Annotated in this window: 388 protein-coding genes, 1 tRNA gene, 2 other RNA genes, 21 pseudogenes and 2 riboswitches (2 of these 414 cut by a window edge); of the genes and pseudogenes, 192 read left to right on the forward strand and 220 right to left on the reverse strand. The window is 42.5% G+C overall.

The window, feature by feature from the left end; all coding sequences use genetic code 11:
- From ribF to NSU16_RS09125, 38 genes are all read left to right on the forward strand, one after another.
- On the forward strand, nt 1-280 hold the end of the coding sequence (gene ribF / locus NSU16_RS08940) for a bifunctional riboflavin kinase/FAD synthetase (RefSeq protein ID WP_339192523.1). It extends 671 nt beyond the left edge of the window; the window shows 280 of its 951 coding nt (coding positions 672-951); its start codon lies beyond the left edge, outside the window; it ends in the stop codon at nt 278-280.
- A gap of 156 nt (nt 281-436) precedes the next feature.
- Nucleotides 437-706 (forward strand): 30S ribosomal protein S15, encoded by a 270-nt coding sequence (rpsO, locus tag NSU16_RS08945; RefSeq protein ID WP_003154182.1) that lies wholly within the window; start codon nt 437-439, stop codon nt 704-706.
- 171 nt (nt 707-877) lie between these two features.
- Nucleotides 878-2,995 (forward strand): polyribonucleotide nucleotidyltransferase, encoded by a 2,118-nt coding sequence (gene pnp, locus NSU16_RS08950; protein ID WP_339192524.1) that lies wholly within the window; start codon nt 878-880, stop codon nt 2,993-2,995.
- 116 nt (nt 2,996-3,111) lie between these two features.
- Nucleotides 3,112-4,071: a polysaccharide deacetylase family protein gene (locus tag NSU16_RS08955; protein ID WP_286058525.1), complete on the forward strand. Its 960-nt coding sequence runs from the start codon at nt 3,112-3,114 to the stop codon at nt 4,069-4,071.
- Between the two features lie 38 nt (nt 4,072-4,109).
- A complete protein-coding gene (locus NSU16_RS08960; RefSeq protein ID WP_010334290.1) occupies nt 4,110-5,339 on the forward strand; it encodes a pitrilysin family protein in 1,230 nt (409 codons plus the stop codon).
- A 77-nt stretch (nt 5,340-5,416) separates the two neighbouring features.
- A complete protein-coding gene (locus tag NSU16_RS08965) occupies nt 5,417-5,674 on the forward strand; it encodes a YlmC/YmxH family sporulation protein (protein ID WP_010334291.1) in 258 nt (85 codons plus the stop codon).
- A gap of 191 nt (nt 5,675-5,865) precedes the next feature.
- Complete coding sequence (gene dpaA, locus NSU16_RS08970; RefSeq protein WP_229150190.1) at nt 5,866-6,759, forward strand: dipicolinic acid synthetase subunit A; 894 nt, start codon at nt 5,866-5,868, stop codon at nt 6,757-6,759.
- 2 nt (nt 6,760-6,761) lie between these two features.
- Entirely contained in the window at nt 6,762-7,364 is a 603-nt protein-coding gene (gene dpaB / locus NSU16_RS08975) for a dipicolinate synthase subunit B (RefSeq protein WP_029441269.1), read from the forward strand.
- Nucleotides 7,365-7,489: 125 nt separating this feature from the next.
- Entirely contained in the window at nt 7,490-8,530 is a 1,041-nt protein-coding gene (asd, locus tag NSU16_RS08980; protein WP_339192525.1) for an aspartate-semialdehyde dehydrogenase, read from the forward strand.
- 91 nt (nt 8,531-8,621) lie between these two features.
- A complete protein-coding gene (gene dapG / locus NSU16_RS08985; RefSeq protein ID WP_010334295.1) occupies nt 8,622-9,836 on the forward strand; it encodes an aspartate kinase in 1,215 nt (404 codons plus the stop codon).
- A gap of 30 nt (nt 9,837-9,866) precedes the next feature.
- Nucleotides 9,867-10,739, forward strand: a complete 873-nt coding sequence (gene dapA, locus NSU16_RS08990) for a 4-hydroxy-tetrahydrodipicolinate synthase (RefSeq protein WP_010334296.1) — start codon at nt 9,867-9,869, stop codon at nt 10,737-10,739.
- 177 nt (nt 10,740-10,916) lie between these two features.
- Nucleotides 10,917-12,584 carry a ribonuclease J2 gene (rnjB, locus tag NSU16_RS08995; RefSeq protein ID WP_010334297.1) on the forward strand — a complete coding sequence of 556 codons (1,668 nt, stop codon included), beginning with the start codon at nt 10,917-10,919 and terminating at the stop codon, nt 12,582-12,584.
- A 115-nt stretch (nt 12,585-12,699) separates the two neighbouring features.
- Entirely contained in the window at nt 12,700-13,437 is a 738-nt protein-coding gene (gene tepA, locus NSU16_RS09000; RefSeq protein ID WP_229150188.1) for a translocation-enhancing protein TepA, read from the forward strand.
- Nucleotides 13,434-13,646 (forward strand): YlzJ-like family protein, encoded by a 213-nt coding sequence (locus NSU16_RS09005; RefSeq protein ID WP_326192174.1) that lies wholly within the window; start codon nt 13,434-13,436, stop codon nt 13,644-13,646. The genes tepA and NSU16_RS09005 overlap by 4 nt, the downstream gene beginning before the upstream one ends.
- Before the next feature lie 130 nt (nt 13,647-13,776).
- On the forward strand, nt 13,777-16,146 hold the full coding sequence (locus tag NSU16_RS09010) for a DNA translocase FtsK (RefSeq protein WP_339192526.1): 2,370 nt from the start codon (nt 13,777-13,779) through the stop codon (nt 16,144-16,146).
- 133 nt (nt 16,147-16,279) lie between these two features.
- The gene (locus NSU16_RS09015) at nt 16,280-17,005 is read left to right on the forward strand and encodes a GntR family transcriptional regulator (protein ID WP_010334301.1); all 726 of its coding nucleotides are present in this window, start codon (nt 16,280-16,282) and stop codon (nt 17,003-17,005) included.
- A 133-nt stretch (nt 17,006-17,138) separates the two neighbouring features.
- Nucleotides 17,139-18,347: a bacillibactin exporter BcbE gene (gene bcbE / locus NSU16_RS09020; protein WP_229150195.1), complete on the forward strand. Its 1,209-nt coding sequence runs from the start codon at nt 17,139-17,141 to the stop codon at nt 18,345-18,347.
- Nucleotides 18,348-18,602: 255 nt separating this feature from the next.
- A complete protein-coding gene (locus NSU16_RS09025) occupies nt 18,603-19,880 on the forward strand; it encodes a pitrilysin family protein (RefSeq protein ID WP_229150186.1) in 1,278 nt (425 codons plus the stop codon).
- Nucleotides 19,877-21,163 (forward strand): pitrilysin family protein, encoded by a 1,287-nt coding sequence (locus NSU16_RS09030; RefSeq protein WP_268446161.1) that lies wholly within the window; start codon nt 19,877-19,879, stop codon nt 21,161-21,163. Before NSU16_RS09025 ends, NSU16_RS09030 begins: the two co-directional genes overlap by 4 nt.
- Nucleotides 21,164-21,215: 52 nt before the next feature.
- On the forward strand, nt 21,216-21,944 hold the full coding sequence (locus NSU16_RS09035; protein WP_326202407.1) for an SDR family oxidoreductase: 729 nt from the start codon (nt 21,216-21,218) through the stop codon (nt 21,942-21,944).
- A gap of 79 nt (nt 21,945-22,023) precedes the next feature.
- Entirely contained in the window at nt 22,024-22,281 is a 258-nt protein-coding gene (locus NSU16_RS09040; protein WP_029441274.1) for a DUF3243 domain-containing protein, read from the forward strand.
- Nucleotides 22,282-22,410: 129 nt separating this feature from the next.
- Nucleotides 22,411-23,202: a YmfK family protein gene (locus NSU16_RS09045; RefSeq protein ID WP_003220998.1), complete on the forward strand. Its 792-nt coding sequence runs from the start codon at nt 22,411-22,413 to the stop codon at nt 23,200-23,202.
- A 66-nt stretch (nt 23,203-23,268) separates the two neighbouring features.
- A complete protein-coding gene (locus NSU16_RS09050) occupies nt 23,269-24,129 on the forward strand; it encodes a RodZ family helix-turn-helix domain-containing protein (RefSeq protein ID WP_339192667.1) in 861 nt (286 codons plus the stop codon).
- Between the two features lie 49 nt (nt 24,130-24,178).
- The gene (gene pgsA / locus NSU16_RS09055; protein ID WP_010334305.1) at nt 24,179-24,760 is read left to right on the forward strand and encodes a CDP-diacylglycerol--glycerol-3-phosphate 3-phosphatidyltransferase; all 582 of its coding nucleotides are present in this window, start codon (nt 24,179-24,181) and stop codon (nt 24,758-24,760) included.
- 18 nt (nt 24,761-24,778) lie between these two features.
- Nucleotides 24,779-26,029, forward strand: a complete 1,251-nt coding sequence (locus tag NSU16_RS09060; protein WP_339192527.1) for a competence/damage-inducible protein A — start codon at nt 24,779-24,781, stop codon at nt 26,027-26,029.
- Nucleotides 26,030-26,201: 172 nt separating this feature from the next.
- Nucleotides 26,202-27,248 carry a recombinase RecA gene (gene recA, locus NSU16_RS09065; RefSeq protein ID WP_010334307.1) on the forward strand — a complete coding sequence of 349 codons (1,047 nt, stop codon included), beginning with the start codon at nt 26,202-26,204 and terminating at the stop codon, nt 27,246-27,248.
- Between the two features lie 173 nt (nt 27,249-27,421).
- Nucleotides 27,422-28,600: a serine hydrolase domain-containing protein gene (locus NSU16_RS09070; protein WP_168747875.1), complete on the forward strand. Its 1,179-nt coding sequence runs from the start codon at nt 27,422-27,424 to the stop codon at nt 28,598-28,600.
- Between the two features lie 286 nt (nt 28,601-28,886).
- The gene (gene rny / locus NSU16_RS09075; RefSeq protein WP_010334309.1) at nt 28,887-30,449 is read left to right on the forward strand and encodes a ribonuclease Y; all 1,563 of its coding nucleotides are present in this window, start codon (nt 28,887-28,889) and stop codon (nt 30,447-30,449) included.
- A gap of 61 nt (nt 30,450-30,510) precedes the next feature.
- Nucleotides 30,511-31,305 (forward strand): 2',3'-cyclic-nucleotide 2'-phosphodiesterase, encoded by a 795-nt coding sequence (gene ymdB, locus NSU16_RS09080; RefSeq protein WP_029441277.1) that lies wholly within the window; start codon nt 30,511-30,513, stop codon nt 31,303-31,305.
- A gap of 199 nt (nt 31,306-31,504) precedes the next feature.
- Nucleotides 31,505-31,765: a stage V sporulation protein SpoVS gene (gene spoVS, locus NSU16_RS09085; RefSeq protein WP_003154135.1), complete on the forward strand. Its 261-nt coding sequence runs from the start codon at nt 31,505-31,507 to the stop codon at nt 31,763-31,765.
- A 264-nt stretch (nt 31,766-32,029) separates the two neighbouring features.
- Nucleotides 32,030-33,073 carry an L-threonine 3-dehydrogenase gene (gene tdh, locus NSU16_RS09090; protein WP_339192528.1) on the forward strand — a complete coding sequence of 348 codons (1,044 nt, stop codon included), beginning with the start codon at nt 32,030-32,032 and terminating at the stop codon, nt 33,071-33,073.
- Nucleotides 33,074-33,086: 13 nt separating this feature from the next.
- Nucleotides 33,087-34,265, forward strand: coding sequence for a glycine C-acetyltransferase (locus tag NSU16_RS09095; RefSeq protein WP_339192529.1), 1,179 nt, complete (start codon nt 33,087-33,089; stop codon nt 34,263-34,265).
- A 143-nt stretch (nt 34,266-34,408) separates the two neighbouring features.
- Nucleotides 34,409-35,938 carry a tRNA (N6-isopentenyl adenosine(37)-C2)-methylthiotransferase MiaB gene (gene miaB, locus NSU16_RS09100; RefSeq protein ID WP_168747880.1) on the forward strand — a complete coding sequence of 510 codons (1,530 nt, stop codon included), beginning with the start codon at nt 34,409-34,411 and terminating at the stop codon, nt 35,936-35,938.
- Between the two features lies 1 nt (nt 35,939).
- Complete coding sequence (locus NSU16_RS09105) at nt 35,940-36,371, forward strand: RicAFT regulatory complex protein RicA family protein (protein WP_010334317.1); 432 nt, start codon at nt 35,940-35,942, stop codon at nt 36,369-36,371.
- Between the two features lie 255 nt (nt 36,372-36,626).
- Nucleotides 36,627-37,172 carry an outer spore coat protein CotE gene (cotE, locus tag NSU16_RS09110; protein WP_003231833.1) on the forward strand — a complete coding sequence of 182 codons (546 nt, stop codon included), beginning with the start codon at nt 36,627-36,629 and terminating at the stop codon, nt 37,170-37,172.
- A 132-nt stretch (nt 37,173-37,304) separates the two neighbouring features.
- Nucleotides 37,305-39,881, forward strand: a complete 2,577-nt coding sequence (mutS, locus tag NSU16_RS09115; RefSeq protein ID WP_339192530.1) for a DNA mismatch repair protein MutS — start codon at nt 37,305-37,307, stop codon at nt 39,879-39,881.
- A gap of 15 nt (nt 39,882-39,896) precedes the next feature.
- The gene (gene mutL / locus NSU16_RS09120; RefSeq protein WP_339192531.1) at nt 39,897-41,780 is read left to right on the forward strand and encodes a DNA mismatch repair endonuclease MutL; all 1,884 of its coding nucleotides are present in this window, start codon (nt 39,897-39,899) and stop codon (nt 41,778-41,780) included.
- 235 nt (nt 41,781-42,015) lie between these two features.
- Nucleotides 42,016-42,753, forward strand: a complete 738-nt coding sequence (locus NSU16_RS09125) for a CPBP family intramembrane glutamic endopeptidase (protein WP_010334320.1) — start codon at nt 42,016-42,018, stop codon at nt 42,751-42,753.
- A gap of 37 nt (nt 42,754-42,790) precedes the next feature.
- Here the strand turns inward: NSU16_RS09125 and NSU16_RS09130 are convergent, their stop codons facing one another.
- A complete protein-coding gene (locus tag NSU16_RS09130; RefSeq protein WP_339181527.1) occupies nt 42,791-43,237 on the reverse strand; it encodes a YrvL family regulatory protein in 447 nt (148 codons plus the stop codon).
- Between the two features lie 252 nt (nt 43,238-43,489).
- On the reverse strand, nt 43,490-44,047 hold the full coding sequence (locus tag NSU16_RS09135; protein WP_229150177.1) for a hypothetical protein: 558 nt from the start codon (nt 44,045-44,047) through the stop codon (nt 43,490-43,492).
- Between the two features lie 119 nt (nt 44,048-44,166).
- Here NSU16_RS09135 and NSU16_RS09140 point away from each other — a divergent pair, with 119 nt between their 5' ends.
- From NSU16_RS09140 to NSU16_RS09215, 16 genes and pseudogenes are all read left to right on the forward strand, one after another.
- On the forward strand, nt 44,167-44,769 hold the full coding sequence (locus tag NSU16_RS09140; RefSeq protein WP_339192532.1) for a TetR/AcrR family transcriptional regulator: 603 nt from the start codon (nt 44,167-44,169) through the stop codon (nt 44,767-44,769).
- Nucleotides 44,770-44,946: 177 nt separating this feature from the next.
- Nucleotides 44,947-45,621, forward strand: a complete 675-nt coding sequence (locus NSU16_RS09145) for an MBL fold metallo-hydrolase (RefSeq protein WP_339192668.1) — start codon at nt 44,947-44,949, stop codon at nt 45,619-45,621.
- 178 nt (nt 45,622-45,799) lie between these two features.
- Nucleotides 45,800-45,922, forward strand: a pseudogene (locus NSU16_RS09150) (hypothetical protein); the annotation flags it as partial.
- A gap of 73 nt (nt 45,923-45,995) precedes the next feature.
- Complete coding sequence (gene fabD / locus NSU16_RS09155; RefSeq protein ID WP_339192533.1) at nt 45,996-46,862, forward strand: ACP S-malonyltransferase; 867 nt, start codon at nt 45,996-45,998, stop codon at nt 46,860-46,862.
- Between the two features lie 449 nt (nt 46,863-47,311).
- The gene (locus tag NSU16_RS09160; protein ID WP_339192534.1) at nt 47,312-48,277 is read left to right on the forward strand and encodes an acyltransferase domain-containing protein; all 966 of its coding nucleotides are present in this window, start codon (nt 47,312-47,314) and stop codon (nt 48,275-48,277) included.
- A gap of 5 nt (nt 48,278-48,282) precedes the next feature.
- Nucleotides 48,283-50,586, forward strand: a complete 2,304-nt coding sequence (gene fabD, locus NSU16_RS09165) for an ACP S-malonyltransferase (RefSeq protein ID WP_339192535.1) — start codon at nt 48,283-48,285, stop codon at nt 50,584-50,586.
- Between the two features lie 92 nt (nt 50,587-50,678).
- The gene (locus NSU16_RS09170; RefSeq protein WP_024121473.1) at nt 50,679-50,927 is read left to right on the forward strand and encodes an acyl carrier protein; all 249 of its coding nucleotides are present in this window, start codon (nt 50,679-50,681) and stop codon (nt 50,925-50,927) included.
- A complete protein-coding gene (locus tag NSU16_RS09175; protein ID WP_339192536.1) occupies nt 50,905-52,152 on the forward strand; it encodes a beta-ketoacyl synthase N-terminal-like domain-containing protein in 1,248 nt (415 codons plus the stop codon). Before NSU16_RS09170 ends, NSU16_RS09175 begins: the two co-directional genes overlap by 23 nt.
- Nucleotides 52,153-53,415 (forward strand): hydroxymethylglutaryl-CoA synthase family protein, encoded by a 1,263-nt coding sequence (locus tag NSU16_RS09180; protein ID WP_151175041.1) that lies wholly within the window; start codon nt 52,153-52,155, stop codon nt 53,413-53,415.
- A complete protein-coding gene (locus NSU16_RS09185; protein WP_339192537.1) occupies nt 53,403-54,185 on the forward strand; it encodes an enoyl-CoA hydratase/isomerase in 783 nt (260 codons plus the stop codon). Before NSU16_RS09180 ends, NSU16_RS09185 begins: the two co-directional genes overlap by 13 nt.
- Nucleotides 54,186-54,228: 43 nt before the next feature.
- Nucleotides 54,229-54,978, forward strand: coding sequence for a polyketide synthase (locus tag NSU16_RS09190; protein ID WP_339192538.1), 750 nt, complete (start codon nt 54,229-54,231; stop codon nt 54,976-54,978).
- A 63-nt stretch (nt 54,979-55,041) separates the two neighbouring features.
- A complete protein-coding gene (locus NSU16_RS09195) occupies nt 55,042-70,194 on the forward strand; it encodes an amino acid adenylation domain-containing protein (protein WP_339192540.1) in 15,153 nt (5,050 codons plus the stop codon).
- Complete coding sequence (locus NSU16_RS09200; protein ID WP_339192541.1) at nt 70,178-83,911, forward strand: type I polyketide synthase; 13,734 nt, start codon at nt 70,178-70,180, stop codon at nt 83,909-83,911. Before NSU16_RS09195 ends, NSU16_RS09200 begins: the two co-directional genes overlap by 17 nt.
- A 15-nt stretch (nt 83,912-83,926) precedes the next feature.
- Complete coding sequence (locus tag NSU16_RS09205) at nt 83,927-96,727, forward strand: SDR family NAD(P)-dependent oxidoreductase (RefSeq protein WP_339192542.1); 12,801 nt, start codon at nt 83,927-83,929, stop codon at nt 96,725-96,727.
- Between the two features lie 82 nt (nt 96,728-96,809).
- Entirely contained in the window at nt 96,810-113,288 is a 16,479-nt protein-coding gene (locus tag NSU16_RS09210) for an amino acid adenylation domain-containing protein (protein ID WP_339192669.1), read from the forward strand.
- A gap of 15 nt (nt 113,289-113,303) precedes the next feature.
- Nucleotides 113,304-120,998: a beta-ketoacyl synthase N-terminal-like domain-containing protein gene (locus NSU16_RS09215; protein WP_339192543.1), complete on the forward strand. Its 7,695-nt coding sequence runs from the start codon at nt 113,304-113,306 to the stop codon at nt 120,996-120,998.
- A 51-nt stretch (nt 120,999-121,049) separates the two neighbouring features.
- Here the strand turns inward: NSU16_RS09215 and NSU16_RS09220 are convergent, their stop codons facing one another.
- The 3 genes from NSU16_RS09220 to NSU16_RS09230 all read right to left on the reverse strand — a co-directional run bounded on the left by NSU16_RS09220 (nt 121,050) and on the right by NSU16_RS09230 (nt 124,396).
- Complete coding sequence (locus NSU16_RS09220; RefSeq protein WP_339192544.1) at nt 121,050-122,291, reverse strand: cytochrome P450; 1,242 nt, start codon at nt 122,289-122,291, stop codon at nt 121,050-121,052.
- Between the two features lie 268 nt (nt 122,292-122,559).
- On the reverse strand, nt 122,560-122,919 hold the full coding sequence (locus tag NSU16_RS09225; protein WP_010334324.1) for a hypothetical protein: 360 nt from the start codon (nt 122,917-122,919) through the stop codon (nt 122,560-122,562).
- Nucleotides 122,920-123,067: 148 nt separating this feature from the next.
- Nucleotides 123,068-124,396 carry a S8 family peptidase gene (locus NSU16_RS09230; RefSeq protein WP_339192546.1) on the reverse strand — a complete coding sequence of 443 codons (1,329 nt, stop codon included), beginning with the start codon at nt 124,394-124,396 and terminating at the stop codon, nt 123,068-123,070.
- 223 nt (nt 124,397-124,619) lie between these two features.
- Here NSU16_RS09230 and NSU16_RS09235 point away from each other — a divergent pair, with 223 nt between their 5' ends.
- From NSU16_RS09235 to NSU16_RS09245, 3 genes are all read left to right on the forward strand, one after another.
- Complete coding sequence (locus tag NSU16_RS09235) at nt 124,620-124,853, forward strand: hypothetical protein (protein WP_339192547.1); 234 nt, start codon at nt 124,620-124,622, stop codon at nt 124,851-124,853.
- A 285-nt stretch (nt 124,854-125,138) separates the two neighbouring features.
- On the forward strand, nt 125,139-125,846 hold the full coding sequence (locus NSU16_RS09240) for a poly-gamma-glutamate hydrolase family protein (RefSeq protein ID WP_010334326.1): 708 nt from the start codon (nt 125,139-125,141) through the stop codon (nt 125,844-125,846).
- Between the two features lie 71 nt (nt 125,847-125,917).
- Nucleotides 125,918-126,373, forward strand: a complete 456-nt coding sequence (locus NSU16_RS09245) for an OsmC family protein (protein ID WP_010334327.1) — start codon at nt 125,918-125,920, stop codon at nt 126,371-126,373.
- A 12-nt stretch (nt 126,374-126,385) separates the two neighbouring features.
- On the opposite strand, the gene NSU16_RS09250 is transcribed toward NSU16_RS09245, so the two are convergent.
- From NSU16_RS09250 to NSU16_RS09260, 3 genes are all read right to left on the reverse strand, one after another.
- Nucleotides 126,386-126,739 carry a multidrug efflux SMR transporter gene (locus NSU16_RS09250; protein WP_339192548.1) on the reverse strand — a complete coding sequence of 118 codons (354 nt, stop codon included), beginning with the start codon at nt 126,737-126,739 and terminating at the stop codon, nt 126,386-126,388.
- 13 nt (nt 126,740-126,752) lie between these two features.
- A complete protein-coding gene (gene ebrA / locus NSU16_RS09255; RefSeq protein ID WP_010334329.1) occupies nt 126,753-127,070 on the reverse strand; it encodes a multidrug efflux SMR transporter subunit EbrA in 318 nt (105 codons plus the stop codon).
- 157 nt (nt 127,071-127,227) lie between these two features.
- The gene (locus NSU16_RS09260; protein WP_010334330.1) at nt 127,228-127,470 is read right to left on the reverse strand and encodes a hypothetical protein; all 243 of its coding nucleotides are present in this window, start codon (nt 127,468-127,470) and stop codon (nt 127,228-127,230) included.
- A 99-nt stretch (nt 127,471-127,569) separates the two neighbouring features.
- Here NSU16_RS09260 and NSU16_RS09265 point away from each other — a divergent pair, with 99 nt between their 5' ends.
- The 10 genes from NSU16_RS09265 to NSU16_RS09310 all read left to right on the forward strand — a co-directional run bounded on the left by NSU16_RS09265 (nt 127,570) and on the right by NSU16_RS09310 (nt 136,080).
- On the forward strand, nt 127,570-127,974 hold the full coding sequence (locus NSU16_RS09265) for a YmaF family protein (RefSeq protein WP_029441282.1): 405 nt from the start codon (nt 127,570-127,572) through the stop codon (nt 127,972-127,974).
- Between the two features lie 100 nt (nt 127,975-128,074).
- Nucleotides 128,075-129,019 (forward strand): tRNA (adenosine(37)-N6)-dimethylallyltransferase MiaA, encoded by a 945-nt coding sequence (gene miaA / locus NSU16_RS09270; RefSeq protein WP_010334332.1) that lies wholly within the window; start codon nt 128,075-128,077, stop codon nt 129,017-129,019.
- A gap of 39 nt (nt 129,020-129,058) precedes the next feature.
- Nucleotides 129,059-129,280, forward strand: coding sequence for an RNA chaperone Hfq (gene hfq, locus NSU16_RS09275; protein ID WP_003221097.1), 222 nt, complete (start codon nt 129,059-129,061; stop codon nt 129,278-129,280).
- A 169-nt stretch (nt 129,281-129,449) separates the two neighbouring features.
- Nucleotides 129,450-131,000 carry an alpha-amylase gene (amyS, locus tag NSU16_RS09280; protein ID WP_339192549.1) on the forward strand — a complete coding sequence of 517 codons (1,551 nt, stop codon included), beginning with the start codon at nt 129,450-129,452 and terminating at the stop codon, nt 130,998-131,000.
- Nucleotides 131,001-131,132: 132 nt separating this feature from the next.
- Nucleotides 131,133-131,405: a YmzC family protein gene (locus NSU16_RS09285; RefSeq protein ID WP_168747909.1), complete on the forward strand. Its 273-nt coding sequence runs from the start codon at nt 131,133-131,135 to the stop codon at nt 131,403-131,405.
- 81 nt (nt 131,406-131,486) lie between these two features.
- Complete coding sequence (locus NSU16_RS09290; protein ID WP_326202456.1) at nt 131,487-131,717, forward strand: hypothetical protein; 231 nt, start codon at nt 131,487-131,489, stop codon at nt 131,715-131,717.
- Nucleotides 131,718-131,949: 232 nt separating this feature from the next.
- Nucleotides 131,950-132,342 carry a class Ib ribonucleoside-diphosphate reductase assembly flavoprotein NrdI gene (gene nrdI / locus NSU16_RS09295; protein WP_168747910.1) on the forward strand — a complete coding sequence of 131 codons (393 nt, stop codon included), beginning with the start codon at nt 131,950-131,952 and terminating at the stop codon, nt 132,340-132,342.
- Nucleotides 132,302-134,404, forward strand: coding sequence for a class 1b ribonucleoside-diphosphate reductase subunit alpha (nrdE, locus tag NSU16_RS09300; protein WP_010334337.1), 2,103 nt, complete (start codon nt 132,302-132,304; stop codon nt 134,402-134,404). Before nrdI ends, nrdE begins: the two co-directional genes overlap by 41 nt.
- Nucleotides 134,405-134,421: 17 nt before the next feature.
- Nucleotides 134,422-135,411, forward strand: a complete 990-nt coding sequence (gene nrdF, locus NSU16_RS09305; protein ID WP_010334338.1) for a class 1b ribonucleoside-diphosphate reductase subunit beta — start codon at nt 134,422-134,424, stop codon at nt 135,409-135,411.
- A 48-nt stretch (nt 135,412-135,459) separates the two neighbouring features.
- Entirely contained in the window at nt 135,460-136,080 is a 621-nt protein-coding gene (locus NSU16_RS09310) for a hypothetical protein (protein WP_010334339.1), read from the forward strand.
- Between the two features lie 65 nt (nt 136,081-136,145).
- Here the strand turns inward: NSU16_RS09310 and NSU16_RS09315 are convergent, their stop codons facing one another.
- Nucleotides 136,146-136,913 carry an N-acetylmuramoyl-L-alanine amidase gene (locus tag NSU16_RS09315; RefSeq protein ID WP_168747912.1) on the reverse strand — a complete coding sequence of 256 codons (768 nt, stop codon included), beginning with the start codon at nt 136,911-136,913 and terminating at the stop codon, nt 136,146-136,148.
- A gap of 1,041 nt (nt 136,914-137,954) precedes the next feature.
- On the opposite strand from NSU16_RS09315, the gene spoVK reads away from it, so the two are divergent.
- The 5 genes from spoVK (at nt 137,955) to glnA (ending at nt 143,511) form a co-directional block, all read left to right on the forward strand.
- Nucleotides 137,955-138,923 carry a stage V sporulation protein K gene (spoVK, locus tag NSU16_RS09320; protein ID WP_032731087.1) on the forward strand — a complete coding sequence of 323 codons (969 nt, stop codon included), beginning with the start codon at nt 137,955-137,957 and terminating at the stop codon, nt 138,921-138,923.
- A gap of 133 nt (nt 138,924-139,056) precedes the next feature.
- Complete coding sequence (hflX, locus tag NSU16_RS09325; protein WP_326333487.1) at nt 139,057-140,319, forward strand: GTPase HflX; 1,263 nt, start codon at nt 139,057-139,059, stop codon at nt 140,317-140,319.
- Nucleotides 140,320-140,336: 17 nt separating this feature from the next.
- Nucleotides 140,337-141,602, forward strand: a complete 1,266-nt coding sequence (locus NSU16_RS09330; protein ID WP_339192550.1) for an aminotransferase class I/II-fold pyridoxal phosphate-dependent enzyme — start codon at nt 140,337-140,339, stop codon at nt 141,600-141,602.
- A 109-nt stretch (nt 141,603-141,711) separates the two neighbouring features.
- Nucleotides 141,712-142,119, forward strand: a complete 408-nt coding sequence (glnR, locus tag NSU16_RS09335) for a transcriptional repressor GlnR (RefSeq protein ID WP_010334345.1) — start codon at nt 141,712-141,714, stop codon at nt 142,117-142,119.
- A 57-nt stretch (nt 142,120-142,176) separates the two neighbouring features.
- Nucleotides 142,177-143,511, forward strand: a complete 1,335-nt coding sequence (gene glnA / locus NSU16_RS09340) for a type I glutamate--ammonia ligase (RefSeq protein WP_024121509.1) — start codon at nt 142,177-142,179, stop codon at nt 143,509-143,511.
- Between the two features lie 450 nt (nt 143,512-143,961).
- Here the strand turns inward: glnA and NSU16_RS09345 are convergent, their stop codons facing one another.
- Nucleotides 143,962-144,285, reverse strand: a complete 324-nt coding sequence (locus NSU16_RS09345; protein ID WP_339192670.1) for a hypothetical protein — start codon at nt 144,283-144,285, stop codon at nt 143,962-143,964.
- Between the two features lie 338 nt (nt 144,286-144,623).
- On the opposite strand from NSU16_RS09345, the gene NSU16_RS09350 reads away from it, so the two are divergent.
- A complete protein-coding gene (locus NSU16_RS09350; protein WP_339192551.1) occupies nt 144,624-144,815 on the forward strand; it encodes an amidase domain-containing protein in 192 nt (63 codons plus the stop codon).
- A 251-nt stretch (nt 144,816-145,066) separates the two neighbouring features.
- Nucleotides 145,067-145,744, forward strand: coding sequence for an SMI1/KNR4 family protein (locus tag NSU16_RS09355; RefSeq protein WP_339192671.1), 678 nt, complete (start codon nt 145,067-145,069; stop codon nt 145,742-145,744).
- A 59-nt stretch (nt 145,745-145,803) separates the two neighbouring features.
- Here NSU16_RS09355 and aacD read toward each other — a convergent pair whose 3' ends face one another.
- From aacD to NSU16_RS09370, 3 genes and pseudogenes are all read right to left on the reverse strand, one after another.
- The gene (aacD, locus tag NSU16_RS09360; RefSeq protein WP_339192552.1) at nt 145,804-146,622 is read right to left on the reverse strand and encodes an aminoglycoside N3'-acetyltransferase; all 819 of its coding nucleotides are present in this window, start codon (nt 146,620-146,622) and stop codon (nt 145,804-145,806) included.
- Nucleotides 146,623-146,897: 275 nt separating this feature from the next.
- Nucleotides 146,898-147,408: pseudogene (locus NSU16_RS09365) on the reverse strand (PH domain-containing protein).
- A gap of 15 nt (nt 147,409-147,423) precedes the next feature.
- Nucleotides 147,424-148,320, reverse strand: a pseudogene (locus tag NSU16_RS09370) (thermonuclease family protein).
- Nucleotides 148,321-149,429: 1,109 nt separating this feature from the next.
- Between NSU16_RS09370 and NSU16_RS09375 the strand changes: the two are divergent.
- Nucleotides 149,430-149,693 (forward strand): annotated as a pseudogene (locus NSU16_RS09375) (toxin); the annotation flags it as partial.
- 225 nt (nt 149,694-149,918) lie between these two features.
- Entirely contained in the window at nt 149,919-150,440 is a 522-nt protein-coding gene (locus tag NSU16_RS09380) for an SMI1/KNR4 family protein (protein ID WP_326217464.1), read from the forward strand.
- Nucleotides 150,441-150,473: 33 nt separating this feature from the next.
- Here NSU16_RS09380 and NSU16_RS09385 read toward each other — a convergent pair whose 3' ends face one another.
- A complete protein-coding gene (locus NSU16_RS09385) occupies nt 150,474-150,707 on the reverse strand; it encodes a hypothetical protein (protein ID WP_339192553.1) in 234 nt (77 codons plus the stop codon).
- An 83-nt stretch (nt 150,708-150,790) separates the two neighbouring features.
- Between NSU16_RS09385 and NSU16_RS09390 the strand changes: the two are divergent.
- From NSU16_RS09390 to NSU16_RS09425, 8 genes and pseudogenes are all read left to right on the forward strand, one after another.
- Nucleotides 150,791-150,954 (forward strand): annotated as a pseudogene (locus NSU16_RS09390) (hypothetical protein); the annotation flags it as partial.
- Nucleotides 150,955-150,959: 5 nt separating this feature from the next.
- Nucleotides 150,960-151,454 (forward strand): annotated as a pseudogene (locus NSU16_RS09395) (SMI1/KNR4 family protein); the annotation flags it as partial.
- 34 nt (nt 151,455-151,488) lie between these two features.
- Nucleotides 151,489-152,022, forward strand: a complete 534-nt coding sequence (locus NSU16_RS09400; protein WP_326333484.1) for a GNAT family protein — start codon at nt 151,489-151,491, stop codon at nt 152,020-152,022.
- 207 nt (nt 152,023-152,229) lie between these two features.
- Nucleotides 152,230-152,424 carry a hypothetical protein gene (locus NSU16_RS09405; RefSeq protein WP_326197002.1) on the forward strand — a complete coding sequence of 65 codons (195 nt, stop codon included), beginning with the start codon at nt 152,230-152,232 and terminating at the stop codon, nt 152,422-152,424.
- 707 nt (nt 152,425-153,131) lie between these two features.
- A complete protein-coding gene (locus NSU16_RS09410; RefSeq protein ID WP_326197001.1) occupies nt 153,132-154,421 on the forward strand; it encodes a Na+/H+ antiporter NhaC family protein in 1,290 nt (429 codons plus the stop codon).
- A gap of 357 nt (nt 154,422-154,778) precedes the next feature.
- On the forward strand, nt 154,779-155,072 hold the full coding sequence (locus NSU16_RS09415) for a YolD-like family protein (protein WP_339192672.1): 294 nt from the start codon (nt 154,779-154,781) through the stop codon (nt 155,070-155,072).
- Nucleotides 155,065-156,315 carry a UV damage repair protein UvrX gene (locus NSU16_RS09420; RefSeq protein WP_339192554.1) on the forward strand — a complete coding sequence of 417 codons (1,251 nt, stop codon included), beginning with the start codon at nt 155,065-155,067 and terminating at the stop codon, nt 156,313-156,315. The genes NSU16_RS09415 and NSU16_RS09420 overlap by 8 nt, the downstream gene beginning before the upstream one ends.
- A gap of 176 nt (nt 156,316-156,491) precedes the next feature.
- Nucleotides 156,492-157,247 (forward strand): YqcI/YcgG family protein, encoded by a 756-nt coding sequence (locus tag NSU16_RS09425; RefSeq protein WP_326192198.1) that lies wholly within the window; start codon nt 156,492-156,494, stop codon nt 157,245-157,247.
- Between the two features lie 209 nt (nt 157,248-157,456).
- Here NSU16_RS09425 and bglS read toward each other — a convergent pair whose 3' ends face one another.
- Nucleotides 157,457-158,188 (reverse strand): beta-glucanase, encoded by a 732-nt coding sequence (bglS, locus tag NSU16_RS09430; protein WP_326195908.1) that lies wholly within the window; start codon nt 158,186-158,188, stop codon nt 157,457-157,459.
- A gap of 769 nt (nt 158,189-158,957) precedes the next feature.
- Here bglS and NSU16_RS09435 point away from each other — a divergent pair.
- Nucleotides 158,958-159,181: pseudogene (locus NSU16_RS09435) on the forward strand (CPBP family intramembrane glutamate endopeptidase); the annotation flags it as partial.
- A 71-nt stretch (nt 159,182-159,252) separates the two neighbouring features.
- Complete coding sequence (locus tag NSU16_RS09440) at nt 159,253-159,636, forward strand: UPF0715 family protein (RefSeq protein WP_339192555.1); 384 nt, start codon at nt 159,253-159,255, stop codon at nt 159,634-159,636.
- 129 nt (nt 159,637-159,765) lie between these two features.
- On the opposite strand, the gene alr is transcribed toward NSU16_RS09440, so the two are convergent.
- Nucleotides 159,766-160,947: an alanine racemase gene (gene alr, locus NSU16_RS09445; protein ID WP_268447444.1), complete on the reverse strand. Its 1,182-nt coding sequence runs from the start codon at nt 160,945-160,947 to the stop codon at nt 159,766-159,768.
- Between the two features lie 576 nt (nt 160,948-161,523).
- On the opposite strand from alr, the gene NSU16_RS09450 reads away from it, so the two are divergent.
- Nucleotides 161,524-162,435 (forward strand): VanW family protein, encoded by a 912-nt coding sequence (locus tag NSU16_RS09450; protein WP_168747925.1) that lies wholly within the window; start codon nt 161,524-161,526, stop codon nt 162,433-162,435.
- Nucleotides 162,436-162,735: 300 nt separating this feature from the next.
- Here NSU16_RS09450 and NSU16_RS09455 read toward each other — a convergent pair whose 3' ends face one another.
- The 4 genes from NSU16_RS09455 to NSU16_RS09470 form a co-directional block, all read right to left on the reverse strand.
- Nucleotides 162,736-163,527, reverse strand: coding sequence for a DUF817 domain-containing protein (locus NSU16_RS09455; RefSeq protein WP_168747926.1), 792 nt, complete (start codon nt 163,525-163,527; stop codon nt 162,736-162,738).
- Nucleotides 163,528-163,626: 99 nt separating this feature from the next.
- Complete coding sequence (locus NSU16_RS09460) at nt 163,627-163,848, reverse strand: helix-turn-helix transcriptional regulator (RefSeq protein ID WP_229147484.1); 222 nt, start codon at nt 163,846-163,848, stop codon at nt 163,627-163,629.
- A 10-nt stretch (nt 163,849-163,858) separates the two neighbouring features.
- On the reverse strand, nt 163,859-164,341 hold the full coding sequence (locus NSU16_RS09465) for a DUF2975 domain-containing protein (protein ID WP_268506076.1): 483 nt from the start codon (nt 164,339-164,341) through the stop codon (nt 163,859-163,861).
- A gap of 316 nt (nt 164,342-164,657) precedes the next feature.
- Nucleotides 164,658-165,329 carry an SOS response-associated peptidase gene (locus NSU16_RS09470; RefSeq protein ID WP_339192556.1) on the reverse strand — a complete coding sequence of 224 codons (672 nt, stop codon included), beginning with the start codon at nt 165,327-165,329 and terminating at the stop codon, nt 164,658-164,660.
- A 20-nt stretch (nt 165,330-165,349) separates the two neighbouring features.
- Here NSU16_RS09470 and NSU16_RS09475 point away from each other — a divergent pair, with 20 nt between their 5' ends.
- Complete coding sequence (locus NSU16_RS09475) at nt 165,350-165,583, forward strand: hypothetical protein (RefSeq protein ID WP_339192557.1); 234 nt, start codon at nt 165,350-165,352, stop codon at nt 165,581-165,583.
- A gap of 176 nt (nt 165,584-165,759) precedes the next feature.
- Here NSU16_RS09475 and NSU16_RS09480 read toward each other — a convergent pair whose 3' ends face one another.
- The 3 genes from NSU16_RS09480 to NSU16_RS09490 form a co-directional block, all read right to left on the reverse strand.
- Nucleotides 165,760-166,482, reverse strand: coding sequence for a YrpD family protein (locus NSU16_RS09480; RefSeq protein WP_268450525.1), 723 nt, complete (start codon nt 166,480-166,482; stop codon nt 165,760-165,762).
- A 310-nt stretch (nt 166,483-166,792) separates the two neighbouring features.
- Entirely contained in the window at nt 166,793-166,996 is a 204-nt protein-coding gene (gene cotC, locus NSU16_RS09485) for a spore coat protein CotC (RefSeq protein ID WP_168747932.1), read from the reverse strand.
- Between the two features lie 193 nt (nt 166,997-167,189).
- Complete coding sequence (locus tag NSU16_RS09490) at nt 167,190-167,378, reverse strand: twin-arginine translocase TatA/TatE family subunit (protein WP_339192558.1); 189 nt, start codon at nt 167,376-167,378, stop codon at nt 167,190-167,192.
- A 258-nt stretch (nt 167,379-167,636) separates the two neighbouring features.
- Here NSU16_RS09490 and NSU16_RS09495 point away from each other — a divergent pair, with 258 nt between their 5' ends.
- Nucleotides 167,637-168,038, forward strand: coding sequence for a hypothetical protein (locus tag NSU16_RS09495; RefSeq protein ID WP_168749435.1), 402 nt, complete (start codon nt 167,637-167,639; stop codon nt 168,036-168,038).
- Nucleotides 168,039-168,168: 130 nt separating this feature from the next.
- Here the strand turns inward: NSU16_RS09495 and NSU16_RS09500 are convergent.
- Nucleotides 168,169-168,536, reverse strand: a pseudogene (locus tag NSU16_RS09500) (SRPBCC domain-containing protein).
- A 187-nt stretch (nt 168,537-168,723) separates the two neighbouring features.
- On the opposite strand from NSU16_RS09500, the gene NSU16_RS09505 reads away from it, so the two are divergent.
- From NSU16_RS09505 to NSU16_RS09535, 7 genes are all read left to right on the forward strand, one after another.
- Nucleotides 168,724-168,993: a hypothetical protein gene (locus NSU16_RS09505; protein WP_010334393.1), complete on the forward strand. Its 270-nt coding sequence runs from the start codon at nt 168,724-168,726 to the stop codon at nt 168,991-168,993.
- A 26-nt stretch (nt 168,994-169,019) separates the two neighbouring features.
- Nucleotides 169,020-169,208, forward strand: a complete 189-nt coding sequence (locus tag NSU16_RS09510; RefSeq protein WP_010334394.1) for a hypothetical protein — start codon at nt 169,020-169,022, stop codon at nt 169,206-169,208.
- Nucleotides 169,209-169,273: 65 nt separating this feature from the next.
- Nucleotides 169,274-170,083, forward strand: a complete 810-nt coding sequence (locus tag NSU16_RS09515) for a hypothetical protein (RefSeq protein WP_339181974.1) — start codon at nt 169,274-169,276, stop codon at nt 170,081-170,083.
- Nucleotides 170,080-170,700, forward strand: a complete 621-nt coding sequence (locus NSU16_RS09520; protein ID WP_286059926.1) for a DUF4166 domain-containing protein — start codon at nt 170,080-170,082, stop codon at nt 170,698-170,700. The genes NSU16_RS09515 and NSU16_RS09520 overlap by 4 nt, the downstream gene beginning before the upstream one ends.
- On the forward strand, nt 170,694-172,322 hold the full coding sequence (locus tag NSU16_RS09525; protein WP_339192559.1) for a YndJ family protein: 1,629 nt from the start codon (nt 170,694-170,696) through the stop codon (nt 172,320-172,322). Before NSU16_RS09520 ends, NSU16_RS09525 begins: the two co-directional genes overlap by 7 nt.
- A 109-nt stretch (nt 172,323-172,431) precedes the next feature.
- Entirely contained in the window at nt 172,432-172,743 is a 312-nt protein-coding gene (locus NSU16_RS09530) for a hypothetical protein (RefSeq protein WP_026014714.1), read from the forward strand.
- 226 nt (nt 172,744-172,969) lie between these two features.
- Nucleotides 172,970-173,728 (forward strand): poly-gamma-glutamate hydrolase family protein, encoded by a 759-nt coding sequence (locus tag NSU16_RS09535; protein WP_286058489.1) that lies wholly within the window; start codon nt 172,970-172,972, stop codon nt 173,726-173,728.
- A 22-nt stretch (nt 173,729-173,750) separates the two neighbouring features.
- On the opposite strand, the gene NSU16_RS09540 is transcribed toward NSU16_RS09535, so the two are convergent.
- Genes NSU16_RS09540 through NSU16_RS09550 form a run of 3 tightly spaced genes read right to left on the reverse strand, consistent with a single transcriptional unit; the run spans nt 173,751 to nt 174,711 of the window.
- Nucleotides 173,751-174,203 (reverse strand): YndM family protein, encoded by a 453-nt coding sequence (locus NSU16_RS09540; RefSeq protein WP_268451161.1) that lies wholly within the window; start codon nt 174,201-174,203, stop codon nt 173,751-173,753.
- A gap of 8 nt (nt 174,204-174,211) precedes the next feature.
- Nucleotides 174,212-174,511 carry a spore coat protein gene (locus tag NSU16_RS09545; RefSeq protein ID WP_010334401.1) on the reverse strand — a complete coding sequence of 100 codons (300 nt, stop codon included), beginning with the start codon at nt 174,509-174,511 and terminating at the stop codon, nt 174,212-174,214.
- On the reverse strand, nt 174,508-174,711 hold the full coding sequence (locus NSU16_RS09550; protein WP_229147464.1) for a DUF892 family protein: 204 nt from the start codon (nt 174,709-174,711) through the stop codon (nt 174,508-174,510). Before NSU16_RS09550 ends, NSU16_RS09545 begins: the two co-directional genes overlap by 4 nt.
- A gap of 302 nt (nt 174,712-175,013) precedes the next feature.
- Between NSU16_RS09550 and fosM the strand changes: the two genes are divergently transcribed.
- Nucleotides 175,014-175,436: a FosM family fosfomycin resistance protein gene (gene fosM / locus NSU16_RS09555; protein WP_339192560.1), complete on the forward strand. Its 423-nt coding sequence runs from the start codon at nt 175,014-175,016 to the stop codon at nt 175,434-175,436.
- An 81-nt stretch (nt 175,437-175,517) separates the two neighbouring features.
- Nucleotides 175,518-175,946 (forward strand): hypothetical protein, encoded by a 429-nt coding sequence (locus tag NSU16_RS09560; RefSeq protein ID WP_229147463.1) that lies wholly within the window; start codon nt 175,518-175,520, stop codon nt 175,944-175,946.
- A gap of 394 nt (nt 175,947-176,340) precedes the next feature.
- Here NSU16_RS09560 and lexA read toward each other — a convergent pair whose 3' ends face one another.
- On the reverse strand, nt 176,341-176,958 hold the full coding sequence (gene lexA, locus NSU16_RS09565; RefSeq protein WP_010334405.1) for a transcriptional repressor LexA: 618 nt from the start codon (nt 176,956-176,958) through the stop codon (nt 176,341-176,343).
- Nucleotides 176,959-177,113: 155 nt separating this feature from the next.
- Here lexA and yneA point away from each other — a divergent pair, with 155 nt between their 5' ends.
- The 6 genes from yneA to NSU16_RS09595 all read left to right on the forward strand — a co-directional run bounded on the left by yneA (nt 177,114) and on the right by NSU16_RS09595 (nt 181,474).
- Nucleotides 177,114-177,425: a cell division suppressor protein YneA gene (gene yneA, locus NSU16_RS09570; protein WP_339192562.1), complete on the forward strand. Its 312-nt coding sequence runs from the start codon at nt 177,114-177,116 to the stop codon at nt 177,423-177,425.
- Nucleotides 177,426-177,442: 17 nt separating this feature from the next.
- A complete protein-coding gene (locus tag NSU16_RS09575; RefSeq protein ID WP_010334407.1) occupies nt 177,443-178,096 on the forward strand; it encodes a recombinase family protein in 654 nt (217 codons plus the stop codon).
- A gap of 63 nt (nt 178,097-178,159) precedes the next feature.
- Nucleotides 178,160-178,393, forward strand: a complete 234-nt coding sequence (locus NSU16_RS09580; RefSeq protein WP_029441406.1) for a DUF896 domain-containing protein — start codon at nt 178,160-178,162, stop codon at nt 178,391-178,393.
- 174 nt (nt 178,394-178,567) lie between these two features.
- The gene (gene tkt / locus NSU16_RS09585) at nt 178,568-180,571 is read left to right on the forward strand and encodes a transketolase (protein WP_326227083.1); all 2,004 of its coding nucleotides are present in this window, start codon (nt 178,568-178,570) and stop codon (nt 180,569-180,571) included.
- Between the two features lie 152 nt (nt 180,572-180,723).
- Nucleotides 180,724-181,170: a sporulation inhibitor of replication protein SirA gene (gene sirA, locus NSU16_RS09590; RefSeq protein ID WP_029441408.1), complete on the forward strand. Its 447-nt coding sequence runs from the start codon at nt 180,724-180,726 to the stop codon at nt 181,168-181,170.
- A gap of 85 nt (nt 181,171-181,255) precedes the next feature.
- Nucleotides 181,256-181,474 (forward strand): YneF family protein, encoded by a 219-nt coding sequence (locus NSU16_RS09595; RefSeq protein ID WP_003221221.1) that lies wholly within the window; start codon nt 181,256-181,258, stop codon nt 181,472-181,474.
- Nucleotides 181,475-181,547: 73 nt separating this feature from the next.
- Here NSU16_RS09595 and ynzD read toward each other — a convergent pair whose 3' ends face one another.
- Nucleotides 181,548-181,721 (reverse strand): aspartyl-phosphate phosphatase YnzD, encoded by a 174-nt coding sequence (gene ynzD, locus NSU16_RS09600; protein WP_024121579.1) that lies wholly within the window; start codon nt 181,719-181,721, stop codon nt 181,548-181,550.
- 220 nt (nt 181,722-181,941) lie between these two features.
- Here ynzD and NSU16_RS09605 point away from each other — a divergent pair, with 220 nt between their 5' ends.
- The 3 genes from NSU16_RS09605 to NSU16_RS09615 all read left to right on the forward strand — a co-directional run bounded on the left by NSU16_RS09605 (nt 181,942) and on the right by NSU16_RS09615 (nt 183,672).
- A complete protein-coding gene (locus NSU16_RS09605; RefSeq protein ID WP_268447453.1) occupies nt 181,942-182,649 on the forward strand; it encodes a cytochrome c biogenesis protein CcdA in 708 nt (235 codons plus the stop codon).
- An 89-nt stretch (nt 182,650-182,738) separates the two neighbouring features.
- Nucleotides 182,739-183,101 (forward strand): response regulator, encoded by a 363-nt coding sequence (locus tag NSU16_RS09610; protein WP_010334411.1) that lies wholly within the window; start codon nt 182,739-182,741, stop codon nt 183,099-183,101.
- Between the two features lie 79 nt (nt 183,102-183,180).
- Nucleotides 183,181-183,672: a CcdC family protein gene (locus NSU16_RS09615; protein ID WP_081720869.1), complete on the forward strand. Its 492-nt coding sequence runs from the start codon at nt 183,181-183,183 to the stop codon at nt 183,670-183,672.
- Between the two features lie 30 nt (nt 183,673-183,702).
- On the opposite strand, the gene NSU16_RS09620 is transcribed toward NSU16_RS09615, so the two are convergent.
- The 4 genes from NSU16_RS09620 to sspO all read right to left on the reverse strand — a co-directional run bounded on the left by NSU16_RS09620 (nt 183,703) and on the right by sspO (nt 185,157).
- Nucleotides 183,703-184,131: a DUF2621 domain-containing protein gene (locus tag NSU16_RS09620; protein WP_229147453.1), complete on the reverse strand. Its 429-nt coding sequence runs from the start codon at nt 184,129-184,131 to the stop codon at nt 183,703-183,705.
- 230 nt (nt 184,132-184,361) lie between these two features.
- Nucleotides 184,362-184,754 carry an outer spore coat protein CotM gene (cotM, locus tag NSU16_RS09625; protein ID WP_168749439.1) on the reverse strand — a complete coding sequence of 131 codons (393 nt, stop codon included), beginning with the start codon at nt 184,752-184,754 and terminating at the stop codon, nt 184,362-184,364.
- Between the two features lie 78 nt (nt 184,755-184,832).
- On the reverse strand, nt 184,833-184,979 hold the full coding sequence (locus NSU16_RS09630) for a small acid-soluble spore protein P (RefSeq protein WP_003221237.1): 147 nt from the start codon (nt 184,977-184,979) through the stop codon (nt 184,833-184,835).
- A 31-nt stretch (nt 184,980-185,010) separates the two neighbouring features.
- Entirely contained in the window at nt 185,011-185,157 is a 147-nt protein-coding gene (gene sspO, locus NSU16_RS09635; RefSeq protein ID WP_003244839.1) for an acid-soluble spore protein SspO, read from the reverse strand.
- Between the two features lie 226 nt (nt 185,158-185,383).
- Here sspO and acnA point away from each other — a divergent pair, with 226 nt between their 5' ends.
- The 7 genes from acnA to NSU16_RS09670 all read left to right on the forward strand — a co-directional run bounded on the left by acnA (nt 185,384) and on the right by NSU16_RS09670 (nt 190,208).
- Nucleotides 185,384-188,113, forward strand: coding sequence for an aconitate hydratase AcnA (gene acnA / locus NSU16_RS09640; RefSeq protein ID WP_168747947.1), 2,730 nt, complete (start codon nt 185,384-185,386; stop codon nt 188,111-188,113).
- 73 nt (nt 188,114-188,186) lie between these two features.
- Nucleotides 188,187-188,696 (forward strand): redoxin domain-containing protein, encoded by a 510-nt coding sequence (locus NSU16_RS09645; protein WP_268506095.1) that lies wholly within the window; start codon nt 188,187-188,189, stop codon nt 188,694-188,696.
- 78 nt (nt 188,697-188,774) lie between these two features.
- Nucleotides 188,775-188,900, forward strand: a complete 126-nt coding sequence (locus tag NSU16_RS09650) for an FbpB family small basic protein (protein ID WP_003244964.1) — start codon at nt 188,775-188,777, stop codon at nt 188,898-188,900.
- Between the two features lie 64 nt (nt 188,901-188,964).
- On the forward strand, nt 188,965-189,111 hold the full coding sequence (locus NSU16_RS09655; protein WP_010334417.1) for an acid-soluble spore protein N: 147 nt from the start codon (nt 188,965-188,967) through the stop codon (nt 189,109-189,111).
- Nucleotides 189,112-189,144: 33 nt separating this feature from the next.
- Nucleotides 189,145-189,396 (forward strand): small acid-soluble spore protein Tlp, encoded by a 252-nt coding sequence (tlp, locus tag NSU16_RS09660; protein ID WP_024121587.1) that lies wholly within the window; start codon nt 189,145-189,147, stop codon nt 189,394-189,396.
- 80 nt (nt 189,397-189,476) lie between these two features.
- On the forward strand, nt 189,477-189,905 hold the full coding sequence (locus NSU16_RS09665) for a YbgC/FadM family acyl-CoA thioesterase (protein WP_168747949.1): 429 nt from the start codon (nt 189,477-189,479) through the stop codon (nt 189,903-189,905).
- Nucleotides 189,906-189,908: 3 nt separating this feature from the next.
- Nucleotides 189,909-190,208: a hypothetical protein gene (locus NSU16_RS09670; RefSeq protein ID WP_339192563.1), complete on the forward strand. Its 300-nt coding sequence runs from the start codon at nt 189,909-189,911 to the stop codon at nt 190,206-190,208.
- A gap of 32 nt (nt 190,209-190,240) precedes the next feature.
- Here the strand turns inward: NSU16_RS09670 and NSU16_RS09675 are convergent, their stop codons facing one another.
- On the reverse strand, nt 190,241-190,528 hold the full coding sequence (locus NSU16_RS09675) for a HesB/YadR/YfhF family protein (protein WP_029441412.1): 288 nt from the start codon (nt 190,526-190,528) through the stop codon (nt 190,241-190,243).
- Nucleotides 190,529-190,621: 93 nt separating this feature from the next.
- Complete coding sequence (gene plsY, locus NSU16_RS09680; protein WP_010334422.1) at nt 190,622-191,203, reverse strand: glycerol-3-phosphate 1-O-acyltransferase PlsY; 582 nt, start codon at nt 191,201-191,203, stop codon at nt 190,622-190,624.
- 168 nt (nt 191,204-191,371) lie between these two features.
- Here plsY and NSU16_RS09685 point away from each other — a divergent pair, with 168 nt between their 5' ends.
- The 3 genes from NSU16_RS09685 to parC all read left to right on the forward strand — a co-directional run bounded on the left by NSU16_RS09685 (nt 191,372) and on the right by parC (nt 196,562).
- The gene (locus NSU16_RS09685) at nt 191,372-191,779 is read left to right on the forward strand and encodes a CoA-binding protein (RefSeq protein ID WP_268447457.1); all 408 of its coding nucleotides are present in this window, start codon (nt 191,372-191,374) and stop codon (nt 191,777-191,779) included.
- A gap of 394 nt (nt 191,780-192,173) precedes the next feature.
- Nucleotides 192,174-194,141 carry a DNA topoisomerase IV subunit B gene (gene parE, locus NSU16_RS09690; protein WP_010334425.1) on the forward strand — a complete coding sequence of 656 codons (1,968 nt, stop codon included), beginning with the start codon at nt 192,174-192,176 and terminating at the stop codon, nt 194,139-194,141.
- A 3-nt stretch (nt 194,142-194,144) separates the two neighbouring features.
- Nucleotides 194,145-196,562, forward strand: a complete 2,418-nt coding sequence (parC, locus tag NSU16_RS09695) for a DNA topoisomerase IV subunit A (protein ID WP_168747953.1) — start codon at nt 194,145-194,147, stop codon at nt 196,560-196,562.
- A gap of 52 nt (nt 196,563-196,614) precedes the next feature.
- On the opposite strand, the gene NSU16_RS09700 is transcribed toward parC, so the two are convergent.
- Nucleotides 196,615-196,740, reverse strand: coding sequence for a hypothetical protein (locus NSU16_RS09700; RefSeq protein ID WP_010334426.1), 126 nt, complete (start codon nt 196,738-196,740; stop codon nt 196,615-196,617).
- Between the two features lie 24 nt (nt 196,741-196,764).
- Nucleotides 196,765-197,118 carry a hypothetical protein gene (locus NSU16_RS09705; protein WP_339192565.1) on the reverse strand — a complete coding sequence of 118 codons (354 nt, stop codon included), beginning with the start codon at nt 197,116-197,118 and terminating at the stop codon, nt 196,765-196,767.
- A gap of 496 nt (nt 197,119-197,614) precedes the next feature.
- Between NSU16_RS09705 and NSU16_RS09710 the strand changes: the two genes are divergently transcribed.
- From NSU16_RS09710 to NSU16_RS09720, 3 genes are all read left to right on the forward strand, one after another.
- Entirely contained in the window at nt 197,615-199,012 is a 1,398-nt protein-coding gene (locus NSU16_RS09710; protein ID WP_286058486.1) for an alanine/glycine:cation symporter family protein, read from the forward strand.
- A 330-nt stretch (nt 199,013-199,342) separates the two neighbouring features.
- Nucleotides 199,343-200,842 (forward strand): cellulase family glycosylhydrolase, encoded by a 1,500-nt coding sequence (locus tag NSU16_RS09715; protein ID WP_326217492.1) that lies wholly within the window; start codon nt 199,343-199,345, stop codon nt 200,840-200,842.
- Nucleotides 200,843-200,918: 76 nt separating this feature from the next.
- On the forward strand, nt 200,919-201,179 hold the full coding sequence (locus NSU16_RS09720) for a YnfE family protein (protein ID WP_268447460.1): 261 nt from the start codon (nt 200,919-200,921) through the stop codon (nt 201,177-201,179).
- Between the two features lie 244 nt (nt 201,180-201,423).
- Here the strand turns inward: NSU16_RS09720 and NSU16_RS09725 are convergent, their stop codons facing one another.
- From NSU16_RS09725 to NSU16_RS09750, 6 genes and pseudogenes are all read right to left on the reverse strand, one after another.
- Nucleotides 201,424-202,569 carry a choline esterase gene (locus NSU16_RS09725; protein WP_339192566.1) on the reverse strand — a complete coding sequence of 382 codons (1,146 nt, stop codon included), beginning with the start codon at nt 202,567-202,569 and terminating at the stop codon, nt 201,424-201,426.
- A gap of 38 nt (nt 202,570-202,607) precedes the next feature.
- Nucleotides 202,608-202,799 (reverse strand): annotated as a pseudogene (locus NSU16_RS09730) (response regulator); the annotation flags it as partial.
- Between the two features lie 149 nt (nt 202,800-202,948).
- Complete coding sequence (locus NSU16_RS09735; protein ID WP_339192567.1) at nt 202,949-204,220, reverse strand: glucuronoxylanase; 1,272 nt, start codon at nt 204,218-204,220, stop codon at nt 202,949-202,951.
- 266 nt (nt 204,221-204,486) lie between these two features.
- Nucleotides 204,487-206,025, reverse strand: a complete 1,539-nt coding sequence (gene xynD, locus NSU16_RS09740) for an alpha-L-arabinofuranosidase (protein WP_339192568.1) — start codon at nt 206,023-206,025, stop codon at nt 204,487-204,489.
- Between the two features lie 151 nt (nt 206,026-206,176).
- Nucleotides 206,177-206,360: pseudogene (locus NSU16_RS09745) on the reverse strand (malonyl CoA-acyl carrier protein transacylase); the annotation flags it as partial.
- 412 nt (nt 206,361-206,772) lie between these two features.
- Nucleotides 206,773-206,917, reverse strand: a pseudogene (locus tag NSU16_RS09750) (6-carboxyhexanoate--CoA ligase); the annotation flags it as partial.
- Between the two features lie 223 nt (nt 206,918-207,140).
- Between NSU16_RS09750 and NSU16_RS09755 the strand changes: the two are divergent.
- The 3 genes from NSU16_RS09755 (at nt 207,141) to NSU16_RS09765 (ending at nt 209,184) form a co-directional block, all read left to right on the forward strand.
- The gene (locus tag NSU16_RS09755; protein ID WP_339192569.1) at nt 207,141-207,599 is read left to right on the forward strand and encodes a GtrA family protein; all 459 of its coding nucleotides are present in this window, start codon (nt 207,141-207,143) and stop codon (nt 207,597-207,599) included.
- Nucleotides 207,600-207,605: 6 nt separating this feature from the next.
- A complete protein-coding gene (gene galU / locus NSU16_RS09760) occupies nt 207,606-208,526 on the forward strand; it encodes a UTP--glucose-1-phosphate uridylyltransferase GalU (protein WP_339192570.1) in 921 nt (306 codons plus the stop codon).
- Between the two features lie 61 nt (nt 208,527-208,587).
- Complete coding sequence (locus tag NSU16_RS09765) at nt 208,588-209,184, forward strand: DedA family protein (RefSeq protein ID WP_339192571.1); 597 nt, start codon at nt 208,588-208,590, stop codon at nt 209,182-209,184.
- A 46-nt stretch (nt 209,185-209,230) separates the two neighbouring features.
- Here the strand turns inward: NSU16_RS09765 and NSU16_RS09770 are convergent, their stop codons facing one another.
- The 20 genes and pseudogenes from NSU16_RS09770 to NSU16_RS09865 form a co-directional block, all read right to left on the reverse strand.
- Nucleotides 209,231-210,430 carry a DHH family phosphoesterase gene (locus tag NSU16_RS09770; protein ID WP_339192572.1) on the reverse strand — a complete coding sequence of 400 codons (1,200 nt, stop codon included), beginning with the start codon at nt 210,428-210,430 and terminating at the stop codon, nt 209,231-209,233.
- A 166-nt stretch (nt 210,431-210,596) separates the two neighbouring features.
- Nucleotides 210,597-212,126, reverse strand: coding sequence for an acyl-CoA carboxylase subunit beta (locus tag NSU16_RS09775; protein WP_326227092.1), 1,530 nt, complete (start codon nt 212,124-212,126; stop codon nt 210,597-210,599).
- 19 nt (nt 212,127-212,145) lie between these two features.
- Nucleotides 212,146-212,928: an enoyl-CoA hydratase gene (locus NSU16_RS09780; RefSeq protein ID WP_339192573.1), complete on the reverse strand. Its 783-nt coding sequence runs from the start codon at nt 212,926-212,928 to the stop codon at nt 212,146-212,148.
- Nucleotides 212,929-212,944: 16 nt separating this feature from the next.
- Complete coding sequence (gene ldeG, locus NSU16_RS09785) at nt 212,945-213,847, reverse strand: hydroxymethylglutaryl-CoA lyase (RefSeq protein ID WP_339192574.1); 903 nt, start codon at nt 213,845-213,847, stop codon at nt 212,945-212,947.
- A gap of 16 nt (nt 213,848-213,863) precedes the next feature.
- A complete protein-coding gene (locus tag NSU16_RS09790) occupies nt 213,864-214,085 on the reverse strand; it encodes an acetyl-CoA carboxylase biotin carboxyl carrier protein subunit (RefSeq protein ID WP_010334445.1) in 222 nt (73 codons plus the stop codon).
- Nucleotides 214,086-214,099: 14 nt separating this feature from the next.
- Nucleotides 214,100-215,434 (reverse strand): acetyl-CoA carboxylase biotin carboxylase subunit, encoded by a 1,335-nt coding sequence (locus NSU16_RS09795; protein WP_339192575.1) that lies wholly within the window; start codon nt 215,432-215,434, stop codon nt 214,100-214,102.
- Nucleotides 215,435-215,450: 16 nt separating this feature from the next.
- Complete coding sequence (locus NSU16_RS09800) at nt 215,451-217,097, reverse strand: AMP-binding protein (RefSeq protein ID WP_339192577.1); 1,647 nt, start codon at nt 217,095-217,097, stop codon at nt 215,451-215,453.
- 41 nt (nt 217,098-217,138) lie between these two features.
- Nucleotides 217,139-218,281, reverse strand: coding sequence for an acyl-CoA dehydrogenase family protein (locus NSU16_RS09805; protein ID WP_010334448.1), 1,143 nt, complete (start codon nt 218,279-218,281; stop codon nt 217,139-217,141).
- Nucleotides 218,282-218,332: 51 nt separating this feature from the next.
- A pseudogene (locus NSU16_RS09810) lies at nt 218,333-218,526 on the reverse strand (hypothetical protein); the annotation flags it as partial.
- 15 nt (nt 218,527-218,541) lie between these two features.
- Nucleotides 218,542-218,802 (reverse strand): annotated as a pseudogene (locus NSU16_RS09815) (GNAT family protein); the annotation flags it as partial.
- 147 nt (nt 218,803-218,949) lie between these two features.
- A complete protein-coding gene (locus tag NSU16_RS09820) occupies nt 218,950-220,485 on the reverse strand; it encodes a glycoside hydrolase family 10 protein (RefSeq protein WP_326333465.1) in 1,536 nt (511 codons plus the stop codon).
- Between the two features lie 143 nt (nt 220,486-220,628).
- On the reverse strand, nt 220,629-221,021 hold the full coding sequence (locus NSU16_RS09825; RefSeq protein WP_010334451.1) for a DUF1360 domain-containing protein: 393 nt from the start codon (nt 221,019-221,021) through the stop codon (nt 220,629-220,631).
- Between the two features lie 123 nt (nt 221,022-221,144).
- Nucleotides 221,145-224,969, reverse strand: a complete 3,825-nt coding sequence (gene fenB, locus NSU16_RS09830; protein ID WP_339192578.1) for a fengycin non-ribosomal peptide synthetase FenB — start codon at nt 224,967-224,969, stop codon at nt 221,145-221,147.
- A 28-nt stretch (nt 224,970-224,997) separates the two neighbouring features.
- On the reverse strand, nt 224,998-235,794 hold the full coding sequence (gene fenA, locus NSU16_RS09835; RefSeq protein WP_339192580.1) for a fengycin non-ribosomal peptide synthetase FenA: 10,797 nt from the start codon (nt 235,792-235,794) through the stop codon (nt 224,998-225,000).
- A gap of 25 nt (nt 235,795-235,819) precedes the next feature.
- On the reverse strand, nt 235,820-243,484 hold the full coding sequence (fenE, locus tag NSU16_RS09840; protein WP_339192581.1) for a fengycin non-ribosomal peptide synthetase FenE: 7,665 nt from the start codon (nt 243,482-243,484) through the stop codon (nt 235,820-235,822).
- Between the two features lie 16 nt (nt 243,485-243,500).
- The gene (fenD, locus tag NSU16_RS09845) at nt 243,501-251,216 is read right to left on the reverse strand and encodes a fengycin non-ribosomal peptide synthetase FenD (RefSeq protein WP_339192583.1); all 7,716 of its coding nucleotides are present in this window, start codon (nt 251,214-251,216) and stop codon (nt 243,501-243,503) included.
- A gap of 25 nt (nt 251,217-251,241) precedes the next feature.
- Nucleotides 251,242-258,924, reverse strand: a complete 7,683-nt coding sequence (gene fenC / locus NSU16_RS09850; protein ID WP_339192585.1) for a fengycin non-ribosomal peptide synthetase FenC — start codon at nt 258,922-258,924, stop codon at nt 251,242-251,244.
- A gap of 378 nt (nt 258,925-259,302) precedes the next feature.
- The gene (gene dacB / locus NSU16_RS09855) at nt 259,303-260,778 is read right to left on the reverse strand and encodes a D-alanyl-D-alanine carboxypeptidase/D-alanyl-D-alanine-endopeptidase (RefSeq protein ID WP_339192587.1); all 1,476 of its coding nucleotides are present in this window, start codon (nt 260,776-260,778) and stop codon (nt 259,303-259,305) included.
- Between the two features lie 26 nt (nt 260,779-260,804).
- Nucleotides 260,805-261,779, reverse strand: coding sequence for an aldose 1-epimerase (gene galM / locus NSU16_RS09860; protein ID WP_339192589.1), 975 nt, complete (start codon nt 261,777-261,779; stop codon nt 260,805-260,807).
- 141 nt (nt 261,780-261,920) lie between these two features.
- On the reverse strand, nt 261,921-263,312 hold the full coding sequence (locus NSU16_RS09865) for an MATE family efflux transporter (protein WP_229147370.1): 1,392 nt from the start codon (nt 263,310-263,312) through the stop codon (nt 261,921-261,923).
- A gap of 289 nt (nt 263,313-263,601) precedes the next feature.
- Between NSU16_RS09865 and NSU16_RS09870 the strand changes: the two genes are divergently transcribed.
- The gene (locus NSU16_RS09870) at nt 263,602-264,147 is read left to right on the forward strand and encodes an IseA DL-endopeptidase inhibitor family protein (protein WP_339176767.1); all 546 of its coding nucleotides are present in this window, start codon (nt 263,602-263,604) and stop codon (nt 264,145-264,147) included.
- Nucleotides 264,148-264,238: 91 nt separating this feature from the next.
- Here NSU16_RS09870 and NSU16_RS09875 read toward each other — a convergent pair.
- From NSU16_RS09875 to NSU16_RS09885, 3 genes are all read right to left on the reverse strand, one after another.
- Nucleotides 264,239-264,311, reverse strand: a tRNA-Arg gene (locus tag NSU16_RS09875).
- A gap of 54 nt (nt 264,312-264,365) precedes the next feature.
- Nucleotides 264,366-264,911 carry a site-specific integrase gene (locus NSU16_RS09880; protein ID WP_095713036.1) on the reverse strand — a complete coding sequence of 182 codons (546 nt, stop codon included), beginning with the start codon at nt 264,909-264,911 and terminating at the stop codon, nt 264,366-264,368.
- Nucleotides 264,912-265,226: 315 nt separating this feature from the next.
- Complete coding sequence (locus NSU16_RS09885) at nt 265,227-265,457, reverse strand: excisionase family DNA-binding protein (protein ID WP_168747982.1); 231 nt, start codon at nt 265,455-265,457, stop codon at nt 265,227-265,229.
- A 190-nt stretch (nt 265,458-265,647) separates the two neighbouring features.
- On the opposite strand from NSU16_RS09885, the gene ggt reads away from it, so the two are divergent.
- Nucleotides 265,648-267,411: a gamma-glutamyltransferase gene (gene ggt / locus NSU16_RS09890; RefSeq protein ID WP_326217515.1), complete on the forward strand. Its 1,764-nt coding sequence runs from the start codon at nt 265,648-265,650 to the stop codon at nt 267,409-267,411.
- A 257-nt stretch (nt 267,412-267,668) separates the two neighbouring features.
- On the opposite strand, the gene NSU16_RS09895 is transcribed toward ggt, so the two are convergent.
- Complete coding sequence (locus tag NSU16_RS09895) at nt 267,669-268,538, reverse strand: LysR family transcriptional regulator (protein ID WP_339192592.1); 870 nt, start codon at nt 268,536-268,538, stop codon at nt 267,669-267,671.
- A gap of 127 nt (nt 268,539-268,665) precedes the next feature.
- On the opposite strand from NSU16_RS09895, the gene NSU16_RS09900 reads away from it, so the two are divergent.
- Entirely contained in the window at nt 268,666-269,655 is a 990-nt protein-coding gene (locus tag NSU16_RS09900) for a zinc-binding dehydrogenase (RefSeq protein ID WP_339192593.1), read from the forward strand.
- Nucleotides 269,656-269,710: 55 nt separating this feature from the next.
- Here the strand turns inward: NSU16_RS09900 and gltD are convergent, their stop codons facing one another.
- Nucleotides 269,711-271,192 (reverse strand): glutamate synthase small subunit, encoded by a 1,482-nt coding sequence (gene gltD / locus NSU16_RS09905; protein WP_268449356.1) that lies wholly within the window; start codon nt 271,190-271,192, stop codon nt 269,711-269,713.
- Nucleotides 271,193-271,208: 16 nt separating this feature from the next.
- Complete coding sequence (gene gltB / locus NSU16_RS09910) at nt 271,209-275,771, reverse strand: glutamate synthase large subunit (RefSeq protein WP_339192594.1); 4,563 nt, start codon at nt 275,769-275,771, stop codon at nt 271,209-271,211.
- Nucleotides 275,772-275,917: 146 nt separating this feature from the next.
- On the opposite strand from gltB, the gene gltC reads away from it, so the two are divergent.
- On the forward strand, nt 275,918-276,820 hold the full coding sequence (gltC, locus tag NSU16_RS09915) for a glutamate biosynthesis transcriptional regulator GltC (RefSeq protein ID WP_024121635.1): 903 nt from the start codon (nt 275,918-275,920) through the stop codon (nt 276,818-276,820).
- Nucleotides 276,821-276,875: 55 nt separating this feature from the next.
- Here the strand turns inward: gltC and proB are convergent, their stop codons facing one another.
- From proB to rtp, 3 genes are all read right to left on the reverse strand, one after another.
- Nucleotides 276,876-277,991 (reverse strand): glutamate 5-kinase, encoded by a 1,116-nt coding sequence (proB, locus tag NSU16_RS09920; RefSeq protein ID WP_339192597.1) that lies wholly within the window; start codon nt 277,989-277,991, stop codon nt 276,876-276,878.
- Nucleotides 277,992-278,006: 15 nt separating this feature from the next.
- Nucleotides 278,007-278,885 carry a pyrroline-5-carboxylate reductase gene (proC, locus tag NSU16_RS09925; protein ID WP_168749441.1) on the reverse strand — a complete coding sequence of 293 codons (879 nt, stop codon included), beginning with the start codon at nt 278,883-278,885 and terminating at the stop codon, nt 278,007-278,009.
- 146 nt (nt 278,886-279,031) lie between these two features.
- On the reverse strand, nt 279,032-279,400 hold the full coding sequence (rtp, locus tag NSU16_RS09930; protein WP_010334473.1) for a replication termination protein: 369 nt from the start codon (nt 279,398-279,400) through the stop codon (nt 279,032-279,034).
- Between the two features lie 301 nt (nt 279,401-279,701).
- On the opposite strand from rtp, the gene NSU16_RS09935 reads away from it, so the two are divergent.
- Nucleotides 279,702-280,919 (forward strand): cytochrome P450, encoded by a 1,218-nt coding sequence (locus NSU16_RS09935; protein ID WP_268447429.1) that lies wholly within the window; start codon nt 279,702-279,704, stop codon nt 280,917-280,919.
- A 30-nt stretch (nt 280,920-280,949) separates the two neighbouring features.
- On the opposite strand, the gene NSU16_RS09940 is transcribed toward NSU16_RS09935, so the two are convergent.
- Nucleotides 280,950-281,666, reverse strand: a complete 717-nt coding sequence (locus NSU16_RS09940) for a 3-ketoacyl-ACP reductase (RefSeq protein ID WP_168747990.1) — start codon at nt 281,664-281,666, stop codon at nt 280,950-280,952.
- 153 nt (nt 281,667-281,819) lie between these two features.
- On the opposite strand from NSU16_RS09940, the gene NSU16_RS09945 reads away from it, so the two are divergent.
- The 3 genes from NSU16_RS09945 to NSU16_RS09955 all read left to right on the forward strand — a co-directional run bounded on the left by NSU16_RS09945 (nt 281,820) and on the right by NSU16_RS09955 (nt 283,543).
- Nucleotides 281,820-282,125 (forward strand): DUF948 domain-containing protein, encoded by a 306-nt coding sequence (locus tag NSU16_RS09945; RefSeq protein WP_268449362.1) that lies wholly within the window; start codon nt 281,820-281,822, stop codon nt 282,123-282,125.
- A gap of 68 nt (nt 282,126-282,193) precedes the next feature.
- A complete protein-coding gene (locus tag NSU16_RS09950; RefSeq protein ID WP_339192603.1) occupies nt 282,194-282,958 on the forward strand; it encodes a hypothetical protein in 765 nt (254 codons plus the stop codon).
- A 57-nt stretch (nt 282,959-283,015) separates the two neighbouring features.
- Nucleotides 283,016-283,543, forward strand: a complete 528-nt coding sequence (locus NSU16_RS09955; protein ID WP_339192605.1) for a GNAT family protein — start codon at nt 283,016-283,018, stop codon at nt 283,541-283,543.
- 213 nt (nt 283,544-283,756) lie between these two features.
- Here the strand turns inward: NSU16_RS09955 and NSU16_RS09960 are convergent, their stop codons facing one another.
- The 7 genes from NSU16_RS09960 to NSU16_RS09990 form a co-directional block, all read right to left on the reverse strand.
- A complete protein-coding gene (locus NSU16_RS09960; protein ID WP_339192608.1) occupies nt 283,757-284,746 on the reverse strand; it encodes an ABC transporter permease in 990 nt (329 codons plus the stop codon).
- Nucleotides 284,740-285,486: an ABC transporter permease gene (locus NSU16_RS09965; protein ID WP_339192610.1), complete on the reverse strand. Its 747-nt coding sequence runs from the start codon at nt 285,484-285,486 to the stop codon at nt 284,740-284,742. Before NSU16_RS09965 ends, NSU16_RS09960 begins: the two co-directional genes overlap by 7 nt.
- A gap of 10 nt (nt 285,487-285,496) precedes the next feature.
- Entirely contained in the window at nt 285,497-286,435 is a 939-nt protein-coding gene (locus NSU16_RS09970; protein ID WP_326202593.1) for an ABC transporter ATP-binding protein, read from the reverse strand.
- A 12-nt stretch (nt 286,436-286,447) separates the two neighbouring features.
- A complete protein-coding gene (locus tag NSU16_RS09975; protein ID WP_010334482.1) occupies nt 286,448-286,999 on the reverse strand; it encodes a MarR family transcriptional regulator in 552 nt (183 codons plus the stop codon).
- Between the two features lie 448 nt (nt 287,000-287,447).
- Nucleotides 287,448-288,692: an MFS transporter gene (locus NSU16_RS09980; RefSeq protein ID WP_326202596.1), complete on the reverse strand. Its 1,245-nt coding sequence runs from the start codon at nt 288,690-288,692 to the stop codon at nt 287,448-287,450.
- A 93-nt stretch (nt 288,693-288,785) separates the two neighbouring features.
- Nucleotides 288,786-290,264 carry an FGGY family carbohydrate kinase gene (locus NSU16_RS09985; RefSeq protein WP_339192613.1) on the reverse strand — a complete coding sequence of 493 codons (1,479 nt, stop codon included), beginning with the start codon at nt 290,262-290,264 and terminating at the stop codon, nt 288,786-288,788.
- Between the two features lie 18 nt (nt 290,265-290,282).
- Entirely contained in the window at nt 290,283-291,305 is a 1,023-nt protein-coding gene (locus tag NSU16_RS09990) for a 2-hydroxyacid dehydrogenase (protein WP_238933050.1), read from the reverse strand.
- 97 nt (nt 291,306-291,402) lie between these two features.
- A riboswitch (SAM riboswitch) is annotated at nt 291,403-291,494 on the reverse strand.
- A 148-nt stretch (nt 291,495-291,642) separates the two neighbouring features.
- On the opposite strand from NSU16_RS09990, the gene NSU16_RS09995 reads away from it, so the two are divergent.
- Both NSU16_RS09995 and NSU16_RS10000 read left to right on the forward strand, forming a co-directional pair.
- Complete coding sequence (locus NSU16_RS09995) at nt 291,643-293,685, forward strand: molybdopterin oxidoreductase family protein (RefSeq protein WP_339190681.1); 2,043 nt, start codon at nt 291,643-291,645, stop codon at nt 293,683-293,685.
- A 110-nt stretch (nt 293,686-293,795) separates the two neighbouring features.
- Complete coding sequence (locus tag NSU16_RS10000; RefSeq protein ID WP_339176779.1) at nt 293,796-294,092, forward strand: hypothetical protein; 297 nt, start codon at nt 293,796-293,798, stop codon at nt 294,090-294,092.
- A 330-nt stretch (nt 294,093-294,422) separates the two neighbouring features.
- Here NSU16_RS10000 and NSU16_RS10005 read toward each other — a convergent pair whose 3' ends face one another.
- On the reverse strand, nt 294,423-295,121 hold the full coding sequence (locus NSU16_RS10005) for an expansin EXLX1 family cellulose-binding protein (protein ID WP_229147329.1): 699 nt from the start codon (nt 295,119-295,121) through the stop codon (nt 294,423-294,425).
- Between the two features lie 251 nt (nt 295,122-295,372).
- Nucleotides 295,373-296,050 (reverse strand): YoaK family protein, encoded by a 678-nt coding sequence (locus NSU16_RS10010; protein ID WP_339192673.1) that lies wholly within the window; start codon nt 296,048-296,050, stop codon nt 295,373-295,375.
- 169 nt (nt 296,051-296,219) lie between these two features.
- Here NSU16_RS10010 and NSU16_RS10015 point away from each other — a divergent pair, with 169 nt between their 5' ends.
- Entirely contained in the window at nt 296,220-297,257 is a 1,038-nt protein-coding gene (locus NSU16_RS10015; RefSeq protein WP_339190683.1) for a pectate lyase, read from the forward strand.
- Between the two features lie 286 nt (nt 297,258-297,543).
- Here NSU16_RS10015 and NSU16_RS10020 read toward each other — a convergent pair whose 3' ends face one another.
- A complete protein-coding gene (locus tag NSU16_RS10020; RefSeq protein WP_268472544.1) occupies nt 297,544-298,317 on the reverse strand; it encodes an acetoin reductase in 774 nt (257 codons plus the stop codon).
- Nucleotides 298,318-299,527: 1,210 nt separating this feature from the next.
- On the opposite strand from NSU16_RS10020, the gene NSU16_RS10025 reads away from it, so the two are divergent.
- Together NSU16_RS10025 and NSU16_RS10030 are read left to right on the forward strand one after the other, a co-directional pair.
- Complete coding sequence (locus tag NSU16_RS10025) at nt 299,528-299,860, forward strand: VanZ family protein (protein WP_339190685.1); 333 nt, start codon at nt 299,528-299,530, stop codon at nt 299,858-299,860.
- Nucleotides 299,861-300,031: 171 nt separating this feature from the next.
- A complete protein-coding gene (locus NSU16_RS10030) occupies nt 300,032-300,577 on the forward strand; it encodes a hypothetical protein (protein WP_339190687.1) in 546 nt (181 codons plus the stop codon).
- Nucleotides 300,578-300,845: 268 nt separating this feature from the next.
- On the opposite strand, the gene NSU16_RS10035 is transcribed toward NSU16_RS10030, so the two are convergent.
- Entirely contained in the window at nt 300,846-301,082 is a 237-nt protein-coding gene (locus NSU16_RS10035; protein WP_339190690.1) for a hypothetical protein, read from the reverse strand.
- A gap of 313 nt (nt 301,083-301,395) precedes the next feature.
- On the opposite strand from NSU16_RS10035, the gene NSU16_RS10040 reads away from it, so the two are divergent.
- A complete protein-coding gene (locus NSU16_RS10040; RefSeq protein ID WP_339190693.1) occupies nt 301,396-301,752 on the forward strand; it encodes a YoqO family protein in 357 nt (118 codons plus the stop codon).
- Between the two features lie 153 nt (nt 301,753-301,905).
- Here the strand turns inward: NSU16_RS10040 and NSU16_RS10045 are convergent, their stop codons facing one another.
- Complete coding sequence (locus NSU16_RS10045) at nt 301,906-302,385, reverse strand: DUF4944 domain-containing protein (protein ID WP_268449681.1); 480 nt, start codon at nt 302,383-302,385, stop codon at nt 301,906-301,908.
- Nucleotides 302,386-302,681: 296 nt separating this feature from the next.
- A complete protein-coding gene (locus NSU16_RS10050; protein WP_168748008.1) occupies nt 302,682-303,161 on the reverse strand; it encodes a hypothetical protein in 480 nt (159 codons plus the stop codon).
- Between the two features lie 299 nt (nt 303,162-303,460).
- Here NSU16_RS10050 and NSU16_RS10055 point away from each other — a divergent pair.
- Nucleotides 303,461-304,057: pseudogene (locus tag NSU16_RS10055) on the forward strand (thermonuclease family protein); the annotation flags it as partial.
- Nucleotides 304,058-304,151: 94 nt separating this feature from the next.
- On the forward strand, nt 304,152-305,591 hold the full coding sequence (locus NSU16_RS10060; protein WP_339190696.1) for a flavin monoamine oxidase family protein: 1,440 nt from the start codon (nt 304,152-304,154) through the stop codon (nt 305,589-305,591).
- A gap of 224 nt (nt 305,592-305,815) precedes the next feature.
- Here the strand turns inward: NSU16_RS10060 and NSU16_RS10065 are convergent, their stop codons facing one another.
- The 3 genes from NSU16_RS10065 to xylA all read right to left on the reverse strand — a co-directional run bounded on the left by NSU16_RS10065 (nt 305,816) and on the right by xylA (nt 309,854).
- Nucleotides 305,816-306,511 (reverse strand): glycoside hydrolase family 11 protein, encoded by a 696-nt coding sequence (locus NSU16_RS10065; protein WP_010334501.1) that lies wholly within the window; start codon nt 306,509-306,511, stop codon nt 305,816-305,818.
- A 349-nt stretch (nt 306,512-306,860) separates the two neighbouring features.
- On the reverse strand, nt 306,861-308,360 hold the full coding sequence (gene xylB, locus NSU16_RS10070; protein WP_339190699.1) for a xylulokinase: 1,500 nt from the start codon (nt 308,358-308,360) through the stop codon (nt 306,861-306,863).
- 156 nt (nt 308,361-308,516) lie between these two features.
- Nucleotides 308,517-309,854 (reverse strand): xylose isomerase, encoded by a 1,338-nt coding sequence (gene xylA / locus NSU16_RS10075; RefSeq protein WP_229147310.1) that lies wholly within the window; start codon nt 309,852-309,854, stop codon nt 308,517-308,519.
- A 269-nt stretch (nt 309,855-310,123) separates the two neighbouring features.
- Between xylA and NSU16_RS10080 the strand changes: the two genes are divergently transcribed.
- Entirely contained in the window at nt 310,124-311,278 is a 1,155-nt protein-coding gene (locus tag NSU16_RS10080; protein WP_339192674.1) for a xylose repressor, read from the forward strand.
- Between the two features lie 169 nt (nt 311,279-311,447).
- On the opposite strand, the gene xynB is transcribed toward NSU16_RS10080, so the two are convergent.
- From xynB to NSU16_RS10095, 3 genes are all read right to left on the reverse strand, one after another.
- Nucleotides 311,448-313,049, reverse strand: a complete 1,602-nt coding sequence (xynB, locus tag NSU16_RS10085) for a xylan 1,4-beta-xylosidase (RefSeq protein ID WP_229147307.1) — start codon at nt 313,047-313,049, stop codon at nt 311,448-311,450.
- A 30-nt stretch (nt 313,050-313,079) separates the two neighbouring features.
- Complete coding sequence (locus NSU16_RS10090) at nt 313,080-314,471, reverse strand: MFS transporter (RefSeq protein ID WP_326192250.1); 1,392 nt, start codon at nt 314,469-314,471, stop codon at nt 313,080-313,082.
- Nucleotides 314,472-315,104: 633 nt separating this feature from the next.
- Nucleotides 315,105-315,386 carry a permease gene (locus NSU16_RS10095; RefSeq protein WP_339190701.1) on the reverse strand — a complete coding sequence of 94 codons (282 nt, stop codon included), beginning with the start codon at nt 315,384-315,386 and terminating at the stop codon, nt 315,105-315,107.
- Nucleotides 315,387-315,934: 548 nt separating this feature from the next.
- Between NSU16_RS10095 and NSU16_RS10100 the strand changes: the two genes are divergently transcribed.
- Entirely contained in the window at nt 315,935-316,165 is a 231-nt protein-coding gene (locus tag NSU16_RS10100) for a hypothetical protein (protein ID WP_061573089.1), read from the forward strand.
- A 12-nt stretch (nt 316,166-316,177) separates the two neighbouring features.
- On the opposite strand, the gene NSU16_RS10105 is transcribed toward NSU16_RS10100, so the two are convergent.
- The 3 genes from NSU16_RS10105 to NSU16_RS10115 form a co-directional block, all read right to left on the reverse strand.
- Nucleotides 316,178-316,573, reverse strand: coding sequence for a UPF0715 family protein (locus NSU16_RS10105; protein ID WP_286058444.1), 396 nt, complete (start codon nt 316,571-316,573; stop codon nt 316,178-316,180).
- 82 nt (nt 316,574-316,655) lie between these two features.
- Complete coding sequence (locus NSU16_RS10110) at nt 316,656-316,931, reverse strand: hypothetical protein (protein ID WP_326333434.1); 276 nt, start codon at nt 316,929-316,931, stop codon at nt 316,656-316,658.
- A gap of 471 nt (nt 316,932-317,402) precedes the next feature.
- Nucleotides 317,403-318,023 carry a lytic polysaccharide monooxygenase gene (locus NSU16_RS10115; RefSeq protein WP_229147584.1) on the reverse strand — a complete coding sequence of 207 codons (621 nt, stop codon included), beginning with the start codon at nt 318,021-318,023 and terminating at the stop codon, nt 317,403-317,405.
- A gap of 314 nt (nt 318,024-318,337) precedes the next feature.
- On the opposite strand from NSU16_RS10115, the gene NSU16_RS10120 reads away from it, so the two are divergent.
- Both NSU16_RS10120 and NSU16_RS10125 read left to right on the forward strand, forming a co-directional pair.
- A complete protein-coding gene (locus NSU16_RS10120) occupies nt 318,338-318,841 on the forward strand; it encodes a DinB family protein (RefSeq protein ID WP_010334512.1) in 504 nt (167 codons plus the stop codon).
- 183 nt (nt 318,842-319,024) lie between these two features.
- On the forward strand, nt 319,025-319,264 hold the full coding sequence (locus tag NSU16_RS10125; protein ID WP_339190706.1) for a hypothetical protein: 240 nt from the start codon (nt 319,025-319,027) through the stop codon (nt 319,262-319,264).
- A 754-nt stretch (nt 319,265-320,018) separates the two neighbouring features.
- On the opposite strand, the gene NSU16_RS10130 is transcribed toward NSU16_RS10125, so the two are convergent.
- Both NSU16_RS10130 and NSU16_RS10135 read right to left on the reverse strand, forming a co-directional pair.
- Nucleotides 320,019-320,660: a glycoside hydrolase family 11 protein gene (locus NSU16_RS10130; RefSeq protein WP_010334513.1), complete on the reverse strand. Its 642-nt coding sequence runs from the start codon at nt 320,658-320,660 to the stop codon at nt 320,019-320,021.
- A 210-nt stretch (nt 320,661-320,870) separates the two neighbouring features.
- Nucleotides 320,871-320,942, reverse strand: a pseudogene (locus NSU16_RS10135) (DnaA/Hda family protein); the annotation flags it as partial.
- A gap of 24 nt (nt 320,943-320,966) precedes the next feature.
- Between NSU16_RS10135 and NSU16_RS10140 the strand changes: the two are divergent.
- From NSU16_RS10140 to NSU16_RS10160, 5 genes and pseudogenes are all read left to right on the forward strand, one after another.
- Nucleotides 320,967-321,379: pseudogene (locus NSU16_RS10140) on the forward strand (ATP-dependent DNA ligase); the annotation flags it as partial.
- Nucleotides 321,380-321,672: 293 nt separating this feature from the next.
- Nucleotides 321,673-322,044: a YoqO family protein gene (locus NSU16_RS10145; RefSeq protein WP_339192675.1), complete on the forward strand. Its 372-nt coding sequence runs from the start codon at nt 321,673-321,675 to the stop codon at nt 322,042-322,044.
- Nucleotides 322,045-322,307: 263 nt separating this feature from the next.
- Complete coding sequence (locus NSU16_RS10150) at nt 322,308-322,448, forward strand: phage holin (RefSeq protein WP_339190708.1); 141 nt, start codon at nt 322,308-322,310, stop codon at nt 322,446-322,448.
- Nucleotides 322,449-322,581: 133 nt separating this feature from the next.
- Nucleotides 322,582-323,712 carry a Rap family tetratricopeptide repeat protein gene (locus NSU16_RS10155; protein WP_339190710.1) on the forward strand — a complete coding sequence of 377 codons (1,131 nt, stop codon included), beginning with the start codon at nt 322,582-322,584 and terminating at the stop codon, nt 323,710-323,712.
- Nucleotides 323,702-323,845 carry a hypothetical protein gene (locus NSU16_RS10160; RefSeq protein ID WP_162985138.1) on the forward strand — a complete coding sequence of 48 codons (144 nt, stop codon included), beginning with the start codon at nt 323,702-323,704 and terminating at the stop codon, nt 323,843-323,845. Before NSU16_RS10155 ends, NSU16_RS10160 begins: the two co-directional genes overlap by 11 nt.
- A gap of 29 nt (nt 323,846-323,874) precedes the next feature.
- Here NSU16_RS10160 and NSU16_RS10165 read toward each other — a convergent pair.
- From NSU16_RS10165 to NSU16_RS10175, 3 genes and pseudogenes are all read right to left on the reverse strand, one after another.
- Nucleotides 323,875-324,823: pseudogene (locus NSU16_RS10165) on the reverse strand (UV damage repair protein UvrX).
- A 253-nt stretch (nt 324,824-325,076) separates the two neighbouring features.
- Entirely contained in the window at nt 325,077-327,671 is a 2,595-nt protein-coding gene (gene ppsA / locus NSU16_RS10170) for a phosphoenolpyruvate synthase (RefSeq protein ID WP_339190714.1), read from the reverse strand.
- A gap of 271 nt (nt 327,672-327,942) precedes the next feature.
- Nucleotides 327,943-328,304 (reverse strand): annotated as a pseudogene (locus tag NSU16_RS10175) (hypothetical protein).
- A gap of 265 nt (nt 328,305-328,569) precedes the next feature.
- On the opposite strand from NSU16_RS10175, the gene NSU16_RS10180 reads away from it, so the two are divergent.
- Nucleotides 328,570-328,650: a putative holin-like toxin gene (locus NSU16_RS10180; RefSeq protein WP_229147581.1), complete on the forward strand. Its 81-nt coding sequence runs from the start codon at nt 328,570-328,572 to the stop codon at nt 328,648-328,650.
- A 289-nt stretch (nt 328,651-328,939) separates the two neighbouring features.
- On the opposite strand, the gene NSU16_RS10185 is transcribed toward NSU16_RS10180, so the two are convergent.
- From NSU16_RS10185 to NSU16_RS10220, 8 genes are all read right to left on the reverse strand, one after another.
- Complete coding sequence (locus NSU16_RS10185; protein ID WP_268449763.1) at nt 328,940-329,401, reverse strand: YrhA family protein; 462 nt, start codon at nt 329,399-329,401, stop codon at nt 328,940-328,942.
- A gap of 104 nt (nt 329,402-329,505) precedes the next feature.
- Nucleotides 329,506-330,069, reverse strand: coding sequence for an SMI1/KNR4 family protein (locus tag NSU16_RS10190; protein WP_339190716.1), 564 nt, complete (start codon nt 330,067-330,069; stop codon nt 329,506-329,508).
- Between the two features lies 1 nt (nt 330,070).
- Nucleotides 330,071-331,825: a T7SS effector LXG polymorphic toxin gene (locus NSU16_RS10195; RefSeq protein ID WP_339190719.1), complete on the reverse strand. Its 1,755-nt coding sequence runs from the start codon at nt 331,823-331,825 to the stop codon at nt 330,071-330,073.
- Nucleotides 331,826-331,924: 99 nt separating this feature from the next.
- Nucleotides 331,925-332,482, reverse strand: a complete 558-nt coding sequence (locus tag NSU16_RS10200) for an SMI1/KNR4 family protein (protein ID WP_141556159.1) — start codon at nt 332,480-332,482, stop codon at nt 331,925-331,927.
- Nucleotides 332,483-332,549: 67 nt separating this feature from the next.
- Nucleotides 332,550-332,804 (reverse strand): PH domain-containing protein, encoded by a 255-nt coding sequence (locus NSU16_RS10205; protein ID WP_268505101.1) that lies wholly within the window; start codon nt 332,802-332,804, stop codon nt 332,550-332,552.
- 221 nt (nt 332,805-333,025) lie between these two features.
- Nucleotides 333,026-333,556, reverse strand: a complete 531-nt coding sequence (locus tag NSU16_RS10210) for a hypothetical protein (protein WP_339190720.1) — start codon at nt 333,554-333,556, stop codon at nt 333,026-333,028.
- A gap of 564 nt (nt 333,557-334,120) precedes the next feature.
- Nucleotides 334,121-334,387 carry a hypothetical protein gene (locus NSU16_RS10215; protein ID WP_244956492.1) on the reverse strand — a complete coding sequence of 89 codons (267 nt, stop codon included), beginning with the start codon at nt 334,385-334,387 and terminating at the stop codon, nt 334,121-334,123.
- A 497-nt stretch (nt 334,388-334,884) separates the two neighbouring features.
- Nucleotides 334,885-335,631: a glucose 1-dehydrogenase gene (locus NSU16_RS10220; RefSeq protein WP_151296604.1), complete on the reverse strand. Its 747-nt coding sequence runs from the start codon at nt 335,629-335,631 to the stop codon at nt 334,885-334,887.
- A gap of 169 nt (nt 335,632-335,800) precedes the next feature.
- Between NSU16_RS10220 and NSU16_RS10225 the strand changes: the two genes are divergently transcribed.
- Complete coding sequence (locus tag NSU16_RS10225) at nt 335,801-336,157, forward strand: winged helix-turn-helix transcriptional regulator (protein ID WP_022553431.1); 357 nt, start codon at nt 335,801-335,803, stop codon at nt 336,155-336,157.
- 742 nt (nt 336,158-336,899) lie between these two features.
- On the opposite strand, the gene csaA is transcribed toward NSU16_RS10225, so the two are convergent.
- The 7 genes and pseudogenes from csaA to NSU16_RS10260 form a co-directional block, all read right to left on the reverse strand.
- Nucleotides 336,900-337,232 (reverse strand): chaperone CsaA, encoded by a 333-nt coding sequence (csaA, locus tag NSU16_RS10230; RefSeq protein WP_010334556.1) that lies wholly within the window; start codon nt 337,230-337,232, stop codon nt 336,900-336,902.
- Between the two features lie 62 nt (nt 337,233-337,294).
- Entirely contained in the window at nt 337,295-338,017 is a 723-nt protein-coding gene (locus tag NSU16_RS10235) for a helix-turn-helix domain-containing protein (protein WP_168748035.1), read from the reverse strand.
- Nucleotides 338,017-338,714, reverse strand: a pseudogene (locus tag NSU16_RS10240) (GNAT family N-acetyltransferase). Before NSU16_RS10240 ends, NSU16_RS10235 begins: the two are co-directional and overlap by 1 nt.
- Nucleotides 338,715-338,846: 132 nt before the next feature.
- Nucleotides 338,847-339,422 (reverse strand): WHG domain-containing protein, encoded by a 576-nt coding sequence (locus tag NSU16_RS10245; protein ID WP_339190724.1) that lies wholly within the window; start codon nt 339,420-339,422, stop codon nt 338,847-338,849.
- A 2-nt stretch (nt 339,423-339,424) separates the two neighbouring features.
- Nucleotides 339,425-340,129, reverse strand: coding sequence for an MBL fold metallo-hydrolase (locus NSU16_RS10250; RefSeq protein ID WP_268505095.1), 705 nt, complete (start codon nt 340,127-340,129; stop codon nt 339,425-339,427).
- A gap of 76 nt (nt 340,130-340,205) precedes the next feature.
- Nucleotides 340,206-340,691 (reverse strand): GyrI-like domain-containing protein, encoded by a 486-nt coding sequence (locus NSU16_RS10255; protein ID WP_339190728.1) that lies wholly within the window; start codon nt 340,689-340,691, stop codon nt 340,206-340,208.
- Between the two features lie 53 nt (nt 340,692-340,744).
- Nucleotides 340,745-341,683, reverse strand: a complete 939-nt coding sequence (locus NSU16_RS10260; RefSeq protein WP_339190730.1) for a YafY family protein — start codon at nt 341,681-341,683, stop codon at nt 340,745-340,747.
- Nucleotides 341,684-341,888: 205 nt separating this feature from the next.
- Here NSU16_RS10260 and NSU16_RS10265 point away from each other — a divergent pair, with 205 nt between their 5' ends.
- On the forward strand, nt 341,889-342,431 hold the full coding sequence (locus NSU16_RS10265; protein ID WP_029441314.1) for a kinase: 543 nt from the start codon (nt 341,889-341,891) through the stop codon (nt 342,429-342,431).
- A 30-nt stretch (nt 342,432-342,461) separates the two neighbouring features.
- Here NSU16_RS10265 and czrA read toward each other — a convergent pair whose 3' ends face one another.
- On the reverse strand, nt 342,462-342,794 hold the full coding sequence (gene czrA, locus NSU16_RS10270) for a Zn(II)-responsive metalloregulatory transcriptional repressor CzrA (protein ID WP_010334564.1): 333 nt from the start codon (nt 342,792-342,794) through the stop codon (nt 342,462-342,464).
- A gap of 191 nt (nt 342,795-342,985) precedes the next feature.
- Between czrA and NSU16_RS10275 the strand changes: the two genes are divergently transcribed.
- Nucleotides 342,986-343,660 (forward strand): lysozyme family protein, encoded by a 675-nt coding sequence (locus NSU16_RS10275; protein WP_024121708.1) that lies wholly within the window; start codon nt 342,986-342,988, stop codon nt 343,658-343,660.
- A gap of 92 nt (nt 343,661-343,752) precedes the next feature.
- On the opposite strand, the gene NSU16_RS10280 is transcribed toward NSU16_RS10275, so the two are convergent.
- Complete coding sequence (locus NSU16_RS10280; protein ID WP_003231280.1) at nt 343,753-344,289, reverse strand: DUF420 domain-containing protein; 537 nt, start codon at nt 344,287-344,289, stop codon at nt 343,753-343,755.
- Between the two features lie 137 nt (nt 344,290-344,426).
- Nucleotides 344,427-345,209, reverse strand: coding sequence for a VLRF1 family aeRF1-type release factor (locus NSU16_RS10285; RefSeq protein ID WP_339190734.1), 783 nt, complete (start codon nt 345,207-345,209; stop codon nt 344,427-344,429).
- Nucleotides 345,210-345,378: 169 nt separating this feature from the next.
- Between NSU16_RS10285 and NSU16_RS10290 the strand changes: the two genes are divergently transcribed.
- The 6 genes and pseudogenes from NSU16_RS10290 to NSU16_RS10315 form a co-directional block, all read left to right on the forward strand.
- Nucleotides 345,379-345,876, forward strand: a complete 498-nt coding sequence (locus NSU16_RS10290) for a hypothetical protein (RefSeq protein ID WP_010334567.1) — start codon at nt 345,379-345,381, stop codon at nt 345,874-345,876.
- A 64-nt stretch (nt 345,877-345,940) separates the two neighbouring features.
- Nucleotides 345,941-346,918 (forward strand): S66 peptidase family protein, encoded by a 978-nt coding sequence (locus tag NSU16_RS10295; RefSeq protein ID WP_339190736.1) that lies wholly within the window; start codon nt 345,941-345,943, stop codon nt 346,916-346,918.
- 156 nt (nt 346,919-347,074) lie between these two features.
- The gene (gene desE / locus NSU16_RS10300; RefSeq protein WP_010334569.1) at nt 347,075-348,133 is read left to right on the forward strand and encodes a fatty acid desaturase DesE; all 1,059 of its coding nucleotides are present in this window, start codon (nt 347,075-347,077) and stop codon (nt 348,131-348,133) included.
- 119 nt (nt 348,134-348,252) lie between these two features.
- A complete protein-coding gene (gene desK, locus NSU16_RS10305; protein WP_010334570.1) occupies nt 348,253-349,365 on the forward strand; it encodes a two-component sensor histidine kinase DesK in 1,113 nt (370 codons plus the stop codon).
- 18 nt (nt 349,366-349,383) lie between these two features.
- On the forward strand, nt 349,384-349,983 hold the full coding sequence (desR, locus tag NSU16_RS10310) for a two-component system response regulator DesR (protein WP_268446052.1): 600 nt from the start codon (nt 349,384-349,386) through the stop codon (nt 349,981-349,983).
- 58 nt (nt 349,984-350,041) lie between these two features.
- Nucleotides 350,042-350,249, forward strand: a pseudogene (locus NSU16_RS10315) (hypothetical protein); the annotation flags it as partial.
- Nucleotides 350,250-350,974: 725 nt separating this feature from the next.
- On the opposite strand, the gene NSU16_RS10320 reads toward NSU16_RS10315, so the two are convergent.
- From NSU16_RS10320 to NSU16_RS10365, 10 genes are all read right to left on the reverse strand, one after another.
- The gene (locus NSU16_RS10320) at nt 350,975-351,148 is read right to left on the reverse strand and encodes a hypothetical protein (protein ID WP_229147249.1); all 174 of its coding nucleotides are present in this window, start codon (nt 351,146-351,148) and stop codon (nt 350,975-350,977) included.
- Nucleotides 351,145-351,297, reverse strand: a complete 153-nt coding sequence (locus NSU16_RS10325; RefSeq protein WP_229147248.1) for a hypothetical protein — start codon at nt 351,295-351,297, stop codon at nt 351,145-351,147. The genes NSU16_RS10320 and NSU16_RS10325 overlap by 4 nt, the downstream gene beginning before the upstream one ends.
- Before the next feature lie 348 nt (nt 351,298-351,645).
- Nucleotides 351,646-352,509 carry a LysM peptidoglycan-binding and 3D domain-containing protein gene (locus NSU16_RS10330; RefSeq protein ID WP_010334572.1) on the reverse strand — a complete coding sequence of 288 codons (864 nt, stop codon included), beginning with the start codon at nt 352,507-352,509 and terminating at the stop codon, nt 351,646-351,648.
- A 236-nt stretch (nt 352,510-352,745) separates the two neighbouring features.
- Complete coding sequence (gene recQ, locus NSU16_RS10335) at nt 352,746-354,533, reverse strand: DNA helicase RecQ (RefSeq protein WP_339192676.1); 1,788 nt, start codon at nt 354,531-354,533, stop codon at nt 352,746-352,748.
- A 143-nt stretch (nt 354,534-354,676) separates the two neighbouring features.
- Nucleotides 354,677-354,863, reverse strand: a non-coding RNA gene (gene ssrS / locus NSU16_RS10340) — 6S RNA.
- A 66-nt stretch (nt 354,864-354,929) separates the two neighbouring features.
- Nucleotides 354,930-355,091, reverse strand: coding sequence for a hypothetical protein (locus NSU16_RS10345; protein WP_339190740.1), 162 nt, complete (start codon nt 355,089-355,091; stop codon nt 354,930-354,932).
- 3 nt (nt 355,092-355,094) lie between these two features.
- Nucleotides 355,095-355,721, reverse strand: coding sequence for an FMN-dependent NADH-azoreductase AzoJ (gene azoJ / locus NSU16_RS10350; protein WP_339190742.1), 627 nt, complete (start codon nt 355,719-355,721; stop codon nt 355,095-355,097).
- Nucleotides 355,722-355,871: 150 nt separating this feature from the next.
- Nucleotides 355,872-356,363 carry a TraR/DksA family transcriptional regulator gene (locus tag NSU16_RS10355; protein ID WP_339190743.1) on the reverse strand — a complete coding sequence of 164 codons (492 nt, stop codon included), beginning with the start codon at nt 356,361-356,363 and terminating at the stop codon, nt 355,872-355,874.
- 122 nt (nt 356,364-356,485) lie between these two features.
- Nucleotides 356,486-356,830 carry a PH domain-containing protein gene (locus NSU16_RS10360; RefSeq protein WP_010334575.1) on the reverse strand — a complete coding sequence of 115 codons (345 nt, stop codon included), beginning with the start codon at nt 356,828-356,830 and terminating at the stop codon, nt 356,486-356,488.
- A gap of 446 nt (nt 356,831-357,276) precedes the next feature.
- Nucleotides 357,277-357,480 carry a DUF6501 family protein gene (locus NSU16_RS10365; protein ID WP_010334577.1) on the reverse strand — a complete coding sequence of 68 codons (204 nt, stop codon included), beginning with the start codon at nt 357,478-357,480 and terminating at the stop codon, nt 357,277-357,279.
- Nucleotides 357,481-357,708: 228 nt separating this feature from the next.
- On the opposite strand from NSU16_RS10365, the gene dhaS reads away from it, so the two are divergent.
- The 3 genes from dhaS to NSU16_RS10380 all read left to right on the forward strand — a co-directional run bounded on the left by dhaS (nt 357,709) and on the right by NSU16_RS10380 (nt 362,028).
- On the forward strand, nt 357,709-359,196 hold the full coding sequence (gene dhaS / locus NSU16_RS10370; RefSeq protein ID WP_339190746.1) for an aldehyde dehydrogenase DhaS: 1,488 nt from the start codon (nt 357,709-357,711) through the stop codon (nt 359,194-359,196).
- Nucleotides 359,197-359,294: 98 nt separating this feature from the next.
- A complete protein-coding gene (locus NSU16_RS10375; protein WP_326217554.1) occupies nt 359,295-361,193 on the forward strand; it encodes a prenyltransferase/squalene oxidase repeat-containing protein in 1,899 nt (632 codons plus the stop codon).
- Nucleotides 361,183-362,028, forward strand: a complete 846-nt coding sequence (locus NSU16_RS10380; protein WP_268446045.1) for a superoxide dismutase — start codon at nt 361,183-361,185, stop codon at nt 362,026-362,028. The genes NSU16_RS10375 and NSU16_RS10380 overlap by 11 nt, the downstream gene beginning before the upstream one ends.
- A 31-nt stretch (nt 362,029-362,059) precedes the next feature.
- Here NSU16_RS10380 and NSU16_RS10385 read toward each other — a convergent pair whose 3' ends face one another.
- Complete coding sequence (locus tag NSU16_RS10385; protein WP_010334580.1) at nt 362,060-363,397, reverse strand: sodium-dependent transporter; 1,338 nt, start codon at nt 363,395-363,397, stop codon at nt 362,060-362,062.
- Nucleotides 363,398-363,694: 297 nt separating this feature from the next.
- Between NSU16_RS10385 and NSU16_RS10390 the strand changes: the two genes are divergently transcribed.
- Nucleotides 363,695-364,603 carry a bile acid:sodium symporter family protein gene (locus NSU16_RS10390; protein ID WP_339192677.1) on the forward strand — a complete coding sequence of 303 codons (909 nt, stop codon included), beginning with the start codon at nt 363,695-363,697 and terminating at the stop codon, nt 364,601-364,603.
- Nucleotides 364,604-364,660: 57 nt separating this feature from the next.
- Here the strand turns inward: NSU16_RS10390 and odhB are convergent, their stop codons facing one another.
- From odhB to cdaS, 8 genes are all read right to left on the reverse strand, one after another.
- Complete coding sequence (gene odhB / locus NSU16_RS10395; protein WP_010334582.1) at nt 364,661-365,917, reverse strand: 2-oxoglutarate dehydrogenase complex dihydrolipoyllysine-residue succinyltransferase; 1,257 nt, start codon at nt 365,915-365,917, stop codon at nt 364,661-364,663.
- 15 nt (nt 365,918-365,932) lie between these two features.
- The gene (gene sucA, locus NSU16_RS10400; RefSeq protein ID WP_168748050.1) at nt 365,933-368,767 is read right to left on the reverse strand and encodes a 2-oxoglutarate dehydrogenase E1 component; all 2,835 of its coding nucleotides are present in this window, start codon (nt 368,765-368,767) and stop codon (nt 365,933-365,935) included.
- 228 nt (nt 368,768-368,995) lie between these two features.
- Nucleotides 368,996-370,912: a nitric oxide reductase activation protein NorD gene (locus NSU16_RS10405; protein ID WP_326227172.1), complete on the reverse strand. Its 1,917-nt coding sequence runs from the start codon at nt 370,910-370,912 to the stop codon at nt 368,996-368,998.
- A gap of 10 nt (nt 370,913-370,922) precedes the next feature.
- Entirely contained in the window at nt 370,923-371,813 is an 891-nt protein-coding gene (locus NSU16_RS10410; protein WP_010334584.1) for a MoxR family ATPase, read from the reverse strand.
- Between the two features lie 86 nt (nt 371,814-371,899).
- Nucleotides 371,900-372,490: a superoxide dismutase family protein gene (locus NSU16_RS10415; protein ID WP_286058420.1), complete on the reverse strand. Its 591-nt coding sequence runs from the start codon at nt 372,488-372,490 to the stop codon at nt 371,900-371,902.
- A gap of 144 nt (nt 372,491-372,634) precedes the next feature.
- A complete protein-coding gene (locus NSU16_RS10420; RefSeq protein WP_339190751.1) occupies nt 372,635-373,870 on the reverse strand; it encodes a LysM peptidoglycan-binding domain-containing protein in 1,236 nt (411 codons plus the stop codon).
- A 397-nt stretch (nt 373,871-374,267) separates the two neighbouring features.
- A complete protein-coding gene (locus NSU16_RS10425; RefSeq protein ID WP_339190754.1) occupies nt 374,268-375,485 on the reverse strand; it encodes a macrolide family glycosyltransferase in 1,218 nt (405 codons plus the stop codon).
- 244 nt (nt 375,486-375,729) lie between these two features.
- Nucleotides 375,730-376,344: a sporulation-specific diadenylate cyclase CdaS gene (gene cdaS / locus NSU16_RS10430; protein ID WP_339190755.1), complete on the reverse strand. Its 615-nt coding sequence runs from the start codon at nt 376,342-376,344 to the stop codon at nt 375,730-375,732.
- 275 nt (nt 376,345-376,619) lie between these two features.
- Here cdaS and NSU16_RS10435 point away from each other — a divergent pair, with 275 nt between their 5' ends.
- Nucleotides 376,620-377,978, forward strand: a complete 1,359-nt coding sequence (locus NSU16_RS10435; RefSeq protein WP_168748056.1) for an MATE family efflux transporter — start codon at nt 376,620-376,622, stop codon at nt 377,976-377,978.
- Between the two features lie 14 nt (nt 377,979-377,992).
- Nucleotides 377,993-378,841: an STAS domain-containing protein gene (locus tag NSU16_RS10440; protein ID WP_268505082.1), complete on the forward strand. Its 849-nt coding sequence runs from the start codon at nt 377,993-377,995 to the stop codon at nt 378,839-378,841.
- Nucleotides 378,842-378,867: 26 nt separating this feature from the next.
- On the opposite strand, the gene bshB2 is transcribed toward NSU16_RS10440, so the two are convergent.
- The 4 genes from bshB2 to rarD all read right to left on the reverse strand — a co-directional run bounded on the left by bshB2 (nt 378,868) and on the right by rarD (nt 381,149).
- Nucleotides 378,868-379,533, reverse strand: a complete 666-nt coding sequence (gene bshB2 / locus NSU16_RS10445) for a bacillithiol biosynthesis deacetylase BshB2 (protein ID WP_010334592.1) — start codon at nt 379,531-379,533, stop codon at nt 378,868-378,870.
- A 19-nt stretch (nt 379,534-379,552) separates the two neighbouring features.
- Nucleotides 379,553-379,903, reverse strand: a complete 351-nt coding sequence (locus NSU16_RS10450) for a YojF family protein (protein WP_010334594.1) — start codon at nt 379,901-379,903, stop codon at nt 379,553-379,555.
- Nucleotides 379,900-380,178: a hypothetical protein gene (locus NSU16_RS10455; protein WP_010334595.1), complete on the reverse strand. Its 279-nt coding sequence runs from the start codon at nt 380,176-380,178 to the stop codon at nt 379,900-379,902. The genes NSU16_RS10450 and NSU16_RS10455 overlap by 4 nt, the downstream gene beginning before the upstream one ends.
- Before the next feature lie 74 nt (nt 380,179-380,252).
- On the reverse strand, nt 380,253-381,149 hold the full coding sequence (gene rarD / locus NSU16_RS10460; protein WP_339190757.1) for an EamA family transporter RarD: 897 nt from the start codon (nt 381,147-381,149) through the stop codon (nt 380,253-380,255).
- A 99-nt stretch (nt 381,150-381,248) separates the two neighbouring features.
- On the opposite strand from rarD, the gene NSU16_RS10465 reads away from it, so the two are divergent.
- Nucleotides 381,249-381,704: a germination protein GerT gene (locus NSU16_RS10465; protein WP_010334596.1), complete on the forward strand. Its 456-nt coding sequence runs from the start codon at nt 381,249-381,251 to the stop codon at nt 381,702-381,704.
- A 32-nt stretch (nt 381,705-381,736) separates the two neighbouring features.
- Here the strand turns inward: NSU16_RS10465 and NSU16_RS10470 are convergent, their stop codons facing one another.
- The 3 genes and pseudogenes from NSU16_RS10470 to NSU16_RS10480 form a co-directional block, all read right to left on the reverse strand.
- The gene (locus NSU16_RS10470) at nt 381,737-381,967 is read right to left on the reverse strand and encodes a hypothetical protein (RefSeq protein ID WP_010334597.1); all 231 of its coding nucleotides are present in this window, start codon (nt 381,965-381,967) and stop codon (nt 381,737-381,739) included.
- 89 nt (nt 381,968-382,056) lie between these two features.
- Complete coding sequence (locus tag NSU16_RS10475; protein WP_339192678.1) at nt 382,057-382,302, reverse strand: hypothetical protein; 246 nt, start codon at nt 382,300-382,302, stop codon at nt 382,057-382,059.
- Nucleotides 382,297-382,728, reverse strand: a pseudogene (locus tag NSU16_RS10480) (SLC13 family permease); the annotation flags it as partial. The gene NSU16_RS10475 and the pseudogene NSU16_RS10480, both read right to left, overlap by 6 nt.
- Before the next feature lie 332 nt (nt 382,729-383,060).
- Between NSU16_RS10480 and NSU16_RS10485 the strand changes: the two are divergent.
- On the forward strand, nt 383,061-383,450 hold the full coding sequence (locus NSU16_RS10485; RefSeq protein ID WP_168748061.1) for a tautomerase family protein: 390 nt from the start codon (nt 383,061-383,063) through the stop codon (nt 383,448-383,450).
- Nucleotides 383,451-383,667: 217 nt separating this feature from the next.
- On the opposite strand, the gene NSU16_RS10490 is transcribed toward NSU16_RS10485, so the two are convergent.
- Nucleotides 383,668-383,808, reverse strand: a complete 141-nt coding sequence (locus NSU16_RS10490) for a hypothetical protein (protein ID WP_339190760.1) — start codon at nt 383,806-383,808, stop codon at nt 383,668-383,670.
- A gap of 169 nt (nt 383,809-383,977) precedes the next feature.
- Nucleotides 383,978-384,316, reverse strand: a complete 339-nt coding sequence (gene yodB, locus NSU16_RS10495) for a transcriptional regulator YodB (RefSeq protein ID WP_168748062.1) — start codon at nt 384,314-384,316, stop codon at nt 383,978-383,980.
- 129 nt (nt 384,317-384,445) lie between these two features.
- Here yodB and NSU16_RS10500 point away from each other — a divergent pair, with 129 nt between their 5' ends.
- Nucleotides 384,446-385,054 carry a nitroreductase family protein gene (locus tag NSU16_RS10500; protein ID WP_339190762.1) on the forward strand — a complete coding sequence of 203 codons (609 nt, stop codon included), beginning with the start codon at nt 384,446-384,448 and terminating at the stop codon, nt 385,052-385,054.
- Between the two features lie 45 nt (nt 385,055-385,099).
- On the opposite strand, the gene NSU16_RS10505 is transcribed toward NSU16_RS10500, so the two are convergent.
- Nucleotides 385,100-385,702, reverse strand: a complete 603-nt coding sequence (locus tag NSU16_RS10505) for an alpha/beta hydrolase (RefSeq protein ID WP_339192679.1) — start codon at nt 385,700-385,702, stop codon at nt 385,100-385,102.
- Between the two features lie 12 nt (nt 385,703-385,714).
- Nucleotides 385,715-386,626 (reverse strand): ring-cleaving dioxygenase, encoded by a 912-nt coding sequence (locus NSU16_RS10510; protein WP_339176868.1) that lies wholly within the window; start codon nt 386,624-386,626, stop codon nt 385,715-385,717.
- A 184-nt stretch (nt 386,627-386,810) separates the two neighbouring features.
- Here NSU16_RS10510 and NSU16_RS10515 point away from each other — a divergent pair, with 184 nt between their 5' ends.
- Nucleotides 386,811-387,011 (forward strand): DUF3311 domain-containing protein, encoded by a 201-nt coding sequence (locus tag NSU16_RS10515; RefSeq protein ID WP_010334605.1) that lies wholly within the window; start codon nt 386,811-386,813, stop codon nt 387,009-387,011.
- Nucleotides 387,011-388,501: a sodium:solute symporter gene (locus NSU16_RS10520; RefSeq protein WP_339190765.1), complete on the forward strand. Its 1,491-nt coding sequence runs from the start codon at nt 387,011-387,013 to the stop codon at nt 388,499-388,501. Before NSU16_RS10515 ends, NSU16_RS10520 begins: the two co-directional genes overlap by 1 nt.
- A 32-nt stretch (nt 388,502-388,533) precedes the next feature.
- On the opposite strand, the gene NSU16_RS10525 is transcribed toward NSU16_RS10520, so the two are convergent.
- Nucleotides 388,534-389,934, reverse strand: coding sequence for a S41 family peptidase (locus NSU16_RS10525; protein ID WP_339190767.1), 1,401 nt, complete (start codon nt 389,932-389,934; stop codon nt 388,534-388,536).
- A gap of 153 nt (nt 389,935-390,087) precedes the next feature.
- On the opposite strand from NSU16_RS10525, the gene NSU16_RS10530 reads away from it, so the two are divergent.
- Both NSU16_RS10530 and NSU16_RS10535 read left to right on the forward strand, forming a co-directional pair.
- Nucleotides 390,088-390,789 carry a class I SAM-dependent methyltransferase gene (locus NSU16_RS10530; RefSeq protein WP_339190769.1) on the forward strand — a complete coding sequence of 234 codons (702 nt, stop codon included), beginning with the start codon at nt 390,088-390,090 and terminating at the stop codon, nt 390,787-390,789.
- A gap of 86 nt (nt 390,790-390,875) precedes the next feature.
- Complete coding sequence (locus NSU16_RS10535; protein ID WP_339190771.1) at nt 390,876-391,136, forward strand: hypothetical protein; 261 nt, start codon at nt 390,876-390,878, stop codon at nt 391,134-391,136.
- Between the two features lie 41 nt (nt 391,137-391,177).
- Here the strand turns inward: NSU16_RS10535 and NSU16_RS10540 are convergent, their stop codons facing one another.
- Together NSU16_RS10540 and deoD are read right to left on the reverse strand one after the other, a co-directional pair.
- On the reverse strand, nt 391,178-391,999 hold the full coding sequence (locus NSU16_RS10540; protein ID WP_010334609.1) for a D-alanyl-D-alanine carboxypeptidase family protein: 822 nt from the start codon (nt 391,997-391,999) through the stop codon (nt 391,178-391,180).
- A gap of 83 nt (nt 392,000-392,082) precedes the next feature.
- A complete protein-coding gene (gene deoD, locus NSU16_RS10545) occupies nt 392,083-392,784 on the reverse strand; it encodes a purine-nucleoside phosphorylase (RefSeq protein WP_010334610.1) in 702 nt (233 codons plus the stop codon).
- Nucleotides 392,785-392,986: 202 nt separating this feature from the next.
- Here deoD and NSU16_RS10550 point away from each other — a divergent pair, with 202 nt between their 5' ends.
- Nucleotides 392,987-393,112 carry a hypothetical protein gene (locus tag NSU16_RS10550; protein WP_003241588.1) on the forward strand — a complete coding sequence of 42 codons (126 nt, stop codon included), beginning with the start codon at nt 392,987-392,989 and terminating at the stop codon, nt 393,110-393,112.
- 37 nt (nt 393,113-393,149) lie between these two features.
- On the opposite strand, the gene yodL is transcribed toward NSU16_RS10550, so the two are convergent.
- The 3 genes from yodL to NSU16_RS10565 all read right to left on the reverse strand — a co-directional run bounded on the left by yodL (nt 393,150) and on the right by NSU16_RS10565 (nt 394,388).
- Nucleotides 393,150-393,464 (reverse strand): shape determination protein YodL, encoded by a 315-nt coding sequence (gene yodL, locus NSU16_RS10555; protein ID WP_010334611.1) that lies wholly within the window; start codon nt 393,462-393,464, stop codon nt 393,150-393,152.
- Between the two features lie 59 nt (nt 393,465-393,523).
- The gene (locus NSU16_RS10560; protein ID WP_029441323.1) at nt 393,524-394,135 is read right to left on the reverse strand and encodes a phosphatase PAP2 family protein; all 612 of its coding nucleotides are present in this window, start codon (nt 394,133-394,135) and stop codon (nt 393,524-393,526) included.
- 76 nt (nt 394,136-394,211) lie between these two features.
- A complete protein-coding gene (locus tag NSU16_RS10565; protein ID WP_010334612.1) occupies nt 394,212-394,388 on the reverse strand; it encodes a YozD family protein in 177 nt (58 codons plus the stop codon).
- Nucleotides 394,389-394,508: 120 nt separating this feature from the next.
- On the opposite strand from NSU16_RS10565, the gene NSU16_RS10570 reads away from it, so the two are divergent.
- On the forward strand, nt 394,509-394,652 hold the full coding sequence (locus NSU16_RS10570) for a hypothetical protein (RefSeq protein WP_010334613.1): 144 nt from the start codon (nt 394,509-394,511) through the stop codon (nt 394,650-394,652).
- Here NSU16_RS10570 and NSU16_RS10575 read toward each other — a convergent pair.
- The 13 genes from NSU16_RS10575 to cgeC all read right to left on the reverse strand — a co-directional run bounded on the left by NSU16_RS10575 (nt 394,649) and on the right by cgeC (nt 405,077).
- A complete protein-coding gene (locus NSU16_RS10575) occupies nt 394,649-395,329 on the reverse strand; it encodes a hypothetical protein (RefSeq protein ID WP_010334614.1) in 681 nt (226 codons plus the stop codon). The genes NSU16_RS10570 and NSU16_RS10575 overlap by 4 nt on opposite strands.
- A 153-nt stretch (nt 395,330-395,482) precedes the next feature.
- On the reverse strand, nt 395,483-395,707 hold the full coding sequence (locus NSU16_RS10580; protein WP_010334616.1) for a YozE family protein: 225 nt from the start codon (nt 395,705-395,707) through the stop codon (nt 395,483-395,485).
- A gap of 85 nt (nt 395,708-395,792) precedes the next feature.
- A complete protein-coding gene (locus NSU16_RS10585) occupies nt 395,793-396,071 on the reverse strand; it encodes a YokU family protein (protein ID WP_339190777.1) in 279 nt (92 codons plus the stop codon).
- Nucleotides 396,068-397,483, reverse strand: a complete 1,416-nt coding sequence (ablA, locus tag NSU16_RS10590; protein WP_010334618.1) for a lysine 2,3-aminomutase — start codon at nt 397,481-397,483, stop codon at nt 396,068-396,070. Before ablA ends, NSU16_RS10585 begins: the two co-directional genes overlap by 4 nt.
- Nucleotides 397,484-397,515: 32 nt before the next feature.
- Nucleotides 397,516-398,343, reverse strand: coding sequence for a putative beta-lysine N-acetyltransferase (gene ablB / locus NSU16_RS10595; protein WP_339190780.1), 828 nt, complete (start codon nt 398,341-398,343; stop codon nt 397,516-397,518).
- On the reverse strand, nt 398,321-399,631 hold the full coding sequence (locus NSU16_RS10600) for a peptidase (protein WP_168748073.1): 1,311 nt from the start codon (nt 399,629-399,631) through the stop codon (nt 398,321-398,323). Before NSU16_RS10600 ends, ablB begins: the two co-directional genes overlap by 23 nt.
- A 9-nt stretch (nt 399,632-399,640) precedes the next feature.
- Nucleotides 399,641-400,294: a 3-oxoacid CoA-transferase subunit B gene (locus NSU16_RS10605; protein WP_168748074.1), complete on the reverse strand. Its 654-nt coding sequence runs from the start codon at nt 400,292-400,294 to the stop codon at nt 399,641-399,643.
- Nucleotides 400,279-400,968, reverse strand: coding sequence for a CoA transferase subunit A (locus tag NSU16_RS10610; protein ID WP_168748075.1), 690 nt, complete (start codon nt 400,966-400,968; stop codon nt 400,279-400,281). Before NSU16_RS10610 ends, NSU16_RS10605 begins: the two co-directional genes overlap by 16 nt.
- Nucleotides 400,969-400,986: 18 nt before the next feature.
- Nucleotides 400,987-402,309: an aspartate aminotransferase family protein gene (locus NSU16_RS10615; RefSeq protein WP_339190783.1), complete on the reverse strand. Its 1,323-nt coding sequence runs from the start codon at nt 402,307-402,309 to the stop codon at nt 400,987-400,989.
- Nucleotides 402,310-402,442: 133 nt separating this feature from the next.
- Nucleotides 402,443-402,559, reverse strand: a complete 117-nt coding sequence (locus NSU16_RS10620; protein WP_010334627.1) for a YjcZ family sporulation protein — start codon at nt 402,557-402,559, stop codon at nt 402,443-402,445.
- A 79-nt stretch (nt 402,560-402,638) separates the two neighbouring features.
- Nucleotides 402,639-403,418 (reverse strand): GNAT family N-acetyltransferase, encoded by a 780-nt coding sequence (locus tag NSU16_RS10625; protein WP_339190785.1) that lies wholly within the window; start codon nt 403,416-403,418, stop codon nt 402,639-402,641.
- Between the two features lie 28 nt (nt 403,419-403,446).
- On the reverse strand, nt 403,447-404,727 hold the full coding sequence (locus NSU16_RS10630) for a glycosyltransferase family 2 protein (RefSeq protein WP_339190788.1): 1,281 nt from the start codon (nt 404,725-404,727) through the stop codon (nt 403,447-403,449).
- A 65-nt stretch (nt 404,728-404,792) separates the two neighbouring features.
- On the reverse strand, nt 404,793-405,077 hold the full coding sequence (gene cgeC / locus NSU16_RS10635) for a spore maturation protein CgeC (protein WP_326227183.1): 285 nt from the start codon (nt 405,075-405,077) through the stop codon (nt 404,793-404,795).
- 208 nt (nt 405,078-405,285) lie between these two features.
- Between cgeC and cgeA the strand changes: the two genes are divergently transcribed.
- Both cgeA and NSU16_RS10645 read left to right on the forward strand, forming a co-directional pair.
- The gene (gene cgeA, locus NSU16_RS10640) at nt 405,286-405,687 is read left to right on the forward strand and encodes a spore crust protein CgeA (RefSeq protein WP_268450826.1); all 402 of its coding nucleotides are present in this window, start codon (nt 405,286-405,288) and stop codon (nt 405,685-405,687) included.
- Nucleotides 405,688-405,693: 6 nt separating this feature from the next.
- Complete coding sequence (locus NSU16_RS10645; RefSeq protein WP_339190793.1) at nt 405,694-406,647, forward strand: DUF3880 domain-containing protein; 954 nt, start codon at nt 405,694-405,696, stop codon at nt 406,645-406,647.
- 69 nt (nt 406,648-406,716) lie between these two features.
- On the opposite strand, the gene NSU16_RS10650 is transcribed toward NSU16_RS10645, so the two are convergent.
- From NSU16_RS10650 to msrA, 3 genes are all read right to left on the reverse strand, one after another.
- Nucleotides 406,717-407,865, reverse strand: coding sequence for a phytase (locus NSU16_RS10650; RefSeq protein WP_326192626.1), 1,149 nt, complete (start codon nt 407,863-407,865; stop codon nt 406,717-406,719).
- Nucleotides 407,866-408,455: 590 nt separating this feature from the next.
- Nucleotides 408,456-408,890, reverse strand: coding sequence for a peptide-methionine (R)-S-oxide reductase MsrB (msrB, locus tag NSU16_RS10655; protein ID WP_029441326.1), 435 nt, complete (start codon nt 408,888-408,890; stop codon nt 408,456-408,458).
- Nucleotides 408,891-409,424, reverse strand: a complete 534-nt coding sequence (msrA, locus tag NSU16_RS10660; protein WP_010334636.1) for a peptide-methionine (S)-S-oxide reductase MsrA — start codon at nt 409,422-409,424, stop codon at nt 408,891-408,893.
- 133 nt (nt 409,425-409,557) lie between these two features.
- On the opposite strand from msrA, the gene NSU16_RS10665 reads away from it, so the two are divergent.
- Nucleotides 409,558-409,983: a MarR family transcriptional regulator gene (locus NSU16_RS10665; protein ID WP_024121778.1), complete on the forward strand. Its 426-nt coding sequence runs from the start codon at nt 409,558-409,560 to the stop codon at nt 409,981-409,983.
- A 51-nt stretch (nt 409,984-410,034) separates the two neighbouring features.
- On the opposite strand, the gene NSU16_RS10670 is transcribed toward NSU16_RS10665, so the two are convergent.
- The 7 genes from NSU16_RS10670 to ilvA all read right to left on the reverse strand — a co-directional run bounded on the left by NSU16_RS10670 (nt 410,035) and on the right by ilvA (nt 415,416).
- On the reverse strand, nt 410,035-411,372 hold the full coding sequence (locus NSU16_RS10670) for an MATE family efflux transporter (RefSeq protein WP_268446022.1): 1,338 nt from the start codon (nt 411,370-411,372) through the stop codon (nt 410,035-410,037).
- Between the two features lie 72 nt (nt 411,373-411,444).
- Nucleotides 411,445-411,639 carry a protein YpmT gene (ypmT, locus tag NSU16_RS10675; protein ID WP_010334639.1) on the reverse strand — a complete coding sequence of 65 codons (195 nt, stop codon included), beginning with the start codon at nt 411,637-411,639 and terminating at the stop codon, nt 411,445-411,447.
- A gap of 11 nt (nt 411,640-411,650) precedes the next feature.
- Complete coding sequence (locus NSU16_RS10680) at nt 411,651-412,214, reverse strand: YpmS family protein (protein WP_010334640.1); 564 nt, start codon at nt 412,212-412,214, stop codon at nt 411,651-411,653.
- A 9-nt stretch (nt 412,215-412,223) separates the two neighbouring features.
- Nucleotides 412,224-412,991 (reverse strand): SGNH/GDSL hydrolase family protein, encoded by a 768-nt coding sequence (locus NSU16_RS10685; protein ID WP_010334641.1) that lies wholly within the window; start codon nt 412,989-412,991, stop codon nt 412,224-412,226.
- 77 nt (nt 412,992-413,068) lie between these two features.
- On the reverse strand, nt 413,069-413,650 hold the full coding sequence (locus NSU16_RS10690; RefSeq protein WP_268446092.1) for an SCO family protein: 582 nt from the start codon (nt 413,648-413,650) through the stop codon (nt 413,069-413,071).
- Between the two features lie 155 nt (nt 413,651-413,805).
- Nucleotides 413,806-414,057, reverse strand: a complete 252-nt coding sequence (locus NSU16_RS10695; RefSeq protein ID WP_010334643.1) for a DUF2535 family protein — start codon at nt 414,055-414,057, stop codon at nt 413,806-413,808.
- A 90-nt stretch (nt 414,058-414,147) separates the two neighbouring features.
- Nucleotides 414,148-415,416, reverse strand: a complete 1,269-nt coding sequence (ilvA, locus tag NSU16_RS10700) for a threonine ammonia-lyase IlvA (RefSeq protein WP_168748084.1) — start codon at nt 415,414-415,416, stop codon at nt 414,148-414,150.
- A 223-nt stretch (nt 415,417-415,639) separates the two neighbouring features.
- On the opposite strand from ilvA, the gene NSU16_RS10705 reads away from it, so the two are divergent.
- Nucleotides 415,640-416,644: a sigma 54-interacting transcriptional regulator gene (locus tag NSU16_RS10705; RefSeq protein ID WP_268446021.1), complete on the forward strand. Its 1,005-nt coding sequence runs from the start codon at nt 415,640-415,642 to the stop codon at nt 416,642-416,644.
- Nucleotides 416,645-416,667: 23 nt separating this feature from the next.
- Complete coding sequence (locus tag NSU16_RS10710; protein ID WP_010334646.1) at nt 416,668-417,309, forward strand: hemolysin III family protein; 642 nt, start codon at nt 416,668-416,670, stop codon at nt 417,307-417,309.
- 32 nt (nt 417,310-417,341) lie between these two features.
- Here NSU16_RS10710 and NSU16_RS10715 read toward each other — a convergent pair whose 3' ends face one another.
- The 11 genes from NSU16_RS10715 to NSU16_RS10765 all read right to left on the reverse strand — a co-directional run bounded on the left by NSU16_RS10715 (nt 417,342) and on the right by NSU16_RS10765 (nt 426,416).
- The gene (locus NSU16_RS10715) at nt 417,342-417,962 is read right to left on the reverse strand and encodes a 1-acyl-sn-glycerol-3-phosphate acyltransferase (protein ID WP_229147162.1); all 621 of its coding nucleotides are present in this window, start codon (nt 417,960-417,962) and stop codon (nt 417,342-417,344) included.
- On the reverse strand, nt 417,963-418,472 hold the full coding sequence (gene dfrA / locus NSU16_RS10720; protein ID WP_010334649.1) for a dihydrofolate reductase DfrA: 510 nt from the start codon (nt 418,470-418,472) through the stop codon (nt 417,963-417,965). It abuts the gene before it with no gap.
- Nucleotides 418,469-419,263 carry a thymidylate synthase gene (locus NSU16_RS10725; RefSeq protein ID WP_010334650.1) on the reverse strand — a complete coding sequence of 265 codons (795 nt, stop codon included), beginning with the start codon at nt 419,261-419,263 and terminating at the stop codon, nt 418,469-418,471. Before NSU16_RS10725 ends, dfrA begins: the two co-directional genes overlap by 4 nt.
- Before the next feature lie 85 nt (nt 419,264-419,348).
- On the reverse strand, nt 419,349-419,882 hold the full coding sequence (locus tag NSU16_RS10730) for a phosphatidylglycerophosphatase A (RefSeq protein WP_003230797.1): 534 nt from the start codon (nt 419,880-419,882) through the stop codon (nt 419,349-419,351).
- A gap of 17 nt (nt 419,883-419,899) precedes the next feature.
- The gene (locus NSU16_RS10735; protein ID WP_101864405.1) at nt 419,900-420,514 is read right to left on the reverse strand and encodes a YpjP family protein; all 615 of its coding nucleotides are present in this window, start codon (nt 420,512-420,514) and stop codon (nt 419,900-419,902) included.
- A 259-nt stretch (nt 420,515-420,773) separates the two neighbouring features.
- Nucleotides 420,774-421,559 carry a class I SAM-dependent methyltransferase gene (locus NSU16_RS10740; RefSeq protein WP_286058403.1) on the reverse strand — a complete coding sequence of 262 codons (786 nt, stop codon included), beginning with the start codon at nt 421,557-421,559 and terminating at the stop codon, nt 420,774-420,776.
- A gap of 39 nt (nt 421,560-421,598) precedes the next feature.
- A complete protein-coding gene (gene brxA / locus NSU16_RS10745; protein WP_268446019.1) occupies nt 421,599-422,033 on the reverse strand; it encodes a bacilliredoxin BrxA in 435 nt (144 codons plus the stop codon).
- Nucleotides 422,034-422,138: 105 nt separating this feature from the next.
- On the reverse strand, nt 422,139-423,815 hold the full coding sequence (gene ilvD, locus NSU16_RS10750; RefSeq protein ID WP_168748090.1) for a dihydroxy-acid dehydratase: 1,677 nt from the start codon (nt 423,813-423,815) through the stop codon (nt 422,139-422,141).
- 291 nt (nt 423,816-424,106) lie between these two features.
- Nucleotides 424,107-425,237, reverse strand: coding sequence for a conserved virulence factor C family protein (locus NSU16_RS10755; RefSeq protein ID WP_010334657.1), 1,131 nt, complete (start codon nt 425,235-425,237; stop codon nt 424,107-424,109).
- A 59-nt stretch (nt 425,238-425,296) separates the two neighbouring features.
- Nucleotides 425,297-425,902: an HD domain-containing protein gene (locus tag NSU16_RS10760; protein ID WP_339192680.1), complete on the reverse strand. Its 606-nt coding sequence runs from the start codon at nt 425,900-425,902 to the stop codon at nt 425,297-425,299.
- A gap of 31 nt (nt 425,903-425,933) precedes the next feature.
- Complete coding sequence (locus NSU16_RS10765) at nt 425,934-426,416, reverse strand: glutathione peroxidase (RefSeq protein ID WP_268505063.1); 483 nt, start codon at nt 426,414-426,416, stop codon at nt 425,934-425,936.
- A 381-nt stretch (nt 426,417-426,797) separates the two neighbouring features.
- Between NSU16_RS10765 and metA the strand changes: the two genes are divergently transcribed.
- From metA to cspD, 4 genes are all read left to right on the forward strand, one after another.
- Nucleotides 426,798-427,703 carry a homoserine O-succinyltransferase gene (gene metA / locus NSU16_RS10770; protein WP_339190801.1) on the forward strand — a complete coding sequence of 302 codons (906 nt, stop codon included), beginning with the start codon at nt 426,798-426,800 and terminating at the stop codon, nt 427,701-427,703.
- Between the two features lie 230 nt (nt 427,704-427,933).
- A complete protein-coding gene (locus tag NSU16_RS10775) occupies nt 427,934-429,082 on the forward strand; it encodes a diglucosyl diacylglycerol synthase (RefSeq protein WP_101864408.1) in 1,149 nt (382 codons plus the stop codon).
- 76 nt (nt 429,083-429,158) lie between these two features.
- Complete coding sequence (locus tag NSU16_RS10780) at nt 429,159-429,314, forward strand: hypothetical protein (protein WP_157722699.1); 156 nt, start codon at nt 429,159-429,161, stop codon at nt 429,312-429,314.
- Between the two features lie 15 nt (nt 429,315-429,329).
- Entirely contained in the window at nt 429,330-429,530 is a 201-nt protein-coding gene (cspD, locus tag NSU16_RS10785; protein ID WP_003153604.1) for a cold-shock protein CspD, read from the forward strand.
- A 43-nt stretch (nt 429,531-429,573) separates the two neighbouring features.
- Here the strand turns inward: cspD and degR are convergent, their stop codons facing one another.
- Nucleotides 429,574-429,756 carry a transcriptional regulator DegR gene (degR, locus tag NSU16_RS10790; protein WP_010334663.1) on the reverse strand — a complete coding sequence of 61 codons (183 nt, stop codon included), beginning with the start codon at nt 429,754-429,756 and terminating at the stop codon, nt 429,574-429,576.
- 157 nt (nt 429,757-429,913) lie between these two features.
- On the opposite strand from degR, the gene NSU16_RS10795 reads away from it, so the two are divergent.
- Complete coding sequence (locus NSU16_RS10795) at nt 429,914-430,183, forward strand: DUF2564 family protein (protein WP_010334664.1); 270 nt, start codon at nt 429,914-429,916, stop codon at nt 430,181-430,183.
- 26 nt (nt 430,184-430,209) lie between these two features.
- Here the strand turns inward: NSU16_RS10795 and NSU16_RS10800 are convergent, their stop codons facing one another.
- Together NSU16_RS10800 and NSU16_RS10805 are read right to left on the reverse strand one after the other, a co-directional pair.
- Nucleotides 430,210-430,392 (reverse strand): zinc-finger domain-containing protein, encoded by a 183-nt coding sequence (locus NSU16_RS10800; protein ID WP_024121802.1) that lies wholly within the window; start codon nt 430,390-430,392, stop codon nt 430,210-430,212.
- Complete coding sequence (locus NSU16_RS10805; protein WP_268446018.1) at nt 430,385-431,065, reverse strand: ribonuclease H family protein; 681 nt, start codon at nt 431,063-431,065, stop codon at nt 430,385-430,387. Before NSU16_RS10805 ends, NSU16_RS10800 begins: the two co-directional genes overlap by 8 nt.
- An 82-nt stretch (nt 431,066-431,147) precedes the next feature.
- On the opposite strand from NSU16_RS10805, the gene NSU16_RS10810 reads away from it, so the two are divergent.
- From NSU16_RS10810 to sspL, 3 genes are read left to right on the forward strand one after another with little or no spacing between them, the layout of a single operon-like run.
- A complete protein-coding gene (locus tag NSU16_RS10810) occupies nt 431,148-431,837 on the forward strand; it encodes a queuosine precursor transporter (protein WP_268446017.1) in 690 nt (229 codons plus the stop codon).
- Nucleotides 431,837-432,235 (forward strand): reverse transcriptase-like protein, encoded by a 399-nt coding sequence (locus tag NSU16_RS10815; protein ID WP_010334669.1) that lies wholly within the window; start codon nt 431,837-431,839, stop codon nt 432,233-432,235. Before NSU16_RS10810 ends, NSU16_RS10815 begins: the two co-directional genes overlap by 1 nt.
- A 41-nt stretch (nt 432,236-432,276) precedes the next feature.
- Entirely contained in the window at nt 432,277-432,405 is a 129-nt protein-coding gene (gene sspL, locus NSU16_RS10820) for a small, acid-soluble spore protein L (protein ID WP_010334670.1), read from the forward strand.
- A gap of 8 nt (nt 432,406-432,413) precedes the next feature.
- Here sspL and NSU16_RS10825 read toward each other — a convergent pair whose 3' ends face one another.
- The 14 genes from NSU16_RS10825 to NSU16_RS10890 all read right to left on the reverse strand — a co-directional run bounded on the left by NSU16_RS10825 (nt 432,414) and on the right by NSU16_RS10890 (nt 447,061).
- Nucleotides 432,414-433,301 (reverse strand): 5'-3' exonuclease, encoded by an 888-nt coding sequence (locus NSU16_RS10825; RefSeq protein WP_168748092.1) that lies wholly within the window; start codon nt 433,299-433,301, stop codon nt 432,414-432,416.
- 102 nt (nt 433,302-433,403) lie between these two features.
- Nucleotides 433,404-433,550, reverse strand: a complete 147-nt coding sequence (locus NSU16_RS10830; protein WP_003230761.1) for a hypothetical protein — start codon at nt 433,548-433,550, stop codon at nt 433,404-433,406.
- Nucleotides 433,551-433,624: 74 nt separating this feature from the next.
- Nucleotides 433,625-433,882 carry a YpbS family protein gene (locus NSU16_RS10835; RefSeq protein WP_010334673.1) on the reverse strand — a complete coding sequence of 86 codons (258 nt, stop codon included), beginning with the start codon at nt 433,880-433,882 and terminating at the stop codon, nt 433,625-433,627.
- A 64-nt stretch (nt 433,883-433,946) separates the two neighbouring features.
- On the reverse strand, nt 433,947-437,528 hold the full coding sequence (locus NSU16_RS10840; protein ID WP_339190804.1) for a dynamin family protein: 3,582 nt from the start codon (nt 437,526-437,528) through the stop codon (nt 433,947-433,949).
- Between the two features lie 177 nt (nt 437,529-437,705).
- Nucleotides 437,706-437,795: a Fur-regulated basic protein FbpC gene (fbpC, locus tag NSU16_RS10845; protein WP_100069434.1), complete on the reverse strand. Its 90-nt coding sequence runs from the start codon at nt 437,793-437,795 to the stop codon at nt 437,706-437,708.
- A 70-nt stretch (nt 437,796-437,865) separates the two neighbouring features.
- Nucleotides 437,866-438,372, reverse strand: coding sequence for an isoprenylcysteine carboxyl methyltransferase family protein (locus tag NSU16_RS10850; RefSeq protein ID WP_010334675.1), 507 nt, complete (start codon nt 438,370-438,372; stop codon nt 437,866-437,868).
- Between the two features lie 3 nt (nt 438,373-438,375).
- On the reverse strand, nt 438,376-439,473 hold the full coding sequence (locus NSU16_RS10855; RefSeq protein WP_339190808.1) for a type III polyketide synthase: 1,098 nt from the start codon (nt 439,471-439,473) through the stop codon (nt 438,376-438,378).
- Between the two features lie 72 nt (nt 439,474-439,545).
- Nucleotides 439,546-440,862, reverse strand: coding sequence for a xanthine permease PbuX (gene pbuX / locus NSU16_RS10860; protein ID WP_268450975.1), 1,317 nt, complete (start codon nt 440,860-440,862; stop codon nt 439,546-439,548).
- Nucleotides 440,859-441,443 carry a xanthine phosphoribosyltransferase gene (gene xpt / locus NSU16_RS10865; RefSeq protein WP_010334678.1) on the reverse strand — a complete coding sequence of 195 codons (585 nt, stop codon included), beginning with the start codon at nt 441,441-441,443 and terminating at the stop codon, nt 440,859-440,861. Before xpt ends, pbuX begins: the two co-directional genes overlap by 4 nt.
- 91 nt (nt 441,444-441,534) lie before the next feature.
- Nucleotides 441,535-441,634, reverse strand: a riboswitch (purine riboswitch).
- Nucleotides 441,635-441,779: 145 nt separating this feature from the next.
- Nucleotides 441,780-443,285 carry a carboxypeptidase gene (ypwA, locus tag NSU16_RS10870; RefSeq protein WP_339190811.1) on the reverse strand — a complete coding sequence of 502 codons (1,506 nt, stop codon included), beginning with the start codon at nt 443,283-443,285 and terminating at the stop codon, nt 441,780-441,782.
- Nucleotides 443,286-443,397: 112 nt separating this feature from the next.
- A complete protein-coding gene (kdgT, locus tag NSU16_RS10875; RefSeq protein ID WP_010334680.1) occupies nt 443,398-444,390 on the reverse strand; it encodes a 2-keto-3-deoxygluconate transporter in 993 nt (330 codons plus the stop codon).
- A 49-nt stretch (nt 444,391-444,439) separates the two neighbouring features.
- Entirely contained in the window at nt 444,440-445,030 is a 591-nt protein-coding gene (gene eda, locus NSU16_RS10880) for a bifunctional 4-hydroxy-2-oxoglutarate aldolase/2-dehydro-3-deoxy-phosphogluconate aldolase (RefSeq protein WP_010334681.1), read from the reverse strand.
- Nucleotides 445,031-445,032: 2 nt separating this feature from the next.
- On the reverse strand, nt 445,033-446,007 hold the full coding sequence (gene kdgK, locus NSU16_RS10885) for a 2-dehydro-3-deoxygluconokinase (RefSeq protein WP_168748096.1): 975 nt from the start codon (nt 446,005-446,007) through the stop codon (nt 445,033-445,035).
- Nucleotides 446,008-446,041: 34 nt separating this feature from the next.
- A complete protein-coding gene (locus NSU16_RS10890; protein WP_168748097.1) occupies nt 446,042-447,061 on the reverse strand; it encodes a LacI family DNA-binding transcriptional regulator in 1,020 nt (339 codons plus the stop codon).
- 223 nt (nt 447,062-447,284) lie between these two features.
- On the opposite strand from NSU16_RS10890, the gene kduI reads away from it, so the two are divergent.
- Together kduI and kduD are read left to right on the forward strand one after the other, a co-directional pair.
- Nucleotides 447,285-448,112, forward strand: a complete 828-nt coding sequence (kduI, locus tag NSU16_RS10895; protein WP_268450959.1) for a 5-dehydro-4-deoxy-D-glucuronate isomerase — start codon at nt 447,285-447,287, stop codon at nt 448,110-448,112.
- Nucleotide 448,113: 1 nt separating this feature from the next.
- Nucleotides 448,114-448,878, forward strand: a complete 765-nt coding sequence (kduD, locus tag NSU16_RS10900; RefSeq protein ID WP_168748098.1) for a 2-dehydro-3-deoxy-D-gluconate 5-dehydrogenase KduD — start codon at nt 448,114-448,116, stop codon at nt 448,876-448,878.
- 45 nt (nt 448,879-448,923) lie between these two features.
- Here kduD and NSU16_RS10905 read toward each other — a convergent pair whose 3' ends face one another.
- Nucleotides 448,924-450,849, reverse strand: coding sequence for an ATP-dependent DNA helicase (locus tag NSU16_RS10905; protein ID WP_229147131.1), 1,926 nt, complete (start codon nt 450,847-450,849; stop codon nt 448,924-448,926).
- A 102-nt stretch (nt 450,850-450,951) separates the two neighbouring features.
- Entirely contained in the window at nt 450,952-451,149 is a 198-nt protein-coding gene (locus NSU16_RS10910; protein WP_026014731.1) for a hypothetical protein, read from the reverse strand.
- Nucleotides 451,150-451,310: 161 nt separating this feature from the next.
- Between NSU16_RS10910 and NSU16_RS10915 the strand changes: the two genes are divergently transcribed.
- A complete protein-coding gene (locus tag NSU16_RS10915) occupies nt 451,311-451,463 on the forward strand; it encodes a YpzG family protein (RefSeq protein WP_003153548.1) in 153 nt (50 codons plus the stop codon).
- A 51-nt stretch (nt 451,464-451,514) separates the two neighbouring features.
- Here NSU16_RS10915 and NSU16_RS10920 read toward each other — a convergent pair whose 3' ends face one another.
- The 9 genes from NSU16_RS10920 to NSU16_RS10960 form a co-directional block, all read right to left on the reverse strand.
- A complete protein-coding gene (locus NSU16_RS10920) occupies nt 451,515-452,672 on the reverse strand; it encodes a class I SAM-dependent RNA methyltransferase (protein ID WP_168748100.1) in 1,158 nt (385 codons plus the stop codon).
- A gap of 96 nt (nt 452,673-452,768) precedes the next feature.
- Nucleotides 452,769-453,150, reverse strand: an RNA gene (gene rnpB / locus NSU16_RS10925) — RNase P RNA component class B.
- Between the two features lie 66 nt (nt 453,151-453,216).
- A complete protein-coding gene (gene gpsB / locus NSU16_RS10930) occupies nt 453,217-453,513 on the reverse strand; it encodes a cell division regulator GpsB (RefSeq protein ID WP_010334692.1) in 297 nt (98 codons plus the stop codon).
- A gap of 78 nt (nt 453,514-453,591) precedes the next feature.
- Entirely contained in the window at nt 453,592-454,137 is a 546-nt protein-coding gene (locus tag NSU16_RS10935) for a DUF1273 domain-containing protein (RefSeq protein ID WP_286059902.1), read from the reverse strand.
- Nucleotides 454,138-454,224: 87 nt separating this feature from the next.
- Nucleotides 454,225-454,452, reverse strand: a complete 228-nt coding sequence (cotD, locus tag NSU16_RS10940) for a spore coat protein CotD (protein ID WP_010334694.1) — start codon at nt 454,450-454,452, stop codon at nt 454,225-454,227.
- An 84-nt stretch (nt 454,453-454,536) separates the two neighbouring features.
- Nucleotides 454,537-454,665 carry a hypothetical protein gene (locus NSU16_RS10945; RefSeq protein WP_003230707.1) on the reverse strand — a complete coding sequence of 43 codons (129 nt, stop codon included), beginning with the start codon at nt 454,663-454,665 and terminating at the stop codon, nt 454,537-454,539.
- A 100-nt stretch (nt 454,666-454,765) separates the two neighbouring features.
- Nucleotides 454,766-456,007, reverse strand: coding sequence for a ribonuclease H-like domain-containing protein (locus NSU16_RS10950; protein WP_339190814.1), 1,242 nt, complete (start codon nt 456,005-456,007; stop codon nt 454,766-454,768).
- A 16-nt stretch (nt 456,008-456,023) separates the two neighbouring features.
- On the reverse strand, nt 456,024-458,273 hold the full coding sequence (gene mrfA / locus NSU16_RS10955) for an ATP-dependent helicase MrfA (RefSeq protein WP_339190815.1): 2,250 nt from the start codon (nt 458,271-458,273) through the stop codon (nt 456,024-456,026).
- A 104-nt stretch (nt 458,274-458,377) separates the two neighbouring features.
- Nucleotides 458,378-458,884 (reverse strand): PTS glucose transporter subunit IIA, encoded by a 507-nt coding sequence (locus NSU16_RS10960; protein WP_029441333.1) that lies wholly within the window; start codon nt 458,882-458,884, stop codon nt 458,378-458,380.
- 136 nt (nt 458,885-459,020) lie between these two features.
- Here NSU16_RS10960 and NSU16_RS10965 point away from each other — a divergent pair, with 136 nt between their 5' ends.
- A complete protein-coding gene (locus NSU16_RS10965) occupies nt 459,021-459,440 on the forward strand; it encodes an Hsp20/alpha crystallin family protein (RefSeq protein ID WP_326192647.1) in 420 nt (139 codons plus the stop codon).
- Nucleotides 459,441-459,460: 20 nt separating this feature from the next.
- On the opposite strand, the gene NSU16_RS10970 is transcribed toward NSU16_RS10965, so the two are convergent.
- Entirely contained in the window at nt 459,461-459,835 is a 375-nt protein-coding gene (locus NSU16_RS10970; RefSeq protein ID WP_268446005.1) for a YppG family protein, read from the reverse strand.
- 187 nt (nt 459,836-460,022) lie between these two features.
- On the opposite strand from NSU16_RS10970, the gene NSU16_RS10975 reads away from it, so the two are divergent.
- The gene (locus NSU16_RS10975) at nt 460,023-460,211 is read left to right on the forward strand and encodes a YppF family protein (RefSeq protein ID WP_010334700.1); all 189 of its coding nucleotides are present in this window, start codon (nt 460,023-460,025) and stop codon (nt 460,209-460,211) included.
- 35 nt (nt 460,212-460,246) lie between these two features.
- On the opposite strand, the gene NSU16_RS10980 is transcribed toward NSU16_RS10975, so the two are convergent.
- On the reverse strand, nt 460,247-460,618 hold the full coding sequence (locus tag NSU16_RS10980; protein WP_229147113.1) for a YppE family protein: 372 nt from the start codon (nt 460,616-460,618) through the stop codon (nt 460,247-460,249).
- Nucleotides 460,619-460,663: 45 nt separating this feature from the next.
- Nucleotides 460,664-460,909: a DUF5446 family protein gene (locus NSU16_RS10985; protein ID WP_268446004.1), complete on the reverse strand. Its 246-nt coding sequence runs from the start codon at nt 460,907-460,909 to the stop codon at nt 460,664-460,666.
- A gap of 197 nt (nt 460,910-461,106) precedes the next feature.
- Between NSU16_RS10985 and sspM the strand changes: the two genes are divergently transcribed.
- Entirely contained in the window at nt 461,107-461,211 is a 105-nt protein-coding gene (sspM, locus tag NSU16_RS10990) for an acid-soluble spore protein SspM (RefSeq protein WP_010334703.1), read from the forward strand.
- A gap of 25 nt (nt 461,212-461,236) precedes the next feature.
- On the opposite strand, the gene NSU16_RS10995 is transcribed toward sspM, so the two are convergent.
- Nucleotides 461,237-461,373 carry the final stretch of a DUF2515 domain-containing protein gene (locus NSU16_RS10995; RefSeq protein ID WP_339190820.1) on the reverse strand. The gene runs 826 nt beyond the window's last position, so only the last 137 of its 963 coding nucleotides appear in the window; the start codon falls outside the window, past its right edge — the gene reads right to left on this strand; it ends in the stop codon at nt 461,237-461,239.

A 461,373-nucleotide genomic window follows, 5' to 3' on the forward strand; every position in this document is an offset into this window, starting at 1 on the left:
CGGTGTATATGCCGTCAAGGCGGAAATAAACGGCGAGCTTTACAACGGCGTTTGCAATATCGGCTATAAGCCGACGTTTTATGAAAAACGTCCGGAACAGCCTTCGATTGAGGTCAATTTATTTGATTTTGATCAAGATGTATACGGAGCCGTTATAAAAATTGAATGGTATAAACGAATTCGGAGCGAGCGCAAGTTCAACGGCATTCAAGAATTAACAGAGCAAATTGAGAAAGATAAGCAGGAAGCGATCCGTTATTTCAGCAATTTGCGGAAATAACATGCAGCGCACACAAATTTTAATCTAAAATATTTGCATACAGGCCCGATTTTTAGTATGATAGTCTTCGTAGTCTTAAAACCTTTGCTTGGCAATCCGAAGTCACCGACGGTTGCTAGGTAACTGGGGCTAAATTTGATTTGGAGGTGAAACAGGATGGCAATTACTCAAGAGCGTAAAAACCAACTCATCAGTGAGTTTAAAACACACGAATCTGATACTGGATCTCCAGAAGTTCAGATCGCTATCCTAACTGATTCAATTAACAACTTGAACGAGCATTTACGTACACACAAGAAAGACCACCATTCACGTCGCGGTCTTCTTAAAATGGTAGGTAAGCGTCGTAATCTTCTTACGTATCTGCGTAATAAAGACGTAACTCGTTACCGTGAGTTAATTAACAAACTAGGCTTACGTCGATAATCGTAAAAAGCGGGAGGATTCCCGCTTTTTTATCGTATTAAAGCGAAAATTTTTATAACAATCATTGAAATCCTTTTACATACTACTTTGACATTGATATGTTCAATCCATTTCGTTCATAATAGGAGTAATTGATTATTTCACACAACGAAGAGAGGAGTTCGTAATCGTATGGGACAAGAAAAACATGTCTTTACCATAGATTGGGCCGGAAGAACGCTTACTGTTGAAACCGGCCAGCTTGCCAAACAGGCAAACGGTGCTGTTATGGTCCGCTACGGCGACACAGCAGTACTCAGTACAGCAACCGCTTCAAAAGAACCGAAACCGCTTGATTTCTTCCCGCTTACTGTAAACTACGAGGAAAGATTATATGCGGTAGGTAAAATACCTGGCGGGTTTATTAAAAGAGAAGGACGTCCAAGTGAAAAAGCAGTATTGGCGAGCCGTTTAATCGACCGTCCGATCCGCCCTTTGTTCGCCGATGGATTCCGTAATGAAGTTCAAGTCATCAGCATCGTCATGAGTGTTGACCAAGACTGCTCTTCAGAAATGGCTGCTATGTTCGGTTCATCGCTTGCACTTTCTGTATCGGACATCCCGTTTGAAGGACCGATTGCAGGGGTAACTGTCGGACGCATTGATAATCAATTTGTTATTAACCCGACGGTTGATCAGCTTGAGAAAAGTGATATCAATCTTGTCGTTGCCGGAACTAAAGATGCAATTAACATGGTGGAAGCGGGAGCAGACGAAGTTCCTGAGGAAACGATGCTAGAAGCGATTATGTTCGGCCATGATGAGATTAAACGCCTGATTGCATTCCAAGAAGAAATTGTTGCAGCTGTCGGCAAAGAAAAGTCAGAAATTAAGCTCTATGAAATTGACGAAGAGCTGAATGAAAAGGTAAAGGCTTTAGCAGAAGAAGATCTGCTGAAAGCAATCCAAGTTCATGAAAAGCATGCGCGCGAAGATGCCATTACTGAAATGAAAAACACAGTGGTAGCAAAATTCGAGGAAGATGAGCATGATGAAGAAACAATCAAGCAAGTCAAACAAATTTTGTCCAAGCTTGTCAAAAATGAAGTGCGCCGCCTGATTACTGAAGAAAAGGTAAGACCTGACGGCCGCGGAGTCGATCAAATTCGCCCGCTTTCTTCTGAGGTCGGCCTCTTGCCGAGAACACACGGTTCCGGATTGTTCACAAGAGGACAGACTCAGGCTCTCAGCGTTTGTACGTTAGGTGCTCTCGGGGATGTGCAGATCCTTGATGGTTTAGGTGTCGAAGAATCGAAACGGTTTATGCACCATTACAACTTCCCGCAATTCAGCGTTGGGGAAACAGGACCAATGCGTGGGCCGGGACGCCGTGAAATCGGACACGGAGCACTGGGTGAGCGTGCGCTTGAGCCAGTTATTCCGTCTGAAAAAGACTTCCCTTATACTGTCCGTCTTGTGTCAGAAGTGCTTGAATCAAACGGTTCTACGTCTCAAGCAAGTATTTGCGCAAGCACACTTGCAATGATGGATGCCGGTGTACCAATCAAAGCACCAGTCGCAGGTATTGCAATGGGACTTGTCAAATCAGGCGAACACTATACTGTTTTAACTGATATTCAAGGCATGGAAGATGCGCTTGGAGACATGGACTTTAAAGTTGCCGGAACTGCAAAGGGCGTAACGGCGCTACAAATGGACATTAAAATTGATGGCCTTTCCAGAGAGATTCTCGAAGAAGCGCTTCAGCAGGCGAAAAAAGGAAGAATGGAAATCCTCAACAGTATGCTTGCTACATTAAGCGAATCAAGAAAAGAGCTTTCCCAATATGCGCCTAAGATTTTAACAATGGCGATCAATCCTGATAAAATCCGCGATGTCATCGGACCTAGCGGAAAACAAATCAATAAAATCATCGAAGAGACCGGTGTTAAAATTGATATCGAGCAGGATGGTACAATCTTTATTTCTTCGACAGTTGAGAGTAGCAACCAAAAAGCGAAGAAAATCATCGAAGACCTCGTCAGAGAGGTTGAAGTCGGTCAGCTTTACTTAGGTAAAGTAAAACGAATCGAAAAATTCGGTGCATTCGTTGAAATTTTCAGCGGAAAAGACGGTTTGGTGCACATTTCAGAGCTTGCGCTTGACCGCGTAGGAAAAGTTGAAGATGTTGTCAAAATCGGAGATGAGATTCTTGTGAAAGTTACTGAAATCGATAAGCAAGGACGGGTCAACTTGTCTCGTAAAGCTGTGCTCCGTGAAGAGAAAGAAAAAGAAGAACAAAAATCTTAAATGAAAACATAAAAGGAGCCTGGGAGACCCCGGCTTCTTTATTTTGACGCTTTAAAAAGCAAGCGGGTTCTACCTTGTCCTTCTCCTTCATAATGTGAGGTGAGGGGGGACAAAACATGTACAAAAAATTTGTACCGTTTGCCGTTTTTCTATTTCTTTTTTTTGTTTCATTTGAGATGATGAAAAATCCGCACACACTTGATTATATAGGGGCAATGAAACAAGATACGGTGACCGTCTCGGCGTCCAAAGACCCGTTATATGAAGAATTGCTTCAAAAGGCGCCAGATTATGAAGTAAAGCCTCAGAATGCAAGAATAGATAAGGTGTGGAAAAGCATTCCCGGTTACAATGGTTTAAAGGTCAATATTGAAGAATCCTATAAAAAAATGAAAAAGCACGGTGAGTTTCGGGAAAACGATTTAGTGTACAGTCAAGTAAAACCAAGCGTTCATCTTGAGTCTCTTCAGCCAGAGCCTATTTACAAAGGGAATCCTGAAAAACCGATGGTGGCTTTTTTAATTAATGTGGCATGGGGAAACGACTATTTGGAAAGAATGCTCCCTGTACTTCAAAAGCATAAAGTGAAGGCAACGTTTTTTTTGGAAGGCAATTGGGTGAAACACAATGAACAGTTGGCTAAAAAGATTGCGGAAGAAGGACATGAAATCGGAAATCATTCATACAATCATCCGGATATGAGCAAACTGACAACAGGAAGAATTTCCGAACAGCTCGACAAGACGAATGAGCAGATAGAAAAAACGCTCGGTGTCAAGCCGAAATGGTTCGCTCCGCCAAGCGGGAGTTTCAGAAAAGCGGTTGTTGACATTGCAGCTGACAAACATATGGGAACAGTGATGTGGACAGTTGATACAATCGACTGGAAAAAACCGGCTCCGTCTGCACTTCAAACACGGGTGTTAAGCAAGATACATAATGGTGCCATGATTTTAATGCATCCGACAGATCCCACGGCGGAAAGTCTTGAAGCGCTGATTACAAAGATAAAAGAGAAAGGATATGCGCTTGGAACAGTCACTGAACTAATGGATGAAACAAGACTGTTGAAGTAACAGGGCAGGCAGCTAGTCTTTGAATAGGAGGAACAAATTTGATTAAACGATATACATGTCAAAATGGTGTAAGAGTTGTGCTTGAAAATAACCCGACAGTCCGTTCTGTTGCGATTGGCGTTTGGATTGGTACAGGCTCGCGGCACGAAACGCCGGAGATAAATGGGATTTCCCACTTTTTGGAGCATATGTTCTTCAAAGGGACGAGCACAAGATCTGCACGTGAGATAGCAGAATCTTTTGATCGTATTGGCGGTCAGGTCAATGCGTTTACCTCAAAGGAATATACCTGCTATTATGCAAAGGTGCTTGATGAGCATGCGAATTACGCACTTGACGTATTAGCAGATATGTTTTTTCATTCAACTTTTGATGAAAACGAGCTGAAAAAAGAAAAAAATGTGGTTTACGAAGAAATAAAAATGTACGAAGACGCGCCCGATGATATTGTCCATGATTTACTGAGCAAAGCCACGTACGGGAATCATTCTTTAGGCTATCCGATTCTAGGCACAGAAGAAACGCTTGATTCCTTTAACGGCGACTCTCTCAGACAATACATGCATGATTATTATACGCCGGACCGTGTCGTTATTTCTGTAGCGGGTAATATTTCAGAAAGCTTTATAAAAGATGTAGAAAAATGGTTCGGATCATACGAGGCAAAAGGCAAAGCGACAGGTCTTCAGAAGCCTGGATTCCATACAGAAAAACTCACAAGAAAAAAAGAAACAGAACAAGCCCATTTATGTCTAGGCTTTAAAGGGCTGGAAGTCGGTCATGAAAAGATTTATGATTTGATCGTCCTTAATAATGTGCTCGGAGGCAGTATGAGCAGCCGCCTGTTCCAAGATGTTCGTGAAGATAAAGGGCTCGCTTATTCTGTTTACAGCTATCACAGCTCATATGAGGACAGCGGCATGCTCACCATTTATGGCGGAACAGGTGCAAATCAGCTTCAGCAGCTGTCAGAAACCATTCAAGAAACTCTTGCGACATTAAAACGCGACGGCATAACGGTGAAAGAGCTGGAAAACAGCAAGGAGCAAATGAAGGGAAGCTTGATGCTGAGCTTAGAAAGCACGAACAGCAAAATGAGCCGAAACGGTAAAAATGAACTGCTGCTCGGAAAACACAAAACATTAGACGAAATTATTAATGAATTAAACGCTGTAAACTTAGAACGCGTCAACGGTCTTGCCAGACAAATGTTTACGAATGACTATTCTCTGGCTCTTATCAGCCCTTCCGGCAATATGCCATCATAAACCGAAATGCCTGCCCCAAAACGGAGCAGGCATTTTTTTATCCTTTTGATCATACATAGTACAAGGGGGTGACAGAGATGCGGCTCAGTGAATTATCAGGGAAGGAAATTGTCGACATCAAAAGAGCTGAACGGCTGGGAGTACTGGGTCAGACCGATTTAGAAATCAATGAACAGGATGGTCAGATCACAGCGCTTCTCATTCCGACGGTCAAATGGTTTGGTTTGAGAAAACACGGTCAAGACATTCGTGTCCCCTGGAATCATATTCAAAAGATCGGATCAGATATGATCATTTTAGATGTCCCTGAGGAGATTTCTCCTCACCAAGAGTAACTATAGAAAAGGCCCAACTCTGCAGGTTATGGGCTCTCATGAAAACATCCAAACATCGGCTGACTCAGCCGATGTTTTTTTGTGTGAAAAAAGCGTATGTTTTAATTCACCGCTATTTCCTTTTGATCATAAGATGAAGGGGAGCTTAACAACTAGGGATCCAGTATATACAAAGAAGGTGAACGTTTAACATGTTAACCGGATTGAAAATTGCAGTTATCGGCGGTGACGCAAGGCAGCTCGAAATTATTAGAAAGCTCACTGAACAGCAGACTGACATCTATCTCGTCGGTTTTGACCAATTGGATCACGGTTTTACCGGAGCTGTAAAATGCAACATTGATGAAATTCCTTATCAGCAAATAGACAGTATCATTCTTCCTGTGTCTGCAACAACAGGAGAAGGTGTCGTATCAACCGTATTTTCAAATGAAGAAGTTGTTTTAAAACAGGAGCACCTCGACCAAACGCCTGCACACTGTGTCATTTTCTCAGGGATTTCTAACGCCTATTTAGAAAACATTGCAGCTCAAGCAAACAGAAAACTTGTTAAGCTGTTTGAGCGGGATGACATTGCGATATATAATTCTATTCCGACAGTAGAAGGAACGATTATGCTGGCCATTCAGCACACAGATTATACGATACACGGATCTCGGGTGGCTGTTCTCGGGCTAGGGCGTACCGGAATGACAATCGCCCGTACATTTGCCGCGCTTGGGGCGAATGTAAAGGTAGGCGCAAGAAGTTCAGCGCATCTGGCGCGCATCACCGAAATGGGGCTCGTCCCGTTTCACACTGATGAACTCAAAGAGCATGTCAAAGATATAGATATTTGTATTAATACCATACCGAGCATGATTTTGAATCAAACTGTGCTTTCTTGCATGACACCGAAAACCTTAATATTGGATCTGGCTTCACGGCCCGGTGGAACCGATTTTAAATATGCTGAAAAACAAGGGATTAAGGCACTCCTTGCCCCTGGTTTGCCGGGGATTGTCGCTCCTAAAACAGCCGGGCAGATCCTCGCCAATGTCTTGAGCAAGCTTTTGGCTGAATTACATGCTGAGGAGGGGAAATAAGAATGTCGTCACTAAAAGGGAAAAGAATTGGATTTGGACTGACCGGCTCGCATTGCACATATGAAGCGGTGTTTCCGCAAATTGAGGCGCTAGTCAATGAAGGAGCGGAAGTCCGGCCGGTTGTCACATTTACCGTAAAATCCACAGATACACGCTTTGGAGAAGGAGCGGAATGGGTTAAAAAAATTGAAGATCTTACCGGATATGAGGTGATTGATTCAATTGTAAAGGCTGAACCCCTCGGGCCAAAGCTGCCATTGGACTGCATGGTAATAGCTCCTTTAACCGGAAACTCGATGAGCAAGCTGGCCAACGCCATGACAGACAGCCCAGTACTGATGGCTGCAAAAGCAACAATCAGAAACAATCGGCCGGTCGTTCTCGGTATCTCAACAAATGACGCTCTCGGTTTAAATGGCACCAACCTAATGAGGCTCATGTCTACCAAAAATATCTTCTTCATTCCTTTTGGGCAAGATGATCCATACAAAAAACCGAATTCAATGGTTGCCAAAATGGATCTGCTTCCTCAAACTGTTGAAAAGGCCCTGATGCATCAGCAGCTTCAGCCGATTCTCGTTGATAATTATCAGGGAAATGACTAAATATACAGAAAATCTTTCCTAAACAAAAAATTTCGGTCATCACCCGCATATTCTATGGTAAAATAAAACGTAAAATTATAGTCAAATCAATTCAATGAAGCTGATTGGCGGAAGGAGTTTTACAGATGGGAAGAGGTTTACACGTAGCTGTTGTCGGAGCGACAGGAGCTGTAGGACAACAAATGCTTAAAACACTTGAAGACAGAAATTTTGAAATGGATACACTTACATTGCTATCTTCAAAACGCTCTGCGGGTACCCAAGTCACATTTAAAGGCCAAGAGCTGACTGTACAGGAAGCTTCTCCCGAGAGCTTTGAAGGAGTAGATATTGCTTTGTTCAGCGCCGGCGGAAGCGTATCGCAGACATTGGCACCCGAAGCTGTAAAACGCGGAGCTATTGTTATAGATAATACAAGTGCGTTCCGTATGGACGAAAATACGCCGCTTGTTGTGCCTGAAGTTAACGAGGCGGACTTGCATGAACACAACGGCATTATTGCCAATCCTAACTGCTCTACAATTCAAATGGTGGCTGCGCTGGAACCGATCCGCAAAGCTTACGGCTTAAACAAAGTTATCGTATCAACTTACCAAGCGGTATCAGGAGCGGGAAATGAAGCTGTAAAAGAGCTGCACAGCCAAACAGAGGCGATTTTAAACAACGAAGAAATCAAACCAGAGATTATGCCTGTAAAAGGTGATGAAAAACACTATCAAATCGCTTTCAATGCGATTCCGCAAATTGATAAATTCCAAGATAACGGCTATACGTTTGAGGAAATGAAAATGATAAATGAAACGAAAAAAATCATGCACATGCCTGAGCTTCAAGTAGCGGCTACATGTGTGAGACTTCCGATTGAAACCGGCCATTCAGAGTCCGTTTACATCGAGGTAGACCGAGATGACGCTACTGTGGAAGATATTAAAAATCTATTAAAAGAAGCTCCTGGCATTACACTTCAGGACGACCCGAGCCAGCAGCTTTATCCAATGCCTGCCGATGCAGTCGGCAAAAACGATGTGTTTGTAGGCCGCATCCGCAAAGACTTGGACAGAGCAAACGGTTTTCATTTATGGGTAGTTTCTGATAACCTATTAAAAGGCGCGGCATGGAACTCTGTTCAAATTGCAGAAAGCCTGAAAAAACTAAACCTCGTATAAAAGAGAGAATTTCCTAAGTGCGAATAGAAGAGAGTAAGGCGCAAATCGCCTGCTCTCTTCTGTTACGTCCGAATAATTTGGAGTGAAAACAGTGAAGATAATTGTTCAAAAGTTTGGCGGGACATCTGTAAAGGATGACAAAGGCCGTAAACTGGCTTTAGAGCACATTAAAGAAGCAATCAGTGAAGGATATAAGGTTGTCGTTGTCGTTTCTGCGATGGGCAGGAAGGGTGATCCGTACGCAACAGACTCTCTGTTGGGACTGCTTTACGGCGATCAGTCTGCGATTTCCCCAAGAGAGCAGGATTTGCTTTTATCATGTGGAGAGACGATTTCTTCTGTCGTCTTTACGAGCATGCTGCTGGATAACGGTGTAAAAGCATCTGCGCTGACTGGGGCTCAGGCAGGCTTCTTAACAAATGACCAGCATACAAATGCAAAAATCCTTGAAATGAAGCCTGAGCGTTTATTCAGTGTGCTTGCGAATCATGACGCGGTAGTCGTCGCAGGATTCCAAGGCGCTACTGAAAAGGGCGATACAACAACGATCGGAAGAGGGGGCAGCGATACGTCTGCAGCCGCACTTGGGGCGGCAATTGACGCTGAATATATCGATATTTTCACAGATGTTGAAGGTGTGATGACTGCAGATCCGAGAGTAGTGGAAAACGCGAAACCGCTTCCTGTGGTAACATATACGGAAATCTGCAATTTGGCGTACCAGGGAGCGAAAGTGATTCATCCGCGAGCTGTGGAAATTGCGATGCAGGCTAAGGTTCCGATCCGCGTCCGCTCAACATATTCTAAAGATAAAGGCACATTGGTGACTTCACATCATTCTTCTAATGTCGGCAGTGATGTTTTTGAACGGCTGATTACGGGAATTGCCCATGTCAAAGATGTCACACAGTTCAAAGTGCCTTCAAAACTCGGTCAGTATAACGTTCAGACTGAAGTTTTTAAAGCGATGGCGAATGCAGGAATTAGCGTTGATTTCTTTAACATTACACCTAGTGAAATTGTTTATACGGTGGCTGGGAACAAGACGGAAACAGCTCAGCGTATTTTAATGGATATGGGCTATGACCCGATGGTGACGAGAGACTGCGCAAAAGTTTCGGCAGTCGGTGCCGGTATCATGGGCGTCCCGGGTGTAACGTCTAAAATTGTGACAGCCCTATCAGAGAAAGAGATTCCTATTCTGCAGTCGGCGGACAGCCACACGACCATCTGGGTGCTTGTCCATGAAAAGGACATGGTTCCTGCTGTAAACGCTTTGCATGAAGTGTTTGAACTTTCTAAGTAAATGTGATTGAATCATGATGAGGTGAAAAAAATGAATTTCGGAAATGTGTCTACAGCTATGATTACACCTTTTGACAATAAAGGGAATGTAGACTTTCAAAAATTGTCTACACTGATTGACTACTTGTTGAAAAACGGAACAGATTCTTTAGTAGTAGCGGGAACGACAGGAGAATCTCCAACCCTTTCAACAGAAGAAAAAATAGCGCTATTTGAATATACGGTCAAAGAAGTGAACGGCCGGGTGCCCGTTATTGCGGGTACTGGAAGCAACAACACGAAAGATTCCATTAAGCTCACAAAAAAAGCTGAGGAAGCGGGCGTAGACGCGGTCATGCTCGTTACACCGTATTATAATAAACCTTCACAAGAAGGCATGTACCAGCATTTTAAAGCTGTTGCTTCTGAAACGTCTCTGCCAGTTATGCTGTACAATGTGCCGGGCCGCACCGTTGCTTCTCTTGCTCCTGAGACGACTATCCGTTTGGCGGCAGATGTTCCGAATGTTGTTGCGATTAAAGAAGCGAGCGGAGACCTCGAAGCGATTACAAAAATTGTTGCGGAAACGCCTGAAGATTTCTCCGTTTATTCTGGAGATGACGCCTTGACGCTTCCTGTTCTGTCAGTAGGAGGAAGAGGTGTCGTTTCAGTCGCAAGCCATATCGTAGGCTCTGATATGCAGCAAATGATCAAAAATTATACAAATGGGCAAACAGCTAACGCGGCACTGATTCACCAGAAACTCCTGCCGATTATGAAGGAACTGTTTAAAGCGCCTAACCCGGCTCCTGTGAAAACAGCTCTTCAGCTGAAAGGCCTTGATGTCGGTTCAGTGCGTCTTCCTCTTATCCCGTTAAACGAAGATGAACGTCTGAGCTTAAGCAGCGCGATCAGCGAACTGTAAGAAAAATTTCATACAGTGAAACAAACGCGGTCATTCTCATTACACCTGAGTTTGACCGTTTCTTATACATATTGGTTTTCCCTAAACCTTCTGCTTTATCTTGTTTTCTAAAATTACTTTCAGTTATAATAGGAACAAGTGATGATGGACGGGTATGAGACTAGGAGGATATAGATTTTGAAAAAGAAAAATACAGAAAACGTTAGAATTATCGCCCTTGGCGGTGTCGGAGAAATTGGGAAGAACCTTTATGTCATCGAAATTGATTCAGACATATTTGTCGTTGATGCCGGCCTTATGCATCCAGAAAATGAAATGCTTGGTATTGATGTGGTGATTCCTGACATATCATATTTGATTGAACGATCTGACCGCGTCAAGGCTATCTTTTTAACACATGGGCATGATGAGAATATCGGCGGCGTTTTTTACTTGTTAAACAAGCTGTCTGTTCCTGTATACGGAACAAAGCTGACGCTTGCACTGTTAAGAGAAAAATTAAAGCAATACGGACATAACCGAAAAGCTGATTTAAGAGAAATTCACTCAAAATCTGTCATTACATTTGAATCAACAAAGGTATCGTTCTTTAATACGATCCACAGTATCCCTGATTCAGTAGGCGTTAGTTTAAAAACATCACTTGGATCTATTGTATGCACGGGAGACTTTAAATTTGACCAAACACCTGCACTTAATCAATCGTGCGACATTGGCGAGATTGCCAAAATCGGCAACAGCGGCGTACTTGCTCTGCTTTCTGACAGTGCAAATGCAGAACGTCCGGGTTACACCCCTTCGGAAGCTGCTGTCAGCGGAGAGATTTCGGACGCGCTTTACAATTCAGAGAACCGGGTAATCATTGCTGTTTTCGCATCCAATATTAACCGGATTCAGCAAGTCATTCATGCAGCGGCTCAAAATGGCAGAAAGATTGCAGTTGCCGGAAAAAACCTTCAATCGATCCTTCAGCTGGCAAGAAAGCTTGGATATATTGAAGCAGATGATGAACTGTTTATTTCGGTTCAGGACGTCAAAAAATATCCGAAGCGTGAAGTAGCTATTGTAACTGCCGGCAGCCATGGTGAACCGTTGGCAGCTCTGACAAGAATGGGAAACAAAGCCCACAAGCAGTTGAATATCGAAGAAGGGGATACAGTTGTAATTGCATCAACACCGATCCCTGGACAGGAACTCATTTATTCTAAAACAGTAGATTTGCTTGCCAGAGCTGGCGCACAAGTCATTTTTGCCCAAAAGCGTGTGCATGTATCTGGACACGGCTCACAGGAAGAGTTAAAGCTGATGATCAATCTGCTTAAACCAAAATATTTAATTCCTGTAAACGGCGAATACAGAATGCAAAAGGCTCATTCAAAAATCGCTGAAGAAATCGGCATGAAGCGCAGTGATATCTTCTTAATTGAAAAAGGAGACGTTGTCGAGTTCCGCGGCCAAAACGTAAAGATCGGTGATAAAGTGCCATACGGCAATATTTTAATCGATGGTTTAGGTGTAGGCGACATCGGAAATATTGTGCTGAGAGACCGCCGCTTACTTTCACAAGACGGCATACTGATTGTTGTCATTACACTTGATAAACAAAAGAAACATCTTGTATCAGGTCCTGAGATTATCACACGCGGTTTTGTTTATGTAAGAGAGTCTGAAGGCCTTATCGTACAGGCTACTGAGCTTGTACGCTCAATCGTGACTGAAGCAACAGAAACATCAAATGTTGAATGGTCAACGCTTAAGCAGGCAATGCGAGATGCTTTGAACCAATTCCTATATGAAAAAACAAAACGTAAACCGATGATCATCCCAATTATTATGGAAGTCTAATGGAAACGTAAGACCGGAGCTGCTCCGGTCTTTATTTTTTTGCCTGTTATGCCGGGATTGAATCGAAGATCTTTGTTCATAATACAAAGAGAAACTCGGAAAGGGTGAAAGCGAAATGGATCATCGTATGGAAAATACAGAAGAAGAACGTCCTGAAAAAAATGATGCGAAAGACAGCATTATGAATAAAATACAGCAGCTAGGGGAAACGACACTTCCGCAGCTCCCGCAAGATACAAATATCCATTGTCTGACCATTATCGGACAAATAGAAGGCCATGTTCAGCTGCCTCCGCAAAACAAAACAACAAAATATGAACATGTAATCCCGCAAATCGTTGCCATTGAGCAGAATCCAAAAATTGAAGGTTTGCTTATTATATTAAATACAGTCGGCGGAGATGTGGAAGCAGGTCTTGCGATTGCTGAAATGCTCGCATCCTTGTCAAAACCGACCGTCTCCATCGTACTTGGCGGAGGACATTCCATCGGTGTGCCAATTGCGGTATCTTGTGATTATAGCTATATCGCTGAAACAGCTACCATGACGATTCATCCCGTTCGGCTGACGGGACTGGTGATCGGTGTGCCTCAAACCTTTGAGTACTTGGATAAGATGCAAGAAAGAGTCGTTAAATTTGTAACAAGCCATTCAAATGTAAATGAAGATAAGTTTAAAGAGCTAATGTTTTCAAAAGGAAACTTAACACGCGATATTGGAACAAATGTCGTCGGCAAGGATGCCGTCGAGTATGGCCTGATTGATCACGTCGGCGGAGTCGGCCAAGCGATCAATAAATTAAATGAGCTGATCGAGGAAGCTAGAAAAGAAGAAGGACGGATGATTCAATGATTTTATATACCATGATGCCGCAGGAAATTGTTTTCGCGGAACAGAACCAACAGCCAAGTGCTCACGAGCAAATCGAGTATAGGGGTGTTCCGCTTCTTGTCGAGATGAAAGGCAATGAAGCAGAGGTTATACAAGTCATGAGTACAAACCCCATGCACTTTCTGCATCCGGATATTTCTCCGGGACAAAAGCTAAAATTAAACGTATAAGATTCCTCCCCTTTTTTAAGGGCAAAATATGCTATAATAGGGGAATCCTACAGAAAAAATGCAGCCAGTTAACGGCTGCTTTCTTCATTATGTATGAACTTACATTTTTTAACGCAGTAAGGTGATGAGTGTGGCAAAGAAAAAAAGAAAATCGAGAAAAAAACAGGCAAAACAGCTCAACATAAAATACGAATTAAACGGATTGCTGTGCATTGCTATCTCAATTATCGCCATTTTGCAGCTTGGTGTAGTGGGACAAACCTTTATCTACTTGTTCCGTTTTTTCGCTGGTGAGTGGTTTATTTTATGCTTGTTAGGCTTATTTGTTTTAGGGGTTTCACTATTTTGGAAGAAAAAAACGCCGAGTCTTTTAACGAGACGAAAGGCGGGGCTGTACTGCATCATTGCAAGCATATTGCTGCTTTCTCATGTGCAGCTGTTTAAAAATTTGACGAACAGAGGGTCTATTGAGTCTGCCAGCGTGATCCGCAATACATGGGAATTATTTTTAATGGACATGAATGGGAGCTCTGCTTCACCTGATTTAGGCGGGGGGATGATCGGGGCGCTTCTGTTTGCGGCTTCACACTTTTTGTTTGCATCTACTGGTTCTCAAATTATGGCGATTGTAATGATTTTGATCGGATTGATTCTGGTCACAGGGCGCTCTCTTCAAGAAACGCTGAAAAAGTGGATGAGCCCGATCGGCCGTTTCATTAAAGAACAATGGTTTGCTTTTATTGATGACATGAAATCAGTCAAAACAAATATGAAATCATCGAAAAAGGCGAAAGCCAATACCAGCAAAAAACAAAAGCCGGCTCGCAAAAAACAGCAAATGGAGCCAGAGCCCGCTGCTGAAGAAGAGGAGCAGGAAATGGTATCGCCTCTCATTCATTCAGAGCCGATTATCTCAAGCTTTTCAGACCGGAATGAATCGGAAGAGCCCCCGGCAGCTGCAGAAAAACAAATTGAACCGGTCACAGAACCGCTTCAGGAAAATCAGTCCGAGGCTGACCATAATGAAACGGCAGTTGCTCCGCCAATGACCTTTACAGAACTTGAAAATAAAGATTATCAGATGCCGTCATTAGATTTATTAGCCGATCCGATGCATACCGGCCAGCAGGCTGATAAAAAAAATATTTATGAGAATGCGAGAAAGCTCGAACGCACCTTCCAAAGCTTCGGCGTAAAGGCAAAAGTGACACAGGTTCATCTCGGGCCGGCTGTCACGAAATATGAAGTGTATCCGGATGTTGGGGTAAAGGTCAGTAAAATAGTCAACCTAAGTGATGATTTAGCGCTTGCGTTAGCTGCAAAAGACATCAGGATTGAGGCGCCTATTCCAGGGAAATCTGCCATTGGGATAGAAGTTCCAAACGCGGAAGTGGCTATGGTATCGCTGAAGGAAGTGCTTGAGTCAAAACTTAATGACCGACCTGATGCTAAACTGTTAATCGGACTTGGCCGTAATATTTCGGGCGAAGCCGTGCTTGCTGAATTAAACAAAATGCCTCATTTGCTTGTTGCAGGCGCGACCGGGAGCGGAAAAAGTGTCTGTGTCAACGGCATTATCACAAGTATTTTGATGCGCGCTAAACCGCATGAAGTGAAAATGATGATGATTGACCCAAAAATGGTTGAGCTGAATGTGTACAATGGAATTCCGCATTTGCTTGCTCCGGTGGTAACTGATCCGAAAAAAGCTTCACAAGCTTTGAAAAAGGTTGTCAATGAAATGGAACGGCGGTACGAACTGTTTTCTCATACAGGAACTAGAAATATTGAAGGGTACAATGATTATATTAAACGCTCCAATAATGAGGGAGAGGCAAAACAGCCAGAGCTGCCGTATATCGTGGTTATTGTGGACGAGCTAGCTGATCTTATGATGGTAGCTTCATCTGATGTAGAAGACTCGATTACGAGATTGTCCCAAATGGCGCGGGCTGCCGGCATCCATCTAATTATTGCGACACAGCGTCCGTCAGTTGACGTCATTACAGGGGTCATCAAGGCAAATATTCCGTCACGAATCGCATTCAGTGTCTCTTCACAGACGGATTCAAGGACCATTCTGGATATGGGGGGCGCTGAGAAGCTTCTGGGACGCGGAGATATGCTGTTTTTACCTGTAGGGGCTAATAAACCTGTCCGCGTACAAGGAGCATTTTTGTCAGACGAAGAAGTGGAGCAGGTCGTGGATCATGTCATTACGCAGCAAAAAGCTCAATATCAGGAAGAAATGATTCCTGAGGAAATAACGGAAACACATACTCAGGTTACCGATGACCTTTATGATGAAGCCGTCGAATTAATTGTCGGCATGCAGACTGCATCCGTATCGATGCTGCAAAGACGGTTCAGAATCGGGTATACAAGAGCGGCACGTCTGATAGATGCAATGGAAGAACGCGGTGTAGTTGGCCCGTATGAAGGCAGCAAACCAAGGGAAGTCTTAATATCAAAAGAAAAACATGATGAGCTCTCTTCTTAAAGAAAGAGAGCTCGGCAACAATAATAACATTATGTAAACTGAACACCTTGCTGTTTATTTTTTCGACAAAACATGATATAGTTGTCCCAATTGTTCAATAATTTTTATCGAAGGTGGTTTACGGAGGGGAAACATGTCTACAAAAGCTGATAATCGGCACTTGTATTTAAAAGTAATTGAACGAATTAAAGAGGATATTAAAAATGGAATCTACACTGAGAAAGAAAAGCTCCCTTCTGAATTTGAGCTTTCCAAAAAGCTTGGCGTCAGCCGGGCGACTTTGCGTGAAGCACTACGGATATTGGAAGAAGAGCATGTGATTATCAGGAGGCATGGTGTAGGAACTTTTGTCCATTCTAAGCCGTTATTTCTTTCGGGCATTGAACAGCTGAACAGTGTAACCAAAATGATTGAACAGGCTAATATGATCCCAGGAACAATCTTTCTTTCATCTCAAGTGCTTATGCCGACTGATGATGATATCAAGAGATTTCATCTGACATCAGGCCAGGAAGTTTTTTATCTTGAACGTGTCAGAACGGCAAACGGACAGCCGATTGTGTATTGTATTGACAAAATTCCGATGGATATATTGCCGGATTCTTTTTCTCACCAGCAAGAGTCTATGTTTGACCTGCTTGAGAAAAATTCAGGCTCTGTCATCAGCTATGCCGTAACCGATATTGAGCCGATCGGCTATCATGATACGATTTCTCCAGTGCTGGAATGTGATCCGGAAACAGCTCTTTTACTGTTAAAACAAACGCATTATGATCAGCATGATAAACCGGTGCTTTATTCATTAAATTATTTCAGAGCAGACAAATTCAGATTCCATGTTTTGCGTAAACGATTCTAAAACAGACGCCTGTGATGTGTCTGTTTTTTTATTGCCTGGTTTATGTTTCTTTGTACATACTTTCAATGCGGTTAACGCAAGATATAAAGGATGACAAAGTGAATGGGTGAAAATGTTGAAAGAAAAAATAGGAATGAAAAATATTATTGCTCTGGCTTCCGTACCGCTTGTTATGACATTAGGGAACTCCATGCTGATTCCCGTGCTTCCGATGATGGAGAAAAAGCTGTCGGTCAATTCATTTCAAGTATCATTAATTATCACTGTATATTCGGTGGTAGCGATCATTTGCATTCCGATCGCGGGGTACCTGTCGGATAGATTTGGCAGAAAAAAAGTGCTGCTCCCATGCCTTCTTATTGCGGGAATAGGGGGAGCTGTGGCTGCTTTTGCTTCGACATATATAGACAATCCTTATGCTATGATCTTGGCTGGACGGGTTCTTCAAGGCATCGGATCAGCAGGGGCAGCACCCATCGTCATGCCGTTTATCGGCGATCTGTTTAAGGGAGATGATGAAAAGGTCAGTGCCGGTCTTGGCGATATTGAAACCGCTAACACCTCGGGGAAAGTGCTGAGTCCCATACTGGGCGCTTTACTTGCATCCTGGTACTGGTTCGTCCCGTTTTGGTTTATTCCGTTTTTCTGTTTGATCAGCTTTTTGCTTGTATTGTTTTTGGTGGAGAAGCCTGAAGAAGATGAGGATGCACCTACAATTTCAGAGTTCCTCAAGAATGTGCGGAAAATCTTTAAACAGGATGGACGCTGGCTCTACACAGTTTTTATTATTGGATGCGTCATTATGTTTTTATTATTTGGCGTATTATTTTACTTATCAGATACGCTAGAGAATAAATATACAATTGACGGAGTGGCCAAAGGCGGGCTGCTGGCGATACCTCTTTTATTCCTGTCCAGCAGTTCTTTTATAGCGGGTAAAAAGATCGGCAAAGATAAGGGAAGAATGAAATTTTGCGTCGTTACAGGGATGATTATGTTAAGCCTGTCTTTTATCGGCTTGTGGTGGAACCACAGTTTTTATTTTTTGTTTATCTTTTTAAGTTTTGGGGGAATTGGAATCGGAATGGCGCTTCCTGCTTTAGATGCGCTGATAACGGAAGGGATTGAAAGTGAGGAATGCGGAACAATTTCTTCATTTTACAATAGTATGCGCTTTATTGGAGTAGCTCTCGGGCCGCCTGTGTTTGCGGCATTGATGTCTAATGCAAGCTGGCTTATCTTCATTCTCTCTGCGTTTTGCGGGATTATTTCTTTATTTCTGGTGCTCTTTAATGTAGATGCTAAAAAAAGTGAAGAAGAAAAAAACTTAGGGACGGTTTGACAAACCGTCTTTTTTTGCTGAGAAAAATCGGCAGAAAACTTGTGTAAGACAAGTAATTGATTCGCATTTCGTAAAAGCATGAAGAGGCAACAAGGATCATGACAGCATAAACAGCGGAAGAACAATTAATACGCAAGAGGTTATTGTTTCCTTATAAATCCTACAGTTGCTATAATTACATGAAAGAGTGTTTCTGCGAATGCTGAAATTTGGTCATAATACATACTAATAAGAAATGAACGAAGGAGGTTTCACATGTCATATGTCAATGAAGTCAAAACAAAGCACGGCGGTTTAACCGCACATATTGTAGAAACAGAAAAATTTAAAACCGTCTCGCTTATCTTTAAAATGCTGGCGCCCTTAACAAAGGAGCAAGTTACGAAAAGAGCGCTGTTCCCGCATGTGCTGCTTCGCGGAACAGAAAGCCGTCCGAAAACTGCAGATTTACGTTCTTATCTGGATGAACTGTACGGCACGTCTGTTTCGGCTGATCTCTCGAAAAAAGGTGAACAGCATGTGATTACATTCAGACTTGAAATTCCGAATGAAAAATATTTAAAAGATCAGACGCCTCTCCTTGAAAAAGGGCTCCAGCTTCTCGCAGAAATCGTCTTTTCACCTGCTTTAGAAGCAGGCGTTTTTCAATCGCAATATGTGGATCAAGAAAAACGAACGCTGAAGCAGAGAATTCAAGCGGTTTATGATGATAAAATGCGTTACTCTAATCTAAGGCTTATACAGGAAATGTGTAAAAATGAACCTTACTCGCTGCACGTTAATGGAGAGATCGACGATGTTGATGCCATTACGGCCGATCAATTATATGAAACATACCGAAACGCGATCCAAAAAGACCAGCTTGATCTATATGTCGTCGGCGATGTTGACAGGAAACAAGTGCAAGCTGCTATTGATCAATATTTTCACACAGAGGAACGCGCTCTGGAAACATTTGTGAACAACCATTCTGAACAACCTGAGCCTAAAGAAGTCATTGATGAAGAAGACGTCAAACAAGGCAAGCTGAATATTGGCTATCGGACCAATATTACTTTTACGGATCAGGATTATTCAGCTTTACAAGTTTTTAACGGAATGTTCGGCGGCTTTTCTCATTCCAAGCTTTTCATTAATGTTCGGGAAAAAGCCAGTCTCGCTTATTACGCAGCCTCCCGTATCGATAGCTTTAAAGGCTTATTAATGGTGATGTCAGGAATAGAAGTAAAAAACTACAAACAAGCCGTTTCTATTATTGCCGAGCAATTTCAGGCTATGAAAAACGGGGAGTTCAGTGAGGAAGACATCTCTCAGACGAAAGCCATGATTCGGAATCAGGTGCTGGAAACCATTGATACTGCGTATGGTTTATCTGAATTTTTATATCAGCAGGCCGCTGCCCAAGTCGATATTCCGATCGAAGATTTCCTTGCCAATATTGAGCGGGTGACAAAAGAGGATATCATAAAAGTCGGCGAAAAAATTCAGCTTGATACGACTTACTTCTTAAAAGGGACGGAGGGTGCATCTTGATAAAACCAATCGAATTTGAACAGCTTCAGGAGACGCTGTATCATGAAAAAATGTCAAACGGCCTAGACGTATACGTTTTGCCGAAAAAAGGCTTCAACAAGACGTATGCGGTATTCACAACAAAGTACGGGTCTATCGATAATCAGTTTGTCCCTCTTGGAAAAGACGAGATGGTTCATGTCCCCGATGGGATTGCCCATTTTCTTGAACATAAGCTGTTTGAAAAAGCTGATGGAGATGTTTTTCAAGATTTCAGTAAACAGGGCGCCTCTGCCAATGCGTTTACGTCATTTACAAGAACGGCTTATCTTTTCTCGAGCACGTCAAACGTGGAACGCAATTTGGAAACACTGATTGATTTTGTGCAGGACCCTTATTTTACAGAAAAAACAGTAGAAAAGGAAAAAGGGATTATCGGCCAGGAAATTAACATGTATGATGATAATCCTGACTGGAGGCTGTACTTCGGGGTGATTGAAAACATGTACAAAGATCATCCTGTCAAAATTGATATAGCCGGAACGGTAGAAAGTATATCCCATATCACTAAGGACCTTCTTTATGAATGTTATGAGACGTTTTACCATCCGAGCAACATGCTCCTCTTTATAGTCGGCCCTGTTGATCCTGAAGCGATCATTTCTCAGGTAAGAGAAAATCAGGGAAGAAAACCGTATACAGATCAGCCGGAAATTAAACGGGAAGAAGTAAAAGAGCAAGAAGCTGTTTTCCGGAAAGAAAAAGAAATTAAAATGAATGTTCAGGGACCGAAATGTCTCGTCGGACTGAAATCAAAGCATCCGTATAGATTAGGGAAAGAGCTGCTCAAGCATGAACTTGCAATGAACCTATTGCTGGAATCTTTGTTCGGCAAAAGCTCTGCCCAATATGAATCCCTTTATGAAAAAGGGTATATAGATGAAACGTTCAGCTTTGATTTTACGGCTGAATATGGGTTCGGTTTTGCGGCCATCGGTGGGGACACGCCTGAACCGGATAAATTGGCTGAAGACATTTCAAGCAATCTGCTTCGTGCCGGTGAAATCATCACCGCTGAGAAGATTGAACTTGCCAGAAAGAAAAAAATCGGGTCATTTTTAAAGGCATTAAACTCACCTGAATACATCGCTAACCAATTCACTCGCTATGCATTTTTGGAGATGAGCCTGTTTGATATCGTAACTGTTCTCGAGCAGATCACCCTTGAGGATGTGCAGCAAATCATACAAGAGGAAATTGCTGAGGATAGACTGACTGTCTGCAAAGTGGTTCCTAAATCTTAACATGCATCCCTCCAATGTGAGGGGTGTTTTTCTGCGGAAAGAAGGAAAGAGGATGAAAAAAACAGCATTAGTCACCGGGGCAAGCGGCGGTATTGGCAAAAGCATAAGTGAATCGCTTGCAGCAGAGGGGTATGATCTGCTTTTGCACTACAATCAGAATGAAGACGCGGCAGCAGAGCTTGCTGAAAAACTGAAACGGGCGTTTGGCATAGATGCTAATATTTTGCAAGGAGATCTCTCCACTCCGAATGGCGCTGATGAACTATCAAAATCAATTGTTCAGCCGGTTGATGCGATCGTTTTAAACAGCGGCAGAAGCCATTTCGGGCTGATTACTGATGTAGATAATGCTACGGTACAGGAAATGGTTCAGCTGCATGTGGCAAGTCCTTACATTTTGACGAGAAACCTTCTTCCAAGCATGATCCGAAACAAAACGGGAGCGATTGTGGCAGTCAGCTCTATTTGGGGAGAGACTGGCGCATCGTGTGAGGTGCTGTACAGCATGGCAAAGGGAGCACAGCACTCGTTTGTAAAAGGACTGGCTAAGGAGCTGGCTCCAAGCGGTATCAGGGTCAATGCAGTAGCACCTGGTGCTGTAGATACCAACATGATGAATCAATTCAGTCCGGATGAATTGGAAGAGATCGCTGATGAGATCCCGATCGGCCGGCTTGCACAGCCGAAAGAAATTGCCGAGGCGGTAGCATTTCTCCTGTCTGAAAAAGCTTCCTATATTACTGGACAGATTCTGTCTGTTAACGGGGGCTGGCACTGCTGATGCAAAATAAAATGTGTATAGTTTCTTTTAAGAAGGACAAAATAATTTTGTAACTTCACATGAAATGGAGGAAACTCACATGTCAGTATTAGAAAACTGGGATAGTTGGAAGAATTTCCTTGGTGATCGTTTGAACTATGCGCAAGATAAAGGCATGAGTCAGGACACCATCACTGACCTTGCTACAGAAATCGGCGGTTACCTGGCTAATGAAGTGGATTCTAAGAACGAGCAGGAAAAAGTGCTGGCAGATCTTTGGAGCGTAGCATCTAAAGAAGAACAGCATGCCATTGCCAATATGATGGTTAAGCTTGTTGAAAATAACAGCACTCATTAAGAAGAGAGGAGATTCTTCCTCTCTTTTTTATGTTTTCCTCATCACAGCAACATTCTTCTTTCTAATTAGAGAAAAATGCTTTATGATAAAGGAAGGTAAAAATTTGCCACAATGAAGGGGGTATATCATTTGGCAAAGCTCGAATGGTATTTTGAATATGAAATTCAAGTGAACCGCCCCGGACTGCTCGGGGATATTTCATCTCTTCTCGGGATGCTTTCTATTAACATCGTAACGATAAACGGCGTCGATCTTTCCAGAAGGGGAATGCTGCTCAGGTGCCGCCATATAGATCAAATTAAACGATTAGAATCAATCTTAAAAACGATGGAAACAATTAAAGTAACGAAGCTGAGGGAACCAAGGCTTCGCGATCGTCTCGCCGTGCGACACGGGCGGTACATCCAGAGGGATGCCGATGATAAGAAAACATTCCGCTTTGAACGGGACGAGCTGGGCCTATTAGTCGATTTTATGGCCGAACTGTTCAAAAAAGAAGGCCATAAATTAATCGGAATCCGCGGAATGCCGCGCGTCGGGAAAACGGAGTCAATTGTAGCTTCCAGCGTATGCGCCAGCAAAAGGTGGCTGTTTGTGTCATCTACCTTGCTGAAACAAACAATCAGAAGCCAGCTGATTGCCGATGAATACAGCACTGAAAATGTCTTTATCGTTGACGGGATTGTGTCGACAAGAAGAGGGTCTGAACGCCATCTGCAGCTGGTGAGGGAAATCATGAGGCTGCCTGCTACAAAAGTGGTGGAGCATCCGGACATATTCGTTCAAAATACAGAGTATACACTAGATGACTTTGATTATATTATTGAACTGAGAAATGATCCTGATGAGGTTATTACATATGAACATGCTGAAGAACCCCAAATGTTTGATCAATCCGGGTTTTCAAGCTTTGATTTTTAAAATTGGAAGGTGTTTGTTGTGACTGAACTAGGAATCCGGCTGAAAGAAGCCAGAGAGGAAAAAGCAATGTCATTGGATGATCTCCAAGCGGCAACTAAGATTCAAAAAAGGTATTTAACCGCCTTGGAGGAAGGAAATTATGACATTATTCCGGGTAAGTTTTATGTCCGGGCTTTCATCAAACAATATGCGGAAGCCGTCGGGCTTGATGCTGACCAATTGTTTGAAGAGTATAAAAAAGATATCCCGAATACGTATCATGACGATGTGTCTGAAAAAATCTCCGGCATGAATATGCAGAAGGAAATGCCAAAGCCTGCTTCTAAGGCGCTGGAATTGCTGCCTACAATACTTGTGATTCTCGGCGTGATTGTCGTGATTGCCATTGTTTACGCTATAATTCAGTTTGCGAATCATAAAAACGATGATAATAGCAACGCGGCATCAGAAAAATCAATCACGAAAAGTGAAAGCAAGTATGAGATCCCTAAGGATTCGACGCTGAAAGAGAATCAAACCAATAGCTCTGCAAAAGAGACAGACACAAAAAAAGAAACGAAAGACAAAGAAGATAAAAAAGAAGACAGTAACAAACTAGAGATGAAAGCAACTGGCACTGAAGGATCTGTAACAACGTATGAAGTGTCCGGCGCCGATAAAATCGAGCTAGAGCTGAAGGCTTCAGACAGCTCTTGGATTCGAGTGCGCGATGAAAACAGCAGCTCTCTCAAAGAGGGTACACTGAAAAAAGACGAAACGTATAAAAAAGACATAACTGATCAGAAACAAGTTGAAATCCGCACAGGATATGCACCTAACCTGAAAATAAAAGTCAACGGTGAGGTTCTGACGTATAAACTTGATCCTAAAGAAGTGATGGCACAAACAATAAAGATTGTAAATAAAAAGGAAGAAAAGTCATCTTAATCACCAGATGACTTTTCTTCACGTCCGAGTATGAAACTGGAGGGGCTTTATGTTTAACTTACCGAATAAAATCACACTAGCAAGAATTGCATTAATCCCGATCTTCATGATTATCATGCTGGCGCCGTTTGACTGGGGCAGACTCGAATTTGGAGACGAATCCATTCCGGTCACACACTTAGCGGGCGCTATTTTGTTTATTATTGCATCGACGACAGATTGGATAGATGGTTATTATGCCCGCAAACTGAACCTTGTTACAAACTTTGGGAAATTTCTCGATCCGCTTGCGGACAAACTTCTCGTATCGGCAGCGTTAATTATCCTTGTGCAATTTGATCTTGCTCCCGCTTGGATGGTCATTGTGATTATCAGCCGGGAGTTTGCCGTAACAGGTTTAAGGCTTGTATTAGCCGGAACGGGAGAAGTAGTAGCTGCGAATATGCTTGGTAAAATTAAAACATGGGCTCAAATTATTGCAGTATCTGCATTGCTTCTTCACAATCTTCCGTTTGAGCTTGTGTCATTTCCGTTCGCTGACCTGGCGTTATGGGTAGCCGTATTCTTTACCGTTGTATCTGGGTGGGACTATTTCGCTAAAAACTGGGAAGCGCTAAAAACATCTAACTAAGAAAGAAGGACATACGTGATGGAATTTACAAAAAAAGCAGAAATTATTGCAGTAGGTTCAGAGCTCTTGCTTGGTCAGATTGCCAATACAAATGCTCAATTTATCAGCAAACAGCTGGCAGAAATCGGAGTGAACGTATTCTACCATACAGCAGTCGGTGATAATCCGGAGCGGCTGAAGCAGGTCATCCGCATTGCTGAAGAGCGCTCTGATTTTATTATTTTTTCAGGAGGGCTCGGACCGACAAAAGATGATTTAACAAAAGAAACGATAGCTAATGTGCTGGGACGCCCGCTCGTTTTAAATGATGAGGCGTTTCAATCCATTGAGGATTATTTCAAACGAACAAAACGCACGATGTCACCTAATAACCGAAAACAAGCGCTTGTCATCGAAGGATCTGACGTACTGGCAAATCACTTTGGAATGGCGCCGGGAATGCTTACAGAGCATGATTCACGCTTTTATATGCTTCTTCCCGGACCGCCGAGTGAATTGCGTCCGATGTTTGAAAATGAGGCTAAACCGCTTCTTCTTAAAAAGATGGGCTCAAATGAAAAAATTGTGTCAACGGTTCTTCGCTTCTTCGGTATCGGCGAATCTCAGCTAGAAGCTGATTTAGAAGATATCATTGATGCACAGACGAACCCGACGATTGCTCCATTGGCAGCGGATGGAGAGGTGACGCTGCGCCTGACAGCGAAACATGCTGATGAAAAAGAAACAGAGCGTTTGTTAAAAGAAACAGAAGCCGTTATTTTAGAACGTGTCGGTGAATTTTTCTATGGCTATGACGATACATCGCTTGTGAAAGAGCTATCTAAAGCATGTAAGGAAAAAGGCATCACGCTTTCTGCCGCAGAAAGCTTTACCGGCGGGCTGTTTTCTGAATGGCTGACAGATCTTAGCGGCGCTTCAGCGTTGTTTTCCGGCGGCGTCGTTTGCTATTCAAACGAAGTGAAGCAAAATGTACTCGGCGTCAAAAAGGAAACATTGGACCGTTTCGGCGCAGTCAGCGAGCAATGCGCATCTGAGCTCGCAAAGGGTGTTCAGCAGCTCACTGGAAGCGATATTGGCATTAGCTTTACCGGTGTTGCCGGCCCTGATACTCAAGAAGGCCATGCACCTGGACATGTGTTTATCGGTATTTCTGCAAATGGAAAAGAAGAGGTTCACGAGTTTCACTTTGCGGGCTCCAGAACAGGAATTAGAAAACGTGCTGCTAAATATGGCTGCCATTTAATTTTAAAACTGTTAGAGCAAAAATAATGTTTTCAGCACACTATCCTCCTCAAAAAACATGATTTCTCCGGCTCATTATGATATTTTGGTAGAAATCAGGCCAAGAAAAAATCCGAATATGCGTTCGCTTTTTTCTTGGCAAATCCCTTCAAACAGGGTATAGTATATGTAGTGGTAACATAAAGGAGGAAAAAATAGAATGAGTGATCGTCAGGCAGCCTTAGATATGGCTCTTAAACAAATAGAAAAGCAGTTCGGCAAAGGTTCCATTATGAAACTGGGAGAAAAGACAGATACAAGAATTTCTACTGTTCCAAGCGGCTCCCTCGCTCTTGATACGGCACTGGGAATAGGCGGGTATCCCCGCGGACGGATTATTGAAGTATACGGTCCTGAAAGCTCAGGTAAAACAACTGTGGCGCTCCATGCCATTGCTGAGGTTCAGCAGCAGGGAGGACAAGCTGCGTTTATCGATGCGGAGCATGCGCTAGACCCGGTATACGCACAAAAACTCGGTGTCAATATCGAAGAGCTTTTACTGTCTCAGCCTGATACAGGCGAGCAGGCGCTTGAAATTGCAGAAGCATTGGTTCGAAGCGGTGCAGTTGACATCGTCGTTGTCGACTCTGTAGCGGCGCTCGTTCCGAAAGCGGAAATTGAAGGCGACATGGGAGATTCACATGTCGGTTTGCAGGCGCGTTTAATGTCTCAAGCGCTCCGTAAGCTTTCAGGGGCCATCAACAAATCGAAGACAATCGCGATTTTCATTAACCAAATTCGTGAAAAAGTCGGCGTTATGTTCGGAAACCCGGAAACGACTCCAGGCGGCCGTGCGCTGAAATTCTACTCTTCCGTTCGTCTTGAAGTACGCCGTGCTGAACAGCTGAAACAAGGCAACGACGTTATGGGGAATAAAACGAGAATCAAAGTCGTGAAAAACAAAGTAGCTCCTCCGTTCCGTACAGCTGAGGTTGATATTATGTATGGAGAAGGTATCTCAAAAGAAGGCGAAATCATTGATCTCGGAACTGAACTTGATATCGTGCAAAAAAGCGGTTCATGGTACTCTTATGAAGAAGAGCGTCTTGGCCAAGGCCGGGAAAATGCCAAACAATTCTTAAAAGAAAACAAAGATATCATGCTGATGATTCAGGAGCAAATTCGTGAACATTACGGCTTAGATAATAACGGAGTAGTACAGCAGCAGGCGGAAGAGACACAGGAAGAACTCGAATTTGAAGAATAAAAATAAAATGAATTTGAAATAATAAAAAAGGCAGAGTGCAAACTCTGCCTTTTTTTCTTTTGTATTTTCTGCAAAATAATGATAAATAAATTGGTTCATTTGACAACTTTTATAGTAGTTCATACGTCTAACAAAACGTGTGCATTTGAAATTAGATTGGGAGGATAAAATGGATGACAAGCCCCACTCGCAGAAGAACTGCGACGCGCAGACGCAGAAAACTAAATAAAAGAGGCAAATTTTTGTTTGGTATGTTGGCCGTAATCATTTGTTTCACGATTTGGAATGCCGTTCATCGAGAGGATGAAGAAGCCGAACCATCTCAAGAAGCTGCAGCGGTTTCTGATACCGGTCAGAAGCAAGCTGATCAGAAGAAAAACAAAGCCAAAAAAACAGAGGAACAAATCAAAACAGTGGACCGCAATCCAAAAATCAGCAGTTATTTAAAAGAGATTGGCTTCAGCGGGACAGCCATGATCGTCAGAAACGGAGAAGTCGAATTAAATAAAGGTTTTGGCTATGCGGACCGCAAGCATCACATAAAAAATAATCCTGCGACAACTTTTTATATTGGATCATCACAAAAAGCGCTAATAGCAACCGCTATTCTGCAGCTTGAGGAAAAAGGAAAACTCCAGACAAGTGATCCGGTCAGCACGTATTTACCCCATTTTCCCAACGGAAAGAATATTACATTAAAGAATCTGCTTACTCATACATCGGGAATAAACGGACATGTTGAAGGGAATGGCGCGATCACTCCTGATGACTTAATAAAAAACATAGAGCAGCAAGGAATCAAACGTCAGCCTGGAATGTGGGATTATAAGGATTCTAATTATTCAGTTCTCGCTTATCTTGTTGCTGAAGTGAGCGGCGAGTCTTATGAACAATACATAACCAATCATATTTTTAAGCCTGCGGGGATGACACATTCGGGTTTTTACAAGTCATACGATAAGCAGCCTTATCCAGCTGTCGGCTACAAGCTGAAAGGCAGCAGGACTATTACACCGTATATGCCCGATTTATCTCAGCTTTATGGAGCAGGCGATATATATATGAGTGCTGCTGATATGTACAAATTTGACAAAGCACTGGTAGACGGCAAGCTTTATTCGCAAGAAAGCTATGAAAAAATGTTTACGCCAGGAAGCAGTTCCACATACGGAATGGGATTTTATGTTGCTCCCGGAAGCTATTCAAACCACGGAGTCATGCCTGGCTTTAACGTATTGAACAGCTTCAGCAAATCCGGACAAACCGTTGTTGTTTTGTTGTCAAATATTCAAAATAACGCTAAACTTGGACAAGTGAACAATAAAATATACCAGCTTCTAAATCAGGAGTAATTTACGATCTGTTTTTTCAAAAGATAGACGGATTCATGTTCGGCACGGTAAATGGGGGCGGCTCGGCAAACGTTAAGCTGGCAAGCTTGACAAGTATTTCCGACACAATTACAATGAAGTTGTAACATTTGTTTTTTTAACATGATTGTTAAACCATTTAAACTTGACAAGGGCGATGAAACTTTCATTCCCTGTGAAGGTTCTGTATGTTGAGAAAACTAGACAATGTACATGCCGACACTTATTTTGAGCAACAACCAAGTTCATAGCAAGAGGAGGTGAAAGTATGACCCCAATTATGATGGTTCTCATCTCCATTTTGCTGATTCTACTCGGTTTAGTTGTTGGCTACTATGTTCGTAAAACCATTGCCGAAGCGAAAATTGCAGGCGCACGCGGTGCAGCCGAGCAAATTCTTGAAGATGCAAAGCGTGATGCTGAAGCACTGAAAAAAGAAGCTCTGCTTGAAGCAAAGGATGAAATCCACAAACTTCGAATAGATGCTGAACAAGAAGTTCGTGAAAGACGAAATGAGCTTCAAAAACAAGAAAACCGTTTACTCCAAAAGGAGGAAAACCTTGATCGCAAACATGAGGGAATTGATAAACGGGAAGCGATGTTGGAGAAGAAAGATCATTCTCTGAATGAACGACAACAACATATTGAAGAGATGGAAAGCAAAGTGGATGAGATGATTCGTATGCAGCAGTCAGAGTTGGAACGAATTTCGAGTCTGACTCGTGACGAAGCGAAACAAATCATTCTTGACCGGGTTGAAAACGAGCTTTCACATGACATCGCCATCATGACAAAAGAAACTGAGAACCGTGCGAAAGAAGAGGCTGATAAAAAAGCGAAAAACATTCTTTCACTTGCCTTACAGCGCTGCGCAGCGGACCACGTTGCCGAAACAACGGTATCAGTTGTCAATCTTCCAAATGATGAGATGAAAGGACGTATCATCGGCCGGGAAGGGCGTAACATTCGTACGCTTGAAACGCTGACAGGTATTGACCTGATTATCGATGATACCCCTGAAGCTGTCATTCTGTCCGGATTTGATCCGATCAGACGTGAAACAGCAAGGATTGCTCTTGATAAACTCGTTCAGGATGGCCGTATTCATCCGGCACGGATTGAAGAAATGGTTGAAAAATCTCGCCGCGAGGTCGATGACTACATTCGTGAGATGGGTGAGCAAACGACATTTGAGGTTGGCGTTCACGGCCTCCACCCAGATCTAATCAAGATTCTCGGCCGCTTAAAGTTCCGTACAAGCTACGGTCAAAATGTGCTTAAGCATTCCATGGAAGTCGCATTCTTGGCCGGGCTGATGGCATCGGAGCTTGGAGAAGATGCAAAGCTTGCGAAACGGGCGGGACTCCTTCATGACATCGGAAAAGCAATTGACCATGAAGTAGAAGGAAGCCACGTTGAAATCGGAGTCGAGCTTGCGACTAAATATAAAGAGCACCCAGTCGTAATTAACAGTATTGCATCACACCATGGGGACGAGGAGCCGACTTCCATTATCGCTGTGCTGGTAGCTGCAGCAGATGCGCTTTCCGCTGCAAGACCTGGCGCGAGAAGTGAGACGCTCGAGAACTACATTCGAAGACTTGAAAAGCTCGAAGAAATTTCTGAGTCCTACGAAGGTGTTGAAAAATCATTTGCGATTCAGGCTGGACGTGAAGTGCGTATTATGGTGAAGCCGGATTCAATAAATGATCTTGAAGCCCATCGCCTGGCGCGAGATATCCGCAAACGAATTGAGGACGAGCTCGATTATCCAGGTCATATTAAAGTGACAGTCATTAGAGAAACTCGAGCCGTAGAGTATGCAAAATAAAGTGATGCGCTAAGCATCACTTTATTTTTTTGACGGCTGAGGAATAGAAAGGATTTACAAAATGAGAATTTTATTTATCGGAGATGTTGTCGGGTCACCGGGCCGCGACATGGTAAAAGAGTATGTGCCCAAGCTGAAATCAAAATACAAGCCGCATTTTACCATTATAAATGGCGAAAATGCCGCACATGGAAAAGGCTTAACAGAAAAAATCTATCACAGTTTGATACAGTCTGGCGCAGATGCGATCACGATGGGAAACCATACTTGGGACAAAAAAGAAATTTTCGATTTTATCGACGATGTCCCGAACTTAGTCCGTCCCGCAAACTTTCCGGAGGGCACACCGGGGAAAGGGATCACATATGTGAAAGCAAACGGTAAAGAACTTGCCGTTATGAACTTACAAGGCCGTACATTTTTACCGCCGCTCGATGATCCGTTTTTAAAAGCGGATGAATTAATTGCCGAAGCTGCTAAAAGAACACCGTACATTTTTATCGACTTCCATGCGGAAGCGACAAGTGAAAAGCTCGCACTCGGCTGGTACACGGATGGACGGGCATCTGCTGTAGTAGGAACTCACACTCATGTGCAAACAGCGGACAACCGCATTTTGCCGAAGGGCACGGCATATATTACGGATGTAGGAATGACCGGTCCATATGACGGTATACTGGGGATGGACAGAGAAACGATTATCAAGCGTTTTAAAACAAACCTTCCTGTGCGCTTTACTGTCGCTGAAGGAAAAACAACCCTAAGCGGAGTCGTCATCGATATAGATGATCAAACGAAAAAGGCCGTTAAAATCGAACGTATTTTAATCAATGATGATCACATGTTCTTTGAATAATTGATCACATGGTTATTTTATAAAAATATTAAAAAGAAAAGCAGGAATATAGCAACTCCTTAGTGAATATAGTAAAAATGGAAGGTAGCCCGCTATTTTTGAAAAGCATTGTGGGGATGGCTTTTTGGATAGCAACATCTAATAATGATTGTTCTAATGAACACTCACTTATCCATTGTAAAACTAAGGGGGAGCAGAAATGGAAATCTTAAAAGTTTCAGCAAAATCGAGTCCAAATTCAGTGGCAGGTGCGCTTGCAGGTGTGTTAAGAGAGCGCGGGGCCGCCGAGATTCAAGCAATTGGAGCGGGTGCTTTAAATCAAGCTGTTAAAGCTGTGGCAATTGCCAGAGGATTTGTGGCGCCGAGCGGGGTTGATTTGATTTGTATTCCAGCTTTTACTGATATTCAAATCGATGGTGAAGAAAGAACAGCGATTAAATTAATTGTGGAGCCTCGCTAAGAAAAATAAAGTATTCACAACCTGTTTGCATCATGCAAGCAGGTTGTTTTTCGTTTATTGTGATATTTTCTCTCAATAGTATTTTGATAATATAAATGAACCATATGTCACGTGTAAAAAGCATTCCGGTTTTTTTTGAAAATAAATTTAGCCCATTTTTCAAGACGGATACTTTTGTCTTTCCTGAGAGGACACAGCTGTTTACGATGATTCCAGATCATGGTACAATCCTGTTATAACAAGACTTTTAAAGGAGGATTGTACATGCAGAGTGGAAAGATGAAAGCTGTAATGAAAAAACACGGTGCTTTCGGCGCTGTGCTGGCTGAAGTTCCCATTCCTGAAATTGATAAGCATGAAGTTCTTATAAAAGTTAAGGCAGCTTCCATTTGCGGCACAGATGTCCATATTTATAATTGGGACCAATGGGCACGGCAGAGAATAAAAACTCCTTGTGTCTTCGGCCATGAGTTCAGCGGGATTGTCGAGGGTGTAGGCGAGAATGTCAGCAGTGTAAAAATCGGGGAGTATGTTTCTGCGGAAACGCACATTGTATGTGGCACATGCGTCCCATGTTTAACAGGAAAGCCTCATGTGTGTAAAAATACGGCCATTATCGGAGTGGACACGGCAGGCTGTTTTGCGGAGTATGTCAAAGTGCCGGCCGAAAACGTTTGGAAGAACCCCGCAGATATGGACCCGGCGATTGCTTCCATTCAAGAGCCTTTAGGAAATGCCGTTCATACAGTTCTTGAGAGTCAGAACGCCGGAGGAACGACAGCCATTATCGGATGCGGGCCGATCGGACTTATGGCGGTAGCGGTCGCAAAAGCAGCAGGTGCAGCGCAGGTGGTCGCCATTGACAAAAATGAGTACAGATTAGCTCTCGCCAAACAAATGGGAGCTACAAGGGCGGTCTGCATCGAAAAAGAAGATCCGCTCAAAATTGTAAGCGCTTTAACAGAGGGGGAAGGCGCTGATCTCGTTTGTGAGATGTCGGGTCACCCTTCAGCTATTGCACAAGGCCTTGCAATGGCTGCAAATGGCGGGAGATTTCATATTCTCAGTCTGCCGGAACATCCCGTTACCATCGATTTGACGAATAAAGTCGTGTTTAAAGGTCTTACCATCCAAGGGATCACAGGGAGAAAGATGTTTACAACATGGCGGCAGGTTTCACAATTGCTTGGTTCAAACATACTGGATCTATCGCCTATTATTACTCATCAGTTTCCATTGGAAGAATTTGAGAAAGGGTTTGAACTGATGAGAAGCGGACAGTGCGGGAAGGTTATTTTAATTCCATAAGAGGGGGATCAACATGACAAAAGAATTTGAGTTTCTAAAAGCAGAGCTTGAAAGAATGAAAGAAAACCATACATGGCAAGACGTTAAACAGGTTGAATCAATGCAGGGCCCTTCTGTTACAGTGAATCATAAAAAAGTCATTCAGCTTTCTTCTAATAATTACCTCGGATTTACTTCACACCCAAGACTCATCAAAGCTGCACAAGAGGCTGCTCAGCAATTTGGTGCCGGTACCGGTTCAGTCCGAACAATCGCCGGAACGTTTACCATGCATCAAGAGTTGGAGAAAAAGCTGGCAGCCTTTAAAAAAACAGAGGCGGCACTTGTCTTTCAATCAGGCTTTACAACAAACCAAGGTGTGCTTTCCAGCATTCTTTCAAAAGACGATATTGTCATTTCCGATGAATTAAACCATGCCTCTATCATCGATGGAATCAGATTGACAAAGGCGGATAAAAAGGTTTATCAGCATGTGGATATGAGTGATTTAGAGAAGGTGCTGAGAAAATCAATGAATTACCGCATGCGTTTGATTGTCACTGACGGCGTATTTTCAATGGATGGCAATATTGCTCCTCTGCCTGACATTGTGGAGCTCGCTGAGAAATATGACGCTTTTGTGATGGTTGATGACGCCCACGCATCCGGAGTGCTTGGCGAAAGCGGCAGAGGGACGGTAAATCATTTCGGTCTTGACGGAAGTGTTCATATTCAAGTTGGAACGTTAAGCAAGGCAATCGGAGTCTTAGGGGGATACGTTGCCGGTTCAAAGGTGTTAATCGACTACTTGCGTCATAAAGGGCGTCCGTTTTTATTTAGCACGTCGCATCCTCCGGCTGTAACTGCAGCTTGTATGGAAGCAATTGATGTCTTGCTGGAAGAGCCGGAGCATATGGAGCGTCTGTGGGAGAATACTCATTATTTTAAATCAAGGCTTATCCAAATGGGCTTTACTCTCACGCAGAGCGAAACGCCGATTTTGCCTATTTTAATAGGTAATGAGGGGGCAGCAAAGCAATTTTCTGATCAGCTCCTGTCTCAAGGTGTTTTTGCACAAAGCATCGTTTTCCCAACTGTTGCAAAAGGAAAAGCAAGAATACGCACGATTATGACAGCCGAGCACACCAAAGAAGAACTGGATCAGGCGCTTGATGCCATTGAAAAGACAGCAAAGGAGCTTCAGCTATTGTAGGGAGAAGGGAACACTCTTCTCCCTTTCATTCCTTATTGATTATTATTCTCAATGAGTGTACAATGATAGGTTGCCAGTTGTGCGGAGCTTCAATAACCTTTATACTGGAGGGTGGAAGTTTGGTTTGAAAGGAGAAATATCATATGAATGAAAAGCAAAAATTAGAGAGCGGACAAGTTAATCCATCGGACAAAAAATCCGAGAAGGATTACAGCAAGTACTTTGAAGCTGTCTACATTCCGCCTTCTTTAAAAGATGCGAAAAAACGCGGCAAAGAAGCCGTTACTTATCATAATGACTTTAAAATTTCTGAAGAATTCAAAGGCATGGGTGAAGGAAGAAAATTCTATATCCGGACGTACGGCTGCCAAATGAACGAACATGATACTGAAGTAATGGCAGGGATCTTTATGGCTCTTGGCTATGAAGCGACAAACTCTGTTGACGATGCCAATGTCATTCTGTTAAATACATGTGCAATCCGTGAGAATGCGGAAAACAAGGTGTTCGGTGAGCTTGGACACTTAAAAGCACTCAAAAAAAATAACCCGGATCTTATCTTAGGCGTTTGCGGCTGTATGTCACAAGAGGAATCAGTCGTTAACAGGATTTTGAAAAAACATCCGTTTGTCGATATGATTTTCGGGACGCATAATATCCATCGTCTGCCGGAGCTTTTGTCTGAAGCATACCTTTCAAAAGAAATGGTCATAGAAGTTTGGTCCAAGGAAGGCGACGTCATAGAAAACCTTCCGAAAGTCCGCAACGGAAAAATTAAGGGCTGGGTCAACATTATGTACGGCTGTGACAAGTTCTGTACGTATTGCATCGTACCGTATACACGCGGAAAAGAAAGAAGCCGCCGTCCGGAAGAGATCATTCAGGAAGTAAGAAGACTTGCAAGCGAAGGCTATAAGGAAATTACACTTTTAGGCCAAAACGTAAACGCGTACGGAAAAGACTTTGAAGATATGGACTACGGCCTTGGTGATTTAATGGATGAGCTGCGCAAAATCGATATTCCGAGAATCCGTTTCACAACGAGTCATCCGCGTGACTTTGACGATCATCTCATTGAAGTGCTTGCAAAAGGCGGAAATCTGCTCGATCACATTCATCTGCCGGTCCAATCAGGAAGCTCAGAGGTTTTGAAACTGATGGCACGCAAATATGACAGAGAGCGTTACATGGAGCTCGTCAAAAAAATCAAAGCGGCTATGCCAAACGCTTCTTTAACAACTGACATTATCGTCGGCTTCCCTAACGAAACGGATGAACAGTTTGAAGAAACGCTGTCATTATACCGTGAAGTGGAATTTGACAGCGCCTATACGTTCATTTACTCTCCGCGTGAAGGCACACCTGCGGCAAAAATGAAAGATAACGTTCCGATGAGAGTGAAAAAAGAACGCCTGCAGCGTCTGAACGCATTGGTTAATGAAATTTCCGCTAAAAAAATGAAGGAATATGAAGGCAAGGTTGTCGAAGTATTAGTTGAAGGCGAAAGCAAAAACAACCCTGAGGTTCTTGCCGGCTACACTGAAAAAAGCAAGCTTGTGAATTTCAAAGGTCCAAAGGAAGCGATCGGCAAAATCGTTCGCGTGAAAATCCAGCAAGCGAAAACGTGGTCGCTTGACGGAGAGATGGTAGGAGAAGCAATCGAGGTGAAATAAGATGACGCTCTACTCTAAAAAAGACATTGTGCAGCAAGCACGAAACCTTGCAAAAATGATCTCTGAAACGGAAGAGGTTGATTTTTTCAAACGTGCTGAAGCGCAAATTAATGAGAACGCAAAAGTGTCTGTAATCATTAATCAGATTAAAGCCCTGCAAAAACAAGCCGTTAATCTGAAGCATTACCAAAAACTCGAAGCGCTCAAACAAGTAGAAGAGAAAATTGATGCGCTGCAAGAGGAGCTTGAAGACATTCCTGTCATCCAGGAATTCAGAGACTCTCAGGTTGAGGTGAATGACCTTCTTCAGCTCGTGGCAACCACCATTTCCAACCAGGTCACAAATGAAATTATTGCGTCAACCGGAGGCGATCTTCTAAAAGGAGAAACCGGTTCGAAGATGAAACATTCAAATAACAGCTGTTCTCTTTAAAACACGGTGCCTTTTCAGGCCCGTGTTTTTTTATGTTGAACTATAAAAGAACTAAATAAACTATGTACTAAATATTCAATATGTTTTGCTGCCTTTAGCCAAATAAACTTTATCGCACTTATAAGTAAAGTTTCTAGGCACCCCTGCATACAATGGAACAGAAACTTTGTATTTTTATATTTTATTTATAAAAATGCACACTAGACGAATGCCCAGCATAAGATAACACGAAGAAGAACAAGGAGGCATGCCGGAATGTCTGAATACAGGGAAATTATCACGAAGGCGGTAGTAGCGAAAGGCAGAAAATTCACACAGTGCACCAATACCATCTCCCCTGAGAAAAAACCGAGCAGCATTTTGGGCGGTTGGATTATCAATCACAAATATGACGCAGAAAAAATCGGAAAAACCGTAGAAATTGAAGGGTATTATGATATAAACGTATGGTACTCTTACGCGGACAATACAAAAACAGAGGTTGTCACAGAACGAGTGAAGTACGTGGATGTGATTAAACTCAGATACAGAGATAACAATTACTTAGATGATGAGCATGAAGTGATTGCAAAAGTGCTTCAGCAGCCAAACTGTCTTGAAGTGACCATTTCACCGAATGGCAATAAAATTGTTGTGCAAGCGGAGAGAGAGTTTTTGGCGGAAGTGGTAGGGGAAACAAAGGTTGTTGTAGAAGTAAATCCTGATTGGGAAGAGGATGACGAAGAGGATTGGGAAGACGAACTTGATGAAGAGCTGGAGGACATCAATCCTGAATTTTTAGTTGGAGATCCTGAAGAATAAAAAAGAGACTAGGGGAGTCGGTACCCCAAGTCTCTTTTTTTATATAGACATATCATTCTTTTAACACTTTCTGTTTATGTTATAATGAAGGCTGGCAAATAGAAACGTTGATACATAGTGAGGGATTAAACAATGGCTACTTATACGCCTATGATACAGCAATATTTAAAAATAAAGGCAGAGCACCAGGATGCCTTTTTATTTTTTCGTCTCGGTGATTTTTACGAAATGTTTTTTGAGGACGCTAAAAAAGCGTCACAAGAGCTGGAAATAACGTTAACAAGCAGAGATGGAGGCGCCGCTGAAAAAATACCGATGTGCGGTGTGCCGTATCATTCTGCTTCGGCATACATTGAGCAGCTTATTAAAAAAGGATACAAGGTAGCCATATGCGAACAGACCGAAGATCCAAAGGCTGCAAAGGGCGTCGTCAAACGTGAAGTCGTTCAGCTGATTACGCCCGGAACTGTAATGGACGGAAAAGGCATCCATGAATCAGAAAACAACTTTATTGCATCAGTTTCGTCCTGCTCAAACGGATACGGGCTGGCATTGTCCGATTTAACAACGGGTGAAAATTTGGCTGTTTTAATTGAACGGCTGGAAGACGTTATATCAGAAATTTATTCAGTTGGCGCTCGGGAAATTGTCGTATCGGGAAGCCTTGATGAAAAGACGGTTGCTCAGCTGAAGGAGCGGTGCGGCGCTACCATTTCAATTGAAGATGGGCAAACAGATGAGTACGTTCAGATTATTGAGCATTTACAGAGCCAGGACATAACGAAAACATTTCTCCGTTTATATACGTATCTGAAAAGGACTCAGAAACGGAGCTTAGATCACCTTCAGCCTGTACAAGTGTATGAGCTTGAAGAAGCCATGAAAATCGACTTATACTCCAAGCGAAATTTGGAGCTGACCGAAACGATCCGTTCAAAAAATAAAAAAGGCTCCCTGCTATGGCTGCTTGATGAAACAAAAACAGCGATGGGGGGGCGGCTGCTGAAACAGTGGATTGACCGTCCGCTTATCAGAGTGAATCAAATTGAAGAGCGCCAGGAAATGGTAGAAACATTGATGTCTCATTTCTTTGAACGGGAGGATCTGCGTGAGCGTTTAAAGGAAGTCTATGATTTAGAACGCCTCGCAGGCCGTGTGGCATTCGGAAATGTCAATGCACGGGATCTCATTCAGCTGAAGGAATCATTAAAGCAAGTGCCCGGCATTAAACAGCTTGTTGCTTCACTGGCTCATAAGAAAGCGAAGGAACGTGCGGAGCGGATTGACCCGTGCGGTGATGTTCTAGCATTACTGGAAGAAGCCCTGTACGAAAACCCTCCGTTATCAGTAAAAGAAGGAAACCTGATCAAAGACGGGTACAATCAAAAGCTCGATGAATACCGCGATGCAAGCAGAAACGGGAAAGACTGGATCGCCCGCCTTGAACAGCAGGAACGTGAATATACAGGCATTCGGTCATTAAAGGTCGGCTTCAATAAAGTATTTGGTTATTATATTGAAGTGACAAAGGCGAACCTGCACCTTCTTGAAGAAGGGCGTTATGAGCGGAAGCAGACGCTAACGAATGCAGAACGCTACATTACACCTGAATTAAAAGAAAAAGAAGCGCTCATTTTGGAAGCGGAAAATAACATCTGCGAGCTGGAATACGAGCTGTTCACTGAGCTGCGTGAGAAAGTGAAATTGTATATTCCGCGTTTGCAGCAGCTCGCCAAACAGATGAGTGAGCTTGATGCGCTGCAATGCTTTGCGACAATCAGTGAAAATCGTCATTACACGAAACCAGAGTTTTCTAAAGATGAAGTTGAGGTCATAGAGGGCAGACACCCGGTTGTTGAAAAAGTAATGGATAGCCAGGAATACGTGCCTAACAACTGTGTGATGGGCGACAATAGACAGATGCTGCTCATTACCGGTCCGAACATGTCGGGGAAAAGCACATACATGAGACAAATCGCGCTCATCTCCATTATGGCGCAAATCGGCTGCTTTGTGCCCGCGAAAAAAGCTATGCTTCCGATTTTTGATCAAATTTTCACCCGAATCGGCGCGGCGGATGATTTGATTTCCGGACAAAGTACATTTATGGTGGAAATGCTTGAAGCCAAAAATGCGATTGTAAATGCAACAAAAAACAGCCTCATTCTGTTTGATGAAATCGGGCGGGGAACGTCCACATATGACGGCATGGCCCTTGCGCAAGCGATTATTGAATATGTTCATGACCATATCGGCGCCAAGACGCTGTTTAGTACGCACTATCATGAGCTGACGGTTCTTGAAGAAAAGCTTCCGCAGCTGAAAAACGTCCATGTTCGTGCTGAGGAATATAATGGAACGGTTGTCTTTCTTCATCAAATTAAAGAAGGGGCAGCTGACAAAAGCTACGGTATCCATGTCGCCCAGCTGGCTGAGCTGCCGGCAGATCTGATTTCACGCGCTCAAGACATTCTAAAAGAACTTGAGCATTCAGGGAACAAACCAGAAGTGCCAGTGCAGAAACATGAGGTGAAAGAAGAGCCGGCACAGCTGTCCTTCTTTGGCGAATCGGATAAACCGGCTGCATCACCAAAGCTTTCTAAAAAAGAAAAGCAAGTACTTGATGTCTTTAAATCTCTGAATATACTTGATATGACACCGCTGGAAGCGATGAATGAAATGTACAAGCTGCAAAAGAAATTACATTAAAACGGGGTGATGAATGTGGCAAAAGTCATCCAGCTGTCAGATGAACTTTCTAATAAAATTGCGGCGGGCGAGGTTGTGGAACGGCCCGCCTCAGTTGTTAAAGAATTGGTAGAAAATGCCATAGATGCTGACAGCACAGTCATTGAAATCGACATTGAGGAAGCCGGTCTTGCATCCATTCGTGTTCTGGATAATGGAGAAGGAATGGAAAATGATGATTGCAAGCGTGCCTTCCGCCGCCACGCAACAAGTAAAATAAAAGATGAAAATGATTTATTCAGAGTGAGAACGCTTGGATTCAGGGGAGAGGCACTGCCGAGTATTGCGTCAGTCTCCCATCTTGAGATTACGACAAGCACGGGAGAAGGAGCGGGGACGAAGCTCATGCTTCAAGGCGGAAACATCATTTCTGAATCGCGTTCCTCAAGCAGGAAGGGAACGGAAATTGTCGTGTCCAATCTGTTTTTTAATACACCAGCCCGCTTGAAATATATGAAAACCGTTCATACAGAGCTTGGGAATATTACGGATGTGGTCAATCGGATTGCGCTGGCACATCCAGAGGTATCGATCCGCCTTCGCCATCATGGAAAAAACCTTCTCCAAACGAACGGAAATGGAGATGTGCGCCATGTCCTTGCCGCGATTTACGGTACGGCTGTCGCTAAAAAAATGCTGCCGCTTCATGTCAGCTCACTGGATTTTGAAGTAAAGGGATATATCGCGCTGCCAGAGATTACGCGGGCATCGAGAAATTACATGTCGTCTGTCATTAATGGCCGTTATATTAAAAATTTCCCGCTTGTCAAGGCTGTGCACGAAGGATATCACACACTTCTGCCAATCGGGCGCCATCCGATCACTTTTATAGAAATCACCATGGACCCGATTTTAGTCGATGTCAACGTGCACCCTTCGAAGCTTGAGGTGCGTCTCAGCAAGGAAACAGAGCTGCACGACTTAATTCGTGACGGCATAAAAGATGTATTTAAACACCAGCAGCTGATACCGAGTGCTCAGCTCCCGAAAAAATCAGCACCTGACATCAAAAATGAACAGCAGTTCATAACCTTTGATGAAAAGCCTGCTGAAAGAAAAATACCGGAAAAAGCGCCTGTGCCTTCGTATTCACCAATGAAACTCAGCTCAGTTGTCAAAGAACCAGTTGAGATAGAAGACGAATTGCCTTCAGAGCAGCTTGAAACTCATTCTGTGGCTGAAACGAAACAAAGGATGGAAGAGCATGCTGCTACAGAAGAATGGTCTGAAGGATTCGAACAGGAGCCCGCTCAGGAACAGCATCAGACATCATCTGAACGTGTTCCGATCATGTACCCGATCGGCCAGATGCATGGGACCTATATATTGGCGCAAAACGAAAACGGCTTATATATTATCGACCAGCATGCAGCCCAAGAGCGTATTAAATACGAATATTTTCGTGAAAAGGTCGGGGAGGTTGAGCCTGAGGTGCAGGACATGATCGTGCCGCTCACGTTCCATTATTCCACGAACGAGGCACTCATTATCGAACAGCATCAACAAGAACTCGAAAGCGTAGGTGTCTTTTTAGAGTCTTTCGGCTCGAACAGTTACATCGTCCGCTGCCACCCGGCTTGGTTTCCAAAAGGAGAAGAAGCCGAGCTGATAGAAGAAATCATTCAGCAGGTGCTCGATTCGAAAAACATTGATATTAAAAAGCTGCGTGAAGAAGCGGCGATTATGATGAGCTGTAAAGGTTCCATCAAAGCAAACCGCCACCTCAGAAACGACGAGATCAAAGCGCTTCTGGACGATCTCCGAAGCACATCAGACCCATTTACATGCCCGCACGGCCGTCCGATTATGATTCATCATTCCACGTATGAGATGGAAAAGATGTTTAAGCGTGTGATGTAGTAAATGTTCAATGCCTTTACGTTAGGATAAAAGCCCGCGATTTAAGCGGGCTTTTTTAAAAACTTATCATCATTTTCAGGTCAAAACAAAGAGCAATTCTCCTTTTTAGTGTATCTTGGCTGTGCATTGTTCAGTACATTTACTGCAGATGAGGATGTCGTCGTAATACTGCAAGGTATTTCAACGGCTCTCGGTATGCTGATCGTTTTACCCTTATAGAGGAAGGCGGTATGTCATGGAGATCGTTTTTTGGATTGTCATTCTGTTTTTGTTAACCTATGAGCCGATTTTTGGGTTTTATCATTTTCAGAAGTTTAAACAGAATATGAAAAGAAGCGAAAGTGCAAAGATAAAATATTACAAAGATGTAATGGTCGGCTTATGGGTTCCAGCTTTGTTTATACTCACTTTAGCTGTATGCACCGATTTGTCTCTCAAACAAATGGGGATAACGATACCGGCCATTCATACCGGAACGCTCGGTTCATTTGCATCTTATATTTTTCTAGGGCTGGGTTTTCTCTATTTTGGGCTTGTTCTGTATTGTATGATCGGCTATTGGTGCAGCCAAAAGGTAAAACATGACTTGTCCAAGAAAAAAGCTGAAGAAATGAAGAAATCTGATATTGGTGACATATTGCCGATAACCTTGAAGGAAAAAAGAATATGGAACTATGTTTCTTTAACTGCGGGGATAACGGAGGAGTTGATTTACAGAGGATTTTTGCTGTTTGCTCTGGCAGCCTTATTTCCTTCACTTTCAATTTGGATTGTGGTCCTTGCTGCCTCTCTGATATTTGGATTAGCCCACACGTATCAAGGGTTTTGGCAAGGGGTTGTGAGGACGTCATGTTTTGGGTTTTTGTTTTGCTCACTTTCTATCATTCTAGGTTCCATCATTCCTCTTATTGTTTTACACTTTCTCGTTGACTATATAGGAAAGTTAGGTGATGAAAATGTCTTTAAAGCATAAAACCGCTTGAATCAATTACAAGCGGTTTTTTATCAGGTTATGATTTAGGCTGATGATCAAATGCTAGTTCAATTAACGCTATAAATGCTGATATGACAAAGAGTAATGCGTCCGGAATATAAATAGAATCCATAAAGTAATCTACTAAACAAATCGTTATAAAATTAGCGATGAAATAAAGGGCAAATGCGAAAAGTGCTGTTTTTCTCATAGAAAGCGAATGGATCATGATCAGAGAAACGACTTTTGTTAGAGGATCTATGACCAGTCCGGCAGCAAAGCATCCCAATATAAAAAACAATAGGGTTTGATTGGAATCGTATGTGATGCCGAGGATGGTAAATAGCCCTTTTATGCCGAAGAAATAACCGCCGAAAATCACAGCGGCTGCAATTGTGATAAGGAGTCCAATGGATACAATCACTGTTATTTTTGAGCTTGGTTTTAAGTCTTTAAATGGCGTGTCGTGTTCTTTCTGGCTCACGTATTACACTCCTTATATGTTAATGATTCACAATACAGCGGAACTCATCCGAATATACCATTATTAATAAAAACAGAATATGTACTCCTAGGCAAGTGCCTAATGAAAAAGCGAAAATCCGACAGGTATACTGAGAAAGCGGAGGTTTTTATAAGCTCCTTATCTAGATGACTTGCATAAAGTGTAACATATATTTACAAAAGTGAAATAATCCTTTTTCTATTGAAAAAGGATTATTTAGCGAGACTAATTTTAACTTTTGAGATTCTTCGAAGCTTTCGCTTTTTTCGGCCAGATAAAATAACTGGCGGTGATCAGGCAATCAATGCCGAGAATCACTGTCCATACCTTTAAAATACTGCTCAGCGCTTCGGTTCGGGCAGCATCATCAATAAAATAAATCATTCCGGCGAGCAGCCCGGCACCAATAAGATAAGCGAGCACATGTCTGATCAAGCTTTTCGCATAATGTTTCGCATGATCCATTCCATAGCGCACAAGCGGTTTTGAGCCTTGCTTTGTTACATAATAACGGAATTTTTCATCCGCCCATTGGATCATTTGCTTGCCGAAAGCGATCGATACGCCAATGTACACTGCCGCAATCGCGTGTGCAGTAGTCGCAACGGCTCCGCGGTATAAATCCGCGGACGTCATTATTAACAAAATCAGGTCAATGACAGGGGTTAAGGCAAGAAGAAGCAGCCCTAATTTATCTTGTTTGAATAGATAACGTACGACAAGGCCTAACACGATTACAACCCAAAATGCTATTTCGCAGAAGACAATCATCCAAGCGACACTGTTCAATCTGTTCCCCTCTTTCCAATACAGTTGTATTATTTAATATGATTTTACCATCTGCGTTTTTATAAAACAACTGTATTATAAAAATTGCTCTCCGATTTTTTTCTTGGTAAAATAAAGACATGCCAAAACAAATTGACCATGAAAAAAGAAGAAAACACATTGCAGAAGCGACATGGCGGGTGATTTTAGAACGAGGGATGGAGGGGGCCTCAGTCAGAAACATTGCCAAGGAAGCAGGACTGTCGTTAGGTGCGCTTCGCCATTATTTTTCGACTCAGGATGAATTGCTTGTTTTTGCAATGAAACTTGTGAAAGAAAAGGTGACAGCTCGCATTAATGAAATTGCTGCCCATGATTTGCCGCCTAAAGAAAAAGTGTTACACATACTGCTTGAAATTGTCCCGACAAATGCTGAAACGATTAGAGAGATGGAGGTATGGTTTGCTTTTACTGTTTATGCGAGACATAAAGATAATATGTTTGACGCGGGACATGACGAGATTTACAAAGCAATTCGAAATCTGATTGACTACTTGGACCAGATTCATTTACTGCAAAGACATGCTGATAAAGAAATAGAAGGAGAGAGGCTGTACGCTTTAATCGATGGCTTGGCTTTACATGCGATGTTTGACCCTCGCCGTGTGAATAAAGAACGGATCAAACGTGTTATTATGCAGCATTTACAATCTATATGCGTTGATGAATCAGCCCAAGAGTGAATAGGTCACTGCAAAAAGTTATTCTTAATGGACAAGTCTCCAAAAAGAATAACTTTTTTTATGTGAATCAACCCGTACTGCAAGAATGAATTGAAGAATGGAAAAGCCGCATACCGTTTGGTAAAGTGGGAATGGAAGAGAGAATGAAAGAACTTCATATTGATAGGAATGGTGAAAATGGTTACTTATGCGGTACATACGATCAAAACATTTCATCAAGGGTGGACTAACTATTGTTACATCATTGAAGATATTGTAAGCCGATCTGCGATAGTTGTTGATCCATCATGGGAATTGAGTAAACTAACTAATAAACTTTCTGAGCTGGAGGTTGATTTATCAGCAATTCTTTTAACGCACTCTCATTATGATCATGTAAATCTTGTTGAGCCGCTCTTGGCATTATTTCGTCCTCAAGTGTATATGTCGAAAACAGAAATCGACTTTTATCAATTCAGATGCAAAAACTTAATTGCTCTTCAAGACCGTGAAACCATCAGCATAGGAATGACGAAAGCGCAATGTCTGCTTACACCTGGGCATACAGCCGGCGGGATGTGTTATTTGTTTTCAGAAAGTATATTCACAGGAGATACGATTTTTACGGAAGGATGCGGGATATGTGAAGATCATGGCAGTTCCGCAGATGATATGTTCGACAGTGTTCAGAGGATAAAATCCATCGTTTCCCCAAAAGTGCGGGTTTATCCGGGGCATTCATTTGGTCAAGCACCAGGGCAAACAATAGGTGAGCTTTTAAAACATAATATTTATTTTCAGATTGACAAAAGAGAATATTTTGTGAAATTCCGCAATAGAAAAAACCAAAGAGGCATTTTTGATTTTAAATAAGTTTTTCCCGAAATCATTCTATTAGACTATTTTCTTTCTGCATCCGAAAGATTTGCCTTTTGAAAAATGATGACAAAGCACGGGTTGATTTTATTAAGTAATGAAATGAAGCTTATGTATCATCATCTTTTGGCACAAGTGATATACAGGTCTATTTTCTTATGTTTTACAGCATGTCCTGATTCTTTATACCTTTATGGAAAAATGCAGAGAAAAAACGATGGAAAGTGTAGGGAAAATTAACTTGACGGATAATATTTACAGAGGTTACCATCAACATGAACATGCTACTATTTATCCGGGGCAATACTTATATTTTTTATAACGTAAGTCAGCAGGTAATTATATATGCGGGGAAGGGTGGCTTTAATAGAATGATCACATATGTTTTTCCGGGACAGGGTTCACAGAAACAGGGAATGGGCAGTGAGTTATTTGATGAGTTTAAAGAACTGATGGCACAAGCAGATGAGATCTTAGGGTATTCTATCAAACGCTTATGCATAGAAAATCCTTATTCAAACTTAAACAAAACGCAATTTACTCAGCCGGCCTTATATGTAGTGAACGCATTAAGCTACCTGAAAAAAATACAGGAAACAGACATAAAACCCGATTTTGTTGCCGGGCACAGCCTTGGAGAATACAATGCGCTATTTGCGGGTGAAGCCTTTGATTTTGAGACGGGGTTAAAGCTTGTCAGAAAAAGAGGCGAGCTGATGAGCATGGTAAGCAACGGCGGTATGGCGGCCGTTATGGGACTAAATGAAGAACAGGTTTCAGAGGTTTTGATAGATCATCATTTACATTCGATTGACATTGCGAATGTAAATGCTCCTTATCAAATTGTGATTTCAGGTCAAAAAGAAGATATTGACAAAGCCGCACCCATCTTTGAAGCCAAGACAGACGTTACGATGTTTCTCCCCTTAAACGTCAGCGGTGCGTTTCATTCCAGATACATGAATCATGCAAAGCAGGAGTTTGAACAATTTCTTGACACTTTTCATTTTGCTCCTTTATCTATTCCGGTTATTTCTAATGTATATGCCACACCGTACTCTTCTGAAGTAATTAAGCCGACACTGGCGGATCAAATCAACCATTCGGTAAAATGGACTGAAAGTATACGCTTTATAATGGAAAAAGGTCAAATGGAGTTTGAGGAAATAGGACCGGGAAATGTGTTAACAGGATTGATCCGCCGCATTGAAACAGATGCGGAACCTATGACACGCTAAACCGATTTCTATACCAAAAGGCCTCAAATTCGGGTCAAAAGTATACGTGATGCATGATTCGATAGACACTGTTAAAACTGAAAGAATTTATATACTGTTACATAAAGAGGCTCATAAAAAAAGTTCGCTCTCTAGCGGACATTTGCACTACCGCAGTCAGTTTTTATATTACGATAAACCATCGCTCTCCTTTCAAGAGAACCGCCCTTTATTTCAAAACATCTAAGTCATAATAGAGTCGATGTTTTTGGCGATGCCAAAATGATTCACGTCAAATTCAGATACTTCCAAGATCACTTCATTAACGAGCTTCCACTTCCAGAACAACAAAACCAAAGCATTTTTCCATTCATGTTATAAACCATGTAACGAGGCTTTTCTCACAGGCAGCCAGCATCATCATATTTCCGTAACTCACCTTTAAATACATAAAAAAGAAGGTTATACAAATGAATGAACCACTCGTTTTTATGTTTTCCGGACAAGGCTCTCAGTACTATCATATGGGAAAAGAATTATTCAGCGGAAACACCGTTTTTCGTCAATGTATGCTTGAAATGGATGCCGTTGTCTCTCGGCGAATCGGCATATCTATAGTCAATGAAATGTACCATCCCGCTAAGCGTGTGTCGGATCCGTTTGACCGTGTCCTTTATACGCACCCCGCTATCTTTATGGTTGAGTATTCTTTATATCGGGTTTTCGCAGAAAAGGGAATCCAGCCTGATTACGTGCTGGGGACAAGTCTGGGAGAATTCGCGTCAGCTGCTGCTTCCGGTGTTTTAGACGCAAAAGAGATACTGGAATGCATACTTGAACAGGCTACCGTCATCGAAAAATACTGCGATAAAGGAAAAATGCTGGCTATACTCGACAAACCGCAACTATTACTTGATCATCCGCAGCTATTTGAAAATAGTGAATTAACCTCCATTCATTATGATTCGCACTTTGTCATTTCGGGAGAAAGTGAAAACATACAGCAGATCACTGATGTTCTGAGAGAGAACGTGATTCTCTGCCAGCCGCTGCCTGTATCCTACGGATTTCATTCTTCCCTTATTGATCCTGCAGAAAATGCATATAAAGAATTTTTAAGATCAAAATCTTTTAAACATCCTTCAATCCCGTTGGTATCCTGTTTAACGGGAAGTAGCATTCGCCAGATTCATAACGATTTCTTCTGGGATACTGTAAGAAGACCAATGAGATTTCGAGAAGCTATTCAATTTTTGGAAAGTCAGCATACGTGCCATTTCATTGATTTGGGGCCTTCAGGAACCTTAGCTGCGTTTGTTAAACAATTAATCTCGGGAGATTCAGCGAATCGCTGTCATTCAATCATCACACCATTTCATCAGGAGCTGAAAAATCTGGAGATGGTTGAGCGTTTACAGAAACTAGAAAGGAAGTAAACAAGATGATTACATATGTTTTTCCAGGACAAGGCTCCCAGCAAAAAGGAATGGGACAAGGACTTTTTGAGCAATATCAGCATTTGACCGACCAAGCAGATCAAATACTTGGATATTCAATCAAAAAACTCTGTACTGAAAAAAGCTATTTCGATGTCAATCATACTCAATATACTCAGCCGGCTTTATACGTGGTCAATGCACTCAGTTATTTGAAAAAGCTGGAGGAGACCGGAGAAAAACCTGATTTTGCGGCGGGGCATAGCTTAGGAGAATACAACGCGCTGTTTGCAGCAGGCGCATTTGACTTTGGGACAGGCTTAAAGCTGGTGAAAAAAAGAGGCGAGCTGATGGGACGGATTACTGGAGGCGGTATGGCTGCGGTGATCGGTTTAGATAAGGAACAAGTTACAGCCGTATTAGAAGAACATCATTTACATACGATTGATGTGGCAAATGAGAATACACCTCGGCAAATTGTGATTTCTGGGCAAAAAAAAGATATTGAAAAAGCGGGAGCTGTTTTTGAAACCATCCAGGATGTAAAGCTGTTCCACCCGTTAAACGTAAGCGGAGCTTTTCATTCCAGGTATATGGATGAAGCAAAACAAGAATTTAAGCAATTTATAGAAACATTCCATTTTGCGCCTTTGTCTTTTCCGGTTATCTCGAATGTATATGGAGAGCCTTATCAACAGGAAAGGCTGAAAGAGACCCTGTCTCAACAAATGAACAGCACGGTTAGATGGACAGACAGCATTCGTTATCTTATGGGAAGAGGAGCAATGGAGTTTGAAGAAGTCGGTCCTGGAAAGGTGTTAACCGGCTTAATTACCCGCATAAAAAATGAAGAGGAGCCGTTAACACATCATGCTGATTCAACAGAGAAAAATGTCTTTCCCGGCCAGCAAAATGAACAAGCAGAAACTGACGCCCATTCAGCTCGAATTTCTGCTGAGATTACAGCTCATTCATTAGGAAGTGCCGAGTTTAAAAAAGACTATCAACTTACATATGCTTATCTTGCAGGAGGAATGTACCGCGGAATTGCTTCGAAAGAAATGGTTGTAAAGATGTCAAAAGCGGGGATGATGGGGTTCTTTGGCACGGGCGGTTTGGATCTGAATGACGTTGAGGATGCGATTCTGTCTATTCAAGGCGAATTGGGGCAGGGACAAGCCTATGGCATTAACCTTGTGCACAATATGAAGCATATTGAATCAGAAGAAAAAATGATTGATCTTTTATTGAAACATAATGTGAGACATTTGGAAGCCTCCGCATTTCTAAGTGTCACTCCTGCTTTAGTTAGATATCGCGCCAAAGGATTGAAACGGCGTCCAAACGGTGAAGTGATATGTTTAAATCGAATGATAGCGAAAATCTCAAGGCCTGAGGTTGCCGAATCTTTTATGAGTCCTGCGCCGGAGAATATGGTAGAAAAGCTTTTAAGAGAAAACAAAATCACAACTAGTGAAGCTGAGTTATTGCGGGAGATCCCTGTGGCAGAGGATATTTGTGTGGAAGCAGACTCAGGCGGTCATACGGACGGCGGTGTTGCATACAGCTTGATGCCGGCGATGACATTATTAAGAGACGAAATGATGAAAAAGTATCGATATAACAAAAAAATACGCGTCGGTGCGGCAGGCGGGATAGGGACTCCTGAGGCGGCGATGGCTGCCTTTATGCTAGGTGCTGATTTTATCTTAACCGGCTCAATCAATCAGTGTACGGTTGAAGCGGCTACAAGTGACAGAGTGAAAGATTTATTGCAGCAAATGAATGTTCAAGATACGGCGTATGCGCCAGCGGGTGATATGTTCGAATCGGGCAGCAAAGTGCAAGTGCTAAAAAAAGGTGTGTTTTTTCCGGCGCGAGCCAGCAAGCTGCATGAACTTTACCAGCGATTTGGATCATTGAGTGAGATCGATCAAAAGACCTTAACTCAGCTTGAGGAGAAATATTTTAAACGCAGTATCGAAAAAATATATGAAGATATTAAATTACACTATCCATCGGCAGAGATTGAGAAGGCTGAACGGAATCCGAAACATAAGATGGCATTGATTTTCAGATGGTACTTTAGGTACAGCTCGCAATTGGCGATCAGCGGAAGCGAAGAGTCTAAAGTCGATTATCAAGTTCACTGCGGCCCTGCGTTAGGGGCTTTTAATCAATGGGTCAAAGGCTCGGAATTAGAGAGCTGGCGGAACCGTCATGTGGATGACATCGGGAAAATATTAATGACAGAAACCGCAAAGTTACTTAACGACAGAATTGCATTATTTTCTCAAAAGGCGCTTTAAAGTCTATTGTGCAATAATAAAAGATTGAATATTGTGAAAAAATGGGCGAAGCCTGTATATTTAACATTCCATTTAAAGGAGAGACAAACGTTATGAATAAACAGAAAGTCTTCGAAGTATTGATTACTAATATTTGTGAGGTTCTTCCGGAATTGGACGGACACCGTTTTGAGCCTGAAGATCGATTAGCTGATTTAGGGGCTGATTCTGTAGACAGGGCTGAAATTATAACCATGGTGCTTGAGGATTTATCATTAAAAATCCCTCGTGTCGAGCTGTCTGGTGTGAACAACATCGGCGAATTAGCTGAGGTGCTTTATGACAAAGTACAATCCGCCTGAGATTCTGGTGACCGGTGTCGGAGTAACGGCAGCGATCGGCCAAGGAAAAGAGGCTTTTGTTTCTTCGTTGTTGTCTGGGAGGCATGCCTTTGAAGTGATGCAGCGCCCTGGCAGACAAAAAGACAGCCGGTTTATTGGAGCTGAAATTCCTTCGTTATCTTATCCGGACCGTCTTTCTAAGAAACTGCTAAGAAAAGCGTCATTTTCCAGCCGAGCTGCTTTGGTTACTCTCTCAGAAGCCTGGGAGGAGGCGAAGTTAGACGATGCTGGTTCCGCACGTATCGGGCTGGTAGCAGGAGGATCGAACTTTCAGCAAAGAGAGGCCCTCCAGCTTTATGAGAATTATAGGAACCGCTCTGGTTTCATGTCGCCAGCATATGCACTGTCTTTTATGGATAGCGATCTTTGCGGTCTTTGTACAGAACAGTTTGGAATCACCGGTTTAGCTTATACGGCGGGAGGTGCTTCCGCAAGCGGCCAGTTAGCGGTGATTCAAGCAATTCAGCAAGTCCTGTCAGGAGAGGTTGATATTTGCATCGCACTGGGGGCGTTAATGGATATTTCCTATATGGAATGTGAGGCGCTCAGGGCTTTAGGCGCTATGGGAACGGATAAATATGCTGATGAGCCGGAAAACGCGTGCCGTCCCTTTGACCAGAACAGAGATGGATTTATTTATGGAGAATGCTGCGGCGCATTGGTGATAGAACGAAAAGATACGGCTGTCCGCCGGGGCGTAAAACCCTATGCTGCATTGTCAGGATGGTCAATCAAAGTAGATGGGAACCGCAATCCTGATCCTTCTTTAGAAGGGGAGACCTATGTCATACAAAAGGCATTGGAGCGAGCCGGTCTCACACCTGAAGAAATTGATTACATAAACCCTCATGGCACGGGTTCTTTCATTGGAGATGAAATTGAATTGAAGGCGCTGCATGCTTGCGGTCTTTCTCATGCTTATATAAATGCAACAAAATCAATAACCGGGCATGGGCTCAGTGCAGCAGGCATTGTTGAGATTATTTCTGTACTGCTTCAAATGAAAGAATCACGCCTGCATCCGAGCCGGAATTTACATGATCCAATTGATCCTTCCTTGCATTGGGTGACGGATCAATCAATTTCACACGACATAAAAAACGCGTTGAGTTTAAGCATGGGTTTTGGCGGAATGAATACCGCTGTTTGTATACAAAACATTGAAAAATGCGGAGGCGAATCATAAATGGTTTCTGCTGGAATAGAAGCGATGAATGTCTTTGGCGGAACGGCATACCTTGATGTCATGCAATTAGCCAAGTACAGACATTTAGATACAGCTAGATTTGAAAATTTATTAATGAAAGAAAAAGCGGTAGCACTGCCTTACGAAGATCCTGTGACCTTTGGAGTGAATGCGGCTAAACCGATTATTGATTCACTAAGTGATGCAGAGAAGGACAGGATTGAATTGCTGATCACCTGTTCCGAATCTGGGATCGATTTTGGAAAATCATTAAGCACCTATATCCATGAATATTTAGGGCTTAATCGCAACTGCCGTTTGTTTGAAATAAAACAAGCCTGTTATTCAGGAACTGCCGGATTTCAAATGGCAGTGAATTTTATATTATCCCAGACGTCTCCGGGTGCCAAAGCACTGGTCATCGCCAGTGATATTTCCCGTTTTTTAATCGCTGAAGGCGGAGACGCTTTAAGTGAGGATTGGTCCTATGCCGAACCGAGTGCCGGAGCGGGAGCAGTGGCTGTTTTGGTAGGCGAAAATCCTGAGGTGTTTCAAGTTGATCCCGGGGCAAACGGCTATTACGGCTACGAAGTGATGGATACGTGCCGTCCCATTCCCGACAGTGAGGCGGGAGATGCTGACCTGTCTTTAATGTCATATTTGGATTGCTGTGAACAAACGTTCTTGGAATATCAAAAACGTGTACCCGGGGCTCATTATCAAGATACGTTTCAATATCTAGCCTACCATACGCCTTTTGGCGGGATGGTGAAAGGGGCGCACCGGACGATGATGCGTAAGATGGCAAAGGCGAAAACGGCCGAGATAGAAACTGATTTTTTGAAACGGGTACAGCCTGGATTGCTCTACTGCCAAAGGGTCGGAAACATTATGGGAGCCGCATTGCTTCTGGCGTTGGCTAGCACTATTGACAAAGCGCAGCTTGACTCGCCTAAACGAATCGGCTGTTTCTCCTATGGTTCAGGCTGCTGTTCTGAATTTTACAGCGGAATAGCAACGCCTCAAGGCCAAAAACGCCAGCGCTTATTTGAAATCGAGAAGCACTTGGACAATCGATATCATCTTTCAATGGATGAGTATGAAACGCTGTTCAAGGGAAGCGGGATGGTCCGGTTCGGAACTCGTAATGTCAAGCTGGATCTTGAGATGATTCCGGGGGTATTGCAGTTTCATCAAGAAAAGCCGAGGCTGTTTTTAGAAGAAATTTCTGAGTTTCATCGCAAGTACAGGTGGATGTCGTGACATACCAAACGATTAAGGTCCGGTTTCAAGAGTCAATTTGCTATCTAACCTTTCATCGTCCTGACGCTAATAATACGATCAATGACCAATTAATCGATGAATGTTTACAAGTGATGAATCAATGTGAGACATCTTCCGTTACGGTCATTGTTTTAGAAGGGCTCCCGGAGGTATTTTGTTTCGGAGCGGATTTTCAAGAAATATATCAGGAGATGAAAAGCGGCAGAAAACAAGCGAGTTCTCAAGAACCTCTCTATGATTTGTGGCTGAAATTGCAGACTGGTCCTTTTGTCACCATTTCACATGTGCGGGGAAAAGTAAATGCCGGAGGTCTTGGATTTGTGGCTGCCAGTGATATTGTCATAGCGGATCAAACTGCATCATTCAGTCTGTCCGAGTTGTTATTTGGTCTTTATCCAGCTTGTGTGCTGCCATTTCTGATTCGCAGGATCGGCTATCAAAAAGCGCATTATATGACATTAATGACAAAACCGATTTTTGTTCAGGAAGCCATGGAATGGGGCTTGGTAGATGCCTCTGACGCTCAAAGCGAGGCCCTGCTGAGAAAGCATTTATTGCGCTTACGGCGGTTAAATAAAAAGGCAATTGCGCGGTATAAACAGTTTATCAATTCATTGGATGACCGCCCGCGCCGTACGAAATCCATGGCTTTAACTGAAAATCAAGACATGTTTTCCGACCCTCAAAATCAAATGGGCATCATAAGGTATGTTGAAACGGGGCAGTTCCCTTGGGAGAAGAGCCCGTAAACTGTGTGAAATACATACAATCAGAAACCGTTAGGAGGACATCATGACGCATTCTGTTGTAGAGCTTTTTGAAATCGAGCCCGCTATTATTCAGGTCAAGATGCATGACCGTGCTCATAAAAACGCGTTTTCGCAAGAACTCACAGACGGATTAATTCAAGCGTTCGAATTCATTCGCAATCAACAAAGCTATAAAGCAGTGATTTTAACGGGATACGACAATTATTTTGCTTCAGGCGGAACACAAGAAGGTTTGCTGAGAATCCAGAAAGGAATCACCAAGTTTACTGATGACAATCTCTATTCTCTGGCACTTGATTGCAGAATTCCCGTCATTGCTGCCATGCAGGGTCACGGAATTGGGGGCGGCTTTGTCATGGGGCTCTTTGCTGATTTTGTTATTCTGAGCAGGGAGAGCGTGTATACCACTAATTTTATGAAATACGGGTTTACACCGGGTATGGGAGCTACTTTTATCGTTCCCCAAAAACTCGGGTTCAGCTTGGCGCAGGAGTTATTAATGAATGCAGGCAATTACAGGGGAGCCGATCTCGAAAAAAGAGGAATACCCTTTAAAGTCCTCCCTCGATCTGAAGTTTTGGAGTATTCTGTGGAGCTGGCGCGTGAGCTGGCGGAAAAACCGAGAAACTCCTTAATTACACTAAAAGACCACTTGGTTTCGCCGCTTCGCGAGCAGCTTCCCAGCGTGATAGAACAGGAGCTCGTTATGCATGAGAAAACATTTCATCAAGACGAAGTCAAAACGAGAATCACAGGTTTGTATGGCAATTAATTGAAAATAAAAATGATCGTCGTGTGATACATAAAAATGTGCAGGTGAAATGGAGGCAGCTCTATGAGAAATGATGTGAATACCCGCGGATTATCTAATCCCTCTGTCAGTTATGGGGAGCCATTACATATATCCGAAGATCAACCGGCTACAATACCCGAGGTTTTATACAAAACTGCAGCGGAGCTTGGAGAAACAAAGGGGATCATTTATCTGCAGCCGGATGGAACTGAGATTCATCAATCTTACGGCCGTTTATGGATGGATGCGCTGCGTATTGTGAAGGGGCTCCGTCAATCTGGCCTGAGAGCAAAGGACAATGTGATCTTGCAGCTTGGTGACAATTCACAATTTATCCCTGCTTTCTGGGGCTGTGTTTCAACTGGAATTGTTCCGGCGCCTTTAGCTGTTGCCCCGACGTACACAGAGTCGAACAGCGGGACTCAAAAGCTGAAAGACGCATGGACACTTCTTGACCGACCGCCGGTGATTACGAGTCGGGAATTGCTTCAGGAAATGATTGATTGGGCAAAAGAGCAAGAACTTGAAGGTTTTCGCGCCTTGGCTGTCGAGGATCTTTACCGTGATGAGATGGAAACCGACTGGCATCAAGCTCATCCTGAAGATTTGGCGCTTCTGCTGCTGACTTCAGGGAGTACGGGCACTCCCAAAGCAGTCATGCTCAATCACAAAAATATTTTAAGCATGGTGAAAGGCATTATTCAAATGCAAGGTTTTACAAGAGAGGATGTCACGTTTAACTGGATGCCGTTTGATCATGTCGGAGGCATCGGGATGCTTCATTTGCGGGATGTTTATCTTGGCTGCCAAGAAATCAACATCGCAAGTGAAACGATTTTGATGGAACCTCTAAAATGGCTTGATTGGATTGATCATTACCGTGCTTCTGTTACGTGGGCGCCGAATTTTGCTTTCGGACTTGTCACTGATTTTTCTGATGAAATGAAAAATCGAAACTGGGATCTGTCATCCATGCGCTATATGCTCAATGGCGGTGAGGCGATGGTCGCTAAAGTCGGGCGCAGAATGCTAGAGCTTTTAGAACCTCACGGATTGCCTGCTGACGCAATTCGCCCTGCATGGGGCATGTCTGAAACTTCATCCGGCGTGATTTTCTCTCGTGAGTTTACCCGTTCCTCAACATGCGATGATGATGGTTTTGTGGAAATAGGCTCCCCGATTCCTGGATTCTCCATGAGGATTGTGGATGACCATAATGAATTGGTTGAGGAAGGCGAGATCGGCCGTTTTCAAGTCTCTGGCCTCTCTGTTACCAGCGGATATTATCGGCGCCCGGATTTAAATGAGAGTGTGTTTACGGAGGATGGCTGGTTTGAAACTGGCGATCTCGGTTTTTTGCGCAATGGGCGTCTAACCATTACGGGCCGTACGAAAGATGCGATTATTATTAATGGTGTCAATTACTACAGCCATGCGATTGAATCCGCAGTTGAAGAATTAGCGGAAATCGAAACTTCTTATACTGCCGCTTGTGCTGTCCGTGTGAATAACAATACAACGGATCAGTTGGCTATCTTCTTTGTTACTTCCGCCCAGATGAATGATGATGAAATCGTTCAGCTTCTTAGAAACATACAGTATCATGTCACGCAGACAATCGGTGTGACTCCCGAATTTTTGCTTCCGGTGCATAAAGAAGAGATTCCGAAAACAGCTATAGGAAAGATTCAGCGCACACAGCTGAAAACGGCATTTGAAAATGGGGAGTTTGACCACTTGCTTCACAAACCGAACCGTATAAACGGTGAGGGAGAGACACAAGAAGCAGATGATGCCAAAAGAATAAGAGAAGATATACAGGAATATCTACTCAGCTGTTTTACTGATGAGCTTCATGTTTCCCGCAATTGGATTGAGCCCAACACCAATATCCAAAGCCTCGGTATTGACTCTATTAAGATGATGAAGCTTATTCGGGCGGTCGAGAAAAAATACCGCATCAGACTCACAGCCAGAGAGTTATATAAGTATCCTGCAATCGAATCACTGGCAAACTATCTGTCTGAAAAAGAAGATTTGCGGCGCAGCCTGCCTGGTGACAAAGACAGCATTGACGCACCCCTATCAGAAGAGGTGGAAAAAAAGCAAGCAGCCTTTCAACCTCTTTCTGAAGTTCAAAAAGGTTTGTGGACATTGCAAAAAATGTCACCTGAAAATAGCGCGTATCACGTACCTCTCTGTTTTCGATTTAAGTCAGCGATTCACCTTGAAACTTTAAAGCAAGCTTTTCACTATGTGCTGAAACAGCATCCGATATTAAAGCATGTGATTCAAGAACAAGACGGAGTGCCTTGCCTCAAAAATGAGCCGGCGCTATCTCTTGATATCAAAACAGAAGACATTTCGGGTATGAAAGAGTCTGACACAACTGCTTATCTTAGAAAACAAGTAAAAGAACCGTATGTAAAGGAAAACAGCCCGTTAATGCGCGTCCGTGTTTTTTCCAGATCAGAAGAAGAGCACTTTTTGCTTGTGGTTATTCACCATATTATTTTTGACGGGATTTCTTCCCTGACGTTTATTCGCAGCCTTTTTGACAGCTATAAGCTTCTATTAGAAGGACAAGAGCCGAAAGAGTCTGTTTCACCGGCCGTTTATCATGATTTTGCCGCTTGGGAACAGAACATGCTTGCCGGTGAAGACAGCGAGAAACATCGTTCGTACTGGCGGAAACAGCTATCGGGCACATTGCCGAATCTTCAGCTGCCGGCTGTAATCACCAGTACGTCCGTTTCAGAGTTTAAGGAAGACACATACGCTCGACGGCTGCCCAGCAGTTTAATGAAACGTGTCAGATCGTTTGCCAAAGAGCATTCTACAAATGTTTCAACGGTATTGCTGAGCTGCTATATGATGCTGTTAGGCCGTTATTGCGATCAGAAAGAACTGATTGTCGGCATGCCTGCGATGGTGAGACCTGAAGAGCGATTTGATTCCTCTATTGGGCATTTTCTCAATATGCTGCCTATTCGGGGTGAACTGAAAGCGGCAGAAACTTTTTCTGAGTTTGTTTCGAGGTTGCAATTCACAATCCTCGACGGACTGGATCATGCGGCTTATCCTTTTCCAAAAATGGTGCGGGATTTGAATATTTCTCATCAGCAAGCAGGTTCACCTATTTTTCAGACAGCTTTTTTCTATCAGAATTTTCTTCAAACTGGAAGTTATCAAAGTCTGTTGAGTAAATATAAGGATTCCTTTTCTGTTGATTTCGTTGAGAGTATTCATCAAGAGGGTGAATACGAATTGGTGTTTGAGCTACGGGAAGAAGAAGAAAAAATGGAGCTAAACATCAAATACAATACTGGGCTGTTTGATACCGCTGCTATTTCCGCTATGTTCGATCATTTTGTTTATTTAACAGAACAGGCTGTTGGGAGTCCTTCTCAGTCTTTTAAAGAGTATTCCTTATTAACTGACGAAGAGGAACAAATGATTCTCAGAACGTGGAACGCTACTGACAAGAATTATCCACATGCGTGTTTTCATGAGTTATTTGAGCAGCAGGCGAAAAAGACGCCTAATCGGGCGGCTGTCAGCTATAAAGGTGAAACATTGACGTATCGGGAGCTTGATGAAAAAAGCACACAGCTGGCCATATATTTGCAGGCGCATGGAGCGGGGCCGGGTCGCTTGGCAGGTATCTATGTGGATCGATCGCTGGAAATGATTGTGGGTTTATTGGCGATTCTCAAGGCAGGAGGAGCATATGTGCCGTTAGACCCGTCTTATCCGGCTGAGCGATTGGAATACATGCTGAAGGACAGTGAAGTCTCCATTACACTGACTACTTCCGAATTGGCCAATACTTTAAGCTGGAATGGGGTTCAGACAGTTTTGTTAGATCAGGACTGGGATGATGTCACTCAAGCCGCTTTTGATCGACGTGTTCTTTCGCGCACCGTCAAGCCGGAAAACTTGGCTTATGTCATTTATACGTCCGGCAGCACAGGGAAGCCAAAAGGTGTCATGATTCCGCATAAAGCGTTGACAAACTTTCTCGTTTCCATGGGTGAGACGCCCGGTCTTTCATCAGCGGATAGCCTGCTTGCTGTGACAACCTACTGTTTTGATATAGCTGCTTTAGAGCTATATCTGCCTTTGATAAAGGGGGCGCAGTGCCATATTTGCCAAACTGAACATACAAAAGACGTTGAAAAACTGAAGCGCGACATACAAGATTTGAGACCGACAATCATGCAAGCAACTCCTGCGACATGGAAAATGCTCTTTTATTCAGGCTGGAAAAATGAAGAGGGAGTCAAGATTCTATGCGGAGGCGAAGCCTTACCTGAAAAACTAAAGCGGCATTTTCTCAATACGGACAGCGAAGCCTGGAATATGTTCGGACCTACGGAAACAACAGTCTGGTCTGCGGTCCAGCGTGTGAATGAAGAAAGCTCTCACATCACGATAGGCCGGCCTATCGCAAATACCCGGATTTATATTACCGATTCGCAGCTTACGCCTGTCCCGGCTGGTGTCCCGGGAGAGCTTTGCATTGCGGGAGACGGAGTGGCAAAGGGCTATTACAAACAGGGTGAATTGACGGATGAAAGATTTATAGACAGCCCTTTTGAGCCTGGGTCAAAGCTTTATAGAACAGGTGACAAGGCACGCTGGCTTCCGGGAGGCAGGATTGAATATATTGGCCGCATCGACAACCAGGTGAAAATACGCGGATTCCGCATTGAGCTTGGCGATATTGAAAGCCGGCTTAATGAACATCCGGCTATTCAGGAAAGCGTCATTCTGGCAGCTGAACAGGATGGGGACGAGAAGCTCGCTGCCTATTATACAGGGAAAGATGCAAATTTATCTCTATCATCAAGGGAGCTGCGGAATTATTTAAAAAACAGTTTACCAGCCTATATGGTGCCTGCTTATTTTACCCAGCTTGACCATATGCCGTTAACACCGAACGGCAAGATAGACAGAAATACTCTGAAGAAACAAAAAGTGACAGCGAAGCAGCCAAGGCAAGGGAATATTGCTTCTATGAAAATACAGGAAACTATTTTATCTATTTGGCAAGATGTACTGAACGTTTATGACATTGAGCAGGAAGACGGATTTTTCGATGTGGGAGGCGATTCGCTTCTCGCTGTTACGGCTGCCGAACGCATCAAGCATGAACTATCCTGTGAGTTTACTGTCACAGACTTGTTTGAATACTCAACGATCAAAGGCATCAGTAAATATATCACTGAACAGCAAATGGCGGATACTGGTTTCTCTTTGACTTTAGCATCAGCGGAAAAGTCAGATAAGCCTATTCACATGCAAAATGTTACTGGTGATCTTCCGGATTATTATGAGGACAGTGTAGCGATTATTGGGATATCGTGTGAATTTCCAGGTGCGAAAAACCATGCTGAGTTTTGGGAGAACCTTAGAGACGGCAAGGAAAGTATTAAATTTTTCAGTACAGAAGAGCTTCGGAGTTTTGGTGTTTCAGAGGAACTGACTGAGAGCTCACGGTATGTCCCGGCTAAATCCTCGATTGAAGGGAAGGACGAGTTTGACCCAAGCTTCTTTCAAATATCACCTAAAGATGCTGAATTTATGGATCCGCAGCTGCGGATGCTCATGACTCACTCCTGGAAAGCGATAGAAGATGCCGGTTACGTGTCCAAACAGATTCCGGAAACGAGTGTTTATATGTCGGCAAGCAATAATTCATATCGCGCGCTCTTGCCAAAAGAAACAACGGAGAGCCTTGAAACGCCGGACGGTTATGTATCGTGGGTGCTTGCACAGAGCGGAACCATTCCGACGATGATTTCTCATAAGCTCGGATTGAAAGGGCCTAGCTATTTCGTTCATGCCAATTGTTCCTCTTCTTTAATCGGATTGCATTCCGCCTATCAAAGCCTGATGTCTGGTGAATCTAATTATGCTTTGGTCGGCGGAGCGACATTGCACACTGAGTCAAATATCGGATACGTGCATCAGTCAGGTTTGAATTTTTCAAGCGATGGGCATATTAAGGCATTTGATGCCTCTGCCGACGGAATGATTGGCGGTGAGGGCGTTGCCGTTGTATTGCTCAAAAAAGCAGCGGATGCCGTAAAAGACGGCGACCACATCTATGCGTTGTTAAGAGGCATAGGTGTAAATAACGATGGAGCTGACAAAGTCGGTTTTTATGCTCCAAGTGTAAAAGGACAGGCGGGCGTGATTCAAAAGGTCATGAATCAAACGAATATTCAGCCTGAATCCATCAGCTATGTAGAAGCGCACGGTACAGGTACGAAGCTTGGAGATCCAATCGAGCTGTCAGCGTTGACGGCAGTTTACAGGCAGTATACAAATAAAAAACAATTTTGCGGAATCGGATCGGTCAAATCCAATATCGGACATGCTGATACGGCCGCCGGGCTGGCAGGCTGCATTAAGGTGGTGATGAGCCTTTACCATAATGAGCTTGCTCCTAGCATCAATTATAAGGATCCGAATCCAAATACAGACTTAGCTAATTCTCCTTTTTACGTCGTCGATCAAAAGAAAGCATTGAGTAATGAAATAAAAACGCACAGGGCTGCACTTAGTTCGTTCGGGCTTGGCGGGACAAACACTCATGCGATTTTCGAGCAATACAAAACAGTTTCTGCTGATCAGAAACAAACAGGGACCTGCATCATTCCGATATCGGCAAAAAATAAAGAGCGGCTGCATGAGTATGTACATGGCATTTTGGTTCATTTGGAAAGAAGAGGGCTTGAAAGCGGCCATCTGGCTGATTTTGCTTATACCCTTCAGGTCGGGCGAGAAGCAATGGAATATCGGGTTGCCTTTATCGCTGATCATGTGGATGAGTTAAAACAAAGGCTGGCTGATTTTATCAATGGAAATTCACCAATAGGAGGCTGTTATCAAGGAGAGAAGCAGCAAGCCAAGGATGTTTCATGGCTGACAGAGGATGAAGACAGCGCGGAACTGATTGGGAAGTGGATCGCAAAAGGAAAAGTGAACAAGCTGGCGGAAATATGGAGTAAAGGAGCGCATATTGATTGGCTACAGCTTTACAAAGATGTGCGTCCAAACAGAATGAGTTTGCCGACATATCCTTTTGCAAAGGAACGATACTGGGCATCACAGGATGATCACAAGCTTTCGGGAAGAATGTCCGCTAAACAGACAGGCGTCAGTGCATTGCATCCGCTGCTTCATCAAAATACGTCAGACTTTTCTGAGCAGAGATTCAGTTCAGTTTTTACAGGTGAGGAATTCTTTCTGACAGATCATGTGGTGAGAGGGAAGCCGGTGCTCCCTGGGGTTGCCTACCTTGAAATGGCGCAAATGGCTGTAAACAAGGCGACAGGCAGCACGAACGAACAGGATGTCAGAATCAAATTGAATCACGCCGTTTGGGTTCAGCCTGTAGTGGTCGAGAGTCAGCCGGTTCATGTGCATATCAGTCTCTTTCCAGAAGAGGATGGGAAAATCACATATGACATTTACAGTACCGGAGAAGGGTCAGACTCAGCCATACACAGTCAAGGCAGTGCGGAACTGATAACTGCAGCAGAAAAGCCGGCTTGGGATCTTGGTGAATTACAGCGCCGCTGCAGCCGGAAGGAGCATTCGCCTCACCAATTTTACGAGGAAGGCAGAAGCAGAGGAATGTTTCATGGTCCGGCATTCCAAGGAATTCAGAAAGTGAATATCGGAAACAGAGAGGTTTTGGCACGATTGCAGCTGCCAGCATCTGTTTCTGACACACAGGAACGTTTTGTGCTGCATCCAAGTATGATGGACTCCGCTATTCAGGCTGCCACAATCTGTATCATGCAGGAATTTACTGAGCAAAAATTGATTTTGCCGTTTGCGCTTGAAGAACTTGAAGTGATCAAAGGATGTACGTCTGCGATGTGGGCATATGCCCGGTTAAGTGACGGTGATCACGGCGGGGATATGGTGCAGAAAGCGGATATCGATTTGTTTGACGAGACTGGGGACGTATGCGTAAGGATGAAGGGATTTTCAACAAGAGTGTTGGAAGGAGAAGTTCATTCGCCAAAACCTGCAGTTACACATGAGCGGTTAATGCTCGAGCCGATTTGGAATAAGCAGGATGAGGTGATCGCTAAAGAGGTGACATCTTACGGAGAGCATCTCGTTGTCTTCTGTGAAACCGAACGAAAGGTCAGCGACGGCGTTGCATCCCGCATGCAGAATGTGCATGTCATTACTCTGAATGAAACTGAGGGGAATATCGTTGAACGTTTTCAAAGCTATACACAGCAGATTTTTGAACTCATACAAAAGAAGATTCGCTCTAAAGCTAATCTGATCATTCAAGTGATTGTGCCGGGGAAAGGCGAGAAGCAATTGTTTGCGGGAATGTCCGGATTACTCAAAACAGCAGAATTGGAATACAGCAAACTTACAGCTCAGGTCATTGAGGTCGAGAATCCGGAAGAGATCATTGGCCTTCATCAAAAGCTGATAGACGACAGTCAGAGGCCTGATGACAAACAGATCAAATATGAAGCTGGTGACCGCTTTGTCAAAGGCTGGAGTGAAATAGCGCGTCCGGCAGCTGCTGAGCTTCATATGCCATGGAAGGATAATGGTGTTTACCTTATCACAGGTGGAGCGGGGAGCTTAGGCCTTCTGTTTGCAAAAGAAATTGCCAATCGAGCCGTTCATCCGGCCATCATTCTTACGGGACGCTCAGTCTTAAGTGAGCATAAGGAGCAGGAGCTTGAGGCTCTCCGAAAGTTGGGTGCAGAGGTTATCTATAAACAGGCTGATGTTGGAGATCAAAAGGCGGTTTCACGGCTCATGGATGAAATCAAAGAGAGGTACGGCCATCTCAATGGAATTCTTCACGGTGCAGGCATCATAAAAGATCACTTCATTGTGCACAAAAAAACTAAAGAGTTTCAAGAAGTGTTACAGCCAAAAGTGAACGGTTTGTTTTATCTAGATGAATGCAGCAAAGATTGGCAGTTGGATTTTTTCATCTTGTTTTCTTCTGTGTCCGGATGTTTAGGAAACACTGGACAAGCAGACTATGCAGCAGCCAATACATTTATGGATGCATTTGCCGTGTACAGAAACGCGCTTGCCGTGTCTAAGAAGCGGAACGGCACAACCATTTCCTTCAACTGGCCGTTATGGAAAGAGGGCGGTATGCAAGTTGATGCTGAAATTGAAAAGAGTATGTTGAAAAACGCAGGAATGGTCCCGATGCAAAGTGATCACGGCATTAAAGCCCTTTATCAAGGAATCGCTTCAGAAAAGCCGCAAGTATTCGTGATGGAAGGTCAGGTTGCGAAAATGAAGCAAAAATTGCTCTCTTCCGGGTCTAAAATCAAACGGACGGATCATAAAAGCGCAGATAAACATAACAGCCAAACCCGTAAATTGGAACAGTCTTTCATCCAGATGGTCGGAGAGATTTTAAAAGTAAACACTGAAGATATTGATATCAATACAGAACTCAGCGAGTACGGATTTGATTCGGTTACGTTTACTGTATTTACAAACCGGATTAATGAAGTGTACCAATTGGAGTTAGCGCCGACCATTTTCTTCGAATATGGAAGTATACGAAGCCTGGCTGAATATGTAATGTCTGAGTATCAGGATGAATGGCTGTCTCAAGATGTAGCCGTCAGCGGGACTGATGAACCATCCAACTCTTTATCTGCTGCAGACAGCCTGCAAGCTTCATTGAGTCACATGGTCAGCGTCATTTTAAAAGTGAACGTTGAAGATATCGATATCAATACAGAGCTGAGTGAGTATGGCTTTGATTCAGTTTCATTCACTGTATTTACGAATCAGATTAACGAAGCATATCAATTGGAATTGACGCCGACCATTTTCTTTGAATATGGAAGGATTCAAAGTTTGGCTGACTATCTGATAGATGAATACAAGGAGGCTTTTGCTGAGGAGAACGTAATATCATCGGTTCCTGAAAAAGATGAAGAAACAGCTCCTGCGGCTCCAAGCATGACAAAGAGGAGAAAACAGCGCTTTAAACAGACTGTTATGCCAAAAGAGGAAAGAAACACAAATCAGACTGCCGATTATGAGCCGATCGCCATTGTCGGCATCAGCGGCCGATTCCCTGGAGCCAATGACATAGATGAATTCTGGAGAAATCTTGAGGAAGGCAAAGACAGTATCACGGAAGTCCCGAAAGACCGTTGGGATTGGCGGGAGCATTTTGGAAATCCTGACTCAGAAGCCAATAAGACTGACATCAAATGGGGCGGATTTATTGAGGGTGTAGCAGAATTTGATCCGTTGTTTTTTGGGATATCACCCCGTGAAGCCCATTATGTAGATCCTCAACAGAGGCTGTTAATGGAATATGCATGGAAGGTGATAGAAGATGCCGGATGCTCGCCACAGAGCCTTTCAGGTACAGGGACAGGCATCTTTATCGGCACAGGAAATACAGGATATAAAGATTTATTTAATAAAGAAAATCTCCCGATTGAAGGACATGCCGCAACAGGCCATATGATTCCTTCGGTAGGTCCGAATAGAATGAGTTATTTCTTAAATACCCATGGTCCAAGTGAACCGGTAGAAACGGCTTGTTCAAGCTCGCTTGTTGCGATTCACCGTGCTGTGACTGCTATGCAAAGCGGCGACTGTGAGATGGCAATCGCAGGAGGCGTGAACACGATATTAACCGAGGAGGCGCACATTAGCTACAGCAAAGCTGGCATGCTGAGCAAAGACGGTAGATGTAAAACATTCTCTGCTGATGCGAATGGTTATGTCAGAGGAGAAGGTGTCGGAATGGTCATGCTGAAAAAGCTGGCAGATGCTGAGCGCGATGGGAATCATATTTACGGCGTCATTCGGGGTACGGCAGAAAATCACGGAGGAAGAGCCAATACTCTGACATCTCCTAATCCGAAAGCGCAAGCTGATTTGCTGGTGCGTGCATATCGCCGGGCGGGCATAGATCCGAGTACAGTCACATATATCGAAGCGCACGGAACGGGGACTGAATTGGGAGATCCGATAGAAATAAACGGGCTGAAAGCCGCGTTTAAAGAACTGTCTAATAGGGATGAGCACACACAGCCGGAAGTTCCGGATCATCGATGCGGGATCGGCTCAGTTAAAAGCAATATCGGTCATTTGGAGCTGGCAGCGGGTATTTCAGGCCTGATTAAGGTACTGCTGCAGATGAAGCATAAAACCTTGGCCAAAAGCCTGCATTGCGATACGCTCAATCCTTACCTGCAGCTTACTGACAGTCCATTTTACATTGTTCAAGAAAAAGAGGAATGGAAGGCTGTCAAAGACCGGAACGGAAACGAAATCCCGCGCCGGGCAGGAATAAGTTCTTTTGGGATTGGCGGAGTAAACGCCCATATTGTGATTGAAGAATACATTCCAAAAGCAGGTTCCCGACATGCGCGTACTGAACATCCGAACATTATTGTGCTGTCGGCTAAAAATAAACAAAGGCTAATGGATCGGGCTGCACAATTGCTGGGTGCCATTCGTGACAAAAAGTATACAGATCAAGATCTGCACCGCATCGCCTACACGCTTCAAGTCGGGCGGGAAGAAATGGATGAACGTATGGCTTGTATTGCGGGCACAATGCAGGAGCTTGAAGAAAAGCTGCAAGCGTATGTAGACAGCAAGGAAGGGGCTGAAGGGCTCTTCCGCGGACAGGCGAATCGAAACAAAGAAGCGTTGGCCATTTTTTCTGCTGATGAGGACTTGGCAATGGCTATTGAGGCTTGGATCAGAAAAAGGAAATACGCCAAGCTTGCGGATTTATGGGTCAAAGGTGTCGCGGTCAATTGGGCTAAACTGTATGACGAGGCGGCCAAACCGCGTCTGATGAGCCTTCCTTCATACCCGTTTGCGAACGATTACTATTGGCTTCCGGCAGAGGAACGTCTTTCAGAACCGGACAACATAGAGTTCGTTGATCATAGTGAAAAGCGGACCTCATGTGTTTTGACAAAACAATGGAGCGTAAGTCCGATTGCCACAAAAACGCCGGGGACAAGGGCTGTTGCGATTCTCAGCAATGAAGAGACGGCTGACTTGGCAGCTGAAGTATCAAAGCATTTCCCGAAACATCTTATATTAAATGTGAGCCGGATTGACAATGAACAGTTAAGTAATGATTGGAAACAGTTTGACGGCCTTGTGGATTTAATCGGTTGCGGCGGACACGAGGAAGAACAGCTACATTGGATTAGCTGGATTCAAAGGCTGGTTGAAGACGGGCATAAAGAGGGAATCATGCTGCTTTGTGTGACGAAAGGGCTGGAATCATTCCAAAACCCTTCCGTACAGATGACAGGAGCCTCCCGTGCTGGCTTGTATCGTATGCTTCAAAGCGAATACAGCCATTTGAGATCAAGGCATATGGATGCGGAAGACTCTGTTCATCCTCATATTCTCGCGAAGCAGATCGCTGAGGAGTTTTATTCCGATACTGAGGAGACGGAGGTTTGCTACAGAGAGGGCTTGCGGTACCAGGCTTACTTAAAAGCGCATCCGGTAACCTGGAAAGGAATCGAAGAGCGACAGACATTCCCGGAAGAACATGTGCTTCTCATTACAGGCGGGACAAGAGGAATCGGACTATTAAGCGCCCGGCATTTTGCGAAACACTATGGAGTGAAAAAGCTGGTTTTGACAGGGCGTGAGCAGCTTCCTCCGCGAGAGGACTGGGCTCATGCTGAGACATTAAATACCTCTGCGGCGGAGAAAATTCAAGCGGTGCGGGAGCTGGAGGCACAAGGCATACAAGTTCAAATGCTGTCACTCTCTTTGTCTGATGAGACACAAGTACAGCAAGCCTTACATGAAATCAATCAAACAATGGGACCAATTGGCGGAGTCATTCATTGTGCAGGAATAACGGACATGGATACCTTGGCGTTTATCCGTAAAACAGCTGATAATATACAGCAGGTACTGGAGCCGAAGGTGTCTGGGCTTACAACCCTTTATCGCTATGTAAGTCATGAGCCACTACAGTTTTTTGTATTATTTTCTTCTGTTTCTGCTATTATTCCGGTACTTTCGGCTGGACAAGCTGATTATGCCATGGCTAACAGCTATATGGATTATTTTGCAGAAGCACATAAGGAAAGTGCGCCAATCTTCAGCATTCAGTGGCCGAATTGGAAAGAAACCGGTATGGGGGAAGTGACAAATCAAGCATATCGAGAAAGCGGCTTGCTGAGCATTACGAATTCAGAGGGCTTGCGTTTTCTGGATCAAATCTTATCTGGGACCTTGCAGCCGGTTGTCCTCCCTGCTATCACGAATCAGGAAAATTGGAAGCCAGACCGGCTGATGGAGCGGCGGATCCGGCAAGAATCTGGATTGAAAGAAGAAGCTTTGCTAATATCACAACCTGAAAAAATCGGGAAAACCGCAGAGCCTGCTAAACATGAGCTGCTTTTAGATGAAACGCGGACATGGCTTGTTGCTTTGTTTTCTGAAGAGCTGAGAATCGAACGCGAACACCTGGAAATTGATGATTTATTTCAGGATTATGGTGTAGATTCTATTATCTTGGCACAGCTGCTCCAGCGTATTAATCGAAAGTTAGACGCAGCGCTCGATCCATCTATTCTTTATGAATATCCAACAATTCAGCGCTTTGCTGATTGGCTTGTAGGATCTTATGCCGAATCCTTGACTGCTCTGTTTGGAGACAAGATAGGGGAAAATGTGGAAGAATCTTCGGCAAATAGAACTGAGACAGTCACACCTCACCCTGCGGAGGATCCAGCTTCTGTCAGCCGAAGACAGGTGCCGGTGTCCTCGTCACCGAGTTCTCATCCAGAGGATATCGCCGTTGTCGGATTATCTTGCCGCTTTCCGGGGGCGGATACACTGGAAGCATATTGGTCGTTATTATCTGAGGGACGCTCGTCAATCGGACCGGTTCCGGCAGAGCGCTGGGGTTATCAGTCATCGTATTATGCCGGAGTCATTGATCACATCAGCCATTTCGATCATGATTTCTTCCTGCTCCATGAAGAGGATGTAAAGGCGATGGACCCGCAAGCGTTATTGGTATTGGAAGAGTGTTTGAAACTTTGGTATCACGCCGGATATACACCAGATGAAATAAAGGGTGAATCTATCGGTGTCTATCTTGGAGGCAGAAGCCAGCACAAGCCTGATGAAGAGAGTCTTCTTCATGCGAAGAATCCTATCGTGACAGTCGGCCAGAATTATGTAGCGGCAAATATTTCACAATTTTTTGATGTCCGCGGTCCGAGTGTTGTGTTAGATACAGCATGTTCATCAGCTTTAGTCGGCATGAACATGGCTATTCAGGCCTTACACAGCGGGGATATGAAAGCTGCTGTAGTGGGCGGTGTCAGCTTGCTTGGTTCAGACGCCTCTCACCGGCTGTTTGAGCAGCGCGGCATTTTAAGTAAGCGTTCATCCTTCCATGTGTTTGATGAGCGTGCTGATGGCGTTGTTTTAGGTGAGGGTGTCGGAATGGTTCTGTTAAAAACGGTAAAACAGGCCATACAAGACGGAGATACCATTTATGCTGTGGTCAAAGCGGCCTCGGTCAATAATGACGGAAGAACCGCAGGGCCTGCAACACCTAATTTGGAAGCGCAAAAGGAAGTCATGAAGGCTGCACTTGCCAAAAGCGGAAAACAGCCAGAGGACATCAGCTATCTTGAAGCAAACGGATCAGGTTCAATGGTAACCGATCTGCTTGAGCTTAAAGCGATTCAATCCGTGTACCGTTCAGGGAACGCAAATCCCCTTTCGCTCGGATCAATCAAGCCGAATATCGGACATCCGCTTTGTGCTGAAGGAATCGCAAGTTTTATCAAGGTTGTTCTGATGATGAAAGAGCGCAGTGTTGTTCCATTTTTATCAGGTGATAAAGAGATGTCACATTTCGATAAGCAGAAAGCGAATCTCACGTTCAGCCGATCGCTGGAAAAATGGACAGAACCGCTGCCTGCTGCGGCCATTAACTGCTTTGCCGATGGGGGGACAAACGCCCATGTCATTTTAGAGGCGTGGGATGAAGATAAAAAACGTGTGATTAAGCGTAGTCCAATATCGCCTCCTGAATTAAAGAAACGGGTGTTTTCGGCTGGCGCGTCAAAGCCGGAAGAGGAGACCTTGAAAATGGACACAGCAAACATATGGGATTCTTATGAAGTGGAGGTCTAACGTGAAAAATATAACGAAGCAACTCACTCTATCGTTAAAAAATCCGTTTATCTATCACCATGTGGTTTACGGACAACATGTTCTTCCGGGTTTGGCTTATATTGATATGATTTACCAGATATTCAGAGAACACGGCTATTCCTTCTCAGAGCTTCAGCTGCGGAACTTATCCATTTACCAGCCGTTGACTGCTAGACAGGATTCGGTAATTATGCTCAATATCGATTGCACGGAGAAAAATGAAGGGCATTGGCAAATATCAGTTAAAGGCTTCGAAAAACGCCGTGATAAAGAAGCGTCAGATGAAAAGCTCTTTATGAAGGCTGATATGCACACCGACGTGCCGGCAGTGTTTGAAGAAACACTGGAGGTCAATCACCTCAAAGCAACTCAGGACACGATTGTACAGCTCGATGATGTGTATGAACAGTGCAGACGCCAGGAACTTGTGCATAGCGGATATATGAAAGCGAATGGACATATTTATGAAGAGGAAGACGGTGTGCTCCTTGATCTTTCTCTTGGCTCCGAAGCTATGCTTCATGCAGAAGGCTTTATGTTTCATCCGGCTCTCATCGATGGGAGCGGAGTGGGAGCCAACAATTTGCTTACATCTTTGCTTAAAGGGGAACAGAGGCTGTTTTTGCCTCTGTTCTATGAATCTTTTTCTGCTTCAGCCCTTTTGCAGACGCATTGCATGACAAGAATTAAGCGTTCATCTGTCCGTCAGGAAAAAGAGCTCATTTATGTAACGCTTGAATTTTTTAATGCTTCGGGAGAAAAGGTAGCTGAACTGAAAAACTTCACAAGTAAATTAGTGCGTGAAGCAGAGCTTATTCATGGAGGCCGCAAGGATTTGCCTCAAAGCCAGGAGGCGAGTAAAGATACAGCCGAACTTTCACAGGCTGCAGAAGGAATCAAAGAGGTGTCATCGTCAGCCGAGAGTACGGGGACATACGAGGCTGCTGAACAATTCGTCAGCCAATTAATCGCAGACAAAATCAATAAGCCGGTCGAACAGATTGAAAAGCAGGTCGGCTATTATCAAATGGGCCTGAATTCTTCCGGTTTGCTTGAAGTGGTAGAAACCATCAGTGACAAAATTGGTGAGAACCTTTCACCGACTCTCCTGTTTGAGCATACCACGATTGCGGAGCTGTCAGCGTTTCTTGCCCAGGAGTACGGTGAGCATTTTACCTCCTCTCATTCTATTGATCAAAACGAACGAAAGCGTGCCGCTATTCGCGCAATTGATCGCGGTACTGCTGAAAGCCGGAAGAGACGTGTACCTGAGGATTCTGCTCGAACTGCACCTCTGAAGGCAGCAGAAGGAGACATTGCGATTATCGGCATGGCGGGCCGGTACCCGAAGGCAAACAATATTCATGACTTTTGGAACAATCTGAAAGAGGGAATGGATTGCATTAGTGAGATTCCCGAGTCGCGCTGGGATTGGAGGCGCTTTGAAGGAATCACCTCCCCTTCAGGAAAAAGCATTTCTAAGTGGGGCGGATTTATTGATGATCCTGATTGCTTTGATCCCCAATTTTTCAGAATCACGCCTAGAGAAGCGGAGACAATGGATCCTCAGGAGAGGCTGTTTTTAGAAACATGCTGGGAAACGATTGAGGATGCTGGCTACACGCCGAAGACGTTGGCCACACCTAGAGGACGAAACAAAAGACAGCATGTAGGCGTTTTTGCCGGCGTCATGCACAAGGATTATACATTAGTCGGTGCTGAAGCAGCATCGAAGGAAAATGTGTTCCCTCTCTCTCTCAACTATGCGCAAATTGCCAACAGAGTGTCCTATTTTTGCAATTTCCATGGTCCGAGTATGGCGGTTGATACGGTATGTTCCTCATCTTTAACTGCCGTACATCTGGCGTTGGAAAGCCTTCGTCACGGAGAGTGCGAGGTCGCATTAGCCGGCGGTGTTAACCTTTCTCTGCACCCGAATAAGTATATGACGTACGGTGTTTGGGATATGTTTTCCACTGACGGGCACTGCCGCACGTTTGGCAAGGATGGGGACGGCTATGTGCCGGCAGAAGGAATTGGTGCGGTCTTATTAAAGCCTTTACGTCAGGCCGAGAAAGATGGAGATCGTATTTATGCAGTAATTAAAGGAAGTGCAGTCAACCATGTAGGAACTGTAAGCGGGATTTCTGTGCCAAGTCCTGTTTCACAAGCTGATCTGATTGAGACATGCTTGGAGAAAACAGGGATTGACCCGCGGACTGTCAGTTATGTGGAAGCGCACGGAACGGGTACATCTTTAGGAGATCCGATCGAATTACAGGGTCTTGTAAAAGCGTTCCGCCAATATACAGAGGATCGTCAGTTCTGTTCAATCGGTTCTGTCAAGTCAAATATCGGGCATGCGGAATCCGCCGCAGGTATCAGCGGTTTAAGCAAAGTCGCCCTTCAGCTTCACCATCAAACCCTCGTGCCTTCTTTGCATTCAGAAGAGCTGAACCCGTACGTAGACTTTGAAAAGTCGCCATTTTATGTGCAGCATAAAACCGAAACTTGGAAGCAGCCTGTTATCAATGAGAATGGTGAGGGAATCATCTATCCGCGCCGGGCAAGCATCAGTTCGTTCGGTGCAACGGGGTCTAATGCCCATATGATTTTAGAAGAATACATTCCTGAAGCAACGGAGCAGACCGTGTCTGTACCTGACACCACACCGGTGATTATTCCGCTTTCTGCCCGGAATCAAGAACGTCTTCATGTGTATGCGGAACGTCTTCTCGATTTTCTTCATGAGGGTATTGAAATCAGAGATGTAGCTTATACATTGCAGATTGGCCGTGAACCGATGGAAGAGCGGGTTGCTTTTTTAGCAGGCGGGATTCAAGAATTGAGAGGTCAATTAGAAGCATATCTAAAAGGACAGGAAACCATTGAGCATTGCTGGAAGGGCCGAATGACAAAAGAAACCGGTGATATATCACTTTCCGGAGAAACAGTACATAAATGGCTGGAACAAGAAAATCTAAATCTGATCGCTGAAAAATGGGCCGGCGGATCTGCGGTTGATTGGAAGCTCTTATACGGGGGAAACAAACCTAAGCGGATCAGCTTGCCGACATACCCTTTCGCAAAAGTGCGGTATTGGGTACCGGAGAAAGAGACAAAGATTGACTTGCCAAAACAGAATTTGACCCTAGGCCATGCCATTCATCCTCTCCTGCACGAAAATGTGTCTGACATGTCGGGCGTGCGTTTTCGTTCAGAGTTCACAGGGCGTGAATTTTTCTTAAAGGATCATGTCATTAAAGGTCAGCACATTTTACCCGGTGCAGCCTTGTTAGAAATGATTCGGGCAGCTGCAGAAAAGGCGGCTGCGAACCAGATGCATGCAGATATTCGTCTTCAGGATATCGTTTGGATTCGCCCTGTTGCTGTCACAGATCTGCAATCAGACATATACGTTCACCTTTATCCGGAAGACAATGGTGATATTTTGTTCGAAATCTGCAGGGAGAGTGACAGCGCGGGGGAGGAACCGGTGATATACGGCCAAGGAAGCGTTGTGCTTTGCCAGACTGAAGAAGCTCCTAAACTGAATATTGAAGAGGTGAAAGCAAGCTGCAGTAGACGCATTCTGCCGCCTGGTGTATGCTATGACGCTTATGCGGAAATGGGAATTGAGTACGGTGACGGCCACAGAGCGATTGATACTATATATGTCGGGGCAAACGAAGCTCTAGCTAAATTGACGTTGCCGTCTGTCGTTTCACATACCCAAGATCATTATGTTTTGCATCCGAGCATGATTGATGCGGCATTTCAAGCTTCTATCGGTCTGAGGCTTGGAACAGAGGATACCAGTTTGACAGAAAGACAAGCAATGCTGCCTTTCGCATTGCAGGATATCCAAATTTTCAAAGATTGTGAGACTTCGATGTGGGCCCGCGTGAAATACAGCAAGGACAGTACCGCTGCGGATCGTATTCAGAAGCTTGACATCGATTTGTGTAATGAAGCGGGCCAGGTATGCGTGCGAATGAAAGGTTATTCTGCCAGAACTCTAGAAAACGAGACAGATTTAGCAACTGGCACACTTTTATTCGAGCATATATGGGAAGAAGCAACTGTTTCAGAGAAAAATGAGTTAATGGAATATCAGAGGCATAAAGTTATTGTTTGTGATATGGCAGAAAGGCAAATCGAAAGAATCCGGAACAAGTTTGACTGTACGGTATCAGAAATAAGCGGGCAGGCAGTTCATGAACGGTTTAAAGCTTATGCTTTACAGTTATTCGAAGACATTCAACAGCTGCTAAACTCAAAACCTGGCGGGAATGTGCTCGTTCAAGTCGCTGTTCCTGCATTGGACGAACCGCAGCTGCTAAACGGCTTAGCGGGACTTCTCAAAACGGCCCAGCTGGAAAACCCAGCATTCAATGGCCAGCTGATTGAATTTGATTCAGGGATATCTGCAAGCGATCTGGCCGAAGAATTAGCAGAATGCAGGCAATATCCTCATGATAACCATATCCGATATTGGCAAGGAAAACGGTATGTAAGCAAATGGAAAGAGACAGCAGCTGATCAACCGGGCACCGACATGCCATGGAAGGATAAAGGGGTTTATCTGATTACAGGCGGTGCAGGGGGGCTTGGTTTCCTATTTGCAAATGAAATTGCAAACAAAACGCGTGAGGCTGTCATGATTCTCACAGGCAGGTCTCCTGTCAATGAAAGAAAGCAGTCAGAGCTTCAGAAGTTACAGAAAATGGGCGCGCGTGTTGTTTATAGACAAACCGATATGACTGAAAAAGAAGCTGTTATGGCTTTAACGAAAGAGATTCAAGAGGACTATGGCGGCTTAAATGGCATCATTCATAGCGCTGGCATTATAAAAGATAATTTCATTATTAGAAAAAAGAAAGATGAGATTCAAGATGTGCTCGCTCCAAAGGTCACCGGCCTGATTCATCTTGACGAAGCAACGAAAGATATCCCGCTCGACTTTTTTATCCTTTTTTCTTCAAATGCCGGGACAGTGGGAAGTGCAGGACAGGCGGATTACGCAATGGCAAATGCTTTTATGAATACATTCAGCGAGTACCGGAATGTCCAAGCAGCACAGCACAAGCGCTACGGGAAAACCCTTTCTATGAGCTGGCCGCTGTGGAAAGACGGAGGCATGCATGTTGATGCTGAAACCGAAAGGGTGCTGACGAGAGATACAGGTATGGTCGCCATGGAAGCAGATGACGGAATTCAGGCATTATACCATGGATGGGCCTCAGGAAAATCGCAGCTGATGGTGGCTGCAGGCGTTGTGAGCAAAATCCATTCATTTTTGGATCAAACAGGAAATGGACCATCTCCAAATGGAAAATACAAAAGTGAAATTCAGCATACTGAAAATGCGAGTTCCGTGATGGGAGCCGATGAAGAGATGCTGAGAGAAAAAGCAGAGGATTATTTCAAGAGTGTGCTTTCCTCAGTTACAAAGCTGCCTGTCAGCCAGATTGACGCCGAAGCTCCAATGGAGGATTACGGAATCGATTCAATTATGATCATGCATGTTACCGGACAATTAGAAAAAGTATTCGGTTCATTGTCTAAAACCTTGTTCTTTGAATACCTCAATATTCGGTCATTATCACAGTATTTTACTGAATCACATAGAGAAAAGCTGTTACACATCTTGGGGATTGAATCAGAAACATCTTCTTCAATAGAAGAAAATAGAAGGACAGATTCTGAGACCGAAGGGAAAAAAGAAAGTCCGGTTCGCCGCAGAAAGTCCGGATTCGTCCCCATGCAAAGAAATGGGCAAAAGCAGTCTGCTGAAAAAGAAACGGAAGAGATTGCGATTATCGGAATTTCCGGACGCTATCCGCAAGCAGACAACATCCATGAACTGTGGAAAAACTTGAGGGACGGCCACGACTGTATTACCGAGATTCCAGAAGACCGCTGGGACCACAGTCTCTATTACGATAAAGATAAGGACAAACCAGGAAAAACGTACAGCAAGTGGGGAGGCTTTATTAAGGATGTAGATAAGTTTGATCCGCAATTTTTCCATATCTCCCCTCGTGAAGCGAAATTAATGGAGCCGCAGGAGCGTTTATTTTTGCAATGTGTTTACGAAACGATGGAGGATGCCGGGTATACAAGAGAGCACCTCGGCCGTAAACAGGATGCTGAACTTGGCGGAAACGTAGGCGTTTACGTCGGTGTCATGTACGAAGAATATCAGCTGTACGGAGCGCAAGAACAAGCGCGGGGCCGGTCTCTGGCTTTACCGGGGAATCCATCCTCTGTAGCAAACCGGGTATCCTATTATTTCGATTTCCATGGACCGAGTATGGCTCTGGATACGATGTGCTCTTCTTCATTGACCGCTATACATTTGGCTTGCCAAAGCTTGCAGCGCGGTGAATGTGAGGCAGCTTTTGCAGGGGGAGTCAATGTTTCAATCCACCCCAATAAATATTTGATGCTTGGACAGAACAAATTTATGTCAAGCAAAGGCAGGTGTGAAAGCTTTGGACAGGGAGGAGGCGGCTATGTGCCGGGAGAAGGCGTTGGAGCTGTACTCCTTAAGCCATTGTCCAAAGCGATTGAAGATGGCGATCACATTTATGGAGTCATTAAGGGCACAGCCATTAACCACGGAGGAAAAACAAACGGATACTCAGTTCCTAACCCGAATGCCCAGGCAGATGTCATTAAAAAGGCGGTTACAGAGGCGAAAATTGACCCGCGGGCTATCAGTTATATCGAAGCGCATGGCACAGGCACTTCACTCGGAGATCCTATTGAAATAACAGGGCTGGCTAAAGTGTTCTCAGAACATACGAAAGACAAACAATTTTGTGCCATAGGCTCAGCCAAATCAAATATCGGGCACTGTGAGAGTGCAGCGGGCATTGCGGGGTTAACAAAGGTATTGCTTCAAATGAAATACAGACAGCTGGCGCCTTCCCTTCATTCAAAAGTGCTGAATCCGAATATTGACTTCTTTAATTCTCCATTCAAAGTCCAGCAAGAGCTTGAAGAATGGAAGAAGCCGATCATTGAAGTAAATGGAAAAGAAATTGAATATCCGCGAATCGCAGGCCTCTCATCATTTGGCGCCGGAGGGGGCAACGCCCATATTCTAATAGAAGAATATGCTTCGAAATCTGAGCCAGAGCATTCTTCAGCGGGACAGGCGGCTGTTATTGTGCTCTCAGCAAAAAATGAAGAGAGACTTCAAAAACGGGCGGAACGATTGCTGGATGCTCTCCGTGAGGGGCGTTATTCTGAAGCCGATCTGCCTCGTATCGCATATACGCTTCAGGTTGGACGGGAAGCAATGAATGAGCGTTTGGCGTTTGTGGCTGAAAATATGCAGGAGCTTAAAGAAAAACTGAATGATTTTATCTCTGGAAAAGAACACATTGATCACTTATATCGGGGACAAGTGAAGCGAAATAAAGAAACCATGGCAGTTTTTGCGGCTGATGAAGATATGGCGAAGACAATTGAAGCATGGGTTCGCAAAGGAAAATTCGCAAAGTTTTTAGACCTCTGGGTCAAAGGATTAAATATCGATTGGAACATGCTTTATCAAAATGGTAAGCCGCGCCGTATCAGCTTGCCTGCCTATCCTTTTGCAAGAGACCGTTATTGGATAGAAGAAACTGTGGTGAAGACAGTTGAAAAAAGACCGGTGAAGCCGGCTGTTACATCACAGCCAGTCATCCAAGAGCCATTTATTCCGGAAAAAGTCAGCGGTAAGCCTGCCAATATTTCGTTGCAGCCTTTGATGGCAAGCAGTCAGGAAACACCGCAAAGTACATCTGTTCCGCTGCAGCCGGTTAGAAAGCAGCAAACCATAACTGCTGAAGTCTTATGTGATGAACTGACAGCAAGCTTAGCAGACGTGTTATATATGGATCAAAATGAAATCGACCCGCACGAGGCATTCATTGATATCGGCATGGACTCCATTACCGGTCTTGAATGGATAAAAGCAATCAATAAGAAATTTGGTACATCGCTTCTTGTAACCAAGGTTTATGATTATCCGACAATCCGTGATTTTGCCGCTTTCTTAAAAGATGAATTAAGCACACAAGCTGATGGAGAAAATGCAGAAAACCATCCGCAAAAATCAGATGAGACGTATACACCGATACAACGGGAATCCATCTCATCTAAACCGGATAATATTTCGTTGCAGCCTTTAGGCCATCATGAGCCGGAGCAGCAGAAACCAGTTGAAGACATTCAATATGCAGCTGCGGAAATTTCTGCTTCCAGTCAATATGCTGGAACAATTGAAACACTGAATGATGAATTAAAGGAAAGCATTGCTGAAGTGTTATGCATGGATTCCCAAGAGGTCGATATTGATGACACCTTTATCGATATCGGAATGGACTCCATTACAGGACTAGAATGGATAAAAGCAATCAATAAGCAATATGGCACATCATTTTCAGTTACCAAAGTTTATGATTATCCAACAATTCGTCAGTTTGCAAATATGTTAAAAGCCGAGCTTGTCAATCATAGTAATAGAAGTAAAGAAAGAGCGGATGAGCTTTTCCAAGAGAATAAACAGCCTGAAGCACCAGCTAAAGCGAAACCCGCGGAGCGTTCGATTCAGCCCGTTCGGCTGCCAGCGATGAAAGCGCCTGAACAGAAACCAGACCGTCCCCATCAAGGTTACCGCGATGATGCGATAGCCATAGTCGGGATGGCAGGCAGATACCCCGGTGCCAAAGATGTAAGAGAATATTGGGATCATCTGGTCAATGCGAGAAATGCGATCCGTGACATTCCGAAATCACGGTGGGATGTAGACAAATACTATGACCCGGCACTGAATCAAAAGGGGAAAGTCTACTGCAAATCACTGGGGATGCTGGATGATATTGAACATTTTGATCCGCTGTTTTTTAATATTCCGCCGTCAGAAGCTGAACTGATAGATCCGCAGCATCGAATCTTTTTGCAGGAAGGCTATAAAGCATTCGAGGATGCCGGATATAATGTGCAAACGTTAAGCAATAAAAAGTGCGGTGTTTATCTTGGCATTATGAGCAATGAATACGGAGTGATGCTGAATCGGAATCAGGCAAGAGCAAGCGCCACCGGAAACAGCTTTGCGATAGCGGCAGCGCGTATTCCGTATTATCTCAATTTAAAAGGGCCGGCGATTCCGATCGATACGGCATGCTCATCCTCACTAGTCGGTACACATTTAGCGCGTCAAGCATTAGTAAACAAAGAAATTGATATGGCGCTGGTGGGAGGAGTCACCTTATACCTGACACCGGAATCTTACATCAGTATGTGTGAAGCCGGCATGCTGTCTCCTGATGGACAATGCAAAGCATTTGATAATGGCGCAAATGGTTTTGTTCCCGGAGAAGGGGCAGGAGCGCTCGTTTTGAAACGGCTGAAAGATGCAGAAGCGGACCGTGATCACATTTATGGTGTTATTATCGGTTCGGGCATTAATCAGGACGGGAAAACAAACGGAATTACGGCACCGAGCGTGAAAAGCCAAATGGATCTGGAACGGGATATATATGAGACATATGGCATACATCCTGAAAGCATTAGCTATGTTGAAATGCACGGCACCGGAACAAAACAAGGAGATCCAATAGAATTAGAGGCGCTGTCAACCGTATTTAAAGAGAAAACAGACAAAAAGCAATTTTGTGCAATCGGTTCAGTGAAAAGCAACATTGGCCATACATCAGCGGCAGCGGGTGTTGCCGGTGTCCAAAAAGTGCTGATGTGCATGAAACATAAAACGCTGGTGCCTACACTGAACTTCTCTGAACCTAATGAGCATTTTCAATTTGAAGAATCGCCTTTGTATGTAAACACTGAGCTTAAGCATTGGGAAACGGCTGATAGAAAACCGCGGCGGGCCTGTGTGAGTTCTTTTGGATATAGCGGAACGAACGCCCACCTCGTGATTGAAGAATATCAGTCTGATAGAAACAATGATCCATTGCCAGATCGCCATCATTCAAAGTTATTTGTGCTCTCAGCGAAAAAGAGGCAGCAATTGAAGGCTTATGCCCAATCGATGAGAGACTTCGCAGATTCTAATAAAGATATCAATCTGGATGATATGGCATATACCCTTCAGATTGGCCGCGAACCAATGGACTACCGAATGGCATTTTTGGCTGATTCGAGAGAAATGCTTATCAAAACGTTAGAAGACTATATTGCAGATATTCCGAATACGGAAATCTATGACGCGCATGTCAAAACGAAGAAAAGTGAAATGAAAGTGTTTGTAACAGATAATGACGCCAAAATCCTGCTGGAAACGTGGATTGATAAAAAAAGGCTGGAGAAGCTAGCAGAATTATGGGTAAAAGGATTGCGAATAAACTGGAACGAGCTTTATGGCGAACACATGCCTCGCCGAATCAGTCTGCCTGCTTATCCGTTTGCAGAAGAATACTATTGGCTCCCAATTGAAGATGCTGCAGAAAAAGACAGCCGTTCGGCATTGCCATCTGCTGTACGGCCTACGAAACAGAGCTTGTTACAAAAACAGTGGCAGGATTGCCCGATTATATCAGCAGAACGTATGAGCCAAACGGTTGCCATATTGGCAAACGCAGAAACAAGGTCATTGGCTGAAGAGCTTTCCCTGTATTTCTCGAGCTATCGCATCATTGACAGCCAAGAGCTTGAGCATCTGTCAGACGCCGACTGGGAAAATGTCGGCGGAGCAGTGGATTTGATCGGATGCGGAATGAGCCTTGAGCAATCGATAAACTGGATCAGTTGGCTGCAAAAACTGATTGAGCTTGGCCGTAAACACAAGCAAGAATTGACTGTCTTGTGTGTGACGAAGGGGCTCGAGTCTTTTGAAAATAAAGATGTTAATCTGTCCGGTGCATCCCGGGCTGGTCTATACCGAATGCTCCAAAGTGAATACAGTCACCTTACATCAAGACATATGGACACAGACCATGTAACAGCCGAAAAGGAGCTGGCCAGACAGATTGCAGATGAATTTTATGCTGACAGTACAGACACCGAAGTCTGTTATCGAGACGGACGACGTTATCGCGCATATTTGGACGAGCGAACAGCAGATGCTGTTAATCAAAAAGAATTATCGTTTCCGTCAGATCAGGTGCTGTTGATTACAGGGGGAACAAGAGGGCTTGGAATGGTGTGCGCGCGTCATTTTGTGCAAACATACGGGGTGAAACGATTGGTTCTCACCGGCCGTGAAGTCATGCCCCCGCGTGAACAGTGGGAGTTTCTTAAAGCGAAAAACACGCCGCTTGCTCAGAAATTGAAATGCATCCAAGAGTTGGAAGGAATGGGTGCTCAAGTACAAGTGCAGTCTCTTCAGCTATCCGATCCGCTTGCTGTCAAACAAAGCATCGAGACGATTCAGCAAACGATGGGAGCGATTGGCGGAGTGATTCATTGTGCCGGGGCTGTGAATAAACATAATCCGGCATTTATAAGAAAATCAGCAGAAGAAATTCAAGCCGTGCTGGAGCCGAAAGTCGGAGGGCTTCAAACCTTATTTGACCTGCTCAAAGATGAGCCGCTGCAATTCTTTGTTTTATTTTCATCTGTATCAGCGACCGTCCCTGTGCTTGCGGCCGGACAAGCTGATTATGCAATGGCGAATGCATTTATGGATTATTTTGCAGAATCACATAAAGATAAATATCCGATCGTTAGCATTCAGTGGCCAAATTGGAAGGAGACCGGCTTAGGCGAGGTTCGAAGCAAAGCTTTAGAACAGACCGGACTGTTAGGCTTGAATAACGAGGAGGGATTGCAGCTTCTGGATCAGATTCTTTCTGAAAAACAGCAAGCTGTTGTCCTGCCCGCGATTCACCATACAGATGTATGGCAGCCGGGTAAGCTCATGCAGCACTCACTGACGGATAAGGCTTTCCAACGTGCTGAGACAAGAAATTCAGACAGCGCTCAAAGCTTGTTCCATGGAACAGTAGAATGGCTTGTGACTATTTTTTCTGACGAGCTGAAGATAGGCGCCGAAGACCTTGAAACTGATGAGCCTTTTCAAGAATACGGAGTAGATTCGATTATTTTGGCTCAGCTATTACAGCAGATTAATCAAAAGTTAAAAGGAGATATCGATCCATCTATTTTATTTGAATACCCCACAATAGAATCTTTTGCAAAGTGGCTGATATCTGAATATAAATCTGCCTTATCAGATGCTGTACATTCAGCTGACTCAAAAGAACATGCGCCTGATGCGGCATCATTGCCGCCCGATCAGGCTTCCGCGGTGAAACAGCAAATGCAAAAGGCAAGCGATATAAAACCGGCAGTTCATGCAGAAGACATCGCGATCGTTGGCCTGACATGCCGATTTCCCGGAGCGGAAACGCTGGAGGCATACTGGGATTTAATACGTGACGGTCGATCAGAGATCAAACCTGTGCCGCATGAACGCTTTGGCAATTCAAGCTCGTATTATGCCGGGGTAATCGAGGACCTGAACCGATTTGATCCTGATTTCTTCCTGATGTCCGATGATGATGTCAGAGCAATGGACCCGCAGGCTTTGGCAGTATTGGAAGAAAGTCTGAAGCTGATGTATTACGCCGGGTACACCGAAAAGGAAATGAAAGGCATGCGGGCTGGTGTCTATATAGGAGGTCGCAGTCAGCACAAGCCTAATCAATCCAGTCTTTCAAAAGCGAGAAATCCGATTGTGGCTGGAGGACAAAACTATTTAGCCGCTAATATTTCACAATTTTTTGATTTGCGAGGACCGAGTATTGTTCTGGATACAGCTTGTTCCTCTGCATTGGTCGGCATGAATATGGCCATTCAGGCTTTACGAAACGGAGATATCGAGGCAGCGGTTGTCGGCGGTGTCAGTTTGCTCGATACAGATGCACATCGAATGTTTCAGGAGCGCGGACTTTTAAGTGACAAGCCGTATTTCCATGTATTTGACAATCGAGCAGAAGGTGTTGTTTTAGGAGAAGGCGTGGGAATGGTTTTAGTCAAAACGGTCAGCCAAGCACTTGAAGACGGAGATTCCATTTATGCTGTCATTAAAGCCGCAGCTGTAAACAATGACGGAAGAACGGCAGGTCCGTCCGCACCGAATCTTGAGGCGCAAAAGGACGTGATGCTGTCGGCGCTTGAGAAAAGCGGTAAAAAACCTGAAGAAATCAGTTATCTCGAAGCAAATGGATCTGGTTCAGTTGTGACGGACTTGCTTGAGCTTAAGGCGATTCAAGCGATTTACCGTTCCCGCTGCAATGCTCCATTAGGACTGGGGTCGGTTAAACCTAACATCGGCCACCCTTTATGCGCAGAAGGGATAGCAAGCCTGATTAAGGTCGCTTTGATGCTGAAACATAGACAATTGGTTCCGTTCCTGTCAGGTGATGAGAAAATGACGCATTTTAATATTGAGGAAACGGATTTGTATTTTTGTAAAACACAAGCCGAGTGGAAAGAGAAAACGCCGGCTGCAGCAATCAATTGTTTTGCTGATGGAGGAACGAATGCCCACTTGATTATAGAAGCTTGGGATGACTCGGCTGATCGGCCGATCAGAAGAAAGCCTTTGCCGCTGCCGGCACTGCATCGGCGGCCCGTTTTAACAGAGAATCGAGCCCTATCAGCTCAAACTGAGCGGGGTCAAGGGTTTTCAGACAAGGGTGCTCCTAAAGAAATGTTTTGGAAAACTTTCAAATAAGAGAGGAGTGGGAACATGATAACTGAACAACTGCGCATCTCATTGAATAATCCTATCATGTGCAATCACAAGGTATATGGACAAGCGTTATTACCCGGCCTTGCTTATATAGATCTGATTTATCAAGTATTCCAAGAACATGGTTACGCTTATCAAGAGCTAGAACTGAAAAATCTGACCATTTTTTATCCTTTGATCGCGGAAGCATCGTATGACATTGCCCTGACAATCCAAGTGTCTGAAAGCAAAAAAGGGACATGGTCCATCTTAATTGAAGGGCAAAAACAGCATGGAGAGTCGTTATCAGGTCATAGACGATATGCTTCGGCCGAGATGCATCATAAAGCACCAGCTGCTTTCACGGAAAAGATCGACCTTCATCAATGGAAAAAAGCGGCCGGCCGAATTCTGAATTTGGACGACATCTATGATCAATGCCGCCGTCAAGAATTAGTGCATACAGGCATGATGAAAGCAGAAGGACAGGTGTATGAAACAAAAGAGGCCGTTTTGATTGATGTATCTGTCGGACAAGAAGCATTACTTCATTCTGAGGCTTTTATGTTTCATCCGACGCTCATCGACGGCAGCGGTTTAGGGTCAAGCGGCTTGCTCTCAAGTGTAAATAAAAACGAACAGACTGTGTATCTGCCTTTGTTTTTCGAATCCTTTACAGCTTCGGAGCCATTACAAAAAGAATGTGCGGCGCGCATTCAGGCTTCCTCCGTGCGCCAGAAAAACGAGCTTACTTATATGACCATTGAATATTTTAATTCTTCTGGACAAAAAGTAGCCGAACTTAAAAACTTCGCAAGCAAGTCTGTCCGGGATGCGAAGGCCTTTCAGCCTGAAAAAGAAATCGATCAGCTCCAGGAAGAGAGAGTGGTAAAAGAAACTTCTGTCTCTCATGACGCTGGCCGGAAATACAATGCGTTTGAAAGGTTACTGCGTCAGTTGCTGGCTGAACAGCTTGAAAAACCGGCAGAACAAATGAATATTCACGCCGGGTACTATGAGCTTGGGTTAGATTCGCCATCCTTGCTTGAAATTGTTCAGGCGATAGGATCTCATGTTGGAGAAGATCTCTCTCCCACTTTGCTGTTTGAATATACAACGATTGCAGAATTATCAGCGCATTTGGCTGAAAACTATTTGTTTGGAGAGGCGGACGATGCTGTCCGCCAGTCTCCTGCATCACTGCCGGAGTCTTTAGATGCTCCTTCTTCCCCGGCAAAAAAAGCGGAGGACATCGCGATCATTGGGATGGCAGGCCGTTATCCTAAGGCGAAAAACATACAAGAATTTTGGGAAAATCTTAAGGCTGGAACAGACTGCATCAGTGAAATTCCGAAATCACGGTGGGAATGGAAGGAGGAATTCGATGAACTGACAACACCTTCAGGAAAGCCTTTTTCAAAATGGGGCGGGTTCATTGAGGATGTCGATTGCTTTGATCCGCAATTCTTCAGAATTTCTCCCAGAGAAGCAGAAACCATGGATCCTCAAGAACGCTTATTTTTAGAGACATGCTGGGAAGCCATTGAAGATGCAGGTTATACGCCTGAGACAATTGCTGCACTGCGAGGCGCTAATAAAAGACGGCATGTCGGCGTCTTTGCCGGTGTCATGCATAAGGACTATTCCCTTATAGGTGCTGAAGCTTTATCCGAACAAAATCCCTTTCCTTTGTCCCTGAACTATGCGCAAATCGCCAATAGAGTGTCTTACTACTGTAATTTCCATGGGCCAAGCATGGCGGTGGACACGGTCTGCTCATCCTCTTTGACTGCCATTCACTTGGCGATAGAAAGCATCCGGAATGGGGAATGTGAGGCTGCGATAGCAGGGGGTGTCAACTTATCTCTGCATCCGGCTAAATATATCAGCTATGGCAGTGTGGGGATGCACTCGAGCGACGGCTATTGTCATACATTCGGCGAAGGCGGTGACGGATACGTTTCTGGAGAAGGGGTTGGAACGGTATTATTAAAGCCTCTGCAAAAAGCTGAACAGGATGGTGACCGGATCTATGCCGTCATAAAAGGAAGTGCCATTAATCATGTAGGCAAAGTCAGCGGTATTACGGTTCCGAGCCCTATAGCGCAAGCCGATGTTATAGAAACCTGCTTAGAAAAAACAGGAATCGATCCGCGTACGGTCGGCTATGTGGAAGCGCATGGCACCGGCACCTCATTAGGAGACCCAATTGAAATTCAAGGATTGGTGAAGGCTTTCAGCCGAAATACGCAGGATCAGCAATTTTGTTCGATCGGTTCTGTGAAATCAAATATTGGCCATGCTGAATCTGCAGCCGGCATCAGCGGGTTAACGAAGACCGTTCTGCAGCTGTATTATAAAACGCTGGTCCCATCCCTACACTCAGAAGAGCTGAATCCTTATTTGGAGCTGGATCAATCACCGTTTTTTGTTCAGCGCGAAGCAAAGAAATGGGAGCAGCCGGCATTGACAGAAAACGGAATGGAGATTAAGTATCCCCGCCGTGCCGGTGTAAGTTCGTTTGGAGCGTCAGGGTCCAATGCGCATATCATTTTGGAAGAATACATCCCGAAAGAGAACGACTCAGCCTCTGTTTCTGTGAAATATGAAGAGGCAATTATCCCCTTGTCGGCGAGAAATATAGACAGGCTGCAAGCATACGCCGGCAAACTCATTGAGTTTCTTCACGAGGACATTAATCTTTTTGAGCTTGCTTATACACTGCAGGCAGGACGGGTGGAAATGGAGGAGCGGGCAGCCTTCATCGTAAAAGACATAAAGGATCTAATTCATCAACTTCAAGCATTTGTAAAAGGTGAAGAAGCCGATTGCTGCTGGACCGGACAGGCCAAAGAGGGCCAAGGGTTTACCGGGGCAAAAGCGGGAGATTTGAAGAACATCGCGGAATCATGGGTTCAAGGAAAACAGGTCAACTGGGATGAACTCTACGGCGCTCGCAAGCCGCTTAAAATAAGTGTTCCAACCTACCCGTTTGCAAAAGAACGCTACTGGATACCGGCACCTGAGACGAAAATCAGCGGCAGAACAACGAATTCTGCATTACATCCGCTGCTGCATAGGAATACGTCAGACTTTTCTGAGCAGCGCTTTAGCTCTAGCTTCACAGGTAAGGAATTTTTTCTATCAGATCATGTTGTGCAGGGACAGAAAATCCTGCCGGGTGTTGCCTATTTAGAAATGGCAAGGGAAGCAGCGGAAAAAGCAGCGGGTGATCTGGAAGATGGACAAAGAATTGTGTCGCTCAGAGACATCGTCTGGATTCGTCCTATCGCGATTGAAAGTGAACCAAAAGAGATACATATTGGCCTTTATCCTGAGGATAGCGGAGAGATCAGCTATGAGATTTACAGCAAAGATGAAAACCAGATGATACACAGCCAAGGGACTGCAATCCTAGGGGCTGAACCGGACATTCCTGTTTTAGATATTAAAGCGCTGCAGGCGGAATGCAGTCTGGATACAGTGACGTCAGAGCAATGCTATGCGGCGTTTCGGAAGATAGGGCTTGACTATGGAGAGGGCTATCAAGGGATTAAAAAAGTGCTTATCGGACACGAACAATTGCTTGCAAAAATCTCCTTGCCCGCTTTTTTGGAAGACGGTAAGAAGCAATTCATGCTCCATCCGAGTTTGATGGATGCCGCTTTCCATGCATCGATTGGTTTTATCGTTAGCTCAGTCAATACGGATGCTCAAGTCCATAAGCTGTCTCTGCCGTTTGCAATGCAGGAACTTAACATTCTTGCCCCTTGCCCTTCTGAAATGTGGTCTTATATTAGATTCAGTTCAGACAGTAAGGCAGAGGACAAAATCAGAAAGTATGATATTGAACTATGCGATGAAGACGGGAATGTCTGTGTGCAAATGAAGGGTGCTTCCATTAGAGCGCTGGAAGGAGAACATCAATCTCCGGAAGCAATAGCAGCGGATTCATCATCGATAGGACATACGATGATGGTTCCTGTCTGGGAACCAGTGTCCCCACATGCGGAGAGCGGTGTCTCGGCTGCCGGTGGACAAGCCGTTTTATTAGGGGGTACTGAGCACGAACAGAAGTTAATGAAACAATACTATCCTCAGGCTGTGGTTTTGGATATCCAGCCGGCAGATCACATGGAAACGATAGCGAACAAGCTGCAAGCGTGCGGCAGCATTGACCATGTACTGTGGATTGCTCCGCTACACTCAGAGCAAATGTTTATTGAAGAACAGGAAGAAAACGTTCTTCACGTATTTAAGCTTGTGAAAGCACTTCTTCAATTAGGCTATGGCGGGGAAAAGCTGGAATGGTCAATTATCACCGTCCAAGCGCAGCCGATTACTCAGCATGAAGCTGTCAATCCTGCTCATGCTAGCATTCATGGACTCTTTGGCACAATGGCTAAGGAATATCCGCATTGGAATATCCGGCTGATTGACCTTGAAGAAGGCTGCACTTGGCCGATCAAACAGATGTTTACACTCCCTGCAGACCGTCTTGGGCACGCGTGGGCCTATCGGAATCACCAATGGCATCAGCAGCAATTGATTCCCTATCAGCAATCCCCTTCAAATGATACGTTATATCGAACCGGCGGAGTGTATGTGGTTATTGGAGGAGCTGGGTACATCGGAGAGGCGTGGAGTGAGTATATGATCCGCCGCTATCAGGCACAGATCGTTTGGATTGGACGCAGTCAAATCAATGATGCCATCCAAGCAAAATTAAACCGTCTCTCGGCACTTGGACCTGCGCCTTACTATATTGCAGCCGATGCTGCGGATATGCATTCATTGCAGCAGGCTTATGAACAAGTGAAAAAACGCCATCCTCATATTCATGGGATCGTTCATTCTGCAATGGTTTTATTTGAACAAAGCCTGGAAAATATGACGCTCGAAGAATTCAGAACTGGATTGGCGGCAAAGGTGGATGTAAGTGTTCATATGGCCCAAGTATTTCAGCAGGAGGATTTGGATTTTGCTCTATTTTTCTCTTCGCTTGTGTCCCATATCAAAAATGTGAAACAAAGCCATTATGCCTCTGGCTGTGCATTCGCAGATGCATTTGCTTACCGGCTGTCCCAAAGCTGGAGTTGTCCCGTTAACGTCATGAATTGGGGATATTGGGGGAACAGTGAAGCGGCCGAAGATGAAAATTATGTGCAGCTCATGAATCAAATTGGCTTAGGCTTAATTGAACCTGAGGAAGGGATGAAAGCGTTAGAAGCCCTGCTTTCAGGGCCTGTCAGCCAAACGGCTTTCATTCATACGACTAAACCTGTTGCAGTCGAAGGCGTGAATCAGAAGGAATTCATCACCCTTTATCCGCAGCAGCCTTCGATAGACGCCGAAAGCCTGAAGAGACGCCTGCCGGAAACACGAGAAATAGAAAGAGTAACACACGAGGAGCTGGACGCTCTCCTTTACAGACTTCTGTTAGCACAGCTGCAGACGGCCGGGCTGTTTGATGGTCATACATTATCGGTTGAACGTCTTCAAGGAAACAACAATACTCGTGAGTTTTATGAAAAGTGGCTCCGGCAAAGCAGCGAATTCCTTCTGCAGCAAGACTACCTTAAAAAAGATGGAGATTCTTTGGTGAGGAAGGACAAGGCAGAGGATATAGACATGCTTTGGAATGAATGGGATGCAAAAAAATCAGAATGGCTCCAAGACAGTAACACAAAAGCGATGGTTGTATTAGCTGAGGCCATGCTGAAAGCATTACCGGATATCCTGACAGGGAAGGTGCCTGCGACGGATATCATGTTCCCTCATTCGTCAATGGAATTGGTGGAAGGTATTTATAAGCATAACCAAGTTGCAGACTACTTCAATACAGTGCTCGCTGATACGTTAACAGCTTACGTAGATGAACGGCTGAAACAGGACCCTAAAGCCTCCATTCGCATTATGGAGATAGGCGCAGGTACTGGCGGCACGAGTGCCGGAATCTTTCAAAAACTGAAAACCCATCAAAATCATATAGGAGAATATTGTTATACAGATCTTTCAAAGGCGTTTTTGCTGCATGCAGAAAAAGAGTATGGGGCGGAAAATCCTTACCTGACATATCAGCTATTTGACGTAGAAAAACCGATCGATCAGCAGGAAATCGAGGCAGGCGGCTATGACGTTGTAATTGCCGCTAATGTCCTTCACGCGACAAAAAATATTCGCCAAACGCTGCGGCATGCAAAAGCTGTGATGAAGCACAACGGACTGCTGTTACTAAATGAAATGGCGGGAAACAGCTTGTTTCCACACATCACCTTCGGACTGTTGGAAGGCTGGTGGCTGTATGAAGATCCTGCGCTGCGAATTCCCGGCTGTCCTGGTCTATATCCAAACAAATGGAAAGAGGTCTTAGAAAGCGAAGGCTTTGAATCCGTGTTCTTCCCGGCAGAAGCAGCACATGACCTCAGTCACCAGATCATAGCAGCCTCAAGCAACGGAGTGGTGCGCCGTATGGCTATGGAAATGGTGCCTCCTGCAGAAAAGGATTTTTCTTCAGCGAGGAAGGAGCCGGCATCTGTCCAAAACGTAGCTTCAGAGATAGGCGGACCATCAAAAGATGCCGTCTTGATAGAAAAAAGCACCGAGTATATGAAAAAACTAATCGGACAAACATTGAAAATCCCTGCAAGTAAAATTGATTCATCTGAACAGCTTGAAAAGTACGGCATCGATTCTATTGTCGTTGTTCAGCTCACGAATACATTACGTAAGGAACTAGACCATGTGAGCAGCACTTTATTTTTTGAGTATCAGACAATAGACGCGTTAGTGGAACACTTAATCAAAACGAAAAAAGCAGCACTTTTGAGACTGACAGGCCTTGACCGTCAAGTGCAAAATGACAAGCCGGTAGCAATCAATAACAAATCTTCACAGGAGGCTGGGCAGGCGCCTGACACAACCCGGCGCTATCGTAAGCTTGGCCGCAGCCGCGAGAAAGAAGCACCATCACTGGCACAAGCATCGGTCAGCCGTGATGTTGCCATTATCGGCATATCCGGGCGTTATCCTCAGGCGGAGACAGCAGAAGAATTTTGGAACAATCTAAAAGAAGGAAGAAATTGTATAGAGGAAATCCCGGAAGGCCGCTGGGATTGGAAAGCATATTACGATAAAGAAAAAGGAAAAGAAGGCTCAATTTATACAAAATGGGGCGGATTTATCAAAGGTATGGATACTTTTGATCCTTTATTCTTTCAAATTTCTCCGCTAGAAGCAGAAAGAATGGATCCTCAGGAGCGATTATTCCTGCAAACCGCCTATGCGAGTATTGAAGATGCGGGATACACACCAGACTCGCTCTGCTCAAGCAGAAAAGTCGGCGTCTTTGCCGGAGTAATGAACAAAAATTATCCTACTGGCTACGGCTATTGGTCCATTGCCAACAGGGTATCCTATATGCTGAATTTCCAAGGCCCGAGCCTTGCTGTTGACACAGCATGTTCGTCTTCTCTGACAGCGATCCATTTGGCGTTAGAAAGCATTTACAGCGGATCAAGTGAGTGCGCCATTGCCGGCGGCGTCAATTTAGTTGTCGACCCTGTTCACTATCAGAACTTATCTGTCATGAACATGCTCTCTGAAACTGACAAATGTAAATCATTCGGTGATGACGCAGATGGGTTTGTTGACGGAGAAGGAGTGGGTGCCGTCATTTTAAAGCCTTTGCAAAAAGCAATAGAAGACGGTGACCATATATATGGGGTGATAAAGGCCAGCTCCATTAACAGCGGAGGCAAAACCAACGGATATACGGTTCCAAATCCGAATGCCCAAGCCAAGCTGATTAAAGAAGCCATTCAGCATGCCAATATCCCAGCCAGAACGATCAGTTATCTGGAGGCACACGGAACAGGCACTGCATTAGGAGATCCGATTGAGATTGCTGGATTAACAAAAGCGTTTGAGGAAGATACACAAGAAAGACAGTTCTGCGCGATCGGCTCCAGCAAATCCAATATTGGTCATTGTGAAAGTGCAGCCGGCATCGCTGGTTTGACAAAAATACTGTTTCAGTTTAGATACGGTCAAATCGCACCATCATTGCATGCTGAGCGTTTGAATCCAAATATTGAATTCAGTCAAACTCCGTTTATCGTTCAGCAAAAGCTTGGTGAATGGAAGCGGCCGATCATTGATGGTCGGGAAGTGCCAAGACGCGCCGGATTAAGCAGTTTTGGCGCCGGAGGGTCAAATGCCCATCTGATCTTAGAAGAATACATTCCGAAAACCGGGGCACAAACACCCCAAGCTCATCCTCCTGCTCTGATCGTGTTGTCAGCGAAAAACAGTGAACGGCTTCAAGAAAGAGCGGAGCAGCTGCTCACTGCCGTTCGCGAAAAAAGGTACAGTGAATCAGATCTGGTCCGGATTGCCTTTACGCTGCAAACAGGCCGTGAAGCAATGGAGGAAAGGCTTGGCTTTATTGCCGAATCAATAGAAGATCTAGAGAGCAAGCTGCAAGATTTTATAGAAATGAAAGCAGAGGATCTGTATCTGGATCGTATCGACGGTAATAAACAAGCATTAGCGCTCTTATCAGCTGATGAAGATACGGAGAAGATGATAGACGCCTGGATGAGCAAAGGGAAATTTACGAAATTACTTGATCTTTGGGTGAAGGGCTTGTCTTTTGACTGGACAAAGCTGTACGGAGCTCATAAGCCGATCCGAATCAGCCTGCCGACATATCCATTTGCGAAGGAACATTACTGGGCATCAGGTGTTGAAAAGAGAACAACGTCCTTTGAAAACAATATAGAACACCAAGAGCAAGAAGACTTCGAGGTGATGACCTTTAAAGAAGTATGGAAAGAACAGCAGGTGTCTCTCACATCGAAAAGCTTCACAACTCTCGTCTGTTTTCTGACTGACAGAGACAAGCAACAAGCATTCGCTTCGGCTGTGAAAAGCTTTGATTCAGAGACCAAGGTCATATTTGTTTCTCAAGGAGAAACGTACGGCAAACAGTCTCCATACTCTTATCAAATTGTACGGAAGGATCCCGGCACTTTTGAGAAAGCCTTCCGTAGGATTCAGGAAGAACATGGAGAACCGGATGCAATCCTCTATTTATGGGCGACGGAGGATTCAAGTTGTAGTCAGGATTATTCCTGTGCAGTCTATTTATTGCAAGCTATAGCGGCTGCGAAGCTTCAACCTGCCCGTGTGTTATTGGCTGGATGTTTTGAAAATGGTCTTGACCGAAGTTATCTGGAATCATGGATAGGATTTGAACGTTCACTCGGGCTAGTCCTTCCGAATACGAAAGTGACAGGAATCTTTCAGGATGCTGATCAAATTCCAAAAGAATCAATGGACGATTGGACAAGTAAGATCTGGACGGAATTACAGGCTTCAACCGAACAAACCATCTTGTATCAGAATGAGAAACGTTATGTATGTCAGATTGAACAGACAACGTTACAGCCAGGCAACAGCAAATTGAAGTCCGGGGGAACTTACCTGATTACAGGCGGGTTAGGAGGGCTCGGTTATTTATTCGCCAAGCATTTGGCTAAAAACTATGCCGCGAACATCATTCTGACAGGACGAACGCCTATCAATAAAGAAAAACAAAAGCAGCTAAAAGAATTGAAGGATTTAGGCGGCGAAGCCATGTATGCAGAGGCGGATGTGTGTGATCCGATCGCAATGGGAGACTGCGTGAAACGCGGAAAAGACCGGTACGGCACCATCAATGGTGTCATTCATGCCGCCGGTATCGAGAGCGGGTCCTCTATTTTTGAAAAAGAGATGGATAGCTTCAAGCGCATTATTGAACCGAAAATCAATGGAACGATCGCGCTTGACGAGTGGTTTAAAAAAGAAACCCTGGATTTTATCTGTTACTTCTCTTCGTCTTCTGCTATTTTAGGAGACTTTGGTTTTTGTGATTATGCGGTAGGGAATCGGTTCCAAATGGCTTATGCACATTACAGAGACAAGCTTCATCACGGCAATACATTTGTTATCAACTGGCCTGTTTGGAAGGACGGCGGGATGTCAATCGGGAATGACGAAACTACCGAGATGTACTTGAAGTCAAGCGGTCAGCGCTTCTTAGAAGCGGAAGAAGGCATACGTATGTTTGAACATATTTTGTCTCAGCAGGATGCGCAGCATCTTATCATAGCCGGTCAGCCAAGCCGGGTCCGCCGCTTTTTAGGAATGACTGAACGTGCCATTCCAGAACCGGACATGATAGCCCCTGCACAAGAAACATCGGGCGGGATGAAGAACCTAAGCGTTGAAAAACGTTTGGAAATGGACTTGAAAACGCATATTCACACCTTGCTTAAGATCTCAAAAGACAAGCTAGACTTGAATAAGAACTGGGCCGACTTTGGATTTGATTCCATCTACTTGGCTAAATTCTCGAACGTGTTAACTGACTATTACAAAGTCGAGATAACGCCTGCATTATTTTTTGGCTATTCGACTTTAAAAGAATTGATCCGCTTCTTTTTAACGGATCATAAAGGCCTGATCGAAGAATTTTACCGGGATGATGCATCTGATACTCAGAATCAGGCAAGAGCTGAAGTGCCGGTTTCTGCAGCACTCGAAACACAAAACAGCCATAGAAGCGGCCGGCAGCTTTACACAGAGCCTATCGCCATTATCGGAATGAGCGGCAGGTTTCCTCAAGCTGATTCGGTTCATGAATTGTGGGACAATCTGAAAAACGGAAAAAAATGCATTTCAGAAATTCCGAAAGACCGCTGGGACTGGCGTGAAGTCAAAGGACATCCAGAGAAAGCAGAAGTGCCGAGATGGGGCGCATTTTTGAAAGACATAGACCGATTTGATCCGCTGTTTTTTCACATATCGCCTAAAGAAGCCGAAAGTATGGACCCGCGCCAGCGATTGTTTCTGGAAGAAGCATGGCATACATTTGAGGACGCAGGATATATGGGAAACCGGATTAAAGGAAAGTCCTGCGGCGTTTATGTGGGTGTGGAAGAAGGAGAATATGCCCACTTAACCGGTGATACGGATTACATTACCGGCACTCAAAACGCCACATTGGCTGCGCGAATTGCATATGCATTAGATTTAAAAGGACCTAATATGGCGTTGACGGCAGCATGTTCCTCAGGACTTGTAGCCATTCATCAGGCATGCGCAGCCTTGCGTCAGGGAGACTGTGAAATGGCTTTAGCCGGCGGCGTCAGTCTGAATATTTCTCAAATGTCTTATGAGGCGCTGACAAAGGCGGAAATGCTTTCTCCAGATGGACAATGCAAAGTGTTTGACCAGGATGCCAATGGGCTTGTGCCTGGTGAAGCGGTAGCAGCTGTTCTGCTGAAACCATTATCAAAGGCAATTGAAGATCAAGATCACATTTATGGATGTATAAAAGCAAGCGGCGTGAATTATGATGGCAAAACCAATGGAATGACAGCTCCCAATCCTTTTAGCCAGGCGGAATTAATAGAAAGCATTTATGAAAAATATCAGATCAATCCGCTGGATATTCAATATGTGATGGCGCACAGCACTGGATCAAATCTGGGAGATCCGCTTGAAGTACAGGCATTGACGGGTGCGTTCAGCAAATATACGAAACAGAAGCAATTCTGCACCATCGGCTCGATTAAATCATTAATCGGACACACATTTGCAGCTTCCGGTGTGGTTGCTTTGATCAGTATGCTGATGGCTATGAAAAATCAAACCATTCCGGCTACCCATGAATGTCAATCGAGCAATCCCTATATTCAGTTTGCAGAAAGCCCTTTTGAGCTTCACAAAGAGAACCAGCCATGGATCAGAAAAAATCACAATCCGAGGATGGGGACAATCAGCACAACGGGCATCAACGGTACGAATGCGCATGCAGTAATTGAAGAATACATTCCGGATGAGCAGGCATCCGCGCATCAAGAGCCAACCGAATGTCCGCAAGTTATCGTGCTTTCTGCTCAAAATGAGGATCGGCTTCACGATGCTGTTCTGCAAATGCTTGAGTATGCAGAGCATAATGACAGCCTTTCATTACCTGATGTTGCGTATACACTCCAGGTTGGAAGAAAAGCAATGGAAGCAAGACTGGCGATCGTAGTGAATAATCAGGAACAACTGGTGCGAAAATTGAAGGAATTTGCAGAAGCGGTGAAGAATGGTGAATCATTCGGCCAATTTACATCCTTTTATACAGGGAATGTGGAAGACATTTCAGAAGAACGAGATGAGACATCTCTGAAAACGGTCGTCATAGAAAAAGATTTTAAAAAGATAGCAGATTGGTGGACGAAAGGAAATCATATTTCTTGGGAACTGCTCCATGAAGACAATAATGTCCGTATCGTTCCGTTACCTGGCTATCCATTTGCAAAGGAACGCTATTGGATCTCATCAGATAAGAATATTAGGCCATCGTCACAAGTCGTCCAAAGTGAGACTGACGAGTCCAATGAAGAGAAACACATTCAAGACATCATCGTACAATTTCTGGAACGAGAGCTGAGCCTGTCACGGCATCAAATCAATTTCAAAAGAAACGTTCAAGAATACGGGATGGATTCAATTCTTGGCCGAAAGCTGATGCGTCATTTAGAAAAGACCATTCAGCTCAAGCTGACCGGCCGGGAGCTTCTTGAATTCCAGACAATCCAAGCGCTTTCTGCTTATGTGGCTTTAAAAGCTGAAGGAAAAAACCGAAGCGCGGAGGCTCTGCCGCAAAATCAAACCAACAGCCTGTACACTGACGAGCAAATCATCGGTTTGATGCAAGAGGTGGCGCAAGGGAAATTGGATTTTAAGAGTGTGCAAAACATCATAGAAGGGAGTTAATCGTATGAACCATAAAGAAATTCTCGATGCCTACAGATCAGGAGAATTAACGATTACTGAGGTAGAAGAGCATCTTCAAAGCATGAAGCGTCAGTTGAAAAGCCCGCTTTCAGAAGGTCAAAAAGGGTTATGGATGCTTCAAAAAATGTCTCCTGATATGGGTGCATATAATATTCCTTTATGCTTTCGCGTCAGCAAAAAATTACATGTCGAGACGTTCAAGCAAGCCCTTCTGTTTGTACAGAAACAATATCCTGTTTTAACGAGTGTGATTCAAGAGGAAAATGGCATTCCATTTCAAACGGTTCAGACGTCGCAGGCTCTTCATTTTGAGGAAGCGGATATCTCAGCTATGCATTCAGCTGAGGTATTGCCCTACCTAAAAGAAAAAGCTAAAGAACCTTTTCATCTGGAAACTGGTCCGTTAACGCGCACATATCTGTTTCATCAGTCAAACGAGGCATGCATTGTGCTTATCACGGTTCATCATATTATATTTGACGGTGTGTCAATGCTGACATTTATATCGACGCTTTTAGAGGCGTATCAACAATTGCTGCGAGGCGAAGAGTTGATGCTGCAGACTTTACCGGCCGATTATCCTGACTTTGTTGACTGGGAAAACCGTATGCTGGGCGCTAGAGAAGGGGCTGAGCATCTCGCTTATTGGAAAGAGCAGCTGTCCGGAACGCTGCCTATTCTTGAGCTGCCGGCCGACCGTCCCCGTCCTTCAGCACAAAAATATAAGGGGCAAGCTTACAAAAGCTTGCTCCCTCATAACCTGAGCAAGCAAATAAAGTCGTTAGCACGTTCTCATTATGTGAACGAATCTGTTGTGTACCTTTCTATTTATAAAGTGCTGCTGCATCACTATACAAAACAAAAGGACATCATTGTGGGAGTCCCGACAATGGGGCGGCCTGAAGACGGTTTTGAATCGATCATCGGGTACTTTATTAATATGATGGCTGTTCGGAGTAAAGAGATAGGAACCCAAACATTTCAAGAGTTCCTTCGAGACCTGCAGCTGACAGTGGCAGACGGACTTGACCATGCGGCATACCCGTTTCCGACACTGGTAAGAGAACTGAATGTAGACCGCTCAGCAGCGGATTCTCCGATTTTTCAAACAGCCTTTCTCTACCAGAATTTCTATCAGACAGCAGGCTTACAAAAAATGCTGGAACCATATCAAGCTCTTGGCATCAAATATATCGAAGACATTCGGCAAGAAGGGGAATTCGAGCTGGCGCTGGAAGTGTATGAACAAGAAAACGAAACAGTGCTTCATCTTCTGTATAACCCTGATATATATGAATTATCTACCATTGAAAGAATGATGGAGAACTACATCAAACTCACTGAAAACATCATTAACGATCCGTCTTTATCACTTGAAACATACTCTTTACAGTTAGATCAAGAACAAATCAGCTTGTTCGAGCAATGGAATGAGACAAAGACAAATGACTCCAAAGACAAGTGCATACATGAGATTTTTGAGGAAAAAGCGAAAAAAACCCCCGATGCGATAGCGGTCGTATTCGAAGAGGAGACTCTTACATATAAGGAATTAGATCAAAAAAGCACATCGCTGGCCATTTACCTTCAGGCACAGGGGGCTGGACCGGAACGACCGGTAGGGATTTGTGCAGAGCGTTCGTTTGATATGCTGATCGGAATTTTAGGGATTCTGAAAGCCGGCGGGGCGTATGTGCCTCTAGATCCGAACTTCCCTCAAGAACGATTAGCGTACATGCTCAAAGACAGTGAAGCGTCCATTGTCCTTACACAATCTAAAGTTCATGACAAAGTAAACAAATTAACTGATGACCATGTAAAAGTCATCAATATCGATTTGGCTTGCAGTCACACGGACACTGCTCAACAAAAAAGTGGATTGAAACGAGAAGTCAAACCCCATCATCTCGCTTATATCATTTACACCTCGGGCAGTACCGGTCAGCCTAAAGGAGTCATGGTAGAGCATCAGAGCATTATGAATACGCTGAATTTTCTTGAATCCCAGTATCCTGTCACTGCTGAGGACGCTTATTTATTAAAGACGAACTATGTTTTCGACGTATCCATATCGGAATTATTCGGCTGGTTTATCGGAAATGGCCGTCTTATTATTCTTCCGCCGGATGAAGAGAAATCACCGCAGCTGTGCATGGATGTGATTGAAAAATATCATGTGACCCATGTTAATTTTGTCCCTGCCATGCTGCATGTATTTTTAGAAACGGCAAAAGACAACAGGAAATTTACTGAAGAAGGACCAATCAAATACATGATGGTTGCAGGAGAAGCCTTTCCTAAGGAATTGGTGAAAAAGGCAGTATCGATCTTTAAAAACTGCCGTGTTGAAAATATTTACGGACCAACAGAAGCCTCCATTTACGCGACTTATTTCGGATGCGGAACAGGAGATATCGCCAGTCATCATACGCCAATCGGCAAGCCTGTATCCAATACGAAGATTTATATCGTGGACCAGCATCTGAAGCCTGTTCCGATCGGAAAACCTGGTGAGCTTTGTATCGCAGGCGACGGATTGGCAAGGGGCTATTATAACCAGCCCGGCCTGACAGCGGAAACATTTATTAACAATCCGTTTGAATCTGGGACCAAGCTTTATAAATCCGGTGATTCAGCAAGATGGCTGCCTGACGGGAATATTGAATATTTAGGCCGCATTGACAGCCAGGTTAAAATCCGAGGTTTCCGAATTGAATTAGGTGCAATAGAAACGAAACTGAGTGAATATCCGGGCATTTTAGATCAGGCAGTAGTGGTCAAACAGCTGGAAGGACATAAAAAGCTGGCTGCATATTATACGGAGCAAAATGGACATCCGCCTATCGATCCAAACGATTTGCGCCGCTGCCTGAAATCCAGCCTGCCGGAATATATGATACCTGCGCACTTTATCCGCCTGAATGAGATGCCGTTAACACCAAGCGGGAAAGTGAACCGCAAGGAATTGGAACATCGGAAGGTCATTTTAAATAATAGAAAAACACAACACTTACAGTTATCAGAAGTAGAGGGCAAAGTGCAGCTCATTTGGGAGGATATGCTGAAAGTCAGCGGTTTTGGGCCAGAGGACGGATTTTTCGATGTGGGAGGCGATTCACTTCTTGCCGTGGCCGTGGCGGAACGAATCCAAAAAGAATTTGACTGTGAATTCAGTGTAACGGAGCTGTTCGAGTACGCCAATATCAGGGCCATCAGCCAATACATTATTGAAATGAAAAACACAGATGCGGCGGCCATTCCTCAAAATGAAAGCAAGCAGAATGTGAAGAGGGTGAAACAAACGGAACAGAAAGCGCTGCCGCCGTATTTTGAAGACAGTATTGCCATTGTGGGGATCTCCTGCCAGTTTCCGGGGGCAAAAAATCATCATGAGTTCTGGAATCAAATCAAAGAAGGCAAGGAAAGTATTCAATTTTTTTCAAAAGAAGAACTGCGAGAAAATGGAGTGCCTGAAGAATTAATTCAACATCCTGATTACGTTCCTGTGCAATCTGTGATTGAGGGAAAAGATTTGTTTGACCCAGGTTTCTTTCAGATCTCTCCTAAAGATGCTGAGTTTATGGACCCTCAGCTCCGTCTCTTATTGCTGCATTCATGGAAAGCAATTGAGGATGCGGGCTATGTGGCAAAAGAGATTCCGGAAACAAGTGTGTATATGTCTGCAAGCAACAATTCCTACAGAACGTTATTGCCGAAGGAGAGAACAGAAGGACATGAATCTCCGGATGGCTATGTCTCATGGGTATTAGCCCAAAGCGGAACGATCCCGACGATGATCTCGCACAAGCTCGGATTAAAGGGGCCAAGCTACTTTGTTCATTCCAATTGTTCTTCTTCACTAGTAGGTTTGTATCAAGCGTACAAAAGCCTAACAGCTGGTGAATCTGAATACGCGCTTGTTGGAGGCGCAACCTTGCACGCGCAGTCAGGAATAGGCTATGTGCATCAAAACGGATTGAATTTTTCAAGTGACGGGCATGTTAAGGCATTTGACGCCGCAGCTGACGGAATGGCTGGAGGAGAAGGTGTAGCTGTCGTCCTATTGAAAAAAGCTGTGGATGCGGTAAGAGACGGAGACCATATTTACGCCATCATGCGCGGAATAGGAATCAATAATGACGGAGCTGATAAGGCCGGCTTTTATGCACCTAGCGTAAAAGGCCAAACAGAAGTCATACAGAGCGTATTGGACGAAACTGATATCCATCCTGAAACGATCAGCTACATTGAAGCACACGGTACAGGGACTAAATTAGGCGACCCTATTGAAATTTCTGCCTTAAACAAAGTGTACAAGCAATACACGGACAAAATACAATTTTGCGGCATCGGTTCGGTGAAAACCAATATCGGACATTTGGATACTGCCGCAGGGTTAGCCGGCTGCATTAAGGTTGCCATGAGCTTATCTCATAACGAACTTGCGCCAACTATCAACTGCCAGGAGCCGAATCCTAATATTCACTTTGACAGCTCTCCATTTTATGTTGTCCGCGAACGAAAATTATTACAGAAAAATCAAGGTGTACATCGGGCAGCTCTGAGCTCGTTTGGGCTTGGCGGAACGAACGCTCATGCCATATTCGAACAATATGAAAATGCCCAAGATACAAGAGCGGATAACGAAGGAAATCCTCCGTACCTCATTCCGGTATCGGCAAAGAACAGGGAGCGGCTGCAAGCATATGTAAAGGAACTGCTGACATTTGTCAGTCAAAATGATCTGACACAACACTCTTTAAGGGATTTGGCATACACCTTCCAGATCGGCAGGGAGGCGATGGACACAAGAGTTATTTTTATGGCGAGCGATTTGGAAGAATGGAAGCTGCAGCTGGAGCGTTTTGTGAATGGACAACCGTTGACAGAAGGCTGTATTCAAGGAGAAAAAACGCGAGTGAAATCCGCTGATCTCTTGCTTGGAGATGAGGAAACGGAAGAACTGGTTGCATCATGGATGTCCAAAGGCAAACTGAAAAAGCTTGCCGAAGTGTGGGCCAAAGGTTTTCAGGTTGAATGGCGCCATCTTTACCCGAATGCGAAGCCGCGCCGCATGAGTCTGCCGACATATCCTTTTGCTGAAGAACGGTACTGGCCTGACATCAGCACGGGCAATCGTAAAACAGCTGAACCACGCTTGCATCCTTTGGTGCACCAGAATACATCTGTTTTATCGGAGCAGCGGTTCAGCTCCAGCTTCACAGGACAGGAGTATTTTATTGCTGAGCATATCATTAAAGGGATGGCGATTTTGCCGGCAGCTGTCACACTTGAAATGGCAAGAGCCGCTATAGAACAAGGAATTGGCGGTTTAGATGATGAGGAATCCGGAATCCGCCTGAAACATGTGGTTTGGATGCGTCCGGTTGTAGCGGGAGATGAGCCGGTTACAGTAAACATCGGACTCTATGATGAAGACGGCGGACATATTCTTTATCGGATGTATGGTGAACCGGAATCCGCTGACGCAGATCCAATTGTATATAACCAGGGCATAGCGGAATTATTTCAGCCAAAGCATGCGGAGGTATTGGATCTAGAGGCGATAAAGAATCAATGTAATCAAGGCTTCATGGACACCTCCTTATTTTATGAAGGCATGATCGGAGCCGATTACGGTCCCGGATACAAGAGTGTGGAGACCGTTTATAAAGGAGACGGCCAGCTGCTTGCCAAATTATCGCTGCCGGGATCTGTCTCTCATACAGCAGCCGATTATGCTCTTCATCCAAGTTTATTGGATGGGGCGTTACAGGCGGCTGAATATTTGCAAAACGTCACCAGGGCGGAGCTTTCTGACAGTGAAGACTTTAAAGCTGCACTGCCATTTGCTTTAGAGGAGCTTGAAGTCTTTCATAAATGCGTTTCTGATATGTGGGTTTATGTTCAATTCAATTCAAAAAATAAACCGGGCGATCTGATACAGAAAGTTGATATTGATCTATGCGATGAGCATGGCAGCGTTTGTATACGGATGAAGGGGTTTTCGACGAGAGTGATGGAGGCTGACATACAAACAGAATCATCACATTCAGAAACCTTATTGCTTCAGCCCGTTTGGAAAGAACAAAAGGCTGGCGGACAAGCGGATAAAGAATATGCAGAGCATCTCGTGTTCCTCTGTGAATGTGATCAGGACATGAGAAAAAAGATCGAAGCAGAAATGGAGCATGTCCATGTCTTCATCCTGGAAGCAAGGCCTGCTTCAGTGGATGGGCGTTTTCATTCGTATACGGAACAGGTGTTTAGAAAAGTGCAAGCGCTGATTCGCGAGAAACCGAAAGGAGATATTCTGATTCAGATCGTGACCTCCGCAGAAGGCGAGCAGCAATTGTTTTCTGGATTGACAGGGCTGCTGAAAACGGCCGAGTTAGAAACGGCTAAGCTGACCGGACAAATGATTGAAATCAGCAGTGAAGAAAGCGGGGAAAGTATCGCCCGCAAACTGAAAGAAAATCAAATAAGCAGCGGTACCCATATCAGATATCAAAACGGCACACGATTTATTCCAGATTGGAGTGAAATGAAAGCGGCAAGCCGTAACATCAGCATGCCGTGGAAAGACGGCGGCGTTTATCTCATCACAGGCGGTGCCGGTGGCTTAGGCCTTATGTTCGCAAAAGAAATTGCTGAACAAACGAAAAATGCGACAGTCGTTCTGACGGGCCGTTCACCTCTGAATGATAATAAAAGAGGGAAGATTGAAGAGCTTCGCGCTATAGGGGCCGAGATCACCTATCAGCAAATGGATGTTACCGATAAAATCGCAGTGTACCAGTTAATGAACAATATCCAGAAAGAACATGGCCGTCTTGATGGCATTCTTCATAGTGCGGGAATTATTAAAGATAGCTATTTGGCCAAGAAATCAGCAGAAGATTTTCATGATGTGCTGGCGCCTAAAGTAAAAGGACTCGTTCACCTGGATGAAGCCAGCAAAGATTTGGCATTGGATGTTTTCATTCTTTTTTCATCTCTTTCGGGAAGTTTAGGCAGCATTGGTCAGGCTGACTATGCGGCAGCCAATGTATTTATGGATTTGTATGCCGGATACCGCAGTACGCTAGCCGAACACGGTCAGCGGCATGGCAAAACGCTTTCTGTAAACTGGCCATTATGGAAAGAGGGCGGCATGAAGGTCGATCGTGAAACGGAGAAAAGACTTGTGCAGCTGGCCGGAATTGTTCCTCTGGAAGCAAAACAAGGCATACAGGCTTTTTATCAAGCGTTCAATAGTGAGGCAAGCCAAGTCATGGTGATGGAAGGCAACGTTCAGAAGATAAAACAAAACATGCTGTCAAAAACAGCCTCAGCACCTATTGAAAAGAGGGAAACAGAAAGCATGACTGAACCGGCAAAGAGCATTGACACAGGGAGTTTGCTGGATAAAGTAAAGGCGATGTTAAAGCGGGAGGTCGCCAAGCTATTAAAGGTTCCATTTGAAACGATTGATGACCATGCCGAAATGACGGTGTATGGGTTTGACTCCATTTCTATGACTGAATTCACCAACCATATCAATCGGGCATATAAACTGGCGCTGACGCCAACCGTCTTTTTTGACCATCCGACGATCCATGAGTTCGGCAAGCATTTGTCAGAAGAATATCAAGCGGTATTTGCGAAAACATTTGCTGTACGGACCAGGTCAAAGGTTCAGGCTCAGCCTGCATTTGAACAGGATAAAACCATACATGTCACCTCAAAAAGACGCCGAAAGCAGCCGGTTATGCTGCCAGCAACCATACAGAGTGAATCCGGTCCCGAGCCAATCGCAATCGTCGGAATAAGCGGCATTTTTCCTATGGCAAAAGATGTGGATGCCTACTGGAAGAACTTAAAAGAAGGCAAGGACTGCATGACGGAAATTCCTAAAGACCGCTGGGATTGGCGCGAATATGAAGGGGACCCTGCGAAGGAAGCCAATAAAACGAATGTAAGATGGGGAGGTTTTATTGACGGCATTGCGGAATTCGACCCATTATTCTTTGGCATTTCCCCGCGTGAAGCTGAACAAATGGAGCCACAGCAACGCTTATTATTGACTTACGCATGGAAAGCGATTGAAGATGCAGGGTATTCGGCAAAAAGTCTGTCAGGCACAAAAACAGGCGTATTCATCGGAACGGGAAATACAGGATACAGTTCTCTTTTATCTAAAGCGAACTCGGCAATAGAAGGGTCAGCGGCAGCTAACACGAGCCCGTCAGTCGGTCCGAATCGTGTCAGTTATTTCCTTAATCTGCATGGGCCGAGTGAACCTATTGATACGGCGTGCTCCAGTTCATTGGTAGCGATCCATCACGCCATTTCCTCAATCGAGGAAGGCACTTGTGACATGGCATTAGCCGGCGGAGTTAATACGATTATTCTGCCTGAGGTGTATATCAGCTTTGATAAAGCGGGTGCCCTGAGCAAAGAAGGCAAATGCAAGACGTTCTCAAATCGAGCTGATGGTTTTGCTCATGGGGAAGGAGCCGGCATACTGTTTCTGAAGAAGTTAAAAGCGGCCGAGGAAGCGGGAGATCATATTTATGGGGTGATAAAAGGAAGCGCAGTGAACCACGGGGGGCGTGCGGCGTCTTTAACGACGCCTAATCCGAAGGCCCAGGCGGAAGTCATTCAAAAGGCATTCCAAAAGGCGGGAATCGATCCCAAAACGGTGACGTACATTGAGGCGCACGGAACAGGTACGGAGCTTGGAGATCCGGTTGAAATTAACGGATTGAAAGCGGCTTTTAAAGGGCTGGGTGTAAAAGAAGGAGACACTTCTGCCAATCATTATTGCGGCCTTGGTTCAGCGAAGACAAACATCGGTCATTTATCGCTTGCAGCCGGTGCAGCAGGAATTATTAAAATTTTATTGCAGCTTAAACACAAAACCTTAGTGAAAAGTCTCCATTGCGAGACTGTCAATCCGTATATTCAGCTTGAAAACAGCCCATTTTATATCGTTCGGGAAACAGAAGAATGGAAAGCGCTACAGAATGAGCGGGGGCAGGAGCTGCCTCGCCGTGCAGGCGTCAGTTCATTTGGTATCGGCGGGGTAAATGCCCACGTGCTCATCGAGGAATATATTCCGAAGGCGGACGCTGGCAACATACCGTCGTTCACTTCTGAACATCCAGGTATTTTCGTCCTATCAGCTAAAAATGAAGCAAGACTGAAAGAATACGCACAGCAGCTGGCTGAAGCGTTAGACCAGCATATTTACAAAGACGAAGATCTCGCAAATATTGCTTATACGCTGCAAGCCGGGCGAGACGCGATGGAAGAACGGCTGGGGATCATTTCCGGGTCAATTGAGGATTTGCAAGACAAGTTAAAAGACTATGCAGCCGGCAAAAATAATGTGGAGGATGTATATAGAGGGCGGATTGATAAAGGAACGCTGCAAATGCTGACGGAAGATGAAGAAATTCAAGAAGCGGTTGAAAAATGGATGGAGCGCGGAAAGTATGCAAAATTGCTGGAATTATGGGTGAAAGGGCTTGATGTGGACTGGGCGAAGCTGTATGGCGAGAATGAGCCGCATCGCATTAGCTTGCCGACATATCCGTTTGCGAAAGACCGTTACTGGATTTCTAATTATGTCGCAAATAGGGGAAGCCTTGAAGCCGACAAAAAAGCATCTCACATCAGCGCATCTGTGTTACATCCATTAATGCATCAAAACACTTCGAATCTCTCGGAACAGCGGTTTAGCTCAATCTATACGGGAGAAGAGTTTTTCCTTGCAGATCATGTTGTCAAAGGCCAACGGATCTTGCCGGGAGTGGCCCATCTTGAAATGGCGCGGGCTGCCATTGAGCAGGCTGCCGAGGTACAAAACGGTCAGTATCGCATTACGCTCAAAAACACAGTGTGGGTGCGGCCGATTGTAGTCGGGGAGCAGCCGGTGCAAGTACACATCAGGCTTTTTCCGGAGGAGCATGGTGACATTACGTATCAAATCTACGGCGACCCGGAAACAGACGGTGGCAAACCAATAGTATACAGTCAAGGCGGGGCTGAATTACATCCTGCTGCGGATACGCCGGTCATTGATTTAGCATCCCTGCGCAAGAAGTGTCAGCAAACTCATTTCTCCGTAAACGAAGTATACGACACCTATAAAATGATTGGTTTTGACTACGGTCCAGCTTATCGCGGTGTAGAAAAGATTTATACAGCTGAACATTTTGTATTGGCAAGATTGTCATTGCATCCTTCTGTCTTAGATACAATTGGCCAATTCAGCATGCATCCGGGTCTGATGGACTCCGCTTTACAGGCATCCAGCATTTTGACAGGCGCAGGAGATAACCGGCTGACGCTGCCTTTTGCGGTTCAAGAGCTTGAAGTCTTCGGGACATGCTCCTCGAACATGTGGGTATACGCCAGATTCAGTGAAGGCAGCAAAGCGACTGATAAGGTACAAAAACGGGATATCGATATCTTAGATGAGAACGGCAATGTTTGCGTACGGTTAAAAGGTTTGTCATTCAGAGCGACAGAAAGCGACCCTAGATCAGCAGAGTCTGACCAAACAATGGAAACTTTGATGTTTGAGGAAAAATGGATGTCTAAGGAGATCGACAAAGACGGTCTGGAACCAGAATATGAACGGCATATTATCATGCTTTGTAAAATGAACGGACTCTCAAAAGACAGTATTGAATCAAAGCTCAAAGGAGCGGAATGTATAGTATTAGAGTCTTATCGGGAGGGTCTGGCAGAGCGATTCCAAGATTATGCCGAACAAGCGCTTGAGACGATACAGAGTATCCTCAAAAGCAAGCCGCAAGGCCATGTTCTGATCCAAATGCTTACCTCAGCGCAAAGAAAGCATTACTCTTTCTCAGGACTTTCGGCGCTCCTTAAAACGGCCGGGCTGGAGAATACAAAGCTGATCGGCCAGACGATTGAAATCGATACAAACGAAACTATGAATAGGATCGCAGAGATAGTCCAAGAGAATAAAAGAAACGCAGGAGATCAGCGCATTAAATATGAAAAAGGCAAACGGTACATCAATGAATTAAATGAAATTCATACGCCTGACCGTGAAATCAGATTGCCATGGAGGGATAAGGGTGTGTACCTCATCACAGGCGGCGCAGGAGGACTTGGATTTATTTTTGCGAAAGAAATTGCAAGCCAAGTCAAACAGCCTGTTTTGATTCTTACAGGCAGGTCCGCGCTTAGCGCTGATCAGCAATCACAGCTTAGCGAGCTGCAGCGTTTAGGTGCTCGTACAGAGTACAGACGGGTTGATGTGACTCAAACGGAGGCTGCGTCCGAGTTAATCACAAGGATCACAGCTGATTATGGCGACTTGCATGGCGTGATTCACAGTGCTGGACTGCTTAAAGACAACTATCTCATGAATAAAACAAATGAAGAACTTAAGCAGGTCCTCGCTCCTAAGGTAAAAGGGCTCGTAAATGTGGATAAGGCAACCGAGCATCTCGCGTTAGATTTCTTTATCCTTTTCTCTTCCATATCTAGTATCACCGGCAGCGCGGGACAGGCGGATTACGCAATGGCTAATGCATTTATGGACAGCTATGCCGCTTATCGTAATGCGCTTGTGACCGCCATGTACAGACACGGCCAAACATTGTCGATCAATTGGCCGCTGTGGAAAGAGGGCGGCATGCGTGTAAATAAAGAAACTGAAAAAATGACAATGAAAAATACGGGCGTTACGGCTATGCGAACCGAAACCGGCATTCAGGCACTTTATAAAGGGTTGGCTTTTGATAAAGATAACGTCATTGTCATGGAAGGTATCAGAGACATGATGAGAGAAAAGCTGTCTCAAAAGCAGCCTTCTGAAGATGTTTCGAATAAACCAGCGCAAGAACCGGTGACCCAGAAAGCAAGAATGGATCAAGACAGCTTATTGGACCAAATACAAGACATTTTAAAGCAAGCAATCTCTCAATTGCTCAAAATCAAAACTGAAGAGATTGATCCGGATATGGAGTTTAATCAATATGGATTTGATTCAATCACTTTGACTGAATTCGCTAATATATTGAATGAACAATACAAGCTGGATCTGACCCCTACAATTTTCTTTGAGCATGCAACTGTTTCTGCATTTGCCGCGTATTTATCAGCAGAATATCAAAATACATTCTCGGCGCAATTTGCAGTACCTGTCAAGGAGGATCTGTCTGTACAGCCTGCGGAAAAAGCCATGAAAGACATCAGGTTTTCAACCGAAAACCGTTTTGGCAAACCAAAGGAGCTGCCAGTGAAGAAGGCAGCCGAGCATGCGCCTGAGCCCGAATCTATTGCCATTGTAGGGATGAGCGGAGTTTTCCCAAAAGCAAAGGATGTTGAGGAGTACTGGATGAATTTGAAAGAAGGCACAGATTGCATAACAGAGGTTCCAAAAGACCGCTGGGATTGGCGTGAGTACTACGGAGACCCGTTAAAAGAAGCAAATAAAACGAACGTCAAATGGGGCGGTTTTATTGATGGAGTAGCCGACTTTGATCCGTTGTTCTTCGGCATTTCTCCGCTGGAGGCTGAGCAGATGGAGCCTCAGCAGCGTCTATTAATGACCTATGCTTGGAAAGCGATAGAAGAAGCGGGACATTCAGCCCAAAGCCTATCAGGAACCAAAACGGGCTTATTCATCGGTACTGGAAACACGGGATACAGCTCTCTTCTCTCAAATGTAGATATCGAAGGCTCAGCAGCTGCTAATATGAGTCCTTCTGCCGGACCGAATAGAGTCAGTTATTTTCTGAACATTCATGGACCGAGCGAACCGATTGACACGGCATGTTCAAGCTCACTGGTCGCCATTCATCATGCAGTTTGTGCAATTGAAGCTGGAAACTGTGAAATGGCGATCGCGGGAGGCGTCAACACGGTTGTAACACCGCAAGGCCACATTGCCTACGATAAAGCAGGGGCTCTGAGCAAAGAAGGAAAATGCAAAACGTTCTCTGATAAAGCCGATGGATTTGCGGTCAGTGAAGGTGCAGGCATCCTCTTCCTGAAAAAACTAAAGGCGGCGGAACGCGACGGCGATCATATTTACGGTGTGATCAAAGGAAGTGCGGTAAATCACGGAGGCCGCGCGAATTCACTGACGACTCCTAATCCAAAGGCTCAGGCAGAAGTTGTAAAAACCGCTTATTTGAAGGCGGGAATCGATCCGAGAACTGTGACGTATATTGAAGCGCATGGAACCGGAACGGAACTTGGTGATCCGGTAGAAATTAACGGGCTGAAGGCTGCATTTAAAGAACTGTACGAGAAAACGGGAGATCCTTCTGTTCATGCCAGCCATTGCGGACTGGGTTCAGCGAAGACAAACATCGGCCATTTATCGCTCGCAGCCGGTGTAGCCGGTGTCATCAAAATCCTGTTGCAGCTAAAACACAAAACGCTGGTAAAAAGTCTGCACAGTGAGACGATCAATCCGTATATCAAGTTGGAAGACAGCCCATTTTATATCGTGCAGGAATCCAGAGAATGGAAATTGCTGCGGGATGAAAACGGACGGGAGCTGCCTCGCCGAGCCGGAGTCAGTTCATTTGGCATAGGCGGTGTCAATGCCCATGTGGTCATTGAGGAATATATTCCAAAAGAAACTGCTCCATCTGAACAAGCGCCAGCAGTGACATCACAGAACCCGGGCATCTTTATCTTGTCGGCAAAGGAAGAAGATCGCCTGAAGGACCAAGCACAGCAATTGGCGGATTTTATCAGCAAACATTCAATCTCAGATCGTGATCTCACTGATATTGCTTATACACTCCAAGAGGGGCGCGATGCAATGGAGGAGAGATTAGGGATTATCGCTGTCTCGGTTCAAGATTTGCTGGAGAAACTGTACCTCTTTATAGAAGGACAAACCAATGCGACCAACATGTATAGAGGCAGGGCGAATAAAGGGATATTACAGACACTCAGGTCAGACGAAGACATTCAGAAAACACTCAAAAATGACTGGGAACCCGAAGTTTATACAAAACTGGTTGAATTATGGGTAGCAGGATTAAAAATAGATTGGAACAAACTGTACAGCGGCAAACTGCCTAACCGCATCAGCTTGCCGACCTATCCATTTGCAAAAGAGCGCTACTGGATATCGGATATGAAAGAGGAGGCAATCACGCAAAAGGCACCGACAAAAACTGTCGATACAGCAGTTTTGCACCCATTAGTACAAACCAACACTTCTGATTTGACAGAGCAGCGTTTCAGCTCAATCTTTACAGGCGCTGAGTTCTTTTTCAATGACCACAAGGTGAAGGGAAAGCCGGTCATGCCGGGGGTCGCTTATCTTGAGATGGTGCATGCAGCCATTTCGCAGGCAGTGCGAGGGCTCAAAGATCATCAATCTGTCATTCATATAAAAAATGTTGTTTGGGTGCAGCCGATTGTGGCGGACGGTCATCCTGTCCTAGTGCATATCAGTCTTGAACCTCAGCACGATGCTGAAATTGCTTTTGAAATCTTTACAGAAGACGGTGAGGACGCACGAAAGGTACACAGTCAGGGCAGTGTTGAGATAAGAGAAGCAGGAAACATTCCTTCTCATAATATCAGCGCGCTGCAATCGCAATGCAGTCAAAGCATACTTTCAAATGAACAGTGCTATGAGTTATTTAAAGCGATCGGCATAGAATACGGGCTTGGTTTTCAAGGAATACAGCACCTTTACATTGGCCGCAATCAAGCGTTGGCAGAGCTTTCGCTGCCGTCTGGAGTATCTCAAACGCTGAACGAATTTGTACTTCATCCGAGTATGACGGATTCTGCTTTACAGGCGTCGATCGGGTTAAAGCTGAATTCCGGAGATGAACAGCTTTCATTGCCTTTTGCACTGCAGGAGCTTGAGGTATACAGCCCATGTACAGAAAACATGTGGGTCTCTGTCGCCTCGCGTCCAAACGAGGACAGAATACAACGGCTGGATATTGATCTATGTGATGAACAAGGCCAGGTATGTGTAAGAATCAAGGGCATCTCCTCAAGAGTGATAGAAGAAGACATACAACGCCCGGAAAAAATAAAACCATCTGACAGCAAGGCGTCTCTTAATGGAGCGCTTCTAATGGCGCCGGTATGGGATCAAGTGCAAACGGAGAATAGCAGGATCATTCCGTCTGCTGATGAGCGTGTTGTCATTCTAGGTGGGGATGAAAACAGCAGAAACGCTGTACAAAGACAGTTCCCGCTTGCCAAAGAGCTGCACATCAAGCCGCATGATTCTATTCATCAGTTGGCAAACGAGCTTGAAGCATTAGGGGCATTTGACCATATTGTGTGGATTTCTCCTTCCCATATTGCGGAGTACGAAATCGGTGATGACATGATTGAAGCCCAAAACCAAAGCGTTATGCAACTGTTCAGGCTCATTAAGGCGATGCTTTCTTTAGGCTATGGAGAGAAGACGATAAGCTGGACGGTCGTGACAGCGAATACGCAATGTGTTGGTCAGCATGACATTGTCAATCCAATTGATGCCGGTCTTCACGGTCTGATCGGCTCGATGGCAAAAGAATATACAAATTGGCAGACAAAACTGATCGATGTAGATCGAAGTAAGGATTGGCCGGTGGCTGAAATCTTTTCCCTGCCTTTCGACCAAGAGGGAAATACTTGGGCGTATCGGAACAAAACCTGGCACAAACAGCGTCTGATCCCTGTACACAGCAATCAGCCTGTGCACACCAAGTATAAACACGGAGGCGTTTATGTGGTCATAGGCGGTGCGGGCGGAATTGGAGAAGCTTGGAGCGAATATGTGATTCGAACATACCAAGCGCATGTCGTTTGGATTGGCAGAAGAACAAAAGATGCATCCATTCAAAGCAAGCTGGACAGACTTGCGCGTTTAGGGCCGGCTCCGTTTTATATCGAAGCTGATGCCGCAAACCGAGAGGACTTGGAACGCGCTTATGCAGCCATCAAACAAATACATCGGGAAATCAACGGAATCATTCATTCTGCCATCGTTTTGCAAGACCAAAGCCTGATGAATATGGACGAGGAACGTTTCAGAAATGTTATTTCTGCAAAAGTGGATGTAAGTGTGCAAATGGCTCAAGTCTTCCAGAAAGAGCCGTTGGACTTTGCTTTGTTTTTCTCTTCCGTACAATCATTTGCAAGAGCTTCAGGACAGAGCAATTATGCTGCCGGCTGCAGCTTTAAGGATGCTTTTGCTCATCGGCTTTCACAAGTATGGCCTTGTACAGTAGCTGTGATCAATTGGAGTTATTGGGGCAGCATTGGTGTTGTTTCCTCACCTGATTATCAGCGAAGAATGGCGCAGGCGGGCATAGGCTCCATTGAAGCCCCTGAAGCGATGGAAGCGTTGGAACTGCTGCTCGGGGGGCCGCTGAAACAGCTTGTGATGATGAAGATGGCAGACTGCGAAACGGGCAATGACTCAGGACAGAATGACGAAACAATTGAGGTGTATCCGGAAACTCACAGCTCCGCCATTGAGAAACTGCGAAGCTATCACCCGGGAGACAGCATAAAGATACAACAACTGTTATAGGAGGGGAAAGCGCCAATGCGAAACACAGAAGACATTCTCTGTAAGATGCTGTTAGCACAATTGCAGTCCATAGGATTTTTTAAGGAAAATAAGCCCCAGCCGGTGCTGCATAATTTCTATGGCAGATGGTTTGAGGAGAGCCTATCGATTTTGGAGCGGCATGGTTTTCTTCAACAAACGTCAAATGGATACGCCGTAACCCGCTCAACAGAGGACATAAATGAATTATGGTACGAATGGGATGAAAAAAAAGCAGACTTGCTTCAAGACAGTAACATGAAAGCCATGGTGGTGTTAGTAGAGACTGCACTTAAAGCCTTGCCGGATATTCTGACCGGCAAGGCATCTGCCACCGATATCCTTTTTCCGAACTCATCTATGGAATTAGTGGAAGGAATCTATAAAAACAATCAAGTCGCAGACTATTTTAACGATGTGCTGGCAGACACCTTGGCTGCCTTTATGCAGGAGCGTCTAAAGCAAGAGCCTGAAGCAAGGATTCGTATACTAGAAATCGGAGCAGGAACAGGCGGTACAAGCGCTGCGGTTTTTCAAAAAATGAAAGCCTATCAGTCACATATAAAAGAATATTGCTATACAGATCTCTCCAAAGCGTTTTTACTGCATGCGGAAAAAACATACGGTCCGGACAACCCTTATTTGACGTATAAGGTATTTAATGTGGAAGAGCCGGCGGCTGAACAACATATAGAAGCGGGCGGATATGATGTGGTTGTTGCTGCAAATGTGCTTCATGCGACGAAAAATATCCGGCAGACATTGAGAAATGCCAAAGCGGTTTTGAAGAAGAACGGCCTGCTCGTTCTGAATGAAATTAATGACCATAATATATATTCACACCTGACCTTTGGCTTGTTAGAGGGCTGGTGGCTGTATGAAGATCCCGATCTGCGTATCCCGGGCTGCCCCGGTTTATATCCAGACACATGGAAAATGGTGCTTGAGAGTGAGGGATATCGTTATGTCTCCTTTATGGCAGAACAATCACATCAGCTCGGCCAGCAGATCATCGCAGCGGAAAGTAACGGAATCGTCCGTCAAAAAACGCGAACAGAAAAAACAGCAGAAGAAATTATAGATTACCATCTAGATGAACATCATTCTCAAACGAAGGATAGTGATGAGGATTCTCTTCTTGAGCAAACGACACAATTTGTGAAACATACGTTAGCAAAATCAATAAAACTATCACCGGAGCGTATACATGCAGAAACAACGTTTGAGAAGTATGGAATCGATTCTATTTTGCAGGTGAATTTTATTCGTGAGTTAGAAAAACTGACGGGTGAGCTTCCGAAAACAATTTTATTTGAACACAGCAATACGAAAGAACTCGTCGATTTTCTGATAAAGGAGCATGAAGGGAAGCTGCGGACATCACTGCTGAAAGAAAAATCACAGCCCGCAAATAAAGAAACTTCTATTCAAGCGAAGCCAGTAAAATCTGAACAGCCGTTTACATATCAAACGCGCCGTTTTAGCGGAGACCAGCAGCTAATTAAAACTCAGCAAGCAAAGGCGAATCCAAAATCAGAAACCGAAACAGCGAAAAACGTAAAGGCACTCCCTTCTCATAAAACCACACCGAATCATTACGGCACAGAAGATATTGCAATTATCGGCATAAGCGGACGTTATCCGATGTCTGAAAACGTAGAAGAGCTCTGGGAGCATTTAATAGCTGGGGATAATTGTATTACAGAGGCTCCGCAATCAAGGTGGCGGACATCTTTATTAAACACTTTGTCGAAAGAATCATTACAATCGTCAGATAAGAAGCGCTACGGCGGATTTTTAAAAGACGTACATGCGTTTGATCATCATCTTTTTGAAGCGGATCAGAATCAAGTAATGGAAATGACGCCGGAACTTCGTTTATTTTTAGAAACCGTCTGGGAAACATTTGAGGACGGCGGCTATTCCCAAATCAGATTAAATGAACTGCAGGACAACGGAACGGGAGTAGGTGTCTTTGTTGGAAACATGTATAATCAGTATTTTTGGAATATCCCTTCATTAGAACAAGCGGTGCTGAGCTCTAATGGCGGAGATTGGCATATTGCAAATCGCGTTTCTCATTTTTTTAACCTGACAGGACCAAGTCTGGCTGTCAGCTCCGCCTGCTCCAGTTCATTAAACGCAATCCATCTTGCATGTGAGAGTTTGAAACTGAAAAACTGTTCGATGGCAATAGCCGGCGGTGTCAATTTAACACTGGATCTCTCTAAATATGATGCGCTGGAGCGCGCAAATCTTTTAGAGAACGGAAATCAAAGCAAGAGCTTTGGCACAGGAAGCGGGCTTATTCCGGGTGAAGGCGTCGGAGCCGTCCTGCTAAAACCGCTCTCTAAGGCGATAGAAGATCACGACCATATTTATGCCGTCATCAAAAGCAGCTTTGCCAATCATTGCGGCGGAAGGCAGATGTATACAGCGCCAGACCCGAAGCAGCAAGCTGCATTAATCTCCAAGTCCATTCAGCAATCCGGCATTGATCCGGAAACAATCGGCTATATAGAATCTGCGGCAAATGGTTCAGCGTTAGGTGACCCGATTGAAGTAATCGCACTATCTAATGCATTCCAACAGTATACAAATAAGAAACAGTTTTGTGCGATAGGCTCTGTAAAATCGAATCTTGGACATTTGGAGGCGGCTTCCGGCATTTCTCAGCTCACGAAAGTTCTGTTGCAAATGAAAAAGGGGACGCTTGTGCCGACGATTAATGCCACCCCTGTCAATCCAAATATTAACCTGGAAAACACAGCATTTTATCTGCAAAAACGAACGGAGCCGTGGCAGCGGTTAAAAGATCCCGATACAGGAAAGCATCTGCCCAGAAGAAGCATGATTAATTCTTTCGGAGCGGGAGGGGCCTATGCGAATCTCATTATAGAAGAATTTATCGGCGCTGCAACTGAGCAGCAACATCCAGTGCCTCACCAGCAGGAATATCTGGCCGTTTTTTCTGCGAAAACGAAATGGAGCCTGCTCAGCTATCTTGAAAAACTGCGAGTGTTTTTAGAAAAAAAACCATCTTCTTCTATTGGAGCAGTTGTACGCTCACTGCACAGGATCAACCATGACTTAGAACACCGGGCTGCATTTTCGGTATCGTCGACGCAGGAATTGATTGAAAAACTAAAGATTTTCCAAAAAACAAAAGAAAGCTCACTCCAAGATGGTATCTATACATCCTTTGATTTACAATCAGATGCGATTTCTACAAATGCAGGGTCTGCCCATGAAGAAACAAGCTTAACCGCACAGCAATGGGCTGCGGGGGCTTCGATTCATTTTGACCATATACATCAAGGGAATGAAACTGGCTGGATCAATCTGCCTCACTATGCATTTGACCATCAAACAGTCTTTCAATTTGGTGCCCTGCCTCATGAAGAAGGGAAAAGGCATGATGAGCAAACGGTTAATCATCCGCTGATACAAGATTTATTCGTTTACGATGAGCCTTACGTTCAAGGCCATGTGTTCAACAAAGAACGGGTGCTCGTCGGTGCAACCTATGCAAGTCTTGCGATTGACGCATTTTTTGAAATGTTTCCTGAGGAAATCAGCGGCCGTATCAGTAAATTAAGTTATCTAAACCCTGTTGTCATAAACCAAGGGCAAACAATTGAAGTGAAAGCTGATCCTCTTCAGAAAGATCATGCAATCGATTTGCAAATCATGTATCGTGAGCGGGCATCTAAAACGTGGAAGCCTGCCGCAATCGGGCAATGCCAAAAAGATCATTTTGAAACAAAAAAAGTAAACATCGAAAGCGTAAAACGTTCGTTAACCGAGCTGGATCATATTGACCAAATGTATCAAACCATCGACGGCGGCGCTGAGTGGGGAGAGTTATATAAAACCATCACTCATCTGTACAGAGGCAATAATTCAATCCTTGCAAAAGTGCGTTTGTCTCAAAACGGCATGGCAAATGCGCATCATTACACTGTCAGCCCATTGATTACAAACAGTGCTTACCTGGCAATTCTCAGTTTCATAGAACAAATAGACATAGAGGGGCATTTCTTGCCATTTGGAATCAACGATATTCAATTCACAAAAAATAAAATAAGAGAAGATTGCTGGCTTTTGATTACTTTCGTTAAGAATACCGGTGAAATGCTGCTGTTTGACATAGATGTGATGAATGAAGCGTCAGAGACGGTGCTGCGCTATTCAGGTTACTCTTTAAAGCAATTCCGCTTAACAGATCGAGGAAGCAAAGAGGAAAATCAGGAAGTTCAAATGCATGATATAAGAGACCGTATTCGAAGCTATCTCACAGATAAACTGGCTGAGAAGACGGCCAATCCATCAAAACTGTCTCTTGCAAAAGTTCATATCATGGATTTAGGGATCGATTCTTCCCAATTGATTGCGTTGGCAAGAGAGCTGGAATCAGAGACAAAGATTGAGCTTAACCCTACATTGTTTTTTGAATATCCGAGTCTTCAAGAACTGGTTGATTTTTTTGCCGAAAAACATGAAAAATCCTTTGTTCAATTGTTTGGAGGGGCCAAGCAACAGCAGGAATCCCCGAATATAAAAGAAAATAAAATAAAGCAAATGCAAACCTATGAAACAAAGACGGATGAAACAAAAGAATATACGGCAGACGGCATAGCCATTATCGGCATGTCGGGGCAGTTTCCAAAAGCAAACAATGTAACGGAATTTTGGGATAACCTGCTTCATGGGAGGAATTGTATTTCTGAAGTGCCGGAAGAACGCTGGGATTGGCGAAAATATACCGAAAATACTGATGGGAAGCAGTCAAGCCTTCAATGGGGCGGGTTTATAGAAGGCATAGGTGAGTTTGACCCGCTGTTTTTCGGCATTTCACCGAAAGAAGCAGCGACAATGGATCCCCAGGAGTTTCTGCTTTTGACACATGCGTGGAAGGCGATGGAAGACGCCGGTATAACAGGCCAAGCCTTATCCAGCTGCCCGACAGGAGTTTTTGTCGCAGCCGGCAATACCGATGCGGCTGTGATTCCTTCCTTAATGCCAAACCGTATTTCCTATGCACTGAATGTAAAAGGGCCAAGTGAATATTATGAGGCTGCCTGTTCCTCAGCTCTTGTCGCTTTGCACAGAGCGATTCAATCCATTCGAAACGGCGAATGTGAGCAAGCCATTGTTGGCGCTGTGAACCTTCTGCTCTCACCAAAGGGCTTTATCGGCTTTGATTCAATGGGATATTTGAGTGCGGAAGGGAAAGCCAAGTCCTTTCAAGCAGAGGCGAATGGATTTGTTCGAAGTGAAGGTGCAGGGGTTCTCATCATTAAACCTTTACAAAAAGCCATTGAAGACTCTGATCATATTTATTCTGTCATTAAAGGGACAGGTGTATCGCATGGCGGCAGGGGAATGTCACTGCACGCGCCTAATCCGATCGGAATGAAGGATGCGATTAAGAAGGCTTACCAAGGGTCGCAAGTTGATCCGAAAACGGTGACTTATATAGAAGCGCACGGGATCGCCTCGCCAGTGGCTGACGTTATAGAAGTGGAAGCATTGAAATCGGGATACAGACAGCTCGAATCGAAGCATTCGCACCAACTGCAAGGAGAAATGCCATGTTACATCAGCAGCTTAAAGCCGAGCATCGGGCATGGAGAACTGGTCTCAGGCATGGCTGCTCTTATGAAAGTCAGCATGGCGATGCAGCATAAAACAATACCTGGTATTCCCGGTTTTGATTCATTGAATGATCAGGTGTCAATAAAGGAAACGCGTTTCCGGATGATTGACAGAAACCAGCAGTGGGAAGAAATACAGGATGATGCAGGCAGAACGATACCACGCAGAGCAAGCATTAATAGCTATGGTTTTGGAGGAATAAACGCGCACATCATCTTAGAAGAATATGTTCCTTCTAATACAGAACCAGCAATTGAACATACAGATGAGCCGCACATTGTGGTGCTTTCTGCAAAAAACCAAGACAGACTAAGAGCCGTTGTTCAACAGATGCTTGACTATGTAAAACAGCAAAAAGAACTGTCTTTACAAAATTACGCTTACACACTTCAAGTCGGACGAGCAGAGATGAGTGACCGGATGGCCTTGGTCATCCGCAGTAAGGATGAACTCGTACTCGGATTGGAAGAGTACTTAACAGCTGCGGAAAAAGCCGAAAAGCCGAAAAGCACTGTACCTTGCTTTATCGGAAATTTAGAAGAAGGCTTGTCAGATATCGGCGCCTTGCTTGAGGGAACATTGGGCGATATCGTGATGCAGACACTATTGTCTGAAAACCATTTTGAAAAGATCGCGTTTTGCTGGGCAAAAGGAGTGCAAATTCCATGGGAGCAGCTTCATCGAGGAAAAGGTGCGCGGAGAATATCATTGCCCGCCTATCCGTTTGAAAAAAGAAATTGCTGGAATGGCTTTCTGTCACCAGAAATAGCACCTGCTTTTTCAAATGCTGACATTCCCCTTCACAAAAGAAACGATATTCAAATGATATCTGATGTATTGGGCATGACGCCTGAAGAATTAAATCCTCAAAAGGCATTACAAGATTACGGGTTTGATTCTATCGTTTGTATACAGTTATTGCAGCAATTGCAAGCAGAAGCTGGCCTGTCAATCAGCCTGGCAGAGCTGCAAACGTGTCAAACCGTGCAGAATATGGTGGACATGATAGCAACGAAACGGGAAAACACAGTACAAGACCAGTCAGTCCAGACTGTCAGCCGGTCATTTCCGGAATTGATACCGTTAAATGATGGCAAGCGGGGGCGCCCTGTATTTTGGTTTCATGGAGGAGTAGGCGGTGTAGAAATCTATACGCCATTTGCGAAGAAAAGCCAGCGTCCTTTTTACGGCATTCAAGCCAGGGGCTTTATGACAAATCATGCTCCTTTACACGGAATTGAACAAATGGCTTCCTATTATATAGACATTATGCGAGCCGTACAGCCGGAAGGCCCTTATGATGTAGGCGGATATTCCGTAGGCGGACTGCTCGCATATGAAGTAACACGCCAGCTGCAAAGGCAGGGGCTTGCTGTAAAAAGCATGGTCATGATTGATTCCCCTTACAGTCCTGGACGTGAACAAAATGAGCCTTCTGTAAAAACATCAATGCTTCAAACGATAAATACGATGCTGGCATCTATTGTTCAGCCGGAAAAGCTTACAGACGTTCTCATCAGCCGTGAAGAGGTAGATGTTGACAGGGAGGAAGAGGAATTTTTAACTGAACTGATTGGTTTAGCAAGAAAGCGGGGACTAAACAAACCGGAGAAGAGAATATGGACTCAGCTTAACCAAATGGTCAAAGCTCAGCATGCTTATGAATTTGAGGCGTACACTGTGCAGCCGCTTGTGGATCCTGAAGCGGTAAAATGTTATTATTTCCGCAATAAAAGCAGGTCATTCCTTGGAGACTTGGACATTTACTTTGCCATTTCAAATGAAAAAATACCGTTGGATGATACTGCCTACTGGGAGGAATGGGAGCGGCAAATCCCTCAATTCCATCTGGTGGATGTCGATTCCAGCAATCACATGATGATGTTAACAGAATCTAAAGCGTCTAGCGCCATGCTGGAGTTTTGTGAAAAACTATACTCAAACAGAGGCGTAGTAAACGCGAATTTCCTTAAGGCTTTTCGCAAAAAACATGAAGCCAGCGAAGAAAACGCTGATGAATTGGTAAAGCGCTGAGGAAATATAAAATCCCCCTTTAAAAGGGGGATTTTTATCTGCTGGAAGAAATCAGCTGAGGTGTGAAAGTGAATCTTTCCTTGCAAGTGAGACCGGAAGACTTTCTAATCCTCTTAAAAAAGCATTTTTTCTCCATTTCAACTCTTCTGGCGTTTCCGTAAGTTCAATTTGCGGAAATCGTTTCAGCAGTGCGTTAAACGCAATTTGCCCTTCCAATCTTGCCAGCGGCGCTCCTAAACAGAAGTGTATCCCAAAGCCGAAAGAGATATGCCGATTAGGTGTTCTGGTTATATCGAATGTTTCTGGATTTTCAAATCGTTCAGGATCTCGATTGGCAGAACCGATTCCTATAAAAATCATGTCTCCCTTTTTGATAGAATGGCCTTGGTAGGAGAAGTCTTCAATGGCCCACCGATTTGCCATCATAACGACAGGGGAAGTGTAGCGCAGCAATTCTTCAACGGCTGTATCTATCATTTCAGGATGCTGTTTCAGTTTCTCTAATTCTTCCTTGTGCTGAAGCAATGCAAGGGTGCCAGATCCGATTAAGTTAACCGTCGTTTCAAGTCCTGCTACCACCAAAAGGAACAGCATAGAGTAAAGTTCTTTTTCACTTAACGTTTGGCCGTCTTCTTCAGCATGCACAAGTTTACTAATCAAATCGTCTTTTGGCTGTATTCTTCTTTCATAAATTAACTTGCCAACATAGTCTTTAAACTCCCGAAGAGCCTGATTGGTCAGTTCTCGGTTGGCCTCTGAAGTATCAACCATGGCATTGGTCCATATTTGAAACTGTGCCCGATCCTCTTTCGGTATGCCCATCATTTCAGAAATCACGATAAACGGTAACGGAGAGGCAAAGGATGCCATAAAGTCTGTTTCATTCTCTTTTTCCATTTCATCTAACAATCGTTCAGTAATTTGTTCGATGCTGATGCGTAGATTTTCAATGGTGCGGGGGGTAAATGCTTGGTGTACCAGTGACCTTAAACGAGTATGGTCAGGTGTGTCTTTTGCCAGCATATGATCTGATACGAAATCAACGTCTTCACTGACATTGAGCATTTCAATTTGTTCTTTACTCATTACATTTTTAACGTCTCTTGTAATTCGGTTGTCTTTAAGAAATGCCATGCAATCATCGTAACGGGTGATTAACCACGCCGGATATGTACTTCCGAAACGGTGTAATTCGAATCGATGAATGGGTGCGTGTTCTCTAAAACGGCCTAAAACTGAAAAGGGGTTTTCATGAAACTCTTTAGCATGCGGATGAAACATCAAATTTTCCATTTTCCATTCTCCTCGCCTAATAGATTAAGACAGATGCATTTATTCAGTTTAGACCAGATGTAAAAGAAAGCTTTGCGCAATCTGTATAACAGAATCCCATTGGAAACGACAACCTGTTATGTCTAAAACTATATATCTATTTTAGGTACCGTTCAATAGTTTTGGGACGAAAATATCGGCTTACGGGTAAGGAAATGATTCCATACAAAAAAGCGCCTTTGGGGCAATTTCAAAGGCGCTGTATTCTTTCGACCAGGTGAAAGTTTCTTCATTTGTTTTGTACATCAATAGTATATACCGCACGATCTGTCAGTACCTTCAATCCGCCATTTTCTTGGTGAATGTGGATATCTCCTAATAAAGGAATTTCATAAGCGTTCTGCGGAAGCGGTACGTCTCCAGCTTCAGTAAAGGTTGTTCCTTCGCCTTCCAGGACGAGTTCGTCATTTGCAACGTAGTCGTCAGGGTGGTTTGTGCTGCGTATGCCCACTTTTTGAAGGTGAAGAACAATCTGATCCAAATCTGAAATCTCGTCTTGGTTATTGGTCAGCTCGCCTTTTCTAATATCCAGCGTCTGGCCGATCCGCTCTCTCAACCATTCGGAAAGCTCAGTGTTGTTGAGTGTCATCAGTCATTCCTCCTTTTGATCTATAGTGTACTATTCCCAATTGTTTTATGTTTTACACTCTGCTGGATATAGCGGCTTATGTACGCTAAAAAGACACTGCTTATCCTTTTTATAAAGAACCAGCAGTGTCCACGAAGATCATGAAATCTTATTCACCAGGAATAGCTTTCTCGGCATTGATTGCTCCGGCACCGTAAATATTCGGGTCTTCGCCTGTCCATTTATCGGCCCCATTTTTAAGCAGCTCTTTCACTTCATCCGGTGTTAGGTCTGGATTTTGCTGGAGTATTAAGGCGGCGATTCCCGCACAGATTGGCGTTGCCATTGATGTCCCTGACATTGTGAAATACTGGGACCCTACACGGCTTGATTTTTGCAGCTTATCGATATATGAATTCGGTGAGCGAAGGGAAATGATGTTTACGCCCGGCGCTACAATATCGGGCTTTTCTTTCCCGTATACAGTCGGTCCGCGGCTTGAGAAAGAAGCGACTGTATCATCTTCGCTGCTTCCTGTATTGTTATCGTCAAACGCACCGACAGTAATGACTTTTTCGCTTACACCAGGGCTTGAAATAGTCTGCTGATCAGGGCCAGAATTTCCGGCAGCCACACAGACGACAATCCCGGCGTTCCAAGCTTCTTCAACTGCTTTGACTAAAGGATCTTCTAGTTCATTGTCATAACGCAGCGCATCGCCGCCAAGGGACATGCTGATAATATCAATTGGTTCATCAGGATTGTCTTCATTATATTGAATGCACCATTCGACGCCTTCAATAATGTCCGCTAACGTGCCTGAACCTTGTTTGTTCAGCACTTTTACTCCAATTAAATTGGCTTCCGGTGCAGGGCCGCGGTAACGGCCGGAAGACGACGCGCCGCTGCTTGCGACATCACCTGCGCAGTGTGTGCCATGTCCATTATCATCATACGGCTCTGTTTTTTGGTTTACCATATCGGCAAAGCCAATAATTCTTCCCTCTAAGTCAGGGTGCGGGTAGATTCCTGTATCGACTACTGCGACTGTAACGCCTTTACCTGTTAAGGTTTGCCCGTTTCTGACGGCTTCCTTTGCATGGCTTGCTTCGGCTGCTGCGTCAAGAAGCGCTTTGACTTCGCGGTTTAAATATACTTTACGGATATCGCTGCATTCAGAAAGAAGAGAATGCAATGCTGAAGGGGTAACCTCTGCGCTGCAGCAATTGATTTTGTTAAAACGTTTTTTTAGCTTGCTGCGTTTTTCTTTTTGCAAAACCTGTCCCGTCATTTGAAAGCCTGCCTCATGGCAGCCTTCCTCGAATTCTATGATGACCGACATTTTTTTTCTGTTATTTAACTTTGTTTCAAAAAACTGATGCAAAAAGCAAGGAGTCCACTTGAAGGGCTTGTAGAGCTGCAAGACGCTTTCCCGCAACGGCCAATCAAGCTTATGAGCGTTTGCTCTCACCATTTGTACCATAGAGTAGCCAAACATCGATTTTCCTCCTATTAAGAAGTTCTCTGTATACTCTATGAGTGGATCGTATGTTTGGTAAGTTTGTTTGTCCTTTAGAGGAGGCGGACAAGAGTTTGTTTTTACGAATCTTTTGAATCTGATACGAAAGAATCATGTGTACTGTTAATCATTGGGTATTGAAAAGGAACGTTTGTTCGTATTATAATTTATATATATTAAACAGGAGGGAGTGATAGATCGTATGGATATTTTCTTACGCCGGTCTTTGGAAGATCAAATACCGATCTGCATTATATATATGAAGAAAGACGGCACCATAACAAAAAGAACGATTATCGTCAGGCAGAAAAGCAATACACAAATTAAAGCTTTTTGTTTTACGAACCATCAGATCAGAACGTTTTTATTAGACTCTATCCTCTCCTGGGACTTTGCGCGAACAAGGAAGCAAGAACCCCGGTTCGCAGGACTATAACAGGCTGTCGGCTTCAGCATCCCTGACAGCCTGGTTTTTAGTAAAACCTTCCTTATACCTCTATACATTTAATTACCAAGTGAGGTTGTTCCTACCTTTTTTGTTTTTCCTCTCAATCTTTTTTCACTGATATTTGTATATAACCGCTGATAAATGTGACATTCAATTGATTTTTTGAAACCGGGAACTTTTTCACTGATGATATAGTGTATACAATGGTAAGATAAAACCTATTGACTACACCTCATATAATGAACCTTGCCATTCTTGTGAAAGGAGTTTAACATGAGAAGATTTTTACTAAATGTCATATTCGTCTTAGCCATAGTCTTATTCATAAGATATGTTCATTACTCATTAGAACCTGAACCATCTAACCAGCCGGATACATATTCAAATTTCAGCAGCCTGGCAGAGAATGAGGACCCTGCCGATTATGATATTTCTTATCAAGAGAAAAAAGGGAGCAAAGTTTTAATCATGTCTCCACACGGCGGAAGAATTGAAGGTGGAGTAAGTGAGCTTGTGCGTTATTTCAACAATGACTACTCGACTTACCTGTTTGAGGGCTTAAAGTCACAGGATAATCAAACGCTGCACATTACAAGCACCAACTTTGATGAGCCATTGGCTAAAGAGAAGATTAAGGAGCACCAGTACGTTGTCGCTTTTCACGGATATAAAGGAGAAAACAAAAATACACTTGTCGGAGGCACAGACCGTAAGCGGGCGAAAATGATTGTCAGAGCTCTTGAAAAAAGAGGGTTTTCCGCCGAATTAGCGTCCTCTCAAAGCGGCCTTGCAGGATTAAGTGCAGATAACATTAATAACCAGGGGGAAACCGGGCTGAGTATCCAGCTAGAAATCAGCCGTGAACAAAGAGAAGCCTTTTTTGATGATTTTTACTATAAAGATAGGAAATACACGAAAACCAGTGAATTCTACTCTTATGTTCGCGCGATAAAACATGTACTTGAAAAAGAATATTCCTAATAAGCAAATCAGAGGACAAAATCAAGGAAGATCAGTAGACTGAAATGGAATCCATTGAAGGAGGCAATCATATGGCAGATCATCATTTTTATTTAAAAGCGAATTGGCCGGGAAAACGTAATGATGTCGGCACAATCGAAAGCGGCAATCTCATCACGTCTATTTCCATTCCTAAAGAAATGGACGGACCGGGGGAAGGGACCAACCCGGATGAAATGCTTCTCGGGGCAGCGGCAACCTGTTATATTATTACACTTGCTGCTATGATGGAAAGAAGCGGACTGGAAAAAGAAGATCTGCAGATGGAATCAGAAGGCATAGTTGATGTGACAAGAGGGATCTTTACATACAAAAAAATCATTCACCGCCCCGCAGTAGTCCTCAGACACGATGCCTCAAAAGAAGACGTAGCGTTAGCCCACAAGCTTTGTGAAAAAGCGGAGTCTTCTTGCATGATCTCACGAGCCATTCAAGGAAACGTCGAATTGCAGCTAGAAGCTTCTGTGAAAATATCGGGGCAATCATAAAGAAGCAGACGGTCACTGACAGGCCGTCTGCTTTTTTTCTTTATTAGGGGCTTTTGACTGATTTAACAGCACAACGCCTGCAATGATGAGTGTTAGCCCACATATACCCTTCAAGCTGACAGTTTCGCCAAAAAGCAAAAAACCGACTACCGCTGTAAGCGCCGTCCCGATACCGGACCAAGTGGCGTATGCGCTTGATAAGTCTATGGTTCTTAAAGAAAAGCTTAAAAACGTGAAAGCGGACAGAAATCCGGCAACCACTCCGATAATAGGCCAGAATTGTGTAAAGCCTTCGGAGAATTTGAGCATTGTGCTCCCAAATACCTCAGATAATATGGCAAGAGCCAAATAAAGAAATCCTCTCATATACAACACTCCCTTACTGCCAATTAAGCAGCACAACACCTGAAATTAATAGACCAATCCCAATAAGTCCTTTTACATTCAGTTTTTCTTTGAAAAATTTCGCCCCGATCACGGCCGTCAGCACCGTACCCACGCCGCTCCATGTCGCATATGAAAGGCTTAGAGGGATGCGGTTTAAGGTCAGCGACAGCATATAAAAGGCAAGGGAATAACCAATCACGACCAATGCACTCGGCTTCCACTTTTTGAAGCCGTCAGACACTTTCAGCATGGCTGCTCCGATTGATTCTGAGCATATGGCAATTGTGAGGAATAAGTATCCGATCATCATCGTAATCCCCCTCACTCAAAATATGATAAATGTAAGTTAATGAAAAGATCATCAGCTAGAAAAATATTAGTGTAAACCTATGTATGAGTCAAGAGATTCATTTTACCTCAGGTTCGGGGGATAAAAAAAAGACCCCTTTTATAAGGGGCTGCCGGGTTTAATAGTAATATGGGTACGGAGGATATGGATATCCGCCATAAAAATAAGGGTTAAATAAAGCGCTTCCTACAAGTCCGCCTACCAAACCGCCAAAAAAAGGTCCTCCGTAAAATCCAAATGGCCGTCCAAAGCCATAGCCAAACCCAGGTCTAACCCAAGGTCTTCCAAATCCGTAGCCAAACCCTGGTCTGCCAAAGATTCTTGCATCATTTCCAGCAATGAAATGCTCCACTTCGTTCATTTTTTCTTTCCTCCAATAATAAAGTATAGATGATGCAGTGTATTCAGCCTATCCAAATTTGATTGGGCGTTCAGCTGAAAAAGAAGGAGAGTGAACTGATTGGGCCTGTATCAATCTGACTGGGCCAAGGCGCCGCCTCACGTACATGCTTATCGAGCGAAAACGACCAGCGAAGAGGGGCATTATCATATCATTGAAGGTTTTACTCAGCCGGCAAACGGAACGAATACGGATCGCCATACACACTATTTCACTGGGATTACTTCGTTTGAAAATGGCCATTTCCACCGCTATTACGGGATCTCAGGCCCTGCCATTCCCCGGGCTGACGGCACGCATTATCACGAAATTGAAGAAAACACTTATCTCGCTTATAACGAGCCGATTCAGATCCGTTACGGAGGCGTTGTGTACGATCCACGAAATCAAACCAGGAAGACGCACCGCCATCATTTGAAAGGCAAGACACGGGAAATCGTCGGAAATGAGCCTCTTGGCTGGTAAAAGAGATGTTTACTGCTGCAAAAAAAGGGCAAAATGGATAGGTGATTATATATGATGAATGCTATAATGGGGGGAGATTTGTAAAAGAGAGTGATACATAGTGAAAAATAAGAAACAGCCCGTTGTCATATTAGTCGGACCAACGGCAGTGGGGAAAACCAATTTAAGCATTCAGCTTGCTAAGGCTTTGAACGCGGAAATTATCAGCGGAGACTCCATGCAGGTTTATAAAGGAATGGACATCGGGACAGCTAAAATCTCTGAACAGGAGACAGAAGGTGTGCCTCATCATCTGATTGACATTCTAGATCCGGCAGATTCGTTTTCCACCGCGGATTATCAAGGCTTGGTCAGAAATAAAATCAGCGAAATTGCAAACAGAGGAAAGCTTCCGATGATTGTCGGCGGTACGGGGCTTTATATTCAATCCGTCCTTTACGATTATACATTTACGGAAGAGGCGAACGATCCGGCGTTTCGGGAAGAAATGCAGAAGGCTGCGGGGCAGAAGGGGGCGGAATTCCTTCACGCTAAGCTGGCTGCGGCTGATCCGGAGGCAGCAAAAGCGATTCATCCGAATAATACAAGAAGAGTGATTCGCGCACTGGAGATTTTACATACATCTGGTAAAACGATGTCGCAGCATTTAAAAGAGCAAAAGCGGGAGCTGCTGTACAATGCTGTATTAATCGGGCTTACAATGGACAGAGACACGCTTTATGAAAGAATTAATCAGCGGGTCGACCTGATGATGGAAGCCGGACTTCTTCCGGAAGTGAAACAGCTCTACGACCGAAAATTGAGAGACTGTCAATCGATACAGGCGATCGGCTACAAGGAGCTGTATGCATATTTTGACGGATTTGTGACACTTTTTGAGGCTGTCGAGCAATTAAAGCAAAACTCCAGACGGTATGCGAAACGCCAGCTGACGTGGTTTCGCAACAAAATGCCGATTGAGTGGTTCGATATGACACCGCCTGTTGATATGGAGCTGAAAAAAAAGGAAATTTTCACACATATAGCAGGAAAACTGCAACTTTAATCGAAACTGTATGATATAGAGAATCAAGGAGGACGAAACATGAAACCGATTAATATTCAGGATCAGTTTTTGAATCAAATCCGCAAAGAAAATACGTATGTCACTGTTTTTTTACTAAACGGCTTTCAATTGCGCGGCCAGGTGAAAGGCTTTGATAACTTTACCGTATTGCTAGAATCGGAAGGTAAGCAGCAGCTTATATATAAACATGCGATCTCGACTTTTGCACCGCAAAAAAACGTCCAGCTTGAATTAGAATAGACCATACAAAGATATAAAGAAATAGAAGAACCTCGGGCTTTCAGCCCGAGGTTTTTTGTGTCGCAGAAGCTTCTATAGAGATTACAAAAAATATAGGAATTTGGTTATTTGTGTAAATTTCATATTAAGGTACAATGATTTGTGATTATGCTGGAAAGGGGAGAGGAAAATGGTTCACAAACGAAAACGTGCCGTATCATGCGGCCTGGTGGTTTTGTTAACACTGCTGTTTGTCACGCTGCCGGTATCTAAAACTTGGGCAGCAAGCATAAACGGCACGCTGATGCAGTACTTTGAATGGTACCTGCCTAATGACGGACAACATTGGAAACGTTTGCAAGGAGATGCGGGGCATTTATCTGAAATCGGAATCACTGCTGTATGGATTCCTCCTGCATACAAAGGAACAAGTCAATCTGACAATGGATATGGCCCATATGATTTGTACGATTTAGGAGAATTTCAGCAAAAAGGGACGGTGAGGACAAAATACGGCACAAAGCATGAGCTTCAGTCAGCGATCAGCTCCCTGCATTCGCAAAACATCCAGGTATATGGTGATGTCGTTTTGAATCATAAGGCGGGCGCGGATGCAACAGAAGATGTAAGGGCGGTCGAAGTGAATCCGAACGATAGGAATCAGGAAATATCAGGAGAGTATCAAATAAAAGCATGGACAGACTTTCATTACCCAGGCCGCGGAAGCACGTACAGCGATTTTAAGTGGCATTGGTATCATTTCGACGGAGCAGATTGGGACGAATCCCGAAAGCTGAACCGCATCTATAAATTTCAAGGGGATGGAAAGGCATGGGATTGGGAAGTATCCAGGGAAAACGGCAACTACGATTATTTGATGTATGCAGACGTCGACTATGATCACCCGGATGTTGTCGCAGAAACAAAAAGATGGGGTACCTGGTATGCGAACGAGCTTCAACTCGACGGTTTTCGGCTTGACGCTGTTAAACACATTAAATTTTCGTTTCTGAGTGATTGGGTAAAGGCAGTCAGGCAATCAACAGGAAAGGAAATGTTTACAGTTGCAGAGTATTGGCAAAATAACCTGAACGAACTCGAAAACTATTTGAATAAAACTGATTTTAAGCAATCCGTTTTTGATGTCCCGCTTCATTATCATTTGCAGGCTGCATCCTCACAAGGGGGCGGCTATGATATGAGACATTTGCTGGATGGCACTGTCGTAGCTAAGCATCCTATGCAAGCGGTAACCTTTGTGGAAAATCATGATACACAGCCGGGGCAATCTTTGGAGTCGACTGTACAAACATGGTTTAAGCCGCTCGCGTATGCCTTCATATTAACGAGAGAGGCTGGTTACCCGCAGGTTTTCTATGGAGATATGTATGGAACAAAGGGATCATCATCAAGGGAAATTCCGGTGCTCAAAAATAAAATAGAACCTATCTTAAAAGCACGTAAACATTATGCATACGGGACCCAGCATGATTATTTAGATCATGAGGATGTGATTGGCTGGACGAGGGAGGGTGATCAATCGGCCGCCCAATCAGGATTGGCCGCTTTAATCACAGACGGTTCCGGCGGGTCAAAGAGGATGTACGTCGGGAAGCAAAATGCCGGCGAGACATGGTATGACATCACTGGGAACCGCTCCGCTCCTGTTACGATTGGTTCTGATGGATGGGGAGAGTTTCATGTAAATGGGGGTTCAGTATCTATTTATGTACAGAAGTAAGAAATAGAGGGGCTGAGAAACTAGCAGCCTCTCTTGTTTATTTTATCTTGCGTGGTCTACTTGATAATGAGAACATAAAAAGGGGTGAAATGTATATAATGTAAAAAATTTGAATATTAGGGGAGTTAATGAATGTTTTCTGAATTCGAAGCGGAGTTAAGACGAATCAGAATTGCACTTGTCTGGATTGCCGTGTTTTTATTATTTGGTGCGTGCGGGAGAGATGAAACAGTGATTGAAACGGATAGCGGAGATTCTTATGAAACGCCCCAGCCAAGCTCATTTCCGCTCGAAAATAACCATTTTGGAATCGTAAATGACGGCAATATAGAAATTTATGAGTATAATGAGGCTGATAACAAGGTAAAGCTTAAAAAAGAGTATCCATCTGATGAGCTTGAATAAAATTCACAAGCATGGAATTTTACAAAGCAGACGCAGGCCGCTAAACTGAATACTGACACAGAACATACAGAGGGTGAAATGATGAAGCATAAGATTGTTGTCAATCACTGGGAAGAAATCTGTGAAGACGATTCCTGCTATGAATATGGAACGAGTATTATTGTTAATGGAAAAGAATTAATCAGAGAAGCCTCAATTATAAGCGCATTGAAGGCAGTTTTACAAGAAATCGGCGCTGACGCAGAAATAGAAGAAACTGTCGAAAGCGAAAAATGCTGTGACAGTATAAGAAAAAAAAATCTAGACTACTAAGCAGTTTTTTTTCGTGTTATGATATACATCGGCTTAAAAACGACACTTCGAGTAGGATGAGAGATGATTCTCGTTCTGCTCTCTTTTTTGGGCCCTGATGAGGGTGCCAGAGAGAAAATATGAATTTTTTATTAAAACGAATCTATATATTGTGTTTTTTTCAGAGGGTAGTATACTATATATAGTGTTAGTGGTTGAGAGATTCATATTTTTTGATAGGTCGTGATAAAACGTGGTACAAATCATATTTGATTCAAAAACAGGGAATGTTCAGCGCTTTGTAAATAAGATAGGCCTTCAGCAGATCCGCAAGGTGGACGAAATTGACCATCTGGACACTCCGTTTGTTTTGGTCACCTACACGACAAACTTCGGCCAAGTACCGGCATCAACACAATCATTTCTCGAAAAATACGCCCATCTCTTATTAGGCGTCGCTGCGAGCGGCAATAAAGTATGGGGCGATAACTTTGCGAAAAGCGCCGATACTATTTCAAGACAATATCAGGTGCCGATTTTGCACAAATTTGAACTCAGCGGCACATCTAAAGACGTTGAATTGTTTACTCAGGAGGTAGAAAGAGTTGTCACAAAATCAAGTGCCAAAATGGATCCAGTTAAATAATGAAATCATGATCCAAAAAGATGGAAAATTTCAGTTTGATAAGGATAAAGAGGCTGTACATAGCTATTTTGTAGATTATATCAATCAAAACACAGTATTCTTTCACGATTTAAAAGAGAAGCTGGATTATTTGATTGAAAATCAATACTATGAAGAAGAGTTTTTAAGCCTTTATTCTTTTGAAGACATTAAAGAAGTGTTTAAGACAGCTTACGCTAAGAAGTTTCGTTTTCCTTCCTTCATGAGTGCGTTTAAATTCTATAATGACTATGCTTTGAAAACGAATGACAAGAAAAAAATCCTCGAGCGTTATGAGGACCGGATCTCAATTGTTGCGCTGTTCTTCGCAAACGGCGACACTGAGAAAGCAAAAGAATATGTGAACCTGATGATTAATCAGGAATATCAGCCGAGCACACCGACATTTTTAAACGCGGGCAGAAAACGCCGCGGAGAACTTGTGAGCTGCTTCTTGCTCGAAGTCAATGATTCTTTAAACGACATTTCAAGAGCGATCGATATTTCCATGCAGCTTTCTAAACTGGGCGGCGGGGTTTCTCTTAACCTGTCCAAGCTTCGCGCAAAAGGTGAAGCCATCAAAGATGTTGAGAATGCCACAAAAGGCGTTGTAGGTGTCATGAAGCTTCTTGATAACGCCTTCCGATATGCTGACCAAATGGGACAAAGACAAGGATCAGGCGCGGCGTATTTAAACATTTTCCATCGCGATATCAATGATTTTCTCGATACGAAAAAGATTTCTGCCGACGAGGATGTGCGCGTCAAAACACTTTCTATCGGTGTGGTCATTCCGGACAAGTTCGTTGAGCTTGCGCGTGAGGACAAAGCGGCTTATGTATTCTATCCGCATACCATCTATAAAGAGTACGGACAGCACATGGACGAAATGGACATGAATGAAATGTACGACAAGTTCGTCGACAACCCTCGGGTGAAAAAAGAGAAAATCAACCCGCGGAAATTGCTTGAAAAACTGGCGGTGCTTCGTTCTGAATCAGGCTATCCATACATCATGTTCCAGGATAATGTCAACAAAGTACATGCGAATAACCATATTTCAAAGGTGAAATTTTCTAACCTTTGCTCCGAAGTGCTGCAGGCATCTCAGGTTTCTTCTTACACAGACTACGATGTAGAAGATGAAATCGGTTTGGATATTTCCTGCAACCTTGGATCGCTTAACATTCTCAACGTGATGGAGCACAAATCAATTGAAAAGACTGTTAAGCTTGCGACTGATTCTTTAACTCACGTTTCTGAAACGACTGATATCCGTAATGCGCCTGCTGTAAGACGGGCAAACAAAGCGATGAAATCAATCGGTCTCGGCGCGATGAACCTTCACGGATACCTTGCGCAAAACGGCATCGCGTATGAAAGTCCAGAAGCGCGCGACTTTGCGAATACATTCTTTATGATGGTGAACTTCTACTCTATCCAGCGTTCTGCGGAGATCGCAAAAGAGAAGGGCGAGACGTTTGATCAATATGAAGGATCAACCTATGCAACCGGTGAATATTTCGATAAGTACGTTTCAACTGATTTCTCACCGAAATACGAAAAAATTGCAAATCTGTTTGAAGGTATGCATATCCCGACGGCAGAGGACTGGAAGCAATTAAAAGCATTTGTCGCTGAACACGGCATGTATCACAGCTACAGATTATGCATTGCGCCGACAGGCTCGATTTCATACGTTCAGTCAAGCACGGCATCTGTCATGCCAATTATGGAACGGATTGAAGAAAGAACATACGGCAACTCAAAAACGTACTACCCAATGCCTGGGCTTGCATCTAATAACTGGTTCTTCTACAAAGAAGCCTATGATATGGATATGTTCAAAGTCGTAGATATGATCGCGACAATCCAGCAGCACGTTGATCAGGGAATCAGCTTTACATTGTTCCTAAAAGATACAATGACGACTCGTGATTTAAACCGGATTGATTTGTATGCACATCACAGAGGAATTAAAACCATTTACTATGCAAGAACGAAAGATACTGGGCAAGACAGCTGCCTTTCTTGTGTTGTTTGATTAAAGGAGAGTTTATAGTGACGAAAATTTATGACGCAGCAAACTGGTCAAAGCATGAAGACGACTTTACCCAAATGTTCTATAACCAAAATGTGAAACAGTTCTGGCTTCCGGAAGAGATTGCTTTAAACGGCGATCTCCTCACATGGAAGTACCTCGGGAAAAACGAGCAAGATACGTATATGAAGGTACTGGCCGGATTGACTCTTCTTGATACAGAGCAGGGGAATACAGGAATGCCGATCGTGGCTGAACACGTAGACGGCCACCAGCGGAAAGCCGTGCTGAATTTTATGGCGATGATGGAGAACGCCGTTCACGCAAAATCGTACTCTAATATTTTCATGACACTGGCACCGACTGAAACGATTAATGAAGTATTCGAATGGGTCAAACAAAACAAATTTTTGCAGAAAAAAGCGCAAATCATCGTCGGACTCTACAAAGCGATTAAAAAAGATGACGAGATTTCACTGTTCAAAGCCATGGTTGCATCTGTGTATTTAGAAAGCTTCCTATTCTACAGCGGTTTCTATTATCCGTTATATTTCTACGGACAAGGAAAACTGATGCAAAGCGGTGAAATCATCAACCTGATCCTTCGTGATGAAGCGATTCACGGTGTTTATGTCGGACTTCTCGCTCAAGAAATCTACAATAAGCAGACAGAAGAGACAAAAGCAGAGCTTCGCGAATTTGCCATTGACCTTTTGAATGAGCTTTATGAGAATGAGCTTGAGTATACCGAGGACTTATATGATCAAGTCGGACTCTCACACGATGTCAAGAAGTTCATTCGCTATAATGCGAATAAAGCGCTGATGAACCTTGGATTTGATGCGTACTTTGAAGAGGAAGATATTAATCCGATCGTTTTAAACGGATTAAATACAAAAACAAAATCACATGACTTCTTCTCCATGAAGGGGAACGGGTACAAAAAGGCGACCGTTGAGCCGATCAAAGACGACGACTTTTTCTTTGATGATGAAAAAGAGCAGATATAATATCTGCTCTTTTCGGCTTGAAGGTTGAAATAGGAGGACGCAGTAATCATGGGAAAAATGGACGAAATCATTTTGGTCGCTCCGCGCGATGAAGTGTTTAAAAAAGAAAAATTGACTTTTCAAGGCGTAAACAGTGAAGATGCCCGAGTAGCAGAAATTATGGCTCAAATTGAGGCGACCTATCGTGAAATGAGAAGGGGAGACGCCGAAGAAGATCCACATTATAAGCAGCCGATTCCTTATGTCGTCATTAAACGCGAGGATGAAGTTTTCCTCTATGAGCGGCTGGCTGGCGGCGGGGAATCACGTCTTCACAATAAGCTTTCTCTTGGCTTTGGCGGCCATATGAATCATATTGAAGGAGCCGCTTCTTTTGCCGAGGTCTTAAAGCTGAACACAGACCGGGAGCTTGATGAAGAACTGCAAATCGAGGAAGAGGATAAGCAGGCCATTATCACATTAGGTTTGATCAATGATGATGACAACAGTGTCGGTAAAGTGCATATCGGTATTCTATCTGCGCTTCAATTAAAGCCCGGCTCACATGTGGAAGTCAAAGAGAAAGAGCAAATCGCGGGTAAATGGATGAAAATTTCGGAACTAAAACAAACAGACATTTATAACCGACTGGAAACATGGTCGCAATTTGTGGTTGACATTCTTGAATAAAAAAACCCGGTTTCTCATGAAGAGGAACCGGGTTTTTTTATCAGGCATGCTCGTCTACAGCAATATTATGACTCTTGGATGACCACAGCGTCAAACCCGGCATTATCTGCTCTGGCGGCAAGGGCGTCAGCATTATCTTTGGAGGAAAATGCGCCGATCTGCACCTTATATAATCCGCCCTTCAAGAGCACAATGGCGTCAAAGCCCTTAGACTCTGCGCTGCTTGCAAGATTGTCCGCATTTGCTTTGACCTTAAAAGCGCCAATTTGAACCTTATATAATCTTGAGTCGGATGTCTTTTGAAGGCTGAAGGCTTGCTCCAACCCGTTTGCATGTCCTCTTGCCAAGCTTTGAATAAAGCTGCTCGTTTTAAGCTTGTTCGCATCTGTAACCGTATCAATAAAACCGTTTTCCGTAAGCAGGGCAGGCATTGAGGATTCCCTTAATACGTGGAAGTTTGCTGTTTTTTTGCCGCGGTCGGAAAAGTCGACAGCTTGTATGACTTCAGAGTGAATCTCCGATTGATAAGTCGTTGTCGGTGCTCCGACTCCCGGATAAATGTAGCTTTCGAAACCTGTTCCGCCCCCGGCATTAATGTGAATGGATAAAAAGAAATCTGCTCCCCAGTTATTTGCAGCATTTGTCCGGTCGCTTAAGCTGACGTATTGGTCGCTTGTCCGGCTCAACAGCACAGTGACACCCTCATACTCATTCGTTAATATAGTGCGTAAAGCTAAAGCGATTTGCAGGGTTAACGTTTTTTCTTGAAGACCATTGCCAGTTGCGCCTGGGTCGGACCCGCCATGACCTGGATCGATAAAAATTTTAACCATTCTCCATCACCTCATTACAGGATATGAAAAAAGACGGCTTCTGCTTGTACGATTATCATCCGGCTGAAAAATGAGGAAATGACCCCTGTTACCCGTAAAATTATTTCTCGGGAAAGCGCACAAATCAACAGGATATGACAGGAAGGTTGCTAAAAGTCTGCTTTTTTTACACAGCTATGGTGCGATCCTCCATTTCGGAATTCGTTTGCTGTTAAAGGCGATATACCAAGTGCCGGACAAAGATTATAAGGAAAGAATGAGTGATTTTATTTCGATGTTAGACATGGAAGGTTTCTTAGACACACCGGTCAGACAGCCCTCCTTAGGACTGCGAATGAAAGGGGAAGCTGTAGCTGCTTTTATACATCACGTCAAAATCCTCTTTCTCGATGAGCCGACAATCGTTTTAGGATATTGTTGCGAAAAGTAGACACAGCAATTTCTTCATCGCGTAAATACTGAGGATAAAACGACGATTCTCTCACCTCTCATCAATTGATGACATTGAACGTTTATGTAAACGGATCATCCTGATTGATGAGGGAGAAATCAAATTCGACGGACCAAAAGATAAGCTGTCACAATTGACGAACAGTAAGAGAAGCTTGGCTGTTGAAGTAAACGCCGTTATGCAGACTGGAATTCACTTTCATGTCAACCTACTGAAGTGAAAGGGGACACGTTATACTTTCATACATCTGATGATTCACAAATTCATCAGCTCATCCCAAGCATATCTGCGCAATATACTGTTTTACAAATAGAAATAACAGAGGCCGGCATCGAGAATATACTGACGGAGGTTTATACATCAAAGAAATATCACCTTCATAGCTGTGTGTTCTAACAAATTTGCTAAAAATAAAATCTCTTGGTTTGTCCACCCTGTGTCCGTGAATACAATAAGAAATAAAGTATTTCTCGGGAAAGCGCAGGATTCCCCATGGTTCCCGAAAAAAAGCATTTGTTTCGACACATGATAGGCGTTTGTCACATAAGGCATACGCTTGAATATCATATAGAGAGAATTGAGAGGTGAAAATGTTGGAGCGCGCTGTGACTTATAAAAACAACGGACAGATCAACATTATTCTTAACGGACAAAAGCAGGTGCTGACAAATGCTGAGGCAGAAGCGGAGTATCAAGCCGCTTTGCAAAAAAACGAAGCTAAGCACGGCATTTTGAAGGAAATAGAAAAAGAGATGAACACACTGGTTGGAATGGAGGAAATGAAGCGAAACATTAAGGAAATATACGCATGGATTTTTGTCAATCAAAAACGTGCGGAACAAGGCTTAAAGGTGGGAAAGCAAGCGCTGCATATGATGTTTAAAGGGAATCCAGGGACTGGGAAAACGACAGTTGCGCGGCTTATCGGCCGGCTGTTCTTTGAAATGAACGTACTGTCTAAAGGTCACCTGATCGAAGCGGAACGTGCTGACTTGGTCGGGGAATACATTGGGCACACCGCCCAAAAGACGAGGGATTTAATCAAAAAGTCATTAGGCGGCATATTATTTATAGACGAAGCCTATTCCCTTGCAAGAGGCGGCGAAAAGGACTTTGGGAAAGAAGCGATTGACACGCTCGTGAAGCACATGGAAGACAAACAGCATGAATTCATTTTAATTCTTGCCGGATATTCACGGGAAATGGAGCATTTTTTATCATTGAATCCCGGTCTCCAATCCAGATTTCCCATCTCCATCGATTTTCCGGATTATTCCGTCAACCAGCTTATGGAAATTGCAAAACGAATGATCGCAGAACGGGAATACCAGCTCAGTCAGGAAGCTGAATGGAAGTTAAAGGATTACTTAATGACAGTCAAAAGCACAACAAGTCCCATTAAATTCAGCAATGGCCGTTTTGTCAGAAATGTCATTGAAAAATCGATTAGAGCGCAAGCCATGAGACTTCTAATGGGCGACCAATACTTAAAAAGCGATTTGATGACCATTAAAAGCCAAGATCTCTCAATTAAAGAAGACGCCGCTGGCTCGGTATAGACCTCTTGCTGTGAGAGGTCTTTTTTTCTAATGTATTTCTTGCTTTGCGCAGGAATCGTTTTGTGGTATACACATGCAGGGTTTGGTATGATAATACTACTGCCCACAATATGCAATAGAAAGGAACATCCATTTGAACGAACAAGAAACAAGACAGGAAAAGGCCATTTTAGTCGGATGTCAGCTGCCGCATATCACAGATGAGCATTTTGAAAATTCGATGGAAGAGCTTGCATCACTCACAAAAACAGCAGAGGGAATGGTATTGACCAGCGTCATGCAAAAAAGAAACCGGGCCGACGCAGCTACATATATAGGAAAAGGGAAGGTTGAAGAGCTAAAGGTGCTCGTTGAAGAGCTTGAAGCCGATCTCCTTATTTTTAATGATGAACTGTCACCAAGTCAGCTAAAGTCCTTGGCAACTGCGATTGAAGTAAAAATCATCGACCGCACGCAATTGATATTAGATATATTCGCGAAAAGAGCAAGAACACGGGAAGGAAAGCTTCAAATTGAGCTGGCGCAGCTCCAGTATGCGCTCCCGCGTCTGACGGGACAGGGGATCAACCTTTCCCGGCAAGGCGGAGGGATCGGCGCGCGAGGACCGGGAGAAACAAAACTGGAAACCGACCGCCGCCATATTAGAAATCGCATTCACGAAATTAACACGCAGTTATCCGCCGTCATTCGCCATAGAAGCCGCTACCGTGAAAGAAGAAAGAAAAACGGTGTGCTGCAAATCGCTCTTGTCGGGTATACGAACGCGGGGAAATCAACGTGGTTTAACCGCCTGACAAGCGCTGACAGCTATGAAGAAGACCTTCTGTTCGCCACACTGGACCCTATGACCAGAAAAATGGTGCTGCCAAGCGGCTACAGCGTGCTCCTTTCAGATACGGTCGGTTTTATTCAAGATCTTCCGACGACACTGATCGCTGCATTCCGCTCAACGCTTGAAGAAGTAAAAGAAGCGGATGTGATTCTGCATCTGATTGATTCCTCAAATGAGGATTACGCAGGGCACGAAAAAACGGTGCTTCGCTTACTGGAAGAGCTTGAAGCAGATGATATCCCGGTGCTGACGGCTTACAATAAACGCGATCAAAAGCTGCCTGACTTTATCCCGTCCGTTGGGAAGAATCATATCATGGTCAGTGCGAGATTTGAGGAGGATACTGAAAAGTTTAAAGAAGCTATCCAGCGTTATTTGCGCCAAGAGCTGCTAACGCCTTTTGAAGCGCAGGTACCGGCAAGTGAAGGCAAGCTTCTCTCCAGAATCAAATCCGAAACAATGGTTGACCGTTTTTATTTTAATGAAGAAAACGAACAGTACGACATATCAGGATATGTACAAGAAGAGCAAAGCATCATCGGTGAATTGAAGAAGTATATGTAAGAAGGGAATACAAGGACATGTTTGAAACTTTAACACACGGAGATTTATTAAAAAAGACAGCAATGGAAGTGGAGTCGGAAATTGCCGCCGTTCATAAACAAATAGAAGAAATCAGTGAACGCAATGAATGGAGAGTGCTTCAAAGCTATAGGAAACACAAGGTCAGCGACACTCATTTTACACCGTCTACAGGATACGGCTATGATGACATCGGAAGGGACACACTTGAAAGCATTTATGCAGATGTGTTTGGCGGAGAAGCTGGGCTTGTAAGGCCCCAAATTATCTCAGGCACACATGCGATTTCCATTGCTTTATTCGGTGTCCTCAGACCGGGGGACGAGCTGCTTTATATGACAGGCAAGCCGTATGATACGTTGGAAGAAATTGTCGGCGTCAGAGGCGGCGAAAATTCTGGATCGCTAAAGGATTTCCAAATCGGCTACAATGCGGTTGACCTGACTGAAGACGGAAAAGTAGATTACGATGCTGTCGCTGCAGCTATCAATCCGAAGACAAAGGTGATCGGCATTCAGCGCTCAAAAGGATATGCCAATCGTCCTTCTTTCTTAATTAGTGAAATTAAAGAAATGATCCGTTTTGTAAAGGAAATCAATGAAAACCTTATTGTTTTTGTGGACAACTGTTATGGAGAATTTGTAGAAGAGCTTGAACCTTGTCATGTAGGCGCTGATCTCATGGCAGGATCTCTTATTAAAAATCCGGGAGGCGGTCTAGCCAAAACAGGCGGGTACCTCGTTGGGAAATCTGAATGGATCGAGGCTTGTTCATATCGAATGACTTCACCGGGCATTGGCCGGGAAGCCGGAGCGTCGCTTTACTCGCTCCAGGAAATGTACCAAGGTTTCTTTTTGGCACCTCATGTTGTATCTCAAAGCTTAAAGGGAGCGGTGTTCACAGCCAGATTTCTAGAAAAACTGGGGTTCACATCTAACCCGAGCTGGGACGCGAAAAGAACAGACTTAATTCAATCTGTAGAGTTCTCCGACAGGGAAAAGATGATTGCCTTTTGTCAGGCGATTCAATATGCATCGCCGATCAATGCCCACGTGACGCCTTATCCAGCCTACATGCCGGGATACGAAGATGATGTGATTATGGCAGCGGGAACATTTATACAAGGAGCAAGCATTGAATTATCAGCTGATGGCCCTATCCGCCCGCCATATGTAGCGTATGTCCAGGGAGGATTAACCTATGCGCATGTGAAAAATGCCATATGCAGTGCAGTGGATTCTTTAATGGATAAGAAATTAATTTGAATAGTTTCAAATTTTCACTGAATTTCATGTTAAGAATCCTTACATGTTATTGACACAAAATATAACATCACCTATAATGAAACTAAGTTAAGAAAAGGAGGAAATTGAGATGAGTGATAACATTCGCCGCTCAATGCCTTTATTTCCAATAGGAATTGTCATGCAATTGACCGAATTATCAGCAAGACAAATTCGGTATTATGAGGAAAATGGACTGATATTTCCAGCTAGAAGCGAAGGAAATAGACGATTATTCTCATTTCACGATGTAGATAAACTGTTAGAAATTAAACACCTGATTGAACAAGGTGTAAACATGGCAGGAATTAAACAAATTCTGGCGAAAGCTTCGGCTGAGCCGGAACAGAAACAAAATGAGAAGACGAAGAAACCAATGAAACATGATCTGTCTGATGACGAACTGAGACAGCTCCTGAAAAACGAGCTTATGCAAGCCGGCCGTTTTCAAAGAGGAAATACATTCCGTCAAGGCGACATGTCTCGCTTCTTTCATTAATCCGTTAGCAACTGTTTTGCTATATACATTTACCTTTTAGAGGAGGAGTTTTACGAAATGGCAAAGTATACAAGAGAAGATATCGTAAAATTAGTAAATGAGGAAAACGTCAAGTACATCCGCCTGCAATTTACCGACATTCTTGGAACAATCAAGAACGTTGAGATTCCTGTAAGCCAGCTTCCAAAAGCACTTGATAATAAGGTCATGTTTGACGGATCTTCTATTGAAGGTTTCGTTCGCATCGAAGAATCAGATATGTACCTGTATCCTGATCTAAATACATTTGTTATCTTCCCATGGACAGCTGAAAAAGGTAAAGTAGCACGTTTCATCTGTGATATTTACAATCCGGATGGCACACCTTTCGAAGGTGACCCGCGAAACAACTTAAAACGGATTCTGAAAGAAATGGAAGACCTGGGCTTCAGTGATTTCAACCTAGGACCTGAGCCTGAATTCTTCTTATTCAAATTAGACGAAAAAGGCGAACCGACGCTTGAATTAAACGACAAAGGCGGATATTTCGACTTAGCTCCAACTGACTTGGGAGAAAACTGCCGCCGCGATATCGTTCTTGAGCTTGAAGAGATGGGCTTTGAAATCGAAGCATCTCACCACGAAGTAGCGCCTGGTCAGCATGAAATCGACTTTAAATATGCTGGTGCAGTCCGTTCTTGTGACGACATCCAAACGTTTAAACTAGTTGTTAAAACAATTGCCCGCAAACACGGTCTGCATGCGACATTTATGCCAAAACCGTTGTTCGGTGTGAACGGTTCAGGTATGCACTGCAATCTATCACTCTTCAAAGATGGCGTTAACTCATTCTATGATGCAAACGCAGATCTTCAGTTAAGTGAAACAGCGAAACACTTCATTGCAGGTATCGTGAAGCATGCAACAAGCTTTACAGCAGTAACAAACCCGACAGTGAACTCTTACAAACGTCTTGTTCCTGGCTATGAAGCACCTTGCTACGTTGCATGGAGCGCGCAAAACAGAAGCCCGCTTATCCGTATTCCGGCTTCCCGCGGCATCAGCACACGTGTTGAAGTGCGTAGCGTAGATCCAGCTGCGAATCCGTACCTTGCCCTGAGCGTATTGCTTGCTGCAGGTTTAGACGGAATCAAAAACAAATTAGAAGCACCAGCTCCAATCGACCGCAACATCTACGTGATGAGCAAAGAAGAGCGCATGGAAAACGGAATCGTCGACCTGCCTGCAACACTGGCTGAAGCGTTAGACGAATTCAAATCAAACGAAGTGATGGTCAAAGCCCTGGGCGAGCACCTATTCGAGCACTTCATCGAAGCAAAAGAAATCGAGTGGGATATGTTCCGCACACAAGTTCATCCTTGGGAGCGCGAACAGTATATGTCTCAGTATTAATCTCTCAATCCCTTGGCACTATTGGTGTCAGGGGATTTTTTTGATAGGTTAACAATTTTAATAACTTAATATAAATCATAGAGCGCCCACAAAACACCCACAAAAAAACAATAAAAATTCCTCCATAATTGTGGAGATATAATCCTCGTAATTATTCATTGAACACACAGCATGAGTGCTACGGAGGGCATGACCAACCGTTGATTGAAAGTAATAATGCGTCTGGAAGGTTGTATTTAGGTAAAAAGTATAAATTATATGCTGGAGTTAACAAAACAAAAGATTTAAAAATGAAACTCAGGACAGATTATAATGTAACCCCTCATGTGGATTAGAAATCAGAATATCTTATTTGCTAAATCCTAGTATAGATTGATTGCTTCTGAATATTTTAATGTAACATAAAAATGGTGGAAAAAGCCCCTCTCTATGAGAGGGGCTTTTAACTAATTAAGGTGCTGTTCCGCAATCGACTTTGTATTTGTCCTCTGTTACTTTCTTTGAATAACAGAGATAAGGAGTTTGACCAGTTTCACTTTTCCAAGCATTAAATAACATCAAAGAATAAAGACTTCCTGATGATTTGTCACTTTCCCTTTTTTGAAGGATTGTGAAATAGCTTTGATAGGGGTATCCCATTTTATAGATTTCGTGTCTTATGGCTCCTTTTTCTGAAGAAGTATTGAACAAAACTGGTGAAAGGGGAGGCATTAAAATTAATATGATTAATACTGTTGCTAAAATAGATAGCAATGTTTTGATCCTTTTTTTCATTTTTCCTCCTATGCGGCCTATATTGTTAGAAAGAAACTTTGTTTTTGGTGAAGAAAAAGGAGATACAGGATAATAATGCTTCCAAGAAACAAAGTCTTTCATCAGAAAGCAAAGTGGTATCTAAGACAAAAAAACTTCTACGCTTCATTATGAGAATGAAGGTGACGATTCGTCAAATATAAAGAATTACAAGCAAGAAATTGAAGAAAAATTAGGAACTGTCAACGCAACAAAAATCTGAATTAGAAAAGATCAACGGATCGGAAGTCTCTGCATCTGCATCTGCTGTAAAAGGATATAATCGTTGGAAAGCCAAGGAATACGCTGACAATTATGCTTTGTCTCCAAATGAAAATTATAAAAATGGAGACTGTACTAACGTTGTATCTCAGGCTTTAAGAGCTGGTTTAATGCCTTATTTCAAAGAGTGGAAGCCTCATACAAATGCATGGATTAATGCAGGTTCATTTAGAAACTATATTTTAGAACCTGGCGGTATAAAAATGAAAGCCGATACCTTTCCTTTGTAACCCGGTGTTTCATCTTTTGTCATGACTGTTTCAAGCCACATCTCAAAAGTGAAAAATCACCAACGTCTGTTTTATTTTTATCACAACTTTAATGGAACTTTCCAAATTTAATTAGGTATAAGCCTTAGAGAATCACATAGCCATAGGAGGTAAATAACAATGAGTGAGATTTGGAAGAACAGTGACTATGATCCTTTTAGGTTAAAAGACATTAGAGAAGAAGAAATAAAAAAGATCGAAAAAAGTTGAAAATGAATTTGCCCGAAGCATATAAAAAATTGATCGTTCAACAAAATGGTGGATTGATTCATTTTAATGCATTCCCAACAGATCAGGAAACATCTTGGGCAGACGATCATATCGAAGTTGATCATATTAGAGGACTAGGAAAGGATCTGGGGATCTTAGAAAGTGAATATCTAATAAAAGAGTGGGGGCTACCACAAAGATTATTGTTAATACAGGGGGATGGACATAATTGGGTTGCATTGGATTATCGCCAAACTAATCAAAATCCACCTGTTCATTACTTTGACTTTGAATTAAATAATGACTTTAAGATTTCAGATTCATTTGGTGAATTTTTATCTAAACTCTATATACATGAGTACGAAGAGGTTCAGGATGACGAAAATGCGGATTTTGATCAAATTTATAGTATTAATTCAGATGATCCGGATGCTATTCAGAAGGAAGAAGTCGAAAAAATTCTTGCTAATAAGAACCCTATGGAGATTCATAGGATTTCTCTTTTTCCAATCCAAAGTGTCGAATACCTAAAGTGGTTGCTGAACAATATTAAACATAATGCCACAGGGACAGAAGGAGACATGGCTTTTGAATTGGCTGACGTATTGATGTCAGTCGTACGTTATGGTAAGCGAGAAGGTCGCCAACGTTATAAGTGCAAAGATGACTGTCATTTTTAATCTAAAGAACCCGATAGCTTAAAAAAGTTTTACTAAACTCATTTGGTAGATAGACCAAGCTATTTTTTTTTATTTTTACTATCATTATTAATAAACCATTTCTCAGCAAAATCCACTGCTTCTGTAAGTGAAAAAAGGCGACAATTAGCAGAACCCACTTTACCAACTTTCATATTATGTTCTGCTTCAAACGCTTGACCGACTTCTTGAAATAGTTCTTCTCTAAATTCAAGTTCTTTATATTCTTTCCATACTCTTTTACCTTCTACTATCATAGGTGCACCCCTGTTTATAATTTTTTGATAAGGAATTCTGTACTCAGCGAGATGGAAACAGGTACTACTATCAAAATCAGCACCTAATAGTAAAACATATGATTTACGTATATAAAGTTTCCCCAGAGGTGATTGTTCACCCAGTCCGAATTCTAAAGGATGCTGATTAAGGATTTTGTTTTTATGTTTTCCCCAAGCTATGAAAGAGTAGTTTGGGTGATTACTTCTTTGAACTTCTGGATAAGACCTGAATAACTCTACTATTTGCCCCATCCCTCTAGTAGTGGGGGTATAGTTAGAATTATAGGCTGGCATACTATCTCTAATAATATCCCACCATTCCTCTGGTACGGGAGGGTTTCCCCATTCTTTTGGATCAGATAATTCCACGGATTGAGAAGGCATCACGATGGTACCTTCTTCAGTAACAACATCTATTAATGCTTGAATTACAGCAACAGCCCCACCATTTACCCATCCTATAGATGATAAGGAGGAATGTACAAGTACGGTCATTCCTTTCTTTAATCCTAAAGCTTTCAAATCTTCTGTTATAGACTGTTTAGTTCTTGGAAAAGTTGTACTTTCTACTATTTTTTTCATTTAGTTCATCTCCTATCTATAACCTCTTATTAGATACTTATTAATTATAACTGTAAGTTTGCGACAATTAAATTTTTAGTAAATACCTTGATGAAAGGTGTTATGTTTTTTTATTCATCTACTTAAACTAACTGACCCGTTAATTTAAGTAGAAGGTTTTACAATCTCTCTATATTTAGTTTAACATAAATAACCAAGTAACCTTAGAAACCCATTTAAAACTACATTAAATATAAGAAACTCTGTTATCCATAATATTAAATCAACCTTTATCTTTAACTTAGCCAAATAAAAAAAGAAAAGCCCAAAAACGGGCTTTTTATTTTGTTTGCAACTATTTTATCAAGAGAACGTTCATCAATATTTCTAATGGTGCGTTTGCTACTCATTCCAAGCTTACCTTTGATTTTTAAGGGGAGAATTCCCAATTGCATTGTAGCCATTCCCAATGGATTTGGGGCAATATCAAAATCAACTTCTTTGATACTTTTAAATTCAACAACTTCAGTATCTGCAACGCCAAAAATACCGCCTTTCATAGTAACAAATAGAAGTTTCTTTTCAGTAATAACCATAAAACCAAATTTAGTAAGCTTTGGATCAGCAGAAGTCATATGTAAAATCTTTTCCTTTTTTCCAACTTTTTTTAAAAGCTTTAAACGCATATTCATAAAACTTTCTTTCCGATTTAGGGAACTCTTGAATGAAGGACTCAAGATCTTTTAAGAATAATGGGTAATCTATGATTCCAAACTTAGAGTTTAATTTATGAGATTTTTGTGTCATCACTTATCTCCTTTTTTATCGTTCACATGCATAGTTGTCATGATCCCTATCCATTTTAGATTGGTAAGCAGGGTGAGAGCTAGGTACTCCATTCGGATACTTCTTTCTTAACTCAGTACAATTTTTAAACGTTTCTGTCTCTCCAGTTGATGCTGAAGAAGAGGAAGATGCATCCTTCTCACTTGAAGAAGTGTTTCTTGATACCTTTGGAGTTGTAGGCTGAGATGTTGCCGGTCTAAATGTTGTCGCTTTTTTAACCGCAGCATCTTTCTGTTTAACACAGCCATTAAATCCTTTGTAAGTCACATAACCATTCTTACTCCACTTATAAAAAGCTTATCTGATTTTGCCTCTTGCTCATCTTTCCTGAATTGATCTATGTATTTCGTATTTGGCTCATAAACATATGCTACTCTGGCTAATCCTTCTTTTAACAATGTTTCTTGAACAGACTTACCATCGACATAAACGTAAGCTAACAATCTCTCATATTTATCTCGGTGGTCACCTTTATCAAATTCTAATTGCGCATTTTGCCGTCGCTAACCAATTTTTTGTTTCTTTTAGATGCATCCTCACCGTATGGCTGAACACAAGAGTCTGGCTTTTTAGACTCAGGAGTGTCAACTAGTAAGTAACGAACTGTATCAACGTTCCCGTTGTATTTCACCTTAATCGTATCTCCATCAACAACTCTATCTAATGTAACATGTACCAATTCCTTATTGTATCTTTGCCTTAGATTTGTCAGCAGCCGTTTCCTGTTTAGCTTCCTTTGGTTCTGTCTGTTTGGCATCCTTAGAAACTTGTTTCTTTAGGTTCTGTACTGTTTTTTTCAGTATCATTTGAACCGCAGGCAGCCAATGATAAGCTTAGAGTGATTACAGCAAATCCTAATATTACTTTCTTCAATTTCTTATCCCTTTTTAGAATGTTTGTTCTCTAACTATATCGGTAGATCATCAATAATTATAATCCTGTATCCAATTATTGTGAATTTAATGTGTTCTAAAAATTTGTCTTGTGATGAAGGCGACTATCATTATAATTAGTTTAGTTGAATTTTCATTTTTGATTTGTCTTACAAAATTAGATTCATGTTCACTTTTTTATCGAATAAAAATAATTGAAAAAATAAAATAATTTGGAAGATTTTTTTGTTATATTAAATATATAAACTCTAGATGATAAGAAAGGCAGGTCAAGAAATGAAATTTGAAAATGTTTTAGATTCAACATCCCAATATGGGCCACAGGGTCTTTTAGGAAGAGATGGGCTTCTAATATCTACTGGATATTGGGCAAATACTCAAGCGAATATTCTTACCGGAACGGGTTTGCCTGTGAGTAATGAAGAGCTGGAAACTTATTTGAACTTACCGGATAACATTGAAATATCTCAAGATTTTCAGAAATTATATGATGTTTATAACGAATATAAACAGTTGTGTGACTGGTGGATGGAAAATTTATTTAGCTGTGTTCTTAATATGGTTAACGATATTAACAATGTTGGATCTTTTGCATCTGATATTATAAATAGTGAGATGAAAATAAGCTTACAAGTAATGGCTAACGATAGCAATGAACAAGGAAGACAAGAGGCTGCGAAGCAATTTCAGTCAACCTGTTTAATGCTTGCTAGTGAACTCAATCAGCATCCACAATATATAAAAATGGTTCAAAATCAATTAAATTTCCTCCTTCAAGGTGGTAACAACTGTATAGGTGTTAGACAATTAAAGAGTTCTTTTGAAAAAGGAATTGCTTCTCTATATTCACAATACAATGGTGAGAGTGAGATACATCATTCAATAAATATGTTCTTAGGATTAAAAAAATTATTAGGTACACTTGTTGAAAGACATGATATTAATGAGAAAGTAAAATTCAGATTTGATCTAGGCCCTTTATTTGGTTTTATTGTATCTGAAATATTAGAGTGTTCTGATATACAATCAGTTAAACAACAAATTGATCATTTTCAGAATTTGTTAAACAATATAGATGCACAACTTTCATTAGAAATAAAAGTTTTAAGTCTGTTTTTAAGCATCAATTTAGACTTGGATAATGTAATGGCCCAAGCAGAAAGGTCTATGGAGTTTATCGGACAAATTGAAGGAATTTGGCGTACTATAGTAAATCAATTTTATTCACTCGCACAAGGGGTTGAGAATGAGGATATAAATAAGCTTTCTACATATCTCGATAATGCTGCCGCCACTTGGGAAGCTGTTGCTAATAAAGCGAAAGAGTTTGTAACAAATTCATACCAAGGATAAAAGAAAAATAAGGGCCTTAAAGGGCTCTTATTAAATTTAGATTTATAATAGTCAAATTTAAATTGTAATCCCAAAAAATATTTAAAAGTCAACATAGGATTTAAGGGTATCAAAAATTTTACTGAGTTCATAGTCAAAAGGAGAATGTTTTTATGCTTGGAATCAAAGTTGAGAAATCAAATGACATGGTGAAATCTAGATAATTGATGATAGAGGGGGGAGGATATGGAAGAAGGCAAACTTATTCATTTGACACTGGCCGGTATTAAAGAAGCTATTTCGAAGTATGGCAAAATGATTCAACCAGGCGGTTTCGTATTAACATTTGAATTTAAAGAACCCACAACAGAAGGAGAAATTAGAAAATTAGAGTCTCATTTTAATGTAAGTTTACCGAAGGACTATAAGGAGTTCCTAGCTCTACATAATGGATTGGAGTTTCTTGATGGAATTGAAATACTCAGTATTGATGATGTTTTGAAATACAATGAAACAGAAGACCTTCCAGAAAAGTGTCTTTTGATTGGGTATCATTTTGATGGAAGATATGTTATAGATTCGAATAGATATGAAAAAGGGGACTTAGATTACTTATTTTATTTGGATTCGATTGATCATTTTGATGAAGCAGTAGATTTAAAAGCGAATTTTGAAATTTGGTTTGATCGGCTTTTAAGCTCAAACGGAAATAAGTATTGGGAAGTTGAAAGGAATATTAAAGCTTATTATGAAAACATAGATGAGTAAAGTACTCTAATTATAGTCCTTTATTACTTGTAATTAGTAAGAAGCCCACCATGGATTGACTTCTGTTCTACGGAAGCTCTTATCCAAAGGAATTAAATTCCCAGTCATATTTCCGCCGCCATATTCCTTTGAAAGTTGATGGTGGTTTTCAAAATTAGCCCAAGTTTTTTTGCCATATTTCTTATCGTACCAATTTCTAAACGCTGTACGTTCTTTAGTTCCCCCTTTAACTCTTTTCTCTTCTGGTATTTTCTTCCAAAAAAACATGTGATGATGCTAATAGATTTAATCCTGATTGTTCAAGTTTGCTTGAGGTATCAGTGATCTCTTTTTTGGAGCTGTTTTTACTGGATTGGAAATGAAGGTTTTTATTTGCAGATGACAAACGTAAAAAACAATCAATAAGCTAAACAAGCTTGATGAGGATTTAAAAACAGAATACGCTGAAACAGAACCAAACAAACTATTTATTCAGCAAGACTTTAAAAAGCTGCAGGAATCAATAGGCAAAGGAATGGACAACTCAAAGAGATTGAAATGAATATAGGCAATCAATTACCTTCAGATTAAAAGGACTTTTTGAAGAAATATGGAGGATGTTATCTAGAAAGTGAAAAAACAACAGATGAGATTGAGTATGACGTTTGCTATAAACCTATAGAGAAGGAACCTTGGATGGGTAAGGACGATGATACACAATTGTTAGAGGGTTTTTATGGTTTAGCGAACGATCATAACAGCCTTCAGAAAGCGATCGATACATATTCTGATCGCTTTCCTAGAAATATAATTCCTATTGCAAGCTCTGCAGGTGGGAATGAAATATGCAACATCGATAGTGAAAAGGTATGGTTTTGGGATCATGAATTAAGTCATCCAGATAAAGACTTTTTCCTGATTGCCAATACGTTTGAGGTGTTTATCTTAAGTTTAGTTGATGAACCAGTTGAAGCTGATGAAGAAGATGATGGAATTCTCTACATTGAATTAGATGATGACTTTCTAAACAGTTAAGCAAAGTATGGAGATAAATGGAGGAAAAGTTAAAATGGCAGTTACTTATTGGACAGGGGAAAATCTTACACTACGAGCGGTTCAACCTGAAGATATCGTTATATTTGAATCCTTAGATGATGAAATTCTACGTAATATGGACTCGCTCCATTTTCCTCGTTCAGCTAATAAAATGAGAGAATGGATAGAAGAACAATTGGAAAAAGATGATTTCCGTTTTATTGCAGTTGATAGAGATAATAATATCGTTGGTATGATTGAAACTTTTGATTGTGACAGGAAAAATGGTACCTTCGATTATTATCTGGCTGTATTTGAGCCATATAGAGGTAAAGGATACGCCAAAGAAATGATCTTGATGGTTCTTCGCTTTTTCTTTTTAGAGCTAGCCTATCAAAAAGTAAATATAACTGTATATTCTTTTAATAATCCATCCATGCGTTTGCATGAAAAATTAGGTTTCATGAAAGAGGGACAACTAAGAAATATCATTTTCACTAAAGGAGCTTATTATGATGGTATTTGCTTTGGGATGACAAGAGAAGAATTTGAACTGAATCATGGATAATATCACTTGGTCATCGATAAAGTCCTGTGTTCCAAATAAAATAATCGTTTTATCCATAAAGCAATAGTAGGTGTTGGCGCACCTCGGCTCTGGTTACAGTGGTAATACCAGAAGGCTGACACCTGTTCTAAATCAAAAAGACTATTAAATGGAATGATATATGTTAAAATTAGAGAAAATCAAATCATAAATGAAGGAGGCTTAAATATGTCTACAGAAATGATTTCCATCGTAGCTATAGTATCTATAGTTATATGGAGTGCGGTATCCCGAGAGCTAGTAAAATCTTCAAAAGAGAAGGGTAAAGGGAAAAACGGACGAAAAATAATAACTTTAATGGCTGCAGGTACCCTATCAACACTACTTCTGACCATCTCACTTTTTCAGAATATTCATTTTTAATAAATACGGTTTAGAGCAGACAATGAGAAATAACTTCAAAATAAAATGACAGCAAGTGATACATAAATAAACAGCTGCACCAATTAGGTGCAGCTGTTTTAATCTACATAGACGTATTTCAGTCAGATCAATTCCCCTTCTAAATCTTGTCCAATTTGCAAATAGTTTCATAGCTTCCTTAAATAGGCCGAAATAAACAATTCGAATTCGTTGATTTTTTAAAACGACTTGTAAAATGCTTCAAACAATTTTCCATTCATCTAAGTAAATCACTGTCTTTTGCCGAGTATTACTCAATCTCCGAAACTTTTTTTGTTAGTTGTCACGAACTTTACGAACATCAACTTGCGTAATGTAGGGTCTTCGGTTGCTGGTTACGATTTATGTACTTCTTGTTATCGGTAAATAGCATCTGTACTGCCATGAAAGCGAGGATGGTCATTCCGAAAAAACTGCCCATCCAAGGGCTTGCTCGTTGTTTAATCTTAGTAGACCTAACCTTATTTGTATAGGATCTTCCAAATAATCTGTGGATGAGGTGTGTTATTTCCTCTCCTTGAAAAATCCTTCTTTCAATTCTGTTATTAATTTAATAATTATTATACTATTTTCCCGCTTGACTTTTTTACTGTAGCCTTTTAAAGTATGGAATGTTGCTTAGACTGTGTTTAACGGCTTTGATATTGAAATTAGAGGTGGCTACTTAGATGAAACAAAATGGAAATCCTTGGGCGCTATTGCCACTAGTATTATTTGTAGGGCTTTTTGTCGGCTCCGGTGTATTGACTGGAGATTTCTATAAATTGCCAATATTGATTGCAGCTATTATAGCATCTGCTTTTGCGCTTTTATTTAACCAGAAGCAATCGCTCAATCAGAAAATAGAATGGTTTGCTTCCGGTGCGGGACATCCTGATATCATTATTATGGTTATCATCTTTATATTAGCAGGTGCTTTTGCTTCTGCAGCTGAGGCGATGGGAGCGGTACACTCAACCGTCAACCTTGCTTTGAGCATTATTCCGCAGCAGTTTATACTGCCAGGGCTTTTTATCATTGCTTGTTTTATTTCTGTTTCGATGGGAACATCAATGGGGACGATTGCAGCAGTTACTCCAATTAGTGCCGGTTTGAGCGGAGAACTTGGCTTGCCCACTGCAATCGCTATTGCAGCTGTTGTCGGGGGAGCTATGTTTGGAGATAATCTTTCTTTTATTTCGGACACAACCATCGCGGCAGTACGGTCACAAAAAACACAAATGATGGATAAATTTAAAACGAATTTTTTGATCGTTTTGCCTGCTGCTATCATAACTGTCATTTTATTATTTTTTATACCGACAGGACATGTGGGACATATCGGAGCTGAATCCTACAGCTGGTTTAAAGTACTTCCTTATGTTGCCGTGTTAGTCTTTGCGTTAATTGGTTTTAATGTGGTGGCTGTCATTTTTGGCGGATTGATCTTAACAGGAATTATAGGGTTTGCAAGCGGCAGCTTGACGCTTGAGTCTTATTTTAAATCAATTACGGATGGAATTGCCGGAATGTCTGATCTTATTATCCTTTCCATGTTAATTGGCGGAATGGTCGGCATTATGAAACAAAACGGAGGGATCGACTTTTTACTGGGGTTTATTTCTAAAAGAATTCGTTCGAAAAAAGGTGCTGAAGCCGGTATTGCCGGATTGGTCAGCGTTACGAACCTAGCTACTGCCAATAATACGATTGCTATTATTGCAGCTGGGCCGATTGCCAAAAATATCTCTGATGAATTTAAAATCGACAATAGAAAGTCGGCAAGTATCTTAGATATCTTTTCCTGCGTGATACAAGGCCTAATTCCTTATGGCGCGCAGATGTTATCGGCCGGGAAGTTTGGAAATATTTCACCTGTCAGCATCTTGCATTACTCTTTCTATCCTGTTTTAATCGGGATCTGCGGCATCCTAGCCATTATATTCGGACTACCAAAATTCACAAGAAATCCGAAATAAAGATAAAAAAGGTACCAAACGGTACCTTTTTCTTTTTTAATCTATAATTCGTCAAAACATATAGAAATGTTAAAAAGGAAGATAGAGATTGTAATAAAACAAGCTTTCATAATTTATTATGTTGAGGGCCTAGTGGGTGAATAACCAGTCCCTCTCGGCCACACAAAAAATAACAAGGGTTTTGCCGCCCTTGTTATTTTTTGTGTCTTTAGATAGGAAATAGTATTACCAACATTTACATCGAACTTTTGTTCCTGTTTATATTGAATAGAGAACATTAGTTCTGTTAATATTAGATCAATAAAGGAGTGAGCCTAATTGCTTAGAGATCGAGGGACAATCAAATGGACATCAATGATGCTCCCAGAACACTTAACACAGCTTAAACAAGACTTACTTGATGTATCAAAATTTGAAAAGCCGTCCTTAGACGCTCAACAAATTGAAGAGATGGATATTATCGTCTCTGAAGCGCTTGAATTTAATAAAGAGCTGGTATTGAAGCTTTTTAACAACGGATTCGTTGAAAATGTTACCGGCAGAGTCCATTACATTAATTTTGAGGAACAAAAGCTTCACGTAAAAGACCAGAACGACAATACAGTTTATATCAACATGAATGACATCATAGGAGTTACATACAATGATTGATTACTCACAATTTTCACGTAAGAATATACTTTGTGTCGATATGAAATCCTTTTATGCTTCTGTATCGGCTGTCACAATGGGTTTGAACCCCTTAACATGCTATCTTGCTGTTGTAGGGAATACGGAGAGACAGGGAAGTGTAGTGTTAGCTGCATCTCCTGCACTTAAAAAAGATTTTGGAATCAAAACAGGGTCGAGACTATTTGAGATACCTAAAGATCCAAGAATACACATTGTAAATCCGCAAATGAAGCTTTTCATCAGAGTTTCGACTGAGATTACAAAGCTGTTTTACAGATTTGTTCCTGAAAAATGTGTCCATACGTATTCAATTGATGAATCTTTTTTAGATGCAGGAAAAGAAGATCCTGAAGAAATGGCTAAAGCAATTCAAAGCAGCATGTGGAGAGAATTTGGGCTTATGTGTACAGTTGGGATTGGTGACAATATGTTGTTAAGTAAGCTTGCACTTGACCTGGAGAGTAAGAAAACAAAGAGTGGTATTGCACGTTGGAGATATGAAGATGTGCCAAATAAACTCTGGAAGGTTCGACCTTTGTCTAAAATGTGGGGGATAGGAGGGAGGATGGAAAGAAATCTAAATCGGATGGGAATATCGACTGTAGGTCAGTTAGCCAAATTTCCATTAGAGCTACTTGAGAAGAAATTTGGAATAATGGGGAACCAGTTGTATTATCATGCTCATGGAATCGATTTATCTGAAATAGGAGCTCCACTGATGCAGGGTCAGATTAGTTTCGGTAAGAGTCAGATTTTACTGAGGGATTATACAAGGAGAGAAGAGATTAAGGCTGTTCTGTTAGAGATTTGTGAGGAAGTCGCAAGAAGGGCGCGTACACATAATAAAGTTGGCCGAACAATCAGCCTTGGAATTGGATACAGCAAGGATGAGCTTGGTGGTGGATTCCATCGATCCAAAACAATTGATCTTCCCACAAATATCACGATGGATATTTATAGATGCTGCTTGATGCTTTTTCATACGTTTTACTCGGGTAAGACTGTGCGAAGTATCTCAGTCACACTTTCAAATATTGAGGATGATGTACATCAGCAGTTGAGTTTATTTGAAGTGGATAACGAGAAGAGAAGGAAGCTTGGGTTTGTAATGGATGGGATTAGAAGTAAATACGGATCGAAAGCGATTCTGAGAGCAGTTTCTTACACACCTGCAGGAACTGCGCTTCACAGAGCTGGGCTTACTGGTGGACACAAATCATAAATATAAATACTGGATTATTGAGATGAACCGAGCAAAACTCTGGTTCTTTCTTTAATTTAAAAGTGGGAGGCCGTACAACCATAGGAGTGTTATAAGAACAGTGGCCCAATTATTAATAGGACAATCACCTATGCAACACTTTTGCAATAGTCTATTGAAGGTAGGAGGGCTATTGTATGACAAACTTAATTAGAGGTAGTGAAGACGTTTGCCAAGAATGTCTTTTACCTTGGCAAAGGGATGCACTGAATGCTTTTCGTAACAAAATGAAAGACAAAGAACATCTTTTTCCATGTATTCCAGCTACTCAATCTTTCTCACTTGGGCATCTCAGGTATGGATTTGTAGGCCAACCTCAAAAAGATCAAACATCCCTAGAACTAGCCAATTTACTAAAAGAGTTCACGATAAACTGTAGGGATTATGGGAAGTATACAACGTTGATTATATTCTTTGACACACCTCAAGAACTTATTAATAACAGCAGCGTAGAGGATTTTGAATCATTGTTCTGGGAGCAACTTAACAAGTTACATGACCTAGATGAGAAGGATTGGCCCATTCATATTCCTCAAAATCCATCAGAACATGAATGGGAATACTGTTTTCATGGGGAACAGTATTTTATGTATTGTGCCACCCCTAAGCATGAAGAGAGAAAGAGTAGGCATTTTCCTTATATGATGATGGCCATTACTCCACGTTGGGTTCTTCAAGAATTTAATAAGAACGAAAAATACGCTAAAAAAATTAAAGAACAGGTAAGAAAAAGAATTACTAAATATGATACCATTTCCATTCATCCTGCTTTAAACAGTTACGGAAATGTAGATAATCACGAATGGAAACAGTATTTCCTGAGAGATAATGATACAGAACTACCTAAATGTCCATTCTTAAGAAGCTTAACTGACAAAGAAAATAGAAACTAGTTTTCTCATTTTTGAAATGAATTTTTAAAAGTTAGAACAAATTATCAAGATGTGCAAATCATTTTATAAAAATTTTTCTGTTTTTACAAATGTATACGTGTTCGAAGGCAATCCGGAAGCTTACAGAAGTGTGTAATCGGCATCCTCTTTTCATTACAATCATAAGAGCCTGGCTAGATTGCGGCAACAGGCTCTTATCACATTTGACATTATTTTTTTGTATAGCGCACCCAGTCGTAATGAGCGTATAGCGGTGTCACACCATTGTAGGAACCGAGCCATTCATCTACACCCGTACCATTCCACAAGTTCATCATGATCTTACCTGGTGTTGTCGGAATTTGGCTTGTCGCAGTATGTTTTAATTGCCCATCGACATACCATTTAATAGAGTTTGGTTGCCAATCGAACGCATACGTATGATAGGCGTTGGCAGCATCAAATCCGAGATCCACGAGCTTCTCATGGTTCCCTACACCATTTGTATAATAGTTAAATTGAACCTTTGTTGTGTCTTTTCCTAAAAATTCGATATCAATTTCATCCCAAGGAGTTCCATCCGTTGGGCCTGTGTAAGTGAAGAACGATGAAACAATTCCTACGTTTTTAGCTGGTTTCATCCTGACTTCATAAAGTCCATAGCCATATGTTTGAACAGAGCGGTTTTCCCCGCAGTCAAACTTGTTATAAGATGGACTTGTTAGCGCCAAACGCATTTCCCCTAATGGCGTCATTGATACGTTATTTGCACGCCAAGTACAGTTGAACATATTTCCATTCGAATAACCATTTGCTTTTTGCCAAAATCCAGAGTTGTAGCCATTAAAAGGGTCAAAAAACGATCCACCTGTTTGAGCCGAGGCAGTAGAAGTGAATGCAGACAAACTCATAAACAACCCAGTAACAAGAAGCAACAACACTCGTTTCATACGATTAGACATGTTGGTATCCCCTTTCTTTTGAAAGCGTTTTCTATGCCGATCATACATGATTCTTTTAAAAGGGAACATCGGTCAAAATAATGATAATAACGAATCTATTTACTAGAATCCTGTAAGTTTATGACGGTTCTCCTCGTGAGGAATGTAGCAACATCTTGTGTCTTTCTTCTAATAAACTGTAATTTGCAAGAACTTCTTGATCCTTTCCATTTCATTAAACAGTTTCTTTATTCTGAGTATAGAGCGTCCATCGTTTTTCAATATAATGATAGATCAGTACTTATTCTACAATAAGGGTCATTCAGTCGGGAACATTGAGGATTAAAAAAATGGTTAAGTAATTGTTGCAACAAACAGTGGCATTTGATTTCATACATAAAAGACCGCATAGGAAGAAATATCTTGTTTAAAACAAGTGAAAAAGGAGCTGAAAAGCTCCTTAAGTTTAAATCACTTTTGTATATATAGCCATGTAAAACCCGATTGAGTAATCATTAAGGGTAAAAGTATAGCTGCTCATGCAGGAACGCGGAAATTAGCATGCCAAATGATAAACCAGAACTCAATAAAATTTTTTTAAGATTCAATTATACCCACTCCATTTACATTTATATACATGTGTTGTATGTTAACTGGAAGATGTTTTGGAAATGAATTATGGGTCATAAAAGGCTGAAATCTTGATTTTAAAGGAATTGGTGCAGTAGGCGACAGTCGTTATAAATGTAAATTAGAAACTATCTTGCTCGGTAGGGAAACGGTCGTATTTGTTTTTTGCTACATTCTTTCGGGATCAGGATTCACAATCGCTCATTTAATAGATTGTAGCAAATGACACTATTTCATTTCTTTATCCATTTAGTTGCGGTAAATATGTTTATCACTTTCTTTTATGAAGCTTTTCCAGAGGAATTAACTTTTCGAGGGACAGTGTACTCTCTAAACAGGGGAATTAACTGTTTATCCTTGCTCCTACGACCAATTCTGTTTGTGCATACACCAAAAAAGACATCGAAAATGTGATTAAGACCAAATCTAATTAACTGAATGAATGGGGTAATAACATGCAAGTTTTAAGGATCATATTTGTTCATGTCTTGTCAGCGTTATCAGCCGCTGTTGTTTATGTTTTTGGCATTAATCATGATGGCTACATTCCATACTTCTTAATAAATGTTATTCTCTATCTCTTATATTTAATGTTTGCGGCACCTGTTCAATATTTCTTAAATCGCAAGCCAAAAAGGTTTAACCTCAATTATTTACTCATATACATATTCTTTTCCTTCTTAGTATGGTTATTCTTTGCTGTGATAACTGACTCAAAAAATACCTTAGACTTTCTAATGGAATACGAAATTTACTTATTGAGCATCTCATTTGCTGTAATCTTTTGGATCTGGGACTCAATTTTTCTGCAAAACAAGGCAAAGACAGCAGCTAAGTAACGTAAGTATCACAATATCAATCGAAAAATAAACCTAAAATTCCCATTGATATTGTGATACTCTTTTTTAAATTGCAAGGGATAGGGGGTAAGTGTGTAAAAATGAATCCCTCTTATTAAGCAAAAAAATCTACACGTACATTACTGGAGTTGATACCTTGAAAATTTCGCCATCTCTTATATAAAAACGGGGGACACGGCGGCTTAATGTAGACACCACTTCATAGTTGATCGTATTAAGCATTTCAGCAACTTCATCAACGGGAATCTCAGCTCCCTTTTGGTGACCGTAAATCACAACTTCCTCTCCTTGTTTGCCTTCACTCTCTCCTAAACTAACCATGATCATATCCATTGTCACTCTTCCCACCACCGGCACTCGTTTTCCGCGATGAAGAACAAACCCGCGATTGGAAAGTGCGCGAGAATAACCGTCAGCATAGCCGACCGGGAGTGTAGCAATGACTTCTTCGGGTTCTGCGATGTATGTAGCACCATAACTAATGGTTCGGGGTTCTGTCCGCATGGTTTTCACATAAGCGATGCGCGCCTTTAAACTTAATGCAGGTTCGAGCTTAACGAGGTTTAGTTGTTTGATATAGTCTGAAGGATATAAACCATATAAACCGATACCTAAACGAATCATATCAGCACTATATTCAGGAAAAGCGATAGCTGCAGCCGTGTTGCTCATGTGCACGGTGGGCAGTTCAATGCCGCGGTTCTTTAGAAAGCTGAGAAAATTGATGAATTTTTCGTGCTGTAGCTTAGTTAGTGTGGTGTCAGCTTCATCCGCTGTAGAAAAATGTGTAAAGATACCTGACCATCTTAGGAATTTACTTTCTGTTAATGCTTCCACTACTGCTAAAAGCTTTTCTTTTGTGCGTACACCTAATCGACCCATACCAGTATCCACATTTATATGAATACCCAAACGACTAGTACTCTCTTCGTTTTCCAATATTCTGTTAGCTTTTTTAATCCAATCAACCTGAAATGCTGATAATTCTATATTCCATGCTGCTGACTTTTTCACACAACTAAGGGATGTAAAACCAAGCACAAGGATAGGTGCTGTAATTCCCGCTTTTCGTAAAACGATTCCTTCCTCCACGCTGGCCACAGCGAGCTCACTCGCCCCGTGTTCCAGTGCATGTCGCGCCACTTCTACTGACCCATGACCATAACCGTTCGCTTTCACGACAGCCATAATTTTGCTCTTTTTTGGTATATGATGGCGTATTGCTCGCACATTTTTTTTTATGGCATCAAGATTTACTTCGATCCAAACTTCTCGGCAAAGCTTTGTCATCGACGCTTCCTTCCTTCTTATAGAGTAGTATATAGCGCATTTAGCCGTTCAATAAATTCTTAATATCAATGGTTCGATGCTTTCAATTTGATTTTATTCAACCTTAACTGAAATCATTCAACAGCAAACACTTCATCTAACGAGTAGATGCTAACCGACGGCCGAAGCTGTCAGTACTCTCGTTTTTAATTCTTTTTTTTTGCGGATTGTTCAATTTTATTTCTTTACTTCGAGCAACTGATACACAAGGCTTGTAAAGAGATGAGGATCGATACGGTGACCGAGGATCAGATAGTACTGCTAAATAAAAATAGTGCCCATGATTCTGACATTTGTTTTGATGTCAGCCAATGGGTAGTGAAGAGATATGGTGGATGCTGAAGCAGACATTGACTAAAATCTCTTAAGCAAAAGAACTGCAATTACAATTGTTCAAGCTTTCTTAGCGAGGGCACTGATTGTTTGCTTTGACTTTTGTGTTCATACAAAGACCAAGCGCTTGAGAACGCTATGATAAGTTGAAATACATCAAAGGATAAGCTCCTGCTCATACTAATTGTCGGGAGGTGCCGACTTATGATACAAATTTGGATCACCGGCCTTTTATTATTAGCTCAGCCCAGCGAGCCATCTGACAGTTTAACAATCACACAACAAGGACGGACGATTGCCACTGTTCACCGCGAAGATTTTACGATGCCTCTTCCCGGGACCCCAATGATTGATCATAAAAAATACTGTAAGTTCATCAAACGGCTTGATCAACAAATTTACCGGGAGCCCATAAACGCCAAGCTTAACGATCAAGGAATCATCATCCCTGGGAAAATGGGTTACAGACTTTATCAACAGGCGTTTAAGGAGAAATTTTACGCCTATTTCTTTGGTCATGGCCCATCCAATATAGAAGTGCCGGAATTAAACATTTATCCGAAAGTTGACAGCGAGTTGCTTGCTCACATCAGTACGCAGCAGCTAGGCCAGTATGTAACTTATTTTAATTCAAGCAATAAAAGCCGATCACACAATATTTCCCTTTCTGCAAAAGCAATTGACAATCATGTTGTTTTTCCTAATGAGACGTTTTCTTTTAATCAAGTTGTTGGGATGAGAACGCAGGACAAAGGTTACATGCGAGCGCCTATTATTGTGAAGGGTGAGTTGTCTGAAGGTGTAGGTGGGGGAATTTGTCAGGTGTCATCAACTTTATTTAATGCTGTCGATCGTGCGGGGCTGCAAATCGTTCAGCGCTATTCTCATACAAGAAGCGTACCATATGTGCCGTCCGGACGTGATGCCACAGTAAGCTGGGGAGGCCCTGACTTTCGCTTTCATAATCAATATAACCAACCGGTCTTAATTCGGGCCAAACGAAATGAGGGAAGTATGATTGTTACACTTTATTCCTCTGATGTCATCAATAACAAACTGCGAAAAGTTCCCAAAGCGCCATCACAGCTTCCAAAAGAAATAAATGCCGAGCGTTAAATGACATAAGCTATTCATTCACCTTATTCAACCTGACGACTTCCTTTATGGAGGTTGAGTTAGATAGACATAAGATTAAGTCCAAACGACTGAGCTCTCTAAACGAGAGCTGATGTTGATTAAATCATTACTGCCTGGTCGAAATCTTACTGAAATAGCCCTCTATTTTTCCGGCAGCTATTTATAAAGAAAAAAGCAACAATTGAAACGTTGCTTTTTACAGTTTATCTTATTCAGAATTTCGTATGCCAATTCCTTACTATGTAGGATCCGACTTTTATAAAAGAAGATTCTTAACAATTATAAAAATGGACTAGTATCTACCCTGGTGGAATTTTTCCCCTTCACTTGTTTTAACGTTGCGACTATAAGAAAGCTGACAATCACTAACAAGAGCCATGAACTCACTTTTCCTAGATGAACAAGACTCCATGCATCGGTTTGGTTTGGGTATTCCCAAGCCCCAAAAAACGTTGCGATATTTTCGGCTATCCATATAAAAAATCCGATGAGCATAAATGAAAGGGCGAGTGGCATACGATAACGAGTTCCATTCACCTCGTATGTGACCCATGATTGCCAAAAGACGATCATGACAAGTCCGGATAACCAAAAGCGGACGTCAATCCAATAATGGTGGATGAAAAAATTTAAATAAATCGCAGCGGCAAGAGGTACCACGGCCCAAAACGGCGGCCACTTAACCAGTTCAACCTTAAGCCTCCTCCATGCCTGGCAAAGATAACTGGCTACACTTGCGTACATGAAGCCGCTATACAAAGGCACTCCAAAAATTTTGGAATATCCCTGCTCTGGATAAGACCAGGAGCCCATATGTACCTTGAAAAGTTCAAGAGCAAGTCCAATCAGGTGGAACATTGTGATTACCTTTAATTCATCCTGAGTTTCAAGTCCAGAATATACCATCCACAATTGCATGAAGAGGCAGATGATGAGCAGCCAGTCATACCGTGGCAGGAAGGGAAGCGGTATGATTTGTGTAATTGCCAAAGAGGCAAAAATAACGACAGGAAACAGACATGAGAGGGCCTGCTCCCAGCCAAAAAAAATGAGCTGTTTAAATGCTTTCATGAATTTTTGCCTCCAAAGTTAGCTAAATAGACTTAGGGTTATGTGCATAGAATCACCGCCGAGTCATTATCTTTTCCATTCATAATGATTCCTGCTTTATTAATCATGGGTGTCTTCATCACTCTGGTATTCCAATATATCTCCTGGTTGACATTCTAAAGCCTTACAAATCGCCTCTAAAGTTGATAATCGAATGGCCTTTGCCTTTCCATTTTTCAATATAGAAAGATTAGCCATCGTGATTCCAACCTTCTCGGACAGTTCCGTTACGCTCATTTTCCTTTTAGCCAGCATCACATCAATATTGATTATAATTGCCATTGTTTTCACCTCAGACTGTTAAATCATTTTCTGATTTTATATCTATAGCTTCTTGCAAAAGCCTTTGGAGAACAGCAGCAAAGACTGCGATAACCATTGAGGCAAAAATAAGGACCAATCCGATTAGTATGATACCTGGAGCGTCGTCCATCTCCGCGATGAGATAGAAGAGTGGCATGCCTGCCATAAGTAAAAGACTGATTGAGATTGCACTGTATTTTATTTTCTTTAAAGCTCTTACTGATAATTCCGAGAAAGCTTTATTCCGGTCAATATAGCTTAAAAGTGTAAAGGCTTGATACAGAGCGAAATAAAAAGGTATTGCCGCTGCATACAAATCGATATAAACGAGATATTTTAGATAAGAAATATCTGGATACAATTCCGCTGCAAAGTTCGCTATCTCTGGCACCAAAAATATGCACAAAGCAAGAACTGGAATTCCAATCAGAATAACAGCTATCCTTAAAAAGAGTGTTGATCCTCGTTTCATAAAAAGCACCTCACCTAATATTGTCGATTTGAATGTAGCACATTATTTATCGTTTTACAATAAAAAAATATTGAAATAGATGATTTTCTTGTTGTTTTAGAGCTATCTTTTTCACTGTGGGCAAGAAAAAAGCATTTCTCATTACAGAGAAATGCTCAATATCTTTAATCGATTCAATTTAAAAATTGTACGGATAACTGAACCATTGGTGTAAAAATAACGCATGGCACATAAGGAATTGTTTTTAAATCATGTACACGTTCGTTTTATAAAGCTTAGGCCGAAGGTGATATATAAAGCAATCTAGCAGCGACGCTCAATGGGGTTCAATAAGCTCAGGTGAATTGTTTTTAGGTGAGTTAACGAATGATGAAACCTGGTATGCTTCCATGTCATCATCATATGGCAGCAGTAAGCTTTTGAGATAATCGGGATCTGTATTTTTAGGGTTCAGCCATTCTTTCTCATGTTCGCAACTCAAAATAACCGGCATTCGATCATGGATGTCCTCCATAAGCTCATTAGGTTTTGTCGTAATGATTGTGCAAGTGTAGAGCGGATGACCTTCAGGTGTATTCCATTTTTCGTATAAGCCGGCAAAAGCGAAAAGATTGGATGATTTCAGCTTGATTCTCATAGGAATCTTAGTTTTTGGATCAAGGCGTTTCCATTCATAAAAACTGTCAGCTGGGATGATACAACGTTTACTTACAAGTGGCTTTCGAAAGCTGGGTTTCTCGGCCAATGTTTCAGCACGAGCATTGATCATTTTATAACCGATCTTTTCATCTTTAGCCCAAGGAGGAATGAGACCCCATCTTAATTTTCCAAGGCGGTTGCTTGATCCATCATTAATAATAGTAAGAATGTTTTGTGATGGCGCGATATTATAGCTTGGTTGATATTCGTCTTCAGGCAAGAAGTGATCTATGTTGAATTGCTCAATGATGTCTTCAAATGCTGAGAATAAGGTGAATCTGCCACACATGTTCATCATCCTTTTGGTTTTTGAATATTGTACTGGATTGGTATATGAAAATCAAAAAGGGGATTGTGAAGCAGCAAAATGTTAAAGATTTGGTGTGTGGTTTAGGTGGAAGTGGAAAGAAAAAGCTATTTGGAGGAGAGCGGAATAGCAAATATCTGAAATGCAAAATAAGAACAGATCTACAGTGGATGGCATGTAAAGAATGTAACTATTTCGAAAACCTTTCAGCTAAACAAAAAAAGGTAGATCTTTAAGTAATACAGAAGGAAATGTGGAAAATAGCGACATGGTATGGAATGAGATTAATTATTTTAATCAGTGTGAGTGTATAAGGATTTCTATTTATCAGGCTTCTGAGGACAAATGAAGTGTTCAGGTTTTACAACGAGAAAAAGGCCGCCGGCATTGCCAGCGGCCTTTTGATGCTTCTTTATTTATTAACAGAAATCGTAACGTTATTTCCAGAAGGGAGGACTTTTGCAAAATCCTGTGTATCTACGACAGGTGTCACTGCTTTATTGTCGATTGTAATATTGTTAAAAGTTGTTGAAAAAGTTGCTTTAATGGCAGAGCGCTGGCTTTCAGTTGAAACCGCAGCGGTGGCAAGTGTTTTCCATTTCGATAGAGTGCCAATGTTCGTTCCTTGGATTTCCATGATAATACGTCCGGTATAGCCATCATTGTTCGTTCCCCAGAGGGTCATGCGAGTATTCCCGTTCAAGTTTTTGTAGATCGTCATTTGCACTGTGCTTCCGGGACGAAACCCTTTATTGTAAGTGAATTTCTCTTTTCCTTCGATATATGTTTCATCATTTTTAGAACCGACTTTCATGAGCGGTTTCCATACGTTGTATTGTTTGCTGTACTGAAGACCAATATCTGCTTCAGTTCCGTTTTTTGCGCTAAAGCCTGAATAAATATAAGGGGTAGAGACAGAGTCTTGGATGTTCACTGTGTCGGGAAGCTTAATTTTAGCCGTGAAAACAGCGCCTGTGCTGTTCAGGTAGGCGCGTCCGCCGATTCCCTTAGGCAGCTGGGAAGCCGCTTTTGCTACTTGAGTGTCTGCTCCTGGAAGACCTGGAACACCTGAAGAAATGGTTCCGAAAAGAATAGCTGTTCCTACTGCACCTGCAATCAATACTTTTTTCAACAAAATTCCCCCTTTTAGAAGTGGTTTCGCAATTATTATACCTTATTTTGGAACTTCTTTTATTAAGATAAATCGACAAAATCGTTAAAATCTCATGTTTATGAATGGGTTATGTTTATAAATTGACACCATAGATCTATAATAAAACTAATTAAACTATGTACTAAATATTCAATTTTTATTAAAAAATCGGCATTAAGGAGCAAATAACATTAGACCTATGATTCATATAGACATTGAAGCTTAGTTATTTCTGCAAAAAAACCCCCGGCCATTGACCGGGGAAGCAAAATTGAGGAGATTAAATGGAGTATTAGCAGTGTTTCTTACGTTTTTTATACTCTACAACGTAGTCATAGTCTTTTTTGTCGTGATCATAATGTTTTTTGTCATAATCACAGTAATAATCTTTTTTGTCATGGTGATCAGAATATTTTTTGTCATAGTCGTAATACTTCTTGTAATACGTTTTTTTAACCGTATAATACTCTTCTTTATATTTTTTGAAATAACCCATAAATACCCCTCCTTTTATGATCATACGCTTTATTATATGGAAGTTAGATTTTACGGATTGGACAGTTTAAATCACAAACTCAAAAAAGGGCTGTCCAAAAAAAATTGAGGGTAATCAGAGGAAAACTGAGGGATCGCGCAGAAACAAATCAATATAAAAAGCCGATGTTCATCGGCCGCCAAATCATTTTATCTTACATTTGCTTGTCTTCTTTGTGTTCTGAACCACTACTTCTTATGTCTTGAGTCAATCCGCTGGTCGCTTTTTTAAATTCTGATAAGGCTTTTCCGGCAGATCGGCCAAGCGCAGGCAGCTTATCAGGACCAAACACTAAAAAGCCTACAAATAAAATAACTAACATTTTTGTGACGCTTAATTCCATGATATTTTTCCTCCTCCTGTTTGAAGTACAACCTTATTAACAAATTATAAAAGATGGCGGTTCAAATGAGAATACGTCTGTTTCGAATGTTTTGTAAACAAAGGCGAATGGAGAATGATGTGGTTTCTTCAGGAAAAAATGCTGATGATAAAAACGTATGAAGCTTCCAATGCCTTACACATACCTGCGATTTTATTTAAAGGGGGTGATACAAATATAACTGTAACTTGCTATTATTATCATAAGGGAGAGATCGTAATGAAGAGATTCAACAAGCTAATAGGATACCTGTCTGTTTTCATGTTCGCTGCGGTTTTTCCATTATCGGCACATGCAGAAAAAGCGGGAACTACTGGAGCCGGAGAGTGGGATAAGCTTGGAACTTACACCTATACTTATTCAAGTCCGACGGTATACTCGAGCGGAGGCGATTTTAGAGTTTGTCTTTCAGGAAGTACACCTTTCTCTGTATCGCTGCACCTATATGAGGATGATCCTGGTGACAACCCCGATGAATATGTGGGCTCTAATTATTTTTCACCCGGAGAATGTCATACCTTTAGCAGTATAGGAAAATTTGTAGATGGAAGCAATAACAAGGCAGAATTCTTTGTTACTGATTACTCTGGTAAATCAAAAACAGTGACGTTTTACGATTGATTTGAGAGATAAAGTACAGGGAATATAAGTTTGTCAGAGTAAAAGAGAGAGGGACTCTCTCTTTTTATACTGTATGAGGAATGAAATATCTCACTCTTGAACCGCCATGCGAAGGATTCACCATGCCTGTTCAGCAGTCATCCATCTTATCCCGAGCTTTACCAATCATTTCGTTCGGCTTTTTCCATCCGCTGAGGATGAGAGTAAATTCTGTTTTTTCCCTATGTCTGTTAATTGAAATGTAGCAATTCATCCAGCGGTATCCCATTCAAAAGAAAGCTCGCCGGGGGCATGAACCGTCCAAACTTTGCAAGGAGATGGTCCAAATGGTGATTGTAAATGAAATTTATATCCTTCCGGCAGCTGAAAATCATTCGGCATAATCCACTTTGCTATGCCTTCTGAAGTTGAGACTGTCTCCTAAATGTTTTGAATAGGCCCCTCTAATAATATATGTTTCGTAATATCCCATAATGTATTCTCTTGATATCCATATATTTCTCCTCATTATTCAATTTAGACTTTCACGCAAATTTTATATCATCTAACGAAATCATATCCATAGTGTGTATAAATGATGCTGAACGTGTTGTCGGCAAGTGTTTCAATATATAAATTCCACGATTGAAATTGAATTGAGTATCCTTTTATTGTTATATTGTTGATGAAAGGCAGTGGAAGTCTCATGCGAAAATACGAAAATACAGCAAGAGAGTGGAAAGTATATATTATCATCTTTTCATTCTTCATTATTTGTGTGGCTGCAATAGGCTTTTTTGAACAAAGATTTCTTTTAAATCAATTAGCATGGCGGGTGTTTGATGCACTGATCAGCGTTGTGTTATTTGCCAATGTGCTGTTTTTCTGGAGAAAAAGGAAGAGCATAGCATATATTTCAGGCATTTTGGCTGTTGTGAATGTAATTTTGCTGATATCACTGCTTTTTCTAACTTGATGAGATTGTAAATAGGAGGGTTCTGCATGCTCGGTAAAATTAAAGCGGCCATTGATAATAGTCCGGGAAAACCGGCCAAAATTGCAGTTAATGAAAGCGCATTTCAGCAGCTAAAAGAAGAGATGCGTTTTGTTTGCGTTTCCAAACCTAAAACCATTATGGGGATACCTGTGGAGGTTTCAGATGATGTAGAAGGCTTTGAACTCAGATTTTAATGATAACATATTTTTATCCTATATATATGAATATAGGAACTTCTTGAAAAGAAGGGGGGAGGGCTGTGAAACAGAAGCCGATTTATGTAGAAATCGAGATGACATCTGACCTGGACAAGCTTTGGGAATATACGCAAAACCCATCGCTACATAAGGAATGGGATCTGCGGTTTTCTGACATTACGTATTTGCATAGAGGCGTAAATGAACCGCAGAGGTTTCTTTACGAGACAAGAATTGGCTTTGGATTAAAGGTGTCAGGTGCTGGGGAAACCGCGGGAACGAAGTTGCATTCCTCTCAAAGAGTATCCTCCCTGGTCTTTTCCTCCAACCATCCGTTATCCCTGATTAAAAAAGGCAGCGGGTATTGGAAATACATACAGCATGATAACGGGAAGCTTACCTTTATGACGCAGTATCAATATGAAACGGCATATGGCTTTCTGGGAAGATGGATTGACCGTTTATTATTTCGGCCGCTGATGGGCTGGGCAACAGCATGGAGTTTTGATTCATTGAGACTTTGGATTGAACAAAATAAACATCCGAAACAATTGATCCGTTATGCGTTTGTCTATATGCTGACGTGCTTGTTTTTTAGTCTGTTTTGGTTTTACCACGGATTTGCAGATCGTGAAACGAACAACATGGCAAGAGCAGCGATAATAGTTTTGGGCATTTTATGGCTGAGTCCATTAAAGAGAAAATGGATACTTCATGCTGTGCAGGCCTGTATCTTTGCTGTCTACGCTTTTCTGGATGCCGGAATATGTTCTTTATTATTAAGTGTGGTTACTGCGGCAAGCGGCTTGATCAGTCTCCGGCTTCCAAGCGCTCGGCATACGGAACGAAAAAAGAAAGAAGTGAAATGGTGAGTTCAATGTATAAAAAAACAATTATAAATTATCATCTATTACATCCCCAGCTGCAGAAACGTTATCAATTAGACCGGTCACATACATTCAGCGGAAGAGGAACGATGTCAGAAATAAGCGGAGGTTCTTTTTTGGTCAGAATGCTGCTGAAGTGCGGGGTGTTTTTTAGATGTTTCTTTTCAGAGAGAGGAAAGGACATCCCTTTTACAATTAAAAACAGAACATGTCTTACAGAGCAGGAACATACGGGGGTTGAATGGAATCGGACTTTTGTCTTTAAAGATAAGAAGCGTTTCTTTGATGCAGTTATGGTATACGACGAAAGTGAAAAACGAATACTTGATTTTTTCGGCCAACCTCATATTTTGCTGTCCGTTTTAACTTTTGAAGCACTCTCTGACGGGTCTCTCCACATTACATCAGGAAAGCAATGGCTATTAATATGCGGGAAAAGGATTCCTTTGCCAAAATGGCTGAGCGGTAATTCCACTGTATGCGAAACGTTTGATGAAAGCAACAACTGCTTCACTATTCAAGTTCATGTGGAAAATGCAATTCTTGGCACTCTTTTTTATTATAAAGGGACGTTTCAGGAAACAGAGGGAGAAGTATGTTAAAACGACACGGCATCATTCGTGCGCTTTGTTTCATCTGGTTTCTTGCATCTGAAGCTCCCGACATATCAGTTGCGGAGGCGCTTGTCTTGTTTTCCATTCTCTTTTTTGTGCCGGGAATTTTTCCTTTTGTTTTTCATCAATCGGTTCACAGGTCTATTCGATCTTTGGAAAAATTATTGATGCACATCTATCCTGCAGCAGCTGTTTTCGCGGTATTAGCCCTTGTGACAGATGTCGGGTATTTTGCACTGATCTGGTGGATATACACTGCTTTGTTGGCTCTGTATGGTATGTTACGGCTTTCGAAAACAAAAATACATAGAATAGAGGAAACATCTATCTTATGTGGACTCGTTTATTTGGGAGGAGGGGGATTTTGGTTTTTTGCCTATGCTGCACATTTACAAATCCTGCACTTCGGTCCTCTCATTATTTTGCTCACAGCTGTTCATTTTCACTATTCTGCTTTTCTTATCCCGATCTTTAATGGTTTACTTGGCAGAGTCCATAGAGAAAAACGGGTTATGTACGGTTGGGGGACATGGATTATTTTACTGTCGCCGCTCCTCATCGCACTCGGTATAACATACTCAAAAACACTTGATATCTTGGCGGTTGGTATCTATATGGCTGCACTTTATCTCAACTCATACTTAATATTTAAGACAGCTTTTCGCAGTAAGACAGGCAAAGTGCTTATCCGAATGTCTTCTCTCGTTTTAATGATAACGATCTGTTTCTCTTTGGTTTACTCATTCGGTGTATTTCGGCAAAAAGTCACGCTGACCATCAGCCAAATGATTTGGATACACGGTGTCGTGAACGCATTCGGTGTCATTTTGCCGGCTCTAGCAGGATGGAGAAAAGAAAATCCTCAGCCCTCGGATGCGAGTGTCAAAGTTTTCAGCCGTATATACGGAAAGAGAACAATCGGAAAGAACTTTTTGCACAACATTCACGCTGAAAATAACTTTCAATATAGTGGACTTGTGGATGATATGAGAAGCCTTCGTTCAAACGATTTTTCACCGGAGCATTTGAAACCGTTGATTGTTTCTTTTTATGAACAGACGAAAGATTATGAGGTAAAAGCAAAAGTGACGTGGAGTACTTGGTTTCAGCCCTTTGCGAAAATGTATGAATACATCAGCAAAAGAACCGGACAAATACACCTGTCAACGAACCCTGACTGGTATAGGATGCACAGTACAATAAAAGGTGTCCATTCAAAAAAAGACGGAAGAAAAAAGGTGCGTGCCTGGATCAGAACAAATGAAAAAAACGAAAGCATTTTCACCGCGCTGTATTCTGTATATCGCTCAAAAGGAGAGGGGTACATGAATATTTCTCTGCCGCTTCCTTTCAGTAATATGACAGGCGTTTTAAAGCCTTATCATCACAAAGAGAACCTGATTCTGACCAGCAGGCGGAGAAAAAGCGGTGCTGGGGATGAAGGAATTTATCTTAGAACAAGAATCGGGACATGCCCGCTTCCATTATCTGAAACCTTTCTTATAAAAGCTCCGTGTGCTAGCAGGTTAACAGCTGTTCACGAAATGTGGCTGTTTGGGATTCAATTTCTAACTGTTAATTATGAAATTACATATTGCCCGTCCAAATGAAGAATATAAAACAAAGACAAGCGTTCATCTGACAGTTGCTCGTCCGGCAAACAATGGACCGGCGCATTTTAATTCTGCACCTCATACAGACGGGGAAGGAAGGGTTTTTATGTTGTATATCAGTTTATTTCTGATTGTATGGCTGGCTGCGGGATTTGCAGTGGGGATGAAGCAAGTTTATGTCGATCAGCTGTTTGATAAAGATGTGATCGAAAGGCTTGAAAAAGAAGCAGGTGACCATGATCTTGTTGTCCGTTTTATCAAACACCGTTTCGTTTATATTGCAGCAGTTACTTTAAGCGGGTTTATTGCTGTTTACAGTGAAATAAAAGCCATTCCGCAAAAGCGGAGTATAAGAAAAATTGAAAAAGACATTAATAAGCTGAACAAAGTAAGGAAACGCGGGAATAACAGAAAGTAAAAGGTGCACAAGCCAGCAGGCGGGTGCATTTTTTTATTTAATGGAAAGCCGGTGCGATCTTACTTTTTGCTAAGGAGTATAAATTCATAAATGTGAAGAACAGCACCCGGGCTAATGGTATATAATATTGTGAATTTAACAAAAATTTAACAAGGAGGACGAGATAATTCGTGCTAAAGCCTCAAAGAATCCAGCATCCTGTGTTTTTGGTTTTGAGGCGGAGTAGATGAAACCGGCCAAAGTATCCCTGCTCCGCCGTTTGCTCCATTCCTTGAAGCATGTTGATTGTAACATAGTCAAACGTTTTCCATCAACTTTAAAAAATGTAAAAATGTTGTTAATTTTTTTGTTGTTTGTTCCGGTTTCTTCAGTATGTGCAGAGGATATCTATCAGAATTTCGAGGAATTAAAGAATAACGAAGATCCTTCTGATTACAGCATTGTCACAAAAGAAATCGGCAGCCCTGTGCTTGTTTTAGCTATTCACGGGGGAGGTATTGAAGGCGGCACAAGTGAATTAGCGAGAGAGCTCAGCCAACAGTATTCCATGTATTTGTTTGAAGGTTTGAAGACGTCTGGAAATTCAGTGCTGCATATAACAAGCACACATTTTGATGAACCTCAGGCACTGAAACTTGTAGCAAGTCATGAGTATGTCATTTCATTGCATGGGTATGCAGGAGAGGACCAACAGATACAAATCGGCGGAACAGACCGATCAAGAGCGGCAGAATTGGTTTCAGAACTGCAGAAAGCCGGTTTTCCAGCTGAATTGCTTGGTACGGATCATCCGCATGCAGGCGTAAGTCCAAACAATATAGCGAATAAATCAAAAACCGGTTTGAGCATCCAGTTAGAGATGAGTACAGGTTTTAGAGAATCTTTGTTTGGCATCTTTTCTTTAAAAAGCAGATCCACGACTCAAAATGAGAGGTTTTATGATTTTACGGAAGTGTTGACCCATTTTATGCAAAACAGTTATTAAAATAAGGAGGCTTTGCGCCTCCTTATTTTTCATCCTTCTGATCAGGGGCTTCAGGGAACAATTCATCTGATGCCTCGGTTTGATATTGCAACGTGTTATCTTTAGCAGTCAGTTCGTTTCTGAATGTTTCATCCAACACATTTTTCAGCAAATACCGGTGAAAAAAATATTCAAAAACAGTCAGGCAGACAGAAGCAATAAGAGCAGCTGCAAACGGTGAGAAACCGTTTCTCGTTTGCGTTTCAAGAAAGACCCAAAGAATAACGAGTGAAAGCCCGAAGTCAGCCAGTGAAGCTGTCACATTGCTGGTTCTCGGCAAGATCAGGATGTCACCGGAAAGGTATGTTACAAAGCTTAAGAAAAATGCTATAAACAGCACACTTAAGAAGGAAGCATGGTAAACTCTATCCAAAATCACATACAATAGGGCAAGAGTTAAAGCTGTTTTAGAAGCAAGAGCGATAATATGTTTCATTTGATCACCTATATTTGAGGCAAATCTTTAGCGGTATCTGCAGCCTCAAGATCGACACTTATTTGCTGAGTTAAATCTTTAGAATGATAAAAACCCTTTGCGGCCATATAAAGATAAATTTGTTCATGGGTATTAATCGCGTCATGTAAATATTGCTGCAGCGTTTCTCTGACTTCTGGGGAAGAAGATTCTGTGATGGCAGCTGCAATATTCCTTACGCCTGTCTTTGCCGATATTAAAAAATCCGTTGCGATCACTTGTTCGGTCATGCTGCCCATTCCGGCTAATTTTTGAAAGAACTCATTCACGCTTGTTCACCTCTCACTGACAGCAATTCCTGCAAACGTGCAACCTGCTGTTTTGTTTTTTGAGCATCCTGTTCAAGAATACTCTTTAATTCTTCATCTTGTACAAGTCCCGTCATGGTTGAAGATTTTGTCAAACAAAGATTTTTAAACGTAAGCAATTCGTGCAATTCTAACGTTTCATGAAGGCCGTAGTCATTCATCACGGTCATTCCCTTCTTAAGTAATATGGTTTATTTTGAGCAAATTGCTTTTGTTTACACTGGTATTTTTTGCTGTTGAATTGAAACTTTCTGACTGGAGCACCCGTACATAAGGGTGGGGATGAGCGTCTGAAAATAAAAATCCAGCATTCAATCTTTTGAAACAGGCTGAGTAAAAATTTGAAGAATTATACGCTTTTACTAATAAAACGTCTTTATCACAATGTCTGTATTGCATTATTGAAAGTCTCATATTTAAGTTTTTTTAATCGGCTATCTATAAATACTGAGGAGGAGACACAGTGGAGATCAAAGGGATCAATCACTTGTTATTTTCTGTTTCTGATTTACTGACATCCCTCGAGTTTTATCAAAATGTCTTTGATGCTAAATTGTTGGCCAAAGGAAGGAGCACTGCATATTTTGATTTAAACGGCATATGGCTGGCTCTCAACGAAGAACGTGACATTCCCAGAAATGACATTAAGGCTTCTTATACCCATATCGCTTTTACAATTGAGGAAAGTAAGTTTGAAGAAATGTCCGCAAAATTAAAAGATCTTCAAGTTACTATTTTGCCTGGGAGAGAACGAGATGAACGTGATCGAAAATCAATTTATTTCACCGATCCTGACGGCCATAAATTTGAATTCCATACAGGAACTCTTCAAGACAGACTTCAATATTATAAGCAAGCTAAAACCCATATGGATTTTTATGATTGAAAAAGTACGGGAAACAGAGCAACAGAGGATATACATATTTATCTTTTGGGGGTAATATATGGTAGAGGAGGGGGATTGCATTTGAGAAATAAAATCTTGCTGATGACAGCTGTTTTGCTATGTGTTTTTGGAACCGGGACGATTCATGCAGCAACTTTACATTATGAATATAAAACCGATTTCATTCTAAATGATGAAACAAAAGCGCTTTATGTAGAAAACATTGGTGATATACCGGCAATTGACTATTTTTTAGGGTACCAGTTTACGATACGAGGAGTGAATACTTGTTCAGTTGACATTAAGCTTCAGCGAATGGGACTTACAGGTAATTACACTACGTTAAGCGCCAAACAATTCACCGGTAATTGGTTTGATTTTAGCGCTCAAGATAAGGTTTCCATTGAACCGTATCATCGGTATCGAATAGTAGCTGAAGAACATTCCCCAAACTGTGGAAGTGTTCATGTAAAAGGGCGCTATGGTGTAGAATATTTTACTTTTGATTGATGCTCACATTTATTGAAAAGCAGTGAGCTTTTTTTGTGGAATAAATTAACTAAATAAACTATGTACTAAATATTCAATATATTTCTTTTTGATCTCGCTCATGATAAAAGAGCAGAGTATAACTAATCTTTTCACGTCCAAGATCGAAACATTTATAAGATAGGAACGACTACATTTTTAAACAATATTTTTTAAAGAAAAAGTTTCGTTAAGGAAAGAAAATTTCTTGACTTCAACAATTAAATGATGGATAATTATGGTGTAAACATGATGTTCTTTTTCCTCCTATTCAGGTTCGCACCTAAGCCAGGGCGAACCTGCTTTTTTTTAAAACAAAACCCCCACTCCGTAAAGGGAGAGGGGGTTTATTCTTTGTAACTGATAGTTTGATAGTTTAATGGACAGTTCTGAACACACCAATTACTTTTCCTAATATGCTGACATTCTGCAGTATAATCGGAGCCATGGTTGGATTTTCAGGCTGTAGGCGAATGTGTGTATCCTCTTTATAGAAACGTTTTACAGTAGCTTCATCATCTTCTGTCATCGCCACTACGATTTCACCGTTATTCGCCGTGTTTTGCTGTTTTACAATAACATAGTCCTTATCAAGTATACCCGCGTCAATCATACTGTCTCCCATAATCTCCAGCATAAACACATGCTCATCCGGAGGAACCATACGGTCAGGAAGCGGGAAGTATTCTTCAATGTTTTCAACCGCTGTAATAGGTGATCCGGCCGTTACTTTTCCGATTACCGGTACATTAACGACTTGGCTCTTTGGAATCTCTACTTCTTCATCCAGTATTTCTATCGCTCTTGGTTTTGTCGGATCGCGTCTAATCAGCCCTTTTGTTTCCAAACGGGCCAAATGGCCATGGACAGTTGAACTGGACGCAAGGCCGACAGCCTCTCCGATTTCTCTAACGGAAGGCGGATATCCTTTTGATTTAACCTCTGCTTTAATAAAACGGAGGATATCAAGTTGCCTTTTTGATAGCTTCGTCATTTTTTGCACCTCTAAACGTCGATTTTAAGTAGATTATAGCATGATTTTCCTGACAGTACAAACATAGGTTCGAAAAAACAATTGACAGAAACGTTTGTTCGTATATACTGAAATTATAAAAATGCGAACAAACATTCTCGTTGGAGGTTGTTATCATGAGTAAAGAATCTATTATTTTTGTCGGCCTGTTCACTGTGATTCTAAGCGTGGTTATTCTTCTGTTGTCATATACAAGCAGCGACCAGGAGCTTAACCAGTATGTTAAAATAAAAGTTCAGCAGGGGGATACGCTTTGGTCGCTTGCCGACCAGGTGGCTGACTCAAAAAGGATAAATAAAAGTGATTTTATTGAATGGGTAGCTGAAAAAAATAATCTTCAGCCGTCTGAACTTCAGCCGGGAGATGAATTGGTGATTCCATTAAAAAAGGAACATCCGGCTGCATACGAACTGGCTACTGTTAAATAGAGAGGAAAGGTAGAAAGGTGAAAGCACTCATTTATGCCCGCGTAAGCACAAATAAAGAACAGCAAGAAACCTCATTAAAGCGGCAGGAGGAGGAGCTTACGGCCATTGCGGCTGAAAACGGCATAGAAGTCGTCAAAGTGATTTCTGAAAAAGCCAGCGGATATGAAATGGACCGGGATGGTGTATTTGATTTGCTTGATCATATCAAGAACTCAAATATTGATGTGATTTTAGTTCAGGATGAAACAAGACTCGGCCGGGGAAACGCGAAAATTGCACTTCTTCATTGTATTTACAGGGAAGGAGTGAAAGTATTTACGACCGCTCACAGAGGTGAACTTGAGTTATCGGAGGCTGACTCTATGGTGCTGGAAATCGTCAGTATTGTGGAGGAATACCAGAGAAAAATTCACAACATGAAAATTAAACGCGGAATGAAACGCGCAGTAAAAAATGGTTTTAAGCCTCAAAAGAACCTGAAAAACCAGCATGAAAACAGCGGAAAAGATAGAATAGAAGTTCCGATCTCGGAGATTGTCCGGTTGAGAGCGAATAAACTGACGTTTGCAGAAATCGCGGCTACGTTGAGAGGTTTTGGCTATGATGTGTCAAAGGCGACAGTCCATCGGCGTTTTCAAGAATACATAGAGAATGAGCAGACAGGCGAGTGAATCAGTTGTAAAACTCCTCGTGTTTTAGTAGTATATACACAAAATGCAATAAAGGAGTTTATCATGATTTCAAATGAAAAAATTGCCAGAATCAATGAACTTGCCGCAAAAGCTAAAGCTGGCGTTATCACAGAAGAAGAAAAAGCCGAGCAGCAAAAGCTCCGTCAAGAATACCTAAAAGGATTTCGTTCTTCTATGAAAAACACATTAAAAAGTGTAAAAATCATTGATCCTGAAGGCAATGACGTAACACCTGAAAAGTTAAAAAGAGAAAAAAAAAATAACAGACTCCATTAATATAAGAGGAATACGGCAATATCGTATTCCTCTTTTGTATATACTACAAACAGCAGGGCTTTCTTCAGGTGACAAAATTCATCAAGTTTCTCTCAAATTTAAGCTGAAACAGTTGAGAAAAAGTCGTCAGACATTTATGATGAAAGGGTACAACATATAAGGAAGGGGATTTTTATGGATACAATTGAAAAGAAATCAGTTGCTACCATTCGCACACTATCAATAGACGCTATTGAAAAAGCAAACTCTGGTCACCCTGGAATGCCTATGGGGGCAGCGCCAATGGCATATACGCTATGGACAAAATTTATGAATGTAAATCCGGCAAACCCTGGGTGGTTTAACCGCGACCGTTTTGTTTTATCTGCGGGACACGGTTCAGCACTTTTATACAGCATGCTTCATTTAAGCGGGTATGATCTCAGTATTGAAGATCTTAAGGGATTCCGTCAGTGGGGCAGCAAAACACCGGGACATCCGGAATTCGGACATACAGCCGGTGTTGATGCAACAACAGGGCCGCTTGGACAAGGAATCGCAATGGCGGTCGGAATGGCTATTGCAGAACGCCATTTAGCCGAAACTTACAACCGCGATTCATTCAATGTAGTCGATCATTATACATACAGCATTTGCGGTGACGGTGATTTAATGGAAGGTATTTCTTCTGAAGCCGCTTCACTAGCAGGCCATCTTCAGCTTGGCCGTCTCATCGTATTATACGATTCAAATGACATCTCATTGGATGGAGATCTGGATCGTTCATTCTCTGAAAACGTAAAACAGCGTTTTGAGGCGATGAACTGGGAAGTTCTTTACGTTGAGGATGGAAACAATATTGAAGAATTATCTGCCGCAATTGAAAAAGCACGCCAAAACGACAAGAAACCTACATTAATTGAAGTGAAAACAACAATTGGTTTCGGTTCCCCTAACCGTGCCGGCACTTCCGGTGTTCACGGTGCTCCGCTTGGCAAAGAAGAAAGTAAATTAACAAAAGAAGCTTATGCATGGACGTATGAAGAAGATTTCTACGTTCCGTCAGAAGTATATGAGCATTTCGCAAAAACAGTAAAAGAATCCGGCGAGAAAAAGGAACAGGAATGGAATGACCAATTCGCTAAATATAAAGAAATTTATCCGGAACTCGCTCAACAGCTTGAACTGGCTATCAAAGGAGAACTTCCGAAAGACTGGGATCAAGAGGTGCCTGTTTATGAAAAAGGAAGCAGTCTGGCATCCCGTGCCTCTTCAGGTGAGGTTCTAAACGGTCTTGCGAATAAAATTCCGTTCTTTGTTGGCGGTTCTGCAGACTTAGCAGGATCAAACAAAACGACGATTAAAAATTCCGGTGATTATACAGCGCTTGATTACTCAGGCAAAAATTTCTGGTTTGGTGTTCGTGAATTTGCTATGGGTGCAGCTTTAAACGGTATGGCGCTTCATGGCGGACTTCGTGTATTCGGCGGAACATTCTTTGTCTTCTCTGATTACTTGCGTCCGGCGATTCGCCTTGCAGCATTAATGGGTCTTCCTGTGACATATGTCTTTACTCACGACAGTATCGCGGTCGGTGAAGATGGACCGACTCACGAGCCGGTTGAGCAGCTTGCTTCTTTACGCGCAATGCCTAACCTTTCTTTAATCCGCCCTGCAGACGGTAATGAGACAGCAGCGGCATGGAAGCTTGCGGTACAGAGCACAGATCAGCCAACGGCACTCGTATTGACACGCCAAAACCTTCCTACAATCGACCAAACAGCTGAAGAGGCATTGGCTGGGGTAGAAAAGGGTGCTTATGTTGTTTCTAAGTCTAAAAACGAAACACCGGACGCTCTTCTTATCGCAACGGGCTCAGAGGTTGGTCTGGCAATTGAAGCACAGGCTGAATTGGCGAAAGAAAATATTGATGTTTCTGTCGTCAGCATGCCTTCAGTAGATCGTTTTGAGAAACAATCTGATGAATACAAAAACTCCGTGCTTCCGTCAGATGTGAGAAAACGTCTTGCGATTGAAATGGGCGCATCATTTGGCTGGGGTAAATACACAGGGCTTGAAGGAGATGTGCTCGGCATTGACAAATTCGGTGCCTCCGCTCCTGGCGAAACGATCATCAATGAATACGGCTTCTCAGTTGCAAACGTTGTGGATCGAGTTAAAGCATTAATCAATAAATAAGGTTTTCAAAGGGGATGAGTCAAATCATCCTCTTTTTCTTGTTTATCCGACAAAAATAGTATTGGCTGATTAACAGTAATAGACAATTCTTTCTTCTCTTCTTTTGTATAATAGAATGCAAATGAAATGCTGCTGGAAAAGGGGATGAGAAGATGGAACGTCACTACTATACGTACCTGATCAAAGAGGAATTTGCCAATCACTATTTCGGGCGGGAATCGGTTATGTTTGAGCTGTTTCAAGACTATCATTGGACAAGCCTGACGAGGCAGCAGTATGAAATGACAGAGAAACAAATTCAATATATTACGAAACCTATTCCGATTTTACATATGCATCAGCGGTTAAAAATGAATTTGAATAATACAAACTATACACAGCTGGATTATATTTATAGATTATCTCTGCCAAAAGCAAAGGGACAAGCGTCTTTTATGATGAGGGAACACATGATTGAAATTGTAGCTAACGGAGATTACGAGGCGGAAACGATATTTTTTGAAGTTCTTCGCAAAGTAAGCCCTTGCTTTCTCGCAATGGATTTCAATACGAAGCGGTATGGGTGGTTAAATCCGGTGAAAGAAAGAAATTTTGTCTAAAACCGAAGAAAAAGAGATGTAAATGTTGTATAATAGCTTTTGGTTTAGTACACTTTAAACTAGACAACATGAAGGAGGAAATAAAATGACTTTATGGGTTGGCATCCTAGTGGGCGTTGTTGCACTGCTCATAGGTGTTGCACTCGGGTTTTTTATTGCTCGTAAATATATGATGAGCTACCTTAAAAAGAATCCGCCTATTAATGAACAAATGTTACGCATGATGATGATGCAAATGGGAATGAAACCTTCTCAAAAGAAAATCAATCAAATGATGAAAGCCATGAATAATCAAACGAAATAATACGTAAAGATTATGATATAGAGAAACATGGTTATAAAATAAAAAACCCTTTATCGGGTTTTTTATTTTGCAATCATTCATCACCCGCTACTGCTCGAAGGCGCTGCTTTTGATATTGTATGAGAAGATGGTCAAGCTCCTGACTGAGTTCTATCGTAATATGAGATGTCATTCCGTTCGCCATGACAATTTGCAGCAGCTCTGCTCTTTTTTTTTCAATTTCATTTAATAGATGCTCTCTAATCACAGGGATGTATCCTTTCATACATTAGATCTTCAAAAGTGAATGTTTATATTATATCCATATTTATACTAATTTTCAAATGAGAAGGAGTACAATGTCTCAATGTCAAATTAAATTATATAAGTTTTTTTTGAAAATAGAAATCCTTCGAGTGAAAGTGTTAAAAAAATGAAATGATTTTGTCATAACTTGAAGGAATGTCAAATTATGAAGGGATGATGACATGGGAGATGTGAATTATCTTCTGACATTCGGGGCGGGATTTTTATCATTTATTTCGCCTTGCTGCCTGCCGCTGTATCCGGCTTTCCTGTCATATATTACAGGAGTGAGCATGGATGATGTGAAAACAGAGAAACTGCTGCTGCAAAAAAGAAGCTTGGCTCATACGCTGTTTTTTTTGCTGGGGTTTTCAGTGATTTTTATTGCTTTAGGATATGGTACATCTTTTATTGGAACCTTGTTTAGGGATTATCATGATGCTATTCGGCAAGTGGGCGCTTTGCTCATTATTCTGTTCGGTTTTATCACGCTTGGCGTGTTTCGTCCTGAGGTTATCATGAAAGAGCGCAGAGTCCATTTTAAGCATAAGCCAGGGGGGTTTTTCGGTTCAATTTTAATCGGTATGGCTTTTGCGGCCGGCTGGACGCCTTGCACAGGCCCTATTTTGGGGGCTGTTATCACATTAGCAGGTACGAATCCTGGCTCAGCGGTACCGTATATGATGCTATATGTTCTCGGATTTGCCGTTCCGTTTGTATTATTGTCGTTCTTCATTACGAAGCTGAAGTGGATCAGGAAGAATCAGCTTTTGATCATGAAAGCGGGCGGCGTACTTATGATTGTAATTGGGATCCTGCTATTTTTTAACTGGATGAACTTGATCATTATTTTGCTGTCGGATCTTTTTGGTGGTTTTACAGGTTTCTGAATGTTAAATTACTTTTGCACTACTACTAATCCTTTTGTTTTTGGTACAATAAGACTATTACCTGAGGAATTCGATTTTTGGAGGGGAATATGACAAGAGTTTTAGTTGTAGACGACGCCAAGTTCATGAGAGTAAAAATCAGAGAGATCTTGGAAGAGGCAAATTACATAATAGCAGGCGAGGCGGCGGACGGCGAACAAGCGGCTGACCTGTATAAAAAACTTCGGCCGGACTTAGTGACGATGGATATTACGATGCCGGTGAAAAACGGCATTAAGGCGCTTCGAGAGATCATATCCTTTGACCCTAAAGCAAAGATAATCATGTGTACCGCAATGCGCCAGCAAAGAATTGTTACGGAAGCCATTGAACTTGGGGCAAAAGATTTTATTGTCAAACCGTTTGAGGAGTCCAAAGTATTAGAAGCTGTGAATCGCGTTATGGGAAATTGAAAGTCATTTCTTTTCAAAATGGTTTTTTTTATTGTTTTGGAGTATAGTATATAGTGTCAACACTCCGAGAAACAAAGGAATGATAAGTATGATGATAATAGTTTCATCAATTGTTGCTGTTTTAATGGCTGCAGCTGTGATGGTGGTCAGAATTAAGTCTTCCGATAAACCTGTTTCAGCGAAAAAAATCATTCTTCCGCCGATTTTTATGAGTACGGGGGCGTTAATGTTTTTATTTCCGGTTTTTTGGGTAACGGGTGAAGAGTTTTTAGAAGCGATCACTTTAGGCGTGATTTTCTCTATTTTTCTTATAAAAACTTCAAAGTTTGAAATTAAAAATAATGAAATTTACATGAAACGGTCTAAGGCATTTGTCTTTATATTAATCGGCCTTTTGGTGATCAGAATTGTAATGAAATCAATTTTAAGCACATCGGTTGATTACGGCGCACTGAGCGGTATGTTTTGGATTCTGGCTTTCGGTATGATTGTGCCGTGGAGAATTGCCATGTATCTGTCATATCGAAAACTTCAAAGCGAGCTGCAGTCAGCAGACATTCAAATGAATTAAAAAACCTTTCCTCTTCGCGGGAAAGGTTTTTTATTTAAGAAGGGCCTGATAAGGTTCAATATCGATATTCTTGTCTCTTAGATGCTTCTTTAAAAAGGTATGATCTCTTTTCGGAGTAGCCAGAATATAACCTTTGATAATAAGCCGCTGATCAATCGCTGCTACGTTTTCTTTTAATGCCAGCTCTCCGATTTTTCCGGCAATTTTTGCTCTCGCTATATCTCTGAACAGCTCTGGAACAGGTGTAACCAATTCATCGAGAAATTGTTTGTTTTCATTGCTCCATAGATGTCTGCTGTTTTCAATATAGTAATCCTGCCAATCCAGTTCAGATTTGCCGTCCTCTTTTGGTAAACGTTTTAAAAACTTTCGGAACATAAAAAAACCGCCGATTGATAACAAGACAATCATCGTGATCACCCAAAACAGAATAAACCACAAAAACCAGCCTTCCAGCATCAATCATTCCCCCTTATACTAACCATATTGTATATGAAGAAAGAATAGAAGAACAACGTTAAAAAAAATAGAAAAAAATGATAGACGTCTAGTCAAAAGAGATGATAGATCATATTCTATTGTATAGTGAATCTGCTATTTGGCCATGGGAGAGTCACTAGAGGGTATTTGACGATAAATGGACGGAGAAAAGTCACTTTCATAATAGGGGATGAAAGTGACTTTTGATTTTAGCTGAGAGGAAATTGAAGAGAAAAAGAAGAGCCTTCATTCATCTCTTTATTGACAGCAACTGTGAGAATTTGATTTTCGCATTCAGTCTCAATCGACTTGTCATTCAAATAAAAAGGAAGCATCATTTGTTTTTCAAGAGTCTGTTCCGAGGATTTAACCGTTAGGATGAACTCACATCCGGACAAGGTAATTGTTATTTGTGTTGGCTGTAAAGACGATAGGTCTGCTTCAATAATATATTGCTGACTTGTTTCATATAGATCAATAGGTAATGTTTCGTCGTACCAGGCGAACGGATCTTCAAAAAATTGCCGAAGCCATTCCTCCATACCATCGAAATCATTAGCATCGTTTCGTTTTGAATGGGTCATGGAAGCATTCCTCCATATATCAACCTTGCTTTAGCTTATGCAGTTGGTCAGAAATGGGTGAACGCATAAAAAAACAGACACTAAGGTCTGCTTTTACTACATATCATGGCTTGAATTGTGCTTTTGTCTTGTGTGATTTCTGTTTTTTACTTTCTTGCTTCCGCTAAGAGGTTCCGGCTGACCCGGATTGTGTCCTTTAGGGGCGTTTTTATGCATATCTTTACTTGTATTTTTATTGGTCATAAAATGAGAACCTCCTTAAAAGAGTTCAACGTTATTGATTGGTTTTTCTTTTTTTGTTATTTTGGCGTTCTGCTTCAGTCAGTACAAGCTGATCGTTTTCTATATAGCCGGCGCCTTTGCCTTGGCTTTTCGCGTCATTCATCCCATTTATTACGTGATTTGCTTTTCTTTTGACCATCATTATCACCTCAATCATAATATGGCTTCTTTTAATGAGGAATATGAGAGAGCGCAAACAGTAAAATTTCCCGCTTTTTCGCCTGATAAGCCGATCTTATTGTATTTAATAAAAACATTGATATTTACTTATGTATGATTTTGTTTTAATATGAAATTGTGAGAAAATTGTGATGGAATGTAACGTTCATCTGAGAATGAACTGATCTGAAGGGGGATTTTGGAGAATGGCAAACGAGCAAAAAACTGTAGCACAAGACGTTTTCCAAGCGAGAAAAACGTTTACTACAAATGGGAAAACCTATCATTACTACTCTTTGAAAGCATTGGAAGATCTGGGGATCGGAAAGGTATCGAAGCTTCCTTACTCCATCAAAGTTCTTTTAGAGTCTGTACTGCGTCAAGTTGACGGATTCGTCATCAAAAAAGAACACGTGGAGAATTTGGCAAAATGGGGAACTGCCGAGTTAAAGGAAATCGATGTTCCGTTTAAACCATCTCGCGTTATTTTACAAGATTTCACTGGGGTACCGGCAGTAGTTGACCTTGCTTCATTACGTAAAGCAATGGCAGCTGTCGGCGGAGATCCTGACAAAATCAACCCTGAGATTCCTGTTGATCTTGTCATCGACCACTCTGTACAAGTTGATAAAGCGGGCACAGAAGATGCTTTGGCTATTAATATGGACTTGGAATTTGAAAGAAATGCAGAGCGTTACAAATTTTTAAGCTGGGCAAAGAAAGCGTTTAATAACTACCAGGCAGTACCGCCAGCAACAGGTATCGTTCACCAGGTAAACCTTGAGTTCTTGGCAAGCGTTGTCCACGCAGTCGAAGAAGACGGAGAACTGATTACGTATCCTGATACGCTGGTAGGAACCGACTCGCATACAACAATGATTAACGGAATCGGTGTTCTCGGCTGGGGTGTCGGCGGAATTGAAGCGGAAGCCGGAATGCTCGGGCAGCCTTCTTATTTCCCTGTTCCTGAGGTTATCGGCGCGAAACTTGTCGGAAAGCTTCCGAACGGAACAACAGCCACTGACTTGGCGTTAAAAGTGACACAAGTACTGCGTGAAAAAGGCGTAGTCGGCAAATTTGTTGAGTTCTTCGGACCGGGAGTTGCTGAACTGCCGCTAGCAGACCGTGCGACAATCGCCAACATGGCTCCGGAATACGGTGCTACATGCGGATTTTTCCCTGTAGATGAAGAAGCTCTTAATTATCTGCGTCTGACAGGCCGCGATGCTGAACATATTGATGTAGTAGAAGCATACTGCAGAAGCAACGGCTTGTTCTACACTCCTGACGTAGAAGACCCGCAATTTACTGATGTCGTTGAAATTGATTTGTCTAAAATTGAAGCCAACCTTTCGGGTCCAAAACGCCCTCAGGATTTGATACCGCTTTCTAATATGCAGGAAACGTTTAAAAAGCACTTAGTCAGCCCTGCGGGTAACCAAGGATTTGGATTAAACGCCGAAGAGGAAGACAAAGAAATTAAATTTAAATTGCTTAACGGCGAAGAAACAGTCATGAAAACAGGTGCAATCGCTATTGCTGCGATTACAAGCTGTACGAATACATCTAACCCATACGTCTTAATCGGTGCCGGCCTTGTGGCGAAAAAAGCGGTTGAATTAGGTCTCAAAGTGCCTAATTACGTGAAAACATCACTTGCACCGGGCTCTAAGGTTGTTACAGGTTATCTTGTGAATTCAGGCCTTCTTCCATACATGAAGGAGCTTGGTTTTAACCTCGTTGGATACGGATGTACGACATGTATCGGAAACTCAGGTCCGCTTTCACCGGAAATTGAAGAAGCAGTTGCGAAAAATGACCTGTTGATTACGTCTGTTCTTTCTGGAAACCGTAACTTTGAAGGACGTATTCATCCGCTTGTGAAAGGTAACTACCTTGCTTCTCCGCCGCTTGTAGTAGCTTATGCGTTGGCTGGAACAGTGAACATTAACCTGAAGACGGATCCGATCGGTGTCGGCAAAGACGGACAAAAAGTGTACTTTAACGATATTTGGCCGTCAATGGACGAAATTAATTCACTTGTTAAACAAACCGTTACACCGGAGCTCTTCCGCAAGGAGTACGAAACAGTATTCGATGACAACAAGCGCTGGAATGAGATTGAGACAACAGACGAAGCGCTTTACAAATGGGATAATGAGTCAACCTATATCCAAAACCCACCTTTCTTCGAGGAAATGTCAGTTGAACCAGGCAAGGTTGAACCTTTAAAAGGTCTTCGTGTAGTCGGTAAATTCGGCGATTCAGTCACAACCGACCATATCTCTCCTGCAGGGGCAATCGGAAAAGATACACCTGCCGGAAAATACTTGCAATCAAAAGGTGTGTCACCTCGTGACTTTAACTCTTACGGTTCACGCCGCGGAAACCATGAGGTTATGATGAGAGGAACTTTTGCAAACATCCGCATCAAAAACCAGATCGCGCCGGGAACAGAAGGCGGATATACAACGTATTGGCCGACTGGTGAAGTGACTTCAATCTATGATGCCTGCATGAGATATAAAGAAGATAAAACAGGCCTTGCTATCTTAGCTGGAAAAGATTATGGTATGGGTTCTTCCCGTGACTGGGCTGCAAAAGGAACAAACCTGCTCGGCATTAGAACTGTAATTGCTGAGAGCTTTGAAAGAATCCACAGAAGTAATCTGGTATTCATGGGTGTGCTCCCGCTACAATTTAAACAAGGTGAAAATGCGGATACACTCGGCTTAAGCGGTAAAGAAGCGATCGAGGTGGATGTTGATGAAAGCGTACGCCCTCGTGATATCGTTACAGTAAGAGCAATTGATGAAGACGGAAATGTAAAAACATTTGAAGCACTTGTGCGCTTCGATAGTGAAGTTGAAATTGATTATTACCGCCATGGCGGAATTCTGCAAATGGTTCTTCGCGAAAAAATGAAGCAATCATGACGTATGAAGAAGAGAAGGCGCCCTGCTTTCTCTTCTTTTTATGAGATAAGATAGCTCCGGGGGTGGATGACATATGCTGAAAAAATGGGTCGCAGGAATCCTGTTGATTGGGCTTGCCGGATACATGTGCTGGAACATCTATCAGCAATTTAGCAAAAAAGAAATAGGCATTGAAGAGGGACAGCAAGCGCCTGACTTTACTTTGAAAACGCTATCAGGAGAGAGCAGCTCCTTATCAGATGTCAGAGGCAAAAAAGTTCTGCTTAACTTCTGGGCAACTTGGTGTAAACCGTGCCGACAGGAAATGCCGGCGATGGAGGAACTGCAAAAGGAGCACTCAGATTTAGCGGTTATTGCAGTTAATTTCACTTCAGCTGAGAAAAGCGAAAAACAGGTGCAAGCCTTTGCAGATACGTATCATTTAACCTTCCCCATTTTCATTGATAAAAAAGGTATTAATGCAGACTATAATGTGTTTTCATACCCAACTACCTATATTTTAGATGAAAAAGGCGTGATACAAGACATACATATCGGGACCATGACAAAAAAAGAGATGAAAGAAAAACTGGATATTCATTAGATTCAGTTTTTTTTGTGCGAACATGCTTACAAATTTTCAGAATTGGAAAAAATAAAAGAATACGCGGAGGTGAGAAGAGTGAAGAAGATGAGAAAACGTTCTTTTCATGAGCTCGTCATGGAAAACAAAAAAGAGCTGATGACGAATACGGAATATTTAAATCAGCTTGAGGAAAAACTTGAACAGAGATTCAAGCAAAAATAACCTTTAATTTGTATTCATGTTTACCCCTCCTTTTGAGAATCCTATTTGTTGAGGAGGGATAAACATGGGAAACAACAAGAAAAACGGTCAGCCTCAATATGCTCCGAGCCACTTGGGTACAAAGCCTGTTAAATATAAACGCAATAAAGGGGAAAAAATGCACGATACTTCTGGTCAGCAGCCAGTTATCATGCAGACGAAAGGCGAGTAGCCGGATTGATTTTATTCAAGGAGGTTCATCCCAATGACAAAAAACCAAAATCAATATCAGCAGCCTAATCCTGACGACCGTTCTGACAACGTAGAGAAACTGCAGGATATGGTCCAAAATACGATCGAAAATATAGAAGAAGCAGAAGAATCAATGGAGTTTGCTTCAGGAGAAGATAAGCAGCGCATCAAAGAAAAAAACGCGAGACGGGAAGAGAGCATCGAAGCGTTTCGCAATGAAATTCAAGACGAATCCGAAGCGAGAGAAAACGGATACCGTTCCTAAAAACCAGGGAAACCTGGTTTTTTTCTTTCTGATTTGGATGTGGTAAAATGGGGCTAAACTGATTAAGGGAGCAGAGTATCTTGCATGTATCAAAAACAGAAATAGAAGTGCGTTACGCTGAAACAGATCAAATGGGGATCGTGTATCATGCGAATTATCTTGTTTGGATGGAGGTCGGAAGGACGGCACTCATTAAAGACTTAGGCTTTTTGTACAGTGATATGGAAAAGAAAGGCGTTCTTTCCCCAGTCGTTGATATCAATATTTCCTACAAAAAACCCCTTCATTATGGGGAAACTGCGGTAGTGCACACATGGATTGAGGAATACAACGGCTTTAAAACCATATATGGCTACCACATATATAATCCGGCCGGTGAGCTTTCTATTGAAGCGAAATCATCTCATATTTGTGTGGATAAAGAAAGTTTTAAACCGATTCAGTTTCGTAAGGCTTTCCCCGATTGGCACGCAGCATATGAAAAGGCCAAAAAACTGGGAAGTGAATGACAGATGGCATTTGGCGTGAAACGGGAGGAAGTTAACCGCTGGAAGAAGGCAGTCAAAAGAGGGGAAATCGCATTTTTAACACATTATTGGCTGGATGACCGTTTCCCGGGATCTAAAACCGTGACAAAAGCAGGCTGTGCAGATATTGATAAGCTGGTTCAATGGGGTGCGGCGTACGGTTTGAAGGAAGAATGGATACATAAAAAAAGCGAATTTCCCCACTTTGATCTTTTGGGCGAGACGCAAAAATATATCTTAGAACAAGAAAACCTGACCGATCATCTTACACGTTTTCATTTATAAAAAAAGAACGCATATGAAATGCGTTCTTTTTCTTATTGATATTCAAATACAGGCTCATCAGCAGACTCTGAATAGCTGACGAGAAGATCATGGTTGTCAAAGTACCAAAGATCACTTTCTTCAATAAAGAAGGTGATGCCTCCGACTTCTGCCGTGACTCCTGCCTCTTGAGGAGCATCTTTTGTCACTCCTAGAGAAAAACCTTTTTGAACGTTGCTGCAGCCGCCATAGCGGACAAAAAAACGTACTTGGTCTCCGTTTTGTAAATCAAGCTCTTCTTTATACCAGTTCAGCGCGTCTTCGTTAACTGTCATATTCATAACAGGACCCCCTTTTCCCTTTGTTATCATTTGATTTTCTCTATTATAAACGTATTAGGCTACCTCGTGTCAAAATAGAAGTTTTTCAAACATTTATAACCATTTGACTTTAGGTTCTGTTTTATTGATAATTCGTTTGATGTTCGCCCGGTGCCGGTAGATTACAAAAACAGTGAGCAGCGTGACGACAATCAATAAATACTTATCATGTACAAAGAGGCTATATATGACAGTATATATCCCTGTTAACATTGATGACAGAGAAACAAATTTAGTCAAGTATAAAAAGATGAAAAAGACCGCAACCATTGTAATGAATAACAGAGGAGCATAAAACAGCAAAACGCCTCCCGAAGTTGCCACGGCTTTGCCGCCTTTAAATTTGGCGAAGACAGGAAACACATGGCCAAGAACCGCTATGACTCCCGCAAGGAGCGGATGAATATCAACATGCATGAGGTAAGGCAATGCAGCTGCCAGTGTCCCTTTCAAAATATCTCCGGCTATGACAATCGAACCAGCTTTTACGCCCAGTGTACGGAACGCGTTGGTAGCGCCCAAGTTTCCGCTGCCATGCTCCCGAATATCAATCCCCTTGGCAAGCTTACCTACGATTAAGCCAGATGGAATACTGCCTATCAAGTAGGCCAAAATAATCAATAAAGCAATTAACATCTGCATTTCTCCTTTTTCAATGTCCCTAATTTCTATTTTAACATGAGATGTCATGATCTGATGATAAGTTTTTTTGTAAAGTTTGCTTACAAATCTAATCATTCATACATCATGTTTTGCGTTCTTCCTTATCGGTCTTGTAGAATAAACAAAAAGGAGTGGTCTATCATGCAAAACCCATCCAAAGCGGAAATCAAAGAAATTCTTGATGGAAGTAAGAGAATAGCAGTTGTCGGGCTTTCAGATCGTCCCGAAAGAACATCGTATATGGTATCAAAAGCGATGCAGGATGCGGGATACGAAATCATACCGGTAAATCCGACGATCGAAGAGGCGCTTGGTGTAAAAGCCGTATCATCGTTACAAGAAATTGACGGTCCGATTGACATCGTAAATGTATTCAGACGTTCAGAACAGCTTCCTGATGTTGCTAAAGAGTTTCTGGAGACAGATGCCCCGGTATTTTGGGCGCAGCAAGGCCTGGTAAACGAAGAGGCTTATCAGATGCTGAAGGAAGAAGGCAGAACGGTCATCATGGATCTGTGCATAAAAGTGGCACACGCTGTAACAAAATAGATGCAGAGCTGCAAAAATCCTTGTGAATTCAAGGATTTTTGCTTTTTTATGTAAAGATATTGTTTGCGAATTACTGTGAAACAGATACAATAAAGCTTGAACAGCTTTTTTGAATGCCTTGCTAAGCTGGGTTCCGGCCGTACGATTTGCGAAGGTCCGCTGCTTTATATATAATAAATAAACAAACATACGTTCTTATATCGAAAAAACAGCACTTTTGGATGTTATACGGAATGATTCGTTAGCTGTATGTTGAGAATCGGATTACATTGGTTATAATGAAGAGTCCAAGGCAGAAGCGCACCGGGGCAAGGATTTTGAAAAATACTTTTATACAATTGACAGGTAAACAATGAAAAAGAGAATGTTAGTTTTTTGAAAGGGGTTTGTACGTTTGGCTAGAAAACAGCAATTTGATTACAACGAAGATGCCATACAGGTGCTGGAAGGCCTTGAAGCCGTTAGGAAAAGGCCGGGTATGTACATTGGCTCAACCGACGCGAGAGGCTTGCACCACTTGGTTTATGAAATAGTAGATAACTCCGTCGATGAGGTACTTGCCGGCCATGGTGATCACATTATCGTTAAAATACATAAAGACAACAGTATTTCTGTACAGGATAGAGGCCGCGGCATGCCGACTGGAATGCATAAACTCGGCAAACCAACCCCTGAAGTCATTTTAACGGTGCTTCACGCCGGCGGAAAATTCGGTCAAGGCGGTTATAAGACAAGCGGAGGGCTTCACGGCGTCGGTGCATCTGTCGTGAATGCTTTATCTGAATGGCTGACGGTTACGATTGAGCGGGACGGCTTCGTCTATCAGCAGCGTTTTGAAAACGGAGGTAAACCGGTCACATCTCTCGAAAAGATCGGCAAAACAAAAAAGACAGGCACACTTACTCACTTTAAGCCTGATCCGACAATGTTCAGCACAACAACTTATAATTTTGAAACGCTTTCTGAGCGATTACGAGAATCAGCGTTTTTATTAAAAGGATTAAAAATTGAACTGATTGACGAGCGGAACGGCCAGCGTGAAGTCTTTTATTATGAGAACGGCATAGAAGCGTTTGTTGCTTACTTAAATGAGGAAAAAGATGCCCTGTCTGAAGTGGTCTCGTTTGAAGGAGAACATCATTCCATCGAAGTGGATTTTGCGTTCCAGTTTAACGACGGCTATTCTGAAAATATCCTGTCGTTTGTTAACAATGTCAGAACAAAAGACGGCGGGACTCATGAGTCAGGTGCAAAGACAGCGATGACGCGAGCCTTTAATGAATATGCGAGAAAAGTGTCTTTGCTGAAAGAAAAGGATAAAAACCTGGAAGGCACTGATATAAGGGAAGGTCTTTCAGCGATTATTTCTGTCCGTATTCCTGAAGAACTTCTTCAATTTGAAGGACAAACAAAAGGAAAACTCGGCACAAGCGAAGCCAGATCTGCCGTAGACGCAATCGTGTCAGAGCAGCTTGCGTATTTTTTAGAGGAAAACCGGGACACGGCTACACTTCTTGTGAAAAAAGCTATAAAGGCGAGCCAGGCGCGTGAAGCGGCTCGTAAGGCACGGGAAGAAGCCAGAAGCGGCAAAAAACGAAAAAAATCAGAAGCGACATTAAGCGGTAAGCTGACACCTGCGGGTTCAAGAAATCCGGCAAAAAATGAGTTGTATCTCGTTGAGGGTGACTCTGCGGGCGGTTCAGCAAAGCAGGGAAGAGACCGCAGATTCCAAGCGGTTCTGCCATTGCGCGGTAAAGTCATTAACACGGAAAAAGCAAAGCTTGCTGATATCTTTAAAAACGAAGAGATTAATACGATCATTCATGCAATCGGCGGCGGTGTCGGAGCTGATTTTTCAATCGACGACATTAACTACGATAAAATCATCATTATGACGGATGCCGATACTGACGGCGCTCATATTCAAGTGCTGCTTTTAACCTTTTTCTATCGCTATATGAAGCCGCTCATTGAGAATGGAAAGGTATTCATTGCTCTGCCTCCTTTATATAAGGTCAGCAAAGGAAGCGGGAAAAAAGAAATCATTGAATATGCATGGTCTGATGAAGAGATGGATGGAGTACTGAAAAAAGTCGGCAAGGGCTATACAATCCAGCGATACAAGGGTCTTGGTGAGATGAACGCGGATCAGCTGTGGGAAACGACGATGAATCCGGAGTCCCGTACGCTTGTAAGGGTCAAAATTGACGACGCGGCACGTGTTGAGAGACGCGTGACGACATTGATGGGCGATAAAGTAGAGCCGCGCAGAAAGTGGATTGAGAAAAACGTAGCTTTCGGCTTAGACGAAGAAAGCAATATTTTAGAAAATGAAAACTTATCGGTCGCTGAGGAGGTTTAATGATTGTCACAGCCAGAATTATTTCATGATTTACCATTAGAAGAGGTGATCGGCGACCGTTTTGGACGCTATAGTAAATATATTATTCAAGACAGGGCGCTTCCTGATGCGCGCGACGGTTTAAAACCCGTACAGCGCAGAATTCTGTATGCGATGCATACAGACGGAAACACATTTGATAAAAATTTCAGAAAAGCGGCCAAAACGGTCGGTAACGTCATCGGTAACTACCATCCGCACGGGGACAGTTCGGTGTATGAAGCAATGGTGCGGATGAGCCAAGACTGGAAAGTGCGTAATGTTTTAATTGAAATGCACGGGAACAACGGAAGTATTGATGGAGATCCTCCGGCGGCCATGCGTTACACAGAAGCGAAGTTATCTTCGATTGCATCAGAGCTTCTGCGGGATATTGACAAAAATACAGTTGAATTTGTCCCGAACTTTGATGATACAAGCAAGGAGCCCGTTGTACTTCCGGCTATGTTCCCTAACTTGCTGGTCAACGGATCTACCGGTATATCTGCAGGATACGCGACTGATATACCGCCTCATCATTTAGGAGAAGTCATTGATGCTGTGATTAAACGCATTCAAATGCCGTCATGCTCTGTAGACGATCTCATGGAAGTGATCAAAGGGCCTGACTTTCCGACAGGCGGAGTTATCCAGGGCGTTGATGGCATTAGAAAAGCCTACGAAACCGGAAAAGGGAAAATTATTATCCGCGGAAAAGCTGAGATCGAAGCGATCAGAGGCGGACGAGAGCAAATTGTGATTACCGAAATCCCATTTGAAGTCAACAAAGCCAACCTTGTGAAAAAAATGGACGAATACCGTATTGATAAAAAGGTTGAAGGCATCTCCGAGGTCCGAGACGAGACAGACCGAACCGGCCTTAGAGTGGTCGTAGAACTAAAGAAAGAAGCAGATGCCAAGGGCATTTTGAATTACTTATATAAAAATACTGATTTACAGATTACGTATAACTTTAATATGGTGGCGATCCATAACCGCCGTCCAATGCTGATGAGTCTGCCTGCTATTTTAGATGCATATATCGGCCACCAAAAAGAAGTGGTCACAAACCGATCTGTTTATGAGCTTCAAAAAGCAAAAGACAGACATCACATTGTAGAAGGTCTTATGAAGGCTTTATCGATCTTGGATGAAGTCATCGCAACGATTCGCTCCTCAAGCGATAAACGTGACGCCAAAAACAATTTAATGGCGAAATATGAATTCACTGAGCCTCAGGCTGAAGCTATCGTGTCCTTGCAGCTATATCGTTTAACAAATACCGATATCACAGCACTCAAGGAAGAGGCTGAAGAGCTCAGCAAAAATATTGAAGAACTTGAATCAATTCTGAGCAATGATAAAAAGCTGTTAAAGGTCATTACAAACAGCTTAAAAGCGCTGAAAAAGAAATATGCGGACACGAGACGCTCTGTCATTGAAGAAAAAATTGAGGAAATCAAAATTAATCTTGAAGTTATGGTTGCCTCTGAGGATGTATACGTGACCGTTACAAAAGATGGCTACTTAAAGCGCACAAGCCAGCGTTCCTTTGCCGCTTCAAACGGGCAGGACTTCGGAATGAAGGATACAGACAGGCTGCTGCATCAGTTTGAAATGAATACGACAGATGTGCTGCTGCTTTTCACAAATAAGGGAAGCTACATCTATTGTCCGGTTCACCAGCTGCCTGATATCAGATGGAAGGACATGGGCCAGCATTTTTCAAACATAATCACGATTGAACGGGACGAATCGATTGTTAAGGCCATCCCGATAAAAGAATTTGATCCGTCTGCTTATCTTTTATTCTTCACGAAAAACGGCATGGTGAAAAAGACAGAACTCACGCATTACAAAGCACAGCGTTATTCTAAAGCGCTTGTAGCGTTAAATCTAAAGGGTGAAGACGAGCTGATTGATGTACACGTGACAAATGGTGACAGTCAGATCTTGATGGCGACACATCTGGGGTATGGCCTATGGTTTGGAGAAGATGAAGTGAATGTTGTGGGTGCACGTGCAGCAGGCGTTAAAGGAATTAACTTGAAAGATGGAGACTTTGTCGTGTCAGGAGAAATTCTGCATGAATCCGATTCTCTTGTATTGTTCACACAAAGGGGAGCGGTCAAACGTATGAGTCTTTCTGAATTTGAAAAGACCTCCCGTGCAAAACGGGGAGTCGTTATGCTGCGGGAGCTGAAGAAAAATCCACATCGTGTCGTTTCGCTGTTTGCATGCGGACTTAATGAGCGGTTTATGGCAGAAACGGAAAAAGGGGACAGAAAAGAACTGCAGGCTAAAGAATTGCGAACAAACGACAGATACAGCAATGGTTCATTCTTTATTGATGAAGAAGAATCAGGCAAGATCACAGCTGTCTGGCGTCTTAAAACTGAATAATCATCATTAAAAAACCCGCTCACATATCGTGAGCGGGTATATTTGTTTTTCATCAGCTTTCATGGCTGGTGAATAAGTCTGTCACGGCATGAATGACTTCAATACCTTGCCATACAAATAAGTTCAGCGCTGTGAAAGAGAATAAGCCTAAAATCACCATTCTTAAGATAAACAACATGTTAACAGCCTCCTCATATTTTCGTTATATAATCGGGTGATGTTGAACATGAAGTTTGTCGAAATAAGACGATTGATAAAATTTGGCCAGTATAAAGCTTTTTTTCCGCTGGCGCCTGCGGGAGTATCCCGTACTTTTGCTTTCAGCGGTCAGAAGCAGTACAGCCATTGCCCATAAAGCAGTCAGCGCAAATGCCCCTGTGATGGATTTCTTCTCATCATCAGCATTTTGGCCGGCTTTCATCTCATGCATTTCCTGCTGGTCGGCTACGGCTTTATAATGATGGCCGATATCAAAGGCGTGGGGAATTGAGAACAAATGAAAACTGGCAATCGCCAAAAATAAGATGGACGCTTTCAGTATCGTTACTTTTTTCAAATGATCTCCCCCCTTTTAATATTACTGAATATTTTTATAATAATACCCTAATCCACCCTGAAAGTAAACCTGATTTATTAAATTTAAAAATAAATTTCACTTTGTTAAGTATATATCTTTTTGCTTATTTTTGAAAGAGAAATTTCTTTTATTAGTGTATGTATACCCGGTCTAAGGTGTGAATAAAAACACATTTTAAAAGATATGTTGGTTGTTTAGAATTTATAACTTTTGGAATCAAAGGAAACAGAAAATGTCAGGAAAGAAATGTATACATATTAAAAGAGGACTCTTATTTACAAGCTTAATAAGAAATTTTTTTATTCATATGAAAATAATAGAGAGGGAGACCGAAGGAGTAACTTCAATCTAGAACAATATTCTTCCCGAAAAAACTTCCTAATTCGACATAATGTGATATAATAAGACTCGATATGTTAAAAAATCTAACATCAAATTTAAATTTTTAATGAATTGATGAAAACGGGAGGTAAATATGGAGTCTTTTTTCAACAGTTTGATTAATATTCCAAGTGATTTTATCTGGAAATATTTATTTTATATTTTAATAGGACTTGGATTATTTTTTACACTTCGTTTTGGTTTTATCCAATTTCGTTATTTTATTGAAATGTTCAGAATAGTAGGAGAGAAACCTGATGGAAATAAAGGTGTTTCTTCTATGCAGGCATTCTTTATTTCTGCCGCATCCCGAGTCGGTACAGGAAATTTGACTGGTGTTGCCTTAGCAATTGCGACAGGGGGACCGGGCGCTGTATTTTGGATGTGGGTTGTAGCTGCTGTAGGTATGGCTTCAAGCTTTGTTGAGAGTACGTTGGCACAGCTTTATAAAGTGAAGGACGGAAACGATTTCCGCGGTGGACCGGCCTATTATATTCAAAAAGGTCTTGGAGTCAGATGGCTCGGCATCGTATTCGCTGTCTTAATTACCGTATCATTCGGTTTAATCTTTAACGCTGTTCAATCCAATACAATTGCAGGAGCGTTAGATGGCGCATTTCATGTGAACAAGATAGTTGTAGCTATTGTTCTTGCTGCTTTAACGGCTTTTATTATTTTCGGCGGTTTAAAACGTGTAGTTGCAGTGACACAATTGATTGTTCCGGTCATGGCTGGTCTTTATATTCTCATAGCTCTATATGTTGTATTCACCAATATTTCTGCATTTCCAAGCGTTATTGCGACCATTGTCAAAAATGCTTTGGGATTTGAACAAGTTGTCGGCGGAGGAATAGGAGCTATTATCGTCATCGGTGCACAGCGCGGACTTTTCTCTAACGAAGCAGGAATGGGTAGCGCGCCAAACGCTGCTGCGACAGCTCATGTTTCGCATCCGGCAAAGCAAGGCTTTATCCAGACATTAGGCGTGTTTTTCGATACATTTATCGTATGTACGTCCACAGCGTTTATTATTTTGCTGTACAGTCTAACACCAAAAGGTGACGGCATCCAAGTCACACAGGCTGCTCTGAACCACCATATTGGAGGATGGGCACCTAGTTTTATAGCAGTCGCAATGTTCTTATTCGCTTTCAGCTCAGTTGTCGGAAACTACTATTATGGCGAGACAAACATTGAATTCATTAAAACAAGTAAAACATGGCTGAACATTTACCGTATTGCGGTTATTGCTATGGTTGTCTTTGGATGTGTAGCAGGTTTCCAAATTGTTTGGGACATGGCGGATCTCTTTATGGGGATTATGGCGCTGATTAACTTAGTTGTAATCACGCTGCTGTCAAACGTAGCATACAAAGTCTATAAAGATTACGCGAAACAGCGCAAACAAGGACTTGATCCTGTGTTTAAAGCTAAAAATATCCCAGGACTGAAACACGCTGAAACTTGGGAAGAAGAGAAACAAGAAGGATAAATGATAAGGAACGGCTGCATTCAATGATTTGAATGCAGCTTTTTATTTGCCGAAAAAAAGCGGAATCTTTTGATTTCATTAAATAATAACGAGCAAAGTCCTGATCAAACACTTTTATCCCTGATACACATGTATCAGCTGTATACAAAACAACTCAAAAAGAGTCAATAGACAGGCTTTTAAGCCGCCTAAAAACAAGAAATTAGGTTGATAGACAAACATAAGAAAGATTTTTACAATGAGTCCGTGTTTAAAAAACGAAAGGGAGGGAGAGCGGCAGCTAATAGGCATACGTTTTACATGATTATTTGGAGGAGGAGAGAATGCTATATGAAACGTTCAGTCTCTATCTTTATCGCATGTTTAGTAATGACAGTATTAACAATTAGCGGTGTCGCGGCACCAGAAGCATCTGCAGCAGGGGCGAAAACGCCTGTAGCCCTTAATGGCCAGCTTAGCATTAAAGGTACTCAGCTAGTCAATCAAAACGGAAAATCGGTGCAGCTGAAGGGGATCAGCTCACACGGTTTGCAGTGGTTCGGCGATTATGTCAATAAAGACTCTTTAAAATGGCTAAGAGACGATTGGGGAATTACCGTCTTCCGAGCGGCAATGTACACGGCTGAAGGCGGTTATATAGAGAATCCGTCTGTGAAAAATAAAGTCAAAGAAGCTGTTGAAGCGGCAAAAGAGCTCGGGATATATGTCATCATTGACTGGCATATTTTAAATGACGGCAATCCAAATCAAAATAAAGAGAAGGCAAAAGAATTCTTTAAGGAAATGTCAAGCCTTTACGGAAGCACACCAAACGTTATTTATGAAATTGCTAATGAACCGAACGGTGATGTAAATTGGAAGCGCGATATCAAACCGTATGCGGAGGAAGTGATTTCCGTTATCCGTAAAAATGACCCGGATAACATCATTATTACGGGAACAGGCACTTGGAGCCAGGATGTAAATGATGCTGCGGATGATCAGCTTAAGGATGCAAACGTCATGTACGCGCTTCATTTTTATGCCGGTACACACGGCCAGTATTTAAGGGATAAAGCCGATTATGCACTCAGCAAAGGAGCGCCGATTTTTGTAACGGAATGGGGGACGAGTGACGCTTCCGGAAATGGCGGGGTCTTCCTTGACCAGTCGAGGGAATGGCTGAATTATCTCGACAACAAGAAAATCAGCTGGGTAAACTGGAACCTTTCTGATAAGCAGGAATCTTCCTCAGCTTTAAAGCCGGGGGCATCTAAAACAGGCGGCTGGCCGTTATCAGATTTATCCGCTTCAGGGACATTTGTAAGGGAAAAGATCCGTGGCTCCCAACATTCGACTGAAGACAGATCTGAGACACCAAAGCAAGATAAACCCGTACAGGAAAACAGCCTATCTGTGCAATACAGAACAGGGGATGGAAGTGTGAACAGCAACCAAATCCGTCCTCAGATCCATGTGAAAAACAACAGCAAGACCACCGTTAATTTAAAAAATGTAACTGTCCGCTACTGGTATAACACGAAAAACAAAGGCCAAAACTTCGACTGTGACTACGCGAAGATCGGATGCAGCAATGTGACGCACAAGTTTGTGACATTACAAAAACCTGTAAAAGGTGCAGATGCCTATCTGGAACTTGGGTTTAAAAACGGGACACTGTCACCGGGAGCAAGCACTGGAGAAATCCAAATTCGTCTTCACAATGAGGATTGGGGCAATTATTCACAAATCGGGGATTATTCTTTTTCTCAGTCAAATACGTTTAAAGATACAAAAAAAATCACATTATATAATAACGGAAAACTAATTTGGGGAACTGAACCCAAATAGTTACTGTATTGACGGACATCACAATTGGTGTCCGTTTTCATTATCTAATAAGCAGCAGAACAAGGAGGTGTAAGCTGTGGACGAAACATTGAAACAGTATATGTTCCTATTCAAACAAAACAACGACCTGGTTAACGGACCGGACTATCCAAATAAGGAAAAAGATATCCAAAACCAAAAAGAACAGATTGAAGCCTATGAAAAACTTCTGCAGCAAGGTTTTACCAGTGATTACGATTATGATGAGTTTGCTGATTCGGTGATCAAATGCGCATACGGTGATATGACATTAGAAGAGCTGGAAGCCGTTTATTATGGGTTGACCTCGCCATTTTAAAGTTTCTTAATAAGACTTGCTGAAGCTCAGAACATTTTTTTATTCCGTCTCACTAACTTAAGTATACTTTGTTATTGAGACGGAATTTCTTTAAAATTAATTACTTCCTAGAATATATATTATGTAAACTAACAAAATGAAATTCATATTTGGATTGCCTGAAATATGAGGCCGATAACCGCGTAATAGAGTTATCGGCTGGCTAGCTCTTTGATATACGTTTATCAGCAACCTCTCGGTTATGTCACTTGTTGCTGGTCTTCTTGATCAAGTCCACTCCATCGTATGCCAGACTTTCCACACTTGCAGCCTTCTGCAGTAAGTAATGATCAAAAAAGTTCTTCGTATAGTCTGTAACAAGATTTCGCATCTCCATAGCATCCCGTTTGCCTCTGAGTTCCTCATTCACACTGGTAAACACGATGTCGCAGTAATCTAAATGCGCAACACGATCAACAGAGAAATAATAGGTTTCCATGCTATTGTTAGCGCCAATTATCGCATTCATGTTATAGTTAGGTTCACAAAACAGTAGCAAAAAGGGTTTCTTAAGGTCGCTGTCGAGAAGGCCGAACGCACCGCTATCCAAGCCAATCCCGCAGGCGAACCGGTCGTCGTCCCGGCAAACAATCGCCGTCGTAGGCCCTCCATAAGAATGTCCGACTATGCCCATGCCGATGTCAAGCAACAATCTGCCCTTAAAGCTGGAATTCAGCTCTCCAGAGTCCAGTTTGTAAAGATAATCGGCTACATACCTTACATCTTCTGTCTGTAATTCACTATACTCTGTTAACTTGGCAAGTATCGGCAGTGTAAGCACGTTATGGCACATCTCAATGGCAGTTTCATCGTCAGGCCGCATCTCCATCTTACCAGCTAACGCCAGCATCTCCGGATCTTCAGAAAACGCCATAATGACATCCGAAAAATCCTTTGATACATTAAACAAGCGCCCATCTTTACGCTTATACATCGTGCTATTCTGATGGCCGATGCTTACCACAATATATCCCATGCTTGCCAAGTCTGTACAGATCACTGTACCCCATTCTGGAGAACCACCCCCGCCGCAAACATAGAATAACACCGGATAGCGCTTTTCCTTCCCGGAGAGAGCAAGGTCGTCGTAACACTGGGTCTTGATATCGATAGAGAAAAAATCCTTCTTTTTAAGATACTCAGTGACAAGTGGCTGATCATTAAGCATCTCATAGACTTCAGAAAACATGTACGTTGATGTAGTCTTCCCTTCGCTGCTGTCAGATGGATAATACACAAACGCCGTCAGTTCTCTTTTTGAGTGATCTGATGCCGTGTACTCAACATCCATCTGGGTTCGACCAACAGCATAGCCGCCAATTGGTTCTGGAAATGCGTCATCAGTTTTCACTTTCTTGTTCCCCCTTCATTAATAAAAGTGGCGAATGCTCTTATTTGCTTGCAGATATCATAGCCTTCACCGTCTGGCAGCATGATATCCAGTAAAACCAAATCTGGATTTTCTTGATGAAATTGAGCCAATCCATCACGGGCAGTAGAAGCTGTGATCACACGCTCAATACCTTCTCTTCTTAATACTGTTTTGATCAGTTCCAAAATTTCTTTTTCGTCATCTATTATTAATACTTTGTTGTGTAGCTGTTATACCCAATGTCCGTGCATTGTTAAAAAATCAACACTTCTCTTCTACCACAGAAAATAAGCCAATTTTCTTTTTCGTGTGAGAAAATTGGCTTATTGCTATGATCTAATTGAACAATCAGATGTCTTTAACGCTGTACAACAAATGTTGTCACGCTTTGAGCTGGAAGATGGGCCCAAAAATGATTGTCCGTTACATTGAGATTCGTTCCAGGTTGAAGATTGCTGCTTCCGCTCGTGATCCATCTAGATACCTGAGAAGCAGATCCATTCTGCAACACAAAGTTTTGGTTGACCCCTGTGTTGCTTTTGTTAATGGCAACAATAACGACCTTGTTGTCACCTTTATAGGCTGACACGTAAACGTTCGCATTAGGATTTTTCGTTGCATCTACCCTTATATAGCCGGGACGCACAAACTTCGAGAAATGAGCCATATTGTAACCGCGTTTGCTGATCGTACCGTCCTCTTTCATAGGACCGTAAGATCTGCGGATGTACCACCAAACATAAGTTTGAAAATCTCCCTCCACCATTGAATGGTGAATATGCTCTGAAACGCCTAATGCCTCGGGCCAGCGATCCGCTGAATTGTTGTCACTGTTTGGATAGTATACTTCCGTCATCCATAGCTCTTTCCCTGCTCCTTTTTGTTTGAAAAGCGGATAAGGAAACTGACTGACCTGAGTACCGTACAGGTGAGTTCCGAGAATATCCATGTTCCTAAGCGCCTGTGGATCGTTCAAAATGGGGTCCGATATATTTTTCAGATATTGAAATGATTCTGGTGCAATGACACGTGCATTAATGGAACCGGCATTTTCTCTCATGAAACGAAGTATTTCTTGTGGCGTCCACCACGTCCATTCGTGGGCATAATCAGGCTCGTTTTGAACAGAAATCGCATAAAGATTCACGCCATTATTCTTCATGTAGGTAACAAAATCGTTAAGGTGCTGCGCGTATGCGGCGTATTTATCGTATCTTAGCCGTTTAGCTGATGCGTCACCATTATGATTGAAGGTTTCAACCATATCGCTTGGAGGATTCCAGGGAGAAGCAAAAACGATTGCTCCATGTTTGATTGCACTCTTTGCAGTCTCCACTTCTTTGTACCAATTATTTCTATTTTCATCTATATGAATTCTTAAAATTGAAAAGCCTAACTGATTCTGTCCATTGCCAAAAGCGGTTTCTCTTTGAGCAGCTGTCAAATCTCCAATCCAAGCCGGGTGGTTCATTCCTCCAAAACCGCGAATCACTTGTTTTTCTGCAGATAAATTAATTGTTACATCACTTGCTGCCAAAACTTCAGTAGCACCTGGGCCGGCTAACATGACTGACAGCATAGTGAAACATACCAACAATAAACAAATTGGTTTTTTTACGCATGACATCATTTTCTTTCCTCTCCTTCATATGGCTTTTTTCTGTCTCTTTTTATATTGCAAACAAAAGATTTTGATTTTTATCTCTTTTGGAACAGCCCTTTGCTTTATGCGGTATAACAAACTTTTCATTACTAAACCCGTTATAATTACCTGAACCCTTTTTTCGCCCAAGTCGCACGCGCATTAGAGTTGACTTATCCGATCAATGGAGGGCTTGCTCCGGCGTTGGTCAGTTCTGCACCCTTCTCGTTTCTTAAGCGGTGCCATTACAGGTGCTATCTTTGCGTAAACTGCCAGTAATCAAAATTAAACAAGTTTCCTGTACCTGTTCCGGTAAATACAAAGAATACTTTGTGCACACCGGTTACACCGCTTACCGCAGTTTCTATTTCTCTCCAGGTTTGCGCTCCACCTGTGGAAGGTACATTCAGGGTTCCTGCAAGCTTACCGTTTGCACTGTCGAGGCGCACTTCTATTTTCCCGCCTACAGTGGATGCTACATTTGCTTTAAACGTCCTGGCACCGCCCGCTCCGAAGTCTGCATTTCCTACAGCAATCCAGTCTCCGTTATGAATGCTTGTTACATGTTGATTATTTACCGGCCCGCCTGGTTCTGAGGATTTCTCTGTCAAAATGCGTCCATTCCAGGCAAACGTTTCAGCTTCTACCCGGTTATATGGATTCAAATTGGAAAGCTGTGTTACGCCTGCATAATTTGCCGCAACCTCTTGAATGGATCCATCTGCATTGTGCACCAGCTTATTAATATGGGGAGAACGGTATCCTTTGCCGGCCCCGAACAGAGCGGAACTGACAGTTTGAGTATGGTACACCACATACCACTCGTTTTTAAAATTGAAAACAGCATGGTGGTTGTTTCCGCCACCTCCAAAAAATGCACCCGGATTTTTCAGGAAGTGCCCTCTATATGTAAAGGGACCCATGGGACTTGAACTGGTCATGTAGCCAATCTCACCTGGGGGTTTATCGGCCGGGTGCATGCCCCCGAAATTGATGCAATAGGAATAGTAATATTTTCCGTTATGCTTATGCATTCCCGAATCTTCAAACATAAAAGGCGCATCAATTGTAGCTGCACTTCCAACAACACTGGTCATATCAGGGCCCAATTTCATGACTCTTGCTGTTTTAGGATTGGCCCATTGTCCCTGCGTTGGGTTTGAACCGCCAGGAACGCCTCCCCCGGCATACAGGTAACCGGTGCCGTCATCATCTACAAATACTGCCGGATCAAAAAGCCATACAACACCAGACATTCCTGGCGTACTTGGCGTTACGAGCGCTTTTCCAATTGGGTCGGTCCATGGACCAATCGGGCTGTCTGCGGTGAGAACCCCGATACCTCCGCCGCTGTTAGCGAAATAAAGGAAGAATTTATCCTTGCCGTTTATTTTTTTAACTGCAATTGACGGGGCCCAGGACGCACCTGCCCATTTCGCAATCCCCCGGCCACCATTAGCCCCGTTGGCACCTGCTACCGGAATGGCTCCGTGGTCTGTCCAGTTCACCATATCCGCTGAAGAGATGACGAATACTCTATTCAAATTGGCAAATGAATTATCCTTAATCGTTCCGTCGCTATTATATTCATAGTCATCACTTGACATATAGATGTAGACTCTTCCGTTATAGGTCAGCGCAACCGGATCTGCTCCCAAATGATGGTCGATAAGCGGGTTTGAATTTCCTATATGTTTTGCAATTGTAGTACTGGCAGCATACGCAGACTCCCCAAATAAGCAACTCAATAATAAAGCAAGAACCCATAAACATACGCTACACTTTTTACCCATAACTAAACATCCTCCTTTTTCGTTAAAATGAAGGGGTTCTTTTAAAAATTGATGACACAGGTCCAGAACGCAAAAAATAGATAATTTCTAGAGTAAACCGTTGATTTCCTAGCCTTGATTCCCTATCAGCCTCCAGTATTTGAAAAGCGGAAATGATCGGCCATGCGGCATCCCGAAAGGAATACTGGTGTAATACAGTCTGGAATTGTTCGGATGCTGATCATATCATCGAACTGTGAAAAGGCGCACTGACATTTCAAATAAGTATATTTAGCTCCCTTTTCCTTCGTCATCCTGATGACACGTTTCACAGCTTGCCGATGTCCGGACAACACTGCTGCTGGTCAATTCATGCAAGTTACATCAGCTCCCTCCGATCACAATGAACAGGGATACAATATTATACAAAGTATCCTTTATCTAACATCCTAGCATGATTATAATAAATGTGTATAGAATACTTTCGGAGGAATTATTGTTCGGTTTTACAAAGAAACTGGATACATTTATTCATTAAATATATAAGTGGGGCTGACACCGAAAAATCAGTCTTAAAGAGAGATGATCAGAGCCGTGATGGAAGGCTGTTACCAACTCTTCTTCCTTAGACTGTGCCTTCAAGGTCTACAGGCACAAAAAAAACAGCCGTTCAGAGCGGCTGTTTTTTTCAAGAAGATAAGAACTATTGAGCGGTATATCCGCCGTCCATGACTACGGCCTGACCTGTGATGCCTTTTACTTTGTCGCTGTCCCTCTTGAGCGCGAGAAGCCTTTATGTAATAAGCCATTCACCCCTTCCTGTAATCTGCTGTAAGTGATGACCCGTTCTCCGCCTTTTCGGGGCGTCCTGGGAAGCTCTCATTCTGACGCTGTAATATGCTTCTTCCTGCATCATATTCCCCTCCTTTCTTGCCTTGAAGATGAATGTTAACTAAAAATTATTAAAGGTTAATAATTGTGCGGAATACTAGTGTTCCTCGTAAAATTCGTCAACCTAAACGATCAAACTATTAACTTAATGGATCTGCAAGGCCTCATTACTTTTTCATGTTTTGTTCATATTTTAGTAATTGTTTATTCAACACTCTCCGCTAAAGTAATCCATATCACCAAATATGACAGCCATATGCATCTTTTATGAAGGGAGGTCAAAACCGGATGCCGTTATGCTGAAAGAAAAAATAAAAACATTAGGGCGTTTTTGCACCGTGGGCGTCGGAAATACGCTGATAGATTTTGGTGTCTTCTTTTTCCTCACCGCTTGTCATATCCCTTATCTGCCGGCACAGATCTGCTCCTATTCGGCAGGTTTCATCAACAGCTATGTGTGGAACCGGAATTGGACGTTTCAGGTAAAACGTAAGGCTGACGGAAAAGAGATCATGCGCTTTCTCATGATTAATATTGCCGCGTCGGGGATCACCTTTTTGCTGCTTTATTTGTTTCAAAGAGGCGGCTGTTCGCTTTTGGTGAGTAAGCTCGCCGCCACTATCGGCGGAATGATGATGAATTTTATCGGAAACCGAATCTGGGTATTTGGAGATTCGCTGAAAAACATACAGGATCAGGAGTGAAAATGAATGAGAACAAAAGTGAGAAAAGCGGTCATTCCCGCAGCGGGTTTAGGAACGAGATTTCTGCCGGCGACAAAGGCGCAGCCGAAAGAAATGCTCCCGATCGTAGACAAACCAGCAATCCAATACATTGTAGAAGAGGCTGTAGAGTCAGGAATTGAAGATATACTGATTATTACAGGGAGAAACAAACGCTCGATTGAAGATCATTTTGACCGGTCGGCGGAATTGGAATTCAATCTGCGAGAAAAAGGCAAGATGGAGACGCTTAAGGAAATGCAGCAGATTGCCGATTTGGCCAACATTCATTACATCCGCCAGAAAGAACCGCTCGGATTAGGTCATGCGGTGCTGTGTGCGGAGCATTTTATCGGAGATGAGTCTTTCGCCGTTCTTTTAGGCGATGATATTATGGTGTCTGAAAAACCGGCTCTTCGGCAATTAATGGATGTATACGATGCTTACGGCACAGAGGTTGTCGGTGTACAGTCAGTTCTCCCTGAGGATGTCAGTAAATATGGTATTATAAATACATCAGGCTCTCAAGGGCATGTGTATGAAGTGAAGGATTTAGTTGAAAAGCCTTCTCCTGAAGAAGCGCCTTCGGAAATCGCTGTGATGGGACGATATGTACTGACCCCTTCTATCTTCCCTGTGTTGAAGTCGATTGGGAGAGGCGCAGGCAACGAAATTCAATTAACAGATGCACTTCGTGAGGTTTGCCGCACCCAGCCTATTCATGCGCGGCTTTTAAAAGGAAAACGATATGACATTGGCGATAAATTGGGCTGTTTTAAAGCAAGCACTGAAATCGGCTTAATGCGTCCTGAAATGCGATCTCAGCTTTTAGCTTATCTAGAAGAATTGCTCGAGCGGGAAACACGTGAACGGGAAACAAAAGAAGTGCTGCAATTAAAAAATTTGTAACCATCTTGCTCGTCAATCAGTCATATAATAGTGAAAAAGATAAGGACAGGTTGTGAAGAATGTGGGCAGTTTGATAAGCGAAATTTTAACATGGCTGACGAATATGGGATATGCAGGCATTGCGATTGGTTTAATGATCGAAATTATACCGAGTGAAATTGTATTGGCCTATGGCGGCTATATGGTATCAGAAGGCACGATTGGATTTATTGGCGCAATCATTGCGGGTGTTATCGGGGGCACCATTGCCCAGATCTTTATTTATTGGATTGGACGCTATGGCGGCAGACCTTTTTTGGACAAATACGGGAAGTACTTATTGATTAAAAAGCATCACATTGACATGTCAGAAAGCTGGTTTCAAAAGTACGGCACGGGGGTTGTCTTCTCGGCACGTTTTATACCGGTTGTCAGACATGCGATATCCATTCCTGCAGGCATTGCCAAAATGCCGTTTCTCAAATTTGTGATACTGACTGTGCTTGCTATCATTCCGTGGTCTATCCTCTTTGTTTATTTAGGCATTCAGCTCGGAAGCCAGTGGGATGACGTTGAGAACATAGCGGGCACCTATACAACGCCGATTATGATATTGGCGAGTGTGGTCATTGCACTTTATTTTGTCATAAAAAAACGCACAGCCATTTTTAAACGATAGCTTATGGAAATGCATAGGGATGACTCTCCCCTATGCATCTTTTTTGTTATCTTCGATGATGATTAGAAAGCTTCATATGTTCCGCTAAAAATGCGACAAACACTTCATCCCGTACAAGAGATGCGGCATAATTCCTTTTAATAAACCATTCTGCTTCCTCAAAAGCCGCAAAGGTTTCGTCCTGTGTCTCCCCGTTAATTTGAATATTCCATGCGTTGTCCAAAGGAAACAGGAAGAATCTCATTTGTTCTCGATTTTCGTATAATGAGCCGTTTGCAGATCCTTTCAAGTTATAGAAATTACGGAATGCATCTGGGCGGACCGGTTCCATTCGGAATGCTTCAGCTACAAACAAATCGTATACTTCGTCCGTTATGGAACAGCCGGAAGCCTTCGCATGCCCCCCGCCTCCGTACCGGCCTGCTACTTCTGAAACATCAATGTAATCATGAATGGTGCGCAAGCTGGCTCGTTTTGATCCCATGCTTAAAATGCCAATGTAATCAAGATGCGGATTGTCTTTTCCGAGTCTGTTTCCGAGTTCAGAATGGTACGATTCTGCGTGAACGATACCTACACAGTGTTCGTGAACAAAGGTTTGCACCATTTCTCTTTTTTTCCTGCGAAGGTAGCGCTCGATTTTTTCTTCTTCTAAATCAAGCAGTTTTACTTCAAATTCATCAAAGAAGAATTCGTCATGGGCAGAAAGCCGCTGGATCATTTTTTGTTCAAATTCATCAATTGAAAGCAAAAAGAAAAGGTCATTAAGCCGCTTTGCCTGTTTTTGATCGTACTGCTCCCATTCCCAAGTGTCGTATTGGCGGATGAGCTCTGTAAATTGATCTAATGCGTTTGTCGGCTTCATCAGATCATTTTGGACAAGGTAGTCGTATAAAAGAGATGTAGCCGATGCAAGACGTCCGTCATCGTATTCCACCTGAACAAATCCCCACTCATGCTCATTCAAATGGAGGGCTGTTTTATGATGGTCAATCAGTTTCACTTTTCCGCCAGCATGAACATACTCGTTCAGCCTTTTTTCATTTTCTTCATTGACAGCAAGATCCGTGATAAATAAGGCATCGTGTCTGCTGGTCTCTTTTGCTTTTTCTAAGAAGTATTGGACTTGAGCATTTAAGCCGTTGACAGAGTTATAACGGACCTCAACTTCTTTCCCGAAAGCCAATTTTGCAACGATCCCGCACCCTACTCCGTCCAAGTCGTTATGTGAATATAAATGGTACATAATAAAGGCCCCTTTTTATCATACTGGAGATTGCCGCTATAGGTGTGCGGCAGCCTTTATTTACTATTGTAAAAAACAGATGGTTTTATGCACAGTTGTTAGTTTACATAATGAGATTATCATAAACAATAAAAAGAGCGCTTATTCACGCTCCTGGTGCTTCCTTTTAAACTGGATAAACCGGATGTTTTCGATTGGTGAATGTCATTTCCTTTGTCATGTATGCCCTAAGCCGTTTGTGCAATTCTTCGCGCAATGAATTGGCTGGGATTACCGCGTCAATGATCATTTCTGAAGCCAAGCGGTATATATTGATGTCCTCTTTGTACTCCTCACGTTTGCTGCTGATAAAATCAGCTCTCTCCTCTTTTGGCAGCTCGGAGATTTTTTTGGCGTAGACAGCATTTACGGCTGCTTCAGGGCCCATTACGGCGATTTGTGCGGTTGGAAGCGCTATGCAGCAATCCGGTTCGAAAGCCGGTCCGGCCATTGCATATAACCCCGCTCCATAGGCTTTTCTCACAATCACAGAAAGCTTGGGGACGGTTGCTTCTGACATCGCTGAAATCATTTTGGCTCCATGACGGATGATTCCGGCCTGTTCTACCTTTGTTCCGATCATGAAGCCGGGAATGTCCGCTAAGAACAGCAATGGAATATGAAAAGCGTCACATAATGTGATAAATTTAGCGGCTTTGTCAGCGGAATCGTGGAACAAGACGCCGCCTTTTACTTTCGGCTGATTCGCGATAATTCCGACAGGCTGTCCGTGAATCCTCGCTAGACCTGTAATGATTTCTGGTGCGAATAAAGCTTTGATTTCAAAGAAAGAGTCTTCATCTATTACACGATCGATCAGCTCAAACATATTAAAAGGTGCATTTTGGTTTTGCGGAATAACGTCGGAAAGCGGTATGTCAAAGGGCTTTGGCGGCCGTTTTTCTTGTACAGGCGCTTTTTCTTTATAATTTGCCGGGAAGTAAGATAAATATGAGCGTGCCAAGTGAATGGCTTCTTGTTCAGTTTCTGCGAGAATATCTCCGCATCCTGAAACTGAACAATGCATGCGGGCGCCTCCCATCTCTTCAAGTGACACCTTTTCGCCGATCACCATTTCCGCCATGCGCGGCGAGCCTAAATACATGGACGCATTGCCGTCTACCATGACGACAATATCGCAGAAGGCAGGAATATAAGCGCCCCCAGCTGCGGACGGGCCGAATAGAAGGCAGATTTGGGGAATGCGCCCTGACAATTTGACCTGATTGTAAAAAATTCTCCCTGCGCCTCTTCTGCCCGGGAATACATTGATCTGGTCGGTGATTCTGGCGCCTGCCGAATCGACTAAATAAATGAGCGGACAGTTTAATTTTTCTGCTGTTTCTTGAATTCTGATGATTTTTTCGACTGTTTTTGCTCCCCAGGAGCCTGCTTTCACTGTAGAATCATTCGCCATGGCGCAGACGGTTTGGCCGCCGATTTTACCGATGGCGGTTATGACTCCGTCGGCGGGAAGCCCGTCTGACATACATTCTGCAAAAAAAGCGTCTTCAAGCTCGATGTCATCGTCAAATAAGAGGGCAAGCCGCTCTCTTACAAAGAGCTTGCCTTTTTCTTGGTTGCTGCGATGATACTTCTCCGCTCCGCCTTTTTGTATCCTTTCCGCCCGTTCTGTTCGTTCTTTTTCATAATCCATAAGGCATTCCCTCCGCTCTTTATTCTCCCGTGTATACGGCACGTCTTTTTTCTTGAAAGGCTTGAAGTCCCTCTGTCCTGTCCTTTGTCGGGATCGTGTGTTCATATGCTTTTTGTTCAATTGATAATCCCGTTGCCAGATTTGTATCCAATCCTTTATTGATCGCGAATTTAGCCTGGCGGACTGCAATTGGTCCGTTGGCTGAAATGGCTTCTGCCAGTTCCTCTGCTTTGGCCATAAGCTCACTAGAAGCCGTAACATGCTCTACAAGGTTTATCTCTTTGGCTTCATGGGCCGTTATGCGTCTGCTTGTATAAATTAATTCTTTTGCCTTTCCTCTGCCGATCAGACGGGGAAGTCTTTGTGTCCCTCCTGCGCCTGGGATAATGGCTAAAGCCGTTTCCGGAAGGCCTAATGTAGCATTCTCGGCTGCTATCCGGATGTCGCATGCCATTGCCAATTCAAGCCCGCCTCCTAAAGCACTTCCGTTTATGGCTGCTATCACCGGCTGCGGTAAGGCTTCGAGTAAAGCAGCGGTTCTCTGAATGAAGGATACACTTCTGAGAACCTGATCTTGCTTCATTTTTATTCTTTCTTTTAAATCTGCTCCAGCGCAGAATGCTTTTTCGCCGGCGCCTGTCAGGATGACGCAGCGGATTTTCGGGTTGAATTCGATTTCTTGGACAATGAATTGCAGGTCTCTAAGCATTTCTGCCGAAAGGGCATTTGCCGCATGGGGCCTGTTAAGGGTGATGACAGCAATGTGTTCTGTTTTTGACGTAAAAAGGATAGATTCTCCCATTGGTTTTTCCTTTCTTTTATAAAGATGATTTATACACCTGTAAATTTCGGCTCGGAAGATGTTTCCCGATTTTCTCCTCGATCCATTTGGCTGCTGGAAGCAACTTGGCGAGCTTTACGTTTGTTTCGATTCCCATTTGCTCAAACATGTACACGATATCTTCTGTCGCAGCATTTCCTGAGGAACCTGGAGCATATGGGCAGCCGCCAAGCCCGCCTGTTGAGCCGTCAAATATTGTGATGCCCATTTGCAGTGCGGTGAGGATATTGGCGAGAGCTGTTCCCCTTGTATCATGAAAGTGGAGTGCGAGCTGGCTTGCCGGGAACCGTTTCAAAAGTGCTTCAAGTACGATTTCAACCTGTACAGGATTTGCCGCTCCGATCGTATCTCCAAGCGATAGTTCAGAAATTCCGAATTCAAATAAAGAATCTGCTAGGCGAATCACTTGTTCAATCGGTACACGTTTTTCATACGGACAGCCGAAAACTGTGGAGAGATAGGCTCTTACTGTAAGATTTGCTTTTTTTGCGTCGTCGGTTACTTGTTTGAGGACTTGGAGAGTGTCAACAGTGGATTTGTTGATGTTTTTTACGTTGTGTGTTTCGCTTGCGGACATAAAGACAGAAGCTTCGTTAATACCCCCTTCCAGCGCATTCTCCAGTCCCTTTTGATTAGGAACAAGTGCTGCGTACGTAACGCCTTTTACCCGGCTGATGCCTTTTGCCACATCTAGAGCATCTCGAAGCGCGGGAATCCATTTTGGATGAACGAAGGATGTCAATTCGATATAGGAGAGTCCTGTTTGGGAAAGCTGGTTGATCCAAGCGATTTTATCTTCTGTTGCAAGCCACACCGGTTCGTTTTGCAGGCCGTCCCGAGGGCCGACTTCTCTTAACATGACTTGTTTAGGATAGGACATGGTCTGGCCTCCCTGATCATTGAGTTGGATCGTTCAGTTCGAGCAGCACATCACCTTCATTCACGAAATCACCTTCATTTTTTTTGACTTCTTTTACTGTTCCGCTTCTCTCTGCAACAATCGGGATTTCCATTTTCATTGATTCTAAAATGGCGACTTCCTGGCCTTTTTCGATGTGGTCTCCGGCTTTAACATGTACCTTCCACAGGTTCCCTGCCATTTGAATGTGTATGGTCATGACAGCTGCCTCCTTTATAAGTTGTTTTTCAAAAAATCAGTTGTAACGTCTCCTTTTTTGAATGCTTCTGATGAAGCAGCCTGTAAAAGAAGCGGAATATTCGTTTTAATCCCTTCTATCCGATAATCACGGAGCGCCTCCTTTAGTCTCTCAATCGCTTCCTCTCTGTTTTGGCCTTTGACGATCATTTTGGCGATCATTGGATCATAAAAAGGCGTGACCGCGCTCCCTGCTGCTACTGCACATTCGTGCCGTACTCCCTTTTGTGTCGGGAGAGAAAAAGCGGTGATTGTTCCCGGTGACGGATAAAAGGTTTTCGGATCTTCCGCATAGATTCTGACCTCTATGGCATGCCCGTTTCGGTTTAAGTCCTGCTGAGCGAATTTGAGAGTCTGTCCCTCCGCAACCCTTATTTGCTGCTCAACTAAGTCTAAACCTGTAATTTCTTCAGTCACGGGATGCTCTACCTGCAATCTCGTGTTCATTTCCAGAAAATAAAAGTTTTTATTCTCATCGACTAAAAATTCGATTGTTCCCGCATTGGCATAGCCGATCGCTTTGGCTGCTATCACTGCCGTTTCTCCTATCTTCATTCTCAGCTCATCATCAACAAATGAAGATGGGGCTTCTTCAATGACCTTTTGGTGGCGTCTCTGGACAGAGCAATCACGTTCAAACAGATGCACGGCATGCCCGTGGTGATCTGCAAGAATTTGAATTTCAATGTGGCGGGCGTGTTCAATCACCTTTTCTATATACATGGATCCGTCTCCGAAAAAATCTGCTGCGCGCTTTTTGTTTCCTTCATACGCCTTTATCAATGCTTCTTCGTTAGGAACGAGCTGCATTCCGATGCCGCCTCCCCCTGCTGAGGCTTTCAGCATAACGGGGTAGCCGATTTCACTCGCGGCGAGGCAGGCTGCCTGAATGTCTCCAAGGGATTCGGAAACGCCGGGCACTACAGGAACACCTGCCTCCTCCATTGCCTTTCGTGCTTCAATTTTACTTCCCATTTTGGCAATGACAGCTGGTGAAGGGCCGATAAACACAATGTTTTCTTCTTTGCAGCGTTGCGCAAAACGGCTGTTTTCTGACAATAATCCATATCCCGGATGGATGGCGTCGGCATTTGCTTTTTTCGCTACCTCTATGATTCTCTCAATATTTAAATAGCTCTCACTGACTCTCGATTTTCCGATATAATAAGCCTCTGTTGCTGCCTTTGTATGGAGCGCATCTCTGTCTGCTTCAGAATATACGGCTGCCGTTTTGATCCCAAGGCGGCTGCACGTACGAATGATTCTCATTGCGATTTCTCCCCGATTGGCAATCAGCACTTTTGTAAACAAATGAATTCACCCCTCATTAACTTGATGGTAAGTGAAACAGCTGAATCGTTTTTTCACGCAACTTATATTTTTGAATTTTGCCTGAGGCTGTCATAGGATACTCGTCTGTAAAGATGAAATAGCGCGGAATTTTGTGGCGGGCGATTTTCCCTTTGCAGTAGGCTTTCAGCTCTTCGGGTGAAGCTGTTTTCCCCTCTTTCAGCTTAATCCAGGCAGCTGCCTCCTCTCCGTATTTTTCGTCAGGCACACCAACTACCTGTACATCTAAAATATTTGGATGACGGTATAAAAATTCTTCTATTTCTCTCGGATAAATGTTTTCACCGCCTCTGATGAGCATGTCTTTTAATCTCCCGGTCACGCGGCAGTATCCGTCCTCATCCATAACAGCGAGATCACCGGTAAATAGCCATCCGTCTGGGTTGATTGCCTTTTGGGTAGCATCTTCGTCTTTATAATAGCCCTTCATGACATGATAGCCGCGGGTGCAAAGCTCTCCCTGTACACCTCTTTGAACCTCATGAAACGTGCCGGGCTCCACAATTTTCACTTCGACCTCAGGCAAGGCTCGGCCGGTTGTTTCCACTCTTCTTTGGAAGGAATCATTAGCTCTTGTTTGTGTGATCACCGGCGAAGCTTCCGTTTGTCCATAAGCGATTGTGATGTCTGTCATGCCCATTTTTTCAATGACAGCTTTCATCACTTCGCTTGGACAGGATGATCCGGCCATGATGCCTGTTCGCAACGATGACAAATCATAAGAATCAAAATCTTGATGATGAAGTTCCGCGATAAACATGGTCGGTACGCCGTGAAGCGCTGTGCATTTCTCGTTTTCAACCGTTTTAAGGACTGTGGCAGGTTCAAATTCTACAACAGGTACCATAGCTGCACCAACGGACACACATGCCAAAACGCCAAGCACGCAGCCGAAGCAATGGAAAAACGGAACCGGGATGCACATGCGGTCAGATGAGATTAATTTCATACATTCAGCGATATTTACGGCGTTGTTAATGACATTAAAATGAGTCAGCATCACTCCTTTAGGAAATCCGGTCGTTCCTGACGTGTATTGCATGTTAATCACGTCATTTTTTTCAAGGCTGTTCATTCTTGCTTCCAGTTCGGCATCTGTCACTGTTTGTGCCAGCATCTCTGTATCGTCCCAATGATACATACCAGGTAAACGTTTTTCACCGATATAAATCAGTGTTTTTAAACACGGATAGCGTTCTGATTGCAGCTGCCCTGGCTCTGCATCCTTCAGCTCAGGAATTAAGCTGTTGAGGATCCCTGTATAAGAAGTGCCGCGATAGGAATCCATGACGATAAGCGCATCCGCATCTGATTGTCTCAGCAAGTAATCAAGCTCTTGGGCTTGGTAATTCGTATTCACGGTAACGAGCACGGCCCCGATTTTTGCGGTGGCGAATTGAGCAGCAAGCCATTCCGGTATATTCGAAGCCCATATGGCCACGTGGTCTCCCTTTCCAATCCCCATCCCCATTAGCCCTTTAGCGGTTTGGCGGCACAGCCTGTTGAATTGCGCGTACGTGTAGCGGAGATTCCGGTCGGGATAGACAACCGCTTCTTGATCAGGATAGGCTGCTGCCGTTTGTGCCAGCAGCCTGCCGATTGTGCAATGGATGAGTTCGGCCATGTTTCGGTCCTCCTTTTACGAGATCAGAAAGCGTTTACATTTTATTTTAGAAGCTGTCTGGCGATCACGATACGCTGAATTTCTGATGTGCCCTCTCCAATTTCCATCAATTTTGCATCCCGCAGCATCCGTTCAACCGCATATTCCCTCATGTAGCCGGAACCGCCGTGGATTTGAATTGCTTGGTTGCATGCCCTTGTTGCCATTTCAGAGGCAAACAGCTTGGCATAAGCCGCTTCTTTCGTAAACGGGCGCTTATGATCTTTCAGCCAGGCCGCTTTTAATACCATTTGCCGTGCCAGATCGATTTCCATCGCCATGTCGGCAAGTTTAAACTGAATGGCCTGAAAGGAAGAAATCGGCTGTCCGAACTGCTTTCGTTCTTTTGCATAGGCTAAGGATGCGTCTAGTGCCGCTTGGGCAATGCCGACTGCAAGAGCGGCAATTGAAATGCGTCCGCCATCCAGGGTATGAAGAAACTGTTTAAATCCTTTTGAAGGGTCGCCGAGCAGGTAATTTGCGGGTACACGGACATCCTCTAGCAAAATTTCCGCTGTATTTGACCCGCGCACACCCATTTTATCGTACGGGCTTGTTATGGTAAGGCCGGGTGTATCAGTCGGAACAATCAATGCGGAGATGATATTATGTCCGCTCTCATTTTTGCCTGTCACTGCCGTTACAATCACCGTACGTGCGTAGCTGGCATTTGTGATCCAGCATTTTTCGCCGTTCATCACATATTCATCACCATCTATAACCGCTTTCGTTTGCGTGCCTCCTGCATCAGAGCCGGCATTGGGTTCTGTCAGACCGAATGATCCGAGTGCTTTTCCGGATGCTAGAGGAATCAAATGCTCCCGTTTTTGTTCTTCTGTCCCGAAGTAGTATAGAGGGCTTGCACCGAGTGAAACTGCAGCTGCATAGCTTAATCCTGTACTGCCGCATGCTTTGCCGATTTCTTCAACAGCTAAGGCATAGGAAATCGTATCTCCGCCTGATCCTCCATATTCCTCAGGAAAGGGGATGCCCATCAGCCCGAGATCACCCATTTTTTGAAACGTTTGTATCGGGAATTCACCCGTTTGATCCACATGTTCTGCGTGAGGAGCAATTTCTCTCTTTGCAAAATCCTTTACCATTTCACGTACCATTTGCTGTTCTTTTGTCAGCTCAAAATTCACTTGGTTTCCTCCTTCACATCTTTGTAACATCCTATTAAGTGAATTCAGTAATCATTCCCTGACAAAAGAAGTCTGAAAATTAAAACGGAACCACTTTCTATATGACAGCAGCAATGGAATGAACAAATATATGGCGTAAGCACATACCATCCATATTGCAACGCAATCTCTTGCCCTTCAGAAAGTGCCGGGAGGATGAAGGCATGGTTCCAAAGGAAAAACGTATCAATAAACAAGCCGCTGCCCCCATTTTTCTCGTTTCATACATCAAAATCTGCAGATTCAGATGTATTCCTATATATTTCTAAGTCGACAACTCCTTTGCCGGCCCAATAAGAAGCCTGTCTAATTAAGCCTTCTCTCATAAAATTATTTTTCAAGAGGACTTTTTTTGACGCTTTATTTGCAGGCATAACCTCTGCTTGAATTCGGTTTACGTTGACTTTATTAAATAAAAAAATGACCAGCATTTTGACGGCTTCAGTTGCAATGCTACGCCAATAATCTTGTCCTAGTCGGTAAAAATCATTTCCAAATTCACGTTCTTTCCTCCATTTGTATTTCTTTTATTTGTTTCTCTTAGTCCTTCAGCATCGGCCATACGTTTCCTGTCTATTCATAAAAAATGCAATATAAAGAGACGGCTAGTAAATAGCCGTCTCTAAGGGCTATTGATTTATTTTTCTTTTCGAGGCCTTACTTTCGTTGTGAAGCCGATCTGCTGACGTGACATAATACGTATAGGTTTTATTTGGTTTTGCCGTGTCATCCAGGAAGGTTTGCTTGTCGTTTGTTTTTCTTGCGGTGGCCAGTAATGCTTGCTTCTGTTTTCCTTCAGATCTGTATATCGCATAATAGGCTGTTTCCTTTGTTTTTCGATTTGATGGGTGGTCTTGTATGTGCAGGAGATTTCCGTTATCGTCTGCGGTTACTTTGGTCAGTTTCGGTTTTTTTGGCGCTTTGCTGTCGAGCCAAGGCATTTCGGGTACCAGTGCGGGCTTACTGTACAGGTCGGTTATGAGTCTGTCTTTGATGCCGAGCGGATTATTATTGAGGTCTTTAAGGCTGAAATGCATGCTTCCTTTTACCAGCTCCAGCTGACGGTTGAGGTTGATTTGTCGGGCGTATTCTTCAGGATCGGACCATGGCGGGTCAAAATTGTTATTGATTTTATAAGCTGCCTGCCCGATGTATAAATGAACGGGTCTGTTTTTGACTTCGTTGCTCCACCAATCAGCCAGCACGTCATAAGCGGCTGCGTTGAAGCCGATGCTCCAGTAAATTTGCGGGGCGATATAGTCGATGTCGCCTTGCTGGATCCAATGTCTCGTATCTGCATAAAGATCATCATAATTTCTGACGCCTGCTTTGGTATTTGATCCGGTTGGGTCGTCTTCTATGTTTCTCCATACACCGAATGGGCTGATGCCGAATTTAACATATGGTTTTTCAGCTTTGATTGTTTGATTGATTTGGCTCACAAGCTGGTTTACATTGTCTCTTCGCCAGTCATCAATATCAGGAAATGTGTCTTTCCCGTATTGTTCGTACTGTTCTGAATCAGGGAATTCCTGTCCGGCTATTTTATAAGGGTAAAAATAATCATCCATATGAACGGCATCAATATCATAATGCTTTACGACTTCTTCAATGCCCTCGACGATAAAATCCCTCGCTTCAGGAATGCCGGGATTATAATAAAGCTGCTTTCCGTAAGCAGCGACCCAGTCAGGATGCTTTCTTGCCGGGTGATCCTCAGACAATTTATTGAGATCTGTATGGTTCATCGTAATGCGGTAAGGATTAACCCAAGCGTGAAATTCAAGATTTCGTTTATGGGCTTCTTCAATCATAAAAGCGAGCGGATCATAACCTGGGTCTTTTCCTTGAACACCAGTCAAATATTCAGACCAAGGCCCGTAAGCGGACGGATAAAAGGCATCGGCCGTCGGCTTAATTTGAACAATGACGGCATTCATTCCCATTGACTGAACGTCATCCAGCAGGCTGAGATACTCCTGTTTTTGCGCTTCAATCGACAGCCCTTTTTTTGATGGCCAATCAAGGTTTAATACGGATGCAATCCATACGGCTCTCAGTTCCCTGTCCGTTTGTGCTTTGGCCAGATATGGAACGGTTATGATCAACGTTCCGATGAGCAAGCTGACAAGAATACGTACGATCGGCTTTTGACAACCCTTCATTGTATTTCGTCTCCCCCATTACATCGCTTTCACTATTTCGTTAATACGGTATTCCCGGGCTGTAAAAGGGTGCTTAATCGATTGAAGAAACCGGAATTATCACCGGGTGAACGTAAAAAAGTCCCGAAGCATCTTTATCTGCTTTAGGACTTTTTATCATTTATGAGTATTTGGACACTTTTTAACACGTCAACGAGTTTTACGCCTACGCCGACAGCTGATTCAAGAATGGCCTGTGCGCCTGCGATCGATAATATGAAAATCACCGGAACAGCGATATCAGGTAAAAAAAGATAGCCCAGCCCAATCAGGATGGCACACCAAACGCCGGCGCACCAGTAGCAATTAAGCATATAGCCAAAGTTTGAGGCCGGCACGTTTTTTTCATTCACGTGCCCGTTTGCATCAACAGTCCTTTTCTTTTTCATAAAAGGTTTTCGGATGAATTCAGTAATTTTGTCGAATACAATTAAGTGTGTCAGCCTGTAACTCGCCAGTATCAGCATAAAAAAAGTAAGCCAAGAAAGATGTTCCATGACAAGCCTCCAAGAAAAGGGATGTTGTTATCATTCCCCGCATTTTTGCATCCATTCTTATGCGCGACTCTCTAGCAAAAAGAAAACCGGACAGAGAATCGCTTCTGTCCGGCCTGTATTTGTTTAATGCTTGTTTGGCAGCATTTTTTGATCTGACGTAATCTTGTCTAATATATCAAGTATGATGCTTGCATTCTTTTCAGCACATTCACCTTCCAGCATGTCTTTGTGCGCGCCGTACCCGGTGTATTCGGTATAGCCTTCTTCAGCAGCGTCTTGCCATTTCTGTAATACCATAGGGCCGCTTGTTTCCGACTGAATGCCAGCTTCAATGAAATGAATGTTTGACTTGATGCGGCCTTCATTTATTAGCTGAGCCCAATAATCCTGATAGCACCTTTTTTTCTGCATCACTGTTTCTCTGACTGCTTCCGGCAAGTATGCGGCTGAGTCGTCTTTTTCGGTATCTGCTGTTATAGACTGATCCTTTTTGTAGGCGTCTACGATAATGAAGTCACTGACTTCTAATCCTTTCTGCTCCATAGCCTGTACGACCTCAAAAGCCAAGTTTCCGCCCGCGGAGTAGCCTAATAGAACGTACGGTCCTTCTGGCTGTATGTCGGTGATGCGGCTGACGTATTGTTCGATGCGGCTGTCTTCCTCAATAAAATGAAAGCCATATACGGCTGCTTTGTGATTTAGCTGTAGTGCCAAGTCTTTGAAATAAATCCCGAATCCTGAAATCGGCGGGAAGCAGAACAGGTTTTTTCCGCCTTGCTCGTTCAGTTGGATCACATGCTGTTCGCCAGCCGCTGTCAGCTGATTAGAATAAAGCTTTCCCGCAAGCTGGGCGATTGTCGGATTTTCGAATAAGACATCGATCGGTATATCAATATGCTGATGATGTTTAAGCATGTGTATCACTTGAAGCGCTTTAAGTGAATGTCCGCCAACAGCAAAGAAATCATCATGTATTCCGATCGTTTTGACACCGAGTACGCTTTTCCAAATTTGCATCAATTCCTGTTCGACCCAGTTTCTGGGCGGTGTAAGATCCTGACGATTTTCAGACTCGTTTTCAGGAATAGGAAGTGCGCTACGATTGATTTTTCCGTTTCCAGTAAGCGGCATACGGTCAACCCGGACCCAGCGCTGCGGAATCATGTAGTCAGGAAGCACACGTGCCAATGCAGCGCGAATTTCCTTTTCGTTTCTGCTGCCATCACTAACATAATGCGTGTATAGCTGCGCCTCTCCATCTGTTTCCACCGATGTAACTGCTGCTTCACGGACCCCTTCAATTTCTAACAGCCGCGCTTCAATTTCAGCGGGTTCAATCCGTTTTCCGCGAATTTTAATCTGCCTGTCAATCCGGCTGATATATTCTAGATTCCCATCGGGCAGCCACCGCGCCAAATCACCGGTACGGTATACTCTTTTTCCAGGTATGAAAGGATCAGGAGAAAAAACGGCAGCTGTTACATCATCTCTGTTCAAATAGCCTTTTGCCACCCCGTCACCGCCGACACATAGCTCTCCGGGAACGCCTATTGGCAAGAGACGTCCTTTTGCATCTAAGATGAAAGCGGTACAATTGCTGATCGGTTTCCCGATCGGGATTGGAGTCGCATAGTCTCTTTTAATCTCAAAAAAGGTTGAGAACGTCGTGTTTTCCGTTGGTCCATAGATATTATAAAGCGAAAGCTTCGGACACGCGTGTCTGACAGCATTTATAAGCTCAGGCGACAGCGCTTCGCCTCCGACATATAGCGTATGAAGCCTGCGGAACATGTCAGCTTGAGCTTGTGCCAGCTGATTAAAAAGAGCAGTTGTCAAAAACAGCACTGAGATGTTGTTTTCAAGTAAATACGCGCCAAAACGATCTGGTGTCAGCATTGTTGATTTATCAATGATATGCAGAGTTGCTCCTTTTAAAAGGGCCCCAAACATTTCAAAGGTGACGGCGTCAAAGCTGATGGATCCTGTCAGGATAAAGCGGTCATTTACAGAAGCTGATGTGTAATTGCTGTTGCAAACAAGGGACACGACATTGCGATTGGTGATCATGACGCCTTTAGGCCGGCCTGTCGAACCGGAAGTATACATGATGTACGCGAGATCATCCGGGCCAGTGACGATTTCCAAAGGTGTCGTATCTTCTTCAATCAGCGCCTCTGCATCTGCAGAAATGAAGGTTCCTGCAAACGCTGTGTTTGGCTCCAGTCCTTTTTGAACAATCAGCATAGCGGCTTTTGTCTCGTCGAGCATATAGCTGATCCGTTCAGGCGGAAGCTCCGCGTCAAGAGGAAGGTATGTCCCCCCTGCTTTTAAAACAGCCAGTACACTAATGATGAATTCAGGAGAATGACCAGCCAAAATACCGGCTGTCCCGTTTCGGCGCAGCCCGTTTTCATACAATGTTCTGGCCAGTGCATCCGATTTTTGATCGAGCTCACGATAAGAGATGGACCTATTTCCGTAAACTAGCGCCGTTTGATCTGGTGTTTTTGCTGTCTGTTCGCGGAATAGATCTGTCACTGTTTTGTTTTTTGGATACTCCGTCGAAGTGTCATTACATTGTGTTAACATCTGCTCTTTTTCTTTCGGATCAAGAAAGGAAAAGTCTGCAACGGGAATGTCAGGGTGATCTGCAGCAGCTTGTAACGCTTGTGTAAGCTGTCTTTGGATGCAGGTCATCCAGGCAGCATCATACACGTGCGCATTATAGCTGAACTTGATGACGAGTTCATCACCGGGAGCAACGACAAGGTTAAAATTGTACCCTGACTGTTCAGACACGTTTACATTGTCTATTTGCAGAGGTGAATTAATCCGATCAGCTGAGTCAGCCATTTTTTGCTGTAATGGATAGTTTTCAAAGACAATAATGTGGTCAATCAGTTCCTGTTTTAAGGCGGTGTTTGCCTGAATATCGAATAAAGGATGGCAGGTAAACGGCTCGGCGTCCAGCATATCTTTTTGACAGCGGGTGAGCAGTTCTGCTAACGTTTCTTCTTTGCCTGTTTGAACACGAACCGGAACCGTATTGATAAACAATCCGATCATTGACTCAACACCCGGGATTTCAGATGGTCTGCCTGAAACGACTGCGCCAAAAACGACATCGTCCGTTCGGTTGTAGCGCTGGAGCATGACACCCCAGACCGTTTGAATAAAGGTGGCAAGCGTGACGCCTGTTTGTTTGGCGGTCTCTTTCAGCTTGTCCGTCAGCTTTTGATGTAGAGTGAAAATTAATTCTTCGCGGTAATACCCTTCTTTTGCTTCTCTGTCCGTCACCCGAGGCAGCGGTGAGGGGGTGCTGTAGTTTTTCAGATAAGCACGCCAGTAGTCCGCTGCCGTTTCTTTGTCTTGTTTTGTCAGCCAAGAAATATAGGTGCTGTAGGGACGGACAGGCTCCATAGAAAGGTGATTTCCTGTATGGATAGATTGATAGATTTGCATAAATTCCTGCAGAATGATCCCGAGACACCAGCCGTCCATTAAGATGTGATGATGACTCCAGACACAGACATGCTCATTATCCGCTTTTTTGAGCAGAGAAATCCGCATCAGCATGTCTTTTTGCAAATCAAACCCTTTTTCCTTATCTATCTCTTTAAACTGTTCAATATAATCATTCTGCTCATTCGTTTGCAGGCTGGAAATGTCCTCATTGTGCAAATGGAATTTCCGTTCTGTCATCACGACCTGCCGAGGCCCCGATAAATTGGGGACGTGCGGCAGAAATACGGTTCTGAAGATATCATGGCGGTCGATGATGGCTTGAATACTGCGCTGAAACATCTCATAGCTAAGGTTTCCTTTTATCGTAAAGAGCGACTGCTCAACATATGCTCCCTCCTCTTTTTGGAGGAAGGAATGAAACAGCATGCCCTCCTGCATATAACTCAGAGGATATATGTTCTTGATTTTTTTGGTTTTCCCCATATGGCCTGCACCTTTCTATACGGTTTCATTAGTGAAAACTGAGCATATCAGCGATCTCTTGGAGTGCGTCCTCGGTCAGTTCATGATCATCAAAATCACTGATGGTTTTTTCTGTTTCTGTTTTGTTCAGACAGTGATCAATCAGCTTCAGTAAGTAGTGATGGCAATTCTCACAAAGCTGTGCAATTGTTTTATGCTGGAAACGGGATGTTTCATACGTCATGTTGACTGTCATTTTTCCTTCTGCTGCTATCGCACTGATATCAAGCGTTTGCTCACGGTTCCAAGAGGTGCTGATATCTTCTCCGGTCCCGAGCGGAGAAAACGAGAAGGTGTTTTCATCAGGCGCTTCAGTTGTACGGCTGTTTTCAAATTGACCCAGATAGTTGAAGCTGATTTCCGCTGTGCCGCTGAAATCGACGTCAGTTTTCTCAGGCGGGGTCAAATACTTGAGTACACCGTAGCCGAATCCTTTGTCCGGTACGCGTCTCAGTGTATCTTTTGTTGTTTTTAACACATGAACCAAGTATTCTTCTTGATCCTTGTCGGTCAAGTCTGAATCTAGTTTGACGAATAACGGATAAATGGCGGTAAACCATCCAACCGTGCGGCTGACATCTATGCCGTCTAACACACCCTCGCGTCCGTGGCTTTCTAATGACAATTTGACGGTAGATTGTTTCGTCCAATCCCGCAAAGCTAGAATCACGGAAGCCAGCAGCATATCTTGCGTATCTGTGTTATATGTGCGGTTGACGCTTTTTAAAAGCGCCTCCGTCTCTTTTGTATTGAGAGAGAATGAAACTGTATCCCGTTTTCTCTCATTTAACGTTTGATCGTTTATTTGATCAAACGGCAGTGCTTCTGCCTGATACTCTTCAGCTTCGCGCCAATAGGCGAGCTGTTTCATAAGCTGACGGCTTTCAGCATAGTCGGCGAGTTTTTCCGTATATGCTTTGAAGGAGCTAGTTTTAGGCGGCAAATCAATGCCTTCTCCCTTTACAGCCTGACGATATCCGGTTGCCAAATCCTCCAGCAGGACACGCCATGAGATGCCGTCAACGATGAAGTGATGAGCCGTTAGGAACAAAAAGTCTCCGTCATCTGCACGGAAAAGTCCGGCCTGCAATAGCGGCCCTTTTTCCAAATCTATGTTCTGTTGAATGCCACGTACATGGTGTTTCATAAGAGATTCATATGCATTGACTTCTGAACCTTTAAGATTGATGATCTGAAGGCTGTACAGTGCGTCGTCTGAATGACTGACCGGCCGATTATATTGAACCCATTTGCCTTGCTCAGACTGTGTGAACACCATTCGCAGCGCATCGTGGTGAATGGTGATGGCTTTTAACGTTTTGCGCAGCGCGTCTTCTTGGACGGAGGCATTCCGATGCAGCATAACAGATTGATTAAAATGGTGTTTCTCTTTTATATCTTGAGAAAGGAACCATTTCTGAACAGGTGACCATTGTACTTCTCCCTCAACCGGAGCTTGGCTGGCACTAGTATCGGAATCACGAATATAGGCTGCCAGTTCTTTAATTGTCGGATGACTGAATAAATCTTTAACCGACATTTGCTTCCCGATTCGATGAAGCCGTGCTGACACCTGTAACGCTTTAATGGAATCTCCTCCAAGCTCAAAGAACGAAGCGTCAATTCCGATTTTTTCTGCACCGAGCACTTCACCCCATATATCTGCCAGTTTTTGTTCTATCTCGCTGTTCGGTGCATGAAATGTCCGTACTTGATTGAATGCCGGTTCTGGAAGTGCCCGGCGATCCAGCTTGCCATTTGGTGACAAAGGAAGCGTGTCCAGCGTTTGAATAAACGCCGGCATCATATATAAAGGCAGCTGTTTTTTTAATTCGGCACGCAGCATTTCTGTATTGAAGTCTTGCTCTGCCACAATATAAGCACATAATTCGGTTTGAGCAGGCGCTGTTTCGCGAGCAAGGACAACGGCCTCTTTTACTCCGTTTATACGGCGGATAACCGATTCAATTTCTTTCGTTTCTACACGGTGGCCTCTGATTTTGACTTGATCGTCCAATCGTCCTACGTACTCGATCGTACCGTCTGCCATCCATCTGGCTGCGTCACCTGTTCGATACATGCGTTTTTCGTGCTGAAATGGGTGCTGAACGAACGTTTTTGCTGTCAGTTCCGGAAGATTGACGTACCCTCTCGCAAGCCCTGTTCCTGCTATGCAAAGCTCGCCGGCAACGCCGATTGGCTGAAGCTGATCCCCGTTTAAAATCAGCACTTCAGTATTGTCGATCGGCCGGCCGATGCATACGTTTTTCTGCCGTTCCATATGTCTCATGGCTGTGGTTGCCACACTGTTTTCTGTCGGCCCATATTCGTTTGCTAGCTCTGTATTCGGACATATTGCCATGCTGCGGTCTATCAATTCCCGGTCAGCTGCTTCTCCTGCAAGCGTGACTACTCTAAGCGTCTTTGCATCTTCCGGCTGTAGGACGTCCAAAAGCGCCCGATATAAAACAGGGACGATAATCATATGTGTAATTCGATGATGAGATAGATCATGCTTAATGGACAAAATATCTTTCGCTTCGTTTTCATCAGGCAGCACTGTCTTTGCACCTGACAAAAGCGGTGTGAACATACTTGTTAAAAAGCCGTCAAACGAAAAAGAAAAGAGCTGAAGGACTGTGTCTGTCTCATTCAAAGCATAAGCGTTTTGCCGCCACTGCAGGGTGTTGGCTATTCCTTTATGCTCGACCATCACTCCTTTAGGCTGGCCTGTCGTTCCTGAAGTGTAAATGATATAAGCCAAATGCTGAGGGCGTGACACTTGCGGAAGCGGTGATCCGTCGTATGTCTCCGCGTTCTCTAGGGCGAATATCTCACCTTCAAAATCTTCAAGTGCTTCTTGGTCCGCAGCAGGTAAAGTGATGAGCAGTTTGGTTCGGCTGTCGCCGAGTATATAGCGTTTCCGTTCCGCCGGGTATTCCGGATCAATCGGGACATAACAGCCGCCGGCTTTCCAAACGCCCAGAATGGCTGCAATCATGCTGAAGGAACGAGGCATCATAATTCCGACTGGTGTGTCCGGTTTAACCCCGCGGTCACGCAGTGCCCATGCAATGCCATTGGACCATTCGTCCAGTTCCTGATAGGTGAGCGTGTTTTCTCTGTTGACGAGTGCAGGAGCATTCGGAGTCAGCGCTGCTTGTTTTTCAAACAGGTGATCGATTGTTTGCCCTTTATGTTCATTTTCTTGGCCGCTGTTAAACTCATTCAGCAGTTTGTTTCGTTCTTCATGAGTCAGAATGTCGATATCGTTAAGAAGTGTGTTCGGGTTTTCGACGATATGGCTCAGCAAATTTGTCAGATGATATGTCCATTGTTTTACCGTTGCTTTTTGAAAAAGAGCAGACGAATATTCAAATTGTAAATGAATTTGCTCGTCACCCTCAGAAGCCTGCAATGTGATGTCAAATTTAGAAACATGATGAGAAACGCTGGCCGGCTGGAGTTGTATGTCATCCAGCTCCAAAGTCTGTTGCTCTGTATTTTGTACGACTAACATGGCGTCAAACACTGGATTTCGGCTCATATCCCGCGTTACACCGAGCTTGTCGACAAGCTCTTCGAACGGATAATCCTGATGTTCGTAAGCTTCCAATGCGGTCTCGCGAACTTTCTGCAAAAATTGCGCAAACGGCTTTCCGCCCTCCGGGCGTGCCCGAAGCGCCAGGGTGTTGACGAACATTCCAAGTATCGGCTCAAGGTCCTTGTGAGGACGTCCGGCAATAGGCGACCCGACGATGATGTCTTCCTGTCCGCTTAAGCGTGACAATAACGCTGTGTAAGCTGCCAGGAGCACCATGTACAGGGTGCTTCCGTTCTCGCGTGCGAGCTTGTGAAGCCCGGCTGTGAGTTCTTGATCGAGCGTAAATGAAACTTGATCACCCGTGAAGCTTCGCACCGGCGGCCGGGCGTAATCAGCCGGCAGGTCCAGTACAGGCAGCTCGCCTTCGAGCTGCTTCAGCCAGTACGCCTCCTGCGTCTTGTACGTGTCTCCTTTTTTAAAGGCCTCCTGCCATACGGCATAGTCTTTATATTGAATGTGAAGCGGAGGAAGCTCCTGATTGGCGTACAGCTTTCCGAATTCCCGAATGAGCGTATTGACTGAAACACCATCTGAAATAATGTGATGCATATCGACCAGTAATAGATGCCGCCCGTCTGATATCTTGACGATTCCCGCCCGGAACAGCGGAGCTTGGCTGAGATCAAACGGCTGGATAAACGATGCCGCGGCTTCCTGTTCAGTTTGTCCGCCGAGCACAGAGGTGTGGAATGTAAACGGCACTTCGTCATGGATGCGCTGAACCGGCTCGCCGTCTGTGTCCGTTGTAAAGGACGTCCGCAGTGACTCGTGGCGTTTGATCAGTGCTTTAAATATCGCGTCTAATCTTTCCACATCCAAGTTTCCTTCAAGCTCCAAGGCCGCAGGCATATTGTAGCCTGTGCCTCCATCCTCCAGCTGCTGGAGCACATACATCCGCTTTTGGGCGGAGGAAACCGGGTAGGTCTCGCGTTTTTCTGCCGGCTTAATGGCTTCATACGGACTTTCCGTTCCTTCGCTGATGACAGAAGCCAAACCTTCTACCGTGGGATGGGCAAAAACCTCCTTCAGCGGCACCTGGACGCCGAATTCCTTGGCAATCCGGGAGACAAGCGCGGTGGCTTTTAAGGAATGGCCTCCCCGGTCAAAAAAGTTGTCGTGAATGCCGACAGGGCCGCTTTTCAGCACTTCCTCCCACAGCTGGGAAAGCTTCATCTCTGTCAGATTTCTCGGTGCCGAGTAGGTTTCCCGATCTGCCGCTCCGTCAGGAGCAGGCAGCGCTTTTCGGTCGAGCTTCCCGCTCGGGGTAACCGGCCATTGTTCCATCTCAATGATATGAGCAGGAATCATGTAGCCCGGAAGCAATGTCTCAAGCTGCTTGCGCACTTCATTTCTTCCGAGCCCTTCTGCATACGCACATAATTCCGCCTCGCCGCTTTCTGTACGAACAGTCACAGCCGCTTCCCGCACGCCTTCTATGCTTCTGAGCGCCGCTTCGATTTCTCCCGGCTCAATCCGGTAGCCGCGGATTTTCACCTGGTCATCCAGACGGCCGAGGAATTCAACCTGTCCGTCAGGCAGCCAGCGCGCCAAATCACCCGTTTTGTACATGCGTTCACCCGGATAAAATGGATCATCAAGAAAACGTTCTTCTGTTAATTCCGGGCGATTCAAGTAGCCTCTGGCGACACCGGCTCCGGCGATATACAATTCCCCGATACATCCAGCAGGCAGCACCCTCTGCTTCTGGTTCAGAATATACAATCTGACATGATGAATAGGTTTGCCAATGGGAATGCGGTCAAGTTTTTCATCAACATGGCAATCAAAGAATGCCGCTTCTACAGTAGCTTCGGTAGGCCCATAGGAATTGGTTAATGTAACATCTGGCAGCAATTCACAGAACCGAGAGACAAGATGAGCCCCTAGCTGTTCGCCTCCAGAAAACACTCTCTTCAGCCTGTTCGTTTTGATCGGTACAATGCCATTTTTTATATATTCTAAAAACGCATGAAGCATAGAAGGCACAAAATGCATCGCGGTAATCTGCTGTTCTTCTATGACTTTCAAAATCATGTCCGGTTCTTTTTCGCCTCCTTGAGGAAGCAGATAAACAGAGGCGCCAGCGTACGGCCACCAAAACAGCTCCCATATCGAAGCATCGAAGGAATACGACGTTTTATGCAAAATGACGTCCGATTGATTCAAAGGATAGCGGAACTGAAGGGAATTCAAAAAATTCACTGCAGATTGATGCTCAACCTGTACCCCCTTAGGTCTTCCAGTAGAGCCGGATGTATAAATCATATAGGCTAAAGAATCCGGATAGACTTCAACATTTGGATTGGATACACGATGTGTCAGCCCGCTGTTTAATTGACTGAGATGAACGATTTCTCCATTAAAAGCCGGAATGTCTAGATTGTCAGATTGAATAAGGAGAATCCCAGAATCGCTGTCCTTCAGCAAAAAGCGGATCCGTTCCTCTGGATAATCCGGGTCAATAGGAAGATAAGCGCCGCCTGCTTTTAGAATCGCATAAATCCCGATCAGCATTTCAGGGGAACGCCTTCCCATAATGGCAACAGTCGTTTCGGCTTTTACTCCGCGGTCGATCAACTCCCAGGCTACACGGTTCGCCCGTTCGTTCAATTCCTTGTAGGTTATCGCTCCGTCTTCAAAGATTACAGCCGGTTGGTCAGGTGTTTTTGCTGCTTGCTGTTCGAGTGTATGGTGCAAGGTCTGATTCAACGGATAGCCTGTCTCTTCAAGCGGATGGCATGAGTCAATGAAAGACCTTTCTTCTGCTATTGTCAGGATCGGAATATCGTCCAATTCCATCTCAGGACTGGAAGCCGTGTTTTCCACAAGTGTTGTAAAAAGGTCGGCCCATCTTTGAACGGTATCTTTTTCAAACAAAGCGGTACTGTATTCAAACTGACAGTACAGCTCAGCTTCATGCTCCGTGACATACAGGGAAATATCGAACTTAGATATCGGATGCTGCAAATCGTTCCATCTAAGCAGCAAATCATTCATTTTCAGTGTTTGCTTTTCCATATTTTGCAGCACAAGTGTTGTATCAAACAGCGGATTCCGGCTCATTTCCCGCTGCACACCGAGTTGATCAACCAGCTCCTCAAACGGATAATCCTGATGCTCATAGGCCTCCAGGGCAGTCTGCTTGACTTCCTTCAGAAAATCCGTAAATGTCTTATTGCCGGCTGGGTGCGTCCGAAGCGCTAATGTATTGACGAACATGCCAAGGACCGATTCAAGATCGGCATGCGGGCGTCCGGCAATAGGCGAACCGATCACGATGTCTTCCTGACCGCTTAACCGCGACAAAAAAGCTGAATACAATGCCAGCAGCGTCATGTACAGCGTACTCCCATTTTTGCGGGCTAGCTGCTTCAGGCGGGATGTGATTTCTTCATTCATTTGAAATAAAATTTTTCCGCCTGAGAAATTCCGTTCTGCCGGTCGGCGCTTGTCTGTTGGGAGCTCAAGCACCGGCAGCTCACCGCTAAACTGTCTCAGCCAGTAAGTCTCCTGCTTTTTGTATGTGTCTCCCTTTTGAAATTCCTGCTGCCAAACGGCGTAATCTTTATATTGGATTCGTAACGGCTTAAGCGTCCGATTTGCATAGCGCTCAGTGAATTCGCGGATTAACAGCTGAACGGATACACCATCAGAAATGATATGATGCATGTCCACCAGCAGCAAATGCTTCTCGTTCGCAAGCTTCACAAGGCCAGCTCTGAATAACGGCGCTTGACTGAGGTCAAATGGACGGACAAATCCAGCAGCAGAGGCTTCCTCACTTAACGTAAACGGAACTTCACTGTGAATACGCTGTACGGGCTCGGCGTTTTCTCCCGGCACAAAGGACGTTCGAAGCGGCTCATGCCGGCTGATCAGTTCCTTGAATACAGCAGCCAATTTTTCGCGATCAAGCTTCCCTTCCAGTTCTAAAACTGCCGGCATGTTGTAGCCGACACCGCCATTATCTAGATGCTGGAGCACGTACATCCGTTTTTGAGCTGATGATACTGGGTACGTCGGTTGTTCTTTTGCCTGTGCAATCGCCGCATAAGGATTTTCCTCTGCATTTCGAATGATGAAAGCCAATCCCTCCACTGTCGGATGGGCAAATACGTCCTTCAGCGGGATTTGTACATGAAAGTCTTTGGCGATTCGCGACACAAGCACCGTTGCTTTTAACGAGTGTCCGCCGCGGTCAAAAAAGTTATCGTGAATGCCGATTGGGCCTTCCTTCAGCACATCTTCAAACAGCTGTGAAAGCTTTACCTCTAACAGGTTCCGCGGAGCAGCGTATGTATGACTGCTGATTGAAGCTTCCGGTTCTGGAAGAGCTGATTGATCGACTTTCCCGTTCGGCGTCAAAGGAATGCTGTCCACCGAGACCCATTTGGCCGGAATCATATATTCTGGGAGCTCACTTGCCAGATATTGTCGCAAAGCCGAGGGATCCAGCCTGTGCATACTGCTATAATAAGCGCATAACTCATGTTCTCCGCTTTGATTTTGCCGGATAAGAATAGCAGCTTCTTTTACCTCCGGATGATTCATTAACGCGATTTCTATTTCTTGCGGCTCGATTCGATAACCTCTGATTTTCACTTGATCGTCGGCTCGACCGATATATTCAAAGCTGCCGTCTTCACGAATTCTCGCTACATCTCCCGTTCGGTACATGATAGCTCCGGACCTGAAGGGATCGGGTAAAAATTTCTCTCGCGTCAGTTTATCGTTATTGATATAACCTCTGGCGACACTTGATCCGGATATATAAAGTTCTCCTGATACTCCCCGAGGCTGCAGCTGTTTTTGGCGATTTAAAATATACATATCAGTACAATCAATCGGTTTGCCAATCGGAGGAAACTCAGGAATTTGGTCACCCGGATATATGGTATATGCCGACACTACATGAGTTTCTGAAGGTCCATAATGATTATGAAAGTACATGTTGCGCTGACGCAAAACATCTTGGAGGAGACTGGAAACGATTAATTGCTCACCGGCTGTAATTAGGTGTTTTACATCACGAGGAAACGCGTTCGCAAATTCCTGTTCGCTGAAAATCATTTTGATAAAAGCTGTTGGGAGAAACACAATAGCCGTCTGATGCTCTTTTATAAATGCAAACAGCTGAGGCACGTCTCTTTTTATAGCTTCAGGTACGATATGAAGTGTGCCGCCTTCCAGCAATGTTGAAAATATTTCTTGATAGCAGACGTCAAAGGCAGGAGTAGCAAATTGCAAAACGTTATTTTGAAAGTCAATGCCAGAGCGAGTGAATTCAAACTGCAGCAAGTTCGCCATATTTCGATGTTCAAATTGAACGCCTTTTGGTTTTCCTGTTGTGCCTGATGTGTAAATCATATAGAGCAGATCGTCCGCGCTATTCACTGAATGCAAGCAGCTGCCGTCTTCGATTTGAGAATCTTCCATATAGGTAACATTCAGGCCAGTCTCAAGCAAAGGTGCAAAACGCGCTTGTGAAACGACATGAGAGCAGCCGCTGTCATTCAGAATATAATGGATTCTGTCAGACGGATAATGGGGATCGATTGGAACAATGGCGCCTCCAGCCTTCAATATACCGAGAACACCGGTAATGAACTCAGCTGAGCGTTCCATCATGATTGCGACAGGTTCCTGCCTCATAACGCCTTTTTTCTGCAAATGCCGTGCCAATCTGTTGGCGGATTCGTTCAATTCTTTATAGGTCAGAGATTGTGCTTGATCAATTATAGCCTGCGCGTCAGGCGTCTTTTCTGCCTGTTTTTCAAACATGGCATGGATGGTTTCATAAGCTGGTGTGTGATCTTTGATTTCCCCAATCAACTGCAGCTTTTCATTGTCTGTTGTGATATCGATGTCCGCTGGTGAGAGATGCGGATGATCTAAGATTTGAGAAACAGTGTTCAACAGATGCTCCTTAACAGAAAGCACAAAGGAACGGTCATGCAGTGCTGGATCATAGCTCATTTTTATATGGATTTTTTCCGCTGGCGCGACCATGAGATAAAAGCTGTAATTGGTTTCATCCGCCACTTTGAAGTTATGAATCTGAAAAAGATCTGAATCGTGCTCCTGGCTGTTCAGCATTTCTATTTCTTTCTGCACCGGATAGTTTTCGAATACAAGAATGTGATCTATCAAACCTTGCTTGACTGCTGAACGGGACTGTATCTCGTATAGAGGATGGTAGCTGTACGCTTCTGCAGCAAGGCGATCCTTTTGCATGTCTTTTACGAGCTGTAAAAATGGCCTTTTTGATCCGTGTAGCCGTATGGGAATTGTGTTGATGAAAAGCCCAACCATTTGTTCAATTCCTTCAATGTCTGAGGGCCTTCCTGACATGACAGAACCGAATACCGCGTCATCACTATTGTTATATTTTTGAAGAAGAATCCCCCAAAGGGTATGGAAAATCGTGCTGAGTGTGACTTCTTCTCTTACGGCAAGCTCTGAAAGCCTGCTGCTGTCTTCTTTTGAAAATGAAAATGTAATTTGCTCCTGCCTGCTTGTACTCTTTGTTTTTTTCTGCTTCGGAAGCAAGGTTTGCTGCTCATAGCCGGAAAGATAATTGTCCCAATAGGAAACAGCTTTCTCTTTGTCTTGCTCCATCAGCCAATTGATATAAGTTCCGTATGGCTGAACGGGCTCCAGTGATAATGGAGCCCCTTTTATTTTTGATGCATAAATCTGAAGAAATTCTTTTAGTACAATGCCGAGGCACCAGCCGTCCATCATGATGTGGTGAAAGGTCCAAATACAAGTATATTGCCGCTTTCCGGTTCGAATAAGTGTGATGCGCATGAGCATATCCTTTTGCAGATGAAACCCTTTGGCGCGGTCCTTTTCTTTTATTTGTTCGACAAACGCAGATTGGCCCGCTTCATCTAAATGAGCAATGTCCTCCTCCAGTACACTGACAGTCCGTTCTCTCAGGACAACCTGCTGAGGTGAAGAGACATTTTGGCTGATGAAAATCGTTCTGAAAATGTCATGTCTTGCTACTAAAGCATTGATGCTCTCTTGGAAAAACTGTAAATTAACTTCTCCCTCTATTGTAAAAGAGGCTTGTTCAACATATGCCCGTGAATCTTTTTGCAGGAGGGAATGAAAAAGCATTCCTTCCTGCATATAAGACAGCGGATAAATATCCTGAATTGAATTCGTTTTTGTCATGTTCATATCTCCCTGTCACGATTTTCTACAAGTCTTCCACCAAGCTGGATATACTGTCCAAATCCTCTGCCGTTAACGATTGGCTGCTGAAATCGCTCAGCGTCTTTTCTGTGTTCTGTTTTTCAGCACAGTGTTTCATAATGTCCTGCAGATAGCATTCAATTAGGTTGATAAGCCGCTCCATTGTCCTCCTGTGAAACCGTGCTGGCGCATAGCTGAGCTGAAAATGAAGCTGATTTTCTGCTGCCATCGCACTCATTTCAATAAGCTGTTCCCGCTTCCAAGTAATAGTGATGTCCTTACCGCTCCCAAGACCGGACGGGCGGAAACGGTCTTGTCTTCCTATGTCGTTGAACTGCCCCAAATAGTTAAAGCCGATTTCAGGTGTTTTTGAAAACACCATACTTTTATATTCGGGAGGTGTGATATATTTCAACATGCCGTAGCCTACCCCTTTGTTCGGTATCCGGCCCAATGTATCTTTCACGGTTTTAACTGCGGTTCCAAGCTCATCCGCTTGATTTTCAAAGTCAATAAGGACGGGGTAAATGGATGTAAACCAGCCAACCGTGCGGCTGATGTCTAAATCCTGCAGAATGTGTTCTCTGCCGTGTCCTTCCATTGCCATACGGAGCTTGTTGCCCCCTGTCCAGTCACAAATCGCTAAGGAAGCCGCCGTCAAAAGAATATCTTGTGTATCTGTGCCATAAGCGTGGTTTACCTTTTGCAGCAAGACCGCGGTGTCTGCTTCAGTGAGTGAAAAGCGCAAAGTTTCCCTTTCATTGCTGTTCATATTCTCCATATAAGGCATTTCATATGGCAGTTCCGCTGCTTTTTCCTCTTCAACCGTCCGCCAGTACGTTTCCTCGCGAATCAGCTTGCTGCTTTGGGCATAATCTTGAACTCGCCGTGCGTATTCAAGATAGGAATCTGTTTTAGGCGGGAGCTGTATAGCCTGTCCAGAAGCTGCTTGATGATATGCCGCTGACAGGTCCTCCAGTAAAATTCTCCATGATACCCCATCAACGACCAAATGATGAATCGTGAGAAATAAATAATCTCCGGTCAGCGTTTTAAACCAAGCGGCATGCAGTAATGGTCCTTGTTGGAGATTAATGCTTTGCTGAAGATTTGAAACTTCTTCTTTAATGCTCGTTTCCCAATCAATACCCGGATCTGAAACATCAGAAGTCCTTAAGCTGTACAGTTTGGATTCATGAATGTCTTGGTTGATTTGCAGCTGTTGTCCGCTATCATCCCGATAAATCATCCGCAGTGCATCATGATGCTCTGCCAGTTTTTTCAGTGACGCGCGCAATGCATCTTCAGACAAACAATCAGGACTAAACAGCATGACAGACTGGTTAAAATGGTGTCTATCTTCTATATCCTGAGAGAGGAACCAATGCTGAATGGGTGTCCATGGAACAGCTCCCTGAACAGATCCTTGGTCTATGACTCTTTCTGTCTTGCGGATGACTGCTGATAAATCTTTTATTTTCGGATGGCGGAATAAATCGCTTGCATGCAAGCTCCATCCATAACGCCCGAGGCGCGCGGATACTTGAAGAGCCTTAATAGAATCTCCGCCTAGTTCAAAAAACGAATCTTCTATTCCGATTCTCTGTGTCCCGAGAACCTCCTGCCATATGATTGCAAGCTGTTCTTCAAGGTCATTTCGAGGCGGGACGTACGTTTGTTTAGATGTGATATCTGGTTCAGGCAATGCTTTTCGGTTCAATTTTCCGTTGGCCGTGAGCGGGAGAGCATCCATTTCTATCATATAGGCCGGCATCATATAGCCAGGCAGCATTTGAGAAAGGTGAGTACGCACTTGTTCAGCATCTGTACCCTCTTTTACGCTTATATAGGCGCAAAGCTCCTTGCTGCCTAATTGTCCTGGTCGCGCCAATACAGCTGCTTCTTTGACACCGTCTATATGACGAAGCGCAGATTCAATCTCACCAAGCTCAACCCGGTACCCCCTTATTTTTACCTGATCATCGACACGGCCTACGTATTCAATTGTGCCGTCAGGCAGCCAGCGTGCCAGATCACCGGTACGGTACATTTGTTCGCCGGACGCAAATGGATTTGGCACAAATTTCTCTTTCGTCAGGTCTGGGCGACCAAGATAGCCTCTTGCCACACCATCTCCGCCGACACACAGTTCACCGACAGCTCCGGTCGGCTGCAGCATTCCCCATTTATTTAAGATAAATGCGGTTGAATTACCAATCGGCCGGCCGATTGGGATGGAATGATCATACGTTTTTTCAATGTGAAAGCAAGTCGAAAATGTTGTATTCTCAGTCGGCCCATATCCGTTCCAGATGGACAATTCTGGGCATGCTTGCTTGATTCGATTGACATGACTGGCTGACAGAGCTTCTCCGCCAATAATCAGATTTATGAGCCGGGAAAATATTTTCTCATTCTGTTCTGTTAAATGGTTGAAAAGAGATGCAGTCAGCCACATTGTGGTGATTCCGTTTTGTTCTATGTATCTCTTAAGCTGATGGGAATCCAGAAATGTTTCTTTATCTGTGAGATGCAAAGCAGCGCCATTTAGCAACGGCCCGAGTATTTCAAATGTAACGACATCAAAACCGAGTGAAGAAGTCAGCAGAAGCCGGTCTTCAGGTGTAAATTCAATGTAATTGCTGTTTTTAACGAGACGGATCACACTTCGCTGTTCAATCATGACACCCTTCGGTTTGCCGGTTGATCCTGATGTATAGATGATATAAGCGAGTGAATGTGGTCCTGCTGGAGATTCAAAGTTCTTCGCTTCTCCTTGTCCTTGAATCTCTTCAATGACGATTTGCTCACAATTATGCTCTAAGTCTAATTGTTGACTATTTGTTTTTTCAGATCGAAGGAGTATTTTTGCACCGCTGTCTGACAGCATATATGATATTCGGTCAGCGGGCAGATCCTTAGCAATAGGCAGATAGGCTCCTCCAGCTTTCAAAATGCCAAGCATTCCTGCTGCAAGTTCTGGAGTTCGTGTTGTCAATAATGCAACTACAGTTTCAGGTCCGACTCCTTTTCTCCGAAGAACAGCAGCAATCCTGTTTGCCCGGCTGTTCAGCTCCTCATACGTTAATGTTTGTTCATCGCCGGCCACTGCTATGGCATCAGGCGTTTGTGCAGCCTGTAACTCAAACAGCCTGCTGATGGTTTCATGTCTCGGATACTCTCTTTTTGTACAGTTGAGTTCATGGATAAGGAAATGGGTTTCATTCTCGTCCAATACATGTATTGTTCCAAGTGCTGCTTTGCTGTCTTGGATGATGGCGCGTAGCATATTCATTAAATAGTGAAGCCACATTTCGATCGTTTTTTTCTGATAGAGATCCGTGCTATATTCCATTTGAAACATCATAGATCCATTAGATTCCTCGTACGCATACAGGGTTAAATCGAACTTCGATACTTGATGTCCCATATTTGTTGCGGGCCGGAGACACAGGTCCTTCAGCTGCATGGATTCTTGGTCCATATTCTGAAGCACAAACATCACATCAAACAGCGGATTTCGGCTCATATCCCTTGTCACGCCGAGCTTGTCGACAAGCTCTTCGAACGGATAATCCTGGTGTTCGTAAGCTTCCAAGGCGGTCTCGCGAACTTCCTGCAAAAATTGCGCAAATGGCTTTCCGCCCTCCGGGCGTGCCCGCAGCGCCAGGGTGTTGACGAACATTCCAAGTATCGGCTCAAGGTCCTTGTGAGGACGTCCGGCAATAGGCGACCCGACGATGATGTCTTCCTGTCCGCTTAAGCGCGCCAATAACGCTGTGTAAGCTGCCAGGAGCACCATGTATAGGGTGCTTCCGTTCTCGCGTGCGAGCTTGTGAAGCCCGGCTGTGAGTTCTTGATCGAGCGTAAATGAAACTTGATCACCCGCGAAGCTTCGCACCGGCGGCCGGGCGTAATCAGCCGGCAGGTCCAGTACAGGCAGCTCACCTTCGAGCTGCTTCAGCCAGTACGCCTCCTGCGTCTTGTACGTGTCTCCTTTTTTAAAGGCCTCCTGCCATACGGCATAGTCTTTATATTGAATGTGAAGCGGCGGAAGCTCCTGATTGGCGTACAGCTCCCCGAATTCCCGAATGAGCGTATTGACTGAAACACCATCAGAAATAATGTGATGCATATCGACCAGTAATAGATGCCGCCCGTCTGATACCTTGACGGTCCCCGCCCGAAACAGCGGAGCTTGGCTGAGATCAAACGGCTGGATAAACGCTGCTGCGGCCTCCTGTTCAGGTTGCCCGCCGAGCACAGAGGTGTGGAATGTAAACGGCACTTCTTCATGGATGCGCTGAACCGGCTCGCCATCTGTGTCCGTTGTAAAGGACGTCCGCAGTGACTCGTGGCGTTTGATCAGCTTTTTGAATACGACATCCATTCTTGTAAGATCCAGCTTTCCTTCCAGCTCCAAGACTGCCGGCATATTGTAGCCTGTGCCTCCATCCTCCAGCTGCTGGAGCACATACATCCGCTTTTGGGCGGAGGAAACCGGATAGGACTCGCGTTTTTCTGCCGGCTTAATGGCTCCATACGGACTTTCCGTTCCTTCGCTGATGACAGAAGCCAAACCTTCTACCGTCGGATGGGCAAATACCTCCTTCAGCGGCACCTGGACGCCGAATTCCTTGGCGATCCGGGAGACAAGCGCGGTGGCTTTTAAGGAATGGCCTCCCCGGTCAAAAAAGTTGTCGTGAATGCCGACAGGGCCGCTTTTCAGCACTTCCTCCCACAGCTGGGAAAGCTTCATCTCTGTCAGGTTTCTCGGCGCCGAGTAGATTTCCCGATCTGCCGCTCCGTCAGGAGCAGGCAGCGCTTTTCGGTCGAGCTTTCCGCTCGGGGTAACCGGCCATTGTTCCATCTCAATGATATGAGCAGGAATCATGTAGCCTGGAAGCAATGTCTCAAGCTGCTTGCGCACTTCGTTTCTTCCGAGCCCTTCTGCATACGCACATAATTCCGCCTCGCCGCTTTCTGTACGAACAGTCACAGCCGCTTCCCGCACGCCTTCTATGCTTCTGAGCGCGGCTTCGATTTCTCCCGGCTCAATCCGGTAGCCGCGGATTTTCACCTGGTCATCCAGACGGCCGAGGAATTCCACTTGTCCGTCTGGCAGCCAGCGCGCCAAATCCCCTGTTTTGTACATTCGCTCCCCCGGATAAAATGGATCATCAAGAAAACGTTCTTCTGTTAATTCCGGGCGATTCAAGTAGCCTCTGGCGACACCGGCTCCGGCGATATACAATTCTCCCGCTACGCCGACAGGCTGTACGGATACATGCGGATCTAACACATACAGACGCGCGCCAGGCACAGGTTTTCCGATCGGAAGACGCAAGCGATCCCTGTCCAGCTCAGGATCATACGTGTAAAATGCCGCATCAACAGTTGCTTCTGTCGGCCCGTAGCCGTGAACGAGCGATGTCTCGGGCAGCGAAGAAGCAAAACGGGCTGCCGTATGAGGGGCCAGCGGTTCACCTCCGGCGAATACGCGCTTCAGGCTTCCCGGTGCTTCGATTTCCGCTTGGTCCAAAAAGCTGTTCAGCATGGCCGGAATAAAATGGGCCGTTGTAACGCCTTCCTCTCGAATGGCTTTTACCATCAATGCCGGATCTTTCTCCCAGCCGGACGGAAGCAGATAGGCCGAAGCACCTGAAAGCGTCCACCAAAACAGCTGCCAGACAGAGGCATCAAAGGAAAAAGACGTTTTCATCATAATGATGTCGTCTTCCTCTAAAGGAAACTGCATCTGCATGCCGGTCAGAAAGGAAACCGCCTGGCGGTGCTCAACGGCGACTCCTTTCGGCCGTCCAGTGGAGCCCGACGTATAGATCACATAGGCGAGAGAATCGCAGTCCGCTTGATGAAGAGAGTGATATTCGGATTCTTCATTCGCAAGAGCCGTCAGATCCACTTCAAGTGTCTTCCCCGAAAAATCAGGTGCCTTTAATCCCGGCTGTGTCAGCAACAATGCTGCCCCGCTGTCTCTCAGCATATAGCTCAGCCTCTCCTCTGGATATACAGGATCAAGAGGCAAATAAGCCCCGCCTGCCTTTAATACGGCGAGAACGGCTGTCAGCATGTCCGGCGAACGCTCGCTTAGAACACCAACAATGCTTTCCTTCGTGACACCGTGCGCCGTAAGGCGCGCTGCCAGCCTGTTGGCGTACATATCAAGCTGTGCGTAAGTCAGCGAGCCGCCAGAAAAGCGCAAAGCCGTCCGCTCCGGCGTCAAAGCCGCCTGACGTTCAAACAGCCCGTGCAGCGTCGGAGCTAACGCTGAAACAGCTCCCGTCGCATTATATTCAGCAACCATTTTCTGTGTTTTGTCTTGATCTAGTAACGTCATCCTTGAAACAGGAAGAGAAGGATCAGAGATGACAGCTGAAATCATATGCTGTAAATAATCTTTTATCTCAGCAATTATGCCAGGCTCATATAAACCTGTATGAAAATTGATGCGCACGAATAATGTGCGGCCTGGAATCACTTTGACGCTGCATCCATAATTCGTCTCCTCCGCCATCGCAAAGTTTTCCACTGAGAAACCGAACGATCCAGTCTGGTTTAGTCCTTCAATTTCTTCCTGGGTCGGCACGTTTTCAAACACGATAATATGATCAATGAGCTCTTGTTTAAGAGCACTCTGCGCTTGAATGTCATATAGAGGGAAATAGCTGTATGCTTCTGCTTCAGTCATTTCCTTTTGCATCCGACTGACCAGGTCAGAGAAAGAAAGAGATTTGCTTTGGACCCGGATGGGAATGGTATTAATAAAAAGGCCGACTATATTTTCTACATCTTTCAGCTCAGAAGGCCTGCCTGAGACGACTGATCCGAACACGGCATCGTCACAGCGATTGAATTTTTGCAGCAAAATCCCCCACAAAGCTTGGAAAACGGTGTTAAGCGTTGCACCGGATGCTGCTGCGATTTTCTGCAAATCGGACGTTTCTTTTTCAGAGATAGTAAACGTGACCTGCTGTAATTCACCTTCTGATACTTGCTCGTTTCTTTTTGGCAAAGAAGAAGCTTTCTCGAAGTGCTGCAGCCGCTTTTTCCAATACGCAGCTGCCTCTTCACGATCCTGCTGCATTAGCCATTTAATATATGTTCCGTACGGCTGAACTGGCTGCAAATATGGAAGCCGCCCTTCTCCCAGCGCTTGATAAATGTGGAGAAAGTCTTTAATGATAATGCCTAAGCACCATCCGTCCATTAAAATATGGTGATGGCTCCAAATGCACACGTAACGCTCAGGCGCCCATTTTAAAACGGATATTCTCATCAGTACATCCGACTGAAGATCAAAGCCCCTTTTTTTATCTTGTTCCTTGAATGCTTCTGTACAATGTTCTTTCTCTCTCTCATTAAGATGAGAAATATCTTCAAAATGAACACGGCAAGAACGGTCTTTAAGCACCACCTGACGAGGTTTGGCTACATTTTTGTAGATAAAAGTCGTTCGAAAGATTTCATACCTGTCAAAAACAGCGTCCATACTTTTCTGGAAACGGTCTAAGTCAAGCTGCCCCTTGATTGTAAAAGAAGCCTGTTCAAAATAAGCTCTCGACTGTTCATCATACAGCGAATGAAAAAGCATCCCCTCCTGCATAAAAGACAAGGGATATATATCCTGTATTTCGGGTTGCTGCGGCATCAATGAATCTCCTCTCCTATAGTTTGTTGACGGCTCCCATAATTTCACTTAAATCCTCCAGCGTTAATTCCTCATCAGTAAAATCAGCGGCACTCCATTCACGGTTTTCTTTGCCCGTGCAATGCTGGATTATGTTTTCAAGCGCATGTTTAAAATGATCGGCTAATGCCTGTATGGTTTGTTTCTTAAATTGAAGTCCGTTATAAATGATGTGCATGTGCAGGCACCCTGATGAAACGGCTCCGCTGATATCAAGCACATAAGGCCGCTCCCAATCCGGGCTGATTTCATTCCCTGTCTTAATATCAGAAATCTCAAAAGCCTTTGATTGAACATCCTGATCAAACTGGCCTAAGTAATTAAAGCTGATTTCCGGGTTGCTGTACTCAGCATCCCATATCTTGTTGATATATTTCAGCACTCCATAGCCTGCGCCTTTATGCGGTATGCGGTGCAGCATGTCTTTTGTCTGTTTAATGTATCGCCCCAGCCGCTCACCTTCATTCGTATAGTCAGAATCACTCATATCAAGCCATACAGGATAAATTGAAGTGAACCAGCCAACTGTTCTGTTCATGTCAATATTGTCAAGATAATCTTCTCTGCCGTGGCCCTCCATACTGATTTTGAAATGGTCAAGTCCCGTCCATTCCTGCAAAGCTAGGCCTAAAGCAGTCAGAAGGATATCATTTGTTTCCGTGTTGTATGCGTTGTTAGCAGCAGTTAACAGCAATTCTGTGTCTTCACGGGACAGCTCGAAATCAATTACTTCTGTATCTTTGAATGAGTTCGATATGATCGAATGATCTTTGGGAATTGGTTCAATATGCCGATCCTCCCGCTCTTTCCAATACGCGATTTCACGCTGCAGACGCCGGCTTTTTGAATAGTCAGCCAATGTTTGTGCATAGGTGAAATATGAATCTGTTTTTTCCGGCAGTTCGATGGGTTTTCCTGAGACTGCCTGTTCGTAAGCAATTGAAAAATCCTCAAATAAAATGCGCCATGAAACGGCATCAATGACTAAGTGATGAATCGTCAGAAACACATGGTCCCCATCTTCGGCTCTAAACAAACCAGCATGAAGCAAAGGGCCAGTCTCCAATCGAATGGTTTGCTGAATTTGGTTTGCCATCTCTTCAATCTGTTTGCGTGCTTCGGCTGATAAGCCCTGTGAATCACCTGCTGTATTTGAGTGGTGATCTCTTACATCAAACAGTTCAAAGGCATATAGCTCCTCATCTGGAATATCTGGTCCTCTGTTAACCTGTACAGGCTTGCCATCTTTGTAACGGCATATGATTCTCAGTGCGTCATGATGAGTCACCAAACTTTTCAGTGCCTTTCTGAGTGCAATGTCATCAAACCGTTCAGCCCGGTAGAGCATAACGGATTGATTAAAATGATGGGCTTCCAATGATTGTGAGAAAAACCATTGCTGTACAGGTGTCCAAGGCAGCTCACCTTCAACGGGCGTTTGGTCAATTACGCGAACAGCTTTGCGAACGCGAGCCGACAGTTCACCAAGCGTCTGATGCTCAAACATCTCACGCACTGTCGTTTCATAGCCTCGCTGCTTCAGCCGCGCACACACCTGCAACGCTTTTATTGAATCCCCTCCAAGCTCAAAGAAATTCGCGCTGACACCTATCTCCTCCGCTTCGAGCAGTTCCTCCCAAATGTCAGCCATCGCCTTTTCAATCTCATTTCTAGGGCTGATATCATTCTCAGCTAGAGCCCGCTTATCTGGTTCCGGCAGGGCCTTCTGGTCGAGCTTGCCGTTAACCGTCAGCGGGATGCTGTCAATCTGGATCAAACGGGCAGGCACCATAAAATCAGGCAGAACGGCTCTCAGGGCAGCACGGATATCTGCTTCATTTACAGCCTGTCCATCTTCCGCAACCATGTAAGCATAGACAGCGGATTGTCCTTGTTCATCAGCTCTTGTAATGACAGCCGCCTCTTTAATTATTGGTAGCTGAAGCAGAGAAGCCTGGATTTCACCGAGCTCGATGCGGTGTCCTCTCACTTTTACTTGATCATCAATGCGGCCCATATATTCCAGCTCTCCATTTGCCAGACGCTTTGCAAGGTCTCCGGTCCGGTATAATCTGTCTCCCGGAAGATAAGGATTAGGTACAAATCGGGCCCCGGTCAAATTATCTCTGTTCAAATATCCCCGGGCTACCCCTTCTCCGCCAATATACAGCTCTCCTGGAACTCCTGTAGGCTGAAGATTCATATAAGCGTCCATCACATAAGCCTGAAGGGTTGCCAACGGTTTTCCGATATTGCTTTTATTTTTTTCTATATCAGCTGAGGACAATTTCTTATATGTCACATGTACAGTTGTTTCAGTAATGCCGTACATATTGATCAGATCAGTATCAGGGTATTTCTCGTTCCAAGTTACAAGCATGCCGGGCTGTAAAGCTTCTCCGCCGAAAATAACGTATCGCACATGTAATCGGTCCGTATGGTTTTCTTCTTCATGAATGAGTCCGTAAAAAGCAGTTGGAGTCTGATTGAGTACTGTGACGCCTTCTTTTTTTAACAATAAGCGGAATGCATTCGGATCGCGGGCTGTTTCTCTGGAGACAACAACCAGCGTACTTCCATTCAGCAACGCTCCGAACATTTCCCATACTGAGAAATCAAAGCAATATGAATGGAATAAAGTCCATACGTCCTCACTGCCAAAATCAAAAGGCAAATCCTGATGCTTCAATAGACTCATCACATTGCGGTGCTCGACAACGACGCCCTTTGGCTGCCCAGTGGTTCCAGATGTATAAATCACATAAGCTGGCTGGTCTGCTAATATTTCTTGCACTTTCAAATCAGGCGAAATCAATTCGTTTTCGGCGTCATTCAGATATAAAATTTGCCCATGGTAATCCGCCGGTTTGTTGTGTCCGGGCTCTGTCAAGAGAATTCTTGCCCCGCTGTCATTCAGCATAAAGCTGATGCGTTCTTGAGGATATTCAGGGTCAATCGGCAAGTATGCCCCTCCGGCCTTTAGAATAGATAAAACACCAATCACCATATCAGGCGATCGATCAAACAATAAACCGATAATATCCCCGGATCGGACTCCTTGTTTCATCAGCATAGCCGCTGTCCGTTCTGCTTTTTCATTCAAGTCACGATAAGTCAGCCGTATATGATCGCATACCACTGCGGTATGTTCGGGATGTTGAGCTGCTTGTTTTTCAAATAAATGAACGATGCTTTCTTCTCTTGGATAGTCAGCATACTGACCCATCGTTTCAAGTAGCAATTCGCGCTCTGGAGCAGACAGCAATTGCATTTCCGAAAGCTTCATATGAATGTCAGAGGTTATTCCTTTCACCAGCTCAATAAAATGAGAGGCCCATCTAGCAATGGTCTCTTCTTCAAACAGCGCGGTACTGTATTCGAAGCGGCAGCGAATGCCATCGAAATGCTCCTCGGCGTGTAATGTCAAATCGAATTTAGATACATTGTGTGACGGGGTTACAGACGAGATAGATAAACCAGGCACTTCAAACCGGAAATCTTCGCTGTTTTGAAGCACGAGCATCGAGTCAAACAGCGGATTGCGATTGATCTCCCGTTTCGTTTCAAGTTTATTGACGAGCTCTTCAAAAGGATAATCCTGATGCTCGTATGCAGTCAGAGCAAGTTCGCGAATTTCCTGCAAATAAGAGCTGAACGTTTTGTGGCCCTCAGGCTGGCATCGCATAGCCAATGTATTGACGAACATCCCGATGACCCGCTCCAGATCAGCGTGCGGTCTCCCGGCAGCAGGCGAGCCGACAACCATATCCTCCTGTCCGCTCAGTTTGGAAAGCATGATGGAATAGACAGACAGAAGGAGCATATACATCGTCGTTCCCGTTTCAAACATCAAGCGGTGCAGTTCTTCCGCTGTTCTTTTATCAATGTTTACTTCAAATGTCCCGCCGCTGAAATCAGGCAGAAGCGGCCTCGTTTTATCAAGCGGCAAATCCAATACTGGAAGGCTGCCGCCAAGCTGCTTCAGCCAGTAGGCCTCCTGTTTGCTGTAATGCGTTTCCGGGAACTTCTCTTGTTGCCAAACCGCAAAATCCTTATAGTGCAGGTTTAAAGCTGGAAGCTCTTTTCCGCAATAAAGATCAGTGAATTCTTGGACGAGTGTACTCATAGAGATTCCGTCAGCAATGATGTGATGCATATCGAGCAGCAAATAGGCTCTTTCTTTTTCAAGAGATATCAAGCTTGCTCTAAAAAGCGGTCCAACCGTTAGATCAAACGGTTTGATAAAGGACGAGATCGCAGACTGCAGCATTTGTTCTGATTCAATTTCAAGCTCTTTCAGATCAGCTGTCAGCGCCGGATGAATCCTTTGCACTGGCTCACCGTTGTTCAGTTCAAATGAAGTACGCAATGATTCATGCCGATTCACAAGCTCTGTGAGAACTTTTCTCAATCTCCCGCGATCCAAATGTCCTCGCAGTTCCAGTACTGCCGGCATGTTGTAGCCTGTGCTGTCATCTGCCAGCTGGTAGAGAGCGTATAATCTTTTTTGCGAGAAAGACAGCGGATAAACATCTCTATAATCCGCAGGTTCAATCTGCGTAAAAGCATGCTCATGGAAACTCATCAGTTTGGCTGCCATGCTTTCCACGGTCGGATAAGAAAAAACGTCACTGAGCGGCAGCTCGATATTCAGCCGTTTATGTATTCTTGATACGAGTGTGGCTGCTTTTAAGGACTGTCCGCCTAATTGAAAGAAATCATCGCGAATACCGATTTGATTTCTGTTCAGTACCTCTTCCCAAATGCGTGCCAGTTTAGTTTCCATTAAAGTGTGTGGCGGCATGTACGTTAAGCTAGTTGTGTTTTCTGGTTCCGGAAGTGCGGAACGGTCGAGCTTCCCGCTGGATGTTAACGGCATTTGAGTGACTTTGATGATGCTTGCTGGAATCATATAGGACGGCAATGTACCGGCTAGATGCTGGTGCAGATTCGGAAGGCCGTTTCCCATTTCCGGAACGATATAAGCAACGAGTTCCTTTTCCTCATCAGACACATCACGGGCAAGCAACGCAGCTTCCTTCACTCCAGGTGCTTGCCGAAGAACAGTTTCAATCTCACTCAATTCAATGCGATATCCCCTGATTTTTACCTGATCATCAAAACGTCCAACATATTCAATCGTGCCATCAGGCAGAAAGCGCCCTGCATCTCCGGTTCGATATAAGCGTTCCCCTTTGAGGAATGGATGGTCTGTGAATGCTTTCTCTGTTAGCTCTGGCCGCTTATAGTACCCCCGTGCGAGACCCGCGCCTGAAATACACAATTCACCCGCCGCGCCTATCGGCTGCAGCTGATCTCCTTGTGAAATATATACTTTTGTATTGGCAATCGGGCGTCCGATCGTGATTTTCTCTTTTTCGTTCAGATGCCGAAGTATTGTTGTTGCCACACTGTTTTCTGTCGGTCCATATTCATTTGCAAGTTCAGCGGAGGGGCAAATCTTTCTGCTAGACTCTAGCAGGTCGGGAGTCACTGCTTCGCCCGCAAATGTCACGATACGAAGACTTTGTGCATCTTCAGCTGTCAGCACTTCTAATAACACCCGGTACAAGGAAGGAACAATAAGCATATGACTGACCTTGTATTGAGCTATTTTCCGTCTAAGGGCGAGCACGTCCTTCGCTTCGTTCTCTGTTGTCAGCAGCACGCATGCACCGGACAGAAGCGGAGTAAACAAGCTCGTCACGCAGCCGTCGAAAACATAGGAAAACAGATGAAGTGCTGTATCCCCTTTCCTCATGCCGTACTCTTCCCGTCTCCACTGCAAGGTATTTGCAATTCCTTGATGGTCAACGAGCACACCTTTTGGCCGTCCTGTCGTTCCTGACGTATAGATCAGGTAGGCAAGCTCACCAATCGATGCATCAGGAGAATCCGTTCTGTAATGTGTTGTATGTCCTGATGTCACAATACTGCCTTTATAGCCTGACGGGATGGATGAAATAAGTTCTTCTTCTGTCAGTAAGAGAGCTGCTTGACTGTCATGCAGCAGAAAAGAAAGCCGTTCTTTCGGATAACTTGGGTCAAGAGGCAGATAAGCGCCGCCGGCTTTCCAAATTCCAAGCAGGGCAGCAGCCATGTCCATTGACCGTTCCATCATCACAGCGACAATCCCGCCAGATCCAGCTCCCTTTTCTATCAGGGCGTGCGCAATCTGATTGGCTCTTTCATCTAATTGCCGATATGTCCGGCACTCATCTCCCATTCTCAAAGCAGCCGCGTCAGGTGTTTTGAGAGCCTGCTCCTCAAACAATTGAGATACCGTTTTGTTTGGATAATGGCACTCCGTTTCGTTAAACGATTGAATGAGCTTTTGTTCTTCAGGAGGCACAATGTTGATGTTTCCGACAGCAATATCCGGATTTGACAAAATACAATCCATTGCCTGCATGAGGTGCCCCTGAATCCGAAGCACCTCTTCCCGTTCATAAACGGCGGCATTGTAGCTGAATTTAATATAAAATGATTCACCTGGAACGATGACAACGTTAAAGTCATAGTTGGTTTGTTCTGACATAGAAATGTCATCGAGCTTCAATGCGTTTTCGTCATTTTCGCTTTGCCTATTGACTGCCTGCTGAAGCTGTACGGGATAATTTTCAAAGACAAGAATATGATCGATCAATCCTTGCTTCAAAGCACTGCGGTTTTGAATCTCATAAAGCGGATAATAACCATGCTGCTCAGAGCGTAAAGTATCCTCCTGCACGGATTTGACAAGCGTAGAAAACGCCATTTTCTCTGCAGATTGAATACGCACTGGAACGGTGTTAATAAACAAGCCGACCATTGATTCGATCCCGTCAATTGCAGACGGACGTCCGGAAACAACAGAGCCGAAGACCGCGTCATCGGTTCCGTTGTACCGATGGAGAAGAACACCCCATAGACTCATAAATAAAGTGTTTAATGTAACACCCCAATTTTGGGCAGCTGCTGTCAATTTCTGAACGATAGCCTGATCCAAAGAAAAACGGATATGTGCGGGTTCATATTCCTCGTTCGCTGAGCGGCTTTTTAGCTTGGGAATAGAAGCGGTCTTGCCGTACTCCTGCAGATAATCTCTCCAGTATGCAGCGGTTTCTTCTTTATCTTGTTCTCCGAGCCATTCAATATAACGGCTGTACGGCACCGTGCTTCCGAGCTGTACAGGCCTGTTATTTTTAAGTGAGTCATACATGCTGAAGAATTCTTTGAGGATGATGCCCAAGCACCAGCCATCCATGATGATATGGTGATGTGTCCAGACACATGTATATGTGCTGTCTCCTCTATCAAAAAGCGTAAGCCGCATTAACGGATCTTTTTGCAAGTGAAACCCTTTTTCCCGGTCCTGCTGCATAAAGTCTTCTATCAGAGCAAGCTGCTCACCATGTTTCAGGTGAGAGAGATCTTCCCTTTGTACGGTTAATTCACGGTTTGTCAGCACAACTTGCTGCGGCCCAGTGAGATCCGGCACCTCCTTAATGAATATGGTTCTGAAAATATCGTATCGGGAAACAAGAAGATTTAAGCTCTTTTGAAACGAATCGATACACAGGCTGCCTGTAATGGTAAACGAGGTTTGTTCCATATAAGCTTTAGAGCTGAAATCAAGCAGTGAATGAAACAGCATCCCTTCCTGCATGTACGATAACGGATAAATATCTTGGATCTGTGTTGCTTGCGTCATCAATTCCACACACCTTTTCCAAAAGTTAAAGACCTTTAACGAGATTTTCGATGCTAGATAATGCGGATGTCGTTAATTCTTTGTTGCTGAAATCGCTCAGCGTTTTTTCTCGTTCTTTTTTCTTTGTACAATGCTCAATGATCTCGATAAGATGACTGTGAAAGCTGTCCATCAAACACTGAATGGTGTTTTCGTGAAACACACGGGTGTAAACTGCTTTGACTTGCAGATGCCCATCTGTTATCAAAGCATTCATATCGAGCTCGTACTCTCTTTCTCTCTCCCCAGCTATTTCGTAACGAGGCTGATAAGAAGACAGTTGAAACAAATCCGAACTCTCATCTTCGCTGAATTGTCCAAGATAATTGAAGCTGATCTCAGGCTCTTTATGCTGTATGGCTCCCTTTTGGACTAATAAGCCGTAGCCCGTTCCCTTATGCGGCACTCTTCTCAGCCTATCCTTTGTCGCTTTGATTCTGTAACCGAGCTGATCTTCGGATGAATGCGGTACACTCATGTCCAGAAGGATAGGATAAATAGAAGTGAACCAGCCTACTGTTCGTGAAATATCAATATTCGGAACATGTCCTTCTCTTCCATGGCCCTCAGTGCTGATTACAATTTGTTCGTGTCCGCTCCATTCGTAAAGCGCCATTCCTAAGGCAGTCAGCAAAAGTTCGTTGGCATCAGTCCCATAGGCTTGCTGCGTTTCAAACAGCAGTTTTTTAGTCCAGTCACTGGCTAATACAAACGCAGCTGTTTCAGCACTGTTTTGATGCCTGTCCGACTCAGCCCTGTCCTTAGGCAGAAAAACGTTATGAGCATCCAAAGTCGTTTGCCAATATGTTATTTCTGATAACAATTGCCGGCTTCCGGCTATCTGTGCCAGACCATTGGCATATGATAAATAAGAATCGCTTTTCGGCGGCAGTTTGATCTCTGTTTGCTCCAAAGACTGTTGGTAGGCTGCAGCTACATCTTCAAGCAGAATCCTCCAAGAAACGCCATCTACAGCGAGGTGGTGGATCGTAATCAGCAAATGGTCTCCCTCTATCGTTTTAAACAAGCCTGCTTGCAGCAAAGGTCCTTCTTTTACATTCATATTGCTTTGAAGCACGATTTCCTCAGCAGCAAATTTTTCTTCCAAGAGTGTGCCTTTTGCCTGTTCTTTTGTCCAATCTGCCACGTGTAATCCGAACAGTTCGTTTTCAGTGATCTGAATGCCGCGATTGTACTGAACGACACGCCCGGCATGATTCTGTGTAAACACCATGCGAAGCGCGTCATGATGCTCAGTCAATTTTCGCAGCGCTTGACGAAGCGCGTCGGCATGAAACCCCTTTTCGCTGAAAAGCATGACCGATTGGTTGTAATGATCACGAAAAGCATGACGCTGATCGAAAAATCTGTTCTGAATCGGTGTGAGATCCGCTTCACCTTCGATAGGCCTCTGTTCAGCCTGAGATGTCAATGGTGTGATATGGCCGCTCAGCTCATGAACTGTTGGATAGCGGAATAAATCCTGTATAGTCATGCTCCAGCCTTCAGCTGCCAGCCGGGCGGACACTTGCAGTGCTTTAATAGAGTCTCCTCCAAGCTCAAAAAAGGAGTCGTGAATGCCAACTCGAGACACGCTCAGCACGTCCTCCCAAATCTGCGCTGTCATTCCCTGCAATTCGTTGATCGGTGCAGTATACGGCCGCGAGAAAGCTTCATTTGGTGCCGGTAAAGCTCTTCTGTCCAGCTTCCCGTTTAATGTCAGCGGCATCTTTTCCAAAGGAATGATATGCGCAGGAATCATATATGCCGGCAGCATTTTTGATAGAGCACCGCGGAGAACCGTTGTATCGGCATCTGACGGCAGAATATAAGCTGCCAAACGAGCCTGTCCATTCGTATCACTTTGAACCGTAACAACCGCTTCATTCACAAGTCCTGTTTGGAGGAGCACACTTTCAATTTCTTCTGTTTCGATTCTGTACCCGTTTATCTTTACTTGGTGATCTATCCGGCCAAGAAGTCTGAGAGTGCCGTTTGGAAGCCAGCAGGCCAGATCCCCTGTTCTATACAGTCTTTCTCCAGGCACAAATGGATTCTCTGTAAATTTCTTATCCGTTAATTCAAATTTTCCCTGATAGCCCTTGGCAACGCCGGCTCCGCCGATGCAAAGCTCGCCGGCAATACCGATCGGCTGTATTTGATCAGTCTGGCTGAGTACGTACAGTTTTACATTGGGAAGCGGGATGCCGATCGGTACGCTGTCTCCCGAATACTCTTCACCCATATTCATTTCATAGTAGCTTGAATCGATCGTGGCCTCTGTAACCCCGTAACTATTGATTAACCGCATTTTGCCTCCGAAACGCTCCGCCATTGTTTGGAAGTCATGAGCTTTCACTATATCCGAACCAAGAATAAGAATGTCTAAGTCAGAAAGACTAAGCTGATTGCGGTAGACATATTCCATAAATGGGACAATGAGTGCCGGCGTTGACTCCATGATCGTGATACGCTGGCGGTTCATCAATGCATATAATTCAGCAGGCTCAAGCCTTGTGTCATCAGGGCAAATGACTAGAGTCCCTCCGTTGGCCAGCGTTCTCGCCAAATCTCCTGAAAAGACATCAAAGGAGAAGCTCGCCATTTGAAGCAGCCTGACAGGCATTTGATCGAGCTGATATATTCTGCGCCAAGCAAGAACAGCATGAGCAAAGTTTCGGTGCGTAACGATAACGCCTTTAGGCGCACCGGTTGTTCCTGACGTATAAATGATATATGCCGAGTCCTCCGGGACAGGAGACGAAGCAAGATTGCAACTTTTTGCTTCATAGGAACTTTCATCATCAAGACAGACACGAGAAATATCACCTATATCTGAGCCTGAAATCAAATGCTTTACTTCATTTTGTAAAAGAAGAATTTCAGCCCCGCTATCTTTGAGAAGATATTCAATCCGGGCTTTTGGGTAATGAGAATCTATCGGAATATACACGCCGCCGGCTTTCATAACGGCTAAAATACCAACAATAGCATCAATGGATCGCTCCGCTAAAACAGCAACGATTGGCTGCTTCTCTTTTCCTTTTTCTTGCAGTGTGCGCGCCAGACGATTGGCTTTTTCGTTGAGATGGCGGTAGCTGATCTGTTTTTCACCGTCAATAACAGCTATATGCTCCGGTGTCTCTTCAGCCCTCTTTTCAAACATGCGATGAAAAACGGTATCAGTTTGAGAACATTCAACGTGAGGTTTGTTGAGTTCTATCAAAATCTTTTGTTTTTCTTTTTCGCTGAGTATATTCACTTGTGAGAGAGTGGTATTAGGATTTGACGTGGCAGCACGCAAAAATTCGGTAAAATGAGCCGCCCAGCGTTCAATTGTCGTTCTCATAAATACGTCGGTACTAAATTCCATGTCACATTTGATGACTCCATCTGATTCATCTGCAATCAACGTCATGTCAAATACAGAAATTTGATGAATGACATTTGCAGGCCGGGCTTTTATGTCTCCAAGATGAATGTCTTGCTTGTCCATATTTTGAAGAATAAACATTGTATCAAACACTGGGTTTCGGCTCATATCCCGCGTTACGCCGAGCTTGTCGACAAGCTCTTCGAACGGATAATCCTGGTGTTCGTAAGCTTCCAAGGCGATCTCGCGAACTTCCTGCAAAAATTGCGCAAATGGCTTCCCGCCCTCCGGGCGTGCCCGAAGCGCCAGGGTGTTGACGAACATTCCAAGTATCGGCTCAAGGTCCTTGTGAGGACGTCCGGCAATAGGTGACCCGACGATGATGTCTTCCTGTCCGCTTAAGCGTGACAATAACGCTGTGTAAGCTGCCAGGAGCACCATGTACAGGGTGCTTCCGTTCTCGCGTGCGAGTTTGTGAAGCCCGGCTGTGAGTTCTTGATCGAGCGTAAATGAAACTTGATCACCCGCGAAGCTTCGCACCGGCGGCCGGGCGTAATCAGCCGGCAGGTCCAGTACAGGCAGCTCGCCTTCGAGCTGCTTCAGCCAGTACGCCTCCTGCGTCTTGTACGTGTCTCCTTTTTTAAAGGCCTCCTGCCATACGGCATAGTCTTTATATTGAATGTGAAGCGCAGGTAGCTCCTGATTGGCGTACAGCTCCCCGAATTCCCGAATGAGCGTATTGACCGAAACACCATCTGAAATAATGTGATGCATATCGACCAGTAATAGATGCCGCTCGTCTGATACCTTGACGATCCCCGCCCGAAACAGCGGAGCTTGGCTGAGATCAAACGGCTGGATAAACGCTGCCGCGGCCTCCTGTTCAGGTTGTCCGCAAAGCACAGAGGTGTGGAATGTAAACGGCACTTCGTCATGGATGCGCTGAACCGGCTCGCCGTCTGTGTCCGTTGTAAAGGACGTCCGCAGTGACTCGTGGCGTTTGATCAGCTTTTTAAATACGACATCCATTCTTGTAAGATCCAGCTTTCCTTCAAGCTCCAAGGCCGCCGGCATATTGTAGCCTGTGCCTCCATTCTCCAGCTGCTGGAGCACATACATTCGCTTTTGGGCAGAGGAAACCGGGTAGGTCTCGCGTTTTTCTGCTGGCTTAATGGCTTCATACGGACTTTCCGTTCCTTCGCTGATGACAGAAGCCAAACCTTCTACCGTCGGATGGGCAAATACCTCCTTCAGCGGCACCTGGACGCCGAATTCCTTGGCGATCCGGGAGACAAGCGCGGTGGCTTTTAAGGAATGGCCGCCCCGGTCAAAAAAGTTGTCGTGAATGCCGACAGAGCCGCTTTTCAGCACTTCCTCCCACAGCTGGGAGAGCTTCATCTCTGTCAGGTTTCTCGGCGCCGAGTAGATTTCCCGATCTGCCGCTCCGTCAGGAGCAGGTAGCGCTTTTCGGTCGAGCTTCCCGCTCGGGGTAACCGGCCATTGTTCCATCTCAATGATATGAGCAGGAATCATGTAGCCCGGAAGCAATGTCTCAAGCTGCTTGCGCACTTCATTTCTTCCGAGCCCTTCTGCATACGCACATAATTCCGCCTCGCCGCTTTCTGTACGAACAGTCACAGCCGCTTCCCGCACGCCTTCTATGCTTCTGAGCGCCGCTTCGATTTCTCCCGGCTCAATCCGGTAGCCGCGGATTTTCACCTGGTTATCCAGACGGCCGAGGAATTCCACTTGTCCGTCTGGCAGCCAGCGCGCCAAATCACCCGTTTTGTACATGCGTTCACCCGGATAAAATGGATCATCTAGAAAACGTTCTTCTGTTAATTCCGGACGATTCAAGTAGCCTCTGGCGACGCCGGCTCCGGCGATATACAATTCTCCCGCTACGCCGACAGGCTGTACGGATACATGCGGATCTAACACATACAGACGCGCGCCAGGCACAGGTTTTCCGATCGGAAGACGCAAGCGATCCCTGTCCAGCTCAGGATCATACGTGTAAAATGCCGCATCAACAGTTGCTTCTGTCGGCCCGTAGCCGTGAACCAGCGATGTCTCGGGCAGCGAAGAAGCGAAACGGGCTGCCGTATGAGGGGCCAGCGGTTCACCTCCGGCGAATACGCGCTTCAGGCTTCCCGGTGCTTCGATTTCCGCTTGGTCCAAAAAGCTGTTCAGCATGGCCGGAATAAAATGGGCCGTTGTAATGCTTTCCTCTCGAATAGCTTTTACCATCAATGCCGGATCTTTCTCCCAGCCGGACGGAAGCAGATAGGCCGAAGCACCTGAAAGCGTCCACCAAAACAGCTGCCAGACAGAGGCATCAAAGGAAAAAGACGTTTTCATCATAATGATGTCGTCTTCCTCTAAAGGAAACTGCATCTGCATGCCGGTCAGAAAGGAAACCGCCTGGCGGTGCTCAACGGCGACTCCTTTCGGCCGTCCAGTGGAGCCCGACGTATAGATCACATAGGCGAGAGAATCGCAGTCCGCTTGATGAAGAGAGTGATATTCGGATTCTTCATTCGCAAGAGCCGTCAGATCCACTTCAAGTGTCTTCCCCGAAAAATCAGGTGCCTTTAATCCCGGCTGTGTCAGCAACAATGCTGCCCCGCTGTCTCTCAGCATATAGCTCAGCCTCTCCTCTGGATATACAGGATCAAGAGGCAAATAAGCCCCGCCTGCCTTTAATACGGCGAGAACGGCTGTCAGCATGTCCGGCGAACGCTCGCTTAGAACACCGACAATGCTTTCCTTCGTGACACCGTGCGCCGTAAGGCGCGCTGCCAGCCTGTTGGCGTACATGTCAAGCTGTGCGTAAGTCAGCGAGCCGCCAGAAAAGCGTAAGGCCGTCCGCTCCGGCGTCAAAGCCGCCTGACGTTCAAACAGCCCGTGCAGCGTCGGAGCTGCAGGCGAAACAGCTTTCGTTCTGTTAAATTCATATAAAATTTTTTCTTTCTCACGTTTTTCTGCCATATCTAATTCTTTTATAGTACGATGAGGATTTTGAAGCGCGTTTTCCAGCAACGTAAGCAGGTGGTGCTGAATCCGTTTAATGTCCTCAAGAGAAAATAATATATGTTGATAGTCGAAATTTAATTGAATGGCTCCAGTGTCTATCCGCTCCTGTATTTGAACAGAAAGCTCGTTCGCGGTGTATCCGCTGAAATAAAGCGCCGTCTCATAATTTAAATCATCCGCTTTTTTCCATTGAAGGGGATGGTACTGCATAGATATACCAATCAGGTTGTGTAAATCCTTGTGTTCTTTTCTTAATTCATTCACCAGCAAATTATAAGGAAATCTTTGATGGCGCATGACTGAAAGCTGTTCTCTGCCGACACTGCGCACAAAGGAAAGAAAATCGGCGTCAGAATCAACCGTTTTTCTGATTGGAAGGGAGCTGACAAACATGCCAAGCATTTCTTTCTCCGCCTTTGACCCCCTGTTTCCATAGTAGGTTCCGATTGCAAGGTCCGTTTTAGAGGTGAGGCGGCTGATACATATGTAAAATGAAGCCATAAATAAGGAAATCATACTGATTTTCTGTTCTTCGCAAAAAGCTTGGATGGAATGTGCAAGGTAAGGTGAAAGTGTGATGGTATCTCTCGATGCGGAGGTACTCTGCTTTTGTAAAGTGCTCTGTCCGGTTAGTGAGTGGTACACCGGCGGCTGTTGGTAGGTTTGCGTCCAAAATAAATGGTCTTTTTCAAAACGTGAAGATTGTAAGTACTGCCTCTCTTTTTCTATGTAGCTAAGGTAAGACGGCTCTTTTTGATCGGGTATAGGCTCCCCTTTTTTAATTTTTTGATACAGATCAATAATTTGATTTCCCATCAAATTTAAAGAGATGCCGTCCATGATAATGTGATGGAATTTCGCATATAGCCAAATCTCATGAGGGTGGATTCTAAGGAGATAAAATTGATACAGAGGCGAGTCAAGCAGCGTAAACGGAATTCTGGCTTGATCATGAATCCATTGCTCTGTTTCTGTCATTTCAGCATTTGTAAAATCTATTATTTCAAGTGATAATTCTTTGTTTTCTGCAAGATACAGACGAGGCTCTGACTCCGATTCAATTCCTTCTGTCAGCTGGAACCTGATTGCATCATTACGGGAAATTGAAAGGTTCAGAGCCAACTGAAGAGCATCAAGATCAACATCACCCCTGAATTTTACACAGGCGGTCAGATTACAGATGCTTGTACCAGACTCTAACAGTTCAGTAAACCAAACTCTCCTTTGGGCATGAGTTAAACCATAAGTATATTCTTTCAACGAATTCCCTCCAATTCTCATTATAAGAGGATAAGAAACTGAAATAATTACAATAAAAAGAAATTATATGTCTATATCATCCATATATGCATTATATTAACCGAATTTTTTTAAAGTACAATAAAAAATATAAAATTTTTATAACATTTTTTTGAATATAGTATTAATTATTTATTTTTCTTGATTAATTTTAAGAGGATTCCGAATGTAAAGTTATAAAAGTAGCTTTTTTTAATAGTATTTCATCACTAGAATTTTTCTTTATTCTTTTGATTTTATATGGCTAATGTTAAATCGTTCTCCACCTCAGTGTCACATACATAAACGGAATAATGTAAAAACATATAAAAAAACCTGTTTTCGTGGAAAACAGGTTTTTTATTGATTTGCCAAAATAACAGCAATTTGATCTTCAATGTCTTTTCCATCCGATTCATCAATCAAACCGTTTAGAAGAATAGAGAAAACCAGCGTTTTTCCGCTCTTTGTTTCTGCGTAGCCAGTCAGAGAGCTGACAGTGCTTAACGATCCGGTCTTTGCCTTTATTTTTCCTTGTGCTGGGGTGTCTTTCATGCGGTTCCTCAGCGTTCCGCCTATCATCCTGTCACTGTTTCCCGCTTCCGGCAGAGCATGTAGATAAGGTTGAAACCACTTTTCACCTTGGATGTCATATAACAGCTTTGTGATTTGGTTTGATGATACGGCATCGATATGAGAAACCCCGGAACCGTCTCTCAAAATAAGTGTTTTGGGATCAACGCTGAAATTCGGAAGCGTACTGTTTAGCACTTCAAGACCCTTTTCCCAGCTGCCCTCTCCTTTTTCCACTTTCCCCATCTCTTTGACAAGTACCTCGGCATGTCCGTTATTGCTTAATTTCATAAATGGAAGAAATAGCTTTGACAAAGGCATTGAGTAATGAGTGGCCAGTACGGCAGAAGAGTCGGGCGCTGTGCCCATTATGATTTTCCCTTTTACTGTAATGCCTTGTTTTTTGAGGGCTTGCTTAAATAAATCTAAAGCATATCCTGTCGGCTCCCAGACGGAAATCCACTCTTTTGTCTTGCTTGCATCAACTGGTATGCTCCCTTTAATCGAAATAGTATTGGTTCCGTGTTCTCTTTCGATAGAAAGCTCTTTCTTTTTTCCCGCCTCAACTGTTTTCGCCTCATTCTCAATTGCTACATAATCCGTTTTTGGTGAAATTGATATTGCTGGCTTTTGTCCTTCTTTCTTTCCCGGACTTGCTTCTACTATCACAGTGCCTGCATCATAGTCCTCATTTGGAGACGCTGTCAGTGCTGAAATTTGGGCGCCGTAATAAGTGTATTCATCGCTCCATGGCAAATCTGGCGAATAGCGGATATGATCATACCATGAGTCATCGCCGATAAGATTGCCTTTAATGACCTTAATACCGGATTTTTTCAGCTTTTCGGCCATTTGATCAAAATCCGATGGTAAAAGTGTTGGATCTCCTTTTCCTTTCAGATAAAGGTTGCCATTCAGTTTTTGACCTTTGAGGCGGCCGTCTGTCCGCACTTCTGTCGTGAAAGAATAATCCTCACCGAGAACAGAAAGTGCCGCGGCGGCTGTAAAAAGCTTTAGAGAAGAGGCGGGTCTCATCCGGACATCCCCTAAATGCTCGTATATGACGGCGCCTGTTTCGGCAGAACGGATGGTAATGCCGGCCGTTGCGCCTTTTAAAGCAGGTTCATTGGCTAAAATGTTTTCAATCTGCCCGGCAAGTGTATCCTGTTCTTCAGTCGCTTGTGCAGCATGGTGCATATATGGAACGGAAGCAAAGGTGAAAAGCAGCAATATCACAAAATAAAGCTTTATGCTTTTACCCATTTTCTTATCCCGCCTCTCCTGATTGGCTATTGATGATTACGTTCAATCGTGATGCTGCTTTTGACTGTCGTCTCTTCACCGGGCTCTAACACTTGTAGGCCAGTGAGTGACGAAGGGAGATCAAGGTTAACTGCGTTTGTCACCCATGTATAAGGCTCTGGGCACAAATACCCTTGTGTTCCATCAGCATTATACACAACCCAATGTTTAAATTGTTCATCCGCCTTGTAGATCATATTCAGATGTGCATGCTGATGGTAAATGACAGCCTGATTTTCTCCCCTTCTCTTCTGATAAGAAGATAAATAGACATCATCAAGCTGCTGCCGCAAGATCATTCCTTCGTGTAAAGCTTCCTGATTCGGTATATCTACCAGCTTTCCGGTCGGCATTAAACGTTCATCCAATTCCCATTGCTGATCAGCTGTGAGAGAAAATAAAGAGCTCTCTTCCGGGAAAACGAATGTCGTATGGTAACCAAGCCCCCAAGGAAATGCGTCCTCCCCTTTATTCATGATCGTTGCATGCTTATGAAGAGTGTTATCATTTAAAATGTACCTCATCCGTACAACGGCATGATGCGGAAATTGTTTATAAACATGGGGAATGTCCGATAGATCAATTTCAGTTTCTATAATCACTTCTTCATCTGTTTGTTTCATCGTAATGATGTCCCACTTTTTATCATAGAGAAAGCCGTGAAGGTGATGGTGTTTATCTTTTTCATTGATATCAAAATGATAGGTTCTGCCCCGGAAGCTGAACGTTCCGTCACTTATGCGGTTAGGCGGAAACAAAATAGGGATTCCATACAATGTAGGTGTGTCATGAAAGCTATCGGTTGTTTCCGGTTCACGTAAAAGGTGCAGCTTTGTTTCCTTGTCTACGAGAGAAATGACGTTGCTTCCCCACTCAGGCACAACTATCATTTCCAAGTGCTCATTACCCGCTTTGACAGCTGGTGTTCCTAAATACGTCATCTTTTCAATATAATTTGTCATATGTACTCAACCTCTCCTTAGTTCAATGCTTATATAATACATTCAATTCTGTGCGCAATATTTCCTCCATTTTATGTTTTCCCTTTAGTCTTTACGTAAACAAAAAAACACTGCTAAAAATGAACAGTGTTTTTTTGGAGTTTATTGAATCAGACGTGTAATCTGCTTCTTTTTCCAAATGAATTGATAATACCCGTAAATCAAAAGCAAGCTGACGGCAAACGCAGCCGGATAGCCAACCCAGACGCCGAGTATTTCAAGCTTGGTGTAGTGGGACAGAACAAACGCAACCGGCACCTCGATTCCCCAGATGGCAAAAATACTGATGAGAGTCGGCCATAAAACCGTTCCGCTTGCACGCATCGTCGCAGAAATAATTTGTGCATTTCCAAACAGCAAATAGCTCCATAATGTAATCATTAAAAGCTTGTGTGCAATATGAAGTGTATCTTTCTCGGTCAAAAATAACGCTAAAATCTGATGTGCAAAAAGATAGATAAGGACAATCAACACACCGCCAATGATATAATTCAGCCAAATGCCGACTCGGATTACTTGCTTTAACCGGTCAAACTCATTCGCTCCAATAGATTGAGCAGCGAAAATAGATACCGCGATACCCAGACTGACAGCCGGCATTTGCACATAGCTGGCTACCTGGTTGACCACGCCATATGCTGCTGTCGCATCAGAGCCATAATGATTGACGAATGAAATGACCGCTATTTCCGATAGCGACACGAGAATCATGTTGATGCTTGACGGAATTCCAAGACGCAGCAGAAGCGCCAGCAGTTCCTTATCCATTTTCAAATAACGCCGCACTGTCTTATCAAATTGCAGCGGATGTTTCGTTTTCCGCAGATACACCAATAATACGATAAAGGTAACAATTGTAGAAATAACGGTTGCGTAAGCAGAACCGTAAATGCCCAGCTTCGGCAAACCGAACATGCCGAGAATGAAGATCGGTAAAAGTGCTATATTGATGACTGTGCTTACAATCAATGTATAAAACGGTGTCTTAGAATCGCCTGTTCCCCGCAAGAATGTGGTATAGGCAAAATATAAAAACATAAATGGCATTGCGTAAAATAAGATACGCGCATACCTAACACTTACATCAATTACATTTTCCGGGGTTCCCATGAGACGCAGAATATCTAAGGTGAATATACTGCCGATCACAGCTAACACAATTCCTAATAAAAAGGTGAATGTCAGTGTTGTTCCGACAACGGCCTTTAACCGTTCCTCATTTTTTGCCCCATAGGCTTGCCCGATAAGAATGGAACTGCCGGAACCGATGCCGATCGTAAATGAAATGAGAAGAAAAAACAGCGGGAAGAAGGATGAAACAGCTGCAAGCGCATCTACACCAAGCCATCTGCCCACAGCGACCATCCCGACTAACTGGCCGATTGATTGCAGCACATTGCTCAGAAGGAGCGGCACTAAAAATAGTGACATGGACCGCCAAACAGATGGATTGCTCTTCTTCTTAGATACGGGATTTTCTTGTAATGTTTCCATATGTAATGACTCCTTTATTTAAACTCGTTTCACTAACGTGCTCCCGTTTCTTTTGAAATGAACACGACACGCAACATGTAACTATTCACCACAGTACTTATGAAACCCTTCCCGATTCTCCTATTTTTACACATTTTGAAGCATCAAGAATAAGCTAGCACGATAAAGCATAGTCTTTTGGTGAGATGAAAGAATAAAAAAATAATTTATGCAAAAGTATTGTAATCTAAACGTAACTATTGTAACATTTGTAACATAAGAGAAAGAGATTTTAAAGGAGAGAGCCACATTGAAAAAATATCTTCTGTTTCTAACCACTATTGCACTTATTCTGTCATTAAACACAAATGCATTTGCGAAAAACACATCCGGGGATTTATCACAAAAACAAGCATTGCAGCTGGCACTAACAGCTAGAGAGCATTTTTGGAATACAATGAGCGGACACAATCCAAAAGCGAAGAAAGCAGTTTGCCCATCAGGCACATTTGAGCATCAAAATCTTCAGTACGTATACATGTGCAGTGACCTTGGCACAAAAGAAAAAGCTGTGAATTACTTAACACCTATTTTCTCAAAATTAGCGATTGAAAAAGGCTTTAAAGACTATCATTTTATTGTTTCAAAAGGGAAACTGGCTGTTCCGATCGGTGACGGAGACAATCTCTTGAATTGGAAAAAATCAACCGCTAAACTCATTTCTAAAAAAGGCGGCACAGTCACATATGAATTTACCGTTCCTACTTTGGACGGATCACCTTCAGCAAAACGGAAAGTGACATTTGTAAAAGAGAACAAAAAGTGGAAAGTAAATCGCTTTGACGCAGTTATATAAGAAAAAACGCCCGTTTTCCGGGCGTTTTTTTATATTGAGAATAAAAAAGACAATGGACGTATCAACCACCATTGCCTTTTTGTTTTTATTACGCTCTAGGAGAGATTCGAACTCCCGACCTGCAGTTTAGGAAACTGCTGCACTATCCGCTGTGCTACTAGAGCTTTTTTGATATCTATATAGTAGCTCCGATTGTCACGATTTTCAAGCCATTTGATTTACAGCCCTCCAAATACCTTATAAGCAGCTCTTGTTGTATCTTCATCGATTCCAATATAACGCATTGTAATTGAGGGTGATGAATGATTAAGAATTCTCTGCAGCTCAGCGATATCTTTTGTCCGCTGGTAGAAGTGATAGCCAAATGTTTTCCGGAGCGTATGGGTCCCTATTTCCTCAAGTCCGCACGCTTCGGCTGCCTCTCTTAAAATTCTGTATGCCTGAATGCGTGAAATTGGCTTTCTGGTTCGGACCGATTTAAATAGGTATTCATTTTCTTTCATATCTTTCGTATACTCGTGTATTTCTGCTTTCAAAGATTCTAAAATGAGTATCTTCCTTTTCTTTTTAGTTTTGCTTTCAGTCGCCCATAAATGGTCTTTATTTCTGACGTCTTTCACTTGAAGTGGCAAAATATCAGAAATTCGGAGCGCGCTATTAATGCCGAAAATAAACAAAAAATAATCACGCTTGTTTTTGCTGCGTAAATAATGTTTTACATCTTGAATTTTCTCTAAACTGCGGATCGGCTGTACAATATGCATCAAAAAACTCCTTAAAAACCGTTATGTAACGTTTTGAGGTCTATGTTACTATTATAGCGGAAAAACGTTGAATGTCAAAGTCCGGGAGCACTTATGTAACATAATATACATAGTGTTACATAAGTAGGAAGAAGATCTCTTGAAACACCCTATCCTCTTAAAAGGTGTTTTCAGACTTATATGGAGCTTTTCTGATCATTGAGACAAATTACTCTATCCCTTCCTAAAAAGGTCCTTAAAACGCAATCTGACGCTTCACTTTTTGAGATGCTCTTAAAAAAATATACAAAAAAAGACACAATTTGAAATTGCGTCCTAGTCTTCATCCTTCACATCGACATCTTCCGGAATCGGCTCATTTAATATTTCCTGCACGAGCGCTTTATAATTTTCCAGCTGTTCAAGATGTGTTTTGAATTGTCCTTTATAAATTAAAAATTGATCACCGTCATGTACGGCGCGTATTTTTCCTTCCAGTACCAAATTTTTAATATAATCCTCTGAAAGATTTGTATATTCTGCTGTTTCTTTAATGGTTAGATACATATGGGGGGTCCTTTCTGTTTCAATGATCCAATCGATGGTTCTACTATAGCACATGACTCACCCCAATATAATCAATTTCACACAGAAATATGGCTGAATGCTATAGATAATATACCATTTGTCACTTGTGAAACCGCTGTATTTTTTTTACGCTAAGATTGTAACATAACAGCTTAATAGGAGGGAGAACATGAAAAAAACATGGAACGTCTGTTTAGCAGCCCTGCTTAGTGTTCTGTTAGTCGCTGGAAGTGCTCCATTTCACGCGGAAGCTAAAAAGCCGCCCAAAGGCTATGACGAGTACAAGCAAGTAGATGTAGGCAAAGACGGAATGGTTGCAACTGCGCATCCTCTCGCTTCAGAGATCGGGGCTGACGTCTTGAAAAAAGGCGGAAATGCCATTGACGCGGCGGTTGCCATTCAGTTTGCGCTTAATGTCACAGAACCGATGATGTCAGGCATTGGCGGCGGAGGTTTTATGATGGTGTATGACGGAAAAACAAAAGATACGACGATCATCGACAGCCGCGAACGCGCTCCCGCAGGCGCAACTCCGGATATGTTTCTCGATGAAAACGGCAAAGCGATACCTTTCTCCGAACGTGTCACAAAAGGTACTGCCGTTGGTGTTCCGGGTACTCTGAAAGGGCTGGAAAAAGCTTTGGATAAATGGGGAACCCGTTCGATGAAACAATTAATTTCCCCCTCTATTAAACTCGCTGATAAAGGCTTTCCGATTGATTCAGTGTTAGCAAATGCGATTTCTGATTATCAGGAAAAATTATCACGGACTGCCGCAAAGGATGTATTTCTGCCGAATGGCGAGCCGCTTAAAGAAGGTGATACTCTCATTCAAAAAGATTTGGCCAAAACCTTTAAGCTCATTCGTTCGAAAGGCATAGACGCCTTTTATGAAGGCAAATTCGCCAAAGCCCTTTCTGATACGGTTCAGGATTTCGGGGGATCAATGACCAAAAAAGATTTAGAAAATTATGATATTACAATTGACGAACCGATTTGGGGGGAATATCAAGGCTATCAAATTGCAACGACTCCTCCTCCAAGCTCTGGCGGCGTTTTCTTACTGCAAATGCTGAACATTCTCGATGATTTTAACCTTTCACAATATGATATCCGCTCATGGGAAAAATATCATCTGCTCGCTGAAACCATGCATTTGTCTTACGCTGACCGTGCGGCTTATGCAGGCGATCCCGAATTTGTAAATGTTCCTCTCAAAGGTTTGCTTCACCCCGACTATATAAAAGAGCGCCAGCAATTAATCAGTTTAGATGAAGTCAACAAAAAACCAAAAGCCGGTGATCCTTGGAAATACGAAGAAGGAACCGCAAACTATAAGCAAGTCGAACAGCCGAGTGATAAAGTAGACGGCCAAACGACACACTTTACCGTCGCGGACCGCTGGGGCAATGTTGTTTCCTATACCACAACAATTGAACAGCTGTTTGGAACAGGCATTATGGTTCCTGATTACGGGGTCATTTTAAACAATGAACTAACAGATTTTGATGCGGTTCCAGGCGGAGCCAACGAAGTTCAGCCGAACAAGCGGCCTTTAAGCAGCATGACTCCGACGATTTTGTTTGAAGATGACAAACCAGTTCTTACCGTCGGATCACCTGGAGGGGCAACGATTATTTCTTCCGTGCTGCAAACCATCCTCTATAATATCGAATATGGAATGGAATTAAAAGCAGCGGTTGAAGAGCCGAGAATTTACACAAACAGTATGAGCTCCTACAGATACGAAGGCGGAGTTCCAGAGGATGCACTCAGCAAATTAAAAGACATGGGCCATAAATTCGGCACAAGTCCAGTGGACATCGGAAACGTGCAAAGCATTTTTATCGACCGTGAAAACGGCACCTTCAAAGGAGTAGCTGATTCAAGCAGAAACGGCGCAGCAATCGGAATTAATTTGAAACATAAATAAAAAAGAAAAACTGTACTCGTTTTTGCCGAGTACAGTTTTTTTCTATGGACGATTAATCATGCTCGCGGTCCTCGCAAACTCTTTAAGGTACGAATACCGTTCAATATAACATCCAGACATGTGCCAGACAACAAATTGAATCGCATAAAGGTTTATCAGCTAATCAATTCAAATCCCTTAATGCTTTTTTGAAAATAGTTTCCAGCTTACGAAAACAAAAATCTATCCAAGCATCCCTCTGAATCTTCTCTTTTTGATTAGACTGATGGAATAAATTTGGTCTCATTCAATTCTGCAATAAACCGCTGAAATGCACTGGTCATAAAAAAGTCTTTTCTGTAAATAAATACGATCGTCATATCCTGATATGATGCGGGAAGGTGGTGAACGTAAACCCTTTGGCGATAGGCTGAGCAGGTAATGGCCGACTTTGGCAGCAGCGCCGTCCCCAAACCAGCGGAAACACCTCTGATAACGGCTTCCAATGTGCCAAATTCTATGATTTTTTGCTGTTGAATACCTGCTTCCTCAAGTAATCTTTTGACCCTATCGCGATGAGAGCAGCCGGTTCCAAAAAAGAGCATTGGCAACCGAAGCATGTCCTCTATCGCCCCTTCCTCCGGTGATATTAACACCAATTCCTCACGGGAAACAGGAATTTGTTTGATATCCGTGTATTCAACAGGACCGTACACAAAAGCGCCATCCACCTTATGATCTAGAACTTGCCGAACCAAACTGTGCGTATCACCTGTGTTCACTGATAAATCAACTTCAGGAAAACGTCTGAGGAATGAAGCTGCATGTTCAGGCAGGTGAGTGACCGCTGTTGTTTCCAATGCTCCAAGCCGCAATGGCCCTTTCGGATGCTGATTTAATTGTGCTGATTTCTCAGCTTCGTCTAATAATGATAACACTTGATCTGCGTATTGTAATAGGTTTTCCCCCGCAGCCGTTAACTTCATTCCACGATTTGTCCGGTGAAATAACTTGATATTCAGATCTGTTTCAAGCTTATGGATTCTTGCTGTTACATTAGATTGAACATAATTCAGCTGCCGGGCTGCTTTTGATATACTTCCTTCACGGGCAACAGCCCGGAATATCTTTAATTCTCCACTTTCCACACGCTGTCACCTTCTTGCTATGATTAAAAGTGATACCGACAATCATTTTTGTTCATTTTACTTGAAGAAAACCGCTGTGTAAAATATGTGAAGGTCATTGATTACGAGGAATTAGGAGGCTGACGGCATGAAAGCGGTTGTTCATAACGGAAAAAGCGGACTTCGGGGGTTAGTGTATCAGGACATCCCTTCTCAAAATCCCGGATACGGAGAAGTGAAAGTAAAGTTGAAAACGGCCGGATTAAATCATCGGGACCTGTTTCTCATGAACAATAAAACCGAACAAAATCCTGAGTTTATTCTAGGCTCTGACGGTGCTGGCATGATTGAAGCGGTCGGTGAAGGTGTAAATGATCTGGCTGTTCATACAGAAGTGGTGATTTTACCGACATTGAATTGGGAAGGAACAGATGATGCACCTCCTGTTCCTGATATTTTGGGAGGCCCTTCAAACGGAACACTTGCTGAATACGTGATCATTCCTTCACAAAACGCAGTGAAAAAACCTTCTTATCTATCCTGGGAGGAAGCAGGCGTTTTGCCATTATCAGCTCTGACCGCATATCGAGCACTTTTTACAAAGGCCCAATTAAAAAAAGGCGAGCATATTTTGATACCCGGAATTGGAAGCGGCGTTGCAACCTACGCGCTATTAATGGCTAAAGCAATTGGAGCAACTGTAAGCGTGACTTCTCGAAGCCAGGAGAAAAGAAAGAGAGCAATACAATTAGGAGCTGACCATGCTTTTGACAGTTACAGCAATTGGTCTGAACATCTTCAAGGACAAAAAGCTGATGTCATTCTCGACAGCATAGGCCCGGCCCTCTTTTCAGAATACTTTGATCATGTGAAACCGAACGGCCGTATTGTCAGCTTTGGTGCAAGTTCGGGTGATAATCTCAGTTTTCCACTGCGTTCTTTATTCTTTCCGCAAATCAATATATTGGGAACGTCAATGGGAAGCAGTGATGAATTTCATGAAATGCTGCATTTTATGGAAAAATATAAACTTCGGCCCGTGCTTGACCGGACATATCCTATAGAACAAGCACATGAAGCATATACCAGAATGCAGGAAGGCAGCCAATTTGGGAACATCGGGATCACAATAGATTAAAAAAGAAACCGGCTGACAAACAGTCCGGTTTCTTTTTTTATATAATCCCCTTTATTTACGGCAGAACGGAACTCCCCATCAAATACCGATCAACTTCACGCGCCACTTCACGGCCTTCATTAATCGCCCATACGATTAAACTTTGCCCTCTTCTTGCATCCCCTGCGGCGAAAACACCATCGATATTTGTTTTATAATCCCCATATGCTGCGCTGATTTTGTTGTTATTAGAATCAACACCGAATTGTTTTAAAAGCGGCTGTTCTGTGCCTTCAAAGCCGATAGCGATAAAGACGAGCTGAGCAGGCCATACTTTTTCAGTTCCAGGCAGTTCACGGAACTCGTATTTTCCATGCTCATTTTTCACTTTCTCCATTTGAATCGTATGGAGCTCTTTCAATTTGCCGTTTTTATCGGCAACCAATTTTTTTGTTTGGATCGAATATTCTCTCGGATCTCTTCCGAATTTTGCTTCTGCTTCTTCATACGCATATTCAAGCGTAAAGACGTGCGGCTGTTCAGGCCACATATTATCATTCGTGCGAGCTGGGGGTAGTTTCGGGTGTTTGCCGAATTGGTGCACGCTTTTGGCTTTTTGGCGCAAAGCGGTAGCCACACAGTCAGCTCCTGTGTCTCCGCCTCCGATCACGATAACATCCTTCCCCTTCGCATCAATGAATCGCTTGTCTTTAAAGTTAGAATCTAAGTAGCTTTTTGTAGCAAGCGTCAAGTAATCCATCGCGTAGTGAACACCTTTTGATTCGCGTCCCTCGATTAATAGATCGCGCTGTTTTTGAGCACCTGTGCAAAGGATTACAGCATCAAATTGCTCTTTCAGCTCATCAGCCGTTATATCAACGCCAATTTCCGTATTTGTAACAAAATCGATTCCTTCTTGCGTCAGCAACTTAATACGGCGGTCGACAATTCCTTTTTCAAGTTTCATGTTTGGAATGCCGTAAGTTAAAAGTCCGCCCGCTCTGTCTGCGCGTTCAAATACAGTGACAGAATGTCCAGCCTGGTTCAGCTGGTCAGCACTCGCCAGTCCGGCTGGGCCCGACCCAACGACGGCAACTTTTTTGCCTGTTCGTTTTTTCGGAATTCTAGGTTGAATCCAGCCATTCTCAAACCCTTTATCGATAATGGTCCGTTCAATATTTTTAATTGATACGGCCGGGTCGGAAATCGCCAGTGTACATGAGCCTTCACAAGGAGCGGGACAAACCCGCCCTGTGAATTCAGGAAAGTTGTTTGTTTTTAAAAGCCTTTCTAATGCTTCTTTCCATCTGCCTCTGTAGACAAGGTCGTTCCATTCAGGAATTAAGTTGTAAATCGGACAGCCGGATGTAAATCCGTTAATGTCAGCACCGATCTGGCAAAACGGTGTACCGCAATCCATACACCGCGCCCCCTGCCGTTTCGACGCTTCTTCTGAAAAAGGAGCAGAATATTCCTTCCAGTCCTTTAAGCGAGTGAGAGGGTCTCGCTCAGCTGGTTTTTCTCGTTTGATTTCCATAAATCCAGTTGGTTTCCCCATGTTCCTCTCCCCTTCCTTACTGCACTACCGCTTGTTTTTGTCCCGCCGGCGCTGTTTTCTGCTTTGGTTTCGTATTGGCTTCAAACGCGTACATAACGGCTTCTTCCTCAGATAAGCCCGCAGCTTTTTGCTCTTCGATGCTCGCAAGCATTTGTTTATAGTTTTTCGGAATCACTTTAATGAATTTTTTCACACTGTCTTCCCACTGTTCAAGCAGGTCTGCAGCTTTTTGGCTGTTTGTATACGCAGCATGCTTTTCAAGCATTGCTTTAACTTGTTGAATTTCTTTTTCATCCTCTAAAGACTCAAACAAAATCATTTCAAGGTTGCATTTGCGTTTAAATGCTTTTACATCTTCGGCCAATACATACGCGATTCCGCCGGACATACCAGCCGCGAAGTTTTTGCCGACATCACCCAGTACGACAACACTTCCGCCTGTCATGTATTCACAGCCGTGATCACCGATGCCTTCAACAACAACATTCACACCGCTGTTCCGAACGGCAAAGCGTTCACCTGCACGGCCGTTAATATATGCTTCTCCGCTCGTCGCGCCATAGAATGCCACGTTGCCGATAATCACATTTTCATGTGATGCGGAGTTGAATCCTTCCGGTGATTTGACAATGATTTTTCCGCCAGACAGACCTTTTCCGACGTAGTCATTTGAATCTCCGTCTAAATAAAGCGTCATGCCTTTAGGAACGAACGCTCCAAAGCTTTGGCCGGCTGATCCTGTGAATTGCAGCTTAATCGTATCTTCCGGAAGTCCTTCTTCACCGTAACGTTTCGAAATTTCACTGCCTGTTACAGTGCCTGCTACACGGTTTGTGTTATTGATTTCGACTGAAATATCAGCTTCTTTCCCAGATTCAATGGCATCTTTTACAGCAGGAAGAATCGTTGTGATATCGAGCGATTGATCAATTTTATGGTTTTGCGGTGTTTGGAATGTCCGTACGCCTTCCGGCTGATAAAGAAGTGTGGACAAATCAAGCTGGCTCGCTTTCCAATGCGCCTTTGCCCGCTCACTCACGTTAAGTGCGTCAGTGCGGCCGATCATTTCATCGAACGTTTTAAAACCTAATGCAGCCATGTATTCACGGACTTCTTCAGCAATAAACAGCATGTAGTTCACAATATGATCAGGATCTCCCATGAACTTTTTGCGAAGTTCAGGATTTTGAGTCGCTACCCCGACAGGACATGTATCCAAATGGCAGGCGCGCATCATAACACATCCGAGAACAACTAACGGAGCAGTTGCAAAACCGAATTCTTCGGCGCCGAGCAATGCGGCCATGACAACGTCCCGGCCTGTCATAAGCTTTCCGTCTGTTTCTAATACAACACGATCACGGAGTCCGTTCAGCATTAAGGTTTGGTGCGCTTCTGCAAGGCCCAGCTCCCACGGAAGCCCTGTATGTTTAATGCTTGTTTTAGGTGAAGCACCTGTACCTCCGTCATAACCGCTGATCACAATGACATCTGCAGTTGCTTTAGCAACACCCGCAGCGATCGTTCCGACACCCGCTTTCGAGACCAACTTCACGCTGATTCTTGCATCACGGTTCGCATTTTTCAAATCGTGAATCAGCTGGGCTAAATCCTCGATAGAATAAATGTCATGGTGCGGAGGCGGTGAAATCAACCCGACCCCTGGTGTTGATCCGCGGACATCGGCAACCCAAGGATACACTTTATTGCCCGGCAGCTGTCCGCCTTCTCCCGGTTTTGCGCCTTGCGCCATTTTAATCTGCAGCTCATCGGCGTTGACTAAGTAATGGCTTTTTACACCAAATCGTCCGGATGCAATTTGTTTGATCGCACTTCTTCTGTCATCGCCGTTTTCATCCGGCACAAAGCGTTTTGGATCTTCTCCGCCTTCCCCGCTGTTGCTTTTTCCGCCCAAGCGGTTCATCGCAATCGCTAATGCTTCGTGAGCTTCCTTACTTAATGATCCAAATGACATCGCACCTGTTTTAAAACGTTTGACAATCGATTCAGCAGATTCTACTTCCTCCACTTTTAGAGGCTTGCGGTCTTCATCAAATGAGAACAGGTTTCGCAGGAATCCGATTCGTTCTTCATCTGCCGCTTTCGTATACTGTTTAAACAGATTGTAATCATTTCTGCGGCACGCCCACTGCAAGGTATGAATCGTTTTTGGGTTAAACGCGTGATGCTCTCCGCCGTTTCTCCATTGGAAGTCACTTCCCGGTTCAAGCGTTTTGCTGTAATCATCTTGATACGCTTCCTGGTGGCGGCGCTGCGCCTCTTCCGCAATGGTATTTAAGTCAATGCCGCCGAGCTGTGATGCTGTTCCCGTAAAATAACGGTCAATTACGTCATGGCTGATTCCTACCGCTTCAAAGATTTGGGCGCCCCTGTAGCTCTGTACAGTAGAAATTCCCATCTTTGACATCACTTTTACGACACCTTCGGTAATGCTTTTTCCATATTTGCTGACCGCTTCTTCATAGCTGATATCCAAACGGCCTTCGTCAATCTCCTGCTTGTAGGTTGCATATGCCAGATAAGGATTGACAGCATCAGCACCATAGCCGATTAGAGCTGCAAAGTGATGAACTTCTCGTGCTTCTCCCGATTCAACGATAATGCTGACTTTCGTGCGCAATCCTTTTCGGATTAAATGCTGGTGCAGTGCGCTGACTGCTAACAACGGCGGAATTGGCGTTAATTGCTCATTCATTGCTCTATCGGACAGAATCAAAAGACTTATGCCTTGGCTGATTGCTTTCTCAGCTTGGGTGAACATGTCTTTTAACCCGCGTTCAAGATCTTCTGAAAACAGCACATTAATCTTTTGGCTTCTTAAATCAGGATGGACGATTGTTTTCAGTGCATAAAACTGCTCATTTGATAACACGGGTGTATACAGCTTGATTCGGCGAACGTTACGTTCATTTGGATGAAGGAGATCGCCTTCTGCTCCGAGCCAGGTCATTGTTGAAGTCACGAGCTGCTCGCGAATCGCGTCAATCGGCGGGTTTGTAACCTGTGCAAACAACTGCTTAAAGTAATTAAACAGCGATTGCGGTCGATCAGACAAAACAGCAAGCGGCGAATCGTTCCCCATTGAGCCGAGAGGATCTTTTCCTTCTTTAATAACAGGAATTAAATATTTTTGAATATCCTCATATGTGTATCCAAACGCTTTCTGACGCGTAAGAAGATCCGCGAACTGCTCTTCCTCTCTTGTTTCCGGATCAGGATTCACTTGCACGAGCTCTTCCTCAAGCCATTTTTGGTATGGATATTCAGTTGCGATTTGTGTCTTTATTTCTTCATCAGAAATGATGCGGCCTTCTTCTAGGTCAATTAAAAGCATTTTTCCTGGTTCAAGGCGGTTTTTATATAAGACGTTTTCCTGTTCAACTTCAATAACGCCGACTTCAGATGAGAAAATAATATAATCATCCTTTGTCACATAATAACGAGCCGGACGTAAACCATTACGGTCAAGGATTGCACCGATTTGTTTTCCGTCAGTAAATGAAATGGCAGTCGGACCGTCCCAAGGCTCCATTAATGAACTGTGATACTCGTAGAACGCTCTTTTTTCTTTAGACATGTGCGTATTTTCTGTCCATGGCTCAGGAATCAGCATCATCGCCGTATGTGCCGGCTTGCGTCCCGCCATAACGAAAAACTCAAATGCGTTATCCAAAATGGAAGAGTCACTGCCGTCAGCATTCAGTATTGGAAGAATTTTATTGAGATCCTCACCAAAGCTTTCAGACACAAATTGCTGTTCACGTGCTCTCATCCAGTTGATATTTCCTCGAAGAGTGTTAATCTCACCATTGTGAACCAAATAGCGGTTTGGGTGTGCCCTTTCCCATGTAGGGAAGGTATTTGTGCTGAAGCGTGAATGAACTAGTGCAAAAGCAGATACGAATGCCTCATCTTGCAGATCGGAATAAAACGCATCAACCTGTTCAGGTGTTAAAAGGCCTTTATAAACAATAGTTTGGCTTGAAAGACTGGCAAAATAAAAATCTAGACCTTCCGTTACTCCCCAGTTTTCAGCCTGTTTACGAATGACATACAATTTTCGCTCAAACGACAAATCATCCTTCAGGTCAGAACTTGCGCCAATGAATACTTGACGGACAAAAGGACAGCTTTTTTGTGCTACTGTTCCGATTTTTCCGACATTTACAGGTACAGTTCTCCATCCAAGCACTACTTGGCCTTCCTGTTCAATCAGTGCATTGATTTGCTTTTCGATTTTTTTTCTTTCATCTTCCTTCTGCGAGAAAAAGACCATTCCTACCCCGTAACGTCCTTTTTCCGGCAGATTGATATCTTTGCACTCTTTCTTAAAGAAAGCATCAGGGATTTGAACCAGTAAGCCGGCGCCGTCTCCCGTATCCGGATCACTGCCTTGGCCTCCTCTGTGGTCGAGCTGGCAAAGCATCTGCAGCCCCTGTTTGACGATGTCATGTGTCGCCTTGCCTTTTAAGTGCGCATATAGGCCGATTCCGCACGCATCATGTTCAAATTCAGGACGGTAGAGACCTTGAGCTTTTGGCATTTGATTGTAAGTCATAATTCCTCTCCCCCGATCAGTTTCCGATAATACCGGTCATAAAATCTAACAACTCTAATATTATTGTAGGTTTTCAAAACGATATAAACAATATATAATTTAGATCAAAAGAATCTCAAAATGAGATAGATGGATGTGAAACATACATGGAGCTGCGCCAACTGCGCTATTTTATGGAGGTTGCTGAGCGAGAACACGTTTCAGAAGCCGCTGATTATCTGCATGTGGCCCAATCAGCCATCAGCAGACAAATTGCAAACCTTGAAGAAGAATTAAATGTCACTTTATTTGAGCGTGAAGGGAGAAATATCAAACTCACTCCGATTGGAAAAGAATTTTTAATTCATGTCAAAACAGCGATGAAAGCCATCGATTATGCAAAAGAACAAATTGATGAGTACCTTGACCCGCATCGCGGAACAGTAAAAATTGGTTTTCCTACAAGCCTCGCCAGTCAGCTTCTGCCGACTGTCGTTTCGGCATTTAAAGAAGAATATCCGCACGTCGAGTTTTTGCTGCGCCAAGGCTCTTATAAGTTTCTGATTGAAGCTGTCAGAAACCGCGATATCGATTTAGCGTTATTAGGCCCTGTGCCGACGAATTTTCCAGATATAGCAGGAAATATCCTATTCACAGAAAAAATTTACGCGCTTGTACCATTAAATCATCCGCTTGCCAAACAAAAAACGGTGCATTTAATCGATTTGCGCAACGATCAATTTGTGTTGTTTCCGGAAGGGTTTGTGCTCAGAAAAATGGCGATTGACTCTTGCAAACAGGCCGGGTTTGCCCCTCTTGTCTCTACGGAGGGTGAGGATTTGGACGCTATCAAAGGATTGGTGTCCGCAGGTATGGGTGTCACCCTCCTGCCGGAGAGCACTTTTGCTGAAACGACACCCCGATTTACAGTGAAAATTCCAATTGAGTTTCCTCAAGTTAAACGGACTGTCGGAATTATTAAGCCGAAAAACAGAGAGCTTGCACCGTCAGCGCAGGATTTTTATGAGTTTGTCATACAGTTTTTCTCGAAATTGGAACAGTATCAATAAAAAAAACCCGAGCTTCTGTGCGGAAGTTCGGGTTTTTTTCGTGTATGTCTTCTATTTAATATACAGGTAAAGATAAATCCAAATGGCATACAAACGCTTCCGGATCAATCACAGCTTTGTTTTTCATATCTTTATTTTTTTCGGGTGTCTCAAGTTGCGCGGAAGAATAATTGACGATCCCGAGGCCGATGTCTTCACCATGAGAATCAGTCAGGCGGACAACAGCGCCGCTTTTAAATTTTCCTTTAATCTCCCTTACACCATCTGGGTATATACTCGATTGACCGTCAGCTATTCGGCCGGAACAGTCATCTGATAACACAATTTCACCTTCAGGTCCGGAATTAAAAGCGATCCACTGCTCTTTTTGATTCAACGGAAGCGTTCCCTCAGCTTCAAAATAGGTGCCTTCCGCCTCTCCATGAACAGCTTGATATAATATATCGGCGGTGTCTGCCTGGCCAAGAAATCCTTTAATGCCAGATGCCATCACAATTTTAAACGCATCCAATTTGGATCTCATGCCTCCGGTGCCGACTTCGCTGTCTGTATCGCCTGCGCACGCTTCAATTTCCGGTGTAATCTCACTGACCCGCTGCATCCTGTTCGCTTTTGGATTCTTTCGCGGATTGCCGTCATATAAACCATCGATATCCGATAAAATCACAAGCAGGTCCGCATCGATTAATCCGGCGACTTTCGCTGCGAGTGTATCATTATCGCCAAACTTAAGCCGATTGACGGTCACTGTGTCATTTTCGTTAATTATCGGGATAATACCGCGTTCAAGCAGTACATTCATTGTGTTCCGAACATTGTGATATCGGTATTCATCAGAAAAGTCACTTCTCGTAATTAAAATCTGGGAAGCCATGTAACCGTGCGCCAAAAACAGCTTTGAATAAGCCTCCATCAGCAATCCCTGACCGATTGAAGCAGACGCTTGTTTTTCAGGCAGATTTTCTGGTCGTTGAAGAAATCCGAGCTTGCGATATCCTGCAGCTACTGCGCCGGAAGAAACCAGGATGACTTCATATCCGGCGTCTTTTAGTTTGGCGACCTGGTCCACTAAAGCTTCCAGTTTCCGAATGCTGATTTCCCCATGAAGACTTGTTAATGAACTGCTGCCGATCTTCACGACAACTCTTTTCATTTCTGTTTCAGACGTCACTGTATCACTCCTGTTTTATAGCGGTGCCGCTGTTTTTTCAAGATCATCGCTAATTTCCTTTGAACGCTTAGCTGCATGTTTAATGGCTTGAGAAATCGCTTCTCCTCCGCCGCTCTTCTTCAAAGCCTGCAATCCGGCAGCAGTCGTTCCATTTGGCGAGGTGATATTGTCTCTCAGCACCTCAGGCTGTTCTCCTGTTTCCATCAGCATTTTTGCAGCACCTAAGAGTGTCTGTGCACCGATGCTTCGTGATAATTGTTTATCGAGTCCCGCTTCTTCGCCCGTCTTTTCGATGAATTCCATTAAATAATAAAAATAAGCAGGTCCGCTGCCGGCAATTCCTGTGAAAATGTCCATTTGATTTTCCTGGATGGTATACACTTCACCCATACAGCCGAGCAAAGCCGCCGTCAGTTTTTCTAAATCATCTGTCACATGCCTGCCAAGCGCGATGGCAGTTGCAGAAGCGCCGATCATACTTGATGTGTTAGGCATTACTCGGACAACCGGCTGTTGATTATGCAATGATTGTTCAATATAAGAGGTGGTTATGCCGGCTAGCACCGACAAAATTAATTGATGGGGTTGGATACGTGTTTTTAATGATGACAGAGCGTGTTCAGCATCTTTTGGCTTCATCGCCAAAATGAGCACATCCATGTCTTCAATACATAAGTGATCCGGCGCCACGCCTTTGATTCCATATTGAAGTTCAAGCTCAGCTAATCGCTCCGTATTGCTGCGGTTTGTAACGCAGATGTTTTGTTTTGGGATTTTTTTGGCACGAACGATACCTGATATCATTCCTTCCGCCATAGATCCGGCTCCAATAAAAGCTACCTTTTTTTGATCAAAGATCGGTAACATCTCCTTTGTTCGCTTTTTTGTTCGTATTTTCACACGTTTAAAATGTTACCACGTGAGGAAATGATGTCAAGTTTGAAGGTCACTATTGATTTGTATTGTTTCATTTCGACAAATATGTATAATGAAAAACAGAAAACACCCGATACTCGTGGCTATACCGGGTTTTTTCTTTGTTAAAAATTATCTGACAGTGCTTTTTCAATCAGTTTTTTGCAGCGATCCAGCTCCACTTTCAGCTGTTTTTTATACAGCTTGGCTGCCTCATAATCTTTAAATTGATAGAGGACAACTTCTTGAAGCTTAGCCCCTTCTTTCTTTACTTTGATTTGTTTTAATATCCCATCATCAAGGAGCTCATGCAAAGACCGGTAAACCTCTGTATGGTTTGGTTTAAAACCAATCTCTTTAAATTCTGATCGAAGCACTTCCAGAAGCTTTAATCCGTAGAGTCTTTTCTGCTCAGTCATGGTAATCATATAAAGTTTCAAAAACGCACGCTGTTTGACCAAAAATCCAGTGGAACTTCTTTTTTCTTCTTTCATCGTCTGCACCCCTTCTCTGTAAACTGAGAATACTATGTACTAAATATTCAATTTTTCCTATTGTTCTCCTGCTTTCTATTAATGATCTGGTTAATCGAGTTATTTTGTGATTGATGTTTATATGGCTAGAGAGAATAAAAGATATATTGAACATTTGGTACATAGTTTGTTTTGTTCATTATAACTTATTTTCACTATTATCTTCAATTTAAAACTATTGTCCGATTCACATTTTCTTCAATATATGTCCGTTGAATTGAAAAACAGCCTTTGATAACGTATGGATAAAGGAGATGATAAAATGACAAAGCAAGCAGCTCGTCCTGCCAAAGATGAACGTTACGCCAACTTAATCCCCATGAAAGAATTACAATTCGAAAAAGACCGTCTTTTCCCCTTCCCGATTTATGAGAAGCTTCGGAAATTGTCTCCTGTCCGCTATGACAAACAGCGTGATTGCTGGGATGTTTTTAAATATGATGACGTTCAATTCATCCTGAAAAATCCCAAACTTTTTTCATCTAAACGCGGCATACAGGCAGAAAGCATTTTAACAATGGACCCTCCGAAACATACCAAATTACGCGCACTCGTCAACAAATCGTTTACTCCAAAGGCAGTGAAACAAATCGAAACCCGCATAAAAGACGTTACAGCATTCCTCTTACAGGAGGCGCGGCAAAAAGACACAATCGATATGATAGATGATATAGCAGGCCCCCTTCCTGTTATTATCATTGCTGAAATGCTTGGAGCACCGACGGAAGACCGGCACATCATCAAAACATACTCCGACGTACTCGTGTCCGGAGCGAAGGACAGTTCAGACAAAGCTGTTGATGACATGGTTCAAAAACGCCGGGACGGCCACGCATTCTTAAGCAACTATTTTAGAGACATTCTATTAAAACGACGAGCTCACCCAAAAGAAGATTTGATTACAATGCTTTTGCAGTCAGAGGTGGATGGAGAATATCTAACAGAAGAGCAGCTGCTCGGTTTTTGCATTCTTCTTCTTGTCGCGGGGAACGAAACGACTACTAACTTGATCGCGAATGCTGTTCGCTACATCACGGAAGACACAGCCATGCAACAACAGATAAGACAAAATACAGACTATATCCCTAATGTAATAGAAGAAACGCTCCGCTATTATCCGCCTGTTCAAGCCATCGGACGAGTTGCAGCAGAAGATATAGCGCTTGGCGGAGCATTGATAAAGAAAGGATCTTCCGTTATCAGCTGGGTCGCGTCAGCCAATCGGGATGAAGCTAAATTTTCTGAACCTGATCGTTTTAACATTAACCGCCCCTCCTATCCCCATCTCAGCTTTGGGTTCGGAATTCACTTTTGCCTCGGGGCACCGTTGGCCAGACTCGAAGCAAACATCGCTCTTTCCTCCCTCTTGTCTATGTCAGCTTATATTGAAAAAGCTGATGATGAACAGAGACTTGAAGCGATACCAAGTCCTTTCGTGTTTGGCGTTAAACATTTACCTGTGCGGATTGAATTCAAATAAAAAAAGCCTGTCACTAGACAGGCTTTCGTTTTACGGATTTGTAGACCACAATCCTGCAGATTTAATGAAAATACGCGGATCTAATTTCAATTGAGCCACCATATATTCAGCAAGATCCTCAGGCTGCATAACCTTTTCAGGATTACCGTCTGTCAGGTTCAGTTCAATCGACATATCACTTGCGACAGTGCTCGGCGTTAACGCGCTGACTCTGATATTATGCTTTCTCACTTCTTGCATGAGAGATTCCGTTAACCCAAGAACGGCAAATTTAGATGCGCTGTAAGCGCTTGTGACAGCTGCTCCTCTTTGGCCGGCTGTAGAAGAAATATTAATAATGTCACCAGCTTTGCGTTCAATCATTTCAGGAAGCACCGCACGAGTAACATGGTATACACCCATTAGGTTCACTTGAATAATATTTTCCCACTCATCAGCGGATAGATCTAAGAATCCGCCAAACTTGCTGATTCCGGCATTGTTAATAAGAATATCAATCTCGCCAAGCTCCTCTTTAATAGAAGCCACAGCTTGATCAACCTGTGCTGCATCCTTTACATCCGCAGCAGCAAACGCAGCTTTCACACCAAGTGCTTTTACTTCTTCTGCGACTTTCTCAACATTAGCGGCAGTGCGTCCGATTAAACCGATATTTACGCCTTCTTTTGCAAGCGCAAGAGCTGTAGCGCGTCCAATCCCTCTGCCTCCGCCTGTGATAAGAGCAGTTTTATTTTGTAAACTTTGCAATTGAAGCACCCTTTCTTTGTTTACATATGTACGATAACACATTATAAGCACATGAAAACCAATACGCAAATTATATGAACTGCGCAGATAACATTTCACCTGATTATAGTAGGCGAAATAGGGTATGACATTAGAAAAGGGGTGAACATATATATGGTTATCGTTTATATCAGTATTGCAGTAATAGCCATTTCAATCATTTACTTAGGGATAAATGTGATTCAAAACAAGAAAAAAATAGATCCCACCATGAAGGAACTCACTGCAGTTACGCAATCGATGCAAAAACAAGTTGAAGTGGTAAAAACGGAAGCACAGCAGCTGTCTCAAAAGCAAAAAATGATTCAATACGATGTTGAAATGAAAAAAACCGCGTTGCAGCAGACTGCTGCTGAAGTGAAAGAAGCGCCTCAAGCAGTTAAAGAGGTGTGGCATGCTGGACATTTGAATAGAGGTTAAATATGAATGATATCCCGTTGTTACGTTTAAAATGGACAATGGGATATCATTTTTAGGGAGGTTAAGCCATGATTGAAAACCGCAGCGGTTTGGCAACATTTGCAGAGAAACTACATACTCTTCCGGTATCAAGACCGCTTTCGAAAACAGATTTGTTTACTTCCCCATTTCGCATAAACCAAGAAAACGCGCTAGAAATGTATTATTCACCTCATAATGAATATATCAATCAAGCTGCTTCGATTGTGATTTCAGGCATAACGCCGGGTTTTTCACAAATGAAAACAGCTTATGAAACAGCCATCGAAAGCTTGCACAAAGGCCGTTCTCTAGAACAGATGGCTTTAGACACCAAAAAAGCTGCAGGACTTTCTGGAACTATGAGACATAACCTGATAACGATGCTGGATCAATGCGGACTGCCGCAGGTTTTAGGCATTCAAAGCGCCGCACAGCTTTTCGGCGACTTGCGCCATATGCTTCACACCACTTCTGTTATCAAATACCCTGTTTTCATTCAGCAGAAAAACTATACAGGACATAGTCCTGTTATCCCCCGCTCATCTATGCTAAGCACTTATGCATATAAGTATTTCCCCGCTGAACTTGAAAAGCTATCGGGCTCTGCTCTTCTTATCCCGCTAGGCAAAGCAGCCGAAACAGTCTGTGAAACACTGATCAGGCAAAACAGCAACTGGCAGCTGACCTGCCTTCATGGCTTCCCTCACCCATCGGGCGCGAACGGTCATCGAATGAAACAATTTAAGAAAAACAAAGAGGATTTAGAAAAACAAATTCGATCCTTTGTTTCATCAAATTCGCTTTCCATATAGAAAAGAGGAAATAAAAGGGATATGATAAACCTACATACATCATTAGGGAGGGATTTGGTGTTTCCTGTATTAGAAACCGACAGGCTTATTCTAAGAGAGATGACAGAGAAAGATGCGGAAGCCATTTTTTCTTGTTTTTCAAACCATGACGTCACTCGCTACTACGGACTTGATCCCTTTGAAAGTATAGATCAGGCAAATACAATGATTCATCAGTTTGCCGACAATTTTCAAGAAAAACGAGGAATACGGTGGGGAATTGAAAGAAAAGACACCAAAGAACTCATCGGTACGATTGGATTTCATGCTTTGGCTCCCAAGCATAAACGTGCAGAAATCGGTTATGAAATCAGCCCGGCGAATTGGCGAAACGGCTATGCGTCAGAAGCCATTTTAGAAATTGTGTCTTACGGCTTTGGCATCCTTGGACTAACGCGAATCGGTGCAGTTGTTTTTAGGGAAAATGAAGCGTCAAATCGTTTGCTGCTAAAAATGGGATTTGAAAAAGAAGGCGTATTAAGACAATATATGTACCAAAGCGGTGTACCTTATGATGCAAATGTTTATTCTATTATAAAATCATGAAAAGCAAGAGAATGATAAGACATTCTCTTGCTGCTCTTCCCTATTCTCTCGTCTGCCTTTCCCTCTTCAAGGTTGCCTCCCAAAATATCATAGCCGAAAATACTTACAGCAATGGCAATCAAAAAGACTACATATCATCGCGGCATTGACGAAGACAAAGCCTTGTCATATATAAAAAAGATTCGTAGCGCTCTATACATCTAGTGACATCCATTAATAAATCCCTTTTTTTGTCCTGCTACTTGAAATAAAGCCTCCAAAGACATAAAATAATGCCGACCAAAGAAAGAGATAAAAAAGCTGAAATTTGAATTCCCGCACTGTCTGCCCCATTTCTATTCCATGGATTAAGGTCATGAATGCTTTTTGCGGCAAAATGGTACAGAGTACATCTAAGACGGGGAGATTAGGCGTAAAAGAAATAAAGCAGCCTGACAATACAGACGTAACCACACTGATTCCGCTCGTCACCAAGCTTAAGTTTCGATCCATAACTGAAGACATAAAAATAGCGAATGACGCTGCAAGCACTACGAGAACAGCCAGCAGTTCAGCAAAAATGTCCAAGCGAAAGCCAATATCCACATGAATTAATAATGTTGTCATCACAATGGCCAGATAGGTTGGTATGTATAGACATAAAAATGTAAAGGTAAACTGAACAATCAGATATTTGTTCTCGTTTACAGGTGACACTAAAATCCGCCTGAAGGTTTTAAGCATCCGATCTTCAGGATACAAGGCAGTGAGCGCGACACCTTGCATAAAAACAAGCATCACGATAAATCCTAAAATATTTGTGCCTGTCCCCCTTTCAATCCTTATTTTATCCTCTCCTTTATAGCTGATCGGCATTTTCCCAGTCTCAAAAAGCTCCCGAATCATTTTTTCATCAGCTTTACTTTTCAAAGTGGTTACCTTATAGTCTTGATGATTTTTTTCTACAACTGCTGCATATTTTCCTAACACAAGATCAGAGAACCTCGGGTTTTGATGGATCATAACCACTCGAAAGGCAGGATCTTTGGGGAGATTATTCATCTCATCCTGCTCCGTAACAAATGCAATGGTTTCTTTTAAGACCGGTTTACCGGAAAAAAGAATGGCTGCCCCAACCATCAGCGGAATGATGATCACTGCAATGATAATAATGGCTTTCTTGGCCAGTATTCGTTCCCACCTATTTCGGAATAGATTCAGCATACATATCCCTCAGGCTTAAAAACAACATGGGAAACGGCAATACAAACGACTGAAGCCAAGAGAAGAATGGATACCACAGGCAGCAAAATACTGAAATCATGATCATAAATGAGGCGAAATGAGCATTCCGCTACCCATTTAACCGGAGAAAATACGGAAATTTCATTTACGGTATCTCCAAATCTATGAATCCCGAAAAAAACGCCTCCTAAAAAAACAAAAAAAGTAACTGGAATTTGCATGATGCTATTCGCCCGTTCTTCATTTTTGAAAATGCAGCAAAACATGGTGCCGAAACAGCAGCCAAAGAACAAAAAGACATGCAGTAAAAGCAAGATATACGGAAGATCTTCACCGCCAAAGTTCAATTTAAAAATCGTTTGAGCCATCCATACATTCATGGTGTACAAAATCACACTGAATATGTAAGTTGATAGTAATTTTGAAAGATAAATACTTGTCTTTGAAACGGGTGCGTATACAAGGCGGATGTTTCCTCTCTTCACCTTTTCTTCCATAAATGTGTTGGACGCGGTCATCGCGATCAGAGCCGCTGAGAAAATCATCATATTCACCCCGTAATAATCGTAGGAACTGATACGGCCTGTCCCAAAGCTATTTTTTGTGACAAAGCCCATGATCAGAATAAGAATGAAAGGAAAAATCGTATTGGCTAAAATGAGAACCGGATTCCTTAAAATATTCCTAAAATCAAATGACATTACTTTCACTAAATTCATGATGCCTCTCCTAATCTCTTAAATTTCTTCCCGTCAGCTCTAAAAATACCGTTTCTAAGGATGCCTCTTGACTGCTCATATGCAGAATGCTACATCCTTGAACACTTAATTCTGCTATGATTTCACCTAGGGGATCTTGGTTCTTTCGGACTGTAACTTTCAATTCATTCTCTATAAAGAGCACTTTTATAACCCCTTCGATATCCTTTAGAATGTTTTTGTTTAATTTATCTGCATTCGCCAGCTGAAAAGAATAGGTCATTTCTTTATTTACTTTTTTGTATAATTCCTCTTTCGTCCCGTTAGCAATGATTTTTCCTTCATTCATAATCATAATCCGATCAGCAATAGCCTCCGCCTCTTCCATATAATGTGTTGAGTAAATGATGCTTGCTCCTTTTTCTTTCAGCACTTTAATAGACTCCAGAATGTGGTTTCTGGATTGAGGATCTATTCCAACAGTCGGTTCATCCATAATAATCAGTTTCGGCTGATGGGCAATAGCACAGGCAATGTTTAATCTTCTTTTCATCCCACCTGAAAAAGTCTTAGGCTTATCATCTTTACGATCATATAGCTGTACGAGCTCCAAAGCCTCCTTAACCCGGGCTTTCAGACCTTCTCCTTTAAGAGAGTATAGACTGGCAAAAAAGCGAACATTTTTCTCAGCGGATATATCCTCATAGATGGCGATATCCTGAGGGACAATTCCAATGCCCATCTTCATTTTTTTTGCGCCGTTTTTTACATTATGGCCCAATATCGTAACATTTCCGGAAGTGGCCGACAGTACTCCGGATATAATATGAATCGTTGTGCTTTTTCCTGCTCCGTTTGGGCCAAGAAGCCCAAGAACTTCACCCTCCTTTACTTCAAATGAAATGCCTTCTACCGCAGCTTTGTTCGTGTACTGCTTTGTCAAATTTTCAATTGATGCCACGCTGTTCATACGTATCTCCTTTTACATTCTCCGTTTTGCGAATTCCTGAAGAACTTTTATTTTCAGATCATCACGTTCTTGTTCAATTTCAAAGTCACGAGCGTCTTCTTCGAAACCATCCTGCTCTTCTCCGTCAAAACTGTATAGCTTTTTCAATAAATTCCACAGTGTCTCTAATTCTTCCGTCGAAAATCCTTGAAAAATATCTGCCATAAAGTACACAGCTTTTTCACCGCATTCCTCTAAAACGCGTTTTCCAGAATCGGTAATTTTCACATTAACCGCACGCTTGTCACGTTTACTTGGCACAGTAACGGCATATCCTCTTTTTTCAATACTGCTGACCAGCCTGTTTATGTTCTGTTTCGACGTACCTAATTTTTTGGCAATGTTGTTGAAAGTGGTTTCTTCTTCCGGTAAATGCAGTATGGAGACCATTGTCATAAATTGCCTAGTCGTTAAGCTTTCATAGTACTCATCACCTCGTGATTGAATTTTGTTTAAAACAGAAAAAAGTGTAGCGTAAGACTGCTGCATTAAAAATAAATCTTTTAGTTCCTTAGAAAAATCCATTATAACCCTCCTAAAAAAGACAATTTGTTGTCTTTATCATCATAGCACTTTTTGTCACTTTGTCAACATATTGTCTATTTTATTGCAAATCATACGACAATATCATATTGATCAATATGAAAAAGGTATATCATGGTTCGGTAACGTAAATTTGATAAGGAAAAAGCATTGGAATTCCCTTTTTTGAAGATCTAATTGAAGAGAAATACAGAAAACCATTAAATGCCCGACATTATTACAATGTTGAACGCGCGACTTACAAAAATACATTTGAAGAAAAAAGACATACAATCAGGAGAGTTAAGAAGCGATATAAACGCAGAAGCGATCCCTTCTTTTATTAGGTGGACTGGTGATGATGAAACTCCTTTTCAGACCAAGCATTCCGGAGCACTGTGTAACTGAAACCATTGCTGAAAAAAGCGCCCTATTCCAGGGGCGCTTTTCATCAGGATGCATATTGAGGGGAAGTCTCTTTCTGTCCTTCTTTTTCTTCAGGTATCTTAATACGTTTCGTCATGACTGCACTCGCAAGATAAAGCACCGCAAAAATCCAGACAACGCCTTGTGCACCGACGAGTCCGATGAACATCCAAGCTAAAGCAGGTCCGACAAATGCCGATAAGCCGGCTGCCAGGTTCAAAACGGACATGGCGGCTCCTTTGTCTTTTCCGGCAACTGTCGGCACAATCGCACCAATCGGCACGTAGCCTGCTAGCAAACCGCCCCATACAAAGCCGATGATACTCACAACCGCTATATTCCCGCCTGAAAAAACAGGCGCATAGTATAATAAAACGGTGAAAATGCCGCAGCCGACACCGCCAAACCAAATGACGGTGTTTTTCCATCCGAATTTATCACCGACAATTCCAAAAATGAGGTTAAATACAATATTGCCCAGAAAAATCGTTCCCCAAATCTGCAGCCACACATGAGTTGAAATGCCATGCTGAGCCATGTGCATCGGCAAAAACACAGGAAAACCATATGTGCCGATGCTGTTGATGATTCTAATCACTCCTCCTGTCAGCACCCGCGGATTGGTAACGAGAATGGTAACGCCTTTTAAAAGCTCCTCAGCCGTTTCTGATCTTTTTCTTTTCTTCTTTTCAAATCGGTCTTTATTAACAAACAACGCGAAGACTGCGCCGAGGCATACCCAGAAAATAGAACTCCACAGCGTATTTAAATAACCAAACGTTTTAATGGCATAACTTGAATACCAAGCACCGAAAACAAACATGCCCAGACAATATGCAATCCAGAACCAGCCGACAGCTGTACTGAGCCTGTTCTGCGGTGTTCTGTAGATGACCCATGTCAAGAAGGAATAAGCAAATAGCGGGTATCCTAAGCCTTTAATAAAGTAAGTCACATACATGACAGGCAGATTTAGCTGTTCAAATCCGAAGACGATAAAAGCAGCTGTACCGATCACATAAAACAACAACCCCATAAACATCGTTCGCTTTGCCCCAAATGCTTCCAGACATACACCTGAAAACCATGAAGCAATGGCCAGTGAAATGCCGTATATACTGAAAATCAAAGCAGATTGCTGAACGGTGAGCCCATTTTCAATCAGAAAAGGACTGAGCCATCCTTGTTCAAGGCCGTCTCCCATCATAAACAGCACAACCCCTAAAAACCCCCAGGCCAGCCGCTTTGGTATACCAATTTGATCTAACATATCTGTATCCTCCTTAGATGCTTATCTCAATTACCGTATTACCTCGATAAAGTAAGAACATGTATAATTCCTCAAACGGCGGCAAATTCCGCCTTATGCTAATACCTTGTTTCCCGATGACGGCTCTAATCCTGAAAAGAAGCGCTGGACCTGCTTCCACTCCTCGTATAAAGCCATTTCTATCCGGCAATCCTGTGGCTCTATCACCCGAACACTTCCAGACATTTCTTCGGTCAAACGAAAGGCCTCATTGCAAACCACCGCAGCACCAACGACTGATGCCTGACTGTATCCTTCTTTGACATAGATTTTTTTCTGAAGAAGATTGGCGATATATTGTGTAAATGCTCTGCTTTGGAAACTGCCTCCGCATCCCCACACATAGTCACGATTAAACGGAGTGATCTCTGTTAAAATGTCAAAGTTCCATTTGATTGAACATGCAATCTCCTGTAATGCCGCACGTACAAAATGCGCTCTGCTTAAATGGGCTGAAAGCGGTACATCAAAGAGAAAGCCGCCTTTCGCTAGATTGTTTTTTTCTGCCGATAAATATGAACCGAGGGACGACACACAGGAATGATCTTCCTTAGCTATTGCAGTAATTTCTTGTTCCATCACATCGTACGGTTCATTCGGATAGAAAATATCCTTTAATTTTTGAAAATTCAGACCTGTTATCCCGGGATTCGTCTCTGCAAGCCACTGTCCTTGATCTGTGTGGCAGTTCAGCCAGGCTTTATGATGTCTGTCCTCATGAGTTTCATCAATCATTTTGGTAATCGGTGTTGTCGTACCTGATACAATGACTGCATCTCCCAGAGCAGCACCAGTGCTTTTGACAGCAAGCTGTGTATCTCCCCCACCCGCTATAACCTTCACATGATGTGACAGTCCCAATTCTGACGCATACTCATCAGTTATCGATCCAATGACTGTTCCCGCTCTTACTAGAGGCGGAAGAATAGATGGCGAGAAACCGAATATATTGCACATCTCTTCTGACCATGTATTTTGTTTTACATCAAACAGAAGCGTTTCCGTCGCCTGTGACGGTTCATATGCCAAAATTCCGCTCAGCTGATACGTCACCCAATCACTGATGCTTGTGAAGCTTGCAGTCTTTTTCCATAAGAAGGGCTGCCGGTGCTTTAAACCATAAAGCTTTAGCGCTGAAAAAAGCGCAGTCGGCAGACGGCCTGTTCGGCTATATACTTCTTCACGATTCGATATATTTCCCTCCCACTCCCTGCCCCGATTGTCAATGTTCGGCAGACCGAGGAAAGACTCACCATTTTGATCGAGCAGCACGATCCCCTGTCTTTGACTTGTTGAAGTGAGACCAATAATTTCAATATGATGAGAACGAGACATCGCACGTTTAGCCAGATTCATGATTTGATTCCACAGCGCCTGTGGAGAAAAATAGCGGCTGTCCGGATAAAGCGGCTCGGCCGTATATACAATGTCCTCCCGTTCAACCGTTTGAACGCTGCCCGACACACTTACGACTGCAACTCTTGCATTGCCAGTGCCAATGTCAAATACGAGATAACCTTTTTGTTTCGTCATCCTGATGCCCTCCTTTTCTTACACCTCTGCTGTAAGATCGTTTTTGTTATATAAAGTCGGAATATTGAGAGTTTTTTCATCCCTCCACTTTTTAAGCGCTTCGTTCAGAATGGTAACGTGATGATCCTCTACTTCAAATGTTGCTCCTGCTAAATGTGGTGTTGCCAGAACATTAGGCAATGAAATAAATTCATAATCCGATTCCTCTGGAGGCTCGTGATAAAAAACGTCTAATATCGCTCCCCTGATTTTACTTTCTTTCAGTACAGATAAAAGATCCTCTCGGTTTACCACGACAGCTCGTGATGTATTCACGAAAATGGCGCTCTCTTTCATCAAGTCAAAATACGAACGATCAATGAGGCCAAGCGTATCATTTGTACGCGGCAGATGAACAGAAACGATATCACTATCTGAAAAAACCTTCTCCAGAGATACTTTTTCATATAGCGGATGATCGTGGTGTACGTATGGATCGTAATACAAAACCTTGCAGTCAAATGCAGTCAACAGTTTTGCGATCCTTTGCCCAACCGCTCCGAATCCCACCATACCCACGGTTTTTCCTGTTATTTCATTACCTTTGAATTTGGCATACGCCTGCAAATAATCGCTGTTCCATTTGCCATCCTTTAGCCATTGATTTGAGGTATTTGTATGACGGAGAAATGATATTACATTTCCGATAAACATTTCAGCAACAGCTTGTGCGTTTCGCCCAGGCGTATAGAAAACCGGAATGTCTCTGTTTGACGCTGCTGTCACATCAACATTGGAAGGCATTCCCCTGCATACTCCCACAAATGAAAGTTCCGGCATTGATGCAAACACGTTTTCTGTCACTTGATCAAGCTCAGTAATCAACCCCGTCGCATTTGACTCTTGTAATAGCTGAATCAATTCTTCTTCTCTATATGCCCGGCCGTTTTCTTTCCAAGACTGATAAACAACGGAACCGAACAATTTTTCAAGCTCTTTTCGTCCTTCTTCGTTATACGGTGCTGTAATCAAAACCGTCATGATGCAAAACATCCTTTTCATCGTTATTTTTCACACAAAAAAATCTCTCTCCAAAGATGGAAAGAGATTCATGTATAGGCGCACTCTGCCACAGACAGAAGCCGGTATAAACCTTACTTTCCTATCTTTCAAGCTGTCGCTTGCTGGAATTGGCACAATAATGTTGCCGAGGTTTCATAGGGCCAGTCCCTCCACCTCTCTTGATAGAAAATGTTTTGTATGTAATTTTCAGAATTAAGAATACGTTTATCATAAAGAAGACCCAGATTGATGTCAATGTCTTTTTTTCAGAATTGACGTTATCATTCGAAATGTTATAATTCTTACAATATATCTAACTAGGGAGAGGAACTGGGCTATGAAATCGTTTGCCACTCAACAAAACGGCATTTTTAAATCCGTTTGCTCACTGGACTGCCCGGACCAGTGCGGATTACTGGTACATAAAAAAGACGGGAAAATTGTAAAAGTGCAGGGTGATCCTGATCATCCCGTGACAGCCGGAAATATATGCAACAAAGTACGAAATATGGCTGAGCGCATCTATGATGAGAAGCGGCTGACGACTCCGCTGAAACGAATAGGTATGAAGGGCGAGGCAGAGTTTAAACCAATTTCTTGGGAAGAAGCGATTGACACCATCACATCTCGCTGGAAACAGCTGATTGATGAAGAAGGAGCTGAAAGCATATTGCCTTACAGCTTTTACGGCAATATGGGAAAATTAACAGCTGAAGGAATGGACCGCCGCTTCTTTTACCGTCTGGGCTCAAGCCAGCTTGAGCGGACGATTTGCAGCAAAGCCGGTTCAGAAGGCTATAAATATACCATGGGTGTGAGTGCTGGAATCGATCCTGAAGAAACGATTCATACAAAACTGTTTATCTTTTGGGGAATTAACGCAGTCAGCACAAACATGCATCAAATTACAATCGCACAAAAGGCACGGAAAAAAGGCGCAAAAATTGTTGTGATTGATGTGCATAAAAATCAGACAGGGCGTCTCGCAGATTGGTTTATTCCTATAAAACCCGGTACCGACAGCGCGCTTGCCCTTGGAATCATGCACATATTATTTAAAGAAAACCTTTACGATGAAGCGTTTCTATCAGAATATACAGTCGGCTATGAAGAATTGCGCGAGCATGTGAAACAGTATCATCCAGAAAAGGTATCGCTGATCACTGGTGTCAGTACCGACGATATCTATCAGCTGGCAAAAATGTATGGTGAAACCTCCCCTTCCTTTATCAGAATCGGAAACGGCCTTCAGCATCACGACAACGGTGGGATGATTGTTAGAACGATTGCCTGTCTTCCGGCGATTACCGGTCAATGGATGCATACAGGAGGCGGCGCCATCAAGCATAACAGCGGAATTTTAGAATATAACACCAACGCGCTTCAGCGTCCTGATTTACTGAAAGGCCGCACACCGAGATCGTTTAATATGAACCAGCTGGGCAGAGTCCTTCTGGAAACAGACCCTCCTGTTCGCTCCCTCTTTATTTATGGGACGAACCCAGCCGTTGTGGCGCCAGAAGCGAACAAAGTCAGACAAGGCCTCCTGCGGGATGACTTGTTCACCGTGGTTCATGATTTGTTTTTGACAGAAACAGCCAAATATGCGGACATTGTACTGCCTGCTACATCTGCTTTTGAAAATACTGATTTTTACACCTCATACTGGCACCATTACATTCAGCTTCAGCAGCCGGTGATTGAGAAATACGGAGAAAGTAAGTCTAATACCGAGGTATTCCGGTTATTGGCTGAGGCAATGGGTTTTACGGATCAGGAGCTGAAAGATTCAGATGAAGACTTAATCCGCCAGGCGCTTCACCATCCAGATAACCCTTATTTGGCAGAGATTCGTTATGAATCACTCACTGAACGTTCGTTTATGAAGGCGAAGCGTGAAAAGCCGCTGTTCCCGGGTAAACTGCCGACACTGAGCGGAAAAATAGAATTATATTCAGAAAAAATGAAACAAGCCGGTTTCCCGCCGTTACCGACACATACGCCGCTTGCGCCGGATCAAGAATTCCCGTTTATGTATGTTCCGGGGCCGAATCATAATTTCTTAAATTCAACGTTTTCCAACAATGCAAAGCACGTCAAACTTGAAAAAACACCGAAACTCTTTATCAACACGATAGATGCCGAAGAACACGGCATCACTGATGGTGAAGCTGTACGGATTTGGAACAGCCGAGGTGAGTGTGAACTAACCGCCGCAGTCGGAGAACAAGTGCTGCCCGGTGTTGTCGTCAGTCAAGGATTATGGGCAGATGAACCAGGCAAAAATCAGCTTGTTAACGCCCTGACCCCAGACCGCTTGTCTGATATGGGCGGAGGCGCCACTTTTTTCTCAGGCCGAGTGCAGATTGAGAAAGCATAGAAACCGTCCAGAGCTTGCTCTGGCGGTTTTTTGTGTACACAATCAAAAAAATGAAACCAATGATATGGATTGACCGTATAACATGACGATTACATAATGGAGGCAGACACATGGACGTTTTTTTAGGAATCGGTATTGCATTGGCTGGATATTTTATCGGAGAAGGATTAAAGCATATTAACAACCCAAAAGCTAACGGAAAAAATGACATCATGCTGATTAAAGAACGAGATATTCACTTTTACATCGGGCATTTTTTAGGCATAACCCAAGCGGAGGCGAAACACTTAGCGAAGGATCTCACAGACCTCCCTCATATTGAAATAAACGGAAAAAGATATGTGCAAAAACATATCTTAAAAGAATGGCTATTAACATTAGGAGAGGAACACCAAGCGAAAGATTAATACGAGTTTTACAGGAGAGCGGTTCTTTCAGGCACCGCTCTTCCCCATTTAGCTGTCTTCCAGCCAGTAATAATTCTCAGCAGTATAGATTGGCCACCACCAAAACTTCGCTCCTCGGGAAAGGATAACCGGTCAAACCACAATTCAAATTCATGCACAACTTGATTGATTCTTCGTATGACTCAATACAGAAAGGGCTTTATTATTGTACAGGTAACAACGATTAGTCCAATAAAACGAACTATGATGTTCAGTTTCCATAAAAATAAAAAGCAGGATCGGCAACCTGCTTTTCATGAATTTATTTTCTGATTTTTCTTATAACCTGTTTTATTCAGGAAACTGCACATGCCCAGGAACTGTGTATGACTTAGATGTTCCGTTTTCAGGAAGCTTTGGAATCGTGTCTTTTACAACTTTTCCGCGAATGTCAGTGATTCTGACTTTAAGAGAGCCCGTTCCTAAATTGGTGCTGAGGAAATGATTATAGTCCGTTTTCTCCATGTTGATCCACTTTCCGTCTTTGTAGTATTCCATTTTCATAACGGGATACTTGTGATTTCTGACTTGAATTGCTGCCCACCACTGGCTGCTGCCTTCTTTAATCCGGTATGTGAAATTGCCAGTGATTGGCGCTTTGACCACACGCCATTTGATTTTAATTTTTCCATCTTTCATAGCACCGATTTTGCTGAATGCATTTGGTGAAAGATCAAGGGCTCCTGGGGCGCCCTCAGGGTATAGATCGGTAACATAGACGACCGTCTTCCCCTTTGGCCCTTCCACTTCAAGATAAGAGCCGGCAAGAGCAGCTTTCACACCGCCGTAATTCAGGTCCTTTGGGTTAATTGCCGTAATCTCCATGTCAGATGGGATTGGGTCAAGAAGGAAAGCCCCTCCTGAATAGCCTGATCCGGTATAGGTTGCATAGCCTTCGTGCAAGTCGTTATAGGCTGCTGAAGCTTGCGGGCAAAAGCAAAGGATCATCAGCATAACTACGCTAATTACAGCACTCATCTTCTTTTTCATAGACATCCTCCTAATCCAAGCTTTAAATGAGAATCATTATCATTGTAATACTCATCAATGTGGATTAAAAGAGGACATAGATTCATAGATTGATTTATGTCTAATTCACTATTGTATATATATCAAAGGGTGCACTTTATATGACAATGCAATCCTTATGTTCTGATGCACATATGAACCAAAATTCTTATTTCATTCATAGTGTATAAGCTCAAAAAATTCCCATCCCCGCTTCCACAAGCGGGAAAATTTTACTTTACTTTTTGCAACTTGATCAGAGCAGTAAGTATAATACCTAACATGAGCACAATCGGAGCCCAAATAATGATGTAATGAAAATGCGGCTCTGCAAAAGCTACAATAATAGCCCCGACACAATATAATATGATGGCCAGCGCCCTTAACACAGCATCTCTTAAGAATGTTTTATTCTGTTTGGAGAAAAACAACCGGCCGGAAAGATCCTCTAAAAGAGAAGCCAATGTTCCGGTTAAAACAGTTGAAGAAATGCCTGCAATCCCCAGTCGTTTAGCTGCTATTGTTTGTATTCCCATGGCAATACTCAAAAGGATAATAAGGATGTACACGGGAACGAAAGCAGAAGATATTGAAAGACAAGCAAAAACAAATAAAATGAATGCCTCAATTGCCAGCGCTTTTGTTACAGGGGATGGCCAAAATGTTTTCTCTGCCTTTCCAACAATGATCGTGGAAACAATTACTCCCACGATAAAACCGATTAGCGCAGTTAAAGAATGAAAAACAGTGACTTGAAGAGATTTTCCGATCGCTAATCCCAATAAAACGATATTTCCCGTCATATTAGCCGTGAAGACGTGTCCTAGGCTTAAATAACCGATCACATCCACGATTCCCGCTGTTAAACAAAGAAGAGAAAGCAAAATGTTTCGATATGCTGCAACAGTCAATGGTATATCAATCCTTTCGTGTGGTTCCATTTGTAACTCTTTTATTTGCATCAAAAAACATATAAAATCCCGGTTTTGATCAGGAATATAGACTCTATTCTTCCTTTTGTCCAACTGTAATAATAATCCATATGCAATTTATTTAAATTTGAAAGGAAGCTGAGTGGCTTTGAAACGATTTTCTTTATTATTTGCCATGTTAAGTTTATTATTGCTTCTCTTGCCTGAAAAAGCTTTAGGCGCCGTCGATTTTCCGAATACTTCGACGAATGGCATCTTAGGGTTTGCCGGAAATGCAAAAAATGAAAAAGGAGTCTCTAAAGCGAGCACAACCGGCGGAAAAAACGGTCAGATCGTCTATATCCAAAATCTAAGTGATTTAAAAACCCATCTGAGCGGGTCAACACCTAAAATTTTAGTGCTTCAAAATGATCTAACCGCTTCTTCAAAAACAATGGTAACCATTGGTTCAAATAAAACACTGGTCGGTTCGTACGCTAAAAAAACGCTGAAAAATATTTATTTAACAACATCATCTTCATCCGGCAACGTCATCTTTCAAAATCTGACCTTTGAACACAGCCCGCAGATTAACGGAAATAACGATATTCAGCTTTATCTAGATTCAGGCTTCAACTATTGGATCGACCATGTGACATTTTCAGGACACAGCTATAGTGCTGGCGGAAGTGACCTGGACAAGCTGTTGTATATCGGTAAATCAGCTGATTATATCACCATCAGCAACTCAAAATTCGCAAATCATAAGTACGGTTTGATTTTAGGATATCCTGATGATTCCCAGCACCAATATGACGGCTATCCGCACATGACCATCGCCAACAACTATTTTGAGAATTTGTATGTAAGAGGCCCTGGGCTGATGAGGTATGGCTACTTTCATGTCAAAAACAATTACAGCAACAATTTTAACCAAGCGATTACCATCGCGACAAAGGCAAAAATATACTCTGAATACAATTATTTTGGAAAAGGCAGCGAAAAAGGAGGAATCCTTGATGACAAGGGCACCGGCTACTTTAAGGATACAGGAAGCTATCCGTCCTTGAACAGGCAATCCTCTCCGTTGACAACGTGGAATCCAGGCTTCAATTACAGCTACCGGGTTCAAACTCCGCAGTACACAAAAGAATTTGTCACAAAATATGCCGGATCACAAAGTACAACACTGGTTTTTGGCTATTGACATAAAGAGGGGCTTGCGTAAAATGTCAAGCCCCTCTTTTATGGCTATGTATTGTGTGTCTTGCTTGTGTCTAAAACTCACACATGCGTCATAATGTTGCTTGTTTCCTGAACAAGTTAAACATGCTCTCACGTACCAAATATTTTTTCACCAAAATGTCCATTCAATTTTCTTACATGAATACATGGACCTCTCAATTGCTTTTCTCATTATACAACAGGAGTCATTATTGATTCATCTCGAACAAAAAGAATCCATCTCCAAAATGGATTCTTTTATAATTCTATCATCTATAAACCAGGCCGCCATCAGTTAAAATAGCTTGACCGGTAATGTAATCTGCATCATCTGAAGCTAGAAATGAGACTAAATTGGCCACATCTTCAGGTGTTTGATATCTTTTGAGAGCAATGTCTGAAGAGAATTTTTCAAATGCTTCTCCTGGTTTGAAATCATCGCTATGTTTAACCATTTCTTCATCAATGCGATCCCACATTTTTGTTTTTGCAACACCAGGACAATATGCGTTTACTGTTATTTTATATGTGGCTAACTCTTTAGCAGCTGAATGAGTAAAAGATTTCACAGCATGCTTCGTCGCGGAATATGTTCCTAGCATTTCAAATGATTCGTGCCCTGCTATACTGCATGCGTTAATGATTTTGCCTTTTGTTTCTTGCTTAATGAATTGGTCGGCAGCTGCTTGAGTGCCAAACACAACGCCATTGACATTAACCTTGAACAATTGATTCAGTTGGTCTTCTGTTATTTCTAAAAATGGAGAAACTGCCTCAATGCCAGCATTGTTTACAAACACATCCAAACGACCAAATGTATCTGCCGCTGCTTTAACTAAATTGAATTGGTCATCACGCTTGGATACATCCCCTTTTATTCCGATAACATGAAAGCCATTTTCTTTGAAGTCTGAAACAGTTGCATGCAGCAGTTCCTCGTTAATGTCATGCAGAACGACACTAAAACCATCCTTGCACAACCTCTCTGCTATCCCTCTCCCTAAACCGCCTGCGGAACCAGTAACTATTGCTACCTTGGTCATAAAAATTCCCCTTTCGAAATGAGGTTTAGTGACGATATATTTATTTTAACAAATCAGTGTTTTTCCACATCGCTAAACTGCTGTTTCAAAAGAAAGCTTGTATTATATAGTTAATTCAAGTTGAAATCACTACAGGATTGATCCATAATACAGATTTATCTATATGACGTGTGTAAACATGACAACACCATTGGGTAACGATATGTACACCGAGCTCTTATCCGTTTTCTTTAGTCATCATGCGCTGTACTACATTGTATTAGTAATACATTAAAGCGGTTCCCAAGAGCTATTATGTCATCGTTATGGTCATACTTCTCAATGTAGTTTCTCTTGCTTAACATACATACCATTGAATTTCGTATGGTGTAATGCCATTTTGGTCTTGATTCCAAAGAATGCGTGATGAAGTCGTTTTTTTAAATGATGAAGAGGAGCTCATCGACCTGGTTCACTTTTTCATCATTCAAATAGAGTTATCCCTATTCAATTCCTTTTTTTATTATCAGATTCTTAATTTTGGTTTTTATTATGTGGTGTAAAAGAGGAGAAAGTCCCCTCTTTTACACTTGTATTTCTCCATAACATAATCTGTCACATAACTCATAGTTACCGCCAGTTTGATACATGCAACGTTGATAACATCGTTGTGGATCATAAGAGATTGTTAGGTGTTGAGGCACATGATAGTTCAGATCGTAAGGCGTATACCAAACTGGATATTGTCTAAACACATCGAACCCTCCATTCGTTCCTCTGGTTTTACTGTATTGTATTTGCCTCACAGCCAAATGCGTTTGTCCATACGAAAGTAGGCTTTCTTTAAAAGAACGCCCCTTTTTGAAAGCAATTAAACACATTGCATTCTAGATAAAAGTCTTCTAATATTGTAATCTCAATCTCTTTCCTAATTATGTTAGAACAGATCAAAAAAGAAATCGTGGTGTTTTTATGCTTGACTCAACTTTTCTCTTGATATTGATGTTTGTACTTTATATTTGTTTTATTCTTTATAGAATTATGAAACGATTTATATATAAGAAAGAACGAATGGCCATTTATAAGGACCTTGTTATTTTTTGTTTATTTGTTTACTTCTTTGAACTGATAAGTGTTACAATATTTCCTTTACCTATAGATCTGATTTAATTGCGAACTTGAGGAACGATTCCTATCATCCATTTTTGTATGGAAATAACTTTATCCCGTTTTGCTTCGTTGTAGATATTTATCATCTGGGTTTGCAGTTTTATGTGATAAGATCTCTTGGTGGAAATCTAATTTTACTGCTGCCAGTTGGCTTATTGTTCCCTCTTTTATTTGCAAGTTAAGGAACCTAAAACGAATTTTATTAACTGGTTTTTTTATCTCATTGTTTATAGAACTAACGCAACTTTCGATTTCTATGTATTTAGGAAATTCTAATAGAAGTTTTGACGTTGTTGATTTAATCCTTAATACGTCAGGTACTGCACTAGGATACGGGCTGTTTTGTATTCTTCCGTCGTTATATAAAAAAATCCGATTCTTTTATAAACATTGAATCACTTTCTGATGAAGACATGTAACTCCCTCAAGCACACAATATGATCGAAAAGGTGTCAATTAATTGTTCAATCAAAAACCATCACTAGCACGAGAAATGATGTTTATTGGAAGATCGCAAGTGAAAGGATATAATTAACATAACTAATCATTTTAAGGTGATACGAAAATGGACAGTATAATGAAATCTCATTTTGAACATTTAGAAGCAAAGGACAAAAGCCTGCAATTAGAAGCCTTTCAGAATATTATTAACGCCACAAAAGAGAAAGTAGACTGGGCTTATGAAGTGTGGGACCAATTAATAGGATGGCTGACCGATCCGGATAACCACAGGCGAGCGAGAGCAGCACAGTTTCTTGCTGGTTTAGCAATCAGTGATCCGGATAAACGGATGCTGCGCGACTTTCCAGCATTATGGGAAGTGACCAAGGATTCAAAATTTGTAACTGCTCGGCATAGTTTACAATCAATTTGGAAGGTTGGCTTAGCTGGGCCAAAACAAAAAGAAATGGTGCTTACTCATATTATTGATCGCTTTAAAAATGGAATAAACGAAAAACATTATACATTGATTCGCTACGATATGATTGTAGGATTAAAAAAATTATACGATGAAGACAAAGATGAGTACATTAGGGAAGTAGCAATGGAATTGATTGAGCTCGAGAAAGATAGCAAATATCGAAAGAAATATTTGTCAGCCTGGAAATAACCCTTTTATGCAATGTTCTGCAAACGTTAAAACAGCACTACGTCTTCGTGTGAGTGCTGTTTTTCATGCTATATTTATTACTCTTCAAATTGTTATATATGGTTTGGAGAGCTTTTTATGAAATAATCATACGTGGGGATGCCAACTATTATAACCTTTTAAATTTTTTAATTGTTGTTTTTGGAGGATCAGATTCTTTAAGAGTGTTGAACCACACCTTCATTTTTTTACCTGTCACAAGGTCTTCTTTGTTTTCAATTTGACTTAATCACAATATCACAACATGACTTTTATATTTTTTTATTAGTCTATCTTGAGACAATTGAAAGTCTTCTTTATCAGGAGTATGTTTGCCCTCAAGAAATAGGGCTGACTTTTCATCCTTAATAAGGATAAAACCAACAAGGTTCTGCATCTTTGGCGTTTTTATTTTCTTTTCTTCCTTATCATTGCAGCCTGAAATAAAAGCAAAGAACGCTAAGACCAGTATCGCGATTTTATGCATTTATCTCTCCCTTTTTGGTTTATATCTTTATAATAACGTGACACAAAAGTGTTGCACCCCGTAACGACAGGACAAATTTATAGATTTGCAGAACAGATGTACACGGTAAACTCCCTTCAATTCAGCTTTACCTTTCCGTTACAAATCATTCCCTAGTGCCTGCACACAAAAAACAATTGAATATTTAGTACATGGTACAATATGATAAATTAACTATTTAGTTGACCAATAGACTCATTTACTGACATCGCATTGTGCCTTTTGTGAAAAACTTGTAAACTTTTTGGGTAGCCATAAAATAAGGAGCGATTTTTTGTCTAATAACTTAGCATTTTTTCTTTTCATCTTATGTGTCATCTTTGAGAAAGTCACGAAAAATATTGATGTAATAAGCACTGCAGCATCCTTTTGCTCTTTCGTTCTCGTTTTCATTTATTTTAAAGATGAGTTTAAAAAGCTAAAAACAAAAGCACGGATCATTCTGTTTTCATGCTTTTTAGTATTAACAGGAATCGTAGCTTTTATCATTATAGAAGGACAGGTATTCATTAAAAACCACGATTTCTTTAACGGCTGGGAGATCACAGCAGTGATTATTTTGTTTGCAGTACCTTTGATATCTGGTACTGTTTGCTTTAGATTGCTTTACGAGCATTTAAAAGAAATGTAAGCATCTTATGTACAAGGAAGGAGCTAAACTTGCATGTTTTTATTTTACTTGGATAAAAACATGCCTCTATCCTGACATGTACTTATCAATCAGATGTTTTTGAAAGCAAACCTATATGTTGGACGTTTCATCCCTAAACTCGCCATTGCAGATTTATCTTTTATACCATGGTTTCTCTTGTAATCTCATTTGATCTGTATGTTTCTCCTTTCCAGTCTTCCACTCCACCTTAACAACTACATCATGTCCGATTACTTCATCTTCAGGCATAAAATCAAACGTAGCAATGTGGTCTTCCTTTTGTCCTCCGCCAGGCATTTCTTCACCTGTGTACTCTGATAAATCATAATTCTCTCTGTCATCATACTTTTTACCATCTATGTACAATGTGATTTTTTCAACAATGGTTCTTTTCGCTTCTTTCTTATTCCCCTGCCAATATAAATTCAAGAAGTAATTAGGCCCAATCGAAGTTTTATCTGATTTTTCAATGGTAGAAACCCACAATCCGTTCCTGCTGCTTCCCTCATATTTCACTTTGTCTCCTGCTATCATGGCAAAGAACGTTACTAAACAAATCAATAATGGAACTGTAATGATTAGTATTATTTTGATTTTATTCTTGCTTGTCATGTTTTCCCTCGCTTTCTTCATTTTAATTAGTAGAACAAATGATTAAAATGTTACTTGAAAATGAATATAAAAAGAGCTGCTTTTCAAGCAGCCCAATAATTATCTTTTCAATTTTGCAGCTATATTAGACTTTCTTGGTGGTTCTCAGCAAATGTGATTCGCGCAGCGCATCTATATCTGCCTTAAGACTGATCAGGTGTTGGTTATCTGCCTGTTAACCCAAATGGAAACAACATTCAAACAGCTTTAATGCTCAAGCTCCTATGTAGGTCACTATATTGTCTAATTAACCTTTTCTAACTGAATGTTAAGGTTTGTTTTAATTGGCGTCCTTCTTTTCCTTTTTGTGTCCAAATAATAACAACCTCCAATTCAGATGCCTTTTCAGCCACCATAAAATGTGTAAACTTCAGCGGGGTACCATCGTTTAAACTTTCGGCTAAGCTTATTAAATCCTCCTTCTGTCTCACACAATTTTCGTTGGGACAGCCAAAAAGTGAAAACCTCGTGGTTGAATCAGGATCATTTCTATACAATTGTACATCTACTGTAGCTGCGGCTTCCCCTATGTTTTGGATGTCCATTGAATAGACGTGATATTCCCCCTTTTTTGGACTCGCTAATTCCTTTGCATTTTTTGCTTCGGTTATCTCGACTGACCATTGCTCTGTTTTTTGTTTAATTGGCAACTCTGTAAATGTCAGAGCTTGAGTCTTTGTTTGAACAAAAATCAATGCAAATATTAAAACACATAAGGAAAGTAAGTGCTTCTTCACTTCGTATCTCCTTCTTTCTTTTTTATTAGCTTACCCAATATAAGTTTCCGGTATCTTTAATTTTGAACGCATAATAAAAAGCCCTCCCTTATGCTTCGAATAATTTCAGGCAATTCAGCTGAACATGTTCTATTTCTATTATGTTATGGTTTCGAAACCTTTTTGTGATATTTGAATATTGATCAAGAGCTTGTACGTGTTAAGATCAATTACATTCACAATAAATAGCGATATCAGTATAATGAATGTTGATTGATTGACTTAGAAACAGAACATAAATTCTAGAAGGTGAAATGGAATTGAAGAAAGCAATGTTAGGCTTTAGTCTATTAGCTTTGAGTTTTTCGTTGGCAGCCTGCGGATTAAATGATACTGCTGAAAAAAGCAATTCAGATCTTAAACAGCCAGTTGCCAAGAATTCTCAACCTGAAGCAAAAAAAGGCTTGGTGGATGCTGTGTTAGAAAGGCCTGTTGACGGAGATACGATCAAAGTCAGCTATAATGGCAATATTGACACGGTTCGCTACTTGCTCATTGATACTCCAGAGACTAAAAAGCCAAATTCATGTGTTCAGCCATATGGCGAGGATGCATCTAAACGAAACAAAGAATTGGTTAGTGGCGGCAAGCTGCAATTAGAATTTGATAAAGGAGAGCGCAGAGATAAATTCGGAAGGCTGTTAGCTTACGTTTATGTCGATGGCAAGTCTGTTCAAGAAACACTGTTAAAAGAAGGATTAGCCAGAGTAGCATATGTTTATGAGCCAAATACGAAATACATAGACCAGTTTAGAAAAGATGAACAGGAGGCACAAACGAAAAAACGTTCTATTTGGAGTAAAAACGGTTATGTGAATGCCAGAGGATTTAAAGGCTGTGTTAAGCAGCACTCCACTGAAAAACACAAGTGAAAAAAGGATATAGTTCGTGATAGACACCCTTTTGAATGAATATAATGCAATAAATCAAAAAAGAGGGTGCCTCACATAAATGAATGCTCCACTAAAGAACGAAGACATGATTGCGATTATTAGAAATGGTCTTAACTCATCACAGTACCCAAAGCACATTATTATCGTTGGCGCCGGGTTGGCTGGGCTTGTTTCTGCATCTTTACTGAAGAACGCAGGACATAAAGTGACGATTCTGGAAGCGAGTGATAGAGTCGGGGGCAGAGTTTGCACGTTGCGATCTCCCTTCAGTGCCGGGCTGTATTTCAATGTTGGACCAATGCGCATTCCGGAGAGCCATACTCTAACCTGGGAATATATAAAAAAATTCAGCCTGCCAACCAATGTATTTTTGAACAGAACTCCAATGGACATCATTTACGCCAATGGCATTCAAACACGTCTTCATCATTTTGAAAGCAATCCGGGTATCTTAAGATACCCAGTTGCAGAAAATGAACAAGGAAAAACGGCCGAAGAGCTGATGCTTTCTGTATTGCAGCCTATCCTCAATTTTATTTCTGTAGATCCCGCGAGAAATTGGCGGGTTGTTGAAGCACAGTACAGAAACCATTCGTTAGCATCTTACTTGAATACTTATTTTTCAAACGGTGCAATCGATATGATCGGCGTACTGTTGGATATGGAAGCATATATGGGGATGTCCCTTGTTGAAGTGTTACGGGAATCCATCTTCTATACGTCGCCAACTCGCTTCTATGAAATAACAGGCGGCATGGATCGGCTTCCTCAAGCATTTCTTCCCCAATTAAAAGAACATATTGTCTTCCATCATAAAATGGTGAAAATATCTCAAAATCAAAACAATGTTACGATCAACTGCATTCATCAACAGACAGCAAACCATTTGGAAGTGACAGGCGATCTCGCTATCATAACCATCCCATTTTCAACATTGCGTTTTGTCCAAGTCGAACCATATGATTCATTTTCTTATTATAAACGGCGGGCCATTCGTGAACTCAACTATATTGCCGCAACAAAAATCGGAATAGAGTTTAAGAGTCGTTTTTGGGAAAAAGCTGGGCAGCGCGGCGGCAAATCGATCACTGATCTTCCGATAAGATTTTCATATTATCCCAGCATTGACATTGGCTCGAATGGTCATGCTGTTATTGTAGCGAGTTACACATGGGCGGATGAGGCGCTGATATGGGACAGTCTTTCAGAGGGAGAGCGCCTCCGCTATACTTTAATGAATTTATCAGAAATATATGGTGATATAGTGTGGTCAGAGTTTGTGACCGGCGCTTCTTTTAGCTGGACCCTCAACCCTTATTCAGCCGGAGGGTTCACAGCTTTCGAACCAGGACAGGAATTACAGCTGTATCCATATATCCCTACCCCTGAAGGGAAAATACATTTCGCTGGAGAACATGCCTCACTTACTCATGGATGGATGCAAGGAGCGATTGAATCCGGAATACGAACGGCGTATGGAGTGAATCGTATCACTTAAATCCTCCGTTTTTATATCCCTTTTAGCGACTCCTTTAGATAGATTTGATATTGCTTTTTCATGACGGACATTGATGTTGTTGAATACTAGAGAAACAACAATTAGGATAGTATAGCTAATTTTAAAAAACCCTTCACATGACTGTGAGGGGTTTTTTGTGAATAGACAATACTTCCGATTTGATCGTAAATCAAGAGTTTGAACGGTTACCAAATCAGGATGATTTATTGCTTACCGCCAATAGTCAGTACATTCGTAGTTACATTAGCACTGCCATTACTTTGATATCCCTCTACCGTAAGCGCGGTTTCATACATTTTACCCATTGGCATTCCTAAGCTTTCCCACTTCTTGAAGTGTTCGCTGACAGATACGGTTCCGCTCGTGCGTTTTGTCTGTCGGACACTCCAATATTGTTTAAAAGTCGCGATGCCTATAATGGAGGGTTGGTTGATTCGAGTGGTCTCATAAATGTCATATGTCCCTCCATCAACAGTAAAAGTACCCTTTGGTATTCCGGTCGGTCTATAGGTGCCCCAATTATCGACGATATAATATTCTACGAGTGGATCTTTCGTCCATCCATAAACACATAGATAAGAATTTCCTCCCGGATTGAAGGTTGCGTTGTAACGAATTGATATGTTTCCAAGTTGTGAGTGAGTCTTGGTGGTATCGAATTTCTTGCCTTTTCTAAATAAAGCATTCCCAATGTTACTCCACTGGGCACTAAACGCGCCGCCGCTATTGAGCGTCATACTTGTGTTCCCATAATCCTTCCACAATTCATAGTCATAGCCATCTTGGGAGCCAGTTTGATTTGAGGTGATTGTAGTTGCCGCCTGTGCGGACCATGCAGGTAATGTCAGCACTAGACTAAATAAAACCGCTAAAAAAAACTTCATTCTTTTTTGTTTCATTTGGTATACCTCCTGTTTGATTAGATTATATTTGAGTCTTACCGTAATGTTTGTCCCTCACCACCTTTCAAAAGAAAGCAGCCTAGTAGTTATAATATTCTTCTGCTATGCTATCCCCCTAAAAATTTAGCTTGGTAATGTAATAGCTTTGTGTCTTTTGATTATCAATAGAATTGCATTAAATGATTTTTTGATACCGCTTTCAATTTTGTTAACAGATATATAAACCCAACTTCTATGATGCAGCTGTAGTTATGTGATTAAAGGGGCTTATGAGCATGATGAGTCGTTAATTGTTCTTTCATTGATCTCCTGGAAAAAATAAACGCTTACCGGCCCTCACTAATCATTAGTTTGTTCGAAAGCTCTTCAAAGCTGTATTGAGATCCTTAGTGTGAGTGTAAATTTTCTTATATAAATCGAATAGCGTTTTATATTGTTGAACATTTTGTTCCTTGGGATAAAATGTAGAAGCCTTGTGAATAAACTGCTCTGCACATTCTTCAAGGGATTCAAACCACCCACTTCCAAAGGCAGCTAGCATAGCAGCCCCCATGGCTGGGCCTTGTTCATTTTCTAACTTAATCACGCTCGCATTGAAAATATCAGCTTGCATTTGCAGCCACGTTTCATTTTTAGCTCCCCCACCAATAGAAATAACAGTATTTACTGATTTTCCGGCTTCGCGGAATAGCTCAATTGATTCATGTAAAGAGAATGTGATGCCTTCCATTATTGCCCTCAGGAAATGCTCTCTTTTGTGGGCTCCATCCATTCCGATCAAGCTTCCCCGAATAGAAGAATCAGCATGTGGCGTTCTTTCACCAACCAAATAAGGAGTGTATAGCAGTCCATTGGCTCCTATCGGAATAGATTCCACTCCCTGCAATAATTGCTCAAACGATTCGTTTGGTGCAAACGTTCTTTTAAACCAGTCCAAGCTGTACCCTGCAGCGAGTGTGACTCCCATTGTATAAAAAGAATCCTTTTTTCCATGATTAAAAAAGTGCACTTTCCCTTTAAAGTCTCTTTCTTTGTCTTCTTCGTGGGAAAGTATGACCCCTGACGTCCCAATACTGCATAGTGTTTTTTCGGAAGAAAGAATACCCGCTCCAATAGCACCGCAAGCATTATCAGCTCCCCCGGCGTACACTTTTGTTTTTTCCAATAGCCCTGTCTCCGCCGCAACGTGCGGAAGCAGCGATCCTACACAATCATGAGATTCAACAAGCGGAGGACAAATATCTGCAGAAATACCAAATCGATTGCAAATATCATCGCTCCACTCCTTGCGAGTAATATGTAAAAGCAACGTTCCTGCTGCATCGGAGTATTCGGTGTGAATGGCACCAGTCATACGAAATCTCACATAGTCTTTCGGAAGCAAAAAAACAGCTGTTCTTTTAAAAAGTTCAGGCTCATGTTCCTTCACCCATAAAATTTTAGGTAATGTAAACCCTTCTAAAACTCGGTTTTTTGTGATATCAAGCAGATAATCGCCGAAATTTTCAGTCATCCAAATACATTGAGGCGTCGTTCTGGTGTCATTCCAAAGAATTGCATGACGCAACACCTTTAAGTCTTGGTCAAGCAGGACTAACCCATGCATTTGTCCTGAATAGCTTATCCCGTCAATATCCTTGGCTTGAACGTTGGATATGGAAACCAATTCAGCCAATGCATCAATTGTTTGCTGCACCCAGTCTTCGGGATTTTGCTCACTATACCCTGCCTTCTCTTGAATGAGCGGATAACTCTTCGACGTTTCTGCACAAACCTTGCCGTTTTGATTGACTAAAATCGTTTTAACAGCACTCGTTCCAAGATCTACTCCAATAACATACTTCATTTTTTCACCCCTTACCCTTATAAAAACCACTCACTTAAAATAAAGCCCAAATATAGAAAGTACCCGTCATAACAATAAGCAAAAGGTAAGAAATCATGACGGGCAGCCTCAGGTAACTTGGGTATCATACCTTTTTATCGTGATTCTCTTTATCTGTTATACTTCTAAAATGTATTGGTTCAATATAGCTTTTAATCGCTCTTGTCTTCCTGATTCGTTTTGAATTGATTTATTATTAAGCGCATATTGCTCAAGAGTATGGAAATTAGCTCTTCCTTCTGTAATTTCAAGACCAATTCCTTCAGTAAAGCTGCGATAACGATGTTGAATCACATCATCAAACACACGATCTTCGATCAATTTATGGGCTACTCTCAATCCTCTTGCAAATGCATCCATCCCCGCAACATGGGAATATATTAGATCATCAGGCTCAAAAGAAGATCTTCTAACCTTCGCGTCGAAGTTTAATCCGCCGCTTCCAAGGCCGCCATTTTGCAGGATTTCGTACATTGCTAATGTCGTAGAATATAAATCTGTTGGAAATTCATCTGTATCCCAGCCTAAAAGAGGATCACCCTGATTCGCGTCAACAGAGCCAAGAAGACCGTGTACTCTTGCCATCCGTAATTCATGTTCAAATGTATGCCCGGCTAATGTGGCATGATTGGCTTCGAGATTTAATTTAAAATGATTGTCTAAGCCATATTGCTTTAAAAAGGCAATGGTTGTTGCTGCATCTGTATCATATTGATGAGTGGTCGGCTCTTTTGGTTTTGGTTCAATCAAAAACTGTCCTGTATATCCGATTTCCTTCGCATAATCCACTGCCATATGCATGAATCTCGCCAAATTATCAAGTTCCAATTTTAAATCGGTATTTAACAATGTGTCATATCCTTCACGGCCGCCCCAAAATACATAGTTCTCGGCGCCAAGCTCTTTTGCTGTTTCTAACCCTTTTTTTACTTGTGCTGCAGCATACGCAAACACATCTGCATTGCAGGAAGTTGCGGCACCATGGACAAAACGGGGATTCGTAAACATGTTTGCAGTATTCCATAATAGCTTAACGTTGCTATTGCTCATGTAATCTTTAATCATGCCCACGATGATATCTAAATTTTGATTTGTTTCTTTTAACGTATTTCCTTCTGGCGCAACATCTCGGTCATGAAAAGCAAAAAATGGTGCATCCAGTTTTTCAAACATCTCAAAAGCTGCTTCTACTCTCGCCTTCGCCAGATCCATTCCTTTATAGTGATCCCATGGTCTTTGCATCGTAGCTGCCCCAAAAACGTCTGTGCCGTCAGCGGTAAATGTGTGCCAATAGGCAATAGAAAATCGCAAATGCTCTTTCATCGTTTTTCCGCCGATTACTTCTTCAGAATTATAATATTTAAATGCTAAAGGATTAGTGGAATCTTTCCCTTCGTAAACCACTTTGTTTACGCTTCCAAAATAGTTGACTGAACTAGAATGAGTTTGAGCCATCTTATTTCCCCCTTAAAAATAAATTCAAAACATGATCATACAATTCAGCATTTTTATTTCATAATGTAAGTAAGTTGCATATTAGTTTGTTGCTCGAACAAACTAACTTATTTTAATTTTATATAACCTCATCAGTATTTTCAATATTTTTTTAAGTTTTTCATGAACACATTAGATATAATAAAGGTAAATTAGCTATGTACTATGTCTCATACTGAAACCGAAAACATGTAACTTAATATAAAGTTTATACTATTGGAGTGGATGAAGTGGATATCGCTGATCAAACCTTTGTCAAAAAAGTAAATCAAAAGCTATTATTAAAAGAAATACTTAAGAATTCACCTATTTCAAGAGCAAAATTATCTGAAAAGACCGGATTAAATAAATCAACTGTTTCATCACAGGTAAACACGCTGATGAAAGAAAATCTTGTATTTGAAATCGGTCAAGGACAATCAAGTGGCGGAAGAAGACCTGTCATGCTTGTTTTTAATAAAAAGGCGGGATACTCCATAGGAATAGATGTTGGTGTGGATTATATTAATGGCATTTTAACAGACCTTGAAGGAACGATCGTTCTTGATCAACACCACCATTTGGAATCGAATTCTCCAGAAATAACCAAAGATATTTTAATTGATATGATTCATCACTTTATTACGCATATGCCACAATCTCCGTACAGGCTTATTGGTATAGGCATATGCGTGCCTGGACTAGTTGATAAAAATCAAAAAATTGTTTTCACTCCGAACTCCAACTGGAGAGATATTGACTTAAAATCTTTCATACAAGAGAAGTTCAATGTGCCCGTTTTTATTGAAAATGAGGCAAATGCCGGCGCATATGGAGAAAAAGTATTTGGTGCTGCAAAAAATCACGATAACATTATATATGCAAGTATCAGTACAGGGATAGGGATTGGTGTTATTATCAATAATGATTTATATAGAGGGATAAGCGGATTCTCCGGAGAAATGGGACATATGACAATAGACTTTAATGGTCCTAAATGCAGTTGCGGAAATCGGGGTTGCTGGGAATTGTATGCTTCAGAGAAGGCTTTATTAAAATCTCTTCAGACTAAAGAGAAAAAAGTGTCCTATCAAGAGATCATAGACCTCGCCCATCTGAATGATATCGGCACTTTAAATGCATTACAGACTTTTGGATTTTATTTAGGAGTAGGCCTTACCAATATTCTAAATACATTCAATCCACAAGCCATCATTTTAAGAAACAGCATAATTGAATCGCATCCTATGGTACTTAATTCAATTAGAAGCGAAGTGTCGTCCAGGGTTTATTCCCAATTAGGCAATAGCTATGAATTATTACCTTCTTTCTTAGGAAAAAATGCGCCAGCATTAGGAATGTCCTCCATTGTTATTGATCATTTTCTAGATATGATTACAATGTAATTTATGATTAAATGTCAAATCCCTATGTTCTAGCTCATCTTTAGATGAGCTTTTTTGTTTTGTTATTTTAATGCTGAATAGGAGTATTTCTGAAGGCATATTTATTATGACACCTTCTAATATGAAAAAAGGAGTTCTAAAATAGAAGTCTCCTTTTTTCATGCAACAATTATTTTTCTTTATAGCGAAAATATCTAAAGTCGGCCGGAATATGATTACCACTTGTATCTTGACATTGCATCCCTACAAAGGCTCCTGTGAAGAACCCTCCCCCACGGATGTAGTCATCAGATAATTTTTTCGATTCCAATGCAATGTCAATTTTGAGCCAATCTTCGTTGTTAAAAGAATAGAAATAATAATACTTTTCCTTTTCAATATTTACTCTTAAATATACATACTTTACTTCTCGAGGAATAGCAATTTTATTTTTTAATGGTTGTGAAAAAGAAAAGTTATCACATATTGTTAATTCAAGAATACGGCCAAGTTCTTCATCATGCGTGACTTGAAGAGCCGTCCAGTTCTCAGTATTGTAATAGTTCACCAATCCAGCGGCTTGTTGAAAATTCTCCGGGTAAAACTCTACAGCAGTTTCCGCTTCAAAATGGAGACTTTGCCAACGTCTGGCTACAAATGCCTGAGTAAATGTCGAGGTTAATGATTCATGACCGTATAATCGTAAATGATTTGGCACCTTAGTCAATGAACCTAATTCATTCGTAAAAGGAATCCTTAAAGTTTGAAAATTTATATTTAATGTTGAATCCTCAAATTCATCAACTTCCGGGTACGTTGCTTCAAACATTGTTTCGGGTATAGAAGGTGCTTCTACCTCCAAGCTTCCTTCTTTTCCACCTACTACATAAGGCCATTCATCTTTCCAATAGAGTTTTTGAATAGCAGTTTCTCTGCCTAAAGGACAATATCCTCTCTGCTGATAAATTGAATCATCGTCAGGATGAATAGGACGTCCCGTTAAATGAGCTAAATACCACTCACCTGTATGTGTTTGAACAATGGATGCATGACCACATTTTTGCAATGGATTTCCAGGATCATGCCATGACGTTAAGATTGGATTATCGGGATGAACTTCATATGGGCCTTCAATATTTGTAGAGCGGGCCATTGTTGCAGCGTGTTCAAACCGTGTTCCTCCTTCTGCAGTTAATAAATAATAATAGTTCCCGATATGATAAAGGTGCGGAGCTTCTGTTAGTTTTCTATCTGTTCCTTTAAAAATAACTTTCGGTTTACCAATTAATTTTTTCTCCTCATCAGAATATTCCTGTATAACAATTCCTCCAAATGAATGCCGGTCAATACGCTGATCCCATAACATATTTAATAAATATTTTTTTCCATCCGTATCATGGAACAAAGAAGCATCAAATCCTGAGCTATTTAATTTGATTGGGTCCCCCCAATCACCATTGACCGTTTCACAAGTAACTAAATAATTATGACAATCTTTCCAAGCGCCCTCTACTACCTTAACATCCGTATAGATCAGCCAAAACTTTCCGTCACTATAACTTAAACATGGCGCCCAAACCCCGCCTGAATTAGGGTTTCCTTTCATGTCTAATTGTGAAACTCTCTGTAACGGATGTGCGACTAAACGCCAATTCACTAAATCTTTTGAATGGTGTATCTGGACACCTGGAAACCACTCAAATGTAGAGACAGCGATATAATAATCCTCTCCTACCTTACAAATACTTGGATCGGGATTGAATCCTTTAAGTACTGGATTAATAATCTTCATTTGAACTCCTCCTCAGCCATTTTCTTTTATTTAAGCCTTGAATTCCTCGATATTATCCAAATAAACTTTATCTCTATTCTCTAATTCTCGTACCATTTTTTTGTATTTCTCTTCATCTAAATTATAGAAATTAATATCAATCATGGCTAGAACCAGCAAGAATACTGGAATGATAGTTGCTGTAATTAAAATTCCCGTTAATGCCTCCGGGGTTTGTGTTTGATTTGCCACGTATCCAAACTTATCTAGAACCAATCCAGGAACAATCCCTCCCAGTGCCATACCGAATTTAAAGAAAAATCCGATAATAGCATAAATGAGCCCACCCATTCTTTTCCCAGTCCTATACTCTCCATATTCTATTGTTTCAGGAATGAGCGCCCACATATATCCCCCGGCGGTGATACTTCCAGCAGCAGCAATTAATCGAAAGAAGAGGATAAGATATACATTACTTGACGGAACAAATAGTAAAGCTAAGAGGCCGAGAATATTCAGTAATAATGCATAGTTTAGTAGTTTTTTCTTCCCCAATAATTGGTGAAGCCTTGGAATAAACGGTAAAATGACCAAAGCAGGCAAACTTCCAATCAAACCGTACCACTTCACTAAATCCTCTCTTCCTAAGTTATATGTCACGTAATAGATGCCAACTGAATTACTTATTGAATTCACTCCAAAAATAATAATAAAGAAAATGCTTAATACAACAAGTGGACGATTCACATGAAATTGCTCAAATATATCCGATAATTTAATTTTCTCCTCAGACTTTTGAAGAGTGACACGCTCTTTTGTGCTTTTAAAACAAAAGATTAAAAGGCACCCGCCTATCATTCCCAAAATACCCATGGTTAGCTGCCAGCCAAGAGATTCGTTGCCGGAAGTATCGCTTAAATAAGCAGCCAATAAGGGAACAAAAAATGCAACGACAAGTCCCCCAAGATTCGCAAATAACATACGAACAGATGTTATACTAACAACTTCTTGATTATTTCTGGTCATTGCAGAAGTTAACGCGCCATATGGAACGTTTATGGTTGTGTATGTAAGCGACAAGCCAACATAGGTAATATAGGCATATATTAATTTCCCCATATCTGAGAAATCTGGAGTTGTAAAACAGAGTATTGCAAGTACTACAAATGGGAAAGCTCCAAATAAAAGATACGGTCGAAAGCGTCCAAATTTGCTATTTGTTCTGTCTACTATTGTTCCAATAAAAGGATCAGCGAGAGCGTCAATGATTCTAACCACTAAGAACATGGTGCCGGCTGCTGCAGCCGATAAACCAAATACATCGGTGTAGAAGAACAAAAGATAAGTAGACACCGTTGCATAAATTAAATTACATGCAAAATCTCCAGAAGCATAACCAACTTTTTCAGTCATGCTAATCTTCCTTAAATTTTCACTGATCATGACTTTTCCTCCCTTTTCGATCCTTAAATAAGGAACAGTATGAAATGGTTTAAAAATTTCTCAATCACATCGGCCGGAAAGCGTTTTATTAAAGCGCTTTCAAAAAACACAAAGTGGTTTAATTTCAAAGAGCATTTTTCATCGTACAAAATGGTCTGTATCAGCAAGCAATAAATCATTTTTTCGTAATATCTCGTATACTGGGAAAGAATTTAAAGATTCACTCTTTCGTGTTATATATTGTTTAGCTCCAATTGGATCGAGCCTCTCATTCCCCCCTTTATACTTAGTTTTCTTATGAAACTAAACAAGCACCCTTCATTAGTTTGTTGATTGGACAAACTAACTTGACTTCATATTATATAATCCTATTCACTTTTTCAATGCTTTTTCAGAAAATTTAAATCACCCTGCAGCAAATGGTGATGATCGCCTTCTTTTTTTATACACTCAGTTTCTCAAATATCCTGATGATTCTCTTCAAAAAAACCTGACAAAGTAATGATCGTACCTCATACCATTTTGTTTAATATCTAAGAAGCCTGTAAAATTTTGAATCTAAACCTCACTTTGAATAAAAATATTATTTTATTCCTGCAATTTTCCATGGTAGCCCTAAAAAAAGCAGTCTATTCAGATCTGCTCCTTTACGTTCTCTTCTTTTAACTTTTTGTTTAGCTTGAAACTAATGAAGACATTGATAATCGCAGCTGGAACATATAAAATTCCTGATCCCATTATTCCTAACGCAGTACTTGAACCTACTATAAAAGCCTGTATTTCTGTATTTCTTGACTTCAAACTAAGTAACACTAGAATACCCGCTAATACCCCTATAAACCGAGCAATGCCTGGAATAAAGAAATCGGTTAGGATTCCAAATATTTGTCCAATCATTGATAACACAATTCCCATAAAACTGGATAACACAACTAATGTTTTGATGGCTTTTCACCCCTTTTTAAATCCGTTCCATTATTAAACCGCTTTTGATACAGGTTTACAAGTATAGCAGCCCACTCTACAAACCCTCTCAGCTGCCATGCTTTTTGACTCACCATCCTCTTTCCACTCTATTCCTATACAAATAAATACTCCTTACCCTCAACAAAGGCGATTAGTTTTATTCAAAAGCCTCTGTAAAGAGCGGTGTATTCTTACTTGAATGCCGGAGATGTGGAATGGAAAAGAGCATTTAACTTAATACTCTTTAAGAATCTCACAGTCCATTTCCATAAACTTATATCATTTACTTTTCCTGTTTAAGTTCTTTCTTTTTATTCCTTTTGTAACCTGCATAAGAGCCGCCAAAAATAGCTATAAACATGGCAATCCAAATAAAAATGTTCAAGTTAAACCCCCCAATTTTAAATAAAACACTTCTTTTATCATGACCCCTTTGCCTCTCCCACTAAAAGCTCATATCGTGTTATGGTTTAACAAAACTTCCTAGGAGTGGTTCTTTGCTTAAAGCTTCAAAAATTTTGATCTCATGTGTAGCTTTAATCCTATGCGTGTATTCCTTATATCATCAAAGTGCATTCCTCTTGTTTTCTCTCCAAGTATTGGTTGCACTTCTCTTTGTTTTAATGGGAGTGGAGACACTTTCAAAGAAACAAACAAGGTCTGCGTATTTGTTGTTCGGATCAGCGGCTTTTATACTTGTTGTGAACGTTGTGAAATACATGATTTAAATTGCAGATAAACTACTTCTGCAGGCATATGGAATCCCAGAACCAATAAATTAACGCAGCAGCAATGCTCATTATGTAATAATGTAAGCTCCTGAACACTGTAAGAGCACTAGGCGGATAATCAATAAACCAGAACACGAACACAGCTAGAAAAGCTACTGCAGTATAAATTAAAAAATGGATCAAACTGAACTTTCTGGGATTTCTTCTTAGTAATAATTGTAAAGGAAAAGCAAATATTAAGTAAGTGATAAAAGAGTAGAATGCAATGATACCTATTGTGATTAATGCGATCGCCATAAAATCTGAATAAACAAACATATACAAGCCAAAGACTAGACCATATGACAAACTTGAGAATACCAGCGTATAAACATAACTGTTTAACGTCTTTTGATTGAGGCTCAATTCAGCACCCCCTACCATGTATCCTTTTTAACCGTTATTGAATTGTTCAAAATCTTCATCGATTTTCACGTCATTTTAAAAATTAGACTCCGAATAACAAAGTTCCACCTATAAACCAAAAGAAAGGGAATAGAAACAAAACTGAATTTAAGATGATTCCCCATATAGCCCACCGTTTATTTGTCTTTATTGAAACTAATGCCATCATTATCCCTATAGGTGAGAGTAATAAAGGGAACAATACCGGCATTCCTTGCCACGCCATTGATATAATCCCAGTCAAAAAATTAAGTATTAATATAGCTGAAATAATTGGAAAAGCAAATGAAAATATGACTGCAGCTTTTTTAAAATTCATATTAAAATAAATCTCCGTTCTCTTTAAAATCGTAGTTTTATTAAGACGTCATTGGCTCTGTGCTATTGCTTCAAACATCAGGGTCATTAATAATTTCAATAGTTGCTTCAGATAACAATGAAATTAATATTGAGCAAACAACTATTAAAGTTTAAAAAAGATCGGCAGATGCATGAACATCTAACCGATCGGCAATAGTATAGCTTCCTCTAAGTAGCTTCACAGTATATGATTCTGAAACTTCCACACTCAAACACTCTGTGTCCTCCCGGTTCGTTACAGTTTCCTTCGTTGATACAGTAAAGCTGGTGATGGCTTATCGGATATACTCATCGCTTTTACCGGTATAGTCATAACTATTGGCAGCTATTAAAACCTCAGCGGTAACACTGTGCCAGATGCGGTGGCAATTTTCTGATGAAGCCTCATATTCTTGTCCATGGGATTAAGTTTTGTCGTTGGAGGTTAATATCATTGCATTAGGTTTACATCAATTACATTATAAAAGGCATTAGAGGTATCCGCAACGTCCCACACCCCTAGAATGACATGATAACCACTGCGATCAGTAGGTACATAAATCTTATGAGAAAGATTAGTATCTGCCTTTGAACCATCGTGATCTACTGTTCCAATTAATTCAAACTCATCTCTTGTTAATGGTTTGTTTGGATTCCAATCTTTCTTGGTTATATAATAGTGCCACTTTGATGTAGCGTGAGGAGCAGTATAGTGCCAAGTAAAGGTGTTTAGACCTCCATGCATGTTTTGTTTTACCCAATGATCTGCAGTCTGCCTGTCTAGCCCAAAGTCAATTTGACCAGAGCCTCCATTTGCAGATGCAATTTTCCCATCTGGCGGACCCGCAGATGGAAAACCTTTTGGGCCTTCTACCGATTGAGGACTATCAACTACAGAACCATATTTTTGTGTAGCTGCCGTCCAACCAATTATTTGTTTTTCTAATGACCCCATGTACGCTCTACTGGCAGGTTCTTTTATATACCCGTGCGCCGATACATCACCTGCAAATAAAGTAACACCAACACCTAGAACAGCAGTTAGAACAGCACCTTTGATAAAACCCTTCATTACCAACTCATTCCTCCCTTTGCTGTAACGTTTTTCTCTTTCCTGATATAATAATTCATTATATGTCAGGTAATCTCCTTCTTTATTTTTGATGGCAAGCACTCTTCAATCTCTACTTTGGCAACTCCAAAACACATATCATATGCAGCATCATTTAACCATGCGGCTCGATATATGTGTTCTGTATATTCTTAAAGTGATTCACCAATTTATTACTTGAATCATTCTTGTCTAAAGTTTTGTTCTTTTTACCTAAACGGGCAGGTATAATGAAACTGTAAAAAGAAAACAAAAAAATCTTAAGGAGGATTTTTGTGTTTCAAACCTTAGACCATTTTTTGAAATCATGGGAGTTCGAAGCCGATGCTACACAGAAACTGCTAAATAGTCTAACTGATGAATCACTTAAACAAGAAATCACTTCACAAAATTGGACTTTAGGCCGTATTGCTTGGCATACTGTTGCAGCCATTCGCATCATTACCTCAAATACAGACTTAACATTTCATGCCCCTGCTGATGATTACCCTGTTCCTACTTCGGCTCAGTTTATAGCAGACAGCTATCATCAAGCCAGTAATGCATTTGTACAGGCATTAAAAAACCAATGGACGGATCATACACTTCAAGAACGCATCAACTTTATTGGTCAACAATTGCCAAATGGTTCACTTTTGATGTTTTTGATTCAACATCAAAATCACCACCGAGGACAAATGACTGTTCTTATGAGACAAGCAGGATTAACTGTTCCGGGTATTTATGGTCCAGCAAAAGAGGAATGGACAACATTTGGTTTGGAACCCCCGCAAATGTAAACAAACTTTTTTATAAAGAAGTTAACCCATTACAATATATAAAAGCATGTGTTGATCAATTTTTTTCAAAACATGCTCTTTTCTTTTGTCCACATTAGAAATAATGTCTGGCATTTTTTTAATCTCTTTTTTAATTGTTTTGATACACATTAAAATGGGTAAAAATTTATTAAGGTGATTTCTTTGAATAATGATCAAAAAGGTACTCATTACTCTTCATTTATTTTTTCAACGATAATGGTGTTGTTGGTCGCAATCTTTCCTCCATACACTTCTTGGTTTGTGACTGTCTTTTTTTTGGGCTTTGCACTTATATATACTTTCCAAAAACATAAAGCAAGTTCGTCAAAAGCAATTTCTTATATTTCATATTTCTTGTTCATCGTTGCGTTGGTTTACACATTAGTAAATATATCGTTTTAATCCTCCCAGAAAGAGAGGATTTTTGTTTAACTCTATTCAGCTACCTTTGGGTTACCTCTATCTGTAATGATAAAGCTATCAGATCCAGCAAAATACGATGACCAATGCAAACCCTAGTGTCTGACAAGATGCTTCATATAAATTATTGTACTCACCCTTATTATGAGAGTCTTTCTTATTCTTAATTATATTGTAATAGGGTTTTAAGCCTCCTTGGATACTGAATTTATTACAGTATTCATTGGCATATACCAACTTACCATTTCTACCTGCAATTTATCGTTTTTGAATTGTGAGGAGGTTGCTTCTGTCCACTCTTTTAAGTTAACTCATTTTTGCCGATATAAAGGCTCAATAACTTTTTATAAAAGTTAGACTTTTTGTTCTTAACAGTCCCATCTTTAACGAGGATAACGTTTTGAGGATCTGGTTCAACTACCGAGATATTTTTAATTTGCTTAAGGCTTATATTTGATGAAGAAGGATTATATGAAGGTGTCTGTTGAGAGCAAGAGCGCAAAAAATTGAAAGCATTCTCATTTTAATACTATTCCATTAAACTTATAGGGAAAGTTATAAAACCTGATGGAGAATACCCTACCAGCAATGCCAAGGCCGTTCGCCTAGTAGAAAACGACCTTAGAATTCCAACTAAAAGACTGTCGCCTCTTAGTAACTCACAATCACAATGATTATAAAACTTCTCAAGGAACGATCAGCAGCCCGCTAGCTACCCCTGATTAAAGATGATCTGTTACCACACTGTTACGTTAGAACTTCCACTACTTCGATATCCCTCTGTCGCTAAGACTTGGTAAGACCAATTACTACCCAGATTCATCCCATATCTCTTCCATGCGTTAACGTGATTGCTGAAAGTGATTGTAGCGTTGCTTCCAGTTGGTCTCTTCGACTGGCGAACACTCCAGTACTGCGTAAAAGTAGTTTTATCGCCATCAATGGAAGGTGCATCATAACGTGTAGTTGTGTATACGTCATATGTACCCCCATCACTGTAAACCGTACCTTTATACGTTCCAGTAGGTCTATAAGTACCCCATGAATCCACTACATAATATTCTATGAGAGGGGATCGCGTCCAACCATATAAAGTCAAATATGCATTGCCGTTCGGCGCCCAAACTCCGGCATTATAGTTTATCGTCCTAAATGGCGAACCTGTAGTCCAACCTTTACCAACAACGAAATTTCCGGTATTAGACCAATTCACACTGTAATTCCCGCCAGACCCATTGACAGCGTTTACTGTTCCGCCGCCATCAGTCCAATTTTGCCAGTAGTCTGTGTTAGCTGCAGAGGCGTTTGCCGAAAACAAGCTCATACTCATCAAAGCTGCCGTTAACCCAACTAAGAATTTCTTTGTAAACTTAAACATATGTTACCTCCTATAATATTTTTTCTGACTTTGACATGAGGTAGCACTCGTATCTATTTAAAACATCCTTAATTACTACCCCAAAGCTTCTGATCGTTCCCTTCAATATAATACCATGAATTTATGAGTGAATATTACAAATATTTGTAATTTAATTACAAGGGCCCAAAAATTACATTATAAGTAATCTTGTTTCACCATAACCTAATCCTTTTTTCGTAGAATCGCAATTCTTGTTTCTAAATCTGATGGAGTAATATCTGCGATTAATCCCCATTTGAACCATTTCATATAAAGGAGATATACATTAGAGATTGTGAAGTCATTTTAGCTGCCCTAGGTGGTGCCTTTGAAGCTGTAATGGAACGTTTCGTGTCCAAAAAATCAGATCATTTATTGGTTACTGTGTCTTCAATGTTATCTACAAAGACGGACAGTCAAAGGAAACGGACTCGCTTACTTCAACCTGACCAAAGAAAAGAATTTAGAGGGAATCGTGCTCAAGAAAGCTGATCCCCATTATGAAATTAATAAACGTTCATATAATTAGCTCAAAGTGATCAATTACGATTACACTGAAGTACTCATAACCGACTACACCAAGAAGGATATAACATTTCTTCTGTCTTACTCCAGCTGGGTTTATGGAATTCATGCCACATGCAGAACGAAGTAAGTTCCACTCTATGAAACAAGTAAAGTCTGAATCTGATGAATATGAGAGTTTAATCTTTCCGTTACATAACTCCTTACTGCCAAGCTCTTTAAAGTTGAATAAAAATTTAGTACATAGATTAATTAGTTACTCTCTATTAAATAAATGTTTTATTCCAAGTTTCATTTCATCTTTATTAATGAGGCAGCCATATGAATGCCATATAAAAGAGAGTTCATTTTTCAGCTCCTTGAAATCTAAATAGCATCACGATTTTAAGTTAAGTTTAAAGAGTATCATCTTGAGAAACTCCCCTTTAATTGGTAAGCTGACACATAGGTCATAAAAGCAGGTGATATCTTAAATAAAAGAATCGGAATAATTGGATTAATTGTTTCCTTAATTGTTCAAGGGTTTTCAGCAAGTGATTCGTTGACTCATGAAATTGCTATGGTTTCTCTATTTGTATTCTTGATGATTTATAATTTCGAACATGCTAAGGATTTCTCTAAAAAATCTCTAATAGCATTAGGAGCAATCTTTATAACTCTAATGCTAGGTATATATCAGCTCCTTTCCTTGACCGGTGATTACTTTGATAGCCACAACGTAAATATTGGACTTATCATCTTACTTGAGATCGCTTTGATCATTGTATTGGTATCTATTGCAGTGAATTTAATGAAGCTTATTGCGAATCGGTTAAGGAAAACACCTCATGGTATTTAACTCATTGCCTTGTGGTCTCTTATGTATGAAATCAAATGCTTCCCTAATTCCTTCTCTTCTTTTACGCTGAGTAATAACAATTACTTGCCATATCTTATATTGCATAAAACGGTTAATCAGTCGAGATCATTGAGGGATCAAAATATGGCCAAATAAAAAAACGATGGATGTTCCATTTCCATTAAAAAGACAAAATTAACTATGTAGTACTTACTCAGAACATTTTTCTTATTTAAGCATGTTATTCGTGTACGATATACGACTTGACTGTATTTGGTGACAATTTAACAGAGAAATTTAATGCACTTCTAACTTTTTTAACTGCAATGGGAATTGTGATTGACCCAACAACTCAAGGAATTTCTGATAGTGAACAAGCAATGGATTATGATTCACCGAGATAAAACCCCTGCCCTTCTCTTAATTGAGGAGGGTATTTTTTTCGTTTTTTAAGAAAACATTAATCTTCCTTATTCAATTAAATATGATAAAATATTACATATTTAGTCTATTGGATACATAGAGGGAGGGATTTCAATGGAGCAATTAATTCCGTCATCCACAGTTGGAGTTAAAATCAATGAGTGGTATAAATACATACGGATGTTCGCCGTTCCAGATGCAGAGATATTAAAAGCAGAGGTTGAAGAAGAAATAAAACATATGAAGGAAGATCAAGACTTATTGCTGTATTATTCTCTCATGTGTTTTCGTCATCAGTTAATGCTGGATTACCTTGAACCTAAGTCATTGAATGAAAAACGCCCTAAAATTTCAGACTTATTAGAAAAGATTGAAAGTAGCCAAACGAAACGTAAAGGTGTCCTGGAATACTACTGCAATTTCTTTAGAGGAATGTATGAATTTGATAAGAAGGATTATATAAATGCAATAAGATCATATAAAATTGCTGAGAAAAAGCTCGCTTTAGTAACAGACGAAATTGAACGAGCTGAATTTTATTTCAAAATGGCTGAAGTGTATTATCACATGAAACAAACCCATGTATCAATGCACTATGCAGAAGCAGCCCTTAACATTTATAAAGGCCAAAAAACTTATACTGTTCGCCGAATTCAATGTGCATTTGTTGTAGCAGGGAACTTTGATGATTTGGAAAGTCATGAAAAAGCTATTCCACACCTTCAGAGAGCCTTGAAAGATTCGAAAGCTATAAACAAGCACAAACTAATTGGGGCATCATTATATAATTTGGGAAACTGTTATTATAAGATGAAAGAGTATGACAAAGCTGCTGAATATATTGAACAGGCAGTCTCATTGTACGAAAACGATAAAAGTGATCTTCTCCCTCACACGTTATTTACGCTTACACAAATTTACTTTAAAATGAAAGATATTGAAAAAGCCTTTATTCTTTATAAAAAAGGAATCGAGAAAGCACAAGCCATAAAAGATGATGTCTTAGTTGCTGAGTTTAATTACTTAAAGGCTTTATATATCGACTCTATAGATAAACGCACAGTTTTCCGAACTTTTTCTGTACTTAAAGATAATGTTATGTATCCAGATTTAGAGGAATTAGCACTCGACACGGCTAATTATTGTAAGGAGATAGGGCAATTTGAAAACTCAACCGCCTTTTTTGACGTTATGGTGGATGCCCGAATCCAAATACAAAGAGGAGAGTGTTTATATGAAATTTAAACTTGCATTAGCCACCTTGTCAGTTGTCGTTGGATTAGCAATCTTTAGTGGCTTTTCATCCTCGAATGACAAAGAGTTCCATGAAGCTAAAAGGAATATTACTTCTATTCAACCGGCCAAGTTTTTTGTTTAAATGTTTAACCCTTCTCATTGAGAAGGGTTTTAACTCTTATGTCCACCTGTTAGCCCAGATCGATGAATCGCTGTCCCTGCAGATGTATAAGAAACTGCTCTCAGAATCGCTTTCGATCCGTATTTACTTCTAATCCCACCCATTACAAACCCGAGTTTCCTTCTCTTTTCATTATCCTCTTCAAATAAACTCAACTGCTGATGAACATCATCCTCAATATTTGATAACGTGACAGATATACTTCTCACTGTCTTACCCAAGTAAAACTTATTAAAGAGCATCAGGCAGCATCTATAAAATATCCATCGTGATATTTGTGGGAAGATCAATTGTTTTGGATCGATGAAAACCACCACCAAGCTCATCCTTGCTGTATCCAATTCCCAGGCTGATTGTTCGGCCAACTTTATTATGGGTACGTGCCCTTCTTGCGACTTCCTCACAAATCTCTAACAGAACAGCCTTAATCTCTTCTCTCCTTGTATAATCCCTCAGTAAAATCTGACTCTTACCGAAACTAATTTGACCCTGCATCAACGGAGCACCTATTTCAGATAAATCGATTCCATGAGCATGATAATACAACTGGTTCCCCATTATTCCAAATCTCTTCTCAAGCAACTCTAAGGGAAATTTAGCTAACTGACCTACAGTTGATATCCCCATTCGGTTCAGGTTTCTTTCCATCCTCCCTCCTATTCCCCACATTTTAGACAACGGGTGAACCTTCCAGAGTTTATTTGGCACATCTTCATATCTCCAACGTGCAATGCCACTCTTCGTTTTCTTACTCTCCAGGTCAAGCGCAAGCTTACTCAGCAACATATTGTCACCAATGCCTACTGTGCACATTAGGCCAAATTCTCTCCACATGCTCCTTTGAATTGCATTGGCCATTTCTTCAGGATCTTCTTTTCCTGCATCTAAATAAGATTCATCAATTAAAGGTGTTCCGCCAACAAAATGCGGATTTCGCATGCCAAGTATTTTTCACATAAAAAAACCGGATTCCCACTCCATTCATTGGGTTCCGGCTTTTCTTATATTAAAGTAATGTTTTTACATTTCGTTTATATTTCATTGATTCTCTGATCTTGTCGAAAATAGCTAAGACCTCAATGTGTGTAGCAAACCATCAATATTCATCATTTACTAAGTATCGTTATCGCTGCTCAAGAAGATAAAAGAATAACCGTCCACTTTGACAGTGATTTTTAATTTGATTTAAGCATTACAATATTTCAATGTATCCTTCTGTTCCATTCACGCGAATTCGTTGCCCGTCTTTGATTAGTCTGGTTGCGTTTTCCACTCCGACAACTGCCGGCAAGCCATATTCACGCGCGATGACCGATCCATGGGTCATCAGTCCCCCAACTTCGGTGACTAGACCTTTTATGGATACAAATAATGGTGTCCAGCCAGGGTCGGTAAAGGAGGTGACTAATATATCTCCGTCTTCCAGATCGGCATTTTCCATGTTTAAAATGACACGCGCTCTTCCTTCTATCACTCCGGAAGAAACAGGTAGACCTACAATCGCATTAGCCGGCAAATTTTCTCGCTTGTACTCACCGGAGAATATTTCACCATCAGACGTGAAAACGCGCGGAGGGGTTAGTTTTTCGAAAAATTTGTAATCCTCTTTTCGTTTGTTGATGATCTGATCACCAAGTTTGTTTGCGCGTACGACTTCGTGAAGTTCTTCAAAAGTGAGATAGTACACATCTTCTTTGTCATGGATAACGCCAGCTTGAACGAGTCGCTCAGCTTCTCTCAGTAAAGCCTGCTTATAAACGAAGAAACGGCTAACATAACCGTATTTGGGATACTCTCTATACCCAATGAAATTCCGAATGAGGTCAATCATTCGTTTGGTTTCTTTAGCCTTTTGTTCACCATCTGGCAATTGCTTCAATCGACCTATTAACTCTTGTTCTTTTTCTAAAGCTTCTTGGCGGCCTTGCTCAAATTTTCGATTGCCTGCATTAGGCTCAAAGTTCTTGATGTTACCAAGAATCATCGGGACAAGTGTAATTGGTTTTTCACTCCAACGAGCTTTCGTAATATCGATTTCTCCGGCACATCGCATCCCGTATTTGCTTAGATAATCACAGATAGCGTCTTTGGTTTCCCTTCCTCCATCAAACTTAACCAATTCATCCAGAAAGTTATCTTCTTTTGCATGCTGCAAATAATCAATCACTTCTGGATATGGGCGAATCACATCCGCGACATCCATCAGCGCCAGACCCATTTCCGACGTAATATTACCCGGTACAGATTGAGAAAGCGTATCAGCTGCGTTTGTTTCGCCTAACCACGTGTTCATGTTTTCATTGATCCATGCTGAGGCATTCATCGCAGCCATAAAAACAGCCGAACTTTGCGGGTCAAATAAAATCTTCTTTAATTCCTGGATATCTTCCAGAATAAAATCAAACAAATCCGATCCCGATTTCGTTAGAATGTTTTGTTTTAACTCTTTTATTGATGCTTGACTACGCTTAATCAAATCAGAAACGATTGTCGGATCGTTCTCGAATTGTGCCAGCATATCTGTATGACTTCTGCCCAAAATCGGTGCCGTTTGATCATTTGGTAACAATTTAATAAAATCTCGCTCTATTATGGTCATAAGTGCGCCTTTTATAAGCGGATCGGATTCCATGGTATTTAATAAATTTTTTCGGCCGACAGGTGTAGCCAGCCTAGGTGCAACATCTACAAACAACCTTCCACCGGCTTTATGCATAGGCGCAGGAGTAATTAACAGGTAAAAAGACAATCCAAGAGGTTTTATGGGATCTGTCATCATTTGTTGATGACCAACAGATACATAGACGTGATTATCTTGATCATTCGCTTCAGGGATCGGGTATAAAGTAGTGATCGGCCGACTCTGAACAATATAAAACGTATCATCAGCCAAACACCATTCGATATCTTGCGGCTGGCCGAAATGAGCTTCGATCTCCCTTCCAATGTGTTCCAGCTGTAGAATTTGCCCGTCAGTGAGTGTTTGAGACATCTGCCGATCAGGTTCAATCTGCTTAGTCTCTGTTCCGCCTTCTTCCCTTCCATAGATAGCTAATTTTTTGGTTCCGATCCTCTTCTCAACGATTTCCTCTTCCCGCACTTTATAACAATCTGCAGATACGAAGCCAGAAACCAGTGCTTCACCAAGTCCAAAACCGGCATCGATGGATAACACCTTTCGGTTAGAGGTAATCGGATCAGCGGTAAATAAAACCCCCGAAGCCTGAGGGAAAACCATCCTTTGAACGATAACGGATAAATAAACTTGTTTGTGGTCGAATCCATTTTGCATGCGGTAGATTACCGCTCGTTCTGTAAATAGGGAAGCCCAGCATTTGCTGATATGCTGCAAGATCGCTTCTTTGCCGATAATATTTAGATAGGTATCTTGTTGACCTGCAAAAGAAGCATGTGGTAGATCTTCAGCAGTCGCACTCGAACGCACGGCATAGGCATGTTCCTCGCCAAACTGGGAGAGATAGTGAGCAACTGCTTTCACAACATCGGAAGGAATTTCTACTTCCATAATGATTTGTCGAATTTTCCTGCTGATTTTACCAATTTGATCTCGATCCTCAACTTTTAACACGGCCAATTGATCCAACAACACTTGTAACGTTAAGTTTTGTTCGATAGCTTTTTGATATCGTACTGTTGTGACACAAAATCCTTCTGGTACTTGTATACCTTGAATTTTTGATAATTCACCTACATTTAACCCTTTTCCTCCAACAAGCAAATGCTGTGTTTTTTCAATTTCGTGAAAACCAAGAACCAAAGAACTCATTCTACATCTCCCCTTCAAAAATAAAAATTGACAAGAGCTTTACAGCATGATATAATGAAAATATAAGATGGATAACTATAACTTTTATTAATAAAGCGCACGTAGCATGATTATATCACCGTGTCTATTTTGGTGCAATATAAAAAGAACCTGGGCAATTTCACCAGGTTCTTTTTTAATTTCCCGCTACCATTAGCCACATTAAAAAACAGGGTTTCCTCCAATCTTGTTTGTTTATGTAACGTACCCGATTCTGGAACAATTAACTGTCTTATATAAGACGGTTCTCTAAAGATTCGATTGCCAGTTTTAGTGCAGTTAAGCGACGCTCGTTTAATGTTTTTTGAGAACTGCCTTCTTTTGCTTTTGCTATTTGTTTTTCTATAGAAGGAATGATATCGGTAGAACTTCTTTAGAGGTCAATATGATTTCTTGTTCATAACAAAAATCGTCGCCGTTCCAAGTACCTTTTAGGCTTTCCAAACCAATTTTTACTGCGTTTAGTCTCTTTTTGACAAGAGTTGTGTTTGAACCTTTTTCTGTCGCGCTTTTATAAGCATTTGAAAGTTTACTAAAAGTTGACTCCAAGGATGTAATGGATAAATCTTGGATTTCTTCACTAACAGTCTTCATATACAATCCTCACTTTTCGTTTTTAACAATCCTACTCAATAGTTGAATTAGGACTGCACATTGAATTTTGCGAGTCGCAAACTACCATATGTGTCTGTCATTTCAAATATTAATGATGTTGATAGAAATTCTTTCACATGCTCGTTGTCAGTATATTGTGAATTTTTAACGACAAGGGGATTTATGTATAGTATAACATTTCCTGTACACTAAGTTTGCTCACTGAAGGGAGTCTTACTCATCCCCTAACAAAGGGGGTGATGCTATGTCAACATTCCAGGCATTAATGATGCTTGCATTCGGGTCGTTTATAATTGCCCTGTTGACGTATATAAATAAAAAATAGACCTCCCTTGAGCCTCAGAACCTGAAGGGATAGGTCTACCAAAAAACCACATCGAGCAAGCCCCTTGACGGGCAGCTTTTTGTACAAAACCGGGGTGCGCCAACACCCTAGTCTTTTTTATTTTATGCACTTCCATTAAGCACATGCAAAAAATAATTATATTATCTTTCCCTAATTATAACCAGACGGCAATGTTATTTGCAATACAATTGCTTTATGGATAAAACCATTATTTTATTGAATTGGATGCTTATTTCTGCAAAATCTCATACAATTGCAATACTTTTGCTTAGTCGTCTAAACTAACTTTCAATGCATCAGCTAGCATGGCGTTAAAATCATCAAATTTGTTCATAGGCGTTCCAGAGGGTTTATCAAGCTCTAGGTACTCATTTTCAATTACATCTAAGCAATACCAGGCTGTATCTGAGTCACCAAAAAACAGATATTTTTTCTGCTCATCATTTTCGTGCCAAAGTTCATTTGTTTCAAGAAAGCCGTAAACCTCTTCATCTTTTTCTTCTTCCAATAAATCATTGTCGATCCCGTTAATCACTATACCATTGTAGTCTAATCCGTTTACACTTTGAAGGAATTCCTTATAACCTGTTGGAATCTCCTTTATTGGAAACTTGCCTACAACCTCCGCTTCAAATTTATTGATTTCTTTTTCTGTGGCGGGAGAGTTCGGTTCATCTCCATACTTTGCTTTTCTTTTTCGAATTTCTCCTAATAAATTATTTACCGACATAAAACTGCCCCCTTTTATCTCGGCTAAATTCTAATCCACCCTTGTACTTTAATAAAAAAGCTCTCCTATCGAGAGCTTAAACATTATCTTTGCAATACTTTTGCTTAACTGTTTAGTAAATCATCATCTAATTCCATGAAAAGAATACCGTCATCTTCTTCATCTGAATACTCTTCAACTGATAAGCTTTGAATAAAGTCTTCAAATGTATCAGCAATCAGAAAGGTGTCTTTTACTCCATTCGTCAACTCATGATCCCAGAAATAAACCTTTCCTGTTCCTTCCCCTTTTATACCAAGGCATATTTGGTTTCCACCATCAGCATCAGCTATTGGTATTATCCAATCAGGCATTTGATCATCGTATGTATCAGTAAGAGCTGCAATATTAAAGTCGTCATCGTCCAAGCCAAACCCATAGAATATACCTAATCTAAGTTTGTTATCATCTGCCCATGGGTTTTTCTCAAGTACTGGGAAAACAACATTGTCTGCCAGTATATTACTACCCCCGTAGTACAGTACAAATTGCTTAAATAGATCATCTATTGCGACCCCTAAGTCTTTTTCAAATTTCTCAATTGCTTCGCTACTTTTTTTATGAGAACCTTCTCCATAGTACTTAAGCTCAAATTGCTTCATTTTATTATTGATATCTTGAAAGCTCATATTAATAACCTCTCCTTAAGTCCGATGCAGACCCTATATGCGGTACATTCTTATGTAGTGCAGTTGGGATCAACTGAATAGTTTTGTTGTCTAGGTGGTGTGGAGTAAGCTTTGCAGTATATTTCAACCAATCTTCAGCTTCGGCCTGTGTTTTAAAACCTTTCATTTTTTTGATACGTTTATAAACTTTAGCGAAGTCAGAGTTTTCTCCAGTTAGTTCGCCCTTTTTAAACTTAATTGTTCCCTTAGACCAAGGTGTAAAAATTGGCCTATTGTCTTTAAATACTATAGGCTCTCCTTTAGTTACTGCATTTACTTCTGGTTTATCAGAGTACCATTTACTGTTACCTGGAGTACCTTCCCAGCGCCCTTTAGTTCTCGGCAATCTGGTTCTTGGATTTGCAGATTGAATTAATTGGAGTAGCCTATTTTTTAAACTTTCTCCGTTTACTACATTGTATGGCACGCCCCCTGCCATGGCAAGGTCGTACTTAGGATTATAAGGCAGAAAATCTGGAATCTTGACGTCATTAATTTTCTTCCCTGCCTGACTTGCTTTGTTTATGACCTTACCCGCTGCATCTGCTTTATTAATGGCTCCTGCACCTTTGGTTCCAAAAACAGCTACAGCCACTGAACCAACAGCATAGGTAACCCATCTTGATCTAGAATAGGCATCTCCATTCACCATATCTTTTCGATACGACTCTTCTATTGCTGCTGAAACAGCATCATATGTTTTGACCGGATGAAGAACTGCATTGCCCAGTGCTGACAATGTTTCTCCTGGAGCGGTGATGAAATCCCATATGCCGGTTACAGTGTCTTTTCCAACATCGTATAAACCAACTCCTACACCTTTTACGATATCCCAGGTGATTTCTCCTGCTCCTTCTAGTTGCTTCGCTTGTTCAATTTGCACTGCAAGCTGAACTTGAGCCGGCTCGAGATTCTCGTAGCCTACTTTCTTAGCAATCTCTAAATACTCATCAGGGTCAGAAACACCATCATTAAGTTTCTTTTTCAATTCCTTAATTTCTCGTTCTTTTGCTTCCTCTTTCTTCACGCTTAAATAAGCTTCAGAATGCTTCTCAATATCGGCTTTTTTCTTATGTATGTCACTTTCCCTATATGCTTTGGCGTTATAGTGAATCGGTGTGGCGTTCTTCCCTTTACCTGTTGACTCCTGCAACTTTTTAAAATCTTGCTGAATAAATTGTTCGTTTGGCTCAGTCTCAGCGTACTCAGTTTTTAAATCCTCATCAAGTTTGTTTAGCTTATCGATTGTTTTTTCACGTTTGTTATCTGCAGAAGAAAGTTTGTCTTTGAAGTCTTCTGTTGAGAATATCTCAAGGGGGAGAATATCATTGATGTCGTTTAAAATATCTTTCATTGCTTTCTTTTGTTCAGACATAATGGATTTTGATTTTGTGTATGCATTGACAAGTTCATGTTCTAAAAAAGATTCTTCTATGTAAGCATCAGACATCTTGGCATCTTCAAGTTTTGCAGAAATGCTGCTTAAGAAAGCAATTTTCATATCAATAAGGTCAATCCATTGATCGGTAACACCGACATGATCATGAAAAAATGCTTTAATGTTGTCTGCTCCCTTACCTGAAAACTCGCTGTCATCTAGGTCAGCTACGTCCTTAAACGCTTTTCTTAGCTTAACCATTTGCGACCTTAGTTCCTTATACTCTTTGGCTCTTTTATCTGCTTCAGAGAGTAATGAATCAGCCTCAAATACCTTCATATCATTCTCCTTCCTAGCCCTACTCTATGTAAATTTTACCACAATCATCTATTTGAATAACAGAAAAAGACAGCTAAAATGACTGTCTTATACATCACACTATCTTGTTCTATAATAATTTTCTGCGGTATAGTAGCGCCAATCCCAAAAAGGTTCCCCATTAGCCAATATATACCGGTCTAAAAATATTTCAAAGTTTAAATTTAATGGATTGTATTCTAAACCACTTTCAAATATATAGAGATAGTTAGGATCACCTTGATTAATTTTATCTTTATCGATCATTAAATGGCATTCTTCCAATAAGTAGCCAATTGGGATACCATTGATACCTTCAAACAAATCCTCATATTTTAGTTCCTCTTCAATCTCTTCAAGGCTAAATAGCTGAAGTCCTCCACCTATATTCTCCCCATCAGAAAGAATCTCAAAAATTTTCGCACCGTTATGTAGTGTGATGAACTTCTGATAATCCTCTGGAAGGGTAATCTGGTGTTTAGTTTCAAAACTTTGAATCTCATTAAGGGTTGCTTTGTCCGAGGAAAAAGTAACAAGGCATTCCATGGTATCTCCTTCAGAACAAAACAATTTAATGGCTCCTTTTTCATCTAAGAGACTTTTCAAACCATTTACAGTCTTATGAACAAAGTTAGTCATATAACTCACCCCAAATGTAAGTACCTATTTATCATTGCGAATACATGGTGAATGAAATTTAAATATTTTAAGCATTAACAATTTTATTCATAATCATAGCTGCATGAGTGGTGAACAAAATATAAGTGCTATTAGCTGTTTTAATCACTACCCTATCCGTAGAGCCATAAGGAAACCCTATCCTTACTGCACGTTTCTCCTCTCCCCCGTAATTTGGATCAAGGAATACATCGTTGATTTCTCTTATTGGAATTTCAACTTTGGAAAGTTGCCAATGAATAATTAAGTTTTCGTTTGATTTCTCAACTTTAATCCCTAGCATAATCTCATTCCCCTTTTGATTATGAATCAGTAAAATTTTAACATAACCTGTGAAGTATTAAACTGGGCTTGATAATATTATGGAAAAATCAAATTCTCAATAATTGGATATAGGATTATAATTATTGATGGTCTACCAATATAAATAAAGAAAGGAAAATGAAGTTGAAGAAGGAGCTCTCACCCTGCTTACCAATCTAAAATGGACAGGGATCTTGAAAACTATGCATTTGAAAGATGAGTGAAAGACCTTTGCGGCTCTCTTTTTTTTTTCTCGGATTGTTTATCATTGAGTAAAAATAGTAGTGTCTCTTCAATTTCTATTTCTAATTCATTTTTATTTAAATCGAATAGTGTTCCACAACCGGTTCCTTTATAACCGCCGTAGAAATGCCATAATTTAATTGTATAACAGTCCAAATCTTCCTTGTAGGCTTTCGTAGCTCCATAGGTAAATATTATTTGTGAACGGTATTCTTTTTCAAAACACCTCTCAGCTGTTAAATCACTCAATATGTCACCATCTATGTCCCTACAAATTTGGATGCTAAGGTTTGATTTACCCTGAATTTCAAAAGCATCTGTATACTTATTTTGCAGTTTTTCGGATACTGCTTCCCCTAATTTCTCCAATTCAATTACCTTTTGTTTCAAATCAAGATTTAAATCCTTTTCTGGAATCTGTAAATAACGTTCGTCTATTTGACTGTGATCTTTCTGTTTCTTGAGTAACTGTCTTAAAGCTTTCCACACAGCGTTGTCCTCCTGTCATTTCAAAAGCGAAACTAAAAAACAAAGGGGAAAGAAGTGGCACCAACGATGATACATATACAGGGCACTTTCTATTCGAGATGTATTCAAATTCGGGCTTATGCTTCGTATCTCCTGCTGTTAGAATTCTAGGTTCCATAAAGATGAAAATGTTAAGCGGCAGCCCAAATTAATTTAGAATGCCAAAAAATAAAAACACCCCCTCAAAATTTGTGAAGGGGTTATTTTAACTATTTAGTTTTAATACTTCTCAAAAAAGCACTTCTGTTCTCTGTGGCGTTTGTCAGCATTGTTGCATTTTCATTGAGTCTTTGTACTAATGCTTCTTTAGCTTTACCTTCAAATGAAGAGAGTAAAGCAACATACACTTCAGCTATAACCTGTTGAGCTGATGAAAAGTCTGATGCGTTTTTTGTGTCTTCCTTTAGGTTTTGACAATGGTTTTTAAACTTGTACCCACCGTTTTTTTAATTCTTCATTTTGTTGCAACCGTCTGTAAAACTCATCTGCATCCATATTAACTCCATATGGCAATTTAAATCCCCCTTACAACCTTAACCAGCTTGCTAATTCATTATCCTTATCTTTTAAATCCTCAGCCATTTTAACAATAAACTCACTAATATCCTCTAAATCTCTAATCAAATAATGCAGAGAAGCCTCAGTTTGATACTGTTCTTCTGAGTCATAAAATGCTGCCCCATCTTTCACATAAGGTGCGTGAAACAATACAGCTTTATCAACATCGCTTGGATCTAGATCCTTGAATTCTCCTAACCTCTTCCCGCAAATCGATTTTACGTCATAAACCATTTTGCTGTGATCATTAGGAAATCGTTCAATTGAAGGATTCCTTTAAATATTTTCAAAAGTATTAAAATACAAGGACAGGGATATTATTTTTATTAAAAGTCAAGAAAATGTTTAATATTATTAATATTTAAGCAACCAAATGAAATGTCACACATTTTATAAACAAAAAGAGAGGATAGATGAACAGGGTGAAAATGCCTGTATTCAACTATCCTTTTTTCGTACAACAAATGACCTCATTTACTACAACAACGGTGTTGTTTGTTCTTCAACTAACGCCCCCGTTACTTTAAGTACATTTATTCACAAAGTAATCTTTTTTACAGGTCATTTAGTGGTAGCCCCAGGAAAATGCGAATTTACAACGTTAATCAAATTCAAACATAAAAAAGTCGAATTCCCTGTCCTTTAAGGAAAACGACTTTTTTATACGACTTCTTCAAGTAAATCCCCATTAACCTTTTTTGGGGACTATTTGTAATCTCTGCGCAGTGAAATTATACCTGTGCTAGTCCGCCATCTACGAACAATTCAACACCCGTCAAGTAACTGCTTTCGTCTGAAGCAAGGAAAGATACAGCGTTTGCTACTTCTTCAGGTGTCCCAACTTTTCCAGCTGGAACAGTATTTCTGGTATTTTCCATTGCTCCTTCAAGTGCATCACCAAAAAGCTCATCGTATGCAGGTGTAAGAATAACTCCTGGACTAACCACATTTACACGGATTTCAGTACCTTTTAGGTCAAGAATCCAGTTGCGAACTAGTGCTCTTAATGCTGCTTTAGATGCTCCATATACACTAAACGCTGGGTTGCCAATTGATCCAGCAGTAGAGCCCGTTACAATAATAGAACCTACTTTGTCCGGGAATAGTGATAACGCTTTTTGAACAGTAAAGATGGTTCCTTTAACGTTAATGTCGAACGTTCTATCAACCTGCTCTTCAGTAATTTCACCTAATGGAAGGAAGTTGCCGGTGCCTGCATTAGCAAAAAGAATGTCCAACTTACCTTTTTCCTGCTTTATAATGTCATATAGTTTGTCTAAGTCTTCAAGCTTAGAAATATCACCTTGAACACCGGTTACGTTCTTGCCAATTTGGTTAACAGCTTTATCAAGTTCGTTTTGTCTACGTCCCGTGATATAAACATATGCACCTTCGTTTACAAATTTTTGTGCTGTAGCAAGACCAATCCCACTTGTTCCACCCGTTACAAGCGCTATTTTACCTTCAAATTTACCCATACTTAACACTTCCTTTAGAATTAATTTTATTTTATGTTTAGTACCTTTAAGTACTTGTAGAACAACTTACAAGATATAGTATCCTTCAGTAAGCACATTATCGGAAGTACCCACTTTTTTGTGATATAGTAACTAAAAAGTAATAAATGTGGAATGGAGAGCTTTAGACATGAAAAAATTTAGCTGTGGGTTTGAAGTGACAAAGGAAGTTATTGGTGGAAAATGGAAAGGGCTTGTATTATACTTTTTAATGAATGGACCAAAGAGAACGAGTGAATTAAAGCGCATTATCCCAAATATAACTCAGAAAATGCTGATTCAAACACTTAGAGAGCTTGAAGCCAGTGGACTTGTGAGCAGAAAGATGTATAATCAAGTACCACCGAAGGTTGAATATTCATCCACTGAACTTGGAGAATCTCTTAAACCTATCTTGCAGGAGCTCTGTCAATGGGGAAGCCATTATGCGGAGCAAGAGTATGCAGAAGGTGAATATGAAATTGTACAACCAGAACAACTAAGTTAGGATTGATGTAGCTGCTGAAGTAAATGCTAAACAACTTCAATACCCTCACCTAACAGATGAAGAACAGTCAGAAATAAATGAGATATTCAATTTTGAAAGTGAAGTTCTAATAAGAAGTGTCATGGACTATATTCAGGAGAACTTTGATGAAATTCAAAAAAGAGCTGTTTTCAAATGTTAAAGAGAAGGTTCAGAAACTTAGCCAAAAAATAAATGAAGATATTGATAATAATATTTAATGCCTATGATCTCTAGATAGGCATTTTTTTGCGCATAAAAAAAGACCTGAATTAAAAATCCAGGTCACACTACTCCCCTGTATTCACCTTATCATTTAGTACGTTTTCGTTGATTTAACAGCATTTATTCACATTCACAAAACGGTGTTTCAGGTCATGCTCAGGTCACAGTACGGGTCACAGTTAAGTCACATTGCGATTGTTGATGACAAGGATAGAACCAATTATTGTCATACAAATTAACAATAATACAGTAATCATAGTCGATTTTTGATTACTTTCGACAAATTTCGTCAAAAGAAGACACGTTTTACAACAAATTTAATCACAATAACGCAAAGTAACCCTTGCAATTCCTTCCCCACCATGCTATATTCATATAGCGATGAGCTGAATTGTGTAAGCCGATGTACATGCCCTTTGCGGCACACACGAATGTGGCGTGTGGTGCATCGCCTCAATACGCAAAGACGTTTGCCTCTTAGGCAAACGTCTTTTTTGTGTTATCCGATTTTTGTTCCGTTTGGTAACGGTTGTCCCGGTTGAAGCAGGACGACGTCACCTTGGCCGGGAATGCCGCCGAGGACTAACACTTCGGACTTAAAACCTGCGATTCGGCGCGGCGGAAAGTTCACGACAGCGATAATTTGTGAGTTGGTCAGTTCTTCTGGGCGATAGCGCTTCGTGATTTGCGCGCTTGATTGTTTGACGCCGATCTCTTCTCCAAAATCAATGAACAGTTTAATCGCCGGGACTCTTGCTTCAGGAAATTCTTCTGCTTTGATAATGGTCCCTGTTCTGATATCCAATTTTTCAAAATCCTCAATTACAGCCATCATTATATCTCCTTTTTCTTACTATTTTAAAAGAGGCACTTGTTAATTGTTTAACCAAAAGCTCATATTTTTTTATCCGAGTGAAAGGTGTTCCGGTATATTCGGGGCGATACACCTGTACTTTTTGCAAACCATCTTGTAAAAGAAGAAAGGTTTTGAAAGCCGAGCGATTGGCTCACAACAGTCAGTGTTTCATTTTTCTCAATCAGCATCCGTTTCGCTTCCTCGAGACGGAGGTCAGCTATATAGGCTTGAGGGGATTTTCCGGTCTGTTTCTTGAACCAGCTTGAATAGTAAGCTGGGTGATAATGTTCAATTTTCGCCAGCTTTTGTATTGTCAGCGGCTCAGACAAATGGCTATGGATGTATGCGATTGAAGCATGAGTATGGGTTTGCAGTTTTTCTTTTATGTATTGAACAAGCAGATGGAGCGTATGTGCTGAGCGTGTATTTGCTTCCTCTATTAATAAGTGCCTGATCGATGACCAAAAAGGATCGATTGCAGCTTCAACCCCTGCGGCTGCATGATACTCCTCAATTTTCATCGCATGAAGCGGCACATCCAGCACAAGACATTCATTTCTGCCAATAGAGCGGAACCGATGCTCGCACTCTGGCGGAATGTATAAAAAATGATCCGGCTTTAATTTGACCTGACGCTCCTCTGTTTCAAGATCGATATTCCCTTCAAGGGGAAAAAGAAATTGGCTGTACGCGTGCTTATGTGAGGAATAAAGGCGTGTATATGTCCGTTTTTCACAGATAATCTCTTGAAGCGAATTCATCAGCCATCCTCCTTTTTGATCCAGTAATGGTGTTCCGATATAGGCGAGAACCCGATTTTTTCATACAAAGAAACGGCGGCTGAGTTTTCTTTCATCACTTGCAAGTACATATAACCAGCTCCATTGTTCATTGACCATACAGTCAGAGCCCTGATGACTTGAGTCCCTGCCCCTTTTCCTCTATGTTCCTTTGCTACAACAACGTTGCTGAGTCCCCCATAGCCATCGATAACGGAGGACGTGCCCACTGCTGTCAGGCTGCCTTGGTCATACATAGTGAGAAAGGTGTTACACGGCTGCATTCGTTTGAAAATGCTTGTATAGCCGCAATGCCGTTCTGTTGAAAATTCTTCCAATCGGATAAAATCATCCATCCATAAAGACGATGGCTCCTGTTCCCATTTATTTGTAAATCGGCTGTTGTCAAAAGTACGTTCTAACATATCGCAGCAGGATGCTGTCATTTGAAAACATTCATCTATCTTTTCAAATCCGCTATCTGCCAATGCATGTCCAGTCCTTCCGGTGATGCGTCACTGATTTGAATACAAACAGGCAGGCCTAAACTTTTATAAAAATGCTCGATCTCTTTTTGGTAATCTCCTTCTGGCATATCCGCCGATGTCCATACGCTGTTTGCACGTTTGGTCACGCCAAAATTCGCTCTAAGAAGCCATTTCCCCATTCTCTTTTGAATATAAGACGGCCATGATGCTGCCGCTAATTACTCAATTTTGTAAATATCATGCATAGCCTCTTGCCTCTCCCTTATCTATACTGCAAGATATATTATACAATATTCAGAAATATAAGACATATATTATTTGGTTTACATAATATTTTTATTGTTTATCGACAGACCCGATAGGAATAATCGAATTGAAAATGCTAAGCTGTCTGAAATGTCTTCCTTTAGTTCAAACGCTTCTTTTCCGATTAAAGTCGCGAATCCGTGCAGCAAGCTTCGCAGCCCTCTTGTTGCATGAATCACATTCTGTTCGTTTGCATAACCGCTGTCAATAAGCAGTTTCGCGACAAGCCGGACAATCTGGTTTGACAGGCTTTCAGCTCTTTCATCTTGAATTTTAAGCAAAGTCGCTTCATAATAACCCGGATTTTCAACTGCAAACCAAACATATGCATCGCTTAAAGATAGCAAGGCGGACTCCCCCTTCTGTTCTTTGACGGAATCAGCCATCTGATCAAAAAGTTTTGTCAAACCGCTGACAGCAAGCTCTGTTCTGATTCCCCGCAGCCCGCTTATGTGATTATACAGAGACGGGGGCCGTACATTCATTTTTTTAGAGAGTGCGGCCAGCGTCACGCCGTTTATTCCTTCCTGATCAGCAATCTCTGCCGCCGCCTCTATAATCATCTTTTGATGTAGACCTGCTCTCGGTGACATGTTCAAACCCCTTTCTTTGCTTTTTGAATGGCTAATTTCATCGACTGTTCAGGCGAAGCAAGGAAATGTCCATGTCCGACCGCAAGACAGCTCGGCGTCTTGTCAACGAGCCGTTCCGCACTTCTTACAGCAGCCTCCTTATTCCAAGTGGCGAAGGCAGGAAAAGGAAATGTCCATCTCATTTGGCCGGAAACGGCTATCCCCCCGCGTAGTTGAAATGCATCCCCAGCTATTACAATTCCGTTTCTTGTGTCCAGAAACGACATGCTTCCCGGGGTATGACCCGGAGTTGAAATCGCAAGAAGAGAACCGATTGTTTCGCCACCCGCCAGCAAAACGTCAGGCTTTGTTTTGATATTTTTTGGAATTCCTCCTTTTATAGGCGTCTGCGGTTCATCTTTCCGCAAAGAAACATCACCTTTTAACAAGAATGAATCACGCTCGGAAATGACAACCTTTGCATCAGGAAAGGCTTGGGACAGTGCATCCAACGAACCGACATGATCACCGTGCGCATGAGTCAGTAAAATATGTTGCAGTGGTTTTCCCAGTTGATTCACTGCTTGGATAATCCCTTTATAGCTGTTCGGAAGACCAGTATCAATTAAGGTTACTTCATTTTCTTCCTCTACAAGATAACAATTGACCGGAAATAATGCCGGATAAAACGTCAGCTGCCGCACAGTTTGATTCTGAATCATTCTCATATGATAACTCCTCCTGAATAAAAAACTAATGGTGTTAGTTTTATTATTAACTAATACCATTAGTTTTTCAAGAGTGTTATGCTGATTTTATGGCGACAAATATTTTCACCTGCGCCCTCTGCGGTGAAAGCGCACTTTGATCATACTGTTCGAAGTCTCCCGAAAACGTACGCAAATGCCGCTTGTCCCAAGTCCAAATTTCCTTCCACGTCTCGAGTACAACGTCTTCAATAGGACCGATTTTTGAAATAAAAACAGCATAAGAGGAAGCCGGTAAATATATATCTTCATACGGTTCCGGAAGCATGTCGTTATGCTCGGTAAAAGCGCCGACAGAAAATGTGTAAAACCCATTCTCCTGCTGTTCGTAATGAGAGTATAAAGCGATAATGCTCTGATCCTTTTTATGAGGCGGGAGTAACACGCTCGTATCCTGCTGCCAAAATCGATTCCATAAGAGCGGAATTTGTCTTTTTTCTGTCATTTCCAGTGCATTGCTTGTTCTTTGGGATAGTCCTGAAAAGCGCTTTTGTTCTAAATGTGTTACATGTGAATAGTTCATATGATACCTCCTTTTTACCTAGATTATAAAAGAAGAAACCTGACAGCATTGTGTCAGGTTTCATATATTTTTTGCATATGAAAAATCGTTTCTTTTACCTTTTCCCGGATATGAAGAGGTTCCAGGACCTCAATATCCTTGCCAAATTGCAGCAAGAAACCAATCAGCCATTGATCCTCGGGCAGGGATATCACCGCTCGGCAGGCTTCATTTTCATCAAATTGAAGGCTATCATGTCCAAACCATTCACTTATACGCTGACGTGCCCCGGGCTGAACAAGGATGACCAGCTCAGTTAAACGATCCTTTCGATACCAATTCACATCCCAGGGCAGAGTCTCCAGCTGTATGTCTTTTCTCATAAATGATTGATGTAAAATAGTCATATCTTTTATGCGGCTTAATTTAAAAAAGCGGAAATCGTTTCTAACCAGACAGTAGGCGTATAAATACCAGCGGCCTGCCTTGCATACCAGCGTGTAAGGCTCTGTTTCACGGAGAAGTGTTTCCCCGTTTGCTTTTGTATATGTAAACGATATGGTTGACGACCGATCGATTGCATCACTGATATTTTCTCGAAGCGCCTTTTGGTCCTCTGTTTGTCCCCATGCCGTCATGTCAATAAACCATTTTTCCGTTTCACGCTTAAATGCCTCTGCGGCCTGGTCTGGTATGAGATGTTTTATTTTTTGATAAGCCGCGCTGTGAGAAGCGGGTTCATACATGGATGAGATGCTCTGCAAAGCGGAAGCAATAGCAAATAGCTCCTCTTCTTTCAGCCACTCTCTTTCAAGCCGATACGTTTCCATCACACTGATCCCGCCCCCGGCGCCTTGTGAGGTTACAATCGGAATGCCCGCTCTGCTGATCGTATCAATATCTCGGTAAATCGTTCTGACTGATACTTCAAATAAATCAGCTAGATCAGCAGCCTGCACTTGTTTTTTGCTGATTAATAACATCACCATCGCTAACATACGTTCCAGTTTCATTTTTCGCACCTTGTCTCCTGCTTTTATTTTCCAATATTATCATACCATTTTATGAGGCTTGGGCATATCTATTATGCAGCCTAAAGGCATCGTGCATATATTATGAAAACAGGGGCCTCCCCTTCTTTTTTTATGGTCATTGTTTATTTAGACTACTATTTCAAAACGGATAAGCATACACTTCTCAACGGAGGGGATTCACATCATGCATCTTACACTTCAAAGCGTTTATCCTGTCATGATTATCGTCTTTTTTCTGTATAAAAAAATCAAGCGCTCCATCGGATATCAGCCGCTGAAGCCTCGCTGGCTTTTTACTCGTTTGGTTCTTTTTTCAATGTTTGCATTCGGTCTCACCATTTTCAGCCTCATTCATCCATTTTTGTACGGATATTTCATTATCGGCATTATCGGCGGATGTCTGCTGGTTTTTTTCGCCAGGAAAAATCTCTCCTTTGAAAAACGCAGAGGAAAAATTTATTTTCGGACTCATATTTGGGTGGAGCTTATTCTGCTAACCCTATTTCTATCGAGATTTCTTTATCGTGTAACAGAGCTTTACCTTGCCGCGCCTGATTTACACAGCCTGGGATCTTACAGCCAGTCTATCGGAACTGATCCTTTCACGATTGGCGTCTGTTTTCTGATCGCCGTCTATTATATCGGTTTTTCCTCTATTGTCATCAAAATCAGCAGAAACGGGCTGGAGCAAAATGGGCACAGTAAAGAAAAAGACATCCTTGCTTAATCGCGACATGCGGCAGCAAGGATGTCTTTTTTAATCGTGTCTTGTATGGTGGATCATTTGCTGAAGCACATCTAAAACATGCTCATCCTCGGGAGAATAGTAGATTGATGTACCTTCTCTGCGCGATTTCACGAGCCGGAGATTTTTTAAAAACCTGAGCTGATGGGATACTGTTGATTGCAGTAAATTCAGTTTCTCAGCGATCCCGTTCACAGCATGTTCACCCTGAGAAAGCAAATGGAGAATCCTGATTCTGGTAGGATCAGAAAGCGCTTTGAAGGTTTGTGCGACTAGGAATAAAGTTTCTTCGTCCAAATCGGTCACCGTTTCATTTGCACGGTCCGCTTCTCGAAATTCAGTCATGTGTCTCACCTTTCTTATTTCATAGTTTTATCTTATAACAAATGACCTTTCATGCAAACCTGTCTCTTCTTGTTTCAATTCAACCTCACAGTTTAAATTTATGTTTCAAATCAGGTTTTTACTTGGTCTGGTATACGTTCTATGTCATAATAAAAAAGTCATACTGCTGCAAACATTGAGGGTGAAACACAGTGAAGAAAAAGAGAAAAGGCTGTTTCGCTGCTGCGGGTTTTATGATGATTTCTGTCTTTGTCATGGCCTCTTTTTTATTGGTCCTGCTTTTGTTCAACCGCGATTTAATCAAAAAACTTCCGATTGACACGAAAACCATTGTCCTCGAACGTTTAACTGATTATAAACCGCTGGTTGAGGACGAGCTTGAAAACCGGGGACTCTCCAATTACACATCGCTGATACTCGGCATGATGTATCAGGAGTCAAAAGGAAAAGGCAATGATCCGATGCAGTCCTCTGAATCTCTGGGGTTAAAGCGTAATGAGATAACAGACCCTCAACTCAGTATTAAACAAGGCATCAAGCAATTTACCCTCATGTACAAAACCGGTAAAGAAAAAGGTGTGGATTTGGACACGATTATTCAAAGCTACAACATGGGGGCAGGTTATATTGATTTTGTAGCTGAACATGGAGGAACGCATACTGAGGAATTGGCAAAACAATACTCCGAGCAGCAAGTCGAAAAAAATCCCGGGCTCTATACTTGCGGAGGAAATGAAAACAATTTCCGTTATCCGTATTGCTACGGTGATTACACGTACGCGGAAAAAGTAAAAGAAAAAACGAAAACGGTTGAAAAATCTTTACAAGTTGCAACACTTGAAACCATGGAATCAACGGCTCATTAAAGGAGCCTGTTAATTTACTGACAAAGCCCAAAACGATATTTGGGCTTTTGTCATGTTTACAAACCTCAAAAAAGCCATACTGAGTATGGCTTTTAATAATACGGTGATATCATCAAATAAACAATAACACCTGTAAGGCTGACATACAGCCACAGCGGCATTGTCCATCTGGCGATTTTTTTATGGCGCTCCACCTGCATGCTGAAGCCTCTGATCAGCGTAAACAGCGCAAGTGGCACGATGATTGCAGAAAGGCAGATATGCGTAATTAATATAAAGAAATAAATCGGACGCATAATACCTTCTCCGCCATACAGCGTATTCTCCGCAATCGAATGGTATGTGACATAGCAAATCAAAAACAATAATGTTGTCGTAAAAGCAGCTAAAATAAAGCGTTTATGCGCCTTAATGTTTTTTTGTTTAATCATAATCAATGCCGCCAACAAGAAGATAAACGTAAAGCTGTTGAATATCGCATTCAGCATTGGCAAAATGTGAATATTCGCATGGCTGAACTGATCTAATTTAGGCATAAAAAACAGCACTGCGATCAAACCGTTAATCAGAACTGTCAGCGTAAGGACAATTCCAGTATAATTTTTCGGTTTATTTTCTGTTTGATTCATTTGGTGACCTCTCCTAATTTGTACTGGCTATCCAAATCGTATGCAAATTCAACGGAGATGTCAACGTTTTCGATGGCTTCGTCAGAAATTAGACACACTTCAGAAGGCCGATGCTTAAAAAGCACCAGCCTTTTGGTTTATGCCTCTTGCAGTAAATGATCAACGACCTTATGTTCATTTTCATTCAGCAAATTCTTTTGGATTTTCGAATGAATGGGTTTGTTCATATGCTGATCTAGGATGTCAGCTTTTTTTTTATCACCGGCAATGATCATTCGCTCCCATTTTTTTGCCGCGGCTTTCTGGTCGAGATTGGCCGCCAGCCGCTTGTACAGTCTCGTTTGATTCTCCGTTACATGATTCTTCAGGTGTTCCTCTTCTAATGATGCCGATTTGGTTTTAGAAGACTGGCTGCTCTCCCAAGACTCATTGATTGCGTCATATTCATAATGTTCGACCGCTTCAATTTTGCCTAGAACGGTTTCTATAATTTTCACTTCATTTTGCTGCGTTAAAATAAAAGCTGTACTTGGATACGTTTTGCGCAAATTTTCCAGCTGGTCAAGTACAGCTGTCTCCTCCCAGAAAAATGTTGTTTCAACAGGAATCTGAAGCGTGATCGCTTCCCATATCCCGCTATTTGAAACAAAAAATACAAGGCTGCGCGGCATATTTTTTCCTATTCCGTTAAGGTGCTGATAGATTTTGTCACTGATTGCATTCAGACACTTTTCTTCCTCCGGGTCACTTGCTGCCAGATATTCTTTTAATCTCCCGAACCCTGACTTAAGGGTAATTTTCCATTCTCCCCCCTGTTGCTCTGGATCCCTCATATCTGTGTTGAGATATAACGAAAGAATTTTGTCAGGGGGTTCCAATTGGACATAACGCAATTTCTTAATCAATGAATCAATCGGCATTCATCTTCCTCCTTTTGCAACGGGTTATTTTTCTTTTTCCTCTCTTAAAACCGACTAAACCTTACTTGCGCTAAATTCTAGCAATTATGGATTTATCATTTACAAACGCCTCTTCTATCTACTACAATTGGTTACTGTGTTTCTAACTATTTTTGAAAGGGGTTTGATTTTGATTACCATTAAGGAAAAAAACCGCCAAGAGCTTGAAGAAGAGCTGAATCATTTAGAATTTCAACTTTATCGCATGCAGGAAAATATAAAGGATCTATCGAAAGATGCCAGAGTGCTTGGTATTGATCAATCGAAAGATGAAGATTGGATGATTGTTTCCTCGATTGATGATGGCCAAACATGCAAAATAATGCTCACGGATTGTGAAACAGCTTATAGAGGGGAAAGCTGCTTTTCACTTGTAGCATCCTATCAGGACGATGCCATTCATATTGGAGATATTAAAGGACCTCCGAATTACGGTTTTGGTTCTATTTGTATGAAATATTTAAAGGATATTGCCAGAGACTGCAATATCCCGAAAGTTACCGGCGACATAGCCAAACGGGATTGGAATCATGTGGACAGACTCATTCATTTTTATGAAAAACATCAATTTGAAGTATGTATTGACTACGATACACAATCAGGAAGCATTAAATGGACAGATTTTTAAAAAAATCTGGAAGAATGTGCCGAAATATGCTGTAATGGTGTAAAACCGCTTAGGAGGACCTGAAGTGTTTGCACCCAAACTGAAACCGGGAGACGAAATTCGAATCGTGTCTCCCGCCACCAGCATGTCCATATTAACAAATGAAGCAAAGTTGCACGCAAAAACGACATTAGAACAATTGGGTTTTCGGGTGACCATTGCTGAACACGCAGAAGAATTAAAAGAATTCCAGTCATCCTCTATTGAATCAAGAGTAAGTGATCTGCACAGCGCCTTTTTCGATCCCGACGTCAAAGCTATTTTAACGACACTTGGCGGATTCAACAGCAATCAGCTGCTGCGTTATCTTGATTACGAGAAAATCAAACAGAATCCAAAAATATTTTGCGGCTATTCCGATATTACGGCTCTCGCTAATGCCATTTATCAAAAAACCGGTCTCGTTACATATTCAGGCCCCCACTTTTCTACATTTGCAATGAAAAAAGGATTGGAATATATAAAAGATTATTTTCTGGCTTGCTGCGCTTCGGATGAAGCCTTTGAAATTCTGCCATCACAAGAGTGGAGCGATGATCAATGGTTTTTAGATCAAGAAAACAGGCACTTTCACCCTCATTCCGGTCCTATTGTGATCCAGGATGGCTATGCTGAAGGCACATTGATTGGCGGCAACCTGTGTACACTTAATTTGCTGCAGGGAACGGAGTATTTTCCTGAAACAGAAAATACAATTTTACTGATTGAAGATGATTATATGTCAGACGCAAACATGTTTGACCGCGATTTACAATCGCTCATCCACCTCCCTTCTTTTTCAAATGTAAAGGGGATATTGATCGGCAGGTTTCAAAAAGCATCAAACGTATCAATAGATCACGTAAAAGCGATAATTGGTACAAAAAAAGAATTATCCGGCCTCCCCGTCGTCGCAAACATAAATGCCGGGCACACCTCTCCAATTGCCACGTTCCCTATTGGGGGAACATGCAGGCTTGAAGCTGTTTCGGGTACATCACGAATATGGATTGACAAACATTAAACAGCTTGTAAAATCTTTTACAAGCTGTTTTCACATCTGCACGCCATCTCTATCCACATGACAAATGTCATATATGATGTATGATGTGTGCTACTACAAAGACATCCTTCTCTTTCGTATACTTAAGCGAGACACACAATGAGAGGATCCTTTACTATGACTGAACCAACCCTTAAACACAAACAAAAACTGCTGACAAAGCAAGTCGCTGCTTTTGCTCAGCCCGAAACAAAAAACAGTCTGATTCAGCTTTTAAACACGTTTATCCCTTTCTTCGGACTTTGGTTTCTTGCTTATTTCAGCCTCAATGTCTCCTATCTTCTTACTTTAGCATTAACAGTGGTTGCCTCAGGGTTTTTGACAAGAATTTTCATTATCTTTCATGACTGCTGCCATCAATCATTTTTCAAACAAAAGCGCTATAACCATATTCTCGGCTTTCTGACAGGTGTTCTGACTTTGTTCCCTTACCTTCAATGGCAGCACAGCCATTCGATTCATCACGCGACCAGCAGCAATCTGGATAAACGCGGAACAGGTGACATCTGGCTGTTAACGGTAAACGAATATATAGCCGCATCTAGACGCACAAAACTTGCATACAGACTTTATAGAAATCCGTTTATCATGTTTATTCTCGGACCAATTTATGTTTTTCTGATCACCAACCGTTTTAACAAAAAAGGCGCAAGACGTAAGGAGCGCGTGAACACGTACCTTACAAACCTGGCAATTGTGTCATTGGCTACTGTTTGCTGTCTCATCTTTGGCTGGCAATCGTTTTTGCTCGTGCAAGGCCCTATCTTTCTGATCTCAGGTTCAATCGGCGTGTGGCTGTTTTATGTACAGCATACATTTGAAGATTCTTATTTTGAAGCAGATGAAAACTGGAGCTACGTTCAGGCCGCTGTGGAGGGCAGTTCATTTTATAAACTCCCGAAACTCCTTCAATGGCTGACAGGCAACATCGGTTACCACCACGTTCACCATTTGAGCCCAAAGGTGCCCAACTACAAGCTTGAAGTTGCTCATGAACATCACGAACCATTAAAAAACGTACCGACAATTACCTTAAAAACAAGCCTGCAATCACTCGCCTTCCGCCTTTGGGATGAAGACAAAAAACAATTTGTATCATTTCGGGGTATAAAACAAATATCTTTCCGCCTTCCGCCTGATTCAACAGAAAAACAGAAGCTGCGGGAGAACGCCTGACAATTAGGAGGTCTTCTTATACAACAAGAAGACTTCCTTTTTATTGTTCGGTGGTGCAATCTGGCTTTTACAATGGTAAAGTTACATTTAAGATGAAAAGCTGAAAATGAGGTTATATCATGATCAAAAAGCATTTTACATTTCAAAAACTAAGCGGAATCACGCCTTATATATGGACGATATTTTTCATCCTGCCGTTCTACTTTATATTTAAATCATCTTCTACATTTGTTATTATCGTCGGAATTATTTTGACGCTTTTATTTTTTTCGGTTTATCGATTTGCTTTTGTCTCAAAAGGCTGGGCCATTTATTTGTGGGCGTTTCTGTTAATCGGCATTTCAACCGCCTCCATTACGCTGTTCAGCTATATTTATTTTGCTTTTTTTATCGCGTATTTTATCGGAAACATAAAAGAACGCGTCCCTTTCCACATTTTATATTACGTACATTTAATAAGCGCAGCTGTCGCAGCGAATTTCAGTCTTGTGTTAAAAAAGGAATTCTTTCTGACACAAATTCCTTTTGTCGTCATCACCCTCATCAGTGCGATTTTATTGCCATTCAGTATCAAAAGCCGCAAGGAGCGCGAACAGCTGGAAGAAAAACTCGAATTTGCAAATGAACGGATTGCCGATTTGGTAAAATTAGAAGAAAGGCAGCGGATTGCCCGCGATCTCCACGATACGCTTGGTCAAAAGCTTTCACTTATCGGTTTAAAAAGCGACTTGGCGAGAAAATTAATATACAAAGATCCCGAACAAGCAGCGCGTGAGCTGAAAAGCGTTCAGCAAACAGCGAGAACTTCTTTAAATGAAGTAAGAAAAATCGTATCCTCTATGAAAGGCATCCGGCTCAAGGATGAAATCATAAACATCAAACAAATTCTCGAAGCTGCTGACATTACATTTATCTACGAAGATGAGAAAATGCCCGAAAATATCTCATTGCTTAATGAAAACATTTTGAGCATGTGCTTAAAGGAAGCTGTCACAAATGTTGTCAAACACAGTCAGGCTAAAACATGCCGGGTTGATATCCAGGAGCTCTGGAAGGAAGTTGTTATTACAGTGTCAGATGATGGAACATTTCAAGGAGGAGAAACGTGCTTTTCAAAGGGACATGGCTTACTCGGTATGAGAGAGCGTCTTGAATTTGCAAACGGGAGCCTTCACATCAACACCAAAAATGGGACCAAGCTTACCATGAAAATTCCTAATAACTCAAAATAAACAAAAAGGATGGCTTACATGATTAATATATTTATTGCAGAAGATCAGCAGATGCTGCTGGGCGCTTTAGGATCACTATTAAACTTAGAAGACGATATGAAAGTCGTCGGCAAAGGAACAACCGGACAGGATGCTGTCGAGTTTGCAAAAAAACACCAGCCCGATGTATGCATTATGGACATTGAAATGCCCGGAAAGACAGGACTTGAAGCAGCTGAGGAATTAAAGGATACAGGTTGCAAAATTATTATCTTAACCACTTTTGCCCGCCCCGGCTACTTTCAGAGAGCCATTAAAGCCGGCGTTAAAGGCTATTTGTTAAAGGACAGTCCTAGCGAAGAGCTCGCGAGCGCCATCCGAAGCGTCATGAATGGAAAGCGTATCTACGCACCTGAGCTGATGGAGGATATGTATAGCGAGGCCAACCCTCTCACAGATAGAGAAAAAGAAGTGCTCGAACTTGTGGCTGACGGAAAAAACACAAAAGAAATCGCCCAAGAACTCAGCATTAAAAGCGGAACGGTGCGAAATTATATCTCCATGATTCTAGAAAAGCTTGAAGTGAAAAACCGAATAGAAGCCATTACGCGTTCAAAGGAAAAAGGCTGGTTTAAGTAAAAGAGGATCTTGACATATGTCCAAGATCCTCTTTTGTTAATCTGCCGCCCCCGCGCTGTATATTTATTGGAGAGACGGGTTAAAAAACTAGCCTTCCACCTGGAATAACAGAATTTCCTCCTTAAGTATGGCTTCGCCTATCTCAAGCTATTCAACGACGCTCTGTGAGCACACTTCAACAATTTAGACATTCTGATTGGTAAGGCAAAACTGCCAATATGGCTTCAGATTGGGACAACAAGGCTTCGGCAATTCAAATCAAGTAATCTAGGTAGAAGTTTCAAAATCACTATTCTCTAAAGAAGCATGAGAATAGTGATTTTTTGTATTGTCCTTACAGTTGCCAGTCTGCTGTGCTTAATCCTGAATTTTCACTTACACAGAGTCAGGTCCGGTTTCAGAATCTATTTTCTTATTAAATTCTGCCTTTTCATGAGAGCCGTCAATCTATCTGTTTAAGTTGGTCCATGTGGCACCCGCCTTGTGCAGCAATAAATTTTCTCTTCCCAGCGCGTTCTAATGTATTTATAAGGGAAGATTCATTTTAAATTTTGTAAGCCATATGAACACACCTCATTGGTGCCAGCTCATTCCTTCAGCTTTAGACTCCGTACGTCTGTCTCCATGTCTTCAGAAGACATAAAACCATATCTCTCGGCACGATAGGTGTAAAACTCCAACAGCGAACCAGTACAACATTTGCGTATCCTCGCATCAACATCACCAAACATTATTCCGTAACCTGCATCAGACATTAAACCTAATGACACGGAAGCTGAACTGATCACGAATACCGTCAACCACGATTTCCTATATGAACAGTTAGTATGTTAGGAAGACAGGCAAGATATTTCATTGTTTTGGGAGAACAGCGCAGACAAAGCCCTCTTCCATTTCCTCGTCCACCAAATCACAAAATAAGCCGTTTTCCCAAGTCTAGGAAACGGCTCATGTCCATGGCTATACGTATTTAGATGTGTGATTATCTGATTTAAGGGATCTTTCCTTTAGCAGCCTTCTCATTTAAAAACAGTTTTTTCACTTTAAACCGCAATGAACGTGCTGATGCCAAAAACAAGATCCCCTGAATACAGCACTTCGGCAGGAATGATACAGTGTAACCTATGATCAAAAGCTCAGAAACGATCTGTTGTTCTTTAATCAAATCGCTGCTCCAAAAAAATCAGGTATCGTCATGATTCTTGATTTTAAGTAACCTGGCCAAAAGACAAATGCCAGAGAAATTAACGCCAGCGGCGCACAAGCTTCCGAAGACATTCTGTCATAGAGGTCGCGTAGCTTAGCTTTGTCCATTTAACCCCACCATCTGCTCGGTTGATACATTCGTTAATAAAAGCGAGCTTCCAATAATAAAGCAGTAAGGCTTCTCCCCCTAAGGAATAACGGTTAGAGGATGCAAGCTGAGCCCCTTGTCCTTCGCCATAAAAATATGCAGGTATTCATGATAAGAAACGATACAATCTTCAAAGCAAAAGCCAGCAGCTCCTTCTGCAAAGATAAAGATGATAGGGGCCGTTTACCTTCTATTTATCATTGCAGAAGGAGCACAATTTTTTTATCGGCATATTATGTTTTACGTCTCTAAAAACAAAAAAAGGACACGAGCTTAGAGCTACATGTCCTTTATCTTCATCTATTCTATTAATTTAACACTTTTACACTTACTGTTCTGACGCCCCAATTATGTGCATCACTTTTGTTTGGTACAAATACGTCAATTTTATTTCCTTTTATTGCGCCGCCAGTGTCTGCTGCTGTTGCTTCTCCATAACCTTCAACATAGACTTTAGAACCTAGCGGAATCACGTTTGGATCAACCGCAATAACTTTAGCATTCGGGTTCTTGTTTAAGTCAATGCCTGTTGCTGTAACGCCGGAAATGCCGCCGTCGTTAGCAGAGTAAGCAGTAGCAGTAACTGTTAGTTCTTTTGTCGCTTCTTGTTGATTTGTATTAGATTCAACAGCCTTTTCTTCTGTTTTAACAGAAGTGTCTGCTGCAGCCTTTGTTTCTTGTTTAGGTTGCTGTTGAACAGCTTCTTGTTTAGGTTGCTCTTTTTGCACAGCCTCTTGTTTTGTTTCAGTTTGAGGTGCGCTTGTTTGCGCATTCTCAGTCACTGTGTTTGCTGCTGTTGCCTGACCTTTTACTGAAAGTGTAGATCCAGCATAGATCATGTCAGAGCTTAAGTTATTCCAACCTTTCAGGTTGTTAACTGTCGTACCGAATTTTTGAGCAATCTTAGAAAGCGTATCTCCCGCTTTAATTGTATATTGCCCAGATGTGGTTGTTTCTTCTGAAGAAATGGTCAGTTTTTCTCCCGTAATGATTGTATCAGAAGTTAACTTGTTCCATTCTTTTAGGTCCTTCAGGTTCACTCCGTTTTTCTGAGAGATCCCCCAGAGCGTATCACCCTTTTGCACCGTGATTTCTTTTGCAGAAGCGTGAGCTCCGAATGCAGTTGTTGAAAGTGCTGCAACTGCTACAAAGGACATAATCGTCTTCTTCATAAGTAAATCCTCCCTTGTTAGCTTTTTATTGGCGGCTAACAGGTGATATCGTAACACATGTAAATGTCAAATCAATAACAAAAAGATATGATTTAGATTACAGTTCCTTTACATGAAGGATTTCTCTCTGTTGGAAAGTCTTACTGAACCCTTGATATAATAGGCTTTTCAAGTCTTTTAAGTTTGAGTCAAAAAAAAGAAAAGAAAATGTGTTTTTCAAAGAAAAAAAGGTTGATTTATGCTTTTTTCGGGGCTGTCACCTGTACATAAGCTTGTATTTCTTCTAAAAAAAGCCGGCCATATTTTGCTCTTTTTTGTTCTCCGACTCCTTTTATAGACAAAAGTTCTTCATCATTTACAGGCTGTTTTCCTGACATATCTTTCAGCGTCTGATCAGAAAAAACGACAAAAGGCGGAACGCCCTGCTCTGCTGCAATTTGCTTGCGTAAGGTGCGCAGCCGTTCAAACAGCTCGTCATTTTCCGTAATTGCTTCTGCTTTTAATGCTTCTTTTCTCGCTACTGCCAATTCGCTTCTCAGCACATTTCTCCCTTTGCCGCTAACAAATAGAGTCGGAAATGTTCCATCTGACATCCTAATAAAGTCGTCAGCAATCAGAAATTCAATAAAGTCGCTGATTTCACTAACTGATCGGTGCTTTAATATTCCGTATGTTGAAAGGCTGCTAAAGCCGTTTTCGAGCACTTTTTTATTTTTTGATCCAGCGAGCACCTGGGCAACCATCGTCTTCCCAAAACGTTCATTCATACGAATGATACACGATAAGACCATTTGCGCTTCTCTCGTCACGTCATGGGCTGTTCTTTTATCTGTACAGTTTCCGCACTGTCCGCAGGCGTCAGGTTCCTTTTCTCCGAAATACATCAGAATAAATCGCTGCAGACAATCTTCCGTATGGCAGTAGTCAACCATTTGTCGCAGTTTTTTCAAGTCCTGCTTTTGCTTTTCTTCATTTTCCGATTGCTCGATTAAAAAGCGCTGCACCATAATATCTTGCGGAGAAAATAAAAGCACACATTCACTGTCGAGGCCATCCCGTCCAGCTCGTCCCGCCTCCTGATAGTAGCTTTCCATATCTTTCGGTATCTGTGCATGAAGAACAAACCTGATATTTGATTTATCGATGCCCATCCCGAAAGCAGATGTGGCAACCATGACCTGCAGCTCATCGTTCAGAAACCTTTCCTGCTGTTCTTTTCTGACTTCGTCCTGTAAGCCCCCGTGATACCGCCCTGCGCTAATTTGATTTCGTTTTAACCGCTCATAAATCCGATCTGCTTCTTTTCTTGTCGCGGTATAGACGATTCCTGCTTCATGTTTGTTTCTTTTTACATACTCATCAATAAAACGATCTTTATTTTCCCCTTTTGCGACTTTCAAAGTCAGGTTGTCACGGGAGAAACCGGTATACACCGTGTTTTCTTTTTGAATATGCAGCTGACGGCATATATCATCATGCACCTCAGGTGTTGCTGTTGCCGTTAATGCCATGATGACAGGTTTGTCATTTAACTCGTGAAACAGAATTTCAATGTTTCTGTAGCTTGGCCTGAAATCGTGGCCCCATTGAGAAATACAGTGCGCTTCATCTATTGCTACTAAAGGAACGTCGATGCTTTGCAAAATACGTATAAATTCTGTTGAGGTTAACCGCTCTGGTGTAATGTAAAAAAGCTTATAGGCCCCTTCTTTCAGGCCGTTCAGCCTTTCATATATTTCTTGATTGGTTTGCGAACTGTTGATGTAAGCGGCTTTGATTCCCGCTTCTTCAAGAGCATCAACCTGATCCTTCATTAATGATATTAACGGCGAAATGACAATCGTTGTTCCTTCAAACATCAGTGCCGGAATTTGATAGCATATTGATTTTCCCCCGCCCGTCGGCATAATGCAGACCGTGTTTTGTCTCGCTTCTGTCACCGAACGGATGGCTTCCTCCTGCCCTCTGCGCAGCTTTTCATAACCGAAATAATGCGCCAACAGAGATTGGGCTTTATGTAACATAACGTCTAACCCTCGCTTTTCCTTCAATTTCTCCCATCATATCACAAAAAATAGACCTGCATTTCTTCCCGAATGGAAATTGAATTTTCGATATAAAAATCCTTTTTCAGATAAAATAAAAAGCCATTTCCATAAAGGAAATGGCCTTCGCTACATCTTGCCGTATGCAAGTAAGAAAGTTTTAAACCACCACTCCTCAAAGTGGGTGTTTGCAGAAACGTTCCTGTCGTCCTCTGCAATGGAGGCATGACATTCCGGCTTCGATATAAAACTCCCTATTACAGCTTAAAGGTTAAAACTTAATTAACAATACGTACAAAGTAGCTTCTTTTATATAGTACACCATTGGACATATTTTATCAAGGGGGCAAATCAATTGTTCAGAAAAACTTTTTTTCATTCATAAAACTGTTTTTTCGCTAATATATCTAATGATTCGACAAACAAAAAATATATTACAATAAAAAAAACATCATTTTCTAGCGGCAAGAAGTGATCACTTTCTTCTATATAATATGTACGCAAAAAAACTCCTATCTCACGGATAGGAGTCTTCATTCATTAAAACTTAGCAGCAAGCTCTTTCGCTTCTTGCAAGCCTTTTTCAACAATTTCTTGTGCTTTATCAGGCGCTGCGTTATGTCCCTCAATGACAACTGTGTGCAAGTCTTGAACACCCCAGAAACCAAGAACTGTTTTCATGAAGTTTAAGGACATTTCTAGTGAAGCCATTGGTCCTTCTGAATAAACGCCGCCGCGCGCGTTAAGAAGTGCAACTTTTTTGTCGCCCATTAAACCAACTGGTCCTTCTTGTGTGTATTTGAATGTAACGCCTGCGCGAGACAGGTAATCCACATAAGTATGAAGCACTGCTGGCACTGTGAAGTTCCAAAGCGGGAATGCGAACACCACTTTATCAGCTTTTACAAATTGGTTCAGATATTTGTCAGCTGTTGCAGCTTGTTTTTTTTCTTCCTCAGTCATTTCCATACCTTGACCTGCTTTAAATGTTCCGTTAATCATATCTCTTCCAAGGTAAGGAAGGTTTACTTTATGAAGATCTAATTCAATCACTTCATCATTAGGATTGTTTTCTTTATATGCAGCTAAAAATGCTTCGTATAGTTTAACTGAAACACCTTCTTCAGCTGTACGGTCACTTGATTTTACAAATAAAACTGTAGACATTTGTATTCCTCCCGGTAAACTTTTTATATTAACTTACAAATAGTATGTTACTTTCTTTTTTATGCAAAGTCAATCACTTTATTTCGAATATGAGATTTTTTTATAAAAAAAAGCAAGTACACCTTATATCGGTGTACTTGCTTGCGATTTTCAATTTGAATCCTGTTCGCGGTCTAAAATCTCATACGTTTGAGAACTTTTTTGATCAATTGTTTCTTTATTAGATAGATCTTTAACTTGTTGGTGAAACTCCCTTTCAAATGACGGAGCATCCGTTTCCAAATCGTCCTCTACATCAGCTTGGGCTTCCACTGTCATTCTTGCGTATGGAACAGCTTCCAATCTTTCGTATGGGATAACTTGACCTGTTTTTTCACAAATTCCGTACGTTCCGTCTTTTATCTTTTGTAAAGCGTGATTAACTTCCTCCAAAAGCTCCCGGTCTATTTCTTTTACCGTTTGGTCTGTCATGCGGTCTGTTACAAGCGTTCCGTGGTCAGCCATATGGTTATCAACCCCATTAGACAGCTCTCCTACTTCTTCAGTCATTGATTGTGTTTTCTTTTTTTCACCAGACAATTCTTTTTGCATATGAAGCAATTTATGGTAGAGATGCTGAGTTTGTTCTTTAGTCAGTGCCATGTGTATCCTCTCCTTTTTTTCTCTGTTCCCAGTTTTGAATACTGACAAACCAAAAAAGGCATTTTTACGGCACAAAAAAAGCCAAACCATTCTTTAGAGACGGCTGGCCTCAGTTAGTTTATTCAGTTGCATAAATACTTCGTCAATACCGCTTGCACTTCGCTTAAATCGGTATCTTTCGCAAATTCTAATTCAAAGGTTTTGCTTCTTGTCATTAATAAAAGTCCAGTGTCGGGATCAAACATTCCCGCTTCTTGAATGGCAAAGCTTTCAATCGTTTTATATGGAAGAAATACACGAACTTTCTTTTTAGAAAACACCTTATTATCAAAGAAAATAATACGTTTATTTGTAAAGCAAATTTGGTCAACCCGGAGCTTATAAATCGATTCTATTCTTTCCCCTTCAACGAGCAAAGCTTCAAGCTTCTTTGCGTCAGTTGGTCTGCTAACAGAAAAAATACCCAATGAAGAACCCCTCTTTCTGCATTTATCTATTTTTCTTATGACGAGATTACATTAAATAAAATAAGTCCTTTATCCCTATATAAGAATACGACATAGAAGACATTTAAACCATTACGAACAGATTACATTTTTCACTTTTTTGATTTGTTTCTTGTTTTTTGTATTGCTGTCATCATGTAGTACGCACTAATAGAGAAAAAAGTTTCATTTTTCACAAATATTTTTTGAAAAATGAGTTTTTTAACGTTTTCTTTTGTGTATCTGTTTTATTTTCCCTTTTTGAATCAAAGAAGAACCGCAGCTTAGCTGCGGTTCTTTGCATAACCATCGTATCTTCAATTGTGCCATCTTTATAAGAGTCTGAAATTGATGGGACATATGCTTCCTGCCCGATGAGCCGTTCATGAAAGGCTTCTGTTTCTCCTTCAATCAGGGATTCTCGGTGATTATACCTCTTCAAAATATTCTTTATAGTATCCGCCGATTTTATTTGTATTATCGACGACAAACAGAAATTCCTCTGTCTCATTCTTCACTTCATATTCTTTCCCTGGTGTTAATACACGATTTACAATGTATTTTTTTGCGTTTGTCTGAACACATTTTACTTTTTTAACGGTTTCTTTTTCAAGCCAATTTTTATGTATCATGATGAAATCTCCTTTACTTGTCTATAAGCCTATTGTAGCTTTTTTCTTTTGTAAATTGCAATATCGGTTATTCATTGATTTTGTCATGTTTTCTAGTATAGAATGGTTGTATACGCTTACTTCCATAGTAACGATCACAGCTAATTTCTGCTCTTCAATGAAGCAATATCCATTCTATCACCAAGAATCTCAGAACAGACCATAAAAATGACTGGAGGTTTGTTACGAATGAGTTCTTTAACGATGCAAGTGAGTAAAAGGCTGGAGACATTTTTACAGGGAACGAAAAAGCTTTATATTGATGGGAAGTTTGTTCCGAGTGCCTCAGGGGCAACCTTTGACACGCCTAACCCGGCGACAGGCGAAACCTTAATGTCGCTGTATGAAGCCCGGGCAGAAGATGTGGACAAAGCCGTTAAAGCTGCCCGCAAAGCCTTTGATCAAGGCGAGTGGAGAACAATGTCTCCAGCATCGAGAAGCAGACTGATGTATAAGCTAGCAGATTTAATGGAAGAGCATAAAACTGAGCTTGCTCAGCTTGAAACCCTTGATAACGGAAAGCCAATAAACGAAACAACAAATGGAGATATCCCGCTGGCTATTGAGCATATGCGCTATTACGCCGGCTGGTGCACAAAAATAACAGGGCAGACAATCCCTGTTTCCGGCTCCTATTTTAATTATACACGCCATGAGCCTGTCGGCGTCGTCGGCCAAATCATCCCATGGAATTTCCCGCTCCTTATGGCGATGTGGAAAATGGGTGCGGCTCTTGCAACCGGCTGTACAATTGTGCTTAAGCCTGCTGAGCAAACCCCGCTTTCAGCTCTTTATTTGGCTGAGTTAATTGATAAAGCCGGTTTCCCTGACGGTGTGATCAATATCATTCCGGGATTCGGTGAGGATGCTGGAGAAGCACTTACCAACCATGAAGCGGTTGACAAAATTGCCTTTACCGGATCAACAGAAATCGGAAAGAAAATCATGGCCACGGCGGCAAAAAGCATTAAGCGTGTAACCCTGGAACTGGGCGGAAAATCACCTAATATCCTGCTACCGGATGCCAATTTGAAAAAAGCCATTCCAGGCGCTTTAAACGGTGTCATGTTTAACCAAGGCCAAGTCTGCTGTGCGGGCTCACGCGTCTTTATTCATAAAGACCAGTATGATGAAGTTGTCAATGAGATGGTGTCTTATGCTGAATCACTCCGCCAAGGAGCCGGACTTCATAAAGATACCCAAATCGGCCCGCTCGTGAGCAAGGAGCAGCATGAACGCGTTCTTTCTTATATTCAAAAAGGGAAAGATGAAGGAGCAAAAGCGGTCACTGGCGGAAGCTGCCCTTATGAAGAAGGCTACTTTGTCGCGCCGACTGTGTTTGCGAATGTTGAAGACGATATGACAATCGCCAAAGAAGAAATCTTTGGACCAGTCCTGACGGCGATTCCGTATGAAACAGTGGATGAAGTCATTGAACGAGCCAACCATTCTGAATACGGACTTGCTGCCGGCCTATGGACTGAGAATGTAAAACAAACCCATTATATTGCAGATCGCCTTCAAGCCGGGACTGTCTGGGTAAACTGCTATAATGTGTTTGACGCAGCTTCGCCGTTCGGCGGTTATAAACAATCCGGACTAGGAAGAGAAATGGGCTCATATGCTCTAGATAACTACACAGAAGTCAAGAGTGTATGGATTAATCTTGAAGACTAAAAGCTTTTAAAAAAACTGCTGCCAGCCAGCAGTTTTTTTCTTTCAGTAATGGCAGCAAAAGCTGATGAATATATATCTTTCTGAAGGAGTTGAGCGTGATGAGCACACTTCAGGAGAAGGTGAGGCGCTATCAGCAAAACACGATTTCAGAGCTGAAAGATAGGCAAAATGGTGACGGTTCTTGGACATTTTGCTTTGAAGGGCCAATCATGACGAATTCTTTTTTTATTCTGCTCCTCACCTCACTTGATGAAGGTGAAAATGAAAAAGAACTCATTTCGGCGCTCGCAGCCGGCATTCGCGAAAATCAGCAGCCAGACGGAACGTTTAACAATTTCCCTGACGAAACAGGCGGCAATATAACAGCTGCCGTCCAAGGTTATGTCGGAATGCTGGCTTCAGGATGCTACCATCGAACTGATCCGCACATGAAAAAAGCTGAACAATTTATTACATCACATGGCGGCTTGAGGAATATTCATTTCATGACAAAATGGATGCTTGCAGCAAACAGCCTTTACCCTTGGCCCGCATTATATGTACCATTGTCGCTTTTAGCAATTCCCCCAACATTCCCGGTTCATTTCTATCAGTTCAGCACCTATGCCCGTATTCACTTTGCGCCGATGGCTGTCACACTCAATCAGCGATTCGCACTAAAAAACCGCAATATTCAATCTCTCCGCCACCTCGACCCGCACATGACAAAAAACCCTTTGACTTGGCTCCGTTCTGATGCTTTCGAGGAGAGAGATCTCTCTTCTGTTCTGACTCATTGGAAGCGGCTTTTTCGTGCACCCTTTGCTCTTCAGGAGCTTGGCTTACACACAGCTAAAACATATATGCTTGACCGAATTGAAGAAGACGGCACACTGTACAGTTATGCAAGCGCCACAATATTTATGGTATACAGCCTTCTGTCACTTGGTGTGTCACGCCATTCACCGGTCATCCGAAGGGCCATTAATGGCATCAAAGCATTGGTGACTGAATGCGGCGGCATTCCTTATTTAGAAAATTCCACTTCCACTGTTTGGGATACTGCATTAATCACTTATGCGCTGCAGCAAAACGGCGTGGCCGAAACAGACGGTACAATTACAAAAGCCGTTTCTTTTTTACAAAAGCGGCAGCATACCAAGATAGCAGATTGGTCTGTCAACAATCCAAACGTATCTCCAGGCGGCTGGGGATTTTCAAATATCAACACGAATAACCCTGATTGTGACGACACTGCAGCCGTCTTAAAAGCAATTCCCCGCAGCTTCTCTCCTTTTTCTTGGGAGCGAGGCGTGGCTTGGCTTTTATCGATGCAGAACAATGATGGAGGGTTTTCCGCCTTTGAAAAAAATGTGAACCACCCTCTTATCCGCCACCTCCCGCTTGAATCCGCCGAGGATGCGGCTGTTGATCCCTCAACCGCCGACCTTACCGGGCGTGTGCTGCACTTTTTAGGTGAAAAAGCCGGCTTTTCAGTAAAACATCACCACATTCAGCGTGCTGTGAACTGGCTTTATGAAAATCAGGAACATAATGGATCTTGGTACGGACGTTGGGGTGTTTGCTACATTTACGGCACATGGGCTGCCTTAACCGGCATGCACGCCTGCGGAGTTGTTCGAACCCACCCTTCGATACAAAAGGCAATCCGGTGGCTCAAAACCATACAAAATGATGACGGCAGCTGGGGTGAATCCTGCAAAAGCGCGGAGGTCAAAACCTATGTGCCGCTTAAAGAAGGAACCATTATACAAACTGCCTGGGCTTTAGATGCTTTATTGCTATATGAAAAACCCAGTCATCCAGCAATTGTGAAAGGAATGAACTACCTCATGGACAGCAGTTCTCATGACGGTAGAAGCTTGACTTATCCAGTGGGAATCGGGCTGCCAAAGCAGTTTTATATTCGTTACCACAGTTATCCTTATGTGTTCCCTTTGCTGGCTGTCGGCAAATATTTGAATTCTATTGAAAAGGAGACAGCAAATGAAACGTGAATCTTATCAAACCGAGATGTTCAATTGGTGTGAAGCCTTAAAAGATCAGATTCAAAAACGAGGACAGCTTGATCAATTTGAGGATCAAATCGAAAGGATGATTGAAGCGCTGGAGGATGACCAGACGACAGAAGAACAGTGGTATCAGCAGGCCGCCACACTCTATCGTGATATTACACAATCAGAAGAAACAGGTGAAAGACGTGCCTTCGTTCCTATAGGAAAACATGTTCTCCCAAAGCTTCCGTACAAGTACTCTGCTTTAGAACCTTATATTTCACGTGATATTATGGTGCTTCATCATACAAAGCATCACCAAAGCTATGTTGACGGACTGAATAAGGCAGAATTGGCGCTTAAGAATGCCAGAGCTTCAAAGAACTATGACTTGATCACTCATTGGGAAAGAGAGCTGGCATTTCATGGAGCTGGCCATTATTTGCACAGTATTTTTTGGTTTTCTATGCATCCAAACGGAAAAAGACGTCCTACTGGAGCACTGTTTCAAATGATCGATCTTTCATTTGGAAGCTATTCGGCCTTTAAGGAGCATTTTACCCAAGCTGCAAAAAAAGTGGAGGGTGTCGGGTGGGCCATTCTTGTCTGGTCCCCTCGTTCCGGGCGGCTGGAGATTTTAGCCGCAGAGAAGCACCAGCTCTTCAGCCAGTGGGATGTAATCCCTCTTTTACCGCTTGATGTATGGGAACATGCTTACTATTTGCAATATAAAAATGACCGCGGAAGCTATGTTGATCATTGGTGGAATGTAGTCGATTGGCGTGAAGCCGAAAAACGTTTTGAACAGGCAAAAGAAGTCGTATGGAAACTCTATTAAAAAAGCCCCCTTTTCCAGGGGGCTTCATTTTTTAAAAAATACCTAATACATGTAAAAATACGATAATGATTGCAACGGGTGAAAGATAACGTATCAGCAGAAGCCAAACCGCAAACCACTTTCGCTTGAGATTTGAGCCGCTTTTCAGCTCGTTAAACAAGTCTTCTTTCGGTATTTTTAACGGTACAAAGATAGAAATCAATAACGCTCCTAACGGCATTAAAATATTGCTAACCAGAAAATCAGCTGCGTCAAAAATGGACATGTGAAAAATGGTGATATCACTTAAAATACCGTATGATAACGCAGACGGTACGCCGACCAGAAAGATAGCCATCCCGCCGATCCAGGCAAATCGTTTTCTTTTACTCACATCGCCTTTTGAAAGCACAGCGACCAAAATTTCAAGCATTGAAAAGGCGGATGTCAGTGCCGCAAATAAAAATAGAATTAAAAATGCTAATAAAAAGACAATTCCAAACGGCATTTGATTAAATACAGTCGGCAGCACATTAAATAACAGGACAGGTCCTTGATCCGGTTTGAGGCCGAATGAAAAAACAGCTGGAAAGATTGCGATTCCCGCCATAATGGCGACAAGAACATTCAAAACCGTAACAGATACAGCAGACTGCACCAGATTTTCTTGTTTTTCTAGATAGGCACTATACGTTACCATTACAGATACACCGACACTTAATAAGAAGAAGGACTGGCCCATCGCATATAATATTGTATTGGCGTCAATAGCGGAGATATCAGGTGTCAGGAAAAACGTAAGGCCTTCCATCGCTCCATGAAGAGTAACTGAACGCACCATTAAAATAATAAATAATATAAATAGCGCTGGCATTAAAATTTGGCTTGCTTTTTCAATTCCGCTGCTTACACCCTTTGCGACAACCAAAATAGTGACCAGCATAAACAGCAGCTGGCCTCCTACAGCCAAATATGGATTTGAAATGGTATTCGCAAACAGCGTATCAAACCCTGATGTATGCGATAAACCGCCGGTAAAGCCTTTAAAAATGTAATTTAAAATCCATCCGCCGACAACGCTGTAGAATGATAACAGAATAAAGCACGTCGCCATGCCTAAATAGCCTATCCAATGCCATTTAGACCCAGGAGCAAGAGATTTATAGGATTGGACGGCATCTTGCTGTGTTTTTCTGCCTATGATGAATTCACCGAGCAATAATGGCAGTCCGATTAATATTGTAAATAAAATGAAAATAAATAAAAACGCGCCTCCTCCGCTGGTACCTGCGACATATGGGAATTTCCATATCGCACCGAGACCGATAGCCGATCCAGCCGCTGCTAAAATAAAGCCCAGCTTCGAAGACCATTGATTAGCTTCCTTCACCCTATCACTCCTATTTTTCAAAACAGTTTAAAGGTTCATTGTAAGAATATCTACCTATATAGTCAAGAATATTTTGATTAGTTTACATAATATATTTATCATCTATCTACATAGATATATCAGAATACAGTCAATTTATTAATATTGAATTATTCAGAAAATTAATTATAATAGGAGAATATCGAAAAATCTGTAAGAATTTCTGCTGAAGTTCTTGATCAGTGTATGAGGAGTGTTTGTATGGAAAACATCAGAAAGATTAGTCAATTCGCGGGACAAACCTTCGGCATCTAGGTTATTGTTTTTGCCGTACTCGGATTTTCGTTCCCGTTATTATTTTCTTGGATCAGTTCTTATATTACGATTTTTCTCGGCATTATCATGTTTGGAATGGGGCTAACACTGCAAACCGATGATTTTAAAGAGCTGATCAGAAAACCTTTGTACGTCATTATCGGAGTGATTGCCCAATATACGATTATGCCGCTTGTTGCTTTCGGCTTAGCCTATGGCTTGCATCTCCCCTCGGAGATCGCGGTAGGCGTCATTCTTGTTGGCTGCTGTCCGGGTGGAACTGCCTCTAATGTCATGACATTTTTAGCAAAAGGCAACACGGCCCTGTCTGTTGCTGTCACTACAATTTCCACCTTGTTGGCACCTGTTTTGACGCCGGTATTGATTATGCTGTTTGCCAAGGAATGGCTGCCTGTCTCGCCTGGCTCATTATTTATTTCGATTTTGCAGGCTGTATTGTTTCCAATCATTGCAGGCCTAATCGTCAAAATGTTTTTCAAAAAACAGGTCGCAAAAGCCGTTCATGTCCTGCCGCTTGTTTCAGTCATCGGTATCGTTGCGATTGTATCAGCTGTTGTAAGCGGCAATCGGGAAAACCTGCTTCAATCAGGATGGCTTATTTTTTCAGTAGTTATCCTGCATAATGGCATTGGATATTTACTGGGGTTTCTTTGTGCAAAGCTGTTAAAAATGGATTATGCATCTCAAAAAGCGGTTGCAATTGAAGTCGGCATGCAAAACTCAGGGCTTGGCGCAGCACTTGCTACGGCACATTTTTCACCGCTATCCGCTGTTCCTAGCGCGATTTTCAGTGTTTGGCACAACCTTTCAGGCTCTCTGCTCGCTACATATTGGTCTAAAAAAGGTAAGAATCAAAAAGAAGATTCAAACAGCACAGAACTGACTCTTTAACATTCTATTCTATATAAAAAGGTACATCACGTTTAGCCGTGATGTACCTTTTTTGTTTTATCCCTCTAACAAAAGCTGTTCAGGATCTTCTAGTAAGTTCTTAATAGTGACAAGGAATCCAACTGCTTCTTTACCATCTACGATCCGGTGATCATAAGATAAAGCAATATACATCATCGGACGGTTTTCAAAACGTTCTTCATCAATTGCGACAGGGCGCAGCTGAATCTTATGCATACCCAGAATACCAACTTGAGGGCTGTTTAAAATCGGTGTCGACATGAGTGAACCGAAAGTCCCTCCGTTTGTAATTGTAAATGAGCCTCCTTGCAGCTCACCAAGGGTTAATTTATTGTTTCTCGCTTTTTTCGCAAGCTCGCCGATTTCTTTTTCAATGCCTGCAAATGTCAGACGGTCTGCATCCCTTACAACTGGAACGACAAGTCCTTCTTCAGCTGCAACAGCGATTCCGATATCATAGAATTTTTTAACAATCAGCTCATCGCCTTGAATTTCTGCATTCAAGAGCGGATATTTTTTCAATGCCGCTACAACAGCTTTAGTAAAGAAAGACATAAAGCCCAGCTTCACTTCATTTTGCTCAAAGAATTGGTCTTTGCGACGTTTTCTGAGATTCATAACAGCCGTCATGTCAACTTCATTAAATGTAGTCAGCATCGCAGATGTTTGCTGAACTTCGACTAGACGTTTAGCAATCGTCTGTCTGCGGCGTGACATTTTTTGCACTTCAACAGGTTTGTCAAAGCTTTGCTGTGTTTTTTGAGCCTGCGGCTGTTGTTTTTGCTGCTGAGGAGCTGGTTTCGCTGCTGGTTTTTCATACGCCTCAACATCCTGTTTTCGCACTCTTCCAAGCGGGTCGCCAGTTGGAACCTGAGACAGGTCAATCCCTTTCTCTCTCGCCAGCTTTCGGGCAGAAGGAGATGCAATTGTTCTTGATTTTGCTTCCGTTTGCGCTTCCTGGCTCACTTCTTGCGCCGCTGGTTCAGCTTGCTTTTCTTCTTTTTCACTTTCTTTGCTTTCAGCCTTCTCTGAAGGAGCAGGGGCAGAACTTTCACCCGCGCCTTCTGTAATGGTACCGATAATTTCTCCAACTTGGACGGTATCACCCGAATCTTTCAATACCTCTTGAAGAACACCCGATTCTTCTGCTGTCAATTCAACATTTACTTTATCCGTTTCAAGTTCAAGCAGATATTCACCCTGTTCTACATAATCACCGGGCTGCTTTAACCATTGGGCTATTGTTCCTTCTGAGATTGATTCTGCTAATTCAGGTACCTTAATTTCCGCCATTTTTTCATTTCCCCCTTAGTTTTTGCGAGTCAAGCTATCAGATACAATACGTTCCTGTTCTTTTTTATGAACTGTCGGATCTCCCTCTGCAGGACTGGATCGTCTTCTTCGTCCAATATATTGAACGCTTACTCCTTCTGGTGCAAGTTCTGTCAAATAAGGGCTGATATAGCTCCATGCCCCCATGTTCTGCGGCTCTTCCTGAACCCAAACGATTTCTTTAAGATTCGGAAGCTTTGCAAATAATTCTTTGACTCCTTTTGCAGGGAATGGATACAGCTGTTCAATTCTCGCAATGTGAAGCCACTCTTTCCCGTCTTCTAACTTGTTGAAATGATCGCTGATGTCTATAGATACTTTACCGCTGGATAATACGAGCCGCGTCACTTTTTCATATTCATGAGAAAGTCCTGACTGTTCGTAAACAGGCTGGAAGCGGCTTTCGCTGAGCTCCTGCACTTCAGAAACGGTATTCGGATTGCGCAGAAGGCTCTTCGGCGTCATGATAACAAGCGGACGAATTTCCTCACGCAGCAGCATTTTAGCCTGTCTTCTTAATATATGAAAATATTGAGCGGCGCTTGTCAGGTTGGCAACCGTCCAGTTGTTCTCAGCAGCTAGTTGCAGGAACCGCTCGATTCTACCGCTTGAATGCTCAGGGCCCTGTCCCTCGTAACCGTGCGGGAGCAGCATCACTAATCCGGATTTTTGGCCCCATTTTGCGCGTCCGGCAGAAATAAATTGGTCAAAGTACACTTGAGCAGCATTGGCGAAATCTCCATACTGCGCTTCCCACAGGACAAGTGTTTCCGGTGAATGCACGTTATACCCGTATTCAAAGCCGAGAACCGATCCTTCAGACAGCGGGCTGTTATGAACGGCAAATGATGTATCACAATCTGACAAATGGTGCAACGGCACAAATTCTTTGCCTGTCTCACTGTCGTGAAGTACAAGGTTTCTTTGGGCAAACGTTCCGCGCTCAGAATCCTGTCCTGTTAATCGAATCGGTGTTCCGTCTTTCAGAATGGAAGCAAACGCGAGAGATTCAGCCAATGACCATTCCACTTTTCTGTCATCATCAAACGCCTTGGCCCGTCTTTCTAAAATGCGTTTTAGCTTACCGAATACATTAAACGACTCCGGCCAATTGACCAATTCGCCATTCAGCTTGCGGAGCACATCAAAATCAATAGATGTGTCTACATCCGGAAAACCGTTTGAAACAGGTTCCGGAAGTTCTATTTCACAAGCGACAGGTTCCTTTTTAGCCGGCACTTTTTGATAAGCGTCTTCTATGCGTTTCGTTACCGACTTTTCAATGTTTTGAACAACTTCCTCGGTTAGCACCCCATCTTTAATGAGCTTTTCCGCGAAAATATGTTTGACAGTCGGATGCTTTCTTACAGCATCATACAGCATCGGCTGAGTAGTTGACGGCTCATCCATTTCGTTGTGTCCGTAACGTCTGTACCCGATTAAGTCAATCAGAAAGTCCTTGTTGAATGTTTTTCGGTATTCTACCGCAAACTTAACAGCTGAAAGACAGGCTTCAGGATCGTCCGCATTTACGTGAACAATCGGTATTTCATAGCCCTTCGCCAGGTCACTGGCATAGTTTGTTGATCTTGATTCAGCGCTTTCTGTTGTGAATCCGATCATGTTATTGGCGATAATATGAATCGCACCGCCTACTTGATACCCTTTTAAAGAGCTTAAATTCAATGTTTCAGCGACAATTCCTTCCCCAGGGAATGCAGCGTCTCCATGAATTAAAATCGCAAGTGATTTTGTTTCATCCTGAACCGGGTATCCGCTTTGTGTTCTTGTTTCCTGCGCCGCTCTTGTGCTGCCTTCAACGATCGGGTTGATAAATTCCAAGTGGCTCGGGTTATTCGCCAGCGTAATACGCGCCGACTTCGTTTCAGCGTCTTGAAGCTCGCGGTTCGCTCCCAAGTGATACTTGACATCCCCCGTCCATCCGTAGCTGATGCCGATTGATCCTTCAGACGGGACTAAATCTTTGTTCGGCGCGTGCTGGAACTCTGAGAATATGATTTCATACGGTTTGCCCAGCACATGTGCCAGCACATTCAGGCGGCCCCTGTGCGCCATACCGATGTTAACGCTCGTTGTACCTGATTTGACAGATTGTGCGATAATGTCATCAAGCACTGGAACAAGAGCGTCCAGACCCTCAATTGAAAAACGCTTCTGCCCGACGAAGGTCCGGTGTAAAAATTGCTCGAATCCCTCTACTTCCGTCAGTCTCTCCAGCACAGCTGACAGCTTTTCGGCTGAGTTCTTTTGGAACAATTCACCGGATTCAATCTTTTGAGTCAGCCACTCGCGCTCTTTAAAGTCGTGTACATGATCAAATTCAAATGAGATGGTTCTTTTATACGTATTTCGTAAATACTGAATGGCTTCTAAACCGTTCGTAATGTTTTTAGGAGCGTCTTTACAAATGACCGACGCAGGTATTTCTTTTATTTCCTCTTCTGTTAGCCCGTAATCGGATAGTGGAAAGAGCTCGCTCTTTTTCCCATCCTTTCTGAGCGGATTGACGGAAGCGTTCAAATGGCCATAGGTTCGTATATCTTCTGCAAGTCTGATTGCTGATGCGATCTTTTGTATCAGATCGGCTGTAACACGTCCCTTTTCTTTTGTTCCCGATGCCTCTTTTATATCGCTTGGAGGAGCTCCTAGTTCGTCGAACATGTCCTTCAGATCCGGATCAATGCTGTTCGGATCCTGGGTGTACTGATCGTAAAGCTCCAGCGCATAGCCGAGGTTCGGACCGTAAAAATCTTCCCAATTCATTCGTTGTTTCATATTATTTTGAAACATTTGAATATTACCCCCAACCTAGATAATCAAGTGATTCATTCACTATCTTAAAATAACTTTCGAACGCTGTGTCCAAAATTATGTAATAAAAACGCTTCCAACGATATTTTACCACTGTTTGCAATTTGATTCTACCTTGATTGTTCACAAAATAGTAAAAAACCTTTATAAAAAACAAAAAATTTAATCATTTACAAAAAGAAACGCCAAAAAGCATAGGATAAAGGGTTATCCTATGCTTTTATGGAGCAGTTTTTTAAGAAGCGGATACAGAACATCCGGAAGCTGATCGACATCCGGGACAAATATACTGAACTTCCCGTACATATCCTGTATCGTTTTCATTTGTGATTCTTCAATTTCTGAGTTGGAGAGAAAAACATTTATGACTTCTATTCCCCTTTTTCGAGCTTCTATAACCGCTTCACTTGTATCGACAATCCCATTTTGCTCATAACCAAATGCGGCCGGCTCTCCGTCAGAGAACACAATTAAGAATTTTTGCGCCTCGCTCCGCTGCAGCATTTTTTTCGTCATTTGCCTGATCGCATAGCCGTCACGGTTGTCTTCCTCAGGTTCAAGCTGCATAATCGCCGGTCCCGCTGCCTGTCTTAAGGACGACTGAAATGGAATTACCGTATTAAAATAGTTCGGCTGACTCGTTTCGGTCGCATCGTTTGTATCCTCCCAGAAACCGACAATTTGATGCGGAACTGCTACTGATTTCAAGGCTTCATGAAACAATACGATACCCCGCTTCGTTTCATCCATTTTGTCGAACATACTGGCTGAACAGTCGACCAGTAATGTAAAAACAGCGTCAATTTCTGAAGAAGGCTCTTGTTTTTTGTAAAAAAGACGCGGATTCCGCTCCGTAAAATAACGGAGAAGCTTGTTGTTCAGACGGCCCGCGTGGAGGTCAGTCCTTGGCAGCGTTTTTTTGTGTTCAAGCGTTTTTTGAATCATTTGTTTTAAACGCTTCTGATACGATTCGATCGATTTTGCCTGCTGTTTATAAGAAAGCTCTTCATCTTTTGTTGCAGGCTGCGGTTCTTTATAAATCGCAAACGCGAATTTATTTTCCTTTCCGTCGGCAAGACCCGCGCCGTTCGGCTGGTCTTTTTTGGACTCTAGCGCTTCCAGTTTGGAATAGTCTTCTCGTTTTGTCTGTCTGGCTGAACCTTGAACAGAGCCGAGAGCTTGGTCTCCATCGTCCCCTTCACGAGAAGCATCTTTTCCTAAATCGGATTTTGCGCCGTGTTCAATATCAAATTGAAGGAAGCTTTTAGACGGCGCTTCTGTTTCACGGTGCCAAGTCGGCATTTCTTCATCGTGAATATCTTCATCGCCGTCTGATTTTTTCGGAAGCGTTACGTCATCACTCAGCTTCGGCGCTTTTTTCTCTTCTTCAAATAACGGCTGCTCTGCGGCTTTAGCGTAATCTAACTCAGGCAAAAAGAAGTAGGTATTCAGCATGTCTTTATCAAGTACCTCTTCAAGTCCGTCCATGATGTCTTCGACAATTTTCAGAACGTGGCGTGTAGAGTCAGCTTCATACACACGCAAGAGCTGCTGTTCAATAAACGGTCGCATCAGATCAATATCATCACGCATAGACGGGATGGTTTCCAGAGGCGATTCCGCCGTCAGCTTGGTATACATGGCGCAAAAGAGTGCATCCGTAAAAATGCTTCGTTCTAAATTTAAAGTGAGCTGTGTGGAGAAATGTTTTCTGTACATGTCTTTTCGTTTTGCAAATACATGTTTTGTGCCGGGACGCTCGTGTTTGATACATTCTTCAATTCTGATGTCCTCAAGCAGCATAAACAGCTGTTTGGCAAAGCTTTTGAATGTAAGATGCCGATGGATATCATCCAAAAAGTTCGTAAACTCTTGCAGCGAGCTGTATTTTGTTCCGACCGATCGAAGGTAGACATCGCTTTTGAGACCTGCTTCCATATCTTCAGCTGCTCTGTCCTTCCAAAAGTGGCTCATGTAGATTTTTTTTTCAAATGGGTTGTAGTAGGACTGAACGCCATACTCCACTTCCACCGCCTCACTTTTGGTGAGCGTTTTGGCCAAATCGGTCAGCATCATAAATAAAAATGAGTCAATTGTGCTGTCATTAAATTTGATAAATTTCATCGCACATCCCTCATTCAAACAGAGTTTCTGCGATATTTCGGACCGCCGCCTTTTCACGGTCATCGTCAAGCTTTTCTACAATTCCCCGTTCGATGGCCCGTAGCGGCGGAATATAAGCGGCTAAATCACACGTATCAATTAAAGCTCTTATAGATGCCGCTTCTTCAGACACCTGCCCGTTATTGGCCTGAACGATCAGATCAGAAGACAGCGTGATAAACCGGTCAATCAATTTCTCATCATGAAGAGCAGACTGAGACATGAGTACTTGTTTCAGCAGCTCGCCTTTAATATATGGCACATCAATAATGACAAAACGGTTTTTAAGCGCTTCATTTAGCGGTACGGTTCCAACGTAGCCTTCATTGATAGCAGCAATGACTCCAAACCCTTCTTTTGCACGAACGACTTCTCCTGTAAACGGATTTGTCATCATTTTTCTATAGTCCAATACACCATTTAAGATGGGCAGGGTTTCCGGCTTTGCCATATTGATTTCGTCTATATAAAGAAAGTGGCCTTCATTCATGGCCGTTGTCACAGGCCCCGAGACAAACTCGATCGTTGCCTGGCCAGATTGATTTTCAATGGTTTTATAGCCAACCAGTGCTTCAGCATCCAAATCAACTGAGCAGTTGACACTGTGCATTGGTTTATGAAAATAACTGGACAATGTTTCCGCCAGCTTAGTTTTACCTGAGCCTGTAGGCCCTTTTAACAGGATATTTTTCCCCATCGCCAATGCGATAATGGCATCGAATAAAATGGCTTCATCCTCCGCCTCATAGCCTGATGTCCCGATAAGCGATTGAAATTCTGGAGAAATCGGCTGGCTTTTATATGATAAAAGCTTATTTTGTATATCTTCCGGCAATGTTAAGTGCTGCAATTGAGATGTCATAGACAGGTTTCCTTTCCTATTCGTATTCCATTAACGAGTATACTAAAAAAGCCCCTGTATGCTCAATACAAAGGGCTCCCGCTATATTACTGTTTCTCGTTATTGCCAGAAAGCGCTCCGCACACAATTCGCGCTCCTGAATTTCCGCTCGGATTCGTCAGATAGTCGTCAGCCTGTTCATGAATAACAAACGCGCTGCCATCCTGGTCGAGAATATTCAATTTGCTTCCTTTTTGTAAAGAGGTTTCAGGCGCATTCATAATAACATCTACTTTCCCGTCTGCGCCGACTTCAAGATTCGGAAGATCTCCGGCATGATGTCCCATCGGATTATTGAAGCCGTGTTCTTTGTTCAGCGGATTAAAGGGTCCGCCCGCAGATTCAAAATCCGGCCTGACACATGATCCTTTTTCATAAATATGAAAACCGAGTGAAGCTCCGGGTGTCAGGCTGTGTGCTGAGATGTGAAAATCGAGCCCTTCGTCTTCTGATTCTTTTATTTCAATAAACCCGACTTTTTTGCCTTCTCTATTGACCAGCTGGATCTGATGACTAAACGCTGACGTTTCTATCACCTTTTTATCCGGTACCCGCCGCGGATGGTCAGGCGGTGTTTCCTGACTGCATCCCGCAAGACCCAGTGCCGCCACCACGATAAGGAGCAAGAAACGATTCATGCTGTCTCCCCCTTGTTTTTTCTAACAGTGTGGTCAATCATATTCCGATATAAACTAAAAAAAAGCCTTTTAAAAGGCTTTTACATTAGGGCAGCAGGACGTCCTGCCCAAACGCCCCGTCTGTCTAATGTCCATGCTCAAAGTTTAAAAATAGCTTCGTGCTCCCAAGTAGCGCTGTTTCCAATACGAATTGCTGAGATTGGAAATGCCCACACCGTCGGAGCTTGCATGAATAAAATTGCCGCCGCCCAAGTAAATCCCCATGTGAGACGGCCCGGATTTATACGTAGTAAAGAAAACAAAGTCACCGACTGACGGCTGGCTGACTTTTTGCATCACATTCCAGTACCCTGCCGTGCTCAGCCTTGAAATAGATGATACTTTATTAATGAGGTAATAAATATAGCCGCTGCAATCGAAACCGGAAGGCGTATTTCCTCCCCAGCGATACGGAACACCGACATATTTTTTTGCCTCCGTTATCATTCTGTCAATCTTTGTTCCTATTTGAACGTTTGATCCTGATTTGTCTTTCGGGATATTCTTATTGGAATTATTTGATTTAGTCGTTCCTGAAATTGTGAGAATCTGTCCGATTCGCAGAACATCGCTAGACAAATTGTTTCTATCACGAATACTTTGCACAGTGACGCCCAGCTGATTCGCAATCTTCCATAACGAATCACCTGATTTCACTTTGTATGTAGTTGTTTTTGAAGAATTTGAGTTTGACGGCTTTTTTGAACCGCTGCTACCGCTATTGGATGAGCTGCCTTTTTTTATTTTTAATACTTGCTTAGGATAAAGTGTATCTGATGTTAAGCCATTTAAGGTTTTCAATTCGGCAACCGTCATATTTAAACTGTTTGCGATTTTCCACAGAGAATCACCAAGCTTTACAGTATATGTACTTTTTGATGGACCTGTAGAATTTGAACCGTTGCTTTTTTTCGGTCCATTCGAACCGTTTGAACTGCTTGTCCCTTTAATTCTCAGTTTTTGGCCGGGACGAATCAAATCACTGTTCAGGCTGTTTAAGCTTTTAAGCTCTGAAACACTCATTTTATGATTTTTGGCAATCATCCATAAAGAATCACCATATGCCACGGTGTATGTTGACGTTTTGTTTGAGTTTGATGAGGATGTTTTGCTTTTTTTGCTGCTTTCTGGAACTTTAAGACTTTGTCCGACATAAAGCATTGACGATTTCAATTTGTTTTCGGATTTCAATGCAGAAATACTCGTATGATACTGGCGCGAAAGTTTCCAAAGAGAGTCACCGCTTTTCACCTTTATCGTTTTTGCATCCGCGGGTGCTGCTGCCATCGATGACCCAACAACTGCGGAAACAGCCAAACTGGCTACGATCTTCTTTTTCATTCATGCAACCTCCTAAACTTTTTATGACACAAACAGAAAGAATTAGTATTCCGTTTCCAAAAATGGCACACATACGTTATATCGTCACTTTTTTAGCGTTATAAACAAATTTTTATAGATTCGGCAGCAAATGTAGCTTCGTTCGACCTTAAACCTCTAGATAAGCACCTAATATTTTACATAATTTGGATAGGTTTATCGAAAGTCTAAGGAACTATTTAAGCGGGGGTAAAATGATTGGTTTATGTTGATGAAAGAAGCAGATTTTCCTCCTTTTCTGTCTGTTTTTCTTTCAATTCTCTACCAAAGTGTCAAATCCCTTCTTCTGATTGCAACACTGCCCAGCTTTTCTAAACAGTTAAAAGCCTGTCCATTTCAAATGAACAGGCTGAATCCATTATGCATTAGCTGATTGAGTATTGTGTTTAACATATTCAAGAATGCTGACGGCAGCTTTTTCAGCACCGCCTGCCGCTTTCAGTGACTGGCCAATTGCTTTTGCTTTCTTGGCATAGATAGGATTGCTGATCACTTCTTGAATGGTTTCTTTCAGAAGGCTTTCAGACAACTGTTCTTTTTTCAGCACTTTCCCAGCACCTACTTGCTCCACCTGTTTTCCGACAGCGAATTGATCGGCTCCCATCGGAATGACAATGAGCGGTGTTTCAAAATACAAGCCTTCGCTTGTGCTGTTCATTCCGCCGTGGGTGACAAACAAACTGGCTCTTTTCAGGATTTCAAGCTGAGGCACATACGGGCGCACAATAAAATTCTGCGGAATATCGTTTAACTCACTTTGTTTAACATGCTTCCCAATGGACAGCACAACTTTTCCGTCAAAGTCTTTGCATACCTCAAGACATTGATTGAAAAACTCTTTTTGATTATTAAAAATAGTTCCCATAGAAATAAACAGCACGTTTTCATTGTTCATTTGATCGAATGGAAAGTCATTGCTTTTGGCTCTTTTTGCAATTGAAGGACCAACAAAAACATAGTTTTCTCCGAATTGCTCTGCCATTGGCTGAAATTCTCTTGACGTAAAGACGATCGTCAAATCTCCATCGGACGAAAAAACGTCAAACGGCTTGGTAATTTCCGCTTGAAACTCGGAATTTAAGGTTTCTGCGAGCTGCTGATAGGATTCGTAATAAGGTGAGTCTTCCAATGGTCTGCTATTGAATGTATCCATCATTTCCTTTAAAAAATCCTCATTCATCGCAAAAGTCGTACATAATGAAAATCTCGGCAGCTTCAGCAGATTGGCAATGATTTTACCGGCCAAGAAATGGTGATCATATATGACATAATCATATGATTCGTTTTTGACTTCTTTATAAATATGGGTGGCGATGTCCTTACACGCTTTTAAAAAGGCACATATCATTTCGGCAAAATCTCTTTCCTCATTACCAGTTGCGTTTTTTCCGAAATAATCTTCTCTAAAATCGTTATATTCACGAAATTCAATATCAAGCGCGGTGATTTTTTCTTCGTATTCCTTTACTGCATAGTAAGTAATGTTTTCTCCTCTTGATTTCAGTTCCTTCATTACACCGATAGACGGATTAATATGGCCCTCTCCCGGAAAACCGACCATTAATACATTAGCCATGCGGCCACGCCCTTTCATTAAAATTTATGTAATATTTTATACAGTACTATAAATACAAAATTAGGTAAAGTATTTAACTTAATTAATATTAATCTTATATAACTTTTATACCAGGTTATATTTCCCGACTTTCTATTTTCAAGGAAAAAAGCATTCAGTATGGCATGAATGCTTTTGAAAAAGGGTTCTATTTCAGTCTTTTTGTCTCATGAGACAAAAGCAGTTCGGGTCCTTTTGTTTATTTTTATGTTCTCGGTGAGATGAGCGGGTATAACACACCATCCTTCGCAAACGACATCTTGCCTGTTTCCTCAGAAACAACCAGTACAAGCGCATCTGTATATCCAGACATCCCCAAAGCTGCACGGTGTCTGGTTCCCAGATGAGTATCCACTGCTTGGGTCGTCAGCGGGAGAACGTTTCCTGCTGAGACGAGTGTATTTTCCCTCACTAATAAAGCGCCGTCATGAAGAGGATTTCCCGGAAAAAAGATGCTTTCAATTAATGAAGCACTGATTTCTGCATGAAGCGATGTTCCTTTTTGAATAAACTTGTCAACCGAGTCTGTCCTTTCAATGACAATTAACGCGCCATGCTTATTTTCCGATAAATTTTTAATCGCCTTGGCCAGTTCCACAAATGAAGGTGTAAATTGTTCAATGTATGATTGCAAATAAAAGGATGAGGCGATGCCATGCATATTCTGAAAAATACGTCCCAAATCATCCAATTCACAAAGGAGGCATTGATCTTTTTCATGAAGCGTTTTCAAAATAAGAGAAGCATCCCCTAATATCTGTTCTAAATGCGATTGTATCTTTGCCGTGAATACACTTTCTGTCATCTGTTCGTAATGCATGGGCCTTCATCTCCTTTTCATATTTTCAACTTTGCACGCATGCTTATCTTATTGATGCACATTCTATTGGTAAAGGAGGTATGTAAAGAATGGAAATGGAAAGAATCATTCAGTATATCTGCACCTTTTTAGGCGTTATTTCGCTTTCTTTTATTTATGCCCAAATGTTTAGAAAAACGAAACCGACAAAAAAAGAATAGGCCAGGCGTTCATTGCTTTTTATACATAAAATGTTATAATTTCTCTCGTTATGATAAAGAAACGGGGATCAATGTATGAAAGAAACAAAAAACGCCGGACAAAAAGTAAAACAGCTTTTGCACATTTTAATTCCGATTTTAATCACTCAGGCGGGCCTTTCTCTCATAACCTTTTTAGATACGGTGATGTCAGGGAAAGTCAGCGCCGCCGATTTAGCCGGTGTGGCCATTGGATCAAGTCTTTGGACGCCTGTCTATACTGGACTGGCGGGGATATTAATGGCAGTCACCCCAATCGTCGCGCAGCTATTAGGCGCTGAGAATACCAAACAAATACCCTTTACTGTCTTACAGGCAGTATATGTGGCCGCGCTTCTAAGCATCGCCGTTTTAGCGGCTGGATATGGAATAGTTGATCCTGTTCTATCCCGATTGAACCTTGAGGCTCACGTACATGACATTGCGAAGCACTTTTTAGGTTTTTTATCTTTGGGGATTTTTCCTTTATTTGTTTACACCGTTTTGAGATCGTTCATTGATTCATTAGGAAAAACACGAGTCACCATGATGATTACACTATGTTCACTGCCGATAAATTTTGTGTTAAACTACGTATTTATTTTCGGGAAATTCGGTATGCCTGCCCTTGGCGGAGTCGGCGCCGGGCTTGCATCGGCGCTTACGTATTGGTGCATCTGTATCATCAGTTTTATCATCATTCGTAAAGCAGCGCCGTTTTCTGGATATGGCATTTTCCTTACCATGTATAAGTTCTCTTGGGAAGCGTGCAAAAATATGCTGAAAATCGGATTGCCTATCGGGTTTGCCGTGTTTTTTGAAACGAGCATCTTCGCGGCTGTCACTTTGCTGATGAGCCATTTTAATACAGTGACCATCGCGTCCCATCAGGCCGCCATGAACTTTGCGTCACTTTTATATATGCTGCCGCTCAGCGTGTCCATGGCTTTAACGATAGTTGTCGGGTTTGAGGCCGGAGCAGCTCGTTTTAAAGACGCTCGCTCTTACAGCTTTATCGGGATCATGATGGCGGTAGGCTTTTCTTTGTTAACAGCTGCCTGTATCCTTTTATTCAGAGAGCAAATCGCAGGCATGTACACTTCTGATCCGGATGTCCTCCGGCTCACGCAGCACTTTTTAATTTACGCGCTGTTTTTTCAGCTTTCCGACGCAGTGGCAGCACCTATTCAGGGCGCCCTCAGAGGATATAAAGATGTCAATTATACACTTGCAGCGGCTTTTATTTCTTATTGGGTTATCGGTCTTCCTGTCGGATATGCCGTCGGCACGTTTACAGGACTTGGCGCGTACGGTTATTGGATCGGGTTAATTGCAGGGCTAGCGGCAGGAGCAGTCGGTCTGTTTTTCAGGCTGGTTAAACTGCAAAAACGTTATTTATTGAAACAGGAATTTTAAAAGAGGTGATATGCATGGCACAAAATCAGAAATTATATGAGTATCTGTCTCAGCATGCGGAAGAAATAAGTTCAGCATGGTATGAAACAATCGAGGAAACTGACCCAAATTCAATCTATGCATCAACAGACCCGGCCGTCATTAAAAATTTAAAGAGCCAGAACCTTGCTTTCAATTATAAGATCAGCCGTATCTTTATAGATGAAGAAGAGGTATACTTACCCATTCTAAAAGCCTGGGCTTTTGAAGTCACTCAGGATCAAGAGCATTTAAAAACGCCTATCCACTATATTATTCGTGAGTTTGTCAGAGTAAGAGACTTGTTTGTTTCCTATGTGAAGGAATTTGTTCATATCAATCAGGATACCGTGAAAAGCGAAGAAGCCGAGGATTTATATCACACTCTTATTAAGGCGTTTGATCTTGTAATTCATATTTTTATAGAAGAAATGTACAAAAACACAAGCCTTCAGCTTCAGGCCCAAAAAGATATGATCACCGAATTGAGCGCACCGGTGATCGTGCTGTTCCACAGTGTGGGACTGCTTCCGTTAATCGGAGATATTGATACCGTCCGTGCTAAATTGATCATGGAAAATACCTTGAATCAATGTGCGAAAAAAAAGGTGACGCAGCTTTACATTGACTTGTCCGGGGTAGCGGTCATTGATACCATGGTTGCCCACCAGCTTTTCAGTCTGATTGAGGCGTTGCGTTTGATTGGCGTTTCTTCCACATTGTCGGGGATCCGACCGGAAATTGCGCAAACAGCGGTTCAGCTCGGTTTGTCTTTTGAGGACATCTCACTGAGATCTACCCTTGCGTCAGCGATTGCATCCGACTTGAAATTAAAAAAGGTATAAGGTCCCTATAGACCTTATACCTTTTTTTAATCATTCCATTGATATGTCCAATACACTTCTTCTTCAAACCACGTTGCCATAACAGGTTCATTGTTTTTCAGTTTTTCCTCAAGCTCTCGGAGCATACCTTCCGTCTGGGTGCGATGAGCTCTTAACGCGTTCATTTTAATATCTGCTACTTCTTTGATATCAAGTACGACGTCTGCTTCACCAAGCACCTCTTCTCTATTGCGTGTAATAGCCATGCATAGTGTACGCGGACGGTCTTCTTTCTTTTTGCGGTACAATGCCCGGATGACCGCTTCCCCGCATGCATCATGATCTGGATGCACGCCATGTCCCGGATAAAATGTGACAATTAAGCTTGGTTTCACATCATCTATGATTTCTTCCATGATATCAGCTAAATATTCATCGTCTTCAAACTCAAGCGTTTTGTCTCGAAGCCCGAGCATCCGCAGGTCATTGATATCCATTGCTTTGCAGGCATTGATAAGCTCTTGTTTTCTTAATAATGGCAAGGTTTCCCGGTTAGCAAAAAATGGATCTCCCATATTTCTGCCCATTTCGCCTAACGTAGCGCAAGCATATGTAACGGGCACCTCTTTTTTTCTGTTTAAAGCTATCAGACCCGCCACACCGTATGATTCGTCATCAGGGTGAGGCAGGATTACAAGCACGTGTTCTTTCATCATTTTTTCACCCTTTTCTTTAAACTGTGAACGGTTTTTCACTGATTTGAAGTGAAATAGCCAGTTTCCCGCCCGGCAAGTGTCCTGCCATTAATAAGCGGTTTTCTTCATCAACTGTATACTCAGTCAGGCCTTCAGCATAAATCCAGCCTTCTTCTGTTTTTAAGCCGACCCGGTAAGGCCCGCTCCCTTTGATTTTAGCTTGATGATAGGTTACCTTCGCATTGCGTATATAAGCAACAACCGTCATGTTTTTTTCATTTAAATGTGCCGAGTAAGAACCGGTTGTGGTTTCTAAATGGATATATACAGGGCGGTCCGCATATCGTTCTAAAGATGCTTGCACATCTTCTTTTATGATTGCTTTCATAATTGCTCCCCTCTTTCTTCTTTTAAATACTGTACGCGTTCTGTATGTAATTTGACCAGTTGATATTTGACAGCCGGTTCCAGCTGTGAATTCACAATGCGCTGTATAGCGGCATAATATTTTTCCAGCATAGATTTACGGAGTCTGGGATGTGTTCTCTTATCCAAAAGCTCAAGATCAATTGCCTCTGTAATCGCTTCTTCATCTTCATTTGAGAAAGAGCGGCTGTTCCATAGCGAGGCGTATGCTTTTCCTATTTCTATATCATTGTCCATCGTCCTGCTCCTTTATGTCTTACATACATGAAATGATTATACATAATATATAGTCAAACTGAAAAGCCAAAGGCTCAATGGCTTTTTGATGCCCGTTTCCATTTTACTTGTGAAAACGTAAACAAGACTAATGCAGCCCATATACAGGCAAAGGTAAATGCCTTTGAGCTTGAAAATGGCTCATGGTAAATGAACAGCCCGATCAGCAAGGTGATGGTCGGTGCAATATATTGTAATATACCGACTTGATACAGCGGCAGCCGCTTCGCCCCTTCAGCAAACAATAAGAGCGGCAGCGCGGTAAACACACCGGCAAAAAAGAGAAGCACCCATGCCCCGCCGCTTTCTGCACCCGCAGGCTGAATATGGCCGCTAAGCAGCAAATACCCCAATGCAATCGGCATAATCATGAATGTCTCCAGCGTTAAACCGATAGCGCTTGAAAGGCTTGTTCTTTTTTTGGTAAACCCGTATAAGCCGAAGCTGAATGCAAGCAGCAGCGCGATATACGGAATGGATCCGTATTGAAACGCAGAAATAATTACACCGGCTGCCGCAATCGAAACAGCAACCAATTGAAGGCGATTCAGCTTTTCCTTTAAAAACAAAATGCCTAGAAGAACTGACACAAGCGGATTTATGTAGTAGCCAAGGCTTGCTTCAAGCAGAAATCCATGATTGACAGCCCATATGTATACAAACCAGTTAATCGAAATGAGGATTGAAGCGAGAAATAAGGATAGTATGCCTCCGTTCTTTTTTAAAGACCGCAGCTCATGCCATCCCATTTTCCATTGACGAAAGAAAAATAGCACGATACACATAAAAACAAAAGACCAAATGATACGGTGAGCTAAAATATCAAGTGCAGGCAGCTGTTCAAGAAGCTTCCAATAGAGCGGAAACAGCCCCCACATGGTAAAGGAAACGGCTGTGTAAAGAACGCCTTTTTTTGTTTCTGAATGATGCATATTTTGTCCCTGCCTTTCTTTAGAGCATCTTATATTATATCACGTGAAAGATCGAGCAGACATATACTATTTTGTCCGTGAAGAAAGGGTGTGACGAAGATGTTTGAGTGGAACAAATACTTTCCTTTCCACAATCAATTTTCCAAGGAAGCATTAAAAAAGGCTGATCCAAAAGAGGTTGAGCATTATGTAAACAGTGTAATGGAAAGTGTGTTCGGAAGTGATTCCGCGGCTCAATTTCCATTTCGCGATCCCCTCCCGACTAAAGAAAAAACACAGCGCACCGAACCTGATATAGATATATTCGAAACAGCAGACCATGTGTTTGTAAAGGTTGCAGTAACCGAAAGCCAGCTGGAACAGCTTAAAATTAAACATACATCTCACAGATTACTGATTGAACATTTCCCAGGTTCGACCCATCCTAAAAAAGTAAATCTTCCGTGTCTTGTCAAGCGGAAAGGGACGAAAGCCGTTTATAAAGACGGCCAGTTGGAAGTCATGTTTTATAAACAGCAGGACTACAATATGTCCGAGGTAGAAATAATGCGATAAAAAACGGCCTGCTTCTGCGCAGGCCGTTTTTCCTAATAGAAACCGGGATAACCTCCGCCATACGGCACTGGACCGTACGGTGCACCTCCGTAACCGTAGGGAACAGGCGGATACGCATAGGGACGCGGATAATTAAAAAGAGCACTCCCAAGAAAACCGCCTAATAAACCGCCGACTAAAGGAGCGCCAAACAAAAAAGGGTTTCGTTCCGGGTATCCGGCCGGACCTGGGTTCCCGCGAAGATACGAGTGTTGAGGGTACATGACTTTTTCCTCCTTTATGTCTGCCTATATGTAAGGTATTCATCCAGGAAGAAAAACGATTGGGCTAGAGGCTATTGTTACATTAATTTTTATTGATAAAGCATTGTTACAAAAATAATCCAGCCAATAAAACACAGCCCAGCCCTGTTACCGAGAGGACCGTTGAAAGCAGTGTCCATGTTTGACACGTTTCCTTCGTGCTCAAGCCGAAAAAAATCCTTTATCTTCCAAAACCCTGCGTCATTTACGTGACATGCGATCACGCTTCCCGCACCGGTCGCAAGCACCATCAATCCCGGATTTACACTGCTGTCCGCCATAAGCGGAGCAGCCATCGGGATTCCCAAATAGAGAAAAGGCACCTTTAATTCTTTCGCTATGGCATAAACAATAGGAATCAATAGAATAAGGCCGACTTCAAAAAACAGAGCAATGCCAATAATAAATGAGGCAATAACCACAGCTGTCTGTATTCTTTTCCTTCCGAATTTGTCAATCAGCGTAATGGCTATCCGATAACCGCCTCCCCCGTCTGAGACAAGTCTCCCAAGCATTGCACCAAACCCAAATACTAAAGCTAAATGTCCCAACTGACCGCCGATTCCCGCTTTTAAAGAAGGTACTATTTTGCTTAGATCCATTCCCAGGCCGATCACCACTACAAATGAAACGACAATAAGAGGTACAAACGTATGTAATTTCATTTTAATGATCAGAAATAACAAAATAAGAACCCCGGTTGCAACGATAAAAATCGGCATTACTAACCTCCATTGCATTTTTGTTTTCTGATATAGCACAGGATCCTTATCAGAGAGCGTTTTCATTTTTTGCCGAAATAAAATCCTTGGCGATATGATTGTCATCTTTTGATCAACTAGTATTTTCACACGGATCTTCTAATCAACTATTGTCAATAATATTTATGATTTTATAGGCTGCCAGATAATATTATGATTATATATTGATCAATTATTGGTTATATGTTATGTTTTTTATCAAACCAGCAAATTTTTAGCTATCAATTGGCTCCGATAACAAAACAATGTGTTAACAGGCTGATAAAATCTGTGTCTCAAAAGGAGGTATTCAAATGCCATTATTACGTTTCGATCTAATAGAAGGCCGTGATCAAAAAGCATTACAAGCACTATTAGACACTGCTCATCAAGCAATGGTAGAAGCATTTGGCGTGCCGGAGAGTGACCGATATCAAATTGTCCACCAGCATCCCGAGAATGAGCTCGTGATTCACGATACCGGACTAGGGTTTCATAGGAGCAAGGATTTGATCGTCATCAGCATTACAAGTAAAACAAGAACAAAGAGCCAAAAAGAAAAATTATATGCTTTGCTGGCTGAAAAACTAGAAGCAGAATGCGGTATTTCCCCGGAAGACCTAATGGTTTCCATTACAGAAAACGGTGATGCTGATTGGAGTTTCGGGCTCGGCGAAGCACAGTTTTTGAATGGCAAGTTATAAAATGGTGAAACGTATTCATCTGCTTTACACTTAGAAAATGGCCAGTCAATGAAATAAAAAAGAGGGATCCTTATTCAAGACCTCTCTTTTATTATTTCTTTTTCAGAAAAGCTGAAATAACCATAATGGAAAACAGGCAGCAAAACAAAATATAACGGAGTGATCCAGATTTGGTGGATAGAATTAGGGTCTCCCTTTTTGTATCCAGTTTCAATGCCTATGAAATTCCAATGAAAGCTGACAGGGTTTTGATCGTAATTGTAAAATTCAGGCAGATAGAGTTCCGGTTTGCTGATTTAACAACAAGATAAATGATGATTCCCATTAACAACAGGATAGCTGTTAGTAACTTTTTCACGGAAGGACCCCTTCCTATTTATGTATGTTGAATTCCTCCTAACATCTCTTTTTATCCATGTAAAATAAAAGCTGATACACATCATGGCCTAAAATAAAAAGTCATGTAAACGGTATGACCCACTTACATGACTTTCTCACTGAAACAAACCCTTTTCTGTTCCCTTCCATTATTTCTCTTCTTCGCATACTGTGACACCAGGCTCACAAAATTGATCGGCCCACGCTTGCATTTCTTGAAATACAGCTTCCAGCGCTGTTCCTTTTTCAGTCAGCGTGTAGATCACTTTTACCGGTGTCTCGGGAAGAACCCGGCGTTCTACAATTTCGTTTTGCTCGAGCTCTTTAAGGCGCTCTGCCAGCATTTTTTGGCTGATCATCGGTATGGTTTCCGTTATCTCTTTAAATCGTTTCGGCCCATCCATTAGTACATGGATGATCAGACCGTTCCATCGTTTTCCCAGCAATGAGAAAGCTGACTCCATTTTAGGGCACATTGTATTTCCCACTAGTCTTCATCCCTTCATCTATTGTTTGACAAGTATTAACTGATCCATTAAAATGATCTTTCAAGTTACATTTAGTAAGCTTCTAACTTTTCTATTATCATACCACGTTTACCCGAAGGAGGAAACATTATGACTGATACTCTGGACATTTTGCAAGCACGGGCATCTGTTAAGGAATATGATACGAATGCCCCGATCTCTAAAGAGGAACTGACTGAACTTTTGGAGCTCGCGACTAAAGCGCCTTCTGCATGGAACCTGCAGCACTGGCATTTTACAGTATTCCACAGCGATGAATCAAAAGCGGCTCTTCTGCCTGTAGCATATAACCAAAAGCAAATTGTTGAATCATCTGCTGTTGTTGCCATTTTAGGCGATCTAAAAGCGAATGAAAACGGTGAAGACGTTTACGCTGAATTGGCAAACCAAGGTTTCATCACGGACGAAATCAAACAAACGCTGCTGGGCCAAATTAACGGTGCTTACCAAAGTGAACAGTTCGCACGCGATTCTGCTTTCTTAAATGCTTCATTGGCTGCTATGCAGCTTATGATTGCCGCAAAAGCGAAAGGCTATGACACCTGCGCAATCGGAGGATTTAATAAGGAGCAGTTCCAAAAGGAATTTGATATTAGCGAGCGCTATGTTCCGGTTATGCTTCTTTCTATCGGTAAAGCAGTGAAACCTGCACATCAAAGCAACCGCTTGCCTCTAACAAAAGTGTCAACTTGGCTGTAAATCTAAGAAAAACCTTAGTCCGGATAAAAACGGACTAAGGTTTTTTTATTGAAACGTATCTTTGTACCATTGGCGAGCCTGTTCAGCTTCATGCTGTGTGAGCTGATGGCCCCCATCCTGCCAAAAAACTGAAGCAGATGCCCCGCTGTCAAGCAAACAGCGGTGAAGCTCTTCCGATTCTTCCTTTGTGCAGAGCGGATCATATTTCCCGGCCCCAATGAAAACAGGAAGCCCTGTCATATCGGGAAGCTTGAGCCCCCGGATCGGCACCATAGGATGATGCAGAATAGCCCCCTTTAAAACATCCGCATAATGAAAAAGCAGGCTTGCCGCGATATTTGCACCGTTTGAGTAGCCGACTGCAATCACTCGGCTCCGGTCAAATTGATGCGTTTGTGCCGCCTCGTCGATAAAATCTTTCAATTCTTTTGTCCGCTCAACGAGATCCTTTTCATCAAATACACCTTCGCTGAGGCGTTTGAAAAAGCGCGGCATTCCATTTTCGAGCACTGATCCCCTGACACCGAGCAAATGAGCATCCGGATCTATAAATCGTCCCAATGAAAGGAGATCATGCTCATTTCCTCCGGTTCCATGTAACAGCAGTAAGACGTTGTCAGATGTTCCTTTTTCAAAAATATGCTTCATCATGTTCCCCTCCTACAATTCAGGCAAAAGATCTGTAATTTGTTTGCGGTGTTGCTCCAGCCATTCGGGCAGCTTTAATGATGTCCCCAGCTCATCAAACGTTTCATCTGTCATAAAGCCTGGTTCATCTGTGGCGATCTCAAATAAGATGCCTCCTTTTTCCCTGAAATAAATTGATGTGAAATACTCCCTGTCAAGAATTTCTGATGAAGGGAGATGTTTTTCAGCAATCACCGGCTGCCAATTGGCCTGCTCTTCACTCGTTGTCCGAAACGCTATATGATGAACTGTTCCATAACCGCCGACGCCTCTTTTTTCCGGCTGCAAATGAACGTCGATCACGTTTCCGACAGCCGCTGCGGATTTGAGTCTAACGATCTGATCTTCTTCCGCCACTTTGCTGTATCCGAAGCTTTCCACTAACAATTGAATCGTCGCTTGCGGATCATAGGAGTACAGCAGCACGCCTTTCATCCCGGTGATGGCTTCATGTTCTGAAATGCCGTCAGGTGTCCACTCGCTTTTTTCGCTATCGCCGTCTTCCATGATCGCTAACGGAAGGTCTTCCGTATCATCAAAGATAAGCGCCTGTTCCCCGCATAACATTTTCTCCTCTGCATTCAGCCCATTATTTTGAAGGCGTTCCTTCCAGAAAGCCAGAGAGCCTTTAGGAACTGAAAAGTAAATCCGGCCGGCTTGGCCTTTCCCTACCGTCCCCTGCCCGCTTCCTTGAAACGGGAAAAAGGTAATAATGGTCCCTGGATCTCCATTTTGATTCCCAAAGTAAAAATGATATGTTCCCGGGTCATCGAAATTCACTGTTTTTTTGACAAGCCGAAGCCCGAGCACTTCAGTATAAAATCGCAAATTTTCTTGCGGATCTCTGGCAAATGCTGTGACATGGTGCAATCCTTCTGTTTTCATCTCTTCACTCCTCAATTATCTTGATTTCGAGATATTTATTATTTTAAACCTATATTGTGCAGGATGCAAACCATGTGATTTAATTAAATAATTGAAAAAATCATTTTTTTCTAATAATTATCTTGTGATCTTATCTTACAACTGCTATTATAGTGAGCATTATCATGTTTCAGGAGGAAAGTAAATGGTTAAAAAAGCACTTATTGTTATACTCATCATTTTACCATTCGTTCAGCTTGCGCTTTTGCCGCTTGTGAATCGAATTGAACCGATTATTTTCGGCCTTCCTTTTTTCCACTTTTGGCTGCTGCTGTGGATTATTATTACGCCGGTATGTTCATTTGGCATTTACCTGGTGCAAAGAAAAGATGGAGGAATTGAATAATGCAAGGAAATCTCACTGCACTTATGATTACGGCTATTATCGTATTAACTGTTGTCTGTATCGGATTTCTCGCCGGGAGAGACAAATCATCGCGAACCTCGGTGGAAGAATGGTCTGTCGGCGGCAGACGTTTTGGCGGCCTTCTCGTTTGGTTTTTAGTAGGCGCTGACCTTTACACGGCATATACTTTCTTAGGCCTGACCAGTACGGCTTACACAGGCGGAAGTGTTGCGTTTTTTGCCATTCCTTACTCCGTATTGGCTTATTTTATCGCCTATTTCTTCCTGCCGAAACTTTGGAATGTTGCGAAAATTCACAAATTAACAACTCTCGCAGATTATGCGCGGGAACGTTTTGACAGTAAGCTGTTGGCAAGTCTCGTTGCAATTGTCGGGGTCCTGATGCTTATCCCGTATATCTGTCTTCAGCTTAGCGGAATTCAAGATACGCTTCAGGTTGCGGGCACCGGCTATATCAACGTAAAGTTCGTTGTCATTATCTCATTCATCCTTGTTGCTCTTTACACGTTTTTCAGCGGGATTAAAGGGCCAACTTTTACAGCCATTATTAAAGATATTTTAGTATGGGTGATTATGCTCTTTATGGTCGTTTCACTCCCGCTTATTCATTTCAACGGCTGGACGCCGATGATTGATACATTGGTGAAGGAAGCGCCGCAAATGCTGACGATACCGACAGAAGGCCCAAAAGGCATCCCTTGGTTTATTACAGCATCTATTGTATCCGCCTTGGCACTTTTTATGTGGGCGCATGCCGCTACAGGTGTATTTACGGCGAAAAGTGCCGATGCAGTTAGAAAAAACAGCATGTTTTTGCCGCTTTATAACATCGTTTTAATCTTAGTTATTTTCCTTGGTTTTATCGCATTTCTTGTGCTGCCGGAAGATACAAATCCAAGACTGGCGCTGCTGCATCTAATTCAGGCGTCTTACGGCGGCGTGGCACAAGGTTTTGCCTATGCCACTATCGCCCTTGCCTCATTGATCCCTTGTTCGATCATGGCTATCGGAGCGTCGAATTTATTTGCCAATAACTTATACCGTGACTTGACCCATCCAAATGTGTCACAAAGCAAGCTGACCCTTATTACACGTTCCATGGTGTTTGTCGTGATCGGTCTTGCTCTTCTATTTGGAATGCTGTTCCCAACTGCCTTAGTGACACTTCAGCTTTTAGGCGTTTCCGGCATGGTGCAGATCTTCCCGGCAATTGCCGTCAGCTTATTCTGGAAGAACCAAACGAGAGAGGCGACAATAATCGGATTATTAGCCGGCCTTGCGGTTACGTTTATTGTGTATATCACGCAATCTGCACACGGTATTTATGAAGGTTTCTGGGGATTGTCCGCCAATATCATCGCTGTAGTCATTCTCAATCCGCTGTTTGTAAAAAGAGCAGGTTCAAATCCAGTCAAAGAAGGTTTATTTGGTAAAAAAACTGAACCGAATTCGAACCAGAAGGGTGCTTAAAAAAAGCCATACGCGGTAGCCGCGTATGGCTTTTACATTTCTTTTTTCAGCGTTTCAATTGCTTTTTTCATTTGCGTATCATTATTTGACAGCTTTTGTTGAAGTTCTGTCATTAGTTTTGTTGTAGTATCGCCAGTCAACACGCCTGTTTCTTTCAGATTCTCTTTTTTCTGGAACTGTTTGATGACTGATACAAAATCTTGATCATACGCACTGTTTACCTTTACCTGATAGCCAAGTGCTTTCAGCATTTGCTGAGCGACTTTGACTTCCGTGCCTGTATTGCCCGATTTGTACGTTTTATCAGCGTCCAAATATGGGAGCTTCGCGTAATCAGGAAGCTCTGCTTTCACTTGCGGTTTGATGCCTTTTTTATGGATCCATTCACCGTCAGCAGTCAGCCATTTGGCCATTGTCAGTTTGACTGTTGAACCATCCTCATATTCTTTTGCGGTTTGCACTGTGCCTTTTCCGAATGTGGTTTCTCCAATTAACGGAATGCCTGATGATTCATGAAGAGCAGCGGCCATGATTTCTGCAGCGCTCGCTGTTCCGTCATTTACTAAAGCGACAGTCGGCTTGGTGACTTTTCGTTCTTTTTCTGCTTTCATGACTTCTTTTGAGCCGTTTTTGTACTCAACCTGCATAATATTTTTCCCTTTATCAATAAACAGATTGCTCATTGTAATCGCCTGGTCCATTAATCCGCCCGGGTTGCCCCTCAAGTCTAAAATATAGCCTTTGGCACCTTTTTTCTCTAAACTGTCAATCGCATTTGTCAGCTCTTTAGCAGTTGTTTCAGAGAAAGAAGTGATTTGGATCTCACCGATGCTGTTGTCTTTCATCTCAGAATAGATGGTCTCAACAGGAATCGTATCGCGCTGAATGGAAAGATCAATCTCTCCAACTCCCGCTCTGTTCAGGTCAAGTTTCACTTTTGTGCCCTTTTTGCCGCGGATTAAAGCGACAGCTTCATTTACATTCATGCCTTTTACGCTTTTACCGTTTACTTTCAGGATTTGATCCTTCGGTTTGACTCCGGCTTTTTCAGCAGGTGATCCTTTGATTGGCGCAACAATAAGGATTTCACCGTCTTTTTCCTCTACTTGGGCTCCTATTCCTTCAAAGGATGCAGAAATGCTTTCTTCGAATGATTTTCCTTCCTCTTGATCCATATATGTAGAGTAAGGATCGTCCAGAGACTCAATCATTCCTTTAATTGCTCCATCTACTAATTTGTCATCATTTGTTTTCTTGTAATAATCACTTTTGATTTGCTCATACGCTTTATTTAATTTATCGAACTTACTGTCTCCTGTGCTTGTTGATTTCTGGCCCAGAATGCTTGAATTGCCCGTAATAAATAAAGTCAGCGCCGAAGCGACAACCGCAGTGATCAGCACAACAAAAAACAGTTTCAATTGCCGTTTCAATTAAACACCACCTTTTTCTTCTTACATTATTATCATGGACGATTTCCTATTCGTCAACTCGGAGCAGAAAATATAGAGATAGTGCCCTTCTTTAGCGTTTCATAAACCTATGCCTTTTCACGACATATAATAACCAAAAAGGAGGATACCATTTTGAGCCGATATTTAGAAATGCTGTCCTTATTCGGTGTCTCTGGTGCACATCCAGGCGGGCTTGCTTTTTCAAAAGCCGTATTGCAAAAAGCCGCGCCTCCGCCTGACCAGCCGATTCTTGATGCCGGATGCGGAACGGGGCAAACTGCGGCTTATTTAGGACATTTGCTTTATCCTGTCACAGTCGTTGATAGAGACCCTGTCATGCTTGAGAAGGCCAAAAAAAGATTTGCAAATGAAGGGCTGGCCATCCCTGCATATCTTGGTGAGCTGGAACGTCTTCCGTTTTCTTCAGCATCCTTTTCCTGCGTCCTGTCCGAATCTGTCCTCAGTTTTTCCCATGTGACATCCTCCCTTCAAGAAATTAATAGAGTATTGAAGCCGGGCGGAATGCTGATCGGTATTGAAGCGGCGCTCAAAAAACCGATGCCTCCGCGCGAAAAGAAGCAAATGATGGACTTTTACGGTTTTACAAAGCTTTATGACGAATTGGAGTGGATGGAATCGATTCATGCCCATGGATTTCAGAAAACAGAAACGATCACCCTTTTGCCGGAAGATATGGAATTTGAACCGACTACAGAAATGGATGTATCGCATGCAATTGATCCTATCTACTACGATACGCTTCAGTCCCACTATGACCTCATGCAGGCATACAGCGAGTATATGGGTCATTGTATCTTTATCGCATACAAGTAAAACGGCGCATCCCCCCCTCTTTTCGTCCAACCTTTTTTGTCTATCTTTCATAAGCTGATAGAAAGACGGATTAGGAGGGAATTGTATTGGAAAAATACTATCATCTTTGCCGCCAGCACCAAGGAAAAGTTGCTAGAATTACAGAAAGAAACGGCAGAGTCCACGTGGGCAGAATTACACGGGTCACCAACAGTAAAGTTTTTATTGCTCCAGTTACTTCAGCTGGCCCCAGAGGCGGATTTGGCTATGGATATTGGGGCGGCTACGGATATGGATATGGAGCCGCGTACGGCATTGGCCTTGGGCTGATTGCAGGTGTGGCGCTCGCCGGTTTATTCTTTTTTTAATGGAAAAACCCGCTTATCCAATGATAAGCGGGTTTTTTATTTTATATCTTCTTCACTTTTTCAAAGTATTCTTCTAATGTTAAGTCATGATCATGGATGACCTTTGCAGCCTTTTTGCCTACATAACGCAAGTGCCATGGTTCGTATTCGTACTTTGTGATGTCTTCTTTGTTTTTAGGGTAGCGAATGATAAAACCGTATTTATATGCATTGTTCTGCACCCATTTTCCGTCTTCGGTGCTGCCGAACGCTTCATTTAGCTCAAAACCATTGCTTCGGCTGGAAATATCCATTGCAAGCCCTGTTTGATGCTCGCTTTCACCAGGATATGCGACTGCTTCTCTTGCTTTCTTTTCCCCTTTTAGGCTAACTTCATTTTTAAAGATAGCCTGCTGTCTGTCATACGAGCGGTATCCTGACACGGCTGCCAGCTCATAGCCATCCTTTTTCGCGGCGTCAAACATCGTTTTTAATGCGTCTGCTGCTTCTTTTCTGATGTATCGCTTTTGAATTTTTTCTTCAAAAGAAAACTCGACATCAGGGATAACTAGATCGCTAGGTTCATAGTCTCCTGGCAGTGCGTATTGTTTATTGACAAGGGCGAGGATATTTTTTGGATTTTGAATGGTTTCCAAACCGTCCACTTTTTTAATGTTATTGAAAAACTTGCTTTCCAATAAGAACTCACTGTCCTGCGTATTTGTTTTTTTGCTGTCAGCTGTTTTTTCTTCTGTCTGTTTTGATTCTGCGGTGGTTTTCGTATCCTTTTCAGCATCTCCGTTTGACATGCTGCAGCCGGCTCCAACAATTGCCGTCACACTCAAAGCGGCAGCCAGTGAAAACCATTTACCGGGCTTTTTCATCATCACATTACCTTCCTTTTATCAATCGTTTCCGTATCCATAAAGAAGAGGCTGCCGGCACCCAGCACGCCTCTTGATTTATTTTATTGTGATACAGAATGTAAAGCTACTTCTATCATATCATGAAAAGTGGTTTGACGCTCTTCCGCCGTTGTTTCTTCTCCTGTTAATACGTGATCGCTCACCGTCAGGATCGACAGCGCTTTTCTTCCATGCTTCGCTGCCAATGTATATAGAGCGGTTGTTTCCATCTCTACGCCGAGCACACCGTAGTTGGCAAGCTTTTCAATTTGAGAATCGTCATTGTAGAACTGGTCAGCAGTAAATACACTGCCTACCGTCACCGGTACGCCTTTATCCTTAGCTGCGTCATAGGCATTTTTCAAAAGCTCGAAATCTGCGTTAGGCGCGAAATCGATACTTCCAAAAGCGACTCTGTTCATTTGTGAATCAGTGGAAGAAGTCATAGCCAAAATGACGTCGCGCACTTTGACATCTTTACGGATGGCGCCGCAAGAGCCTACTCTTATTAAATTTTGCACATCATAGCTTTGGATTAATTCATTGACGTAAATTGAAATGGACGGAACACCCATGCCCGTGCCCTGCACAGAGATTTTTTTGCCTTTATATGTACCTGTAAATCCATACATGCCTCTGACTTCATTATAGCATTCCACATTTTCAAGATACGTTTCAGCGATAAATTTTGCTCTGAGAGGGTCTCCCGGCAAAAGCACCGTATCTGCAATTTGTCCTTTTTCCGCACCGATATGTACACTCATCTCATATCCTCCTATAAACCAAAATTAACAAGCAGTCCGTTCATTTTACAACGGATGTCATGATGAGACAAACTTCAGCATTGATTATAAAGGAATGTTCCGAAAAAAGAAAATGATCCGGGGTATTTTTAGGCGCCTTAGAGAAAATCGGGATAATTGCGCTGCTGATATGAGAACCTAACGGCAAAAGGAGGGATGAAACATGGGTAAAAAACAGCGCAACCGAATTACCGGACAAAAAAAGAACAACCACATACCTGCTAAAGACGTTATCGCGGCTGAAGAGGCGCACGAAAAAGAGTATTCCGCGGCCAAACGAAAACCTTAAAAAACAGAAAACTGCGGATGTCCGCAGTTTTCTTTCGTTATGTTGTTTGCACAATCAGACGATTGATTTTCCTCCATCCGGCGGGAAGCAGTTTATAATATGTTTTCCCTTTTCTGCCTTCATCAATCAAAATCACATCCCCTGTGGCCATAAATCTCGCATCATAATCACTTGGAACCGTATCGAATACATTAAACAGAGAGAATGCTCTTTTTAGCACGTCTTGATGATTGCTCCCGTTCAGTTCAGTTCGATAGACGGCTCTGTAGCCTTTTTTTTCACCAAACCGGGGTGTTTGAAATATTGTCACATCGTAAGAACAAGACTTCTTTTTAAACACGGATAACATCATCAAGATCCCTCCCTTTTATTTCTATAACATATTGGCGTTTCGCCCTCTTTTTCCTCTCTCTACTTTTGTCGAAACGAATGAAACTTTTCGTCAAAACCTTTCATGAGGAAAAACAGCAGCAGGCCGAGACTGAAGCCTCCTAAAACGTCAGTTAAAAAATGCACGCCGAGGTAGACTCTGCTGGCACCAACCAAAATAACCACAGTACCGGCGATTATGTATACCGCTTTTTTATGCTTTGACAAAAACGGGAGGTGTTTCACTAAAAAGTAGGCGATTACAGGATAAACACAAGCAGCGTTCATGGAGTGGCCGCTCGGAAAGCTGAAGGACGACTCATGAACGAGCGGTTCAAAGTCGGGCCTTGCCCGTTCGATCCACTCTTTTAATATTTTGTTTAATAGACGATCGGCACCGAATATGAAGAGCATCAAAAGACCGGCCCAGGTTCTTTTGTAAAAAAACAGCCCTGCCCCAATGACTACGATAAGAGGCAGTAAAAAGGAAGTAGCCCCAAGATGAGTCATCCAAATCATCACATCATTCAGCCAAGGCTGACGGATAGCTGCGGCTGACTTACTGATCATTTCATCTGCTGATTGAACAGCATTTGTATGAATAACCGCGGCTAAAAAAAGAAAGAGAAGAAACAGACTGACTGGCTTGTACAAGATTTTCCCTCCTTTAGTTCTAAACATTCCTATCAGCCGAATAAAAAACCGGAGCTGGCCGCTCCGGTTTCAAGCCTTAACAATCTTCATCCAGCTCTTCATCTATCATACATTTTTCTATCAGATAATCAAAGGTAATATCGGCGATTTCAAACAGCTCATCTTCACTCGGTATGTAGCCCCGTCTTGCAAGCTCTCTGTAAAAAAATTCAGCGATTTCTTCCGTGTCAATCACAAGATCTATTTCTTTCATAACCGTACCGCCTCCTTTTTTATGTTTTATGAAAAAACGGGATGAATTATACCCGGTGTTCTAAACAATTCTTTTATTCATATACATTGAATAAAAAAACAAGCCATAGGAGGCTGACTTATGATCGCTAAAATGATGGAAGCACTGGACGGAGAAAGATTCGATATGGTGATGGAAAAAACGCTCAGAGGTATGACGCATGTCATGATGTGGGGCTGCCTGCCTTATTTTTTATATGTCATCATCCGCTTGTTCACAAACTAACTGAAATGTTCTTTTAAGCTTTCCAGCACAAACATCATCATATCTTTATATTCTTCATCTTTAAACATTTCGTACAGAATTTTGTAGTCGTTGTAAATATCCAAAAGCTCATCAACAATTGATACAGCCAGGATGCGCAGGGTATCTTGATCTTCATCTTCGCCTTCAAACTGAAGAAGAGCAGACGGTACAATATCTTCGCCGATCTCATGGGCAGTTTCTCCGACATAGTGGACAAACAAAAGCTGATGCACAAACTGGTCCATTTCATACTTTCTGAGAACCAGCGTGAGATCCTCTTCCTCCGTTTCAAGCCACTCTCCATCCTTTAAACGAGTTAGCTCATAAATAATATCTTCCCAGCCATCTTCCAAATACCTCCAAATTTCGGTTCTGTGGCCGATAATGCGAAAGAGTTCTTTTCCATAATCTTTTACATAAACGACATCTCCAATGAGGAATTCATATTCAATATCAAGTTTTTCCATATCGACAATGACGCCTTCATAATCTTTATATAATTGAATGGATGATTCAAAATATAAGACTTCATTGTGGTTTACTTCATAAAGATAGTGCTTATCGATTTGGTGTACTTTTGTGATTGTGCCGACTGTCCCATACATAATGACGACTACGATATCCCCTACTTGGAATTTCGGTTTATTTTGCTTCATGGTGTCTCCCCCTCGCCGCAACATTTCTGATACGCTATCGTATGCTGGGTTTCACCAATTCGCATGGGCATGAAAACCATAGGAAATATCCAATTATGGTATATGTGTGTGCAGAAAAAAATCCGCAGTGGCTCTGCGGATTTAAACATACGGTTATTTGCCGTGCACCTCGGCCTCGTATTTTTCCCAAGCTTCATCAAACGTCGCCATCGTGTCCAGATAATCAACATTCAGCTCCAAATAGGAACTGATTTCGTGATAATCGGTTGATGTTTTTGGGAAGCTGTGATCCTCATACGCCTGATTGGCAAACTCGCTGATGCTGTCCTGCGGCTTGGGATGTCTGTATTTCAATAAATAGTGATAAAAGGATTTCATGGGTTTCCCCTCCTGGTGTCTGTCTTTTGTTGTTCTATTATACAGTGCAAGTGTAAAATTACAACAAAAGAATAACGAACATCATTCAGGAGAAATCAAAATAGTTGCGTTTTAATATCCTTTCGGTTTCCATGAGCTGTTGATACGTCAGACTCTCAGGGAGTTTTTGTGTGTTGATTAAAAACAGCTGATCCTCAATATCCTTTATCGTCGAATCCTCTTGATAGGCCATTCCGCAGGAAGAACAAATCATCGCGGGGGTGTTTGTCAGCTCTATGGCCCTTGTGCCGTCAGGAAGCTCCCAATAAACTGTATTCGTGCCAGAGAGCGCCTCAGGCTCGCCGCACCATTCGCATGACTTCATGAAGAATCTCCTCCGCTTTCTACCTCTTTTTCTTTTTTCTGCTGGGCTAAAAATTTCTTTTTCTTTAACTGGTCTCTTTTCTCCCGCCGGTCCTTTAATGTTTCATGCCCCGGATTCGCTGTATATGCTTCTCTCCTTTTGATTCTGACCACGTTATCCGGTGTAAAAGAAATCTCTTTGTCAGCAAAAATGGCACTCAGTCCAATTGGTTCTTTTTTGTCAGCGGTTTCAGGAAAAACAGACTCAAAATAGGCGTCAGCCTGGTTAGGGATATAATTTTCAGGTTCCGGATAAGAGGTAATGACTCCTTCAAAATTTCTCAAGATGATTTTGTCAGGGCTTTGCGACAAAACGTAGTTTGGCTGCAGGGCGATCTTCCCCCCGCCGCCTGGTGCGTCAACGACAAAGGTAGGAACCGCGTAACCTGAAGTATGGCCTCGCAGCCCTTCAATAATTTCCAGCCCTTTTGAAACTGGAGCTCTGAAATGTCCGATGCCTTCTGACAGATCACATTGATATATATAATAGGGACGGACTCTGATTTTCACCAAGTCATGCATAAGCTTTTTCATAATGGTTACCGAATCATTAATGCCTGCTAACACGACGGCCTGATTTCCGACCGGCACCCCTGCGTTCACCAGCTTTTCGCAAGCCTCAACGGATTCCTCCGTCATTTCGATGCTTGTGTTGAAATGGGTGTTCAGCCAAACCGGATGATATTTCTTTAAGATATCGCACAGTTGATCGGTGATTCGCTGAGGAAAAACGACAGGCGCTCTTGTACCGATTCTGATAATTTCCAGATGCGGAATACTGCGCAGCTCTTTTAAAATGTATTCTAAAATTTGATCATTGATCAGCAACCCGTCCCCGCCTGAAATCAGGCAGTCCCGGATCTCGGGTGTCTCCCGAATGTAGGCGATCGCGGCATCAAGCTGCTTTTTAGGGACACCCATTCCGATTTGACCGGAAAAACGCCTCCTTGTGCAGTAGCGGCAATACATGGAGCATTGGTTCGTGACAAGGAACAGGACTCGGTCGGGATAACGGTGTGTCAGGCCGGGTACCGGAGAGTCTTCATCCTCATGAAGCGGGTCTTCCTGGTCGTATTTTGTTTTGTGCATCTCTTCAGAGAGCGGCACAGACTGCATTCGTATCGGGCATCTCGGGTTGTCCGGATCCATTAAGGAAGCATAGTAGGGTGTGATATTCAAGGGAATCGTTTTGGTAGAAATTCTGACGCCTTCTTCTTCTTCTTCGGTCAGGTTAATCACTTTTTTCAAGTCTTCTAAGGTTCTTACAGTATGGGTCAGCTGCCACAGCCAATCATTCCATTTTTCTTCCGGAACATCCTTCCATAGCTCTATCTCCTTCCAATGCCGTTTCGGTTTATACCATTTGTTTGTCAAATGAAATTCCTCCTCGTACATTTCTTTTTGACTTACAGGCGTTTGCACCAGATATTCATATTTTCGAGCCCTTCTCCTATATAACAATTATTGATCAGCCTTCCGCCATACTGATACCCGGAATGATACAGGACAGCATTCATTCCGAAAGATGCAGCGCGGGCGAGTGAAAATACTTGAAAGATATCTTGCTTTATCATTTCTTTTTCTAATACATCTATTAAAATACTAGTCAGCGAACGGCCCCGATAATCCGGAAGCACGGCGCAGTCTGTCATTTCGGCATGACCCAGCTCAGGATTGATATCTGCGCTTGCCGCGCCGATCAGACGGTCATCTTCAAGCATGACATAATAAAGCGTATGCTCATTCATTGTCTTTTCAATATAGGCGGGATCAAACACAGGAGCCGGATACGTGCGGAATACTTTTTTATACAGCATAGATAACTGATACATATCGTTTGTTTCTGCTTTTCTCATTGTAAAAGGAGACTTGATTTCGATTTGTGGCTGAGGCTTTGTTTTATATAATAGCTCTATCATTTCCTGTTCGGCTAAATAGGTATCTGTTTGTCTTCGTTTTTCTGTGAGATAACGGACCATGACGGAAGCGCGATGGCCGAGATAGTAGCCTTCGAGAAAGCCCTCTGGCGTAAACAATTGTTTAGCCAGCTCCGCCTCGTCATGCTGCTTGGTGTACACAATAATTTTTTCGGCACCCTCCTCTTCGGCTGCTGTCATAATATCAGCCAAGGCTTCTTGAATAGCGCCTTCATAACGAATGACTCTAATTCGTTTATTAAAACGGTCATTGTCTATGACAACCGTGACACCGCTATTCTTTACCGTTTTGATCATCAGCATCCTCCCCGTCTGTATGAAGCCCGCACCAATCCATCACAAACAGAGCTATAATTTTAGCTGATTCTAACATGGCTTCAACCTCGATATACTCGTTTGCCTGATGTGCCGTTTTCGTCTCTCCCGGTCCAAAAACGATAACAGGAGTATCTCCCGCATGATACAAAAGGCCGCCGTCTGTTCCCCAAGGCGACGCTTCGATGATCGGCTCTGTTTGTTTCATTTTTTGATAGGCTGATTGCAAGACTGATAGTAAAGGATGGTCATCAGGCAAATCATTCGGCAGCCATTGAGCCCCGAACCATTCCACTTGAATTGGATGGCGTTTAAACCATTCATCATGGTATTGTAAATCTTTCAGCCAGTTTTCCAATTCAATTTTTACGGCTTCAGGCTTTTCATGAGGAGCAATTCCGCATCTTCCTTCTATGACGACGCGGTCTGCTACCGAGGACGGCCATGTTCCGCCTGAGATGGTGCCAATATTGATTGGAACCGGGATTGGAATATGATCATACAGCGGGTCAGAGATTTTTGCGTTCCGGACTTTTTCAAGCTCTTGAATGGCTGTAATGACATGCATGCTTTTTTCAATGGCGCTGACACCTTCATAGCGTGTGCCTCCGTGTGCCGCTAATCCTTTAACCGTGATCCGAAACCACATCGAGCCCTGCTGTTTAATAAAAAGCTTCATATTGGTCGGTTCCGGAATTAACGCCCCATCCGCACGATAGCCTCTCATAATGGCAGAAAGTGTTCCGGCGCCGCCGCACTCTTCATCTATAACACTCTGAAACAACACATCGCCTTTCAGTTTGACATCGCAGGCGTGCAGAGCTTCTAATGCAAATAGAAGGGCTGTATTGCCTCCCTTCATATCAGTGGAGCCACGGCCGTAAATTTTACCATTTACTTCAGCAGCTTGAAACGGTTCATACTTCCACTCCTTCAAATTTCCTTCTGGCACAACATCGATATGCCCGTTTAATATCAGAGATCGTCCCCCGCCCTCTCCCGCTTTTTTAGCGACAATGTTCGGGCTCTCATGAAAGTCCGTCCGGTCTGATATAAAATAGGGATGCTGTTTTAATTGCTTTAGGCTCGGCTCCCACACATCAATGTCCATATGAAATTGCCGGAGCTTTTCAAGGACTACTGCCTGTGCGTTAAATTCCTTGCCGAGTGTGCTTTTTTCTCCAACCAGCCTTTTCAAAAGACGAATGGCTTTGGCTGAATTCTGATCTAGCCATTCAATTACTTTTCTTTCAATGTCCTGCATCATCACTCCCCCTTATTAAGAAAAAGGCATATCCACTATTATTTCAGCGTCGGTCAACCCGATCACCTCGTCAATTGTTGAGCCATTCATCAGTTCTTTTAAAACAAAATGATCCCGGCCAACTGTAAGAACTGCTTTTTCAGTAATGATCATATCTACACAGCCTGCTGCTGTTAACGGAAGGGTGCAGGCTTCTGTTAATTTGGGCCTCCCTTTTTGGTCAGTATGGCTCATGACGACAACCACTTTTTTCGCTTTCTGGGCGAGCTCCATCGCCCCGCCCATGCCCGGCACCTTTTTTCCGGGTACAAGCCAATTCGCAAGGTCTCCCGACTGGCTTACCTGCAGGGCGCCTAAAATCGTAATGTCAATCATGCCTCTTCTGATCATGGCAAAGGACATTGTTGTATCAAAGTAAGATGCTCCCTTTACAGCACGGACAGGGAATCCCGCGGCGTTGCATAAATTTTCATCCTCATTCCCTTTTTCGGGACTTTCGCCAATTCCGAGTACACCGTTTTCCGCCTGCAGCATAACCTGCATATCAGTCGGCAAAAAGTTCGGCACCAAGGAAGGGATGCCGATACCAAGATTCACGATCATGCCTGGCTTGATTTCAGAAGCAGCCCGTCTGGCGATCTGCTCTCTTTCTGTTACTCCCAAGCCCATTTCCACCTCACCCCTTCACTTCTCACAACCCCCTCAACAAAAACCCCGGGCGTTACAATCATTTCTTCTGCCATATTTCCCATCGGCACAATCGTCTCAGCCTCGGCAAAGGTTCTTTTGGCGGCCATTGCCATAAGCGGATTCATGTTGCGCGCTGTTTTGTCATACGTTAAGTTGCCGAATTCATCTGCAATGCAGGCATTGATGAAGGCAAAATCAGCCGTCAGCGCTTCTTCAACCAAGTATTGCTTCCCCGCTACAGACACAATCTCTTTTTTCTCACAAACCATTTGATTATCAATGCCGATATCGGTCAAAATGCCGCCAAGACCAGATCCACCGGCGCGAATCCGTTCTGCGAGCGTGCCCTGAGGCGAAAATCGAACCTCTAATGTGCCGTCTGTCATCTGTTTTCCGGCTACAGGATTTGAACCGATATGCGATGCAATCAGCGTCTTGACTCTCTTATTGACAATAAGCGGTCCAATCCCAATTCCCGGGAATCCGGCATCATTGCAAATGACAGTTAATTCTTTTACACCGCTGTCCAATATCGCTTCAATCAAAGAAGGCGGAGAGCCGACTCCACCGAAGCCGCCAAACATAAGGACCGACCCATCACACACATCTGCAATTGCCGATTCAATGCTGATTGTTTTTTGAAATGGTGACATATTGATTTCAATCCCTTTTCAGTTTTTTTCAACTTCTGCAACTGTTTCCGAAAAAGTTGATATAAGCTCTTCCATCTCTTCGTCTGATATTGTGAATGGAGGAGCGATGATTACGGCATCTCCTTCCCCGCTGTCGATTCCAGCCTTGGCAGGATAGATAATGAGCCCGCGTTTTTTTGCTTCGCTGATGATACGCTGGGTCATCGACCGTTCTTGCGGAAACACTCGCTTTGTCTTTTTATCAGCCACAAATTCAACGCCTAAAAGCAGTCCTTTGCCGCGGACATCCCCAATGATGCCGCTCCGATGCATCATCGCTTCAAGTTTCTTTTTCAGCTTGAATCCCTTTTCTTCAGACTGTTTGATCAAGCCGTGTCTGATAACATAACGCAAAACCTCAAGAGCGGCTTTGGCTGAATAGGGATGAGCACTGTAGGTGTGACCGCTCATAATAACACCCGATCCTTGTTTTATCGTTCGGAGGATCGTATCAGACACAACTGCAGCTGCAATAGGCGCATACCCGGCACCGAGTCCCTTTCCAAGCACAGCGATATCAGGAACGGTATGCCAATGTTCTGTCGCAAGCATCCTTCCAGTTCTCCCGAGTCCTGTCATCACTTCATCCGCAATAAACAGCACACCGTGTGAGCGGCACACCTCTTTCAATCTCTCATAATATCCAGAAGGAGGAGTAATCGCTGCTCCCGCGGCTCCAATAATAGGTTCTGCCACAAAGCCCGCAATAAACTGACTTCCGATTCTTTTTATAGCGGTTTCCAGCTCCTCCGCGGCCGTTTGAACAAAATCTTTTTTTGCCTCTTGATTCAGCCGATATATATTCGGGGCTGAGAGAGCGGGATAACGCTCAAGCAAATGTGTGAACCGGTACCTTCGTTCATAAAATCCCGATAATGAAAGCGCTCCCAAAGTTATTCCGTGGTAACTGCTCCATCTTGAGAGAAAGATGGATTTCTGTGTCTGCTTTTTTTCCTGCCAATATTGAATGGCGATTTTCATTGCCGTTTCTATGGCTTCTGATCCGCTATTGACAAAAAAAGACCAATTCAATTCTCCCGGCAGCTGCTCGGACAGTAAAGCAGCTAATTGCTCGGCCGGCTCACTCGTAAACTGCGAGCGATAAGCAAAAGATACCTTATCAAGCTGTTCTTTCAGCTGCTCAGTTACTTCATCTATCCCGTGGCCGATATTGCATGTCACCGCACCAGATGAGCCGTCAAGATATTTTTTTCCGTTCTGATCATACACATATGTGCCCTTTGCATGACTGACAACCGGATATTCCGCACTAAGCTCTGGCTTAATTAAATAACTGCTCATGCTTCCACCTCAAAAACACCTTTTCTATATTGTATGAGTGTTTAAATAGCGGCATGACGTTCCCTATAAAACTTTTTCGCACAAAAAAAAGAGCCCTTCCGAATTCCGAAAGGCCCTTATGATATGTCATCTTCTAGCAAATAAAAGCGGCTCCGACAATAATTAATAAAATGAACAAGACAACAATCAATACAAATGTATTTGTCCCGCAGCCAAATCCTCCGTAACCGTACCCCTGATATCCATGCATATTGTTTTTCATCCTTTCTTATCACGATATACGGCATTGTATGCGGGCCAAGTCCCAAACGGACTGTGCAAATGCCCATCTATGTAAGGAAATAATGAAAAACAGTGTGCACCCGCTCATATTTTTGAAACTTGAGCTTTTCATAAAAATGAGTGACGCCGTCAGAATTTGAGGCCACTAAATAAGCCTCGTCCATTCCTAAAGATTTGGCAATGGACAGCATCTCACCCACAAGAATACTGCCGTAGCCCCTTCTTTGAAACTGATCCAAAATCGCCACCTCTTCAATTTTAGCCGTTTTCTCTTGCGAATCAATAAAAAGTTCCCCGCAGCCAATCGGAATGTTCTGTGATGAATCGCTGTAACAAACGACAAGCAAAATCGTACCCGCTTTGTAAAAAGGATATTTTCTTACTAATTTTTGTTCTGCAATTGCCTCTCCTATATAAAGCGAGTCATAAATTTTCATGATAGAAGAACCGTCACTAAGACTCTTTGCCGTCCCCCATGCCGTGAAAGGATGTCCCGTCTGTCCCTTCCAGTCTCCAAGCTTCATACTGTATAACAGCTCATCTTCAACCACAAAACCGCTTTTCACAAGCGACTGCTTCAAAACGAGCGGAAAAACATGCTGAGGAGACGCTTTTAAATGGATATAATTCGCATCAAGCAGCTTCGGTATGAACGGCAAAAAGTCCGGTATACGCTCCAATGGAAACGTATCATGAAGCTGTACAAAATTATGAGAAAAAATTTGCGGCAGATTGGGATCTTTATATACACTGTAATGATCAAACAACTTCGATTCAGACGTTAACGATAGATATTGATGCTCCGTTTTTGAAAAATATCCTGTCATGAATATCTCCTTTTTATGACCTATACATTTACTCGATTGCAATATTTAAATTCTTTATAATCTCATCGTACACCGGATAAAACGGCTTTCCAATTGGAAATTGTTGAATATTCCGGAAAGAAGCGGGTATTGGTTTCTGCCGTAAAAAGAATTTCCTCACCACTTGCTCGCTGATTGGATGAAAAACACCATGTAGAAATAGAAACCGCTCTCGTTCTATAAAAAACAGCCTTCGTCCAGGCGGATTGGCGATCACCCCAGATCTCTCCCGCGTGATAGGCGGCCCTTCCGGCAGACTCTCGAGCACTTCTTTTTCAATCGTCAAAATATCTTTTCTTTTAAATTGATAAAATTGAAAAGCATGCTGACTTTCTATCCGTCTTTTTTTTCCGGCGTCAATGTAAAATACTGCAGGCCGGTCAGCTTCTTTTACCAAAACATAATTCGGAATGTTTAAACATTTTCCCATATGATATTGAAATAAATACGGATCTGGGATAATAACAGTCCGATCTAGATACACTGAACGCCATCTCTCTCCCACAGGATGCCGTACACCTTGATCAAGAAAATACACATGTTGATCAGATCCTTTTACAAACGTGCCGTCAATCAAATCGGCGGGCAGAAACTGATAAGCGTTTTGAAAGGAATTCGGGGTCTTATACGTTGTATCTAATACTTCATTTATCGGCAGGAACGGGGCAAATGTGTTTACTCTTAGCCAAAAAATTGAGTCGCCGTGATTCCAATGCTTCATATCATCGTCCCAATAGCTGCCATATTTATCTTTGATTCGATCAAGCAGCAATCGGCGATGCATAACAGAGCAATGGTCGACTTGAAAAGCGGCCTGATCAAGCACCGTATTGGCATTTCTGTAAAAATGGGACATTTCCTCTCCTCTTTCGTTTACATGAACAACTTTTTGTTTGGAATAGACTGCCTGTGCTTCAGGATGACACAAAAATGTCTGCACCATACGGCTCAGCCGATTTGGATGATAAACGGTATCATCGGTGAGATAAGAAATATAGTCGCCGGTTGCATACGGTAGTGCGTCATTAATTAGTGTGGCATAACGGGTTGTTTTTAATCGATGTTGAGGATGGACGAAGCTGTTTTTATAGTGAATGCGGTGGTCATGAAGGTACTTGTGAATCACCGCAGTCGTTTCCTCATTTGAATGGTCATCCATGACAAAAAGCTCCCAATTGCTATGAGTTTGATTGATGACACTTTCAATCGCCTTTTGCAGATAATCAGGTTTGTTATAACTCGTTAAAATAATGGAAACTTTGTCCCCCATCTCTCCAAGCCTCCTATTGTCACACATGAAAACGGCTCCGCAGCAAGCAGAGCCTCTGTCATCATTTAAAAAGAACCCCAGCTTACAATACTTGAGAGGGCAACATTTGATCTCGTTTGATGGTTCTGAAAAATCACCAAATCACCCTTAACTTCTTTAACGATAACATTTTGAAGCGTATCTCCATTGATCAGATTAACTCTTGAAACCGGCACACCAAGCTCTTTAGCAAATACGAGCTGGCGTCTGAGATCAGATGGATTTCCGTCTGAAGCTGTTTGACGTATAAGCAGAATCAAATGCCATTCGTCGTCATTTTCTTCTCGGTTCGCTTTGTTTTCTAACTCCAAACAATCCCTCTCATTTATCCTTATGCTCTGTTTCACAATATGAACATGCTGTCAATTGCGGTATAGGCATTGTCCATCCATAGATAAAAATCAGCATTTTCCTTAAATATATGAAAAATAGCTCAGCTACGGCATTCGACTCATACCAATTGCCAATCAAAAGAATATGATTAAACGTGAGTTCAATAATTTATAGGAGGTGTGTGTGTTGAGCAGTGAAAATGCGCAGTTAAAAAAGGATATTATTAAAAGCCTTTTAAGCCCTTTATTTACAAATGCAACAGAAGGAGGAGAAAACGTGAATAATAACCTTAAAGAATTACTTGAAGCCGCTATTGATAATAAAGTGGACGAAAGCGAAACGGTTACTGCCGAATCTGTTTTAGATCCTTCCCTGCCTGCAAGATGGATTTTTGCCAGAATTACACCTGGCACTACCATCAGCATTGTGACAGATTCCGGTGACATGATCGGTCCGGTTGTCTTTGTTGCTTTTGATCAAGTTCACGGCATCGTATTTGTCACACAGGAAAGCTCTGTAACTCCGCCAGGTCAAGCGACAACATTGATTGATGTAGATAAAGTAGAAAGCGTTACATTCTTCTCATAACCTCTGATGAAAGTTTTATATATCCAGTCGGGATATGGAGGAATATACAGTTATTTTGACTGCTGGGCTGAAGATTGCTTTCAGCGCGCTCAGACAGAATTCATGTCTGCAGATACACCAGACACAGAAGCGCTGTCAAGCATTGAAACGTTTCAGCCGGACTTCGCACTCATGATGGTTGGAGATCACGTTCCTCACGACTGGCTGACCTGGTTAAAGGGTAAGGGTATCCCCGTATATGTTTGGCTGACAGAAGACCCATTTTATATTGATATCAGTCTTCAGGTGATAAAATACGCTGACGCGGTTTTAACAATTGATCAAAATGCTGCTCTCTGTTATCAGGAGCTTGGTTATCAGCATATCTACTATGTTCCGATTCCTGTTAATCATCGGCTGTTTAAAAAAATGGACACCGAACATTCCTTTCATTCACAATTGCTTATCATCGGCTATCCTTACCCTAATCGGGTTCAGCTTGTGAAAGAAGCGGCAAATCTCCCGTACACCGTTCGGGTCATCGGAAAGGAATGGAGAAAATACCTGCCTAAAAAAGTACTCAAACAGCCGCATATAGATGTAGTCAGCACATGGGTTCCGCCTGAACAGGCGGTTCATTATTATAACGGGGCAGACATCGTGATCAATCCACATCGGCCGTATCATTTTACGTTCAACAAAAATAAAAGCCGCATTAAAAATGCAAGCTTTAATAACCGCACCTTTGATATCGCTGCATGCGAAGCATTTCAACTAGTGGATCTCCCCGCGGCACATCCTTTTTCATCCTTTATTTCTTATCACAGCATCGACGACTTTAAGGAAAAAGCCGTTTTCTATATCAATCATCCTGAGGAACGAGACAAAGCTGCGGCGTTAAATTATAAAGAGACGGTTCCTGCTCATACATTTGATGAGCTTCCCGAAAAACTGAAAGCCATTCATCTGGCGCTTTCTTGAAAAATCGTTCATTTCATATGAACGATTTTTTCGTGAACATAAAAAAGCAGCCGAAAATAGGCTGCTTCTTTAATCATCAGATCTGTCCTTCAGCTGTCTTGGATTCACCTGTTTATTCAGGTCAGGTTTTCCGCCAAGATGCTGAGAAATCTGTTCCCATGATACAATTTTGAAATTTTGATTGACAGCTTGTCCATTTTCTATATTTTCTCCGTCCTGCGCTACAAAAATGCCATACGGATATTTTGGCCCCAGCCCGAAACCAAGAACATCAATACCGTCAGTATCACTCGTCCCGTCTATTTTCTCGCCATCCTTAATTTCAAAATTGGCAATATACCGATTGCCTCCCTGCCTTTCATACATCGCATAGCTGTTATTGCCTTGACTTGAGGCGATGAGATAACCTTTTCCGTCCGGCGCATAATAGATGGCCAGTCCCTCAATATCAGCTGTCAAATGCTTTCCATCAGCACGATCAATGACTTTGCCCTGCGATCCTCCAGATGGTTCAGCATTAAATTTCCAAATTGCTGTGTCTTCCTCCGCTATATAGAGATTTCCGTACTCATCATCTGCGACGAGACCTTCAGTTTGAGAATTTAATTTGAATTGCCGCACTTTTTTCCCTGTTACATATCCCTTTCCATTGTCGGCCATTTCATATTGCTCGAACTCTCCTTGTTTTCCCGACACCAACGCATAAAATGCCCCTGTTTTTTGGCTGTGATACAGGCTGAAACCGTAAACCTCAGACATATCAGTGGAAATGGGATGTTTCGGATCTGTGATGCTTTTCAATTCACCTTTTTCCCCATCAATGGCGTAAACTTCAATCGAATTTTTTCCTTCTGTCCGGTTTGAAGCAGCGACAATGTCAATCTGTTTGCCGTTGAGGGGAAAATCATAGCGCAGATCGACATTATTCAGCTTGCCAAACTCGTAAGAATTGATCTGTTTGCCATCCAAATCATACACGACTAACCCGGACTTCTTGTTTGTCGTTATCAATTTGCTTTTTTCCGGATGCTTTGCATCAACCCAAATGGACGGATCATCTGCAGCGTCATCTCCGGAAGCAACCGGCTCAGTCTCTCCCTTTGCCGTCACTTTGAAATGATTCACTTCACCAGCATGATGAGCCGATACCGAATTTGCAGATAGGCTAAGCAATAAACATGTAGCAGCACTAAACAGAATGGTTTTTGGACACTTCATTTTTCAGCCCCCTTATTTAAACCTTCTTTCTTATTGTAAAATATACGAAGTTGGTGAATAGTGAGACAATTGAACCTTTTTTACGTAATGTTTCTGACTCAAAAGAACGCTTTTTTATATCGGCGTGAGAAGATGAAATGGGACCTGCTTATAAGGCGCGAAAATAGAGAATAAGAATATTTAGTACACTGTTTATTTAGTTTAGATTAAGCCCATCTCTTCATTTTTCTTAAAAATTCCCTGCATTTTGTCTTATTGGATGCTTTCATTAACTCGATTAAAAAGTTGAACCTATGATGAATGGTAGAGATAAGAATATAAACCAGAAGTTTTAGCCACTGGCGGAGCGGGATCAATCGGAAGTCAAATTGTCAAACATCTTTTGCTGCTTATACCTTGTATTCAGCAAAGACGACTGTAAACAGTATGGTAAGGAGCCAAAAGTATGCGGAGGATCGGCGGCTTTCAATTGTACTGGGAGATGTTATTACAAAAGACAGAGCTGCCCAAATTATTAAAGATCTGCATATAGAAAAAAGGCATAAAACAAGCCTGTCTATCGATTAGACAGGCTTGTTTTTGCTTGCATTTTATTTGTCAAATAGGTGCTGATAGTTTTCATATCCCTCTTCTTTGAGCTTATCCTTAGGAATAAACCGCAGCGCCGCAGAATTGATGCAGTAACGAAGTCCGCTTGGCCCAGGTCCGTCATTAAATACATGTCCCAGATGGGAATCGGCTGTTCGGCTTCTGACTTCTGTTCGAATCATTCCGTGGCTCGTATCCTGTTTTTCTTCCACTTCTTCTTCCTCAATCGGCTTAGTAAAGCTTGGCCAGCCGCAATGGGAATCAAATTTATCCTTGGAAGTAAACAAAGGTTTTCCTGACACTATGTCAACATAAAGCCCTTCTTCCTTATGATCCCAATACTCATTTTGAAACGGCGGCTCCGTTCCGTTATTTTGTGTGACCTCGTATTGCATACGGTTTAATGATTTTATTCTTTCTTCTTTATTTAGCGTCATTTATTTCGCCCCCCAATGCTCACTGATAAATCCAGCTCTTCCGGAGCCTGTCCGGTAACGCTGATAATGCCCTGGATTCTTTTTATAAAAATGCTGATGGTAATCTTCCGCTTCATAGAATGGTTCAGCCTTTAAAATGTCTGTCACGATAGGATCTTTAAAAATGCCGCTTTCCGACAGCCGCTGTTTTGATGCTTCGGCAAGCTCCTTTTGTTTTTCAGTATGATAAAAAATCGCTGCACGGTAAGAGCTGCCGCGATCAGCGAACTGGCCGCCTGCATCTGTCGGATCAATTTGCTGCCAGAACAGCTCTAATAGCTTTTCATAAGGGAATACATCAGGCTCAAACGTGATTTGTACGGCTTCACGATGCCCTGTTGTTTCGCTGCATACTTCTTCATAGGTAGGGTTTTCAGTATGGCCGCCTGTATACCCGGACACCACTTTTTCGATTCCCGGCTGTTCGTCAAAAGGTTTGACCATACACCAAAAACAGCCGCCTGCAAATGTGGCGAGTTCTTTTTTTTCAGACATACTGGTGCCTCCTTTGTTAATACGTGGTATTATTATATTATAGCATGTAAAAATAGAATGAAAATGATTCTGCTTTTCAATAAAATTCTATAGGTTTTGAGTATTAGCAATTATGTAATGGGGGTTCACAAATTTGAAAGTAAGAACACAAATGATGTATGATATGGAAACTTTACTCCGTAAAGTTTTTAAACAAATACGCAATGAAATCAATGACATTCTAGATAAAGAGCTGTCGCGGAATGAATTTACCATTTTGCGCATTTTAAGTGAACAGGGACCTAAAAAAGTGACTGAATTTGCGCCCATTTTGGAAGTATCAGCAAGCCACATTACAGCAGTGACTGACGCGCTTGTAGAAAAGGAATGGATCACGAGAATCAGATCGAAGGAAGATCGGCGGATCATCCGCATCCACATCACTGAAGCAGGTGAAAAAATCGTTCAGCATTTCAATGAGAAAAAAACTGAATATTTCTTTAAACGCTTTGATTGTTATACTGATACTGAACTTGCCACATTAATCGAGCTTTTCAGCAAACTTGATAAAAAACGGTAAAAAAAAGCACATACCCTCTATCAGGGTATGTGCTTTTCGAAGCGCCCTTTCTTATCTATCAGTAAACAATTTCATCGTTTTCCAGCGGCCGTATCTGTAGTACAAAAACGCCACACAGCTGCTGAATAAGAAACTCATACCGATTCCGAGACCGATCCCTTTCTGTCCAAGCCAAGCTGAAAACAGGGCCGTGAAAGGATATCTCAAAACCCAGAAAGAAATTAAATTTAAAATCAAGACCTGCAACATGGCCCCAGCGGCTCTGACAATTCCGTTCAGCACAAAATTAATACCGATAAACGGATAGAAAAACGCAATCCACCGCAAATATTGTTCACCAAACGCTACCGCGTCAGGCTCACTAATAAATAACCTCATTAAGTATTTTCCCAATATCCAAATGATAATAGCAATGACGAGCATGAATGAAATAACAGATATCACCCCAAGCTTCGCAATCGATTCCACTCTTTTATAGTTTCCGAGTCCGATATTCTGCCCAGCCATGCTGTTGACCGCCGTACCGGCCGCCATAGCCGGAAGTGTGATGATGCTGTCCAGCCGCTGCACCGCGCCAAATCCAGAGACCACATGTTCTCCATATGAGTTGACGACACTCATGATCGCCATCATTCCACCTGTAATTACCATCATCTGCAGACCGGCGGGAATACCGAGTTTCAGAATCAATGCAGTCTCTTCCCACTTAGGAGCTCTTGGCATAGAAAACGGAACTAGCTGATGTTTGATGACATAAAACAAACCATATAGAAACGCAATCCCCTGTGACAAAACAGTTGAATAAGCTGCTCCCGCAATCCCCATGCGGAAAACAGAAATAAAGAGCGGTGCCAGCACAGCATTCAGCACAACGGCAAAAGCGATGAACCTTAACGGTGTTTTGCTGTCACCAAGTGCCCGAAGAACCGTACTGATAAAGTTATAACCAAACAAAAACAGTATGCCGATAAATTGAATCTGTAAATAGATCTCGGCAAGCGGAATCATGGATTCTGGCGTTTGCAGAAGACGCAGCAATGGTTCTGACAAGAAAAAACCGGCTGCGCCGAACCCGATGCTTAAGCCTGTCAATAAAACGACAAAGGCATTGATGTACGACGCCATTCCTTTCTCATCATCTTTTCCTTTTTGCTGAGACAAAATGGTTAAGGTCGCATTATTAAGTCCCAAAATAAAAGACAGCACGGTTAATACAATCGTGCTTGATACCGCGGCCGCGCCAAGCGCTTTTGCCCCCAGCAAATTGCCGACCCATAAACTGTCTATGAATTGAAAAGAAACCTGCAGAGCATTTCCCAGCATAATAGGCATCGAAAATAGGATGAGCTGCCTCAGTACGTTTCCCTTCGTAAAATCGTATGCTTTCATTTCTTCTCCTTGTTCTCTTATATTTTCGTCCAGCCGCATGAAAAAAGAGACGATGTAGCATGTCTCTTTTTTTCACGATTTATCGGCTTTTTTTCGGTCTTTCATGCCAAATGTAAACACCATCACACTCAGAAACAATGCGCAGTACGAAATGTTCAAGTACATTTGATCCATATCTTCAGCGGCCAGATGATGATAAGCAAGCCAGCCGAAGTAAAGGGAAAACGTAAATGATAACAAACTGAAATACTGGTAAATCCGCTTCATTTCAGTCACCTCTATTGTTTAGGATGGTAATAGGAAAATTCAATTTCATCTTGTTCTAAATTAATTTTATTTGCTTTAACATACATCCCGTTCGTTAATGGCATTTCAGACAGACGGACCTCAATGCTTTTATCGCCAGGATGAACATGCACAAAGGATGGAAGTTCATAGAAGCTGTCCATATAATTTAACACAAAGCTAATAGGAATACTCAATTTCCCTAAGGAAAATTTCGTTACATTCAGCTCGACATCGCCATTCTTTTTCACGGTCGGCTCAAATGCGATAAACGCGTCAATTGACGTGGAAAATGCTTTGATTTTCCCCGCTACATGGACATCGTCACCAATATCCACTTTGTAATCAAGCTTGTTTGACGCTTTCTCGTTTAAATATGAGTTGACAAAAGCAGCTAAAGATTCTTTTGTGCTGGTCACTTGAAATCCGTACTCGCTTTTAGAGGTATCCTCTACCTGAGCTTGCTTGCCCGGCAGCATGAGCAGCGTCACAAACCCTACTGCTAATACAATATTGATTGCAAGCAATATAAAAAACAGTCGTTTCCAGTTATTCATGATTTCACCCTACTCTTTCGGTAATCCTTCTTTTTCAATTGCTTGATAGACCCGTTTGGCTATTAAGGAATAACCCGTTCCATTAGGATGAAAATCATCTTCCTCAGAAATTCGTTTACTGTCACTTTTTTGATTGAACAAGTCTTCTATATTAATGATTTTTGCATGTTTATCTTTTTTCAGCTCTTTTTTAGCAATGTTGTTCCAATCTGTGACTACCCCGTTAATTTCCTGTAATTCAGATAGAGTAAATGTAAACGGATTATACATGCTGACATAAATCAGTTCTGCGTGATTATTCAGCGCCCGGATCTCTGAAATGATTTTTTTAAAACGCTTTTCGTACGGCTTTTCCTCTTCCTGGAACGGTTCGACGGTTAATTGCAGGAAGTTTTGGCGAAGGACCTTCATCAGATCATTACCGCCAATTGTTAAAAAGACATAATCTGCATCTTTTATGCCTTTTTGAACGTTTTTATCTTTTAGTTTCTCTAACAAATCTTCCGTACGATTCCCTTTGACGGCATAATTTTTAACGTCTACCTTTTTGACTTGCTCATTTGACCGGATAGAGTCCGCCACCTTGCCAACATATCCCTTGCCCTCGGGATCTCCGACACCTTCTGTAAGCGAATCTCCGACAGCGGCAATGACAATGTGCTCTTTCGTTTTCAGTTCATGGGCTTTTTGTTTTCCCTCAGATGCTGTACGTAAGCTAGTACACGCAGTAAGAAGCAAAATCAAACTGGCCATGAGTGCAAAAATGCGCAGTTTCAATCTTGTTGCTCCTCCCCATTCTACTAGTGGAAAGTGTATCATGTTTTAGGAGATTTGAAAATGCCTTGTCTTCGAGATTACTTGAGTTTGCTGGCTGTTTTCACATCAGCGATGATGTCATCGTATGGTGTATTTTCTACTCCATTGTAATCTTTCAGCACTTTACCGTTAGGGCCTACTAAATAAAAAGAAGATTGATGAATGACCTGGTCCTGGCCTTCAGGTTTCTTCACGATCGCTTTAAAGCTCTCAAACGCAAACGTCTCGATGTCACTTTGACTGTATCCCGTTAGAAAATCCCAGTTATCAAAAGATAAAGGATAATTTGCCGCAAATTTTTTCAGCTGCTCCGGGTTATCATTCTCTGGATCAACACTGAAGGATACAATGCGCACATTTATATCCTCAGCCTTTAATTTCTTTTGAAGATCTGTCATATGAGCTGTCATCGGGGGACATACGGTCTCACAATTGGTAAAAATAAAGTCTGCGAGCCAAACCTCTCCTTTTAAACTGTCTAAAGAAACATTTTTGCCATCTTGGTTTTTAAAAGTAAAAGGCTCCACCTGGTAATTAAGCGGATCCTTAATCTGATGTCCTCCGCAGGCACACAAAAGCAAAAAAATCAGTCCTGCCGCCAACCCTTTGATCATCTTCATGCCGTTCACCCTTTCCAGCTTAAAGCGCTTACTAAATGCCGTGCTCACCTTCCTACATCATTGTTTCATTCTATACCCGCAAAAAAATTCCTGCATGCCCCTTCGTACGCCTGCGCGCGGCATAGCAAAGGGGACACACAGGAATAAACGGCGTATCACGCGTTGTGTTTTAACACCTCTTGATGAAAAACAGCCTGATAATCAGTCCATTTCATCCGGCGCTTCATATATTGTCGGAAAGAATACACTTTTGCCCTGCTATTTGATGAAAACACCTCTTTTAAGTAAATCTGCAAATGCTGATTCAACATAAAGAAATAATGTTCATCTTCCTTTAACACAGGTATTTCTGTCACTTTCACCTGAATCCCGTCGCTTCGTTTGAACTCTAGGCTTTTGAGTAACAAGCTATCAATCCTCATTTTTTGATTGTTTTCTTCTATTATATACAATGCCGGCCGGGCTGTCTGTCATTTTGCGCGGTTGTGCCGAAAAAATCAAATCAGCAGATGGAATAAATCTTGATCCTTATTTACCTCTAAATAATGAAACGCTTTTTTATTCATCCGTTCAATCAGCGGTCCATAGTCAGCTTTGTTTTGAAGCTCAATGCCGACAAGAGCCGGTCCGTTGCTCTTATTGTTTTTCTTCGTATACTCAAATCGTGTAATGTCATCATTCGGCCCAAGAACTTCGTCAAGAAATTCACGGAGTGCACCAGCTCTTTGCGGAAAATTGACGATAAAATAATGCTGAAGTCCTTCAAAAATCATAGACCGCTCCTTCATTTCCTGCATTCTTCCAATATCGTTATTGCCGCCGCTGACAACACATACTACGTTTTTCCCTTTAATTTCTTCCTTATATAAATCCAGTGCCGCAACAGAAAGAGCACCCGCCGGTTCAGCGACAATCGCACATTGATTATATAATTCAAGAATGGCTGTGCATACCTTCCCTTCAGGCACGAGAAGGATGTCATCAACTACGGTTTCTAGCGCTTGAAAGGTTTCATCGCCGATTTTTTTTACTGCCGCTCCGTCCACAAATTTATCAATTTTATCTAACGTAACGACATGTCCAGCTTTGTTAGATTCAAAATAAGACGCAGCGCCCGCCGGTTCAACCGCGATCACTTTTGTCTCAGGAGACACGTTTTTCATATACGTGCCGACCCCTGCAAGAAGCCCGCCTCCCCCGACACTTGCAAATAGAAAATGCGGTTCTGTATCAATGTCATTTAAAATTTCGACTGCCAGAGTTCCCTGGCCGGCCATTACATCCGGATCATCAAACGGATGAATAAAGGTTCGGTGTTCCTGCTCACAGCATTCAACTGCATTTTTATACGCATCATCAAAAGTATCACCTGTCAAAATAATATCGATAAATCCTTTTCCGAACAGTTCCACTTGTGACACTTTTTGTCTTGGTGTTGTGGAAGGCATGAAAATTTTCCCATGAATGCCTAGGTGTTTACACGAAAACGCTACACCTTGTGCGTGGTTTCCGGCACTTGCGCACACGACCCCGTTTTTAGTCTGCTCGTCAGAGAGCTGCTTCATTTTGTTATAAGCCCCTCTGAGTTTAAAAGATCTGACTACCTGCAAGTCTTCTCGCTTCAAATAAATATTGCATTCGTATCTCTCAGAAAGTCTGTCATTCCTTTGCAGCGGTGTGTGAGCCACAACGTCCTTCACGTTTTGATGAGCCTTTAAAATGTCTTTCACTTGGATGAGAGAGTTTTCTTTAAGCAACGGTTTCATGTACAGATTCCTTTCTTGTTTTAAATCCCTATTTAATATGCCATTATAACACGAATATTCAAATAATAAGACAATTATTTTTATTTAGTAAATAAAAAAATCAATCGCATTCTAAGTTCGCCGCATCCAGCAGGCATAAGAACAAAGTTCTAAAGGATAAAAGATGTTTTTAGATGAAAGGCATGTTATAATAGAACCAATTAGAACCAAAAGGAGCCAATAAATGATTACCGCACCTCAACCTTGCACTTTTCATAATCTAATTGGAGAGCATCAACTCTTTCTCGAAACAAAACGAGTCGCTATGCAGTTTGCCTTATCAGAGCTTCCTGTCCTGATCACAGGAAAAGTCGGAACAGGCAAGGATCATTTTGCACAAGCCATACACCAAGGCTCTTCAAGAAATGGCGAACCATTGATCAGTATCAATTGCAGCACCCATTCAGAAGAAAGCCTTGCATACGAGCTTTTTGGCTCTGACGGAATCTCCGGTGCGTTTCAAAAAGCCGCCCGAGGCACACTTCTTCTTAATGACATATGGAATATGCCGGTTTCTGTACAAGCTAAGCTTTTAGAAGCACTTGACTCTGATGGGGAAAAACCGAGAATCATCTGTGCTTCTGTCATCCCGATAACAGAGGTTGCCAAAAATACATTCAGGCAAGACTTATTTTACAGGCTGAATATTTTAACGCTCACATTGCCGGTGCTGACCGAGCGAAAAAGCGATATCCCCCTTTTGACCCAGTATTTCCTTTCAGAATCCGGGCAGCCCTTATTAATTGAGCCTTCAGTCTTTCCGCTGCTTAAACAGCATCCATTTGAAGGGAATGTAAGAGAATTAAAAAACGCAACAGATTATATGGCGGCAGTATCCAGCGGAGGAACCATTCATCCGTATGACGTTCCGCCCTATATACGGGACGGACTAAATGAAAAAACGACGAAGAAAAAAGCGAAGCTTCTGACTTTAATGGAAAAAGCAGAATTTCTGTTTATTTTGGAAACCATAAAAGTGTTAAATGAAAAAGGCGAATCGGCAAGCAGACGGATCATTTCTGAACGCAGCAAAAACAGCCAAACCTCACTAACGCCGCAGCAGGTCAGAAGCCGTCTGGATTATTTGGAGAAAAAAGAGTATGTGACAAAAAGCCGCGGACGTGCGGGCACAAAAATTACGTTAGAAGGGCTGAATTTTTTAGAAACGCTGCAAAAACAAATGATGTAGCAGCGAAAGCGAGGAGAATGTACGTGTATACAATAAAAGAAGAGATTGCCAACGCCATCACCCACGGCATCGGTGTGTTCTTATCCATACCAGCATTAGTGTTCCTGATCATATTTGCGGCTAATTACGGATCCGCATGGGATATCGTCAGCTTTACCATATTTGGTGTATCCATGCTGCTGCTTTATTTGAGCTCCACCCTGCTTCACAGCATTCAGCACAAAAAGACGAAAGATATTTTGGAGATTATTGACCATAGCGCTATTTACGTGTTGATTGCCGGAACCTACACCCCTTTTCTGCTTGGACCGTTAAAGGGCACACTCGGCTTCACCCTGCTGATCATCGTTTGGTCGCTTGCCCTTTGCGGAATCGTGTTTAAAATTTTCTTTGTAAAACGGTTTATCATTTTATCTACCTTGATGTATTTATTAATGGGATGGCTGATGATCATCGCGGTTAAACCTTTATATGCCTCACTGACAGGAGCTGGATTCAGCCTTCTTTTACTTGGCGGTCTGCTGTATTCCGCCGGAACGATCTTTTATATTTGGAGAAAGATTCCCTTCCATCACGCCATTTGGCACAGCTTTGTTTTAGGCGGAAGCGCAGCGATGTTTTTCTGCGTGCTGTTCTATTGTGTGAAAGTGCCGTTTTTATCCTAATGAAAAAGCGCAGTCTCAGTGACTGCGCTTTTTTAGGCCCGTAATTGCTTCTCACTTGCCGGAATATAAGCTTTAGAAAATGACAATTCTATATCTGCTGGTTTTAAGCGTTTAAAAAGCGACCCCTTCAGCACTTCATCTGTTCCTGTCGTTTCCACTATTACAACCGGAAGGCTGCAGCGGGCGGCAAGTTCCAATGGATCGATGCACCCATCTAAAGAAAGAATCATGCTTTGGCCTTTTTCTAATTGGGTCAAAGTATCTTCATATACCTTTTCTGAACTGCTCTCTTGTATGACATTCATCCGTTCAAGCCATTGTCCGATAATCGGTAAGCGAAACACTTTGGGGTTTGCGATAAAACCGGCAGGCTTCTCAATATACCCGGCAATTAAAGCAAGTTCAGCTAATCGCAAACGAGAATGCACATACAAAACAGGACCGCTCGGTATCGGCTCTGGCTGATGGATGGTGATGACAGATCCTGAAATACCGATACAGCCTTCCAAAAACGCCTTTGGCTGCTCGTAAACGAGTGTCATCTGTTTTTTGTATGACAGACGCGGATCCAGCATTCTTTGATTAAACAATTGTTTTATATTTTTTAACAGCATATACACAATGTAAATCACTAGGCAGCTGTAGCGAATCAATTAAAATCCTCCCGCTTCAGATGATGCATTCTTTTTTTCATACACTAAAAATTCATAGTCATACGGATTTTTTTCGTCCTTCGTCCCTTGCTCAGAAGAAACAAGCTTCCATTTGCTCTCATCAAATTCAGGAAAGTAGCGGTCTCCATCAAACTGGTGATGAATTTTTGTCATATACAGCCTGTCCGCATAAGGAAACAGTGCCGTATAAAGCTGTGCGCCTCCGATCACGAAGCATTCCTCAGTATCTGAAGCAATCTGAAGTACGTCCTCTATTGAACTGACAACGGTACACCCTGGAAATTCTGCATCGTGTGCAGATGTCACAACAATATTTTTCCGATTTGGAAGCGGTCGTCCAATTGATTCATATGTTTTTCGCCCCATGATGATTGAATGTCCTGAGGTTACTTTTTTAAAGTATGCAAGGTCATTCGGCAAATGCCACGGCAAATCATTGTCCTTCCCGATAAGCCGATTGGCATCCATCGCGAAGATGAATGAAATCATACGCTGACCGCTCCTTTAATATGCGGATGCGGATTGTAATCTTCAATGATAAAGTCATCAAACGTAAAGCCGAAAATTGAATCAACCTCTCTGGCAAAACGAAGCTTCGGCAGCGGGCGGACATCTCTGGTCAGCTGCAAGTTAACCTGTTCAATGTGATTTTGATAAATATGAACATCTCCGAATGTATGAATAAACTCGCCCGGCTCAAGCCCTGTTACATGAGCGATCATCATTGTAAGCAACGCATAAGAAGCTATATTAAACGGCACACCGAGGAAAACATCGGCTGAGCGCTGATAAAGCTGGCAGGACAGCTTGCCGTCAGACACATAAAATTGGAACAGGCAGTGGCATGGTGGCAAGGCCATTTTATCGATTTCACCAACATTCCAGGCACTGACGATTAAACGTCTGGAGTTCGGATTTGTTTTAATATCTTCAACAAGACGTGAAATTTGATCAATGGTTTCTCCGTCAGCTCCCCGCCATGAGCGCCATTGTGAACCATATACAGGTCCGAGTTCGCCGTTTTCATCGGCCCACTCATTCCAAATACGCACTCCGTTTTCCTGCAGATAGCGTACATTTGTATCCCCCTTTAAAAACCAAAGCAGCTCATGCGCAATTGATTTAAAGTGAAGTTTTTTTGTGGTCAGCATCGGGAAGCCTTCCTGCAAATTAAATCTCATTTGATAGCCGAAGGTGCTGATTGTTCCGGTTCCTGTACGGTCTCCCTTTTTTTCACCATGATCTAAAACATGCCGGCATAATTCTTTATACTGTTTCATTTCATTCATCCTTTAAAAGTAGTCTTATAGTAGTGTAACACAATAAAAAATCATTTCTGAACCCAGAAATGATTTTTTTTATAGATTAGCTGACAACAGGCTTTTCGTCCTGTTCTTTTTCTTCATCTTGCAGATCCTGATGTGTGTGGGCAATTCTGCTCGCTGCTGCGGCTGCAAGTGCTGCGACAATATCATCCAAAAACGTATGGATGCCGTCAGGGCTTTCATCGAGCTCCTTAATAATTCCGATCTTCTCTTTATCCAAATAACCAAAGTTGGTCAAGCCGATCGAGCCGTACACATTAACGATTGAAAGAGGGATAATTTCATCTATGCCGTAGAGCGGTTCATCTGTTTCAACAAGATGCTGCAGCGGTTCAGGAAGAAGCTTCTGCTCTGCAAGCTGATCAAGCGCCAGCCCTGTTAATACAGCATGGATAATTTCACGCTTGTTCAGTACTTTTTCTACATTCTCCATACATACACTAAGCGGGAGATTTGGATTGTATTTTTCCTGAAGTTTTTGAACGATACGCGCAATGTCTTCTATCATAACGCCCCGTTTGTTCAGCATATCCTTTGTTATATCGACCATTTCATTCATTGTGTACTTTTTCATATCTAATGGCATCTCCTTTAGGCACTCATCCAGTTGGGAGGTGTGTTGCGGTCCCAATAAATGCTCCCAAGCTCATGGTGTGATTGAAATCCATCTTCTGCTGTATGATAATGAAAATTAAACCAGTAGCCGTCATGTGGGGGGTGGTCTCTGCGCACATGGAACCTGAGGAGGTCTTCTCCGGTTGTCCGATTGTAAACGTGAAAGATTTTCTCCGTTTTCCCCGCTGAAGGCTTGCTTGAAATCACAACATCTTGATACGCTTCATCATCTTGCAATGTCGCTAAAAAATCACATATGACATTTTCGATTTTCGGCAGAATCTCTTTCCGATAGTCATCTTCAATGACCGGAGCAATTTTGCTGCCAAATTTCAAAAAAGACTGATTTTCAGCGCTGTCAAGGAGCTGTTCCTTGTACGATTGAAAAAGTAATTCGGGGTCTCGCCTGTCTTCCGATTCATAATCATCGTACAAATCATGCTCATCATAAAAAGCGGTGTAATCATTCTGCTCAAGACTGCTCGGCTGTCCTGAAGGCTTGTCTGCCATGAGAGCAGCCGGAGGAGATACGAGCCCAAACGTTACGATGGTAAATAAAACCACAAGGGTCTTTCTCATCCACAAGTTCATGACTGCTTATTCCTCTCTCTTTTATTGTCATGTTTCTCTTATTTTATCATAGGTCGAACATACAAGTCATGCACTATATGAAGCTCTAGCTCAATTTAGGAGATTTGTTGCTTTGCTGCGTGTGTAAAAACGCTTACAATATAATGTGAAAGGAGGCCTTCCACATGATTGACGCTTTGTTTGCAACGGTTTCACTTTTAACATTATTATATTTTGTCGTCATGGAAGTCACCGATTAGAAACAAGCCCGTGAGGTTCTTCACGGGCTTGTTTCGCTTGCGATTTGAATAACACCGTAGTGAAAAAGCGCTGTTTTTCTTTTCAACACGTTAAAACCAAATTGTTCAAAGCGCGGGCTTTTCCAATGGTCTTTGAGTACGACGCTTTTTCTGGCTGCCCGTACCGCTTCTTTGATGCAGCCATCCGCCAATGCAGAATCCTCAGCCAGCTCTCGTAATGGCGCGATGCCATCAGATGACTCTACAGGCTCATGAAACATCGGATCAAAATAAATGACATCTACTGATTTGTCAGGCAGCTGCTTTAGATAGTCAAAGCAATCCGCATGATTCACTTGTATTCTTCTCATGGCAGCTTGAAGCTGTTCTATACCGGTTTCCCATGAATGGAGTCCCGTATTCACCAGAACGGACACAAGCTTGTTTTTTTCCAGCCCGATCACCGAACCGGTTTCGCCAACCGCCATACTTGCGATAATGGCGTCGGAAGCCAGCCCGAGCGTGCAATCCAAAAAAGAATCTCCGGCCGTTAAGCCAGCTGCCCGAAGCATTGGCTCTTGCTCGCCGCGAATCAACCGTTTAGCTCTGAACATCGCTGTATTCGGATGGAAAAAGAATTTACCGCCTTGTTTTGTATAAAGTTCGAACCGCTCTTTTCCAACCACGAGCAAATCACGCTCAGCTGCCTTCAGCATATTTTCAACCGTTTGTTTATTTCGGCTGCAATATTGTATATCCAGCTCTTCCGAAAGCATTTTTGCGATCTTTATCGTGTGGTCTGACGGTCTATAGCTTGTTGTAATCATGATTTATACTCCAAAAGAAAATGCCCGGTAAACGGGCATTTAGCAGTGTGCATCAAAGGCATCAGTCAAGTTTTTCATGATTTCTTCCATTTCGTGCCCTTCAATCTCATGGCGCGGAATAAAATGCACGACTTCTTTGCCTTTCAAAAGAGCCATTGACGGTGAAGAAGGCTCCTGGCCTGTTAAATACTCACGCATTTTTGCAGTGGCTTCTTTATCCTGGCCCGCAAATACTGTCACCGTATTGTCAGGTGTTTTGTCGTTCTGCAGGACTGCCTGCGTTGCCGCAGGACGCGCAAGACCTGCCGCACAGCCGCAAACAGAGTTAACGACTACGAGAGTTGTGCCCTCTGCTTTCCCCATGAAATTTTCTACTTCTTCTGCTGTTGTTAATTCTTCAAAACCGGCCCCAGTCAGCTCGCGGCGCATCGGAACGACAAGCTGGCGCATATATTCTTCATAAGCCATTGACATAAAAAAGCCCCCTCTAAATATCCTTCATCTGAAGTAAAGGATACTATAGAGAGAGCCGGATTTCAAATGTTCACATCTTAAAACAAGAGAATGTGATCCCGATGTCTAGATTTTCATGATACCGCCCGTATTGGCACTTGTCACAAGTTTAGAATAACGGGCCAAATAGCCGGTTTTCACTTTTGGCTCAAAGCCTTTCCAATTCGCTTTCCGTTTTTCCCATTCTTCTTCCGGTACTTGAACGTCCAGAATGCGTTTTTCGATATCAACGATGATATGATCGCCGTTCTCAACAAAGGCAAGCGGTCCGCCTTCTGCTGCCTCTGGTGATACGTGTCCGATTGAAAGGCCTCGGGATGCCCCGGAAAAACGTCCGTCTGTAATCAACGCTACTTTCGGACCAAGCCCCATTCCGACAATCTGTGATGTAGGTGCAAGCATTTCAGGCATACCCGGCCCGCCCTTTGGCCCTTCGTAACGAATGATGACGACATCGCCTTCTTTTACTTTCCGGTTGATAATGCCGTCTAGCGCCTCATCCTGAGAGTCGAATACGACAGCTGGCCCTTCATGTCTCGTAATACCGTTCTGTACGCCGCCAGTTTTGATGATAGCGCCGTCCGGAGCCAGATTTCCGAATAATACGGCAAGGCCTCCCTTTTCAGTGAATGGCTGATCTAATGGATGAATGACGTTATAATCCTTCACTTCATGACCGGCAACGGTTTCTCCGAGTGTTTGACCTGTAACTGTCAGCGCGTCTAAATGAAGTGCTCCTTCTTTTTTGGAAAGCTCATTCAATGCTGCAGACACACCGCCCGCTTCATGAAGATCTTCAATAAATACATCAGATGCAGGTGCCAGCTTGGACAAATGCGGCACGCGCTCCGCAACTTCATTGATGCGTTCCAAAGAGTATTCAACGCCAGCTTCATTTGCCAGGGCAAGCGTATGAAGTACAGTATTTGTTGAACCGCCGAGCGCCATGTCAAGCGCAAACGCATTGTCAATCGCTTTTACCGTGACGATATCTCTCGGTTTGATGTCTTTGCGAATGGTTTCCATTAATTGCTTAGCTGATTTTCTGACAAACTCTTTTCGATCCGGGGATGTCGCGAGAATGGTTCCATTACCAGGCAAAGCCAATCCAAGTGCTTCTGACAGACAGTTCATTGAGTTTGCTGTAAACATTCCGGAGCAAGATCCACATGTCGGGCAGCCGAACTGTTCTAATTCTTGAAGTTCGCTTTCCCCGATTTTTCCGGCTTGATAAGCACCGACTCCCTCAAATACTGAAGATAGAGAAATTTTGCGCCCGTCGCTTGTTCTTCCTGCAGCCATTGGTCCCCCGCTGACAAAAATGGTCGGAATGTTGATGCGCACAGCCGCCATAAGCATTCCCGGCGTAATTTTATCACAGTTCGGAATACAGACCATTCCGTCAAACCAGTGCGCTGATACGACAGTTTCCACTGAGTCAGCGATGATCTCGCGGCTTGGGAGCGAATATCTCATTCCGATATGCCCCATCGCAATTCCGTCATCTACACCGATTGTATTAAATTCAAACGGTACGCCTCCGGCTTCTCTGATTGCTTCTTTTACGATTTTCCCAAACTCCTGCAAGTGAACATGACCGGGAACGATATCAATATATGAGTTACAAACCGCAATAAACGGTTTGCCAAAATCCTCTTCTTTTACACCTGCTGCGCGAAGCAAACTGCGGTGCGGTGCTCTATCGATTCCTTGTGTGATCATGTTACTGCGTAATTCTGCCATGGTGATCCTCCTAAATAGTCTCAATTGTTAGATTGAATATTATTTTAACAATTTTCAGTTTATTTGTGGGCTGTTTTTGCTAAATTGCATGATGTCAGGCCGCCCTATCCTCGGTTGTTGATTCATGTTTTTATATTTATATAGCTTTCTGTCGATGTGAACCCTCCAACTATTTAATATTGTTACTTACTATATATAGTTTTCGACTATTTTTCAACAATATTCGAAATAATTTTTATAAAAAGTGAATTCAAACTAAAAAGGTGCATGATCTGCACCTTTCCTTCTTTTTTATTCGCCTTTTCTTCTGCTTTCTGTCATTTGCTTCCAGACTGAACCTTTTGCCTCTTCACCATGTTCAATTCGTTCCAGCGCCATTTTCACTTGAAGGCTCACTTCAAATTCTGGATCATCTTCAGCAGCCCGCAAAGCTTCAATTGCGCTTTCATCACCGACTTCGTAAAGGAACATAGCGGCGCGCCAGCGGACTAGCTTGCTCGAGTCGCTTAACGATTTTATCATCGCAGGGATGGCTTGAGGGTCGCCGATATCAGACAGGCAGTCTCCAGCCGTCCTTCTCACCGATACAGACTTATCCTCAAGCGCCTTATACAATAGAGGAAGAACATCAGGTGATTCAATCATTCCTAAATACACAACAGCCTGCCTTCTAATGGATACCTTTGGATCATCCAATGCTTTTTGCAAAACGGGGATGTCCTCTTCTTTTGGATCCATCTGCTCCAAGTGTGCGTAACGCTGTTTCCAATCCTCATCATCCAGCATGTCGAGCGTGACTTTATAGGCTTTGCGCTGTACCGTTTGTTTCGTTTCGCCTTTCCCTTGAGCCGCTGCATCCGTCAGCCGTTTCAGCCTTTCATCACTGTATGCGGCCTGAAGCTCTTCTGTCACGTCATGGCCGATTTCAGTAAAATCGCCGAATCTGACGCCTTGTTCTTTCCAGGCTCGTTCAAATACAACATTTGACGCTTCAGCTCTGAGTTTTAAGATCGCCTGCTGAAAACGGTCAGGAAGCCCGAAGCGTTCTTCACGCTCGCCATCTGTTAATTTGACTTGCATAGGAATTCCGCTGAACATCTGTACAAAAACTTTCACCTCTCCAAATGACTCTTGTTCCGAGCGGTTTTCTGCACTCTCAGCGCTTTCCATTCCAAATGCCGTCCGGACTTGCGGTAAAATGTCTTTCCAGTCATATCTGGCGTTCCGTTCAACCGCAAGAAAGTCGGCAACATGATATACCCCTTTAACTCCTTCAATATTTAGGATTTCCACGACAACAGGCGGGGCGCCTTCTGCCTGATCCGGTTTATAATTATTGCTTTTGCCCGCCGGAAGCTCTTCCGTTAAGATGACCTTCATTGTGTTCGGGCTTGGCGTCGGTTCAATTGATTTTATCTTCATGATTGTCCTCCTATAGCCTATATGTGACTTATTCTAACATAGTCGCCCCGCGCCTTCTATTACGGTGTTTCAATATCAATTCCGGGAATTTCTTTTTCTAATTGACTGACGAAATGAAGCATAAATTTATGCCTCTCGTCAGCGATTACTCTTGCGGTATCTGTATTCATCATATCTTGGAGGAGCAGCAGCTTGCCGAAAAAGTGGGCATAGGCACTCTTATTATTTCCATAAAGGCGATGTCCCTTTGCGCCAGCAAACATAAACGCTCTTGCTATTCCTACTGCCCCGATCGCATCCAGCCTGTCAGCATCCTGTACAATTCTCCCCTCAAGTGAAAGCTGTTCTTTTCCGAACTTTTCCCTGTCCCGAAAGGACATTCTTGTAATAATGTGAATAATTCTTTCAGCCTCTTCTTTTCCGGCTCCTAAAGAAACAAGCCGTTCATACACCTCGCTGACTGAAAGCCTGGCTGCGTCAGGCAGCTTCACATCAATCAAATCATGAACCAAGGCTGCCGCTTCAACGATGAACAAATCCGCATTTTCCTTTTTCCCAATATATAAAGCAAGCTTTGCAACTCTTGATACATGAAGCCAGTCATGACCCGAGCTTTCCCCGTTCAGAACAGATTTGACCCATGTCCTGATTTGCTCTGTCTGCATCCGTTTTCGATCCTGCACCAAAACACCCTCTTTAATGTCCTAATAACTTCGCAATAACGTCTTCCAGCTCTTTCGGATTTGTGTTTGGCGAATAGCGGCCGGCTATTTTTCCGTTTCTGTCCACTACAAATTTAGTGAAATTCCATTTGATTGCCTTTGTTCCGAGCATGCCTTTCGCATGTTCTGTCAAATACACAAAAAGCGGGTGGGCGTTTTTTCCGTTCACCTCCACTTTTGAAAACATGGGAAACGTAACACCGTAATTTGTTTTGCAAAATTCCTGTATGCCTTCCTCATCGTCAGGCTCCTGATTCATAAATTGATTGCAGGGGAACCCTAAAATCTCCAGGCCCTCCGGCTGGTATGTATCATACAGCTCCTGAAGCTGCTTAAATTGAGGTGTAAAGCCGCATTTACTGGCTGTATTTACAATGATCAACACCTTTCCGGCAAATGGCTGAAGTGTCATGTCTTTACCTGTAATGGTCCGTACCCTCATATTATATATAGACATTGAAATTCCCTCCTACTGAACCTGAGTGCTGTGATTATTTTACCTTTTTTCCTGTTTCAAAACAAAACGGAAGCTTATATACATATAGTTTTATGAATTGGCCAGCTGTTCATTTGTACAGACATCGTGCTCAACAGATGTTCTTCCCCCATAGGATCATTTGCTTATGAACAGAAACATGTCTAATAAGAGGGAGCTATTATTGTATGGATCACATGACACCTGAAAAAACTCATTACAGTGAAACCAAAAGTCATATGTTTGCGTTTATTATATAGTGTTTTCTGCTGTTCCCCTCCAAACCCTTTTAGATAGATTGAAAATTGGCGAGAAAATTCCTATAATGAAGAAAATTAACGGGGAAATGATGGAGGTGGCACGTTGCCTATTAATATACCTACACACCTGCCGGCAAAACAGGTGCTTGAGAGTGAACATATCTTTGTAATGGATGAAAGCAGAGCATTCCATCAGGATATCCGGCCGCAGAAAATCATTATTTTAAATTTAATGCCGAAAAAAATTCAAACGGAAACTCAGCTGCTCAGACTGCTTGGGAATTCGCCTTTACAGGTCCATTTTACATTTTTAATTCCAAGCACACATACACCGAAAAATACAGCAAGGGAACACCTTGATGAGTTTTACACGACATTCTCCAATATCCGTCATAAGAAATTTGACGGCATGATCATCACCGGTGCGCCGATTGAGCATTTGGCGTTTGAAGATGTTTCTTATTGGGAAGAGCTCAAGGAGATTATGGAATGGAGCAAAACGAATGTCACGTCAACCTTGCATATTTGCTGGGGTGCTCAGGCAGGTTTGTACTATCATTACGGCGTGGAAAAAATTGAAATGCCGAAAAAAATCTTTGGTGTGTTTGAACATACTGTTCTTTCCAAGCACGAAAGATTGGTAAGAGGTTTTGACGAGCTATACTACGTGCCGCATTCCCGGCATACAGATATAAATATGGAACAACTGCAAGCAGTGCCCGAGTTAAACATTCTTACTGCATCAAAGGAAGCAGGGGTTTGCTTAATTGTGTCAAAAGACGAAAAACAAGTCTTTTTAACAGGACACCCTGAATATGATACAAATACGCTTCTTCAAGAGTATGAAAGAGATCTGGAACGAAACCTTTCGACTGTCGAGACGCCGAAACATTATTTCGCAGAAGACAGCAAAGAGCCTGTAAATCGCTGGAAAGCACATGCGACATTATTGTTTATGAACTGGCTTAATTATTATGTTTACCAAGAAACTCCTTATGAATGGGACTAATTTTTCTTTTTTAAGTGATACGCTGAGCAAAAAATATGATAAAATACATCTGATTCAGTATGCGTATAACAAAAATTTAAAATACTGGAATCCGAATCTTTTAAAATTAGCTTAATTTTTTCACTGCATTAATAATTCAATTATGTATTTGTGTTATGTTTATGTATAGACAATAACTCCTTACGATGCATGAAGCTTGCTTGTTGTTGATTACATTGAGGTGAATTTACTTGAATACCAATAAAAGAGTATTAATTTTGACTGCAAATTACGGAAATGGACATGTACAGGTAGCCAAAACGCTTTATGAACAATGTGTACGTCTAGGCTTTCAGCATGTAACAGTTTCTAATTTGTACCAAGAGTCAAATCCGATTGTTTCAGAGGTAACTCAGTACCTTTATTTAAAAAGCTTCTCAATCGGAAAACAGTTTTATCGTTTGTTTTATTACGGAGTTGACAAAATCTATAATAAACGCAAATTCAATATTTACTTTAAAATGGGAAATAAACGATTGGGCGAACTTGTGGAAGAACATCAGCCCGATATCATTATTAATACATTTCCGATGATCGTCGTACCCGAATACAGACGGAGAACAGGTAGGGTTATACCTACCTTCAACGTCATGACTGATTTTTGCCTTCATAAAATTTGGGTTCACGAAAATGTGGATAAATATTATGTAGCGACAGATTATGTGAAGGAAAAACTGATTGAGATCGGCACACATCCCAGCAACGTAAAGATTACGGGTATCCCGATCAGGCCTCAATTTGAAGAATCTCTGCCGGTTGAGCCGATTTATAAAAAATACGATCTTTCGCCTGACAAAAAAGTGCTGCTCATCATGGCTGGCGCACACGGTGTATTAAAGAACGTAAAAGAGTTATGCGAAAACCTTGTCATGGATGATCAGGTGCAAGTGGTTGTCGTATGCGGAAAAAATACGGATTTAAAAGAATCCCTGAGCGTACTTGAAGCAGAAAACGGCGATAAATTAAAGGTTCTCGGCTATGTTGAGCGAATTGACGAGCTCTTTCGGGTCACAGATTGCATGATTACAAAACCAGGCGGCATTACGTTGACAGAAGCAACTGCTATCGGTGTTCCTGTTATTCTGTACAAACCAGTTCCTGGACAAGAAAAAGAAAATGCAATTTTCTTTGAGGACCGCGGGGCTGCCATTGTCGTGAACCGGCATGAAGAAATTCTAGAGGCTGTCACCTCCCTTCTTTCAGATGAGGATACCTTACAGCGAATGAAGAAGAACATTAAGAGTCTTCATTTGGCACACTCCTCTGAAGTGATTTTGGAGGATATTTTGAAGGAATCAGAAATGATGACGACCAAACAAAAAGCCAAGGCGCTTTCTTAACTGATGTTCTTTCAGGAGCACACGAAAAATCGTGTGCTCTTTTTATTCACATCCACATTTTCGTAAAAGCGGTTACATTTTTTTTGAGAAATGTGCCCTTTTTTTGAAAAATAAGCAGTTTCGCAACTTGACGCGTGCTGCCAGATGGTGTATAGTTGAACCATCATTTAACAACGCAACGAAGTTAAATGATGACAAAATTTTTTTTAGCACATGGGTGCTACAGTACTAGGAGGAATTAAGCAATATGCAAAACGGTAAAGTAAAATGGTTCAACAACGAAAAAGGATTCGGCTTCATTGAAGTAGAAGGCGGAGACGATGTATTTGTTCACTTCACAGCAATCGAAGGAGAAGGATACAAATCATTAGAAGAAGGACAAGAAGTTTCATTTGAAATTGTCGAAGGTAATCGTGGACCTCAAGCTTCTAATGTTGTAAAACTCTAAACTCAATACAAGTTGACAAATAGAGGAGAGGCAAATGCCTCTCCTATTTGATTTTCATTTGAATTTCGATCGCTAAAATATTTTGTTTGCACCTCTGCTCAATCTCTTCAATATGCTTTTCCATTGATGGCTTTCCTTTTTTCGCAATATCCGCAAGTTCTTCTAAATCATTGTATATTTCTATAAATGTTTTGTGAAGGATTGATTTTAAGTCTTTATCATCCATAGCTGTGTTCCCCTTCTCTACCAAGATACCTCAAATAGTAAAACAGACCTACTCATTCAGGTTCAATAGTTATATCGGCTTATTTTTTATTTTATTTTCTATTTTGGCACATAAATTATAAAAAAACTCTGCAAAATAGTTGCGGAGGTGTTTTTTTGTGAACTCAGAATTTCATGATGAGGATCAGACTGGATTTACCGATAAACGGCAGCTGGAGCTAGCGGTGGAAACAGCGCAGAAAACGACCGGCGCCGCTACAAGAGGCCGAAGCTCCACAGTACTCAATTCCGCATACCAAGCCATCGAGGACGCCAGAGAACTTTCACTGTCTCAAGAACTGGCAGCTCTTGATGATCCTGAATTTGTACAGCAGCAACAGCAGCTGTTAGATGCCTGTCAGCATCAGCTGGATGAATTCCAAAAATAAAACCGCAGCTTCTGCGGTTTTATTTTTTAGTGCTTAGTTAAGACATCTCCATATGACTTAAGCTTTTCACCCACTGTACATTTATTGATACAAAATGAATGTGCATATGTTTTGCCAAATTCCTTGCGAAACTGCTTCTTAATAAAACAGTCCTTGCAATATTCATCTTGCAGTTCTGTCAGTTCCTTATATATAGCTTTCTTATCCAATATTGTCATCTCCGTTACAGTCTAATTTCATGTGGCTTTCTACGAATTGATGAGATAGGATTTTTTTTGCGAGGCCATCAGCTTCCTGATTTTCTTTTCGCTGTATCGTTTCGTATGTCGGACTCAGCTTTAGTGACTCAAGAAGCGCTTCTATTTTATCAAGCCATTCATTATGGGAGGGATCATAGCAAGGCCAGCTGCCGACAAGCTGGTTCAGCACAACAAGAGAGTCCCCTCTGATCGTGATTGAATTTCTGCTAGCTCCGAGCTCTCTTACTTCTCTTATTGCTTCATAAAGAGCGGCATATTCAGCTTCGTTATTGGTTTTCAGACGGAAGCTTTTATTTTTTCTTAAACGGTGGCGCGTCCCTCCCAATGTATAATAAATGACGATTCCGAGCCCGGCCAGCTGGCTTTCCTTATCGAAACTGCCGTCAAAATAAACGGTAATGTCATCGGGTTCATGCGCAAGCTCCTCAGTCAGCTTTTCTAATTCCTTCAGCGTCCAGATGCCGCCCTTCTCATCTTCGAATTCAAGTTCCTTCATATAAGGAAAACGGCCGAGTTCCCTCGCAAGCATACGCGCTTCCTGAACAGTCAGCCAGTTTTCGCCCAAAAACGAGACAGGCCCTGTCCCTTTTGCTTCTATTTTCATGTGCGGTCTGAGATTCAATATAATCACCTTACCATTCATTAGTTGCCGGGCTTGTGCTATAATCAAACCACTATTAACCCGGAAAGGAAGCTTCTTCATTTTGTTTAATAACTCTTTTTGGATCTTTTTTGCGATCATTCATTTTATCATTGTTCTTTTATTTTATAAAGGATTTGGCAAAATGGGTTTATTTGTGTGGATCGGCTTTGCAACAGTCTGTGCCAACCTTCAAGTCGTCAAAACGGTTGAACTGTTTGGCTTAACAGCAACGCTTGGGAATGTGATGTACGGCACAATCTTTTTTGCTACAGATGTGCTGAATGAAAAATACGGGCCAGCTGAAGCGAGAAAAGCTGTATGGCTTGGGTTTTCGACTCTCCTGACACTGACATTTGTTATGCAGGGCGTTTTGCTTTTCGAACCCGCTTCGAGCGATATTTCACAAACAGCGCTGGAAACGATTTTCGGTTTTCTCCCGAGAGTTGCTTTGGGAAGTCTGCTTGCCTTTATCTTCAGCCAAACACTGGATGTTTATGTATATTCTGCAATTAGAAGGATATTTCCTTCCGATCGGCTTCTATGGCTGAGAAACGGCGGCAGTACAGCAGTCAGCCAGCTGTTTGATACATTCATTTTTACCGGAGTCGCTTTTTTTGGCACATATCCGGCAGATGTTTGGCTTCATATTTTTATTTCTACATATTTGATTAAGTTTGCGGTTTCTCTGATTTCGCTGCCATATGCTTATGCGGCGAAAAAAATAATTCCGAGTGACGAAAGGAGTACATGATGCCTACAGAAATATATGTTGACGGAGCGAGCGCCGGTAATCCAGGGCCTTCTGGCATCGGCATTTTTATCAAACATGAAGGAAAAGCAGAATCTTTCTCGATTCCAATCGGAATGCATACCAATCAGGAAGCAGAATTTCTGGCGTTAATTGAAGGCATGAAACTGTGTGCAACGCGCGGGTATCAATCGGTCTCCTTTCGAACTGATTCAGATATCGTGGAACGCGCAGCCGATATAGAAATCGTGAAAAACAAAGCGTTTCAGCCGTTTTTGGAAGAAATCATCCGATTAAAATCAGCCTTCCCTCTTTTTTTCATCAAATGGATTCCGGGAAAGCAAAACCAAAAAGCCGATCAGCTGGCAAAAGAAGCGATTCGGATGAATGACAGGAATTAAATTAAGCAGTATGGTTCATCCTATTGATGAGGTGAACAAATATGAAAAAGAAAGATAAGGGCCGGCTGACCGGCGGTGTTTCCCCGCAAGGCGATTTAGAAGGAAATACACATAATGACCCCAAAACAGAGCTTGAGGAAAGAGCTAAAAAAAGCAATACAAAACGCTAGAGGTGATCTTACACGATCTCTCTAGCGTTCAGTTTTTCAAGCATACGCTCAATTCCTTTGATTTGATGGCGGCGAAGCATGACAGCCGCCTGCTCCATTTGCAATGTAAAAACAGCTTCTGTCAGCGTACAGACTAACGGAACCGAGCAGTTAATTTCAGCAAGCTTTCTCGATATTTCCAGGTCGCTTATACCTTGCTGAATTTTCCCCTGCTGTCCCTTTGGAAGAAGCGACAGATTCTCCAGCAAGCGGTCGATTGTTTCGTATTCACGAATCAGTTTATACGCGGTTTTTTCTCCAATGCCTTTTACTCCGGGATAATTATCACTGGAATCGCCCATCAGCCCTTTGATGTCAATTAAAGCCTTGGGCAGGACACCTGTTTCTTCGTAAAATACATCTTTTGTATACACTTTATAATTGCCGATTCCTTTTTGTAGCAGCGCAACGCTTACTTTGTCCGTTAACAGCTGAAGTAAATCCCTGTCGCCTGTTACGATCGTAATATCGGCTTCTTCAGAAAACATAGCTGCAAGTGTTCCAATGCAATCATCCGCTTCATATCCGGCAAGGCCAACATTCATGATGCCAAGTTCAGCGGCCGCTTCCTTTGCCAGATCAAATTGGGGGATCAGTTCAACCGGCGGCTGGCTTCGGTTTGCCTTATAATTCTGGAACAGATCATTCCGGTACGTTTTGCTGCCCATATCCCAGCAGCATACAACATGTGTAGGCTGAAATGTTTCCACGGCTGTGATTAAATGCTTCAAAAATCCGTTGACGCCGTTTGTCGGAACCCCGCTGTCATTTATCATAAAGTTGCGATGCACGGCTGTGGCGAAAAATGCCCTGAATAAAAGAGCCATGCCGTCAACAAGCAATAATTTATTTTTCATATGATAACTCCTTTTTCTATCAGTCGATCTATTTTACCATAAGTGACGCGAAAATAAAAAAACAGCATCTCTTGTATAGAGATACTGTTTTGGATGGTTCAATCAATCGTTATGTCTTTTATTGCTGGCAATCAGCTTTTCAGCTTCACGTCCTGCGTAAGAGTCGAAATGGGTTTGAAACCCGTTTTTCTTTTTGGCATTGTTATTGGCCTGTGCATTTCTGTTACCCAGCTTTGTTCTGCCCAACATAAATCCCCCCTTACGTCGGATACATATAGTATGCGCGTAACGGGGGATCTGCACTCGAGGCAGGATCATCCAGCTTATGTGCGGCTGACGTATTCTTTGACCATTTCTTTTGATACCAGACGTCTAGTCGGTACGATGCCTTTCTTGGCCAGCTGATTCATCTTTTCTGTCACTTCATTAATGGCATCTGTGGAAAATGGCTCATCGTTTTTGCATTTCGCAACAGCTTCTTCAATCGCCATTTCACGAAGGTGTTCAAGCTGCATAAATGTTTTAATATGCTCGTGCTGTTTTGCAGAATGTGCAGAAATTGCTTTATGTACCTCAGACATCAATCGTTCATCTCGCTTTTTCTATTTAGTCTATCATGACTTGAAATGCAAGCCAACTGAATTTTTACATTTTGATTGTATCACCTGATCTCTGCCAAGTTATACATGCTTGATATGCTTCTTCAACCTCTTTCATACGTTCCCCTTCTGCGTATCCTTCTACATACGTATCTCTTTGACCCTCTATTTGCGCCAATGCTTTTTCCGCCATTTCATACTGCAGGCGTCTGACATATTCAGCATAATGAGATATAAGGCTTTCTTCTTCATTTTTGATCCAGAGCTCCGTTATTTTCATAAGCTTCGTCCGCACCGCTTCAATGAAGCCTGCTTTTCCTTTCTGTTCAAAAAACTGCTTCGGAGATTTGATTTGTTTTTGTTCCTGTTCAAATGCACGTACATCGATTTCAGGTTCAACTTCTTTCAGCTGTATGCTGTTAGAAAGCTGATCATCCGCATAAATGGAGAAATAACCGTCTTCCTTCAATGTGTTTTGACAGCTTTCCAGCCACTCTTCAGTGATATGCCGTTCGATGAAACCGCTCATTCGAATATCGAGCGTTTTGATCTCCTGAATATACTCAAATTGATATTCATGTAATACGGTTTTCATCGCCGCACCGATATTCTTTTTCCAGTCTCCATTTTGAAGACCTGGATGAAATGATGATTTTAACAAATCATTCGCAAAAAAGGACAAACGCTGTGTAATGTGATATAGCTGCTCCCTTGTATCCTTTTTTACTTTCTCAATAATGGTTTCTGAATTGCGGCGTTCCTTGATAGCAGCTGCTGCCCGCTCAAACGATAATAGAAGACGCTTTTTTTGCGCTTCCTTTTCTTCTTTGGACTGATGCTGAGATTGATGAAGCTGTACGACCGTTTCACATAGTTTGTCTGCTTCTGAGCTAAGCTGTGCCGCAGCTGCTTTCTTTACATCGACCTCAATAAACTGGTCTAACTGTTCTCTTACTTTTGAGAACTGATTATGATTCGTTTTCGATTTTCCTAAGAGCTCTTCTTTACTTGACACATAAAAGAGCTGCGGATCATGAATTCCTTCTTTTAAAAGCTCTGATCTGACATAATCCGTGACTGTTTCGAGTTCTGCTTTATCTTTCGCTAGATCAGCAGCATTAATGACAAAAAACATTTTATCCATGCTGAGCGATTCTTTCACGAGTCCCAGCTTACGTAAAAATGAGCGGTCTCCTTTCGAGAACGAATGCTGGTAATAGGTCATGTAAAAAAACGCATCGGCATCCTTGATATATTGAAATGCAAGTTCTGTATGCCGTTTATTCAGACTGCTAGCCCCAGGTGTATCAACGATCGTAATTCCTTTTTCAGTCAGCGGGCATTTAAAATAAACGGTCACTTCCTTAACAGCACAAGCCGTTGTCTCCTCGGCTACATACGGTTTTAACTCGGAGAGCGGAATCGTTAATATCTTTTGGGCTTGAATGTATTGCTGATATTTTTCATAGGCAAGCAGGAAATGACTAATCATATTGATTTGTTCTTCTTGCAGACGCTCTTTTTTGATTGCCTTTTTCCATTTTTCCGCAAATGACCATCCTTGTGGTTCCTCTTGCATTCCTGTGAGCTGCATGATTTCAGCCGTAATGTCATCCTCCGTCTTAAAAATGACATCCGCTGTTTTGTGGGATTTGCCGTTTACCGGTTTCGTTATTTTGTTAATCGTTGCTGTTGTCGGTGTCGGTGATGACGGCAGCACCCTTTCACCAACCAGCGCATTGGCAAATGAGGATTTTCCCGAACTGAATCCTCCAAATAGAGCAAGTGTGAATTTTCGGCCTTCCAGCCTTTTAATCCTTTCACGAAAAGCTGAGATTTGTTTTGACAGCATACGATATTCGCCCAATAGATCCGACAGTGTGTAAAAGCGTTTTATCTGATCTTGAAGCGGCAGCTCTTTCCCGCTTTTTATTTCTATTTTTTGGGTCTGCTGCTGCATATACTGTGCTTGGCTTTGTTTCTGTTCTGGAGCTTTAACCTTTTTTTTCTTCTTTCTAAACCAGTCCAGATCTATGTTTATTGGGCTTGCAGACGCCTCTTCCCAGATCGCCCACATGCGGCCGGCTTTCTCACGGGCATATTGTTCGTGACTGGCCTGTTTTTGAAGACAAGCCAGCTTTTCCGATTCCTGTGTGAGACGGCTATTGATCGTTTCCTGTTCTATGGATGCGCTCTGTTTTACCGTATCGGTAAGTGTCTTGATGATGTCTGATGCTTCAACTTTCGCCTCTTTACGGATCAGCTCTGCCAAATCTTTTGTATATTGCAAGACATATTCAGAAGAATAGGCTGCGCCTTGTTTGACTGCGCGTTCAATGATATCAACATGAAGCGGCGTGCGATAAGCCTGGATCAGCTTTTCACTTTCAGCTGATTGAATACCAAATCCCTTGGCGAGCTTATGTAAGATATCTATGATATGCCAATCCGCTTCCGCTTCCGTTCTATTTTTTATATCAGAGAAAAACTCATTTCTCCTTTTTTCTCTTTCCTGTGCAGTCTTTGCTTTTGAAAAGAAAAACCCAGTCTTAAAAGAGGGTTCACGTGATTCTAAGTAAGCTGCTGCCAATTCACGCATTTCAAAAGGCGTCAAGTTAGCGTTTTTTAAAATTCGATTGACTTCCTTCTGCATCGTGCTTTCTGCCTCAATCGGTTTATTTGCTGCTTCGGCTGATTGAAACTGCAGGGAATCGACCAGTCGTGCTTGCTTTTCAAGCTTTTCTCCAGAACTTGGATTTTCCGTATCCTCTTTCATGAGCATCTCTGTGTGCTCTCTCAATAAATTCTGTACTTTTTGTTCGGTAATGGAATGCAAATTTCTTTTTGACTGCTGTTCGATTCTTTTTAACTTTTTTCGCAGGATACCGATTTGATTGAATGGGTGATTCGGTTCCGTCACCGACGTGAAAAAGAGTGCATCCTCTGGAATTCCTTCTTGACAAAGCATCGCCTCCACTTGCGCCTTGTAATCTTCAAAGCGTGTCTCGGTCTCATCATGTCTGTCAATTTGATTAACGATAAAATATATATTCGGAATGCTGTCTTTGATTGACCTCAGAAACAGTACATTTTCCTCTGAATGGACATGGTTATAGTGAACCACGTAGAACAGCGCATCTGCTTGGTGAAGAATAGATGCCGCCGATAAAAAATGAGCCTCATCTGTTGAGTCAATCCCGGGGGTATCAATATATGCAACTCCTGGTTCGACTTCAGTATACCGGTCAAAAATTTCTACAGTTTCAATCTGCTCCCCATCCTTGCAATATTGCTGCACCTTGTCTTTATGATAGGCACCCTCCAGCTCCGCACACGCTCCGTCTGTTGTATGAAGACGAACACGCTTTTCTCCATTTCTGATCACAACAAGATTAGCGCTGGTCGGAATAGGACTTGTCGGCAGAATATTTTCCATTAACAAGAAATTTAACAGTGATGATTTCCCTGCTGAATAATGTCCTGTAAACGCGATATAAATTTCATCGTCTGCGGCCTTCTCAACAACTGAAGCCAGTTTTGCCGCTCTTTTTTCATCCTGGTTCTCAACCATTTGTTCATAAAGTACCCCAGTTTTGTACAAAAGTTCTTGCCTGCTGCGTTCTATCATAAGTCTGAACCCCTTTGTGCTGTTTCAATTATGAATCTTTTTTGAAAGATCTGAATACATCTCACTTCCATTTTACACAAGAATGACCCAAATTTCTTTAAGAGAACAGAAAAAAGCTGCCGAAGACGGCAGCTTCTATAAAAGAAAATCTGCAACTTTTTACAAGTTCCAGATTGTTCAAACAGATTTATTAGAGATTCCTTTCAATACAAAACCAATTAATACACTATATGTACAAACCGCCCCAAGCAAAAACAGCATTGTCATTTGCTTCACCATCCTGATTGAGAATCTTTTTCATCTTCATTCTAACATGGATGAGAATGATATTCAATCTCTATTTTGCTGTATATTCGCGTAATGCTTGCTCCTCTGCACGTATTCTGACAGACAGCATAACGGCATTTAAAAGTGAAAACAGACACATGGTAAAGTACGCTTGATACAAGAGCGGAATCAGGATGATTTCTAATACGACAACCGTATAGTTTGGGTGCTTCAGCCATTTGTAAGGCCCTTTTTTGACAAGTTCAGCACCCGGAACGACAAGAATTTTTGTGTTCCAGTATGCTCCCAATGAACAAAGCGCCCAATATCGAATCGCTTGTACTGCCAATATAGCCGCTGCTATGCCTGACCACCAGCTTGAAGGCTGTTTGTGCAGCAGCAATACTTCCGTAATTAAAGACAGAAAAAAAAGAATGTGCATGGTGATGATATACGGATAATGCCCCTCTCCGCATTCTATCGCTCCTTGTTTTTTCACCTTTTGTTCGTTTCGTCTCGCCACAGCCATTTCCGCTGCCCTTTGAGCAGTGAGCACAGTAATCAACATCCAAAACATGAGTTATGCCCCCTTTTCCCAGCTGAACAGCAGCAATTCTGACGAAAATCCCGGCCCCAATGCACCGATCAGCCCCCGTTCTGCTTCGTTTTTACTTCCGTTCTGCAGATGGTGGTCGATCACATACAGAATGGTGGCCGATGACATATTTCCGTGTTTTTTCAAGATGGTTTGCGATGACGCAAGCTGCTCAGGTGACAGTTCAAGACAGTTAATGTATGCATCAATGACTTTTTTTCCGCCAGGATGAGCCAGAAAGACCGTAATATCGCTGAATGAAAGCTGATGTCCATTCAAAAAATCCTGGACATTTGTTTTCAGCCATTTTTCAACCAAAGTCGGAATATCTCTTGAAAAAATGACTTTGAAACCATGGTCGGTAAAGTCCCAGCCCATAACATCTTCAGATTGTTTCATCAATACAGATTGCGAATCCAATATATTCGGCAAAAGCTGCAACTTTGTCAGCCGGCGGTCCGCCTTCTCCCCGCATAATAATGCCGCTGCAATGCCATCCCCAAAAAGTGATGTGCCGATCAAATTGCTTTTCGTTTTATCTTCTGGCTGAAATGTCAGACTGCACAGCTCAGCGGCAATGACAAGAACAAAAGCCTCCGGATACGCTTTACAGTACTCAGCAGCGCGCGCAAGTCCGCTCGCCCCTCCTGCACAGCCGAGTCCCCAAAGCGGAATTCGCTTCGTATAAGGAGAAAACGGGAGTTCATTCATCAGCCGCGCCTCGATGCTTGGTGTGGAAAGGCCCGTGCTGGAGACGAAAAAAACAGCATCCACTTTTTCATAAGGAATGGGTTCTTGAAGATATACGGCATTTGCGAGACACGTTTGAACAGCCCTGACGCTATGCTTGAGTGTTTCCTCTATATAAATTTGATTTTTTTCTTCAAAGTTGTGCCCTTCTTTATACCATTCAATGGGTCTCACAAATTGTCTCGATTCAATTTGCCCGTTTTTAAAGGAGGTTAACAGCCGTTCTATATCTTTAAAGGAATGCTGAAACATATATCTGGCAAACTCCGCCGCCTTTTCTTGATCCACATCATTCTCAGGAAGACTTGTTCCGATCGACAAAACAAATGCCATATGATCACCTCTTAGCATACATTGTGCCGCAACTTTCTTTTTTATATGCAAAAAACTCCGCCGTAGCGGAGTTTACACTGCTGTTTTTTGCTGATTGACATCAGCTTTCTGTTCTGTTTTTTCAGCTTTCGAAAACATATTATATATCATATTCAAGACAACAGCCGTAAAGCTGCCGGCAACAATGCCGTTTGTTGTAAGAAGCGTTAAGGCACTTGGAAGCTGTTTAAAAATGTCCGGCACAACTGTCACACCGAGACCTAGCCCAACTGAGCAGGCAACGATCAGCAGGTTTTCCTGCTTTGCAAAATCAATTCGGCTGAGCATTTTGATGCCATAAGCAATGACCATTCCAAACATGGCCACCATCGCTCCGCCTAACACGGCAGATGGAATGATTGTCGTAAAAGCAGCGATTTTGGGAAACAGGCCAAAAGCCATTAGAAGCACGCCTGTCACCACAATCACTGCATTTTTCTTGATTCCTGTCAGCTGGACAAGTCCGACATTTTGAGAAAATGCAGTGTAAGGAAATGCGTTAAATATGCCGCCCAGTAAAACAGCCAGTCCTTCTGCACGATACCCTCTGGATAAGTCCTTTTCTGACAGACGGCGGTTGGTCAGATCGCCTAAAGCAAAGTAAACGCCTGTTGACTCTACAAGGCTGACGAGGGCGACGATGGACATTGTAATGATAGGGGCCGCATGAAAAGACGGTGCGCCGAAATAAAACGGCTGAATTATTTGAACAAAGGCTGCGTCTGAGACATTATCAAATTGAACTTTTCCCATAAAATACGCGATAAATGTCCCAATCAAAATCCCGATCAAAATGGAGATGGACTTGATAAATCCTGTTGTAAAACGGTATAGAAGCACGATGATGCTTAAAACGATCAAAGCGAGAGCAAGATTAGAAAGATCACCGAAGTCCGGACTTCCTTCCCCGCCGGCTATATTATTCATGGCCACCGGCATAAGCGTAATACCAATGATGGTAACGACAGAACCTGTAACAACAGGCGGGAAAAACGAGACGAGCTTTCCAAAGAAAAACGAAATGAGAATCACAAGAATACCTGAGGCGATAATACTTCCATAAACAGCGGAAACCCCGTATTCGGAGCCTATCGCAATCATTGGTGACACAGCGGTAAATGTGCAGCCAAGCACAACTGGAAGCCCGATGCCGAAAAACCGATTGCTCCAAACTTGAAGAAGTGTAGCCACACCGCACATAAAAATATCAATCGACACCAAGTAGGTCAACTGCTCCGCCGTCAGCCCCATCGCCTTCCCCACAATCAGGGGAACGACAATGGCGCCTGCGTACATGGCGAGCACATGCTGGATCCCTAGTGACAGCGTTTTGCCGAATCCGTTTTTCATGAACGAACCTCCTGTACAAAAGATACTTTTCCTTCTGCTAAAGATTCAATTCTCGCCAAAGATTCCACCCGATAGCCAAGCTTCACAAGCTCTTCTCTTCCCGGCTGAAAGGATTTTTCAATGACAATGCCAAGTCCCGCGACAGAAGCTCCAGCTTGCTTTACGATCGATGCCAGTCCAAGTGCTGCTTGTCCATTTGCCAAAAAGTCATCGATAATCAACACGTGATCCTGATCTGACAGATGATTTCCCGATACTGCGATTTGGCTTTCTGTTTGCTTCGTAAAGGAATATACAGACGATGTCAGCAAATTGTCAGTGAGCGTTAAAGACTTATGTTTTCTCGCGAATACGACTGGCACACCCATTTGTAAACCAGCCATTACGGCCGGAGCAATTCCGGATGATTCAATTGTAACTATTTTTGTTACTCCGTCTTTCTCAAATCTGGCGGCAAACTCGTCACCGATTTTCTTCATGAGCAGCGGATCAATTTGATGATTTAAAAAAGCATCCACTTTCAATACCTGATCTGATAAAACGACGCCCTCTTCTTCTATTTTTCGTTTCAGTGCTTCCATCTTGTCATACCTCCGTTCAGATAATAAAAAAAGCATTACCCGCTCAAAACAAAGAGCAAGCAATGCTGAAATAACAAAAAACCGTATACGTCCGGTCTCATTGCTCACTCATAGTCGGACATTTACGGTGCCCGGTAGAAACTTGCGTGCCATATCCACGCGATTATATGAGTGTTCCTATCATATTGTTACAAATTATATCAAGATTCCAACCTTTTGCATAGATGAAAAATAAAAATTTCCGAACTTTAATTCTTTTTTCGAAAAGATCATTCGTTTTTTATTGAATATTTCGATAATAAATTAGCCTGACGTTTGAAACGCCAGGCTTTTTCATTAAGATAAATACAGATTTGAGTATTTATTTTGCAAATAATCAATCAGGTAACGTACATTCAGCTCTTCACCTGTTGCTTCTTTAATAATGTCTAATGGCTTTTTCCGTTTTCCGTGAATGTGCACTCTTTCCGTCAGCCATTGTTTAATCGGATGAAACTCCCCTCTTTCCAGGAGAGTATCAAATTCAGGCAGATCATCGAGCATTTTATGTTTCAGCTGCGCTGCATACATATAACCAAGTGCATACGATGGGAAGTAGCCAAAATCTCCACCCGCCCAGTGAACATCCTGCAGGATTCCCTCTGCATCCTCAGAAGGAGTAATACCTAAATAATCCTGATATTTTTGATTCCAAAGGGTAGGCAGTTCTTCCACAGATACTTCATTGCTGAAAATCGCTTTTTCTATTTCATAACGAATAATAATATGCAAAGGATACGTCAATTCATCCGCTTCAACTCTGATAAATGAGGGTTTTGATTCGTTGACAGCCCTAACAAAATCATCAAGCGATATGTTGCGGAACTGTTCAGGAGACGCTTCTTGTATTTTCTGATAGTATGGTGTCCAGAAATGCTTGTTGCGTCCAATAAAATTCTCGTAAAATAGTGACTGAGATTCATGGATTCCCATTGAAGCACCATCTGATAAATTCGTCCCGCTCAGCGCTTCGTCAATATTTTGCTCGTAGATCGCGTGACCGCATTCATGAATTGTTCCAAAAATAGCCGTCCGGAAATCTTTTTCATCGTATCTCGTCGTCACCCGAACATCCCCGCGGTTCATTGTCGTCGCAAATGGATGAACGGTTTCATCGAGCCTTCCGCCGTCAAAATCGTAGCCGAGCTCTTGCAGGAAATAAAGGCTGAGTTCTTTTTGTTTTTCCTTAGGGAACACTTCATTGATAAAGCTTGTATCCGGCTTATTCCCTGAGGCTGACACTTGTTTAATAAGAGGTATGATCGCTTCTTTCAGTTCAGAAAACAGCTGATCAAGCACCTTGACCGTCACACCCGGTTCAAACAAATCAAGCAATGCATTATAAGGATGCTCTTCATAACCCCAATTTTCAATAAATCGTTTATTGTATTCGATCAGTTCCTCCAAATAAGGGGCAAACAAACTGAAATCAGATTTTCCTTTCGCTTCCTCCCACGCCGTCTCAGCCTTAGAACAAAGAATAACATATTCCCTATATTCTGCTTCAGGGATTTTTTTGTTTTCTTCATACTCTTTTTTCGCCAGCTCTACAGCCTTTTTCGTATCTTCAGACAAATCATCAAACCGTTCATAAAGCACATCAATAAGCTCCTTCATTCGATCTGATGTCTGAATATTGAATATATCTGTTGAAAGCTGACCGATGCTTTCAGCACGGTCCTCTGAGCCATTTTTCGGGGCGCCTGTTCTGGAGTCCCAATGCATTAAGGCAACCGCTTCACTATAATGTGAGATTCTCTTTAAAAGATCAAAAAATTCCTTTTCGTATGTATGTATCTCCATATCCATTCCCTCCCTATTCTAGCCGTTCCATTACAGGCTACTGGAAGGGTGTTTGAAAGTCAAATTGTTTGTATAAAAGGCTGCCGGTCTAGTTGACGGCAGCCTTCATCACTCAATTTATTGTCATTTGATTTTTGGGCGGCGGTGTTTTTCGTTTTTTCGCATTGATTTTTTTATCCACCCAAACTGTAGCCAGAGGTGTTAACAAAGAGGTGACAATGACGCTTGTCGCAATGATTGCAGTTGCAGATTCAGCTACAGGGGCAAACGCAGAATTCGCTTCCGCTAATGCGTATGGCACAGCGACAGCCGCTCCCGCTGTTGATGAAGCTGCCACTCCCGCGACACCGTCTCCCCGGGCAATGAAACGATCAAGCAAAAACAAGGAACCGCCGGATAAGATGACAACAGATACACCGATCAAAATGCCTAATAGCCCTGACTGAATCAGCATTCCAAAATTTAAAGTGTTGCCAAGTGAAAATGCAAAAAACGGAATGATTGCCGGCACAACCTTGCTGAATAAATCTCTGAGATCATGATCAAGATTTCCAAGAATGCAGCCGAGCAAAAACGGAATGACTGTTGCTGCCAGCGTTTCCCAAGGAAAAGCAGCCAGTCCGGTGACACCGAACGTAACCATGGTCATAAAAGGCCCAGATTCTGTACTGATAAACGCGAATGCGCCGGCATCTTCTTTTCTGCCCATATGATTCATGAGCGCCAAATAGAGGCCGCCGTTGGTTTCATTCATCACTGCAACAATGGCTAGAACAGAAAGACCTGCAAAAAACCCGGATTGTATGCCTTCATCGGGTATAAATTGAGCCGCAATCACACCAAGCAGTGCCGCAAACCCAATCTTTCCCAATAATAAGGTAATCCCTTTTCTTGCAATATAGCCTGAGGAACGGAAATCAATCGTCGCTCCAACGCAAAAGATAAAAACGCCTAGTATAGGAAGGGTTCCTGTAATAAGCGCGCCGGTAAACCCTCCAAAGAACTCTGCTGTTCCAGGCGCAAACGTATTGAGCGCTGCTCCCAGAAACAGCGGAATAATCATCATTCCGCCAGGTACCCGTTCAATTGTCGCTTTGATTTTCATTTATATTCTCCCATCCTCCGGTTATGGAAAAACAATACCCCTTATGTGGCTACACTTGGAAAACAGCCTGTAAATCCTCTTTTGAACAGCTTTCCAGCTGGCTTCCGACTCCGACGGCACCAGCTCCTGCCTTGAGCCATTCCGGAACCTCAGACGGATGGATTCCGCCAGTCGGTATAAAAGTAACCTGAGGAAAAGGGCCCGCTAAATTTTTCATGAAAGGGATGCCGAATACACCGCTTGGAAACAGCTTTAATGTAGTAAATCCGCATGTCAGCGCTTCCATAATTTCGCTCGGTGTCAGTACGCCAGGGATATAATGCGTCTTCACAAACGATAGGTGTTCAGCAAGATCTGTTGAAAAACCCGGACTGACAATAAATTGTGCTCCTGCTTCCGCAGCTTCTCCCGCCTGCTGCGCAGTGATGACCGTGCCCGCGCCGATTAAGACATCCTCCCGATTTCTGTAGGACTCAATAATAGCAGAAGCTCCAGGTGTCGTATAAGTGACTTCAATTGCTCGAATCCCTTTATTTATTAAACTCTCAATCTGCTGACAGGCCTGCTGTTTATCCTTTGAACGAATGACTGCAATCAGCCTGGCTTCTTTCAGACGGTTTTCTACTCCATTGGACTCCATATTTAACAATCCCCTTTCTTATGGTGAACCGTTCTTTGAGCAGATAAAAATGCGGCTAGTTTTTCCCTTGTCGGCAAACCGTCCATGTCCCCCGGTGCCTGAACTTGCAATGCGCCAATCGCATTCCCCCTTTGCACTGCATCCTTGTACGGCAAGCCATCAAGAATTCCACTGATGACGCCGACAGCAAAGCCGTCTCCGGCACCGACTGTGTCAACGACCTGATCAACCCGGCAGCCCTCTGTATATCCTTCACTTTCCTTTGATCTAAAGTAAGCGCCTTCTTTTCCAAGTTTAACAGCGACAAAGCTTACACCTTTTTCAAGATAAAAATCCGCAATGCCTTCAGGCGTTTTTTCGCCAGTCAATAGCTCTCCCTCTGCGATTCCAGGGAGGAACCAATCCGAAAGCCCCGCCAAATCATTAATCGTATGTGCCATTGTTGCTTGATCAGGCCAAAGAGCGGGTCTTAGGTTAGGATCTAATGAGATGGTTTTTCCAGCCTGTTTCATGTCTTTCATTACATAATAGGTGAAGTCTTTCATATCGGCAGACAAAGCCGGGGGTATACCCGTAACATGCAGATGGCCAGCGCTTTGAAAATAGTCTCTTGGGTATTCAGCAGCTGTTAAAGTGCTTGCAGCTGAGTTTTTCCTGTAATACGTTACCACAGGATCGCCTTCTTTCACTTTGGACTTCAGCAGCAGCCCCGTTGGATTTCCACCCTGAGACCGGATCACGCGAGACACATCCACTCCCTCTTTTTTCAGCTCCTGAAGAATAAATGTTCCGAGCTGATCATTGCCGACTTTGCTCATCCAGCCCATTTGGAAGCCAAGTCTGGCCAGACCGCAAGCCACATTGCTTTCTGCCCCGGCCAGTCCTTTTGAGAATGTGGAAGCTTCATGAAGGCCTCCATACTCATTTGCATAAAACATGGCCATCGATTCGCCGAAAGTAACTGCATCAAGCTTCATTTCCCAACCTCCCCTTCGTTGAGGGCACCTTGGATTAAAGTGACTTTCTCATGATGACTTTTGCCTCTAATTCGATGGTTTGAGGCGCTCCCTCGTCACCTTCAATCCTTTTTAATACGCGTTCCATCGCCGTCTTGCCCATATCATGTGACGGCTGGGCGATCGTTGTAATGCCCGGGCCGATGAGTTTATACCATTCCGTATCATCGAATCCGGCAATCCCTGTATCTTGGGGAATGCGCAGCCCTATTTCTTCCATACAGCTGATAATCTTTAGCATAATCAAGCCATTTAAAGCAAGAATCGCTTTTCTTTGCTCAGGCATCTCGTTGATAAAAGAGCGTAGCGCCTTCTCAAGCTGCTTCTTGTCTTTGACATCAATTTCATACATTCGCTTGATTCCATCCACATTTCGCACCGCGGCAATCTCCTGATAAACAGCTGCTCTCTCCGCCCGGGGGCTGATGGATGCAATCGGTTCGGTAAACAGCGCGACATCTGTGTACCCTTTGCTGTAAATCTGCTGGAGGATCTCTTCAGTTATCCTTCTGTTGTCAGTCGTTACGGTATCCAATTTTAGATCCGGCAATTTGCGGTCAATTAATACTGTCGGAACCTGATGTTCGGCAAAGGAATATAAAATATCCTTGTTTTCCCCCGTTGCATTTAAAATCAGCCCTTCTACAGAATGCGCTTCGAGCTTTAGCAGCATTTCCCGTTCTTTTTCAGGACTGTTATCAGTGTTGCACACCATGATGCTGTAGCCATATTGATCACAAACCTCTTCAACTCCCCTAAATGCTGCGACTGAAAAGGGATTTGTAATGTCGGCTACAACAAATCCGATTAATTTGCTTTTTTTTATTTTCAAACCTTGTGCCATCTTACTCGGCCGATAATTCAATTCAGCGATTGCTTTTTTTATGTTTTTTACCTTTTCAGGAGAAATCGCGTCGATTTTCCCGTTGATATAACGAGAAACGGTTGATTTTGATACTCCTGCAAATTCAGCTACGTCTTTGATGGTGATATGGCCTGTTGTTTTCTTTTTCATTCAAGTGCTCCTGTATCGTCTTATAATTTGAAACCGATTTCAAAACCGTTACAACACAAGAATACCATATTTTAAAAAATTGAAAAGTATTTTTTTAATAATGTGCTTATTCACAAAATTTACGTTGACTCTTTTCTCTATTTATCCTAAAATTTTCTTTGAAACCGTTACCAAAATATTTTCATTCAAGTGATGCTGAAATCCTAACCAAGGGGGAAATCCAATGGAAAATCGTTATTCTGTACACCCTGAACAAGTAAAACGCTTTACAACCGAGGAGCTTCGCAGTCATTTTTTAATGGACACGTTATTTACGGAAAATAAGCTGACCATGTATTACTCCCATGAAGACCGCGTTGTGATTGGCGGTGCAGCACCCGGACAGAGCGAACTGAAGCTTGATGCCGGAGACTTTCTTAAAACTGACTTTTTTCTGGAACGGCGAGAAATCGGTATTATTAACGTCGGCCAGCCTGGTGCGGTGAAAGTCGGCGATGATGAATATGTGCTTCAAACAAAGGATTTTCTATATATCGGGATGGGCAATCGGGATGTAGCATTTAAAAGCCTGAACGGAGAAACAGCAAAGTTTTACTTCGTCTCCTCGGGCGCGCATCAAAGCTATCCGACGCAAAAAGCCGCTCTTTCTGAACTGACACCGGACCGGCTCGGCGACGCAGCAGCATCAAATGTAAGAAGCCTGTACAAAGTCATTCATCAAGATGGCATTCAAAGCTGTCAGCTGATGATGGGAATCACAATGCTAGACGAAAACAATAACTGGAACACCATGCCGGCACACGTTCATGATCGCCGGATGGAGGCTTATCTCTATCTTGATCTTGAGAAGGATTCAAAGGTTTTTCACTTCATGGGTCAGCCGAATGAAACACGCCACCTTGTTGTCGGAAATGAACAGGCTGTCCTTTCTCCTGCCTGGTCCATTCATTCTGGCGCAGGAACATCTAACTACAGTTTTGTGTGGGCAATGGCTGGTGAAAACTACACATTTACGGACATGGATCTTGTGCCGATGGATGGGCTGAAATAAGATGAGTTATCTGCAAGAGGCATTTTCATTAGAAGGAAAAACGGCACTGGTAACAGGACCGGGTACGGGAATCGGCCAAGGAATCGCCAAAGCGCTGGCAGGCGCCGGTGCTGATATTATCGGCACATCACATAAAAGCAGCCTCTCAGAAACACAGCAGCTTGTAGAACAAGAAGGCCGCACATTCACTTCCTTTACATTGGATATGAGCAAGCCTGATGCAATAAAGGATACAGCGGCTGAACTGTTTGAAACACAGCAAATCGACATCCTTGTCAATAACGCCGGCATTATTCACCGGGAAAAAGCGGACACTTTCGCTGAAGAGAATTGGCATAACGTGCTGAATGTGAACCTAAACAGCTTGTTTATCCTGACACAGCTTGCCGGTAAACACATGCTGAAAAGAGGCCATGGGAAGGTTATCAATATTGCCTCTCTCCTCTCTTTTCAAGGCGGTATTCTTGTTCCGGCCTATACAGCAAGCAAGCATGCCGTTGCTGGTTTAACAAAATCGTTTGCAAATGAATGGGCCGCATCCGGCGTACAAGTTAACGCGATAGCGCCTGGCTATATATCCACTGCCAATACACAGCCTATCCGGGATGATGAAAAGCGAAATGAAGACATTTTAAAAAGGATTCCAGCCGGCCGCTGGGGCAAAGCTGATGATATCGGCGGGACGGCTGTTTTTCTGGCGTCTCGCGCATCTGATTATATCAATGGACATATTTTAGCAGTAGACGGCGGCTGGCTTGCCCGCTGACCAAAAGAAAAAGCTGATGATCATAGATCATCAGCTTTTTCGCGATTACATCGTAAGCGGTTCAACAGGTAAAACCTTTTTCACCTCATCAATGATGCGTTCATTTTCTCCGCCCGCATAAATATGAATCGAGCCGTTATCTTGATTTGAGCGAATCAGGCGGCCAATCCCCTGTCGCACGCGCAACAGCATATACGGAAGGTCAACCTCTTCAAATGGGTCTTTTCTCGCGCTATTGCGTTTTGCCGTAAATACAGGGTCATGAGGCGGAAACGGCAATGACCAGATCGTGACATTCTTCAGTGCGTCACCAGGAATATCAAGCCCTTCCCATAGGTGAACTGAACATAAAACTGTCTCCTCTTCCCCTTGGAACTTTTCTACTAAGCTGCTGATTTCCTCGTCGCCTTCAAAGTAAATCGGATACGGCAGTTCCCAAGCAGCTGCGAGCTCTTTAAACTCGTTTAATTCCTCAAAAGACGGGAAGAGCACCAGCGTTCTGCCTTTATAGTGCTTAATTGTCTCTATTGTTTGAGCTGTTTTTTGTTCAGCGCTCATTTCTGTTTTCCCATAAAGGGTAACAGTCATTTGTTCGTCATAATCATAAGGAGAATCAACCGTTAACGATAAGTAATCGTGAATTCCCAGACTGTCCGCAATGTAGTCAAACGAACCGCCTTCTGACAGCGTTGCAGAAGAAAAGATATACGGAATTTTCTTTGAAAACACTTTCTCGCCAAGCACTTCTGCTACTGTTCTCGGCATCACGACAAAAGTGGATTCCGCTTCCTTTTGCTCCAGCCAGCTGATCGCATCCTTTTGATATAAAGATAGTGAATACGCCATTTGCTCTACATATTCCTCAACGACTGACAGCTCGTATTGATCAATGGTGTACATTTCTGACTCAAATACGAGTGCTTCACCAATTTTATCAAGCAAACGGCACAGCTCGTCCGCCGCTTTTTTGACACGCTGATCATTCTTTATTTCCAAACGGTGCGACCCGGCCACTTCTCTTGATTCTTCAGAAAGAACATAGAAAAACTCGTCGTTTGCAGCAAGTGCATCTTCTATCAATTCAGCAAATTCTTCTCTAATGTCATTTTGAAGCAAACGTTCTAAAAATAATTCGAGAGTTGATTGCTTGACTCTGTAGGTTAACGCTTTTTGCGCGGCAAACTCTAACAGATGCCCTTCATCAAATACAACCGCACTATGATCAGGCAGCAGCGGCAGCTGTCCCTCCCGCTTGCGCGATTCTTCCGTCCATACATGTTCCATATAGAAATCATGTGAACAAATGATCAAGTCTGTTGACTTGCGATAATAATCTCTTGATAGCGTCAAGCCGCATCTATGTCTCATATCACATGTCAGGCAATCTTGAAACGAGTCGTAGCTTACTTGCGACCATTCTTCATTTGAAAGGTTCGCGTATTGCTTTCGGTCGCCATACGGATAGAACCGCTGCATGGCCTGTGACTCATGGACAAATGACGGTAAAGCTTCATAAAGATCAAGCCACTTTTCATCATCAGATCGCTGCATTGTTTTTTCAAGCTTTTTCAAGCATAGATACTGCTCATGTGATTTCGATAGCCTTGTATCAATCTTTAGATCCAAATGTTCAGCCAGTTTCGAAATGTCTCCCTCTTTTTTCACGAGCTGTTCGATTAACGTTTCATCAGCACAAGCAATAATGGCCGGTTTTCCGACATATCTTGCATAGCTGATCGCAAAAAGAAGGTAAACAAGTGTTTTCCCCGTTCCAACTCCGGCTTCGGCAAACATGACTTTTTTCTCTTTAAACGCCCGTTCCAGCTGAAAAGCCATGAACACCTGCTCATCTCGAAGATCAAACCCTTTTTCGGGAAGAATATCGTAAAACACGTCACCAATCCAATTGTTCAATTCTTCATAAAAATTCTTTGTTTTCGTTAAAGAAAAAGGCAAACGTGATGTTGTCACCCAGTTCCAACCCCCAACTATTCGGCATTCAGACCATCAATATTATCATTTCCCGCTGCTGAATACAATAAAAAAACTTGGCAGTGCCAAGCTTTTTGTGAATTACTTTCGGTTGATCACATGCGAGGATAAAAAAGGATGGTCTGTTGAATGAATATGTTCTACCGCTTTTTCTAAATTATTTTGCGCATGTGAAATCACAGACGGAGACGCATCATCAGCTCTGCTGAGCTCCTTCAGCTCGTTTGCGGTTGCGTCAAGCGCCCTTTGAATGAGATTAAAATGTTCGCTGTTCAGCATGAGATCACCTCTAATTGAAATAATCATCATTGTATGCGAACTTTTCGTTTTATATACATGCTTTCCGCATGTTATCACTGAAATGTGCACAAACTACAACTGATACTCCGTCATGGACTATCCGTCTTATCAACAATATTCTATCAGGGAGTGATGTTGACATGAGTTATAAAGACCGATTAGATCAGCATTCTGAACTGTTTCATCACAATTGGACGCGGCCTAAACGTTCTAAGTCTCAAGTAAACGGTCACACCGAAATGTCCCAAACCAACATTATATTAAGAAGTAACGCGAAAGCGCACCGTTGGTAACGATAGAATATGGCTGAAAGATGAAAGAAGACGCTTCAGAGCGTCTTCTTTTTATGCGTGTTCCGTTTTTTTACGCTGAGGTCTCACTTTAGACCAATACTGATAGTAATCCGTTTTAATAAATCCATTAAAGAGCTTTCGTTTCTTCGTCGCTTTTCTTCCATATGCTTCCTCAAAATTTTCATTTGAAGTCAGCATATACACAGACCACGTATCAAGCGGTTCGAACGCCTGTCCCATTTCTTTGTACATCTGCTCCACAGCTTTTTTCTCTCCGAGACGCTCTCCGTACGGCGGGTTTCCGACAATCACGCCAAACTCAAGTTTTGTAGTGAAGTCCTTTACCTGCAATTGTTTAAATTCGATTAATTCGCTCAGTCCCGCTTCCTCCGCATTTTCTTTTGCAATTTGCACCATGCGATGATCTACGTCACTGGCGAAAATCGTAAGCGGCTGATCATAGTTTGCCTTTTCTTCGACTTCAAGCCGTGCTTTGTCCCACAGATCTTTACCGATCCACTCCCAATCCTCTGAGACAAAATCGCGGTTAAATCCTGGGGCAATATTTTGGCCGATTAATGCCGCTTCAATCGCGATCGTTCCGGAACCGCAAAAAGGATCGACAAATGGACGGTCCGGAGTCCAATTTGTTAATTGCACCAAAGCGGCAGCAAGCGTTTCTTTAATGGGCGCGCCTCCCTGATCCACGCGGTATCCTCGTTTGTGGAGGCCTGTCCCTGACGTATCAAGTGTAATAACCGCCTGATCCTTCAATAAAGAAATTTCCACCTTATATTCGGCGCCTGTTTCTTCGATCCAGTCATTGGCTTTGCCGGACTGCAGCTTGAGCTTTTCAACAATCGCTTTTTTGACAATCCGCTGACAGTCGGGAACGCTTGCAAGTGTTGATTTAACGGATTTACCGATGACAGGGAATTTCCCGTTCTCCGGTATAAATGAGCGCCAATTAACCGCTTTCGTTTTTTCAAACAGCTCATCAAATGTTTTCGCTTTAAATGTAGCAACTTGAACCTTTACGCGGTCTGCCGTTCTCAGCCAAAGATTCGCACGGCAAATCGCAAGCGCATCACCTTCAAAGATAATTTTTCCGTTATCAACCTTGCATTCATATCCTAAGTCACGAACTTCTTTTGCAACTACAGCTTCAATTCCCATCGGCGCTGTTGCAATTAGTGTATACTTCTTCATCGTATCACCCTGTCTTTTAAAACTTTTCTCATCAAGATAAAAGCTCTCCTTAGACGGGAGAGCTTGATTTCATCATTTAATTTAAGTGATCTAACGTTCTGTAAGCCATGTTTTGTTCCGTCGTACTGCAATCGGCTCATCACCTCGTACTCAGGCGGCAATCATCTATCTACAGAAAGCATTCTGTCCTTCTCTCCGTTGAATTCCGTCAAGAAGGTTCCCCTACCAAAATTTGGGTTTCTCGCTCGAGGGGTTTACCGCGTTCCACTCTCACCATTTCTAGTGAGACTTCGTCACTGTGGCACTTTCAAGGATACTCAGCCATATCCAAAGGACGTAGGCTTTTTTCCTGCCGTCAGCCTATCAAGGCTGCCCTAGCTTATGACTTCGCTAGGCACGAACACTACGGGCATCTCAGCACCGTGCGAGCATGGACTTTCCTCTACAGATTCAAGATCTGCAGCGATTACCCGAACGTTAAGAACATGAATTATTATATAACAATTGATTGGAATTTACAAGCGCCATTTATTACTAGCGCAGATCAATCATAAAGCTTGCTGCCAAAAACATGCTTTTCTAAGTTAGACAGCCGTTTTAAGATATCAAAGTTCGTTGTGTTTGATTGCACTGGCTGTTTTTTGCTGGCTTCTTCAAGCTGTTTTTTCAGCTGCAGATTTTCCTGTTGCAGTTCTTCAATTTCCTGATGGAAGGTTTCATAATCCTTAATGATCATATCTAAAAATTTGTCAACGTCTTCTTGTTTGTAACCTCTAACGCCTGTTTTAAATTCTTTTTCTAAAATGTCTTTCGCAGAAAGCTTTACTTTATCAGCAAGCATCTTTTTCACCTCGTATCGTGAATCATCATCTTATATTTTTTCAGAAATCTGTACGATTGTCAAATTTCTCTTTCTTTGTTATGAATAGCTGTCTTCCTCTACTGTCACTCTCAGATCATCCATGGTAATAAAGTAGATCGGATAGCCATCCTGTTCGCGTCTTTTTTCAGCTGTCTCAAGCATATACTTTGGGGAACCATCCATTTCCGGGTCATATAAAAGCATAAGCGCGTCAGATTTATCAATGAAGAACTGATTTTTTTGTTTAAATTGGAGCGGGCTTTCATAAGGACGGTGAGTTAGGCTTGCCTCGTAATCCGCCTGGGCCAGAACAGCTTCATACAGTTCCTTATTCGGCTCTTTCCAGTTCTTTTCCTGCTCGTAAAATGGGGTGATAACAGCCACCTTTAAGTCAGGGTATTCTTCCTGCAAATCATATGCAGCTTCGGCCGACCAGAGTTCCGCTCCGAGCTGCCCTGAAATTAAAATCCATTCTAATCCTTCATCCAAAAAAGCAATCAGCCGGTTCTTAATGGCTTTTTTTATGTAATACAGCGCCTTGTCATCCTGTTTAAATATCCCCAGTTCAAACGGTTTATATCCTGTTATTGCTAATACCTTCATCATTTCACCTGCTTTAAAAAATGGGGCTCCCATTGGGCCCCATTTGATGTGCTGCGTTGTTACACCATCAAGCTGCACGTTTTCATACTAGTAGTCGCAGCAAGGTTTTCCTGCTTGAAAATGCTGATGCGTAGCCGGATCAACATTTGAGAAAGTGTGTGGAAAGTAGTGAACGTGCTGGAAATGCTGGTGATTTACGTTTGTTGTGTGCTGTGGGTGAATGTGCGGCACGATTGTATTTGAAAACGTATGGTGTTCACAGCAATGAGTAGGATGGACAATCGGCGCCATCATGTGCGGTCTGCAGTGATGCATAATTTTAATCCCCTTTCCATAAACTTTATTACAATACTAAGCTATGAAAAATAGGGGGTACATGTTCTGATGCAAAGACCTATTTTAAAAGTGTGCGATTAAGCTGTCTTTAAAGTTTGAAAATACGAAAGCAATCAAAAAAACAACGACGAAGAACAAATAAAAAACTCCCTTATACATACCAACTCTCCCTTTAAAAATAACTAACGTCATTTTACAGGATTCGCCGGTATTCTACAACAAAATCGTTGTGAATCCAGCAAAAAAATTTCATGGCGAAAGAAGTCGTCTTATGCGCTTTCCCGGGGAATATTTAAGAGGAATATTTCCTCTTCAGACGGGCAATTCTCACACGCAGATTTTCCGTTTCTTTTTCTGATAAGAACGCCTCATCGGCAAGTAATTGTTCAGCTGTATGTAAAGCTTTCCCGAATTCCTTTTTCTTATGCTCAAAATATTTCGCAAGCTCTATCGCTGAAGTGTACCTGCATTTTTGGTGCTGAGAATGGGATAGTTTCTCCCAAAGCAGGACTGCGTCTTCTAGGCGGTTTTGTTTTTTGTACAGCAATGATAAATCCAAAAGGGCTCTGTCTTTATTTTCAAATGACTTTTCTTTAAGTCTTTCAAGCTGATCGACTGCTTGGTCTGTTTCCTTATGGGCCATAAACCATTTGGCCATTGCGTAAGCTTCATCATGCTCTTTTGGCGCATCAGAAGCGGAAAGAATTTTCTTTGACATATGAATGTACAGTGAAATTAACGACAGCACATCCATTTCATTATGGTGCAGCACACCCTTTAAAAGATCCGGTTCCTGTGCCTTAATAAAATGAAAGTACAGCATCGGCGCCAAATAGCCCGGGGTGTCTTCTTTTCTGCTTACGCCGAGTTCTTCTTTTTCAACTGAGCCAAGCGACACGCGTTCCATTTTGTGTTTCCACAAACGTCTTGCCCCATGCAAGAGGTCAAAATGCCCGAATTCCGGAAGCTTCGGGAGCCTGTCACGAATCAACGTATGCCTTGTTTTTACCTGCGGCCAATCAAAAGCTTTTCCGTTGTAGGTTACAAGTGACGTAATATCAACCTCGCTTAAAAAGCTCTGATACAAGGCGACTTCATTCCCCGGTTTCGGCAGAAGATGCTGTTTGACCGCCACTCGATCTTTATATACCCTTGCATGGCCGAGCAAAAAAATCGTATTGCCGGCTCCCCCGCCAAGACCTGTTGTTTCTGTATCAAAGAAAAAGAGGCTATTGTTTTCATATCCTTTTGCAGATAATGTATGCGAGAGGCTGCTTTTGTTCCATAGCGCGATGACTTCATCCAGCTCGGAAAAACAGTAATGTCCGTGCCGATGGGAGAGCGGATATTCCACTTCCCTGATCAGACAGTATTCATCCTCAAAGAAGAAAGGCTTCACACCATAAGCCTCCCACTCTTTAAGAAACGGTATATCAGAGCGAATGTCTGAAGTCCCATTCTCTTCTATCTTGTGTTCTGCTTCCTCCAGCACCATATGCTTTTTCATTCGCTGGAGTTTTCCTTTTAACGACATGCCTAACCTCCTTTCCTTATGACATTTGATCCAACAGCTGCAAAATTTGTTCCTTGGCTTTTATTCCTTCTATTTCAGTACCTATACAAGACGGACAGCCATCATGACAAGGACATTGTTTTATCAGCCGCTTGGCCGCTTCATTAATGTCAGCAAATCGTTTAAAGACTTCCTCTGCCAAGCCGATTCCGCCCGGATAATGGTCATACAAAAATACCGTTGGCAAACCGGTATGGGCAGCTTTGATTTGCGAAACGACATGGACATCATTTCGGTCACACATAATATACACAGGGACAATATGCTGCAAAACATTCGATATGCCGAGAAGCAGCTGTTCGAGTGTCTTTTCTCCAATGTCTTCACCAATGGTTTTGATTTCAAGCCAAGCCGCACTCGTGTGCAGTTCTTCTTCCGGTAAATGAATAGGGCCTGAACCGATATTTTCAAAAGTAGTCATCTTAATCTTTTTAAAAATAGTCGGCAAAGCATTTACCGTAACATCGCCGTAATGTAAGGATGTACGGCCTCTCTCTTTTGTTTTGTCAATTTCCAGCACTTTCAGCTGGACTGCCAGATTGGCATCTGTGTAATACTCCACATCAACTCTTCTGACATAAGCCTTTTTATGATCCCAATCAAGCTTTTCCACTTGGAATTGCACGCCTTCATGCAAATAGATCGCTTCATCATGAAGAAGTGTCATCGCACTAAACCGATCCATTTCACCGATGATTCTCACATTCGCAATATCCGTCTGATCGACAATGACCACATTTTCTTGTGAAGCCGAACGCAGACTGATATTTGAAGCAGGAAACGATTCGTTTGCCCAGTGATAACGTTCCCCATTGCGGTGCAGAACACCTTCTTCCTGAAGGTACTCGAGAATATCACTGACATCCAGCGGCCCGAACTCTTCATCAGCTTTGAAAGGAAGCTCATAAGAAGCGCATTTTAAGTGATCAACTAAAATAATTAGATTCTCCGGGTTGATTCTTGCCGATTCCGGCGAACGGTCAAAAAAGTATTCAGGATGGCGCACAATATACTGGTCAATCGGCGTTGAATTAGCCACCATGACAATCAAGGACTCACCGTGTCTTCTGCCGGCTCTTCCCGCCTGCTGCCACGCACTTGCCACACTTCCGGGATAACCGGTCATGATACAGACCTGCAACTGACCGATATCAACCCCGAGCTCCAGCGCATTTGTGCTGACAACCCCAAGAATTTCGCCTTCTCGCAGCCCTCTTTCGATTTCTCTTCGTTCTTTTGGAAGATATCCTCCCCGATAGCCTCTGATAGACTTTGCACCAATCTTTTTTTTCACCAGTTCCTGAATATGGCTTAAAATAATTTCCACCCGCACTCTGCTTCTGGCAAATACAATGGTCTGCACTTTGTTCTTCAGGAACTCTTTCGCCAGCTCGTTTACTTCTACAGTTGCGCTTTTTCTGATGTTAAGCGGCTGATTAACAATTGGCGGATTATAAAATACAAAGTGCTTCCGTCCGCTTGGCGCTCCGTTGTCATCGACCAGCCTCATTGAGTGTCCGGTCAACTGCTCTCCCAATTCCTTCGGATTAGCGATCGTCGCCGAGGTACAAATAAAGATCGGATCACTACCATAAAACCGGCAGATCCGTTTCAGCCGGCGGATTACATTTGCGACATGGCTTCCGAATACACCGCGATACGTGTGCAGCTCGTCTATCACAATATATTTAAGGTTTTCAAACAAACTCACCCATTTTGTATGATGCGGAAGAATGGCCGAGTGGAGCATATCAGGGTTTGTAATCACAATGTGCCCTGCTTTTCTGACCTTTTGTCTGATCGCTGGAGATGTGTCTCCGTCATATGTAAAACTTTTAATATCAATGCCCATCTCATCAATGATTTCATTGAGCTCACTTTTTTGATCCTGGGCCAGCGCTTTTGTAGGAAATAAATATAACGCCCGGTTTGTATCGTCCTCGGCAATAGATTGCAGGACAGGCAGGTTGTAGCATAATGTTTTTCCGGATGCCGTAGGCGTTACAGTTACAATACTTTCACCTTTTTGCACATATTGAAAAGCTGAATATTGGTGGGTATATAAGGCATCAATTCCCCTTTTAGCAAGGGCTGTCTTGATTCTCTCATCTATACGTTCAGGCATCGGTCTTGTCCTTGCTTCACGAGGCTCAATTTCATGCCAGTTCACAACGTTTTCATTTCCTTTCAATTCAGAAATGAGTTCAGTCAGTGATTTCTTTTTCATTCTTTACACCTCTTTGTCAAGTACAGTTTACCGAATATTTGTTTGCATGGCTAGGTGCAAATTTTATACAATCGGACAACAAAAAAGCAAGGCATCCGCCCTGCTTATTTCGCTTTTATTGTGAGCAGCTTTGTTTCGCCTTTATGTGCAGCCTTTTCACCTGCAGGCTCTATTGTTTCCACAGCTTCCCCATTCATAATAACGATAGGGATGACTGCGCTGCTCGCTTTCTCTTTTATTAACTCCAAATCACACGTGATGAGCGGGTCGCCGACCTTTACTTTGTCACCTTCTTTAATATGAGCGGTAAATCCTTCTCCGTTCATATTTACGGTTTCTAAACCGACGTGAATTAACAGCTCGATTCCCGAACGTGCCCGGATGCCCACAGCGTGTTTTGTATGAAACAGCTGAATCACTTCACCTTCAACAGGTGATACAATTTCACCATTAGAGGGTTCAACTGCAATTCCTTCGCCCATCATTTTTTGTGAAAAAACAGGGTCCGGCACATCTGTGAGATCCATTACCGTCCCATCTGCCGGAGAATAGATGACCTCTTCCGTACTTTTTTCCTCTGATTTTCCCATTCCGAATAATTTTTTCAGCAATGTGTTATCTCCCTTCCAATTCATCAACCGTTATCCCTTCATTCACCACCTATTTAACCACACTTTCAATTTCGCTTCAATTTATAACAACATCTGGCACAAACGCATAGTCTGATTAAAAAAGGCGGTGGCTCATTTGGATTTTAAAGATGACGAAAAGAATGAATTGTCTAAGAAAGAAGAGATCATCAATCAAGCAATGGACCATCTGTTTCAATCTTCTGCATTAGGAAATCTTTTACATGGTTTTCAAAACCTGATCGACTCTAGTTTCAAAGATGTACAGACAACGATAGACGTCAGAGAAAGTGATGAGGGTCTGTATGTCGATATCACAATTCCAGCAACGTTTCGAGACGGCGAGATTCTCATCGACATTAAGTCCCGGTACCTCCATGTAACGCTTCAGGAAAAACAGAAGGAGCAAAACGCCTCCACATTAACAAGCATGACAAGAACCGTACAGCTGCCTTACGAAGTGCATCAGGAACAAATGGAAACGTCATGGAGTGAGCAGACAATGACACTTTTCTTCCCAAAAAATAAGCATGAATGATTTGATTCTTCATGCTTCTCTTATTTAAAAAAGCTGGTAAACCCCTTTATTAATGAGCCAACTTGATTCATGGCACTCATGACTTGGCCTGTTGTATCTATCATTTTATTAAAGTCAAACTGCCCGTTCGCTTTTTTGAATTGTGACATAATACTTTGAACCTGTGAAGGCTGCTGCTGATTCGGTCTTGCGATAGGATAAGGATTAGGAAATACAGGCGGCTGCATAGGCATAGACTGAGGCGGAATATACTGCTGATAAAACTCCTGTTGTCCGTAATGCTGCGGAACGTATGGTTCAGAATGAACAGGCGCATTCTGCTGATAATATCCCTGCATTTGCTGAGGATAATAATAACCCAATTGCCGAGGATTGTTTTGAGGTCTTCTTTCCATTGCGAATTCCCCCTAGACTCAACATATTTCTCTCCTCTATATGTATGTATCATTTCTTTTGTTTGTGTCTGATGCCATTAAGCGTGTTTGTCAAATTGTGTCGAAAGTTTAAATTTTTTAAAAACAGAAAAAAGTCGAATCATTATGATACCATATTTTCAATACAGATGAGAGGGGATGCACCATAATGAACGTATCATACTTAAGCAAACGTTTTGCAGAAATGAAGAAATATGAAACAGACTGTGTGAATAAACTGATGGACTTTGCCAAGTTCCTCTATATTCAAGGACACCTCAATGCAACTGATTTTCGTAACAGTATGAAGGTTCTGGAAGCAAATGGAGCAGAAAGCCCGGCATATGAGCTGAATTAACGTCCGGCCCCCTATAATAAAAATGAAGACAGCCTTTATTGGCTGTCTTCACTTGCAATTTCATCCCTCACTGTCTGCAATGTGTAAACGACTGATTCAGTGATGTCTTTGAATCGCTTTTTATGAATATGATGAACATATGACTGAAGAATCAATTCCAGGAAATTATCCTTTGCAGTCTCTATTTGCTCAGCATGCACGTATTTCGGGCGGCGTGCTTTTATAAATTCAAGCGCCCCTTCCGCCCAGTGAGCTGCCAGAGAATCATTTTCCTCGACAGCAGGCTTAATCGTTTCATAAAAATCGTACGAATGGTTATTTTCTTTCCCTTCCTGATAACGTGCAGCACCTTTCTCAGCGGCTTCAATCATCTGTTCGGTAAGTTTCAGCAGTGTTTGTGGTTGCAACATCCTTCACCTCAAAGCTTATCGTACCAAATTTTTCTCATAAATTCAGCCGATGCGATATACCTTGTCCACAGCATACCTCTCTTGAGGAGATCGGTACAGCTCGTTTATACATATATGAAGATCCATGATTTCTTCTTCCAGAACACTCAAACGTTCGTCCTCTGTTTCATGCATTTCAGCCTCGAATACATCTATAGAACGGCTAAGGCTCTGTTCAGCACAGTTTAATTCAGTTTCTATATCAGAAAGCATTCGGAGAATATCTGTCTTGCTTACGTAACCGGACATTTGTGTTCCTCCCTTTACTCTTCTCTCCCGGTTAAATTCTTTGCTCGTACGGCGCAATCCTTCCGCATGACAAAACTAGAAGCAAATCGCCAAACAAACAGGTATTCCACGAAAAGCTGAAGTTTTCGACAAAAAGACACGCAAAAATTGTATGATCCTCATGCTTAATGCACACGATACTTGTGAGGAGGTGCCGTATGAAATCCAGACCGAAAAAAGCCGGCCAGCAAAAAAAGACTGAATCAAAAGCAGTTGATTCTTTAGATAAAAAACTAGGCGGCCCGAACCGTCCTTCTACGTAAGAAGCAAGGAAATTCCTTGCTTCTTTTATTTCTTCAGCCAATGCTCCACTGCAAAAAGCGCATGCAGCTGACGTTTTTTGTTTATATACCAGTCAGTCAATTCTATCTGCTGCGGTAATGCCTCACGCGCAAAGAAGCCTTTCTTTATCTTTCCATGAAACC

This window comes from Bacillus sp. FSL K6-1003 (assembly GCF_037964945.1).
Taxonomy (GTDB): Bacteria; Bacillota; Bacilli; order Bacillales; family Bacillaceae; genus Bacillus; species Bacillus mojavensis.

Coding starts and splice junctions, on each gene's coding strand:
- NSU16_RS10355 (WP_339190743.1), bottom strand. CDS start 356,363: ATGGCACTGACTAAAGAACAAACTCAGCATCTCTACCATAAATTGCTT.
- NSU16_RS09425 (WP_326192198.1), top strand. CDS start 156,492: ATGACAAACTTAATTAGAGGTAGTGAAGACGTTTGCCAAGAATGTCTT.
- glnR (WP_010334345.1), top strand. CDS start 141,712: ATGAGTGATAACATTCGCCGCTCAATGCCTTTATTTCCAATAGGAATT.
- NSU16_RS10470 (WP_010334597.1), bottom strand. CDS start 381,967: ATGTACCCTCAACACTCGTATCTTCGCGGGAACCCAGGTCCGGCCGGA.
- NSU16_RS10130 (WP_010334513.1), bottom strand. CDS start 320,660: ATGTTTAAGTTTACAAAGAAATTCTTAGTTGGGTTAACGGCAGCTTTG.
- NSU16_RS10520 (WP_339190765.1), top strand. CDS start 387,011: ATGCAAGGAAATCTCACTGCACTTATGATTACGGCTATTATCGTATTA.
- NSU16_RS09455 (WP_168747926.1), bottom strand. CDS start 163,527: ATGAAAGCATTTAAACAGCTCATTTTTTTTGGCTGGGAGCAGGCCCTC.
- asd (WP_339192525.1), top strand. CDS start 7,490: ATGGGAAGAGGTTTACACGTAGCTGTTGTCGGAGCGACAGGAGCTGTA.
- NSU16_RS10465 (WP_010334596.1), top strand. CDS start 381,249: ATGTTTGAGTGGAACAAATACTTTCCTTTCCACAATCAATTTTCCAAG.
- NSU16_RS09195 (WP_339192540.1), top strand. CDS start 55,042: ATGAGAAATGATGTGAATACCCGCGGATTATCTAATCCCTCTGTCAGT.
- NSU16_RS09035 (WP_326202407.1), top strand. CDS start 21,216: ATGAAAAAAACAGCATTAGTCACCGGGGCAAGCGGCGGTATTGGCAAA.
- NSU16_RS10455 (WP_010334595.1), bottom strand. CDS start 380,178: ATGGACAATGATATAGAAATAGGAAAAGCATACGCCTCGCTATGGAAC.
- spoVK (WP_032731087.1), top strand. CDS start 137,955: ATGTTGGAGCGCGCTGTGACTTATAAAAACAACGGACAGATCAACATT.
- NSU16_RS10670 (WP_268446022.1), bottom strand. CDS start 411,372: ATGAAAGCATACGATTTTACGAAGGGAAACGTACTGAGGCAGCTCATC.
- miaB (WP_168747880.1), top strand. CDS start 34,409: ATGAATGAAAAGCAAAAATTAGAGAGCGGACAAGTTAATCCATCGGAC.
- NSU16_RS10920 (WP_168748100.1), bottom strand. CDS start 452,672: ATGAAGAAGTATACACTAATTGCAACAGCGCCGATGGGAATTGAAGCT.
- NSU16_RS09755 (WP_339192569.1), top strand. CDS start 207,141: ATGACAGCCATATGCATCTTTTATGAAGGGAGGTCAAAACCGGATGCC.
- NSU16_RS10190 (WP_339190716.1), bottom strand. CDS start 330,069: ATGAGCTTTCAAGATATCAATAATAAAATGAAGCAATTTGAGCTTAAG.
- xpt (WP_010334678.1), bottom strand. CDS start 441,443: ATGGAAGCACTGAAACGAAAAATAGAAGAAGAGGGCGTCGTTTTATCA.
- NSU16_RS09215 (WP_339192543.1), top strand. CDS start 113,304: ATGCGAAACACAGAAGACATTCTCTGTAAGATGCTGTTAGCACAATTG.
- ggt (WP_326217515.1), top strand. CDS start 265,648: ATGAAAAAAACATGGAACGTCTGTTTAGCAGCCCTGCTTAGTGTTCTG.
- NSU16_RS10765 (WP_268505063.1), bottom strand. CDS start 426,416: ATGTCTATATATAATATGAGGGTACGGACCATTACAGGTAAAGACATG.
- NSU16_RS10610 (WP_168748075.1), bottom strand. CDS start 400,968: ATGTCACCATTTCAAAAAACAATCAGCATTGAATCGGCAATTGCAGAT.
- NSU16_RS10975 (WP_010334700.1), top strand. CDS start 460,023: ATGAACGTATCATACTTAAGCAAACGTTTTGCAGAAATGAAGAAATAT.
- NSU16_RS10760 (WP_339192680.1), bottom strand. CDS start 425,902: ATGCAGACAGAGCAAATCAGGACATGGGTCAAATCTGTTCTGAACGGG.
- NSU16_RS09285 (WP_168747909.1), top strand. CDS start 131,133: ATGTTTTCTGAATTCGAAGCGGAGTTAAGACGAATCAGAATTGCACTT.
- degR (WP_010334663.1), bottom strand. CDS start 429,756: ATGGATGATAAAGACTTAAAATCAATCCTTCACAAAACATTTATAGAA.
- odhB (WP_010334582.1), bottom strand. CDS start 365,917: ATGGCGGAAATTAAGGTACCTGAATTAGCAGAATCAATCTCAGAAGGA.
- aacD (WP_339192552.1), bottom strand. CDS start 146,622: ATGAAAAAAATAGTAGAAAGTACAACTTTTCCAAGAACTAAACAGTCT.
- NSU16_RS09580 (WP_029441406.1), top strand. CDS start 178,160: ATGATTTCAAATGAAAAAATTGCCAGAATCAATGAACTTGCCGCAAAA.
- NSU16_RS10215 (WP_244956492.1), bottom strand. CDS start 334,387: ATGGTTTATGACGTAAAATCGATTTGCGGGAAGAGGTTAGGAGAATTC.
- NSU16_RS10910 (WP_026014731.1), bottom strand. CDS start 451,149: ATGCTGAACAGCGAACATTTTAATCTCATTCAAAGGGCGCTTGACGCA.
- fabD (WP_339192535.1), top strand. CDS start 48,283: ATGATTACATATGTTTTTCCAGGACAAGGCTCCCAGCAAAAAGGAATG.
- fenE (WP_339192581.1), bottom strand. CDS start 243,484: ATGCCGCAGCAACCCGAAATACAGGATATATATCCCTTGTCTTTTATG.
- NSU16_RS09145 (WP_339192668.1), top strand. CDS start 44,947: ATGGTTACTTATGCGGTACATACGATCAAAACATTTCATCAAGGGTGG.
- NSU16_RS10245 (WP_339190724.1), bottom strand. CDS start 339,422: ATGTCACCGAGAGCAGGTCTACATCAAAAGATGATTATAGAGGCGGCG.
- NSU16_RS10615 (WP_339190783.1), bottom strand. CDS start 402,309: ATGAGCAGTTATTTAATTAAGCCAGAGCTTAGTGCGGAATATCCGGTT.
- NSU16_RS09440 (WP_339192555.1), top strand. CDS start 159,253: ATGCAAGTTTTAAGGATCATATTTGTTCATGTCTTGTCAGCGTTATCA.
- eda (WP_010334681.1), bottom strand. CDS start 445,030: ATGGAGTCCAATGGAGTAGAAAACCGTCTGAAAGAAGCCAGGCTGATT.
- xylA (WP_229147310.1), bottom strand. CDS start 309,854: ATGGCTCAAACTCATTCTAGTTCAGTCAACTATTTTGGAAGCGTAAAC.
- NSU16_RS09315 (WP_168747912.1), bottom strand. CDS start 136,913: ATGGTTAAAATTTTTATCGATCCAGGTCATGGCGGGTCCGACCCAGGC.
- fenB (WP_339192578.1), bottom strand. CDS start 224,969: ATGGGGAAAACCAAAAAAATCAAGAACATATATCCTCTGAGTTATATG.
- NSU16_RS10375 (WP_326217554.1), top strand. CDS start 359,295: ATGAGCACACTTCAGGAGAAGGTGAGGCGCTATCAGCAAAACACGATT.
- glnA (WP_024121509.1), top strand. CDS start 142,177: ATGGCAAAGTATACAAGAGAAGATATCGTAAAATTAGTAAATGAGGAA.
- kdgT (WP_010334680.1), bottom strand. CDS start 444,390: ATGAAAATCAAAGCGACAATTGAACGGGTACCTGGCGGAATGATGATT.
- NSU16_RS10045 (WP_268449681.1), bottom strand. CDS start 302,385: ATGACAAGCAAGAATAAAATCAAAATAATACTAATCATTACAGTTCCA.
- NSU16_RS10450 (WP_010334594.1), bottom strand. CDS start 379,903: ATGAAAGCAATCATAAAAGAAGATGTGCAAGCATCTTTAGAACGATAT.
- NSU16_RS10500 (WP_339190762.1), top strand. CDS start 384,446: ATGACTGATACTCTGGACATTTTGCAAGCACGGGCATCTGTTAAGGAA.
- acnA (WP_168747947.1), top strand. CDS start 185,384: ATGGCAAACGAGCAAAAAACTGTAGCACAAGACGTTTTCCAAGCGAGA.
- NSU16_RS09355 (WP_339192671.1), top strand. CDS start 145,067: ATGAATTTGCCCGAAGCATATAAAAAATTGATCGTTCAACAAAATGGT.
- NSU16_RS10000 (WP_339176779.1), top strand. CDS start 293,796: ATGGACGTTTTTTTAGGAATCGGTATTGCATTGGCTGGATATTTTATC.
- NSU16_RS10475 (WP_339192678.1), bottom strand. CDS start 382,302: ATGGCTGCTCCGCTTATGGCGGACAGCAGTGTAAATCCGGGATTGATG.
- yodL (WP_010334611.1), bottom strand. CDS start 393,464: ATGATGTTATCCGTGTTTAAAAAGAAGTCTTGTTCTTACGATGTGACA.
- NSU16_RS10915 (WP_003153548.1), top strand. CDS start 451,311: ATGAGTTATAAAGACCGATTAGATCAGCATTCTGAACTGTTTCATCAC.
- NSU16_RS10410 (WP_010334584.1), bottom strand. CDS start 371,813: ATGACATCTCAATTGCAGCACTTAACATTGCCGGAAGATATACAAAAT.
- NSU16_RS09060 (WP_339192527.1), top strand. CDS start 24,779: ATGGAATTTACAAAAAAAGCAGAAATTATTGCAGTAGGTTCAGAGCTC.
- NSU16_RS09140 (WP_339192532.1), top strand. CDS start 44,167: ATGCCAAAACAAATTGACCATGAAAAAAGAAGAAAACACATTGCAGAA.
- rarD (WP_339190757.1), bottom strand. CDS start 381,149: ATGCATCATTCAGAAACAAAAAAAGGCGTTCTTTACACAGCCGTTTCC.
- NSU16_RS10550 (WP_003241588.1), top strand. CDS start 392,987: ATGGGTAAAAAACAGCGCAACCGAATTACCGGACAAAAAAAGAACAAC.
- NSU16_RS10890 (WP_168748097.1), bottom strand. CDS start 447,061: ATGAAAAAGAAAACAACAGGCCATATCACCATCAAAGACGTAGCTGAA.
- recQ (WP_339192676.1), bottom strand. CDS start 354,533: ATGTTACATAAAGCCCAATCTCTGTTGGCGCATTATTTCGGTTATGAA.
- NSU16_RS10755 (WP_010334657.1), bottom strand. CDS start 425,237: ATGAAGATAAAATCAATTGAACCGACGCCAAGCCCGAACACAATGAAG.
- NSU16_RS10825 (WP_168748092.1), bottom strand. CDS start 433,301: ATGAAAAATAAATTATTGCTTGTTGACGGCATGGCTCTTTTATTCAGG.
- tlp (WP_024121587.1), top strand. CDS start 189,145: ATGACAAAAAACCAAAATCAATATCAGCAGCCTAATCCTGACGACCGT.
- NSU16_RS10425 (WP_339190754.1), bottom strand. CDS start 375,485: ATGGCTAATGTATTAATGGTCGGTTTTCCGGGAGAGGGCCATATTAAT.
- NSU16_RS09040 (WP_029441274.1), top strand. CDS start 22,024: ATGTCAGTATTAGAAAACTGGGATAGTTGGAAGAATTTCCTTGGTGAT.
- mutS (WP_339192530.1), top strand. CDS start 37,305: ATGGCTACTTATACGCCTATGATACAGCAATATTTAAAAATAAAGGCA.
- NSU16_RS10160 (WP_162985138.1), top strand. CDS start 323,702: ATGAAATTTAAACTTGCATTAGCCACCTTGTCAGTTGTCGTTGGATTA.
- bcbE (WP_229150195.1), top strand. CDS start 17,139: ATGAAAAATATTATTGCTCTGGCTTCCGTACCGCTTGTTATGACATTA.
- NSU16_RS09550 (WP_229147464.1), bottom strand. CDS start 174,711: ATGAATGACTACGGCCTTCATGAAACGTTAGAATTGCACGAATTGCTT.
- NSU16_RS09820 (WP_326333465.1), bottom strand. CDS start 220,485: ATGAAGGGTTGTCAAAAGCCGATCGTACGTATTCTTGTCAGCTTGCTC.
- NSU16_RS10570 (WP_010334613.1), top strand. CDS start 394,509: ATGATCGCTAAAATGATGGAAGCACTGGACGGAGAAAGATTCGATATG.
- NSU16_RS09190 (WP_339192538.1), top strand. CDS start 54,229: ATGACGCATTCTGTTGTAGAGCTTTTTGAAATCGAGCCCGCTATTATT.
- kduD (WP_168748098.1), top strand. CDS start 448,114: ATGAGTTATCTGCAAGAGGCATTTTCATTAGAAGGAAAAACGGCACTG.
- NSU16_RS09900 (WP_339192593.1), top strand. CDS start 268,666: ATGAAAGCGGTTGTTCATAACGGAAAAAGCGGACTTCGGGGGTTAGTG.
- fenA (WP_339192580.1), bottom strand. CDS start 235,794: ATGACAAAAACGAATTCAATTCAGGATATTTATCCGCTGTCTTATATG.
- NSU16_RS09615 (WP_081720869.1), top strand. CDS start 183,181: ATGATAAGTATGATGATAATAGTTTCATCAATTGTTGCTGTTTTAATG.
- NSU16_RS10680 (WP_010334640.1), bottom strand. CDS start 412,214: ATGAATAACTGGAAACGACTGTTTTTTATATTGCTTGCAATCAATATT.
- NSU16_RS09210 (WP_339192669.1), top strand. CDS start 96,810: ATGAAGCGTCAGTTGAAAAGCCCGCTTTCAGAAGGTCAAAAAGGGTTA.
- NSU16_RS09790 (WP_010334445.1), bottom strand. CDS start 214,085: ATGACCATACACATTCAAATGGCAGGGAACCTGTGGAAGGTACATGTT.
- NSU16_RS09260 (WP_010334330.1), bottom strand. CDS start 127,470: ATGAACGAAGTGGAGCATTTCATTGCTGGAAATGATGCAAGAATCTTT.
- NSU16_RS10985 (WP_268446004.1), bottom strand. CDS start 460,909: ATGTCCGGTTACGTAAGCAAGACAGATATTCTCCGAATGCTTTCTGAT.
- NSU16_RS10345 (WP_339190740.1), bottom strand. CDS start 355,091: ATGAAGACTCCTATCCGTGAGATAGGAGTTTTTTTGCGTACATATTAT.
- NSU16_RS10090 (WP_326192250.1), bottom strand. CDS start 314,471: ATGATCAGTGAAAATTTAAGGAAGATTAGCATGACTGAAAAAGTTGGT.
- sucA (WP_168748050.1), bottom strand. CDS start 368,767: ATGTTTCAAAATAATATGAAACAACGAATGAATTGGGAAGATTTTTAC.
- NSU16_RS10095 (WP_339190701.1), bottom strand. CDS start 315,386: ATGGGAATTGTGTTATCAATGATTGGACAAATATTTGGAATCCTAACC.
- desR (WP_268446052.1), top strand. CDS start 349,384: ATGATTAATATATTTATTGCAGAAGATCAGCAGATGCTGCTGGGCGCT.
- lexA (WP_010334405.1), bottom strand. CDS start 176,958: ATGACGAAGCTATCAAAAAGGCAACTTGATATCCTCCGTTTTATTAAA.
- galM (WP_339192589.1), bottom strand. CDS start 261,779: ATGACAAATTATATTGAAAAGATGACGTATTTAGGAACACCAGCTGTC.
- NSU16_RS09670 (WP_339192563.1), top strand. CDS start 189,909: ATGGCATTTGGCGTGAAACGGGAGGAAGTTAACCGCTGGAAGAAGGCA.
- dapA (WP_010334296.1), top strand. CDS start 9,867: ATGAATTTCGGAAATGTGTCTACAGCTATGATTACACCTTTTGACAAT.
- dacB (WP_339192587.1), bottom strand. CDS start 260,778: ATGGGTAAAAGCATAAAGCTTTATTTTGTGATATTGCTGCTTTTCACC.
- NSU16_RS09505 (WP_010334393.1), top strand. CDS start 168,724: ATGCGAAAATACGAAAATACAGCAAGAGAGTGGAAAGTATATATTATC.
- hfq (WP_003221097.1), top strand. CDS start 129,059: ATGAAACCGATTAATATTCAGGATCAGTTTTTGAATCAAATCCGCAAA.
- NSU16_RS10945 (WP_003230707.1), bottom strand. CDS start 454,665: ATGACGTTAGTTATTTTTAAAGGGAGAGTTGGTATGTATAAGGGAGTT.
- NSU16_RS09095 (WP_339192529.1), top strand. CDS start 33,087: ATGACAAAAGAATTTGAGTTTCTAAAAGCAGAGCTTGAAAGAATGAAA.
- NSU16_RS09250 (WP_339192548.1), bottom strand. CDS start 126,739: ATGAGAGGATTTCTTTATTTGGCTCTTGCCATATTATCTGAGGTATTT.
- NSU16_RS09330 (WP_339192550.1), top strand. CDS start 140,337: ATGTTTGAAACTTTAACACACGGAGATTTATTAAAAAAGACAGCAATG.
- NSU16_RS10730 (WP_003230797.1), bottom strand. CDS start 419,882: ATGAAAAAGTACACAATGAATGAAATGGTCGATATAACAAAGGATATG.
- amyS (WP_339192549.1), top strand. CDS start 129,450: ATGGTTCACAAACGAAAACGTGCCGTATCATGCGGCCTGGTGGTTTTG.
- xynD (WP_339192568.1), bottom strand. CDS start 206,025: ATGGGTAAAAAGTGTAGCGTATGTTTATGGGTTCTTGCTTTATTATTG.
- desE (WP_010334569.1), top strand. CDS start 347,075: ATGACTGAACCAACCCTTAAACACAAACAAAAACTGCTGACAAAGCAA.
- NSU16_RS09800 (WP_339192577.1), bottom strand. CDS start 217,097: ATGGCCGAACTCATCCATTGCACAATCGGCAGGCTGCTGGCACAAACG.
- NSU16_RS10620 (WP_010334627.1), bottom strand. CDS start 402,559: ATGCATGGATATCAGGGGTACGGTTACGGAGGATTTGGCTGCGGGACA.
- NSU16_RS10285 (WP_339190734.1), bottom strand. CDS start 345,209: ATGCCGATTGATTCATTGATTAAGAAATTGCGTTATGTCCAATTGGAA.
- NSU16_RS10970 (WP_268446005.1), bottom strand. CDS start 459,835: ATGGAAAGAAGACCTCAAAACAATCCTCGGCAATTGGGTTATTATTAT.
- NSU16_RS09510 (WP_010334394.1), top strand. CDS start 169,020: ATGCTCGGTAAAATTAAAGCGGCCATTGATAATAGTCCGGGAAAACCG.
- tdh (WP_339192528.1), top strand. CDS start 32,030: ATGCAGAGTGGAAAGATGAAAGCTGTAATGAAAAAACACGGTGCTTTC.
- pgsA (WP_010334305.1), top strand. CDS start 24,179: ATGTTTAACTTACCGAATAAAATCACACTAGCAAGAATTGCATTAATC.
- NSU16_RS10505 (WP_339192679.1), bottom strand. CDS start 385,702: ATGAAGCATATTTTTGAAAAAGGAACATCTGACAACGTCTTACTGCTG.
- NSU16_RS09465 (WP_268506076.1), bottom strand. CDS start 164,341: ATGAAACGAGGATCAACACTCTTTTTAAGGATAGCTGTTATTCTGATT.
- NSU16_RS09535 (WP_286058489.1), top strand. CDS start 172,970: ATGAAACCGGCCAAAGTATCCCTGCTCCGCCGTTTGCTCCATTCCTTG.
- NSU16_RS10435 (WP_168748056.1), top strand. CDS start 376,620: ATGAAAGAAACAAAAAACGCCGGACAAAAAGTAAAACAGCTTTTGCAC.
- NSU16_RS10815 (WP_010334669.1), top strand. CDS start 431,837: ATGCCTACAGAAATATATGTTGACGGAGCGAGCGCCGGTAATCCAGGG.
- mrfA (WP_339190815.1), bottom strand. CDS start 458,273: ATGAAAAAGAAATCACTGACTGAACTCATTTCTGAATTGAAAGGAAAT.
- NSU16_RS09525 (WP_339192559.1), top strand. CDS start 170,694: ATGTTAAAACGACACGGCATCATTCGTGCGCTTTGTTTCATCTGGTTT.
- NSU16_RS09015 (WP_010334301.1), top strand. CDS start 16,280: ATGTCTACAAAAGCTGATAATCGGCACTTGTATTTAAAAGTAATTGAA.
- NSU16_RS09495 (WP_168749435.1), top strand. CDS start 167,637: ATGAAGAGATTCAACAAGCTAATAGGATACCTGTCTGTTTTCATGTTC.
- NSU16_RS09715 (WP_326217492.1), top strand. CDS start 199,343: ATGAAACGTTCAGTCTCTATCTTTATCGCATGTTTAGTAATGACAGTA.
- NSU16_RS09700 (WP_010334426.1), bottom strand. CDS start 196,740: ATGTTGTTTATCTTAAGAATGGTGATTTTAGGCTTATTCTCTTTCACA.
- NSU16_RS10735 (WP_101864405.1), bottom strand. CDS start 420,514: ATGAACTTGTGGATGAGAAAGACCCTTGTGGTTTTATTTACCATCGTA.
- NSU16_RS10115 (WP_229147584.1), bottom strand. CDS start 318,023: ATGAAGGGTTTTATCAAAGGTGCTGTTCTAACTGCTGTTCTAGGTGTT.
- NSU16_RS10325 (WP_229147248.1), bottom strand. CDS start 351,297: ATGGACAAAGCTAAGCTACGCGACCTCTATGACAGAATGTCTTCGGAA.
- NSU16_RS10645 (WP_339190793.1), top strand. CDS start 405,694: ATGAAAGTTTTATATATCCAGTCGGGATATGGAGGAATATACAGTTAT.
- NSU16_RS09775 (WP_326227092.1), bottom strand. CDS start 212,126: ATGGATTATGAAAAAGAACGAACAGAACGGGCGGAAAGGATACAAAAA.
- fabD (WP_339192533.1), top strand. CDS start 45,996: ATGATCACATATGTTTTTCCGGGACAGGGTTCACAGAAACAGGGAATG.
- xynB (WP_229147307.1), bottom strand. CDS start 313,049: ATGAAGATTATTAATCCAGTACTTAAAGGATTCAATCCCGATCCAAGT.
- NSU16_RS10725 (WP_010334650.1), bottom strand. CDS start 419,263: ATGAAACAGTATAAAGAATTATGCCGGCATGTTTTAGATCATGGTGAA.
- tkt (WP_326227083.1), top strand. CDS start 178,568: ATGGATACAATTGAAAAGAAATCAGTTGCTACCATTCGCACACTATCA.
- dfrA (WP_010334649.1), bottom strand. CDS start 418,472: ATGATTTCATTCATCTTCGCGATGGATGCCAATCGGCTTATCGGGAAG.
- NSU16_RS09995 (WP_339190681.1), top strand. CDS start 291,643: ATGAAATCGTTTGCCACTCAACAAAACGGCATTTTTAAATCCGTTTGC.
- NSU16_RS09620 (WP_229147453.1), bottom strand. CDS start 184,131: ATGCTGGAAGGCTGGTTTTTGTGGTTTATTCTGTTTTGGGTGATCACG.
- spoVS (WP_003154135.1), top strand. CDS start 31,505: ATGGAAATCTTAAAAGTTTCAGCAAAATCGAGTCCAAATTCAGTGGCA.
- dpaA (WP_229150190.1), top strand. CDS start 5,866: ATGTTAACCGGATTGAAAATTGCAGTTATCGGCGGTGACGCAAGGCAG.
- NSU16_RS09675 (WP_029441412.1), bottom strand. CDS start 190,528: ATGAATATGACAGTTAACGAAGACGCGCTGAACTGGTATAAAGAAGAG.
- NSU16_RS09950 (WP_339192603.1), top strand. CDS start 282,194: ATGATTGAAAACCGCAGCGGTTTGGCAACATTTGCAGAGAAACTACAT.
- NSU16_RS10630 (WP_339190788.1), bottom strand. CDS start 404,727: ATGGGGGACAAAGTTTCCATTATTTTAACGAGTTATAACAAACCTGAT.
- azoJ (WP_339190742.1), bottom strand. CDS start 355,721: ATGTCTACAGTTTTATTTGTAAAATCAAGTGACCGTACAGCTGAAGAA.
- NSU16_RS09180 (WP_151175041.1), top strand. CDS start 52,153: ATGGTTTCTGCTGGAATAGAAGCGATGAATGTCTTTGGCGGAACGGCA.
- NSU16_RS10585 (WP_339190777.1), bottom strand. CDS start 396,071: ATGAAGTCATGCGAATGGTGCGGCGAGCCTGAGGCGCTCTCTGGCACG.
- NSU16_RS10205 (WP_268505101.1), bottom strand. CDS start 332,804: ATGCTAGGGATTAAAGTTGAGAAATCAAACGAAAACTTAATTATTCAT.
- recA (WP_010334307.1), top strand. CDS start 26,202: ATGAGTGATCGTCAGGCAGCCTTAGATATGGCTCTTAAACAAATAGAA.
- fbpC (WP_100069434.1), bottom strand. CDS start 437,795: ATGACAATGCTGTTTTTGCTTGGGGCGGTTTGTACATATAGTGTATTA.
- NSU16_RS10935 (WP_286059902.1), bottom strand. CDS start 454,137: ATGAAGGTATTAGCAATAACAGGATATAAACCGTTTGAACTGGGGATA.
- brxA (WP_268446019.1), bottom strand. CDS start 422,033: ATGTCAATGGCTTATGAAGAATATATGCGCCAGCTTGTCGTTCCGATG.
- NSU16_RS10855 (WP_339190808.1), bottom strand. CDS start 439,473: ATGGCATTTGTTTTGTCGATCGGAACAAGTCTTCCTGAGAATGATGTG.
- NSU16_RS10510 (WP_339176868.1), bottom strand. CDS start 386,626: ATGAAAACAGAAGGATTGCACCATGTCACAGCATTTGCCAGAGATCCG.
- desK (WP_010334570.1), top strand. CDS start 348,253: ATGATCAAAAAGCATTTTACATTTCAAAAACTAAGCGGAATCACGCCT.
- NSU16_RS10540 (WP_010334609.1), bottom strand. CDS start 391,999: ATGAAAAAGCCCGGTAAATGGTTTTCACTGGCTGCCGCTTTGAGTGTG.
- cotD (WP_010334694.1), bottom strand. CDS start 454,452: ATGCATCACTGCAGACCGCACATGATGGCGCCGATTGTCCATCCTACT.
- NSU16_RS09175 (WP_339192536.1), top strand. CDS start 50,905: ATGACAAAGTACAATCCGCCTGAGATTCTGGTGACCGGTGTCGGAGTA.
- csaA (WP_010334556.1), bottom strand. CDS start 337,232: ATGGCTGTAATTGAGGATTTTGAAAAATTGGATATCAGAACAGGGACC.
- ppsA (WP_339190714.1), bottom strand. CDS start 327,671: ATGAGTTCTTTGGTTCTTGGTTTTCACGAAATTGAAAAAACACAGCAT.
- NSU16_RS10035 (WP_339190690.1), bottom strand. CDS start 301,082: ATGCATAAAATCGCGATACTGGTCTTAGCGTTCTTTGCTTTTATTTCA.
- czrA (WP_010334564.1), bottom strand. CDS start 342,794: ATGACTGAATTTCGAGAAGCGGACCGTGCAAATGAAACGGTGACCGAT.
- NSU16_RS09225 (WP_010334324.1), bottom strand. CDS start 122,919: ATGACACTCAACAACACTGAGCTTTCCGAATGGTTGAGAGAGCGGATC.
- NSU16_RS09490 (WP_339192558.1), bottom strand. CDS start 167,378: ATGGAATTAAGCGTCACAAAAATGTTAGTTATTTTATTTGTAGGCTTT.
- NSU16_RS10235 (WP_168748035.1), bottom strand. CDS start 338,017: ATGAATTCGCTTCAAGAGATTATCTGTGAAAAACGGACATATACACGC.
- NSU16_RS10020 (WP_268472544.1), bottom strand. CDS start 298,317: ATGACCAAGGTAGCAATAGTTACTGGTTCCGCAGGCGGTTTAGGGAGA.
- NSU16_RS08965 (WP_010334291.1), top strand. CDS start 5,417: ATGCGGCTCAGTGAATTATCAGGGAAGGAAATTGTCGACATCAAAAGA.
- gltD (WP_268449356.1), bottom strand. CDS start 271,192: ATGGGGAAACCAACTGGATTTATGGAAATCAAACGAGAAAAACCAGCT.
- NSU16_RS10515 (WP_010334605.1), top strand. CDS start 386,811: ATGGTTAAAAAAGCACTTATTGTTATACTCATCATTTTACCATTCGTT.
- msrB (WP_029441326.1), bottom strand. CDS start 408,890: ATGACGCTAAATAAAGAAGAAAGAATAAAATCATTAAACCGTATGCAA.
- NSU16_RS09945 (WP_268449362.1), top strand. CDS start 281,820: ATGGTTATCGTTTATATCAGTATTGCAGTAATAGCCATTTCAATCATT.
- NSU16_RS10440 (WP_268505082.1), top strand. CDS start 377,993: ATGGCACAAAATCAGAAATTATATGAGTATCTGTCTCAGCATGCGGAA.
- NSU16_RS09230 (WP_339192546.1), bottom strand. CDS start 124,396: ATGTTTGGCTACTCTATGGTACAAATGGTGAGAGCAAACGCTCATAAG.
- NSU16_RS09770 (WP_339192572.1), bottom strand. CDS start 210,430: ATGTACCATTTATATTCACATAACGACTTGGACGGAGTAGGGTGCGGG.
- NSU16_RS09420 (WP_339192554.1), top strand. CDS start 155,065: ATGATTGATTACTCACAATTTTCACGTAAGAATATACTTTGTGTCGAT.
- NSU16_RS09450 (WP_168747925.1), top strand. CDS start 161,524: ATGATACAAATTTGGATCACCGGCCTTTTATTATTAGCTCAGCCCAGC.
- NSU16_RS09975 (WP_010334482.1), bottom strand. CDS start 286,999: ATGGATTTTTCTAAGGAACTAAAAGATTTATTTTTAATGCAGCAGTCT.
- msrA (WP_010334636.1), bottom strand. CDS start 409,424: ATGTCTGAAAAAAAAGAACTCGCCACATTTGCAGGCGGCTGTTTTTGG.
- tepA (WP_229150188.1), top strand. CDS start 12,700: ATGGATCATCGTATGGAAAATACAGAAGAAGAACGTCCTGAAAAAAAT.
- NSU16_RS09220 (WP_339192544.1), bottom strand. CDS start 122,291: ATGGAAAATTTGATGTTTCATCCGCATGCTAAAGAGTTTCATGAAAAC.
- NSU16_RS09385 (WP_339192553.1), bottom strand. CDS start 150,707: ATGTTTTTTTGGAAGAAAATACCAGAAGAGAAAAGAGTTAAAGGGGGA.
- NSU16_RS09170 (WP_024121473.1), top strand. CDS start 50,679: ATGAATAAACAGAAAGTCTTCGAAGTATTGATTACTAATATTTGTGAG.
- NSU16_RS09960 (WP_339192608.1), bottom strand. CDS start 284,746: ATGCTGAATCTATTCCGAAATAGGTGGGAACGAATACTGGCCAAGAAA.
- NSU16_RS10255 (WP_339190728.1), bottom strand. CDS start 340,691: ATGAACTATTCACATGTAACACATTTAGAACAAAAGCGCTTTTCAGGA.
- kduI (WP_268450959.1), top strand. CDS start 447,285: ATGGAAAATCGTTATTCTGTACACCCTGAACAAGTAAAACGCTTTACA.
- NSU16_RS09070 (WP_168747875.1), top strand. CDS start 27,422: ATGACAAGCCCCACTCGCAGAAGAACTGCGACGCGCAGACGCAGAAAA.
- galU (WP_339192570.1), top strand. CDS start 207,606: ATGAGAACAAAAGTGAGAAAAGCGGTCATTCCCGCAGCGGGTTTAGGA.
- NSU16_RS09985 (WP_339192613.1), bottom strand. CDS start 290,264: ATGACGAAACAAAAAGGTTATCTCGTATTTGACATTGGCACTGGCAAT.
- NSU16_RS09780 (WP_339192573.1), bottom strand. CDS start 212,928: ATGGGAGAATCTATCCTTTTTACGTCAAAAACAGAACACATTGCTGTC.
- NSU16_RS09710 (WP_286058486.1), top strand. CDS start 197,615: ATGGAGTCTTTTTTCAACAGTTTGATTAATATTCCAAGTGATTTTATC.
- NSU16_RS10840 (WP_339190804.1), bottom strand. CDS start 437,528: ATGATAGAACGCAGCAGGCAAGAACTTTTGTACAAAACTGGGGTACTT.
- kdgK (WP_168748096.1), bottom strand. CDS start 446,007: ATGAAGCTTGATGCAGTTACTTTCGGCGAATCGATGGCCATGTTTTAT.
- NSU16_RS10485 (WP_168748061.1), top strand. CDS start 383,061: ATGCCATTATTACGTTTCGATCTAATAGAAGGCCGTGATCAAAAAGCA.
- NSU16_RS10065 (WP_010334501.1), bottom strand. CDS start 306,511: ATGAAACAAAAAAGAATGAAGTTTTTTTTAGCGGTTTTATTTAGTCTA.
- NSU16_RS10180 (WP_229147581.1), top strand. CDS start 328,570: ATGTCAACATTCCAGGCATTAATGATGCTTGCATTCGGGTCGTTTATA.
- NSU16_RS09025 (WP_229150186.1), top strand. CDS start 18,603: ATGTCATATGTCAATGAAGTCAAAACAAAGCACGGCGGTTTAACCGCA.
- NSU16_RS09415 (WP_339192672.1), top strand. CDS start 154,779: ATGCTCCCAGAACACTTAACACAGCTTAAACAAGACTTACTTGATGTA.
- NSU16_RS10740 (WP_286058403.1), bottom strand. CDS start 421,559: ATGATTACAACAAGCTATAGACCGTCAGACCACACGATAAAGATCGCA.
- NSU16_RS09735 (WP_339192567.1), bottom strand. CDS start 204,220: ATGATGTCATGCGTAAAAAAACCAATTTGTTTATTGTTGGTATGTTTC.
- NSU16_RS09125 (WP_010334320.1), top strand. CDS start 42,016: ATGGAGATCGTTTTTTGGATTGTCATTCTGTTTTTGTTAACCTATGAG.
- NSU16_RS10280 (WP_003231280.1), bottom strand. CDS start 344,289: ATGAATCAAACAGAAAATAAACCGAAAAATTATACTGGAATTGTCCTT.
- bglS (WP_326195908.1), bottom strand. CDS start 158,188: ATGTCTAATCGTATGAAACGAGTGTTGTTGCTTCTTGTTACTGGGTTG.
- NSU16_RS10060 (WP_339190696.1), top strand. CDS start 304,152: ATGAATGCTCCACTAAAGAACGAAGACATGATTGCGATTATTAGAAAT.
- gpsB (WP_010334692.1), bottom strand. CDS start 453,513: ATGCTTGCTGATAAAGTAAAGCTTTCTGCGAAAGACATTTTAGAAAAA.
- NSU16_RS08955 (WP_286058525.1), top strand. CDS start 3,112: ATGTACAAAAAATTTGTACCGTTTGCCGTTTTTCTATTTCTTTTTTTT.
- NSU16_RS09200 (WP_339192541.1), top strand. CDS start 70,178: ATGAAGTGGAGGTCTAACGTGAAAAATATAACGAAGCAACTCACTCTA.
- cspD (WP_003153604.1), top strand. CDS start 429,330: ATGCAAAACGGTAAAGTAAAATGGTTCAACAACGAAAAAGGATTCGGC.
- NSU16_RS10950 (WP_339190814.1), bottom strand. CDS start 456,007: ATGTCGTTAAAAGGAAAACTCCAGCGAATGAAAAAGCATATGGTGCTG.
- NSU16_RS09605 (WP_268447453.1), top strand. CDS start 181,942: ATGGGAGATGTGAATTATCTTCTGACATTCGGGGCGGGATTTTTATCA.
- NSU16_RS09405 (WP_326197002.1), top strand. CDS start 152,230: ATGTCTACAGAAATGATTTCCATCGTAGCTATAGTATCTATAGTTATA.
- NSU16_RS10265 (WP_029441314.1), top strand. CDS start 341,889: ATGCATCTTACACTTCAAAGCGTTTATCCTGTCATGATTATCGTCTTT.
- sspO (WP_003244839.1), bottom strand. CDS start 185,157: ATGGTCAAAAGAAAAGCAAATCACGTAATAAATGGGATGAATGACGCG.
- pbuX (WP_268450975.1), bottom strand. CDS start 440,862: ATGAAAAACGGATTCGGCAAAACGCTGTCACTAGGGATCCAGCATGTG.
- NSU16_RS10605 (WP_168748074.1), bottom strand. CDS start 400,294: ATGGGCTTGGGAGTAACAGAAAGAGAGCAGATCGCCAGACGGGCTGCT.
- cotC (WP_168747932.1), bottom strand. CDS start 166,996: ATGGGTTATTTCAAAAAATATAAAGAAGAGTATTATACGGTTAAAAAA.
- gltB (WP_339192594.1), bottom strand. CDS start 275,771: ATGACTTACAATCAAATGCCAAAAGCTCAAGGTCTCTACCGTCCTGAA.
- sspM (WP_010334703.1), top strand. CDS start 461,107: ATGAAATCCAGACCGAAAAAAGCCGGCCAGCAAAAAAAGACTGAATCA.
- NSU16_RS09205 (WP_339192542.1), top strand. CDS start 83,927: ATGATAACTGAACAACTGCGCATCTCATTGAATAATCCTATCATGTGC.
- NSU16_RS10330 (WP_010334572.1), bottom strand. CDS start 352,509: ATGAAGAAGACGATTATGTCCTTTGTAGCAGTTGCAGCACTTTCAACA.
- NSU16_RS09990 (WP_238933050.1), bottom strand. CDS start 291,305: ATGAAAAGGATGTTTTGCATCATGACGGTTTTGATTACAGCACCGTAT.
- NSU16_RS10625 (WP_339190785.1), bottom strand. CDS start 403,418: ATGACAGGATATTTTTCAAAAACGGAGCATCAATATCTATCGTTAACG.
- rny (WP_010334309.1), top strand. CDS start 28,887: ATGACCCCAATTATGATGGTTCTCATCTCCATTTTGCTGATTCTACTC.
- NSU16_RS09655 (WP_010334417.1), top strand. CDS start 188,965: ATGGGAAACAACAAGAAAAACGGTCAGCCTCAATATGCTCCGAGCCAC.
- NSU16_RS09245 (WP_010334327.1), top strand. CDS start 125,918: ATGGCAGATCATCATTTTTATTTAAAAGCGAATTGGCCGGGAAAACGT.
- NSU16_RS09885 (WP_168747982.1), bottom strand. CDS start 265,457: ATGTATCTAACCATTAAAGAAACAGCAGAATATACAAATCTTTCAGAG.
- NSU16_RS09685 (WP_268447457.1), top strand. CDS start 191,372: ATGCAAAACCCATCCAAAGCGGAAATCAAAGAAATTCTTGATGGAAGT.
- ldeG (WP_339192574.1), bottom strand. CDS start 213,847: ATGTCCTATCCTAAACAAGTCATGTTAAGAGAAGTCGGCCCTCGGGAC.
- sirA (WP_029441408.1), top strand. CDS start 180,724: ATGGAACGTCACTACTATACGTACCTGATCAAAGAGGAATTTGCCAAT.
- NSU16_RS10830 (WP_003230761.1), bottom strand. CDS start 433,550: ATGTTGGGCAGAACAAAGCTGGGTAACAGAAATGCACAGGCCAATAAC.
- ypwA (WP_339190811.1), bottom strand. CDS start 443,285: ATGGAGATACATACATACGAAAAGGAATTTTTTGATCTTTTAAAGAGA.
- NSU16_RS10155 (WP_339190710.1), top strand. CDS start 322,582: ATGGAGCAATTAATTCCGTCATCCACAGTTGGAGTTAAAATCAATGAG.
- NSU16_RS10565 (WP_010334612.1), bottom strand. CDS start 394,388: ATGAAAGAAATAGATCTTGTGATTGACACGGAAGAAATCGCTGAATTT.
- gltC (WP_024121635.1), top strand. CDS start 275,918: ATGGAGCTGCGCCAACTGCGCTATTTTATGGAGGTTGCTGAGCGAGAA.
- NSU16_RS09630 (WP_003221237.1), bottom strand. CDS start 184,979: ATGACCAATAAAAATACAAGTAAAGATATGCATAAAAACGCCCCTAAA.
- NSU16_RS09105 (WP_010334317.1), top strand. CDS start 35,940: ATGACGCTCTACTCTAAAAAAGACATTGTGCAGCAAGCACGAAACCTT.
- NSU16_RS09345 (WP_339192670.1), bottom strand. CDS start 144,285: ATGAAAAAAAGGATCAAAACATTGCTATCTATTTTAGCAACAGTATTA.
- NSU16_RS09540 (WP_268451161.1), bottom strand. CDS start 174,203: ATGAAACATATTATCGCTCTTGCTTCTAAAACAGCTTTAACTCTTGCC.
- bshB2 (WP_010334592.1), bottom strand. CDS start 379,533: ATGAAAGAACACGTGCTTGTAATCCTGCCTCACCCTGATGACGAATCA.
- cotE (WP_003231833.1), top strand. CDS start 36,627: ATGTCTGAATACAGGGAAATTATCACGAAGGCGGTAGTAGCGAAAGGC.
- plsY (WP_010334422.1), bottom strand. CDS start 191,203: ATGTTAATTGCTTTATTGATTATTTTGGCCTACTTGATAGGCAGTATT.
- NSU16_RS09410 (WP_326197001.1), top strand. CDS start 153,132: ATGAAACAAAATGGAAATCCTTGGGCGCTATTGCCACTAGTATTATTT.
- NSU16_RS10225 (WP_022553431.1), top strand. CDS start 335,801: ATGAAAAAATTTAGCTGTGGGTTTGAAGTGACAAAGGAAGTTATTGGT.
- NSU16_RS10420 (WP_339190751.1), bottom strand. CDS start 373,870: ATGAAAAAGAAGATCGTAGCCAGTTTGGCTGTTTCCGCAGTTGTTGGG.
- NSU16_RS10575 (WP_010334614.1), bottom strand. CDS start 395,329: ATGAAGCAAAATAAACCGAAATTCCAAGTAGGGGATATCGTAGTCGTC.
- NSU16_RS10185 (WP_268449763.1), bottom strand. CDS start 329,401: ATGTCGGTAAATAATTTATTAGGAGAAATTCGAAAAAGAAAAGCAAAG.
- NSU16_RS09290 (WP_326202456.1), top strand. CDS start 131,487: ATGAAGCATAAGATTGTTGTCAATCACTGGGAAGAAATCTGTGAAGAC.
- cdaS (WP_339190755.1), bottom strand. CDS start 376,344: ATGCATTACGAACAGATGACAGAAAGTGTATTCACGGCAAAGATACAA.
- NSU16_RS09240 (WP_010334326.1), top strand. CDS start 125,139: ATGAGAAGATTTTTACTAAATGTCATATTCGTCTTAGCCATAGTCTTA.
- deoD (WP_010334610.1), bottom strand. CDS start 392,784: ATGAGTGTACATATCGGTGCGGAAAAAGGACAAATTGCAGATACGGTG.
- alr (WP_268447444.1), bottom strand. CDS start 160,947: ATGACAAAGCTTTGCCGAGAAGTTTGGATCGAAGTAAATCTTGATGCC.
- sspL (WP_010334670.1), top strand. CDS start 432,277: ATGAAAAAGAAAGATAAGGGCCGGCTGACCGGCGGTGTTTCCCCGCAA.
- NSU16_RS09645 (WP_268506095.1), top strand. CDS start 188,187: ATGCTGAAAAAATGGGTCGCAGGAATCCTGTTGATTGGGCTTGCCGGA.
- NSU16_RS10030 (WP_339190687.1), top strand. CDS start 300,032: ATGGACAGTATAATGAAATCTCATTTTGAACATTTAGAAGCAAAGGAC.
- NSU16_RS10650 (WP_326192626.1), bottom strand. CDS start 407,865: ATGAAGTGTCCAAAAACCATTCTGTTTAGTGCTGCTACATGTTTATTG.
- NSU16_RS09005 (WP_326192174.1), top strand. CDS start 13,434: ATGATTTTATATACCATGATGCCGCAGGAAATTGTTTTCGCGGAACAG.
- yneA (WP_339192562.1), top strand. CDS start 177,114: ATGAGTAAAGAATCTATTATTTTTGTCGGCCTGTTCACTGTGATTCTA.
- NSU16_RS09310 (WP_010334339.1), top strand. CDS start 135,460: ATGGGAAAAATGGACGAAATCATTTTGGTCGCTCCGCGCGATGAAGTG.
- NSU16_RS09460 (WP_229147484.1), bottom strand. CDS start 163,848: ATGGCAATTATAATCAATATTGATGTGATGCTGGCTAAAAGGAAAATG.
- NSU16_RS09610 (WP_010334411.1), top strand. CDS start 182,739: ATGACAAGAGTTTTAGTTGTAGACGACGCCAAGTTCATGAGAGTAAAA.
- ypmT (WP_010334639.1), bottom strand. CDS start 411,639: ATGAAGCGGATTTACCAGTATTTCAGTTTGTTATCATTTACGTTTTCC.
- NSU16_RS09825 (WP_010334451.1), bottom strand. CDS start 221,021: ATGGAACATCTTTCTTGGCTTACTTTTTTTATGCTGATACTGGCGAGT.
- NSU16_RS09865 (WP_229147370.1), bottom strand. CDS start 263,312: ATGGAAACATTACAAGAAAATCCCGTATCTAAGAAGAAGAGCAATCCA.
- NSU16_RS10365 (WP_010334577.1), bottom strand. CDS start 357,480: ATGATACATAAAAATTGGCTTGAAAAAGAAACCGTTAAAAAAGTAAAA.
- ablB (WP_339190780.1), bottom strand. CDS start 398,343: ATGATCAAAACGGTAAAGAATAGCGGTGTCACGGTTGTCATAGACAAT.
- pnp (WP_339192524.1), top strand. CDS start 878: ATGGGACAAGAAAAACATGTCTTTACCATAGATTGGGCCGGAAGAACG.
- NSU16_RS10250 (WP_268505095.1), bottom strand. CDS start 340,129: ATGAGAATGATTCAGAATCAAACTGTGCGGCAGCTGACGTTTTATCCG.
- ilvD (WP_168748090.1), bottom strand. CDS start 423,815: ATGGCAGAATTACGCAGTAACATGATCACACAAGGAATCGATAGAGCA.
- NSU16_RS10690 (WP_268446092.1), bottom strand. CDS start 413,650: ATGAAGATGATCAAAGGGTTGGCGGCAGGACTGATTTTTTTGCTTTTG.
- NSU16_RS09530 (WP_026014714.1), top strand. CDS start 172,432: ATGTTGTATATCAGTTTATTTCTGATTGTATGGCTGGCTGCGGGATTT.
- NSU16_RS09970 (WP_326202593.1), bottom strand. CDS start 286,435: ATGAACAGCGTGGCATCAATTGAAAATTTGACAAAGCAGTACACGAAC.
- NSU16_RS10380 (WP_268446045.1), top strand. CDS start 361,183: ATGAAACGTGAATCTTATCAAACCGAGATGTTCAATTGGTGTGAAGCC.
- NSU16_RS10415 (WP_286058420.1), bottom strand. CDS start 372,490: ATGAATCGTTTCTTGCTCCTTATCGTGGTGGCGGCACTGGGTCTTGCG.
- dpaB (WP_029441269.1), top strand. CDS start 6,762: ATGTCGTCACTAAAAGGGAAAAGAATTGGATTTGGACTGACCGGCTCG.
- NSU16_RS10850 (WP_010334675.1), bottom strand. CDS start 438,372: ATGTTTTGGATGTTGATTACTGTGCTCACTGCTCAAAGGGCAGCGGAA.
- NSU16_RS09050 (WP_339192667.1), top strand. CDS start 23,269: ATGTCATTGGATGATCTCCAAGCGGCAACTAAGATTCAAAAAAGGTAT.
- NSU16_RS09380 (WP_326217464.1), top strand. CDS start 149,919: ATGGAAGAAGGCAAACTTATTCATTTGACACTGGCCGGTATTAAAGAA.
- NSU16_RS10580 (WP_010334616.1), bottom strand. CDS start 395,707: ATGAAATCCTTTTATCACTATTTATTGAAATACAGACATCCCAAGCCG.
- dhaS (WP_339190746.1), top strand. CDS start 357,709: ATGAGTTCTTTAACGATGCAAGTGAGTAAAAGGCTGGAGACATTTTTA.
- NSU16_RS09965 (WP_339192610.1), bottom strand. CDS start 285,486: ATGAATTTAGTGAAAGTAATGTCATTTGATTTTAGGAATATTTTAAGG.
- NSU16_RS09160 (WP_339192534.1), top strand. CDS start 47,312: ATGAATGAACCACTCGTTTTTATGTTTTCCGGACAAGGCTCTCAGTAC.
- xylB (WP_339190699.1), bottom strand. CDS start 308,360: ATGAAGTATGTTATTGGAGTAGATCTTGGAACGAGTGCTGTTAAAACG.
- NSU16_RS10200 (WP_141556159.1), bottom strand. CDS start 332,482: ATGACTAACTTTGTTCATAAGACTGTAAATGGTTTGAAAAGTCTCTTA.
- NSU16_RS10005 (WP_229147329.1), bottom strand. CDS start 295,121: ATGAAAAAGAAGATGAGTGCTGTAATTAGCGTAGTTATGCTGATGATC.
- NSU16_RS10195 (WP_339190719.1), bottom strand. CDS start 331,825: ATGAAGGTATTTGAGGCTGATTCATTACTCTCTGAAGCAGATAAAAGA.
- NSU16_RS10110 (WP_326333434.1), bottom strand. CDS start 316,931: ATGAATTTTAAAAAAGCTGCAGTCATATTTTCATTTGCTTTTCCAATT.
- rtp (WP_010334473.1), bottom strand. CDS start 279,400: ATGAAAGAAGAAAAAAGAAGTTCCACTGGATTTTTGGTCAAACAGCGT.
- NSU16_RS10705 (WP_268446021.1), top strand. CDS start 415,640: ATGATTACCGCACCTCAACCTTGCACTTTTCATAATCTAATTGGAGAG.
- ebrA (WP_010334329.1), bottom strand. CDS start 127,070: ATGATGATCGGATACTTATTCCTCACAATTGCCATATGCTCAGAATCA.
- NSU16_RS10405 (WP_326227172.1), bottom strand. CDS start 370,912: ATGAAATTTATCAAATTTAATGACAGCACAATTGACTCATTTTTATTT.
- NSU16_RS10220 (WP_151296604.1), bottom strand. CDS start 335,631: ATGGGTAAATTTGAAGGTAAAATAGCGCTTGTAACGGGTGGAACAAGT.
- NSU16_RS09235 (WP_339192547.1), top strand. CDS start 124,620: ATGGATATTTTCTTACGCCGGTCTTTGGAAGATCAAATACCGATCTGC.
- NSU16_RS10835 (WP_010334673.1), bottom strand. CDS start 433,882: ATGTCTGAGGTACATAAAGCAATTTCTGCACATTCTGCAAAACAGCAC.
- ilvA (WP_168748084.1), bottom strand. CDS start 415,416: ATGAAACCGTTGCTTAAAGAAAACTCTCTCATCCAAGTGAAAGACATT.
- NSU16_RS09400 (WP_326333484.1), top strand. CDS start 151,489: ATGGCAGTTACTTATTGGACAGGGGAAAATCTTACACTACGAGCGGTT.
- rpsO (WP_003154182.1), top strand. CDS start 437: ATGGCAATTACTCAAGAGCGTAAAAACCAACTCATCAGTGAGTTTAAA.
- fenD (WP_339192583.1), bottom strand. CDS start 251,216: ATGACGCAAGCAACACAGATCCAAGATATTTATCCGTTATCGTACATG.
- NSU16_RS09470 (WP_339192556.1), bottom strand. CDS start 165,329: ATGTGTGGCAGATTCACCTTATTCTCAGCATTTGAAGACATCATTGAG.
- NSU16_RS09980 (WP_326202596.1), bottom strand. CDS start 288,692: ATGTTAGATCAAATTGGTATACCAAAGCGGCTGGCCTGGGGGTTTTTA.
- ymdB (WP_029441277.1), top strand. CDS start 30,511: ATGAGAATTTTATTTATCGGAGATGTTGTCGGGTCACCGGGCCGCGAC.
- NSU16_RS09595 (WP_003221221.1), top strand. CDS start 181,256: ATGACTTTATGGGTTGGCATCCTAGTGGGCGTTGTTGCACTGCTCATA.
- NSU16_RS09880 (WP_095713036.1), bottom strand. CDS start 264,911: ATGCATATTGTACAGCCGATCCGCAGTTTAGAGAAAATTCAAGATGTA.
- NSU16_RS10260 (WP_339190730.1), bottom strand. CDS start 341,683: ATGAAACTGGAACGTATGTTAGCGATGGTGATGTTATTAATCAGCAAA.
- NSU16_RS09935 (WP_268447429.1), top strand. CDS start 279,702: ATGACAAAGCAAGCAGCTCGTCCTGCCAAAGATGAACGTTACGCCAAC.